Origin of the sequence: Paraburkholderia lebeckiae (assembly GCF_050436325.1) — a bacterium.
Classification (GTDB): domain Bacteria; phylum Pseudomonadota; class Gammaproteobacteria; order Burkholderiales; family Burkholderiaceae; genus Paraburkholderia; species Paraburkholderia tuberum.
In genome coordinates, this window is the sequence record NZ_JBNDLZ010000003.1 from 2,827,501 (window position 1) to 3,284,007 (window position 456,507).

At 64.0% G+C, this 456,507-nt stretch carries 424 protein-coding genes, 9 tRNA genes, 5 rRNA genes, 1 other RNA gene, 7 pseudogenes and 3 riboswitches (1 of these 449 only partly in view); of the genes and pseudogenes, 289 read left to right on the forward strand and 157 right to left on the reverse strand.

The features are described 5' to 3' along the window. Positions 1-97: 97 nt before the first annotated feature. The 57 genes and pseudogenes from OKW44_RS30905 to dsbD all read left to right on the forward strand — a co-directional run bounded on the left by OKW44_RS30905 (position 98) and on the right by dsbD (position 44,463). Positions 98-2,979 (forward strand): 23S ribosomal RNA (locus OKW44_RS30905). Positions 2,980-3,206: 227 nt separating this feature from the next. Beyond that, positions 3,207-3,320 (forward strand): 5S ribosomal RNA (gene rrf, locus OKW44_RS30910). Between the two features lie 156 nt (positions 3,321-3,476). Beyond that, positions 3,477-3,562: transfer RNA gene (locus OKW44_RS30915), tRNA-Tyr, on the forward strand. A gap of 40 nt (positions 3,563-3,602) precedes the next feature. Beyond that, positions 3,603-3,676: transfer RNA gene (locus OKW44_RS30920), tRNA-Gly, on the forward strand. 16 nt (positions 3,677-3,692) lie between these two features. After that, positions 3,693-3,767: transfer RNA gene (locus OKW44_RS30925), tRNA-Thr, on the forward strand. Between the two features lie 62 nt (positions 3,768-3,829). Then, on the forward strand, positions 3,830-5,020 hold the full coding sequence (gene tuf / locus OKW44_RS30930; protein ID WP_018420138.1) for an elongation factor Tu: 1,191 nt from the start codon (positions 3,830-3,832) through the stop codon (positions 5,018-5,020). A 64-nt stretch (positions 5,021-5,084) separates the two neighbouring features. Then, positions 5,085-5,160, forward strand: a tRNA-Trp gene (locus OKW44_RS30935). A gap of 34 nt (positions 5,161-5,194) precedes the next feature. Then, positions 5,195-5,575 carry a preprotein translocase subunit SecE gene (secE, locus tag OKW44_RS30940; protein ID WP_018420139.1) on the forward strand — a complete coding sequence of 127 codons (381 nt, stop codon included), beginning with the start codon at positions 5,195-5,197 and terminating at the stop codon, positions 5,573-5,575. A gap of 1 nt (position 5,576) precedes the next feature. Then, entirely contained in the window at positions 5,577-6,134 is a 558-nt protein-coding gene (gene nusG, locus OKW44_RS30945) for a transcription termination/antitermination protein NusG (protein ID WP_026225725.1), read from the forward strand. Positions 6,135-6,296: 162 nt separating this feature from the next. Then, entirely contained in the window at positions 6,297-6,728 is a 432-nt protein-coding gene (gene rplK / locus OKW44_RS30950) for a 50S ribosomal protein L11 (protein ID WP_018420141.1), read from the forward strand. Further along, on the forward strand, positions 6,729-7,427 hold the full coding sequence (rplA, locus tag OKW44_RS30955; protein ID WP_018420142.1) for a 50S ribosomal protein L1: 699 nt from the start codon (positions 6,729-6,731) through the stop codon (positions 7,425-7,427). It begins immediately after the preceding gene. 302 nt (positions 7,428-7,729) lie between these two features. Then, the gene (gene rplJ, locus OKW44_RS30960; RefSeq protein WP_008922978.1) at positions 7,730-8,233 is read left to right on the forward strand and encodes a 50S ribosomal protein L10; all 504 of its coding nucleotides are present in this window, start codon (positions 7,730-7,732) and stop codon (positions 8,231-8,233) included. A 64-nt stretch (positions 8,234-8,297) separates the two neighbouring features. Next, positions 8,298-8,675, forward strand: coding sequence for a 50S ribosomal protein L7/L12 (rplL, locus tag OKW44_RS30965; protein WP_018420143.1), 378 nt, complete (start codon positions 8,298-8,300; stop codon positions 8,673-8,675). Positions 8,676-9,043: 368 nt separating this feature from the next. Beyond that, complete coding sequence (gene rpoB, locus OKW44_RS30970) at positions 9,044-13,150, forward strand: DNA-directed RNA polymerase subunit beta (protein WP_018420144.1); 4,107 nt, start codon at positions 9,044-9,046, stop codon at positions 13,148-13,150. A 21-nt stretch (positions 13,151-13,171) separates the two neighbouring features. Further along, positions 13,172-17,410, forward strand: coding sequence for a DNA-directed RNA polymerase subunit beta' (rpoC, locus tag OKW44_RS30975; RefSeq protein ID WP_018420145.1), 4,239 nt, complete (start codon positions 13,172-13,174; stop codon positions 17,408-17,410). A gap of 227 nt (positions 17,411-17,637) precedes the next feature. Continuing rightward, positions 17,638-19,485 carry a DNA helicase RecQ gene (recQ, locus tag OKW44_RS30980; RefSeq protein ID WP_018420146.1) on the forward strand — a complete coding sequence of 616 codons (1,848 nt, stop codon included), beginning with the start codon at positions 17,638-17,640 and terminating at the stop codon, positions 19,483-19,485. A 220-nt stretch (positions 19,486-19,705) separates the two neighbouring features. Beyond that, positions 19,706-20,086 (forward strand): 30S ribosomal protein S12, encoded by a 381-nt coding sequence (rpsL, locus tag OKW44_RS30985; RefSeq protein ID WP_006053290.1) that lies wholly within the window; start codon positions 19,706-19,708, stop codon positions 20,084-20,086. Between the two features lie 181 nt (positions 20,087-20,267). After that, a complete protein-coding gene (rpsG, locus tag OKW44_RS30990; protein ID WP_006053291.1) occupies positions 20,268-20,738 on the forward strand; it encodes a 30S ribosomal protein S7 in 471 nt (156 codons plus the stop codon). A gap of 132 nt (positions 20,739-20,870) precedes the next feature. Continuing rightward, on the forward strand, positions 20,871-22,973 hold the full coding sequence (gene fusA / locus OKW44_RS30995; RefSeq protein ID WP_018420147.1) for an elongation factor G: 2,103 nt from the start codon (positions 20,871-20,873) through the stop codon (positions 22,971-22,973). Between the two features lie 48 nt (positions 22,974-23,021). Further along, positions 23,022-24,212, forward strand: a complete 1,191-nt coding sequence (tuf, locus tag OKW44_RS31000; RefSeq protein WP_018420138.1) for an elongation factor Tu — start codon at positions 23,022-23,024, stop codon at positions 24,210-24,212. Positions 24,213-24,339: 127 nt separating this feature from the next. After that, complete coding sequence (gene rpsJ, locus OKW44_RS31005) at positions 24,340-24,651, forward strand: 30S ribosomal protein S10 (protein ID WP_006998489.1); 312 nt, start codon at positions 24,340-24,342, stop codon at positions 24,649-24,651. Positions 24,652-24,851: 200 nt separating this feature from the next. Next, entirely contained in the window at positions 24,852-25,511 is a 660-nt protein-coding gene (gene rplC, locus OKW44_RS31010; protein WP_026225726.1) for a 50S ribosomal protein L3, read from the forward strand. Then, positions 25,511-26,131, forward strand: a complete 621-nt coding sequence (gene rplD, locus OKW44_RS31015; RefSeq protein WP_007180136.1) for a 50S ribosomal protein L4 — start codon at positions 25,511-25,513, stop codon at positions 26,129-26,131. Before rplC ends, rplD begins: the two co-directional genes overlap by 1 nt. Further along, positions 26,128-26,442, forward strand: a complete 315-nt coding sequence (gene rplW, locus OKW44_RS31020) for a 50S ribosomal protein L23 (RefSeq protein WP_008923345.1) — start codon at positions 26,128-26,130, stop codon at positions 26,440-26,442. Before rplD ends, rplW begins: the two co-directional genes overlap by 4 nt. A gap of 2 nt (positions 26,443-26,444) precedes the next feature. Beyond that, a complete protein-coding gene (gene rplB / locus OKW44_RS31025) occupies positions 26,445-27,272 on the forward strand; it encodes a 50S ribosomal protein L2 (RefSeq protein ID WP_018420149.1) in 828 nt (275 codons plus the stop codon). Positions 27,273-27,282: 10 nt separating this feature from the next. Beyond that, the gene (gene rpsS / locus OKW44_RS31030) at positions 27,283-27,558 is read left to right on the forward strand and encodes a 30S ribosomal protein S19 (protein WP_006998484.1); all 276 of its coding nucleotides are present in this window, start codon (positions 27,283-27,285) and stop codon (positions 27,556-27,558) included. Positions 27,559-27,569: 11 nt separating this feature from the next. After that, on the forward strand, positions 27,570-27,899 hold the full coding sequence (rplV, locus tag OKW44_RS31035; protein ID WP_018420150.1) for a 50S ribosomal protein L22: 330 nt from the start codon (positions 27,570-27,572) through the stop codon (positions 27,897-27,899). 11 nt (positions 27,900-27,910) lie between these two features. Further along, entirely contained in the window at positions 27,911-28,717 is an 807-nt protein-coding gene (gene rpsC / locus OKW44_RS31040; RefSeq protein WP_012434570.1) for a 30S ribosomal protein S3, read from the forward strand. 2 nt (positions 28,718-28,719) lie between these two features. Beyond that, positions 28,720-29,136, forward strand: a complete 417-nt coding sequence (rplP, locus tag OKW44_RS31045; RefSeq protein ID WP_008923342.1) for a 50S ribosomal protein L16 — start codon at positions 28,720-28,722, stop codon at positions 29,134-29,136. A 10-nt stretch (positions 29,137-29,146) separates the two neighbouring features. Continuing rightward, entirely contained in the window at positions 29,147-29,341 is a 195-nt protein-coding gene (gene rpmC, locus OKW44_RS31050; protein WP_007180130.1) for a 50S ribosomal protein L29, read from the forward strand. After that, positions 29,338-29,610 carry a 30S ribosomal protein S17 gene (gene rpsQ / locus OKW44_RS31055; RefSeq protein ID WP_007180129.1) on the forward strand — a complete coding sequence of 91 codons (273 nt, stop codon included), beginning with the start codon at positions 29,338-29,340 and terminating at the stop codon, positions 29,608-29,610. Before rpmC ends, rpsQ begins: the two co-directional genes overlap by 4 nt. A 290-nt stretch (positions 29,611-29,900) precedes the next feature. Then, entirely contained in the window at positions 29,901-30,269 is a 369-nt protein-coding gene (gene rplN, locus OKW44_RS31060) for a 50S ribosomal protein L14 (RefSeq protein WP_006998478.1), read from the forward strand. A gap of 9 nt (positions 30,270-30,278) precedes the next feature. After that, a complete protein-coding gene (rplX, locus tag OKW44_RS31065) occupies positions 30,279-30,587 on the forward strand; it encodes a 50S ribosomal protein L24 (RefSeq protein WP_018420152.1) in 309 nt (102 codons plus the stop codon). Between the two features lie 16 nt (positions 30,588-30,603). Then, positions 30,604-31,143 carry a 50S ribosomal protein L5 gene (gene rplE, locus OKW44_RS31070; protein WP_008923339.1) on the forward strand — a complete coding sequence of 180 codons (540 nt, stop codon included), beginning with the start codon at positions 30,604-30,606 and terminating at the stop codon, positions 31,141-31,143. Between the two features lie 7 nt (positions 31,144-31,150). Next, entirely contained in the window at positions 31,151-31,456 is a 306-nt protein-coding gene (rpsN, locus tag OKW44_RS31075; protein ID WP_018420153.1) for a 30S ribosomal protein S14, read from the forward strand. A 14-nt stretch (positions 31,457-31,470) separates the two neighbouring features. After that, entirely contained in the window at positions 31,471-31,866 is a 396-nt protein-coding gene (gene rpsH / locus OKW44_RS31080; protein WP_006052216.1) for a 30S ribosomal protein S8, read from the forward strand. Positions 31,867-31,884: 18 nt separating this feature from the next. Further along, positions 31,885-32,415 carry a 50S ribosomal protein L6 gene (rplF, locus tag OKW44_RS31085; protein WP_018420154.1) on the forward strand — a complete coding sequence of 177 codons (531 nt, stop codon included), beginning with the start codon at positions 31,885-31,887 and terminating at the stop codon, positions 32,413-32,415. A gap of 12 nt (positions 32,416-32,427) precedes the next feature. Beyond that, positions 32,428-32,793 (forward strand): 50S ribosomal protein L18, encoded by a 366-nt coding sequence (gene rplR, locus OKW44_RS31090; RefSeq protein WP_018420155.1) that lies wholly within the window; start codon positions 32,428-32,430, stop codon positions 32,791-32,793. 14 nt (positions 32,794-32,807) lie between these two features. Next, positions 32,808-33,326, forward strand: coding sequence for a 30S ribosomal protein S5 (gene rpsE / locus OKW44_RS31095; protein WP_007730604.1), 519 nt, complete (start codon positions 32,808-32,810; stop codon positions 33,324-33,326). A gap of 11 nt (positions 33,327-33,337) precedes the next feature. Continuing rightward, entirely contained in the window at positions 33,338-33,520 is a 183-nt protein-coding gene (gene rpmD, locus OKW44_RS31100) for a 50S ribosomal protein L30 (RefSeq protein WP_008923335.1), read from the forward strand. Between the two features lie 29 nt (positions 33,521-33,549). Beyond that, complete coding sequence (rplO, locus tag OKW44_RS31105) at positions 33,550-33,984, forward strand: 50S ribosomal protein L15 (RefSeq protein WP_018420156.1); 435 nt, start codon at positions 33,550-33,552, stop codon at positions 33,982-33,984. A 46-nt stretch (positions 33,985-34,030) separates the two neighbouring features. After that, complete coding sequence (gene secY / locus OKW44_RS31110) at positions 34,031-35,377, forward strand: preprotein translocase subunit SecY (RefSeq protein ID WP_013090753.1); 1,347 nt, start codon at positions 34,031-34,033, stop codon at positions 35,375-35,377. A gap of 8 nt (positions 35,378-35,385) precedes the next feature. Then, on the forward strand, positions 35,386-35,604 hold the full coding sequence (infA, locus tag OKW44_RS31115; protein ID WP_004521905.1) for a translation initiation factor IF-1: 219 nt from the start codon (positions 35,386-35,388) through the stop codon (positions 35,602-35,604). A gap of 20 nt (positions 35,605-35,624) precedes the next feature. Continuing rightward, positions 35,625-35,741 carry a 50S ribosomal protein L36 gene (gene rpmJ, locus OKW44_RS31120; RefSeq protein WP_004199844.1) on the forward strand — a complete coding sequence of 39 codons (117 nt, stop codon included), beginning with the start codon at positions 35,625-35,627 and terminating at the stop codon, positions 35,739-35,741. Between the two features lie 41 nt (positions 35,742-35,782). Then, complete coding sequence (gene rpsM, locus OKW44_RS31125) at positions 35,783-36,148, forward strand: 30S ribosomal protein S13 (protein WP_008923332.1); 366 nt, start codon at positions 35,783-35,785, stop codon at positions 36,146-36,148. Positions 36,149-36,176: 28 nt separating this feature from the next. Beyond that, positions 36,177-36,581, forward strand: coding sequence for a 30S ribosomal protein S11 (rpsK, locus tag OKW44_RS31130; protein ID WP_006052224.1), 405 nt, complete (start codon positions 36,177-36,179; stop codon positions 36,579-36,581). Between the two features lie 147 nt (positions 36,582-36,728). Beyond that, positions 36,729-37,352: a 30S ribosomal protein S4 gene (rpsD, locus tag OKW44_RS31135; protein WP_013090752.1), complete on the forward strand. Its 624-nt coding sequence runs from the start codon at positions 36,729-36,731 to the stop codon at positions 37,350-37,352. Positions 37,353-37,477: 125 nt separating this feature from the next. Then, complete coding sequence (locus OKW44_RS31140) at positions 37,478-38,455, forward strand: DNA-directed RNA polymerase subunit alpha (RefSeq protein WP_007730697.1); 978 nt, start codon at positions 37,478-37,480, stop codon at positions 38,453-38,455. A gap of 191 nt (positions 38,456-38,646) precedes the next feature. Continuing rightward, positions 38,647-39,039, forward strand: coding sequence for a 50S ribosomal protein L17 (gene rplQ, locus OKW44_RS31145; protein ID WP_018420158.1), 393 nt, complete (start codon positions 38,647-38,649; stop codon positions 39,037-39,039). A gap of 112 nt (positions 39,040-39,151) precedes the next feature. Next, on the forward strand, positions 39,152-39,412 hold the full coding sequence (tnpB, locus tag OKW44_RS31150) for an IS66 family insertion sequence element accessory protein TnpB (RefSeq protein ID WP_018420159.1): 261 nt from the start codon (positions 39,152-39,154) through the stop codon (positions 39,410-39,412). Between the two features lie 74 nt (positions 39,413-39,486). Further along, positions 39,487-40,884, forward strand: a complete 1,398-nt coding sequence (gene tnpC, locus OKW44_RS31155) for an IS66 family transposase (RefSeq protein WP_051103774.1) — start codon at positions 39,487-39,489, stop codon at positions 40,882-40,884. Continuing rightward, positions 40,872-41,000: a transposase domain-containing protein gene (locus OKW44_RS31160; RefSeq protein WP_162633934.1), complete on the forward strand. Its 129-nt coding sequence runs from the start codon at positions 40,872-40,874 to the stop codon at positions 40,998-41,000. The genes tnpC (OKW44_RS31155) and OKW44_RS31160 overlap by 13 nt, the downstream gene beginning before the upstream one ends. 14 nt (positions 41,001-41,014) lie before the next feature. Beyond that, positions 41,015-41,506: a hypothetical protein gene (locus OKW44_RS31165; protein WP_018420160.1), complete on the forward strand. Its 492-nt coding sequence runs from the start codon at positions 41,015-41,017 to the stop codon at positions 41,504-41,506. Positions 41,507-41,560: 54 nt separating this feature from the next. Beyond that, positions 41,561-41,813 (forward strand): annotated as a pseudogene (locus OKW44_RS31170) (IS30 family transposase); the annotation flags it as partial. A gap of 7 nt (positions 41,814-41,820) precedes the next feature. Further along, positions 41,821-42,081 (forward strand): annotated as a pseudogene (locus OKW44_RS31175) (integrase core domain-containing protein); the annotation flags it as partial. Positions 42,082-42,257: 176 nt separating this feature from the next. After that, positions 42,258-42,590 (forward strand): divalent-cation tolerance protein CutA, encoded by a 333-nt coding sequence (gene cutA, locus OKW44_RS31180; RefSeq protein ID WP_026225727.1) that lies wholly within the window; start codon positions 42,258-42,260, stop codon positions 42,588-42,590. After that, positions 42,583-44,463 (forward strand): protein-disulfide reductase DsbD, encoded by a 1,881-nt coding sequence (gene dsbD / locus OKW44_RS31185; RefSeq protein ID WP_018420163.1) that lies wholly within the window; start codon positions 42,583-42,585, stop codon positions 44,461-44,463. Before cutA ends, dsbD begins: the two co-directional genes overlap by 8 nt. 123 nt (positions 44,464-44,586) lie before the next feature. On the opposite strand, the gene hemB is transcribed toward dsbD, so the two are convergent. Together hemB and yihA are read right to left on the reverse strand one after the other, a co-directional pair. Continuing rightward, a complete protein-coding gene (hemB, locus tag OKW44_RS31190; protein ID WP_018420164.1) occupies positions 44,587-45,585 on the reverse strand; it encodes a porphobilinogen synthase in 999 nt (332 codons plus the stop codon). Between the two features lie 278 nt (positions 45,586-45,863). Next, on the reverse strand, positions 45,864-46,526 hold the full coding sequence (yihA, locus tag OKW44_RS31195) for a ribosome biogenesis GTP-binding protein YihA/YsxC (protein WP_018420165.1): 663 nt from the start codon (positions 46,524-46,526) through the stop codon (positions 45,864-45,866). Positions 46,527-46,745: 219 nt separating this feature from the next. Between yihA and OKW44_RS31200 the strand changes: the two genes are divergently transcribed. The 5 genes from OKW44_RS31200 to msrQ all read left to right on the forward strand — a co-directional run bounded on the left by OKW44_RS31200 (position 46,746) and on the right by msrQ (position 52,855). Next, positions 46,746-47,399: a c-type cytochrome gene (locus OKW44_RS31200; RefSeq protein WP_026225728.1), complete on the forward strand. Its 654-nt coding sequence runs from the start codon at positions 46,746-46,748 to the stop codon at positions 47,397-47,399. A gap of 118 nt (positions 47,400-47,517) precedes the next feature. Further along, positions 47,518-49,728, forward strand: coding sequence for a cytochrome c biogenesis protein ResB (locus OKW44_RS31205; protein WP_018420167.1), 2,211 nt, complete (start codon positions 47,518-47,520; stop codon positions 49,726-49,728). Positions 49,729-49,732: 4 nt separating this feature from the next. Further along, positions 49,733-50,941 carry a c-type cytochrome biogenesis protein CcsB gene (gene ccsB / locus OKW44_RS31210; protein WP_018420168.1) on the forward strand — a complete coding sequence of 403 codons (1,209 nt, stop codon included), beginning with the start codon at positions 49,733-49,735 and terminating at the stop codon, positions 50,939-50,941. Positions 50,942-51,147: 206 nt separating this feature from the next. Then, positions 51,148-52,143 (forward strand): protein-methionine-sulfoxide reductase catalytic subunit MsrP, encoded by a 996-nt coding sequence (gene msrP / locus OKW44_RS31215; protein WP_018420169.1) that lies wholly within the window; start codon positions 51,148-51,150, stop codon positions 52,141-52,143. Between the two features lie 10 nt (positions 52,144-52,153). Continuing rightward, on the forward strand, positions 52,154-52,855 hold the full coding sequence (msrQ, locus tag OKW44_RS31220; protein ID WP_026225729.1) for a protein-methionine-sulfoxide reductase heme-binding subunit MsrQ: 702 nt from the start codon (positions 52,154-52,156) through the stop codon (positions 52,853-52,855). 111 nt (positions 52,856-52,966) lie between these two features. Here msrQ and lysA read toward each other — a convergent pair whose 3' ends face one another. Both lysA and lptM read right to left on the reverse strand, forming a co-directional pair. Then, a complete protein-coding gene (gene lysA / locus OKW44_RS31225) occupies positions 52,967-54,229 on the reverse strand; it encodes a diaminopimelate decarboxylase (protein WP_018420171.1) in 1,263 nt (420 codons plus the stop codon). 9 nt (positions 54,230-54,238) lie between these two features. After that, on the reverse strand, positions 54,239-54,583 hold the full coding sequence (gene lptM, locus OKW44_RS31230) for an LPS translocon maturation chaperone LptM (protein ID WP_026225730.1): 345 nt from the start codon (positions 54,581-54,583) through the stop codon (positions 54,239-54,241). A gap of 35 nt (positions 54,584-54,618) precedes the next feature. Between lptM and cyaY the strand changes: the two genes are divergently transcribed. Beyond that, positions 54,619-54,939: an iron donor protein CyaY gene (cyaY, locus tag OKW44_RS31235; RefSeq protein WP_018420173.1), complete on the forward strand. Its 321-nt coding sequence runs from the start codon at positions 54,619-54,621 to the stop codon at positions 54,937-54,939. A gap of 79 nt (positions 54,940-55,018) precedes the next feature. Here cyaY and OKW44_RS31240 read toward each other — a convergent pair whose 3' ends face one another. After that, positions 55,019-57,415 (reverse strand): penicillin-binding protein 1A, encoded by a 2,397-nt coding sequence (locus OKW44_RS31240; RefSeq protein ID WP_018420174.1) that lies wholly within the window; start codon positions 57,413-57,415, stop codon positions 55,019-55,021. 270 nt (positions 57,416-57,685) lie between these two features. Here OKW44_RS31240 and pilM point away from each other — a divergent pair, with 270 nt between their 5' ends. The 7 genes from pilM to OKW44_RS31275 all read left to right on the forward strand — a co-directional run bounded on the left by pilM (position 57,686) and on the right by OKW44_RS31275 (position 65,100). Further along, the gene (pilM, locus tag OKW44_RS31245) at positions 57,686-58,675 is read left to right on the forward strand and encodes a pilus assembly protein PilM (protein ID WP_018420175.1); all 990 of its coding nucleotides are present in this window, start codon (positions 57,686-57,688) and stop codon (positions 58,673-58,675) included. Further along, positions 58,672-59,358, forward strand: a complete 687-nt coding sequence (locus tag OKW44_RS31250) for a hypothetical protein (RefSeq protein WP_018420176.1) — start codon at positions 58,672-58,674, stop codon at positions 59,356-59,358. Before pilM ends, OKW44_RS31250 begins: the two co-directional genes overlap by 4 nt. Then, entirely contained in the window at positions 59,355-60,287 is a 933-nt protein-coding gene (locus tag OKW44_RS31255; RefSeq protein ID WP_018420177.1) for a hypothetical protein, read from the forward strand. Before OKW44_RS31250 ends, OKW44_RS31255 begins: the two co-directional genes overlap by 4 nt. Beyond that, a complete protein-coding gene (locus OKW44_RS31260; RefSeq protein WP_018420178.1) occupies positions 60,284-62,011 on the forward strand; it encodes a type IV pilus secretin PilQ in 1,728 nt (575 codons plus the stop codon). The genes OKW44_RS31255 and OKW44_RS31260 overlap by 4 nt, the downstream gene beginning before the upstream one ends. 105 nt (positions 62,012-62,116) lie before the next feature. Further along, a complete protein-coding gene (locus OKW44_RS31265) occupies positions 62,117-62,668 on the forward strand; it encodes a shikimate kinase (RefSeq protein ID WP_026225731.1) in 552 nt (183 codons plus the stop codon). Next, the gene (aroB, locus tag OKW44_RS31270; RefSeq protein ID WP_018420180.1) at positions 62,668-63,753 is read left to right on the forward strand and encodes a 3-dehydroquinate synthase; all 1,086 of its coding nucleotides are present in this window, start codon (positions 62,668-62,670) and stop codon (positions 63,751-63,753) included. The genes OKW44_RS31265 and aroB overlap by 1 nt, the downstream gene beginning before the upstream one ends. A gap of 144 nt (positions 63,754-63,897) precedes the next feature. Further along, positions 63,898-65,100 (forward strand): deoxyguanosinetriphosphate triphosphohydrolase, encoded by a 1,203-nt coding sequence (locus OKW44_RS31275; protein WP_204357113.1) that lies wholly within the window; start codon positions 63,898-63,900, stop codon positions 65,098-65,100. A gap of 105 nt (positions 65,101-65,205) precedes the next feature. Here the strand turns inward: OKW44_RS31275 and OKW44_RS31280 are convergent, their stop codons facing one another. Together OKW44_RS31280 and OKW44_RS31285 are read right to left on the reverse strand one after the other, a co-directional pair. Next, positions 65,206-65,586: an ElaB/YgaM/YqjD family protein gene (locus OKW44_RS31280; RefSeq protein WP_013090729.1), complete on the reverse strand. Its 381-nt coding sequence runs from the start codon at positions 65,584-65,586 to the stop codon at positions 65,206-65,208. 367 nt (positions 65,587-65,953) lie between these two features. Beyond that, the gene (locus tag OKW44_RS31285) at positions 65,954-66,679 is read right to left on the reverse strand and encodes an OmpW/AlkL family protein (protein ID WP_026225733.1); all 726 of its coding nucleotides are present in this window, start codon (positions 66,677-66,679) and stop codon (positions 65,954-65,956) included. A gap of 187 nt (positions 66,680-66,866) precedes the next feature. Here OKW44_RS31285 and OKW44_RS31290 point away from each other — a divergent pair, with 187 nt between their 5' ends. The 3 genes from OKW44_RS31290 to OKW44_RS31300 all read left to right on the forward strand — a co-directional run bounded on the left by OKW44_RS31290 (position 66,867) and on the right by OKW44_RS31300 (position 74,203). Beyond that, entirely contained in the window at positions 66,867-67,574 is a 708-nt protein-coding gene (locus tag OKW44_RS31290; RefSeq protein WP_018420184.1) for a transposase, read from the forward strand. A gap of 351 nt (positions 67,575-67,925) precedes the next feature. Beyond that, positions 67,926-72,629, forward strand: coding sequence for a glutamate synthase-related protein (locus OKW44_RS31295; protein ID WP_018420185.1), 4,704 nt, complete (start codon positions 67,926-67,928; stop codon positions 72,627-72,629). Positions 72,630-72,733: 104 nt separating this feature from the next. Continuing rightward, positions 72,734-74,203, forward strand: a complete 1,470-nt coding sequence (locus OKW44_RS31300; protein ID WP_018420186.1) for a glutamate synthase subunit beta — start codon at positions 72,734-72,736, stop codon at positions 74,201-74,203. 196 nt (positions 74,204-74,399) lie between these two features. Here the strand turns inward: OKW44_RS31300 and OKW44_RS31305 are convergent, their stop codons facing one another. After that, positions 74,400-75,665, reverse strand: a complete 1,266-nt coding sequence (locus OKW44_RS31305; RefSeq protein ID WP_018420187.1) for a D-amino acid dehydrogenase — start codon at positions 75,663-75,665, stop codon at positions 74,400-74,402. A 27-nt stretch (positions 75,666-75,692) separates the two neighbouring features. Further along, positions 75,693-76,952: an MFS transporter gene (locus OKW44_RS31310; RefSeq protein ID WP_018420188.1), complete on the reverse strand. Its 1,260-nt coding sequence runs from the start codon at positions 76,950-76,952 to the stop codon at positions 75,693-75,695. Positions 76,953-77,280: 328 nt separating this feature from the next. On the opposite strand from OKW44_RS31310, the gene OKW44_RS31315 reads away from it, so the two are divergent. Then, positions 77,281-78,180: a tyrosine-protein phosphatase gene (locus tag OKW44_RS31315; RefSeq protein WP_018420190.1), complete on the forward strand. Its 900-nt coding sequence runs from the start codon at positions 77,281-77,283 to the stop codon at positions 78,178-78,180. 190 nt (positions 78,181-78,370) lie between these two features. On the opposite strand, the pseudogene OKW44_RS31320 reads toward OKW44_RS31315, so the two are convergent. Both OKW44_RS31320 and OKW44_RS31325 read right to left on the reverse strand, forming a co-directional pair. Continuing rightward, positions 78,371-79,697: pseudogene (locus OKW44_RS31320) on the reverse strand (ATP-binding protein). Continuing rightward, entirely contained in the window at positions 79,694-80,434 is a 741-nt protein-coding gene (locus OKW44_RS31325) for a response regulator (protein WP_018420192.1), read from the reverse strand. Before OKW44_RS31325 ends, OKW44_RS31320 begins: the two are co-directional and overlap by 4 nt. Positions 80,435-80,826: 392 nt before the next feature. On the opposite strand from OKW44_RS31325, the gene OKW44_RS31330 reads away from it, so the two are divergent. The 4 genes from OKW44_RS31330 (at position 80,827) to OKW44_RS31345 (ending at position 82,729) form a co-directional block, all read left to right on the forward strand. Further along, positions 80,827-81,018: a hypothetical protein gene (locus tag OKW44_RS31330; protein WP_026225735.1), complete on the forward strand. Its 192-nt coding sequence runs from the start codon at positions 80,827-80,829 to the stop codon at positions 81,016-81,018. Positions 81,019-81,033: 15 nt separating this feature from the next. Beyond that, positions 81,034-81,231, forward strand: a complete 198-nt coding sequence (locus tag OKW44_RS31335; protein WP_035470661.1) for a DUF6726 family protein — start codon at positions 81,034-81,036, stop codon at positions 81,229-81,231. Positions 81,232-81,234: 3 nt separating this feature from the next. Further along, positions 81,235-81,948 carry a hypothetical protein gene (locus tag OKW44_RS31340; protein WP_018420195.1) on the forward strand — a complete coding sequence of 238 codons (714 nt, stop codon included), beginning with the start codon at positions 81,235-81,237 and terminating at the stop codon, positions 81,946-81,948. Positions 81,949-82,057: 109 nt separating this feature from the next. Beyond that, on the forward strand, positions 82,058-82,729 hold the full coding sequence (locus OKW44_RS31345) for a flagellar basal body L-ring protein FlgH (RefSeq protein ID WP_018420196.1): 672 nt from the start codon (positions 82,058-82,060) through the stop codon (positions 82,727-82,729). Positions 82,730-82,823: 94 nt separating this feature from the next. Here the strand turns inward: OKW44_RS31345 and OKW44_RS31350 are convergent, their stop codons facing one another. The 5 genes from OKW44_RS31350 to OKW44_RS31370 all read right to left on the reverse strand — a co-directional run bounded on the left by OKW44_RS31350 (position 82,824) and on the right by OKW44_RS31370 (position 87,632). Next, positions 82,824-83,567 carry a response regulator gene (locus tag OKW44_RS31350; protein ID WP_018420197.1) on the reverse strand — a complete coding sequence of 248 codons (744 nt, stop codon included), beginning with the start codon at positions 83,565-83,567 and terminating at the stop codon, positions 82,824-82,826. Between the two features lie 101 nt (positions 83,568-83,668). Continuing rightward, the gene (locus OKW44_RS31355; protein WP_280784710.1) at positions 83,669-84,337 is read right to left on the reverse strand and encodes a hypothetical protein; all 669 of its coding nucleotides are present in this window, start codon (positions 84,335-84,337) and stop codon (positions 83,669-83,671) included. A gap of 64 nt (positions 84,338-84,401) precedes the next feature. After that, on the reverse strand, positions 84,402-84,875 hold the full coding sequence (locus OKW44_RS31360; protein ID WP_026225708.1) for a hypothetical protein: 474 nt from the start codon (positions 84,873-84,875) through the stop codon (positions 84,402-84,404). A gap of 205 nt (positions 84,876-85,080) precedes the next feature. Then, positions 85,081-85,884 (reverse strand): SDR family NAD(P)-dependent oxidoreductase, encoded by an 804-nt coding sequence (locus tag OKW44_RS31365; RefSeq protein WP_018420050.1) that lies wholly within the window; start codon positions 85,882-85,884, stop codon positions 85,081-85,083. Then, on the reverse strand, positions 85,881-87,632 hold the full coding sequence (locus OKW44_RS31370; protein WP_018420051.1) for an ABC transporter ATP-binding protein/permease: 1,752 nt from the start codon (positions 87,630-87,632) through the stop codon (positions 85,881-85,883). The genes OKW44_RS31365 and OKW44_RS31370 overlap by 4 nt, the downstream gene beginning before the upstream one ends. Before the next feature lie 431 nt (positions 87,633-88,063). Next, a riboswitch (TPP riboswitch) is annotated at positions 88,064-88,187 on the forward strand. 221 nt (positions 88,188-88,408) lie between these two features. Here OKW44_RS31370 and OKW44_RS31375 point away from each other — a divergent pair. The 28 genes from OKW44_RS31375 (at position 88,409) to tatC (ending at position 110,318) form a co-directional block, all read left to right on the forward strand. Beyond that, positions 88,409-89,545, forward strand: a complete 1,137-nt coding sequence (locus OKW44_RS31375) for an FAD-dependent oxidoreductase (protein ID WP_018420052.1) — start codon at positions 88,409-88,411, stop codon at positions 89,543-89,545. 59 nt (positions 89,546-89,604) lie between these two features. Continuing rightward, positions 89,605-89,802 (forward strand): sulfur carrier protein ThiS, encoded by a 198-nt coding sequence (thiS, locus tag OKW44_RS31380; RefSeq protein ID WP_026225709.1) that lies wholly within the window; start codon positions 89,605-89,607, stop codon positions 89,800-89,802. A 107-nt stretch (positions 89,803-89,909) separates the two neighbouring features. After that, positions 89,910-90,725, forward strand: coding sequence for a thiazole synthase (locus OKW44_RS31385; RefSeq protein ID WP_018420054.1), 816 nt, complete (start codon positions 89,910-89,912; stop codon positions 90,723-90,725). Further along, entirely contained in the window at positions 90,722-91,825 is a 1,104-nt protein-coding gene (gene thiE / locus OKW44_RS31390) for a thiamine phosphate synthase (protein ID WP_018420055.1), read from the forward strand. The genes OKW44_RS31385 and thiE overlap by 4 nt, the downstream gene beginning before the upstream one ends. Before the next feature lie 91 nt (positions 91,826-91,916). After that, on the forward strand, positions 91,917-92,741 hold the full coding sequence (locus tag OKW44_RS31395) for an ABC transporter ATP-binding protein (protein WP_018420056.1): 825 nt from the start codon (positions 91,917-91,919) through the stop codon (positions 92,739-92,741). Then, entirely contained in the window at positions 92,738-93,505 is a 768-nt protein-coding gene (mlaE, locus tag OKW44_RS31400; RefSeq protein ID WP_018420057.1) for a lipid asymmetry maintenance ABC transporter permease subunit MlaE, read from the forward strand. Before OKW44_RS31395 ends, mlaE begins: the two co-directional genes overlap by 4 nt. A gap of 88 nt (positions 93,506-93,593) precedes the next feature. Continuing rightward, positions 93,594-94,124, forward strand: coding sequence for an outer membrane lipid asymmetry maintenance protein MlaD (mlaD, locus tag OKW44_RS31405; RefSeq protein WP_035470668.1), 531 nt, complete (start codon positions 93,594-93,596; stop codon positions 94,122-94,124). Between the two features lie 19 nt (positions 94,125-94,143). After that, positions 94,144-95,205, forward strand: coding sequence for an MlaA family lipoprotein (locus tag OKW44_RS31410; protein WP_018420059.1), 1,062 nt, complete (start codon positions 94,144-94,146; stop codon positions 95,203-95,205). A 114-nt stretch (positions 95,206-95,319) separates the two neighbouring features. Further along, positions 95,320-95,952 carry an MlaC/ttg2D family ABC transporter substrate-binding protein gene (locus OKW44_RS31415; RefSeq protein ID WP_018420060.1) on the forward strand — a complete coding sequence of 211 codons (633 nt, stop codon included), beginning with the start codon at positions 95,320-95,322 and terminating at the stop codon, positions 95,950-95,952. After that, a complete protein-coding gene (locus tag OKW44_RS31420) occupies positions 95,949-96,269 on the forward strand; it encodes an STAS domain-containing protein (RefSeq protein WP_018420061.1) in 321 nt (106 codons plus the stop codon). The genes OKW44_RS31415 and OKW44_RS31420 overlap by 4 nt, the downstream gene beginning before the upstream one ends. 190 nt (positions 96,270-96,459) lie before the next feature. Continuing rightward, positions 96,460-97,392, forward strand: coding sequence for an ABC transporter ATP-binding protein (locus tag OKW44_RS31425; protein WP_018420062.1), 933 nt, complete (start codon positions 96,460-96,462; stop codon positions 97,390-97,392). Beyond that, positions 97,389-98,153 (forward strand): ABC transporter permease, encoded by a 765-nt coding sequence (locus OKW44_RS31430; protein ID WP_018420063.1) that lies wholly within the window; start codon positions 97,389-97,391, stop codon positions 98,151-98,153. The genes OKW44_RS31425 and OKW44_RS31430 overlap by 4 nt, the downstream gene beginning before the upstream one ends. 15 nt (positions 98,154-98,168) lie before the next feature. Next, entirely contained in the window at positions 98,169-98,408 is a 240-nt protein-coding gene (locus tag OKW44_RS31435; RefSeq protein WP_008918725.1) for a BolA family protein, read from the forward strand. A gap of 111 nt (positions 98,409-98,519) precedes the next feature. Beyond that, a complete protein-coding gene (gene murA, locus OKW44_RS31440; protein ID WP_018420064.1) occupies positions 98,520-99,782 on the forward strand; it encodes a UDP-N-acetylglucosamine 1-carboxyvinyltransferase in 1,263 nt (420 codons plus the stop codon). Next, positions 99,779-100,480 carry an ATP phosphoribosyltransferase gene (hisG, locus tag OKW44_RS31445; RefSeq protein ID WP_018420065.1) on the forward strand — a complete coding sequence of 234 codons (702 nt, stop codon included), beginning with the start codon at positions 99,779-99,781 and terminating at the stop codon, positions 100,478-100,480. Before murA ends, hisG begins: the two co-directional genes overlap by 4 nt. Before the next feature lie 58 nt (positions 100,481-100,538). After that, on the forward strand, positions 100,539-101,873 hold the full coding sequence (hisD, locus tag OKW44_RS31450) for a histidinol dehydrogenase (RefSeq protein ID WP_018420066.1): 1,335 nt from the start codon (positions 100,539-100,541) through the stop codon (positions 101,871-101,873). A gap of 243 nt (positions 101,874-102,116) precedes the next feature. Then, complete coding sequence (gene hisC, locus OKW44_RS31455; protein ID WP_018420067.1) at positions 102,117-103,187, forward strand: histidinol-phosphate transaminase; 1,071 nt, start codon at positions 102,117-102,119, stop codon at positions 103,185-103,187. Positions 103,188-103,302: 115 nt separating this feature from the next. Next, a complete protein-coding gene (hisB, locus tag OKW44_RS31460) occupies positions 103,303-103,890 on the forward strand; it encodes an imidazoleglycerol-phosphate dehydratase HisB (protein ID WP_018420068.1) in 588 nt (195 codons plus the stop codon). Between the two features lie 161 nt (positions 103,891-104,051). Beyond that, a complete protein-coding gene (gene hisH, locus OKW44_RS31465) occupies positions 104,052-104,693 on the forward strand; it encodes an imidazole glycerol phosphate synthase subunit HisH (RefSeq protein ID WP_026225712.1) in 642 nt (213 codons plus the stop codon). A gap of 181 nt (positions 104,694-104,874) precedes the next feature. Then, positions 104,875-105,627 carry a 1-(5-phosphoribosyl)-5-[(5-phosphoribosylamino)methylideneamino]imidazole-4-carboxamide isomerase gene (hisA, locus tag OKW44_RS31470; RefSeq protein ID WP_018420070.1) on the forward strand — a complete coding sequence of 251 codons (753 nt, stop codon included), beginning with the start codon at positions 104,875-104,877 and terminating at the stop codon, positions 105,625-105,627. Positions 105,628-105,873: 246 nt separating this feature from the next. Next, positions 105,874-106,647, forward strand: a complete 774-nt coding sequence (hisF, locus tag OKW44_RS31475; protein ID WP_026225713.1) for an imidazole glycerol phosphate synthase subunit HisF — start codon at positions 105,874-105,876, stop codon at positions 106,645-106,647. Between the two features lie 4 nt (positions 106,648-106,651). Next, positions 106,652-107,059, forward strand: coding sequence for a phosphoribosyl-AMP cyclohydrolase (gene hisI / locus OKW44_RS31480; protein ID WP_018420072.1), 408 nt, complete (start codon positions 106,652-106,654; stop codon positions 107,057-107,059). Next, entirely contained in the window at positions 107,056-107,451 is a 396-nt protein-coding gene (locus OKW44_RS31485; protein ID WP_018420073.1) for a phosphoribosyl-ATP diphosphatase, read from the forward strand. Before hisI ends, OKW44_RS31485 begins: the two co-directional genes overlap by 4 nt. A gap of 89 nt (positions 107,452-107,540) precedes the next feature. Further along, positions 107,541-107,936 carry a DUF4870 family protein gene (locus tag OKW44_RS31490; protein WP_018420074.1) on the forward strand — a complete coding sequence of 132 codons (396 nt, stop codon included), beginning with the start codon at positions 107,541-107,543 and terminating at the stop codon, positions 107,934-107,936. Between the two features lie 93 nt (positions 107,937-108,029). Beyond that, positions 108,030-108,395, forward strand: coding sequence for a histidine triad nucleotide-binding protein (locus OKW44_RS31495; protein ID WP_018420075.1), 366 nt, complete (start codon positions 108,030-108,032; stop codon positions 108,393-108,395). Between the two features lie 266 nt (positions 108,396-108,661). Then, the gene (gene tatA / locus OKW44_RS31500) at positions 108,662-108,907 is read left to right on the forward strand and encodes a Sec-independent protein translocase subunit TatA (RefSeq protein WP_018420076.1); all 246 of its coding nucleotides are present in this window, start codon (positions 108,662-108,664) and stop codon (positions 108,905-108,907) included. 48 nt (positions 108,908-108,955) lie between these two features. After that, positions 108,956-109,498, forward strand: coding sequence for a Sec-independent protein translocase protein TatB (gene tatB / locus OKW44_RS31505; protein ID WP_018420077.1), 543 nt, complete (start codon positions 108,956-108,958; stop codon positions 109,496-109,498). A gap of 34 nt (positions 109,499-109,532) precedes the next feature. Further along, positions 109,533-110,318, forward strand: coding sequence for a twin-arginine translocase subunit TatC (gene tatC, locus OKW44_RS31510; protein ID WP_018420078.1), 786 nt, complete (start codon positions 109,533-109,535; stop codon positions 110,316-110,318). A gap of 91 nt (positions 110,319-110,409) precedes the next feature. Here the strand turns inward: tatC and OKW44_RS31515 are convergent, their stop codons facing one another. After that, positions 110,410-111,633 carry a Do family serine endopeptidase gene (locus OKW44_RS31515; RefSeq protein WP_018420079.1) on the reverse strand — a complete coding sequence of 408 codons (1,224 nt, stop codon included), beginning with the start codon at positions 111,631-111,633 and terminating at the stop codon, positions 110,410-110,412. A 19-nt stretch (positions 111,634-111,652) separates the two neighbouring features. On the opposite strand from OKW44_RS31515, the gene OKW44_RS31520 reads away from it, so the two are divergent. The 8 genes from OKW44_RS31520 to OKW44_RS31555 all read left to right on the forward strand — a co-directional run bounded on the left by OKW44_RS31520 (position 111,653) and on the right by OKW44_RS31555 (position 118,320). After that, entirely contained in the window at positions 111,653-112,399 is a 747-nt protein-coding gene (locus tag OKW44_RS31520) for a Nif3-like dinuclear metal center hexameric protein (RefSeq protein WP_026225715.1), read from the forward strand. A 220-nt stretch (positions 112,400-112,619) separates the two neighbouring features. Next, positions 112,620-113,240, forward strand: a complete 621-nt coding sequence (gene petA / locus OKW44_RS31525) for a ubiquinol-cytochrome c reductase iron-sulfur subunit (RefSeq protein WP_018420081.1) — start codon at positions 112,620-112,622, stop codon at positions 113,238-113,240. After that, positions 113,240-114,619, forward strand: a complete 1,380-nt coding sequence (locus OKW44_RS31530; protein ID WP_018420082.1) for a cytochrome b — start codon at positions 113,240-113,242, stop codon at positions 114,617-114,619. The genes petA and OKW44_RS31530 overlap by 1 nt, the downstream gene beginning before the upstream one ends. A 23-nt stretch (positions 114,620-114,642) precedes the next feature. Then, positions 114,643-115,398, forward strand: coding sequence for a cytochrome c1 (locus OKW44_RS31535; RefSeq protein WP_026225716.1), 756 nt, complete (start codon positions 114,643-114,645; stop codon positions 115,396-115,398). A gap of 95 nt (positions 115,399-115,493) precedes the next feature. Continuing rightward, positions 115,494-116,105, forward strand: coding sequence for a glutathione S-transferase N-terminal domain-containing protein (locus tag OKW44_RS31540; protein ID WP_006052302.1), 612 nt, complete (start codon positions 115,494-115,496; stop codon positions 116,103-116,105). Between the two features lie 67 nt (positions 116,106-116,172). Beyond that, positions 116,173-116,670, forward strand: coding sequence for a ClpXP protease specificity-enhancing factor (locus OKW44_RS31545; RefSeq protein WP_018420085.1), 498 nt, complete (start codon positions 116,173-116,175; stop codon positions 116,668-116,670). 19 nt (positions 116,671-116,689) lie between these two features. Beyond that, positions 116,690-116,765 (forward strand) — tRNA-Thr (locus tag OKW44_RS31550). Positions 116,766-117,195: 430 nt separating this feature from the next. Then, positions 117,196-118,320 (forward strand): methyltransferase, encoded by a 1,125-nt coding sequence (locus tag OKW44_RS31555; RefSeq protein WP_018420086.1) that lies wholly within the window; start codon positions 117,196-117,198, stop codon positions 118,318-118,320. A 15-nt stretch (positions 118,321-118,335) separates the two neighbouring features. On the opposite strand, the pseudogene OKW44_RS31560 reads toward OKW44_RS31555, so the two are convergent. Continuing rightward, positions 118,336-119,608: pseudogene (locus OKW44_RS31560) on the reverse strand (TIGR03862 family flavoprotein). A 444-nt stretch (positions 119,609-120,052) separates the two neighbouring features. On the opposite strand from OKW44_RS31560, the gene OKW44_RS31565 reads away from it, so the two are divergent. Further along, positions 120,053-120,262 (forward strand): DUF1059 domain-containing protein, encoded by a 210-nt coding sequence (locus OKW44_RS31565; protein ID WP_018420089.1) that lies wholly within the window; start codon positions 120,053-120,055, stop codon positions 120,260-120,262. 135 nt (positions 120,263-120,397) lie between these two features. Here the strand turns inward: OKW44_RS31565 and OKW44_RS31570 are convergent, their stop codons facing one another. After that, entirely contained in the window at positions 120,398-120,718 is a 321-nt protein-coding gene (locus OKW44_RS31570) for a type II toxin-antitoxin system HicA family toxin (protein WP_026225718.1), read from the reverse strand. 363 nt (positions 120,719-121,081) lie between these two features. On the opposite strand from OKW44_RS31570, the gene OKW44_RS31575 reads away from it, so the two are divergent. After that, positions 121,082-121,924 (forward strand): class I SAM-dependent methyltransferase, encoded by an 843-nt coding sequence (locus OKW44_RS31575; protein WP_018420091.1) that lies wholly within the window; start codon positions 121,082-121,084, stop codon positions 121,922-121,924. 20 nt (positions 121,925-121,944) lie between these two features. Here OKW44_RS31575 and OKW44_RS31580 read toward each other — a convergent pair whose 3' ends face one another. Both OKW44_RS31580 and OKW44_RS31585 read right to left on the reverse strand, forming a co-directional pair. Next, the gene (locus OKW44_RS31580; protein WP_018420092.1) at positions 121,945-122,499 is read right to left on the reverse strand and encodes a DUF1415 domain-containing protein; all 555 of its coding nucleotides are present in this window, start codon (positions 122,497-122,499) and stop codon (positions 121,945-121,947) included. A 58-nt stretch (positions 122,500-122,557) separates the two neighbouring features. Beyond that, positions 122,558-123,205, reverse strand: a complete 648-nt coding sequence (locus OKW44_RS31585) for a TetR/AcrR family transcriptional regulator (RefSeq protein WP_018420093.1) — start codon at positions 123,203-123,205, stop codon at positions 122,558-122,560. A 153-nt stretch (positions 123,206-123,358) separates the two neighbouring features. Between OKW44_RS31585 and OKW44_RS31590 the strand changes: the two genes are divergently transcribed. Together OKW44_RS31590 and OKW44_RS31595 are read left to right on the forward strand one after the other, a co-directional pair. Further along, positions 123,359-124,642: an MFS transporter gene (locus OKW44_RS31590; protein WP_018420094.1), complete on the forward strand. Its 1,284-nt coding sequence runs from the start codon at positions 123,359-123,361 to the stop codon at positions 124,640-124,642. 192 nt (positions 124,643-124,834) lie between these two features. Next, positions 124,835-125,428, forward strand: coding sequence for a nitroreductase family protein (locus OKW44_RS31595; RefSeq protein ID WP_018420095.1), 594 nt, complete (start codon positions 124,835-124,837; stop codon positions 125,426-125,428). A gap of 103 nt (positions 125,429-125,531) precedes the next feature. On the opposite strand, the gene OKW44_RS31600 is transcribed toward OKW44_RS31595, so the two are convergent. After that, positions 125,532-127,025: an MFS transporter gene (locus OKW44_RS31600; protein WP_018420096.1), complete on the reverse strand. Its 1,494-nt coding sequence runs from the start codon at positions 127,023-127,025 to the stop codon at positions 125,532-125,534. 188 nt (positions 127,026-127,213) lie between these two features. On the opposite strand from OKW44_RS31600, the gene OKW44_RS31605 reads away from it, so the two are divergent. Beyond that, entirely contained in the window at positions 127,214-128,464 is a 1,251-nt protein-coding gene (locus tag OKW44_RS31605) for an Hsp70 family protein (RefSeq protein WP_018420097.1), read from the forward strand. Between the two features lie 134 nt (positions 128,465-128,598). On the opposite strand, the gene OKW44_RS31610 is transcribed toward OKW44_RS31605, so the two are convergent. Continuing rightward, complete coding sequence (locus OKW44_RS31610) at positions 128,599-128,802, reverse strand: cold-shock protein (RefSeq protein WP_007180251.1); 204 nt, start codon at positions 128,800-128,802, stop codon at positions 128,599-128,601. Between the two features lie 429 nt (positions 128,803-129,231). Between OKW44_RS31610 and OKW44_RS31615 the strand changes: the two genes are divergently transcribed. Further along, complete coding sequence (locus OKW44_RS31615) at positions 129,232-130,827, forward strand: APC family permease (RefSeq protein WP_026225719.1); 1,596 nt, start codon at positions 129,232-129,234, stop codon at positions 130,825-130,827. Between the two features lie 118 nt (positions 130,828-130,945). On the opposite strand, the gene OKW44_RS31620 is transcribed toward OKW44_RS31615, so the two are convergent. From OKW44_RS31620 to OKW44_RS31650, 7 genes are all read right to left on the reverse strand, one after another. Continuing rightward, positions 130,946-131,731: a DODA-type extradiol aromatic ring-opening family dioxygenase gene (locus tag OKW44_RS31620; protein WP_026225720.1), complete on the reverse strand. Its 786-nt coding sequence runs from the start codon at positions 131,729-131,731 to the stop codon at positions 130,946-130,948. A gap of 134 nt (positions 131,732-131,865) precedes the next feature. Further along, the gene (locus tag OKW44_RS31625; RefSeq protein WP_018420100.1) at positions 131,866-132,468 is read right to left on the reverse strand and encodes a UbiX family flavin prenyltransferase; all 603 of its coding nucleotides are present in this window, start codon (positions 132,466-132,468) and stop codon (positions 131,866-131,868) included. A 40-nt stretch (positions 132,469-132,508) separates the two neighbouring features. After that, entirely contained in the window at positions 132,509-132,820 is a 312-nt protein-coding gene (grxD, locus tag OKW44_RS31630) for a Grx4 family monothiol glutaredoxin (protein WP_018420101.1), read from the reverse strand. 113 nt (positions 132,821-132,933) lie between these two features. After that, positions 132,934-133,821: a peptide chain release factor N(5)-glutamine methyltransferase gene (prmC, locus tag OKW44_RS31635; RefSeq protein WP_018420102.1), complete on the reverse strand. Its 888-nt coding sequence runs from the start codon at positions 133,819-133,821 to the stop codon at positions 132,934-132,936. A 10-nt stretch (positions 133,822-133,831) separates the two neighbouring features. Next, the gene (gene prfA / locus OKW44_RS31640; RefSeq protein ID WP_018420103.1) at positions 133,832-134,914 is read right to left on the reverse strand and encodes a peptide chain release factor 1; all 1,083 of its coding nucleotides are present in this window, start codon (positions 134,912-134,914) and stop codon (positions 133,832-133,834) included. Between the two features lie 119 nt (positions 134,915-135,033). Next, the gene (hemA, locus tag OKW44_RS31645) at positions 135,034-136,320 is read right to left on the reverse strand and encodes a glutamyl-tRNA reductase (RefSeq protein ID WP_018420104.1); all 1,287 of its coding nucleotides are present in this window, start codon (positions 136,318-136,320) and stop codon (positions 135,034-135,036) included. A gap of 79 nt (positions 136,321-136,399) precedes the next feature. Then, the gene (locus tag OKW44_RS31650; RefSeq protein WP_018420105.1) at positions 136,400-137,110 is read right to left on the reverse strand and encodes a response regulator transcription factor; all 711 of its coding nucleotides are present in this window, start codon (positions 137,108-137,110) and stop codon (positions 136,400-136,402) included. A 229-nt stretch (positions 137,111-137,339) separates the two neighbouring features. Here OKW44_RS31650 and OKW44_RS31655 point away from each other — a divergent pair, with 229 nt between their 5' ends. From OKW44_RS31655 to OKW44_RS31665, 3 genes are read left to right on the forward strand one after another with little or no spacing between them, the layout of a single operon-like run. Continuing rightward, positions 137,340-137,618 (forward strand): hypothetical protein, encoded by a 279-nt coding sequence (locus OKW44_RS31655; RefSeq protein WP_018420106.1) that lies wholly within the window; start codon positions 137,340-137,342, stop codon positions 137,616-137,618. Between the two features lie 18 nt (positions 137,619-137,636). Beyond that, a complete protein-coding gene (locus tag OKW44_RS31660; RefSeq protein WP_026225721.1) occupies positions 137,637-139,451 on the forward strand; it encodes an aminopeptidase P family protein in 1,815 nt (604 codons plus the stop codon). A 34-nt stretch (positions 139,452-139,485) separates the two neighbouring features. Beyond that, positions 139,486-140,109 (forward strand): HAD family hydrolase, encoded by a 624-nt coding sequence (locus tag OKW44_RS31665; protein WP_018420108.1) that lies wholly within the window; start codon positions 139,486-139,488, stop codon positions 140,107-140,109. A gap of 14 nt (positions 140,110-140,123) precedes the next feature. Here OKW44_RS31665 and OKW44_RS31670 read toward each other — a convergent pair whose 3' ends face one another. From OKW44_RS31670 to ychF, 7 genes are all read right to left on the reverse strand, one after another. Further along, complete coding sequence (locus OKW44_RS31670) at positions 140,124-141,248, reverse strand: DUF748 domain-containing protein (protein ID WP_018420109.1); 1,125 nt, start codon at positions 141,246-141,248, stop codon at positions 140,124-140,126. Between the two features lie 156 nt (positions 141,249-141,404). Further along, positions 141,405-143,069, reverse strand: coding sequence for an energy-dependent translational throttle protein EttA (gene ettA, locus OKW44_RS31675; protein ID WP_018420110.1), 1,665 nt, complete (start codon positions 143,067-143,069; stop codon positions 141,405-141,407). A 232-nt stretch (positions 143,070-143,301) separates the two neighbouring features. Then, positions 143,302-144,390: a sn-glycerol-3-phosphate import ATP-binding protein UgpC gene (locus OKW44_RS31680; protein WP_018420111.1), complete on the reverse strand. Its 1,089-nt coding sequence runs from the start codon at positions 144,388-144,390 to the stop codon at positions 143,302-143,304. Between the two features lie 50 nt (positions 144,391-144,440). Next, positions 144,441-145,286: a sn-glycerol-3-phosphate ABC transporter permease UgpE gene (ugpE, locus tag OKW44_RS31685; RefSeq protein WP_018420112.1), complete on the reverse strand. Its 846-nt coding sequence runs from the start codon at positions 145,284-145,286 to the stop codon at positions 144,441-144,443. After that, entirely contained in the window at positions 145,283-146,167 is an 885-nt protein-coding gene (ugpA, locus tag OKW44_RS31690) for a sn-glycerol-3-phosphate ABC transporter permease UgpA (protein ID WP_018420113.1), read from the reverse strand. Before ugpA ends, ugpE begins: the two co-directional genes overlap by 4 nt. 72 nt (positions 146,168-146,239) lie before the next feature. Then, positions 146,240-147,565 (reverse strand): sn-glycerol-3-phosphate ABC transporter substrate-binding protein UgpB, encoded by a 1,326-nt coding sequence (gene ugpB / locus OKW44_RS31695; RefSeq protein ID WP_018420114.1) that lies wholly within the window; start codon positions 147,563-147,565, stop codon positions 146,240-146,242. Positions 147,566-148,235: 670 nt separating this feature from the next. Further along, a complete protein-coding gene (gene ychF / locus OKW44_RS31700) occupies positions 148,236-149,330 on the reverse strand; it encodes a redox-regulated ATPase YchF (protein WP_018420116.1) in 1,095 nt (364 codons plus the stop codon). A 269-nt stretch (positions 149,331-149,599) separates the two neighbouring features. On the opposite strand from ychF, the gene OKW44_RS31705 reads away from it, so the two are divergent. From OKW44_RS31705 to OKW44_RS31725, 5 genes are all read left to right on the forward strand, one after another. Beyond that, entirely contained in the window at positions 149,600-149,956 is a 357-nt protein-coding gene (locus OKW44_RS31705; RefSeq protein ID WP_018420117.1) for a hypothetical protein, read from the forward strand. A 235-nt stretch (positions 149,957-150,191) separates the two neighbouring features. After that, positions 150,192-151,364 (forward strand): UbiH/UbiF family hydroxylase, encoded by a 1,173-nt coding sequence (locus OKW44_RS31710; protein ID WP_018420118.1) that lies wholly within the window; start codon positions 150,192-150,194, stop codon positions 151,362-151,364. 205 nt (positions 151,365-151,569) lie between these two features. Beyond that, positions 151,570-152,295, forward strand: a complete 726-nt coding sequence (locus OKW44_RS31715; RefSeq protein ID WP_018420119.1) for a DsbC family protein — start codon at positions 151,570-151,572, stop codon at positions 152,293-152,295. Between the two features lie 145 nt (positions 152,296-152,440). Then, positions 152,441-154,231, forward strand: coding sequence for a M61 family metallopeptidase (locus OKW44_RS31720; protein ID WP_018420120.1), 1,791 nt, complete (start codon positions 152,441-152,443; stop codon positions 154,229-154,231). Positions 154,232-154,421: 190 nt separating this feature from the next. Beyond that, complete coding sequence (locus OKW44_RS31725; protein ID WP_018420121.1) at positions 154,422-155,018, forward strand: FMN-dependent NADH-azoreductase; 597 nt, start codon at positions 154,422-154,424, stop codon at positions 155,016-155,018. Positions 155,019-155,144: 126 nt separating this feature from the next. On the opposite strand, the gene OKW44_RS31730 is transcribed toward OKW44_RS31725, so the two are convergent. From OKW44_RS31730 to rpe, 8 genes are all read right to left on the reverse strand, one after another. Beyond that, positions 155,145-155,966: a uracil-DNA glycosylase gene (locus OKW44_RS31730; protein ID WP_026225722.1), complete on the reverse strand. Its 822-nt coding sequence runs from the start codon at positions 155,964-155,966 to the stop codon at positions 155,145-155,147. Between the two features lie 86 nt (positions 155,967-156,052). Continuing rightward, positions 156,053-156,679 carry a CYTH domain-containing protein gene (locus OKW44_RS31735; protein WP_018420123.1) on the reverse strand — a complete coding sequence of 209 codons (627 nt, stop codon included), beginning with the start codon at positions 156,677-156,679 and terminating at the stop codon, positions 156,053-156,055. Between the two features lie 62 nt (positions 156,680-156,741). Then, positions 156,742-157,527 carry an indole-3-glycerol phosphate synthase TrpC gene (gene trpC / locus OKW44_RS31740; RefSeq protein ID WP_018420124.1) on the reverse strand — a complete coding sequence of 262 codons (786 nt, stop codon included), beginning with the start codon at positions 157,525-157,527 and terminating at the stop codon, positions 156,742-156,744. Positions 157,528-157,545: 18 nt separating this feature from the next. Beyond that, positions 157,546-158,577, reverse strand: a complete 1,032-nt coding sequence (gene trpD, locus OKW44_RS31745; protein ID WP_026225723.1) for an anthranilate phosphoribosyltransferase — start codon at positions 158,575-158,577, stop codon at positions 157,546-157,548. A gap of 19 nt (positions 158,578-158,596) precedes the next feature. Beyond that, a complete protein-coding gene (locus OKW44_RS31750) occupies positions 158,597-159,214 on the reverse strand; it encodes an aminodeoxychorismate/anthranilate synthase component II (RefSeq protein WP_018420126.1) in 618 nt (205 codons plus the stop codon). Between the two features lie 13 nt (positions 159,215-159,227). Next, positions 159,228-160,721 carry an anthranilate synthase component I gene (gene trpE / locus OKW44_RS31755; protein ID WP_018420127.1) on the reverse strand — a complete coding sequence of 498 codons (1,494 nt, stop codon included), beginning with the start codon at positions 160,719-160,721 and terminating at the stop codon, positions 159,228-159,230. A gap of 376 nt (positions 160,722-161,097) precedes the next feature. Then, positions 161,098-161,814, reverse strand: coding sequence for a phosphoglycolate phosphatase (locus OKW44_RS31760; protein ID WP_018420128.1), 717 nt, complete (start codon positions 161,812-161,814; stop codon positions 161,098-161,100). Positions 161,815-161,827: 13 nt separating this feature from the next. Then, complete coding sequence (gene rpe, locus OKW44_RS31765; protein WP_018420129.1) at positions 161,828-162,511, reverse strand: ribulose-phosphate 3-epimerase; 684 nt, start codon at positions 162,509-162,511, stop codon at positions 161,828-161,830. A 328-nt stretch (positions 162,512-162,839) separates the two neighbouring features. On the opposite strand from rpe, the gene apaG reads away from it, so the two are divergent. Beyond that, positions 162,840-163,214 carry a Co2+/Mg2+ efflux facilitator ApaG/CorD gene (gene apaG / locus OKW44_RS31770; protein WP_026225724.1) on the forward strand — a complete coding sequence of 125 codons (375 nt, stop codon included), beginning with the start codon at positions 162,840-162,842 and terminating at the stop codon, positions 163,212-163,214. Positions 163,215-163,358: 144 nt separating this feature from the next. Here apaG and OKW44_RS31775 read toward each other — a convergent pair whose 3' ends face one another. Then, complete coding sequence (locus OKW44_RS31775) at positions 163,359-163,532, reverse strand: hypothetical protein (protein ID WP_162633932.1); 174 nt, start codon at positions 163,530-163,532, stop codon at positions 163,359-163,361. Between the two features lie 16 nt (positions 163,533-163,548). Between OKW44_RS31775 and mltA the strand changes: the two genes are divergently transcribed. After that, the gene (gene mltA / locus OKW44_RS31780; protein WP_018420132.1) at positions 163,549-164,667 is read left to right on the forward strand and encodes a murein transglycosylase A; all 1,119 of its coding nucleotides are present in this window, start codon (positions 163,549-163,551) and stop codon (positions 164,665-164,667) included. A gap of 188 nt (positions 164,668-164,855) precedes the next feature. On the opposite strand, the gene paaK is transcribed toward mltA, so the two are convergent. The 4 genes from paaK to paaN all read right to left on the reverse strand — a co-directional run bounded on the left by paaK (position 164,856) and on the right by paaN (position 169,394). Continuing rightward, positions 164,856-166,160 (reverse strand): phenylacetate--CoA ligase PaaK, encoded by a 1,305-nt coding sequence (gene paaK / locus OKW44_RS31785; RefSeq protein WP_018420133.1) that lies wholly within the window; start codon positions 166,158-166,160, stop codon positions 164,856-164,858. A 112-nt stretch (positions 166,161-166,272) separates the two neighbouring features. Continuing rightward, complete coding sequence (gene paaI / locus OKW44_RS31790) at positions 166,273-166,734, reverse strand: hydroxyphenylacetyl-CoA thioesterase PaaI (protein ID WP_018420134.1); 462 nt, start codon at positions 166,732-166,734, stop codon at positions 166,273-166,275. 1 nt (position 166,735) lies between these two features. Then, the gene (gene paaG, locus OKW44_RS31795; RefSeq protein ID WP_018420135.1) at positions 166,736-167,527 is read right to left on the reverse strand and encodes a 2-(1,2-epoxy-1,2-dihydrophenyl)acetyl-CoA isomerase PaaG; all 792 of its coding nucleotides are present in this window, start codon (positions 167,525-167,527) and stop codon (positions 166,736-166,738) included. 166 nt (positions 167,528-167,693) lie between these two features. Then, on the reverse strand, positions 167,694-169,394 hold the full coding sequence (gene paaN / locus OKW44_RS31800; protein ID WP_018420136.1) for a phenylacetic acid degradation protein PaaN: 1,701 nt from the start codon (positions 169,392-169,394) through the stop codon (positions 167,694-167,696). 135 nt (positions 169,395-169,529) lie between these two features. Here paaN and OKW44_RS31805 point away from each other — a divergent pair, with 135 nt between their 5' ends. The 6 genes from OKW44_RS31805 to rrf (OKW44_RS31830) all read left to right on the forward strand — a co-directional run bounded on the left by OKW44_RS31805 (position 169,530) and on the right by rrf (OKW44_RS31830) (position 176,160). After that, the gene (locus OKW44_RS31805) at positions 169,530-170,306 is read left to right on the forward strand and encodes an enoyl-CoA hydratase (protein WP_018420137.1); all 777 of its coding nucleotides are present in this window, start codon (positions 169,530-169,532) and stop codon (positions 170,304-170,306) included. Between the two features lie 468 nt (positions 170,307-170,774). Continuing rightward, positions 170,775-172,307: ribosomal RNA gene (locus tag OKW44_RS31810) — 16S ribosomal RNA — on the forward strand. A gap of 79 nt (positions 172,308-172,386) precedes the next feature. Next, positions 172,387-172,463, forward strand: a tRNA-Ile gene (locus OKW44_RS31815). A gap of 53 nt (positions 172,464-172,516) precedes the next feature. After that, positions 172,517-172,592, forward strand: a tRNA-Ala gene (locus tag OKW44_RS31820). 346 nt (positions 172,593-172,938) lie between these two features. Further along, positions 172,939-175,820: ribosomal RNA gene (locus OKW44_RS31825) — 23S ribosomal RNA — on the forward strand. A gap of 226 nt (positions 175,821-176,046) precedes the next feature. Continuing rightward, positions 176,047-176,160, forward strand: a 5S ribosomal RNA gene (rrf, locus tag OKW44_RS31830). Together the 16S, 23S and 5S rRNA genes with 2 tRNA genes alongside form the textbook arrangement of a ribosomal RNA operon. Before the next feature lie 151 nt (positions 176,161-176,311). On the opposite strand, the gene tnpC (OKW44_RS31835) is transcribed toward rrf (OKW44_RS31830), so the two are convergent. Genes tnpC (OKW44_RS31835) through tnpA form a run of 3 tightly spaced genes read right to left on the reverse strand, consistent with a single transcriptional unit; the run spans position 176,312 to position 178,632 of the window. Then, a complete protein-coding gene (gene tnpC / locus OKW44_RS31835; protein WP_280784741.1) occupies positions 176,312-177,868 on the reverse strand; it encodes an IS66 family transposase in 1,557 nt (518 codons plus the stop codon). A 30-nt stretch (positions 177,869-177,898) separates the two neighbouring features. Continuing rightward, the gene (gene tnpB, locus OKW44_RS31840) at positions 177,899-178,243 is read right to left on the reverse strand and encodes an IS66 family insertion sequence element accessory protein TnpB (RefSeq protein WP_026225368.1); all 345 of its coding nucleotides are present in this window, start codon (positions 178,241-178,243) and stop codon (positions 177,899-177,901) included. Then, positions 178,240-178,632 (reverse strand): IS66-like element accessory protein TnpA, encoded by a 393-nt coding sequence (gene tnpA, locus OKW44_RS31845; RefSeq protein ID WP_280783934.1) that lies wholly within the window; start codon positions 178,630-178,632, stop codon positions 178,240-178,242. The genes tnpB (OKW44_RS31840) and tnpA overlap by 4 nt, the downstream gene beginning before the upstream one ends. Before the next feature lie 209 nt (positions 178,633-178,841). Between tnpA and OKW44_RS31850 the strand changes: the two are divergent. The 4 genes and pseudogenes from OKW44_RS31850 to OKW44_RS31865 form a co-directional block, all read left to right on the forward strand. Beyond that, positions 178,842-179,617: pseudogene (locus OKW44_RS31850) on the forward strand (transposase); the annotation flags it as partial. Between the two features lie 116 nt (positions 179,618-179,733). Then, entirely contained in the window at positions 179,734-180,687 is a 954-nt protein-coding gene (locus tag OKW44_RS31855) for an integrase catalytic domain-containing protein (RefSeq protein WP_280784742.1), read from the forward strand. Next, entirely contained in the window at positions 180,642-181,283 is a 642-nt protein-coding gene (locus tag OKW44_RS31860) for a hypothetical protein (RefSeq protein ID WP_018421904.1), read from the forward strand. The genes OKW44_RS31855 and OKW44_RS31860 overlap by 46 nt, the downstream gene beginning before the upstream one ends. 56 nt (positions 181,284-181,339) lie before the next feature. Continuing rightward, entirely contained in the window at positions 181,340-182,608 is a 1,269-nt protein-coding gene (locus tag OKW44_RS31865) for an IS256 family transposase (protein WP_018421903.1), read from the forward strand. Positions 182,609-183,063: 455 nt separating this feature from the next. On the opposite strand, the gene OKW44_RS31870 is transcribed toward OKW44_RS31865, so the two are convergent. Then, complete coding sequence (locus OKW44_RS31870; RefSeq protein WP_018421902.1) at positions 183,064-184,260, reverse strand: M20 aminoacylase family protein; 1,197 nt, start codon at positions 184,258-184,260, stop codon at positions 183,064-183,066. A 187-nt stretch (positions 184,261-184,447) separates the two neighbouring features. Between OKW44_RS31870 and OKW44_RS31875 the strand changes: the two genes are divergently transcribed. Then, complete coding sequence (locus tag OKW44_RS31875) at positions 184,448-186,526, forward strand: molybdopterin-containing oxidoreductase family protein (RefSeq protein WP_018421900.1); 2,079 nt, start codon at positions 184,448-184,450, stop codon at positions 186,524-186,526. A 147-nt stretch (positions 186,527-186,673) separates the two neighbouring features. Then, entirely contained in the window at positions 186,674-188,347 is a 1,674-nt protein-coding gene (locus OKW44_RS31880) for a long-chain fatty acid--CoA ligase (RefSeq protein WP_018421899.1), read from the forward strand. A 125-nt stretch (positions 188,348-188,472) separates the two neighbouring features. Here OKW44_RS31880 and OKW44_RS31885 read toward each other — a convergent pair whose 3' ends face one another. Then, complete coding sequence (locus OKW44_RS31885; protein WP_018421898.1) at positions 188,473-189,678, reverse strand: porin; 1,206 nt, start codon at positions 189,676-189,678, stop codon at positions 188,473-188,475. A 304-nt stretch (positions 189,679-189,982) separates the two neighbouring features. Between OKW44_RS31885 and coq7 the strand changes: the two genes are divergently transcribed. The 18 genes from coq7 to lpxC all read left to right on the forward strand — a co-directional run bounded on the left by coq7 (position 189,983) and on the right by lpxC (position 210,430). Further along, a complete protein-coding gene (coq7, locus tag OKW44_RS31890; protein WP_018421897.1) occupies positions 189,983-190,621 on the forward strand; it encodes a 2-polyprenyl-3-methyl-6-methoxy-1,4-benzoquinone monooxygenase in 639 nt (212 codons plus the stop codon). Between the two features lie 457 nt (positions 190,622-191,078). After that, on the forward strand, positions 191,079-191,507 hold the full coding sequence (gene mraZ, locus OKW44_RS31895) for a division/cell wall cluster transcriptional repressor MraZ (RefSeq protein WP_013090620.1): 429 nt from the start codon (positions 191,079-191,081) through the stop codon (positions 191,505-191,507). A 15-nt stretch (positions 191,508-191,522) separates the two neighbouring features. Then, a complete protein-coding gene (gene rsmH / locus OKW44_RS31900; protein WP_035471062.1) occupies positions 191,523-192,476 on the forward strand; it encodes a 16S rRNA (cytosine(1402)-N(4))-methyltransferase RsmH in 954 nt (317 codons plus the stop codon). Beyond that, a complete protein-coding gene (ftsL, locus tag OKW44_RS31905; protein ID WP_018421895.1) occupies positions 192,473-192,823 on the forward strand; it encodes a cell division protein FtsL in 351 nt (116 codons plus the stop codon). The genes rsmH and ftsL overlap by 4 nt, the downstream gene beginning before the upstream one ends. After that, complete coding sequence (locus OKW44_RS31910) at positions 192,820-194,685, forward strand: peptidoglycan D,D-transpeptidase FtsI family protein (RefSeq protein WP_018421894.1); 1,866 nt, start codon at positions 192,820-192,822, stop codon at positions 194,683-194,685. The genes ftsL and OKW44_RS31910 overlap by 4 nt, the downstream gene beginning before the upstream one ends. Continuing rightward, positions 194,682-196,244, forward strand: a complete 1,563-nt coding sequence (locus OKW44_RS31915; RefSeq protein WP_018421893.1) for a UDP-N-acetylmuramoyl-L-alanyl-D-glutamate--2,6-diaminopimelate ligase — start codon at positions 194,682-194,684, stop codon at positions 196,242-196,244. The genes OKW44_RS31910 and OKW44_RS31915 overlap by 4 nt, the downstream gene beginning before the upstream one ends. Then, on the forward strand, positions 196,241-197,653 hold the full coding sequence (locus OKW44_RS31920; protein ID WP_018421892.1) for a UDP-N-acetylmuramoyl-tripeptide--D-alanyl-D-alanine ligase: 1,413 nt from the start codon (positions 196,241-196,243) through the stop codon (positions 197,651-197,653). Before OKW44_RS31915 ends, OKW44_RS31920 begins: the two co-directional genes overlap by 4 nt. Before the next feature lie 17 nt (positions 197,654-197,670). Beyond that, on the forward strand, positions 197,671-198,840 hold the full coding sequence (mraY, locus tag OKW44_RS31925) for a phospho-N-acetylmuramoyl-pentapeptide-transferase (protein ID WP_018421891.1): 1,170 nt from the start codon (positions 197,671-197,673) through the stop codon (positions 198,838-198,840). A 25-nt stretch (positions 198,841-198,865) separates the two neighbouring features. After that, positions 198,866-200,377 (forward strand): UDP-N-acetylmuramoyl-L-alanine--D-glutamate ligase, encoded by a 1,512-nt coding sequence (gene murD / locus OKW44_RS31930; protein WP_018421890.1) that lies wholly within the window; start codon positions 198,866-198,868, stop codon positions 200,375-200,377. Next, a complete protein-coding gene (gene ftsW / locus OKW44_RS31935; protein ID WP_018421889.1) occupies positions 200,374-201,639 on the forward strand; it encodes a putative lipid II flippase FtsW in 1,266 nt (421 codons plus the stop codon). Before murD ends, ftsW begins: the two co-directional genes overlap by 4 nt. After that, a complete protein-coding gene (murG, locus tag OKW44_RS31940; RefSeq protein WP_018421888.1) occupies positions 201,636-202,760 on the forward strand; it encodes an undecaprenyldiphospho-muramoylpentapeptide beta-N-acetylglucosaminyltransferase in 1,125 nt (374 codons plus the stop codon). The genes ftsW and murG overlap by 4 nt, the downstream gene beginning before the upstream one ends. After that, positions 202,757-204,160: a UDP-N-acetylmuramate--L-alanine ligase gene (gene murC / locus OKW44_RS31945; protein WP_018421887.1), complete on the forward strand. Its 1,404-nt coding sequence runs from the start codon at positions 202,757-202,759 to the stop codon at positions 204,158-204,160. Before murG ends, murC begins: the two co-directional genes overlap by 4 nt. Position 204,161: 1 nt before the next feature. Next, a complete protein-coding gene (locus OKW44_RS31950; protein ID WP_018421886.1) occupies positions 204,162-205,103 on the forward strand; it encodes a D-alanine--D-alanine ligase in 942 nt (313 codons plus the stop codon). 23 nt (positions 205,104-205,126) lie between these two features. Beyond that, entirely contained in the window at positions 205,127-205,879 is a 753-nt protein-coding gene (locus OKW44_RS31955) for a cell division protein FtsQ/DivIB (RefSeq protein ID WP_018421885.1), read from the forward strand. Positions 205,880-205,906: 27 nt separating this feature from the next. Further along, entirely contained in the window at positions 205,907-207,139 is a 1,233-nt protein-coding gene (ftsA, locus tag OKW44_RS31960; RefSeq protein ID WP_008921172.1) for a cell division protein FtsA, read from the forward strand. 116 nt (positions 207,140-207,255) lie between these two features. Further along, a complete protein-coding gene (ftsZ, locus tag OKW44_RS31965) occupies positions 207,256-208,458 on the forward strand; it encodes a cell division protein FtsZ (protein WP_018421884.1) in 1,203 nt (400 codons plus the stop codon). A 265-nt stretch (positions 208,459-208,723) separates the two neighbouring features. Continuing rightward, the gene (locus OKW44_RS31970; RefSeq protein WP_018421882.1) at positions 208,724-209,227 is read left to right on the forward strand and encodes a peroxiredoxin; all 504 of its coding nucleotides are present in this window, start codon (positions 208,724-208,726) and stop codon (positions 209,225-209,227) included. Between the two features lie 285 nt (positions 209,228-209,512). After that, positions 209,513-210,430: a UDP-3-O-acyl-N-acetylglucosamine deacetylase gene (gene lpxC, locus OKW44_RS31975; RefSeq protein ID WP_018421881.1), complete on the forward strand. Its 918-nt coding sequence runs from the start codon at positions 209,513-209,515 to the stop codon at positions 210,428-210,430. 61 nt (positions 210,431-210,491) lie between these two features. On the opposite strand, the gene OKW44_RS31980 is transcribed toward lpxC, so the two are convergent. Next, on the reverse strand, positions 210,492-210,974 hold the full coding sequence (locus tag OKW44_RS31980) for a DciA family protein (protein ID WP_018421880.1): 483 nt from the start codon (positions 210,972-210,974) through the stop codon (positions 210,492-210,494). 285 nt (positions 210,975-211,259) lie between these two features. On the opposite strand from OKW44_RS31980, the gene secA reads away from it, so the two are divergent. From secA to OKW44_RS32000, 4 genes are all read left to right on the forward strand, one after another. Beyond that, positions 211,260-214,076, forward strand: coding sequence for a preprotein translocase subunit SecA (secA, locus tag OKW44_RS31985; protein WP_018421879.1), 2,817 nt, complete (start codon positions 211,260-211,262; stop codon positions 214,074-214,076). Between the two features lie 153 nt (positions 214,077-214,229). Then, a complete protein-coding gene (gene argJ / locus OKW44_RS31990; protein WP_018421878.1) occupies positions 214,230-215,471 on the forward strand; it encodes a bifunctional glutamate N-acetyltransferase/amino-acid acetyltransferase ArgJ in 1,242 nt (413 codons plus the stop codon). Positions 215,472-215,508: 37 nt separating this feature from the next. Continuing rightward, complete coding sequence (locus OKW44_RS31995; protein WP_018421877.1) at positions 215,509-216,378, forward strand: ATP-binding protein; 870 nt, start codon at positions 215,509-215,511, stop codon at positions 216,376-216,378. Next, positions 216,375-216,833, forward strand: coding sequence for an NUDIX domain-containing protein (locus OKW44_RS32000; RefSeq protein WP_018421876.1), 459 nt, complete (start codon positions 216,375-216,377; stop codon positions 216,831-216,833). Before OKW44_RS31995 ends, OKW44_RS32000 begins: the two co-directional genes overlap by 4 nt. 87 nt (positions 216,834-216,920) lie before the next feature. Here OKW44_RS32000 and OKW44_RS32005 read toward each other — a convergent pair whose 3' ends face one another. From OKW44_RS32005 to OKW44_RS32045, 9 genes are all read right to left on the reverse strand, one after another. After that, positions 216,921-217,124 carry a DNA gyrase inhibitor YacG gene (locus OKW44_RS32005; protein ID WP_084754177.1) on the reverse strand — a complete coding sequence of 68 codons (204 nt, stop codon included), beginning with the start codon at positions 217,122-217,124 and terminating at the stop codon, positions 216,921-216,923. 123 nt (positions 217,125-217,247) lie between these two features. After that, a complete protein-coding gene (zapD, locus tag OKW44_RS32010) occupies positions 217,248-218,003 on the reverse strand; it encodes a cell division protein ZapD (RefSeq protein ID WP_026226047.1) in 756 nt (251 codons plus the stop codon). A 188-nt stretch (positions 218,004-218,191) separates the two neighbouring features. Next, positions 218,192-218,806 (reverse strand): dephospho-CoA kinase, encoded by a 615-nt coding sequence (coaE, locus tag OKW44_RS32015; protein ID WP_018421874.1) that lies wholly within the window; start codon positions 218,804-218,806, stop codon positions 218,192-218,194. 3 nt (positions 218,807-218,809) lie between these two features. Then, positions 218,810-219,751, reverse strand: a complete 942-nt coding sequence (locus tag OKW44_RS32020) for a prepilin peptidase (protein ID WP_026226046.1) — start codon at positions 219,749-219,751, stop codon at positions 218,810-218,812. A 27-nt stretch (positions 219,752-219,778) separates the two neighbouring features. Continuing rightward, positions 219,779-221,017: a type II secretion system F family protein gene (locus OKW44_RS32025; protein ID WP_018421872.1), complete on the reverse strand. Its 1,239-nt coding sequence runs from the start codon at positions 221,015-221,017 to the stop codon at positions 219,779-219,781. Next, entirely contained in the window at positions 221,014-222,270 is a 1,257-nt protein-coding gene (locus tag OKW44_RS32030) for a GspE/PulE family protein (RefSeq protein ID WP_018421871.1), read from the reverse strand. The genes OKW44_RS32025 and OKW44_RS32030 overlap by 4 nt, the downstream gene beginning before the upstream one ends. A gap of 147 nt (positions 222,271-222,417) precedes the next feature. Continuing rightward, positions 222,418-223,716, reverse strand: a complete 1,299-nt coding sequence (locus OKW44_RS32035; protein ID WP_084754176.1) for an HlyC/CorC family transporter — start codon at positions 223,714-223,716, stop codon at positions 222,418-222,420. A gap of 244 nt (positions 223,717-223,960) precedes the next feature. Next, positions 223,961-224,037: transfer RNA gene (locus OKW44_RS32040), tRNA-Pro, on the reverse strand. Between the two features lie 49 nt (positions 224,038-224,086). Then, the gene (locus tag OKW44_RS32045; protein WP_018421869.1) at positions 224,087-225,079 is read right to left on the reverse strand and encodes a polyprenyl synthetase family protein; all 993 of its coding nucleotides are present in this window, start codon (positions 225,077-225,079) and stop codon (positions 224,087-224,089) included. 285 nt (positions 225,080-225,364) lie between these two features. Between OKW44_RS32045 and rplU the strand changes: the two genes are divergently transcribed. The 4 genes from rplU to proB all read left to right on the forward strand — a co-directional run bounded on the left by rplU (position 225,365) and on the right by proB (position 228,509). Continuing rightward, on the forward strand, positions 225,365-225,676 hold the full coding sequence (gene rplU, locus OKW44_RS32050) for a 50S ribosomal protein L21 (RefSeq protein WP_007180329.1): 312 nt from the start codon (positions 225,365-225,367) through the stop codon (positions 225,674-225,676). A gap of 25 nt (positions 225,677-225,701) precedes the next feature. Continuing rightward, the gene (gene rpmA / locus OKW44_RS32055) at positions 225,702-225,962 is read left to right on the forward strand and encodes a 50S ribosomal protein L27 (protein ID WP_018421868.1); all 261 of its coding nucleotides are present in this window, start codon (positions 225,702-225,704) and stop codon (positions 225,960-225,962) included. A 237-nt stretch (positions 225,963-226,199) separates the two neighbouring features. Beyond that, a complete protein-coding gene (cgtA, locus tag OKW44_RS32060; protein WP_018421867.1) occupies positions 226,200-227,321 on the forward strand; it encodes an Obg family GTPase CgtA in 1,122 nt (373 codons plus the stop codon). A 69-nt stretch (positions 227,322-227,390) separates the two neighbouring features. Next, complete coding sequence (gene proB, locus OKW44_RS32065; RefSeq protein ID WP_026226045.1) at positions 227,391-228,509, forward strand: glutamate 5-kinase; 1,119 nt, start codon at positions 227,391-227,393, stop codon at positions 228,507-228,509. A gap of 132 nt (positions 228,510-228,641) precedes the next feature. Here proB and OKW44_RS32070 read toward each other — a convergent pair whose 3' ends face one another. Both OKW44_RS32070 and OKW44_RS32075 read right to left on the reverse strand, forming a co-directional pair. Continuing rightward, on the reverse strand, positions 228,642-229,199 hold the full coding sequence (locus OKW44_RS32070; protein WP_018421865.1) for a CNP1-like family protein: 558 nt from the start codon (positions 229,197-229,199) through the stop codon (positions 228,642-228,644). A 76-nt stretch (positions 229,200-229,275) separates the two neighbouring features. Beyond that, entirely contained in the window at positions 229,276-230,025 is a 750-nt protein-coding gene (locus OKW44_RS32075) for an RNA pyrophosphohydrolase (protein WP_018421864.1), read from the reverse strand. 299 nt (positions 230,026-230,324) lie between these two features. Here OKW44_RS32075 and OKW44_RS32080 point away from each other — a divergent pair, with 299 nt between their 5' ends. Both OKW44_RS32080 and OKW44_RS32085 read left to right on the forward strand, forming a co-directional pair. Continuing rightward, complete coding sequence (locus OKW44_RS32080; RefSeq protein WP_018421863.1) at positions 230,325-232,061, forward strand: proline--tRNA ligase; 1,737 nt, start codon at positions 230,325-230,327, stop codon at positions 232,059-232,061. 12 nt (positions 232,062-232,073) lie between these two features. Further along, positions 232,074-232,673, forward strand: a complete 600-nt coding sequence (locus OKW44_RS32085; RefSeq protein ID WP_018421862.1) for a MarC family protein — start codon at positions 232,074-232,076, stop codon at positions 232,671-232,673. Between the two features lie 102 nt (positions 232,674-232,775). Here the strand turns inward: OKW44_RS32085 and OKW44_RS32090 are convergent, their stop codons facing one another. Continuing rightward, positions 232,776-233,327: a hypoxanthine-guanine phosphoribosyltransferase gene (locus OKW44_RS32090; protein ID WP_026226044.1), complete on the reverse strand. Its 552-nt coding sequence runs from the start codon at positions 233,325-233,327 to the stop codon at positions 232,776-232,778. Positions 233,328-233,484: 157 nt separating this feature from the next. Continuing rightward, on the reverse strand, positions 233,485-234,852 hold the full coding sequence (gene ffh / locus OKW44_RS32095; protein WP_018421860.1) for a signal recognition particle protein: 1,368 nt from the start codon (positions 234,850-234,852) through the stop codon (positions 233,485-233,487). An 81-nt stretch (positions 234,853-234,933) separates the two neighbouring features. On the opposite strand from ffh, the gene OKW44_RS32100 reads away from it, so the two are divergent. The 7 genes from OKW44_RS32100 to OKW44_RS32130 all read left to right on the forward strand — a co-directional run bounded on the left by OKW44_RS32100 (position 234,934) and on the right by OKW44_RS32130 (position 243,195). Further along, entirely contained in the window at positions 234,934-235,857 is a 924-nt protein-coding gene (locus OKW44_RS32100) for a cytochrome C assembly family protein (RefSeq protein ID WP_018421859.1), read from the forward strand. An 8-nt stretch (positions 235,858-235,865) separates the two neighbouring features. Beyond that, a complete protein-coding gene (locus OKW44_RS32105) occupies positions 235,866-236,177 on the forward strand; it encodes a PP0621 family protein (RefSeq protein WP_018421858.1) in 312 nt (103 codons plus the stop codon). Further along, positions 236,174-236,770, forward strand: a complete 597-nt coding sequence (gene ampD, locus OKW44_RS32110) for a 1,6-anhydro-N-acetylmuramyl-L-alanine amidase AmpD (RefSeq protein WP_018421857.1) — start codon at positions 236,174-236,176, stop codon at positions 236,768-236,770. Before OKW44_RS32105 ends, ampD begins: the two co-directional genes overlap by 4 nt. A gap of 533 nt (positions 236,771-237,303) precedes the next feature. Beyond that, positions 237,304-240,324, forward strand: a complete 3,021-nt coding sequence (locus OKW44_RS32115; protein ID WP_018421855.1) for a ribonucleoside-diphosphate reductase subunit alpha — start codon at positions 237,304-237,306, stop codon at positions 240,322-240,324. 571 nt (positions 240,325-240,895) lie between these two features. Continuing rightward, on the forward strand, positions 240,896-242,131 hold the full coding sequence (locus OKW44_RS32120; protein ID WP_018421854.1) for a ribonucleotide-diphosphate reductase subunit beta: 1,236 nt from the start codon (positions 240,896-240,898) through the stop codon (positions 242,129-242,131). A gap of 87 nt (positions 242,132-242,218) precedes the next feature. Beyond that, positions 242,219-242,536, forward strand: coding sequence for a hypothetical protein (locus OKW44_RS32125; RefSeq protein WP_084754174.1), 318 nt, complete (start codon positions 242,219-242,221; stop codon positions 242,534-242,536). 29 nt (positions 242,537-242,565) lie between these two features. Then, positions 242,566-243,195 (forward strand): histone H1-like DNA-binding protein, encoded by a 630-nt coding sequence (locus OKW44_RS32130; RefSeq protein WP_018421853.1) that lies wholly within the window; start codon positions 242,566-242,568, stop codon positions 243,193-243,195. Between the two features lie 224 nt (positions 243,196-243,419). Here OKW44_RS32130 and OKW44_RS32135 read toward each other — a convergent pair whose 3' ends face one another. The 10 genes from OKW44_RS32135 to OKW44_RS32180 form a co-directional block, all read right to left on the reverse strand. Further along, a complete protein-coding gene (locus tag OKW44_RS32135) occupies positions 243,420-243,896 on the reverse strand; it encodes an outer membrane lipoprotein (protein WP_018421852.1) in 477 nt (158 codons plus the stop codon). Between the two features lie 25 nt (positions 243,897-243,921). Beyond that, positions 243,922-244,860 carry a carbohydrate kinase family protein gene (locus tag OKW44_RS32140; RefSeq protein ID WP_018421851.1) on the reverse strand — a complete coding sequence of 313 codons (939 nt, stop codon included), beginning with the start codon at positions 244,858-244,860 and terminating at the stop codon, positions 243,922-243,924. Between the two features lie 93 nt (positions 244,861-244,953). Further along, positions 244,954-245,454, reverse strand: coding sequence for a thiol peroxidase (gene tpx, locus OKW44_RS32145; protein ID WP_018421850.1), 501 nt, complete (start codon positions 245,452-245,454; stop codon positions 244,954-244,956). A gap of 72 nt (positions 245,455-245,526) precedes the next feature. Continuing rightward, complete coding sequence (locus tag OKW44_RS32150; protein ID WP_018421849.1) at positions 245,527-246,909, reverse strand: zinc-ribbon and DUF3426 domain-containing protein; 1,383 nt, start codon at positions 246,907-246,909, stop codon at positions 245,527-245,529. Between the two features lie 47 nt (positions 246,910-246,956). Continuing rightward, positions 246,957-247,859 carry a 50S ribosomal protein L11 methyltransferase gene (gene prmA / locus OKW44_RS32155; protein WP_018421848.1) on the reverse strand — a complete coding sequence of 301 codons (903 nt, stop codon included), beginning with the start codon at positions 247,857-247,859 and terminating at the stop codon, positions 246,957-246,959. A gap of 3 nt (positions 247,860-247,862) precedes the next feature. Further along, entirely contained in the window at positions 247,863-249,227 is a 1,365-nt protein-coding gene (accC, locus tag OKW44_RS32160) for an acetyl-CoA carboxylase biotin carboxylase subunit (protein WP_018421847.1), read from the reverse strand. Positions 249,228-249,343: 116 nt separating this feature from the next. Then, on the reverse strand, positions 249,344-249,817 hold the full coding sequence (gene accB, locus OKW44_RS32165) for an acetyl-CoA carboxylase biotin carboxyl carrier protein (RefSeq protein ID WP_018421846.1): 474 nt from the start codon (positions 249,815-249,817) through the stop codon (positions 249,344-249,346). Positions 249,818-249,895: 78 nt separating this feature from the next. Further along, entirely contained in the window at positions 249,896-250,351 is a 456-nt protein-coding gene (gene aroQ / locus OKW44_RS32170; protein WP_018421845.1) for a type II 3-dehydroquinate dehydratase, read from the reverse strand. Between the two features lie 207 nt (positions 250,352-250,558). Beyond that, positions 250,559-251,119 carry a TlpA family protein disulfide reductase gene (locus tag OKW44_RS32175; RefSeq protein WP_026226043.1) on the reverse strand — a complete coding sequence of 187 codons (561 nt, stop codon included), beginning with the start codon at positions 251,117-251,119 and terminating at the stop codon, positions 250,559-250,561. A gap of 19 nt (positions 251,120-251,138) precedes the next feature. Beyond that, positions 251,139-251,789: a hypothetical protein gene (locus OKW44_RS32180; protein WP_018421843.1), complete on the reverse strand. Its 651-nt coding sequence runs from the start codon at positions 251,787-251,789 to the stop codon at positions 251,139-251,141. A 189-nt stretch (positions 251,790-251,978) separates the two neighbouring features. Here OKW44_RS32180 and mpl point away from each other — a divergent pair, with 189 nt between their 5' ends. From mpl to pyrF, 16 genes and pseudogenes are all read left to right on the forward strand, one after another. Next, the gene (gene mpl / locus OKW44_RS32185; protein WP_018421842.1) at positions 251,979-253,373 is read left to right on the forward strand and encodes a UDP-N-acetylmuramate:L-alanyl-gamma-D-glutamyl-meso-diaminopimelate ligase; all 1,395 of its coding nucleotides are present in this window, start codon (positions 251,979-251,981) and stop codon (positions 253,371-253,373) included. Further along, entirely contained in the window at positions 253,370-253,984 is a 615-nt protein-coding gene (locus tag OKW44_RS32190) for a YqiA/YcfP family alpha/beta fold hydrolase (RefSeq protein ID WP_018421841.1), read from the forward strand. Before mpl ends, OKW44_RS32190 begins: the two co-directional genes overlap by 4 nt. A gap of 215 nt (positions 253,985-254,199) precedes the next feature. Further along, positions 254,200-256,338 (forward strand): ribonuclease catalytic domain-containing protein, encoded by a 2,139-nt coding sequence (locus OKW44_RS32195; RefSeq protein WP_018421840.1) that lies wholly within the window; start codon positions 254,200-254,202, stop codon positions 256,336-256,338. After that, positions 256,335-257,198, forward strand: a complete 864-nt coding sequence (aroE, locus tag OKW44_RS32200) for a shikimate dehydrogenase (protein WP_018421839.1) — start codon at positions 256,335-256,337, stop codon at positions 257,196-257,198. The genes OKW44_RS32195 and aroE overlap by 4 nt, the downstream gene beginning before the upstream one ends. A 25-nt stretch (positions 257,199-257,223) precedes the next feature. After that, positions 257,224-257,958, forward strand: coding sequence for a monofunctional biosynthetic peptidoglycan transglycosylase (gene mtgA, locus OKW44_RS32205; protein WP_018421838.1), 735 nt, complete (start codon positions 257,224-257,226; stop codon positions 257,956-257,958). A gap of 363 nt (positions 257,959-258,321) precedes the next feature. Then, a complete protein-coding gene (locus OKW44_RS32210; protein ID WP_018421837.1) occupies positions 258,322-259,350 on the forward strand; it encodes an IclR family transcriptional regulator in 1,029 nt (342 codons plus the stop codon). Further along, entirely contained in the window at positions 259,347-260,462 is a 1,116-nt protein-coding gene (locus OKW44_RS32215) for a 2-dehydro-3-deoxygalactonokinase (RefSeq protein ID WP_018421836.1), read from the forward strand. Before OKW44_RS32210 ends, OKW44_RS32215 begins: the two co-directional genes overlap by 4 nt. A 45-nt stretch (positions 260,463-260,507) precedes the next feature. Next, on the forward strand, positions 260,508-261,188 hold the full coding sequence (locus OKW44_RS32220) for a 2-dehydro-3-deoxy-6-phosphogalactonate aldolase (protein WP_018421835.1): 681 nt from the start codon (positions 260,508-260,510) through the stop codon (positions 261,186-261,188). Then, positions 261,185-261,967 (forward strand): SDR family oxidoreductase, encoded by a 783-nt coding sequence (locus OKW44_RS32225; RefSeq protein ID WP_018421834.1) that lies wholly within the window; start codon positions 261,185-261,187, stop codon positions 261,965-261,967. The genes OKW44_RS32220 and OKW44_RS32225 overlap by 4 nt, the downstream gene beginning before the upstream one ends. Before the next feature lie 120 nt (positions 261,968-262,087). Next, positions 262,088-263,087: pseudogene (locus OKW44_RS32230) on the forward strand (arabinose ABC transporter substrate-binding protein). Positions 263,088-263,294: 207 nt separating this feature from the next. Next, complete coding sequence (araG, locus tag OKW44_RS32235) at positions 263,295-264,851, forward strand: L-arabinose ABC transporter ATP-binding protein AraG (RefSeq protein ID WP_018421832.1); 1,557 nt, start codon at positions 263,295-263,297, stop codon at positions 264,849-264,851. 54 nt (positions 264,852-264,905) lie between these two features. Continuing rightward, positions 264,906-265,922, forward strand: a complete 1,017-nt coding sequence (gene araH / locus OKW44_RS32240) for an L-arabinose ABC transporter permease AraH (protein WP_018421831.1) — start codon at positions 264,906-264,908, stop codon at positions 265,920-265,922. A 51-nt stretch (positions 265,923-265,973) separates the two neighbouring features. Then, positions 265,974-266,774, forward strand: coding sequence for an SDR family NAD(P)-dependent oxidoreductase (locus OKW44_RS32245; protein WP_018421830.1), 801 nt, complete (start codon positions 265,974-265,976; stop codon positions 266,772-266,774). Further along, on the forward strand, positions 266,771-267,712 hold the full coding sequence (locus tag OKW44_RS32250; RefSeq protein WP_018421829.1) for an SMP-30/gluconolactonase/LRE family protein: 942 nt from the start codon (positions 266,771-266,773) through the stop codon (positions 267,710-267,712). Before OKW44_RS32245 ends, OKW44_RS32250 begins: the two co-directional genes overlap by 4 nt. Before the next feature lie 220 nt (positions 267,713-267,932). Beyond that, on the forward strand, positions 267,933-268,994 hold the full coding sequence (locus tag OKW44_RS32255) for an aldose 1-epimerase (RefSeq protein ID WP_026226042.1): 1,062 nt from the start codon (positions 267,933-267,935) through the stop codon (positions 268,992-268,994). 162 nt (positions 268,995-269,156) lie between these two features. Beyond that, positions 269,157-269,972 carry an orotidine-5'-phosphate decarboxylase gene (pyrF, locus tag OKW44_RS32260; RefSeq protein ID WP_018421826.1) on the forward strand — a complete coding sequence of 272 codons (816 nt, stop codon included), beginning with the start codon at positions 269,157-269,159 and terminating at the stop codon, positions 269,970-269,972. 156 nt (positions 269,973-270,128) lie between these two features. Here the strand turns inward: pyrF and OKW44_RS32265 are convergent, their stop codons facing one another. From OKW44_RS32265 to thiL, 4 genes are all read right to left on the reverse strand, one after another. Further along, positions 270,129-270,659 (reverse strand): cupin domain-containing protein, encoded by a 531-nt coding sequence (locus OKW44_RS32265; RefSeq protein ID WP_018421825.1) that lies wholly within the window; start codon positions 270,657-270,659, stop codon positions 270,129-270,131. 32 nt (positions 270,660-270,691) lie between these two features. Next, positions 270,692-271,192 (reverse strand): CinA family protein, encoded by a 501-nt coding sequence (locus OKW44_RS32270; RefSeq protein WP_018421824.1) that lies wholly within the window; start codon positions 271,190-271,192, stop codon positions 270,692-270,694. A 108-nt stretch (positions 271,193-271,300) separates the two neighbouring features. Beyond that, positions 271,301-271,876: a phosphatidylglycerophosphatase A family protein gene (locus OKW44_RS32275; RefSeq protein ID WP_018421823.1), complete on the reverse strand. Its 576-nt coding sequence runs from the start codon at positions 271,874-271,876 to the stop codon at positions 271,301-271,303. After that, positions 271,866-272,867 carry a thiamine-phosphate kinase gene (gene thiL, locus OKW44_RS32280; protein ID WP_018421822.1) on the reverse strand — a complete coding sequence of 334 codons (1,002 nt, stop codon included), beginning with the start codon at positions 272,865-272,867 and terminating at the stop codon, positions 271,866-271,868. Before thiL ends, OKW44_RS32275 begins: the two co-directional genes overlap by 11 nt. A 179-nt stretch (positions 272,868-273,046) precedes the next feature. On the opposite strand from thiL, the gene OKW44_RS32285 reads away from it, so the two are divergent. From OKW44_RS32285 to OKW44_RS32295, 3 genes are all read left to right on the forward strand, one after another. Further along, the gene (locus OKW44_RS32285) at positions 273,047-275,386 is read left to right on the forward strand and encodes an NADP-dependent malic enzyme (RefSeq protein WP_018421821.1); all 2,340 of its coding nucleotides are present in this window, start codon (positions 273,047-273,049) and stop codon (positions 275,384-275,386) included. A gap of 420 nt (positions 275,387-275,806) precedes the next feature. Beyond that, complete coding sequence (locus tag OKW44_RS32290) at positions 275,807-276,220, forward strand: ribonuclease (RefSeq protein ID WP_018421820.1); 414 nt, start codon at positions 275,807-275,809, stop codon at positions 276,218-276,220. A gap of 16 nt (positions 276,221-276,236) precedes the next feature. Beyond that, complete coding sequence (locus OKW44_RS32295) at positions 276,237-276,797, forward strand: barstar family protein (protein ID WP_035471162.1); 561 nt, start codon at positions 276,237-276,239, stop codon at positions 276,795-276,797. 129 nt (positions 276,798-276,926) lie between these two features. Here the strand turns inward: OKW44_RS32295 and OKW44_RS32300 are convergent, their stop codons facing one another. From OKW44_RS32300 to speE, 3 genes are all read right to left on the reverse strand, one after another. Then, positions 276,927-277,667: a 16S rRNA (uracil(1498)-N(3))-methyltransferase gene (locus OKW44_RS32300; protein WP_026226041.1), complete on the reverse strand. Its 741-nt coding sequence runs from the start codon at positions 277,665-277,667 to the stop codon at positions 276,927-276,929. Positions 277,668-277,686: 19 nt separating this feature from the next. Further along, the gene (locus tag OKW44_RS32305; protein ID WP_018421817.1) at positions 277,687-278,100 is read right to left on the reverse strand and encodes a VOC family protein; all 414 of its coding nucleotides are present in this window, start codon (positions 278,098-278,100) and stop codon (positions 277,687-277,689) included. Between the two features lie 104 nt (positions 278,101-278,204). After that, positions 278,205-279,107 (reverse strand): polyamine aminopropyltransferase, encoded by a 903-nt coding sequence (gene speE, locus OKW44_RS32310; RefSeq protein ID WP_026226040.1) that lies wholly within the window; start codon positions 279,105-279,107, stop codon positions 278,205-278,207. Positions 279,108-279,373: 266 nt separating this feature from the next. Between speE and tkt the strand changes: the two genes are divergently transcribed. Together tkt and gap are read left to right on the forward strand one after the other, a co-directional pair. Next, positions 279,374-281,395, forward strand: a complete 2,022-nt coding sequence (gene tkt, locus OKW44_RS32315) for a transketolase (RefSeq protein ID WP_026226039.1) — start codon at positions 279,374-279,376, stop codon at positions 281,393-281,395. A 112-nt stretch (positions 281,396-281,507) separates the two neighbouring features. Continuing rightward, complete coding sequence (gene gap, locus OKW44_RS32320; protein WP_018421813.1) at positions 281,508-282,518, forward strand: type I glyceraldehyde-3-phosphate dehydrogenase; 1,011 nt, start codon at positions 281,508-281,510, stop codon at positions 282,516-282,518. 71 nt (positions 282,519-282,589) lie between these two features. Here gap and OKW44_RS32325 read toward each other — a convergent pair whose 3' ends face one another. Further along, entirely contained in the window at positions 282,590-283,276 is a 687-nt protein-coding gene (locus tag OKW44_RS32325; protein ID WP_018421812.1) for a FadR/GntR family transcriptional regulator, read from the reverse strand. 235 nt (positions 283,277-283,511) lie between these two features. On the opposite strand from OKW44_RS32325, the gene OKW44_RS32330 reads away from it, so the two are divergent. The 3 genes from OKW44_RS32330 to OKW44_RS32340 all read left to right on the forward strand — a co-directional run bounded on the left by OKW44_RS32330 (position 283,512) and on the right by OKW44_RS32340 (position 286,524). After that, entirely contained in the window at positions 283,512-284,840 is a 1,329-nt protein-coding gene (locus tag OKW44_RS32330) for a C4-dicarboxylate transporter DctA (RefSeq protein WP_018421811.1), read from the forward strand. Between the two features lie 133 nt (positions 284,841-284,973). Continuing rightward, positions 284,974-285,984 (forward strand): allantoicase, encoded by a 1,011-nt coding sequence (gene alc, locus OKW44_RS32335; protein WP_018421810.1) that lies wholly within the window; start codon positions 284,974-284,976, stop codon positions 285,982-285,984. 27 nt (positions 285,985-286,011) lie between these two features. Continuing rightward, positions 286,012-286,524: an ureidoglycolate lyase gene (locus tag OKW44_RS32340; protein WP_018421809.1), complete on the forward strand. Its 513-nt coding sequence runs from the start codon at positions 286,012-286,014 to the stop codon at positions 286,522-286,524. A gap of 102 nt (positions 286,525-286,626) precedes the next feature. Here the strand turns inward: OKW44_RS32340 and fur are convergent, their stop codons facing one another. Then, positions 286,627-287,055 (reverse strand): ferric iron uptake transcriptional regulator, encoded by a 429-nt coding sequence (fur, locus tag OKW44_RS32345; protein WP_013090534.1) that lies wholly within the window; start codon positions 287,053-287,055, stop codon positions 286,627-286,629. A 152-nt stretch (positions 287,056-287,207) separates the two neighbouring features. Between fur and OKW44_RS32350 the strand changes: the two genes are divergently transcribed. The 9 genes from OKW44_RS32350 (at position 287,208) to OKW44_RS32390 (ending at position 297,164) form a co-directional block, all read left to right on the forward strand. Then, positions 287,208-288,056, forward strand: a complete 849-nt coding sequence (locus tag OKW44_RS32350; RefSeq protein ID WP_026226038.1) for an outer membrane protein assembly factor BamE — start codon at positions 287,208-287,210, stop codon at positions 288,054-288,056. A gap of 353 nt (positions 288,057-288,409) precedes the next feature. Further along, positions 288,410-289,207, forward strand: coding sequence for a 4-hydroxy-tetrahydrodipicolinate reductase (gene dapB, locus OKW44_RS32355; RefSeq protein WP_026226037.1), 798 nt, complete (start codon positions 288,410-288,412; stop codon positions 289,205-289,207). A gap of 78 nt (positions 289,208-289,285) precedes the next feature. Beyond that, a complete protein-coding gene (locus OKW44_RS32360; protein ID WP_018421806.1) occupies positions 289,286-290,005 on the forward strand; it encodes a MotA/TolQ/ExbB proton channel family protein in 720 nt (239 codons plus the stop codon). A 91-nt stretch (positions 290,006-290,096) separates the two neighbouring features. Further along, positions 290,097-290,528, forward strand: a complete 432-nt coding sequence (locus tag OKW44_RS32365) for an ExbD/TolR family protein (protein ID WP_018421805.1) — start codon at positions 290,097-290,099, stop codon at positions 290,526-290,528. A gap of 184 nt (positions 290,529-290,712) precedes the next feature. Then, positions 290,713-293,304: a leucine--tRNA ligase gene (gene leuS / locus OKW44_RS32370; RefSeq protein WP_018421804.1), complete on the forward strand. Its 2,592-nt coding sequence runs from the start codon at positions 290,713-290,715 to the stop codon at positions 293,302-293,304. Between the two features lie 89 nt (positions 293,305-293,393). Beyond that, positions 293,394-293,945: an LPS-assembly lipoprotein LptE gene (locus OKW44_RS32375; RefSeq protein WP_026226036.1), complete on the forward strand. Its 552-nt coding sequence runs from the start codon at positions 293,394-293,396 to the stop codon at positions 293,943-293,945. Positions 293,946-293,999: 54 nt separating this feature from the next. Further along, positions 294,000-295,127 carry a DNA polymerase III subunit delta gene (holA, locus tag OKW44_RS32380; RefSeq protein ID WP_018421802.1) on the forward strand — a complete coding sequence of 376 codons (1,128 nt, stop codon included), beginning with the start codon at positions 294,000-294,002 and terminating at the stop codon, positions 295,125-295,127. 285 nt (positions 295,128-295,412) lie between these two features. Next, the gene (locus OKW44_RS32385) at positions 295,413-296,684 is read left to right on the forward strand and encodes a glutamate-5-semialdehyde dehydrogenase (protein ID WP_018421801.1); all 1,272 of its coding nucleotides are present in this window, start codon (positions 295,413-295,415) and stop codon (positions 296,682-296,684) included. Between the two features lie 63 nt (positions 296,685-296,747). Beyond that, positions 296,748-297,164 carry a CopD family protein gene (locus OKW44_RS32390; RefSeq protein WP_018421800.1) on the forward strand — a complete coding sequence of 139 codons (417 nt, stop codon included), beginning with the start codon at positions 296,748-296,750 and terminating at the stop codon, positions 297,162-297,164. Positions 297,165-297,278: 114 nt separating this feature from the next. Here OKW44_RS32390 and OKW44_RS32395 read toward each other — a convergent pair whose 3' ends face one another. Both OKW44_RS32395 and OKW44_RS32400 read right to left on the reverse strand, forming a co-directional pair. Beyond that, positions 297,279-298,124, reverse strand: a complete 846-nt coding sequence (locus OKW44_RS32395; RefSeq protein WP_018421799.1) for a MurR/RpiR family transcriptional regulator — start codon at positions 298,122-298,124, stop codon at positions 297,279-297,281. 78 nt (positions 298,125-298,202) lie between these two features. Next, complete coding sequence (locus OKW44_RS32400; protein ID WP_018421798.1) at positions 298,203-298,325, reverse strand: hypothetical protein; 123 nt, start codon at positions 298,323-298,325, stop codon at positions 298,203-298,205. A gap of 97 nt (positions 298,326-298,422) precedes the next feature. Here OKW44_RS32400 and edd point away from each other — a divergent pair, with 97 nt between their 5' ends. The 4 genes from edd (at position 298,423) to OKW44_RS32420 (ending at position 303,199) form a co-directional block, all read left to right on the forward strand. Further along, positions 298,423-300,390 (forward strand): phosphogluconate dehydratase, encoded by a 1,968-nt coding sequence (gene edd, locus OKW44_RS32405; protein WP_018421797.1) that lies wholly within the window; start codon positions 298,423-298,425, stop codon positions 300,388-300,390. A gap of 2 nt (positions 300,391-300,392) precedes the next feature. Further along, positions 300,393-301,034: a bifunctional 4-hydroxy-2-oxoglutarate aldolase/2-dehydro-3-deoxy-phosphogluconate aldolase gene (eda, locus tag OKW44_RS32410; RefSeq protein ID WP_018421796.1), complete on the forward strand. Its 642-nt coding sequence runs from the start codon at positions 300,393-300,395 to the stop codon at positions 301,032-301,034. 256 nt (positions 301,035-301,290) lie between these two features. Beyond that, complete coding sequence (locus OKW44_RS32415) at positions 301,291-302,694, forward strand: GntP family permease (protein WP_018421795.1); 1,404 nt, start codon at positions 301,291-301,293, stop codon at positions 302,692-302,694. 10 nt (positions 302,695-302,704) lie between these two features. Further along, a complete protein-coding gene (locus OKW44_RS32420) occupies positions 302,705-303,199 on the forward strand; it encodes a gluconokinase (RefSeq protein ID WP_018421794.1) in 495 nt (164 codons plus the stop codon). Between the two features lie 98 nt (positions 303,200-303,297). Here the strand turns inward: OKW44_RS32420 and purB are convergent, their stop codons facing one another. Beyond that, a complete protein-coding gene (gene purB / locus OKW44_RS32425) occupies positions 303,298-304,686 on the reverse strand; it encodes an adenylosuccinate lyase (RefSeq protein WP_018421793.1) in 1,389 nt (462 codons plus the stop codon). Positions 304,687-304,850: 164 nt separating this feature from the next. On the opposite strand from purB, the gene OKW44_RS32430 reads away from it, so the two are divergent. The 6 genes from OKW44_RS32430 to OKW44_RS32455 all read left to right on the forward strand — a co-directional run bounded on the left by OKW44_RS32430 (position 304,851) and on the right by OKW44_RS32455 (position 310,699). Continuing rightward, positions 304,851-305,807 carry a LysR family transcriptional regulator gene (locus OKW44_RS32430; protein ID WP_018421792.1) on the forward strand — a complete coding sequence of 319 codons (957 nt, stop codon included), beginning with the start codon at positions 304,851-304,853 and terminating at the stop codon, positions 305,805-305,807. Positions 305,808-305,969: 162 nt separating this feature from the next. Next, positions 305,970-307,292 carry a Glu/Leu/Phe/Val family dehydrogenase gene (locus OKW44_RS32435; protein ID WP_018421791.1) on the forward strand — a complete coding sequence of 441 codons (1,323 nt, stop codon included), beginning with the start codon at positions 305,970-305,972 and terminating at the stop codon, positions 307,290-307,292. 282 nt (positions 307,293-307,574) lie between these two features. Continuing rightward, a complete protein-coding gene (locus tag OKW44_RS32440; protein WP_018421790.1) occupies positions 307,575-308,468 on the forward strand; it encodes a glutamate/aspartate ABC transporter substrate-binding protein in 894 nt (297 codons plus the stop codon). Between the two features lie 91 nt (positions 308,469-308,559). Then, on the forward strand, positions 308,560-309,300 hold the full coding sequence (locus tag OKW44_RS32445; protein ID WP_018421789.1) for an amino acid ABC transporter permease: 741 nt from the start codon (positions 308,560-308,562) through the stop codon (positions 309,298-309,300). Further along, entirely contained in the window at positions 309,300-309,977 is a 678-nt protein-coding gene (gene gltK, locus OKW44_RS32450; RefSeq protein WP_018421788.1) for a glutamate/aspartate ABC transporter permease GltK, read from the forward strand. The genes OKW44_RS32445 and gltK overlap by 1 nt, the downstream gene beginning before the upstream one ends. Continuing rightward, positions 309,974-310,699 carry an amino acid ABC transporter ATP-binding protein gene (locus OKW44_RS32455; protein ID WP_018421787.1) on the forward strand — a complete coding sequence of 242 codons (726 nt, stop codon included), beginning with the start codon at positions 309,974-309,976 and terminating at the stop codon, positions 310,697-310,699. The genes gltK and OKW44_RS32455 overlap by 4 nt, the downstream gene beginning before the upstream one ends. Positions 310,700-310,797: 98 nt before the next feature. On the opposite strand, the gene OKW44_RS32460 is transcribed toward OKW44_RS32455, so the two are convergent. Beyond that, the gene (locus OKW44_RS32460; protein ID WP_084754170.1) at positions 310,798-311,757 is read right to left on the reverse strand and encodes a class II glutamine amidotransferase; all 960 of its coding nucleotides are present in this window, start codon (positions 311,755-311,757) and stop codon (positions 310,798-310,800) included. A 163-nt stretch (positions 311,758-311,920) separates the two neighbouring features. Here OKW44_RS32460 and pyrC point away from each other — a divergent pair, with 163 nt between their 5' ends. The 3 genes from pyrC to rnpB all read left to right on the forward strand — a co-directional run bounded on the left by pyrC (position 311,921) and on the right by rnpB (position 314,371). Next, complete coding sequence (pyrC, locus tag OKW44_RS32465; RefSeq protein WP_018421785.1) at positions 311,921-312,982, forward strand: dihydroorotase; 1,062 nt, start codon at positions 311,921-311,923, stop codon at positions 312,980-312,982. 10 nt (positions 312,983-312,992) lie between these two features. Then, positions 312,993-313,922, forward strand: coding sequence for a DUF3025 domain-containing protein (locus tag OKW44_RS32470; RefSeq protein WP_018421784.1), 930 nt, complete (start codon positions 312,993-312,995; stop codon positions 313,920-313,922). 35 nt (positions 313,923-313,957) lie between these two features. After that, an RNA gene (gene rnpB, locus OKW44_RS32475) (RNase P RNA component class A) lies at positions 313,958-314,371 on the forward strand. A gap of 86 nt (positions 314,372-314,457) precedes the next feature. Here the strand turns inward: rnpB and OKW44_RS32480 are convergent. Continuing rightward, a complete protein-coding gene (locus OKW44_RS32480; RefSeq protein ID WP_026226035.1) occupies positions 314,458-314,880 on the reverse strand; it encodes an OsmC family protein in 423 nt (140 codons plus the stop codon). Between the two features lie 632 nt (positions 314,881-315,512). On the opposite strand from OKW44_RS32480, the gene rplM reads away from it, so the two are divergent. The 3 genes from rplM (at position 315,513) to erpA (ending at position 316,946) form a co-directional block, all read left to right on the forward strand. Then, positions 315,513-315,941, forward strand: coding sequence for a 50S ribosomal protein L13 (gene rplM / locus OKW44_RS32485; protein WP_013090508.1), 429 nt, complete (start codon positions 315,513-315,515; stop codon positions 315,939-315,941). Positions 315,942-315,952: 11 nt separating this feature from the next. Then, positions 315,953-316,345 carry a 30S ribosomal protein S9 gene (rpsI, locus tag OKW44_RS32490; RefSeq protein ID WP_011489810.1) on the forward strand — a complete coding sequence of 131 codons (393 nt, stop codon included), beginning with the start codon at positions 315,953-315,955 and terminating at the stop codon, positions 316,343-316,345. 235 nt (positions 316,346-316,580) lie between these two features. Then, the gene (erpA, locus tag OKW44_RS32495) at positions 316,581-316,946 is read left to right on the forward strand and encodes an iron-sulfur cluster insertion protein ErpA (protein WP_013090506.1); all 366 of its coding nucleotides are present in this window, start codon (positions 316,581-316,583) and stop codon (positions 316,944-316,946) included. A gap of 121 nt (positions 316,947-317,067) precedes the next feature. Here erpA and OKW44_RS32500 read toward each other — a convergent pair whose 3' ends face one another. After that, positions 317,068-318,198 (reverse strand): anhydro-N-acetylmuramic acid kinase, encoded by a 1,131-nt coding sequence (locus OKW44_RS32500; RefSeq protein WP_026226034.1) that lies wholly within the window; start codon positions 318,196-318,198, stop codon positions 317,068-317,070. A 179-nt stretch (positions 318,199-318,377) separates the two neighbouring features. On the opposite strand from OKW44_RS32500, the gene tyrS reads away from it, so the two are divergent. From tyrS to OKW44_RS32515, 3 genes are all read left to right on the forward strand, one after another. Further along, complete coding sequence (tyrS, locus tag OKW44_RS32505) at positions 318,378-319,628, forward strand: tyrosine--tRNA ligase (RefSeq protein WP_018421781.1); 1,251 nt, start codon at positions 318,378-318,380, stop codon at positions 319,626-319,628. Then, positions 319,625-320,083: a D-aminoacyl-tRNA deacylase gene (gene dtd / locus OKW44_RS32510; RefSeq protein ID WP_018421780.1), complete on the forward strand. Its 459-nt coding sequence runs from the start codon at positions 319,625-319,627 to the stop codon at positions 320,081-320,083. Before tyrS ends, dtd begins: the two co-directional genes overlap by 4 nt. A gap of 102 nt (positions 320,084-320,185) precedes the next feature. Next, a complete protein-coding gene (locus OKW44_RS32515; RefSeq protein WP_018421779.1) occupies positions 320,186-320,854 on the forward strand; it encodes a histidine phosphatase family protein in 669 nt (222 codons plus the stop codon). A 36-nt stretch (positions 320,855-320,890) separates the two neighbouring features. Here OKW44_RS32515 and OKW44_RS32520 read toward each other — a convergent pair whose 3' ends face one another. The 4 genes from OKW44_RS32520 to ruvC form a co-directional block, all read right to left on the reverse strand. Then, positions 320,891-321,868, reverse strand: coding sequence for an oxygenase MpaB family protein (locus OKW44_RS32520; protein WP_018421778.1), 978 nt, complete (start codon positions 321,866-321,868; stop codon positions 320,891-320,893). A gap of 23 nt (positions 321,869-321,891) precedes the next feature. Continuing rightward, positions 321,892-322,953: a Holliday junction branch migration DNA helicase RuvB gene (gene ruvB / locus OKW44_RS32525; RefSeq protein WP_018421777.1), complete on the reverse strand. Its 1,062-nt coding sequence runs from the start codon at positions 322,951-322,953 to the stop codon at positions 321,892-321,894. 30 nt (positions 322,954-322,983) lie between these two features. Further along, positions 322,984-323,565 (reverse strand): Holliday junction branch migration protein RuvA, encoded by a 582-nt coding sequence (gene ruvA / locus OKW44_RS32530; RefSeq protein WP_018421776.1) that lies wholly within the window; start codon positions 323,563-323,565, stop codon positions 322,984-322,986. Positions 323,566-323,654: 89 nt separating this feature from the next. Beyond that, positions 323,655-324,197 carry a crossover junction endodeoxyribonuclease RuvC gene (gene ruvC / locus OKW44_RS32535; protein ID WP_018421775.1) on the reverse strand — a complete coding sequence of 181 codons (543 nt, stop codon included), beginning with the start codon at positions 324,195-324,197 and terminating at the stop codon, positions 323,655-323,657. 131 nt (positions 324,198-324,328) lie between these two features. Here ruvC and OKW44_RS32540 point away from each other — a divergent pair, with 131 nt between their 5' ends. Further along, positions 324,329-324,568: a hypothetical protein gene (locus OKW44_RS32540; RefSeq protein ID WP_018421774.1), complete on the forward strand. Its 240-nt coding sequence runs from the start codon at positions 324,329-324,331 to the stop codon at positions 324,566-324,568. Positions 324,569-324,643: 75 nt separating this feature from the next. On the opposite strand, the gene purH is transcribed toward OKW44_RS32540, so the two are convergent. The 5 genes from purH to OKW44_RS32565 all read right to left on the reverse strand — a co-directional run bounded on the left by purH (position 324,644) and on the right by OKW44_RS32565 (position 330,456). After that, on the reverse strand, positions 324,644-326,209 hold the full coding sequence (gene purH / locus OKW44_RS32545) for a bifunctional phosphoribosylaminoimidazolecarboxamide formyltransferase/IMP cyclohydrolase (RefSeq protein ID WP_018421773.1): 1,566 nt from the start codon (positions 326,207-326,209) through the stop codon (positions 324,644-324,646). Between the two features lie 55 nt (positions 326,210-326,264). Further along, entirely contained in the window at positions 326,265-326,498 is a 234-nt protein-coding gene (locus OKW44_RS32550; RefSeq protein WP_008919619.1) for a Fis family transcriptional regulator, read from the reverse strand. After that, positions 326,495-327,571, reverse strand: a complete 1,077-nt coding sequence (gene dusB / locus OKW44_RS32555) for a tRNA dihydrouridine synthase DusB (RefSeq protein WP_018421772.1) — start codon at positions 327,569-327,571, stop codon at positions 326,495-326,497. The genes OKW44_RS32550 and dusB overlap by 4 nt, the downstream gene beginning before the upstream one ends. A 188-nt stretch (positions 327,572-327,759) precedes the next feature. Continuing rightward, positions 327,760-329,031, reverse strand: a complete 1,272-nt coding sequence (locus tag OKW44_RS32560; RefSeq protein ID WP_018421771.1) for a UbiH/UbiF/VisC/COQ6 family ubiquinone biosynthesis hydroxylase — start codon at positions 329,029-329,031, stop codon at positions 327,760-327,762. Positions 329,032-329,037: 6 nt separating this feature from the next. After that, positions 329,038-330,456 carry an aminopeptidase P N-terminal domain-containing protein gene (locus tag OKW44_RS32565; RefSeq protein ID WP_018421770.1) on the reverse strand — a complete coding sequence of 473 codons (1,419 nt, stop codon included), beginning with the start codon at positions 330,454-330,456 and terminating at the stop codon, positions 329,038-329,040. 211 nt (positions 330,457-330,667) lie between these two features. Between OKW44_RS32565 and OKW44_RS32570 the strand changes: the two genes are divergently transcribed. Beyond that, entirely contained in the window at positions 330,668-331,282 is a 615-nt protein-coding gene (locus OKW44_RS32570; RefSeq protein WP_018421769.1) for a glutathione S-transferase C-terminal domain-containing protein, read from the forward strand. An 80-nt stretch (positions 331,283-331,362) separates the two neighbouring features. Here OKW44_RS32570 and lnt read toward each other — a convergent pair whose 3' ends face one another. The 7 genes and pseudogenes from lnt to OKW44_RS32605 form a co-directional block, all read right to left on the reverse strand. After that, a complete protein-coding gene (gene lnt, locus OKW44_RS32575) occupies positions 331,363-333,120 on the reverse strand; it encodes an apolipoprotein N-acyltransferase (protein WP_018421768.1) in 1,758 nt (585 codons plus the stop codon). A gap of 106 nt (positions 333,121-333,226) precedes the next feature. Beyond that, positions 333,227-334,132, reverse strand: a complete 906-nt coding sequence (locus OKW44_RS32580; protein ID WP_018421767.1) for a CorC family transporter — start codon at positions 334,130-334,132, stop codon at positions 333,227-333,229. A 219-nt stretch (positions 334,133-334,351) separates the two neighbouring features. Further along, a pseudogene (locus OKW44_RS32585) lies at positions 334,352-335,012 on the reverse strand (gamma-glutamylcyclotransferase). 41 nt (positions 335,013-335,053) lie between these two features. Further along, positions 335,054-335,515 carry an rRNA maturation RNase YbeY gene (gene ybeY / locus OKW44_RS32590; RefSeq protein WP_018421765.1) on the reverse strand — a complete coding sequence of 154 codons (462 nt, stop codon included), beginning with the start codon at positions 335,513-335,515 and terminating at the stop codon, positions 335,054-335,056. A 92-nt stretch (positions 335,516-335,607) separates the two neighbouring features. Beyond that, positions 335,608-336,684, reverse strand: coding sequence for a PhoH family protein (locus tag OKW44_RS32595; protein WP_018421764.1), 1,077 nt, complete (start codon positions 336,682-336,684; stop codon positions 335,608-335,610). A 43-nt stretch (positions 336,685-336,727) separates the two neighbouring features. Beyond that, complete coding sequence (miaB, locus tag OKW44_RS32600) at positions 336,728-338,101, reverse strand: tRNA (N6-isopentenyl adenosine(37)-C2)-methylthiotransferase MiaB (RefSeq protein ID WP_018421763.1); 1,374 nt, start codon at positions 338,099-338,101, stop codon at positions 336,728-336,730. 132 nt (positions 338,102-338,233) lie between these two features. Further along, entirely contained in the window at positions 338,234-339,199 is a 966-nt protein-coding gene (locus OKW44_RS32605; protein ID WP_018421762.1) for a LysR family transcriptional regulator, read from the reverse strand. 191 nt (positions 339,200-339,390) lie between these two features. Between OKW44_RS32605 and OKW44_RS32610 the strand changes: the two genes are divergently transcribed. The 3 genes from OKW44_RS32610 to ribB all read left to right on the forward strand — a co-directional run bounded on the left by OKW44_RS32610 (position 339,391) and on the right by ribB (position 342,581). Continuing rightward, positions 339,391-340,557, forward strand: a complete 1,167-nt coding sequence (locus tag OKW44_RS32610; RefSeq protein WP_018421761.1) for an MFS transporter — start codon at positions 339,391-339,393, stop codon at positions 340,555-340,557. A 130-nt stretch (positions 340,558-340,687) separates the two neighbouring features. Beyond that, positions 340,688-341,395 (forward strand): helix-turn-helix domain-containing protein, encoded by a 708-nt coding sequence (locus OKW44_RS32615; protein WP_018421760.1) that lies wholly within the window; start codon positions 340,688-340,690, stop codon positions 341,393-341,395. A gap of 138 nt (positions 341,396-341,533) precedes the next feature. After that, positions 341,534-341,717, forward strand: a riboswitch (FMN riboswitch). A gap of 147 nt (positions 341,718-341,864) precedes the next feature. Further along, complete coding sequence (gene ribB / locus OKW44_RS32620) at positions 341,865-342,581, forward strand: 3,4-dihydroxy-2-butanone-4-phosphate synthase (protein WP_018421759.1); 717 nt, start codon at positions 341,865-341,867, stop codon at positions 342,579-342,581. Positions 342,582-342,675: 94 nt separating this feature from the next. Here ribB and OKW44_RS32625 read toward each other — a convergent pair whose 3' ends face one another. From OKW44_RS32625 to glpD, 3 genes are all read right to left on the reverse strand, one after another. After that, entirely contained in the window at positions 342,676-343,362 is a 687-nt protein-coding gene (locus OKW44_RS32625; protein ID WP_018421758.1) for an HAD family hydrolase, read from the reverse strand. A 121-nt stretch (positions 343,363-343,483) separates the two neighbouring features. After that, positions 343,484-344,983, reverse strand: coding sequence for a glycerol kinase GlpK (gene glpK, locus OKW44_RS32630; protein WP_018421757.1), 1,500 nt, complete (start codon positions 344,981-344,983; stop codon positions 343,484-343,486). A 260-nt stretch (positions 344,984-345,243) separates the two neighbouring features. Then, entirely contained in the window at positions 345,244-346,773 is a 1,530-nt protein-coding gene (gene glpD / locus OKW44_RS32635) for a glycerol-3-phosphate dehydrogenase (protein WP_018421756.1), read from the reverse strand. 199 nt (positions 346,774-346,972) lie between these two features. On the opposite strand from glpD, the gene OKW44_RS32640 reads away from it, so the two are divergent. Further along, positions 346,973-347,347 carry a hypothetical protein gene (locus tag OKW44_RS32640; protein WP_018421755.1) on the forward strand — a complete coding sequence of 125 codons (375 nt, stop codon included), beginning with the start codon at positions 346,973-346,975 and terminating at the stop codon, positions 347,345-347,347. A 57-nt stretch (positions 347,348-347,404) separates the two neighbouring features. Here OKW44_RS32640 and OKW44_RS32645 read toward each other — a convergent pair whose 3' ends face one another. From OKW44_RS32645 to OKW44_RS32655, 3 genes are all read right to left on the reverse strand, one after another. After that, on the reverse strand, positions 347,405-348,058 hold the full coding sequence (locus tag OKW44_RS32645; RefSeq protein ID WP_018421754.1) for a TetR/AcrR family transcriptional regulator: 654 nt from the start codon (positions 348,056-348,058) through the stop codon (positions 347,405-347,407). Between the two features lie 195 nt (positions 348,059-348,253). Then, positions 348,254-348,451 (reverse strand): hypothetical protein, encoded by a 198-nt coding sequence (locus OKW44_RS32650; RefSeq protein WP_018421753.1) that lies wholly within the window; start codon positions 348,449-348,451, stop codon positions 348,254-348,256. Between the two features lie 308 nt (positions 348,452-348,759). Further along, positions 348,760-349,539, reverse strand: coding sequence for a DeoR/GlpR family DNA-binding transcription regulator (locus OKW44_RS32655; RefSeq protein WP_026226032.1), 780 nt, complete (start codon positions 349,537-349,539; stop codon positions 348,760-348,762). 338 nt (positions 349,540-349,877) lie between these two features. On the opposite strand from OKW44_RS32655, the gene ggt reads away from it, so the two are divergent. The 4 genes from ggt to OKW44_RS32675 all read left to right on the forward strand — a co-directional run bounded on the left by ggt (position 349,878) and on the right by OKW44_RS32675 (position 354,913). Then, on the forward strand, positions 349,878-351,518 hold the full coding sequence (ggt, locus tag OKW44_RS32660; RefSeq protein ID WP_018421751.1) for a gamma-glutamyltransferase: 1,641 nt from the start codon (positions 349,878-349,880) through the stop codon (positions 351,516-351,518). 185 nt (positions 351,519-351,703) lie between these two features. After that, the gene (locus tag OKW44_RS32665) at positions 351,704-353,074 is read left to right on the forward strand and encodes an MFS transporter (RefSeq protein WP_018421750.1); all 1,371 of its coding nucleotides are present in this window, start codon (positions 351,704-351,706) and stop codon (positions 353,072-353,074) included. Between the two features lie 339 nt (positions 353,075-353,413). Further along, positions 353,414-354,241: a ferritin-like domain-containing protein gene (locus OKW44_RS32670; protein ID WP_026226031.1), complete on the forward strand. Its 828-nt coding sequence runs from the start codon at positions 353,414-353,416 to the stop codon at positions 354,239-354,241. 138 nt (positions 354,242-354,379) lie between these two features. Next, the gene (locus tag OKW44_RS32675; protein ID WP_018421748.1) at positions 354,380-354,913 is read left to right on the forward strand and encodes a hypothetical protein; all 534 of its coding nucleotides are present in this window, start codon (positions 354,380-354,382) and stop codon (positions 354,911-354,913) included. Positions 354,914-354,972: 59 nt separating this feature from the next. Here OKW44_RS32675 and OKW44_RS32680 read toward each other — a convergent pair whose 3' ends face one another. The 4 genes from OKW44_RS32680 to OKW44_RS32695 form a co-directional block, all read right to left on the reverse strand. Further along, entirely contained in the window at positions 354,973-356,553 is a 1,581-nt protein-coding gene (locus OKW44_RS32680; protein ID WP_018421747.1) for a DEAD/DEAH box helicase, read from the reverse strand. A 226-nt stretch (positions 356,554-356,779) separates the two neighbouring features. After that, complete coding sequence (gene trhA / locus OKW44_RS32685; RefSeq protein ID WP_035471054.1) at positions 356,780-357,400, reverse strand: PAQR family membrane homeostasis protein TrhA; 621 nt, start codon at positions 357,398-357,400, stop codon at positions 356,780-356,782. Positions 357,401-357,532: 132 nt separating this feature from the next. Next, positions 357,533-358,834: a c-type cytochrome gene (locus OKW44_RS32690; protein ID WP_018421745.1), complete on the reverse strand. Its 1,302-nt coding sequence runs from the start codon at positions 358,832-358,834 to the stop codon at positions 357,533-357,535. A 21-nt stretch (positions 358,835-358,855) separates the two neighbouring features. Next, complete coding sequence (locus OKW44_RS32695; protein ID WP_035471052.1) at positions 358,856-359,587, reverse strand: c-type cytochrome; 732 nt, start codon at positions 359,585-359,587, stop codon at positions 358,856-358,858. Positions 359,588-359,981: 394 nt separating this feature from the next. Here OKW44_RS32695 and copC point away from each other — a divergent pair, with 394 nt between their 5' ends. Continuing rightward, positions 359,982-360,359, forward strand: coding sequence for a copper homeostasis periplasmic binding protein CopC (copC, locus tag OKW44_RS32700; RefSeq protein WP_018421743.1), 378 nt, complete (start codon positions 359,982-359,984; stop codon positions 360,357-360,359). Further along, a complete protein-coding gene (locus tag OKW44_RS32705; protein WP_018421742.1) occupies positions 360,356-361,285 on the forward strand; it encodes a CopD family protein in 930 nt (309 codons plus the stop codon). The genes copC and OKW44_RS32705 overlap by 4 nt, the downstream gene beginning before the upstream one ends. A 135-nt stretch (positions 361,286-361,420) precedes the next feature. Here the strand turns inward: OKW44_RS32705 and OKW44_RS32710 are convergent, their stop codons facing one another. Then, on the reverse strand, positions 361,421-361,723 hold the full coding sequence (locus tag OKW44_RS32710; RefSeq protein WP_018421741.1) for a hypothetical protein: 303 nt from the start codon (positions 361,721-361,723) through the stop codon (positions 361,421-361,423). 247 nt (positions 361,724-361,970) lie between these two features. Next, a complete protein-coding gene (dgoD, locus tag OKW44_RS32715) occupies positions 361,971-363,119 on the reverse strand; it encodes a galactonate dehydratase (protein WP_018421739.1) in 1,149 nt (382 codons plus the stop codon). A gap of 161 nt (positions 363,120-363,280) precedes the next feature. Between dgoD and OKW44_RS32720 the strand changes: the two genes are divergently transcribed. After that, positions 363,281-364,015 carry a FadR/GntR family transcriptional regulator gene (locus tag OKW44_RS32720; protein ID WP_429412217.1) on the forward strand — a complete coding sequence of 245 codons (735 nt, stop codon included), beginning with the start codon at positions 363,281-363,283 and terminating at the stop codon, positions 364,013-364,015. 11 nt (positions 364,016-364,026) lie between these two features. On the opposite strand, the gene OKW44_RS32725 is transcribed toward OKW44_RS32720, so the two are convergent. After that, positions 364,027-365,565 carry a DHA2 family efflux MFS transporter permease subunit gene (locus OKW44_RS32725; RefSeq protein ID WP_026226029.1) on the reverse strand — a complete coding sequence of 513 codons (1,539 nt, stop codon included), beginning with the start codon at positions 365,563-365,565 and terminating at the stop codon, positions 364,027-364,029. Between the two features lie 136 nt (positions 365,566-365,701). On the opposite strand from OKW44_RS32725, the gene OKW44_RS32730 reads away from it, so the two are divergent. Beyond that, on the forward strand, positions 365,702-366,145 hold the full coding sequence (locus tag OKW44_RS32730; protein WP_018421735.1) for a MarR family winged helix-turn-helix transcriptional regulator: 444 nt from the start codon (positions 365,702-365,704) through the stop codon (positions 366,143-366,145). A 76-nt stretch (positions 366,146-366,221) separates the two neighbouring features. Here OKW44_RS32730 and OKW44_RS32735 read toward each other — a convergent pair whose 3' ends face one another. The 8 genes from OKW44_RS32735 to OKW44_RS32770 all read right to left on the reverse strand — a co-directional run bounded on the left by OKW44_RS32735 (position 366,222) and on the right by OKW44_RS32770 (position 376,522). After that, positions 366,222-366,560 carry a hypothetical protein gene (locus OKW44_RS32735; RefSeq protein WP_018421734.1) on the reverse strand — a complete coding sequence of 113 codons (339 nt, stop codon included), beginning with the start codon at positions 366,558-366,560 and terminating at the stop codon, positions 366,222-366,224. Positions 366,561-366,765: 205 nt separating this feature from the next. After that, positions 366,766-368,598 (reverse strand): allophanate hydrolase, encoded by a 1,833-nt coding sequence (gene atzF, locus OKW44_RS32740; protein ID WP_018421733.1) that lies wholly within the window; start codon positions 368,596-368,598, stop codon positions 366,766-366,768. 17 nt (positions 368,599-368,615) lie between these two features. Further along, complete coding sequence (gene uca / locus OKW44_RS32745) at positions 368,616-372,215, reverse strand: urea carboxylase (protein ID WP_018421732.1); 3,600 nt, start codon at positions 372,213-372,215, stop codon at positions 368,616-368,618. A gap of 173 nt (positions 372,216-372,388) precedes the next feature. Beyond that, the gene (locus tag OKW44_RS32750; protein WP_018421730.1) at positions 372,389-373,030 is read right to left on the reverse strand and encodes an urea amidolyase associated protein UAAP2; all 642 of its coding nucleotides are present in this window, start codon (positions 373,028-373,030) and stop codon (positions 372,389-372,391) included. Between the two features lie 15 nt (positions 373,031-373,045). Further along, a complete protein-coding gene (locus tag OKW44_RS32755) occupies positions 373,046-373,762 on the reverse strand; it encodes an urea amidolyase associated protein UAAP1 (RefSeq protein ID WP_018421729.1) in 717 nt (238 codons plus the stop codon). A gap of 13 nt (positions 373,763-373,775) precedes the next feature. Then, positions 373,776-374,567: an ABC transporter ATP-binding protein gene (locus OKW44_RS32760; protein ID WP_018421728.1), complete on the reverse strand. Its 792-nt coding sequence runs from the start codon at positions 374,565-374,567 to the stop codon at positions 373,776-373,778. Then, complete coding sequence (locus OKW44_RS32765; protein WP_018421727.1) at positions 374,564-375,376, reverse strand: ABC transporter permease; 813 nt, start codon at positions 375,374-375,376, stop codon at positions 374,564-374,566. The genes OKW44_RS32760 and OKW44_RS32765 overlap by 4 nt, the downstream gene beginning before the upstream one ends. A gap of 75 nt (positions 375,377-375,451) precedes the next feature. Beyond that, positions 375,452-376,522, reverse strand: coding sequence for a putative urea ABC transporter substrate-binding protein (locus OKW44_RS32770; RefSeq protein WP_018421726.1), 1,071 nt, complete (start codon positions 376,520-376,522; stop codon positions 375,452-375,454). A gap of 57 nt (positions 376,523-376,579) precedes the next feature. Beyond that, positions 376,580-376,679: riboswitch (guanidine-I (ykkC/yxkD leader) on the reverse strand. Between the two features lie 298 nt (positions 376,680-376,977). Here OKW44_RS32770 and OKW44_RS32775 point away from each other — a divergent pair. Then, positions 376,978-378,189 (forward strand): MFS transporter, encoded by a 1,212-nt coding sequence (locus tag OKW44_RS32775; RefSeq protein ID WP_026226028.1) that lies wholly within the window; start codon positions 376,978-376,980, stop codon positions 378,187-378,189. A gap of 90 nt (positions 378,190-378,279) precedes the next feature. Here OKW44_RS32775 and OKW44_RS32780 read toward each other — a convergent pair. The 4 genes from OKW44_RS32780 to OKW44_RS32795 form a co-directional block, all read right to left on the reverse strand. Next, positions 378,280-378,356: transfer RNA gene (locus tag OKW44_RS32780), tRNA-Met, on the reverse strand. Between the two features lie 86 nt (positions 378,357-378,442). Then, the gene (locus OKW44_RS32785) at positions 378,443-380,101 is read right to left on the reverse strand and encodes an MFS transporter (protein ID WP_018421724.1); all 1,659 of its coding nucleotides are present in this window, start codon (positions 380,099-380,101) and stop codon (positions 378,443-378,445) included. Positions 380,102-380,308: 207 nt separating this feature from the next. Beyond that, entirely contained in the window at positions 380,309-381,868 is a 1,560-nt protein-coding gene (locus OKW44_RS32790) for a sensor histidine kinase (RefSeq protein ID WP_018421723.1), read from the reverse strand. Between the two features lie 9 nt (positions 381,869-381,877). Then, complete coding sequence (locus OKW44_RS32795) at positions 381,878-382,657, reverse strand: response regulator transcription factor (RefSeq protein ID WP_018421722.1); 780 nt, start codon at positions 382,655-382,657, stop codon at positions 381,878-381,880. Positions 382,658-382,912: 255 nt separating this feature from the next. Between OKW44_RS32795 and recA the strand changes: the two genes are divergently transcribed. From recA to OKW44_RS32835, 8 genes are all read left to right on the forward strand, one after another. After that, complete coding sequence (gene recA / locus OKW44_RS32800; protein WP_018421721.1) at positions 382,913-383,989, forward strand: recombinase RecA; 1,077 nt, start codon at positions 382,913-382,915, stop codon at positions 383,987-383,989. A gap of 7 nt (positions 383,990-383,996) precedes the next feature. Then, positions 383,997-384,764, forward strand: coding sequence for a recombination regulator RecX (recX, locus tag OKW44_RS32805; RefSeq protein ID WP_018421720.1), 768 nt, complete (start codon positions 383,997-383,999; stop codon positions 384,762-384,764). 130 nt (positions 384,765-384,894) lie between these two features. Next, positions 384,895-385,569, forward strand: a complete 675-nt coding sequence (locus tag OKW44_RS32810; RefSeq protein WP_026226027.1) for a DUF2889 domain-containing protein — start codon at positions 384,895-384,897, stop codon at positions 385,567-385,569. A 55-nt stretch (positions 385,570-385,624) separates the two neighbouring features. Then, on the forward strand, positions 385,625-386,794 hold the full coding sequence (gene sucC / locus OKW44_RS32815) for an ADP-forming succinate--CoA ligase subunit beta (protein WP_013090442.1): 1,170 nt from the start codon (positions 385,625-385,627) through the stop codon (positions 386,792-386,794). A gap of 130 nt (positions 386,795-386,924) precedes the next feature. Next, positions 386,925-387,806: a succinate--CoA ligase subunit alpha gene (gene sucD / locus OKW44_RS32820; protein WP_018421718.1), complete on the forward strand. Its 882-nt coding sequence runs from the start codon at positions 386,925-386,927 to the stop codon at positions 387,804-387,806. Positions 387,807-387,971: 165 nt separating this feature from the next. Next, a complete protein-coding gene (locus OKW44_RS32825) occupies positions 387,972-388,676 on the forward strand; it encodes a TerC family protein (protein WP_026226026.1) in 705 nt (234 codons plus the stop codon). A 157-nt stretch (positions 388,677-388,833) separates the two neighbouring features. Continuing rightward, the gene (locus OKW44_RS32830) at positions 388,834-389,457 is read left to right on the forward strand and encodes a pilin (protein WP_018421716.1); all 624 of its coding nucleotides are present in this window, start codon (positions 388,834-388,836) and stop codon (positions 389,455-389,457) included. Positions 389,458-389,619: 162 nt separating this feature from the next. Beyond that, positions 389,620-391,404, forward strand: coding sequence for a PglL family O-oligosaccharyltransferase (locus OKW44_RS32835; protein ID WP_026226025.1), 1,785 nt, complete (start codon positions 389,620-389,622; stop codon positions 391,402-391,404). A 54-nt stretch (positions 391,405-391,458) separates the two neighbouring features. Here OKW44_RS32835 and OKW44_RS32840 read toward each other — a convergent pair whose 3' ends face one another. Both OKW44_RS32840 and moaC read right to left on the reverse strand, forming a co-directional pair. Further along, a complete protein-coding gene (locus tag OKW44_RS32840; RefSeq protein ID WP_026226024.1) occupies positions 391,459-391,809 on the reverse strand; it encodes a nucleotide pyrophosphohydrolase in 351 nt (116 codons plus the stop codon). A gap of 31 nt (positions 391,810-391,840) precedes the next feature. Next, positions 391,841-392,320, reverse strand: a complete 480-nt coding sequence (gene moaC / locus OKW44_RS32845) for a cyclic pyranopterin monophosphate synthase MoaC (RefSeq protein ID WP_018421713.1) — start codon at positions 392,318-392,320, stop codon at positions 391,841-391,843. A gap of 186 nt (positions 392,321-392,506) precedes the next feature. Here moaC and OKW44_RS32850 point away from each other — a divergent pair, with 186 nt between their 5' ends. Further along, a complete protein-coding gene (locus OKW44_RS32850) occupies positions 392,507-394,240 on the forward strand; it encodes a M48 family metalloprotease (protein WP_026226023.1) in 1,734 nt (577 codons plus the stop codon). A 30-nt stretch (positions 394,241-394,270) separates the two neighbouring features. On the opposite strand, the gene OKW44_RS32855 is transcribed toward OKW44_RS32850, so the two are convergent. From OKW44_RS32855 to OKW44_RS32880, 6 genes are all read right to left on the reverse strand, one after another. Further along, entirely contained in the window at positions 394,271-394,846 is a 576-nt protein-coding gene (locus tag OKW44_RS32855; protein WP_018421711.1) for a DUF2946 family protein, read from the reverse strand. Beyond that, entirely contained in the window at positions 394,839-395,891 is a 1,053-nt protein-coding gene (locus tag OKW44_RS32860) for a hydrolase (protein WP_204357142.1), read from the reverse strand. The genes OKW44_RS32855 and OKW44_RS32860 overlap by 8 nt, the downstream gene beginning before the upstream one ends. 52 nt (positions 395,892-395,943) lie before the next feature. Then, positions 395,944-396,390: a nuclear transport factor 2 family protein gene (locus OKW44_RS32865; RefSeq protein ID WP_018421709.1), complete on the reverse strand. Its 447-nt coding sequence runs from the start codon at positions 396,388-396,390 to the stop codon at positions 395,944-395,946. Positions 396,391-396,557: 167 nt separating this feature from the next. Next, a complete protein-coding gene (gene waaF / locus OKW44_RS32870; protein WP_018421708.1) occupies positions 396,558-397,583 on the reverse strand; it encodes a lipopolysaccharide heptosyltransferase II in 1,026 nt (341 codons plus the stop codon). A gap of 201 nt (positions 397,584-397,784) precedes the next feature. Next, a complete protein-coding gene (locus OKW44_RS32875; protein ID WP_008920434.1) occupies positions 397,785-397,979 on the reverse strand; it encodes a zinc-finger domain-containing protein in 195 nt (64 codons plus the stop codon). Between the two features lie 74 nt (positions 397,980-398,053). Continuing rightward, the gene (locus OKW44_RS32880; protein WP_026226022.1) at positions 398,054-398,977 is read right to left on the reverse strand and encodes a branched-chain amino acid transaminase; all 924 of its coding nucleotides are present in this window, start codon (positions 398,975-398,977) and stop codon (positions 398,054-398,056) included. 226 nt (positions 398,978-399,203) lie between these two features. On the opposite strand from OKW44_RS32880, the gene OKW44_RS32885 reads away from it, so the two are divergent. The 9 genes from OKW44_RS32885 to OKW44_RS32925 all read left to right on the forward strand — a co-directional run bounded on the left by OKW44_RS32885 (position 399,204) and on the right by OKW44_RS32925 (position 408,887). Next, positions 399,204-399,959 (forward strand): AzlC family ABC transporter permease, encoded by a 756-nt coding sequence (locus OKW44_RS32885; RefSeq protein ID WP_018421705.1) that lies wholly within the window; start codon positions 399,204-399,206, stop codon positions 399,957-399,959. After that, complete coding sequence (locus tag OKW44_RS32890; protein WP_018421704.1) at positions 399,956-400,279, forward strand: AzlD domain-containing protein; 324 nt, start codon at positions 399,956-399,958, stop codon at positions 400,277-400,279. The genes OKW44_RS32885 and OKW44_RS32890 overlap by 4 nt, the downstream gene beginning before the upstream one ends. Before the next feature lie 277 nt (positions 400,280-400,556). Then, entirely contained in the window at positions 400,557-401,750 is a 1,194-nt protein-coding gene (locus tag OKW44_RS32895) for a phosphoglycerate kinase (RefSeq protein WP_018421703.1), read from the forward strand. A gap of 487 nt (positions 401,751-402,237) precedes the next feature. Beyond that, positions 402,238-403,674 (forward strand): pyruvate kinase, encoded by a 1,437-nt coding sequence (gene pyk, locus OKW44_RS32900; RefSeq protein ID WP_018421702.1) that lies wholly within the window; start codon positions 402,238-402,240, stop codon positions 403,672-403,674. 187 nt (positions 403,675-403,861) lie between these two features. Beyond that, positions 403,862-404,926: a class II fructose-bisphosphate aldolase gene (gene fba, locus OKW44_RS32905; protein WP_026226021.1), complete on the forward strand. Its 1,065-nt coding sequence runs from the start codon at positions 403,862-403,864 to the stop codon at positions 404,924-404,926. Positions 404,927-405,058: 132 nt separating this feature from the next. Continuing rightward, complete coding sequence (locus OKW44_RS32910) at positions 405,059-405,949, forward strand: phosphoribosylaminoimidazolesuccinocarboxamide synthase (RefSeq protein ID WP_018421700.1); 891 nt, start codon at positions 405,059-405,061, stop codon at positions 405,947-405,949. 57 nt (positions 405,950-406,006) lie between these two features. Next, on the forward strand, positions 406,007-406,525 hold the full coding sequence (purE, locus tag OKW44_RS32915) for a 5-(carboxyamino)imidazole ribonucleotide mutase (RefSeq protein WP_018421699.1): 519 nt from the start codon (positions 406,007-406,009) through the stop codon (positions 406,523-406,525). Positions 406,526-406,627: 102 nt separating this feature from the next. Continuing rightward, positions 406,628-407,824: a 5-(carboxyamino)imidazole ribonucleotide synthase gene (locus OKW44_RS32920; protein ID WP_026226020.1), complete on the forward strand. Its 1,197-nt coding sequence runs from the start codon at positions 406,628-406,630 to the stop codon at positions 407,822-407,824. A 10-nt stretch (positions 407,825-407,834) separates the two neighbouring features. Further along, positions 407,835-408,887, forward strand: coding sequence for an L-threonylcarbamoyladenylate synthase (locus OKW44_RS32925; protein ID WP_018421697.1), 1,053 nt, complete (start codon positions 407,835-407,837; stop codon positions 408,885-408,887). A 161-nt stretch (positions 408,888-409,048) separates the two neighbouring features. Here OKW44_RS32925 and OKW44_RS32930 read toward each other — a convergent pair whose 3' ends face one another. The 3 genes from OKW44_RS32930 to dacB all read right to left on the reverse strand — a co-directional run bounded on the left by OKW44_RS32930 (position 409,049) and on the right by dacB (position 413,096). Continuing rightward, a complete protein-coding gene (locus OKW44_RS32930; protein WP_018421696.1) occupies positions 409,049-410,254 on the reverse strand; it encodes an SGNH/GDSL hydrolase family protein in 1,206 nt (401 codons plus the stop codon). 95 nt (positions 410,255-410,349) lie between these two features. After that, positions 410,350-411,267: a sterol desaturase family protein gene (locus tag OKW44_RS32935; protein WP_018421695.1), complete on the reverse strand. Its 918-nt coding sequence runs from the start codon at positions 411,265-411,267 to the stop codon at positions 410,350-410,352. A gap of 188 nt (positions 411,268-411,455) precedes the next feature. Then, positions 411,456-413,096 carry a D-alanyl-D-alanine carboxypeptidase/D-alanyl-D-alanine endopeptidase gene (gene dacB / locus OKW44_RS32940; protein ID WP_018421694.1) on the reverse strand — a complete coding sequence of 547 codons (1,641 nt, stop codon included), beginning with the start codon at positions 413,094-413,096 and terminating at the stop codon, positions 411,456-411,458. Positions 413,097-413,360: 264 nt separating this feature from the next. Between dacB and OKW44_RS32945 the strand changes: the two genes are divergently transcribed. From OKW44_RS32945 to OKW44_RS32970, 6 genes are all read left to right on the forward strand, one after another. Beyond that, the gene (locus OKW44_RS32945) at positions 413,361-414,023 is read left to right on the forward strand and encodes a response regulator (protein WP_018421692.1); all 663 of its coding nucleotides are present in this window, start codon (positions 413,361-413,363) and stop codon (positions 414,021-414,023) included. A gap of 4 nt (positions 414,024-414,027) precedes the next feature. Continuing rightward, positions 414,028-415,326 (forward strand): ATP-binding protein, encoded by a 1,299-nt coding sequence (locus OKW44_RS32950; protein WP_018421691.1) that lies wholly within the window; start codon positions 414,028-414,030, stop codon positions 415,324-415,326. Between the two features lie 168 nt (positions 415,327-415,494). Continuing rightward, entirely contained in the window at positions 415,495-417,012 is a 1,518-nt protein-coding gene (locus tag OKW44_RS32955) for a DegQ family serine endoprotease (RefSeq protein ID WP_018421690.1), read from the forward strand. 278 nt (positions 417,013-417,290) lie between these two features. After that, positions 417,291-417,785, forward strand: a complete 495-nt coding sequence (locus tag OKW44_RS32960; RefSeq protein ID WP_018421689.1) for a hypothetical protein — start codon at positions 417,291-417,293, stop codon at positions 417,783-417,785. 147 nt (positions 417,786-417,932) lie between these two features. Then, positions 417,933-418,313, forward strand: a complete 381-nt coding sequence (locus OKW44_RS32965) for a DUF427 domain-containing protein (RefSeq protein WP_018421688.1) — start codon at positions 417,933-417,935, stop codon at positions 418,311-418,313. Between the two features lie 34 nt (positions 418,314-418,347). After that, the gene (locus tag OKW44_RS32970; protein ID WP_018421687.1) at positions 418,348-419,070 is read left to right on the forward strand and encodes an SRPBCC family protein; all 723 of its coding nucleotides are present in this window, start codon (positions 418,348-418,350) and stop codon (positions 419,068-419,070) included. A gap of 108 nt (positions 419,071-419,178) precedes the next feature. Here the strand turns inward: OKW44_RS32970 and OKW44_RS32975 are convergent, their stop codons facing one another. Beyond that, positions 419,179-420,174, reverse strand: coding sequence for a helix-turn-helix domain-containing protein (locus OKW44_RS32975; RefSeq protein ID WP_018421686.1), 996 nt, complete (start codon positions 420,172-420,174; stop codon positions 419,179-419,181). A gap of 170 nt (positions 420,175-420,344) precedes the next feature. Here OKW44_RS32975 and OKW44_RS32980 point away from each other — a divergent pair, with 170 nt between their 5' ends. Next, positions 420,345-420,983, forward strand: a complete 639-nt coding sequence (locus OKW44_RS32980) for an isochorismatase family protein (RefSeq protein ID WP_018421685.1) — start codon at positions 420,345-420,347, stop codon at positions 420,981-420,983. 92 nt (positions 420,984-421,075) lie between these two features. Here OKW44_RS32980 and OKW44_RS32985 read toward each other — a convergent pair whose 3' ends face one another. Then, a complete protein-coding gene (locus OKW44_RS32985; protein WP_018421684.1) occupies positions 421,076-421,717 on the reverse strand; it encodes a TetR family transcriptional regulator in 642 nt (213 codons plus the stop codon). Between the two features lie 428 nt (positions 421,718-422,145). Here OKW44_RS32985 and OKW44_RS32990 point away from each other — a divergent pair, with 428 nt between their 5' ends. From OKW44_RS32990 to OKW44_RS33000, 3 genes are read left to right on the forward strand one after another with little or no spacing between them, the layout of a single operon-like run. Next, complete coding sequence (locus OKW44_RS32990; protein ID WP_026226019.1) at positions 422,146-423,369, forward strand: efflux RND transporter periplasmic adaptor subunit; 1,224 nt, start codon at positions 422,146-422,148, stop codon at positions 423,367-423,369. 18 nt (positions 423,370-423,387) lie between these two features. Further along, positions 423,388-426,618, forward strand: a complete 3,231-nt coding sequence (locus tag OKW44_RS32995) for an efflux RND transporter permease subunit (protein ID WP_018421681.1) — start codon at positions 423,388-423,390, stop codon at positions 426,616-426,618. Between the two features lies 1 nt (position 426,619). Continuing rightward, positions 426,620-428,134: an efflux transporter outer membrane subunit gene (locus OKW44_RS33000; protein ID WP_026226018.1), complete on the forward strand. Its 1,515-nt coding sequence runs from the start codon at positions 426,620-426,622 to the stop codon at positions 428,132-428,134. Between the two features lie 115 nt (positions 428,135-428,249). On the opposite strand, the gene OKW44_RS33005 is transcribed toward OKW44_RS33000, so the two are convergent. Further along, complete coding sequence (locus tag OKW44_RS33005) at positions 428,250-429,659, reverse strand: nucleobase:cation symporter-2 family protein (protein ID WP_026226017.1); 1,410 nt, start codon at positions 429,657-429,659, stop codon at positions 428,250-428,252. A gap of 465 nt (positions 429,660-430,124) precedes the next feature. On the opposite strand from OKW44_RS33005, the gene OKW44_RS33010 reads away from it, so the two are divergent. From OKW44_RS33010 to fghA, 3 genes are all read left to right on the forward strand, one after another. Further along, positions 430,125-431,591: a xylulokinase gene (locus OKW44_RS33010; RefSeq protein ID WP_018421678.1), complete on the forward strand. Its 1,467-nt coding sequence runs from the start codon at positions 430,125-430,127 to the stop codon at positions 431,589-431,591. A 156-nt stretch (positions 431,592-431,747) separates the two neighbouring features. Continuing rightward, a complete protein-coding gene (locus OKW44_RS33015; RefSeq protein WP_018421677.1) occupies positions 431,748-432,854 on the forward strand; it encodes an S-(hydroxymethyl)glutathione dehydrogenase/class III alcohol dehydrogenase in 1,107 nt (368 codons plus the stop codon). 15 nt (positions 432,855-432,869) lie between these two features. Further along, the gene (fghA, locus tag OKW44_RS33020; RefSeq protein WP_018421676.1) at positions 432,870-433,721 is read left to right on the forward strand and encodes an S-formylglutathione hydrolase; all 852 of its coding nucleotides are present in this window, start codon (positions 432,870-432,872) and stop codon (positions 433,719-433,721) included. Positions 433,722-433,802: 81 nt separating this feature from the next. Here fghA and OKW44_RS33025 read toward each other — a convergent pair whose 3' ends face one another. The 4 genes from OKW44_RS33025 to OKW44_RS33040 form a co-directional block, all read right to left on the reverse strand. After that, positions 433,803-434,585 carry a metal ABC transporter permease gene (locus tag OKW44_RS33025; protein WP_018421675.1) on the reverse strand — a complete coding sequence of 261 codons (783 nt, stop codon included), beginning with the start codon at positions 434,583-434,585 and terminating at the stop codon, positions 433,803-433,805. Further along, positions 434,578-435,528, reverse strand: a complete 951-nt coding sequence (locus tag OKW44_RS33030; RefSeq protein ID WP_018421674.1) for an ABC transporter ATP-binding protein — start codon at positions 435,526-435,528, stop codon at positions 434,578-434,580. The genes OKW44_RS33025 and OKW44_RS33030 overlap by 8 nt, the downstream gene beginning before the upstream one ends. Beyond that, positions 435,525-436,511: a metal ABC transporter solute-binding protein gene (locus OKW44_RS33035; RefSeq protein ID WP_018421673.1), complete on the reverse strand. Its 987-nt coding sequence runs from the start codon at positions 436,509-436,511 to the stop codon at positions 435,525-435,527. The genes OKW44_RS33030 and OKW44_RS33035 overlap by 4 nt, the downstream gene beginning before the upstream one ends. Positions 436,512-436,612: 101 nt before the next feature. Beyond that, positions 436,613-437,110 (reverse strand): Fur family transcriptional regulator, encoded by a 498-nt coding sequence (locus OKW44_RS33040; RefSeq protein ID WP_018421672.1) that lies wholly within the window; start codon positions 437,108-437,110, stop codon positions 436,613-436,615. 298 nt (positions 437,111-437,408) lie between these two features. On the opposite strand from OKW44_RS33040, the gene OKW44_RS33045 reads away from it, so the two are divergent. The 6 genes from OKW44_RS33045 (at position 437,409) to OKW44_RS33070 (ending at position 443,479) form a co-directional block, all read left to right on the forward strand. Next, entirely contained in the window at positions 437,409-438,188 is a 780-nt protein-coding gene (locus OKW44_RS33045) for an L-iditol 2-dehydrogenase (protein ID WP_035471049.1), read from the forward strand. 97 nt (positions 438,189-438,285) lie between these two features. Continuing rightward, a complete protein-coding gene (locus tag OKW44_RS33050) occupies positions 438,286-439,608 on the forward strand; it encodes an ABC transporter substrate-binding protein (protein WP_018421670.1) in 1,323 nt (440 codons plus the stop codon). A gap of 168 nt (positions 439,609-439,776) precedes the next feature. Then, entirely contained in the window at positions 439,777-440,712 is a 936-nt protein-coding gene (locus OKW44_RS33055; RefSeq protein WP_026226016.1) for a carbohydrate ABC transporter permease, read from the forward strand. Beyond that, positions 440,709-441,584 (forward strand): carbohydrate ABC transporter permease, encoded by an 876-nt coding sequence (locus tag OKW44_RS33060; protein WP_018421668.1) that lies wholly within the window; start codon positions 440,709-440,711, stop codon positions 441,582-441,584. The genes OKW44_RS33055 and OKW44_RS33060 overlap by 4 nt, the downstream gene beginning before the upstream one ends. After that, positions 441,581-442,282, forward strand: coding sequence for an HAD family hydrolase (locus OKW44_RS33065; protein WP_018421667.1), 702 nt, complete (start codon positions 441,581-441,583; stop codon positions 442,280-442,282). The genes OKW44_RS33060 and OKW44_RS33065 overlap by 4 nt, the downstream gene beginning before the upstream one ends. Before the next feature lie 87 nt (positions 442,283-442,369). Then, on the forward strand, positions 442,370-443,479 hold the full coding sequence (locus OKW44_RS33070; protein ID WP_018421666.1) for an ABC transporter ATP-binding protein: 1,110 nt from the start codon (positions 442,370-442,372) through the stop codon (positions 443,477-443,479). Between the two features lie 262 nt (positions 443,480-443,741). Here OKW44_RS33070 and OKW44_RS33075 read toward each other — a convergent pair whose 3' ends face one another. The 3 genes from OKW44_RS33075 to dalD form a co-directional block, all read right to left on the reverse strand. Next, positions 443,742-444,689 (reverse strand): sugar-binding transcriptional regulator, encoded by a 948-nt coding sequence (locus tag OKW44_RS33075; protein WP_018421665.1) that lies wholly within the window; start codon positions 444,687-444,689, stop codon positions 443,742-443,744. 77 nt (positions 444,690-444,766) lie between these two features. Next, complete coding sequence (gene xylB, locus OKW44_RS33080; RefSeq protein ID WP_018421664.1) at positions 444,767-446,248, reverse strand: xylulokinase; 1,482 nt, start codon at positions 446,246-446,248, stop codon at positions 444,767-444,769. Positions 446,249-446,315: 67 nt separating this feature from the next. Beyond that, complete coding sequence (gene dalD, locus OKW44_RS33085) at positions 446,316-447,737, reverse strand: D-arabinitol 4-dehydrogenase (protein WP_018421663.1); 1,422 nt, start codon at positions 447,735-447,737, stop codon at positions 446,316-446,318. Between the two features lie 80 nt (positions 447,738-447,817). On the opposite strand from dalD, the gene OKW44_RS33090 reads away from it, so the two are divergent. From OKW44_RS33090 to OKW44_RS33125, 8 genes are all read left to right on the forward strand, one after another. Continuing rightward, positions 447,818-447,964, forward strand: coding sequence for a hypothetical protein (locus OKW44_RS33090; protein WP_162633999.1), 147 nt, complete (start codon positions 447,818-447,820; stop codon positions 447,962-447,964). Between the two features lie 150 nt (positions 447,965-448,114). Continuing rightward, complete coding sequence (locus OKW44_RS33095; RefSeq protein ID WP_018421661.1) at positions 448,115-449,092, forward strand: AraC family transcriptional regulator; 978 nt, start codon at positions 448,115-448,117, stop codon at positions 449,090-449,092. Positions 449,093-449,236: 144 nt separating this feature from the next. Next, positions 449,237-450,157 (forward strand): substrate-binding domain-containing protein, encoded by a 921-nt coding sequence (locus OKW44_RS33100; RefSeq protein WP_018421660.1) that lies wholly within the window; start codon positions 449,237-449,239, stop codon positions 450,155-450,157. 62 nt (positions 450,158-450,219) lie between these two features. Next, positions 450,220-451,740, forward strand: a complete 1,521-nt coding sequence (locus OKW44_RS33105) for a sugar ABC transporter ATP-binding protein (protein WP_018421659.1) — start codon at positions 450,220-450,222, stop codon at positions 451,738-451,740. Beyond that, positions 451,727-452,734 (forward strand): ABC transporter permease, encoded by a 1,008-nt coding sequence (locus OKW44_RS33110; RefSeq protein ID WP_018421658.1) that lies wholly within the window; start codon positions 451,727-451,729, stop codon positions 452,732-452,734. The genes OKW44_RS33105 and OKW44_RS33110 overlap by 14 nt, the downstream gene beginning before the upstream one ends. 40 nt (positions 452,735-452,774) lie before the next feature. After that, a complete protein-coding gene (locus OKW44_RS33115; protein ID WP_018421657.1) occupies positions 452,775-453,863 on the forward strand; it encodes an erythritol/L-threitol dehydrogenase in 1,089 nt (362 codons plus the stop codon). A gap of 31 nt (positions 453,864-453,894) precedes the next feature. After that, positions 453,895-455,439 (forward strand): FGGY-family carbohydrate kinase, encoded by a 1,545-nt coding sequence (locus tag OKW44_RS33120; RefSeq protein WP_018421656.1) that lies wholly within the window; start codon positions 453,895-453,897, stop codon positions 455,437-455,439. Further along, positions 455,436-456,173: an SDR family oxidoreductase gene (locus OKW44_RS33125; protein WP_018421655.1), complete on the forward strand. Its 738-nt coding sequence runs from the start codon at positions 455,436-455,438 to the stop codon at positions 456,171-456,173. The genes OKW44_RS33120 and OKW44_RS33125 overlap by 4 nt, the downstream gene beginning before the upstream one ends. Positions 456,174-456,317: 144 nt before the next feature. Here OKW44_RS33125 and kynA read toward each other — a convergent pair whose 3' ends face one another. Then, positions 456,318-456,507, reverse strand: partial view of a tryptophan 2,3-dioxygenase gene (kynA, locus tag OKW44_RS33130; protein ID WP_018421654.1) — the final stretch only. It continues 737 nt past the right edge of the window; the window shows 190 of its 927 coding nt (coding positions 738-927); its start codon lies off the right edge, out of view; its stop codon occupies positions 456,318-456,320.

The following is a 456,507-nucleotide window of genomic DNA, read 5'->3' on the forward strand; positions in this document are numbered from 1 at the left end:
TATTTTAAAGGTGATCGAGAGATCGCTTTGGAATACGGCGCAACACGAATACTCAACCTGTAGCGAGTGTGGCTCGAGAGAGACGCACCCGTTATAGGGTCAAGCGAACAAGTGCATGTGGTGGATGCCTTGGCGATCACAGGCGATGAAGGACGCGGTAGCCTGCGAAAAGCTCCGGGGAGCTGGCAAACAAGCTTTGATCCGGAGATGTCCGAATGGGGAAACCCACTCCTAATGGAGTATCCGCAGCTGAATCCATAGGCTGCGTGAAGCGAACGCGGTGAACTGAAACATCTAAGTAACCGCAGGAAAAGAAATCAACCGAGATTCCCAGAGTAGTGGCGAGCGAAATGGGATCAGCCTGTACTCTTTATTCTCATTGTTAGTCGAACGCTCTGGAAAGTGCGGCCATAGCAGGTGATAGCCCTGTAGACGAAAACAGCGGGAAAGAACTGGGTGTACGAGAAGTAGGGCGGGACACGTGAAATCCTGTCTGAAGATGGGGGGACCATCCTCCAAGGCTAAATACTCGTGATCGACCGATAGTGAACCAGTACCGTGAGGGAAAGGCGAAAAGAACCCCGGGAGGGGAGTGAAACAGATCCTGAAACCGCATGCATACAAACAGTCGGAGCCTCTGCGAAGGGGTGACGGCGTACCTTTTGTATAATGGGTCAGCGACTTACATTCAGTGGCGAGCTTAACCGATTAGGGCAGGCGTAGCGAAAGCGAGTCCGAACAGGGCGTCCAGTCGCTGGGTGTAGACCCGAAACCAGGTGATCTATCCATGGCCAGGTTGAAGGCACGGTAACACGTGCTGGAGGACCGAACCCACTAACGTTGAAAAGTTAGGGGATGAGCTGTGGATAGGGGTGAAAGGCTAAACAAACCTGGAAATAGCTGGTTCTCTCCGAAAACTATTTAGGTAGTGCCTCGTGTATCACCTTCGGGGGTAGAGCACTGTCATGGTTGTGGGGTCCATTGCGGATTACTACGCCATAGCAAACTCCGAATACCGAAGAGTGCAATCACGGGAGACAGACATCGGGTGCTAACGTCCGGTGTCAAGAGGGAAACAACCCAGACCGCCAGCTAAGGTCCCCAAATATGGCTAAGTGGGAAACGAAGTGGGAAGGCTAAAACAGTCAGGAGGTTGGCTTAGAAGCAGCCATCCTTTAAAGAAAGCGTAATAGCTCACTGATCGAGTCGTCCTGCGCGGAAGATGTAACGGGGCTAAGCCATATACCGAAGCTGCGGATGCACAGTAATGTGCATGGTAGGAGAGCGTTCCGTAAGCCTGCGAAGGTGCACTGGAAAGTGTGCTGGAGGTATCGGAAGTGCGAATGCTGACATGAGTAGCGATAAAGGGGGTGAAAGGCCCCCTCGCCGTAAGCCCAAGGTTTCCTACGCAACGTTCATCGGCGTAGGGTGAGTCGGCCCCTAAGGCGAGGCAGAAATGCGTAGCTGATGGGAAGCAGATTAATATTTCTGCACCATTGTGAAATGCGATGGGGGGACGGATCGCGGAAGGTTGTCCGGGTGTTGGAAGTCCCGGTCCTTGCATTGGAGAAGGCGCTTTGGCAAATCCGGGCGCGTAATTCAAGGGTGCGAGGCGAGCCACTTCGGTGGCGAAGCAACTGGAAGGGGTTCCAGGAAAAGCCTCTAAGCTTCAGTTTCACAGTGACCGTACCGCAAACCGACACAGGTGGGCGAGATGAGTATTCTAAGGCGCTTGAGAGAACTCGGGAGAAGGAACTCGGCAAATTGGTACCGTAACTTCGGGATAAGGTACGCCCTGGTAGCCTGACTGGCCTGCGCCAGAAGGGTGAAGGGGTTGCAATAAACTGGTGGCTGCGACTGTTTAATAAAAACACAGCACTCTGCAAACACGAAAGTGGACGTATAGGGTGTGACGCCTGCCCGGTGCCGGAAGATTAAATGATGGGGTGCAAGCTCCTGATTGAAGTCCCGGTAAACGGCGGCCGTAACTATAACGGTCCTAAGGTAGCGAAATTCCTTGTCGGGTAAGTTCCGACCTGCACGAATGGCGTAACGATGGCCACACTGTCTCCTCCCGAGACTCAGCGAAGTTGAAGTGTTTGTGATGATGCAATCTCCCCGCGGCTAGACGGAAAGACCCCATGAACCTTTACTGTAGCTTTGCATTGGACTTTGAACCGGTCTGTGTAGGATAGGTGGGAGGCTATGAAGCGTGGACGCCAGTCTGCGTGGAGCCGTCCTTGAAATACCACCCTGATCTGTTTGAGGTTCTAACCTTGGCCCGTGATCCGGGTCGGGGACCGTGCATGGTAGGCAGTTTGACTGGGGCGGTCTCCTCCCAAAGTGTAACGGAGGAGTACGAAGGTACGCTAGGTACGGTCGGAAATCGTGCTGATAGTGCAATGGCATAAGCGTGCTTGACTGTGAGACTGACAAGTCGAACAGGTGCGAAAGCAGGTCATAGTGATCCGGTGGTTCTGTATGGAAGGGCCATCGCTCAACGGATAAAAGGTACTCTGGGGATAACAGGCTGATACCGCCCAAGAGTTCATATCGACGGCGGTGTTTGGCACCTCGATGTCGGCTCATCTCATCCTGGGGCTGTAGCCGGTCCCAAGGGTATGGCTGTTCGCCATTTAAAGAGGTACGTGAGCTGGGTTTAAAACGTCGTGAGACAGTTTGGTCCCTATCTGCCGTGGGCGCTGGATATTTGAAGGGGGCTGCTCCTAGTACGAGAGGACCGGAGTGGACGAACCTCTGGTGTACCGGTTGTCACGCCAGTGGCATCGCCGGGTAGCTATGTTCGGAAGAGATAACCGCTGAAAGCATCTAAGCGGGAAACTCGCCTTAAGATGAGATATCCCCGGGGCTTCGAGCCCCTTGAAGGGTCGTTCAAGACCAGGACGTTGATAGGTCAGGTGTGCACGTACAGTAATGTACTGAGCTAACTGATACTAATTGCCCGTAAGGCTTGATCCTATAACAGGTGTGTCTCGACCCGCGTTAGTGCTTCAGCACTTGCGCGGGTCCGATCCCCGAAGGGGATTGGTGTGAACTCCCGCGGGAGCTAACAGAAACGCACGGTTGGGATTCAGTGTTGTGCCAGAAACAACACAACCCCCCACACGAATCCTTTACGCTTCTTCCCGATTGGCTGTGGCGCAACCGGTTGACTCCAACCCCCTGCGACGCAGCAACCCGTCATGCCTGATGACCATAGCGAGTCGGTCCCACCCCTTCCCATCCCGAACAGGACCGTGAAACGACTCCACGCCGATGATAGTGCGGATTGCCCGTGTGAAAGTAGGTAATCGTCAGGCTCCCCCCACGTCAGAAACCCCACCCGCCGCGGTGGGGTTTTTGCGTTTACGGACAGCTAACACCCAATCACTATATAAGTGAGAGCGTTGGGATCGGAACGGTCAAGCAGCCCTTGACAAAGAGACATTGTTCCCCCATAATCATCAGTTCTCTGCGGAGGGGTGCCCGAGTGGCTAAAGGGGGCAGACTGTAAATCTGTTGGCTTACGCCTACGTTGGTTCGAATCCAACCTCCTCCACCAGAATGCAAGATGTAGCAGTTGTTGGGAATCCATGATCCTTGCGGGTGTAGCTCAATGGTAGAGCAGAAGCCTTCCAAGCTTACGACGAGGGTTCGATTCCCTTCACCCGCTCCAGCAACATAGAGGTAGCGCCCATGTGGCTCAGTGGTAGAGCACTCCCTTGGTAAGGGAGAGGTCGGCAGTTCGATCCTGCCCATGGGCACCAGAAGTAATCGGTGATTGTTTGCGCCCGGCGCAACGTACGGAAAATCCTCTTAGGAGTCGAAAATGGCCAAGGGTAAGTTTGAGCGGACCAAGCCGCACGTGAACGTGGGCACGATCGGTCACGTTGACCACGGCAAGACCACGCTGACGGCAGCGATCACGACGGTTCTGACGCAGAAGTTTGGCGGCGAAGCGAAGGCGTACGACCAGATCGACGCGGCGCCGGAAGAAAAGGCGCGTGGTATTACCATTAACACCGCGCACGTCGAGTACGAAACGGCTAACCGCCACTATGCCCACGTCGACTGCCCGGGTCACGCTGACTACGTGAAGAACATGATCACGGGCGCGGCGCAGATGGACGGCGCAATCCTGGTGTGCTCGGCCGCTGACGGTCCGATGCCGCAAACGCGTGAGCACATCCTGCTGGCGCGTCAGGTTGGCGTTCCGTACATCATCGTGTTCCTGAACAAGTGCGACATGGTGGACGACGCCGAGCTGCTGGAACTCGTCGAAATGGAAGTTCGCGAACTTCTGTCGAAGTACGACTTCCCGGGCGATGACACGCCGATCATCAAGGGTTCGGCCAAGCTGGCGCTGGAAGGCGACAAGGGCGAACTGGGCGAAGTGGCGATCATGAACCTGGCCGATGCGCTGGACACGTACATCCCGACGCCGGAGCGCGCGGTTGACGGTGCGTTCCTGATGCCGGTGGAAGACGTGTTCTCGATCTCGGGTCGTGGCACGGTGGTGACGGGCCGCGTCGAGCGTGGCGTGGTCAAGGTCGGCGAGGAAATCGAGATCGTCGGTATCCGCGCAACGGCCAAGACGACCTGCACGGGCGTGGAAATGTTCCGCAAGCTGCTCGACCAAGGTCAGGCAGGCGACAACGTCGGTATCCTGCTGCGCGGCACGAAGCGTGAAGACGTGGAGCGTGGTCAGGTTCTGGCCAAGCCGGGTTCGATCAACCCGCACACGCACTTCACGGCTGAAGTGTACGTGCTGAGCAAGGACGAAGGCGGCCGTCACACGCCGTTCTTCAACAACTACCGTCCGCAGTTCTACTTCCGTACGACGGATGTGACGGGCTCGATCGAACTGCCGAAGGACAAGGAAATGGTGATGCCGGGCGACAACGTGTCGATCACGGTGAAACTGATCAACCCGATCGCGATGGAAGAAGGTCTGCGCTTCGCAATTCGCGAAGGTGGCCGTACGGTCGGCGCTGGTGTCGTCGCCAAGATCATCGAGTAACGCCAGAGAGTTCTCGATAATCGGTTGTATCGGGGTTGGCGGTGTCGTCGACCCTGGATGGTTTAGGGGTATAGCTCAACTGGCAGAGCGTCGGTCTCCAAAACCGAAGGTTGGGGGTTCGATTCCCTCTGCCCCTGCCAACTATCGCGTCGTAGTGGCGCTTGTTAAGGTGTTATGGCGAATCCTTCCGTCGAAACTGTAAATACATCCGGCGACAAGTTGATGTTGATCGCAGGTGTGTTGCTGGTCTTGGCCGGGTTCGTGGGGTTCTTCTGGCTTAGTGGCCAGGAATGGTACATCCGCGGAGTCGCCTTGGCTGTTGGTGCGATCGCGGGTGTCGCAGTCGCTCTTCTCTCGGCGCCTGGCAAGGGTTTCATCGCTTTCGCCAATGACTCGTACAAAGAGGTCCGCAAGGTAGTTTGGCCGAGTCGCAAAGAGGCGACCCAAACAACACTCGTGGTCTTCGGCTTCGTAGTCGTGATGGCTATCTTTCTCTGGGTTTGTGATAAATCCATTGAGTGGGCGATTTTCTCGGCGATTCTGGGTTGGAAATGATATGAGTGATACTCCGGCATCCCCGAGCGGCAAACGTTGGTACGTAGTGCACGCATATTCCGGTATGGAGAAGAGCGTGCAACGAGCGCTTCAGGAGCGCATCGAGCGGGCTGGTATGCAGGGTCAGTTCGGCCAGATCCTCGTTCCAACAGAAGAAGTTGTTGAGGTAAAGGGCGGTCACAAATCAGTAACCGAACGTCGTTTTTTCCCGGGCTATGTTTTAGTCGAAATGGAAATGACAGACGAAACGTGGCACCTCGTGAAGAATACGGCGAAGGTGACCGGTTTCGTCGGCGGGGCGCGTAATCGGCCGAGCCCGATCTCCCCTCGGGAAGTTGAAAAGATCATGTCGCAGATGCAGGAGGGCGTGGAGAAGCCGCGCCCGAAGACCCTGTTTGAGGTAGGCGAGATGGTGCGGGTGAAAGAAGGCCCGTTCACGGATTTCAACGGCAGCGTCGAAGAAGTGAACTACGAAAAGTCGCGAGTCCGTGTTTCCGTTACAATCTTCGGCCGCGCAACGCCGGTCGAGTTGGAATTCGGCCAAGTCGAAAAGTTGTAGTCTAGATTTTACGGAACGCACCGCTAGGTGCGTTCCGTATTTCGTGCTTACGGTCCGCGTAATGGCCGTTGAGGAGCGTAACTAGCCAGTTTGTCGGCGAACACGCGCTACTACTCACTGAGCGTCCGCACGTAAGGCGGCGTTCCAAAAGAGGTTCTCGAAATGGCAAAGAAAATTATCGGCTTTATCAAGCTGCAGATTCCTGCAGGTAAAGCCAACCCGTCGCCGCCGGTTGGTCCGGCACTGGGTCAGCGCGGCCTGAACATCATGGAGTTCTGCAAGGCGTTCAACGCACAGACTCAAGCGATGGAACCGGGTCTGCCGATTCCTGTCGTGATCACGGCATTCGCGGACAAGAGCTTCACGTTCGTTCTGAAGACGCCGCCGGCTACGGTTCTGATCAAGAAGGCAGCGAAGCTCGACAAGGGTTCGAGCAAGCCGCATACCGACAAGGTCGGCAAGATCACCCGCGCTCAAGCTGAAGATATCGCCAAGACCAAGATGCCCGATCTGACGGCTGCTGATCTGGCCGCAGCGGTTCGTACGATCGCTGGTAGCGCCCGCTCGATGGGCATCACTGTGGAGGGCGTGTAAATGGCTAAGCTTTCGAAGCGTCTGCAAGCATTTGCAGCCAAAGTGGATCGTCAGAAGCTGTACCCGATCGAAGACGCTCTGTCGCTCGTGAAGGAGTGCGCAAGCGCGAAGTTCGACGAGTCGATCGACGTCGCCGTGCAACTCGGCATTGACGCAAAGAAGTCGGATCAAGTGGTTCGCGGCTCGGTCGTGCTGCCCGCTGGTACCGGTAAGTCGGTCCGCGTCGCTGTGTTCGCGCAGGGCGAAAAGGCTGAGCAGGCTCGTGCCGCTGGTGCTGACGTCGTCGGTATGGAAGACTTGGCCGAGCAGGTCAAGGCCGGGAACCTGAACTTTGACATCGTGATCGCTTCGCCGGACACGATGCGTATCGTCGGTACGCTCGGGCAAATCCTCGGCCCGCGTGGCCTGATGCCGAACCCGAAGGTTGGCACGGTCACGCCGGACGTCGCGACCGCGGTCAAGAACGCCAAGGCTGGTCAGGTTCAATTCCGTGTCGATAAGGCCGGCATTATCCACGCAACGATCGGCCGCGCTTCGTTCGAGCCGGCAGCACTGCGCAACAACCTGAATGCGCTGATCGAAGCGCTGCAGAAGGCGAAGCCTACAACGAGCAAGGGCGTGTATCTGCGCAAGGTCGCTCTGTCGAGCACGATGGGTGTTGGTGTTCGTGTCGACCAGACGTCGATCGCTGCCCAGTAAGAATTTCGCCGCTCCGGCGCGAGTTGGGGCGGCGTTTAAGGGCTTTGGGCGGTTGCGAGGTGGCAGTCTGCATCGCGCGACCGGTTGTCAAAGACCGTTGGTGGGCACGCAGCAAGTAGGCGGGTCCTTAATGTAAAGCCAACGCAGATGGCGAACCCGAAAAGGTTTTGTAGTGATGAAGCCGTTGGATGTCTGTAGCGATACGGATTTTTGATGGTCGAAATACTCCTGACTGGTCGGACGCCGTTATTGAACGCGGTACACAAGGCGCACGCCGCGTGTATCGAATCTGGAGGTTAACCGTGCCACTCAACAAAGAAAGCAAGCAGGCCGTCGTCGCTGAGGTTGCCGCGCAAGTCGCGAAAGCTCAGACCGTGGTTCTGGCTGAGTATCGTGGAATCGCGGTTGGCGATCTGACCAAGCTGCGCGCGAAAGCGCGTGAGCAACAGGTTTACCTTCGCGTGTTGAAGAACACGCTGGCGCGTCGCGCCGTCGAGGGTACCCCGTTTGCTCCGCTGGCAGAGCAGATGACTGGCCCCCTGATCTACGGCATCTCGGAAGATGCGATTGCTGCTGCTAAGGTCGTCAATGACTTCAGCAAGAGCAATGACAAGTTGGTCATCAAGGCTGGTTCCTACGAAGGCAAGGTGATGGACAAGGCCGGCGTGCAAGCGCTGGCAAACATCCCGAGCCGCGAAGAACTGCTCTCCAAGCTGTTGTATGTTATGCAGGCACCTGTTTCTGGATTCGCGCGCGCTCTGGCGGCGCTGGCAGAAAAGAAGCAAGGCGAAGAAACCGCTGCGTAATGCACTTCAGTCGAGGCGTGATTGATCGCTGGCTGTATCCGAAATCAATTTAGGAGTATTTCAAATGGCAATCGCAAAAGAAGACATCCTCGAAGCCGTAGGCTCGATGTCGGTTCTGGAACTGAACGAGCTGGTCAAGGCGTTCGAAGAAAAGTTTGGCGTGTCGGCAGCTGCTGTTGCAGTGGCTGGCCCGGCAGGTGCAGCTGGCGGCGCCGCTGCTGCTGAAGAGCAGACTGAATTCACGGTCATCTTGGCTGAAACCGGTGCAAACAAGGTTTCGGTCATTAAGGCCGTTCGCGAACTGACGGGTCTCGGCCTGAAGGAAGCGAAGGATCTGGTCGACGGTGCACCGAAGCCCGTTAAGGAAGCGGTGCCGAAGGCTGCTGCTGAAGAAGCCAAGAAGAAGCTGGAAGAAGCCGGCGCGAAGGTTGAAATCAAGTAAGCTTCAACGCGCTGCGCGAAGGCTGGCGGTTTTTCACCGCCGGCCTTTTTGTGCTTTGTGGAGGACGCGTTTCTGCGGGTGTATGCCGGCAGGAATGTGATCCCAGAAGCCAAAGAAAAACGCCCACGGTAATATTGACCGGCATTTCTCTTTGTCTTCTGAAGCGACTGCAGAAGGCAAGTTTGGTCGGGTAGCGGGCAACACAGGCATTCGCTGCCGTCAGCCAGCGGTTGGTAGCGGCCAACCACCAAGCTTCTAGGCTCGTTCAAGCCATCGGACGGCCATCGGGTCTCAGTCGGTGAACACTCGGGTTGTCTCATCAAGGTATCCTGCCTCGACAACTATGCCCGCCGTGATTCGGAGATCGTATGCAATATTCCTTCACCGAGAAGAAGCGTATTCGCAAGAGTTTTGCGAAGCGCCCCATCGTTCACCAAGTACCTTTCCTGCTGGCTACCCAGCTTGAATCATTCAGCACGTTTCTGCAAGCAGATACGTCGTCTACGCAACGCAAGCCGGAAGGCCTGCAAGCTGCGTTTACTTCCGTTTTCCCGATCGTTTCGCATAACGGCTTCGCGCGTCTCGAGTTCGTCAGCTACATGCTGTCGCCGCCGGCGTTCAACATCAAGGAATGCCAGCAGCGCGGTCTGACGTACTGCTCGGCGCTGCGCGCCAAAGTGCGTCTGGTGCTGCTCGACAAGGAATCGCCGAGCAAGCCAGTCGTCAAGGAAGTGAAGGAACAGGAAGTGTACATGGGCGAAATTCCGCTCATGACGCCGACCGGTTCGTTCGTCATCAATGGCACGGAACGTGTGATCGTTTCGCAGCTGCACCGTTCGCCGGGCGTGTTCTTCGAACACGATAAGGGCAAGACGCACAGCTCGGGAAAGCTGCTGTTCTCGGCACGTATCATTCCTTACCGCGGTTCGTGGCTCGACTTCGAGTTCGACCCGAAGGACGTGCTGTACTTCCGCGTCGACCGTCGCCGCAAGATGCCGGTCACGATCCTGCTGAAGGCGATCGGCCTCACTCCGGAACAGATCCTCGCAAACTTCTTCGTGTTCGACAATTTCACGCTGATGCCGGAAGGCGCGCAGATGGAATTCGTGCCGGAGCGTCTGCGTGGCGAAGTTGCGCGTTTCGATATCACGGACCGCGACGGCAACGTGATCGTCCAGAAGGACAAGCGGATCAACGCCAAACACATTCGCGATCTCGACAACGCGAAGACCAAGTTCATCTCGGTCCCGGAAGATTATCTGCTCGGTCGCGTGCTCGCGAAGAATGTGATCGACGGCGATACCGGTGAAGTCATCGCGAACGCGAACGACGAGATCACCGAATCCGTGCTCGACAAGCTGCGCGAAGCGAAGATCAAGGACATCCAGACGCTCTACACGAACGATCTGGACCAAGGTCCGTATATCTCGTCGACGCTGCGCATCGACGAAACTGCCGACAGGATGGCCGCGCGGATCGCGATCTACCGCATGATGCGCCCAGGGGAGCCGCCGACTGAAGAAGCGGTCGAGGCACTGTTCAACCGTCTGTTCTACAGTGAAGAAGCGTACGACCTGTCGAAGGTGGGTCGTATGAAGTTCAATCGTCGCGTCGGCCGTGACGAAATCGTCGGCCCGATGACGCTGCAGGATGACGACATCCTCGCGACGATCAAGATCCTCGTCGAGTTGCGCAACGGCAAGGGCGAAGTAGACGACATCGACCACCTCGGCAACCGTCGTGTGCGTTGCGTCGGCGAACTCGCGGAGAACCAGTTCCGCGCGGGCCTCGTGCGCGTCGAACGTGCTGTGAAGGAACGTCTCGGCCAGGCCGAAAGCGAAAACCTGATGCCGCACGACCTGATCAACTCGAAGCCGATTTCCTCGGCGATCCGCGAGTTCTTCGGTTCGTCGCAGCTGTCGCAGTTCATGGACCAGACCAACCCGCTGTCGGAAATCACGCACAAGCGTCGTGTTTCCGCACTGGGCCCGGGCGGTCTGACTCGCGAACGCGCAGGCTTCGAAGTCCGTGACGTGCACCCGACCCACTACGGCCGCGTGTGCCCGATCGAGACGCCAGAAGGTCCGAACATCGGTCTGATCAACTCGCTTGCTCTGTACGCGCACCTGAACGAATACGGCTTCCTCGAAACGCCGTATCGCAAGGTCGCGGACGGCAAGGTCACCGATCAGATCGACTATCTGTCGGCGATCGAAGAAGGCCGTTACGTGATCGCTCAGGCGAACGCGGCAGTAGCCGACGACGGCACGCTGACCGATGAACTCGTGTCGTCCCGTGAAGCGGGCGAAACGCTGATGGTCACACCGGACCGCATCCAGTACATGGACGTGGCACCGTCGCAGATCGTGTCGGTCGCAGCTTCGCTGATTCCGTTCCTCGAGCACGACGACGCGAACCGCGCCTTGATGGGCTCGAACATGCAGCGTCAGGCCGTGCCGTGTTTGCGTCCGGAAAAGCCGGTCGTCGGTACGGGCATCGAGCGCACCGTGGCGGTCGACTCAGGCACGACGGTTCAGGCACTGCGTGGCGGCGTGGTTGATTACGTCGACGCGGGCCGTATCGTGATTCGCGTGAACGACGACGAAGCGGTCGCGGGTGAAGTCGGTGTCGACATCTACAACCTGATCAAGTACACGCGTTCGAATCAGAACACGAACATCAACCAGCGTCCGATAGCGAAGATGGGCGACAAGGTTGCGCGTGGCGACGTGCTGGCTGACGGCGCATCGACCGATCTGGGCGAACTCGCGCTCGGCCAGAACATGCTGATCGCGTTCATGCCGTGGAACGGCTATAACTTCGAAGACTCGATCCTGATATCGGAGAAGGTGGTTGCGGACGACCGCTACACGTCGATCCACATCGAAGAACTGAACGTCGTTGCTCGCGACACGAAGCTCGGACCGGAAGAAATCACGCGCGACATCTCGAACCTCGCGGAAGTGCAGCTTGGCCGTCTCGACGAGTCGGGCATCGTGTACATCGGCGCGGAAGTCGAGGCGGGCGATGTGCTGGTTGGCAAGGTCACGCCGAAGGGCGAAACCCAGCTGACGCCGGAAGAAAAGCTGCTGCGCGCGATCTTCGGTGAGAAGGCGTCGGACGTGAAGGACACGTCGCTGCGCGTGCCGTCGGGCATGAGCGGCACTGTGATCGACGTGCAGGTATTCACGCGTGAAGGCATCCAGCGCGACAAGCGCGCGCAACAGATCATCGACGATGAACTGAAGCGCTATCGTCTCGACCTGAACGACCAGCTGCGTATCGTGGAAGGTGATGCGTTCCAGCGTCTCGCACGTATGCTCGAAGGCAAGGTGGTGAACGGCGGTCCGAAGAAGCTCGCGAAGGGCACGAAGATCGACCGCGCTTACCTCGAAGATCTGGACCACTATCACTGGTTCGACATTCGCCTTGCGGATGAAGAAGCAGCGGCCCAGCTCGAAGCGATCAAGAACTCGATCGAAGAGAAGCGTCACCAGTTCGACCTCGCGTTCGAAGAGAAGCGCAAGAAGCTCACGCAAGGCGACGAACTGCCGCCGGGCGTGCTGAAGATGGTCAAGGTGTATCTGGCGGTGAAGCGCCGTCTGCAGCCTGGCGACAAGATGGCAGGCCGTCACGGTAACAAGGGTGTCGTGTCGAAGATCGTGCCGATCGAAGACATGCCGTACATGGCCGACGGCCGTCCGGCTGACGTCGTTCTGAACCCGCTCGGCGTGCCGTCGCGGATGAACGTGGGTCAGGTTCTCGAAGTGCATCTGGGTTGGGCCGCGAAGGGTCTCGGCTGGCGTATCGGCGAAATGCTGCAGCGTCAGGCGAAGATCGCTGAACTGCGCGAATTCCTGATCAAGATCTACAACGAATCGGGCCGCGCCGAAGAGCTGGACAGCTTCAGCGACGACGAAATCCTCGAACTGGCGAAGAACCTGCGCGAAGGCGTGCCGTTCGCAACGCCGGTGTTCGACGGTGCGACGGAAGAAGAAATGTCCCGCGCGCTGGATCTGGCATTCCCGGACGACATCGCTGAAAACCTCGGCATGACGCCGTCGAAGAACCAGGTGCGTCTGTTCGACGGTCGCACGGGCGAGATGTTCGAACGTACGGTGACGGTCGGCTACATGCACTACCTGAAGCTGCACCACCTGGTCGACGACAAGATGCACGCGCGTTCCACGGGCCCGTACTCGCTCGTCACGCAGCAGCCGTTGGGCGGTAAGGCGCAGTTCGGTGGCCAGCGTTTCGGTGAAATGGAAGTGTGGGCGCTCGAAGCGTACGGCGCATCGTACGTGCTGCAGGAAATGCTGACGGTGAAGTCGGACGACGTGACGGGCCGGACCAAGGTTTACGAGAACCTGGTCAAGGGCGATCACGTGATCGATGCCGGCATGCCTGAGTCGTTCAACGTGTTGGTGAAGGAAATCCGGTCGCTGGGTATCGACATCGACCTGGACCGGAACTAATCGGACTACTGGAGAGAAGCGATGAAAGCTTTGCTCGATCTATTCAAGCAAGTCCAACAACCTGAAGTTTTCGACGCGATCAAGATCGGTCTGGCCTCGCCGGACAAGATCCGTTCGTGGTCGTTCGGTGAAGTCAAGAAGCCGGAAACCATCAACTACCGCACGTTCAAGCCGGAGCGCGATGGTCTGTTCTGCGCGAAGATTTTCGGTCCGATCAAGGACTACGAATGCCTTTGCGGCAAGTACAAGCGCCTGAAGCACCGCGGTGTGATCTGCGAGAAGTGCGGCGTCGAAGTGACGCTCGCGAAAGTGCGTCGTGAGCGGATGGGCCACATTGAGCTGGCCTCGCCGGTCGCGCACATCTGGTTCCTGAAGTCGCTGCCGTCGCGTCTGGGCATGGTGCTCGACATGACGCTGCGCGACATCGAGCGCGTGCTGTACTTCGAAGCATACGTGGTGATCGATCCGGGCATGACGCCGCTCAAAGCGCGGCAGATCATGACCGAAGAGGATTACTACAACAAGGTCGAGGAATACGGCGACGAATTCCGTGCCGAGATGGGCGCGGAAGGTATTCGCGAACTGCTGCGCGCGATCAACATCGACGAGCAGGTCGAGCTGCTGCGCACGGAGCTCAAGAACACCGGCTCGGAAGCGAAGATCAAGAAGTACGCGAAGCGCCTGAAAGTGCTCGAGGCGTTCCAGCGTTCGGGCATCAAGCCGGACTGGATGGTCCTCGAAGTGCTGCCGGTGCTGCCGCCGGAACTGCGTCCGCTCGTCCCGCTCGACGGCGGCCGTTTCGCGACGTCGGACCTGAACGACCTGTATCGCCGCGTGATCAACCGTAACAACCGGTTGAAGCGTTTGCTCGAGCTGAAGGCGCCTGAAATCATCGTCCGCAACGAAAAGCGGATGCTGCAGGAAGCCGTCGACTCGCTGCTCGACAACGGCCGTCGCGGCAAGGCGATGACCGGTGCGAACAAGCGTCCGCTGAAGTCGCTCGCGGACATGATCAAGGGTAAGGGCGGTCGCTTCCGTCAGAACCTGCTCGGTAAGCGTGTCGACTACTCGGGCCGTTCGGTGATCGTGGTCGGCCCGACGCTGAAGCTGCATCAGTGCGGTCTGCCGAAGCTGATGGCGCTCGAACTGTTCAAGCCGTTCATCTTCAATAAGCTCGAAGTGATGGGTGTCGCTACCACCATCAAGGCTGCGAAGAAGGAGGTCGAGAACCAGACACCGGTGGTGTGGGACATCCTCGAAGAGGTGATCCGCGAACATCCGGTCATGCTGAACCGTGCGCCGACGCTGCACCGTCTCGGCATCCAGGCTTTCGAGCCGGTGCTGATCGAAGGTAAGGCAATCCAGCTGCACCCGCTCGTTTGCGCGGCGTTCAACGCCGACTTCGACGGTGACCAGATGGCCGTTCACGTGCCGCTGTCGCTCGAAGCGCAGATGGAAGCGCGCACGCTGATGCTCGCGTCGAACAACGTGCTGTTCCCGGCTAACGGCGATCCGTCGATCGTGCCGTCGCAGGATATCGTGCTGGGCCTGTACTACGCGACGCGTGAAGCGGTGAACGGCAAGGGCGAAGGGCTGACGTTCACGGGCGTGTCGGAAGTGCTGCGCGCGTACGAGAACAAGGAAGTCGAACTGGCCTCGCGCGTCAACGTGCGGATCACCGAAATGGTCCACAACGAAGACAAGTCGGAAGGCGCGCCGGCGTTCGTGCCGAAGATTACGCTGTATGCGACCACGGTTGGCCGCTCGATCCTGTCGGAAATCCTGCCGCCGGGTCTGCCGTTCTCGGTGCTGAACAAGCCGCTGAAGAAGAAGGAAATCTCGCGTCTGATCAACACCGCGTTCCGCAAGTGCGGTCTGCGTGAGACGGTGATTTTCGCCGACCAACTGATGCAGTCAGGCTTCCGTCTGGCAACGCGCGCTGGTATTTCGATCTGCGTCGACGACATGCTCGTACCGCCGCAGAAGGAAACCATCGTTGGCGACGCCGCGAAGAAGGTGAAGGAATACGACCGTCAGTACATGTCGGGTCTCGTCACTGCGCAGGAGCGCTACAACAACGTGGTCGACATCTGGTCGGCGACGTCGGAAGCGGTCGGCAAGGCAATGATGGAACAGCTGTCGACGGAACCGGTCACGGACCGCGACGGCAACCAGACGCGTCAGGAGTCGTTCAACTCCATCTACATGATGGCGGACTCGGGTGCTCGTGGTTCCGCGGTTCAGATCCGTCAGCTGGCCGGTATGCGCGGTCTGATGGCGAAGCCGGACGGCTCGATCATCGAGACGCCGATTACGGCGAACTTCCGCGAAGGTCTGAACGTGTTGCAGTACTTCATCTCGACCCACGGTGCACGTAAGGGTCTGGCTGATACGGCACTGAAGACCGCGAACTCGGGTTACCTGACGCGTCGTCTCGTTGACGTGACGCAGGATCTGGTCGTCGTCGAGGAAGATTGCGGCACGTCGAACGGCGTGGCGATGAAGGCGCTCGTGGAAGGCGGTGAAGTGGTCGAAGCGCTGCGTGACCGTATCCTGGGTCGCGTGGCCGTGGCTGACATCGTCAACCCGGAATCGCAGGAAACGCTGTTCGAAGCGGGCACGCTGCTCGACGAAGACGCGGTCGAAGACATCGAACGCCTCGGCATCGACGAAGTGCGCGTGCGCACGCCGCTTACCTGCGAAACGCGCTACGGTCTGTGCGCGGCCTGCTACGGTCGCGACCTCGGCCGCGGCTCGCTCGTGAACGTCGGCGAAGCGGTCGGCGTGATCGCGGCGCAGTCGATCGGTGAACCGGGCACGCAGCTCACGATGCGTACGTTCCACATCGGTGGCGCGGCGTCGCGTGCGGCGGTGGCTTCGTCGGTCGAAGCGAAGTCGAACGGTACGGTGCGTTTCACGTCGACGATGCGTTACGTCACGAATGCGAAGGGCGAGCAGATCGTCATCTCGCGTTCGGGCGAAGCGATGATCACCGACGATCACGGCCGCGAGCGCGAGCGTCACAAGGTGCCGTACGGCGCCACGCTGCTGCAGCTCGACGGTGCGCAGATCAAGGCTGGCACGCAACTGGCCACGTGGGATCCGATGACGCGTCCGATCATCACCGAGTACGGCGGTACGGTGAAGTTCGAGAACGTCGAGGAAGGCGTGACGGTCGCGAAACAGATCGACGACGTGACGGGTCTGTCCACGCTCGTCGTGATCGACGTGAAGCGTCGTGGTTCGCAGGCGTCGAAGACGGTGCGTCCGCAGGTCAAGCTGCTCGATGCGAACGGCGAGGAAGTGAAGATCCCGAACACCGAGCACTCGGTGCAGATCGGCTTCCAGGTCGGCGCGCTGATCACCGTGAAGGACGGTCAGCAGGTGCAGGTTGGCGAAGTGCTTGCACGTATCCCGACCGAATCGCAGAAGACGCGTGACATTACCGGTGGTCTGCCGCGTGTGGCGGAACTGTTCGAAGCACGTTCGCCGAAGGACGCGGGTATCCTGGCGGAAGTCACGGGTACGACGTCGTTCGGTAAGGACACGAAGGGCAAGCAGCGTCTCGTTATCACGGACCTCGAGGGCAACCAGCACGAGTTCCTGATCGCGAAGGAAAAGCAGGTTCTGGTGCACGATGGTCAGGTCGTCAACAAGGGCGAAATGATCGTCGACGGACCGGCGGATCCGCACGACATCCTGCGTCTGCAGGGCGTCGAGGCGCTGTCGCGCTACATCGTGGACGAAGTGCAGGACGTGTACCGTCTGCAAGGCGTGAAAATCAACGACAAGCACATCGAAGTGATCGTGCGTCAGATGCTGCGCCGCGTGCAGATTTCGGACAACGGCGACACGCGTTTCATCCCGGGCGAACAGGTCGAGCGGTCGGACATGCTCGACGAGAACGACCGTATGATCGCGGAAGACAAGCGTCCGGCAACGTACGAAAACGTGCTGCTCGGTATCACGAAGGCGTCGCTGTCGACCGATTCGTTCATCTCCGCGGCGTCGTTCCAGGAAACGACCCGCGTGCTGACCGAAGCGGCGATCATGGGCAAGCGCGACGACCTGCGTGGCCTGAAGGAAAACGTGATCGTCGGCCGTCTGATTCCGGCCGGTACGGGTCTCGCGTTCCACAAGGCGCGCAAGAGCAAGGAACTGGCCGACCGGGAGCGTTTCGATCAGATCGCAGCGGAAGAGTCGTTCGAATTCGGGACGCCGGAAACCCCGGCTGCCGAACAGCAGCACTCGGGCGAGTAAGTGCTGGCGGCGCAAGCCGCCTAGCCTGACGAGTCACGAAAGCCGCTCAGTTTCGACTGAGCGGTTTTTTTTTGCTCTTTTTGCGCGTGCCATCGGTGCTACGTGCCGGAGCAGTAGTACTAGGCCCGATGGCTAACGTTGTCGCAAAGCGCGGGCGCGGCACGAATGCGTTGGTAAAATTCGTCTCACCGCCTGCGTGCCTTTCCTTCGCCGTCTCTCTCAAATACATGTCCCGACCGCTCGAAATCCTCAATGAAGTCTTTGGTTATCCCGCGTTCAGAGGGCAGCAGGGCGAAATTGTCGAGCACGTCGCCGACGGTGGCGATTGCCTTGTGCTGATGCCGACGGGCGGCGGCAAATCGCTGTGCTATCAGATTCCGTCGCTGGTGCGTCGCGAACGCGGCTTCGGCGCCGGTATTGTCGTATCGCCGTTGATCGCGCTGATGCAGGATCAGGTGGCCGCGCTGACCGAAGTCGGCGTGCGGGCCGCGTACCTGAACTCAACGTTATCGAGCGCGGAGGCGGTGGCCACCGAGCGGGCGCTCCGCGACGGCGACGTCGATCTGCTCTACGTCGCACCGGAGCGGTTGATGACTCCGCGCTTCCAGGAACTGCTCGAACGCACGCGCATCGGTCTTTTCGCGATCGACGAAGCGCACTGCGTGTCGCAATGGGGACACGATTTCCGGCCCGAATACATCCAGCTGTCGGTGCTGCACGAGCGCTTTCCGAATGTCCCGCGCATCGCGCTGACGGCGACCGCCGACGCGATCACGCGCGACGAAATCATCCACCGTCTCGCGCTCGAGGATGCGCGCGTATTCGTGTCGAGTTTCGATCGGCCGAACATCCGCTATCGCATCGCCGAAAAAGACAACGCGCGCACGCAACTGCTCGACTTCATTCGCGCGGAGCATACGAAAGCCGATGGCACGACCGACGCGGGCGTCGTTTATTGCTTGTCGCGCCGCAAGGTCGAGGAAACCGCGGAGTGGCTGAAGGAAAAGGGCATGCGCGCGCTGCCGTACCACGCCGGCATGGAGTTCGAGGTGCGCCAGAAACATCAGGAGATGTTCCAGCGCGAGGAAGGCATCGTGATGTGCGCGACGATTGCGTTCGGCATGGGCATCGACAAACCCGACGTGCGGTTCGTCGCGCATCTGGATTTGCCCAAGAGCGTGGAAGGGTACTACCAGGAAACCGGCCGCGCGGGCCGCGACGGACTGCCGTCGAACGCGTGGATGGCCTACGGGCTCGGCGACGTCGTGCAGCAGCGCAAGATGATCGACGAATCCGAAGCAGACGACGCGCACAAGCGCGTCCAGACCGGCAAGCTCGACGCGCTGCTCGGTTTGTGCGAAACGGCGACTTGCCGGCGGGTGCGCCTGCTCGCGTACTTCGGCGAAACGAGCCAGCCGTGCGGCAACTGCGACAACTGCCTCGAGCCGCCGCCGACCTGGGATACGACGCGCGAGGCTCAGATGGCGCTGTCGTGCGTGTTTCGCGCGCAGCGTGCGAGCGGCTTTCATTTCGGCGCCGGACACCTGATAGATATTTTGCGTGGCAACCGCAGCGAAAAAATCCTGCAGCGCGGCCACGAGAAGCTGACCACGTTCGGTATCGGCGCGGCGCTCGGTGAGCCGGAGTGGCGTGCGATCTTCCGCCAACTCGTCGCATTCGGTTACCTGACGGTCGATCACGAGGGCTTCGGTTCGCTCGTGCTGACGGAGGCGAGCAAGCCGGTGCTCAAGGGCGAGCAGAAGGTGACGATGCGCCGCTACGTCAAGCCGACACGCACGCGTCAATCGTCGGGTCGTACGAGCGAGCGCGCGGATCCGACCGTCGGCATGGGCCCTCGCGAGCGGGCCCGCTGGGAGCGTCTACGCATGTGGCGCACAGAAACCGCAAAGAGCGACGGAGTGCCGGCTTATGTGATTTTCCATGACGCGACGCTCGCGGAAATCGCCCGTCTCGGCCCCCATTCGATCGACGATCTGCGCGGGATTCCGGGCATGGGGGCGCGTAAACTGGACCGTTTCGGCGACGAATTGCTGCACGTCGTAGCGGCAGACTGACGTAGTCTGACTGTTTAGCCGGATTGACAGGGGGCGAAACACCGCAACTTGTTGACTCTCTTAGTATTTTCGGAATATTATGCTAGGTTCCGGTTCTTGGAATGCCTACGCGCAACTTCAGTTAGTGCGTGAGCGGGCCAGCCGGGAGGTTCGATGCGCGGGCGTTTCCGCTTTGCCCGGAAACCGATGCGTCGATTTTCTTCAATTTCAGGAATAAACAATGCCAACCATCAATCAACTGGTTCGCAAAGGCCGCACGTCGGAAACGACGAAGAGCAAGAGCCCGGCTTTGCAGGACTGCCCCCAGCGTCGCGGCGTGTGCACCCGTGTGTACACCACGACGCCGAAGAAGCCGAACTCGGCACTCCGTAAGGTCGCCAAGGTTCGTCTGACGAACGGCTTCGAAGTCATTTCGTACATCGGTGGTGAAGGCCACAACCTGCAGGAACACTCGGTCGTGCTGATTCGCGGCGGCCGTGTGAAGGACTTGCCGGGTGTGCGTTACCACATGGTTCGCGGCTCGCTGGATACCCAGGGCGTCAAGGATCGTAAGCAGGCTCGCTCGAAGTACGGTGCGAAGCGTGCCAAGGCTGGCAAGTAATTAGCCAGTCGATCGTGGTTTCAGGTCGCCTGCAAAGGCGGTAATAGCGATGGTGCCGGAATCGCCGGTGCTATCGAGTAAGTGGTCACCCGACCAGGCTGGTTAGTCTTACGGATGAATCGGGTTAGTTGGTGGCCGCGGGGCTGTAAACAGCTCCAACTGAAAAGATAAAGGAAGAAACATGCCGCGTCGTCGCGAAGTCCCCAAGCGGGAAGTGTTGCCGGATCCGAAGTTTGGCAACGTTGATGTAGCAAAATTCATGAACGTGCTGATGCTCTCCGGCAAGAAGTCAGTTGCCGAGCGTATCGTGTACGGCGCTTTCGAACAGATCCAGACCAAGGGTGGCAAGGACCCGCTGGAAGTGTTCACGGTGGCGCTCAACAACGTCAAGCCGGTGGTCGAAGTGAAGAGCCGCCGCGTTGGTGGTGCGAACTATCAGGTTCCGGTCGAAGTGCGCCCGTCGCGTCGTATGGCATTGGCGATGCGTTGGCTGCGTGAAGCCGCGAAGAAGCGCAGCGAGAAGTCGATGGCCCTGCGTCTGGCAGGTGAACTCTCCGAAGCGGCCGAAGGCCGTGGGGGCGCGATGAAGAAGCGCGACGAAGTTCACCGGATGGCAGAAGCCAACAAGGCGTTCTCGCACTTCCGTTTCTAAGCTTCCCGACTCCGGGTTTAGCGGAAAAACGGAAAGAAATTCCGGGCGGGTGCGCTTCAAAGGCGCCTCGCCCGTTTGTGTTACAGCGCGATGGGTATCTCTCGCATCGCGTCATCCCAATAGAGGATCAAAGTGGCTCGCAAGACTCCTATCGAGCGCTACCGTAACATCGGTATTAGCGCTCACATCGACGCCGGCAAAACGACGACGACCGAGCGCATTCTGTTCTACACGGGCGTGAACCACAAGATTGGTGAAGTTCACGACGGCGCTGCCACCATGGACTGGATGGAGCAGGAACAGGAGCGCGGCATCACGATTACTTCCGCTGCTACCACGGCATTCTGGAAAGGCATGGCAGGCGACCGCGCCGAACACCGCATCAACATCATCGACACCCCGGGTCACGTCGACTTCACGATTGAAGTCGAGCGCTCGATGCGTGTGCTCGACGGCGCGTGCATGGTGTACTGCGCTGTGGGCGGCGTGCAGCCCCAATCGGAAACCGTATGGCGTCAGGCTAACAAGTACAAGGTTCCCCGTCTCGCGTTCATCAACAAGATGGACCGTACCGGCGCGAACTTCTTCAAAGTCTACGACCAGCTCAAGCTGCGTCTGAAGGCGAACCCGGTTCCGGTCGTCGTGCCTATCGGCGCGGAAGAGAACTTCACGGGCGTCGTCGATCTGATGAAGATGAAGGCGATCATTTGGGACGACGCGTCCCAAGGCACCAAGTTCTCGTACGAAGACATCCCGGCAGACCTCGTCGACACGTGCAACGAATGGCGTGAAAAGATGATCGAAGCCGCGGCTGAAGCGAACGAGGACATGATGAACAAGTACCTCGAGTCGGGTAAGCTGACCGAAGAGGAAATCATCAAGGGTCTGCGCGACCGAACGATCGCTTGCGAAATCCAGCCGATGCTGTGCGGCACCGCGTTCAAGAACAAGGGTGTGCAGCGCATGCTGGACGCCGTGCTCGACTTCCTGCCGTCGCCGATCGACATCCCGCCGGTTACCGGCGAGTTGGAAAACGGTGAAAAGGGTGAGCGCCGCGCTGCTGACGACGAAAAGTTCTCGGCACTGGCATTCAAGATCATGACCGACCCGTTCGTCGGCCAACTGATCTTCTTTCGGGTGTACTCTGGTGTTGTGAATTCGGGCGACACCCTGCTGAACGCGACGAAGGACAAGAAGGAACGTCTGGGCCGTATTCTGCAGATGCACGCGAACCAGCGCGAAGAAATCAAGGAAGTGCGCGCAGGCGACATCGCTGCTGCGGTGGGCCTGAAGGACGCGACCACGGGCGACACGCTGTGCGATCCGACGAGCCCGATCGTGCTCGAGCGCATGGTTTTCCCGGAACCCGTGATTTCGCAGGCTGTTGAACCGAAGACGAAGCCGGACCAGGAAAAGATGGGTCTGGCTCTGAACCGTCTGGCGCAGGAAGATCCGTCGTTCCGCGTTCAAACGGACGAAGAATCGGGTCAAACCATTATTTCGGGCATGGGCGAGCTCCACTTGGAAATTCTGGTCGACCGGATGAAACGTGAGTTCGGCGTCGAAGCAACGGTTGGCAAGCCGCAGGTGGCTTACCGCGAAACGATTCGCGGCAAGGCGGAAGACGTTGACGGCAAGTTCGTCAAGCAGTCGGGTGGTCGCGGCCAGTACGGTCATGCGGTCATCACGCTCGAGCCGAACGAGCAAGGCAAGGGCTACGAGTTCCTGGACGAGATCAAGGGCGGTGTGATTCCGCGTGAATACATCCCGGCAGTCGACAAGGGTATCCAGGAAACGCTGAAGGCCGGCGTGCTGGCGGGGTTCCCGGTCGTGGACGTGAAGGTTCACCTGACGTTCGGTTCCTACCACGACGTCGACTCGAACGAAAATGCGTTTCGCATGGCCGGTTCGATGGCGTTCAAGGAAGCTATGCGCAAGGCACAGCCGGTCATCCTCGAACCGATGATGGCTGTCGAAGTCGAAACGCCGGAAGACTACATGGGCAACGTGATGGGCGACCTCTCTGGCCGTCGCGGTATTGTTCAGGGCATGGATGACATGGTTGGCGGCGGCAAGATCGTTCGCGCCGAAGTGCCGCTGTCGGAAATGTTCGGCTACTCGACGTCGCTGCGTTCGCTGACGCAGGGTCGCGCAACGTACACGATGGAGTTCAAGCACTACGCTGAAGCTCCGCGTAACGTGTCGGAAGCGATCATCAACGCGAAGTCGAAGTAATCGCGCGGCAAAGTCATTCAACGATTAACTTTCTGAAAGAAGAGAAACATGGCTAAAGGTAAATTCGAACGGACCAAGCCGCACGTGAACGTGGGCACGATCGGTCACGTTGACCACGGCAAGACCACGCTGACGGCAGCGATCACGACGGTTCTGACGCAGAAGTTTGGCGGCGAAGCGAAGGCGTACGACCAGATCGACGCGGCGCCGGAAGAAAAGGCGCGTGGTATTACCATTAACACCGCGCACGTCGAGTACGAAACGGCTAACCGCCACTATGCCCACGTCGACTGCCCGGGCCACGCTGACTACGTGAAGAACATGATCACGGGCGCGGCGCAGATGGACGGCGCAATCCTGGTGTGCTCGGCCGCTGACGGTCCGATGCCGCAAACGCGTGAGCACATCCTGCTGGCGCGTCAGGTTGGCGTTCCGTACATCATCGTGTTCCTGAACAAGTGCGACATGGTGGACGACGCCGAGCTGCTGGAACTCGTCGAAATGGAAGTTCGCGAACTTCTGTCGAAGTACGACTTCCCGGGCGACGACACGCCGATCATCAAGGGTTCGGCCAAGCTGGCGCTGGAAGGCGACAAGGGCGAACTGGGCGAAGTGGCGATCATGAACCTGGCCGATGCGCTGGACACGTACATCCCGACGCCGGAGCGCGCGGTTGACGGTGCGTTCCTGATGCCGGTGGAAGACGTGTTCTCGATCTCGGGTCGTGGCACGGTGGTGACGGGGCGCGTCGAGCGTGGCGTGGTCAAGGTCGGCGAGGAAATCGAGATCGTCGGTATCCGCGCAACGGCCAAGACGACCTGCACGGGCGTGGAAATGTTCCGCAAGCTGCTCGACCAAGGTCAGGCAGGCGACAACGTCGGTATCCTGCTGCGCGGCACGAAGCGTGAAGACGTGGAGCGTGGTCAGGTTCTGGCCAAGCCGGGTTCGATCAACCCGCACACGCACTTCACGGCTGAAGTGTACGTGCTGAGCAAGGACGAAGGCGGCCGTCACACGCCGTTCTTCAACAACTACCGTCCGCAGTTCTACTTCCGTACGACGGATGTGACGGGCTCGATCGAACTGCCGAAGGACAAGGAAATGGTGATGCCGGGCGACAACGTGTCGATTACGGTGAAACTGATCAATCCGATCGCGATGGAAGAAGGTCTGCGCTTCGCAATTCGCGAAGGTGGCCGTACGGTCGGCGCTGGTGTCGTCGCCAAGATCATCGAGTAAAATCGCGCATTGCTGTAGCAGTCTGTAGCGCCCGGGCTCGGGCACTCGCTCTGCGCGAGCGTCCGAGCCTACGTTCTTTTTCTAATCGGCGGTGCAATATCGCCTCGCTCTTTTTAAGGAATTTGTCATGCAGAACCAGAAAATCCGCATTCGCCTGAAGGCTTTCGACTATCGCCTGATCGACCAATCGGCAGCTGAAATCGTCGATACGGCAAAGCGGACTGGCGCAATCGTTCGTGGTCCAGTGCCCCTGCCGACCCGCATTCAACGCTTCGACATCCTGCGTTCGCCGCACGTCAACAAGACGTCGCGTGACCAGCTTGAGATCCGCACGCACCAGCGTCTGATGGACATCGTCGACCCGACGGACAAGACTGTCGACGCGCTGATGAAGCTGGATTTGCCGGCTGGCGTGGACGTTGAAATCAAGCTGCAGTAAGGCTTCACCCTTGGTCCGGCAAGCCGGGCAGCGCTAAGTCATTGATTGCTTGCGAAAAACGAAAAGACTCGCTACAATAATGGGCTTTTCGCGCATTTGCGCAAAAAAGTCGGCGTGCTGCAGCATGGTTTCATGCCCGAAACAGCGCCGGCATTTTGTAAATTAGCCCCGACCAATCGCAGTCGGGAATGGAGAAAACGATGAGCCTTGGACTCGTAGGTCGCAAGGTTGGCATGACCCGTATCTTCACGGCTGAAGGGGATTCGATTCCCGTCACCGTGCTGGACGTGTCCGACAACCGCGTGACGCAGATCAAGACTGTTGAAACCGACGGCTACACGGCCGTGCAGGTTGCCTTCGGTACACGCCGCGCATCGCGCGTGACGAAGCCGTTGGCAGGTCATCTCGCCAAAGCCGGCGTTCAGGCCGGTGAAATCCTCAAAGAATTCCAGATCGATGCCGCTAAGGCTGCCGAGTTGTCGAGCGGCACCGTGGTTGGTCCCGAGCTGTTCGAAGTGGGCCAGAAGGTCGACGTGCAAGGCGTGTCGATCGGTAAGGGCTACGCCGGTACCATCAAGCGTTACAACTTCTCGTCGGGCCGTGCGTCGCACGGTAACTCGCGCTCGCACAACGTGCCGGGCTCGATCGGTATGGCGCAGGATCCGGGCCGTGTTTTCCCGGGTAAGCGCATGACCGGTCACATGGGTGACGAGAAGGTAACGGTGCAAAACCTCGAAATCGCTCGTATCGACGCTGACCGCAAGCTGCTGCTGGTCAAGGGCGCCGTTCCGGGTGCGAAGGGTGGCAAGGTATTCGTTACGCCGGCCGTGAAGACACGTGCCGTGAAAGGAGCGAAATAATGGAACTTAAGCTCCTGAATGCCAATGGTCAGGAAGGTGCGGGCGTTAGCGCGTCGGACGTCGTGTTCGGCCGCGATTACAACGAAGCCCTGATTCACCAGGTGGTGGTGGCGTACCAGGCGAATGCCCGTAGCGGCAACCGCGCGCAGAAGGATCGTGAGCAGGTCAAGCACACGACCAAGAAGCCGTGGCGCCAGAAGGGTACGGGTCGCGCCCGTGCCGGTATGTCGTCGAGCCCGCTGTGGCGCGGCGGTGGCCGTATCTTCCCGAATTCGCCGGAAGAAAACTTTTCGCACAAGGTCAACAAGAAGATGCATCGCGCAGGTCTGTGCTCGATCTTCTCGCAGCTGGCCCGCGAAGGCCGCATCTCGGTCGTCGACGAGCTGACGCTCGAAGCGCCGAAGACGAAGCTGCTGGCCGAAAAATTCAAGGCGATGGGTCTCGACTCCGTGCTGGTGATTACCGACACGGTTGACGAAAACCTGTACCTCGCGTCGCGCAACCTCGCCCACGTGGCGGTTGTCGAGCCGCGTTACGCCGACCCGCTGTCGCTGATCTACTTCAAAAAGATCCTGATCACGAAGGCTGCGGTCGCCCAGATCGAGGAGTTGCTGTCATGAGCGAGATTCGCAAGAACGATCATCGTTTGATGCAGGTCCTGCTCGCGCCGGTGGTCTCCGAAAAGGCGACGCTGGTTGCCGACAAGAACGAGCAAGTTGTGTTCGAAGTCGCGCCGGATGCCACGAAGCAGGAAGTGAAGGCTGCAGTCGAGCTGCTGTTCAAGGTGGAAGTTGATTCCGTCAATGTGCTGGTCGCGAAGGGCAAAGCCAAGCGCTTTGGCCGCTTCATGGGCAAGCGCAAGGACGTGAAGAAGGCGTACGTCTGCCTGAAGCCCGGCCAGGAAATCAACTTTGAAGCGGAGGCCAAGTAATCATGGCAATCGTGAAAGTTAAGCCGACTTCGCCGGGCCGCCGCGCGATGGTCAAGGTGGTCAACAAGGAACTGCATAAGGGCAAGCCGTTCGCAGCGCTGCTCGACACGCAGTCGTCGACCGCCGGCCGTAATAACAACGGTCACATCACCACGCGTCACAAGGGTGGTGGTCACAAGCATCACTATCGTGTCGTCGACTTCCGTCGCACGAAGGATGGTATTCCCGCAAAGGTCGAGCGTCTCGAGTACGACCCGAACCGTAGCGCGAACATCGCGCTGGTTCTGTACGCAGACGGCGAGCGCCGCTACATCATCGCTCCGAAGGGTATCACCGTCGGTCAACAGCTGATGTCGGGTTCGGAGGCGCCGATCCGCGCAGGTAACACGCTGCCGATCCGCAACATCCCGGTCGGTACGACGATTCACTGCATCGAAATGCTGCCGGGCAAGGGCGCGCAAATGGCGCGTTCCGCAGGTACGTCGGCGATGCTGCTGGCTCGCGAAGGCATCTACGCGCAGGTCCGTCTGCGTTCGGGCGAAATCCGCCGCGTTCACGTTGAATGCCGCGCAACGATCGGTGAAGTAGGCAACGAAGAGCATAGCCTCCGTCAAATCGGTAAGGCTGGTGCGAACCGCTGGCGCGGTATCCGCCCGACGGTGCGTGGCGTTGCAATGAACCCGGTCGACCACCCGCACGGTGGTGGCGAAGGCAAGACTGCGGCAGGCCGCGATCCGGTGAGCCCGTGGGGCACGCCGACGAAGGGCTATCGCACCCGCAGCAACAAGCGCACGACGAGCATGATCGTCCAGCGCCGTCACAAGCGTTAAGGAGTAGGCAATGGCACGTTCTATTAAGAAAGGTCCGTTCTGCGACGCCCATTTGCTGAAGAAGGTTGAGGCGGCTGCGGCATCGCGTGATAAGAAACCGATTAAGACTTGGTCGCGTCGCTCGACGATCCTGCCGGACTTCATCGGTCTGACGATCGCCGTTCACAACGGCCGTCAACACGTTCCGGTGTATGTCACGGAAAACATGGTCGGCCACAAGCTTGGCGAGTTCGCACTGACCCGTACGTTCAAGGGTCACGCGGCCGACAAGAAGGCCAAGAAATAAGGGGTATCAAGATGGAAGTGAAAGCAATTCATCGCGGTGCCCGCATCTCGGCGCAGAAAACGCGCCTTGTGGCTGACCAGATCCGCGGTTTGCCGGTCGACAAGGCGCTGAACGTTCTGACGTTCTCGCCGAAGAAGGCTGCGGGAATCGTGAAGAAGGTCGTGCTGTCGGCGATCGCGAATGCGGAGCACAACGAAGGTGCCGATATCGACGAGCTCAAGATCAAGAGCATCTACATCGACAAGGCAGCATCGCTGAAGCGTTTCACCGCGCGCGCTAAAGGCCGCGGTAACCGCATCGAGAAGCAATCCTGTCACATCACTGTGACGGTCGGGAATTAAGGGGTCATACGATGGGACAGAAAATTCATCCGACTGGCTTTCGTTTGGCCGTCAGCCGCAATTGGGCGTCGCGTTGGTACGCGAACAACAACAATTTCGCGGCGATGTTGCAGGAAGACATCGGTGTTCGTGAATACCTGAAGAAGAAGCTGAAGAACGCGTCCGTCGGTCGCGTTGTGATCGAGCGTCCTGCAAAGAACGCCCGCATCACGATTTTCAGCTCGCGTCCGGGTGTCGTGATCGGTAAGAAGGGTGAAGACATCGAACTGCTGAAGTCCGAGCTGCAAAAGCGCATGGGCGTTCCGGTTCACGTCAACATCGAAGAAATCCGCAAGCCGGAAACGGACGCGCAACTGATCGCTGATTCGATTACGCAACAGCTCGAGCGCCGGATCATGTTCCGCCGCGCGATGAAGCGTGCGATGCAGAACGCGATGCGTCTGGGTGCTCAAGGCATCAAGATCATGAGCGCTGGCCGCCTGAACGGTATCGAAATCGCCCGTACGGAATGGTATCGCGAAGGTCGCGTGCCGCTTCATACGCTGCGTGCGGATATCGACTACGCAACGTCGGAAGCAAAGACGACGTACGGCATCATCGGCGTGAAGGTGTGGGTCTACAAGGGCGACACGCTCGGCCGCAACGACGCGCCGGTGGTCGAAGAAGTCGCCGAAGAAAAGCGTCCGCGCCGCAACGCGCGTCCGGGTGGCGATCGCCGTCCGCGTCGTGATGGTGAAGGTGGTGGCCCGGCAGGTGCACGCCGTGGCGCTCCTCGTCGTGCTGGCGGTGCCGGCGGCGACGGGAAGACTGGAGAATAACGATGCTGCAACCGAAACGCAGAAAGTATCGCAAAGAGCAGAAAGGTCGTAACACGGGCGTTGCTACCCGCGGCAACGCGGTGTCGTTCGGTGAGTTCGGCCTGAAGGCTGTCGGTCGTGGCCGTCTGACCGCGCGCCAGATTGAAGCGGCGCGTCGCGCAATGACGCGTCACATCAAGCGCGGTGGCCGCATCTGGATCCGGATCTTCCCGGACAAGCCGATCTCGACCAAGCCGGCGGAAGTGCGTATGGGTAACGGTAAGGGTAACCCGGAGTACTACGTCGCTGAGATTCAACCGGGCAAGATGCTGTACGAAATGGACGGCGTAACCGAAGAACTGGCGCGCGAAGCGTTCCGTCTGGCTGCAGCGAAGCTGCCGCTGAAGACGACGTTTATCGTGCGTCAGCTCGGCGCCTAAGGAGCAAATGATGAAGGCTTCCGAACTTCACCAGAAAGATCAGGCCGCGCTCAACAAGGAGCTGTCGGACCTGTTAAAGGCGCAATTCGGCCTGCGCATGCAACTCGCGACCCAGCAGCTCACGAACACGAGCCAGCTGAAGAAGGTCCGTCGCGACATCGCACGTGTGCGGACCGTCCTGACTGAGAAGGCGAACCAGAAATGAACGATAGCGTAAAAACCTCGCTCAAGCGGACGCTGGTCGGCAAGGTCGTCAGCAACAAGATGGACAAGACGGTTACCGTGCTGGTCGAGCACCGCGTGAAGCACCCGATCTACGGCAAGTACGTCGTGCGGTCGAAGAAGTACCACGCGCATGACGACGCGAACACGTACAACGAGGGCGACCTCGTTGAAATCCAGGAAACTCGTCCGATTTCGAAGACGAAGGCTTGGGTTGTGGCTCGCCTAGTCGAGGCTGCTCGCGTCATCTAATGTCGCCAAGCTTTAGAAGTAGTTGAAATCGCAGTAAGTTTCGCTTGCAAGACCGAGGTTATTTGATATAATTTCGGTCTTCCCTCTTTATGGGAGCCCCGTCGCGGGCGAAGTTGGTGGGGGAAGCGGTTCGGGCGCCAGCCTAGACCGAAGGATTCACCGGATTGCGATGGCGGGTTTCGTTTGCCGTCGCTGCTGTTCTAACCCAAGCAGCCGATCGGCTGACGGGACCAAGACTGACCGGGAAGCGCCATGGTGGTGTGACCGGATTAAGTTGGGAAAGATAAACCATGATCCAGACCGAAACTCGGCTTGAAGTGGCCGACAACACGGGTGCACGTGAAGTCATGTGCATCAAGGTGCTCGGCGGCTCGAAGCGTCGTTATGCCAGCATTGGCGACATCATCAAGGTGACTGTCAAAGAGGCAACGCCGCGCGGGCGCGTGAAGAAAGGCGAAATCTACAACGCCGTGGTGGTTCGCACCGCCAAGGGCGTGCGCCGTCAGGACGGCTCGCTGATCAAGTTCGACGGCAACGCAGCTGTGTTGCTCAACACCAAGCTCGAACCGATCGGTACCCGTATTTTCGGGCCTGTCACGCGCGAGTTGCGTAGCGAACGATTCATGAAGATCGTTTCGCTGGCGCCTGAAGTGCTGTAAGGAGTCGCGATGAACAAGATTCGCAAGGGTGACGAAGTTATCGTCATCACCGGCAAAGATAAGGGCAAGCGTGGCGTAGTGCTGGCCGTTCACGGCGAGACCGTGACTGTCGAGGGCATCAATCTCGTCAAGAAGCACGTCAAGCCGAACCCGATGAAGGGTGCGACGGGCGGCGTGGAAGCCAAGACGATGCCGCTGCAAATTTCGAACGTCGCATTGGTGGACGCGAATGGCAAGCCATCGCGTGTAGGCATCAAAGTCGAAGGGGACAAGAAGGTCCGTTTCCTGAAGACGACCGGTGCCGTACTGAGCGCCTGACGCTGCGGAGTAAAAAATGGCTCGTTTGCAAGAGTTTTACAAAGAGAAGGTTGTACCCGGCCTCATCGAGAAGTTCGGTTACAAGTCCGTGATGGAAGTGCCGCGCATCACCAAGATCACCCTGAACATGGGCCTTGGCGAAGCCGTCGCTGACAAGAAGATCATCGAAAACGCCGTTGGCGATCTGACGAAGATCGCGGGCCAGAAGCCGGTGATCACGAAGGCACGCAAGGCAATCGCTGGCTTCAAGATCCGTCAGGGCTATCCGATCGGTGCAATGGTCACGCTGCGTGGCCAGGCAATGTACGAATTTCTGGACCGTTTCGTGACGGTTGCGCTCCCCCGTGTGCGCGACTTCCGTGGCGTGTCGGGCAAGGCGTTCGATGGTCGCGGCAACTACAACATCGGTGTGAAAGAGCAGATTATTTTCCCCGAAATCGACTACGACAAGATCGACGCACTGCGTGGGCTGAACATCAGCATCACGACGACTGCGAAGACTGACGACGAAGCAAAGGCTCTGCTCGCCAGCTTCAAGTTCCCGTTCAGAAACTGAGGTTACCGTGGCTAAACTGGCACTGATCGAACGTGAAAAGAAGCGTGCTCGCCTCGCCGCCAAGTACGCTCCCAAGCGTGCAGCATTGAAGGCAATAATTGGCGATGCGAGCAAGTCGGAAGAAGAGCACTACGCAGCACGCTTGGAACTGCAGCAACTGCCGCGAAACTCTAACCCGACCCGTAAGCGCAACCGTTGCGCAATTACCGGTCGTCCGCGCGGCACGTTCCGTAAATTCGGGCTGGCGCGTAACAAGATTCGCGAAATCGCGTTCCGCGGCGAGATCCCTGGCCTGACCAAGGCGAGCTGGTAATAGGAGAAACATAAATGAGCATGAGTGATCCTATCGCCGATATGCTGACTCGCATCCGCAATGCGCAGATGGTCGAGAAGGTTTCGGTGACTATGCCCTCGTCGAAAGTCAAGGTTGCGATTGCGCAGGTCCTGAAGGACGAAGGTTATATCGACGATTTCGCAGTGAAGTCCGAAGGTGCGAAGTCGGAATTGAACATCGTGTTGAAGTATTACGCTGGCCGTCCGGTCATCGAGCGCATTGAACGCGTCTCGAAGCCTGGTCTGCGTGTGTACCGCGGCCGTAACGACATCCCCGTGGTCATGAATGGCCTGGGCGTGGCAATCGTGTCGACGCCGAAGGGCGTGATGACGGACCGCAAGGCACGTGCAACGGGCGTTGGCGGCGAAGTCATCTGCTACGTCGCTTAAGGCCGAAAGGAGAGAAACATGTCTCGAGTAGGTAAGAGCCCGATCGCGCTGCAAGGCGCGGAGGTGGCCCTGAGCGCCGACAGCATTACTGTCAAGGGTCCGCTGGGTACGATTTCGCAGGCTGCCAACAGCCTCGTGAAGGTAGTGAACGACAGCGGCACGCTGAAGTTCGAGCCGGTCGATGAAAGCCGCGAAGCGAATGCGATGTCGGGCACGATGCGCGCGCTTGTTGCGAACATGGTGCACGGCGTGACGAAGGGTTTCGAGCGCAAGCTGACGCTGGTTGGTGTCGGTTATCGCGCACAAGCGCAAGGCGACAAGCTGAACCTGTCGCTGGGTTTCTCGCACCCGGTGGTGCACCAGATGCCGGCTGGCGTCAAGGCAGAAACCCCGTCGCAAACCGAAATCGTGATCAAGGGGATCAACAAGCAACAAGTCGGTCAAGTCGCTGCAGAAGTGCGCGGCTACCGTCCGCCGGAGCCCTACAAGGGCAAGGGCGTGCGTTACGCCGATGAGGTTGTGATCCTCAAAGAAACGAAGAAGAAGTAAGGGTGCGCAATCATGGATAAGACTCAATCTCGCCTGCGCCGCGCTCGTCAGACGCGTATCAAGCTCGCTGAGCTGCAGGTCGCACGTCTCGCCGTGCATCGCACGAACACGCACATCTATGCGCAAGTGTTCTCGCCGTGCGGCACCAAGGTGCTCGCCAGCGCGTCGACGCTCGAAGCCGAAGTGCGTGCGCAACTGGCCGATCAATCGGGCAAGGGCGGCAACGTTGCTGCTGCGACCCTGATCGGCAAGCGCATTGCTGAAAAGGCTAAGGCTGCCGGCATCGAATCCGTCGCCTTCGACCGTTCGGGTTTCCGTTACCACGGTCGCGTGAAAGCGCTGGCTGATGCGGCGCGCGAAGCCGGACTCAAGTTCTAAGGGAAGAATTCGTCATGGCAAAGATGCAAGCTAAAGTTCAGGCTGACGAACGCGACGACGGCCTTCGTGAAAAGATGATCTCGGTCAACCGCGTGACCAAGGTCGTGAAGGGTGGCCGTATTCTCGGCTTCGCTGCACTGACCGTGGTTGGCGACGGTGATGGCCGCGTCGGTATGGGCAAGGGCAAGGCGAAGGAAGTGCCGGTCGCTGTCCAGAAGGCGATGGAGCAGGCTCGTCGCAACATGTTCAAGGTGCCGCTGAAGAACGGTACCCTGCAACACGAAGTGCACGGTAAGCACGGCGCATCGACGGTTCTCCTCGCTCCGGCGAAGGACGGTACCGGCGTGATCGCTGGGGGCCCGATGCGCGCAGTGTTCGACGTGATGGGCGTGCAGAACGTCGTGGCCAAGAGCCACGGTTCGACGAACCCGTACAACCTCGTTCGTGCGACGCTCGACGGCCTGCGCAAGCAGTCCACGCCGGCCGACATCGCTGCGAAGCGTGGCAAGTCCGTCGAAGACATTCTGGGCTAAAGGTGGACACCATGTCTGATAAAACTGTCAAGGTCCAGCTCGTCAAGAGCCTGATCGGCACCCGTGAATCGCACCGTGCAACGGTGCGTGGCTTGGGTCTGCGCCGACTCAATTCGGTTAGCGAGTTGCAGGACACGCCGGCTGTGCGCGGCATGATCAACAAGGTTTCGTACCTCGTTAAGGTCATCAGCTAAGCGGCTGACTAGGACTCAAGGAGTTGATAATGGAATTGAATAACCTGAAGCCGGCTGAAGGCGCGAAGCACGCAAAGCGTCGCGTTGGTCGCGGCATCGGCTCCGGCCTCGGCAAGACCGCTGGCCGTGGTCACAAGGGTCAGAAGTCGCGTTCGGGCGGCTTCCATAAGGTTGGCTTCGAAGGCGGTCAAATGCCGCTGCAACGTCGCCTGCCGAAGCGTGGCTTCACCTCGCTGACGAAGGAATTCGTCGGTGAAGTGCGTCTCTCGGATCTGGAGAAGCTGCCGGTCGACGAAATCGATCTGCTGGCTCTCAAGCAAGCCGGCTTGGTCGGCGAGCTGATCCGTAGCGCCAAGATCATTGCAACGGGCGAGCTCAAGCGCAAGGTCGTTGTGAAGGGTCTGGGTGCGACGAAGAGCGCACGTGCTGCTATCGAGGCAGCCGGTGGCTCTTTTGCCGAGTAACGCGCAAGTTATTTGCCGTCACTAGCATTTGCATCGGAGAAGGTACTTGGCTAACAGCCCGAGTCTCGCAAAACCCGGTCGCAGCGCGGCGAAGTTTGGTGATCTGCGCCGGCGAGCAGTGTTCCTGCTGCTGGCGCTGGTCGTCTACCGAATCGGCGCGCACATTCCGGTGCCGGGTATCGACCCGGACCAACTGGCGAAGCTGTTCCAAAGCCAGTCGGGTGGCATCCTAGGCATGTTCAACATGTTCTCGGGTGGCGCACTTTCGCGGTTCACGATTTTCGCGCTTGGGATCATGCCGTACATTTCGGCGTCGATCATCATGCAGTTGCTGGCGATTGTTTCGCCGCAGCTCGAAGCGCTGAAAAAGGAAGGGCAGGCAGGTCAGCGGAAGATTACGCAGTACACGCGGATCTTCACGGTTGTGCTGGCGACGTTCCAGGCCTTCGGTATTGCCGTCGCGCTGGAAAATCAGCCGGGCCTCGTGATCGATCCGGGGATGGTTTTCCGCTTGACGACGGTCGTAACGCTAGTGACCGGCACGATGTTCCTGATGTGGCTGGGTGAGCAGATCACGGAACGCGGGCTTGGTAACGGTATCTCGATCATCATTTTCGGCGGTATTGCGGCAGGTTTCCCGAACGCAATCGGTGGTCTCTTTGAACTGGTGCGAACCGGCTCGATGAGCATCATCTCGGCGATTATCGTCGTCGCGCTGATTGCGGCTGTGACGTATCTGGTGGTGTTCATCGAACGTGGCCAGCGCAAGATTCTTGTGAATTACGCGAAGCGGCAAGTGGGCAACAAGATTTACGGCGGCCAGTCTTCGCATTTGCCGCTGAAGCTGAACATGTCGGGTGTGATTCCGCCGATCTTCGCATCGTCGATCATTCTCTTCCCGGCAACTATCCTGAACTGGTTCAGTTCGGGTTCGCGTACCAGCTGGTTCGCAGACACGTTGCACAACGTGGCCGAAGCCCTGAAGCCCGGTCAACCCGTGTACGTGTTGCTGTACGCGTTGGCGATCGTCTTCTTCTGTTTCTTTTACACCGCACTGGTGTTTAACAGCAGGGAAACGGCCGACAACCTGAAAAAGAGCGGCGCTTTCGTCCCTGGCATCCGCCCGGGCGATCAGACGGCGCGATATATCGACCGCATCCTAACGCGTCTGACGTTGGCCGGTGCGATCTACATCGTGTTCGTTTGCCTGCTGCCCGAATTTCTGGTGCTGCGCTGGAACGTGCCGTTTTATTTTGGTGGAACGTCGCTGCTGATCATTGTCGTCGTCACAATGGATTTCATGGCACAGGTGCAGTCGTACGTTATGTCGCAACAGTATGAATCGCTGCTGAAGAAAGCTAATTTCAAAGGCGGCGGCGTCCCGATGCGTTGAAAGGACTTATGGCCAAAGACGATGTTATCCAGATGCAGGGCGAAGTAATCGAGAACCTGCCTAACGCTACCTTCAGGGTGAAGCTGGAAAACGGCCATGTCGTGTTGGGACACATATCCGGCAAAATGCGGATGCACTACATCCGGATTTTGCCGGGCGACAAGGTGACGGTTGAATTGACGCCTTACGATCTGTCGCGTGCGCGGATCGTGTTCCGGGCGAAGTGATTTGAAAAAAGGGTAATATCATGAAAGTGATGGCATCGGTTAAGCGCATTTGCCGCAATTGCAAGATCATCAAGCGCAAAGGCGTTGTGCGCGTGATTTGCAGCTCTGATCCGCGCCACAAACAGCGTCAAGGCTGAACGCCGCGCTTTTGCTTGCGCTTTTTGTTTGAGGAAAAACAATGGCTCGTATCGCAGGGGTTAACATCCCGAATCACCAGCATACTGAAATCGGCCTGACGGCTATTTACGGTATCGGTCGCACGCGCTCGCGCGACATTTGCGTCGCTGCTGGTGTGGCATTTTCGAAGAAGGTCAAAGACCTGACTGACGCAGACCTCGAAAAGCTGCGTGAAGAAGTCGGCAAGTTCATCGTTGAAGGCGATCTGCGCCGTGAAACGACGATGAACATCAAGCGCCTGATGGATCTCGGCTGCTATCGTGGCGTGCGGCATCGTAAGGGTCTTCCCCTGCGCGGCCAGCGTACGCGTACGAATGCCCGTACGCGCAAGGGGCCGCGTCGTGCAGCGCAATCGCTGAAGAAGTAAGCGGAACTGACAGTTACAGGAAAACGTAATGGCTAAGGCTTCGAACAACTCTGCGGCGCAACGCGTTCGCAAGAAGGTCAAGAAGAACGTCGCCGAGGGCGTGGTTCACGTTCACGCGTCGTTCAACAACACCATCATCACCATTACCGACCGTCAAGGCAACGCGCTTGCTTGGGCAACGTCAGGCGGTCAGGGCTTCAAGGGTTCGCGTAAGTCGACCCCGTTTGCAGCTCAGGTCGCAGCTGAGTCGGCTGGCCGGGTGGCAATGGAATACGGCGTTAAGAACCTCGAAGTGCGGATCAAGGGCCCCGGTCCTGGCCGTGAATCGGCGGTGCGCGCGCTGCATGGTCTTGGCATCAAGATCACCGCGATCTCCGACGTGACGCCGGTCCCGCACAACGGCTGCCGTCCGCCGAAGCGTCGTCGTATCTAAGACGCTGGGATTGCGAGCGCCTGTTGCCGCCTTGCGCGGTGGCGGGCTGCGCGCGTTATTGAATTGACTAAGCCCACCGTTCGACCCAAAGGGTTCGGACTAGCGCGAGTGGAAGCATTCGCGTGATAAATCACAGAAGGAATCAACGTGGCACGTTATATCGGCCCCAAGGCCAAGCTGTCCCGCCGTGAAGGCACTGACCTCTTCCTGAAGAGCGCGCGCCGTTCGCTCGCTGACAAGTGCAAGCTTGACAGCAAGCCCGGCCAGCACGGCCGTACCTCGGGCGCACGTACGTCCGACTATGGCACTCAGCTGCGCGAGAAGCAAAAAGTAAAGCGTATCTACGGTGTCCTCGAGCGCCAGTTCCGCCGCTACTTCGCTGAAGCAGACCGCCTGAAGGGCAACACGGGTGAAAACCTGCTGCAACTGCTCGAATCGCGTCTGGACAACGTCGTGTATCGCATGGGCTTCGGCTCGACGCGCGCTGAAGCACGTCAGCTCGTTGGCCACAAGGCAATCACGGTGAACGGCGTCGTGACGAACATCCCGTCGATGCAAGTGAAGGCTGGGGACGTCGTCGCCGTGCGCGAACAGAAGCGCAAGCAGGCTCGCATCATTGAGGCGCTGTCGCTCGCTGAACAGGGCGGCATGCCGAGCTGGGTCGCGGTCGACGCGAAGAAGTTCGAAGGTACCTTCAAGCAGAAGCCGGAACGCAGCGACATCGCTGGCGACATCAACGAAAGCCTGATCGTCGAATTGTATTCGCGGTAAACGGATTGACGGCCGGGGCGCCCTGATTGCGTTGCGCAAGGGGGGTGTCTCGGCTGTTTATTTTCAGGTTGTTACCGGTCAGCCTTATCGGTGTAACGAGCCGAGGGTATTGAAAAGGAAAACCTATGCAAACCAGTTTGTTGAAGCCCAAGATTATTGCAGTTGAATCGCTTGGCGAGAGCCATGCGAAAGTGGTCATGGAGCCGTTTGAACGCGGTTATGGCCACACCTTGGGTAACGCACTTCGGCGCGTGCTGTTGTCGTCGATGGTGGGCTACGCCCCGACCGAGGTGACGATTGCAGGCGTCGTGCACGAGTATTCGACGCTCGACGGTGTGCAAGAGGATGTGGTCAACCTGTTGTTGAACCTGAAGGGCGTCGTCTTCAAGCTGCATAACCGTGACGAAGTGACGGTTACCCTGCGGAAGGAAGGCGAAGGCGTGGTCACGGCCGGCGATATCGAACTCGCACACGATTGCGAAGTCATCAATCCCGATCACGTGATTGCGCATCTGTCGAAGGGCGGCAAGCTCGACGTGCAGATCAAGGTCGAAAAGGGCCGCGGGTATGTGCCGGGCAATGTGCGTCGTTACGGTGAAGAGTCGGCCAAGATCATCGGCCGGATCGTGCTGGACGCCTCGTTTTCGCCGGTTCGTCGCGTGAGCTACGCGGTCGAAAGCGCTCGCGTCGAGCAGCGCACCGACCTCGACAAGCTCGTGATGAACATCGAGACCAACGGTGTGATTTCGCCGGAAGAAGCGATCCGTCAATCGGCGCGCATTCTGGTCGATCAACTGTCGGTGTTCGCGGCGCTGGAAGGTACCGAAGCAGCGGCGGAAGCGCCGTCGCGCGCACCGCAGATCGATCCGATCCTGCTGCGTCCGGTCGACGATCTCGAACTGACGGTTCGTTCCGCGAACTGCCTGAAGGCCGAGAACATCTACTACATCGGCGACCTGATCCAGCGTACCGAGAACGAGTTGCTCAAGACTCCGAATCTGGGTCGGAAGTCGCTGAACGAGATCAAGGAAGTTCTGGCATCGCGTGGTCTGACGCTCGGCATGAAGCTCGAAAACTGGCCGCCGGCTGGTCTCGACAAGTAAGCGGACAACTCGGTCGGGTGTAACCCGCGAATTGCGCCGCTGTACTGTACTGGCAAAGACGCGGATTTTCCTTTAAAATCCGCGTCTTGTCTGTTGTCACTACCGGCCCGTGCGCTCACTGTTTGTTGTTGATGGTGCAGAACGAGTGCGATAGAAGAGCTGGACCAAAACTTTGAACTGAAGGAATTAACATGCGTCACCGTCATGGTCTGCGGAAACTGAACCGCACGAGCAGCCACCGTTTGGCAATGCTCCGTAACATGTCCAACTCGCTGATCGAGCACGAAGTCATCAAGACCACGCTGCCGAAGGCGAAGGAACTTCGTAAAGTCGTCGAGCCGCTGATCACGCTCGGAAAGAAGCCGTCGCTCGCAAACCGTCGTCTGGCGTTCAACCGCCTGCGCGATCGTGACTCGGTCACGAAGCTCTTCGACGTGCTCGGCCCGCGCTACGCAAACCGTCCGGGCGGCTACCTCCGCGTGCTGAAGTTCGGCTTCCGCATTGGTGACAATGCGCCGATGGCACTGGTCGAACTGCTCGACCGTCCGGAAGTTGAAGAAACGGAAGTGCAAGAAGCTGAGTAAGCTTTCTACTTCGACAAAAAGCCAGGCGCATCGCCTGGCTTTTTTGTTTTCTGTGACTCATCCTGAAATACGCTAACGTATCGGGCCACAGTCGCCCCATGGAAGGCTGAGCGTGGGGCGGAACGCCCAGAACGCTGTCTCGGGCGATCTGTTTGTGTTCGTCGGCCGGGACCGCTCGAAAGTCAAATGCCTTTACTGGGATCGCACCGGCTTCGCGCTCTGGCACAAGCGCCTTGAAAGGTCCGCCTTCCGTCACCGCTGGCGCTCGCGCTACGCGGCTTCACACCTCGCCGAGCTCAACGCATGGTTCGAAGGCGTTGAGATCCCGGCGCGCGAGCCGCATCGCGCCGTCGCAGTGACGCGCGTGAGCTGAACTGGCTATTGCTTGCGCAGATACAACGCTCTCCGATCTTGTAAACGTCGCGCGAGTTGGGCATCATGATAGCCATGTCGCCCACCGCCATCACTGTCGCGGATTTGCCGGTCGAGCCCGATGCGCTGCAAGCCTTCGCGCTCGAACAGAACAGGCTGGCATGCGTGCTGTGGGAGCAGCTGGAAATCCTGCAGCACCAGATTGCCCAAGCCAAACGCGTGCGCTTCGGTGTCAGTTCCGAGCGGCTGTCGTGCCAGGCGGAACTGTTCGATGCGGCCACGGAGTTGCCCGTCCCTCCTGAGTCCGTGGAGGTTGCGGTCGCGGGCCACACCCGCAAGGGGCGTCCGACGCTGCCGAAAAATCTGCCGCGCAGGCGAGTTGAATACGATCTGAGCGACGAACAGAAAGTCGCATTCGATTCGCTCGAGAGTATCGGCGAAGAGCGCAGCGAGACGCTGCACTACGAACTGTCCAGGCTCATCGTCATCGAGCACATCCGCTTCAGGTACGCGGCAAGGAAAGACGGTGAGTCGACCATCGTGACCGCAAGCGCACAGCCTTCGCCGCTGCCGAAGAGCGATGCGAGCGCAAGCCTACTGGCTAACATCCTGGTCAATACCTACGTCGATCATCTGCCTTTGAACTGGCAGGAAATGCGCTATGCAGGACGTGGTGTGCATCTGCCCCGGGCAACGCTGTGCGAATGGAAGGTGGCGGCAGCCGAACTGCTCGAAGTGCTGCTGCCACCGCGACGGTCTCACCAGTTGCGAGCCCCGCGCATGCACGTGGACGACACGACGTTGCCATTGCTCGAGAAAGGTCGCAAGGCGACGCGCACGGCGCGATTATGGGGCTATCTGGGCGCCGGCCAACGCGAGGAGAACGGCGTCTGGGTCGACCACCTGCCGGCGGTGGTGTTCGAGTTCGCCGAATCGCGCGCGGGCTCGCATCCGCTGCGGTACCTGCAAAAGCACAAAGGTTATCTGCAGGCGGACGCGTACAGTGGGCATGACGCGCTCTACGAAACGGGAGACATCGTCGAGATCGGATGTTGGGCCCATTGCCGCCGACGCTTCTTCGAAATCGCGAAGGCGCAAAGCAAACCCGGACTTGCAGCGCAAGCGCTGCAATGGATCGCCCGACTGTATGCGATCGAGTCGCGGATCAAGGATCACACACCCGACATCAAATATGCGGCGCGGCAAACCGAGGCGCTGCCGGTGCTCAAACAGTTCCGGCAATGGCTGGAGGGCAACGTCATCGGTTTGCCGACTCAGGGGCCACTCGCGAAAGCCTTCGGCTATGCATTACGTCATTGGCCAGTGCTCGTCGCTACACTGAGAACGGTATTCTGCTACCGGACAACAATGCGCTGGAGCGTCAGATTCGCCCGATTGCCGTCGGAAGATCGAACTGGATGTTCGCAGGCTCGGCGCGTGGCGCTCGAGCGGCCGCCACGATGTATTCCCTGATCGGTACAGCTCGCCTGAACGCAATCGAGCCCTATTCGTGGCTTGAGCGCACGCTTGAGCAGTTACCATCGTATGCTGTCAACTGGGTGCACGAACTGTTGTCGTTCGCCCGATAAACACCTCACCGCCCATGGACATTCTCGACTCGCTTCGGCAGGCGCCCAGCGCCGAGTTGTATCGCCTCTATCTCGCCATCGGCAAAATGCTGGACGACCCGCGACGGATTCTCGAAGTGCGTCAACGCCTGCACCTGGGAATGGAGGTTAGCTATATCGGGGGCGATCCGCTCGGACCACCTTCGCACGGAACGGTGGTGGAGCTGCGGCAATCACAGGCGGTGATCCAGGATAACCAGAGCCGTCAGCGTTGGTCGGTGCCATACGCGGCGGTTATCCCTGACACTATGAGCGGCCCGACTCGCGCGCCCGCGTCGCCGCCACCGCGAGCACAACGCGAGGAATTCTTCATTGGCGACACCGTTGGCTTCACCGACAAACATCTGGGCGAACGAGTCGGCATCATCGTCCGGTTGAACGCGAAAACTGCGTCTATCGCCGTTAATGATTCGGAAGGCCATTGGCGAGTCTCGTACGCTCTGCTGCGAAAGATTGTCGACATCTAACCCGGCGATTCCGTCAACACGAGTTCCGCTGACGGATACCAGCTAAAGATCGACACCGGCCTAGCAATTTACTTCTGCGATCCACAAAGCCCGTGGCAGCGCGGACCGATGAGAACACCAACGGCCTACTTCGACAATACTTTCCAAAGGACACCGATATCAGCCGATACTCGGAGCGTGAACTCGACGCGGTCGCCAACGCGCTAAACCGCCGACCACGCAAAACACTCGGATGGAAGACGCCAGCAGAAGCGCTAGAGGAGTTACTATTCGCAGCTTGATGGCGGGTGTTGCGACGACTCCTTGAACCTAAGCAGTACTGTTCGACCTACTATCAGGGTATTCATCGGCGCCACGGCTTGCGATGTTCGATGGCGGACGGCTACGACTACTATCGGAACGCCCTGGCCGAACGAATCAAAGCCATTCCTAAAGGCGAGTTCTTGCTGCAGCGTCCTGCCGATCTCAAGCAGGCGGCAAAGATGGTCGAACAGTCGGTGCGCACCTACAACCATGAGCGGCCACATGCCGCTCTGAAATACAAAACGCTCGATGCGGTGCGTCGGGCGCTCTAGCATCTGGATACTGTCAACCTATTCCAGGACTTGACACGGCGGCGGATTTTTTCATCGATGTCGAAAGCCGCGTCCCAGTGACCAAATGTCGCGGCCGCACCGCGTGACGCCATGCAGGGCGACAGGGTCAGGTGATACGATATCGGGATCGAAATCCTGCGCCGCCGGAGCTTGGTGTGAGTGTGAATGTGACCTTGGTGCTGACAACGGTGCCGGATGCGGCCGTCGCTCAAAAGCTCGCAGCCGACGCGCTCGCTGCTCGCCTTTGCGCGTGCGTCACCCAGCTAGGCAGCGTGCAGTCGAGCTATCACTGGCAGGGCGCGATCGAAACCGCGCAGGAAATCCAGCTGCTGTTCAAGACCAGCGCCGCTCGCGCGCTCGAACTGGAGCAATACATTCAGGCTCACCATCCGTACGGCACGCCGGAAATCCTCTCATGGCAAGCGACGGCCTCCGCCGCCTACGGCCAGTGGATCACTGCTGAAACCCAACGCCCTCTTCATGTTTAACGGTCTCGACCGGCGCGCGCGCGCTGCGCTGCGCACCGCATTCTTTCTGCTCGGCTGCGTGTTCCTCGCGCAAGTCGCCACGCTCGCACGCGCCGCGGACGACTTCCTCGACCCGTCCGTCGCGTTCCGGTTCAGCGCGACCGAGGCCCCCGGCCAAGTCGTCGTCACCTACAAGATTGCGGACGGCTACTACATGTACCGCGAGCGCTTCGCGTTCGCGACCCGCAACGGCACGGCGACGCTTGGCGAGCCTGAACTGCCAGGCGGTCACGTGAAGTTCGATCAGACATTCAACAAGAATGTCGAGACGTACCGCAACAAGCTGACTATTCGTATTCCGGTCAAGCAGGCTGCCGGACCGTTCGATCTTGCGGTGACGTCGCAGGGCTGCGCCGACGCGGGCATCTGCTACCCCCCGATGGAGCGCGTGTACCACGTGAGCAGCGAGGCGCTGCAGCCGGCTGGCCGCGGGGTGGCGACCCCAACCGCGCAACAATCCGCCGCCACTGACAACGAACCCTGGTACGAACGCGCCACCAGCGCCGATTACGCGCAGTCGCTGCTGCAGCGTGGCGGTTTTTTTGCGATCGTCGGGCTTTATTTCGTTGCCGGCGCCATTCTGAGCTTGCTGCCGTGCTCGTATCCGATGATTCCGATTCTGTCGGCGATCATCATCGGTGAGGGAGCGCGCGTCACGCGCAGGCGTGGCTTCGCGCTGTCGCTCGCGTATGTAGTCGGGATGGCGCTCGCGTACACGGTGCTGGGTATCGTGGCGGCACTCGTCGGGCAGAGTCTCGGCGCATGGCTGCAGAACCCGTGGGTGCTCGGCGCGTTCGGCGGGCTTCTTATGATTTTCGCGCTGCTGCTGATCGCCGGTGTGGATCTCGAACTGCCGCCGCGCTGGCGCGAACGCATGTCGAGCGCGTCAGCGGGACGCTCGGGTGGCAAATTAACCGCGGTCGCCGTGATGGGCGCGCTGTCGGCGCTGGTTGTCGGCGCCTGCATGACCGCGCCGCTTTTTGCGGTGCTCGCGTTCATCGCGCATACCGGCAACGCCGTGCTCGGTGGCGCGGCGCTGTTCTCGATGGGCATCGGGCTTGGGCTGCCGCTGCTGATCATTGGCCTCGGCGCGGGTACGCTGCTGCCGCGCGCGGGCAAGTGGATGGACAGCGTAAAAGTGTTCTTTGGCGTCGTTCTGCTGGCCGCGGCGCTGTGGATTGTTTGGCCGGTGCTCGGCGGGGCGGCGTCGATGCTATTGAGCGCCCTCTGGCTGCTGATCGCCGCGGTTGCACTCGGCCTGTTTTCCAAGTCGGTTGCGGGCGCCTCGATATGGCACCGGCTTGGGCGGGCGGTCGGCGTCGTGATGGCGGTTTGGGCAGCGGCGCTTCTAGTTGGCCTCGCGGCGGGATCGTCGGATCCGCTGCGACCGCTGGCGGTGCTCGCGGCTCGCGTCGGCAATCAGGCGGGCATCGCGAAGGATGGCTCCAGCGCGGCCGCAACGGCGTCGCAAAGCGATTTGACGTTCGCGTCGGTACGTTCATCGGATCAGCTCGACCAGGCCGTCAAAACGGCGGCGCAGCCAGCCATGCTCGATTTTTACGCGGACTGGTGCGTGAGCTGCAAGGAAATGGAGAAATTCACCTTCAGCGACCCGCGCGTTCAGGCGAAGCTGAAGCAGATGAATCTGCTGCGCGCCGACGTCACTGCAAACAATACCGACGACCAGGCGCTGCTCAAGCGCTTCAATCTGTTCGGGCCGCCGGGGATTATTTTTTTCGATCAGGGTGGCAAGGAAGTGTTGCGGGTAGTCGGCTACGAATCGGCGGATAAATTCCTGCGCACACTGGATCGGGCGAGTGCGTCGGGGGTGTAATCGAAGGCCGCGGGGCGTTGCAACGCCACCGCTTCGCAAAGGGCCGCACAAAAAAACGGAGGCGAAACCCTAGGGTTCGCCTCCGTTTTTTTGTCGACGGCCGCGCGCTAAACCGCGCCAGGCTTACTTCTGCGAACGCAGGATCTTCGCTGCATCCAGCGCGAAGTACGTCAGCACGCCGTCCGCGCCTGCACGCTTGAACGCGAGCAGCGATTCCATCATCACCTTGTCGTGATTGAGCCAGCCATTCTGCGCGGCGGCCTTCAGCATCGCGTATTCGCCGCTTACCTGGTACACGTAGGTGGGGAACTGGAACTCGTCCTTCACGCGACGCACGATGTCCAGATACGGCATGCCCGGCTTGACCATCACCATGTCCGCGCCTTCGTCGATGTCGGCCTGCACTTCGCGCAGCGCCTCGTTCGAATTGGCCGGGTCCATCTGGTAGGTCATCTTGTTGCTCTTACCTAGGTTCGTCGCGGAACCGACGGCATCGCGGAACGGGCCGTAGAACGCCGAAGCGTACTTTGCCGCGTACGCCATGATGCGCGTGTGAATGTGGTCCTCGCTCTCGAGCATTTCGCGGATCGCACCGATGCGTCCGTCCATCATGTCCGACGGCGCGACGATGTCGACGCCGGCTTCCGCCTGCGCACGAGCCTGCTCGACGAGGATCTCGACGGTTTCGTCGTTGATCACGTAGCCGGCTTCGTCGAGCACGCCGTCCTGACCATGGCTCGTATACGGATCGAGCGCCACGTCGGTGAGCACGCCGAGTTCCGGAAAATTCTTCTTCAACTCACGCACCGCGCGCGGGATCAGGCCCGCCGGGTTGGCCGCTTCACGGCCTTCGGGTGTTTTCAGCGAGGGCTCGATCGCCGGAAACAGAGACAACACCGGCACGCCCAGTTCGACGCACTGCTCGGCGACGCCCATCAGCAGATCGACCGACACGCGCTCGACGCCCGGCATCGACGGCACGGCTTGCCGCACGTTGGTTCCCTCGACGATGAACACGGGGTAAATCAGATCGTTGGTCGTGAGGATGTTTTCGCGCATCATGCGACGCGAGAAGTCGTCACGGCGCATGCGGCGCGGACGGTAGTGAGGGTAGAAGCTCATATCGAATCGAAGATCGTGGATAGGTGGAGTGGACAAATGGCACCTGGCTCCGCTCCCGGAAACTTTTCGAGACAATGGTATATCATACCGATCGAGCAAGGCGCCTAGCGCTGACCTCCCCGCTTCTCCTCCCTGAGCGGGTGCCTGTCGTTTTTCGATTAGGCTGTTTGACCCGCCGTTCAAGCGGCGGGTTTTTTTATGCGCGGCCGCAAACGCGCTCTGACGCGTGTTTTACAGGCATATCACGCGTGCCGCGGGATTCCTGCATTGATATGCGTTCAGCCCGCGGCCGGCGTTTCGCCTGTTTCGCCCGCTGCCTCCGGGATCAGCCAGCTCTCGATCAGCTCATGCGCTTCATCGAGCCCCGTTCGCTTGAGCGCCGAAAACAGTTGCGCGGTGAGTTCGCCGCGATAGCCCGCAGCCCGATATTCGGCCAGTCCCTTCTGCGCGGTGCGCAACGCGTTCGTGCTTTCCTGGCGCGTCAATTTGTCGCATTTGGTGAGCAGCGTGTGGATCGGCTTGCCGGTCGGCGCGAACCACTCGATCATGCGCCGATCGAGATCCGTCAGAGGGCGGCGCGAATCCATCATGAGGATCATGCCGCGCAGTTGCGAGCGCGATTGCAGATACGTGGACAGCAGCGCCTCCCAGTGCGCCTTCGCCGCACCCGGCACTTCCGCATAACCGTAGCCCGGCAGGTCGACCAGATAGGCGGTCGGCTCATCCGCCTTGCCAACCGAAAAATAATTGATGTGCTGCGTGCGGCCAGGCGTCTTACTTGCGAATGCAAGTCGCTTCTGATTGCAGAGCACGTTGATCGCGGTCGATTTGCCCGCGTTCGAGCGTCCCGCGAAAGCGATCTCGGGCTGCGCGGTGGCCGGCAGGTCGCGCAGATGATTGACGGTGGTATAGAAGCGGGATTCGTGGAGCAGGAAGGGCATGGTGGAAGCCAGATGGAGAAGCTGCGGAGCTCGCAGCGGGAACGGGGTCAAGCCCGACTGGCGTCTAAGCGATTAGCGAGTTATTGTACAATACGATGGTTTACTGAAAACCTTAGGAGGCCGCCCCACGTGCCTTGGCGGCTCCTGGCGGTCACTCGGTCGCCGTCGTCGTACTTTGCAGAACCTCTAAAATCCCACAAGACGAGACAGGGTGTGCGAATGAATCGACTGTGCAAGGCTCTGATGGTGCTTCATGTAACGGCAGGTCTTTCAGGTTTGGCAATTCAGGCACGAGCAGCAGATCCGGCAAAGCCGGACATCAATCGGGGGCAGGCAATCGCGGTTCAGGTATGCGCGTCATGTCACGGCGCAGACGGCAACAGTGCCGGCGGCGCATACCCGAAACTGGCGGGCCAGCATCCTGAGTATCTCGTCAAGCAGCTCAGAGATTTCAAGGCGCAGCCGGGCGCCAAACAGGCCGCGCGCAACAATGCGATCATGGCGGGCATGGCCGCCGCGCTTTCCGATCAGGACATGATCAACGTCGCGGCTTACTTCTCGACGCAGACGCCCAAGCCTGGCTATGCGCACAACAAGAACACCGTCGCGGTGGGGCAGCAGATCTATCGCGGTGGGATTGCCGACCGCGGCGTGCCGGCCTGTGCGGCCTGTCACGGGCCCACGGGGCAGGGTATTCCGATCCAGTATCCACGCCTGTCGGGGCAGTGGGCCGAGTACTCGGTGACGCAATTGACCGCGTTCACGCAAGGTCCGGGCGCTCGTAATAACAACGACGCGATGCATGCGATAGCATCGCGTCTGTCGGACAACGAAATCAAAGCGGTCGCCGACTACATCGCGGGCCTGCATTAAGCGCTTCGTCCGCGCGAATCCAACCGGCCCGGCGAGGCCGGTGAAAAACAAGAAAAGGGTGAGGGTGTCGTCGCTATGACAGCCCTTCACCCTTTTTTGCTGTTCAGTCGGAGTTTGAATGAGCGTCACCACGTCGGGTCTGCAGTCGAAGTCGGGCAATCGCGTCATGCGCAGCGCCATCGAGCTCCTGAGCTCGATGCGTTTTGCCATTGCGCTGCTGGTGATTCTGTCGATCGCCAGCATCATCGGTACCGTCCTCACGCAGGACGATCCGTATCCCAACTACGTCAACCAGTTCGGTCCGTTCTGGGCGGACATTTTCCGCGCGCTGAGCCTCTACACGGTGTACAGCTCGTGGTGGTTCATGCTGATTCTCGGCTTCCTGATGGTGTCCGTGTCGCTGTGCGTGATCCGCAATGGGCCGAAGATGGTCGCCGACGCGAGGAGCTGGAAGGACAAGGTTCGCGAAGGCAGCCTGCGCGCGTTCCATCACAAGGGCGAGTTCGCGGTGCACGGCGCGCGCGCACAGTCGGCGGCGGTGCTCGCAAGGTTGTCGGCGAAGCTCGACTACAAATTCGTCACGCGCGAGTCGGACGGCGCGACGTTGATCGCCGCGAAGCGTGGCGCGCTGACGAAGTTCGGCTACATCTCCGCGCACCTCGCGATCGTCGTGATCTGCCTCGGCGGCCTGCTCGACAGCAATCTGCCGATCAAGCTCCAAATGTGGCTGTTCGACAAGTCGCCGATCAACTCGAACACGGTCATCAACGAGATTTCGCCCGAGCATCGGCTGTCGCAATCGAACCCGACGTTCCGCGGCTACGCGTGGGTACCCGAAGGGCAGCACGTGTCGACCGCGATCCTGAATCAGCCCAATGGTTCGCTGATCCAGGACCTGCCGTTTTCGATCGAGCTCAACAAGTTCATCGTCGATTACTACTCGACCGGCATGCCGAAGCTGTTCGCGAGCGACATCGTCGTGATCGATCACAAGACCGGCGCGCGCGTGCCGGCGCGCGTCGAGGTCAACAAGCCGTTCGAATACGACGGCGTGTCGATTTATCAATCGAGCTTCCAGGACGGCGGCTCGCAGATGCAGATGACTGCCTTCCCGATGTCCGGCCCGAGTGCTAAGCCCGCGCCGTTTGGCGGCACGATCGGCGGCAGCGCGCCGTTGAGCTCGGCCACGCCGCTGGCCGACGGCCAGACCGTCGAATTCACCGACTTCCGCGCAATCAACGTCGAAAACATCTCGAACGGTAACGGGCAGAACGATGCGCGCGGGGTTGCCGCGCAGCACTCGCTGAAGGAAGCGTTCGACGAGCGCCTCGGCTCCGGCGCGAAAACGTCGAAGCCGCTCGATCTGCACAACGTCGGCCCGTCGGTGCAGTACAAGATTCGCGGCAAGGATGGCCAGGCGCGCGAATACAACAACTACATGCTGCCCGTCGACGTGAACGGCGAGAAAATGTTCCTCGCCGGCATGCGCTTGAATCCCGACGACCCGTTCCGCTATCTGCGAATTCCCGCCGACAGCGGCGGCACGCTCAAGGAATGGATGAATCTGCGCGCCACGCTGGAAGACCCGAACCAACGGGCCATGGCCGCTCATCAATTCGCGCAGCGTTCGGTGCCGGGTTCAAATGCGGAGTTGCAGCAACATCTGGAGGAAAGCGCCTTGCGGGTGCTGACCCTTTTTGCGGGCGCCGACAGCAGCATGAAGATGCCGAATGGCGAAACGCTCGGCGGCTTCCAGGCGGTCGCTGGGTTTATCGACCGCTCGGTACCGAAGGGCGAGCAGGAAAAGGCCGCGGGCCTGCTGCTTCGCATGCTCGAAGGCGTGACGTGGGACTTGTGGCAACAGTCGCGCCAGCGGCTCGGCGAGCCCGCCGCGCCGACCGATGCGGACACGAGCCGCTTCATCCAGAGTTCGCTTAATGCGATTTCCGACAGCTTTCTGTATGGATCGCCGGTCTATTTGCAGCTTGATTCATTCAAGCAGGTGCAAGCTTCGGTATTTCAGTTGACGCGCGCGCCGGGCAAAAAAGTCGTGTATCTTGGCAGCCTGCTTCTCGTATTGGGCATCTTCTCGATGTTCTACGTTCGCGAACGGCGTCTGTGGTTCTGGCTCAAGGATACGGACCACGGCACGAGCGTCGTAATGGCGATGTCGAGCGCGCGTAAGACGCTAGACTTCGAGAAAGAGTTCGTCCAGACGCGCGCCGCCGTGAGCGCCGCACTGGGCGCGAAACTCATCGAAGCAGCCGATGCCAGCCCGGCCGCTCAGGCCGCCGCTCCGTCTGCAAGCTCACAGGATTCGACCCGGTAAGATCATGGACTTGACTCAGGTTTCCTCCTCTTCTTCTGCTTCACGCGCCGACACGGCGTTTGCGAGCAGCACGCCCGAACTCCCCAATTTCGACGAACGGCCGTTCCTGAAACGCCTGGGTATCGCCGACTGGCTGTTCGCGCTCGCGCTTGTCGGGGGCGCCGGGTTCGCGCTGTCGCGCTATTACCCGTTCATGAACTACTACGACAAACTGGTGCTGGTGTGCTCGGTGCCGGTTTTCGTCGTGCTCGGCTGGCGCTGGAAGCCGGTGCGTCCGCTGATGTTGGGAATCGCCGCCCTGTCGCTGCTGGCGATCCAGATCTACGACGGCGATCTGAGCCGCGCCGACAACGCTTTCTTCCTCAAGTATTTCCTGTCGAGTCAGTCCGCGATCCTGTGGATGAGCGCGCTCTTCGTATTCGCGACCGTGTTCTACTGGATCGCGCTGCTGTCGCGCTCGCCGACCGGCGCCGCGATCGGCTCGAAGATGACGTGGGCGGCGGTGCTGATGGGCTTCGTCGGCATGATGGTGCGCTGGTACGAGTCGTATCTGATCGGCGCGGACGTCGGCCATATTCCGATTTCGAACCTCTATGAAGTGTTCGTGCTGTTCAGCCTGATCACCGCGCTGTTCTATCTGTACTACGAGCAGCACTACAACACGCGCGCGCTTGGCGCGTTCGTGTTGCTCGTGATCAGCGCAGCCGTCGGCTTCCTGATGTGGTACTCGGTCGCGCGCGACGCGCAGCAGATCCAGCCGCTCGTGCCGGCGCTGCAAAGCTGGTGGATGAAGATTCACGTGCCGGCGAACTTCATCGGCTATGGCAGCTTCGCGCTGTCGGCGATGGTCGGCGTCGCATATCTGGCGAAGGAACGCGGCGTGCTCGCGGATCGTCTGCCGGCGCTCGACGTGCTCGACGACGTGATGTACAAGTCGATCGCGGTCGGCTTCGCGTTCTTCACGATCGCGACGATTCTCGGCGCGCTGTGGGCCGCCCAAGCCTGGGGCGGCTACTGGAGCTGGGACCCGAAGGAGACGTGGGCGCTGATCGTGTGGCTGAACTACGCGGCCTGGCTGCACATGCGTATGATGAAGGGCCTGCGCGGCGCGCTCGCCGCGTGGTGGGCGCTGACCGGGCTGCTGGTCACGAGCTTCGCGTTCCTCGGCGTGAACATGTTCCTGTCGGGCTTGCATAGCTACGGCAAGCTGTAAGATCCGCCGCGCTGAACCGACTAAGAACCGCCGCGTGCTTTCGCACCGGCGGTTTTTTTATGGCCGATGGAATATTCGTTGCTCCCCGGTGTTCGCCAGTCGAGCACCTGAGCAACTACCCGTGGATGACAGACGCCCCCAAAGGGGCGATCATCAATAAGGCTCCGCAACGCGCGCGACGCGGCGGGCCGGCAAGGAGCAGCACGATGTGGATCAAGCGAAGCGACAGAATTCAACTGACCGGCGATGACATTTCGCGCAGCGAAATCGCGCCGCGGCACGTGTTCGAGAACCGGCGACGCATCCTGCAGGCGGCGGGCGCGATGGCGCTCGGCAGCCTGATCGGCGTGAGCGGCGAGGCGCTCGCGACCTACTCGTCGCCCGATCCGAAGGCGCAGAAGCTCGCGGCGAGAACCAACACCAGGTTCGTCGCGCTCGACAAGATTACGCCGTACAAGGACATCACCACCTACAACAATTTCTACGAGTTCGGCACCGATAAATCCGATCCCTCGCAGCACGCGGGCACGTTGCGGCCGCATCCATGGAAGGTGAGCGTCGAGGGCGAGATCAAGAATCCGAAGGTGTACGACATCGACGATCTGCTGAAGCTCGCGCCGCTCGAGGAGCGTGTGTACCGGCATCGCTGCGTCGAAGGCTGGTCGATCGTGGTGCCGTGGATCGGCGTCTCGCTGTCGGAGCTGATCAAACGCGTCCAGCCGAACGGCAATGCAAAGTACGTGCAGTTCATCACGCTCGCCGATCCGTCGCAGATGCCAGGGCTGTCGGCACCCATACTCGATTGGCCGTACTCCGAAGGTCTGCGGATGGACGAGGCGATGCATCCGCTGACGCTACTGACGATGGGCCTCTACGGCCAGGTGCTGCCGAATCAGAACGGCGCGCCGGTGCGCGTCGTGGTGCCGTGGAAGTACGGCTTCAAGAGTGCGAAGTCGCTCGTGAAAATCCGCTTCGTCGAGAAGCAGCCGCCGACGAGCTGGAACACGTACGCGTCGAACGAATATGGGTTTTATTCGAACGTGAATCCGAATGTCGATCATCCGCGCTGGAGTCAAGCCACTGAACGGCGCATCGGCGAAGACGGCTTTTTCACGCCGAAACGCAAGACACTGATGTTCAACGGTTACGGCGATCAGGTCGCGTCGCTCTATCAGGGCATGGACCTGAAGAAGAACTTCTAGGGCGAGCACGATGGTTTCCGATACGCAAACTGTCACCCGCACCGAGCCTGCGATGCGGCGGACGTCGTCGACGTCGGCGGCGAAGCCGCGTTCCACCGGCGGCGCGCGCTGGGTCGTGCCCACGAAAGTCGCAGTCTTCATCGCGGCGCTCTATCCTCTCGCGCGCCTGGTGCTGTTCGGCCTGACCGACCGGCTCGGCGCGAATCCGATTGAATTCATCACGCGCTCGACCGGCCTGTGGACGCTCGTATTCCTGTGCATCACGCTTGCGGTGACGCCGCTACGCCGTCTGACCGGCGTAGCCGCGTTCGTGCGTTTCCGCCGCATGCTCGGGCTCTACACGTTCTTCTACGCGACGCTGCATTTCACCATGTACCTGTGGTTCGACAAGTGGTTCGATGTTGCGGAGATTCTGAAGGACATCGGCAAGCGGCCGTTCATCACGGTGGGCTTCGCCGCGTTCGTGCTGCTGATCGCGCTCGCGGTCACGTCCCCGCGCGCGATGGTGCGCAAGCTCGGACGTCGCTGGCAGACGCTGCATCGCGCGATCTATGCGATCGGCGTGCTCGCGATCCTGCATTTCTGGTGGATGAAGGCGGGCAAGCACGACCTTCTGCTGCCGAAGATCTACGGCGCGGTGATGATCGCGTTGCTGGGATGGCGGCTGGTGGTGTGGATACGTGAGCGGAGGATGGGAACGCGCCGACGATGATGGCGAGTTTATTGGCGTCACGCTGTTTCAAATAAAAATGGCGATGTCACCGTGGCATCGCCATTTTCGTCGCTGCGCTCGACCTTCGCGCTCTGCCGCAGGTACCGACGTTTACGCCGGCAGTATCGTTTCATCCGCAAACAGCTGCTTGACCTCTTCGCGCGCGCGAACCACATGCGCCTGTGTACCATCCACCATCACCTCGGCGGCGCGCGCACGGGTGTTGTAGTTCGAGCTCATCACGAAGCCGTACGCGCCGGCCGAGCGGATCGCGAGCAGATCGCCGGGTTCGACCGCGAGCAGCCGTTCGCGGCCAAGCCAGTCGCCGCTTTCGCAGACGGGGCCGACCACGTCATAGACGTGCGCGGGGACCTCGCGCTTCACGACCGGCTCGATGGCGTGATACGCGTCGTACATCGCGGGGCGCGCGAGATCGGTCATCGCCGCGTCGACGATCGCGAAGTTCTTGCCCTCGCCCGGCTTCAGAAACTCGAGACGTGTGAGCAGCACGCCCGCATTGCCGACCAGCGAGCGGCCCGGCTCGAAATAGACTTCGCGGTGACCGTGGCCGCGCGCATCGATGCGATCGAGCACCGTGCGCACGAACTCACCGATTTCCGGCGGCGTTTCGTCGTCGTAGGTGATGCCGAGACCGCCGCCGACGTCGATATGGCGAATCGACACGCCGTCCTGCTCGATCTGCTCGACGAGTTCCAGCACTTTGTCGATCGCGTCGAGATAGGGCGCGACTTCGGTGATCTGCGAGCCAATATGGCAGTCGATGCCGATCACCTCGAGATTCGACATCGCCGCGGCCGCCTGGTAGGTGGCGCGTGCGTCTTCGAACGCGACGCCAAACTTGTTCGTCTTGAGTCCGGTGGAAATGTACGGATGCGTTTTCGCATCGACATCGGGATTCACGCGCAGCGACACCGGCGCTTTCTTGCCCATTTCGCCCGCTACCGCGTTGAGGCGGTCGAGTTCGGGAATGGATTCGACGTTGAAGCATTTGACGCCCGCCGCGAGCGCGTCGCGCATTTCGCTTGCCTGCTTGCCGACGCCCGAAAACACGGTGTTTTCCCCTTTGCCGCCGGCCGCGAGCACGCGCGCGAGCTCGCCGCCCGACACGATGTCGAAGCCCGCGCCGAGGCGCGCGAAAACGTTCAGCACCGCGAGATTGCTGTTGGCCTTGACGGCCACGTGCACGCTCGCGCGACGCCCCCCGCAGGCGCCCGCATAGGCGTTCCACGCAGCGGTGAGCGCGGCGCGCGAATAGACGTAGAGCGGCGTGCCGAACTGCTCGGCGAGTGAAACGGCGGACACGCCTTCGGCGTGCAATACGCCGTCGACGTAGTCAAATGCGGATCGAGTCATGCGAAAGTCTTATTGAACGGAAGGGACGGCAGAGGCGGGCAGCGGCACTGCGGGAGCCGATGCCGCCGAAGCAGGCGGCACCGTGAGCTGGTCTTCGGGGGCGAGCGTGAGCGGCTTGCCCGAGGTGTCCGGGATCGATCCCATGTCGGCCGCGCTGCCGCTAGCCGGTTGCGTTTGATCGGTCGACGGTGTTTGCGTGCGGTGAGCCGGCGGGGCAGGCATCGGCGGCACGGTCGGCAGATAGAGCGAGCCGCGTTGGCCGCAGCCGGTGAGCGCACAACCTGCGAGAATGGCTAAAACCGCTACAATCGCGCGGCCGGGCGCTGCCGCGCGCATCCGAGTTACGACTCGCATGACTGTCCCTGAATGAATAATCGATGGAGTTTAGCATGTCCGATAGTGATTACCTGACCCGTGCGGAAGCCGTGCTGGCCGCCATCGAGAGCGCGCTCGACGACACCGACGCCGACATCGAACTCGAGCGCAGCGGCAACGTTCTGACGCTCGAATTCGAGAACCGCACGAAGATCATCGTCAACCTTCAGCCGCCGATGAGCGAGATCTGGATCGCGGCGAAGGCCGGCGGCTTCCACTTCCGTTTCGTCGACGGTGAATGGCGCGACACGCGCAGCGGCGCGGAGTTTTTCGCGGCGCTGTCGCAGTATGCGACGCAGCAGGCTGGCGAGCCGGTGCATTTCGCCGCGCAATAAGCGCGAAGCGCGCTCAAAGCAAAACCGCCGCGTATCGAACGCGGCGGTTTTGCTTTTCTAGCGGGACATCGAGGCAGCCTCAGTGCCCGCGGAACAGATTCATGATGTCCTGCTTTTCCTGTTCGCCGACCTGTTCCGGCGCGGCGGCTGCCGCGCTCGCCTCCGCATCGAGCGTCGCCTGACTGACACCGACCGTCGCGATGAAACCGTGGCCCGGCGTGAACTCGTCGAAATAAAGCTCCGAGCCGATTTCGCTGACGTCGTCGGGGCGTGGCATCTTGTACTCGGGCACCCCCTTCAGCGCGCGTCCCATGTACTCGATCCACACCGGCAGCGCCAGGCCGCCGCCGGTTTCCTTGTCGCCGAGGCTGCGCGGGTTGTCGTAGCCGATCCACGCGATCGCGGTGAGCGTGTGCTGATAGCCGGCGAACCACGCGTCGCGGGAATCGTTGGTCGTGCCGGTCTTGCCGGCGAGATCGGTGCGCTTGAGCACGTTGCTCTTCGCCCCGGTGCCGTGCTGCGCGACGCTTTGCAGCAGGCTGTTCATCACGTAGGCGTTGCGCGGTTGGATCGCGAACGGCGCGCTTTGCCCGGCCACGAGCGGCTGCGCGTGCGCGACGACGATGCCGCGCTGATCGGTGACCTCCGCGATCAGATACGGATTGATCCGGTAGCCGCCGTTGGCGAACACCGAAAACGCGCCCGCCATCTGCAGCGGCGTCACGAGGCCCGCGCCGAGCGCCATCGGCAGATAGGCGGGATGGCGGTCCGCGTCGAAGCCAAAACGCGTGATGTATTGCTGCGCGTACTTCGGGCCGATCTGGTTCAGGATGCGGATCGACACGAGGTTCTTCGATTTCTGCAGCGCGGTGCGCATCGTCATCGGACCGTCGAAGCCGCCGCCGTAGTTTTTCGGCTCCCACGCCTGGCCGCCGGTTTCGGCGGCGCTGAAGAAAAGCGGCGCGTCGTTGATGATCGTGGCGGGCCCGAGGCCCTTTTCGAGCGACGCCGAATAGATGAACGGCTTGAAGCTGGAGCCCGGCTGACGCCACGCCTGCGTCACGTGATTGAACTTGTTCTTGTTGAAGTCGAAGCCGCCGACCAGCGAGCGGATCGCACCGTCCTGCGGCACCACCGAGATGAACGCGCCTTCCACCTGGGGCAATTGCGTGATCGACCAGTCGCCCTCGTCGTTCTTCACGAGCCGCACGATCGCGCCGGGCCGGATGCGCTGAGTCGGTTGCGCGCGCGGGCCGAGCGCGAACTGCGCATAGCGCAGGCCGTCGCCCTGAATGGTCGCGACATTGCCGTCGATGAACGCCGCCTGCACCTGCTTCGGACTCGCCGCCGTGACGACGGCCGCGATGATTTCACCATTGTCGGGATGTTCGAGCAGCGCGTCGTCGATCGCCTGCTCGCGCTCGTCGGCGTCGGCCGGCAGATCGATGAACGCCTCCGGGCCGCGATAGCCGTGACGGCGCTCGTAGTCCATCAAGCCTTTGCGCACCGCGTGGTAGGCGACGTCCTGATCGGCCGAATCGATCGTGGTCACGACGTTCAGACCGCGCGTGTAGGCTTCCTCGCGATACTGCGCGTACATCATCTGCCGCACCATTTCCGCGACGTATTCCGCGTGCACGCTGTACTCCTTGCCCATGCCCTTCACGACGAGCCGCTGCCGGCTCGCCTCGTCGTACTGTTCCTGAGTGATGTAGTGCAATTCATACATGCGCTGCAGGATGTACTCCTGGCGCACCTTCGCACGCTTCGGATTGACGACCGGGTTATACGCGGACGGCGCCTTCGGCAGACCGGCGAGCATCGCCGATTCGGCGAGCGTCAGGTCCTTCAGATCCTTGCCGAAGTACACGCGCGCGGCACTCGCGAAACCGTACGCGCGCTGACCGAGATAGATCTGATTCATGTACACCTCGAGAATCTGATCCTTGCTCAGCTTCGACTCGATCTTGTACGCGAGCAGCATCTCGTAGATCTTGCGCGTGTACGTCTTCTCACTGGACAGAAAGAAGTTGCGCGCGACCTGCATCGTGATCGTGCTCGCGCCTTGCGTCGCATGACCGTTGGTCAGCGCGACGAAGCCGGCTCGCGCGATGCCGGTGAGGTCGACGCCACCGTGCTCATAGAAGCGGGCGTCCTCGATCGCGAGGATCGCTTTCTTCAGGCTGTCGGGCACGTCGTGGATGTGCACGATGTCGCGCCGCTCCTCGCCGAATTCGCCGATCAGCACGTGGTCGGCCGTATAGATTCGCAGCGGCACTTTGGGCTGATAGTCGGTCAATGCATCGAGTGACGGCAGGTTCGGCGTCGCGACGACGAGCGCATAGCCGAGCACCAGCGCCACGCATACGATGCCCGCCACGATCAACCCGACAAAGCCGAGAATCAGCTTCAGCCATAACGGACGTTTGCGCTTTTTCGGCGCGGGCGGTGGGGACGTAGGAGACGTGGCTTGCATAGGAGTACCGGAAAAACAGTCCCGCGATTATAGCCGCCAGGGTTTTTCTGCTTTCGACAAGCTTACGGATAACGTGCAATCGGCACACGCCAGGCGGCGCGGGAATGACTTTGCTGTAGTCCCAACTGTAGTCGCTTTGATGTCGCTCGGGGCGGCTTCGCAGCCGCGTTAGCCATTTGGCTGAATGTCGTTAGGACGTGCGTCTGCCGACAATGATCCCTCGTTACTCGCGTTCGAATGGTTCGTCGCGTGAGTCAAAGGGAGGGCGGTATGGCCTATAAAAATTCGTGGCTTCAGGCGGTGCGGGAGGGCCGGCAGCGTTTCGCCGCAGGCATCGATGTCGGTTCGCAAAACGTGCGTCTCGTCGTGGTGAGTCAACGCGCCCGGGGCGCGCTGCATCTCGAATATATGAGCACGGTGCCGCTCGCGGCCGGCGCCATGGCGGGCGCCGAGATCGTCGATCGGCAGGCCGTCGCGCGGGCGTTGCGCGATGCGTTCGCCGGTTTGCCGCGCGTGTGCGCGACGCACGCGCTGCGCTGCTCGATGGCCGTGCCTTCGTCGGCCACGCTGACGACGACAGTGCCGCTCGCGCGGCTCGCCGCTCAGAGCGACTGCGAGGCGGCGGACGGCGGCGTTGCGCTCGCCGGACTTGCGCCCGCGGTGATGGGAGAGGCGGAGCGCATCGCCGGCCTCGAACGTCATGCGCTCGCGGTCGACTGGTACGTCGACGAGACGCCGTCGCCGGTGCGCTCGGTGAAGATCGCCGCGACCGCGCGTCAGCATCTCGAAGCACGGATCGAATGCGCCGCGACCGCGGGGATTTCGCTGTCCGCGATCGATGGCGAACCACACGCGGCATTGCGCGCGCTGCGCCACGCGGCAAGTCGCGAGCTCGACCCGAACGAGCCGTACGCGGCGGTGTGGGTCGGTACGGACGGCGTGTACGGCTGGAGCGTCGTCGATGGCGCGAGCGTCGGCGAGATGCGCTACCCGGCGCCCGAGCATGCCGATCTCGCGGACGCGTTGCGCGATCTCATGCGAGGGCCGGAGTTCGACTGCGCGCTGATCGGCGGCGAAATCGATCTGCTTGACGGCGTCGGCTTTTCACTCGCCGATATTGGCGACGTGCTCGGCTGCTCGGCGCTGCCGTTCGAATGCGCGCTGCTCGGTAGCCACGCGCGGCCGCTCGACGACGCCTTGCTGCACGAGCCGGCTGGCGCGGTCGCGTTTGGGCTCGCGTTGCGCGGGGTGCTGGAATGAGGGCCGTTCTGTCGTTTTCGTCTGGCGTCGCCGCGAGTACCGATCAGCGCACCGCTGTACCGTGGCTGGGCGGCTTCAATCTGCTGCCGTATCGCCAACGCAACGCGCGACTCGCGCGGCGCCGCTGTATGCGCGACTGGGCTGTGGCTGCGTGTGTCGGTGCCGCAGGTGTGTTGCTCGTCGCCGGTTGGCAGAGCTTCGCCGGAGCGCGGCTCGATGCGCGGCGCGCGGCGGCCGGGCAGGCGCTGACTCCGCTCGCTGCGCCGCTCGCGGAGCACGCGAAGCTGTCGCGGGCCGAACAGGATCAGCGCGAAGCCGCGGCGCGCGCCGCGAATCTCGCGAGGCCGCTCGAACATCTGCGCGATCTGCTCGACGCGCTGAGCTTCGAACCCGGCGATCGCGTCGTGTTGCGGCAGTTGCGCCAGCGCGAGTACGAGACTGAATTGCTGGCGACTTCGAGTGGCCATATCGCGTCGGCTGAGTGGCTCAAGCGGCTCGGCGCGATCCACGGCGTGCAGGGCGCGGAGATGCGCGATCTGCATCGGGCGACGGGGAAGGGCGACGCGTCGACGGAACAGGCGATAGGCGGACCCGTGGAGTTCGATGCGCGCCTGCGCTGGGGCGATCCGCCGCACAAGGCGACGCGCGCCCTGAAGGCTGCACGAACGGGAGGTGCGCGATGAGCACGACCTTTTTCGAGGCGGGCGGTGCGGCGCATGGGTCCGCGGGTTTTTCGCGCTGGGTCAAGCGGGCGCGTGTGCCGCTCGAGGCGTGGAGCCGGCGCCGTCGCTGGCTCGTCGCGGCGACGCTTGCCGCGCTCGTGTTCGGCGTCGGCGCGTACGGCTGGAACGCGGCTGATCTCGCCGGACTGGAAGCGAGCCGCGCGGCGCTCGCGGTCAGCACGCAGCGGCTCGCGGACGCGCGGCACACGCTCGCACAGCTGCCGTCGCTGCGCCGTGCAGCCGCAGCGATGCCGGCCACGGAGCCGAGCGCCGTGTCGTGGAACTCCGCCGACGACGTGCGCATCGTCTCCGAGCTGGCCACGCAAAGCGGCGTCGCGCTGCTTGCGGTGGAACCGGGCGCGGCGAGCGGCGAGGGCGTCGAGCGGATGCGCGTGCTGCAGCTCACCGCGCGCACGGACTTCGTTCACCTGATGGCGTTTTTCCACGGGCTCGCACAATTGCCGGTGCTGTTCGTTCCCGTCGACGTGACCGTCAAGCAGGACGGCAAAGGGCTCGCGGTGGCCGCGACGCTGCAGGTGTACGCCGCGCTGCGACCGGTGCCCGACACCCCGGCTGCGAGCGCCGACGCGAGCCCTGACGCCGACGAGGCTGCCGACGATGATGACGAGGGCCTCGTGTTCTTCGATCCGTTTGCGAAGTCGCAGATCTCCGCGAGCGGCGAGCTGGGCGATGCCTCTGAGTTGCGCCTTGTCGGTTTGCTGCGCGATCGTACCCGCGGGCTCGCGCTGCTCGACACGCCAGACGGCACGACGACGGTCGCGGCCGGGCAACGACTGGGCGTCGAGCGGGTCACACAGCTCGACGCGCTTGGCATTACGCTCGCGAACGGCGGCGCGACGCGCACGCTGACGCTGTCGGAGCCGTCATGATGCGCCCGCTCAAGCGATGGAGCGTGGCGACGCTGGGTGTCGGACGCGAGGTCCGCGTCGTCTCCGGACGGTGTTTCGGGCTCTACGTCGCCGCGACGCTGGTTGCCGGCGTCGCACAGGCAGCGACGCCACTGCTGCTGCCGCCGTTGCCGACTTACGCGGCGCTCGACGACCCGGCCGTATCGGCCAACACCGCCTACGAGACGGCGCCGCTGCCGAGCGGCGGCATCGGCCAGGCGGCGAATCCGTTCGGCGACGTTTCCACGCCAGGCGCGGCCCAGGAGCCGGACACCCTCCAGCCGGCCCCGCGTTCCGCGATAGCACCCGACGCTTCCGCGGACGACGTCGCCAACGGCCCAACGCCGCCGCCTTCGCCAAACCAGCCCGCAAACCCGGCTCGCGACGACAGTGCCGGCACGCCCAGTCTCGAAGGCCCGCCGGTCCCGCTGCCGCCGCGGCCGCGCCTCGCCGACGCTGCGGCCAGTGCGGACTCGGGCCTTCCCGCCGGCAACAAGCCGATCTCGCTGAACTTTCAGCGTGCGCAACTTGGCGCGGTCCTGAAAGCGTTCGCCGAGTTCACCGGCCTGAACATCGTCGCCAGCGACAAAGTGCGCGGCGCCGTGTCGATACGTCTCCACAAGGTGCCGTGGCGCACCGCGTTCGACACCTTGCTCGACGTCAACAATCTGGCGATGGAGCGCCACGGCAACGTAATCTGGGTCGCCCCTGCCGCCGAACTCGCCGCGCGCGAACGTCAGCGCTTCGAAGCCCACGCGCGCGCCGCGGACCTCGAGCCGCTCGCGAGCCGCACGTTCGAGCTGCACTACGCGCACGCCGAGGACGTGCGTCGCCTGCTGACCGGTTCCGGCACCCAGCGCGTGCTGTCCAAACGTGGCGCCGTCACCGCCGATCCGCGCACCAACCTGCTGTTCGTCACCGATCTCGCGGGGCGGCTCGAGCAGATCGCGGCGCTGATCGCTTCCGTCGACCGGCCGACTCGCCAGGTGCTGATCGAGGCTCAGATCGTCGAAGGCGACCAGGGTTTTTCGCGCAATCTCGGGGTGCGGCTGTCGCTCGCCGGCACCAGCGCGGACGGTACGTCGAGGGGGCTGACGGGTGGAACGGACGGCTCCGTGTACGATCTGTCGGCCCGACCGATCTCCGGATTCGATGCCGCGACCGCTGGCCTCACGCTGTTCGCGGCTCACGCGACCCGGCTGCTGAATATCGAGCTCTCGGCGCTCGAGTCCGAAGGGCATGGGAAAATCGTGTCGAGCCCACGGGTCGTCACCGCGGACCGGATGAAGGCGGTCGTCGAGCAGGGCACCGAGCTGCCGTATCAGGCGAAGGTCGGCCAGGGCGTATCGGGCGTGCAGTTTCGCCGCGCGACGCTCAAACTGGAGGTCGAGCCGCAGATCATGCCGGATGGCCGCGTGGTGCTCGATCTCGACGTCGCGAAGGACAGCGTCGGCGAGCAGACCGACGCCGGGCCCGCGATCAACACCAAGCACGTGCAAACGCGCGTCGAGGTCGAGGATGGCGGTACGGTGTCGATCGGCGGAATTTACGAGACCGACGACCGTGACGACGTCGAGCGGGTGCCCCTCCTCGGCAAAATACCGGTTCTGGGCGCATTGTTCCGCCATCGGACTCATCGCGACACGCGTAGCGAACTGGCGGTTTTCATCACGCCGCGCGTGGTGCGGGGAAATGAGGGCATATAGGGCACGGGTGCGCCGCCGTCCGCCGGCGGCACGCAGGCTCGACAAGGCAGCCGCTTTGCCAGTAAGCTGCGGCACGAACTACACCGGATTAGCCAGAGGATACCGTTGCAAGCGCGGGACGCACACGCCAATGTTTTTTTCGTAGGGCTCATGGGGGCAGGAAAAACCACTGTGGGTCGGGCGGTTGCGCGCCGTCTCGAGCGCCCGTTCTTCGATTCCGACCATGAAATCGAGGCGCGCACGGGCGCGCGCATTCCCGTGATCTTCGAGCTTGAGGGCGAAGCGGGCTTTCGCGATCGCGAAGCGAGCGTGATCTCGGAGCTGACCGGGCGCGACGATATCGTGCTCGCGACCGGCGGCGGTGCAGTGCTGCGGCCGGAAAACCGCGAAGCGTTGAAAAGCCGTGGCCTCGTGATCTATCTGCGCGCCAATCCGCATGACCTGTGGCTGCGCACGCGGCGCGACAAGAATCGCCCGCTGCTGCAAACGGAAGACCCCAAGGCGCGCCTCGAAGCGCTCTATGAAGTGCGCGACCCGCTGTACCGCGAATGCGCGCACTTCGTGATCGAAACCGGCCGGCCCTCGGTCAACGGACTCGTCAACATGGTTCTGATGCAGCTCGAGATGGCCGGCGTCGCCAAACCTCCTGCGTCATAATGGACCGTATGATTACCGTCAACGTCGAACTGGGCGAGCGCGCCTACCCCATCCATATCGGTGCCGACCTGATCGGCCAGACCGCGCTGTTCGCGCCGCATATCGCCGGCAACTCGGTCACGATCGTCACCAATAGCACCGTCGATCCGCTCTACGGCGACAAGCTGCGCGCGGCGCTTGCGCCGCTGAACAAGCAGGTGTCCACGGTGGTTTTGCCGGACGGCGAAGCACACAAGAATCTGCAGACGCTGAACCTCATCTTCGACGCGCTGCTCGGCTCGCGCGCCGACCGCAAGACCACGCTGATCGCGCTCGGTGGCGGTGTGATCGGCGACATGACCGGGTTTGCCGCCGCCTGCTACATGCGCGGCGTGCCGTTCATCCAGGTGCCGACCACGTTGCTGTCGCAGGTGGATTCGTCGGTCGGCGGCAAGACCGGCATCAACCATCCGCTAGGCAAGAACATGATCGGCGCGTTCTACCAGCCTCGGGCGGTGATCGCTGACATCGGCGCATTGCGTACGTTGCCCGAACGCGAACTCGCGGCGGGCATCGCCGAGATCATCAAGACCGGCGCAATCGCCGACGCCGGTTTCTTCACCTGGATCGAGGCCAATATCGAGGCTTTGAACCGCTGCGAACCGCAGGCGTTGACGGAGGCAGTCAAACGCTCGTGCGAGATCAAGGCGTCGGTGGTGGCGCAGGACGAGCGCGAAGGTGGTCTGCGCGCGATCCTCAACTTCGGTCACACGTTCGGCCACGCGATCGAAGCCGGACTCGGCTATGGCGAGTGGCTGCACGGCGAGGCGGTCGGCTGCGGAATGGTGATGGCGGCGGATCTGTCCGTGAGGCTCGGCCATCTCGATGAAGCGTCGCGCAAGCGGCTCGTCGACGTCGTGCTTGCCGCGCATCTGCCCACTCGTGCTCCCGCGCTCGGCGCGGATCGTTACATCGAGCTGATGCAGATCGACAAGAAGGCGGAAGCCGGCGCGATCAAGTTCATTCTGCTGAAGCGTTTCGGTGAGACACTGATCACCCGCGCGCCCGACGCCGACGTGCATGCGACGCTGGCCGCCGCCGTCTAGATTCGACACGGCCCTGCAGCCACGCTTCACGCACCCGCGTCACGAGGCGCCGCCCATGTTTCGGAGGACCCGGTGACTGACAGGCGCAGCGACGATATCCAGCATGACACGACGAGCGCGCGCGCAGGCGCCGGGAACGGCGTCATCGCTGCCACGGCCAGCACCGTGGATGCCGCTGCCGCGGTTGCCGCACCCGCCGTCCCCGCGCCGACCCAGCAGGCGCTCGAAGCGCATCTCGCACCGTACGCGGCGCATTCGAGCCAGTCGCGTGGGCGTCGCTATGCGGAATCCGCGCCGAGCGCGCGTACCGAGTTTCAGCGCGACCGCGACCGCATCGTCCACTCGACCGCATTCCGGCGGCTCGAATACAAGACTCAGGTATTCGTCAACCACGAGGGCGACCTGTTTCGCACGCGCCTCACCCATAGCCTCGAAGTTGCGCAGATCGCGCGCTCGGTTGCGCGCAATCTGCGCGTCAATGAAGATCTCGTCGAAGCGATTTCGCTGGCGCACGATCTCGGCCATACGCCTTTCGGCCATGCCGGCCAGGATGCGTTGAACGAATGCATGCGCGAGCATGGCGGCTTCGAGCACAACCTGCAGAGCCTCGCGGTCGTCGACGAACTTGAAGAGCACTACGGAGCGTTCAATGGGTTGAACCTGTGCTTCGAGACGCGCGAGGGCATTCTCAAGCATTGCTCGCGCGACAACGCGCGCCGGCTCGGGACATTGGGCGAACGCTTTCTCGAAGGGCGGCAACCGTCGCTCGAAGCGCAGATCGCCAACGTCGCCGACGAAATCGCGTACAACAATCACGACGTCGACGACGGTCTGCGCTCCGGTCTGTTGTCGCTCGAGCAGCTCGCCGAAGTGGAACTCTGGCAGATGCACTGCGAGGCGGCGCGCGGCGACTATCCGCAGATCGAGGGGCGTCGGCTGATTCACGAGACGGTGCGGCGCGTGATCAATACGCTGATCGTCGATCTGATCGAAACGACGCGGGCCAATCTCGCGCGCTACGCGCCGGCGTCACTCGACGACGTGCGCGCGGCGCCCCCGCTCGTCGCGCACAGTGATGCGATCGCCGCGCAGGCCGCGGCGCTCAAGCGCTTCCTGTTCAGAAACATGTACCGTCACTATCGGGTGATGCGCATGGCCAACAAGGCACGCCGCGTCGTAGTCGGCTTGTTCGACGCTTTCACCGACGACCCGCGGCTGCTGCCGCCGGACTATCAGTCGGCCGATGCGACGCGTCAGCCGCGTTTGATCGCGCATTACATCGCGGGGATGACCGATCGTTACGCGCTGAAGGAGTATCGGCGGCTGTTCGTGATCGACGATAACTAGGCGCTAGCGGCTGGGCGCGGCAAGCGGTGTAACGTTCAGCCTTGCCGCATCGAAGCGGCCGTCGCGCCCCCCCTTGCCAGCACCGTCAAACCGGGCAAGCCAGCGTCATCGCGAACGGGACGCGAACAGCGCCCCCGCCACCAGCGCAAGCCCGCCGACGATCGCAATCGTCTGCCACGGATTTTCATGCACGTAGTGATCGGCGTCCGAGATCGCGACGCCCGCACGATCGCGCATCGCGTCGCGCGTGTCGTTCAGCCGCTCGCGCGCGGCGTCCAACTGTTTGCGCAGCCTGCCGCGTAGGGCCACGGCGTCGGCCTGCGTGCCGTCGGCCAAGGTCGATTCGAGTTCCGACAGCAGGGTGCGCAACTCGACCGCGATATCTTCGGCCGCGTGGCGGCTATGGCGAGCGATGCGCCGCGCGCGGCGACTCGCGCTGGTCCAGGATTCGCCGAGGGCGTCTCGCGTATTTGGAAGTGCTGTCATGGTCGCTCCGTCGATGAGTTGAAAGGCCCCGCGCATCGTCGCGCGGACACGCTATGCGCAGACGCAATATCACGTCGTCGCGTAGGAAACGCCATCTAAACGCAACTTCGATGCCAAGCGCTGCATCGCCGGCAACGCTGCACGCGTGCGGCTCGCGACAGGATGGCGCGTGCCCGTATGGTCGCCAGATTTTGCACACCGACGCGCCGAATTCGCGTCAAATTTACAAACGCTGATGCCGGATGACGTTGCCATCCCGATGCAACAGAGACGCCAAATGCAAACGCAGTCATCGGTTCGATGACGGCGTTCCCCAGGTCGCGAAAATTCGACTACCCTAATTCAAGCTACCCGCTCTAGCGAAGCGTTAGAAACGGTAACCGACGTTGACGTAAGTGACGATCGGGTTCAGCTTGATCTTGGTTTGCGATTGCACGGTCAGCGTGCCGACCGGCGTGGCCGATGCCGAACTGAGCTTTGCGGTCGTGCTGAGCGGCAGGTACGAGATCGACACGCCGGCGAACCAATGCTGATTGAAGGCGTACGTGAAGCCCGCATTAAACACAGGTACCCACGAACTATCCGTCGACACACTGGTCGGACCATGCAGAACGTTGGCTTCGAATGCGCTGTTGGAAATGTGTGCGTCGGTGAACCAGATGCGGCTCACACCGAGACCGAGATACGGGCGGAACGAAGCGGTCGGCGCGTTGAAGTAGTACTTGAACAGCAGCGTCGGGCTCCACTGTTTGGCCTGCCCGAGCTTACCGAACTGCGCGAAGCTGCCCGTGCCGAACAGATCGAAAGTAGGGGGGACGCCAATGACGAATTCGGTTGCGATATGGTCGGTGACGAAGTAGCCGGCGGTGAAACCGATGGTATCGGCCGAACTCAGCGAGGCGCCGGTGTTGGCTTCGGTGATGTTGGTTGGGCTACCGCCAATGCTGGTCACGGTCAGTGGGTCGCTGCTCGATTGGGGCGCCAGATGAAACCAGCCCGTCGAGAAGAAAAAGGTGCCGGCCGATTGTGCGTGCGCTGCCGTGCTCACGCAGGCTAGCACTGCCATCCCCGTTACGGCCTGTTTTAATTTCATATGTGCTCCTCCAAAAAAGGCCCGCTCATTATGACTACAACGTTTGAAACAAACCATACGCGGCGGTTAGAGTTTTCTCCCTAAGCGCCGCGTGGTTTCTGGCTTGGCCGCATGGCGCCGAACCTTGCGCCCATGCGGCTCTTCGGACCTTCGGGTATATACCAACGCGACTATTGGACACTCCAGCATGGCACGGCTTGCACGTCTTTATGTCCCCGACCAGCCGCAGCACGTCATCCTCCGCGGGCTCGACCAGCAGCCCGCCTTCGTCGACGACCAGGACTACGAGCTTTTCATCGACTGTTTGAAGGCGGCCTCCCGGGACCATCACCTTTCCATCCACGCTTACGCCTTGATGCCGGGCGCCGTGCAACTGCTGGTCACGCCCACCGAGGAGTCGAGTCTGCCCAAGGCGATGCAGGCCGTCGGGCGGCGCTACGTCGCGCACTTCAACCGGCGCTATGCGCGCCGCGGCACCTTGTGGGAAGGCCGTTACCGGGCCACCGTGATCGAAGGTGAGCGCTACTTCCTGCTTGCGAGCCGCGTCGTCGAAATGTGTCCGGTGCGCTTGGAACTGGTCAACGCGGCCGAGGATTATCGCTGGTCGAGCTATCGTCATCACATCGGCCTCACCCTCGACAGTCTGATCACGGATCATCCCCTTTACTGGTCGCTCGGCAATACGCCGTTCGAGCGGCAGCGTGCTTATCGCGAACTGTGCGAGCAGCCGCTCGACGAGCGCGAGGCAAGCCAGCTCCAGCAAGCCACGTTGAAGGGCTGGGTGCTCGGCAGCGACACGTACCGCGAATGGGCGGCGCGCGCCGCCAACCGACGTGTGTCGCCCCTACCGCGTGGCCGGCCACGTAAGGTGCGCGAGACGCCGCATACGCAGTGAGGCGGGGGCAGGGCGATGCCCGGCGGCGCCGATAGAGCCGCTTTAAATCCGATTAAAGCGTTTTGCATCAAGGGACTGCATGAAGGCGGCATGTCGTATGCCGTTTTCTTTTGCCCCAAATTGATATGGAACCAATAAAAAATAATCGCAATGCACCAATTTGATAATCGGGGACCGATCACTAGGTTTTATTTGCTATTTCCTTGATTCGTCGCGTATATTCCGATTTCCGACGCTTTTCGTGCCGCGCAGTCTTGCTGCGAGAAGAGCGCCGTCGCGGTCGCGAAGCGCACTGCGGCAAAAAAACAATGGTTTAACGGCCTGTCCGGCCTCCTCACAGACGGTGTCCCCATGAACGACCACCAGCAACCGATTCACCCGGTTCCCGCCGCCCAAGGTCTGTACGACCCGCAAAACGAGCATGACGCCTGCGGCGTCGGCTTCGTCGCTCATATCAAGGGCCACAAGAGTCACGAAATCGTCCAGCAGGGCCTGAAGATTCTCGAGAACCTCGACCACCGGGGCGCAGTCGGCGCCGATCCGCTGATGGGCGACGGCGCGGGCATCCTGATCCAGATTCCGGACGGCTTCTATCGCGAAGAAATGGCCAGGCAGGGCGTGACGCTGCCGCCGGCTGGCGAATACGGCGTCGGCATGATTTTCCTGCCGAAGGAGCACGCGTCGCGCATCGCCTGCGAACAGGAGCTCGAGCGTACGGTGAAGGCCGAAGGTCAGGTCGTGCTCGGCTGGCGCGACGTGCCGGTCGACCACGCCATGCCGATCTCGCCGACCGTGAAGGCGAGCGAGCCGCTGATCCGCCAGATCTTCATCGGCCGCGGCAAGGACATCATGGTGACCGACGCGCTCGAGCGGAAGCTGTACATCATCCGCAAGACCGCGAGCCATCGCATCCAGGCGCTGAAGCTCAAGCACGGCAAGGAATACTTCGTGCCGTCGATGTCGGCGCGCACGGTCGTCTACAAGGGTCTGCTGCTTGCGGGTCAGGTCGGCGTGTATTACCGCGACCTGCAGGACGAGCGCGTCGTGTCGGCGCTCGCACTCGTGCATCAGCGCTTCTCGACCAACACGTTCCCGGCGTGGGAACTGGCTCACCCGTACCGCATGATCGCCCACAACGGCGAAATCAACACGGTGAAGGGCAACGTCAACTGGCTGAACGCGCGTACCGGCGCGATCGCCTCGCACGTACTCGGCGACGATCTGCCGAAGCTGTGGCCGCTGATCTATCCGGGCCAATCGGATACGGCATCGTTCGACAACTGTCTCGAACTGCTGGTGATGGCCGGCTACCCGCTCGTCCACGCGATGATGATGATGATTCCGGAAGCCTGGGAACAGCACACGCTGATGGACGAAAACCGCCGCGCGTTCTACGAATACCACGCCGCCATGATGGAGCCGTGGGACGGCCCCGCCGCCATCGCGTTCACCGACGGCCGCCAGATCGGCGCGACGCTCGACCGTAACGGTCTGCGCCCGGCGCGCTACATCGTCACCGACGACGACCTCGTCATCATGGCGTCGGAAGCCGGCACGTTGCCTATTTCCGAGTCGAAAATCGTCAAGAAGTGGCGTCTGCAGCCGGGCAAGATGTTCCTGATCGACATGGAGCACGGCCGCATCATCGACGACAAGGAACTGAAGGACAACCTCGCGAACGCCAAGCCGTACAAGAGCTGGATCGACGCCGTGCGCATCAAGCTCGACGAGATCGAGGCGAAGGCCGAAGACGTCGTGACGGAACGCCGCGAAGCTGCTGCCCTGCTGGATCGCCAGCAGGCGTTCGGCTACACCCAGGAAGACCTGAAGTTCCTGATGGCGCCGATGGCGCAAGCGGGCGAGGAAGCCGTCGGCTCGATGGGCAACGATTCGCCGCTCGCGGTCATGTCCAACAAGAACAAGACGCTCTATCACTACTTCAAGCAGCTGTTCGCGCAGGTCACGAACCCGCCGATCGACCCGATCCGTGAAAACATGGTGATGTCGCTCGTGTCGTTCGTCGGCCCGAAGCCGAATCTGCTCGACACGAACAACATCAACCCGCCGATGCGTCTCGAAGTGTCGCAGCCGGTGCTCGACTTCAAGGACATCGCGAAGATCCGCGCGATCGATCAGTACACAGGCGGCAAGTTCAGCTCGTACGAACTGAACATCTGCTATCCGGTCGCCTGGGGCAAGGAAGGCATCGAGGCACGCCTTGCGTCGCTGTGCGCGGAAGCCGTCGATGCGGTCAAGTCCGGCTACAACATGCTGATCGTGTCGGACCGCAAGACCGACCGCGACAACGTCGCGATTCCGGCGCTGCTCGCTACGGCGGCGATCCACACGCACCTCGTGCAGCAGGGTCTGCGCACGAGCACGGGTCTCGTCGTCGAAACCGGTTCGGCGCGCGAAACGCACCACTTCGCGCTGCTCGCGGGCTATGGCGCGGAAGCCGTGCACCCGTACCTCGCGATGGAAACGCTGAGCCAGCTCGCGGCCGGCCTGAAGGGCGACCTGTCGGCGGAGAAGGCGGTCTACAACTTCACGAAGGCAGTCGGCAAGGGCCTGCAGAAGGTCATGTCGAAGATGGGTATTTCGACCTACATGTCGTACACCGGCGCGCAGATTTTCGAAGCGGTCGGTCTCGCCGCGGATCTGGTGTCGAAGTACTTCCACGGCACGTCGTCGAAAGTCGGCGGCATTGGCCTGTTCGACGTCGCGGAAGAAGCGATCCGTCTGCATCGCGAAGCATTCGGCGACAACCCGGTCCTCGCGAACATGCTCGACGCGGGCGGCGAGTACGCGTACCGGGTACGCGGCGAAGAACACATGTGGACGCCGGATGCGATCGCCAAGCTGCAGCACTCGGCGCGCAGCAACTCGTACCAGACGTACAAGGAATACGCGCATCTGATCAACGATCAGACCAAGCGCCACATGACCTTCCGCGGCCTGTTCGAGTTCAAGTTCGATCCGACCAAGGCGATCCCGCTCGACGAAGTCGAACCGGCGAAGGACATCGTCAAGCGTTTCGCGACCGGCGCAATGTCGATGGGCTCCATCAGCACCGAAGCGCACGCCACGCTCGCCGTCGCGATGAACCGCATCGGCGGCAAGTCGAACACCGGTGAAGGCGGTGAAGACGCGAACCGTTACCGCAACGAACTGCGTGGCATTCCGATCAAGAACGGCGACACGATGAAGTCCGTGATCGGCGACGAAGTGGTCGTCGACATTCCGCTCAAGGAAGGCGATTCGCTGCGCTCGCGCATCAAGCAGGTCGCGTCGGGCCGCTTCGGCGTGACGGCGGAGTACCTCGCGTCGGCCGATCAGATCCAGATCAAGATGGCGCAGGGCGCGAAGCCGGGCGAAGGCGGTCAGCTGCCGGGCCACAAGGTGTCGGACTATATCGGCAAGCTGCGTTACTCGGTGCCGGGCGTCGGCCTGATTTCGCCGCCGCCGCACCACGACATCTACTCGATCGAAGACCTTGCGCAGCTGATTCACGATCTGAAGAACGTGAACGCGTCGTCGAGCATCTCGGTGAAGCTCGTGTCGGAGTCGGGCGTCGGTACGGTTGCAGCGGGGGTCGCGAAGGCGAAGGCCGATCACGTCGTGATCGCCGGTCATGACGGCGGCACGGGTGCATCGCCGCTGTCGTCGATCAAGCATGCGGGCACGCCGTGGGAACTGGGTCTCGCCGAAACGCAGCAGACGCTGGTGCTGAACCAGCTGCGCGGCCGTATCCGCGTGCAGGCCGACGGTCAGATGAAGACCGGCCGCGACGTCGTGATCGGCGCGCTGCTCGGCGCGGACGAGTTCGGCTTCGCGACGGCGCCGCTCGTCGTCGAAGGCTGCATCATGATGCGCAAGTGCCATCTGAACACGTGCCCGGTCGGCGTCGCGACGCAAGATCCGGTGCTGCGCGCGAAGTTCCAGGGCCAGCCGGAACACGTCGTGAACTTCTTCTTCTTCGTTGCGGAGGAAGCGCGCGAAATCATGGCGCAACTCGGTATCCGCAAGTTCGACGACCTGATCGGCCGCGCGGAACTGCTCGACACGAAGAAGGGCATCGAGCACTGGAAGGCGAAGGGCCTCGACTTCTCGCGTGTGTTCTACCAGCCGCAAGTGCCGGCGCAAGTCGCGCGCAAGCACGTCGACGTGCAGGATCACGGCCTCGACCGCGCGCTCGACCACACGCTGATCGAGAAGGCGAAGGCCGCGATCGAGAAAGGCGAGCACGTGTCGTTCATCCAGCCGGTGCGCAACGTGAACCGCACGGTCGGCGCGATGCTGTCGGGCACGATCGCGAAGAAGTACGGCCACGAAGGTCTCGCGGACGACGCGATCCACATCCAGTTGAAGGGCACCGCGGGTCAGAGCTTCGGCGCGTTCCTCGCGAAGGGCATCACGCTGGATCTGGTCGGCGACGGCAACGACTACGTGGGCAAGGGCCTGTCGGGCGGCCGCATCATCATCCGTCCGACCAACGATTTCCGCGGCAAGTCGGAAGAGAACATCATCTGCGGCAACACGGTGATGTACGGCGCGATCGAAGGCGAAGCCTTCTTCCGCGGCGTGGCCGGCGAGCGTTTCTGCGTGCGTAACTCGGGCGCGACGGCGGTCGTCGAAGGCACGGGCGACCACGGTTGCGAATACATGACGGGCGGCACGGTGGTCGTGCTCGGCGAGACGGGCCGTAATTTCGCGGCCGGCATGTCGGGCGGTATCGCGTACGTGTTCGATCCGGACGGCATGTTCGCGAGCAAGTGCAACAAGTCGATGGTCGCGCTCGAACCGGTGCTGCAACAGGCCGAACAGGAGCGCACGGTCGATCGGGGCGTGTGGCATCGCGGCACGACCGACGAAGCGCTGCTCAAGGGGCTCATCGAGCGTCACTTCCAGTTCACGGGCTCTCCGCGTGCGAAGGCGCTGCTCGAAAACTGGGACGCGGCACGCCGTCAGTTCGTGAAGGTGTTCCCGACCGAATACAAGCGCGCGCTCGGCGAACTCGCCGCGAAGAAGGCGAACAGCGAAGTGCTCGCTGCCTGAGCTGCCTTCACGGAAGTCACATTTAGACGTACCCGCCGCGTTCCGACCAATCGAAGCGTGGCGGGTCCAGATTACCCCTAGATACAGATAGAGAAGAGAACCACATGGGCAAGGCAACCGGTTTTCTCGAGTTCGAACGTCGCCACGAGACGTACGAGGCTCCGCTCACGCGTGTGAAGCACTACAAGGAATTCGTCGCGGCACTGACCGACGACGAAGCGAAGATTCAAGGCGCGCGTTGCATGGACTGCGGCATTCCGTTCTGCAACAGCGGCTGCCCGGTCAACAACATCATCCCGGACTTCAACGACCTGGTGTTCCGTCAGGACTGGAAGAACGCGATCGAAGTGCTGCACTCGACCAACAACTTCCCCGAGTTCACGGGCCGCATCTGCCCGGCGCCGTGTGAAGCGGCGTGCACGCTCGGCATCAACGACGACCCGGTCGGCATCAAGTCGATCGAGCACGCGATCATCGACAAGGCCTGGGCCGAAGGCTGGGTCGCGCCGCAAACGCCGAAGCACAAGACCGGCAAGAAGGTTGCCGTGGTCGGCTCGGGCCCCGCGGGTCTCGCCGCCGCGCAGCAGCTCGCGCGCGCCGGTCATGACGTGACCGTGTTCGAGAAGAACGACCGGATCGGCGGCCTGCTGCGTTATGGCATCCCCGACTTCAAACTGGAGAAGTGGCAGATCGACCGCCGCATGCGCCAGATGGAAGCCGAAGGCGTGACGTTCCGCACCAACGTGTTCATCGGCAAGCCGGACTCGCTGCCGGCGCACATCGGCAACACGGCGAAGGAGACCATCACGCCGGCCGAGCTGAACGAACAGTTCGAGGCGGTCGTGATCGCCGGTGGTTCGGAAACGCCGCGCGATCTGCCGGTGCCGGGCCGCGAGTTCGAAGGCGTGTACTACGCGATGGAATTCCTGCCGCAGCAGAACAAGGTCAACGCCGGCGACAAAGTGCCTAACCAGCTCGTCGCGAAGGGCAAGCACGTCGTCGTGATCGGTGGCGGCGATACCGGTTCCGACTGCGTGGGCACGTCGAACCGTCATGGCGCGAAGAGCGTCACGCAGTTCGAACTGCTGCCGCAGCCGCCGGAAGAAGAGAACAAGCCGCTCGTATGGCCGTACTGGCCGATCAAGCTGCGCACGTCGTCGTCGCATGAGGAAGGCTGCGAGCGCGACTGGGCGGTCGCGACCAAGCGTCTCGAAGGCAAGAACGGCAAGGTCGAGAAGCTGATCGCCGCGCGGGTCGAATGGAAAGATGGCAAGATGGTCGAAGTGCCGAACTCTGAATTCGAAATGAAGGCCGACCTCGTGCTGCTCGCGATGGGCTTCACGCAGCCGGTGTCGCCGGTGCTCGAGGCGTTCGGCGTCGACAAGGATGCGCGCGGCAACGTGCGCGCCACGACCGAGGGCGACAAGGCGTACTACACGTCGGTGAACAAGGTGTTCACGGCGGGCGACATGCGCCGCGGCCAGTCGCTCGTGGTCTGGGCGATTCGCGAAGGCCGTCAGTGCGCACGTTCGGTCGATGCGTTCCTGATGGGGCATTCGGAACTGCCGCGTTAAGCGTCTTCAGCCGGTGTGCGTGCCTGGAGTTCCAGGCCGCGCGCGCCGGCCACGATTTGCAGGAAGACGTGGAGACCACAAGGCGCCCCATGAAGTGCGCCGGTAGCGGGAAAGCAATGCAGTAAAAAAGAAACCGGGCTCGCCTGAAAGGGGAGCCCGGTTTTCTTTTGCCTGGTCGCGGTGCGTTATGTCCGCCTCATTGGCGATAGCGCGCGAGCGTCAGACCGTCGAGATCGATCTCCGGATTGCGCTGCGCGATCAGATCCGCGACCACGCGCGCCGAGCCCATCGACATCGCCCAGCCCGTCGAGCCGTGCCCGAGGTTCAGCCATAAGTTGTCGATGTTGCACGGGCCGAGCAGCGGCGCGCCATCGGGCGTCATCGGCCGGCGGCCGACCCAGAAGTGAGCGGAAGTCGGATTGGCCGCGTGCGGAAACCAGTCGCGCAGCACCGTGAGCAGCGTTTGCAGCGCCTGCTCGCGCAACGTCGTCTGGCGATTGCCGAGCTCCGCCGTACCCGCGATGCGCAGGTTGTTGCCGAAGCGCGTGATCGCCGTCTTCAGCGATTCGTCCATGAGTGCCGCCCGTGGCGCTTTTTCCTCGTCGGTCACAGGCAGCGTGGCCGAATAGCCCTTCACCGGATAGAGCGGCACCTTCACGCCGAGCGGCGCGAGCAGCGCCGCGCTATCGACGCCGAGCGCGACGACCACCGCGTCGGCCGGCAGCGTCTGCGCGCCCCGCTCGCTTTGAATATGCACGCCGCGCACCGTCGCTCCCTCGACATCGAGCGACGTGACGCGCGTGTCGAAGCGAAAGCTCACACCATTGCGTTCGCAGATCGCGCGCAGTTCGCGGGTGAAGCGCGCGCAGTCGCCGGCCTCGTCGTCGGGCAGATAGAGGCCCGAGAACGGCGCCTGACGCGCCCAGTGCAGACCCGGCTCGATCTCCGCGCACTGCGCGGCGCTGACTTCCCGATGCACGATGCCCGCATCGCGCAGCACAGCGAGCGCCGGCTGCGCTAGTTCGACGTCGTACTCGCTGCGAAACAGTTGCAGATAGCCCTGGCTGCGGCCGTAATCGAACGGATGACGGCCGCGAAATTCGTGCAGGCAAGCGCGGCTGTAGTACGCGATGCGCTGCATACGCTGCTTGTTCACGCGAAAGCGGTCGAGGTCGCACTCGCGCAGCCAGCGCGCGATCCAGCGCCATTGGGCCGGATCGAGCGTCGGCCGGAAGATCAGCGGCGAGGCCGGCTTGAACAGGTACTTGAGGATTTTCGCCGGCATGCCGGGCGCGGCCCATGGCGTCACGTAGCCCGGCGCGATCACACCGGCGTTGCCGAAACTCGTGGACAGGGCGACGTCGGGTTCGCGCTCGATCACCATCACGTCGCAGCCTTGCTGGCACAGATAAAAAGCAGTGGCGACGCCGATGACGCCGCCGCCGAGTACGATCGTTTTCATGATTGGGAACTGCGGTTTCAGACGATCTCAAGCGGCGGAGCCGGCCGCCCCGAGTACCTTGCCCTTCGTTTCCGGCAGGCACAACGCGGCGACGATCACGAGCAGATACCCCGAGCCCGCGACGATGCCCATCGCCTTCACGAGCGTCATCGTCTGCGCGAAGGTGCCGACGAGTATCGGAAAGAACGAGCCGAGCCCGCGCCCGAGGTTGTAGCAGAAGCCTTGTCCCGAACCGCGGATCTCGTTCGGATACAGCTCCGACAGATACGCGCCGATGCCCGCGAAAATTCCCTGCACGACGATGCCGAGCGGAAAGCCGAGCGCGAGCATCATCGCGTCGGTGATCGGCAGCATCGTGTAGACCATGCCGAGCACGAACGAGCCGACCGCGAACAGCACGAACGACGCGCGCCGGCCGATCCTGTCGCACAGAATCGCGCCGACGATATAGCCGACGAACGAACCGACGATCAGCACGATCAGATAGCCGCTCGTATTGAACACCGACAGATGGCGCTCCGTCTTCAGATAGGTGGGCAGCCACGTCGTGATCGCGTAGTAGCCACCGAGCATGCCGGTGCACAGCGCGCTGCCGAGCACAGTTGTCTTCAGATGCTCGGCTGAGAAGATCTGCATGAAGTGCGACGTGTTGATGCCGCTTTCGCGCGCGCGACGGGTCGCGACAAAGATGTCGGGGTCGCTGACATTGCGGCGGATATAGATGATCCATGCGGCGGGCAGCAGGCCAACCCAGAAGCACGCGCGCCACGCGTACTGCTGCGGCAGCAACGCGAAAGCCGCCCAGTAGACGATCGCCGCGGCCGCCCAGCCGAACGACCAGCTGCTCTGCACGGTGCCGACCGCCTTTGCGCGATGCTGCGGCGAACGGATCGTCTCGGCCATCATGATCGTCACGACCGACCACTCACCGCCGAAGCCGATGCCCTGCAGCGTACGCGTGGCGAGCAACTGCCAGAACGACTGCGTGAAGCCAGACAGGAACGTGAAAATCGCGAAGGTGGCGATCGTCCATTGCAGTACACGGATGCGGCCGTGGCGATCGGCAAGAATGCCGGCGAGCCAGCCGCCGATCGCCGACGAAATCAGCGAGCTGGTGGCGATCATGCCTGCTTCGCTTTTGCTCATGCCCCACGTCGCGATCAGCGTCGGAATGAGGAACGAGTAGATCATGAAGTCGAACGCGTCGATCGCGTATCCGCCGAAACCGGCGAATAGCGTGCGACGCTCGCGCGGGGTCAGTTCAGTGAACCATTGGAGAGAAGACATGTTTTGTTGTGGTCTCCAGGTTTCTTGTGCCTGCGGGGGCCGGATGGGAGGGTGTCCGTATTCTACGGGGATGCGGCGTCGTGAGGCCAGTCGGGGTCAAAAAAGGGCGTGCGAGAGGTAACGGCCGACAAGGCACCGCAAGGGAACGGAAATCAGTGGGCCAACCGTCCCTCTTTTTTTCTTACTAACCGCTACGATGTAACGCAAAACGTATTGGTCAACGTTAAACTGCGTCTGCAGCCCCGGCTGCCCCACTATCCTCCTATCACCTGTCGCCCCGATGTCCGTTACCGTGAAAAACCGTTCGCCTTTCCGCGCCCTTGCGAGCATGACCGTGCCCGTGGAGCGCGGCATCCCGGGCGAGGCGTCGGCGGCGCGGCGACGCTTTCTGAGGGACTCGGCCGGTGCGATGCTGGCCGCGGGTTTCGGCAGTACCCTGCTGTCCGCCTGCGGCGGTAGTCTCGAAGCCGATCAGCCGGCTACGCCGCGGCTTGTGTCGGTCAGCAACTTCCGCGATGTCGGCGGCGCGGGTGCCGGCTACCTGACCGTCGACGGCAAACAGATGCGGCGCGGCGTGTTCTATCGCGCGAACGCGCTGACGCTGAGCGGCACCGACACAGCGACGCTCGACAAGCTCGGTATCGTGTCGGTCTACGACCTGCGCACGCCCGCCGAAATCGCACGCACCGCCGACGTGCTGCCGAGCGGCGCGACATCCTCGACGCTGAACGTGCTCGGCATGAACGACTTCGTCGCACCCCCGGTCGATTCTCCCGTCAACGCCGTCGCGTTCATGCAGGCGCAGGCGCGCGAGTATGTGACCGGCGGCCCGCAGCGAGCCGCCTATGGCGCGTTGCTCGGCGCGCTCGCCGACGGCACGGGCGCGCAGCTATTCCACTCGAACGCGGGCAAGGATCGCGCGGGCTGGGTCGCGGCGCTGCTGCTCAGCATCGCCAACGTTCCGCTCGACGTGATCATGCAGGACTACCTGCTCAGCAACGTCTATCTCGCGCCATCGATCGCAGCGCAAACCACCACACTGCGCGCGCAGGAAGGCGCGGCCATCGCGATTGCGAGAGCGCCGTTGCTCGACGTCGACGAGAATTATCTGCAGGCGGGCTTCGACCAGGTGCAGGCGAGCTACGGCACGATGGCGAGCTACCTGACGCAAGGCCTCGGTCTTTCCACGGCGACGGTCGACGCGCTGCGCAATCGGCTCGTGCATTGACGCGCTTCGCTGGCGCGCTTTGTTGGCCGTCCTGCAGCGCAAAAAAAAGTCCGCCGCAGAGGTGCGGGCGGACCGGGAAGGGCTGCATCGAGGTTGCCGGGGGCGACTATAAGGCCGCAACCCGCGCGACAGTCGATGCGGTAAGGGCAGGTAAGTGTCCGGTCCGCGCCGCGTTTGCCTGCGAGCATCCTTACGACAGCGCCGGGTCCACCGGCAATTCGATCCGTACTTCGAGCCCCCCCTGCGCGTGATTGCGCACGAAGCAGCGTCCACCGCGATCGTGTGCGAGCCGCGCGACGATCGCGAGACCGAGCCCGCAATGGCCTTCGCCGCCGCGCGCGGCGTCGAGCCGCACGAACGGCTTCATCGCCGCGGCAATGCGGTCGTCGGGAATGCCGGCGCCGTGGTCGCGCACGCTAATCGTCCAATGACGGTCGTCGCACGCAGTCGAGATTTCCACCGGCGGCATGCCGTGTTCGAGCGCGTTGTCGACGAGATTCGTCACCAGCCGGTCGAGCAGCGTGCGCGGCAGCGTGAACGAGGGGCCGGCGCGCAGATCGAGCGCGAACAGCGGGGTTTCGGCGGGGTCCGCCGCTTCGGCGGGGTCCGCCGCTTCGGCGGTTTCAGCGGCGTCCGCGTAATCGCCTGAGGAAAACTGCTCGCGCAAGAACTCGTCGACTTCGACGGGCGGTCCGGCGTCCGCCGATTGGCCCGCGAATTCGAGGAACTGCTGGACGATGTTGGTCAGCGAATCGACGTCGCGGATCAGGCCCCGCGCGCTCGTTTTCGTCGACCAGCACGCTTGCGCGCAGCTTCAGGCGCGTGAGCGGCGCCTTCAGATCGTGCGCGACGCCGGCGAGCATCACCGCCTGGTCGTCGCCGGCTTCGTTCAGGCGCCGCATCATGTCGTTGAATGAGCCGATCAGGTCACGCAGCTCGCGCGGGCCCTGCACCGGCACGGGTTCAGGCCGGCCGCCCGAGCCGAACGCGCGCGACGCATCGGCCACGCGCGACAACGGCCGTTGCATCTGCCACACCGCGAACAACGACAGGATCAGCCCGGCGACCAGCATCGACACCGATTCGATCAGAAAGCGCGGCGGCGGCGGTAGGTCGACCGGCACGACGACCCAGTTCGACTTGCCCGGGACCAGCACCCACAGTTGCGGTGGACGCAGATCGTCGACGGCGATCTGCGTGCCGGCCGGCAAGTTCTCACGCAGGTGCCGGCTCAGTTCGAGCACCATATGCTCGTGCGGCTCGCCCAGATGCACGCTGGTCGGCATGTTCCAGGTGGGCACCAGATGCACGCGCATCGCCGGCGCGAGCGCGGCGCCCTTGATCGGCTCGCCGTTGATCGCCTGCAGCACGAGCAGGATGCCGCGCGCGAAGCCGTCGATTTCATGGCGCGGCGGCTGCATCGTCACCAGCACGAACCAGCTCGCCTGAATCGCGAACAGCACCGCCGCCGACAGCAACGCCATTCTGCCGAACAGCGTGTTCAGCGGATTTCTCATGCGCTCGGGGCGGCCCCGTCCTCGAAGGGTGTCCCGTTGGCGTCGGGAACGAACACGTAGCCCTTGCCGCGCACTGTTTGCACGTAGCACGGGTTCGACGGGTCGTCCTCGATCACGCGGCGCAGGCGCCAGATCGGTACGTCGAGGCTACGGTCGCGGAACGCGAGGTTGTCGCGATGCACGAGATCGTGAATCAGCACGCGCGACAGCACCTTGTACGGATTGTTGACGAAGATCTTCAGCAGCGCGAATTCGCTGTCGCGCAGCGGCAGCTTGGCGTCGTCGCGGCTCAGCGAGCGCGTGGCGAAGTCCAGTTCGAATGGACCGAAGCGATAGCGCTTGCGTGCTTCGGGTGCGCTCGTGGTGGACGGCCCGCGCCGGCGCAACACGGTCTGGATCCGCACGAGCAGTTCGCGCGGATCGAACGGTTTGGTCAGATAGTCGTCCGCGCCGAGCGACAGACCGACGATGCGGTCGGCCACCGTGCCGCGCGCGGTCACGAAGATCACCGGGATGTCGTCGCCGGCGGCGCGCAACGCGGTGAGCGCGCGCAGGCCGTCGGTGTTCGGCATCATGATGTCGAGCACGACGACCGACGGCCGCTCACGCTCGAGACGACGCTGCAAATGGGTGCCGTCATGCAGCACGGACGCATCGAAGCCGTTCGACTGCAGAAACTTGCAAAGCAGATCGCGTACGACCGGATCGTCGTCGACGATAAGGACCTGTGGATTCATGGCGAAATTCTAGACTGGCGCGCCCGACGCGCGACCGGGCATTTCCTTACCAACACTTACTGTGTGCTGCTCGGCGCTGACGGGCTCGCGCCGGGGCGGATCAGCGAAGGTGCAGCGCTTACTTTAGCACTGCCTGATCCGGCTCTGCGCGACGACAGGCACGCGATGACAACAGTTGGCAAGCACTCGAAAGCCCTCGCAAGCCCACGGAACGGATCGTAACAACCGCGCGAAAGCGTGCTTTGCTTCGCCCATCGTCGGCACCCGCGCGGCGCGATGATTGGTTCCGCAGCAAGTCGCGCCGCACGCCGAACGAGGCCCGCTGCCTCGGACGACGGCGCGCGGCGTTCAACCGACACCGGTGCGCAATGCGCGCCTTCGCGAGGTCCATCATGACGATCCACAATACGCTCAGTTCCACGCCTTTCTCCTCGCTGGCGAATAAGCCGGCCACGGAGAAGTCTGCCAGTTCAAGCTCCACGGGCGCGGCGGCGAAATCGCAGCAGAGCACCGGGCTCGGGCAGCCTGCACTGCCTGCGCCGGGGACGGGGCTTATCGGCCATCTGGTCAACACGACCGCGTGAATCGGCGAGGTCCGCGTGCCGTTATCCAGAACTACTGAGCAGCGGCGGCGCGCCGTGGCGTGGCTCGTTGCCGGCGCGCTGCTGTTGCCACTCGGCGGCTGCGGCGCCGCTGCGCTGCCATGCCGGCTCACGGCAGCGACCCTGAAAGTGCTGCCGGTCGTCGGCCATGCGGCGGCGACGCCTTTCGACATGTGCGCTTCCGCGATCGATTGAATCATGATGCTCACCCGGATGGTTGGTGCACTGATGCTGCTCGGCGGTGTGCTGTCGTGCGCCGCGCATGCACAGCTCGTCGCGCGCAGTGCGAAGGCGGCCAGCGCGGCATCGAACAGCGTCGTCACCGACACCCGGCGGCGCTCGCCGGACGCGCCGTTTTCGTTTCGCGGCGTCGCGCTCGGCATCACGATCGACGAATTCCGCGCGGGCTCGACCGTGCGCGCGACGCCGGTCGGCAGCGTGCCGATCTGCGAGACGGACGTGCAGGCCGGAGCGCTCGGCATGCGGCTGAAGTCGCACGATAGCCTGAGCGTCGCGTGCCGCTGGGCGCATCGCGATGATGAACGCTGGGCGGTGTCGCAGGCCGTGGTCGATGGTGCGCCGGCGCTCGAACACGTGATGCGCTTCGCGCGCATCGACGGGCAGGGCGCGCTGCGTCTCTACGAGATGTCGTTCGTGATCGACGAGCTGACCGCGGAGGATCTGCGCGACGCGCTCGAGGATCGTTACGGGCCGCCGCGTCTCGCGACGCGCAACGCGGCGGCGCCGGGCGCGATGCCGATGTACGTATGGGAGAACGCGGTGAGTTCGATCACGCTGTGCTTTCTGCCCGGCAGCCGCAACGGCACGCTCACGTATCTGCTGAAGGGCTCGGATGGGTGGATGAAAGCGGTCGTGCGGCAGTGGCAGGCGAGCGACGCCGACGCGGGCTGACGATTGCCTGGCATCTCTGATTATCGGCGCGAGCCAATGCCGAAGCCGGGTGGTGTCTGACTAGCGCCGCCCTTCAACTCCATTTCATCTTTCTCGCCACGGAGCCAGCATGACCGCGCTACGTCTCACCCTCGTGCTCGGCGCCGCGAGCTGTCTCGCGGCCTGTTCGAGCGCGCAGACCAGGTCGATCGTCGAAACGCCGATGGCGCCGCCGCTCGCGTCCGCGCCGTTGAACGTCAACACGCAAGGCGCGATCTATCAGGCCGGCGCGCCGCTGCTGCTGTATGAGACGCCGCGCGCGCAGCACGTCGGCGACGTGCTGACGATCCGGCTGTCGGAATCGTATAGCGGCAACAACAGCGCGAGCGCGTCGGCGAACCGCGCGAGCAGCATCACCGCGACCGCCGCGGATCAATCGACGAATGCCGCCGCGCGACTCGCGAAACTGTTCAACATCGGCTCTGCCAGCACCGACTACAAAGGGCAGGGCAATCTGAGCGACATCAGCGACATGACGGGCACGCTAGCCGTGACCGTGATCGGCATGGTGTCGGGCGGCAATCTCGTCGTGTCAGGCGAGAAGGTGATCGCGATGAGCGGGACCCGCGACCGTCTTCGACTCTCGGGCATCGTCAATCCCAAGGACATCGAAGCAGGCAATTACGTCGCGTCGAGCAAGGTCGCGAACGCGCGCATCGAGCAGGCGGGCCTCGGCATGGTCAACGATGCGACGACGATGGGCTGGCTGCAGAGGATGTTTCTGAGTGTGCTGACGTTTTGACCGTCAGCCGGGCCAGCGCGGTGCGCGCGACCCCGCGCTGCGCGTTACGTGCGACGCGTGGGCCGGATCAGCCGGCTTCGACCATCAGGCGCCGCTAACCGGGCGGCGGCGCAGGTCCGCGTTCGGCCGCGCCGATCTCGCCGTCCGGCACGAACACGTAGCCGCGTCCCCACACCGTCTGCACGTAGCGCGGTTCCGACGGGTCCACTTCGATCAATCGGCGCAAGCGCCAGATCGATACGTCGAGACTGCGATTGCGATGCGCTTCGCTATTGCCGTGCAGTTTTTCGAGCAGTTGCGCACGCGTGAGCACGGTCATCGCGTGCGTGACGAACACCTTCAGCATCGCGAATTCGCTCGAACGCAGCGTGATGCGATCGCCGTCGCGGCGCAGTTCGCGCGCGGGGAAATTCACTTCGAAGCGGCCGAAATGATAGGGCGCGCGCTGTTCGGGCGCGCCCGGCGCAATCGAGCCGCGACGCCGCAGCACGGTGCGAATCCGCGCGACGAGCTCGCTCGGTTCGAAAGGCTTGCCGAGATAATCGTCGGCGCCGAGTTCGAGGCCGATCACGCGATCGATCGGGTCGGCGCGCGCGGTCAGGAGGATCACGGGAATGTCGTCGCCGGCGACACGCAGGGCGCGCAGCGCGCTGATGCCGTCGAGCTCCGGCATCATGATGTCGAGCACGACGAGCGCGGGCCGCTCGTGCTGCAATCTGCGCTGCAACGCCAAGCCATTTTCCAGCGTGGCGACCTTGAAGCCGCGGCCGTGCAGATATTCGCTGACGAGCTCGCGTACGACGGGATCGTCGTCGACGATCAGGATGGTCTGGTTCATTCAGGTCATCTTAGTGATGCGCACGGGCCGCGCAAAGCGTATACCGCTTTCCAATCCTTTCCCGTGTAAGGCGCTGCAAGCGAAAGCAAAGCCGCGGGCACTCAGCGGGGCGGCGGGAAGGCCTGCGAGGTTTGCAGGGTCTGCTGTTGCTGCGCTTGACGCGGGAAATCGGTCCGATCGACCACCATCCGCTCGATCAGTCCGCCGAGCTTGACCGAGGCCGACGAAAAACGGTCGGTGTTCAGGCCGCCGGTCTGATAGCGCGCGGTGACCAGAATGCGGCCGCTCTGGATCAGCGTCAGATCGATGATCGACAGGTACTGGATCGATTCGTCGCTGAACGAGCGGCGGCCATAGTCGATCGCGGCGTTGTAGACGAGCCGCGCTTCGCAGCCGGCCGGCGAGGTGCCGGGATTGTAGACGTCCGAACGAATACCGCGCCGTTCGAGCGCGAGTTGCAGCGCCGGCACGAAATCGCCGACCGACACCGTCGGGTTCACTTCGATGCAGACGTGCTGCAAATCCGCGGGCCGCCCGTTGACGAAGGTCGGCGACGAGTAGTTCGACGCGATCGCGTAGCCGGCCTGGATGACGGAGCCGGTGGCGTCGGCGGCCTGCATCAGCGTCCAGGCGCAGCCGTCGAGCGCGAGCGTCAGCGTCGCGGCGAAGGCGGCAAGGGCGCAACGACGCCGGCATATCAGCGAGGCGACCAGACACAGGCGCGAATGCCTGGTTGCCGCTGGCGCGCGGACGGTCGGCGACGAGGTCATGAGGCAGCGCCCGATCCCGGTCACAAAATGCGATGAAGCATCAAAAGCAGCGACGGCCGCGCGCTCAGCGCGTCACGCGCAGTCGCAGTTCGTTCTGACCTTGCACGCTCGCGGTGACGTTCACCCGGTGGGCGTCGGTGGTCACGACGAAATGCTGGCGCACGGGTGTGTTGACGTCGTGCACGACGCGCGGAAAGCAGGCGGCGATGTCGGCGCCGAGTTCTTCGAGCGGATCGTTGATGACGCCGTCGGCTTGCCAGTGCGCGCGCCAGTGGCAGTCGTACGCGTTCGGGCCGGCGCGGCAATCGTCGGTACGGGAGACACCCGGCAGTTGCGCGGCGGCCTCGCCCGGCAGTTGCCGGAAATCGCTCGCTTCGACGATATGCGTGAGCGCCGGGCAGATATCGGCGGGTTGGTTCGGCTCGGTCGTTTGTGCGGCATCGACGGCGTTCGTGAGCAGCAGCGCCGCGCCGCAGGCGAGCGCGATGCGCGGGAGCAAAGACGGGAGCAAAGGTGAAACACGGCGAGCGAATGACATGGGCGAGGAGTCCGAAGATCGGTTGCGATGAGAGACGTGACTGACATCAACGAAGGCCGGCGCATGGCGCGGCCCGTACGACTATCGTCGCTGCTCGCAGGCATTTTCAAAGCGCGGAACAGCTTGCGCGCTCCGCAAATGCTTTCGAACTCTTCTCGTGTCTTTCCGGATGTTGCGTCCGGAGATGCCGGCGCGCAGGCGAGGCTTAACCGAGCGTCAAGCCGCCATCGATGTGAATCACCTGGCCGGTGATGTGGCGTGCCGCGTCGGACAGCAGGAATGCGATCAGCGCGGCGACGTCGCCCGGTTCGGCGACGTGACCGAGCGGCGTGGCTTCGGCGGCGTGCGCCCACACGGCCGCGTTGTCGGCGCTTGGGCCGCGATCCTTGCGCGTGTAGCCCGGCGCCACGCAATTGACGGTCACGCCGAGCGGCGCGAGCTCCGCGGCCGCCGTTTTCGCAAGCGCTTCGAGTGCCGCTTTCGCGGCTGCCGTCGCGGCGAATGGCGCATCCGCGCGATAGCGATGCGCGACGAACGAACTCAAGGCGACCACGCGACCGCGCTTCGATGTTTCGAGCGCGGGCATCGCGCGCCGCACGAGCGCGGCGAAGGCGGCCGGCATCGCGGCGAAGGCGGCGCCGAAGGTGTCGGGATCGAGCGCGGCCAGCGTTTGGCGCTGCGCATGGCCGGCGTTCGCGACCAGTTGATCGAGTGCGCCGAAGCTCGCGAGCGTCTGATGGATCACGTGCTCCGCCGCACCGCGCTCGGCGAGGTCGCCGAACACCGTCGCGCAGCGTGCGCCGCTTGCCGTGCAGTCGGCGGCAACCTGCACGAGCCGTCGACGGGAGGCGTCGTCTGCGCCGCGCGCGTGCAGCATCAACGACGTATGCGGCGCCGCGAGGCGCCGTGCGAGCGCCGCGCCGATGCCGGAACCGGCGCCGGTGATCAGCACGACGCGAGCGGCGGCGCCGTGCGCTTCGCTGACGTGAGCGCCGCTCGCGTCGCTCACGCCGCTACCGCTTCGGCAGAACGCTCGACGTCGAGCGTTTCGTCATGGAACGCTGCGAGCGATTCGCGATGCGCGACGCTGACGATCGCAGCCTTCGGCAACCGCTCGGTGAACAGCCGATAGAGCCGCGACTCGTTTTCCGCGTCGAGCGCGCTGGTCGCTTCGTCGAGGAACAGGTAGTCCGGCTTGTGCAGCAGCACGCGCGCGGCGGCGAAGCGCTGCTGCTCACCCGGCGACAGCACGCGAGTCCAGTGCGCGGTTTCCTGCAGACGGTCCGCGTATTCCGACAGATGGCAGGTAATGAGCGCGTCGCGGCAGTCGTCGTCGCCATAGGTGTCCGCCGCCGACGGATACGCCAGCGCCGCCTTCAGCGTGCCGATCGGCATGTAGCTGACCTGCGGGATGAACATCATGCGCGCGTTGACCGGTGCGTCGATCGAGCCGTCGCCGAACGGCCACAGGCCCGCGAGCGCGCGCATCAGCGTGCTCTTGCCGGCGCCCGACGGACCGCGCACGAGCCAGCGCGAGCCCGGCCGGATCGCGATATCGCGGATGCGCGACAGTGGGTTGCCATTGGGCAGCGCGAGCTGGAGGCTGTCGGTGGTAAGCGTGTTGCTGTCGACGAAATGCAGATTGATGCCGCCGTGTTCCGTGGCCGGCGACACCGATTCCTTCAGACGTGGCGAATGCACGACGCGCTTGAATTCGCGCAACCGGTTCACGGTCGCGCGCCATTCGACGAGGCTCGTATAACTGTTGATGAACCACGAGAACGAATCGCTGACCGTGCCGAACGCGCTCGAAATCTGCATCAGCACGCCGAACGTGAACGCGCCCGCGAAGTAGCGCGGTGAGGCGACGACGATCGGGAAAATGATCGCGATCTGGCCGTAGAAGCTCAGCACGAAGGTCAGGCGCTTCGTGTACTTCATTACCTGCCACCAGTTGTCGCGGATACGGCCGAACAGCGTGCGCGCGTTCGTCTTCTCGGTTTCCATGCCGTTGTAGAACGCGATCTGCTCGGCGTTCTCACGCAGCCGGATCAGACCGAAACGGAAATCGGCCTCGACTTTCTGCGCCTGATAGTTGATCGACACGAGCGGATGGCCGACCTTCTGCGTGATGAGCGAGCCGACCACCGCATACAGCGCCGCGGCCCACACCATATAGCCGGGGATCTGCAGCGGCATGCCGCCGAGCGAGATGCTCAACGCGCCCGCGAGCGACCACAGGATCGTGATGAACGACACGAGCGTGACGACGGTCGACAGCAGATCGAGCGTCAGCGACAGCGTGGTGGTCGCGAACGACTGCAGGTCGTCGCTGATCCGCTGGTCGGGGTTGTCGGCGAGACGGTCGCGCTCGATGCGGTAGAACGCGCTGTCGTTGAGCCACTCGTTCAGGTAGCGGGTGGTCAGCCACTGGCGCCAGCGGAAGCCGAGCATCTGGCGCAGATAGCGTCCATACACGGCGAGGATGATGAAACCGAACGCGAGTCCGGTAAAGACCATCAGCAGGTGCGGGAAGTCGTGGACGTTCTTCGCCTGCAGCGCGTTGTAGAAGTCCCTGCTCCAGCTATTCAGGCGCACGTTGATCCAGACGACGAGCAGATTCATCACGATGATCGTGACGAGCAGCCCCCACGCGATGCCTCGTTCCTCGGAAACCCAGTAGGGCTTGATCAGGGTCCACGCGGAGACCTTTTCGTCGGGCGGCAGCGCGGGGCTGGCGGAAGTATGTGGTGTCATGAGCGTCCTGATGAAGTGCTGACCCGAAGTGCCATTCCGGCGTACGGGTCCGATCTGGTTGACCCATGTCGGGCGATCCTGCAAACAGCAGGCCCCTTTGCGAGGGTCTGGCTGCCGCGGGTCTGCGATACCTGGCCGGGCATCGCGCTATCACGCTCGATGAACGTGAGCCCGGACGGGCGCCCGATTCTGGCGTGACGCCCTTAAGCGAAAATTAATTTTCGGGGCCGGCATCCGCTGGGGTGCCGCCGCCACGCATGCGGCCACGAGCGCCGCGCGCGCCGCGTTTTTGCGGCACCGGTCACGGCATTGTGCCAGAGCGCCGGGCCGCTTCGCACCGGCATCTCGATAGACGGTGCCAGATCAAAACTGGGGTGGCGACCGCGGAGCGCTGGTTTGCGGGCGCTGCGCCTTTTATGGTCTAATGACCTGCGACGAAACAGGGGTGCTTCGCCCACAGGCGGCATGACTTTCATGCCGGGGCGGCGAGGCTGAGAGAGACCCTTTGCACCCGATCCGGGTAATACCGGCGCGGGAAGTTTCCGGAAGCAACCGTCTTCCATTCCCCGCCGGGCGGCGAGCGCAGCTCACATGCGCACGTCGTGACCGGCCGGCTTCACCCGCCGGTTTCGTCCTGGGTACGTGCGTTTTTGGCCGTACGGAAAGGACTCGATGACCGCCTATTCTTCAGACATGCATTTTTCCCTTCGTCACGCCGCCTCGGGCGAGCCGTGCCGTTTTGGTTCTGCCCAGCGCAGTCGAACGGAGCGCGCGCGATGAACCGTCCCGCCCGACCCGATTTCGCCGTGCTCGGCGGCGGCCTGTGTGGCCGGCTGGTCGCGTGGCGCCTCGCTGGCGACGGGCATCGCGTGGCGCTCTACGAGCGCGGCGATGCCACCGGTTCGCAGGCTGCCGCGTGGGTCGCCGCCGCGATGCTCGCGCCGCTGGCAGAGGCCGCGAGCGCCGAGCTGCTGATCACGCGGCTTGGCGCGAGTTCGCTCGAAAGCTGGCCGCGCGTGCTTGCCGAACTGCCGGAGCCGGTGTTTTTCCAGCGCAACGGCACGCTCGTCGTCTGGCATCACGCGGATCGCACTGAGGCGCCGCTATTCGAGCGGCGCGTGCGTGCGAACGCGCCGGCCGAGTTGCTCGACGGCGGCTTCGTCGCGTTGGCGGGCGCGCAGCTCGGCGCCGCCGAACCCGCGTTGGCCGGCCGCTTCAGCCAAGGCTGGCTGCTGCCGCGAGAAGGCCAGCTCGACAACCGCCAGGTGCTGTCCGCGCTCGCGGCCGGGCTTGCCGAGCGCGGCGTCGACACGCACTGGAACACGCCGATCGACGACGCATCGCTGCCCGACGCCGGCATCATCATCGATTGCCGCGGGCTTGGCGCGAAGCCGGTGCTGCCGACGCTGCGCGGCATCCGCGGCGAAGTTGCGCGCGTGCATGCGCCTCACCTGCAGCTGACGCGCCCGGTGCGGCTACTGCATCCGCGCTACCCGCTGTATATCGCGCCGAAGCAGAACGGTCTTTACGTGATCGGCGCGACGGAGATAGAGGGCGAGGACATGTCGCCCGTTAGCGTGCGTTCGGCGCTCGAGTTGCTGAGCGCGGCGTTTTCGGTGCACCCGGGCTTCGGCGAGGCGCGCATTCTCGAGCTGAATTCGCAGTGCCGGCCGACCTTGCCCGATCATCGTCCCGCGCTGCTGTGGGACGGCGCACGCACGCTGCGCGTGAACGGCTTGTACCGGCACGGCTACATGATCGCGCCCGAAGTCGCCGACGAAGCCGTGCGTTTCGCGAGCGCGCTGCTCGACGGCCGCGTCGGTGATGCCGACACATTCGCCGGCTGGCGGCGCGACTCACGCTGGAGCGAGCTGTTCCAGCAGCATTTCGCGTGCGAGCCGGCCCGAGCGTAGCGGCCGACGTGCCGCGCGCGATGCCGCTTGCGCCATCGATTGAACCGTATTCGAACACCATGGACATTCATATCAATCAGAAGCCGTTGTCGCTGCCCGAGGGCGCGACTGTCGCCGATGCGCTCGCCGCCTTTGGCGCGCGTCCGCCGTTCGCGGTCGCGCTCAACGGCGATTTCGTCGCACGTGCGCAGCATGCGGCGCGCGCGTTGCAAACGGGCGACCGGCTCGACGTCGTGCAGCCGGTCGCGGGCGGCTGAGCGCGACCGCGCCAGCCTGTCGCTTACCGAACGCAACAACCGTCGCCGAAAACCCATTGCCGCAACGCGGTCAGTTCTAGCCGCGACGGCAAACCAGGATGATGCAAATGACTTCTCACGAGACCGCCGACGCGCTGACGCTATACGGTCAAACTTTTGCAAGCCGCGTGCTGCTCGGCACATCGCGCTATCCGTCGCTGCAATCGCTGTCCGATTCGATCGACGCCGCGCGCCCCGGCATGGTGACGGTCGCGCTGCGCCGTCAGATGAACGAGGGCAACGCCGAAGCCGGCTTCTTCGATCTGCTCAAGCGCCACGGCGTGCCGCTGCTGCCGAACACGGCGGGTTGCCTGAGCGTCGGTGAAGCGGTGACGACCGCGCACATGGCGCGCGAAATTTTCGAGACCGAGTGGATCAAGCTCGAACTGATCGGAGACGACTACACACTGCAGCCCGATCCGGTCGGCCTGATCGAAGCCGCCGCGCGTCTCGTCAAGGATGGCTTCAAGGTGCTGCCGTACTGCACCGAAGATCTGGTGATCGGCCGCCGTCTGCTCGACGCCGGCTGCGAGGCGCTGATGCCGTGGGGCGCGCCGATCGGCACCGGCAAGGGCGTGATCAATCCATACGGGCTGCGCGTGTTGCGCGAGCGGCTGCCGGACGTGCCGCTGATCGTCGACGCCGGGCTCGGCGTGCCCTCGCATGCGGCCCAGGTGATGGAGTGGGGCTTCGACGGCGTGCTGCTGAACACGGCCGTGTCGCAGGCGACGCGCCCCGACGCGATGGCGCGCGCGTTCGCGCTGGGTGTCGAGGCGGGTCGGCAAGCGTATCTCGCGGGCCCGATGGCCGAGCGCGAGAGCGCGCACGCGAGCACGCCGGTGGTCGGCATGCCGTTCTGGCATCAGGATGGGGGTACCGCATGACTCAGACGTTGACGCTGAAGGACCGCGATCTGTTCTGGCCGACGGCCGACGAACTCATCGAAGCCGCCGAGCGCATCCGCGCACGTCTCGGCGACTGGCCGCCGACGCACGCGCCGTGGCGCATCTGCCTGATCGCACCCGACGAACCGAACGGTGGCGACCTGATCGTGATCGCTGACGCACAGCAGCACGGCGAGCAGATCGCGCGCTGGCTGACGCGGGGTGCGGGCGTGATCGTCGCCGCGGAAAACCGCGCGACGCTGCATCTGGGCGGCGAGAAATACGGCCTCGAAGGCCATCTGGCGGAAGACTGGATTCCCGCGCTTGCCGCGTTCCTCGACTGCGGTTTCGATCCGCACGACGCGCTGGTGCTCGCGCTCGCGTGGCGCGATGGCGACGAAACCCGCACCGACGATGCTTTCCCGGCCGACCTCGCTCGCTTTCCGCGCCTTACCGACCTGCCGGCGGCACCCGCCAAGGCGTTCCCGCGCTGCCCGGCAAGGCTCGGCCTGTATCCGGTGTTGCCGACCGCGGACTGGGTCGAACGGGTGGTCGGCTTCGGCGTGAAGACGGTGCAGTTGCGCCGCAAGTCGGCCGAACCAGCCGACGAGCTGAAGCGCGAAATCGCGCGCTGCGTGGCGGCCGGCCGCGCGCACGACGCGCAGGTGTTCATCAACGATCACTGGCAGGCGGCGCTCGAGGCGGGCGCGTACGGCGTGCACCTCGGCCAGGAAGACGTGCATACCGCGGATCTGTCCGCGCTGGCCGACGCGGGCATCCGGCTCGGTCTGTCGACTCACGGCTTCTACGAGATGCTGAAGGCGCTGCATTTCCGTCCGAGCTATATTGCGTTGGGCGCCGTGTTCCCGACCACCACCAAAGTGATGCCGACCGCGCCGCAGGGCTTGCGGCGCCTCGCACGCTACGTGCGGCTGCTCGACGGCGTGGTGCCGCTCGTCGCGATCGGCGGGATCGACCTGCAGGTGCTGCCGGACGTGCTCGCGACCGGTGTCGGCTGCGCGGCCGTGGTGCGCGCGGTGACGGAAGCGGCCGACCCGGCCGCCGCCGTTTCTGCACTGCAACACACATTTACGCAATAATCGTCAGGCATAGTCAAGGAACGGGGCACCTCACGGCAGCTTTTGCATGATGGCCCTATAATTCGGCCTTCCCTGTAAAAGGATCGTCAGTTTGGTGCCTTCCTATCCCGAGACCTTACTCGAGCTGCGCGACGTCGACTTCGGTTACGGCGACCGGCTCGTCCTGTCGAATCTGAATCTGCGCTTTCGTCGCGGTCAGGTCGTCGCGGTCATGGGCGGCTCGGGTTGCGGCAAGACCACGGTGCTGCGGCTGATCGGCGGCCTCGTGCGCGCCCAGCGCGGCCAGGTGCTGTTCCATGGCGAGGACATCGGCGAGCAGACGCGCGAAGGCCTTTACGCGCTGCGCCGCAAGATGGGCATGCTGTTCCAGTTCGGCGCGCTGTTCACCGACATGTCGGTGTTCGAAAACGTCGCCTTCTCGCTTCGCGAGCACACCGACCTCCCCGAAGAACTGCTGCGCGACCTCGTGCTGATGAAGCTCAACGCGGTCGGTCTGCGCGGCGCGCGCGACCTGCTGCCGTCCGAGATTTCCGGCGGCATGGCGCGACGCGTGGCGCTCGCGCGCGCAATCGCGCTCGACCCCGAACTGATGATGTACGACGAGCCGTTCGCCGGTCTCGACCCGATCTCGCTCGGCATCACCGCGAACCTGATCCGCACGCTGAACCGGGCGCTCGGCGCCACGTCGATTCTCGTCACGCACGACGTGCCGGAATCATTCGCGATCGCCGACTACGTGTACTTCCTGTCCAACGGCGGTGTGCTTGCCGAGGGCACGCCCGACGAACTGCGCGCGTCGACCGATCCGACCGTGCGGCAGTTCATCGACGGCGCGCCGGACGGCCCGTTCAGATTCCACTATCCGGCGCAGACGCCGCTCGCGGCGGACTTCGGCATCGGCGGAGGCCAGTCATGATCAGTACGATCGGTCGCTCGGTCATCACCGGGCTCGGCACCGCCGGCTACGCGACGCGCTTCTTCCTGCGGCTCGTGCTCGAATTTTTCCCGCTGCTGCGCCGCCCGCGTCTTGTCACGAAGCAGATCCACTTCGTCGGTAATTATTCGCTCGTGATCATCGCGGTGTCGGGGCTGTTCGTCGGCTTCGTGCTCGGGCTGCAGGGCTATTACACGCTGAACCGTTATGGCTCCGAGCAGGCGCTCGGGTTGCTGGTCGCGCTGTCGCTCGTGCGCGAGCTCGGGCCGGTCGTGACCGCGCTGTTGTTCGCCGGGCGCGCGGGCACGTCGCTGACCGCGGAAATCGGCCTGATGAAGGCGGGCGAGCAGCTCACCGCGATGGAAATGATGGCCGTCGATCCGGTCAAGGTCGTGATCGCGCCGCGCCTGTGGGCGGGCATCGTGTCGATGCCGATCCTCGCCGCGATCTTCAGCGCGGTCGGCGTTCTGGGCGGTTACGTGGTGGGCGTGCTGCTGATCGGCGTCGATGCCGGCGCATTCTGGTCGCAGATGCAAAGCGGCGTCGACGTGTGGCGCGATGTCGGCGCCGGGGTCGTCAAGAGCGTGGTGTTCGGCCTCGCGGTGACCTTCGTCGCGCTGTTTCAGGGCTACGAGGCGAAGCCGACGCCGGAAGGCGTGTCGCGCGCGACGACCCGCACGGTCGTGTACGCGTCGCTCGCGGTGCTCGGGCTCGATTTCCTGCTGACCGCACTGATGTTCAGCTAAGACCGCGCAGCGTGCCGGCTGCCGGCGGTGCATGATGCGCCGCGCACGGCGGGAAGTGGCGGCGCGGCGGATTCACTTTGGGATGACGATGAAAAAGAATGTTCTCGACTTCTGGGTCGGCCTGTTCGTGGTGCTGGGTTTCGTGGCGTTGCTGTTTCTTGCGCTGAAGGCCGGCAACATGAGCTCGTTGTCGTTCCAGGCAACCTACCCGGTCAAGCTCAAGTTCGACAACATCGGCGGGCTGAAGCCCCGTGCGCCGGTCAAGAGCGCCGGCGTGACGGTCGGCCGGGTCGCGTCGATCGGCTTCGACAGCAACGCCTACCAGGCGCTCGTCACGATCGATATCGACAAGCAATACCAGTTTCCGAGGGACACTTCGGCGAAGATCCTGACCTCGGGTCTGCTCGGCGAACAGTACATCGGGCTCGAGCCGGGCGGCGACTCGGAAATGCTGAAAGCCGGCGATACGATCTCGATGACGCAATCGGCGATCGTGCTGGAAAACCTGATCGGCCAGTTCCTGTATAGCAAGGCCGCGGATTCCGGCGCGGCGAAGCCCGCCGCATCCGCCCCTGCACCGGCGCCGGGCGCGCCGGCCTCCGGCGCTGCCGGCCAGTAAGGCCAACAAGGAGAATTAGATGCAGACGACACTGCAGACCCCGCGCAGCGGCGCGCGCGTCCTACAGTTCGGCAAGGTCGCCGTGGCGGCTGCGCTGCTCGCCGGTTGCACGACCGTGCAGACGCCTACCAAGGGCGATCCGTTCGAAGGGTTGAACCGTACGATCTTCACCGTCAACGACAAGATCGACCAGTACGCGCTGAAGCCGGTTGCGCAGGGCTACGTTTGGGTCACGCCGCAGCCGGTTCGCGACAGTGTGACGAACTTTTTCTCGAACATCGGCGACGTCTATATCGCGGCGAACAACCTGCTGCAGCTGCGCATCGCCGACGGCGTGTCCGACATCATGCGGATCGTGATCAACACGTTGTTCGGCGTCGGCGGCCTGTTCGACGTCGCGACGCTCGCGAAGCTCCCGAAGCACGACAACGACCTCGGTCTGACGCTCGGCCACTACGGCGTGCCGGCGGGCCCCTATCTGGTGCTGCCGCTGTTCGGGCCGAGCACGGTGCGCGATGCGGTCGGCTCGCTCGGCAACTACTACGTGAACCCGATCAGCTACGTCGACCCGCCGGGCCTGAGCTGGGCGCTGTATGGCCTGAACATCGTCAACACGCGCGCGAACCTGCTCGGAGCGAGCAACCTGCTGGAAGGCGCGGCGCTCGACAAATACTCGTTCGTGCGTAACGCGTATCTGCAGCGCCGGCAGTATCTGTTGTCGGATAACCGCCGGCGTCCGCAGGAACTGCCGAGCTACGACGAGGAAGCGCCGCTGCCGAAGTACGACGAAGGCGAGACGGGTGCCGCGACGGGCGCGGCTACGGGGGCGGCAGGCGCGCCGGCCGGCGCCGTAACCGGCGCGGCAGGCGCCGCCGCGGGTACGCAGGGTGCGGCGGCGGCCAAGGCGGCACCCGCATCCGGCGCGGCTGTGGGCACGCCGCAAGGCGCGTCGGCACCGGAGGCCGCGTCGGGCGCCGAAACACCGCCTCTCGACCTGAAAGGCGGCCCGGAAACGCAAATTCCGGCCGGTCAGTTGGTGCCGCCTACACGCTTCAACTTCCCGTCCCTAAGATTGCATTGAACGTGCAGCCGTAACAGATCGATACGACTCTCGCAGTTTGCGCATGGATTGCCGTCGAACTCGCGTGATAAGGTCGGTCCAAACTGTTGCACTATTTTTGAGGCAAAGCTCGATATGAAAAAATTCTTCCTGATTCCGTTGTTTGCCGCGTTGTTTTCGTTCATCAGCGCGGGCGCATCGGCGCAAACCGTCGACACCAACGCGCCCGACGCGTTGATCAAGACCGTCACCCAGCAGGTGATGGACGCGATTCGCGGCGACAAGTCGATCCAGCAGGGCGACATCAAGCACATCACGGCGCTCGTCAACGAAAAGATCTTGCCGTACACGGACTTCCGCCGCACCACCCAGCTCGCGATGGGCCGTAACTGGCGCACCGCGACGCCCGAACAGCAGAACCAGGTGGTCGAGCAGTTCAAGATGCTGCTGATCCGCACGTACTCGGGCGCGCTCGCGCAGGTGCGCGACCAGCAGATCCAGTACAAGCCGTTCCGCATGAACCCGGACGACACCGACACGGTGGTGCGCTCGGTCGTGATGAACAACGGCCAGCCGATCGAACTCGACTACCGCCTGTACAAGACGGCGCAGGGCTGGCGCGTGTATGACATTAACGTGCTCGGCGCGTGGCTGATCCAGGCGTATCAGCAGCAGTTCAACGAGCAGATCCAGCAGAAGGGCGTGGACGGACTGATCCAGTTCCTCACGCAGCGCAATCAGCAACTCGCCGCGGGCAAGCAGTCGTGAGCGACGTGCTGAATCCGGTTGCTAACCGCTTCGACAGCGGCACGACGCTGACCCACGCGAGCGCGAACGCCGCGCTCGCGGCGGGTCTGCAACGCATCGCGGCGGGTGCGGGCGGCGTCGATTGCGCGCCGCTCACGCAATTCGATTCGTCGGCGCTCGCCGTCCTGCTCGCGTGGGTGCGGGCCGCGGCGGCGCGCGGCGGCAAGTTCGAAATCGTCAATCTGCCGGCTGGGCTCGCCAGTCTCGCGCAGGCCTACGGCGTCGATACGCTTCTCTCTTCTGGCGCCTCCAGCATGGTTGCGTCAGCGCGACATTGACGCTCCTCTAGCGTCGTCTCCCTCCTTCCGGCCAGGCCGGGGTTTTCAGTTTTTGCCCTATAATCAAACGTTTTTTTGGGGCGTTGAACTGGCCCCCTAATCGGCCCCGGTTCCGTTTCTTCCAGCATTTGCGCGTCCCCAAGCTTCATTGGGGTTACTTCAGGTGCCGCGACGCACGCGGCCCATAGTCATGTCAGCCATAGAAATTCGTAACGTCAAGAAGCGCTACAAGGACTTGCAGGCGCTCAAGGGCGTCAGCCTCACGGTCGAAGAAGGCGAGTTCTTCGGACTGCTCGGTCCGAACGGCGCGGGCAAGACGACGCTCATCAGCATACTCGCGGGTCTCGCCCGCGCCGACGAAGGCAGCATCGCGGTGCGCGGTCACGACGTCGTCGACGATTTCCGCAACGCGCGCCGCGCGCTCGGCGTGGTGCCGCAGGAGCTCGTGTTCGATCCGTTCTTCACGGTGCGCGAAACCTTGCGCATCCAGTCCGGCTACTACGGGCTGCGCAACAACGACGCGTGGATCGACGAGATCATGGCCAATCTCGATCTCACCGAAAAGGCCGATGCCAACATGCGCGCGCTGTCGGGCGGGATGAAGCGCCGCGTGCTGGTCGCGCAGGCGCTTGTGCACCGCCCGCCGGTGATCGTGCTCGACGAGCCGACCGCGGGTGTCGACGTCGAGTTGCGCCAGACGCTGTGGAAGTTCATCTCGCGCCTGAATCGCGAAGGCCACACGATCGTGCTGACCACGCACTATCTTGAAGAAGCCGAATCGTTGTGCGACCGCATCGCGATGCTGCGCCGTGGCGAGGTCGTTGCGCTCGATCGCACCGGCACACTGCTGCAGCGTTTCGCCGGCATGCAACTGTTCGTACGCTTCGCGCAGGGCGTGCTGCCCGCCGAGCTGCGTCCGCTCGAGGCGGAAAGCGGCGCCGGCAACGGCAATGGCCGCCAGCATCTGCTGCGCCTGACGAGCTACGACGACGTCGAGCGCATCCTCGCGCAATGCCGCGCGGCCGGTTGTACATTCGAAGAAATCGAGGTCCGCAAGGCCGACCTCGAAGACGTATTCGTTCAGGTGATGAACGGTCCAGAAGTGATCGAGGGGCTTGCATGAGCGGGTACAGTGGATTTAGCACGCTGTTTTACAAAGAACTGCTGCGCTTCTGGAAGGTGTCGTTTCAGACCGTGCTCGCGCCGGTCATCACCGCGCTGCTTTACCTGACCATCTTCGGCCACGCGCTGCGCGGCCACGTGCAGGTCTATCCGGGCGTCGAATACACGAGCTTCCTGATTCCGGGCCTCGTGATGATGAGCGTGCTGCAGAACGCGTTCGCGAACAGTTCTTCGTCGCTGATTCAATCGAAGATCACCGGCAACCTCGTGTTCGTGCTGCTGCCGCCGCTGTCGCACCACGAGATGTTCGCGGCCTACGTGCTCGCGGCCGTGGCGCGCGGGCTGTGTGTCGGCTTCGGCGTGTTCATCGTGACGATCTGGTTCGTGCCGCTCGCCTTCACCGCGCCGCTCTACATCATCGTGTTCGCGATGTTCGGCGCGGCGATTCTCGGCACGCTGGGTCTGATCGCCGGCATTTGGGCCGAGAAGTTCGACCAGCTCGCCGCGTTCCAGAACTTTCTGATCATGCCGCTCACGTTCCTGTCGGGCGTGTTCTACTCGACGCATACGCTGCCGCCCGTATGGCGCGAAGTATCGCGGCTCAATCCGTTTTTCTACATGATCGACGGCTTCCGCTATGGTTTTTTCGGCGTGTCGGATATCGACCCGCTGGTGAGCCTCGCGATCGTCGCCGGTTTCTTCGTGGTGCTGGCCGTCGTGGCGATGCGCATGCTCGCTACCGGCTACAAGCTGCGCCACTGACGAGGAGCTTCTCTCATGTTGCCGACTCCCGAACAGGTCAAACAGTACATTGCAGCTGGACTCGCGTGCGAGCATCTCGAAGTCGAAGGCGACGGTCAGCATTTCTTTGCGACGATCGTCTCGCCGAACTTCGAAGGCAAGCGCCTGATCCAGCGTCACCAACTCGTGTATGCGGCGCTCGGCGACCGCATGCGCGAAGAAATCCACGCGCTCAGCATGAAGACGCTGACGCCCGCCGAATGGCAGAACGCGTAATCTGGAAATTTAGTGCGAATTACTCAGGAAGGGCGCGACACCGCTAGCGGCGCGCCGAACACAGACAAGGCAGGTCCGGACGCGAACCGGGCCGATCAGGAACCCACAGGCATGGATAAACTCATCATTGAAGGTGGCTACCCGCTCTCCGGTGAAGTTGTTGTCTCGGGTGCGAAAAACGCGGCATTGCCGATCCTGTGCGCGGGTCTGCTGAGCGCCGATCCGGTGCATCTGGAGAACGTGCCCGATCTGCAGGACGTGCGCACGATGCTCAAGCTGCTCGGCCAGATGGGCGTGCGTATCGAAGCCGGGGAAGGGCGCGTCGCGCTCGACGCGTCGAAGGTCGACAATCTCGTCGCGCCATACGAAATGGTGAAGACGATGCGCGCGTCGATCCTCGTGCTCGGTCCGCTCGTCGCGCGCTTCGGTCATGCGCGCGTGTCGCTGCCGGGCGGCTGCGCGATCGGCGCGCGTCCGGTCGATCAGCACATCAAGGGTCTGCAGGCGATGGGCGCCGAGATCACGATCGAGCACGGCTTCATCGAAGCGCGCGCGAAGCGTCTGAAGGGCGCGCGCATCGTCACCGACATGATTACCGTGACCGGTACCGAGAACCTGCTGATGGCGGCGGTGCTCGCCGAAGGCGAGACGGTCATCGAGAACGCCGCGCGCGAACCCGAAGTGGTCGACCTCGCGCATCTGCTCGTCGCGATGGGCGCGAAGATCGAAGGCATCGGCACCGACCGTCTGGTGATCCATGGCGTCGACAAGCTGCACGGTGCGAAGCACACGGTGATCCCGGACCGCATCGAAGCGGGCACTTTCCTGTGCGCGGTCGCGGCGGCCGGCGGCGACGTCACGCTGAGCAAGATGCGTCCGCTGCTGCTTGAAGCCGTCACCGAAAAGCTGCGCGAAGCGGGCGTCACGGTCGAGGAAGGCGACGACTGGATGCGCGTGCGCATGGACAGGCGCCCGAGCGCGGTCACGTTCCGCACCTCCGAATACCCGGCGTTTCCGACCGACATGCAGGCGCAGTTCATGGCGCTCAACACGATCGCGGACGGTACGTCGCAAGTCGTGGAGACGATCTTCGAAAACCGTTTCATGCACGTCCAGGAGCTGAACCGTCTCGGCGCGAGCATCACGATCGACGGCAACACGGCGCTCGTAACCGGCGTCGAAAAACTGTCCGGCGCGAAGGTGATGGCCACCGATCTGCGCGCGTCCGCGAGTCTGGTGATCGCCGCGCTGCGCGCCGAGGGCGAGACGCTGATCGACCGCATCTATCACCTCGATCGCGGCTACGACCGCATGGAAGCGAAGCTCAATGCGATCGGCGCGAAGGTGCGCCGGGTTTCCGGGAGCGGGGCATGAGTTCGATGCCGCAAACGTCGTCGTCGCCGGCGGTCAGCGCGCCGCTCACGCTCGCGTTGTCGAAAGGGCGTATCTTCGAGGAAACGCTGCCGCTGCTCGCGGCGGCGGGCATCGAGGTAGCGGAAGATCCCGAGACGTCGCGCAAGCTGATTCTGCCGACCACCGACCCGAACCTGCGCGTGATCGTCGTGCGCGCGACCGACGTGCCGACCTATGTCGAGTACGGCGCGGCCGACTTCGGCGTGGCTGGCAAGGACGTGCTGCTCGAGCATGGCGGCAGCGGCCTGTATCAGCCGGTGGATCTGGACATTGCGCGTTGCCGCATGTCGGTCGCGGTCGCGGCCGGTTTCGATTATGCGAACGCGGTGCGCCAGGGCGCGCGTCTGCGGGTCGCGACCAAGTATGTTGAAACCGCTCGTGAGCATTTTGCCGCCAAGGGCGTTCACGTCGATCTGATCAAGCTGTACGGTTCGATGGAACTCGCTCCGCTGGTTGGTCTCGCCGACGCGATCGTCGACCTGGTCAGCTCGGGCAATACGCTGCGCGCGAACAATCTGGTCGAGGTGGAGGAGATCATGCAGATTTCGTCGCGCCTCGTCGTGAACCAGGCAGCGCTGAAGCTCAAACGCGCCGCGTTGCGGCCGATTCTCGACGCGTTTGCCAATGCTTCGTCGCAAACCGCCGCCCCGGCGGCCTGACTGACGATGGCAATGTGACGTTGCACTGATAGCGCGCCTTACCGAAACGGATACCTGTATGTCTACCAAGATTCGCAAACTCGATTCCACCGCTCGCGACTTCCACAAGTCGCTGCATGCGGTGCTCGCGTTCGAGGCGAGCGAAGACGAAGCCATCGAGCGCGCGGTCGCGCAGATTCTGAACGACGTGAAGACGCGCGGCGACGAGGCGGTGCTCGAGTACACGAATCGCTTCGATCGCGTCGATGCGAAAAGCGTGGCCGAGCTCGAGCTGCCGATGGCCGAGCTCGAGGCGGCGCTCGAAAGTCTCGAGCCGAAGCGGCGCGCGTCGCTCGAAGCGGCGGCGGCACGCGTGCGCGGCTATCACGAGAAGCAGAAGATCGAGTGCGGCAGCCATAGCTGGCAGTACACCGAAGCCGACGGCACCGTGCTCGGCCAGAAGGTCACGCCGCTCGATCGCGCGGGGATCTACGTGCCGGGTGGCAAGGCCGCGTATCCGTCGTCGGTGCTGATGAACGCGATACCGGCGCGGGTGGCCGGCGTTCGCGAAATCGTGATGGTCGTGCCGACGCCGGAAGGCGTGAAGAATCCGCTCGTGCTCGCGGCGGCTCTGCTGGGTGGCGTCGATCGCGTGTTCACGATCGGCGGCGCGCAGGCGGTGGGCGCGCTCGCGTACGGCACGCCGAGCGTGCCCGCGGTCGACAAGATCTGCGGCCCCGGCAACGCGTACGTCGCGTCGGCCAAGCGTCGCGTGTTCGGCACGGTCGGCATCGACATGATCGCCGGGCCGTCGGAGATCCTCGTGTTGTGCGACGGCACGACCGACCCGCGCTGGGTCGCGATGGACCTGTTTTCGCAAGCCGAGCACGACGAGCTCGCGCAGTCGATCCTGCTGTGCCCCGACAACGCGTTCATCGCGCGCGTGCAGGAAGCGATCGATGAACTGCTGCCCACCATGCAGCGCCACGAAGTGATCCGCACGTCGCTCGAAAACCGCGGCGCGCTGATCAAGGTGCGCGACATGGCCGAGGCCTGCGCGATCGCCAACGACATCGCGCCGGAGCACCTTGAAATTTCGGCGCTGGAGCCGCATCAGTGGGCGCAGCAGATCCGTCACGCAGGCGCGATCTTCCTTGGCCGTTACACGAGCGAGAGCCTCGGCGACTACTGCGCGGGCCCGAACCATGTGCTGCCGACGTCGCGTACCGCACGGTTTTCGTCGCCGCTCGGCGTCTATGATTTCTTCAAGCGTTCGAGCCTGATCGAGGTCAGCGCGGAAGGTGCGCAGACGCTCGGCGAGATTGCCGCGGAACTGGCATACGGCGAAGGTCTGCAAGCGCACGCACGCAGCGCCGAATACCGGATGCGGCAGAACAACAACGAACGCGGCTGAGGCGGAGCGCTGATCGCGCTGGCGCGCGGCGGAACTCAAGCAGGCGTAAGCGGGAACAGGAGAAGCGGCGAGGGCCGCAACCGCCGCCGCATCGACCGGCTTCCATGTTTTCCGGCTTCCACCCGCTCGTGCGACGTATCGAGCCCACCCGCCCCGTTTAATAACGACAATAGAGACCAACCCCAGCGCCCCGCGCTGACGACGCCGACCCGGCGTCTTTCGCCCGGCCCGGCCCCCGAACCTATGACGACACCTCAAGACATCATCCGCAGCGACGTGCTCGCAATGACGAGCTATCCGGTTCCGGATGCCACCGGCTTCATCAAGCTCGACGCGATGGAAAATCCGTTTCCGCTGCCGTCGGAACTTGCGGCGCATCTCGGCCAGCGTCTGGCCGGCGTCGCGCTGAATCGTTATCCGGCGCCGCGCCCCGAGCAGTTGATCGAGCGCATTCGTCACGTGATGGGCGTGCCGGCGGCGTGCGACGTGCTGCTCGGCAATGGCTCGGATGAAATCATCAGCATCATGTCGGTCGCGTGCGCGAAGCCGGGCGCGAAGGTGCTCGCGCCGGTGCCGGGCTTCGTCATGTATCAGATGTCGGCGAAGCTGGCGCATCTCGAATTCGTCGGCGTGCCGCTCAAAGCCGACTTCACGCTCGATACCGACGCGATGCTCGCGGCGATCGCCGAGCATGAACCGGCGATCATCTATCTCGCGTATCCGAACAACCCGACCGGCACGCTGTTCGATGACGCCGAAATCGAGCGCATCATCGCCGCGGCGGGCAAGAGCCTCGTCGTGATCGACGAGGCGTATCAGCCGTTCGCGCAGAAGAGCTGGCTGCCGCGCGCCGACCAGTTCGACAACGTCGTCGTGATGCGCACGGTGTCGAAGCTGGGCCTCGCCGGCATTCGCCTCGGTTACCTGGTCGGCAAGCCCGCGTGGCTGACCGAGTTCGACAAGGTGCGCCCGCCGTACAACACCAACGTGCTGACGCAGGCCGCCGCTGATTTCCTGCTGGACCACATCGGCGTGCTCGATGCGCAGGCCGCGCAATTGCGCGACGAACGCGAGAAACTCGCGCAGGCGGTGGCCGCGCTGCCGGGCGCCGAAGTGTTCGCTAGCGCGGGCAACTTCCTGCTCGTGCGGGTGCCCGATGCGTCGGTATTGATCGAGACCCTGCTAACGGCGCGGATTCTGATCAAAAACGTGAGTAAAATGCATCCATTGCTGGCCAATTGCGTGCGTTTGACCGTCGGTTCGCCGAACGAGAACGCCCAGTTGCTCGCCGGCCTGAAACTCGTGTTGCGGTAACCCGCCGCATTGAGCGGCGGCACTGAGCCGCTGCGTTGAACGGCTGCATTGAGCAGCCCGCCAGTTTGTCCACCCCAAATTACTAGCGCTTTTAAGCCAGATTCGAGGAATTGCCATGCGCCTTGCGGAAGTCGTTCGCAACACCAGCGAAACGCAGATCCGTGTGAAGATCAACCTGGACGGCACCGGCCAGCAGAAGCTGACCACCGGTGTGCCGTTCCTGGACCACATGCTCGACCAGATCGCCCGCCACGGGTTGTTCGACCTCGAGATCGAAGCGCATGGCGACCTGCATATCGACGACCATCACACGGTCGAAGACACCGGCATCACGCTCGGCCAGGCCGTCGCGAAGGCGATCGGCGATCGCAAGGGCATTCGCCGCTACGGCCATTCCTACGTGCCGCTCGACGAAGCGCTGTCGCGCGTCGTGATCGATTTTTCCGGCCGTCCGGGCCTCGAATTTCACGTGCCGTTCACGCGCGCGCGCATCGGCACGTTCGACGTCGACCTGTCGATTGAATTCTTCCGCGGCTTCGTGAACCATGCCGGCGTAACGCTGCACATCGACAACCTGCGCGGCATCAACGCGCACCATCAGCTCGAAACGGTGTTCAAGGCATTCGGGCGTGCGTTGCGCATGGCCGTCGAACTCGACGAGCGCGCGGCCGGACAGATTCCGTCGACCAAGGGCAGCCTCTGACGTAACGGCCGTAGCAGGCTTTAACACGGGTTTCACCGCCTCCAACGTCTTCAGGCCACTCACCTTCAAGCGACTCATCGGGCAGGACCGCATTTGCCGGCTCGTCGTTTGACACCGCGCGGCGGCATCGATGGATCGAGGGCTGAGCGGCCAAACTTGAAATGAAAACTTCGATAGCGATTGTGGATTACGGAATGGGCAACCTGCGCTCGGTTGCCCAGGCACTGCGTAAAGCGGCGCCGGAAGCGGACGTGGCGATCGTCGATCGTCCGGAAGCGATCCGCTCGGCCGACCGCGTGGTGCTGCCGGGCCAGGGTGCGATGCCCGACTGCATGCGCAGTCTCGGCGCGTCCGGTTTGCAGGAAGCGGTCGTCGAGGCGTCGCGCAGCAAGCCGCTGATGGGTGTGTGCGTCGGCGAGCAGATGCTGTTCGACTGGAGCGCCGAAGGCGACACGCCGGGTCTGGGTCTGTTGCCCGGCAAGGTGGTGCGCTTCGAGCTCGAAGGCCAGGTGCAGGACGACGGCTCGCGCTTCAAGGTCCCGCAGATGGGCTGGAACCGCGTGCGTCAGGCGCAGCCGCATCCGCTGTGGGACGGTGTCGCCGACAACGCGTTCTTCTACTTCGTGCACAGCTACTACGTGGTGCCGGACAACCCGGCGCATACGTCGGGCGAAACGGTCTACGGCGTGGCCTTTACCTCGGCGGTAGCGCGGGATAACATCTTTGCCACCCAATTCCACCCTGAAAAGAGCGCCGAGGCGGGTTTGCGCGTGTATCGCAACTTCGTGCACTGGAACCCGTGAACGCCTTTTTTCATCACGTTGCCGCGCGCGCGTCGCGCGGTGCAGCGGTTCCGCATCCGACCGGCGCCACACTGGAGCGCCGAACGAGTTGTACTAAACTAGCGAGACGGTATTGCGGCGGGCTGACTCGCCAGCCGCTGCCGCCGACCTTCAATCCACTCCCAGATAACACCCGATTGCTATGCTGCTGATTCCCGCCATCGACCTGAAAGATGGTCAGTGTGTACGCCTCAAACAGGGCGATATGGACCAGGCGACGATTTTCTCCGAGGAACCGGCGGCAATGGCCCGACATTGGGTCGACCGCGGCGCGCGTCGTCTGCATCTCGTCGATCTGAATGGCGCGTTCGCCGGCAAGCCGAAGAACGGCGATGCAATCCGGGCGATAGTCGATGAAGTGGGCGGCGCGATTCCGGTTCAGCTGGGCGGTGGCATCCGCGACCTGAACACGATCGAGCGCTATCTGGACGACGGTTTGTCGTACGTGATCATCGGCACGGCCGCGGTGAAGAACCCCGGCTTTCTGCAGGACGCGTGCACCGCGTTCGGCGGTCACATCATCGTTGGTCTCGACGCGAAAGACGGCAAGGTCGCCACCGACGGCTGGAGCAAGCTGACCGGTCACGAAGTGGCCGACCTCGCGCGCAAGTTCGAGGACTACGGCTGCGAGTCGATCATCTACACCGACATCGGCCGAGACGGCATGCTGCAAGGCATCAACATCGAAGCGACGGTGCGCCTTGCGCGCGCGGTCAAGATTCCGGTGATCGCGAGCGGCGGCCTGTCGAACCTCGCGGACATCGAATCGCTGTGCGAAGTCGAAGGCGAGGGCATCGAGGGCGTAATCTGCGGCCGCGCGATCTATTCGGGCGACCTCGACTTCGCGGCCGCGCAGACGCTCGCGGACAAGCTGCGCGAAGCCGACGACGCTTAAGCACGGCGTCGGCCGCGCGTGCTGGGCCGGTTGCGCTCGCCGCCGGCGTCGCGCTCACCTCGGCTTGCGGCACTCGCTCGACCGATGGTTTGCCTGTAACGCGCGTCGCACGATTAAGCGCCCGGAACCTCGCCAGCTTCCGGCCGGCACCTCACTCGCGGCGCGACGCAACCGCTCGCGCCGGCACCGTGCCGCTTGCCCGCAAGCGAGCGGCCTCATCAGCGGTATTGGCAGAATTGCACGATCATGGCTCTAGCTAAACGCATCATCCCCTGTCTCGACGTCACCGCGGGCCGCGTGGTCAAGGGCGTCAACTTCGTCGAACTGCGCGACGCGGGCGACCCGGTCGAAATCGCGCGCCGTTACGACGATCAGGGCGCCGACGAACTGACGTTCCTCGACATCACCGCGACCTCGGATCAGCGCGACCTGATTCTGCCGATCATCGAGGCGGTCGCTTCGCAGGTGTTCATTCCGCTGACGGTCGGTGGCGGCGTGCGCGCGGTCGAAGACGTGCGGCGCCTGCTGAACGCGGGCGCCGACAAGATCAGCATGAATTCGTCGGCGGTAGCGAATCCGCAACTCGTGAAGGACGCGACCGCCAAATACGGCTCGCAGTGCATCGTCGTCGCGATCGATGCGAAGCGCGTGTCGGCCGACGGCGAAACGCCGCGCTGGGAAGTGTTCACGCACGGCGGCCGCAAGGCCACCGGTCTCGATGCGGTCGAATGGGCGCGCAAGATGGCCGAGTTGGGCGCGGGCGAAATCCTGCTGACCAGCATGGATCGCGACGGCACCAAGAGCGGCTTCGACCTTTCGCTCACGCGCGCGGTGTCGGACGCGGTGCCGGTGCCCGTGATCGCCTCGGGCGGCGTCGGCAATCTGCAGCATCTCGCCGACGGCATCAAGAGCGGTCGCGCGGACGCGGTGCTCGCCGCGAGCATCTTCCACTATGGCGAACACACGGTCGGCGAGGCCAAGCGCTTCATGGCCGACCAGGGCATTTCGGTGAGGTTGTGACGTGATGAATCCCTCGGCAGTGAACTGGCTCGACAAAGTCAAGTGGGACGCGAACGGCCTCGTGCCGGTGATCGCACAGGAAGCGTCGACGAGCGACGTGCTGATGTTCGCGTGGATGAACCGCGAGGCTCTCGCGAAGACCGTCGAGACCGGCCGCGCGGTGTATTTCTCGCGCTCGCGCCAGCGCCTGTGGTTCAAGGGTGAGGAGTCGGGCCACGTGCAGCATGTGCATGAAGTGCGACTCGATTGCGACGAAGACGTCGTGCTGCTGAAAGTCGAACAGGTATCGGGCATCGCGTGCCACACCGGCCGCCACTCGTGCTTTTTCCAGAAATTCGAAGGCTCGGTGGACGACGGCGACTGGCAGGCCGTCGATCCCGTGCTGAAAGACCCCGAACACATCTACAAATGACGCAATCCACGCAAAACCCGTCGCCCGCCACGACTTCCACGCTTGACACGCTGCTGCGCCTCGCGGCGGTGATCGACAGCCGCAAGGGCGGCGATCCGGACATCTCGTATGTATCGCGCCTGTTCCACAAGGGCGACGACGCGGTGCTGAAAAAGATCGGCGAAGAAGCCACCGAAGTCGTGCTGGCCGCGAAGGACGTGCGCCAGGGCGGCGCACCGAAGGCGCTGGTCGGCGAGGTTGCGGACCTGTGGTTCCACTGCCTCGTGATGTTGTCGCATTTCGATCTGAGCCCCGCCGACGTGATCGCCGAACTCGAGCGTCGCGAAGGCCTGTCGGGCATCGAGGAAAAGGCGCTGCGCAAGAGCCGCGAGCGCGAGGAAAGCGGCGACTGAGCAGCCGGAGCGGAAATCTGGCGTTTCCGCTTGAAGTCGCGCGCGCGCCACCAATATAGCGGTAACCGCACCTCCGGGAGGACGCAAGCATGGAACAGCCGCAAGGAAGCTATCCGCCGCCGGTCTACCGCCACGCGATGGAGCCTGAGCGCGAGCGCAGCCTGCGCACGCTCACGCACGTGCTGTACGCGCTGTATGCGGTCCACTGGCTGACCGGCGGGCTCACCATTCTGATCGCGATCATCATCAACTACGTCAAACGGTCGGACGTAGCCGGCACGCCGTACGAAGCGCACTTCGAATGGCAGATCCGCACGTTCTGGCTGGGCCTCATCGGTTACGCGATCGGCGCGTTGCTGCTGCTCGTCGTGATCGGCATTCCGGTGCTGTGGGCAGTCAGCATATGGATGTTGTACCGTATTATCAAAGGGTGGCTGTATCTGTACGATAACAAGCCGTTCGCGAATCCGGCCAGTTGGGTCTGAACGCTAGCCGGTCCGTATGGCCGGGCCGGCTTTCGGATCGAACTTCGGCGCGGGCGGCTTCGCTCGCCTAAGTCATACCGCGTCAGGAATACGATGAGTCACGATCCGAACTGCCTTTTCTGCAAGATTGCCGCTGGCGAAATCCCGTCGACCAGGGTCCACGAAGACGACGAGTTCGTCGCCTTCCGCGACATCCGTCCGGCGGCCGAAACGCATGTGCTGGTGATTCCTCGCAAGCACATTGCAACGCTGTCGAACTGCACGGAAAGCGACGCGCCTCTGCTTGGTAGAATGCTTATCTTGGCCGCGCGACTGGCCGAACAATTGGGGGTCGCGTATAACGGCGGCGAAACGGGCTTTCGCACGGTAATCAATACCGGTCCGGGCGGTGGTCAGGAGGTGTATCACCTGCACGCGCACATTCTCGCGGGACCGCGTCCATGGCAACGCATGGGCTGAGCGCCGGTTCATGCGCGATGCGTGGCAAGTGCGCACCGCCGCGAGTTTTGGTCGAGGACAATAGCGCTGCCGTTGTTTTTACCGCTGTGTAATAACGTCGACGCGATCGTGTGGCCACAATGACAGGCGTAGAGACGTTGGCCACATTGCGAGCGAGGCGGTGCAGCCTGCGGTAACGTAGAGATATATGGAGATGAAGCGCACGCGCTTCAGGTTATGCAAATTGGCCGCATCGAGATGCGGCGCCGGGGTTAAGGAGAGTAGTCATGGGTTCGTTGAGTATTTGGCATTGGTTGATCGTTCTGTTGATCGTCGCGCTCGTGTTCGGCACGAAGAAGCTGCGCAACATCGGCAGCGATCTGGGCGGCGCCGTGAAGGGCTTCAAGGAAGGCGTGAAGGAAGCCGATTCGTCGTCGGCCGACGCGCAACAGCAGCAGCGCGAGCTGCCGCGAAACGGCGCGGTGGACGTCGAAGCGAAGGAAAAGACGCAGCAATCGAGCGATTACCGCTAAGCCGCGGCCTTCGCGCCGTTCCCGCGTTTCTGACGGACATTCCACTTCATGCTGGACCTCGGTCTAACCAAGATGGCGCTGATCGGCGTCGTCGCGCTGGTCGTCCTCGGGCCTGAGCGCCTGCCGCGCGTCGCCCGCACGGCCGGCGCGCTGTTCGGCCGCGCACAGCGGTACATCAACGACGTTAAGGCCGAAGTCACGCGCGAAATCGAGCTCGACGAATTGCGGCGCATGAAGACCGAGTTCGAGAAGGCCGCGAGCAATGTCGAAACGTCGGTTCAGGACAATCTGCGCAAGCACGAGAATGAACTGAACGAAGCATGGAATAGCGGTACGTCGGTGTCGCCGAGCATCGCCGGCGGCGCGCTCGAAGACGCCGGCAGCGGGGCCAGCGGCAGCGCAAGTGCCACCTCGTGGCCGGTCAGTACGCCGGCCGCCGCGCCCAAACGCAAGACCTGGCGCGTCCAGCAGAGCGCCACGCCCACCTGGTACAAGCGAGCGAGCCTGCGGCGCACGCGCGTGCAGTCGGGTGCCGCGCGCGTTGCGCGGCACACACCTGCCAACCTGCGTCGTCCGACGCGGTTCTTCTGATGTTCAGATCGACAATCTCTAACCGAGGGCCGGTGTGAGCGACCCCCAGCAATCCCAGAACGAAGGCACTGAAGAGACCTTCATTTCCCACCTCGTTGAACTGCGTGATCGCATCATCCGTGCGGGGCTCGCCGTCGTCGTCGTGTTCATCGGCCTCGTGTACTGGGCGCCGGACATCTTCAAACTGCTCGCCCGTCCGCTGATGATGAATCTGCCGAAGGACGGCAAGATGATCGTCACAGACGTCACTGGCTCGTTCTTCGTGCCGATGAAGGTGACGATGCTGGTCGCCTTCGTGATCGCGCTGCCGGTCGTGCTGTACCAGATCTGGGCGTTCGTTGCGCCCGGGCTCTATCAGCACGAGAAGAAGCTGGTCGCGCCGCTGGTCGCGAGCAGTTACACGCTGTTCCTATGCGGCATGGCGTTCGCGTACTTCGTCGTGTTTCCGACCATTTTCCGCGTGATGGCGCACTACAACGCGCCGCTCGGCGCGGAAATGACAACCGATATCAACAATTACCTGAGCTTCGTGCTGACGATGTTCATCGCGTTCGGCGTCACGTTCGAGGTGCCGATCGTCGTCGTGCTGCTGGTGCGGATGAACGTGGTGACGCTGAAGAAGCTGAAGGAGATCCGGCCGTATGTGATCGTCGGCGCGTTCGTGGTGTCGGCCGTCGTAACGCCGCCGGACGTGTTTTCGCAGCTGATCCTCGCGGTCCCGCTGATTCTGCTGTATGAAGCTGGCATCGTCGCGGCGCGGTTGATCGTCGGCAAGCAGCCGGTGGTCGTGGAGGATGCGAGTCCGCCGCCGTCCAGTTGAGGTGTCGCGAGTCAGTGCCGGGCGTCAAATGAAAAAGGGCAGTTCATTGCGGACTGCCCTTATTCATTGCGTGGAATCGCGGCATTTAGCTTCAGCCGCCTTCGTCATCCGGCTGATCGCCGCCGCCGTTGTCGTCTTCCGTCTGTTTCGGCGGCGGCGGGCGTTTGCCGATCTTCACGTCGAGATCGATCTGATGACCTTTGCGCACCAGATGCACTTTCGCCGCCGTACCGGGCTTGATCTGCGCGATCACGTTCAATAGACGCGTGGTATCGGTGATCGCCTGGCCGTTTACGCTCGTCAGGATGTCGCCGGGCTTGATGCCCGCGCGGTCGGCCGGGCCGCTTTTCAGCACGCCCGCGACAATCGCGCCCGACTTCTGATCGAGCCCGAACGACTCCGCGATTTCCGGCGTTACGTCCTGCGGTTCGACGCCGATCCAGCCGCGCGTGACCGTTCCGGTCGTAATGATGCTCTCGAGCACGCTGCGCGCGGTCGACACCGGAATCGCGAAGCCGATGCCGAGCGAGCCGCCCGAGCGCGAGTAGATGGCGGTGTTGATGCCGAGCAGGTTGCCGTTCACGTCGACGAGCGCACCGCCCGAGTTGCCGGGGTTGATCGGGGCGTCGGTCTGGATGAAGTTTTCGAACGTATTGATGCCGAGATGGTTGCGGCCGAGCGCGCTGACGATGCCCATCGTCACGGTCTGCCCGACGCCGAACGGATTGCCGATCGCGAGCACGACGTCGCCGACGCGGGTCTGGTCCATTCGGCCGAGCGTGATGGTGGGCAGATTGGTCATATTGACCTTGAGCACGGCCAGATCGGTTTCGGGGTCGATGCCGATGACCTTCGCGCTGGCGGTGCGGCCATCGGCGAGCGCGATTTCGATCTGATCGGCGCCGTCGACGACGTGCTGGTTCGTTAGAATGTAACCTTCCGAACTCACTATCACGCCTGAGCCGAGATTCGAGGCAGGCTGCTCCTGCTGCTTGCGATTGTTCCTGTCGCCGAAGAAGTAGCGGAACAGCGGATCTTTGGCGCGCGGGTCGGGAGGCAGCGAGCCATCCTTGCTGGAGAACACGTTGACGACCGCGGGCATGGCCTTTTGCGCCGCTTCGGCATAGGACGTTTCGGCATGGCCAGTGCCGATGCCCGGCGCCACTTCCCGTAGCGCGACGATCGGTTCGGCGAGTTGTCTGCCGAATTGTCCTTGACGCTGCAGCCAATGCGGTTTGAGGGTCGCAATGATGAACATCAGCGCCAACAGCACCGTCACCGCTTGGGCAAATAACAGCCAGAAGCGTCTAAGCATCTGAAGACTAGAGGTCTATATGGATCGGATTGAACTTGAATTGTACTTGAACAATCTCCTTGAAACCGCGCGCTTCAAGGACTATTGCCCGAACGGATTGCAGGTCGAAGGACGCCGCCGGATCAACAAACTCGCGACCGGCGTGACCGCGTCGGTGGCCTTCCTGGAGGCCGCGCTCGACTGGGGCGCGGACGCCGTGCTGGTCCATCACGGCTACTTCTGGCGCAACGAGGCACCGCAGATAACCGGCCGCAAACATGCTCGTTTGAAGCTGCTGCTCGCCAACGACCTGAACCTGTTCGCCTACCATCTGCCGCTCGACGATCATCCCGAGTTCGGCAACAACGCGCAGATCGGCGAGAAGATGGGCTGGATCAGCGACGCGCGTTTCGGCGACAACGATCTGGGCTGGCTCGCCACGCTGCCGATGCCGATCACGCTGTCGCACCTTACCGCGGAAATCGAGCAGACGCTGGGCCGCACGCCGCTCGTGTTCGGCGATTCGGATATGGAACTGCGCCGCGTCGGCTGGTGCACGGGCGCCGCGCAAGGCATGTTCGACGCGGCGATCAACGCGGGTGTCGACGTCTACGTGACCGGCGAGGTATCCGAGTCGGTGATGCATACGGCGGCGGAAAGCGGCGTCGCATTTCTGGCAGCTGGCCACCACGCGACCGAGCGCTTCGGCGTGCAGGCGGTGGGCAAGCATCTGTCCGAATCGTTCGATATCGAACATCTGTTTATCGATATCCCCAATCCCGTTTGAATTGCGAATTGCATTAACGAAGAAAAACGCAGGAATACCGCAGAAGGCACTTAAAAGGGGGCACGAAAAAGTTTGCGATCGGTACGGACAAACCCTGAGTTATCAAGGGCTTCGCACGGTTTTTGGCAATCGGCCCTTGTAAATGGCGACTCCATTCGAGCAAACTAGCGGCGGTAGAAGCGACGTGAAGGAAAAATCCAACTCAGAAGTGGGGCGTGTAATGCGAGACAAAGAAGAGGAACGCGTCGATGGCAGCCGCCGTAACTGGCTGGTAGCGACGACCGTAGCAGGCGGCATAGGAGGTGTTGCCGTTGTCGTACCCTTTGTTAGTTCGTTTGCACCATCCGAAAAGGCCAAGGCCGCGGGTGCCCCGGTCGAGGTCGATATCAGTGGTCTGAAGCCCGGCGACATGATGACGGTCGCCTGGCGTGGCAAGCCGGTGTGGATCATCAACCGCACGGACCGCATGCTCGCCGATGTTCAAAAAGCCGACAGCCAGGTAGCGGACCCCCACTCGCTGAATCCGTTCTCGATGCCGCTGCCGGACTACTGCAACAACGAACTCCGTTCACGCGCCGAGAACAAGCATCTGCTCGTCGCTGTTGCCGTTTGCACGCATCTGGGCTGCACGCCGACGCCGCGCTTCCAGGAAGGCCCGCAGCCGAATCTCCCCGACGACTGGCCCGGCGGCTTCCTGTGCCCGTGCCACGGCTCGACCTACGACATGGCCGGCCGCGTCTTCAAGAACAAACCCGCTCCGCAGAACCTCGACATCCCGCGCTTCATGTTCACGTCGGCGACGGCCCTTGTGATCGGGAAGGACGAAAAAGGAGAAGCGTAATGGCGAGCGAACACGAAGTAGAGACGACCGGGCTGGCTGGTTGGATCGACCAGCGCTTCCCGATGACTGCTACGTGGAAGAAGCACGTTTCCGAGTACTACGCGCCGAAGAACTTCAACTTCTGGTACTTCTTCGGTTCGCTTGCGTTGCTGGTGCTGGTCAACCAGATCGTCACCGGCATATTCCTGACGATGAACTACAAGCCCGACGCGACGCTCGCGTTCTCGTCGGTCGAGTACATCATGCGCGAAGTGCCGTGGGGCTGGCTGATCCGCTACATGCACTCGACGGGTGCGTCGATGTTTTTCGTCGTCGTGTATCTGCACATGTTCCGCGGGCTCATGTACGGCTCGTACCGCAAGCCGCGCGAGCTCGTGTGGATTTTCGGCTGCCTGATCTTCCTGAGCCTGATGGCCGAGGCGTTCTTCGGCTATCTGCTGCCGTGGGGGCAGATGTCGTTCTGGGGCGCGCAGGTGATCGTGAACCTGTTCTCGGCGATTCCGTTCATCGGGCCGGATCTGTCGCTGTGGATTCGCGGCGACTACGTCGTGTCCGACGTCACGCTGAACCGCTTCTTCGCGTTTCACGTGATCGCGATTCCACTGGTGCTGGTCGGCCTCGTGATCGCGCACCTCGTCGCGCTGCACGAAGTCGGCTCGAACAACCCGGACGGCATTGAGATCAAGGCCAAGAAAGGCCCGGACGGCGTGCCGCTCGACGGCATTCCGTTCCACCCGTACTACTCGGTGCACGACTTCATGGGCGTGGCGATCTTCCTGTTGATCTTCGCCGCGATCATCTTCTTCGCGCCGGAAATGGGTGGGTACTTCCTTGAAGCCAACAACTTCATCCCCGCAAATCCGCTGCAGACGCCGCCGGAAATTGCGCCTGTGTGGTACTTCACCGCCTTTTATGCGATGCTGCGCGCCACCACCGATCCATTCAAGATCGTGCTGATGATCGTCATCGCGCTACTCGGGTTGCTGGCGCTCGTGCGCGCGCGCGGCAAGTGGAAGCTCGGTCTGCCGGTGCTTGCGGTGCTGGTGATCGTCGCGATGGTGTTCACCGAATCGAAGTTCTGGGGCGTCGTGGTGATGGGCAGCGCGGTGATTTCGCTGTTTTTCCTGCCGTGGCTGGACCGGTCGCCGGTCAAGTCGATCCGCTACCGGCCGTTCTTCCACAAGGTTTTCTTCGGGATCTTCGTGATCGCGTTCCTGACGCTCGGCTTCCTCGGCACGCGACCGCCGTCGCCGGCCGCGACGCTGATCGCCCAGATCTGCGCGCTGATCTACTTCGCGTTTTTCCTCGGCATGCCCTTCTGGACGCGGCTTGGCAAGTTCAAGCAGCCGCCCGAGCGGGTGCGGTTCAAGCCTCACTAATCGCGAGCCAGGAGAACATGAAGATGAAAAAACTGCTTTCGATGTGCGCGCTGGTCGGCGCGACCGTGCTTGCGCTGTTGGCCGCTCCGGTTCACGCGGACGAGAATTTCCCGCTCGATCGCGCCCCGGACAACACGAACAATTTCGCTTCTTTGCAGCACGGCGCGCAATTGTTTGTAAACTACTGCCTGAATTGCCACAGCGCGAACCTGATGCGCTACAACCGCCTGACCGATCTCGGTATCACGCCGAACGAAATCCAGGCGAACCTGCTGTTCACCACCGACAAGGTCGGCAACACGATGACCGTGGCGATGCGCCCGGAGGATGCGAAAGGGTGGTTTGGGGCGACGCCGCCGGATCTGTCGGTGGAGGCGCGGGCGCGCGGCACGGACTGGCTTTACACGTATCTGCGGAGTTTTTACCGCGACGATACGCGGCCGACCGGCTGGAACAATCTGGTGTACCAAAACGTGAGCATGCCTCACGTGCTGTGGCAGCTTCAGGGGCAGCGCGCGGCGAAATTCGGCGACGAAACCGACGAAAAAACCGGCGAAAAAGTACACAAATTCCTCGGCTTCCAGCAACTGACTCCGGGGACGATGTCGCCGGTAGATTATGATTCTGCTGTGGCCGACCTCGTGTCGTACCTGTCATGGATGTCCGAACCGACGCAGCAAACCCGCAGGCAACTTGGCGTGTGGGTGCTGTTGTTCCTCGGTATCCTGAGCTTTTTCGCCTGGCGACTGAACGCCGCGTACTGGAAACATATCAAATAATCACGCCGCTACATGGCGTGGGGCCGGCGCCAGGAAAAACCTGCTGAACGGTTTTTCCGCGCGCTGGCCCTTCAGCTTTTTGAGGAAACGTAAACATGATGGTTCTGTATTCCGGCACTACTTGCCCGTTCTCCCAGCGTTGCCGGCTGGTGTTGTTCGAAAAGGGCATGGACTTCGAGATCCGCGACGTCGACCTGTTCAACAAGCCGGAAGACATCGCCGTGATGAATCCGTATGGTCAGGTGCCGATTCTCGTCGAACGGGACCTGATTCTGTACGAATCGAACATCATCAACGAGTACATCGACGAGCGCTTCCCGCACCCGCAGCTGATGCCGGCCGATCCGGTCCAGCGCGCGCGTGCCCGCCTGTTCCTGCTCAACTTCGAGAAAGAGCTGTTCGTTCACGTCGGCACGCTCGAAAATGAGAAGGGCAAGGCAGCGGAGAAGAATCACGAGAAGGCGCGCCTCGCGATCCGCGATCGCCTGACGCAGCTCGCGCCGATCTTCCTGAAGAACAAGTACATGCTCGGCGAAGAGTTCTCGATGCTCGACGTCGCGATCGCACCGCTGCTTTGGCGCCTTGACCACTATGGTATCGAGCTGTCGAAGAACGCCGCGCCGCTGATGAAGTACGCCGAGCGCATTTTCAGCCGCCCGGCTTATATCGAAGCGCTGACGCCGTCGGAAAAGGTGATGCGTCGTTGAGTTTGGCTTTGGAGCGCGGACGCCGCATCGCTTCGATGCGGCGTCCGCGCCCGCAAGAGGACTGCTGATGCAAGAGATTTCCACGAAGCCTTATCTGTTGCGGGCGCTCTACGAGTGGTGCACGGATAACGGCTACACACCGCATATCGCGGTCCGCGTCGACAATCAGACGCGCGTGCCCCGTCAGTTCGTGCGCGACAACGAAATCGTGTTGAACATCAGCTTCGAGGCGACCAGCCAGTTGCAGATGGGCAACGAGTGGATCGAGTTCAACGCGCGCTTCTCCGGCAAGTCGCACAAGATCGAGGTGCCGGTCGCCAATATCCTCGCGATCTACGCGCGCGAAAACGGCCAGGGTATGGCGTTCCCGGTCGAATCGGCGGGCGGCGAGGCTCAGGATTCGGGCGCGGATGCCGCGGACGAAGCTGACACGCCGACGGCTCCGCGCGCCGTCGAAACCGCCCCAGCCGACCCGGCCGTGGCCACCGACGCCGACGACAAACCGCAGCCCGACGACGATGGCTCGAAAGGCGGCGGAAGGGCTCGCCTTAAGATCGTGAAATGAAGTAGAATCACGGCCTCATGCCGGCTTAGCTCATCAGGTAGAGCGCTTGACTTGTAATCATGAGGTGGCGGGTTCGAGTCCTGCAGCCGGCACCAGATTGCTTTATCAGCAGTAACTGCAAATGCTAGAAAACCCCGTCGAAGCACACGCTTTGGCGGGGTTTTTCTTTTTTCGGTGGAAATCGGCCGGATCGTTTCTGATGCCGATCACCGAAGCCTTGGCGGGCTCGCTTGCGACGAGGGTTTCACGCACGTCAAAACGTGCGAGGGGCAGCGTGAGGTGAGCCCCGCGATGGCTCAAAAATCACGATATCTCTTTCACCTTGTCGATTGTGGATATTATTGTCTACTTTCGCTGCGTCTAGACTCACCTCATCACCGTCACCAATTCATGCCGCGTCGCGGATCCGCACGGCGGCGGTACGGTACTATTCGGGCGTCGCCCGGGATGGCGGGCCGCCGCCGAAGATCCGGTCCGCTGCCGCGGTCCGCGTCGCCGGCGACGTCACATCGACTCCACTGCACCATGACCAGCCCCGCAACTCTCACCTGGCCAGAAGCCGACGGCCCGCGCACCGCACGCTGGCGTTCCGAGGCGGCCGTGCCGCCGCCGAAGCGCGTCGTCGTCGCCGACGACCGCACCACCGCCGATTCGGCCTACCGCCTCGCCTGCGAAGGCACCGCGCTGCTGTGGCGCGGCGACTTCCAGAACGCGCGCCAACTGCTGCAGGCCGTCACGCGCCGGCTCGAACGCAAGCCGCGCAAGCAGGGAGCGACACCGCTCGACGCGTTCAACCTGCATCGGCAGGCGCAGTCGCAGCGCGCGCGCACGCTCGGCATGATCCTGATTCCGCTCGATGCCGACTACACCATTCCGCTGCATCGCGCGCCCGACGTGCGGCAGGCCTGCATCGAAGCTTATGGACCGGCGACCGGTGACGCGTCCGTCGTGTCGTTGCGCGAGTTGCTCGGTTTGATCGGCGCGCACGAATGGCGCAAGAAGGGCGTCGAGATTGCGGCGCTCGGCGAGCGCATCCATCCGCACTACGGTGTGTTCTCACCGGTGCGCGGCGAGTACGTCGATCTGGTCGCGCGCACGCCGCTGCCGTCGCTGGAGCTCGCGTTCGATATCGGCACCGGCACCGGCGTGCTGGCCGCGCTGCTGGCCAAACGCGGCGTGCGCAAGATCGTCGCGACAGACCAGGATGCGCGCGCGCTTGCGTGTGCTCGTGAAAATCTCGCGCGACTTGGTTTCGCCGAGCAGGTCGAGATCGTGCAGGCCGATCTGTTTCCGGACGGTCGCGCACCGCTCGTCGTCTGCAATCCGCCGTGGGTGCCGGCGCGGCCCGCGTCGCCGCTCGAATACGCGGTCTACGATCCGGACAGCCGCATGCTGGTCGGCTTCCTGAACGGCCTCGCTGATCATCTGACGCAGGGCGGCGAGGGCTGGCTGATCATTTCGGATTTCGCCGAGCACCTTGGGCTGCGTACGCGCGAGTGGCTGCTCGCGGCGATCGAGCACGCGGGGCTCAGTGTCGTGGGACGCGAGGACATTCGTCCACGGCATCCGAAGGCCAGCGATCAGAACGATCCGTTGTATGTTGCGCGAGCGGCCGAGGTCACGTCGTTGTGGCGGCTCAAGGTGCGGTGATGGCGACTGCGCGCGTCACGCCGACGTGCCGTGCGCTTCCAGATACGCGCATGCGCCCCGGCCAGCGACCAGCCCGCTGGCAAAGCAGGCGGTCAGCAGATAACCACCAGTCGGCGCCTCCCAATCGAGCATTTCGCCCGCGCAGAATGCGCCGGGCATCCGGTCGATCATCAGATGCGCGTCCAACGCCTCGAACGGGATTCCGCCCGCCGTACTGATCGCTTCCTCGATTGGTCGCGCGCGCAGCAGTCGGATCGGCAGCGCCTTGATCGCGTGGGCCAGGCCGCGCGCATCGGCGAATGCTTCTTTCGACAGAATCTCGTGCAACAACGCCAGCTTGACCCCGCCGATTCCGATTCGCCCGTGCAGATGGCTCGCAATCGAGCGTGAGCCGCGCGGCCGCGTCACTTCCTCAACGACTCGCTCGAGCGGCAAGCCTGGCGCGAGATCCAGCGCGATCGTGACCTCGCCGCCGGCGAGAATTCGCTCGCGGATCGGCGCCGACAACGCGTAAACCAGGCTCCCTTCGAGGCCCGTTTCGGTCAAAAGTATTTCACCTTGTCGATTGTGGACTTTTCCGTCTACGCCGGTGAGGGAAATCGCGACCGTCTTGATCGGCTGACCTGCGAAACGCTCGCGCAGATACGGGCTCCAGTCCGCGTCGAAGCCGCAGTTCGCGGGACGCAGCGGCGTCACCGGCACGTCGCGCGACGTCATTAGCGGCACCCACGCGGCGTCGGAGCCGAGACGCGGCCAACTGGCGCCGCCGAGCGCGAACACGACCGCGTCGCAGCTGACCGTCTGCTCGCCGTCGGCCGTGTCGAAGCGCAACGCGTGGGCGGCGCCGTCTTCGGATGTTGACGTCCAGCCGCTCCACTTGTGACGCATATGAAACTGCACACCCGCTTCGCGCAGCCGATGCAGCCACGCGCGCAGCATCGGCGCGGCCTTCATGTCGGACGGAAATACGCGCCCCGAACTGCCGACGAACGTCTCGACGCCCAACTCGCGCAACCATGCGCGCAGCGCGTCGGGACCGAACGCGTCGAGTAACGGCGCGATGCGCTCGCGGCGCGAGCCGTAGCGGTCGAGAAACGGCGTGAGGGCTTCCGAATGCGTGATGTTCATGCCCGCCTTTGCCCGCCATCAGGAATTTGCGGCCGACCGACGGCATCGCGTCATATACGTGGACTTGCACGCCGCGCCGGGCAAGCGTCTCGGCGGCCATCAGGCCGGCGGGGCCGCCGCCGATCACGGCGACGCGGGCGGAATCGAGCGGGAATGACATGCGGTTCAGCGGATCAACGGGGGAGAAAAGGCGGTGCGCCGCGATGACCGAGCGGACATGCGGTGCGAAGGGCGCTATTGTCACACCGCGCGCGGCGCGCGGCAAACGCCGACGAACTCTGTCGAACTGTGCTGGGTACTGGCAAATAGGCGGCCATTCGCCCCCGGCGACCGGGCTCGAGTGCCCCAGACCGGAAAATACTGGATTCAGTCTTTCTCCCGGCCGTTGCGCATCGCGTTCACCGCTTGGCTCGCGCCGCACGCGACCTATACTTTTCAAACACCTTCCATCAGTCGCCGTTCGCGTCGATTCTCGCGTTAATCCCCAATCACGTCACTTCCGACGCAGCCGCTGCGGCGCGCTTCATTGCCGCGCGCCGGCAGCCGACGCGCATCGCCTGTCGAATCGGTGGAAGGGTCGATCATCTGGTCCAAGGAGATTGCCATGACCCGCAAATATATCGACTGTCGCGAGTTTCCGAGCGAAACGAACTGCACTGTCGCGCTATCCGCCGACAGCGACGGCGAACTGCTCGAAGCCGCGGTCCAGCATGCCGTCAGCGTTCACAAGCACGCGGATTCGCCGGAGCTGCGCGAGCAGCTGAAGACGCTATTTCATGAGGGAACGCCGCCCGTCGAGGCGCCGCACGCTTGAGATACCCGTGGAAGGGGAGTGTGGAAGCCCGCGTCGCGAGCGGCATACAGCCGCCCGCGTGCGGGCGTGTTGCAGCAGTCTTGTCGTGACACGAGAAACGCGATACCAAGCCAATCTAATCAGGATGCCGACGCGCTAACCCGGATAGGCCTCATCGACCTTCAGCCCGGCGAGCTTGAAGATCACCCGCAACGTCTGCGGCTTGATGTCGCGTCGCGACGCGAGCGTCGTCATCACGAAGTCGAGGACCTTGGCGTACTTGAGCATCGTCAGGCAGGTCTCTAGGTCGACGTTGCCGTCGCGCATGACCTCGGCAAGTCGCAGCATTTCCGTGGAGATGTCGCGAGCCATCTCCAGTTCGAGTTGCTGTTTCTCCGACCACGCCGGCGCGGCGGTGAGCTTCGCCAGCATTTCCTGAAACTTCTGTTCGACATTTCCGTTGGGTACCGTATCCATTGCCGCCTCTTCTGTGATCATCCGAGCGCGCGACCCGTTGCAAAGCCGGCCGCTGCTGGTTACGTAATGTTCGGCCCTTGTTGCGGGACCGCTCTCCCCACATGCATCCGGTTCGCGTGTCCGGTTGCACGGCCGGACAGCCTCCTGTTTTCTCAGCCGGCGCTCAAGCTGTTTTCAGCCATTATCGAGACACTTCCGCGCAACGCCTTTCGAGCAGGAAGTGTTCCTAGTCGACCGCCTGTCTCCCGTGGTCCGGGCGGCGTACTGGCTGGGATTGCTGCACTTTGGGTAAACTGGCAGCAACCTTTCTCTTTTTCCGTCATCTGTCGCACGTTCGCACTGCAATTGATGGCGACCCATACGATGTCCGGCAAAACCCACGAAATCCGTCCCAACCAGTCCGTCGAACTGCTCAAAGAGCTCCACATCCTCACGCGCGACGGCAAGATGAATCAGGACAGCCGTCGCAAGCTGAAGCAGGTCTACCATCTGTTCCAGTTCATCGAGCCGCTACTCAAGGAGCTGAAGGACCAGCAGGGGGCGCTGACGCTCGTCGATCACGGCGCGGGCAAGTCATACCTCGGTTTTATCCTGTACGACCTGTTTTTCAAGGAGTTTCAGGACGTCGCTGGTGGGGCTTCGCACATTTACGGCATTGAAACGCGCGAAGAGCTGGTGACGAAGTCAGAAGAGCTGGCGGCGCGGCTCGGCTTCAAGGGGATGTCGTTTCTGAATCTGTCGGTGGCGGAGTCGATCACGTCGACGCGGTTGCCCGCCGAAATCGACATCGTGACCGCGCTGCACGCGTGCAATACCGCCACCGACGACGCGATCCGTTTCGCACTCGAAAAGCACGCGAAGTACATCGTCGTCGTGCCGTGCTGCCAGGCCGAGGTAGCCGGCGTGCTGCGGCAGAACAAGGGCAAGGCTCTGAAGACCGCGCTGACGGAAATCTGGCGGCATCCGCTGCACACGCGCGAATTCGGCAGCCAGATCACGAACGTGCTGCGCTGCCTGCAGCTCGAAGCGCATGGCTATCAGGTCAGCGTGACCGAGCTGGTCGGCTGGGAACACTCGATGAAAAACGAGTTGATCATCGCGCAATACAAGGACCTGCCGCGACGCCGGCCCGCTGAGCGGCTCGGCGAAGTGCTCGACGCGCTCGGGCTCGATGCGCTGAAGGAGCGATTTTTCGTGCCGGCCTGAGGCGCGGCTGGGCGCTTCACTTAGCGCTTCATCAACGCATCCCAGCCCGCGAGGCCAATGCGCCGCAGCGTTTCCTGATTGCGCTCGTAGATCTCTTCCGCGTCGGGAAAGGCCTGCACGGCTCGCTCGATGCTGTCTTCCCGCAGCAGATGCAAGATCGGATAGGGCGCCCGGTTCGTGTAGTTTTCGATATCGTCGGGCTCGCTGCCTTCGAACTGGTAATGCGGATGAAAGCTCGCGATCTGGATGACGCCTTCGAGCCGTAGCTGCTGGACGAGCCGGTCGGCGAAGAACAGGCAGTCGTTGAAGCCGAGAAAGTCGTCGAACGCGCGCGGCAGAATCAGCAACGTCGTGTCGATGGCGGCGGGGTCGGCGGCGACGAGGGTCTGCAGTTCGGCTTCCAGGTCGGTCAGCACCGCTTCGAGCGTGTGCGCTTCGCTGACCGCATAGCGAATCTGCCCCTTCACATGCGCGGCCTTCGCGAACGGACACAGGTTCAGGCCGATCACGGCCTCCGTCAGCCAATGACGGGTCGCGGCGATAACGGCATCGTGGGATTCGGCGGGCAACGGCATGGCGGACGGATGTGACGGGAAAACGCGCAATTCTAAAGGACCCGGCTGACGGACTGGCTCAGCGAACCGGCTTCTCCGCGCAAGCGGCCGCAATCAACTGCGCGGCGACTTTCGGCGCGGCGAGGATCGGCCCGCAGCCCGGCCCGTAAGTCTGGCTCGCCGCGTACACGCCCTCGATCAGCAGACCGAGCCCATCGGCCAGCGCTTGCGGATCGCCGGCGCCGGCCGCCGTCGACAGTTCGACGAGGCGCGCCATCAAGCGCTGCTTGTTGCGGAACACAAACTGCCGCGCCGGATGCGCGGTATCCGAAAACTCCACCGACACATTCACGAACGGGCAGCCGCGGTAATCGCCGACCGAGGCGCGCACCGCGAGGTCGTCGAAGAACTGCCGAAGCTGCTTCGCCGGCTCGCCCCGATGCTTCTCGAAGCTCTTCTCGACGTAGCGGAAGAACTGCTCGTCCTTCTGCTCCAGATACGCCATCACGAGCTCGTCCTTCGACGAAAACTGCCGGTACAGACTCATCTTGTTCACGCCCGCGCGCTCGATCACCGCATCGACGCCGACCGTGCGCACGCCCTCGCGATAGAACAACTCGCTGGCCGCGCGCAGCAGATGCAGCTGCGCCTGCGGCCCGGCGGTCTGCGCGCCGCGCGCGCGCCGCGCACGAGTACGAGCGGGCTTGGAGGTTTCGCTGTCGGACATCGCAAGTCACCCGAATGAGATTGACGCCTTGACATGTTACCGACCAGTAACTAAGATCGCAACACTATTGTGACCGATCTGTCACAAGTCATTCACCGGGGCCGTAATAATACGAACGGCGCGGCCACCGGGGCCGCGTCGATGGGAGAACCAATGAACTGGGCTGCGCGACTGATAGGCGGGCGTTTCCACTACGGCTGGTTGACCGTCGCCGTGGTGTTCCTGGTGTTGCTCGCGGCGGCGGGTACGCGAGCAACACCGAGCGTGATGATGGTGCCGCTCGAGCACCAATTCGGCTGGAGCCGCGCGACGATTTCGCTCGCGATCTCAGTGAACATCGCGCTGTATGGGTTGATGGGGCCGTTCGCGGCCGCCGCGATGCAGCGCTTCGGTGTGCGCCCCACGCTGCTGAGCGCGCTCGGCACGATGGCCGCGGGTGTCGCCCTGTCGTCGCTGATGACGCATCCGTGGCAAATGGTGCTGATCTGGGGCGTGATGGTCGGCGGCTCGACCGGAGTAGCGGCGCTGTCGCTGTCGGCGACGGTCGTGACACGCTGGTTCACCACGCGCCGCGGTCTCGTGATGGGTATCCTGACCGCCAGCTCGGCGACCGGCCAGCTGGTGTTTCTGCCGCTTCTCGCGGCCATCGCCGAGCATTACGGCTGGCGTCAGGTCGTGTGGGTCGTCGCGCTCGCGGCGGGCGTCGTGATTCCGCTCGTCGCCTTCCTGCTGCCCGAGCATCCGGCCAGCATGCAGCTGCGCCCGTACGGCGAACCGCACGACGCGCCCATCACGACGACCGTCACCAGGCAGAATCCGCTCGCGATCGCATTCGGCACGCTCGCGTCGGCGAGCAAAACGCGCGACTTCTGGCTGCTGTTCTTCAGCTTCTTCATTTGCGGCGCGAGCACCAATGGCTATGTCGGCACCCATCTGATCGCGATGTGCGGCGACTACGGGATGACCGAAGTGCAGGGCGCGTCGTTGCTCGCGGCGATGGGCGTGTTCGACCTCTTCGGCACGACGATGTCGGGCTGGCTGTCGGACCGCTTCAATAGCCGCGTGCTGCTGTTCTGGTATTACGGGCTGCGGGGGCTGTCGCTGATGTACCTGCCGCACGCGTTCGGCATCGACTTTTTCGGACTGCCGCTGTTCGCGGTGTTCTACGGTCTCGACTGGATCGCCACCGTGCCGCCGACCGTGCGTCTTGCGACCGACGTCTACGGCAAGGAATCGGCGCCGATCGTGTTCGGCTGGGTGGTCGCGGGCCACCAGCTCGGCGCGGCGTTCGCGGCGCTCGGCGCGGGCATGCTGCGCGCGAGTCTTGGCACCTACACGGTCGCATCGATGATTTCCGGCGGCTTGTGTCTGATCGCCGCGGTGATCGTGCTGCGCATCAACCGCCCTGCCAAGGTGCCGACGCCGCAGGCAATCTGAGGCGCCTCGCGCGCCGCGCGGATTCACCGTCAGCGAAGCATCGGCACACGGCCCCATAACGGGGCCGTGCGCATTTTCTCAGCCAGCACGCATAGCGCCGCGCCGCAACTTGGAGCGCGCACCGAAAGCCCGTTATGCTATGTGGCCTCGGGCAGCCGCCCGACGATCATGAATTTCTACCGAGAGAAGCGCATGGCCACCAAACCCGCCTCAACCGAAGTTGCCATTCACGAGCTGATTGCAGGCCGCTGGAGCCCTCGCGCGTATTCGAGCGAGCCGGTGAGCCGCGATCAGTTGCGAGCCGTGCTAGAAGCGGCGCGCTGGGCGCCGTCTTCATATAACGCGCAGCCCTGGCGTTTTGTCGTATTCGATCGCAGCGTCGACGAAGTCGCATTCAAGAAGGCTTTCGCCACGCTAGTGCCGTTCAACCAGGGCTGGAATGCGCCCGCGCCAGTGCTGATCGCGGTGACCGCGCACACACTGACCAACAAGGGCGACGTAAACCGCTGCGCGTTCTACGACGCCGGCGCGGCGGCGATGGCGCTGGTGCTGCAGGCGCACGCGCTCGGCCTCGCCGCGCACCAGATGAGCGGCTTCGACGTGAACGCGTTCCGTACCACCTTCGAATTACCAAAGGACGTCGAGCCGATCGCGATGATTTCGCTCGGTCATTACGGCGACGTCGACAAACTGGACCCGGTCCTGCGCGAACGCGAGAAGGCGCCGCGTCAACGCGCGGCGCTCGCGGAGATCGCGTACGCCGGCGCCTGGAAGAAGGCGTTCTGAGCGATGGATTCGCTGCGCTTGCCGCGCGATTTCGCGTAAAGCGAGGAAAGCAGGCGATGAGCAACGAAGCAGTCAGGCACGCGCGGCACGGTCCGCGCGTTTTTCATGCAGCGCGGTCCATGCCGTTCTCACCATCCGTCACGCTCGACAGCGGCGCGGCCACATGTTCGAGCGACTTGCGCTCCGCGTCGACACCCCAGATCGCCGCGACGAGCGCCGCCGCGAGCATCAACGCCGAGCCGACCAGATAGCCCGAAAACACCTCGCTGCGCTGATGCGTATCGATCAGCCGACCGAAAAACGCCGGCCCGATGATGCCGCCGAGCGCGGTGCCGAACGCATAGAAAACCGCGATCGCGAGCGCGCGGATTTCGAGTGGAAACGATTCGCTCACGGTCAGATACGCGGAACTCGCGGCCGCCGACGCAAAGAAGAAAATGACCATCCAGGCGACCGTCTGCGTGACGACGCTCAGCAGTTGCTGCTCGAACAGATAGCCGGACAGCGTCAGCAGGATCGCCGACATCGCGTAGGTCGCGGCGATCATCTTGCGTCGACCGATCACGTCGAACAGCCGCCCGAGCACGAGTGGCCCCAGGAAATTGCCGAGCGCGAAAGGCAGCAGATACCAGCCGATGTCGTCGCCCGGCACGTGATAGAAGTCGGTGAGGACGAGCGCGTAGGTGAAAAAGATCGCGTTGTAGAAGAATGCCTGCGCGGTCATCAACGTGAGACCGACCAGCGCGCGGCGCCGGTGCACGTTGAACAGCGTGTGGAACACCTCGCGCAACGGCGTATGGTCGCGCGCGCGCAGTCGCAGCCGCGTGAGGGCGTCGTCGGCGAGCGTGTGGCCGGCGTCGCGAAAACGCGTCTCGATGCCTTCGACGATCGTGCGGGCGTCGCGCTCGTCGCCGTGCGTGAGTAGCCAGCGCGGGCTTTCGGGTATCCAGATGCGCATCGGCAGGATCGCCAGCGCGAGCACCGCGCCGATGAAAAAACACGCGCGCCAGCCCCAGTCGGAAGGCAGCAGGTGCGGATCGAGCAGCACCAGCGAGCCCGCGGCGCCGAGCCCCGCGCCCACCCAGAACGTGCCGTTGATGCCGAGGTCGGTCCAGCCGCGCACGCGTGCCGGCGTGAATTCCTGGATCGTCGAGTTGATCGCCGTGTATTCGCCGCCGATACCCGCGCCGGTCAGGAAGCGGAACAGCATGAAGCTCGTCAGATTCCACGACAGCGCGGTCGCCGCGGTCGCGGCCAGATAGAGCGTCAGCGTGATGAAAAACAGCTTGCGGCGGCCGAGCCGGTCGGTCAGCCAACCGAAACCGAGCGCACCGAGCACCGCGCCGGCAATGTATGCGCTGCCCGCGAGGCCGACCTCGGCATTCGAAAAGCGCAGCGCCGGGCTGGTTTTCAGCGCGCTCGCGACCGCGCCGGCGAGCGTCACCTCAAGGCCGTCGAGCAGCCACGTCACGCCGAGCGCGACCACGATCAGCGTATGAAAGCGGCCCCACGGCAGACGGTCCAGCCGCGACGGCAGATCGGTTTCGATCAGCGTGGCATGCTGGTCATCGACGGCGGCGGTGGGCGGCACGCTCATGACGCGAAGTCTCCTCGATGGCGAAATGGGACGGCATATCCGGTCGGACGCCGCAAGATCCATTCCGCGCCATGATTTCTAACGATCTTGCGGACGTCCCGTCAGCTTCAGTTGATGCTGACGGAGTTTTCGTGATACAAAGCCGCTCCCCTTTCTGTGCGCGCCAGCCGTGAGCGGCCATTCCTGCCATGAACTATTGCGCGATTGACTTCGGTACTTCCAATTCGGCCGTCGCGGTTCCGGCCGGCCCGCAGCTGAAGCTGGCGCCGGTCGAAGGCGCGTACACGACGCTGCCCACCGCGGTCTTCTTCAATACCGACGAACACACCAGCGAATTCGGGCGCGCGGCGCTCGCTGCTTACATCGACGGTTTCGACGGCCGGCTGATGCGCTCGATGAAAAGCATTCTCGGCTCGCCGCTCGCCGAGAATACAACCGATCTCGGCGACGGCAGTGCGATCAAGTACACCGAGGTGATCGCGACGTTCCTGACTCACCTGAAACGCGCGGCCGAGGCGAGCGCCGGCGGCGCGATCGACCGCGCGGTGCTGGGCCGCCCAGTGTTCTTCGTCGACGACGACCCGCGCGCCGACCAGATGGCGCAGCAACAGCTCGAAGCCGCCGCGCGCACGGCCGGCTTGCGCGACATCCACTTTCAGTATGAACCGATCGCGGCTGCGTTCGACTACGAATCGCACCTGAGCGCCGAGGGGCTCGTGCTTGTGGCGGACATCGGCGGCGGTACCTCGGACTTTTCGCTCGTGCGAGTGGGGCCGGAACGGATGAAGCGCGTCGAGCGCAAGGACGACGTGCTCGCGCACCACGGCGTGCACGTCGCGGGTACGGACTTCGACCGCCGCGTCGAACTCGCCACGATACTGCGTGAACTGGGCTACCAGTCGCTCGATCCGCAAGGGCGCGAAATCCCGAACCGGATTTATTTCGATCTCGCGACCTGGCACCTGATCAACACCGTCTACACGCCGAAGCGCGTCAGCGAACTCGCGCTGATGCGGCACCTTTTCACGGAGACGAAGCACCACGACCGGCTGATGCGCGTGGTCGAGCAGCGTTTCGGGCACGCGCTCGCCGCCCACGCGGAAGAGGCCAAGATCGGCGTGGCGGCGGGCGGCGAGACCGTAATCGATCTCGAGCAAGTGGAAGAGGATCTGCGTCTCGCGTTCGACGAAGCGCAGCTCGTCAAGGCAGGCGAGGAAGAAACGCGACGCATCGTGCAGGCCGCGCGCGATACGGTGCAGGCGGCGGGCGTCGCGCCGCGCGATGTCGACGCGATCTATTTCACCGGCGGGTCGACCGGCCTCGCGTTTCTGTCGGGCGCGCTGGCCGCGGCGTTTCCAGACGCGCAAGCGGTGTTCGGCGATCGTCTCGCGAGCGTGGCGACCGGCCTCGGTATTCATGCGCGGCGTGTATTCGGATAATCCCGGATAATCAACAAATAATCCGCCGCGAATTGCGAAGTCATGCGAAGTTAATCGGCGCATTCAGATTGGCCGCTGTAATAAAAAACCCCGCCGAGGCGGGGTTTTTTTGCGTCCAGAAGGAAGCGCGGAGCTTACACCGGCTTGATGTTAGCCGCTTGCTTGCCCTTCGGGCCCGTCTTCACTTCAAACGTGACCTTCTGGTTTTCTTGCAGCGTCTTGAAGCCTTCCGTGCGAATTTCCGAGAAATGCGCAAACAGATCTTCACCGCCGCCGTCCGGAGTGATGAAGCCGAAGCCCTTAGCGTCGTTGAACCACTTGACGGTACCGGTTTCCATATTACTTTTTCCTAAAAAATGGTGAATAAGGCCGAAGCCCGGGTGCATGAAAATCAAGGAAGGGGGTAATGGGACCAACCGGAGTACCGTTGATGGGCGAACTACGAAAGAACCACTTCACTCGCCACTTGAAATCCTGCCCGAACGTTATACGGCGAATTCGGACGAAGGTCAACAGTCTAGACGAAACTTTGCCGGACTTATCCGAAATTTTCTTACAAAGCTTGCGCAGGGGGCCAACTTTTTGTTAGGGGAACCCTTAGTTCGGCTGCGGTTTCGCTGCAGCAACACGGTGCAACCGTTAAACTACGCGCCGCGCGTCGGTTGCACCTGTTCCGCATATGGACGCGCTTACATGCGCGTCACCCCGTTTCCCCCGCCACAAGCGATGTCACGCGGTGCCGACATGGTTCTGATTTAGGAGAAGAAGTGAAAAGTTCTATACAACGGAACATCGGGCCATTCGCGCTGATGCTGACCGGTCTGGGCTCGATCATCGGATCGGGTTGGCTGTTCGGCGCGTGGAAGGCTGCAAAAATCGCCGGTCCGGCTGCGATTTGCGCATGGATCATCGGTGCGGTCGTGATTCTCGCGATTGCGCTGACTTACGCCGAACTCGGTGCGATGTTTCCGGAATCTGGCGGGATGGTGCGCTATGCGCGCTACTCGCACGGCGCGCTGGTCGGTTTCATCAGCGCGTGGGCTAACTGGATCGCGATTGTGTCGGTGATCCCGATCGAGGCCGAAGCATCGATCCAATATATGAGTACGTGGCCCTATCCCTGGGCGCATGCGCTGTTCGTCGACGGGTCATTGACGACCAACGGCCTACTGCTGTCCGCCGGGCTCGTCATCATCTATTTCCTGCTCAACTACTGGGGCGTCAAGCTGTTCGCGCGCGCCAACTCGGCGATCACGATCTTCAAGTTCCTGATCCCGGGCGCAACGATCGTCGGCCTGATGATGACAGGCGTCCACACCGAGAACTTTGGTCAGACGACCACGTTCGCGCCGTACGGCTGGTCGGCGGTGCTGACCGCGGTCGCGACGAGCGGCATCGTGTTCGCGTTCAACGGTTTCCAGAGCCCGATCAACCTGGCCGGTGAAGCGCGAAATCCGGCCAGGAGCGTGCCGTTCGCGGTGATCGGCTCGATCCTGCTCGCGCTCGTGATCTACGTGTTGCTGCAGATCGCATACATCGGCGCCGTGAATCCGGCCGACGTGATGAAGGGCTGGAGCCACTTGAGCTTTGCTTCGCCGTTCGCGGAACTGGCGATTGCGCTGAACCTGAACTGGCTGGCGATCCTGCTGTACGTCGACGCGTTCGTGAGCCCGAGCGGCACCGGTACGACCTACATGGCGACCACCTCGCGCATGATCTACGCGATGGAGCGCAACAACACGATGCCGAAGATGTTCGGTAACGTGCACCCGTTCTATGGCGTTCCGCGCAACGCGATGTGGTTCAACCTGCTCGTCTCGTTCATCTTCCTGTTCTTCTTCCGCGGCTGGAGTTCGCTCGCGGCGGTGATTTCGGTCGCGACCGTGATCTCGTACCTGACCGGCCCGATCAGCCTGATGGCACTGCGCCGCGCGGCAACCGATCTCGAGCGCCCGCTGCACATCGCCGGCATGAAGGTGATCGCGCCGTTCGCGTTCGTCTGCGCGTCGCTGATCCTGTACTGGGCGAAGTGGCCGCTGACCGGCGAAATCATTCTGCTGATGGTCGTCGCGTTGCCGGTGTATTTCTACTTCCAGGCGAAGTCGGGCTTCGAGGGCTGGGGCCGTGACTTGAAGGCTGCCTGGTGGCTGGTCGCGTATCTGCCGATCATGGCGATCCTGTCGCTGATCGGCAGCAAGGAGTTTGGCGGCTTCGGCATTCTGCCGTACGGCTGGGACATGCTCGTCGTGATCGCCTTCTCGTTGGTGTTCTACTTCTGGGGCGTGAACAGCGGCTATCGTTCGGAGTATCTGGACGAGCGGCTCGTGCACGACGAAGTGCTCGAAGGTATCGGCGCGCATTGAGCGCCGGTCGAAACCGAAGATCCGCTCGACGCGGATCTTTCGGGGCCGATAAAAAGCCCGCCTGATCACTGATCAGGCGGGCTTTTTGTTGACTTTTGTGCGCGACCCCCGCGTCGGATCAGGCGGTCCCGAACACGTAGTTCGTCATCGCGAGCGAGCGTTGGTAGGTGCCGAGCGACTGGATCGCGAGCGAATAGTCGTCGTCGGCGGCGCCGAGCGCAGCGAATACCGGCAACAGATGCTCGTCGGTCGGATGCATCAACACCGCGTGCGGCGCCTGGCGTCGATAGTCGAGCAGCGCGTCGATATTGCGCGCGACAAGCTTGTCCTCGAACCAGTCGGTGAATTCGGCCACACGCGGATCGGCGTCTTCCGGGCGCGCGGAGAAATCGGCGGCGCGCAGGTTATGGGTGATCTGGCCGGAGCCGATCACCATCACGCCTTCGTCTTTCAGCGCGCGCAGCGCGCGGCCGACGCGGAAATGATGCGCGGCGTCCTTGCGCGGTTGGATCGACAGTTGCGCGATCGGCACGTCCGCTCGCGGAAACATCAGCAGCATCGGCACCCATGCGCCGTGGTCGAGTCCGCGCGGCTGCACGTCCGCGACGATGCCGTTCGCGCCGAGCAGCGCGGCGGCGCTACGTGCGACGTCAGGCGCGCCCGGCGCTGCGTATTGGATTTCGTAGAGCTGGCGCGGAAAACCATAAAAATCGTGGATGGTTTCAGGCGCCGTCGCGATGCTCGCGAGTGGCTGCGCGGTGCCCCAGTGCGCCGACAGCATCAGGATTGCCGCGGGACGCGGCAATTGCGTGCCGAGCGCGCCGAACTCGGCGGACGGCATCGACGGATCGATCGGCAACGTGGGTGCGCCGTGAGACAGGAAAAGCGAAGGTAAGCGGTTCATGAGAGCAACGCGGCCGTGTAAGCACGGCACGGAGAAATTGGGTTGCTACCAATATAGGTCCGCACGCCAGCTTGATAAATGGGTTCGGCGGGAATTGATTGCGTCGCGGCTGTTGTTAATCCTCTTTGTCGCGATTAATCCTGCGCGCCGCGCAATCCTTCCCACGCCGGCGACAACGCCGGCCCCAGCGCAAACAGATCGAGCACGCGTGCGACAGTATGGTCGACCATCTCGTCGATCGAAGCAGGCCGGTTATAGAACGCGGGCAGTGGCGGGAAGATCACTCCGCCCATTTCGGTGACGGCCGTCATATTGCGCAGATGCGCGAGATTGAACGGCGTTTCGCGCACCAGCAGCACGAGACGGCGACGTTCCTTCAGTGTGACGTCGGCGGCGCGGGTGATCAGGTTGTCGGCGAAACCGTGCGCGATGCTCGCGAGAGTTTTCATCGAGCAGGGCGCGACGATCATGCCGTCGGTCGCGAACGAGCCGGATGCGATGCTCGCGCCGACATCGCGCACCGAATGGACGACATCCGCGAGCGGATGCACGTCTTCCTTGCCCAACTGGAGTTCATGCTGGATGTTGAGCCAACCCGCGCCCGAAATCAGCAGGTGACTCTCGACGCCGCCGAGCCGCCGCAGCGTCTCGAGCAGCCGGATGCCGTAGATGGCGCCGGTGGCGCCGGTGATCGCGACGATCAGCCGGCGAGGCACCGCGGTGCGTGCTTGCTGCATGGCTTGCGGCGCCTGATGAAGCGAACGAAGCGTAGAACGCTCAGGCCGCGGCGAACAGCTGCTGCAGTTCGCCCGATTCGTACATCTCCATCATGATGTCCGAGCCGCCGATGAATTCGCCCTTCACGTACAGCTGCGGAATGGTCGGCCAGTTCGAGAACACCTTGATGCCCTGACGGATTTCGTCGTCTTCGAGCACGTTGACGGTCTTGATTTCACCGGCACCGCACGCCTTCAGGATCTGGATGGCGCGGCCGGAAAAACCGCACATCGGGAACTGGGCCGTGCCCTTCATGAAGAGAACGACGTTGTTGCCGTCGACGATTTGCTTGATGCGTTGTTGCGTATCCATGACTGACCTTGCGGTTCCGATAAAGGATGAGATTAGGCTGAAATGATAGCGGATTTCGCTACGGGCGGCCGCAGCCACGTCGCGCCTGGGGGTTTTAGCCTCGGCGACCGCGCTCAGGCCGCAGCGGCGCGCAGCACGCCGCCGCTGATCCGCTCGATGCCGGCGAGATCGCGCGCCGAGCGGACCTCGGCAAAACCGCGTTCGCTCAGCAACCCGCGCACGGCTTCGGCCTGGTCGTAGCCATGTTCGATCCAAAGCGTGCCGTCGGCGGCGAGACGCTCGGGGGCGCCGGCGACGATCGCGCGGATCGCGCTGAGGCCGTCGGCCTCGTCGGTGAGCGCGCCGCGCGGCTCGAAGCGCAGATCGCCTTCACGCAGATGCGGGTCGCCGCTCGCGATATACGGTGGATTGCTGACGATCGCATCGAAGCGCAACGCGGCGTCGAGCGAGTCGTACCAGTCGCTGGGCAGGAAAACGACGGCGCCCCCCGGGCGTTTCACGTCGAGCAGGCGCGCGCTGTTGCGCGCGGCGACGGCGAGCGCGTCGGCCGAGCGGTCGAGCGCCCAGACCTGCGCGTCGGGCCGCATCGACGCGATCGCCACCGCGATTGCGCCGGTCCCGGTGCCGAGATCGAGCACACGTGGGCGCGGCCGAGGTTCGATCGCCGCGAGCGCGGTCTCCACCAGCAGCTCGGTCTCAGGACGCGGAATCAGCACGTGCGGCGTCACTTCGAATTCGAGCCCGAAGAATTCGCGCGCACCGACGAGCTGCGCGACCGGTTCGCCGGCCATGCGCCGCGCCTCGAGCGTGCGATAACGCTCGACGCTTGTGCGTTCGAGCGGCTCCTCGCCGCGCGTGATCAGCTGCGTGCGCCGCCAACCGAGCATATGCGTGAGCAGAATCCGCGCTTCGAGCGGCGGCAGCGGCGATGCGCGCAATAGCGCCTCGGCCGTGGCGGGCAGAGCGGTGGAGTCGAGCGGAGCCGGGGAGGCGTCGGTCATTGGCGGGGCGTTAGTCGGCGTCGCCGAGCGAGGCCAGCAGTTCGGCCTGATGCTCGCTGACAAGCGCCGCGATCAGTTCTTCGAGATCGCCATCCATGATCGCGTCGAGGCGATACAGCGTCAGATTGATGCGGTGATCGGTGAGGCGCCCCTGCGGGAAGTTGTACGTGCGGATGCGCTCCGAACGGTCGCCCGAGCCGATCAGGTTCTTGCGCGTCGCCGCTTCCTTCGCCTGCTGCTCGTGCGCCTGCTTGTCCTTGATGCGCGCGGCGAGCACCTTCAGCGCGCGATCCTTGTTCTTGTGCTGCGAGCGGTCGTCCTGACATTCGACGACGATGCCCGTCGGCAAGTGCGTGACGCGCACCGCCGAGTCGGTCTTGTTGATGTGCTGGCCGCCCGCGCCCGACGCGCGGAACGTGTCGATACGCAGATCGGCCGGATTGATCTCGACTTCGCCGATCTCGTCCGCCTCCGGCATCACCGCGACCGTGCACGCCGAGGTATGGATGCGGCCCTGCGTTTCGGTGGCGGGCACGCGCTGCACGCGATGCCCGCCCGACTCGAACTTCAGCTTCGAATACGCGGCATCGCCGGCAATTCGCACGATCACTTCGCGATAGCCGCCGAGGTCCGATTCGCTCGCCGACATCATCTCGGCCTGCCAGCGGTTGCGCTCGGCATAGCGCAGATACATGCGCAGCAGATCACCCGCGAACAGCGCGGATTCGTCGCCGCCGGTGCCCGCGCGGATTTCGAGGAAAATGTTGCGCTCGTCGTTCGGATCTTTCGGCAGCAGCATTTTCTGCAGTTCGACGCCGAGCGTCTCCATTCGATCGCGTGCGGCGCGGATTTCGTCTTCGGCGAAATCGCGCATCGACGCGTCGGAGAGGAGTTCCTGCGCCGTGGCGGCGTCGTTTTGCGCCTGGCGCCACAGCCCGTAATGCTCGACGAGCGGGCCGAGCTCCGCGTGTTCGCGCGTCAGCTTGCGGTATTGGTCGAGGTTGGAGGTGACGTCCTCGCGGCTCAACAGGTCGTTCAGTTCGGCCAGCCGGGTGGTCAGCTGGTCGAGCTTGCGTTGCATGCTCGTTTTCATCGGGCGGGTAGCGGAGCGGACTCCGGAATGGATGCGGCCAGGAGAACGGGCGAATGCCCGGGGCGGAGCACTTTGCGAGCCACGGCGGTGGCGCGCGGGGTGCGGCGAGCACTGCGCCGCTAACGTTCGGTAGAGCCGGAGTGTTTGTAGAAGCCGCTCATCAGTTCGATCAGCTTGTCGCGGTTGTCGGTGCTCGCGCGATTCAGCGCGTGCGTAGGACCATGGATCAGCTTATTGGTGAGCGATTGCGACAGTGCCTCGAGGACTGCGGCCGGATCGTCGCCGCGCGCGAGCATTTTCTGCGCGCGTTCGACCTCTGCGCGGCGCAGCGTGTCGGCCTGCGTGTGCATGTGGCGGATCACCGGCACGATGCTGCGCGCATCAAGCCACTGCATGAAGTTCTGCACGCGCGTTTCGATGATCGCTTCGGCCTGCGCGACCGCGGCCTGGCGCGACGCATTGCCTTCGCGGACGATCGCGCCGAGGTCGTCGACGGTGTACAGGAACACGTCTTCGAGCTGGCCGGCTTCGGGTTCGATGTCGCGCGGCACCGCGAGGTCGACCATGAAAATCGGCCGGTGACGGCGCGCCTTGACCGCGCGCTCGACCGCTCCAAGACCGATGATCGGCAACGTGGACGCTGTGCACGACACGATGATGTCGAATTCGTGCATCCGCGCGGGTAACTCGGAGAGCGGAATGGCGCGGCCGTTGAAGCGCTCGGCGAGCCGCATGCCGCGCTCGGCGGTTCGGTTCGCGACGACGAGTTCCCGCGGATGCTGCGCCGCGAAGTGCGTCGCGCAAAGTTCGATCATTTCGCCAGCACCGATGAACAGCACGCGCTGGTTCGCGATCTTGTCAAAAATGCGTTGGGCGAGGCGTACCGCGGCCGCGGCCATCGACACCGACTGCGCGCCGATTTCGGTCGTGCTGCGCACTTCCTTCGCGACGGCGAAGGTGCGCTGGAATAGCTGATTCAGATAGGTGCCGAGCGCGCCGGCTTCGGAGGCGGTGCGCACCGCGTCCTTCATTTGTCCGACGATCTGCGTTTCGCCGAGCACCATCGAATCGAGCCCCGACGCGACGCGGAACGCATGGCGCACGGCTTCGGACTGCGGCAACGCATAGACGTGCGGCGCGAGTTCATCGATGGGGAGGTTGTGGTACTTCGACAGCCACTGCACCGAGGCTTCGCGCGCGGTGAGGTCGTCGGTCGCGCAGTAGAGTTCGGTGCGGTTGCAGGTGGACAGAATTGCCGCCTCGGGCGCGTTGGGGGCCATGTGGCCCAGCCAGATGCCTTTGAACGTATCCAGAGCGGGCTTTATCTGTTCGAGCGGAAACGCCACGCGTTCGCGCAAGGCGACAGGCGCAGTGTGATGGTTGATTCCGATCGTTAGAAGCTGCATTTGGGGGAGCTATCGTTCAGCCTCATATTATAGCGTTTCCACGATACTCACATCCTGCCCGCCATATATCCCCCATGCGTCAGTTCGCGCCTGTCAGGCTCTCCGGCGGGATCGCGTCGAGCTGGTAACCGTAACCATAGACCGGCGTCAGCGTGTAGCCAAGCTGCGGGCGCAGTTGCAACTTGCTGCGCACGCGCGACGCGTGGGTGTCGATGGTGCGCGACTTTACGTCGCGGCGGCGGGCCCACACGGTTTCGAGAATATGCGCGCGCGACACCGGCCGCGCGAGATTGTTGAACAACAACAGCGCGAGGCGGAATTCCTTCGGCGTCAGGATCACGGTCAGGTCGCGGAATGTCACGGCCAAATTCGCCGCGTCGAACGTATAGCCGCCGATCACGTCGCGTCGACGGTTGGGCGGCCGCCGTAGGCCCGCACGGCGCTGCAGCGCCTCGATACGCGCGAGCATTTCGGGGCCGCGCACTGGCTTGCTGAGACAGTCGTCGGCGCCGGCATGCAACGCGGCGACGATCTGGCATTCGCGCGGTGCGGTCAGCAGCATCATGACGGGCAGGCCCGGCAGAATGGAGCGCGCGCGCGGGATCACGTCTTCGGCGCAATGGTCGCCGGCCCAACTTTCGGTGATCAACAGGTCGAAAAATTCGTCGGTAGCGCGCTGCAGGAACGTGGCGCTAGTGGTGAAGTGCTGGCACGCGTGGCCGCCGGCGAAAATGAGCCGGTCAACCAGTTTGGCGTGTTGGACGTCGGGTTCGATAAGGGCGATGCGCATGGCGCTGCGTCAGCCTGGCAACGGGCGAAGCATGAGGCGTTTTCGTCAGACTTACAACTTGCCTAAGCACACCCCGATCCCTAAACTCAACCGCTATGCGGAAAGCGCCGTGCTGAACTTGTATAGTTGAGGAGGCAAAAATGCTAGCGTTGGCGGCTCCTTTCGCCTATGAGACGAATCCGAAATTGATCTTGCCGTGTTTGAGCGCCCAGTCTGGAGTCGACGCCTGATGGGTTGGCCGGGCATTCTCCTACTCGGCGCGGTGATCGGCCTCGCGGGCTGGTGGTTGCATCCGCAGCGCCGCGCGAGCCGCGCCCGCTGGTGGGCCGCGCTGTTGGCCGGTGTGCTTGGCACGAGCGTCGCGCGGATGGCCGGCAATGTGACAAGTCTCTTCCATGACGGCGACATGCTCGAATGGCCGGTATGCACCGCCGTCGCGCTCATCGCCGTCGCCGTGACGGTCGGCCTCTTGTCGCGTCAATCAACGCGCCGGTCAATCCGTCGATGAATCCTTGCAGGTAACTCCATGAACGCCCGACTTCCCGAAACCTCCTCCATTCCCGAGCGCCTCGCGAGCCTGCGCGCCGCGATGGCGCGCGAAGGCATTGCCGCTTACCTCGTGCCGTCGGCGGATCCGCATCTGTCCGAGTATCTGCCAGGGCGCTGGCAAGGCCGCCAGTGGCTGTCGGGCTTCACCGGCTCGGCCGGCACGCTGATCGTCACCGCCGATTTCGCCGGCGTCTGGACCGACAGCCGCTACTGGGAGCAGGCGAGTGCGCAGCTCGCCGGCAGCGGTGTCGAGCTGATGAAGATGACCGGCGGCCAGCTCACGACGCCGCATTTCGAATGGCTCGCGCAGAACGTCGCGAGCGGCGGCACGGTCGGTGTGGACGGCGCGGTGCTGGGCGTCGCGGCCGCGCGCGCGTTGAGCGCCGCACTGATCGCGCGCGGCGTGCGATTGCGCACCGACCTCGACCTGTTCGACGCGATCTGGGCGCAGCGCCCGGCGCTGCCCGCCGACGCCGTCTTCGAGCACGCCGCGCCGCAAGCGGGCGTCACACGCGCGGACAAGCTTGCGCAGGTGCGTCGCGCGATGGTCGAGAAAGGCGCGCAGTGGCACTTCATCTCGACGCTCGACGACCTCGCCTGGCTGCTGAATCTGCGCGGCGCCGATGTCAGCTACAACCCGGTGTTCGTCGCGCACGCGCTGATCGGCGTGGACCGGGCGTCGCTGTTTATCGCCGACGGCAAGGTGTCGCCAGCGCTCGCCGAAGTGCTCGCGCGCGACGGCATCAGCGTCGAGCCGTACGCGAAAACCGCCGACGCGCTTGCCGCCCTGCCAGCCGGCAGCACGCTGCTGATCGATCCGCGCCGCATCACGTACGGCTCGCTGCAGGCGGTGCCGTCGTCGGTCAAGGTGGTCGAGGCGGTCAATCCGTCCACTTTCCTGAAGTCGTGCAAGACCGCCGCCGATGCCACGCACGTGCGCGAGACGATGGAGCAGGACGGCGCCGCGCTCGCCGAATTCTTCGCGTGGTTCGAAAGCGCGCTCGGCCGCGAGCGCGTCACCGAGCTGACGATCGACGAGCGTCTGACGGCAGCTCGCGCGCGCCGTCCCGGCTTCGTGTCGCTGAGCTTCGCGACGATCGCGGGCTTCAATGCGAACGGCGCGATGCCGCACTATCGCGCGACCGAGGAGTCGCATGCGGTGATCGAAGGCAACGGCCTGCTGCTGATCGATTCGGGCGGCCAGTATCTGAGCGGCACGACCGACATCACGCGCGTCGTCCCGGTCGGCACGCCGAGCAACGAACAGCGCCGCGATTTCACGGTCGTGCTGAAGGGCATGATCGCGCTGTCACGCGCGCAATTCCCGCGCGGCATCCGCTCGCCGATGCTCGACGCGATCGCGCGCGCACCGATCTGGCAGGCCGGCGCCGACTATGGCCACGGCACCGGTCACGGGGTCGGCTACTTCCTGAACGTGCACGAAGGCCCGCAGGTGATCTCGCACTACGCGCCGGCCGAACCGTGGACCGCGATGGAGGAGGGCATGATCACGTCGAACGAGCCGGGTCTGTATCGGCCGGGCAAGTGGGGCGTGCGCATCGAAAACCTCGTGCTGAACGTGGCCGCCGAAAAAACCGAATTCGGTGACTTCCTGAAGTTCGAAACACTGACGCTGTGCCCGATCGACACGCGCTGCATCGAGCTGTCGCTGCTGCGCGACGACGAGCGCGCGTGGCTCAACGCGTATCACGAGACGGTGCGCACGCGCCTCGCGCCGCATGTGTCGGGCGACGCGAAAGCGTGGCTGGAACTGCGCACGCAATCCATCTGAGCGTAGCGACGACCTTCCCGAAGGAGCGTGGCGCATGGCGATCAAGGCAGTGGTGTTCGATTTCGGCGGTGTGCTCATCGACTGGAGTCCCGAGTACCTGTACCGCGAGCTGATTCCCGACGAAGTCGAGCGCCGCTGGTTCCTCACGCACGTCTGCTCGATGGACTGGGTGATCCGCCAGGATGGCGGTCAGCCGATCGTCGAAGCCACCGACGAGCTGATCGTGCGGTTTCCCGATCACGAACCGCTGATCCGCGCGTTCTATGAGCGCTGGCACCAGATGGTGGCGGGTGTGCTCGACGACGGCATCGCGCTGATGGAAAAGCTCGAAGCGGCCGAGGTGCCGCTCTTCGGGCTGACCAACTGGTCGGCCGAGACGTTTCCGTACGCGTGGGAGCACTATCCGGTGCTGCGGCGGTTTCGCGACATCGTCGTGTCGGGGCGCGTGAAGCTCGTGAAGCCCGACCCGGCGATCTTCGCGGAGATGCGCCGGCGCATCGAACTGCAAATGCCCGGTGTCGAGCCGGCCGAACTCGTCTTCATCGACGACAACGCGAAGAACGCCGAAGCCGCGACGGCGCTCGGCTGGCACGGCGTGCATCACGCGAGCGCCGCGCAAACGGAAGCCAAGCTGCGCGAATTGGGCTTGCCGGTTTGACCTGACCGCCTCCGCTACTGCCCCAGCAGATTCTTCAGCGCATTGCCGAGACCCTTGACGGTCTCGCCCGCACCCTTCGCGACGCCTTCGACGCTGACCCCGAGCGCCTTCGCGAACCCCGCGCCGATGCGCGTGAGGATTCCTTCGCGCACCGAGAACTTCGGATCGCGCAGATCGCCGTCGAGCACGAAATGCAGCGTGATGTCGCCGTTATGCGTCTTCAGCGCCGCGACGGCGGCGCGGGTCGGAATCGACATGAACGTCTCGAGCGGATTGTCGGATTCGGCGAGCTGCAGATTGTGGACCGTCACCGTGCCGGGCGCATGGAGATGATAGTTCCGCACCGTCGATTCGATCGTCATGTCGACGGTGCCGCCCGTCACCTGTGCGCGCGTGCCGGCCTTCTTCAGCAGATACGGATCGAGCATCGCAATATCGACGCCGTGCAGCGTGCTCGTCGTCTGCGAATCGCGGCTGGCGATTTTGATCCAGCCGTCGAACGTCACGGTGCCCGTATGCGCCGGCCCCTTCATCGAGCCGCGAACGCTGACATTGGTCGGTTCGGTAAGCGCCGGCAGATGCAGATGGTCGACGCTCGCGTTGGCGTTGCTGACCGTGACCTTGAACGGCGGCGGCCCGACAGTCATGTCGTAGAAATGGAAGTTGCCGTGTTCGAAGCGGATATGGTCGACCAGCTTTTCGCGCGGGATCGGCGGCGCCGTGCCGGAGTTGCCCGGCTGATCGCCGCGGTTCAGCGATTCGCGCAGGTTCGGCAGCAGATTCAGCGAGCCGTCCTTCGTGCGTAACACGGCCATGTCGAAGCCGCGCACGACGACCTCGCGGATATGCATGCGCCGCGCGATCAGATCGCGCACGTCCGGGGTGATCGTGATTTCGTCGGCGCGTAGCGGTTCGCCCGCTGGCCAGCCAGGCGGCGCCTTTAGCACAACGTGGGTGAGGTGTACCGAGGTGAGGCCGACGTCGATACTGTCGGCGCTGCCAAGCGGCCCGAGCGCCGCGCTGACGCGATTCTTGACTTCCTGTTGCGCGAATTGCGTCGCGCCGATCGCGGTCAGAATCAACGCCAATAGCGTTGCCCCCAGGACGACGATCCAGCGCCTGACCCTCGACATCGCCATGCCTGTCTCCTCGTCACCGCATCGCGCGGCGTGGTGTTGACCGTCTGTCGCGTGCGCGAGACTTTCACGCGCGCCTCCATCTAGCGACGGTCAGCAACGCGCATGCCCCGCGGCCCGTCCGGCATTACGCCAGACGGGCCGTCGTCCGCCCGCTTCTTAACGCGAGATCGGCTTGTAGCGCAGGCGCTTCGGCCGCGCGCCTTCCTCGCCGAGACGCGCGCGCTTGTCCGCTTCGTATTCCTGGTAGTTGCCGTCGAAGAACGTGACTTGCGAGTCGCCTTCGAACGCGAGGATATGCGTCGCGATGCGATCGAGGAACCAGCGATCGTGCGAAATCACGAGCACCGAGCCCGCGAATTCGAGCAGCGCGTCTTCGAGCGCGCGCAGCGTTTCGACGTCGAGGTCGTTCGACGGTTCGTCGAGCAGCAGTACGTTGCCGCCCGCGATCAGCGTCTTCGCCAGATGCAGACGACCGCGCTCGCCGCCGGACAGATTGCCGACGATCTTCTGCTGGTCGCCGCCCTTGAAATTGAAGCGGCCGATATACGCGCGCGACGGCGTTTCGTACTTGCCGACCGTCAGCACGTCGGCACCACCCGAGATTTCCTCGAACACGGTCTTGGTGCCTGCGAGCGCTTCGCGGCTCTGGTCCACGTAAGCGAGCTTGACGGTCGGACCCTGCACGATTTCGCCCGAATCGGGTTGCTCGCGGCCGGTCAGCATACGGAACAGCGTCGACTTGCCGGCGCCGTTCGGACCGATGATGCCGACGATCGCGCCGGCCGGGATCTTGAAGCTGACGTTATCGAGCAGCAGCCGGTCGCCGTACGACTTGCTGACGTTCTTGAACTCGATCACTTCATTGCCGAGGCGGTCGCCGACCGGAATGAAGATTTCCTGCGTTTCGTTGCGCTTCTGATAGTCCTGGCTGTTCAGTTCCTCGAAGCGCGCGATACGCGCCTTCGACTTCGCCTGGCGGCCCTTCGGGTTCTGGCGCACCCACTCGAGTTCCTTCTTGATCGCCTTCTGGCGCGCGGACTCCGACGCTTCTTCCTGCTTCAGGCGCTCTTCCTTCTGATCGAGCCAGCTGCTGTAGTTGCCCTTCCACGGAATACCGTGGCCGCGGTCGAGTTCGAGAATCCACTCGGCGGCGTTGTCGAGGAAGTAGCGATCATGCGTGACGGCGACCACGGTGCCCGGGAAGCGTGTCAGGAACTGCTCGAGCCATTCGACCGATTCCGCGTCGAGGTGGTTGGTCGGCTCGTCGAGCAGCAGCATGTCGGGCTTTTGCAGCAGCAGCTTGCACAGCGCGACGCGGCGTTTTTCGCCGCCCGACAGATGCTCGATCTTCGCGTCCCATGCCGGCAGGCGCAGTGCGTCGGCGGCGATTTCGATCTGCTGCTCGGCGCTGCCGTCGGTTGTTGCGAGGATCGCTTCGTACTTCGCCTGCTCGGCGGCGAGCGCATCGAAGTCGGCGTCCGGCTCCGCGTAGGCCGCGTAGATCTCGTCGAGCTTCTTCTGCGCGTTGAACACGTCGCCGAGGCCTTCCTCGACCGCTTCACGCACTGTTTTCTGCGGATCGAGTTGCGGCTCCTGCGGCAGATAGCCGATGTTCAGGTTCGGCATCGGTGTCGCTTCGCCTTCGATCTCCGTGTCCACACCGGCCATGATGCGGATCAGGGTCGACTTGCCCGAGCCGTTCAGGCCGAGCAGGCCGATCTTCGCGCCGGGGAAGAACGATAGCGAAATGTCTTTCAGGATCTGGCGCTTGGGCGGCACGATTTTGCCGACCCGGTTCATGGTGAAAACGTATTGGGCCATTTGCTTGCAGTAGACGTTGACGACGCCGGCCGCGTGCGGGCGGGCAGTCGGGGGTGAATGGGTAATCGGTGTGAGGGCCGGGCGGAACACCCGGCGCCGGCCGGCGCGGCGTCGGATTCGACGGCGCTGCCGCGCGCGGCATGTGGTTCAGGTGGCATTGTACTTCGCGGCGAGGGCCGGGCGGCAGGGGAGTTCCGGCGGCGGGCCGCCGTCGCGGCGCTCCGGGGACGTCTCAGTTCGCGCGTCGTCCAGTCGCCGGATCGAAGAAGTGCAGATGCTGCGCGGGCAGCACGACCTGCAGCGCCTCGCCGGCCGCGGGACGATGCGCGTGAGGCAGCCGCGCGGTCACATCGTGCTTGCCCCAGCGGCCGTGCGCGAGATTGTCCGCGCCGAGAATTTCGCAAGAATCGACGCTCAGTGTCGCGAACGGTGCGTTGGCCGTGCCCGGGCTCAGATGCTCGGGGCGAATGCCGAGCGTCCACTCGCGGCCTGTCGCGACTTCGCGGCCGATCGACGGCACGCCCGCGAGCGGCAGCTTCGGGCCGTTGCCGGCGACGTCGAAGGTCGAGCCGTCTTCCGAGACACGGCCTTCGAGCAGGTTCATCCCCGGCGAGCCGATGAAGCTCGCGACGAACAGGGTGGCCGGCCGCTCGTAGACTTCGGTCGGCGCGCCGATCTGCTCGGCGTGGCCCTGGTTCATCACGATCACGCGCTGCGCCAGCGTCATTGCTTCGATCTGATCGTGCGTGACGTACAGACTCGTGGTCTTGAGGCGCGCATGCAGGCGCTGGATTTCGAGGCGCATCTGCACGCGCAGACGCGCGTCGAGATTCGACAGCGGCTCGTCGAACAGAAACACCGCCGGCTCGCGCACGATCGCGCGGCCCATCGCGACGCGCTGCCGCTGCCCGCCCGACAGCTCGCGCGGCTTGCGCTGCAGCAGCGCGCCGAGCTCGAGAATCTGCGCGGCGGCTTCGACGCGTTTCGCGATCTGCGCACGATCGACGCCCGCGATTTTCAGCGCGTAACCCATGTTCTCGGCCACGCTCATATGCGGATACAGCGCGTAGTTCTGGAACACCATCGCGATGTTGCGATCCTTCGGCTCCAGCTCGTTGACGACCTTGCCGGCGATCGAAATGCTGCCGTCGGAGATGCGCTCGAGCCCGGCGACCATTCGCAGCAAGGTCGATTTGCCGCAGCCGGACGGGCCGACCATGACGACGAATTCGCCGTCGGCGACGTCGACGTCGATGCCGTGCAACACGAACTGTTTGCCGTCGTAGGTTTTCTTAACGCTTTGCAGAGTCAGTGCAGCCATGCCGTTCTAGCCTTTGATTTTGAGTGCTTGGCGCAGTCCGCCATACCGGATCATTTTTCCGAATCCACGAGGCCGCGCACGAACCAGCGCTGCATCGTCAGCACGACGACGAGCGGCGGCAGCATCGCGAGCAGCGTGGCCGTCATCACCAGATGCCATTCGGTCGCGGTATCGCCCGAGGCGATCATCCCCTTGATGCCGATCACCGCGGTGATCAGCGACTGCTGGCTGGTGATCAGGATCGGCCACAGATACTGGTTCCAGCCGTAGATGAACGTGATCACGAAGAGCGCCGCCATCGTGGTCCGCGACAGCGGCAGCACGACGTCCCAGAAGAAGCGCAGCGCGCCCGCGCCGTCGATGCGCGCGGCTTCCATCAGCTCGTCCGGCAGCGTCTTGAAGAACTGGCGGAACAGGAACGTCGCGGTCGCCGACGCGATCAGAGGCAGCGTCAAACCGGTGTACGTATTGCTCAGATGCATCGACGACACCACCTGCACGGTCGGGAAAATCCGCACTTCGACCGGCAGCATCAGCGTGATAAAGATCAGCCAGAACGCGAGCGTGCGAAACGGAAAGCGGAAGTAGACGATCGCGTACGCGGAGATCATCGACACGGCGATCTTGCCGATCGCGATGACGAGCGCCATCACGAGGCTGTTGAACAGCATGCGATTGAACGGCGCCGCGGCGTTGCCGGTGCCCTGCGTCCAGATCGTGACGATGTTCTCGAACAGATGCGTGCTCGGCACGAGCGACAGCGGCACCGTGAACACCTCGTGCTCGCTCATCGTCGCCGCGCAGAACGCGACGTACACCGGAAACACCACCAGCGCGACGCCGATGATCAGCACCGCGTGACAGAACAGGTCGAAACCGCGTCGGTTCTCGATCATGAGTATTGAACCCTGCGTTCGATGAAGCGGAATTGCACGACGGTCAGCGCCACGACGATGATCATCAGCACGACCGACTGCGCGCCCGAACTGCCGATGTCGAGCCCCTGGAAGCCTTCGGCGAAAATCTTGTAGATCAGCGTGCGGGTGGCCTGGCCTGGGCCGCCGCCGGTCGCCGCGTCGATCACGGGAAAAGTGTCGAAGAACGCGTAGGTGATGTTGATCACCAGCAGAAAGAACGTGGTCGGCGACAGCAGCGGCAGGGCGATGCCGAAGAAGCGGCGCACCGGACCGGCGCCGTCGATCGCGGCCGCTTCGATCAGCGAGCGCGGAATCGCCTGCAGGCCCGCATAGAAGAACAGGAAGTTATAGCTGATCTGCTGCCACACCGACGCGAGCACGACGAGGAACATCGCCTGACCGGGCTTCAGCGCGTGATTCCACACGATGCCGTGTTTCGCGAGCGCATACGTGACGAGGCCGATGCTCGGGTTGAACAGGAACGACCACAGCACCGCGGCGATCGCGGGCGCGACCGCGTACGGCCAGATCAGCAGCGTTTGATAGGCCTTCGCGCCGCGCGTCACGCGATCCGCGCAGACCGCGAGCAACAGCGATATCACGAGGCCCGACACGGTGACGAGCGTGCAGAATACGATCGTCGTGTTGAACGACGCCAGATACAGCGGGTCGGCGAACAGCTGTTTGAAGTTCGCGAGTCCGACGAACGCGCTCGACGTACCGAACGCGTCCTGGGTTTGCGACGATTGCCAGAGCGCGACGCCCGCCGGCCACAGGAAGAACACGAGCGTGATGAGCAGTTGCGGCGCGACGAGCAGGTAGGGCAGCGCGCTGGTGCCGAAGTAGGAGCGCTTTTCCATCGGGATGTCCAGAGTGTGCTGCAACGACGGGTTCCCGCGCGGGAGCGCCGGAACCCTGCCTGCAGGCGATGCTTAGTTACCGGCCTTTTCGAAGCGGCGCAGCAGGTCGTCGCCGCGCGCGACGGACGAGTCGAGCGCCTGTTGCGGCGTCTTCGTGTCCGCCCACACCTGCTCGAGTTCTTCGTCGATCACGGTGCGGATCTGCGGCATGTTGCCCAGACGCAGGCCCTTCGTGAACGGCAGCGGCGGCTTGTTCAGCATCTGGCGGATCGCGGTGTCGCTGCCGGGATTCTTGTCGTAGAAGCCCTGCTGGCGCGTCAGGTCATACGCGGCGGTCGTGATCGGCAGATAGCCGGTGTCCTGATGCCACTTCGCGGCGACTGGCGCCGTGGCCAGATAGGCGAGGAACTTCGCGACGCCCTTGTAGACGGCCGGGTCCTTGCCCGACAGCACCCACAGGCTCGCCCCGCCGATGATCGCGTTCTGCGGCGCGCCCTTCACGCTGTCGTCGTACGGCATCATGCCGGTGCCGAAGTTGAACTTCGCGTATTTCTTGATCGTCGCGAGCGAGCCTGACGAGTTCGTGATGATGCCGCAGTCGCCGCTATAGAACTTCGACACCGGTTCGTCCTTGCGGCCGACATAGGTGAACGTGCCGTCCTTCGCCATGTTCTGCAGGAACTGGATGTGCGCGACCTGCAGCGGCTTGTTGAATTCGAGCTGCGCGTCCATGCCGTCGAAGCCGTTGTTACGCGACGCGAACGGCGCCGCATGCCACGCGCTGTAGTTCTCGAGCTGAATCCAGCTTTGCCAGCCCGACGAGTAGCCGCACGACATGCCCGAGGCCTTCAGCTTCTGCGCATCGGCGTGCAACTCGGCCCAGGTCTTCGGCGGCTGGTTCGGATCGAGGCCAGCCTTCTTGAACGCATCCTTGTTGTAGTACAGCACCGGCGTCGAGCTGTTGAACGGCATCGAGATCAGTTCGCCGGTTTTCGAGTCGCTGTAATAGCTCGCGATGGTCGGCACGAAGGCTTTCTGATCGAGCGGCAGGCCCGCGTCCTTGAATACCTGCGTGACCGGGACGATGGCTTTCTTCGCCTGCATCATCGTCGCGGTGCCGACTTCGTAGACCTGCAGGATGGCCGGCGCGTTGCCGCTGCGATAGGCAGCGATGCCGGCGGCGAGGGTCTGGTCGTAGGTGCCCTTGAACACGGGCACGATCTTGTAGTCGTTTTGCGATTTGTTGAAGTCGTTCGCGATGTCGTTCAGACGTTCGCCCAGTGCGGCTTCCATGGCGTGCCAGAACTGGATTTCGGTCGCGGCGTGAGCCGCCTGGCTGACGCCGATGCTCAATACAGCGGCGACGGAAAGTGAACGGAACAGCGGCTTGTAATTCATCGTTTTTGTCTCCGGTTCGGAAGGGGCGCGGACGCGAATCGCGCGATTCTATTTGTGTTCGATGACATTCCGGCGGCGGCGCGCCGGAAGCCGAAATTTAGCATTGGCTGTCAGGGAAAAGAAATAAACGGGAATCTATTCGGGAAGATCACGGGTGATCTCGGGCCACGGCGCGGGCAAAAACAATCGCCTCATGCAGCACGTCCGATCGGTCGGGCCGATACCTGAAGCGTCGTACACGTTTGGGTCGCCAAGGCAATCCCATCATGTCGGAGCTTTCGCCATGCCATTGACGCCTAATCCGGGAACGCACACTTTCGGCAGGGACGCCTTTCTTCATGCATGGCGACAGCAAGAGTCATCCGGGTAGCGCATCGAATGCGTTGGCGAGAAATCCCGCAGCTGTGCTGAAGGTCGTAGACCCTGTCGAGGGCGACAGTCACATTCTCGCGATATCGCGTGTGTGCGGCATTCCGTTTATTGACGATGCGCCGAAAAACTACAAGGCCAAAGCGTTGCACGCTGTTTCGGCGGTCACGACTGCAAATCCGCACATCAAGGCCCGTTGTCTCGACGCATTGCGGAAATCGTAGCGCGCAAACAAAAAAGCCCGCAACCCCTGAGGGTTCGCGGGCCTTAATCGCGCAGCGCAGTTTGCGCTGCTTCGCGCTCACACGTTGAACAAAAAGTTCATCACGTCGCCATCATGCACGACGTATTCCTTGCCTTCCGCGCGCATCTTGCCGGCTTCCTTCGCGCCTTGTTCACCCTTGTAGGTGATGTAGTCGTCGAAGCTGATCGTCTGCGCGCGGATGAAGCCGCGCTCGAAGTCGGTGTGGATCGCGCCGGCTGCCTTCGGCGCCGTGTCGCCGACGTGGATCGTCCATGCGCGCACTTCCTTCACGCCGGCCGTGAAGTAGGTCTGCAGGCCGAGCAGCTTGAAGCCCGCGCGGATCACGCGGTTCAAGCCCGGCTCATGCATGCCCATGTCGGCGAGGAAGACTTCCATGTCGGCTTCGTCGAGGTCGGCGATTTCCGCTTCGACCGCCGCGCACACGGCCACGACCGGCGCGCCTTCCGCGGCCGCGAACTTCGTGATCGCGTCGAGGTGCGGGTTGTTCTCGAAGCCGTTTTCCTTCACGTTGGCGACGTACATCGTCGGCTTGGCGGTGATCAGACAGAACGGCTTGAGCGTGGCCTTTTCTTCATCGGTCAGATCGAGCGCGCGGACCGGCTTCGCCTGGTCGAGCTGCGCGCGGACCTTCTCCAGCACCGCCGCGTTCTTCACGGCTTCCTTGTCGTTGCCCGACTTGGCCGCCTTGGAATAGCGCGCGAGCGCCTTCTCGACGGTGGCGAGGTCGGCAAGCGCGAGTTCGGTGTTGATCACCTCGATGTCCGACAGCGGATCGATCTTGTTCGCGACATGAATCACGTTGTCGTCTTCGAAGCAGCGTACGACGTGCGTGATCGCGTCGGTTTCGCGGATGTTCGCGAGGAACTGGTTGCCGAGGCCTTCGCCCTTGCTCGCGCCGGCCACCAGTCCGGCAATGTCGACGAACTCGACCACGGCCGGCAGGATGCGCTCCGGCTTGACGATTTCGGCGAGCGCTTTCAGCCGCGCGTCCGGCACCTCGACGATGCCGACGTTCGGCTCGATCGTGCAGAACGGGTAGTTTTCGGCGGCGATGCCCGCCTTGGTCAGCGCGTTGAACAGGGTGGACTTGCCGACGTTGGGCAGGCCGACGATGCCGCATTTGAGGCTCATGGAAATCCTTCACTGAATCAGTAGGTTGCGTGATGCGCTCGACGCTGCGCGCGGATTCGGAAAGCCTTCGCGTAAAGTGGGACGCGGCAGGCTCAGCGGAGCGGACAAAGCACCGAATCGGGGCGTTGGCTCGACGATTGAGTGCGAGTTTTCACGGAAAGCGCAATTGTAACCCGTTCGCCCGCGCGGACCCGCCGGCGCATTGGCGCGAAGCCACTGTAGAATCGTCAGGTCAGAGCCGGCAGAGCCCCAATTTCCGGGGGAGCAGCGTGGGAATCATCAGATGGGTTGGGGTCGGCGTCGTCGCCGCGGTCGTGGTGGGCTCGGTCGCGACATGGGTCGCGCCGAATTTCGACGAAGCGCAGGCCACCACGGACCGGCAGACCATCGATTGTTTGACGACCCACCTGTCGCACGAAGATTACGCCGACATCGCGCGGTTCGCCGATAAGAACGACTACGACTCGCTGTGGCGCGTGTTCCCCGACTGCGCGGTACGCGGCGATCAGCGCGATCGCAAGGCGGAGCTCGAGGCGGCCACGTGGCGCAACCTCTCGTCCGACCGCGACTTCATGCGCATGCGCGAGGCGAACGCGGCGCTCGCGGCAAGCGCCGCGACGCACTAGCACGACGCATCGAGGCCGCGCGGCCACCCGCCCGGGAGGCAAATGCGCGTGGCCGCCGACGCGTGAAGTGCGGGTTGCGCCAGCGGTCGGCATCAGACTCGCGCAGACCCGCCGACAACCTCAGGCTGTGACCCCAGACACCCTGTCCGGCACGAGCCCGCGACACCCCGAGCACAGAGCCCAACGGCCGCGCTTGTCGATCCGTCCCCCGCACCCCGGCGGCTATAATGCGCGCATGAACGCACACCATCAGACCTTTGATGCCGCCGTGATCGGCGGCGGGCTCATCGGCAAGACCGCGGCGCTCGCGCTCACGCAAGCCGGACTGCGCGTCGCACTGCTCGCGCAGCCTTGCGCGGCGCTGCCCGCCGGTGCTGTCTTCGACTCGCGCGTCTATGCGTTGTCGTCGAGTTCGCAGGCCTTGCTCGAACGGCTGCGGGTGTGGCAGGCGCTCGATCACACACGGCTCGGTCCCGTCTACGACATGCGCGTCTACGGCGACGCGCATGCCGAGCTGCATTTCTCGGCGTTTCAGGCATCGGTACCGCAGCTTGCGTGGATCGTCGAGTCGTCGGTGATCGAGCGCGCGCTCGATGCCGCGCTGCGCTTCCAGCCGAACCTCACGTGGATCGACACGCGCGCGCAGGCGCTCGATTTCTCCGTCGACAACGCGAGCGTCGGCCTCGCGAACGGCAGCGTGCTCGAAGCGGATCTGGTAGTCGGCGCGGATGGCGCGCATTCGTGGGTGCGCGCGCAGATCGGCTCGAAGATGGTGCGCCGCGACTACAGACAGATCGGTGTGGTCGCCAATTTCAAGGCTGCGAAGCCGCACGGCGAAACCGCGTATCAGTGGTTCCGCGACGGCGAGATCATCGCGTTGCTGCCGATGCCGGACGGCCACGTGTCGCTGGTCTGGTCGGCCCGCACCGAACACGCCGAGCAGTTGCTCGCGCTCGATCCCGAGCGGCTCGCCGCCGAAGTCGAGCACGTGAGCGGTGAACAGTTCGGCGCGCTCGACTGCGTGACGCCCGCGCAGGGCTTCCCGCTCGCGTTGCAGACCGTGGACCGGCTCGTCGCCCCGCGTGTCGCGCTGGTCGGCGATGCCGCGCATCTGATCCATCCGTTGGCAGGACAGGGCATGAACCTCGGCTTGCGCGACGTCGCCGCGCTCGCGAGCACGATCGGCGGCAAGGAGTCGTTCCGCGACCTCGGCGACATGGTGCTGCTGCGTCGCTACGAACGCGCGCGCCGCGAAGACATTCGCGCGCTGATGATCGCCACCGACGGCCTGCAGAAACTGTTCTCGGTGCCCGGTCCGCTCGCGCGCGCCGTGCGCAATACCGGCATGGCGTTCGTCGGCGCGCAGCCATTCATCAAGCGCTGGCTCGTGTCGGCCGCGCTGGGGTAAACCGCAACGAGGCGTCGGGCGGATCGCCGATGGCCGGTCACGGGCGCCCGGGACAGGTATCATGACCGGATCGACGCGCTGCGATCCGCCCCTTATCCGACCCCCGATCGAACCTGATCTAGCCTGATTGAACAGATAGGCGGCCGAAACTCGCGGCCGGAACGTAAAAAACGCGCAGGTGCGCGACTGACTCCAGGACTCCAGCATGAAAAAGACCTTCCGCATCGCCGTCGCCGCGCTCGCGATCGGTGCCGCTACGCTCGGCTGCTCGGCGCAGGCCGACCAGACCACCGACAAGCTCAAAGCCACCTTGCAAACCCGTCTGTCCGACGTGACGATCAAGGGCGTGTCGAAGACGCCGATCGCGGGTCTGTACGAAGTGAATCTCGGCACGCAGATCATCTACAGCGATGCGAGCGGCGACTACCTGATGCTCGGCGACATGGTGGACTCGAAGACGCGCAAGAATCTGACCGAGGCACGCCTGTCGGAAACCAACCGTATCGACTTCGCGAGCCTGCCGTTCGGCAACGCTGTGAAGGTCGTGCGCGGCAACGGCGCGCGCAAGATCGCGGTGTTCTCCGATCCGAACTGCCCGTACTGCAAGCAGCTCGAAAAAACGCTGCTGTCGATCGACAACGTGACGGTCTACACGTTCCTGTACCCGGTGCTGTCGCCCGATTCGACGGCCAAGTCGAAGTCGATCTGGTGCTCGGCCGATCGCGCGAAGGCGTGGGAATCGTGGATGCAGGACCGTCAGGCGCCGACCGCCGCCGCCACTTGCGACACCGCCGCGATCGACAAGAATCTGGCGCTCGGCCGCTCGATGAACGTCGAGGGCACGCCGACGGTGTTTCTCGCGGACGGTCGCCGCCTGCCCGGCGCGGTGCCGGCAGATCGGCTCGACAAGGAACTGTCGGCCGTGCACTGAACAGCGCGCTGGCCACAGCGCCACGCACGCCCCGGGCGTGCAACAGATGCAAGGTTCGAACTGAAGGAGGCGCACGCAGCGCCTCCTTTCGCATCGAGCCCCGAACTTCTCCGCCTCACTCTCCTGACACTCCCAAGCGCCGCCGATGAAGCCGATCCGCTACACCATCGTTCCGGGTAACCCCGCCGCCCACCTGTTCGAAGTCACCGTGACCGTCGCCGATCCCGATCCGGCCGGCCAGCGTTTCATGCTGCCGGTGTGGATTCCGGGCAGCTACATGGTGCGCGAGTTCGCGCGCAACATCGTCACGCTGCGCGCGGTGAACGACGCGGGCCGCAAGGTGCGCGTCGAGAAGATCGACAAGCACACGTGGCAGGCCGCGCCGGTCAAGGGAGCCTTGACGCTGCGCTACGAAGTGTACGCATGGGACCTGTCGGTGCGCGCCGCGCATCTGGACGACACGATCGGCTTTTTCAACGGCACCAGCGTGTTCCTGTCGCCGCTCGGCCATGAGGACGCGCAGTGCGTGGTCGATATCCAGAAGCCGCAGGGCGCCGCGTATCGCGGCTGGCGCGTCGCGACCGCCCTGCCGGAAGCGCGCGGCACGAAGCGCTACGGCTTCGGCGAATACCGCGCGCAGAACTACGACGAACTGATCGACCATCCTGTGACGCTCGGGGAATTCGCGCTCGCGACGTTCAAGGCGCACGGCGTGCCGCACGACGTCGTGATCGGCGGTCGCGTGATCGGGCTCGACATGGAGCGTCTGTGCAAGGACCTGAAGCGCATCTGCGAAGCGCAGATTGCGTTGTTCGAACCGAAGTCGAAGAAGGCGCCGGTCGAGCGGTACGTGTTCATGACGCAGGCTGTCACCGACGGTTACGGCGGGCTCGAGCATCGCGCGTCTACCGCGCTGATCTGCAATCGCGCCGATCTGCCGGTGCAGGGCCGCGAGGCGATGAGCGAGGGCTACCGGACCTATCTCGGTCTGTGCAGCCATGAGTATTTCCACACGTGGAATGTGAAGCGGATCAAGCCGGCCGTGTTCGCGCCGTATGACCTCGGTGTCGAAAACTACACGTCGATGCTGTGGCTGTTCGAGGGCTTCACGTCGTATTACGACGACCTGATTCTCGTACGCAGCGGCGTGATCTCGCAGGACGACTATTTCGGCCTGCTCGGCAAGGTGATCGGCGGCGTGCAGCGCGGCAGCGGGCGCCTGAAGCAGAGCGTCGCCGAAAGCTCGTTCGATGCGTGGGTCAAGTACTACCGGCAGGACGAGAACGCGCCGAACGCGATCGTCAGCTATTACACGAAGGGCTCGCTGATCGCGCTCGCCTTCGACCTGACGATCCGCGCGCAGACCGGCCAACAGAAATCGCTCGACGACGTGATGCGGCTGCTGTGGAAGCGCTTTGGCCGCGATTTTTATCGAGGCAAGCCGGTCGGCGTCGACCAAAGCGAGATCGAGGCGATTTTCGCGGATGCGAGCGGCGCGCAACTGGCCGAACTGTTCGCCGAGGGCGTGCGCGGCACGCGCGATCTGCCGCTTGACGCGCTGCTCGCGCCGTTCGGCGTGGCGCTCGCGCCGGACGTCGACAAAAACGGCAAGCCGTCGCTCGGCGTGCGGCTACGCGGCGGCGCGGATTGCGCGCTCGCGACCGTGCACGAGGGCAGCGCCGCGCAAAAGGCAGGCCTCTCCGCTGGCGACGTGCTGATCGCGATTGATGGTCTGCGCGTGACCGGCGGGAATATCGATGCTCTGCTGTCGCGCTATCAGCCGGGCGCGAAAGTCGACGTGCACGCGTTCCGCCGCGACGAGCTGCGCGTCACGCAGGTGAAGCTCGACGGTCCCGAAGTGGCGCGCTACAAACTCGCGGTCAGCGATAACCGTCCCGCCGCGCGCAAGGCCCGCGAGCGCTGGCTCGCGAAGTGATCGGCGCGGTGGTGGGCCGCCCCGGGCGGTCCACCGATCGTCGCCTGTCCCGTCGTCAATCGGCGGAGGAGGGCGGTGGATTGTTCTACCCATGCAACAATCCTTCGTCGCCGGACGGCTTTTTCGCCGGCCGGTAAAAAAACACAATGATTCACTCGCGCAACACTGCGCGCCCCTACTGGAGTCAACCATGACCACGATCCTGCAAATCAACTCGGCAGCCCGTTCGCAAGGTGCGAACTCGACGCTTCTCGTCAACGAGCTGACGGAAAAGCTGCAACAGTCGAATCCGGGCGCGCAAGTCGTCGTCCGTAACCTGCAAGCCGAACCGCTGCCGCACCTCGACGACGCCGTGCTCGGCGCGTTCTTCACGCCGGCCGACCAGCGCACCCCGGAACAGGCCGCGATCGCCGCACGCAGCGAAGCGCTGATCGCCGAACTGCAAGCCGCCGACGTCATCGTGATCGGTGCTCCGATGTACAACTTCGGCATCTCGTCGCAACTGAAGACGTACTTCGACTTCATCGCGCGTGCGGGCATCACGTTCCGTTACACCGCGAACGGCCCGGAAGGCCTCGTGACGGGCAAGAAGGTCCACGTCGTGTCGGCGCGCGGCGGCAAGTATCTCGGCACGCCGAACGATAGCCAGACGCCGTACCTGAAGAGCTTCCTTGGCTTCCTCGGCATGACCGACGTGAACTTCATCTACGCCGAAGGCCTGAACTTGGGCCCGGACGCCGCGAACGCCGCGCTGAGCTCGGCACGCGAAGCGATCGCCGCGGTTTAAGCGGGTTTGTCCTGCCGCATTGCGCCGCTTCGATGCGGCGCGAGCGGTGAAAAGAATAACGCCACGGATGGGTTCACCCTCCGTGGCGTTTTCGTTGTGTATCGCAATCTTCTGACGACGACGCTCTCACGCAAGCATTTGCGCGTCGTCCGGTAGACGCCAGTCGATCGGCTCCCGGCCGTGCTGCAGCAGATATTCGTTCGCCTTCGCGAAATGCCCGCAACCGAGAAAGCCGCGATGCGCGGACAGCGGCGACGGATGCGGCGCCTCCAGCACATAGTGCGACCTGCCGCCGAGTAGCGCGCGCTTCGCCTGCGCATGCGCGCCCCACAGCATGAAGACGAGGTTCTGATGCCGCGTCGCGAGTTCGTGGATCAGCGTGTCGGTACATTTCTCCCAGCCGCGTTTCGCGTGGCTTGCGGCGCTGTCGCGCTCGACGGTCAGCACCGTGTTCAGCAGCAGCACGCCCTGTTTGGCCCAGCTGTCGAGGCAACCGTGCTGCGGCGTCTGGTGACCGAGACTCGCGGCGATTTCCTTGAAGATGTTGCGCAGCGACGGTGGCGGCCGCACGTGCGGCGCGACCGAAAACGCGAGGCCGTGCGCCTGCGGCGTGCCGCGGTCTTCGCCGTGGTACGGGTCCTGGCCGAGGATTACGACTTTCACTTCGTCGGGGCTCGTCAGGCGGAGCGCGCGGAACACGTCGGCCGGATAGATCGTTTTGCCGGCGGCACGCTCACCGTCGACGAAGCGGCACAGCGGCGCGTAGGTGTCGCTGTCGATGAAGGGCTTCAGATGCGCGCGCCAGGCCGCGGGTAGCGCGGCGAATTGTGCTTCGAGCGTGGGCGGGGCTGCGGTGGGGTCGGCGGAGGCTGCGGTGGGGGCGGGCGCGACATCGTCGAACAACGATGCCTGCGGCAAACTGGAGCGGGTGCGGGAAGCGGAGGTCATGGCGGGGAAGTGTCGCAGCAAACGCGGACTAGCTCAAGTTGCGGCAAGCGGAGCGCATGAGGTGCCGCGGGTTTCGGGCAACGCGCTCACCCGGCGCGCAACCGATACCCGCGCTGCGCCTTGCTGACGTCATCCGGCGCGAGGCCGGCAATCCGTTTGCCGAGTTCGGCGGCGAGCGTGTGAAGCGCCGCTTCGTCGCCCGATTTCAGTTCGAGCTCGATCTCCGAGATCGGCGCGCGGCGCGCTTCATCGTCGACTTCGGCAAGCACGTCGCCCTGATCGATCGCCGCCTCGATCTGAGCGCCGTCGGAGTCGAGCAGCCATAGCGTGCGTGTGAAATTGGTGTGGAACAGCTCGATCAGCGCAGGCGCGGCCTGCTTCAGTGCATCCGCGGCGACGGGTTCGTCGCAAGCGCTCAGCAACGATTCGATTTCGAGCTTCGCGCCCGCGACCGGCAATTCCCATTCGTGCCGGCGATGCAAGCCGTTCGTCGCCGTGCCGACCGTCTTGAAGGTCTGCAGCCAGCCGTCCGGGGTCTGCCGTAGACGCAGCGCGCTCTTTGACGACGCCAGCGTCAACTGCGGCGTATCGAAGTAAATGTTCACGAGCTTGATCGCGCGTCCGTTCTTGCCGGCGCGCGCGGCGAACCACTGCGTCGCCGCCTGCACTTGCGAAGCCGGCAGCGCCAGCTTGATTTCGCGTTCCATGCCCATGCTGGGTGTCCTTGTTGCGTGGATTTCTCTGCGCCCGATACGCCGATACGTCGATACGACGCTCAGAAAAACATCCGGGCAAGTTCCACGCCCGGATCGTCCGCGCGCATGAACGCTTCGCCGACGAGGAAGGTATGCACGTTCCGCGCGCGCATTCGCTCGACGTCGTCGCGCGACAGGATGCCCGATTCGGTCACGACGATGCGATCGTCGGGAATCGCGTCGAGCATGCCGAGCGTCGTGTCGAGCGAGGTTTCGAAGGTGCGCAGATTGCGGTTGTTGATGCCGATCAGTGGCGTCTTCAGCGTCAGCGCTTCCTTGAGTTCATCGCTGTCGTGCACTTCGACGAGCACCGCGAGACCCAGCGAATGCGCGAGCGCTTCGAGGTTCTGCATCTCGGCGGTTTCGAGCGCGGCGGCGATCAGCAGGATCGCGTCGGCCCCCATCGCGCGTGCTTCGACCACCTGATACGGATCGACGATGAAGTCCTTGCGTATCACCGGCAACTGGCACGCGGCGCGCGCTTGCTGCAGATAGGCGACGCTGCCCTGGAAGAACTGCACGTCGGTCAGCACGGACAGGCACGCCGCGCCGTGCTTCTCGTACGAACGCGCGATGTCGGCCGGCACGAAGTGCTCGCGCAGCACGCCCTTCGACGGGCTCGCCTTCTTCACTTCGGAGATCACCGCGGCGAGACCCGCCGTGTGCTTGGCGCGCAATGCGCCGACGAAGTCGCGGAGATCGCGCGAAGACGCTTCGAGCCGCAGTTCTTCGAGCGGCACGCTTTGCTCGGCCGCCCGGACTTCTTCGCGTTTGACCGCGATGATGCGGTCGAGGATGTCGCTCATAAATGTCTCGCTACGTGATTACTGCTTGAATTGCTGGGTGAAGCGCACCAGTTCGTCGACCTTCGCGCGTGCCTTGCCGCTCGCGATCGCTTCACGCGCGAGCTCGATGCCGTCCGCGATCGTAGCCGCTACGTTCGCCGAATAAAGTGCCGTGCCGGCGTTCAGCGTGACGATTTCCCGTGCGACGCCGGGCTTGCTGCTGAGCGCGTCGAGCAGCATGACCTTCGACTCGCCCGCGTCGGCGACTTTGAGCGTGCGGTTCGACACCATCTGCATGCCGAAGTCTTCCGGATGGATCTCGTACTCGCGAATCTCGCCGTCGCGCAACTCGCCGACCAGCGTGGCGCCGCCGAGCGACACTTCGTCCATGCCGTCCATCCCGTACACGACGAGCACGTGCCTGGCGCCGAGGCGCTGCATCACGCGTACCTGAATGCCGACGAGGTCGGGGTGAAACACGCCCATCAGCTGATTCGGCGCGCCGGCCGGATTGGTGAGCGGCCCGAGGATATTGAAGATCGTGCGGATGCCGAGTTCCCGGCGTACCGGCGCGACGTTTTTCATCGCCGGATGATGGTTCGGTGCGAACATGAAGCCCATGCCCGTTTCCGCAATCGATGCCGCGACCTGCTCCGGCTGCAGATCGATGTTGACACCGAGCGCTTCGAGCACGTCCGCGCTACCCGACTTGCTCGATACGCCGCGATTGCCGTGCTTTGCGACCTTCGCGCCCGCCGCGGCCGACACGAACATCGTCGCGGTCGAAATGTTGAACGTGTGCGCGCCGTCGCCGCCGGTGCCGACGATATCGACGAAGTTCGAGTTGTCCTGCACGTCGACGTGCCGGGCAAATTCACGCATCACCGTGGCGGCCGCGGTGATTTCGCCGATGGTCTCTTTTTTGACGCGCAGGCCGGTGATGATCGCCGCCGACATCACGGGCGAGAGTTCGCCGCGCATGATGAGGCGCATCAGGTGCAGCATTTCGTCGTGAAAAATCTCGCGGTGCTCGATGGTCCGCTGCAAGGCTTCCTGGGGCGTAATGGACATGATCTCGTCTCCCTTTGTGTCAGGCATTGCGGGACGCCGCGTGATTCGAGGCCTTGCCGCCGACGGCGAGCTTCGACTGCTTGACGAAGTTTTCGAGCAGCGCGTGGCCGTGTTCGGACAGGATCGATTCCGGGTGGAACTGCACGCCTTCCACGGCCAGTTCCTTGTGGCGCACGCCCATGATTTCGCCGTCTTCAGTCCATGCCGATACTTCGAGGCAGCCGGGCAGCGATTCGCGTTCGATCGCGAGCGAGTGGTAGCGCGTCACCGTGAAATGCTTCGGCAGGTCCGCGAATACGCCCTTGCAGTCGGTTGCGATCGTGCTGACCTTGCCATGCATGATGGTCTGCGCGCGCACGACGCGGCCGCCGAACGCCTCGCCGATCGCCTGATGGCCGAGGCACACGCCGAGAATCGGCGTCTTGCCGGCGAATTCGCGCAGCACGTCGAGCGTGATGCCCGCGTGTTGCGGATTGCTCGGGCCCGGCGACAGGCAGATGCGCTCGGGGTTCAGCCTGGCGATTTCGTCGAGTGTGATTTCGTCGTTGCGATAGGTGCACACGTCTTCGCCGAGTTCGCCGAAGTACTGCACCAGGTTGTAGGTGAACGAGTCGTAGTTGTCGATCATGAGCAGCATGGTGTGTCTCCGGTCAGAAGTCGCTATCGAGGCCGTCCTGGACCTGCTCGGCGGCGCGCATTACCGCGCGTGCCTTGTTCTCGGTCTCCTGCCATTCGGATTCGGGCACCGAATCGGCGACCACGCCCGCGGCCGCCTGCACATACAGATTGCCATTCGCGATCACGCCGGTGCGGATCGTGATGGCCAGATCCATCTCGCCGGTGAACGACAGATAGCCGACCGCCCCGCCGTACAGGCCACGCTTGACGGGCTCGAGCTCGTCGATCAGCTCCATCGCGCGGACCTTCGGCGCGCCCGACAGCGTGCCGGCCGGGAAGGTGGCGCGCAGCACGTCGAAATTGGTCATGTCGTTCTTGAGCTTGCCTTCGACCGAACTGACGATGTGCTGCACGTGCGAGTACTTCTCGATCACCATCTTGTCGGTCACGACCACCGAGCCGATCTGCGCGATGCGGCCGACGTCGTTGCGCGCGAGGTCGATCAGCATCACATGCTCGGCGATTTCCTTCGGATCGTTCAGCAGCTCGGTCGCGAGCGCGGTATCGCGCTCGGGCGTGTTGCCGCGCGGACGGGTGCCAGCGAGCGGGCGGATCGTGACGATACGGTCCTCGGCGCGCTTTTCCTGGCGCACCAGAATCTCCGGCGACGCGCCGACCACGTGGAAGTCACCGAAGTTGTAGTAGTACATGTACGGCGACGGATTCAGCGAGCGCAGCGCGCGATACAGCGACAGTGGATTGTCGCGGTACGGCTTGATCAGGCGCTGGCCGACCTGCACCTGCATCAGTTCGCCGGCGGCGATGTATTCCTTCGCCTTGCGCACGGCGGCCAGGTAATCGTCTTTCGCGAATTCGCGGTAGATCTCGGTGCGCACGCTGGCCGACACGACGGGCGGCTCGACGGTGACGCGCAGCCGCTGGCGCAGTTCGCGCAGACGGCGCTTCGCTTTCGTGTAGGCCTCAGCCTGAGTCGGGTCGGCGTAGACCACCAGATAGAGCTTGCCGGCGAGGTTGTCGATGACGGCGACTTCCTCGGTCAGCAGCAGCTGGATGTCGGGCAGATTGAGGTCGTCTTTCGGTGCGCTGTGCGCGAGCTTCTTCTCGATGTAGCGCACCGCGTCATAGCCGAAGTAGCCGGCGAGACCGCCCGTGAAGCGCGGCAGCCCCGGGCGTTGCGCGACCTTGAAGCGCGCCTGGAATTGCTGGATGAACGCGAGCGGATCGCCGTCGTGCGTCTCGACGACCTTGCCGTCGCGGACCACTTCCGACACGCCGTTGCGCGTGCGCATGAGAGTCCGCGCCGGCAGGCCGATGAACGAATAACGCCCGAAGCGTTCGCCGCCGACCACCGACTCCAGCAGGAACGAGTTCGCGCCGTTGCGCTCGGTCTGCGCGAGCTTCAGGTACAGCGACAGCGGCGTCTCGAGGTCGGCGAGCGCTTCGGCGATCAGCGGGATGCGGTTGAAACCCTCGTTGGCGAGGGACTGGAATTCGAGTTCGGTCATGTTCCGATCCTGTACGGTGGTCCGGCGGCAGCAAGCGTCGGGCAAAGCGGGGCTAAGCGCCTCCGGTCAGGGCGTGGGTCGACGTTCTCGACACAATGATACCGACCGGCGCGGGTCTTCCATCGGCGCGTGCGAGCGGTGCGGATGAGCAACGGTACCTTGCGGGTACGCGCAGGCTCAATCAGCCGATGCAGGTGCGTAAAAACAGATCGATGGAAAAAGCGCGTGAGCGCAGCGAAGTAAAAAACGGTTGCCGAAGACGGGCTTCAGCGTACCTCAGGCGAGGTTAGCGCGACCAGCGACGCCAGGGCCAGGCTCCCCGGTCGATGCTAATCAGACTCCGTTTTTTATTCAGAAACATGAGGATGAAGGACTGTTAAGTCGTGGATTGATGCGCTGCGATCGCCCTGGCGGCGTCGAGCAGCGAGGCAACTATACCATCGGATTTTATCGTTTGTATAGCTTGGCCGTGGTTGTACCCGTAGGGCACGGTCAGCGTCGCCATGCCGGCCGCGCGGCCCGCCAGCGCGTCGTTTTCCGAGTCGCCGATCGCCACCGTGGCGCTCGGCTCGACGCCGAGCTGCGCGGCGGCGGTCAGCATCGGAAGCGGGTCCGGTTTCTTTTTCGCGAGACTGTCGCCGCCGAGCACGACGCCGAAATACGGTGCAAGCCGGTACTGCTGCAGCAATTCGAGCGCGAAGCGGTGCGGCTTGTTGGTCACGCAGGCGAGCTGCAGGCCCGCGTCGCGCAGCGCGCGCAGACCGGCCTCGACGTCAGGATAAAGCCGCGTGTGCACGCCGTTGATCTTCGCGTACTCGGCCTGATAGATCGCGAGCGCTTCGTCGAAGCGCTCTTGCGCGTGCTCGGCTTCGAAGCGCGGCGCAAGCACGCTGCGGATCAGATGCTCCGAGCCCTTGCCGACGTAGCCGACCACTTCCTCGCGCGTCGTTTCCTCCGCGTCGAGCTGAGCGAGCATACCGTTCAGGCCGGCGGTGAAGTCGTCGGCCGTGTCGATCATCGTGCCGTCGAGGTCGATGATCGCGGCTTCGAGGCGCGGGCCGGTAAACGTCGGGGCGGGATACGAAGTGGTCATGAGGCGCTGGTTTTTAACGCTGGACGGTCGCGAGGGCGGCGCGCATCTTGTCGATCACGACCTTGTGATCGGGCTGGCCAAAGATCGCCGAGCCAGCCACGAACGTGTCCGCGCCGGCCGCCGCGATTTCTGCGATGTTGTCGACCTTCACGCCGCCGTCCACTTCGAGGTGGATGTCGCGGCCGGTGCGCTCGGTGTACGCGTCGATGCGTTTGCGCGCTTCACGCAGCTTGTTGAGCGCCTCGGGGATGAACGACTGGCCGCCGAAGCCCGGGTTCACCGACATGATCAGCACGAGGTCGACCTTGTCCATCACATGATCGAGATAGTTCAGCGACGTCGCCGGATTGAACACGAGGCCGGCCTTGCAGCCGTGGTCGCGGATCAGCGACAGCGTGCGGTCGATGTGATCCGACGCTTCCGGGTGAAAGCTGATCAGGTTCGCGCCGGCTTTCGCGAAGTCCGGCACGATGCGGTCGACGGGACGCACCATCAGGTGCACGTCGATTGGCACGTCCACGTGCGGGCGGATCGCTTCGCATACGAGCGGGCCGATGGTCAGGTTCGGCACGTAGTGGTTGTCCATTACGTCGAAGTGGATCCAGTCGGCGCCGGCGGCGACGACGTTGCGGACTTCTTCGCCCAAGCGGGCGAAGTCGGCGGAGAGAATGCTGGGGGCGATGCGAAATTGCGTCATGACAGGGGGCGGATGCAAGCGGGAAAGCGCCATTTTACCGGTTTTACGCGTGCAGACCGGGGTGCTGGCCGCAGTTGGCGTGGCGGAATCGCGCGAAGAAACCTCGCAAAGTGCTGGCGCAAAAGCGGTATGGAGACTGGGCGCGGCAAAGCAGCCGTGTCCCAACGTCTTAGACACTGCTGGCCGAAAGGCGTATTCGGTTGCGGCCATGCCGCGCATCAAGCAGAATGCCACTCCATGAGCGCCGCATCGCCGCTGCACCCGCAGACCATTGGCGTTCGGGCCTTCCACGATTTTTCACAGCCCGTTTGATCAGATCGGAATCAGGATGAGCCAGTACGAATTCAGCGTCTCGGCGCAGGTGCACTACCTGCCCGAAGAATCGGACCCGGAGCGTCGCCAGTACGCCTTTGCCTACACGCTGACCATCCGTAACACCGGCCAGGTGCCCGCACAGTTGATCGCGCGTCACTGGATCATCACCGACAGCGACAACACCGTGCAGGAAGTCAAAGGGCTGGGCGTGGTCGGTCATCAGCCGCTGCTCAAGCCGGGCGAGCATTTCGAATACACGAGTTGGGCAGTGATCGCGACGCCGGTCGGCACGATGCGCGGCGATTATTTCTGCGTGGCGGAGGATGGTGAGCGCTTCGAGGCGCCGGTGCCGGAGTTCGTGTTGCGCATGCCGCGAACGTTGCATTGAACCGGCGCGGTGTTGCGCGGTCTTTAATGAGTTCGTATGGGCGCGCGGCACAGCGGGCAGTTGAGTGGGTGGTTGGATGAGCGCTCAGACGAGCGCTTGATGCACGAGGGGTTGCGCGGTTCTGCATGCAACCCGCAGGCCAGGTCACTGCGGCTTTTGCTGTTGGGACCGTTCCGCCGGCTTGGCACGTCTCGCTTTTTTCTTGCCAGCCGACGTCCACACAACGATAAAGACGAGCAGGAACAGCGCGAGCAGCGATTCCAGCGCGAAGATGAGCATCGGGTATTCGTCGAACAAATCAGACATGGCGGTTTCCATCAAGAACGAACATTGTATGCGTTTTGTCCGCCGAGCCGGCGCGTGGGTCGGTGCACTGTCGGTTGCGGTGTTGCTTGCCTCCTGCGGTGGCGGCGGCGCGCTCCGGCCTTCGCCGCCGAGCGGCGCGGCGATTATCCCCGGCCAGATCGCGTCGTCGCGCTTGACCGCGGTTGCGTGGCAGCAGGTGCCGGGCTGGCAGGACGACTCGCTGATCGGCGCGACGGCCGCGTTGCGGCAAAACTGCACGAGGCTCGCGCGTCAGCCGAACTGGTCGCGTGCATGCGCGGCCGCCGCGCAAATCGACGATCTCGACGTCACCGGCGCGCGCGCCTTCTTCGAAGCCTACTTCACGCCGTTCCAGCTCGCGAATAGCGACGGCACGCTCGACGGTCTGGTCACCGGTTACTACGAGCCCCTGCTGCGGGGCTCGCGCACGCGGCATGGGGTATATCAGACCGCGCTGTACCGCTGGCCCGCCGGCTATCGCGCAGGGGCGCCGTTGCCGGCGCGAGCCCAGCTCGAACGCTCGGGTGCGCTCAGCGGCAACGAACTCGTGTGGGTCGACGATCCGATCGAAGCGTTCTTTTTGCAGGTGCAGGGCTCCGGGCGCATTGTGATGGAAGACGGCAGCGTGATGCGCGTCGGCTTTGGCGGTACCAACAATCAGCCGTACAAGTCGATCGGGCGCTGGCTGCTCGATCATGGCGAGATCACACCCGCGCAGGCGACGATGCAGGGCATCAAGGCATGGGCACGTGCGAATCCGACTCGCGTCGATGGACTGCTCGACACCAATCCGCGCTTCGTGTTTTTCCGCGAGATGCCGTCGGCCGAAAGTATGCCGAGCGGCGGTGCGGACGGTCCGATCGGCGCGCTCGGCGTGCCGCTGACGCCGGAGCGCTCGATTGCGGTCGACCCAAGCGCGATTCCGCTCGGCACGCCGGTGTTCCTGCAGACCACACGGCCGCTGACGAACTCGCCGATGAACCGCCTCGTGTTCGCGCAGGACACGGGCACCGCGATCAAAGGCGGCGTGCGCGCCGACTACTTCTGGGGCCTCGGCGACGATGCCGGTGATCTGGCTGGCAAGATGAAGCAGGGTGGCCGGATGTGGTTGCTGCTGCCGAATTCGTGAGGCGGTGGGGCGCAGGCGGAAGCGTGACTGCCGTTTGAGTTACGGCGGTTTTCGGGAGGCGGGTTGGAGGCTGCCGCGAAGCCGTCAATAGAAGTCGTGGAAATCGGCGTCACGTTTGGATCAGGATCCGTGCGTGACGCCGTTTTTTGTTGGGCTCTTACGCTGCGAGTCGTTGCCGGTTGCCTGACTTAGAGCCCCGATTTGCGCTTGTCGACCACCCGCCGCGCCTTGCCCACCGAGCGCTCGATTCCATTCACCGCCAGCACGTTAACCACCGCGCTTACGCCAATCAGCGCCTTGATGTCGTACGCCAGCGCGTTTTTCGCGGTGGTTAGCGCGGAAGTATCTGGCGCGCTTTCGGGGCACGGTTCGACATTCAGCGTCAACACGTCGAGCGGCCCTTCCTTCGTCAGTACGATCTGATAGTGCGGCGCCAGCGCGTGCTGCTTGAGCAGTAGTTCTTCGATCTGCGTCGGGAACACATTGACGCCACGGACGATCATCATGTCGTCCGAGCGACCCGTGATTTTTTCCATACGCCGCATCGTGCGGGCGCTGCCCGGCAGCAGGCGCGTGAGATCGCGCGTGCGGTAGCGGATGATCGGCAGCGCTTCTTTCGTCAGCGACGTGAACACGAGTTCGCCGAATTCGCCATCGGGCAGCACCTCGCCCGTTTCGGGGTCGATGATCTCGGGATAGAAATGGTCTTCCCAGATCGTCGGGCCGTCTTTGGTCTCAACGCACTCCGAGGCGACGCCCGGGCCCATCACTTCGGAGAGACCGTAGATGTCGACCGCGTCGATGCCCATGCGTTTTTCGATCGCCTCGCGCATGTCGTTGGTCCAGGGCTCAGCGCCGAAGATGCCGATGCGCAATGAGCAGCTAGCCGGGTCGATACCCTGGCGCTCGAGTTCGTCGGCGATCGACAGCATGTAGCTCGGCGTCACCATGATGATGTCCGGCCGGAAGTCCTGGATCAGCTGCACCTGCTTTTCGGTCTGGCCACCGCCGAACGGAATCACGGTGAGCCCCGCGCGCTCGGCGCCGTAATGCGCGCCGAGGCCGCCCGTGAAGAGGCCGTAGCCGTAGCTCACGTGCACCTTGTCGCCGCGTTTCGCGCCGGCGGCGCGTACCGAACGGGCGACGAGATTCGCCCACGTGTCGATGTCGCGCGCCGTATAGCCGACGACGGTCGGCTTGCCGGTCGTCCCAGACGATGCATGGATTCGCGAAATCTGCTCCTGCGGCACCGCGAACATGCCGAATGGATAGTTGTCGCGCAAATCCTTCTTCGTCGTGAACGGAAAGCGCGCGAGGTCCGCGACCGACTTGACATCGCCCGGATGAACACCGGCTTCGTCGAACTTGCGCCGGTACACCGGCGAATTTTCATACGCATGGGCGAGCGACCATTTGAGCCGTTCAAGTTGGAGCGCGGCGAGCTCGTCGCGGCTGGCGGTCTCGATCGGATCGAGCGGAAGAGCGGTGCTCATCGAGTGTCTCCTTGCTGCCTCAGTATCTGAGTCTGATATGTAACGCGTTGGCGTCAGAGAGCCACGCAGACAGTTGTCCGCGAGGGCGGCTCTGGCTTGCCGCCGCTCAATGTCAGTCGCCGGTGGGAATCAGGTTGCCCTTGATTTGTGCCGACTTGCCGCGAAACATCGCGACGGTCTCGCCGGCGCGATTCGTGACGCGAATATCGTAGATGCCAGTGCGCCCGCTCGATGTCTGCTCGACCGCTTCGGCGCTCAGCACGTCGCCGCCGTAGACCGGCCGGAGGTATTCGATCGAGCAGCCGGCGGCAACCGTATTGATGTTGTAGGTGTTACAGGCGAAGGCGAAGGTCGAATCGGCGAGCGTGAAGATCAGGCCGCCGTGGCAGATCTGATGGCCGTTCAGGAAATCGTCGCGCACCGCCATGCGCAGCCGCGCATAGCCGGGGCGCACTTCGAGAATATCGATCCCGAGCGCGCGACTGCAGGCGTCGTTTTCGTACATCGCGGCGGCTGTCGCGCGGGCGAGTTCGTCGGCAGTCATCTGGTCGGGGCGGGTGGTTTGCGTGGACATCTCAACGCCCCTCGAAGCGCGGCGCGCGCTTTTCGATAAATGACTGCACGCCTTCCGCGTAATCGTGCGAGGCGCCTAGTTGGCGCTGCAGATCACGCTCGAGATCGAGCTGCTGGTCGAGCGTTTGCGTCGTGCTGGCACGCATCGCCTGCTTGATCGCGGCGATCGCGCGCGTCGGTTGCTGGGCAAGCTGGGCCGCGAGTTTTGCCGCGGCCGGAGCCAGTTCGGCGTCGTCGAGCGCTTGCCAGATCAAGCCCCAGCTCTCGGCTTTGTCGGCGCTGAGCTTGTCGCCGGTGATCGCGAGGCCGAGCGCGCGTGCCATGCCAACGCGTTGCGGCAGGAACCACGTCCCGCCCGAATCCGGCACGAGGCCGATCTTCACGAACGCTTGGATGAAACTCGCGGAGCGAGCTGCGAGCACCAGGTCGCAGGCCAACGCGAGATTGGCGCCCGCGCCGGCGGCCGTGCCGTTGACCGCCGCGATCACCGAAAACGGTAACGCTTGCAGACGGCGGATCAACGGATTGAAGTATTCATCGATCACCGCGCCGAGGTCGGTCATCGCGCCGGGCGTGAAATCGAGGTCGGCGAGATCCTGGCCGGCGCAGAAGCCGCGTCCCGCACCGGTGAGCACGAGCGCCCGGGCGCCGGACTTTTCGACCTGGTCGAGCGCCGCGCCGAGTTCCTGATGCATCGCGCGCGTGAAGCTGTTGAGCTTGTCCGGGCGGCTCAGCGTGATGGTGGCGACGTGGCTCGATGAGTCGATGTCCAGCCGGATCGCTTCATATGACATGGGGTGTCTCCTCAAACTCTCTTTGGCCGATGGGCACGGTCGCTCGACTAGCGTCGGCGCGTGATGCCGATCCGATGTCTGATGTTAGTCAGAGCGCGCGACTCGGTCCATCCGCCGAACGGCATAGGACGAAGTCGTGCGTTGTGCTGAAGCCTTCTTATGCCGTTCAGCCAGCTACCGCGGGCGCCGCTTTCGGTTCAACATGAACGCGGCTTTGAACGACACGGAAGCGGTTGGCGACGAAAGCGGCATCGGCTAGCGCGGCATTGGCGGCCGGGTTGGCGCCGGTGCCATGAAAGTCCGAAAAAGCCGCCGACTGGTTGACGAAAACGCCCCCGGTCAGGTTGATCGACAGTGCGACGCCGCCGCGAATCGACGCTTCGTGCGCGGCGTCGAGCACGGCGTCGTCCGTGCTGTAGACCGCCAGCGTTAGCGCGCCGTGCTCGGTGGCGATGTTGCCCGCGAGGTCGAGCGACTGCGCGGTCGAGTCCGTCGCGATGACGAACGAGATCGGCCCGAACCATTCTCTCGTGAACTGGACGTGGTCGGTCGAGGCGTCGAGTTGCAATACGAGCGGGGTGCGCACGCGAGCGCCCGGAAAGGATGGATGTTCGAGCGTCTGGCTCGCGACGAGAACGCGACCGAGCCCGGCGGCTTCGTCGATGCGCTGCACGACGCCTTCGTTCTGGATCGCGCCGAGCAGTTCGACGGCGCGGGCCGGATCGGCGACGAGCTTTTGCACCGCGCCGGCAAGCGCCTGGGAGACATCGTCAAAGCTGAGCGTGCCTTCCGCGGTGCGAATACCGTCTCGCGGCACGTAGATATTTTGCGGCGCGGTGCACATCTGGCCCGAGTACAGCGCCAGCGAGAACGCGATGTTGCGCGCGGCCGCCTTGATGTCGTCGACCGAGTCGATGACGATCTGGTTGACGCCAGCTTTTTCGGTGTAGACCTGCGCCTGGTGCGCGTTGCGCTCGAGCCAGGTGCCGTTCTGGGTGCTGCCCGTGAAGTCGATCAGTTTGATCTCGGGGCGCTGGACCAGTTGCTGGACGAGAGCGCCGTCGTTCGGGGCGGTGGCCAGCAGCGTGACGACGTTCGGATCGAAGCCCGCTTCGCGCAACACGTCACGCGCGATGCGCACGGTCAGTGCGAGCGGCAGGATCGCGCCAGGATGCGGCTTGACGATCACCGTGTTGCCGGTGGCCAGATCGGCGAACAGGCCCGGATAGCCGTTCCACGTCGGGAATGTGCAGCAGCCGAGCACGAGGCCGATGCCGCGCGGCACGACGGTGTAGCGCTTGTGCATCGCGAGCGGCGGGTTTTTGCCTTGCGGCTTTTCCCAGTGCGCGTCGGCGGGGATACGGCGCAGCTGATCCCAGGCATACGCGACCGCTTCGAGCGCGCGATCCTGCGCGTGTGGGCCCCCCGCCTGGAAGGCCATCATGAACGCCTGACCGGTCGTGTGCATCACGCTGTAGCCGAGCTCGAAGCTGGCGCGATTCAGGCGCGCGAGGATTTCGAGGCTCACGCCGATCCATGCCTGCGGGCCGGCCGCGCGCCAATCGCGTTGCGCCGCGGCAGATGCGGCGATGAGCGCGCTCGGGTCGGCTTTCGGGTAACGCACGCCGAGCTGGAAGCCGAACGGCGAAGCCTCTGCGCCGACGGTCTCTTCCGTCGAGGGTTGGTCCAGGTCGAACGTTTTGTCTAGAAGCGCCTTGAACGCGGCTTCGCCGTCCGCGTTGGCTGTTTCCCCGTACACTTTCGGACTGGGCATCTCGACGAACGGGCTCCAGTAGCCGCGCGTTTCGAGCGCGGCGAGCGCTTGGTGCAGCGTGTCTTCGTGCTTGGTGAATAGCGGATGTGTCATGGCAAAGAGGCTCGGCTGTACGTTGGGGAAATATCTGTCGAATAATTGACCGACCGGTTGGTTGGTGAATGGTAGCATCACTATGGACGATGCGCGAAGCGTTTTTCGCGTGCGATTAACCCTTATGGAGGCGGCATGGCTTACGAAAACATTCTGGTTGAGACGCGGGGACGGGTCGGACTGATTACGCTCAACCGTCCGAAGGCTCTGAATGCACTGAATGACGCGCTGATGGACGAACTAGGCGCTGCGTTGCGCGAGTTCGACGGCGACGAGTCGATTGGCGCAATCGTCGTGACGGGCAGCGAGAAAGCGTTCGCGGCCGGCGCGGACATCGGGATGATGGCGTCGTACTCCTATATGGATGTCTACAAGGGCGACTACATCACGCGCAACTGGGAAACGGTTCGCTCGATCCGTAAGCCGATCGTTGCCGCGGTGGCGGGCTTCGCGCTCGGCGGCGGCTGCGAACTGGCGATGATGTGCGACATCATTTTCGCCGCCGACACGGCGAAGTTCGGTCAACCGGAAATCAAGCTCGGGATCATGCCGGGTGCGGGTGGCACCCAGCGCTTGCCGCGGGCGGTGTCAAAAGCGAAGGCGATGGACCTCTGTTTGACCGCTCGTTTCATGGATGCCGCCGAAGCGGAGCGCGCCGGACTGGTTTCGCGCGTGATCCCGGCGGCATCGCTGCTTGACGAAGCGGTCGGCGCGGCCGCCACCATTGCGGAATTCCCGCTACCGGCGGTGCTGATGGTCAAGGAGTCGGTCAACCGAGCCTATGAAACGACGCTCGCGGAGGGCGTGCATTTCGAGCGCCGCCTGTTCCATTCACTCTTCGCCACCGAAGACCAGAAAGAGGGCATGGCCGCGTTCGTGGAGAAGCGCAAACCGGTTTTCAAGCACCGTTAATACGCTTGTCAAAATATCGCTTGCAAGTCCCGATGTCGGCGACTAGAATTCCGCTCTTTCGTGCTCCGGACGCCGGGGTGCGGAGAAGCGGGAAGCCTTTGATGGCGAGGGTTTCAGCGGGGTGGGCAGGTTAAGCGGGTGATAAAACCTGTTGACGATCCGGCGGAAGTTCTCCATAATCCCGTTTCTCTGCTGCAGACGCAGCGACGCAAACGAAGCAGTGCCGGGCAGGAGTGGTTCAGGCGCGGCGGGTTTGGCGGACCGATCTTTAAAAACTAACAGCCGATAAGTGTGGGCGCTTGATGCGGAATGCGGCGGCGGATTCTCCGGAGTCTGCTGCCAGGCAGAAGTATCAGCAGCCTCACACAGTATTAGAGGAAGGTTTGTCTGTCGGAAGACGGACTGATCATCGTCAGTACGTTGAGTGAGCGACCGGGTTCGAGAGAGCCCGAAAACAGTAACAGGTTTGAACTGAAGAGTTTGATCCTGGCTCAGATTGAACGCTGGCGGCATGCCTTACACATGCAAGTCGAACGGCAGCACGGACTCCGGTCTGGTGGCGAGTGGCGAACGGGTGAGTAATACATCGGAACGTGTCCTGGAGTGGGGGATAGCCCGGCGAAAGCCGGATTAATACCGCATACGCTCGGGAGAGGAAAGCGGGGGATCTTTCGGGACCTCGCGCTCAAGGGGCGGCCGATGGCAGATTAGGTAGTTGGTGGGGTAAAGGCCTACCAAGCCGACGATCTGTAGCTGGTCTGAGAGGACGACCAGCCACACTGGGACTGAGACACGGCCCAGACTCCTACGGGAGGCAGCAGTGGGGAATTTTGGACAATGGGCGCAAGCCTGATCCAGCAATGCCGCGTGTGTGAAGAAGGCCTTCGGGTTGTAAAGCACTTTTGTCCGGAAAGAAAACCTCGTGGCTAATATCCGTGAGGGATGACGGTACCGGAAGAATAAGCACCGGCTAACTACGTGCCAGCAGCCGCGGTAATACGTAGGGTGCGAGCGTTAATCGGAATTACTGGGCGTAAAGCGTGCGCAGGCGGTGCTGTAAGACCGATGTGAAATCCCCGGGCTTAACCTGGGAACTGCATTGGTGACTGCAGCGCTGGAGTATGGCAGAGGGGGGTGGAATTCCACGTGTAGCAGTGAAATGCGTAGAGATGTGGAGGAACACCGATGGCGAAGGCAGCCCCCTGGGCCAATACTGACGCTCATGCACGAAAGCGTGGGGAGCAAACAGGATTAGATACCCTGGTAGTCCACGCCCTAAACGATGTCAACTGGTTGTCGGGCCTTCATTGGCTTGGTAACGTAGCTAACGCGTGAAGTTGACCGCCTGGGGAGTACGGTCGCAAGATTAAAACTCAAAGGAATTGACGGGGACCCGCACAAGCGGTGGATGATGTGGATTAATTCGATGCAACGCGAAAAACCTTACCTACCCTTGACATGTATGGAATCCTGCCGAGAGGCGGGAGTGCCCGAAAGGGAGCCATAACACAGGTGCTGCATGGCTGTCGTCAGCTCGTGTCGTGAGATGTTGGGTTAAGTCCCGCAACGAGCGCAACCCTTGTCCCTAGTTGCTACGCAAGAGCACTCCAGGGAGACTGCCGGTGACAAACCGGAGGAAGGTGGGGATGACGTCAAGTCCTCATGGCCCTTATGGGTAGGGCTTCACACGTCATACAATGGTCGGAACAGAGGGTTGCCAAGCCGCGAGGTGGAGCCAATCCCAGAAAACCGATCGTAGTCCGGATCGCACTCTGCAACTCGGGTGCGTGAAGCTGGAATCGCTAGTAATCGCGGATCAGCATGCCGCGGTGAATACGTTCCCGGGTCTTGTACACACCGCCCGTCACACCATGGGAGTGGGTTTTACCAGAAGTGGCTAGTCTAACCGCAAGGAGGACGGTCACCACGGTAGGATTCATGACTGGGGTGAAGTCGTAACAAGGTAGCCGTATCGGAAGGTGCGGCTGGATCACCTCCTTTCCAGAGCTATGCATTCATTGCACTCAAGTGCTCACGCTTATCGGCTGTGGTTAATGGCAGCAACGCAGACAGACATCAGGGGTCTGTAGCTCAGCCGGTTAGAGCACCGTCTTGATAAGGCGGGGGTCGATGGTTCGAATCCATCCAGACCCACCAGTGTCGTGTCGGGTGAGCTGAAGGGCTGGGGCCGCTGGAATGGCTGTGGGACAGGGGGATTAGCTCAGCTGGGAGAGCACCTGCTTTGCAAGCAGGGGGTCGTCGGTTCGATCCCGTCATCCTCCACCAATCCTCAATGCGCAGTGTTCTGCCTGCAGGCAGAGCGTTGCGCATTGGCGATTGAGCCAGTCAGGGCGGTATGAGGCAGAGGCTTCATACCGGCTGTCGTTCTTTAACAATCAGGAAGAAGTAGTAAAGAGATTCACGAAAGCATGCCTGGAGATGGGTGTGTGAGTAGGTGAATCAGGGTTGTGATTGTATCGATGTATTTTAAAGGTGATCGAGAGATCGCTTTGGAATACGGCGCAACACGAATACTCAACCTGTAGCGAGTGCGTCTGTCCCCTCCGGGGATGGGACCCACGTAAGCGCTCAAGCGCTCACGTGGGTCGACCCAGAGACACACCCGTTATAGGGTCAAGCGAACAAGTGCATGTGGTGGATGCCTTGGCGATCACAGGCGATGAAGGACGCGGTAGCCTGCGAAAAGCTCCGGGGAGCTGGCAAACGAGCATTGATCCGGAGATGTCCGAATGGGGAAACCCACTCCTAATGGAGTATCCGCAGCTGAATCCATAGGCTGCGTGAGGCGAACGCGGTGAACTGAAACATCTAAGTAACCGCAGGAAAAGAAATCAACCGAGATTCCCAGAGTAGTGGCGAGCGAAATGGGATCAGCCGGTACACGTTATCTGTATTGTTAGTCGAACGCTCTGGAAAGTGCGGCCATAGCAGGTGATAGCCCTGTAGACGAAAACAGCATGGAAGAACTGGGTGTACGAGAAGTAGGGCGGGACACGTGAAATCCTGTCTGAAGATGGGGGGACCATCCTCCAAGGCTAAATACTCGTGATCGACCGATAGTGAACCAGTACCGTGAGGGAAAGGCGAAAAGAACCCCGGGAGGGGAGTGAAACAGATCCTGAAACCGCATGCATACAAACAGTCGGAGCCTCTGCGAAGGGGTGACGGCGTACCTTTTGTATAATGGGTCAGCGACTTACATTCAGTGGCGAGCTTAACCGATTAGGGCAGGCGTAGCGAAAGCGAGTCCGAACAGGGCGTCCAGTCGCTGGGTGTAGACCCGAAACCAGGTGATCTATCCATGGCCAGGTTGAAGGCACGGTAACACGTGCTGGAGGACCGAACCCACTAACGTTGAAAAGTTAGGGGATGAGCTGTGGATAGGGGTGAAAGGCTAAACAAACCTGGAAATAGCTGGTTCTCTCCGAAAACTATTTAGGTAGTGCCTCGTGTATCACCTTCGGGGGTAGAGCACTGTCATGGTTGTGGGGTCCATTGCGGATTACTACGCCATAGCAAACTCCGAATACCGAAGAGTGCAATCACGGGAGACAGACATCGGGTGCTAACGTCCGGTGTCAAGAGGGAAACAACCCAGACCGCCAGCTAAGGTCCCCAAATATGGCTAAGTGGGAAACGAAGTGGGAAGGCTAAAACAGTCAGGAGGTTGGCTTAGAAGCAGCCACCCTTTAAAGAAAGCGTAATAGCTCACTGATCGAGTCGTCCTGCGCGGAAGATGTAACGGGGCTAAGCCATATACCGAAGCTGCGGATGCACAGTAATGTGCATGGTAGGAGAGCGTTCCGTAAGCCTGCGAAGGTGCACTGGAAAGTGTGCTGGAGGTATCGGAAGTGCGAATGCTGACATGAGTAGCGATAAAGGGGGTGAAAGGCCCCCTCGCCGTAAGCCCAAGGTTTCCTACGCAACGTTCATCGGCGTAGGGTGAGTCGGCCCCTAAGGCGAGGCAGAAATGCGTAGCTGATGGGAAGCAGATTAATATTTCTGCACCATTGTGAAATGCGATGGGGGGACGGATCGCGGAAGGTTGTCCGGGTGTTGGAAGTCCCGGTCCTTGCATTGGAGAAGGCGCTTTGGCAAATCCGGGCGCGTAATTCAAGGGTGCGAGGCGAGCCACTTCGGTGGCGAAGCAACTGGAAGGGGTTCCAGGAAAAGCCTCTAAGCTTCAGTTTCACAGTGACCGTACCGCAAACCGACACAGGTGGGCGAGATGAGTATTCTAAGGCGCTTGAGAGAACTCGGGAGAAGGAACTCGGCAAATTGGTACCGTAACTTCGGGATAAGGTACGCCCTGGTAGCCTGACTGGCCTGCGCCAGAAGGGTGAAGGGGTTGCAATAAACTGGTGGCTGCGACTGTTTAATAAAAACACAGCACTCTGCAAACACGAAAGTGGACGTATAGGGTGTGACGCCTGCCCGGTGCCGGAAGATTAAATGATGGGGTGCAAGCTCCTGATTGAAGTCCCGGTAAACGGCGGCCGTAACTATAACGGTCCTAAGGTAGCGAAATTCCTTGTCGGGTAAGTTCCGACCTGCACGAATGGCGTAACGATGGCCACACTGTCTCCTCCCGAGACTCAGCGAAGTTGAAGTGTTTGTGATGATGCAATCTCCCCGCGGCTAGACGGAAAGACCCCATGAACCTTTACTGTAGCTTTGCATTGGACTTTGAACCGGTCTGTGTAGGATAGGTGGGAGGCTATGAAGCGTGGACGCCAGTCTGCGTGGAGCCGTCCTTGAAATACCACCCTGATCTGTTTGAGGTTCTAACCTTGGCCCGTGATCCGGGTCGGGGACCGTGCATGGTAGGCAGTTTGACTGGGGCGGTCTCCTCCCAAAGTGTAACGGAGGAGTACGAAGGTACGCTAGGTACGGTCGGAAATCGTGCTGATAGTGCAATGGCATAAGCGTGCTTGACTGTGAGACTGACAAGTCGAACAGGTGCGAAAGCAGGTCATAGTGATCCGGTGGTTCTGTATGGAAGGGCCATCGCTCAACGGATAAAAGGTACTCTGGGGATAACAGGCTGATACCGCCCAAGAGTTCATATCGACGGCGGTGTTTGGCACCTCGATGTCGGCTCATCTCATCCTGGGGCTGTAGCCGGTCCCAAGGGTATGGCTGTTCGCCATTTAAAGAGGTACGTGAGCTGGGTTTAAAACGTCGTGAGACAGTTTGGTCCCTATCTGCCGTGGGCGCTGGATATTTGAAGGGGGCTGCTCCTAGTACGAGAGGACCGGAGTGGACGAACCTCTGGTGTACCGGTTGTCACGCCAGTGGCATCGCCGGGTAGCTATGTTCGGAAGAGATAACCGCTGAAAGCATCTAAGCGGGAAACTCGCCTTAAGATGAGATATCCCCGGGGCTTCGAGCCCCTTGAAGGGTCGTTCAAGACCAGGACGTTGATAGGTCAGGTGTGCACGTACAGTAATGTACTGAGCTAACTGATACTAATTGCCCGTAAGGCTTGATCCTATAACAGGTGTGTCTCGACCCGCGTTAGTGCTTCAGCACTTGCGCGGGTCCGATCCCCGAAGGGGATTGGTGTGAACTCCCGCGGGAGCTAACAGAAACGCACGGTTGGGATTCAGTGTTGTGCCAGAAACAACACAACCCCCCACACGAATCCTTTACGCTTCTTCCCGATTGGCTGTGGCGCAACCGGTTGACTCCAACCCCTGCGACGCAGCAACCCGTCATGCCTGATGACCATAGCGAGTCGGTCCCACCCCTTCCCATCCCGAACAGGACCGTGAAACGACTCCACGCCGATGATAGTGCGGATTGCCCGTGTGAAAGTAGGTAATCGTCAGGCTCCCCCCACGTCAGAAACCCCACCCGCCGCGGTGGGGTTTTTGCGTTTACGCGGCCCAAATCAACAGCAACATCGACAGAGATGATTGGTAAGCACCTCGCGACGGCCGTCCGCAACGCGGCGCCCGCGTGAGGCATGATCGGGAATCGGGTTACGTGTCAGCAGACGCCGATGGGCCAGACTGCCGAGGCAGCTTCGTGGCCACGTTCCGGGGCAACAGTTCGTCGATGCGGTTAATGGGATGGTCAGCGATATGGGTCAGGACGTATTCGAGGTAGGCGCGCGGGTTGATCCCGTTGAGCTTGCATGTGCCGATCAGACCGTACATCGCGGCTGCCCGCTCGCCTCCGCTGTCGGAGCCGGCGAACAGGAAGTTCTTGCGGCCCAGACTCACACAGCGCAGCGCGTTTTCGGCCAGGGCGTTGCTGATCTCAGCACGACCCTCTTCGCAGTACAGCGCGAGCGCGTCCCACTGGTTGAGCGAGTAACGGATCGCTTTGGCCAGTTCGGATTTCTTCGACAGCGTTGCGAGCTTGTCCGTCATCCACGTCCTGATGGTCGCGAGCAGCGGCACGCTTTTCTCCTGCCGCAGGCACAGCCGTTCAGCAGCGGGTTTGCCACGGATGTCCGCCTCGATGCCGTAAAGTCCACCGATCAGTTCGAGCACCTCTCGGGTCGCCTCGGTAGGCGTTCGGGCATGCACGTCGTAGAGGTACCGTCTCGCGTGGTCCCAGCATGCAGCTTCACGGATCTTGCCGCTCTCGTACAGTTCGTTGAAGCCACTGTAGGCGTCGGCCTGCAGGATGCCCTCGAATCCAGCGAGATGGGTCTGGGGGTGGATGCCTTTGCGGTCGGGCGAGTAAGCAAACCACACCGCGGCCGGTTCGGTCGAGCCCGAACGGGTGTCATCGCGCACATACACCCACAGTCGCCCGGTCCTTGTCTTCTTCCTGCCCGGCTCGAGCACCGGGATCGGCGTGTCATCCGCGTGCAGCTTCGACGGTGCCACCGTGTAGCGGCGCAGCGCCTCGGTCAGCGGCACGCAAAGGGCCTCGCACTGGCCGACCCAGCGTCCCATGCTGGCCGGATCCAGCTTCACGCCGTCGCGCGCGGCAATCTGCGACTGCCGGTACAACGGCGCGTGGTCAGCGTACTTCGAGACGAGGATGTCGGCCAGCAGGCTCGGATGGGCAATGCTGCGCGTGATCGGCAGGCCGGGCATGGACGGCTGCGAGAAGTGGTGGCCGCACGGACAGACCGTCTTGCGCCGGATCGTGCGGATCACCTTGAACATTGCCGCGACGCGGGCGAGCTGCTCGGACACGTCTTCTCCGAGCGGCTGCATGGCGCTGCCGCACTTCGGGCAGGTCGCGTCGGCGTCGAGTACGCGTTCTTCGCGTGGCAGATGCGGCGGCAGCGCTTCTTTCGGCGATGCGTCGCCCACAGGCGTGCTCGCGCCTGATTCGTGGGCGCGTCGCACATCAGCGACACCACGCTCACCGGTCAAGTCCTCGAGCGCGGTTTCGAGCCGCGCGACCTCCCGGTCCAACTGCTCGGACTTGCGTCCGAACTGCATGCGCTTGAGCCTGTCGATCTGCGCCTTGAGCTGCCCGATCTCCAGATCGCGTTCGGCAAGCTGGGCACGCGCCTCGACCAGCAAGGCCCGCAGGGTTGCAACATCGTCAGGAAGTTCAGCGCCGTTCGACATGTGGCGCAGTTTACGAGCCTTCCTCGCGGTTTACAACATCGACAGCGCAGCCGTACGACGCGGCTGCCGCCAATCGATGCCTTCGAGCAACATCGACAGTTGCGCCGCCGTCAGATGGACCTTGCCGCCATCGGCGTGTGGCCAGACGAAGCGACCACGCTCAAGCCGCTTCGCAAGAAGCCAGAGCCCGTCTTCGGTCGCCCACATGACCTTCACGAGATCGCCGCGCCGGCCCCGGAAGATGAACACGTTGCCACCCAGCGGATTGTCCTCGAGCGCCGTCTGCACCTTTGCCGCCAGCCCCTGGAACCCGCAGCGCATGTCGGTGACGCCTGCCACCAGCCAGACGCGTGTACCCGTGGGTAGAGAGATCACGATCGCACGCTCCCCAGGACGACGCGTAGCGTGTCGGCGTCGACAACGCCGTTGACCTTGACTACCACGTCACCGAACCGGATCTCGATCGTCCCGGCTCGTGCAGTCCGGTTGCAGACGTCCCTTGCATCTGGGGGCATCGCCACGCGCTGCGGCGGCGTCTCATGAACCACCGCCACTGGAATCAGGCACGTCGTTTCCGCCTGCAATTGCTCGCGATAGCGACGCCGCCAGGCAAACAGCATGTTTGCATTGATGCCATTGTCCCGCGCCAGCTTCGCGACCGACGCACCAGGCTCACATGCCGCGGCCGCAAGCCGGCGTCGAAACTCGCGATCATAATTCGGGCGTCCCTTGCGGCTACCCGGCCTGGCTTCCGACTCTGTCACAGTGATGTCCATCAAATCGAAAATGATGGGCACCACTTTGATGTCGGTTCTCGCCGCCGTCTACGACGGTCGTCGTGAGGTGCTTACGATGATTGTAAGGTAAGCGCCCGGTGAAGGCCCGGGAGCGAGCTGGCGGAGCGGCCCCTGGAACGGCCCCGTCGAAAACCGGACACGAGGTAACGCTTAAACTTTAAGGTAGTCTTCCGCCTATGTTTAAGCCTAGCTCCCATGTAGAACCCGTTGAGGTTCTGACCCAGCCGGAACAGCGCCGGCGCCGCTCTGTCGAGGAGAAACTCGCGATAGTGCGTGAGACCTTCGAACCCGGAGCGAGCGTTTCCGGGGTAGCCCGTCGCCATCAGGTGAATGCGAACCAGGTGTTCGCCTGGCGCAAGCTGTATCAGGATGGCAGCCTGTCAGCCGTGAGTGCCGGCGAACAGGTGGTGCCAGCCTCCGACCTGGTCGAAGCGACGAAGCAGATTCGCGAACTCCAGCGGCTGCTGGGCAAGAAGACCATGGAAGTGGAAATCCTCCGCGAAGCAGTGGAGTACGGCCGGGCAAAAAAATTGATTGCGCGCTCACCATTGCTGCCGGGGGACGACCGATGAAGACGGTCTGTGAAGTCCTGGGTGTGTCGCGCTCTAATCTTGCGGTCAAATCGAAGCGCCCCGCCGAGTGGGTCGACCAGCGCAAGACGCCAGCCCTGGACGACATGCCGCTGGTCACCGAGCTTCGGGGGCTGGTTGCCGAGCTGCCCACCTACGGCTACCGGCGTGTGTGGGCGCTGCTGCGGCGAAGCCGGGACGCGCAGGCCCAACCTCGCGTTAATGCAAAACGGGTTTATCGGGTCATGCGTACCTACGGCCTGCTACTCGAGCGCCGGCCTTGTCATGCCCAGTCCGCACGCCGGCACGACGGCAAGGTCGCGGTGGAGCGAAGCAATGCGCGCTGGTGCTCGGACGGCTTCGAATTCCGTTGTGACGATGGTGCGCTAGAGAACGACAATTACCTTGGCCGGCGCATTGACTCAAGATTTTTGCTACCAAGCGGTACCTGTTGCCTCATGTAATTTGTTACCCGTCAGAATGCTGGCGGGGACGACTTATGACGAGGCGGCTCAGCATGACAACACGACGGGAATTGACTGAGGCGGTTGGCGAGCGGTATCGACGTTCTGACCGGACGGAGAAACGCCAGATCCTGGACGAATTCATTCAATTGACGGGCTATCACCGCAAGCATGCGATCCGGGTGCTGTGTCGGGATCCGCAGCCGCAAAGGGCGAAGCCAGGGCCGCAGCGACGCTATGGCGACGAAGTGCGTGCGGCGCTGATCACGCTGTGGGAGGCCGCCGACAGGATCTGCGACAAGCGGTTGGAGGCGCTCATCCCGACGCTGATCGACTCGATGACACGGCATGGTCACCTGTCGCTATCGAAGGACGTGGGCCAACGGCTTAAGCAGATCAGCGCCGCTACCATTGACCGGCTGCTGCGCGACGTGCGCGAACAGGCCTTCTCCGGCCAGCGCCGGCGCGCCGGAGGAATCGGCAATGCAATTCGCCGTGCGGTGCCGATCCGCACGTTCTCTGACTGGAACGATCCGTTGCCCGGCTATCTCGAGGTCGATTTCGTCGAGCATTGTGGTGGCACCAAGATCGACGGCGACTTCGTGCACAGCTTCGTGATGACAGATATCGCGACCGGCTGGACCGAATGCCTGACCATGCCGTATCGCAGCGGGGCGTTCGTTCTCGAGCACATCGAGCGTGTTAGCCGTGCGTTGCCGTTTCCGCTACGTGGTCTGGATTGCGATAACGATACTGCCTTCATGAACGCGGCCATGCTTGACTTCTGCAAGGCAACGGGTATCGAACTGACGCGCTCACGTGCCTACAAGAAAAACGATCAGGCGTGGGTCGAGCAAAAGAATGGCGCCATTGTGCGTCGCCTCGTTGGCTATGGCAGGCTACGCGGCCTCGAAGCCACGGCAACCTTGCATCCCTCTACGAGGTGTCGCGGCTGTACATCAACTTCTTCCAGCCGTCATTCGAGCTGAAATCGAAGACCCGTCACGGCGCGAGGGTGACGAAGCGCTATGAGGCGCCCTTGACGCCGCTCGAGCGCGTGCTGCGCTCTGCTTCGGTGTCGGAGGCAACCAAACGCAGACTGCGTGCCCAGTTCAGAGCGCTCGACCCACTGGATCTCTTACGTCGAATGCGCGACGCCCAGCAGCGTGTCGCCGAATGCAGTGCTTCCGGAGCGGCGCCGCCGGAGACAAGAACATCCGGTCAAGTTCCACTCGCGGATTTCCTGGCGAGTCTTGGAACGGCGTGGCAGGCCGGAGAGGTCCGGCCGACGCATCGTCGAAAAGCGCGCGTCCCCCATGACTGGCGTACCCGGGAAGATCCGTTCGAGCATACTTGGCCGAAGATACAGCAGTGGCTCGAAGCGGAGCCCGGCATTACCGCGCAAAAGCTCCATGAGCGTCTCACTTCGATGGCTCCCAACATGTATTCCGACGCGCAGTTGCGCACCTTGCAGCGCCGCGTGAAGGTATGGCGATCGAATCGCGCCAGAGAACTGGTGACGCGGATACTCGGCGATGCCGACGCGATGACGGCTGGCGCCGCTACGCAGCGCCAGCCGTCATGAGCCTGTCAGAAATTTAGTGTGTCGAGGTCATGAGACGATAACGGAAATAACGTCCTATGACCGACACAACAGTGATCAAGAAAAGCAAGAACCTGAAGGCGCCGAAGCTGTTTCCCGATGAGCTGATCGATCAACTGCTGGCGCAGGTGCAGAACAAGGATGCCGGGTCGATCCTCGGCGAATCGGGCCTGGCCGGGCAACTGAAGAAGCAACTGGCCGAGCGCATGCTGGCGGCCGAACTGACGCATCACCTGGAAACCGAGGGCGGGCAAGGCAAGAGCGGCAACCACCGTAACGGCACCAGTTCGAAGACGGTCATCACGCCCAATGGCGAGCTGCACCTCGATATTCCGCGTGACCGTCAGGCGACGTTCGAGCCGCAACTGATTGGCAAGTATCAACGTCGGCTGCCGGGATTCGACGACCACGTCATCAGCATGTACGCGCGCGGCATGAGCGTGCGCGAGATCCAGGGCCATTTGCTGGAGTTGTACGGGCTGCAAGTCTCGCCCGACCTGATTTCCACCGTCACCGATGAAGTGCTGGCTGAAGTTGAGCAATGGCAGCAACGCCCGCTCGAGGCGATGTACCCGATCGTGTATTTCGATGCCCTGAGGCTGAAGATTCGCGACGAAGGCACGCTCAGGAACAAGGCGGTGTATCTGGCGCTGGGCATCCGCGCCGACGGCCGCAAGGAAGTGCTGGGCTTGTGGATCGAGCAAACGGAAGGCGCCAAGTTCTGGCTGAAGGTCTTTAACGAACTGAAGAACCGCGGCTTGCATGACGTTCTGATCGCGGTCGTCGACGGCCTGCGCGGCTTTCCGGAGGCAATCGAGGCGGTCTATCCGGCCGCCCAGATCCAGACCTGCATCGTGCATTTGATCCGCAATTCGCTGAATCTGGCGAGTTGGAAGGACCGCAAGCCGCTGGCATCCGCGCTCAAACCGATCTATCAGGCCGCCACGGCTGAAGCCGCTGCGGCGGCGCTCGACGCCTTCGCGCAAAGCGAGTGGGGCCGCAAATTCCCCACCGTCGCGGCGATGTGGCAACGCCAATGGGAACAGGTGATCCCCTTCTTTGCCTATCCGCCCGAAGTGCGTCGAATCATCTATACGACCAACGCCATCGAGAGCATGCACATGCAGTTGCGCAAGATCGTCAAGAACCGCGGCCACTTCCCCAGCGACGAAGCCGCCAGCAAGCTGCTGTATCTGGCCTTGCGCAACATCGAAAAGGATTGGAAGATGCCGCCTATCACCTGGCGGCAGGCGGTCAATCAGTTCGCCATTCTGTTCGGCGAGCGATTCACCGCCGCCATGAGCTGAGATTTTCTAACCGACCTCAGCACACAAGATTTCTGACACCTCCGCCGTCATCGCAAAACATTCGGACAGTGACAATTACCCGGGAGTAACATCATCCCGTGAGGCAACACGGGCGGCCATCGTAATTGACAATCTACAGTCTGTTCTCGTTTCTGGAGAGCTGGTACAACATACGCCGCCTGCACAGCAGCATCGGCTACTGTTCGCCGCTCGAGTTCGAAAACCTGCATGCGCAAGGTCAAAGCTTATCGCCGCGCGGGTTGTCCACCGCCAGGCAGCGTCGTGGTCGTGACAGGCGACCCGCCGCCCGGCCGTGGACAACCCGCGATTCAACCTTATCGGGAGGTGCCACACCGCATTAAACTCAACTGCAGATCTATCCGTCGAACCGGGTCAACCTCAAAACAGCATTGAAGCAAGCGACACCGCCGCCCGCCTCAACGCTTTTCAACTCTCTACTTCCCTTGCGCCAGAAACTTCTGCGCCAGTCGGACCCAATACGTCGATCCCACCGCCAACAACTCGTCGTTAAAGTCATAACTCGCGTTGTGCAGCATACAAGGGCCCGCACCGTGGCCAGCTTCGCGGTGGCCGCCATCGCCGTTGCCCAAAAACGCATAGCAACCCGGTTTCGCCAGCAGCATGAACGAAAAATCCTCGGCACCCATGGTCGGTTCAACTGCTTCATCGACATTCTCCGCGCCAACGACCTCTTTCATGACCGACGCCGCAAAACGCGCTTCCTCGCTGCTGTTGATCGTCGGGGGATAGTTCCGGTGGAATTGGATCTGAACGGAGCAATCGTATGCTTCGGCTGTACTGTGCGCGATCTTGCGCATGCGTGACTCGATCAGGTCGAGCGTTTCTGTAGTGAAGGTCCGAACGGTCCCCGCGATCCAAGCGTCGTCCGGTACCACATTGACTGCATCGCCCGCATGTATCTGCGTTATCGACAATACCGCAGTATCGAGCGGCTTTTTGTTTCGCGTGATGATGCTTTGCAGCCCGTTGGCAATTTGCACCGCCGCAAAGACCGGATCACGGCCATTGTGCGGTAGCGCTGCATGCGAGCCGACACCCTTGATTTCGATGCGAAATTCATTGCTCGACGCCATGATCGGACCTTCGGTCACGCCGAAGTGGCCCGCCGGCATGCCCGGCCAGTTGTGAATGCCAAACACGGCGTTCACGGGGAATTTGTTAAACAAGCCGTCGTCCATCATAGCCTTCGCGCCGGCGCCGCCTTCTTCAGCCGGCTGGAAAATGAACACGATCGTGCCGTCGAAATCACCGTGTTTGGCCAGGTAGTGCGCGGCACCGAGCAGCATCGCCGTATGTCCGTCGTGCCCGCACGCATGCATCTTGCCGTCGTTCGTCGAACGATGATCGAAGCTGTTGAGCTCCTGGATCGGCAGCGCGTCCATGTCGGCTCGCAGGCCAATCGCACGCGAGCCATTACCTCGCTTCAATACGCCGACCACGCCCGTCTTGCCGAAACCACGGTGAGTCTCGATGCCCCAGGACTCGAGCGAACGCGCGACGAGATCAGCAGTCGCCGTCTCTTCGTAGCGCAGCTCCGGGTGGGCATGGATGGTTCGTCGAAGGGTCTGAATTTCGCCGCGAGCGGCCTGAATTTCGGGGATGAGTTTCATGATTGAGTGATTATGCGTTTGTGCTTGACGAGCTTGAGATCGCCGCGGACCACGTCGGCCCGGGCACTGCGGATAATTCATTCTACGCCGAAGGCATTCTTGGTGGCGCCACCGAGGTCGGCGGCCTATAGACGTAATAAAATTCCACTTTGCCCGACCGCTTACTGCTCGCCAGGACACATTGCCGATGAACGCCCCGACCGAATTCGTGCGCGCCGTGTGCCCGCACGATTGCCCCGACACCTGCGCGATGCGCGTGACCGTCGACAATGGACGGGCGATCAAGGTCGCCGGCGATCCCGACCATCCGCCGACTCAGGGCGTGCTGTGCACGAAGGTCAGTCGTTACGAGGAGCGTGTATACCATCCGAACCGGTTGACGACGCCCATGAAGCGTGTCGGCCGCAAGGGCGAGGGCCGTTTCGAGCCAATCGGCTGGGACGAAGCGTTCGACCTTGCCGCAAGCCGCCTCGGCGAGATTGCCCATCGCGCGCCGGAAGCGATTCTGCCTTACAGCTACGCGGGCACGATGGGCTTGGTGCAGGGCGATAGCATCGCGCAACGCTTTTTCCACAAGCTCGGCGCCTCGCAGCTGGATCGCACGATTTGCGCGGCGGCCGGCGCTGCCGGCCTCAAATACACGTACGGCGCCGGCATCGGTATGCACACCGAGTTTTTTGCCGAGAGCGAGGTGATCCTGATCTGGGGAGCAAATCCGATTGCATCGAATCTGCATTTGTGGACGCGCGCGCAGGAGGCCAAGCGTCGCGGCGCCCGGTTGATCGCAATCGATCCGTATCGCTCGCTGACCGCGGAGAAATGCCATCAGCATATTGCGCTGAAGCCAGGCACAGACGGGGCTCTCGCGCTCGGCATCATGAACGTCCTGATTACCGAGAATCTGCTCGACCACGAGTACATCGCGGCGCACACGCTCGGCTTCGCCGACTTGAAGGTGCGTGCGCTCAGCTATCCATTGTCTCGGGTTAGTGAAATCTGTGGCGTCGAAGAAGAGGAAATCGCCGACCTTGCGCGACTTTACGCCAGCACGAAGAAAGCCGCGATCCGCTTGAATTACGGTCTGCAGCGGGTGCGTGGCGGGGGCAATGCGGTGCGCGCAATCGCGTGTCTGCCGTCGCTGACCGGCGCATGGCGCGAGCGTGCGGGCGGGGCGCTGTTGTCGTCGAGCGGTTGGGCACCGGTCGACTCGCACGCGTTGCAGCGTCCCGACCTGATGCCGGGTTGGCCGTCGAAGCCGAGCCGCGTGATCAATATGAATGCAATCGGCGACGCGTTGCTGCATCCGGGCGACGCGACGTTCGGCCCCAAGGTCGAAGCGATCGTGGTCTACAACTCGAATCCGGTCGCGGTCGCACCGGACTCCGAACGCGTCGCGGCGGGTTTTGCGCGCGAGGATCTGTTCACGATCGTGCTCGAGCATTTCCAGACCGACACCGCGGATTACGCCGACCTGCTGTTGCCTGCCACGACGCAGCTCGAGCATCTCGACGTGCACAAGTCATACGGCCATACGCACGTGATGGTCAACCTGCCCGCCATCGCGCCGTTCGGCGACGCACGGCCGAATACCGAGATCTTCCGCAGCCTCGCGCGCCGCATGGGCATGACCGAACCGGCGCTCTTCGACAGCGACGAAGCCGTCGCGCAAGCTGCATTTCGCTGGGACGACAAGACGCTGGACGGTGTCGACTGGCCGATGCTGAAGCAAGCCGGCTGGGCCCGTCTCAATCTGCCTGACGCGCCATTTGCCGACGGCGGTTTTCGCACGCCATCCGGCAAGTGCGAGTTCCACAGCGAGCGCCTTGCACAACAGGGCCTCGACCCGCTGCCTGACTACCTGCCACCCTACGAATCGGCCGACGGCGCGCCCGAACTGGCGGCCCGATATCCGCTCGCGATGATTTCACCGCCCGCGCGCAACTTCCTCAACAGCACCTTCGTGAACATCGAGAGTCTGCGTGCGACGGAAGGCGAACCGCACCTGGACATCCACCCTGCCGACGCGCACGCGCGCGGCATCGGCGACGGTGATCAGGTGCGCATCTTCAACGACCGCGGCTCGATGCAAGCGCGTGCCCGCGTGACCGACCGGGCGCGCGAAGGCCTGGTCGTTGGGTTGTCGATCTGGTGGAAGAAGCTCGCGCCGGACGGTCGCAACGCGAACCAGTTGACGAGCCAGGCACTCACCGATCTCGGCGGTTCGGCGACGTTTTACGACTGTCTCGTCGAAGTCGAGCGGGCCTGAAAGCCGCGCCGCACATTGAAACTGACGCCCAGCCTCGCAAGTTCGAGGCTGCCGTCTAACCTCGTCGCTTTGGCCATTGGCCGCAATATGCCCATGCTACGATGCGTTTTTAGCACGATCATTCGAAAATAATTCAGGAGACGCTGCATGGAGAAAATCTGGCTGAAATCTTATCCGCCCGGCGTTCCAGCAGAGATCGACCCGACACGCTATTCGTCGGTGGCCGAGTTGCTCGAGGAAGCCTTTCGCGAACACCGCGCAAAGCCGGCGTTCGTGTGCATGGGCAAGCAGATCAGCTACGGTGAACTCGACCAGCTTTCGCGCGATCTTGCAGCGTGGCTGCAGTCGAAAGGACTCACGCGCGGCTCGCGTGTCGCGATCATGATGCCGAACGTGCTGCAGTATCCAGTCGCGCTCGCCGCGGTTCTGCGCGCGGGCTATGTGGTCGTGAATGTGAATCCGCTGTACACGCCGCGCGAACTCGAGCACCAACTGAAGGACAGCGGCACCGAGGCGATCATCCTGCTCGAGAATTTCGCGGGGACCTTGCAGGCAATCGTGCGCAATACGCCGATCAAACATGTGGTCGTCGCGGCGATGGGCGACCTGATGGGCATCAAAGGCCCGCTCGTGAACTTCGTCGTGCGCAAGGTCAAGAAGATGGTGCCGGCGTGGAGCCTCGCTGGGCACGTCAAGTTCAACGACGCGGTCTCGGAGGGCGCACGTCTGACGTTCAAGCCGGTCCAGCAGGGGCCCGACGATATCGCGTTCCTGCAATACACGGGCGGCACCACCGGCGTGGCCAAGGGCGCGACGCTGCTGCACCGGAACCTGATCGCGAACGTGCTGCAGTCGGAGGTCTGGCTCAATCCGGCGCGCGCGAACCGCACGGATATCGACCAGTTCATTACGGTCGTCGCGTTGCCGCTGTATCACGTGTTCGCGCTGACCGTATGCGGGCTGCTGACGATCCGCACCGGCGGTCTCGGCGTGCTGATTCCGAATCCGCGCGATATCCCGGGCATGATCAAGTCGCTCGAGGGGTATGCGATCACGACGATTCCCGCGGTCAACACGCTCTACAACGCGATGTTGAACAGCCCCGACTTTCACAAGCTCGACTTCTCGAAGCTGCTGACCGCGAACGGCGGCGGCATGGCGGTGCAGGAGGCGGTCGCGAAGCGCTGGTTCGAGCTGACGCGCACGCCGATCGTCGAGGGCTACGGGCTGTCGGAAACGTCGCCGTGCGTGACCTGCAATCCCGTCACCGCCACCGAATACAACGGCACGATCGGCCTGCCACTGCCGTCGACCGAAGTCTCGATCCGCGACGACGAAGGCAGCGAAGTATCGCCCGGCCAATCCGGCGAGATCTGCATCCGCGGCCCGCAGGTGATGGCGGGCTACTGGAACAGGCCCGACGAAACCGCCAAGGTGATGACGGCGGACGGCTTCTTCAAATCGGGCGACGTCGGCGTCATGGGCGCGGACGGCTTTGTGAAGATCGTCGATCGCAAGAAGGACATGATTCTGGTGTCCGGCTTCAACGTGTATCCGAATGAAGTCGAGGACGTCGTCGCAAAGCTGCCGGGCGTGTTCGAAGTCGCGGCGGTGGGGGTACCGGATCAGCATTCCGGCGAGGCAGTGAAGCTGTTCGTCGTGAAAAAGGATCCGTCGTTGACTGACGAACAGATCTTCGCATACTGCAAAACGCAATTGACCGGCTACAAGCGGCCGAAGGTCGTCGAATTCCGCACCGAGTTGCCGAAGAGCAATGTCGGCAAGATCCTGCGCCGCGAGTTGCGCGACGGCAGGGCTTAAGCGACCCAAGAACAAAAGCCCGGCGCACGAAAGTGCGCCGGGCTTTTTGTTGCCCGTACAAAATCCGCGCATCAAAAAAGGCGCCCGAAGGCGCCTTTGAGACAAACTGCGTTTTTTACGACTTATTAGAACTTGTGGCGGATCCCGACGCGAGCCGTGAACTGGTTGTTGGTCGTCGAACCGGTCAGGCCGTTGATGCCTGCCGTTGCTGCGACCACCTGACCCGTTGCGTTGACCGTGTCGCCCAAAGCGTGCTGGTACACGCCGACCAGGTACACGTCGGTACGCTTGGACAGGAAGTAGTCCACGCCCAGCGCGCCTTGGTGGTATTGAGCACGCGAGTTGCCTTCGATCTGCGTGCCGCGCGTGTAGTCATACGCTGCGCCGACCAGCAGTGCCGGGGTCAACTGATACTTGAAGTTGATTTCGCCGTTGTTGAACGTTGCCTTCTGGCCAGCGAACGGCGACGCGAACGTCTTGCCGAGGTTGCCGAACTGGATGTTCGAATACGTCAGGCCGATGGTTGCCGCGCCGAACGTGTATGCACCGCCCGCGCCGACGACCTGGTACGTGTTGGCCGACGAGAAGCCGGCGTACACCGGGCTCGATACCGCAAAACCCGCCGGGCTCGCGGTCGAGAAACCGGCGCCTGGCGTGTTCGCTGCGATCGTGCCGCCGTTGTTGAACAGACCGCCCGACGCTGCCGGCGTACGTGCGTTCAAATAACCCACGCCCAACTGCAGCGGACCGTTGTTATAGCCACCACCCAACGACCAGATCTGGTTGTGCGTGAAGTCACCGGCGACGCCACCGAAGCTATACGTGCCGCCGAACGTCAGGCCGTTGTAGTTTTTGCTGGTGAACTTGACCGTGTTGTTGGTGCGATACGCGTTGTTGAAGTTGTCGATATCGCCCGGGTGAGCGGCGATGTAGCCGCCCCACTGATCACCCGATTCGAACGGACCCACGTAGTCGACGACGGAGTCGTACTGACGACCCAGCGTGACCGTGCCGAAGTTGCTCGACAGACCGACATATGCCTGACGACCGAACATCAGGCCGCCTTGACCGAGCTTGCCATTCGTCGTGTCAAAGCCGTTTTCCAACACGAACAGGGCCTTCAGACCGCCGCCCAGGTCTTCCGTGCCACGCAGGCCGAAACGCGAGCCTTGCAGGACGCCGCTGGACATGTTGTACAGATGCTTACCGCCCGAGTTGGTGTTCATGTTGATACCAACGTCAACGATGCCGTACAGGGTCACGCTGCTCTGCGCATGAGCGACGCCTGCGAATGCGCCCAATGCTGCGAGAGCGAGAAGCGACTTTTTCATCGAATGATCTCCAAGGAATACGAATCTTTTGTACAAGGCGAAATATTTAGTTAGTGCTGAGGGCCTTGCTATCCAACTTCGCGAGAAGTTGCCACGTAATGTAACAAAAGGCATACATGGAACAAAGAAAAAGGAGTCGCTCCGGAAGGCCGCTGTTTCGTTTACGCAACATGGTCTAGAATCCGAAATTAACCGCCCATTTCATGCGGATGGGTGCCTGTCGGGCCGCGGGTTTCGCGTCGCGAGGCCTTGTCGCACGGACTTTCCGGAACGATGCGGCGGTTATCGAATCAGGGAGCGCTTTATGTTGCTGGACGAGTTGATTGGCGAGTTTGATCGGGGTTTACGCTCACTGACGGGAGTCTCGCGGATGAGCCGTCCGCTGCCGCTTCCGCAGGTTTCCGCGGCGACGGCCGAAGCTCCCGAACTCTCGCCCGCGGAGCGCGTGCATGCGGCGGGTTTGATGCGTGTGAACCACGTCGGCGAAGTGTGCGCGCAGGCGCTTTACCAGGCGCAGAAACTCGCCACTGACTCGCCGTCATTGCGCGCCATGTTCGACCACGCCGCGTCGGAAGAGGAAGATCATCTGGCGTGGACCGCTAAACGCCTCGAGGCGCTCGACTCGCGTCCGAGTCTGCTCAATCCGCTGTGGTACACCGGCGCGCTCGCGATCGGACTTGCCGCAGGGCGTCTCGGCGATCGCGTAAGCCTTGGCTTCATGGCCGAAACGGAGCGCCAGGTCGAGCAGCATCTCGACAGTCATCTCGATCAGCTCCCCGCCGCGGATCATGAATCGCGCGCGATCGTCGAGCAGATGCGCGTCGATGAAGCGCGGCACGGCAAGGCCGCGATGGACGCGGGCGGCATCGAGTTGCCGTTTCCTGCACGCGCGTTGATGCGTGCGATGTCGAAGGTGATGACGCGCACCGCCTATTACATATGAGCGTTTCACCCGCCTCGCTTCGCTAACCGGAGCACCGCACGCATCGCCTCAACCATCGCTGAATGCATTTTCGCAAGCGAGACGGCGCCGCGCGCCCCGTTCGTCGTCCGTCCGGGCGACGCCGCCTTGTTTCTTTCAGAATCCCTTAACGATCTCTTTCAATTCGCGCTGTTTCCTCGCACTTTTCACGTATCACCTTCACAAGTTGCAGTAGCCCATTCATTTATAACGGTTTTCCGTTTTTATGCGGGACGTGAAGGAGTCGCCCTAAGTCCTTGTTCTAGCAAACAAAATCCGCTCAAAAAGCGGGCCGCTCCCTTGACCCATGTTTAGCGTTACTCTAAAGTGGGAGACAGTGTGAGAAAGTGTATTTTTGTGTGTTCGCGGCACCACTTTCGGGTAGATTTTCACGGATCGGGCGAGCGGCGCAAACAGCGTCGCAATAGGGGAGAGCGAAGTGTTCCAAGGGGCGTCGGCGCTGACGCTCGATGCGAAAGGGCGGATGTCGATTCCCTCTCGTTATCGGGATGCGCTGCAAACACAGGCAGAGGGCCGGGTGACTATCACCAAGCACCCGGACGGCTGCCTGTTGCTCTTTCCGCGCCCCGAATGGGAAATCTTCCGTGACAAGGTCGACAAGCTGCCCATGAACGCCGCCTGGTGGAAACGCATATTTCTCGGCAATGCAATGGATGTGGATATGGACGGCGCAGGCCGTGTGCTCGTGTCGCCTGAGTTGCGAGCGGCTGGCTCGCTGGAGAAAGAAGTGACCTTGCTCGGCATGGGCCGCCATTTCGAGTTGTGGGATGCACAGATCTACGCCGCGAAGGAACAGGCGGCGATCGCCGAGGGCATGCCCGACGCGTTGAAAGATTTCACGTTCTGATCGCGGCTCATTTATATGGCTTCTGCGATGGGAAACGAATTGCAGCATCGCACGGTGCTGTTGAACGAAGCGGTCGATGCGCTGGTCACGCGCGCCGACGGCACGTATGTGGATGGCACGTTCGGCCGTGGCGGCCATAGCCGCCTCGTGCTGGAACGGCTCGGTGAAGCAGGGCGGCTGATCGCGTTCGATAAAGATCCGCTCGCGATCGCGACGGCGCAGAAGATCGCCGATCCGCGCTTTGCCATCGTCCACGAGAGTTTTGCTTCACTGCGCGCCGCGATGGCGGAGCGCGGGGTAGGGCGTGTGTCGGGGGTGTTGCTGGATCTGGGCGTGTCGTCGCCGCAAGTCGACGATCCGGAGCGGGGCTTCAGCTTCCGCGCCGACGGCCCGCTCGACATGCGGATGGACCCGACGCGCGGCGAGTCCGCCGCTGACTGGCTCGCGCGGGCCACGGTGCAGGAATTGACGGAGGTGATACGAGATTATGGGGAAGAACGGTTTGCTTTTCAGATTGCAAAGGCGCTTGTTGCTCGCCGGGCAGAGTCCGACCGTCTTGGGCCTCTCGTCAGCACGGGCGAGCTTGCCCAAATCGTGGCTAACGTCGTCAAAACCCGTGAGAAGGGCAAGGACCCGGCAACCCGCACCTTTCAGGCTATACGGATTCACGTCAATCAAGAGCTTGCGGAGCTGCAAGTCGTTCTAGAAGCAGCGTTGTCGTTGTTGGAACAAGGGGGGCGGCTGGTGGTCATCAGCTTTCATTCGCTCGAGGACCGTATCGTCAAGCGATTCATGCAGGCGCACGCAAGCGCGCCGGCGGTCGACCGCCGCCTGCCGATCCGCGCGGTCGACCTGCCGAGCCCTCCGCTCAAGATCATCGGCCGCGTCTTCGCGAGCGACGCTGAAGTCGCCGACAACCCGCGCGCCCGCTCTGCCGTGATGCGCGTGGCGGAGCGGATCGCGCCATGAACCGCCTCAATATTTTCCTGCTGATCATCGTGATGGGCTGCGCCTTGTCGGTCGTCAACGCGACCAATCAGCAGCGCCAGATCTTTATCCAACTGCAGCGCGCGCAGTCGCAGGAGCGGCAGCTGCAGCAGGACTATTCGCAGCTTCAATATCAGCAGAGCGCGCTGTCCAAAACGTCGCGCATCGAGCAACTCGCCACCGCCTCGCTGAAGATGCAATCGGTCATCACGGGCCGCACCCAGTACCTGACGCTCGCCCCGGGTGCCGCGACGGCGATCGACGCACCCATTCCGACTTCCGCGCCGGCCTCGGCGCCGGTCGCGACGCGTCGCGGAGCAACGCGATGAAAAAATCGTCGGCCCACAAGAGCGTTGCGTTTTCGGCCAACCCGATTCTGTCGGTGCGCCTGCCGATGTGGCGCTCGAAGCTCGTCGTGTTCCTGCTGTTCATGGCGTTCGTCGCACTCGCTGCGCGCGCGTTCTGGATTCAGGGCCCGGGCAACGCGTTCTATCTGAAGCAGGGCGAGATCCGCTATCAGCGCCGCATCGACATGCCGGCCACGCGCGGCAAGATTCTCGACCGCAACGGCCTCGTGCTCGCCACGAGCCTGCCGGTGCGTGCAATCTGGGCGATTCCCGAATCGGTGCCCGACGACCTCGGCGCGGACAAGCTCGACGCGCTCGGCAAACTGCTCGGCATGACCACGAAGGAATTGCGCTCGAAGCTGTCGGAAGACAAGACCTTTGTCTACGTGAAGCGCCAGGTGCCGGTCGACGTCGCAGAAAAAGTCGCGGCGCTCGACATCCCCGGCATTTACTCGCGCGACGAGTACAAGCGCTTCTATCCGGAAGGCGAGATCACCGCTCACCTGATCGGCTTCACGAACGTCGAAGACGAGGGCCAGGAAGGCGTCGAGCTCGGCGACCAGAAGCTGCTCGCGGGCATGTCGGGCAGCCGTCGCGTGATCAAGGACCGGATGGGCCACATCATCGAGGACGTCGACGAACAGGTCGTGCCGCACAACGGCAAGGACGTCGATCTGTCGATCGACAGCAAGATCCAGTACATCGCCTATACGAACCTGAAAGCGGCAGTCGAGAAATTCAAGGCGAAGGCCGGCGCAGCGATGGTGATCGACGTGCGCACCGGCGAAGTGCTCGCGCTCGTCAATTATCCGACCTACAACCCGAACGACCGCTCGCGCCTGACTGGCGACCAGCTGCGCAACCGCATCCTGACCGACACGTTCGAGCCGGGTTCGATCATGAAGCCTTTCACGGTGTCGCTCGCGCTCGATCTGCACCGGGTGACGCCGACTACACTGGTAGATACGGGCAACGGCCACTTCGTACTCGACGGCGCGCCGATTACCGACGACAGCGGCTTCGGCGTGCTGACGGTCGGCGGCGTGATCCAGAAGTCGAGCAACATCGGCGCGACCAAAATCGCGATGCAGCTGCGGCCCGAAGAGATGTGGAACATGTACACGAGCATCGGTCTCGGCCAGGCGCCGAAGGTCGGTTTCCCGGGCGCGGCGGCGGGCCGTCTGCGCCCGTGGAAGAGCTGGCGCCGCATCGAGCAGGCGACGATGTCGTACGGCTACGGCCTGTCGGTGTCGCTGTTCCAGCTCGGCCGCGCGTACACCGCGATCGCGCACGACGGCGAAATCATGCCGGTGACGATTTTCCATACGCCGGGCGACCAGCCGGCCACCGGTCCGCAGATCTTCTCGCCGACCACCGCGCGTGAAGTGCGCGCGATGCTCGAAACCGTGGTGTCGCCGCAAGGCACGTCGCCGGATGCGGCGGTGCCCGGCTATCGCGTCGGCGGCAAGAGCGGTACCGCGTACAAGCACGGTCCGCACGGCTACGACCACTCCAAATATCGTGCCTCGTTCGTCGGCATGGCGCCGATGCCGAATCCGCGCATCGTCGTCGCGGTGTCGGTCGACGAGCCGACGGCCGGTAGCCACTTCGGCGGCCAGGTGTCGGGCCCGGTGTTTTCGGGCATCGCCGGGGATACGCTGCGCGCGCTGAACGTGCCGCCCGACATGCCCGTCAAGCAGATGGTCGTGTCCGACGATTCGGCGCCGCCCGCGCCCGGCGCGCCGGCCACGCCGTCCGAGGCGAAGAAGCTGTCGACGAGCCCCGGCGTGAAGAAGATGACTATTTCCGCCAACCCGAAAAATCATCCAGGAGTCGAGCGATGAGCGCGCTGCGCGAGCAACATCCAGCGCACCGGCAGATCGCCGACGCCCTCGCCTGGCTGCACGCCCACATGCAGCCAGGCGCGCATCTCCACGCGGATACGCGCTCGCTCGCGGCCGGCGACGCGTTCTTCGCTTACGCGGTCGACGGCGCGGACAGCCGCGGCTTCATCGACGCGGCAATCGAGCGCGGCGCGTCCGCCGTGCTGGTGCAACCCGAAGGCTTCAGCGGCACGCTCGATGCGTCGGTCGTCCACGCGGTGCCGGCGTTGAACGAACTCGCCGGCACGATCGCGAGCGCGTGGTATCGCGATCCGAGCGACGCGATGCTCGCGGTCGGCATCACCGGCACGAACGGCAAGACCTCGTGCAGCCAGTGGGTCGCCGCGGCGCTGTCCGCGCGCGGCACGCGCTGTGCGATCGTCGGCACGCTCGGCACTGGGCTCGTCGGCCAACTCGTGCACACCGGCTTCACGACGCCCGACGCACCGCAATTGCAACGCAGCCTCGCGCAATTGCGCGACGCGGGCGCGCAGGCGGTGGCGATGGAAGTGTCGTCGCATGCGCTGCACCAGGGGCGCGTGAACGGCACCGCTTTCGACATCGCGGTGTTCACGAACCTGACGCAGGACCATCTCGACTATCACGGCACGTTCGAGGCCTATGAAGCCGCCAAGGCGCGTCTGTTCGCGTGGCCCGAGCTGCGCGCGGCCGTGATCAATCGCGACGATGCCGCCGGCCGACGTTTGCTCGCGAGCACGCGTAGTCACGCGCGCACGATCGCGTATGGCATCGAGGGCGAGCATGGCGACGCCGACGCTAACGGCACGCCGCAATCCGACGCGTGGCTCACTGCATCGAACGTGCGTGCCACCGCGACCGGCACCGCGTTTCATCTGAGCACCTCGGACTGGGGCAACGCCGAAGTCGAAGTGCAAACGCTCGGCCTCTTCAACGTCGGCAATCTGCTTGCGGTGCTCGGCGTGCTGCTCGCCGCCGACGTGCCGTTCGACGCGGCGCTCGCCGAACTCGCGAAGCTCGAACCGGTGAACGGCCGCATGCAGCGTCTGGGCGGCCGACTGCAAAACGACGAGCCGCTCGTCGTGATCGATTACGCGCATACACCCGACGCGCTCGAAAAAACGCTCGAAGCACTGCGGCCGATCGCGACCGCGCGCGGCGGCGAACTCGTCTGCATGTTCGGCTGCGGCGGCGACCGCGATGCGACCAAGCGTCCGCTGATGGGCGCGATCGCCGAGCGGCTCGCGGACAACGTCGTCGTGACGAGCGACAACCCGCGCAGCGAAGACCCGCTCGCGATCATCGAGCAAATTTCCGCGGGCATGCAGGATACGTCGAAGGCGCGCCGCATCGAGGACCGCGCGAGCGCGATCCTGCAGGCGATCCGCGGCGCCGCGCGCGAAGACGTGATCGTGCTGGCCGGCAAGGGGCACGAAGCGACACAGGAAATCATGGGCAAGAAACGCGCTTTCTCCGATCAGGACCACGCTCGCCTCGCGCTCGCCGCGCGGGCCACACAAACACGCGGAGGTGGCGAATGAACATGTTCTCGCTACGTGCAGCCGCCGCGCAGATCCCCGGCGCGAGCGTCACCGGCGACGACAGCGTGCGCTTCGAGCGCGTGTCGACCGACAGCCGCAGCGCCGGTCCCGGCGATCTATTCATCGCGATCAAGGGCGACCGTTTCGACGCGCACGACTTCCTGCCGCAAGTCGCCGAGCGCAACGTCGCGGCGGTGCTCGTCGCGCGCACGCCGGATAGCTGGAGCGTGCCCGCGATCCGCGTCGCCGATACGCGCGAAGCGCTCGGCGCGCTCGCGCGCGGCTGGCGTCGTCAGTTCGACCTGCCGCTCGTCGCGGTCACGGGCAGCAACGGCAAGACCACGGTCAAGGAAATGATCGCCTCGATCTTCGCGGCCGCGGTCGGCGCGGATGCGCGTCTCGCGACCGCGGGCAATTTCAACAACGACATCGGCCTTCCGCTCACGCTTTTCCGTCTGCATGCCGCGCATCGACTCGCGGTGGTCGAACTCGGCATGAACCATCCGGGCGAAACCGAACAGCTCGCGAAGCTCGCCGAGCCGACGGTTGCCGTCGTCAACAACGCGCAGCGCGAGCACCAGGAATTCATGGCGACCGTCGAGGCGGTCGCGCTCGAACACGCGAGCGTGATTCACGCGCTGTCGCCGGAAGGCACGGCGGTATTCCCCGCCGACGACGCATACGCGAGCATCTGGCGCGTCGCCGCTACCGGCAGTCGCATCATCGATTTCGCGTTGAACAGCGCGGAGCGCACGACCGAAGCCGCGGTGAAGGGCAGGTTCGACGGCAAGCGTTTGTCTATCGACACGCCGCAAGGCCATCTCGACGTCACGCTGCAGGTGCTTGGCAATCACAACGCGCACAACGCGCTCGCGGCGGCCTCCGCCGCGTTGGCAGCGGGTGTGTCGCTCGACGCGATCCAGCGCGGCCTCGAATCGTTCGGCGCGGTGAAGGGTCGTCTGCAGGTCAAGCAGGCTGTGCTCGGCACGCTCGCGGGCGCAACCGTGATCGACGACACCTACAACGCGAATCCCGATTCGATGCGCGCCGCGATCGACGTGCTCGCGTCACGTGAATCGCCGCGTGTGCTCGTGATGGGCGACATGGGCGAAGTCGGCGACAACGGCGCGGCGTTTCATCGCGAAATCGGCACGTATGCGAAACAGCGCGGTATCGACGCGCTGTATGCGATCGGCGACGCCTCGCGCGACGCCTGCACCGCATACGGTGCGGGCGCGCACCACGTCGCCGATGTCGGCGCGCTGGTCGCGCAACTGCAGCAGGCCCGCTTCGGCGCCGCCGCAACGCTTCTCGTGAAGGGCTCGCGCTTCATGCAGATGGAGCGCGTGGTGGACGCCGTTACGAGTCCACAACCCAACGCCGCGGGCACGACGCCCGCTGCACATTGAAATAGAAGGATCCAGGCATGCTACTGGCGCTGGCGCAATGGCTGCAGAATGACGCAAGCTTCTTGCGCGTGTTCAGTTATCTGACGTTTCGCGCGGTGATGGCGACCATCACCGCGTTGTTGATCGGGCTCGTCTGCGGCCCGGCGGTCATTCGCAAGCTGACCGCGATGAAGGTCGGCCAGGCCGTTCGCAAGGACGGCCCGCAATCTCACCTCGTCAAATCGGGCACGCCGACGATGGGCGGCGTGCTGATCCTGCTCGGCATCGCCGTGGCCACGCTGCTGTGGGCCGATCTGACCAACCGCTTCATCTGGATCGTGATGCTCGTCACGTTCGGCTTCGGCGTGATCGGCTGGGTCGACGATTACCGCAAGGTCGTCTACAAGGACCCGCGCGGCATGTCGTCCCGCGAGAAGTATTTCTGGCAATCGGTGATCGGCCTGTTCGCGGCGGTTTATCTCGCGTTCAGCGTGTCCGAGGCGAGCAACGTGCGCGTGTTCGACCTGTTCATGGCGTGGGTGCGCAGCGGTCTGTCGATGGGCCTGCCCGCGCGCGCCGACCTGTTGCTGCCGTTCTTCAAGTCGATCACTTATCCGCTCGGCGTGTGGGGCTTCATCGTGTTGACGTACCTGGTGATCGTCGGCGCGAGCAACGCGGTGAATCTGACCGACGGCCTCGACGGCCTCGTGATCATGCCGGTCGTGCTGGTCGGCGCGTCGCTCGGTGTGTTCGCGTACGTGATGGGCAGTTCGGTCTACTCGAAATACCTGCTGTTCCCGCATATTCCGGGCGCCGGCGAATTGCTGATCTTCTGTTCGGCGATGGGCGGCGCGGGTCTCGCGTTTCTTTGGTTCAACACGCACCCGGCGCAGATGTTCATGGGCGACGTCGGCGCGCTCGCGCTCGGCGGCGCGCTCGGCACCGTTGCGGTGATCGTGCGTCAGGAAATCGTGCTGTTCATCATGGGCGGCATTTTCGTCGCGGAAACGCTGTCGGTGATGTTGCAGGTCACGTGGTTCAAATACACGAAGCGCCGTTACGGCGAAGGGCGGCGGTTCTTCAAGATGGCACCGCTGCATCACCATTTCGAATTGTCGGGCTGGAAGGAAACGCAGGTGGTCGTGCGTTTCTGGATCATCACGTTGATGTTGTGCCTATTCGGTTTGTCCACGCTCAAATTGCGTTAAGCAGCAGTATTTAAGGAAGCAGGCGATGTTCGGCGAGAAGTTTCGGGATCGGCAAAAGCCGATGGTGCTCGTGCTGGGACTGGGTGAATCCGGTCTCGCGATGGCGCGCTGGTGCGCCAGGCACGGCTGTCGGCTGCGCGTGGCCGATACGCGCGAAGTGCCGCCGAACCTGTCCGCGCTCGAAGCGCATGGCGTCGATGCCGATTTCGTCGGCGGTCCGTTTTCGCCGGTGCTGCTCGCAGGCGTCGAGCTGGTCGCGATCAGCCCGGGGCTGTCGCCGCTGGCCGCCGATCTGCTGCCGCTGATCACGGCGGCGCGCGAGCAGGGCATCCCCGTGTGGGGCGAACTCGAACTGTTCTCGCAGGCGCTGCGCACGCTCGGCGAGTCCGGCTACGCGCCGAAGGTGGTCGCGATCACCGGCACGAACGGCAAGACCACGACGACGAGTCTCGCCGGCTTGCTGTGCGAACGCGCGGGCAAGAAGGTCGCGGTGGCGGGCAACATCAGCCCGTCGCTGCTCGACAAGCTTTCCGAAGCGATCGACCAGACCGCGCTGCCCGACGTGTGGGTGCTCGAACTGTCGAGCTTCCAGCTGGAGACCTCGCATACGTTTACGCCGGACGCGGCGGCCGTGCTCAACATCACGCAGGATCATCTGGACTGGCACGGCGGACTCGATGCGTACGCGGCCGCGAAGGGCCGCATCTTCGGTACACGGACGGTGCGCGTGCTGAACCGCGACGACGCGCGCGTGATGGCGCTCGCGCCCGCCAGCGGCGAAGCGGAGATCGTCACGTTCGGCGTGACCGAGCCGAAGAACGACGGCGACTATGGCCTCTTGCGCGACAACGGCATGGTGTGGCTCGTCGAAGCGCAAGATCGCGACGCGAGCGACGAACCGACGCCGAAGCGCCGTCGCAAGAACGAAGCAGCCGCAACGCCCGACATCGCGTTGAAGCGTCTGATGCCCGCCGACGCACTGCGCATCCGTGGCCTGCACAACGCGGCCAACGCGTTGGCCGCGTACGCGCTCGCACGCGCGATCGGCCTGCCCGGCGCGCCGCTTTTGCACGGCCTGCGCGAATATCGCGGCGAGCCGCATCGCGTGGAACTGATCGCGTCGATCGACGGCATCGACTATGTGGACGACAGCAAGGGCACCAACGTCGGCGCGACGGTCGCCGCGCTCGACGGTCTCGCGCAGCGCGTCGTGCTGATCGCCGGCGGCGACGGCAAGGGTCAGGAGTTCGAGCCGCTCGCCGCGCCGGTGATGCGTTGGTGCCGCGCGGTGATGCTGATCGGCCGCGACGCGCCACAGATTCGCGCGGCGCTCGAACATTGCGGCGTCGCGATGACCGATCACGCGACTCTTGAAGACGCGACGCGCGCGGCCACCGCGCTCGCGCAGCCCGGCGACGCGGTGCTGCTGTCGCCTGCGTGCGCGAGTTTCGACATGTTCAAGGGTTATGCACACCGCGCGGCGGTATTCCGCAGCACGGTCGAAGATATCGCGGCCGAACGGGGGACGATGATATGAGCTGGTCGGAACGTTTCGGCTCGCGCGAAGCCGCCGGCGGCAACGGCGCCGCGGCGCGCACGTCCACCCGCACCGGCGGCAGCGGTCTCGCGAGCGCGGTCAACGGCGTGCGGCCGCTGCGCTCGCGCATGCTCGACTACGACCACTCGCTGCTGTGGGTCGTCGTCGCGCTGCTCGGGCTCGGCGTCGTGATGGTGTACTCGGCGTCGATCGCGATGCCCGATTCGCCGAAGTACGCGTCGTATCGCGATTGGGCGTTCCTCGTGCGCCAGATCATCTTCGTGCTGATGGGCGCGGCGGTCGGCGTCGCGTCGTTCCGCATTCCGATTTCGACGTGGGACAAGTACGCACCGAAGCTCTTCCTGATCTCGCTTGTCGCGCTCGTGATCGTGCTGATTCCGCACGTCGGCAAAGGCGTGAACGGCGCGCGCCGCTGGATTCCGCTCGGCATCACGAACATGCAGCCGTCCGAAATCATGAAGCTCGCGGTGACGATCTACGCGGCGAACTACACGGTGCGCAAGCAGGAATACATGCACAGCTTCGCCAAGGGCTTTCTGCCGATGGCCGTCGCGGTCGGTCTCGTCGGCATGCTTCTGCTGCTCGAGCCGGACATGGGCGCGTTCATGGTGATCGCGGCGATCGCGATGGGCGTGCTGTTCCTCGGCGGTGTGAACGGCAAGCTGTTCGGCGGCCTCGTCGCGACCGCGGTGGGCACGTTCACGTTGCTGGTGTGGGCGTCGCCGTGGCGTCGTGAGCGGATCTTCGCGTACCTCGATCCGTGGGACGATCGCTACGCGCAGGGCAAGGCATATCAGTTGACGCACTCGCTGATCGCGTTCGGGCGCGGCGAGTGGTTCGGCGTCGGTCTCGGCGGCAGCGTCGAGAAGCTCAACTATCTGCCGGAAGCGCATACCGACTTCATTCTCGCGGTGATCGGCGAGGAGCTGGGTTTCGTCGGCGTGCTCGTCGTGATCCTGATGTTCTACTGGATCGTGCGCCGTTCGTTTGAGATCGGCCGCCAGGCGCTCGCGCTCGATCGCACGTTCGCGGGTCTGGTCGCGAAGGGCGTCGGCATATGGTTCGGCGCGCAGACCTTCATCAACATGGGTGTGAACCTCGGCCTACTGCCGACCAAGGGCCTGACGTTGCCGCTCGTCAGTTACGGCGGCTCGGGCATTTTGTTGAACTGCCTGGCGATCGCGGTGCTGATGCGGGTCGACTATGAGAACCGGGTGTTGATGCGCGGGGGCAAGGTATGACGGCTCTGCCACAACGCACGCTGATGGTGATGGCCGGCGGCACTGGGGGACATGTGTTCCCGGGGCTCGCGGTTGCCCATCTGATGCAGGCGTGGGGCTGGAAAGTCGTATGGCTCGGCAACCCCGCGGGCATGGAAGCGACGCTGGTACCGAAGCACGGCATTCCAATGGAGTACCTGCGCTTCGGCGGCGTGCGCGGCAAGGGCCTGAAGACCAAGCTGATGCTGCCGGTGAATCTGCTGCGCGCGTGCACGCAGAGTTTGAGCGTGCTGCGCCGCGTGAAGCCCGACGTCGTGCTCGGCATGGGCGGCTACATCACGTTCCCGGCCGGTCTGATGACCGCGCTGAGCGGCCGGCCGCTCGTGCTGCACGAACAGAATTCGATCGCGGGTCTCGCGAACAAGGTGCTCGCAAAACTCGCGAAGCGCGTGCTGGTCGCGTTTCCGGATGCGCTGCCGCACGGCGAATGGACCGGTAATCCGATTCGCGAGGAACTTGCGCGGGCGAATCCACCCAAAGCACGCTACGCGCAGCGTAATGGTCCGCTGAACATGCTCGTCGTGGGCGGCAGTCTCGGCGCCGCGGCGTTGAACGAAGTCGTGCCGCGCGCCGTCGCGCTGCTTGGCTCCAACGAGAGACCGCGCATCGTGCATCAGGCGGGCGCGAAGCATATCGACGCGCTGCGCGAGAACTACGCGGCGGCTGGTTTGCAGGCTGGTGCGGATGTCTCGCTCGTGCCGTTCATCGACGACATGACGAGCGCCTACGAAGCAGCCGATCTGGTGATCTGCCGCTCGGGCGCGATGACCGTGTCGGAGATCTCGGCGGTCGGCGTCGCGGCGCTGTTCGTGCCGTTCCCGTACGCGGTCGACGATCACCAGACCACTAATGCAGCGTTCCTCGCCGACAACGGCGCGGCGCTGGTCGTGCAACAACGCGATCTGTCGGCGGAAAAGCTCGCCGACTGGTTGCGCAGCCAGACGCGGGAAAGTCTCGCGGAAATGGCGGAGCGTTCGCGCTCGCTCGCGAAACCGGATGCCACCGAACAGGTCGCGCAGATCTGCGCGACGGTGGCGGCCGCGGGTTCGATGGCGGGCGTGAGCCCAGAAGGAAAGCAATGAAACACATCGTCAAACACATTCATTTCGTCGGCATCGGCGGCGTGGGCATGAGCGGCATCGCCGAAGTGCTCGTCAATCTCGGCTATCAGGTGAGCGGCTCGGACCTGTCGGGCAACGCGGTCACCGAGCGCCTCGCTGGGCTCGGCGCGCGCATTTCGATCGGGCACGCGGCGGAGAACATCGAAGGCGCGAACGCGGTGGTGGTGTCGACCGCGGTGCGCAGCGACAACCCGGAAGTGCTGGCCGCGCGTCATCGCCGCATTCCGATCGTGCCGCGCGCGGTGATGCTCGCGGAGTTGATGCGTCTGAAGCAGGGCATCGCGATTGCCGGCACGCACGGCAAGACCACGACCACGTCGCTGGTCGCGAGCGTGCTCGCCGCGGGCGGGCTCGATCCGACCTTCGTGATCGGCGGCCGGCTGATCAGCGCGGGCGCGAATGCGCGCCTCGGCACCGGCGACTTCATCGTCGCCGAGGCGGACGAATCGGACGCGTCGTTCCTGAACCTGTTCCCGGTGATCGAGGTCATCACGAACATCGACGCCGATCATATGGACACCTATGGTCACGACTTCGCGCGTCTTAAGCAGGCCTTCATCGAATTCACGCACCGTTTGCCGTTCTACGGCATCGCGGTGCTGTGCGTCGACGATCCGAACGTGAAGGAGATCCTGCCGTTCGTGTCGAAGCCGATCATCCGCTACGGTTTCGCTGCCGATGCGCAGGTGCGCGCGGTCAACGTCGAAGCTCGCGAAGGCCGCATGCATTTCACCGTGATGCGCGAAGACGCGGCGCCGCTCGACGTCACGTTGAATCTGCCGGGCGAGCACAACGTGCAGAACGCGTTGGCCGCAATTGCAATTGCGACTGAACTTGAAGTGAGAGATGCCGATATCCAGCGAGCGCTCGCGGATTTCAACGGCGTCGGCCGACGCTTCCAACGCTATGGCGAGGTGCCGGTTCTCAGCGGCGGCCAGGGCGCGGGCTCCTACACGCTGGTGGACGACTACGGTCACCACCCGGTCGAAATGGCCGCCACGGTGGCGGCGGCGCGCGGCGCATTTCCGGGCCGGCGTCTGGTGCTGGCGTTCCAGCCGCACCGCTTCACGCGCACGCGTGATTGCTTCGAGGATTTTGTGAAAGTGCTGTCGACCGTCGACGCGCTCGTGCTGACCGAAGTCTATGCGGCCGGCGAAGCGCCCATCGTCGCCGCCGACGGCCGCGCATTGGCGCGCGCGCTGCGCGTCGCGGGCAAGGTCGAGCCGGTGTTTGTCGATACGGTGGATGAAGTGCCGGACGCGCTGTCCACGGTGGTGCGCGACGGCGACGTGGTGATTACGATGGGCGCGGGTTCGATCGGCGGTGTGCCGGTTCGCCTCGCTCAGGAACTGAAGGTGTGAGATGAGCAGTATCGACCCTAAACAATTCGGCAAGGTGGCGGTGCTGCTCGGCGGTAATTCCGCCGAGCGCGAGGTGTCGCTCAATTCCGGGCGCCTGGTGTTGCAAGGTCTGCGCGACGCCGGCGTCGACGCGCATCCATTCGATCCCGCCGAGCGTCCGCTGTCCGCGTTGAAGGATGAAGGCTTCGTGCGCGCGTTCAACGCGCTGCATGGCGGCTACGGCGAGAACGGCCAGATCCAGGGCGCGCTGGATTTCTATGGCATCCGTTACACCGGTAGCGGCGTGCTCGGCTCGGCGCTCGGTCTCGACAAGTTCCGCACCAAGCTCGTGTGGCAGCAGCTCGGCATTCCGACTCCGCCGTTCGAAGCGGTGCTGCGCGGTGACGACTACGAAGCGCGCGCGAAGGAGATCGTCGCGAAGCTCGGTCTGCCGCTGTTCGTGAAGCCCGCGAGCGAAGGTTCGAGTGTCGCCGTGATCAAGGTGAAGAGCACGGACGCGCTGCCGGCCGCGTTGATCGAAGCCGTGAAGTACGACCGTATCGTCGTGGTCGAGAAGAGCATCGAAGGCGGCGGCGAGTACACCGCGTGCATCGCCGGCAATCTGGACCTGCCGGTGATCCGCATCGTGCCCGCCGGCGAGTTCTACGACTACCACGCGAAGTACGTCGCCAACGACACGCAGTATCTGATTCCGTGCGGTCTCGGCGCTGAAGAGGAAGCGCGCCTGAAGGTGCTCGCGCGCCGCGCGTTCGACGTGCTCGGCTGCACCGACTGGGGCCGCGCTGACTTCATGCTCGACGGCGAAGGCAAGCCGTACTTCCTCGAAGTGAACACGGCGCCCGGCATGACCGATCACTCGCTGCCGCCGAAAGCGGCGCGCGCGGTCGGCATCAGCTATCAGGAACTGGTGGTCGGCGTGTTGGCGCTGACGCTGCAGGAATAACCAAGGCAACCGCAAGCGACACCATGTGGAACAACGTTCGCCAGCTCAATCTCGCCAGCAACGCGCTGCACGCGTTGCTGGTGCTCGTGCTGCTGGCGGCGGGCGGTTACTGGCTGATCCAGCGCCCGAATTTCGCGCTGCGCGAGATCCAGATCGACGGCGATACCGAGCACATCAATTCGCCGACGGTACGCGCCGGCGTGGTAGGGCGACTGAAGGGCAACTACTTCACGGTCGATCTCGACGCCGCACGGCAGGCGTTCGAGCAGATGCCGTGGGTGCGTCACGCGAGCGTACGGCGCGTATGGCCGAACGCACTGGCTGTCACGCTGGAGGAGTACAAGCCGCTTGGGACGTGGGGCAGCGATCAGCTGGTGAGCGTCGACGGCGAGCTGTTCACCGCGAACCAGGGCGAGCTCGACGGAGACCTGCCGTCGTTCGACGGCCCGGACGGTACGGCGAAGGAAGTCGTCGCGCGTTATCACGACTTCCAGAAGTGGTTCGCGGCGATCAACGCGACGCCGGAGGAAGTGACGCTGTCGCCGCGCTACGCGTGGACGGTGAAGCTGTCGAACGGCACGCAGGTGGAGTTGGGCCGCGAACGCAATCAGGACACGCTGGCCGATCGCAGCAAGCGCCTGACCGCGGCATGGAGCGCGGTGACGCAACGTTGGGGAAAGGATATCGAGAATGCGGACTTGCGCTATCCGAACGGTTTCGCGATTCGTGCCGCTGGCATGCGCTTCATCAGCGAACCCGACAAGGGCAAGAAGTAAACGGACATCACACGCACTGAGCACGCTATGAGTAAAGACTATAAAGATCTGCTGGTCGCCCTCGACATCGGAACGTCGAAGGTAGTGGCCATCGTCGCCGAGTTGAAGGGCGAGGGTCACTACGAGGTGATCGGTCTCGGCCAGAGCGAATCGAAGGGGCTCAAGAAGGGCGTGGTGGTGAATATCGAAGCCACCGTGCAGTCGATTCAGCGCGCGCTCGAGGAAGCCGAGCTGATGGCCGACTGCAAGATCACGAATGTGTTCACCGGGATCGCCGGCAGCCACATCCGCAGCTTCAACTCGAGCGGCATGGTCGCGATCAAGGAGAAGGAAGTCACGCAGGCCGACGTCGCGCGCGTGATCGAAACCGCGAAGGCGATCAACATTCCGACCGACCAGCAGGTGCTGCATATCCTCACGCAGGAATTCATCATCGACGGTCAGGAGGATGTGCGCGAACCGATCGGCATGAGCGGCATCCGCCTCGAAGTGAAGGTGCATATCGTCACCGGCGCGGTCAGCGCGGCGCAGAACATCGTCAAGTGCGTGCGTCGCTGCGGCCTCGAAGTGAACGATCTGATTCTGCAGCCGCTCGCGTCGTCGCTCGCGGTGCTGACGGAAGACGAAAAGGAACTGGGCGTGGTGCTGGTCGACATCGGCGGCGGCACGACGGACATCGCGATCTTCAGCGAAGGAGCGATCCGCCACACGGCCGTGATTCCGATCGCCGGCGACCAGATCACGAGCGACATCGCGATGGCGCTGCGCACGCCGACGCCGGATGCCGAGGACATCAAGGTCGACTACGGCATCGCCAAGCAGGCGCTCGCCGATCCGGACGAGATGATCGAAGTGCCGGGCCTCGGCGAGCGCGGTCCGCGCACGCTGTCGCGCCAGGCATTGGCGGCTGTGATCGAGCCGCGCGTCGAAGAACTGTTTTCGCTCGTGCAGCAAGTGGTGCGCGAGTCCGGTTATGAGGAGCTGCTGAGCTCGGGCGTCGTGCTGACGGGCGGCGCGTCGATGATGATCGGCATGGTCGAGCTCGGTGAGGACATTTTCCTGAAGCCGGTGCGCATCGGCGTGCCGGAGTACGCGGGCGGTCTCGCCGACGTCGTGCGCAATCCGCGCTATTCGACGGCGATGGGCCTGCTCGTCGAAGGACGCTCGCAGCGCATGCGTGGGCGCAAGGTTGCGGTGCAGTCGGGGTCGATGGGGCAGGTGTTCTCGCGCATGAAGGACTGGTTCCTCGGCAACTTCTGACCACAGGTTTCGAGAAATTCGCGCTGGTGCCGGCGGCCGGTGCGCGACAGGAGGTTGCCCGATCTCCTGCCGGATAACGCCGAGTGGCAGTAATTTTTTATCTTGACGGAGGCAACATGGAATTCCAGATGCTGGAAACCGAAACGAGCGGCACGATCATCAAGGTCGTCGGAGTCGGTGGCGCTGGCGGCAATGCCGTTCAGCACATGATCAACAAAGGCGTGCAAGGCGTCGACTTCATCGTGATGAACACGGACGCGCAGGCACTGTCGCGTTCGCGCGCCACCGCGGTGATCCAGCTCGGCAACACGGGTCTGGGCGCGGGTGCCAAGCCGGAAATGGGCCGCGCCGCCGCTGAGGAAGCACGCGAGCGTATCGCCGACGCACTGCGCGGCGCGCACATGGTGTTCATCACCGCCGGTATGGGTGGTGGCACCGGCACGGGCGCGGCACCGGTCGTCGCGCAGATCGCGAAGGAAATGGGTATTCTGACGGTTGGCGTCGTCAGCAAGCCGTTCGAATTCGAAGGCGGCAAGCGTATGCGCGTGGCGGAAGCCGGTTCGCAGCAACTGGAGGATCACGTCGACTCGCTGATCGTCGTGCTGAACGACAAGCTGTTCGAGGTGATGGGCGACGACGCCGAGATGGACAAGTGCTTCCAGTGCGCTGACGACGTTCTGAACAACGCGGTCGCGGGCATTGCGGAAATCATCAACGTGGACGGTCTCGTCAACGTCGACTTCGAAGACGTGAAGACCGTGATGGGCGAGCAGGGCAAGGCGATGATGGGCACGGCGACGGTTGCCGGCGTCGATCGCGCGCGTCTCGCTGCCGAACAGGCCGTCGCGAGCCCGCTGCTGGAAGGCGTCGATCTGTCGGGCGCGCGTGGCGTGCTGGTCAACATCACGTCGAGCCGTTCGCTGCGTCTGTCGGAAACGCGCGAAGTGATGAACACGATCAAGAGCTATGCCGCGGAAGACGCCACGGTGATCTTCGGCGCCGTGTACGACGACGCGATGGGCGACGCGCTGCGCGTGACGGTCGTCGCGACGGGCCTCGGCCGCGCGGCGAAGAAGCAGCAATCTGCACCGATGACGCTGCTGCGCACCGGCACCGACAACCAGCCGATCGGCGCGATGGCGCATGCGGCGTACACACCGGCGGCAGGCCACGCCAGCACGGCCGACTACGGCGCGCTCGATACGCCGGCAGTGTGGCGCACGTCGCGCGACACAGCGGCCTCGCACGTGCAGGCGCTGCAGGAAAAGGGCGTCGATACGTACGACATTCCGGCATTCCTGCGCAAGCAGGCGGACTGAGCGCACGGGCAGGCTTCGTTGCCGCGTTGCGAGTAGGGTCGCAGACGCAGCGCTGGCGGACGAACGCACGAGCGTGGCGGGTGAACGGCAAGCAGGTCGCTTATCGTCTGATTCGCGGCAGGGGCGACTGCCCCCTGCGGATTCGCGAAGCGGACGAAGTGACTGCCGCCGAACGGCGTTGGCTTATAGTTGAATGGGCCGAACCGAAATTCACTGCGACACGAGGACGTGCGAGCGTGCTTCGCATCGATGCAAAGGACTGAGCATGATCAAGGAAGGTGAAAAGCTGCCCGACGCGACGCTCTTCGAGTACGTCGAAGACGACCGGGCGGGCTGCACGATCGGACCGAACAGCTTCGACGTGCGCGAGCAGACGGCGGGCAAGCGCGTGGTGATCTTCGGATTGCCCGGCGCGTTCACGCCGACCTGTTCGGCCAAACATGTACCGGGCTATGTCGAGCATGCCGAGCAGTTGCGCGCTGCCGGCATCGACGAAATCTGGTGCGTGTCCGTCAACGACGCGTTCGTCATGGGCGCGTGGGGACGCGATCAGCACACCTCGGGCAAGGTGCGCATGATGGCGGACGGTAGTGCGGCTTTCACACGGGCGCTTGGTCTGGAGCAGGATCTGTCGGCGCGCGGCATGGGGATCCGTTCCCTGCGCTACGCGATGGTGATCGACGACGGCGTGGTCAAGACGCTGAACGTCGAGGCTGCCGGCAAATTCGAAGTCAGCGATGCAGCGAGTATTCTCGCCACGTTGAGCTAGTTGCTGACGTCGCACCTTCGTCGCGACCCCGCGCTTATGCCGCGTGGCGTTACGGCAACGGTGATTACGACGCTTTTGTGACAGGCCGTTACGCGGGCCGATGACCGGAAACGCCTCCGTTCCGGGGCATCGGCCCGTCACGCTTTCCGTCGCTGAGCCCAGTGGGTAATGCAGCGAAACAGATTGTCACGTCCCCGCAAAGATGCTGGTCTGGGGATTGGAGTATAATTCGCGCTATGGAATAAAAAATCCTGATTAGGATTTTCAATCGAACTGAATGCCACCATGTTGAAGCAGCGCACAATTAAATCGATCGTCAAGACTGTCGGCATCGGGCTGCACTCCGGCCGTAAAGTCAATCTGACGCTCCGCCCGGCGGCGCCGGGCACTGGCATCGTGTTTTCTCGCGTGGATTTGCCAACGCCGGTGGACATTCCTGCGTCGGCGATGGCGATTGGCGATACGCGTCTGGCTTCCGTATTGCAGAAAGACGGCGCGCGCGTGTCGACCATCGAGCATCTGATGTCCGCCTGCGCCGGTCTTGGCATCGACAATCTTTACGTCGACGTCACCGCCGAGGAAATCCCGATCATGGACGGCAGCGCGGGTTCGTTCGTGTTCCTGATCCAGTCGGCGGGTATCGAAGAGCAGAACGCGCCGAAGAAATTCATCAAGGTCACGAAGTCGGTCGAAATCCGTGACGGCGACAAGTTCGCGCGCCTCGATCCGTACTTCGGTTTCAAGCTCAAATTCACGATCGACTTCCGTCACCCGGCCGTGGACAAAACCGGTCAGGCGTTGGAAGTGGATTTCGCCAACACGTCGTACGTGCGCGAAATCGCGCGTGCCCGCACGTTCGGCTTCGCGCATGAAGTGGAAATGATGCGTGAGCTCGGCCTCGCGCGCGGCGGCAGCATGGACAACGCGATCGTGCTCGACGAGTATCGCATCCTGAACAACGACGGCTTGCGTTACGACGACGAGTTCGTCAAGCACAAAATGCTCGACGCGATCGGCGACCTGTACGTGGTCGGCCATCCGTTGCTCGCGTCGTACACCGCGTACAAGTCGGGCCACGGTCTGAACAACGCGTTGCTGCGTGAGCTGCTCGCGCACGAAGACTCATACGAAATCGTCACTTTCGACGACACGCAGAAGGCCCCGCGCGGCTTCGCGTACGAGACGCAGACGGCGTTCGCATAAAGCCAGCGTAACAGCCAAGCAATGAAAACGGCCCCTCGGGGCCGTTTTTTTCGTCGAGCGTTCAGCGATTGCGCCGATGCCGCGCGGCCATGCGCGCGAGCGCCTCCTGCAACGGCGAAGGCTCGAGCGATTCGCTCAACGCCTGCAGCGCGGCAGCACCGGCCGGCGTCATGCGCGCCTGTTTTACGGGCGGCGGTTCTTTCAGCGCCTGCGGCCGCACGCGAATCCTCAGCGCCTGCACGGGCCAGCCGCGCTGCTGCAAATCCGCCAGCAGCCGCGGCTCCAGATGCCGCAGACGCGCTGCGAGCGCGTTGTGCGCGGCGAACAGGGCCAGCACGCCCTCCTTGATAAAGCCAGGCTCGACGCTCGTCGCCAGATAATCGGGTAGCAGCTCGCGCAGATCCTTCTCGAGCGCGGCGATCTGCTCGACGCCTGCGCGCAGCGCAGCGAACGCGTCCGTGCGGCCGAGTACCTCGGCAAGCGGTTGCGGACGGCGCAGATCGAACGGCTTCGGCGGCCTTGAAAAGGACGAAAAACGGCTCATGTTTGGGATTGACGACGTGAGCTCGCCCCATGCGCGCTCACGCCGCGATTGTACCGCGCGGGCAGCTTGCGAAGTCGGTCCGCGCCGCGCCGGAGGTTGCCGGGCGGGGCTGGCGGAGGCCGGCGCCGTCACGCCTGCGACACGAGCGCGGCCGGAGGCGCGTGCTAAAATGCCCGATTCGAATTCACTCTTGGACTAAGCCGCCGAGGACTTTCCGACCCAGGCGCGGTATGCGCATAGCGCATACCGCGAGCCAGCCGAAGCCGCGACGCAGACACCGATCCGATGACCACCGGTTTTCTACAGAAGCTTTTTGGCAGCCGTAATCAGCGGCTAGTCAAGCAATATCAAAAGACCGTCGCGGCGATCAATGCGCTCGAGCCGCAGATCGAGCAATTGACGGATGACCAACTGCGCGCCAAAACGGGTGAATTCCGCCAGCGCGTCGCGAGCGGCGAATCGCTCGACAAGATCCTGCCGGAAGCGTTCGCGGTCTGCCGCGAGGCCAGCAAGCGGGTGCTGAAGATGCGCCACTTCGACGTGCAGCTGATCGGCGGTATGGCGCTGCACTACGGCAAGATCAGCGAAATGCGCACCGGCGAGGGCAAGACGCTCGTCGCGACGCTGCCGGTCTACCTGAACGCGCTGTCGGGCCGCGGCGTTCACGTGGTCACGGTCAACGACTACCTCGCGCAGCGCGACGCCGAATGGATGGCGGGTCTCTACAACTTCCTCGGTCTGTCGGTCGGTATCAACCTGTCGCAGATGGAGCACACGGCGAAGCAGCAAGCCTACGCCGCCGACATCACCTACGGCACCAACAACGAATTCGGCTTCGACTACCTGCGCGACAACATGGTCTACGAGACCGACGCGCGAGTACAGCGTAGCCTGAACTTCGCGGTCGTCGACGAGGTGGACTCGATCCTGATCGACGAAGCGCGTACACCGCTGATCATCTCCGGCCAGGCCGAAGATCACACCGAACTCTACGTGCGCATGAACGCGTTGCCGCCGCTGCTCGAGCGCCAGATCGGCGAAGAGAAGGCGGACGGCACCGGTGTCGAGAAGCCGGGCGACTACACGCTGGACGAAAAAGGCCGTCAGGTCTTCCTGACCGAGTCGGGCCACGAAAAGGCCGAGCGCCTGCTCTCTGAGTGGGGCCTGATCGGCGACGGCGAAAGTCTGTACGCGCCGCAGAACATCACGCTGATGCACCACGTGTACGCGGCGTTGCGCGCGCACACGCTGTTCTTCAAGGATCAGCACTACGTCGTGCAGAACGGCGAAGTGATCATCGTCGACGAATTCACCGGCCGTCTGATGGCCGGCCGCCGCTGGTCGGACGGTCTGCACCAGGCGGTCGAGGCGAAGGAGCACGTGAAGATCCAGAGCGAGAACCAGACGCTCGCATCGATTACGTTCCAGAATTACTTCCGCATGTACGCGAAGCTGGCCGGCATGACCGGCACGGCCGACACCGAAGCGTACGAATTCAACGAGATCTACGGTCTCGAAACGGTCGTGATCCCGACCAACCGTCCGCCGAAGCGGATCGACAAGCAGGATCAGATCTACAAGACCGCGAAGGAACGCTACGACGCCGTGATCCGCGACATTCGCGAGTGCTTCGAACGCGGTCAGCCGGTGCTGGTCGGCACGACATCGATCGAGAACTCGGAGCTGCTGTCGCATCTGCTGAAGCAGGTCAGCTTGCCGCACGAAGTGCTGAACGCGAAGCAGCACGCGCGCGAAGCGGAGATCGTCGCCGAAGCGGGCCGTCCGCAGCGCGTCACGATCGCGACCAACATGGCCGGCCGTGGTACGGACATCGTGCTCGGCGGCAACGCGGAGAAGCAGGCGTCGTTCATCGAGCAGGACGAAACGCTCGCCGCCGACGAAAAGCAGCGCCGCATCCAGAAGCTGCACGACGAATGGCAGACGCTGCACGATCAGGTGAAGGCCGCGGGCGGTCTGCACATCATCGGCACCGAGCGTCACGAGTCGCGCCGGATCGACAACCAGCTGCGCGGCCGTGCGGGCCGTCAGGGCGACCCGGGTTCGTCTCGCTTCTATCTGTCGCTGGAAGATCCGCTGCTGCGCATTTTCGCGGGCGACCGCGTGCGCGCGATCATGGACCGCCTGAAGATGCCGGAAGGCGAGGCGATCGAAGCGGGCATCGTATCGCGCTCGATCGAATCGGCGCAACGCAAGGTCGAGGCGCGCAACTTCGATATTCGTAAGCAATTGCTCGAATACGACGACGTATCGAACGACCAGCGCAAGGTGATCTACCAGCAGCGCAACGAACTGCTCGAAGCGAACGACATCACCGAGACCATCACCGCGATGCGTCACGGCGTGGTCGGCGACATCGTGCATCAGTTCGTGCCGGTGGGCAGCATCGAAGAGCAGTGGGACGTGCCCGAGCTCGAGGAAGTGCTGCGCAACGAATGGCAGCTCGACCTCGCGATTCAGGAAATGATCAACGAGTCGAACTCGATCAGCGCGGAAGAGATTCTCGAAGCGGTCGAGGCCGCCGCGGACGAGGGGTACGAGGCGAAGGTCCAGCTGGTCGGCCGCGAATCGTTCAGCGCGTTCGAGCGCTCGATCATGCTGCAGACGCTCGACCGCGCGTGGCGCGAGCATCTGGCCGCGCTCGATCATCTGCGTCAGGGCATCCATCTGCGCGGCTATGCGCAGAAGAACCCGAAGCAGGAATACAAGCGCGAGGCGTTCGAACTGTTCGCCGCGATGCTCGACGCCGTGAAGCTCGAAGTCACGCGCATCGTGATGAACGTGCAGATCCAGTCGCCGGAGCAGCTCGAAGCGGCGGCGGAGCAGATGGAAGAGCAGGGCGGTCATCTGGAGAACGTCGAGTTCCGTCATGCGGAGTTCGCGGAAGCCGGCGCCGCCGCGCCGGTCGCGGCCGAAGCGGCCACCGCCGCGATGATCGGCGACGCGATGAGCCACGGCCACGGCGCAGCGCCGCAGGCGGCCGTGCACATGAATACCGACAACGTGCCGAAGGTCGGCCGCAACGACCCGTGCCCGTGCGGCAGCGGCAAGAAGTACAAGCAGTGCCACGGCAAGATCGCCTGATGGCGATGCGGCGCGCTTCCGGGCGCGCCGTGTCGCTTTTAAGCGCCGTTTGGCCGTTTTGATTTCGCGGGTGACCCGGCAGCACACCCGGGTCGTCAGTTCCGTTTCCCCGATGCCGGCGTCCGCCGGCATTTTCTTCGACAGGTCGCGACCATGGCTGTCAACTTTCCCTCGATCGATCCCGCTCAACTCCACCCCGTCGCCGGCGTCACGTTAGGCTGGGCGGAAGCGAATATCCGCAAACCGAATCGCAAGGACGTGCTCGTCATTTCCGTCGACGAAGGCGCGACGGTAGGCGGCGTGTTCACGCAGAACCGCTTCTGCGCGGCGCCCGTCACGGTCTGCCGCGACAACCTGCAGCGCGTGCGCGCGGGCGGCAAGCCGATTCGCGCGCTGGTGATCAATACCGGCAACGCGAACGCGGGCACCGGTGAGTCGGGCCTCGCGGCGACGCGCGAAACCTGCGCGGAACTCGCGCGTCTCGCCGACATCGAGCCCGAGCAGGTGCTGCCGTTCTCGACGGGTGTGATTCTCGAACCGCTGCCGGTCGATCGTCTGAAGGCGGGCTTGCCGGCCGCGCTCGCGAACCGCAAGGAAGCGAACTGGTACGACGCGGCGCAGTCGATCATGACAACCGACACGCTGCCGAAGGCGAGCTCGCGCCAGGTCACGATCGACGGTCACACCGTCACGCTGACCGGCATTAGCAAGGGCGCCGGCATGATCAAGCCGAACATGGCGACCATGCTCGGCTTCCTCGCGTTCGACGCGGCCGTCGCGCAGCCGGTCCTCGACGAGCTCGTGAAGCACGTCGCGGATCGCTCGTTCAACTGCATCACGATCGATGGCGATACGTCGACCAACGATTCGTTCATCCTGATCGCGTCGGGCAAATCGAGCCTGCCCGCGATCACGTCTACCGATTCGCCCGCTTATGCAGCGCTGCGCGACGCGGTGACCGAGGTCGCGCAGAACCTCGCGCAACTGATCGTGCGTGACGGCGAGGGCGCGACCAAATTCATGACCGTGCATGTCGAAGGCGGCTCGAGCGTCGGCGAATGCCGCCAGATCGCCTACGCGATCGGCCACTCGCCGCTCGTCAAGACAGCCTTCTATGCATCGGACCCGAACCTTGGCCGTATTCTCGCGGCCATCGGCTATGCCGGCGTGGACGATCTCGACGTCGGCAAGATCGATCTGTATCTGGACGACGTGCTGGTCGCGACTGCCGGCGGCCGCAACCCGGCCTACCGCGAAGAAGACGGCCAGCGCGTCATGAAGAAAAGCGAGATCGGCATTCGCGTCGTGCTCGGCCGCGGCAATGCGCAAGCCACGATCTGGACCTGCGATCTGTCGCACGACTACGTGAGCATCAACGCTGACTACCGCTCGTAATCAGCTTCAAAGCGCGGCCGCGGGCCGCCTACTTACCATGGACAAACTCGAACTGTTTCTGAACCGGGCCGAAGCCGTGCTTGGCCGCCTGGAAGCGATGCTTCCGCCCGCCGCACCGGAGATCGACTGGTCGGCCGCAGTCGCTTTCCGCTGGCGCAAGCGCCAGGGGCGCGGCTACTTGCAGCCGGTGCACGCTATTTCGCCGATCACGCTCGACGACCTGCAGAACATCGATCGCCAGAAAGGGTTGATCGAACAGAACACGCGCCAGTTCGTGCGCAGTCAGCCGGCCAACAACGTGCTGCTGACAGGCGCGCGCGGTACCGGCAAGTCGTCGCTGATCAAGGCGTGCCTGAACGCGTATGCGAAAGACGGTCTGCGCCTGATCGAAGTAGACAAGGACGATCTGCACGACCTCGGCGACATCGTCGATCTGATTGCGAAGCGGCCGGAGCGCTTCGTCGTGTTCTGCGACGACCTGTCGTTCGAAGAAGGCGAGTCGGGCTATAAGGCGCTCAAGGTCGCGCTCGACGGCTCGGTGGCTGCGCAGTCCGACAACGTACTGATCTATGCGACGTCGAACCGCCGCCATCTGCTGCCCGAGTACATGAGCGACAACGAGACGTACAAGCACACCTCGGACGGCGAGATTCATCCGGGTGAACTGGTCGAAGAGAAGATCTCGCTGTCCGAGCGTTTCGGGCTGTGGGTTAGCTTCTATCCGTTCAAGCAGGACGACTACCTGACGATCATCGCGCACTGGCTGCGCCATTTCGGTTGCGACGACGCCGAGATCGAATCGGCGCGCGGCGATGCGCTCGTGTGGGCGCTCGAACGGGGCTCGCGCTCGGGGCGGGTCGCATGGCAGTTCGCGCGCGACTGGTCCGGCCGTAAGACACCGGCATGAGCGACGCTGACAAAAGCGCCGGCGATGGCGCCGGCAATAGCGTCGGCGCCAACGGCGCGGGCCGTCCGGTCACCGAAGTCGCGGTCGGCGTGCTGGTGCAGCCGGATGGACGCTATCTGCTCGCGCAGCGTCCGACGGGCAAGCCGTACGAGGGCTACTGGGAGTTTCCGGGCGGCAAGCTCGAAGCGGGCGAGTCGGTCGAGGCCGCGCTCGCGCGCGAGCTGCACGAGGAGCTTGGAATCGAGGTCGAGGCGAGCCATCTGTGGCACACGCTCGAACACGATTATCCGCACGCCTATGTGCGCCTCTTCTTCTGCAAGGTGACGCAGTGGTCGGGCGAGCCGCACGGGCGCGAAGGCCAGGCCTTCGTGTGGCAGAGCTTGCCTGCGGATGTCTCGCCGTTGCTGCCGGCCACGATCCCGGTGCTGGAGTGGCTCGCGGCTGAGAAGAAGTGATTGATTGAAGGCAGTGACTGAAAAAGCCACGCGGTAGCGGGCGCTGTATCGGCAGTGCCGGTTCGCGTGGCTTTTTTACTGGCTCGCTCAGTGCGGGTTGTAGTCGCCGCGCGGCGTTTCCTCTTCGGACGAAGACCCTTCCTGTTCGTTGCCGCCAATCCTGTATTTTTCGGCGGCCCATGCGCCCAGATCGGTCTGCTTGCAGCGCTCGGAGCAGAAAGGACGGAAGCGGCTCTCGGAGGTCCAGCGGACATCTTTACCGCAGGTAGGACATTTGACGACGGTAGGCATACGGTCGGACGGTCAATCTCAAACGGAACAAGTAACGAATATAGGGCTATTTCGCGCCGGTTCAAAGGCGCGTTCGGTCAAATCCGGTGTGCGCTGCTCAACGCGGCGGTGATTGACAGGCGATTACAGGCTGCAGAGCGTGAGGTGGAACGGCACGTCGACGTCGACCGCGCGCGGCCGCAAATCGCCGTCCTGCACCGTAAAGCGAACCCACAGCATGTACTTGTTGGCGCTCGCTTCGGGAATCACGCGCAATTCGGGAGCGACGCGAACCTGCATCAACTGATACGAGCGGCCCGACAGCATTTGCTGATAGCTGCCTTGCATCGCCATGACCTTCGACGCCTGGCCCGACTCGCGCGCGAGGCGCAGCACGATGGTGGCCGCGTCGCGCAGCGGCAAAAGCGGTGTCACCCACTTAGCGATGTCCTGGCGACGCTGATCGGGATGCAACTGTTGCCACGCGTAATACGAGGGCAGGTCGAATTTGCAGGTACCCCCGGGGATGATTGCGCGGCTGCGAATGCTCGCGAGCCACTCGTTGTCCGCAAGATGCTGGCCGGCTTTGCCTTGCATCTGCGTGAGCCCCGCAAGGGTCTGTTCGATTTCACCGAGCACCGCTTCGAGCGCGTTCTGCTCGATGCCCGGATTGCCGCGAAACGGCGCGAGCGTCTGCCGCTGCCGCTCGAGTTCTTTCATCAGATCCGACTTCAGATCCGCGCGACCCGCCACTTCGGAGATTTCGAACAGCGTTGTCAGTGCGACGTGATGTTCCCGCGCGTCTTCCTGAGTCAGAAAGAACGTGAAGCGCTCGAACAGATCTTCGAGCCGCAACAGCGTCCGGATTCGCTCATTGAAGGGGTACTCGTAAAGGATCAAGCGGGCTCGCCTCGGGCGTGGTCGGTGACAGGAATGTAAAACATTCTAATGCCGTGGGACTACCCAGGCAATCACGCACTTTTTCTGCGCGCTTTCGCAACTTTTTTGTGAGTTCCCCGTGTTATGGGCGCTTCGGCTCCCGCGTGCGCGCAAAGTTCAATGTGTCGGTGACGGTGCGTCCGCGCGCGCTACAACTCGGCATCGCCCTTCGCCAGCGACAGATACGCTTGATGGTGAGCGTCCACCTGCGCCTCGAGTTCTTCGAGCGGCGCATTGTCATTGACGATCACGTCGTCGGCGGCGGCGAGGCGCGCTTCGCGCGTGGCCTGGCGCGCGATGATCGCGAGCACCTGCTCACGGCTGAAGCCGTTGCGGCTCATCACACGCGCGATCTGCGTGTCGATGCTGCAATCGACGGTGAGCACGCGATTGACGCGGTCCTTCCATGTCCCGGACTCGACCAGCAGCGGCACCACGACCATCACATACGGCCCTTGCGCCGCGCGCTCTTCGCGCTCGGTTTCTGTGCGAATCAGCGGATGCGTGATGCCTTCGAGACGTTTGCGTGCGGTCTCGTCGCTGAACACGAGCGTGCGCATGCGCGCGCGATCGAGCGAGCCATCGGCCGCGACGAACTCGGTGCCGAATTCGGCGGCGATGTGCGGCATCGCCAGGCCATGCGGCGCGGTGATGCGATGCGCGATTACGTCGGTATCGACGAGCGGCACGCCGCGTGCGGCGAACAGACCGGCAACCGTCGACTTGCCACTACCGATGCCGCCGGTGAGTCCCACAACGAACATGGTTCAGCCTCCCAAAGCCAGATAAAGCGGCGTGCCGGCAAACAGCGTAAGCACACCGCCCGCCGCGAGAAACGGCCCGAACGGCAGCGGCTCCTCGAAGCGCATACGGCCACGCCACGTCGCCGCGAGGCCGATCACGGCACCGGCCACCGCGGCGACCAGCACGATCTGCGGCAGCGCGGGCCAGCCGAGCCACGCGCCGAGCGCGGCGAGCAGTTTGAAGTCGCCATAGCCCATGCCTTCGATACCACGCACGAGCTTGAACACCCAATGCACGGCCCACAACACCAGATATCCGAAGATAGCGCCGAGCACCGCATCATGCAGATTCGTGAACATGCCGTTGAAATTGACGATCACGCCGGCCCACAACAGCGGCAGCGTCAAGGAGTCGGGCAGCAAATGCGTGTCGACGTCGATCGCGCTCATCGCCAGCAACGTCGCGCACAGGCCGAACGCGGCGAGTGCCATCAGCGTCGGGCCGAACGCTATCAGTGCACCTGCCGCGAAAGCGGCGCTCGCGGTTTCGAGCAGCGGATAGCGTGCGCTGATATGCGTGCCGCACGCGGAACAACGGCCGTGTAACAGCAGGTAGCTCAGCACCGGCAAGTTTTCCCACGCGCTCAGTACATGGCCGCAATGCGGGCACGCGCTGCGCGGCACCCACAGGTTGTAGCGCGCGGGCAGTCCGTCGTCGGGCTGCGGCTCGTCGGTGGTCTCGCTGATTTCGGCGCGCCATGCACGCTCGAGCATGATCGGCAATCGATGCACGACCACGTTCAGGAAGCTGCCAATCACGAGGCCAAGCACGATCGCGAATGCGATCTGCACGCCGGCGGGCAGGCTCGCGAGCGCGAAGCCGATATCGCTGGCAAAGCGGCCCGGCAGTAAGCCCGCGAGCAGGCTGGAGGTAGTTTGTGACACGGGTGGAAGAGGAGCCTGCATGGTGACGAAGTGGATTCGGCTGCGATGCTACACCACGTTGCCGAGTTGAATAATGGGAAGATACATCGCGATGACGAGGCCGCCGACCAGTGTGCCGAGCACGACGATCACGAGCGGTTCACACAGGCTCGATAGCGTGCCAATCCTGTCGTCGACCTGGCGATCCGCAAGCGACGCGACATCGAGCAGCATGCTGTCGAGCGCGCCGGATTCCTCCGCGACCGCAACGGGCTGCACGACTTCGGGAGGAAAGCAGCGGGCCGCGAGCATGGCCGCGGCGAGCCGTTCGCCGCGCCGCAATCTGATGGCGATGCTTGCCGTCGCGCGATCGAAGAAGGCATTGCCGGTCGCCTGAGTGAGCGAATCGAATGCGTCGGCGAGCGGCGTGCCGGCGGACATCAAGGTGCCAAGCGCGCGACTCCAGCGCGCCGCGCACAGCGTGCGCAGCAGCGGGCCGGCCACCGGCAGGTCGAGCAACAGGCGCGCGAAGCGGATGCGAGCGCTTATCGAACGACGCAGCACGAGCGTGATGGCCGGGCTCATTGCGAGCACCAGTATGAACAGCGGCACACTCCAGCGCGCGGCGGCCGCCGAGAGCGCCAGCACGAACTGCGTCGGCGCGGGCAGCTTCGCGCCGAAGCCATCGAAGATCTGCTTGAACGTCGGCACGACCCACACCAGCAATGCGACGGTTATCGCGATCGCGAGCAGCAGGATTGCGACTGGATAGGTGAGAGCCGCGCGCACCTTGGCACGCTGCGCGGCGGCGCGTTCGCGATCGTCGGCGAGGCGGGCGAGCACGGTGACGAGCGCGCCCGCCGCTTCACCCACCTCGACGAGCTGGCAATACAGCGCATTGAACTGCGCCGGGTGTCGCTGCAAGGCCGCCGAAAACCGCAGGCCGGCGGTGATATCGCGCGCGACAGTGCCAACGATACGCGGCATGCCTTGCCGCTGACCCGACGTCGGCGTCTGCGCGAGTAGTTCGAGCGCGGGCGCGAGCGGCAAACCGGCACGCAGCAGACTGGACAGTTGTCGCGTGAACAGCGTGACAGCGGCCGCGCTGGTCTTCGGGCGTGGCGCCGGCCCTCGCGTTGCGAGTTCGACGATAAAGAGGTTGTCGCGTTTGAGCATCGTGCGTGCGGCGCTCGCGTCGGGCGCGATCAGCGTGCCGCTTTGGCGCGTGCCGTCCGCGTCGACGCCGCGCCATCTGAAGCGCAGATCGGCTGAGACGGGCTTTGTTGGTGACAGCTCGGCGGTACTCATGCGACCTCCGTGGCGGCGAGCGCTTCGGCGAGACTCGTGGTGCCGTCGCGCACGCGCGCAAGCGCCGCGTCGCGTAACGTCGCGACCTGTTCCATCTGCGCGAGGCGGGCCAGCTCGTGCGCGCCCGCGCTTGCGACGATCTGCTCACGCATCGCGTCGGAAACGGGCATCACCTGATGAATGCCGACGCGCCCCCGATAGCCGATGCCATGACAAACCGCGCAGCCGGTCGCCGCATACGGTTGCCAGCCGTCGAGCTCGTGTTCGCCAAAGCCCGCGGCGCGGAGTGCCGCCGGCGAATGCGGCGCGGGCGCGCGGCATGCGACGCACAGTCGCCGCACCAGCCGCTGCGCGGTCACCATGCGCAGCGCTGCGGCAAGGTTGTACGGCTCGACACCGATATCGACGAGCCGCGCGATGGCCGCGGGCGCGTCGTTCGTATGCAGCGTGGACAGCACGAGGTGACCGGTTTGGGCGGCCTTCACGGCAACGTCGGCGGTTTCGTTGTCGCGGATTTCGCCGACCATGATCACGTCCGGGTCCTGGCGTAGGAACGCGCGCAGCGCGACCGCGAAAGTGAGGCCGGCTTTTTCGCGCACGCTGACCTGGTTGATGCCGGCCAGCTGGATCTCGGCTGGGTCTTCCACCGAGCAGAGGTTGCGTGCCTCGCCATTCAGCAGGTTCAGGAAGCAGTACAGCGATAGTGTCTTGCCGCTACCCGTCGGTCCGGTTACGAGCATCAGACCGTGCGGCGCGCGGATCGCGGCGTCGACAGCTTCGCGCTGCCCCGGATCGAGGCCGAGCGAATCGAGCGAAAGATCGGCGGGCAGCGCGTCGAGCCGTCGTAGTACAAGCTTTTCGCCGAACAGCGTCGGCAGCGAATTGACGCGGTAGTCCTCGAGTCGCCCTGGCGACGTCGCGAGGCGTAGCCGGCCGTCCTGCGGCACGCGTCGCTCGGCGATGTCCATGCGCGCGAGCACTTTCACACGCGTGACGAACGCGTCGCGCAGATGTGCGGGCGGCCGCGGGATTTCATGCAGCACGCCGTCGATACGCAGGCGCACACGCCAGCCATGTTCGGCCGGCTCGATGTGGATATCCGACGCATTGCGCCGCGTCGCTTCGTGCAACGTGTCGGTCAATAGACGCACGGCTGGGGCGTTGTCGGGATCGCTCAGACTCGTTGCGCTGGATTCGCCGTCGACAGAGAGTGGGCGCGGCGATGCCGCGGCGGTGGCAAAGGTTGTTTGCATGAGTGACCGGTGATGAGCCGCCTGTAGAACATGACGGTTTCATCTTCCGGTTGCGGGCGTCCGAATGCCATTCGGCCATTCGGCTAATGGCGCGTGTCGCGAGCCTGTGCGATGCTGACTGTGAATCAGCGAGCGACGGCGCCAAGTTCAGCCTGACCGTGCTTTACCGGCCTTCGTGCGCGACGGCGATTTGAAAAGCTTGACGGTGCGGATCGCCTGATCGTCGCTGCGCATCACTTCGAGCTTGGTGTCTCCGATGCGCACGCAGACGTCGCCGTCGGGGATGTCTTCGAGGATTTCGAGAATCAGGCCGTTCAGCGTTTTGGGGCCATCGGTGGGCAGCCCGAGTTGCAGCCAGCGGTTCAGCTCGCGCAACGGCATGCTTCCCGCGACGATGCATTCGCCCGCCTCGTTCCAGCCACCGCGTGAGCTGGCGCTGCGCGGAATCGACGTGGTGAATTCGCCGATCAGTTCCTCGATGATGTCTTCCGGTGTGACGAGGCCTTGCAGTTCGCCGTATTCGTTGACGACGAGTGCGATGCGTTGCCGGCTCTCCTGAAAGTATTGCAGCTGCTGGAACACCGGCGTGCCGCTTGGCACGAAGTACGGCTCGGCGAGCAGCTCGCGCAAGGTATCGCGCTCGAGCTCCTGGTTGTGCAGCCCTGACAGCGTCTTGCGCACGTGCAGCACACCGAGCACGCGGTCGATGTCGCCCTGGTAGACGATCAGCTTGTTGTGATAGCAGGTCTCCAGTTGATGCAGGATCTGTTCGAACGGCGCATCGAAGTCGAGCGCCTCAATACGGCGGCGCGGGATCATCACGTCATCGACGGAGATGTTTTCGAGGTCGAACAGGTTCAGCAGGATGCTGCGGTGCTTGGTGGGCATGAAGCTTCCCGACTCGAGCACGATGGTGCGCAGTTCTTCGGTGGACAGCCGCTGGTCGCGCGCGCCCTTCGTGTTGATGTGCAGCACGCGCAGGATGCCGGTCGCGAACAAGTTGACAAACCAGATCAGTGGTCTCGCGACGCGCATCAACGGCGCGATCAGCAGGCTCGCGGGCAGCGCGATTTTCTCGGGAAACGTCGCGCCGACGATCTTCGGTGTGATCTCCGCGAACACGATAATGAGGAACGCGACGATACCGGTCGCGATCGACAGCACGAGGCTATTGCGGCCGAACGTGTGCAGCGCGAGCGATGTCGTCAGTACCGGAATGATCGTGTTGAACAGGTTGTTGCCGATGAGGATCACGCTGAGCAGCTGATCGGTTTTTGCGAGCAGGCCCTGAGTCGTCTTTGCGCCGAGCGTGTTCTTGCTGGCGAGATGTTTGAGGCGATGACGATTGAGCGCCATCATCGCTGTCTCGGAAATGGAAAAGAAGGCGGAGCAGACAAGGAGCAGAAGGACGGCGCCGATCTGCGCCCATAAGGGAAGTTGTTCCACGCGTCGTGAAAAAATAGGGGGAAAGGATGGAGAGAATATAGCAGAGGGGGCCGCGCGTTCTGGCGTGGACGGCGGCTGACGCCGCTAGAACGACAACGTGGCAACGTACGCACTGTGCCTGACGAGCCGGAGGAAGGAAAGCGGCGAAGGGCAGCACGAAAGCAACGAAAAAAGCGCCGCGCAAAACAAAAAACCGCCCAGCAACGCTGCGGCGGTTTTGAACCTTGAGCTAACAAGGACAATCTGGTCGGGGTGAGAGGATTCGAACCTCCGGCCTCTACGTCCCGAACGTAGCGCTCTACCAGGCTAAGCTACACCCCGATTTGGTACTGCTGACTCGATTCAGACTAATTCGGTGTTTCAGTCTTATTCAAGACTGCCTTGCCGTCGAGTAAGAACATAAGTCTAGCAGGCTCTCTTTGAAAATGGAATGGGGAAACGACGAAATTGCTGCCGCGGCTGCCTGCGCCTCCTGTTTCGCGCACTCGAGCGTGTGATCCAGCGCGCCCGAGCGCGTGATCGCGTCGAAAATCGTATCGAAACGGTCGGTGCCGCCTTGCTCGATGGCTTCGCGCGCGAGCGCCGACTGCTCGGGTGTGCCGCGTTCGATCAGATAGATGAGCGGAAGCGTCGGTTTGCCTTCGCGCAGATCGTCGCCGGCGTTCTTGCCCATCGACTCGGCCGTGCCTGTGTAGTCGAGCCAGTCGTCCATGATCTGGAACGCGGTGCCGATGCGACGGCCGTACTCGGCGGCGGCGGCTTCGGTTTTCGCGTCCGAGGCGGCCAGCACCGCGCCGAGCTGGGCGGCCGCCTCGAACAGCTTTGCGGTCTTGTAGCGGATCACCTGCATGTAACGGACTTCGTCGACGTCGGCATCGTGCATGTTCAACAACTGCAGCACTTCGCCTTCAGAGATGATGTTGGTCGCCTCCGACAGAATTTCCATCACGCGCATCTTGCCCGCGCCGACCATCATCTGGAACGACCGTGAGTAGAGAAAGTCACCGACCAGCACGCTCGCCGCGTTGCCGAACAGCGCATTGGCGGTCTGGCGGCCGCGCCTCAGGTCGGACTCGTCGACCACGTCGTCATGCAGCAGCGTGGCCGTGTGAATGAATTCGACGACCGCTGCCAGCTCGTGCCGGTGCCCCGTCGTATCGCCCAGCGCGCCCGCCACCAGCAACAGCAGCGCGGGCCGCAGCCGCTTGCCGCCGGCGCTGATGATGTACTCGGAAATCTGATTGATCAGCATCACGTCCGACGCAAGACGTTGCCGGATGACGCGATTGACCTGCTGCATGTCTTCGGCGATCGGAGCAAGCAGGCTGGCGACGTTGGGGGAGGTGGTGGCAGTCGACGACATGATGGCTGAATTGGGTAGTGCCGCGAATTATAAGGCGATCGGGGCGCTTCCGGGTCGTCGGCTGCGGCGTGGATGCATTCCGCATGGCGCGCGGGGCGCCTGCCAAGGCCGTCTGCGGGGCGCCGCGCGTCGCAGGTATGCCATCTGCGAGCGCCTGGGAAGGAGGGCAAAGCCGGACGGTAGACGGTTTGGTAAGCAGGTTTTGACCGAGCAGCTAACTCTATGTATAATCGAGAGTTTCCGCGCGCGGTGCGTGGGAAAAATGAATACAGAGTGAGGTTCTCAATGTACGCGGTCATAAAAACCGGTGGCAAGCAGTACAAGGTTGCCGTCGGCGAAAAACTTAAAGTAGAACAGATACCGGCAGACATTGACGCTGAAATCACGCTCGACCAGGTTCTCGCAGTGGGCGAAGGCGAATCGATTAAGTTCGGTACGCCGCTGGTCAGTGGGGCTTCCGTCAAGGCTACCGTCGTGTCGCAAGGTCGTCACGCCAAAGTGACGATCTTCAAGATGCGTCGCCGGAAGCACTACCAGAAGCATGGCGGCCACCGCCAGAACTATACCGAACTGCGCATCGACGCGATCAACGCGTAAGCGCACCGGTTAAGGAGCAAATCAAATGGCACACAAAAAGGCAGGCGGATCGTCCCGGAACGGCCGCGACTCCGAATCGAAACGCCTCGGCGTTAAGGTTTTCGGCGGCCAGGCTATCAACGCTGGTGGCATCATCGTGCGTCAGCGCGGTACGCGCATGCACGCTGGCGAGAACGTCGGCATGGGCAAGGATCACACCCTGTTCGCGCTGAAGGACGGCCACGTCCAGTTCTCGACGAAGGGCGCGGCGAAGAAGCACACCGTTTCCGTCGTCCCGGCAGCCTGAGTTTAATCAGGCACGGGCTTCAGGACCGGAAAAAGGCCCCGCGAAGTTCGCGGGGCCTTTTTTATTGCGGCGCCTCTTTAGCTTGGCGCCGAAGCCGCGCAGCCGACCGCTCCTCATCGGCGGACTATGGAGTTCGGTCGATTGATCAACGCGCGGCGCGCGCGGCAAAATAGCAGCATCCAATCAGTATCAACCCCTGCATCGAATCGGGCAGTACACCACGTGACGGAGTAACGCATGAAGTTCATTGACGAAGCGAGGATTGAAGTCATCGCCGGCGACGGAGGGGATGGCAGCGCGTCGATGCGCCGCGAGAAGTTCGTCCCGTTCGGCGGCCCCGATGGCGGTGACGGCGGCCGGGGCGGCAGCGTGATCGCGGTGGCTGACCGCAACATCAACACGCTGATCGATTACCGCTACGCGAAAAAACATCTGGCGCGCAACGGCGAAAACGGCCGCGGCTCGGATTGCTACGGCAAGGGCGGCGACGACATCACGCTGCGCATGCCGGTCGGCACCACCATCACGGACATGGAAACCGGCGAGCTGATCGCCGATCTGACCGAGCACAACCAGAGCGTGCAAATCGCGCAAGGGGGAGCCGGCGGCCTCGGCAACCTCCATTTCAAGTCCAGCACGAACCGCGCGCCGCGTCAGAAGACCGACGGCAAGCCGGGCGAGCGCCGCATGGTCCGCCTCGAACTAAAAGTTCTGGCCGACGTCGGTCTGCTCGGCATGCCGAATGCGGGCAAGTCGACGTTTATCTCGTCGGTGTCGAACGCGAAGCCGAAAATCGCCGACTACCCGTTCACCACGCTCGCGCCGAACCTTGGCGTCGTGCGCGTCGGGCCGAGCCGCAGCTTCGTGATTGCCGACATTCCGGGGCTGATCGAAGGCGCGGCGGAAGGCGCCGGCCTAGGCCATCAATTCCTGCGCCACCTGCAGCGCACCGGGCTGCTGCTGCACATCGTCGACATCGCACCGTTCGATGAATCGATCGATCCGGTCGCGGAAGCGAAGGCGATCGTCAACGAACTGCGCAAGTACGACGAAGAGCTTTATCAAAAGCCGCGCTGGCTTGTGCTGAACAAGCTGGACATGGTGCCTGAGGACGATCGCGAAGCGCGCGTGGCGGCTTTCCTCGACGGCTTCGGCTGGGACGGTCCGGTGTTCGAGATCTCGGCGCTGACTGGCCAAGGCTGTGAAAATCTTTGCTACGCGGTGTTCGACTACCTCGCCGAGCACTCCGACGCGCAACGCGCGGCCGAAGCCGAAGACCTAGCCTCCGACGTGCGTTTCCGCGACGGTACGCAAGTACCGGCCGCGACCCGCGAAGCCGGCACCGATCCGCAGGAATAACAACTCGAGCGCCGGCGCCAGCGGCGGGTACCGGTATGCATCACGCGTCATCTTGGGAGACAGCGCACAATGCGTTCCGTCATCGCAGATTCACGGCGATTGGTCGTCAAAGTCGGTTCGAGCCTCGTCACGAACGACGGGCGTGGCCTCGATCATGTGGCGATCGGCCGCTGGGCCGCGCAAATTGCCGCACTGCGCGCGCAAGGCAAGGAAGTCGTGCTGGTCAGCTCGGGCGCGATCGCCGAGGGCATGCAGCGGCTCGGCTGGACGAAGCGGCCGCGTGAAATCGATGAGCTGCAGGCGGCCGCGGCGGTCGGTCAGATGGGTCTCGCGCAAGTGTACGAAAGCCGCTTCGCCGAACATTCCATCCAGACTGCGCAGATCCTGCTTACTCACGCTGACCTTGCTGACCGCGAGCGCTATCTGAACGCTCGCTCCACGCTGCTCACGCTGCTGGGGCTCGGAGTTGTACCGATCATCAACGAGAACGACACGGTCGTCACCGACGAAATCAAGTTCGGCGACAACGACACGCTCGGCGCGCTGGTTGCCAATCTGATCGAGGGCGACGCGCTGATCATTCTGACGGACCAGCAAGGCCTTTTCACCGCAGATCCGCGCAAGGACCCGACCGCGACACTCGTCCAGCAAGCCGACGCCGGCGCGCCTGAGCTCGAGGCGATGGCGGGCGGTGCGGGCTCGAGCCTCGGCCGCGGCGGCATGCTGACCAAGATTCTCGCCGCGAAGCGTGCGGCCCATAGCGGCGCCAATACGGTGATCGCGAGTGGGCGCGAGTCGGACGTGCTGGTGAGACTGGCGGCCGGCGAGGCGATCGGCACCGAACTGATGGCGCGCACCGCGCGCATGGCGGCGCGCAAGCAATGGATGGCCGATCACCTGCAGGTGCGCGGCCACGTCGTGATCGATGACGGCGCGGTTGAAAAACTGACCGCCGGCGGCAAGAGCTTGCTGCCGATCGGCATCGTCGGTGTGCAGGGTGCATTCGCGCGCGGCGAGGTGATCGCGTGTCTGAGCGCGTCAGGCCGCGAGGTCGCACGTGGTTTGACGAACTACAGCAGCGCGGAAACCAAACTGATCCAGCGGCGTCCGAGCGGCGAAATTGAGTCAGTGCTCGGCTATATGCTCGAGCCCGAACTGATTCATCGCGACAATCTCGTGGTGCTTTGACCTGCGAGGCGGCGCGCATATCGCGCGTATGAAGAGCCAACAATAAAGCCGTTCCAGCGCAGGCTGGAACGGCTTTTTAATCGTCACGTATAAGCAACGGCGCCTGAGCCGGGCGCGCGCCGCGCAACGGCGTCAATGAATCTGCGACGTCTGCGTGCGCTTGTAACGAATGTTCTCGACGATGTGCTGCGCGCTGCCGATCGGAATCTTGTTTGCGCACATATAGTCCTGATACAACGCGGCCTGATACGCATTCAGCGCGCCGTTTTCGATCCGCGAAAACGGGTTCGCGACCGTCGTGTCCCAGCCGTCGTGATCGGCGTTCAGGCCCGCATACTGACGCCATTCATACGTGTCGCAGCGGATGCCCTCGTAATTGACGTTGCGCGCACCGCCCGGGCTCGTGACGACCACCGTGTAACGCACGACGCCGTCGTCGCCGACGCTGACCGACTTCGGGTCGATCGCAAATTGCAGCGGCGTATTGCCGGAGACTTCGAACGGCAGCAGGTTCGCATCGGAGGGCAGCGGCGGCAATGTGTCGACCTTGTTTTCAACCCAGTTGCTCTTGCGGTCAAGCAGATAGGTGAACTCGCTGTCGTCTTTGTTGGTCGGTTTGCCGGCGCTCGAACAGCCTGCCAGCAGGGCGCCGGTGGCGACGCACGCCACGGCGAATGCAAATGCTTTCAATCTGATTCCCTCGAGAGACAGACGCGGCTCGAAAGCCGCGCCAGAGAGAGGCGGCGCGAGCCGCCGCCTGGAATGGTTAATTGCGCACGCCTCGTCGGACTAACGGGGCGACGGCCTCGTCGGCTTCGGCCGTTTCGCACTCGTGCTCCGATCTCATGTTCGCATCCGGTGAGCCGGGACCGCAATCCGGCGCGACCAGCACGTGCGTCGAAGTTTCGACGCTGACCGAAGTTACGGTAGTGACGGTGGTGACCGCCATGCTTACCGTGGAATCCGGCGGGCTTTGCATCGACGACGCTATCCGGGGATAACGCGACCCATGATGCCCGCCTGGTTTTTCCGCACGCGGCGCAGGCCGGCGCATGAAACGGGACAGCTCCGTCAGCGCCAGCTGATACACATCCCGCTTGAACTCGATCACACAGTCGAGCGGCACCCAATACTCGTTCCAACGCCACGCATCGAACTCAGGGTGGTCGGTGGCGCGCAAACAGATGTCGCAGTCGCGTCCTACCATCCGGAGCAAAAACCAGATTTGTTTCTGGCCGCGGTAATGACCGCGTACTTCGCGCTTGATGAACTTGTCAGGCACCTCATAACGCAACCAGTCGCGCGTGCGACCGATCACCTTGACGTGCTCAGGAAGCAGCCCGGTCTCTTCGTGTAACTCCCGATACATCGCTTGCACGGGGGTCTCACCATATTTGATGCCCCCTTGCGGAAACTGCCAGGAATGTTCACGGAGCCGTTTGCCCCAAAACACCTCGTTGTGCGCGTTCAAGAGGATGATGCCGACGTTCGGGCGAAAGCCTTCACGATCCAGCATACAACCACCTTCGAATCCTTTAAAATTGCTTTGATTATAAACAGATAACGGACCCTACGCACCGAATCGCATAAGAATGGAGCGATTCGCCGCAACAGGCCCGGGTTTGCGGTAGCCTGTCGGTTTTCCGTGCCTATCCCTTGTGAGAGAGGCTTTGCGCGGCGGTTTCGGCGCCGCACAGGGGCAGGGCGCCGCCAGTCGGGCGAACCCTACCGGCTTCGCCGCGGATCTGTGTCGATTTTCCCCATTTCCCCTTTTCTGGCGGTCCTACCGGAAGCCGCCGCTTTTGGACACCTTGAATGAAAGCTTCCCGTTTCTTTATCGGCACTCTCAAAGAAGCGCCCGCCGACGCCGAAATCATCAGCCACAAGCTCATGGTGCGCGCGGGTATGATCCGTCGCGTCGCGGGCGGTATCTATAACTACCTGCCGGTCGGCCTGCGTTCGATCCGCAAGGTGGAAGCGATCGTGCGTGAGGAAATGAACCGGGCAGGCGCCATCGAGCTGTTGATGCCGGCCGTGCAGCCGGCCGAACTGTGGCAGGAATCGGGGCGCTGGGAGAAGTACGGTCCCGAACTGCTGCGCTTCAAGGACCGCAAGCAGGCCGATTTCGTGATGGGCCCGACGCACGAGGAAGTGGTCACCGACATCGCGCGCAACCAGATCAAGAGCTATCGCCAACTGCCGGTCAACTTCTATCAGATCCAGACGAAGTTCCGCGACGAGATCCGTCCGCGTTTCGGTGTGATGCGCGGCCGCGAATTCATCATGAAAGACGCGTACTCGTTCGACAAGGACGCGGAGGGTCTGCGCGAGTCGTATCGCAAGATGTACGACGCGTACGTGCGCATCTTCACGCGCCTCGGTCTGGACTTCCGCGCGGTGGCGGCCGACAACGGCTCGATCGGCGGCAGCGGCTCGCATGAGTTCCATGTGATCGCCGACACCGGCGAAGACGACATCGCGTATTGCCCGACCTCCGATTTCGCCGCGAACGTCGAGGCAGCCGAAGCGCTACCGCTAATCGCAGAGCGCGCGGCACCGGAAGAAGAGATGAAGAAGACCGCGACGCCCGGCAAGGCGAAGTGCGAGGCGGTTGCCGAACTGTTGAACATTCCGCTCGAACGCACGATCAAGTCGGTCGTGCTCGCCACCGAGAACGAAGGCGCCGAGCCGACGATCTGGCTGCTGATGCTGCGTGGCGATCATGATCTGAACGAGATCAAGGCGGCCAAGCTCCCGGGCCTCGGTAATTTCCGCATGGCGACCGAAGCCGAGATCGTCGAGACGTTCGGCACGCCGCCGGGCTATCTCGGTCCGATCAACACGAAGAAGCCGGTCAAGGTGATCGCGGACCGCACGGTCGCGAACATGAGCGACTTCGTGGTCGGCTCGAACGACATCGACTATCACACCACCGGCGTGAACTGGGGCCGCGACCTGCCGGAGCCGCTCGTCGCCGACATCCGCAATGTGAAGAAGGGCGATCCGTCGCCGGACGGCAGGGGCGTGCTCGACATCTGCCGCGGCATCGAAGTGGGCCACGTGTTCCAGCTCGGCACCAAGTATTCCGAAGCGATGAACGCGACCTGTCTCGACGAAACCGGAAAGCCTCGGCCGATGCAAATGGGCTGCTACGGCATCGGCGTCACGCGGATTCTCGGCGCCGCGATCGAACAGAATTTCGACGACAAGGGCATCGTCTGGCCGGAGTCGATTGCGCCGTTCGAAGTCGTGCTGTGCCCGATGGGCTACGACCGCAGCGACGCGGTGCGTGAGCAGGCCGACAAGCTGTACGCGGAACTCGTCGCGGCCGGTATCGACGTGATCCTCGACGATCGCGGCGAGCGGCCGGGCGTGATGTTCGCCGACTGGGAACTGATCGGCGTGCCGCATCGACTGGTGATCGGCGACCGTGGTCTGAAGGACGGCAAGATCGAGTATCAGGGCCGTCGCGAGGCCGAAGCGACGCTGCTGCCGGTCGCGGATGCCGCGCAGACCGTGATCGGCAAAGTGCGCGCGGCGCTGGCGAACTAAGCGGAGCGGGCAGTGGAGTACACCTTCCTGTCCGCGACGGTGCTGCTGATCCTGATCACCGATCCGCTCGGCAACATCCCGATCTTCGTCAGCTGTCTGCGCGGTGTGTCGCCGGAGCGTCGCACGGTCGTGATCCTGCGCGAGGTGGCGATCGCGTTTGCGATCCTGCTGGTGTTCATGATGCTCGGGCAGAGCTTTCTGCGCATGATGAGCCTCAGCGACCAGTCGTTGCGGATCGGCGGCGGCATCGTGCTGTTTCTGATTGCGCTTCGCATGGTGTTTCCGCATCCGGACGGTCCGTTCGGCGGCGACGCGCGCGGCGGCGAGCCGCTGATCGTGCCGCTCGCGATTCCGGCGCTAGCGGGTCCGTCGGCGTTGGCGACGGTTATGCTGCTGACCTCGCAGGCGCCGGGCAAGACGTTCGAGTGGGTCGGCGCGCTGACCGTCACGATGATCATCTGTGCGATCGTGCTGATGCTCGCCGAGCGCATTCAGGCGTGGCTCGGTGAACGGGTGATGGCGGCGTTCGAGCGGCTGATGGGGCTCGTGCTCGTCGCGATTTCAGTCGAGATGATGCTCGGTGGAATCCGCTCTTTCGTGCACAAGCTGTGAAGCGCGAGCCGGTGCGCGCATTGCCACCGTCGCAGCCATAAAAAAGCAGCCAGGCAGGCTGCTTTTTTTCGCCGGTAGGGCAGGGCAGGGCGGATGCCCCGCTCACGCTCCCTCGGTCAACGCCCGAATGGTCGGCAGGTTGCGCCAGTAGCCCTTCGCATCCATCCCGCAGCCGAACACGTACCGGTCCGGCACTTCGAAGCCGCAGTAATCGGGGCGCAGCGGTTTCGCCTTCGGAATGATTTTCTCGCACAGCACCGCGGACAGGAAGCGCTTCGCGCCCATCGCGAGGATGCGGTCGCGGATTGCGGCCATCGTCTCGCCTTCGTCGAGGATGTCGTCGAGCACGAGCACCTCGCGATCCTTGACCGACTCGGCCGGCGCGACGCGCCATTGCATCTCGTTGCTGCCCTTCGTCGTATTGCGGTAGCGCGTCAGGTGGATGTAGTCGAACTCGAGCGGGAAATCTAGGTGCGGCAGCAGCATGCCTGTGAATACCGCGGCGCCGCCCATCACCGACAGCACGAGCGGGAAGTCCTCGCTCATCTCGTCGCGGATGGCAGCCGCCATGCGGGCGATCGACGCAGTGACGTCCGAGGCCGAAACTATCTCTTCGGAGTGTCGAAAAATATGGAGGGCTTCTTCGCGGTTCATGACGTCTGACGGACGGTAACTGTATACATAGTGTAGGAGGCAACATCCCGGGGGACATTCCAGCGAGGGACGGCGCAATGCGCTACAGAATAAACCCGCACGATGCCGAAGTCAGCCGCGCCGCACTCGGCGCGAGCGCGCGCCGGTCCCATCAAGCTTAGCGCATGCCGGGCATCATGCCCTTCATGCCACGCATCATCTTCTGCAGGTTGCCGCCCTTGAGCTTCTTCATCATCGAGCGCATCTGTTCGTACTGGTTAAGCATGCGGTTGACCTCCTGCACCTGCACGCCCGCGCCCGCGGCGATGCGGCGCTTGCGGGTCGCCTTGATCAGTTCGGGTTTGGCGCGCTCGGCCGGCGTCATCGAGTTGATGATGCCTTCCATGCGGCGCATCTGCTTCTCGGCCAGACTCATGTCGGCGCCGGCCGCGGCTTGCTGGAACTGCGCGGGCAGCTTGTCCATCAGCGACGACAGGCCGCCCATGCCCTTCATTTGCGTGAGCTGAGCGCGGAAATCGTTGAGGTCGAAGTCGCCGCCTTTCTTGACCTTGTCGGCGAGCTTCTGCGCGGCCTGCACGTCGACGCCGCGCTGCGCTTCCTCCACCAGCGCGAGAATGTCGCCCATGCCGAGAATCCGGCTGGCCATGCGGTCCGGGTGGAACACTTCGAGGCCGTCGAGTTTTTCGGCGACGCCCACGAACTTGACCGGTTTGCCCGTCACGTGACGCACCGAAAGCGCCGCGCCACCGCGCGAATCACCGTCGAGCTTGGTGAGCACGACGCCGGTGAGCGGCAGCGCGTCGCTGAACGCCTTTGCGGTGTTGACCGCGTCCTGTCCGAGCATCGCGTCGACGACGAACAGCGTTTCCGCCGGCTTCAGCTCGGCGTGCAGCGCGGCGATTTCGTTCATCATCGCCTCGTCGATACCGAGACGGCCGGCCGTGTCGACGAGCAGCACGTCGTGATAGTGGCGCTTGGCCCAGTCGAGCGCGGCGCGGGCAATGTCGACGGGCTTCTGGTTCGGCTCCGATGGGAAGAAGTCCGCGCCGACCTGCTCGGTCACCGTTTTCAGCTGCGCGATGGCGGCGGGACGATAGACGTCGCACGAAACGGTCAGCACCTTCTTCTTGTACTTCTCGCGCAGCAGTTTGGCGAGCTTGCCGACAGTGGTCGTTTTACCGGCACCCTGCAGACCCGCCATCAGGATGATCGCGGGCGGCGCGACGGCGAGATTGAGCTCGGAGGCCTTGCCTTCGTAATCGCCGCCGATCACCGCGGTCAGCTCGCGCTGCACGACGCCGACGAGCGCCTGACCTGGCGACAGGCTGGAGATCACTTCCTCGCCGAGCGCCTTCTCCTTGACCTTTGCGATGAACTCGCGCACGACGGGCAGCGCCACGTCGGCCTCGAGCAGTGCGAGACGCACCTCGCGCAGCATTTCCTGGGTGTTCGCCTCGGTGAGCCGGGCTTCGCCGCGCAGCGTCTTGACGACGCGCGCCATCCGTTGAGTCAGATTGTCGAGCATGGGGAGCGATGAACGGTGGGGCCCGCGCAGCGCGCGAAGCGCAAGACGTCGCGGAGCAGGGCCCTAGTGTAAACTTCGAATATGGATATTGTACTGTATGCCCTCACCGCGCTTCTCTACGGCGGTCTTGCCGTGGCCGGCTGGCGCTCGCACCGGCACGTGGCCGTGCGTCCACTGCTCGAGAGCGTGCCGCCGCTGCCCGGTCATGCCGCCAACGCGGGCGCTCTGATGGCCTCCGGCATGAGCATACCCGGGCGCGCGCTGCTGTTCGTCGCGCTGCTCGCTCACGGCGTGCTGCTGCATACCACGATCTTCCCGCAGAACGCGATGGTGTTCGGCTTCGCGTTCGCGCTGTCGGCGATGTTCTGGCTCGGCGCCGGCATCTACTGGATCGAGAGTTTCTTTTTCCCGCTCGACGGACTGCGCCTGCTGGTGTTGCCGCTCGCGTGCGTCGCGTCGCTGCTGCCGCTCGCGTTCGGCGGCGTGCGCGTGCTGCCGTATGCAGCCGCGCCGATGTTCAAGCTGCACTTCCTGATTGCGAATATCGCGTACGGTCTGTTCGCGATCGCGGCGCTGCACGCGGTGCTGATGCTGGCGGTCGAGCGGCGTCTGCATTCGATGCGCGGTGGTCTCGCGCAAAGGCACGCGGCGGCGGACAATGGCTGGTGGTCGAGTTGGCTCGACGCGCTGCCGCCGCTGCTCACGCTCGAGAAGCTGCTGTTCCGTCTGATCGGCGCCGGCTTCGTGCTGCTCACGCTGACGCTGCTATCGGGCATCCTGTTCAGCGAGCAGCTGATCGACCGCGCGTTGCGGCTCGATCACAAGACCGTGTTCGCGATTCTTTCGTGGGTGATGTTCGGCGCGCTGCTGACCGCGCGCAAGGTGTCCGGCTGGCGCGGCCGTGCGGCATTGCGCTGGGTGCTGGCCTCGTTCGTCGCGCTGTTGCTCGCGTACGTCGGCAGCCGTTTTGTTTTCGAGGTGCTGTTGCACCGGCCCGTGGTGTGAGTGTCCCCATGCGACAAATCTTTTTGCTGATTCTGCTGTTCATCGTCGGTCAATGGCTCGTGAAGGCGCTGCGCGGCCACGACGCGCAATCCGCGCAACGCACCGGTGCCGGCGGCGCCAACGCTGCCGGCACTGCGAATGGCGGCGCGCGTTCTTCGAATGGGCAACAGCCGCAGCTTGCCGAGCCGATGATCCGCTGCGTCGAGTGCGGCGTGCACGCACCGCAGAGCGACTCGGTCAGCGTCGCGGGGCAGGCGTTCTGCTGCGCCGCGCACGCGCAGCGCCACGGCGCGCGTCCGAGCGGCCGCGACGCCCGATGAGCGGCGCGTACACCGTCGATGCCGACGGTTGGGTTCCTGCCGCACGCAAGCTCCCCTCGCCAAACTTCGAAGCGCGGCCGCAAGGCGCGCTGCCGACGCTGATCGTCGTTCACAACATCAGCCTGCCGCCGAACGAGTTCGGCGGCACCGCGATTGCCGAGCTGTTCCAGAACGCGCTCGACTGCAACACTCACCCGTACTACGACACGCATCTGCGCGGCGTGCGCGTGTCCGCGCATTTCGTGATTCATCGCGATGGCGCACTCGAGCAGTTCGTTTCTTGCAACGAGCGCGCGTGGCACGCGGGGCCGTCGAATTTTTTCGGCCGCGAGCGCTGCAATGATTTCTCGATCGGCATCGAGCTCGAAGGCAGCGACACCGCCGCCTTCGAAGCGGCGCAATACCGCACGCTCGCCGCGCTCGTCAGAGCACTGAAGGCACGCTATCCGATCGACGCGCTTGCCGGCCACTCCGACATCGCACCCGGTCGCAAGACCGATCCCGGTCCGTATTTCGAGTGGCCGCGACTGCAGCGCGACACGTTGCTCGACGGTCGGTATTTCCCCTATCTCAAGTTTTCCGAAACGCGGTAACCCTCTTCGCACGATCTTGCGTGATCCACCGAGAACGAGGCGCAGCCTGCTTCTCCGGGGAGCTTCTGCGCGCCGCGTGAAGCAAAAGTCAAGACTGCGAGCGCAAATAAAACCTTTTGACCTCTCTCGAAACTCCACTATACTTGGTGCCGACAACTGAGTTTCGCACTATATCTTGTGTTGTGCTGTGAATAACCATGTGCATAACCGAGTGAATAGGAGTGGATAAGTCTGCGGCGTCCCGCTCCCCGAGCATGGCATCGCAAGCATTCCAGACAGCGAAAAAATTCCTGGGGGCGCAGCCGGTAGGGGATCTCCGGCCGCATCCAGAAGCATTCGGAAAGGACCAGCCAGTGATCGCGACCGACCCGATGAAGACCGTCATCAAATCGAACCAGGCTTCCTCGCAGTTGCATCCCGCCAACCGGCGTAGCCGGCCTTCCTGCACCTCATCGCACGCGCACGCGGCGGCGCGGCGTTCGATTTAATCCGCGGCACTCGCCGCAATATTTCCAAGACCAGGAGCTTTGCACATGCAAACCACCGACAACGTGACGACCCGTTACGAGGGCTCACCGACTGGCCAGGCCTTCGGCCAGACCCAAGGCGCGCAGGCGCTCGCGCCGCAAGCGAATTACGCCGACTACAAGGTGATCCGCCGCAACGGCAGCGTGGTGTCGTTCGAGCCGTCGAAAATCGCGATCGCCGTGACAAAGGCGTTTCTCGCCGTCAACGGTGGTCAGGGCGCGGCGTCGGCACGGGTGCGCGAACTGGTCGAGCAACTCACGCAGAACGTGGTGCGCGCGCTGGTGCGCAGCCGTCCGAATGGCGGCACGTTCCATATCGAAGACATTCAGGATCAGGTCGAACTCGCGCTGATGCGTGGCGGCGAACACAACGTCGCGCGTGCTTACGTGCTGTATCGCGAGAAGCGCAACCAGGCGCGCGCGCATGACGCTCATGAAGGTCAGACAGCGGAAGGCGCCAGCACCCCGGGCCTGAACGTGACCGACAACGGCATCACGCGTCCGCTGGACATGGCTGCGCTGCGCGGCATCATCGAGTCCGCGTGCGCGAACCTCGGCGACGCCGTTAGCGCCGAGCCGATCGTCGCTGAAACGGTGAAGAACCTGTACGACGGCGTGCCGATGAGCCAGGTGTACGACTCGGCGATCCTCGCTGCCCGTACGATGATCGAAAAGGACCCGGCCTACAGCCAGGTCACCGCGCGCATCCTCCTGCATACGATCCGCCGCGAGATTCTCGAAGACGAAGTCACGCAAGCCGAGATGGGCGAGCGCTACGCCGAGTACTTCCCGCAGTTCATCAAGCGCGGCGTGCAAGCCGAGCTGCTCGACGACAAGCTGCTGCAGTTCGACCTGAAGCGCCTCGGGGCCGCGCTCGACGCGAGCCGCGACCTGCAGTTCGGCTACCTCGGTCTGCAGACGCTGTACGACCGCTACTTCCTGCATCACGACAACGTGCGTATCGAAATGCCCCAGGCATTCTTTATGCGTGTCGCGATGGGTCTGTCGCTGAACGAGATCGACCGCGAAGCGCGCGCGTTCGAGTTCTACAACGTGCTGTCGAGTTTCGACTTCATGAGTTCGACGCCGACGCTGTTCAACTCCGGCACGCGCCGCTCGCAGCTGTCGTCTTGCTACCTGACCACGGTCGACGACGACCTCGACGGCATCTACGAAGCGCTGAAGGAAAACGCGCTGCTGTCGAAGTTCGCCGGCGGCCTCGGCAACGACTGGACGCGTGTGCGCGCGCTCGGCTCGCACATCAAGGGCACCAACGGCAAGTCGCAGGGCGTGGTGCCCTTCCTGAAGGTCGTCAACGACACGGCGGTCGCCGTGAACCAGGGCGGCAAGCGCAAGGGCGCGGTGTGCGCGTACCTCGAATCGTGGCACCTCGACATCGAGGAATTCCTCGAGCTGCGCAAGAACACCGGCGACGACCGTCGTCGCACGCACGACATGAACACCGCGAACTGGATTCCCGACCTGTTCATGAAGCGCGTGATGGAAGGCGGCGACTGGACGCTGTTCTCGCCGTCCACCTGCCCGGACCTGCACGACAAGTTCGGCGCCGAGTTCGAAGCGGCTTACACGGCTTACGAAGGCAAGGTCGCGCGCGGCGAGATCAAGCTGTTCAAGAAGATCCCGGCGGCGCAACTGTGGCGCAAGATGCTGGGCATGTTGTTCGAAACCGGCCATCCATGGATCACGTTCAAGGATCCGTGCAACGTGCGCTCGCCGCAGCAGCACGTCGGCGTCGTCCACTCGTCGAACCTGTGCACGGAAATCACGCTGAACACGAGCGACGCCGAAATCGCCGTCTGTAACCTCGGCTCGGTGAACCTCGTCGCGCACCTGAAGGAACAGGCCGACGGCACGCTCGCGCTCGACCACGACAAGCTGAAGCGCACGATCAGCGTCGCGATGCGCATGCTCGACAACGTGATCGACATCAACTACTACGCGGTCGCCAAGGCGCGTAACTCGAACCTGAAGCACCGTCCGGTCGGTCTCGGCATCATGGGCTTCCAGGACTGCCTGCACGTGCTGCGCACGCCGTACGCGTCGCAGGAAGCGGTCGAATTCGCCGATCGCTCGATGGAAGCGGTTTGCTACTACGCGTACTACGCGTCGACGGAACTCGCCGAAGAGCGCGGCCGCTACTCGAGCTACCGCGGTTCGCTGTGGGATCGCGGCATCCTCCCGCAGGATTCGGTGGCGCTGCTCGCCGAAGCGCGCGGCGGTTATGTCGAGGTCGATTCGAGCGAGTCGATGGACTGGCCCGCGCTGCGCTCGCGCATCTCGACCTACGGCATGCGCAACTCGAACTGCGTGGCGATCGCGCCGACCGCGACGATCTCGAACATCATCGGCGTGTCGGCGTGCATCGAGCCGACCTATCAGAACCTGTACGTGAAGTCGAACCTGTCGGGCGAGTTCACGGTGGTCAACGACTACCTGGTGCGCGACCTGAAGGCGCGCGGCCTGTGGGACGAAGTGATGGTCGCCGACCTGAAGTACTTCGACGGCACGCTGTCGCGCATCGACCGCATCCCGGCCGACCTGCGCGCGATCTACGCGACCGCGTTCGAAGTCGATCCGGTGTGGCTCGTCGAGTCGGCCTCGCGGCGTCAGAAGTGGATCGACCAGGCGCAGTCGCTGAACATCTACATGGCGGGCGCATCGGGCAAGAAGCTCGACGAGATCTACAAGCTCGCATGGCTGCGCGGTCTGAAGACGACCTACTACCTGCGCACGATGGCGGCGACGCACGTCGAGAAGTCGACGGTCGCGCACGGCGCGCTGAACGCGGTGAGCTCGGGTCATGACGGCTCGGGTGGTGCAGGCGGCGCGGCAGGCGGCTTCGGCGTGGGCGGTGGCGCGGCTGGCGTGAGCGGTGGCTTCCAGGCAGCGGCGGCGGTTGCAGCGACTGCCGCTGTCGCCGTCGAGGCGGCACCCGAAGCAGATGGTCCGGTCTGCATGATGCGTCCGGGCGATCCTGGCTTCGACGAGTGCGAGGCTTGCCAGTAAAGATTGGCAAGCAGCGGGAGCGATGCTTGCTAACTGCACGCGAGGGTCGTAGATGGTGATCCGCAGGCGGTGAGCGACGCGCCCCGTCGATGAAGTAGAAAGCAAATCGACGAGCGGTGAGCAGTATCGGAGTCTCACCGCTCGTCGATGCAGTGAAGCAACCCAGCCGTTGGCGACACCAGACGATCGCTCGACACGGCATCGCAGCTCGACCGCCAACGCTGACGCAACATGCTCAGCGCGGCTCGTGCGGCATCGATCAATCCATCGATCAGTCCATTGATCAGTCGGCGGATGCCGTGAACGCACTGCGCAATACATATAGATAGAGCAACGAAACGTCGTGTCGAAACGTTGCTCTTCGAGTTCGCGAAGGACCTCGGCAACACATGTTCAACACGCGTTCATCGCGTGTCACTCGATGCGTCACTGGATGGGTCACACGCATCATGTCGAACAAAGTGTTGTATGAACGTAGCAACGCGAATCGAAAACAGGAATTTTCGCGAGTGAGCTCTTTTATCGCTCGTGAAAAGATGGTACAAACCGTTCTAAATTGATGGTGACATTTATGCTCAACTGGGATGACGAGATCACTGCCGTAACTCCCTCGAGCGCGACGCAACCGAACGTGTTGCGCAACGCTGCGGGGTCGGCTGTGGGTTCGCAAATCGGAACGCGTTCCGCTTCGCATGCTCCCTTCGCTCAAGAAGTCTTCGCGAACGACATCGCTGTCGCTCCCGTCGCTCATGTTGGCAATGCGGCTGGCAACGCGGCGGCCGCTTCCGAAGCGCGCGTCAATGTTGCCGACAAGCGCATCATCAACGGCCAGACCGACGTCAATCAGCTGGTGCCGTTCAAGTACAAGTGGGCCTGGGAAAAGTATCTGGCGGGTTGCGCCAACCACTGGATGCCGCAGGAAGTGAACATGTCGCGCGACATCGCCCTGTGGAAAGACCCGAACGGGCTGACCGAAGACGAGCGCCGCGTCGTCAAGCGCAACCTCGGCTTCTTCGTGACGGCAGATTCCCTCGCCGCCAACAACATCGTGCTGGGCACCTACCGCCACATCACGGCGCCCGAATGCCGCCAGTTCCTGCTGCGCCAGGCGTTCGAAGAGGCGATCCACACGCACGCTTACCAGTACATCGTCGAGTCGCTCGGTCTCGACGAGGGCGAAATCTTCAACGCGTATCACGAGGTTCCGTCGATCCGCGCGAAAGACGAATTCCTGATTCCGTACATCCACGTGCTAACCGACCCGGCCTTCAAGACCGGTACGCTCGAAGCAGACCAGACGCTGCTGCGCTCGCTGATCGTGTTCGCCTGTGTGATGGAAGGCCTGTTCTTCTACGTCGGCTTTACGCAAATCCTGGCGCTCGGCCGCCAGAACAAGATGACCGGCGCGGCGGAACAGTACCAGTACATCCTGCGCGACGAGTCGATGCACTGCAACTTCGGCATCGATCTGATCAACCAGATCAAACTGGAAAACCCGCACCTGTGGACAGCTGAGTTCCGCGCCGAAATTCGCGCGATCTTCCAGCAGGCGGTCGAGCTCGAATACCGCTACGCCGAAGATACGATGCCGCGTGGCGTGCTCGGCCTCAACGCGTCGATGTTCAAGAGCTATCTGCGCTTCATCTGCAACCGCCGTTGCCAGCAGATCGGTCTCGATCCGCTCTACCCGAACGAGGAAAACCCGTTCCCGTGGATGAGCGAGATGATCGATCTGAAGAAGGAACGCAATTTCTTCGAGACGCGAGTGATCGAATATCAGACTGGCGGTGCGCTTTCCTGGGAGTAAGCCGGGATTCGTATCGCGGATGTATTCATTGATGGGGACGCCGCCGCCTGTGGCCGCGGCGCCCCGGGTTAGGAGCAGAACGGCCTGATGCAAAGCGTGCCCGGTGCCTTGACGGCCCACAAACATGACAGGCACTTTGCGGACCCTTCAGTGGGATGGGCAAACTTCCCCCCGGAAAAAGCCGCTGGCGTCGTCGCCGGCGGCCCGATCAAGCAATTGCCGGCGTCGCCTTGCGACGCCGACCAGATTTGGCGCGCGGTGCCTTCGGGCACGGCGCGCCTTACCGCATTCATTAGCGTAAGCGCGCCGCATCTGCGTACGCCGATGAATAGCCCGCTTCGTAGCGCGCGCCCTGAGAAGCGTCCGCGGGAAGCGGGTTTTGACGAAGGGTGTAGTTTGAACTGACCTCATCTGAAAACCTGAAGGAGAAAATGATGGCAACTGCAAAGAAAGCCGCGGCCAAGAAGCCCGCAGCAAAGAAGACCGCAGCCAAGAAGGCTGCTGCTCCGGCTAAGAAGGCTGCTCCGGCCAAGAAGGTCGCCGCGAAGAAGGTTGCAGCGAAGAAGGTTGCAGCGAAGAAGGTCGCGGCGAAGAAGGCCGCACCGGCGAAGAAAGCCGCAGTGAAGAAGGTCGCGGCGAAGAAGGTTGCAGCCAAGAAGGTCGCAGCGAAGAAGGCAGCACCGGCGAAGAAAGCCGCGGTGAAGAAGGTCGCAGCGAAGAAGGTCGCAGCGAAGAAGGTCGCAGCGAAGAAGGCCGCACCGGCGAAGAAGGCCGCAGCGAAGAAGGCAGCACCGGCGAAGAAGGTCGCGGCGAAGAAGGCCGCTGCCAAGAAGGCGGCGCCTGCCAAAAAGGCTGCAGCCAAGAAAGCTGCACCTGCCAAGAAGGCTGCCGCGAAGAAGGCCGCTGCGCCTGCGAAGAAGGCTGCCCCTGCGAAGAAGGCTGTCGCCAAGAAGGCCGCGCCTGCTCCCGCTGCGCCTGCTGTCTCGAGCGCACCGGCGGCGACGGTGAAGACCGCGCTGAACCCGGCAGCGGCATGGCCGTTCCCGACGGGCAGCCGTCCGTAAGCAGTAGCATTAGGTCGACACATCGTACGATGTGTCGAATGACCGGGTCGTGCTCGATGTCTTGCGAGCACCACCCGGTCAATGACCCGTTACCGGTGTGCCGGTGGCGGGTTTTTTTTGCCCGTTGTCCCGAAAAGAAAAAACACGCATGGACCCGTGAGGACCCATGCGTGTGAAGTCGTCGTCGCGGCGCTGAACTACGCGCCGCCGCGCGGGAGGTGCGCTTAGTGTGTGATGCGCGTCACGCCGCCGCTCGACAGCAGCCTCACGCGATCGCCCGCGCGGAAGATTTCGCCGGTAGCAGTTTGGGTGACGGCGCGTATGTCGCCGTTGTCGAGGCGCACGGTGATTTCGATACCGTCGCGCATGGCGACGCGGTTTTCGATTGCATTGCCGGCGACCGCACCGCCGATGCCGCCGACGATACCCGTCGCGACCGAGCCACGTCCGCCGCCGATCGTGCTGCCGGCGAGCGCGCCGAGCGCCGCGCCACCGAGTGCGCCGATGCCGATCGGCTGACCGTCGTTCGTGCTGATCCGCACCGCGCGCACGCTCTCCACCGTGGCCATGCGAACCGTCTGTTCACGCTGCGCCTGCGAGGCGGTGAAAACGTCGGGAGAGCTGCTGTTGACCGCACACCCCGACATGGACAGCGAACCGGCGATCAAGGTGACGACGATCAGGCGACTCGATGTTCTCATTCCCAAACTCCCATAGCACGCGATATCAGTGCAGGTCGTATCCGAAGGCCTGCTTGAACCGCTCGTTGATTTCCGCCCGGCTGGGCGCGTAGTTTTGCGGGCCTTGATGCTCGATCTTCAGTGCGCCCATCAGGCTGGCGAGACGGCCGGTCTTGGCCCAGCCGAGACCCTTCTCGATACCGTAGAGCAAGCCGCCGCGAAACGCGTCGCCGCAGCCGGTGGGATCGAGCACCTGCCTGGCCGTGACCGCCGGAATCTCTTCGATACCGCCGCCGTGATGGATCTGCGCACCCTTCTCGCCGAGCGTGATGATCAGCGCGTCGACCTTGCCGGCGATCTGTTCGATCGACCAGCCGGTCTTGTTGCTCACCAGCGCGGCTTCGTAGTCGTTGACCGCTACATAGGTAGCAAGTTCAATGATGCGCCGCAGCGTCTCGCCGTCGAACAGCGGCAAGCCCTGGCCCGGATCGAAGATGAACGGCACGCCTGCGGCGGCAAGCTGTTCGGAGTGCTGGACCATGCCGTCATAGCCGTCCGGCGCGACGATGCCGAGCGTCAGGCCCTCCACTTCGTCGGCGCGGTTCTGATGCGACTGCATCATCGCGCCCGGATGGAAAGCGGTGATCTGGTTGTTCTCGAGGTCGGTCGTGATCATCGCCTGAGCCGAGTAGGTGTCGGGCACGACGAGCACGTTTTCCGTCGACAGGCCGAGCTGCGCGAGCCGGTCCAGATAGAGCTGCGCGTCGACGGCGCCGATCGCGCCCATGATGCGCGCGTCGCCGCCGAGCAGATTCAGCGCATAGGCGATGTTGCCCGCGCAGCCGCCGAACTCGCGACGCATGGTCGGCACGAGAAAGCTTATGTTCAGGATGTGGACCTGCTCCGGCAGGATGTGCTCCCGAAAGCGGCCTTCGAAGGTCATGATGTTGTCGTACGCGAGCGAGCCGCAGATGAGCGTAGCCAAGGCGAGCGTTCCTGTATGAAAGCGTTGGGAAGAGACGCGCCGCGCCGACGGCGCAGCGCGAGGCGCGGCGCCGTCGTTCGCGCGCGAGAGGGCTTACTTCAGCGCGGCGAGCGCTGCGTCGTAGTTGGGCTCGTTCTTGATCTCGCCGACCAGCTCGGCGTGCACGACCTTGTCGTTTTCGTCGAGCACGACGACCGCGCGCGCGGTCAGGCCTGCCAGCGGACCGCTCGTCACGTCGACGCCGTACGCTTGCGCGAACTCATGGCCGCGGAACGTCGACGCGGTCACCACGTTCTCGATGCCCTCGGTCGTGCAGAAGCGCGACGCCGCGAACGGCAGGTCGCCCGACACGACGATGACGGCCGTGTTGCTGAGCTTCGCGGCGGCTTCGTTGAACTTGCGCGTCGACGTCGCGCAAGTCGGCGTGTCGAGACTCGGGACGATGTTGAGCACCTTGCGCTTGCCGGCGAAGTCGGCGAGCGTCAGCGGCTTCAGGTCTCGGCCGATCAGCGAGAATGCGGCGGCCTGCTGGCCGACCGACGGGAACGTGCCGCTTACTTCGATCGGGTTGCCACCCAGCGTGACTTGACTCATGTGTTGTGCTCCGAAAAGGGCGTCAGTGATGACAATGATGCGCCCGCTCGGGAGCGGGCGCGCGAGGGTGCGTTACGGATAAAAAATCTGTACGCGGAAATTGGAGGCGATCGCGGTGCCGGTGTCGAGGTGCACGATCATCGTCTGCGTCGCGTGCGCGGGCAGGCCGGACGCGATCACGGTGCCGGGCGGCACGTAATCCTGCGGCCACAGCACGCGCCGCACGGCGACGTTGTTCTGATCGTCGAGCAGCGTGAGTTCGATCGCGGGGTAGGCGAGCGCGATGTTCAGGCGGTTGTGCAGCGGCATCTTAAGCTCGAGCTTGTGCGGGCCGTCGATCTGCCGCAGATCGGAGGGCTCGACCAGCAGGCCTTCGAGGTCGTGCGGCGGCGTCAGCTGACAGCCGAGATGCGCGCAGGCCTGCGCGTACAGGATCTGCGAGCGCGGCAGGTTGACCATCACGGTCTCGCGTTGCCACCACGCGAGTTGCGCGAGCAGCGCAATGACGAGCAGCGCGGCAAGCACCACACCGGCGACGATCCAGCCGACGCGTCCGGCGTCCACTGGGCGGGTTTCGCGCACGACCGGGAACGGATCGTCGCCATCGCCGACGGGAGGATTGACCGAGAACGGCTCGCCGTTCGATGGGGCGGCCGACGGACCGCCCGGCGGGCGCGGGCCGCCGGGACCGCCGGCGCCCGAGGCACCTGCGGCACCCATGCCTGCGGCGGCGCCGAAGCCGGCCACGCCCCCACCGACCGGGCCGAAGCGCGGCTCGTTGTCGGGCATGCCATGCAGACTTGCAGGTTCGCGCAGCGCCGGTTCATCGAGCGTGGACGGCTCGGGGCGTTCGATCTTGTGCCAGACGCGCGGCGCTTCGTCTTCGACTCGCGGCGGTGGAGCAGGCGCGGTGCGCGGCACGACAGGCGGTTCATCGACCGCGTTGTCGGCAGGATAGGCGAAGGGTTCGAGCGGCGCGTCGGCCAGCGTCGGCTCATCGTCCGCGGGTAGCGGTGCCGTGAAAGCGCCGGCGCGCAATTCCGGTTCGGTCGCCTGGCGAGGAGTGCCCGATGTGACGGGTGCGTGCTCGTTGCCGCCAGGCGGCAGCGGCGCGAGCGGCACGCTGCTTGCGCGGTCGCGCAAACGGCTATCGAGCGTGCTGCGGGAAACGCTGGTGGAGTCTTGTTCCGAAGCCGGCGCCCATGGGTCCCACGCGTCGCCGCTGAAGTCCGGGTTGGGTTGCCGCACACCCGACAGCGCTTCGATTGCCGCCGCGGCGGCAACCGGTTTGGCCGTGGAAAAATCGCCGCCTTCGGAGACGTCGAACAGACTGCTCGACGCGTCGAAGACTTCCTGGCAATGCCCGCACCGCACGAGGCCGCGGCGCTGCGCAAGCTGCGCCGGTTGCAGACGGAAGACAGTTTCGCAGAAGGGGCAGCGCGTCGCCAGGTGCATATCGAGCCGTTGAGCCTAAGGCCGTTAGGTTGACAATACGCCTTATTCTAATGGCTTTCGCGGCGCGTTCCGGCGAGGCACACCCAACCTTCATATTCGCGCCACACGCTGATATCGATCCAGCGCGCGTAGACCTGCGCGACCTCCTCGGCCTGGCGGGCGAGAATGCCCGACAGCGCGATGTGGCCACCCGGCTTCACCTTCGACGACAGCATCGACGCCATCAGCTTGAGCGGATTGGAGAGGATGTTCGCGACCACGACGTCGAATTCGCCGGCCGGACAGGCGTCGGGCAGGCCATAGGTGACTTCGGCGTGATTGCGTTCGCTATTGTGATGCGCCGATTCGACCGCCTGCGGATCGATATCGATGCCGATCACCGGATCGGCGCCGCACTTCTTCGCGAGAATCGCGAGGATGCCCGAGCCGCAGCCGTAGTCGAGCACGGACTGGCCGGGCTTGATCGACTGCTCGATCCACTCCATGCACAGACGCGTGGTGGGGTGGCTGCCGGTGCCGAAGGCGAGGCCCGGATCGAGTTCGAGCACGAGCGCGTCGGGGTCCGGCGCATCGTGCCACGACGGCACGACCCAGATGCGCTCGCCGATCTGGATCGGATCGAACTGCGACTGCGTGAGCCGCACCCAGTCCTGCTCCTCGACCTCGTGCACGGTATATGCCGGCGCGGCATCGAGTCCGATCTCGTTGGCCGCGGCGGTTAGCAGCACGGCCGGATCGTGTTCCGGCGCGAGCAGCGCGATCACACGCGAATGCTGCCATGCCGTGCGATCCGGCGTGAGACCGGGCTCGCCGAACAGCGGCTGCTCGTCGGGCGTGTCGGCGTCGGCGTCTTCGACCGACACCGACAGCGCGCCCAGCTCGAGCAGCGCGTCGGACAACTCCTCCGCGTGCTCGCGCGCCAGTTCGGCAACCAGTTCCCGATAGCTCATGACTTACGCTTCTTCCGCGACCTGCTGACGCGCGGCCAGCCGGTTTTCGAGGTAGTGGATGCTGGTGCCGCCTTCGACGAACTTCGCATCGAGCATCAGCTCACGGTGCAGCGGGATGTTGGTCTGAATACCTTCGACCACCATTTCCGACAGCGCGATGCGCATCCGCATGATCGCCTGTTCGCGCGTGGCGCCGTAAGCGATCAGCTTGCCGATCATCGAATCGTAGTTCGGCGGCACGAAATAACCATTGTAGGCGTGCGAATCGACGCGGATGCCGGGACCGCCCGGCATATGCCACGAGGTCAGGCGTCCCGGTGACGGCGTGAACTTGAACGGATCTTCGGCGTTGATCCGGCATTCGATCGCATGGCCGCGGAACTGGATGTCGCGCTGACGGAACGTGAGCTTCTCGCCGGCCGCGATGCGGATCTGTTCCTGCACGATGTCGACACCGGTGATCAGTTCGGTCACCGGATGCTCGACCTGCACGCGCGTGTTCATCTCGATGAAGTAGAACTCGCCGTTTTCATACAGGAACTCGAAGGTGCCCGCGCCGAGATAGCCCATCTTCTTGCACGCGTCCGCGCAACGATCGCCGATGCGGTCGATCAGACGACGCGCGATGCCCGGCGCCGGCGCTTCCTCGATCACCTTCTGGTGACGGCGCTGCATCGAGCAGTCCCGCTCGCCGAGCCACACGGCGTTCTTGAACGAGTCGGCCAGCACCTGGATTTCGATGTGCCGCGGGTTCTCGAGGAATTTCTCCATGTAGACCTGCGGGTTGCCGAACGCGCGGCCGGCTTCCTCGCGGGTCATGTTGACCGCGTTCACGAGCGCCGCTTCCGTGTGGACTACGCGCATGCCACGGCCACCGCCGCCGCCCGCCGCCTTGATGATGACCGGATAGCCGACCTGGCGGGCGATCTTCACGATTTCTTTCGGATCGTCCGGCAACGCGCCTTCCGAACCCGGCACGCAAGGCACGCCGGCCTTGATCATGGTCTGCTTGGCCGTGACCTTGTCACCCATCATGCGGATCGTTTCCGGACGCGGGCCGATGAAGGTAAAGCCGGACTGCTCGACGCGCTCGGCGAAGTCGGCGTTCTCCGACAGGAAGCCGTAGCCGGGGTGGATCGCTTCGGCGTCGGTGACTTCGGCCGCGCTGATCAGCGCGGGCATGTTCAGATAGCTCAGATTCGACGGTGCCGGGCCGATGCAGACCGCCTCGTCGGCGAGCTTCACGTACTTGGCTTCCTTGTCGGCTTCCGAATAGACGACGACCGTCTTGACGCCGAGCTCGCGGCAGGCGCGCTGGATTCGAAGCGCGATCTCGCCACGATTGGCAATGAGGATTTTTTCAAACATAGCGGGTTTTCGACTCATCAATGGGCGCCGGGTCGGTCACGACGCCGGCTGCCGCAGAGGATCGGTCGCGCGCCTGGGGATGAGCGGCGCGCGGGCGGCGGATAGCGCGTGCCGCGTTAGCCGACCACGAAAAGCGGTTGGCCGTACTCGACCGCCTGGCCGTTTTCGACGAGGATTTCCTTGACCACGCCGGACTTGTCCGACTCGATCTCGTTGAGCAGCTTCATCGCTTCGATGATGCAGATGGTCTGGCCTTCCTTGACTGTGTCGCCGACCTGCACGAACGGATCGGCGCCCGGCGACGGCGCGCGGTAGAACGTGCCAACCATTGGCGAGGTGACAACGTGACCCTGCGGTGCTGCGGCGGCCGGCGTGGCCGGAGCGCCCGCGGGGGCTGCCGGTGCTTCGACAGCGCCGAACGGTGCCGGCTGTGCGAATTGCGGCGCGGCGTATGAGGCGGACGGCTGGACGTAAACAGGCGGCGCATTCTTGACGATGCGGACCTTGCCTTCGCCCTCGGTCACTTCGAGTTCGGAAATACCGGACTCCGAGACGAGGTCGATCAGAGTTTTGAGTTTACGTAGATCCATCAGGTTGCCCCTTTCAATGCGTAGTGTGCCGGCGTGTGCAAAGTCGCAGTAGCCGGCTCAAATTGGACGTGTTTGGATTCAGCCGCGCGACGACCCGGCCGCGAGCCGGTCGAGCGCGAATTCGAGCGCGTACAGATAGCCCTTCCAGCCGAGGCCGCAGATGACGCCCTCAGCCTGGTCGGAGAAATACGAGTGATGCCGGAACGGTTCGCGGCGATGCACGTTCGACAGATGAATCTCGACGAACGGGATGCCGACCCCCGCCAGTGCGTCGCGAATGGCCACGCTCGTGTGCGTGTACGCGGCGGGATTGATCAGGATGAAATCGGTGTTCTCGGTGCGGGCGGCCTGAATGCGGTCGACCAGCGCGCCTTCGTGATTGCTCTGGAATGACGCGAGCTCGACGCCTGTGTCGGCTGCGCGGTCCGCGAGCGCCTGATCGATCTGCGGCAGGGTCACGCGACCGTAGACCTCGGGTTCCCGGGTGCCGAGAAGATTGAGGTTGGGCCCGTGCAGTACCAGCAGTCGCGTCATGGTCGCTTCTTTTTCCGTGGAATTGCGCGCACTTTAGCGCTGATTAGAGAAACTTGTCTAGTTTCGCGCGCGTACGCGGCGACGGCCGGCGCGGGCCGCGGCGCAGCGTTGGGTCCAACTTCACTCAAATTCGGGGATTATCCGCGCATTTTTGCTCGTTCTGCACGGAATCGCATGCCAAAAAGCGCAGCGTGGGAAATGGGAGATTTACAGCGCGTCGAGCGTCTGGCGCAGCGCTGTCGGGTCGATCTGGCCCAATTTTGTCGAGCGGATGTTGCCTTTTGCGTCGATCACGACGGTAAACGGCAAACCGCCCGCATTGTTGCCGAACGCGCGCGCGAGGTCGGCGCCGCCGAAGCCGGTCACGTAGATGGGGTACGCGACCTTGACCTTCTGCAGGAAGGACTGGATGTTCTTTTCCGAGTCGACGCCGAGGCCGACGAACTGGATGCCTTTCTTCGCGTACTCGCGCTGGATCTGCGACAGCGCCGGCATTTCCTCGACGCACGGAGCGCACCACGACGCCCAGAAGTTAACGACGATCGGGTGGCCCCTGAGCAGGCTCAGCGACTGCGGCTTGCCGTCGACGTTCGTGACCGGCGCGGTCCACAGTTGCTGCACGGGACTCGCATGGGCGTCGGGCTGTGAGCCGGCCTGCGCCGCGTACGTGACGTCGGTATCGCGATTGAGCCAGTGATTGGCCACCACGCCGCCGCCCGCGGCAATCAGCGCGACGACCGCGCCCGCCAGCATACGTCTCGTGTTCATCGTGCTCCGGTCTGTCTGATCAATTGGTGAAGGACGGCACTTCGTCGCCGTCGAGCAGCGCCTGCACCGCCGGCAAATTGGCCCGCGCCGTGCGGCCGCGCGCGTCGGCGCGTACCGCGCCACGCAGGTCGTCGGTTTCGTACAGCGCGACGTGGATGCCGACCGGCTCGGCGTTGCGCTCGTTGGCGGGGCGCCACAGAAAGCTCAGCGTTTCAACGTAGCCACGGCCCGCGAAATGGCGCGTTTCCGACACGTCGTACTGGATGTTCGCATTGAGCATGTAGATCGCGACTTCCTTCGGGTTGTCGCAAAACACTTGCAGATGCACATCCGAATGCTCTCCGGCCGTGCCGCCAAGCACCGCGCCCGTTAGATACGGATTGAACGGCGCGAGCCGCGCCATCCAGTCGACCGCGATCACACGCAGCCGCCGCAGCAGCGCCGGCTGGCTGTCGCCCTGGAACAGCGACTGATATTCGCGGATTTCTTCTTCGATCTGATCGTTATCCGGCAGCCATTCGCCTGCAACACGGGTTTCGCCGACGACCTGCCGGGCCGCCTTGCGCTTCGCGCTGGCGTAGTCCAGACCGTCTTCGGCAATCAGGCGTGCAGCCGCGATCGCGATTTCCTCGCGCACGCGCTGCGGATCGAAATGTGATTTGCGGACCATGCTTGCATGATACTCGATCGGGCCTGGCGACGCGGTTCGGCGGCCCGCACGAGGCGGCGCCGGGCGTGGCTGGCAGGGGGCAGCGCGCGTCGCGTCGGTTACAATAGGCGTCCTTTACAGACGGTCGTTCCGACCGTCCTGTGGCTCTCTCATCCCTCGCAAGAAACGCCCCCGCGGCACGACAGGCTTATGCACATCCACATCCTCGGCATCTGCGGCACCTTCATGGGCGGACTCGCGGTGCTCGCGCGCAATGCGGGCCACACGGTGACCGGCTGCGACGCCGGCGTCTATCCGCCGATGAGCTCGCAGCTCGAGGCGCAAGGCATCGGTCTGATCGAGGGTTATGACGCGGACCAACTGAACGGCCTGAACGCGGATCTATTCGTGATCGGCAACGTGGTCACGCGCGGCAACCCGCTGATGGAAGCGATTCTGGACCGCGGCCTGCCATACGTGTCCGGTCCGCAGTGGCTCGGCGAGCACGTGCTGAACGGCAAATGGGTGCTGGCCGTGGCCGGCACGCACGGCAAGACCACCACGAGCTCGATGCTGACCTGGCTGCTCGAAGACGCGGGCCTGAACCCCGGCTTCCTGATCGGCGGTGTGCCGCTGAATTTCGGCGTGTCGGCGCGGCTCACCGATTCGAGCTTCTTCGTGATCGAAGCCGACGAATACGACACCGCATTCTTCGACAAACGCTCGAAGTTCGTCCATTACCGCCCGAAAACGGCGGTGCTAAACAATCTCGAATTCGATCACGCCGACATCTTCCCTGATCTTGCCGCGATCGAAACGCAGTTCCATCATCTGATCCGCACGGTGCCGCGCTTGGGCCGCGTCGTCACGAACGGTCGCGAGGACGCGCTCGAGCGCGTGCTGACGCGCGGCTGCTGGAGCGAGGTCGAGCGCTTCGGCGTCCAGGGCGGCTGGGAGATCCAGGCGGCGGAGCAGGGCGTGCCCGTCGACGAACGCTTCGCCGTCTATCACAACGGCGAGCGCGTCGGCGTGGTCGACTGGCACGTGCAGGGCGAGCATAACCGCATGAACGCGCTCGCCGCGATCGCCGCCGCGCGCCATGTCGGCGTGCCGCCCGCGCAGGCCGCGAAGTCGCTGTCCGGCTTTCGCAACGTGAAGCGCCGCATGGAAGTGCGTGGCAGCGTCGACGGTGTGACCGTGTACGACGACTTCGCGCATCACCCCACCGCGATCGAGACGACGGTGGCCGGCCTGCGCGCGCGGGTCGGCCGCGACAACACGCGAATCCTTGCGGTGCTGGAACCGCGCTCGAACACGATGAAGCTCGGCGTGATGAAGGCGCAACTGCCGGCGAGCCTCGCCGACGCCGACCTCGTGTTCGGCTACGGCGCGCCGAGCGGGCGCGACGCGCTCGGCTGGAACCTCGGCGAAGCGCTCGCGCCGCTCGACGGCAAGGCGCAGGCGTTCGACAACCTCGAGGCGCTCGTGAAAGCGGTGGTCCACGCGGCGCGCCCCGGCGACCAGATTCTGGTGATGAGCAACGGCGGCTTCGGCGGCGTGCATCAGAAGCTGCTCGACGGTCTTTCGACGCGAGGCGCGTCGTGATTCTGTATCTGCACGGTTTCCGTTCGTCGCCGAATTCGTTCAAGGCGCGCCTGCTCGCGGCGCGTCTCGCCGAGCTGGGCCGCGCCGACGAGTGGTGCTGCCCGATGCTGCCGGTTTCGCCGTTCGAAACCGTGGCGCTCGCCGAATCGCTGGTCGCCGACGCATGCGCGAAGGGCGATGCGCGGCAGGTGACCGTGATCGGCAGTTCACTCGGCGGCTACTTCGCTACCCATCTGGCCGAGAAGCACGGCTGGCCGGCCGTGCTGCTGAACCCGGCGGTCGTGCCGCAGCGCGACCTGAGCGCGTATCTCGGCGAGCAGCCGTTGTGGCACGGTGGCGGCAGCATCGTCGTCGAGCGGCATCATCTGGATGAGTTGCGCGCGCTCGGCGTGGCGTCGATCACGCGGCCCGAACGCTATTATTTGATGGCAGCCACCGGCGACGAAGTGCTCGACTACCGCGAAATGCTCGCGCACTATCCGGGCACGCGCACCACGCTGATCGAGGGCAGCGACCATGCGATCAGCGAGTTCGCGCAGTATCTCGACGACGTGCTGGCCTTTTGTGACGCCGAACATGTCGAGCCGCCGGCGCCGCGCGCGGCGGCCTGACGGCACGCAAGGGCGGCGGCACTGAACCTTGCCAGGACGTCAATTCGAAAGACACACCGACCGCCACCGCTGGTCGCAAGATTCAACCCGCTGGCACGCGCAGTGCGCGCCGCGGATTCACTATCACGAACAGGTTGCCGTGCCGCGCATGCAGTGATCGATCGCCACAGGGCGTCGGGCGCGACGGCAGACGCAAGTCAGAACGAGAGTATTGAGTGAACGTTTTCTTCGAGGAATCGGGCAGTTTCAAGGCCGGCAGCGTGCTGTCGCGCCAGGGCGACGCGTTTCAGGTCGAGTTGCCGGGCGGACGGCGCGCGAAGGTGCGCGCGAAGGATGTGCTGATCGAGTTCGAGAAGCCCACCGCGGCCGAACTGATGCAGCAGGCCGACGCGTTGGCGCAAGAGATCGATCTGGACTTCCTGTGGGAATGCGCGCCGGACGATGAATTCCCGTTCGCGACGCTGGGCGCCGAGTACTTCGGCGCGAGCTTTGGCGCAATCGAGCGCGCGGCGCTGGTGCTGCGCATGCACGGCTCGCCGGTGTACTTCCGCCGCAAGGGCCGCGGCATGTACCAGCGCGCGCCGCAGGAGCAACTGAAGATGGCGCTCGCGGGCCTCGAGCGCAAGCGTCAGCAGGCGCTCGTGCAGGCGCAGTACGAGGAAGAGCTGAAGGCAGGCCGTCTGCCGGAAGCGTTCGCGGGCGGCAAGGGGCTCGCGCTCTTGACGAAGCCCGACAAGAACACGATCGAGTACAAGGCGCTCGAAGGCGCCGCGGCCGCGCGCGGCATCTCGCAGGCGCGGCTGATGCTCGAATGCGGCGCGATCGCATCGCCTCGCGCGCTGCACGAAGCGAAGTTCCTGTCCGAATTCTTCCCGCACGGCACCGGCTTCCCGTCCGTCGCGGCCGCGAACGTGCCCGACGATCTGCCGCAGGCGGACATCGAAGCGTTCTCGATCGACGACATCACCACGACCGAAATCGACGACGCGTTCTCGGTCGAGCATCTGGCCGACGGCCGTGTGCGCATCGGCGTGCACATCGCCGCGCCGGCGCTCGGCATTCAGCGTGGCGACGACGTCGATGCGATTGCGCGCGCGCGTTTGTCGACGGTCTACATGCCCGGCGACAAGATCACGATGCTGCCCGACAGCGTCGTCGACACCTTCACGCTTGCCGAGGGTGGGTATCGGCCGGCGCTGTCGCTGTACGTGATCGTCAATCGCGAGACGCAGGAGATCGTCGCGAGCGAAACGCGAGCCGAGCGCGTGTTCGTGAAGAACAATCTGCGCCACAACACGCTCGACGAAATCGTCACCGAGGAGGCGCTCGCCGAGGGCACCGGCGAGTATCCGCACAAGGACGATATCGCCGTGCTGTGGCCGTTCGCGCAAGCGCTGTTCGAAAAGCGCCAGGCCGCGCGCGCCGGCTACGGCCTGCGCCGCGAAGTGCAGCGCAATACCGACTTCAATTTCTACGTCGACGGCGAGCACATCACGATTACGCCGCGCCGGCGCGGCTCGCCGCTCGACACGATCGTCGCCGAGCTGGCGATTCTCGCGAACTCGTCGTGGGGCGGGTTCCTGCACGATCACGGCGTGCCGGGCATCTATCGCACGCAGCGCGCGTTCGGCGCGCCGAGCGGCCCGAAGCGCACGCGCATGCAGACCAACGCCGCGCCGCACGAAGGTCTCGGCGTCACGCAGTACGCGTGGAGCACGTCGCCGCTGCGCCGCTACGTCGACCTCGTGAACCAGTGGCAGCTGATCGCGTGCGTGCAGCATGGCGTGACCGCCAAGCTCGCCGCGCCGTTCAAGCCGAAGGACGCCGATCTGTTCGCAGTCGTGCAAGGCTTCGACGACACCTACACCGCGTACGCCGACTATCAGCGCCGCATGGAGTACTTCTGGTGTCTGCGCTGGCTCACCCAGGAAAACCGCAAGCAGGTGGTCGCATCGGTCGTGAAGGGCGATCTCGTGCGTCTCGAGGAAATTCCGTTGCTGCTACACGTGCCGGGCCTCGGCGTGCATGCGCGCGGCACGCGTTTGCAGATGGAAGTCATGTCGATCGATGAACTGACGATCGAAGCGTCGGTGCGTCTGTTGCACGTGCTCGATGCGCCGACCGTGACGAGCGGCGCCGAAGCCGAAGAAGGCGAGGACGAGGGCGACGAAGAGCTGCTCGACGCATCGGACGACAGCGCCGCAAGCGAAGCGGAGGCCGAAGCCGAAGCCGAAGCCGACGGCGGCAATCCCAACGACAACCCCAGCGCCGACGAATCCGCGGCGACCGGCGACCGCAGCGATGCCCCGAACACTACCGACAAGGACCAGCACATCACGGAGCCGGGACGATGAGCGGCAACCCGACGCGCGACCGCTACGCGGTCATCGGCAACCCGGTCGGGCATAGCAAGTCGCCGTTCATCCACGGCCGCTTCGCCGCGCAAACCGGCGAGCCGGTCGAGTACGGTCATCTACTCGCGCCGGTCGATGCGTTCGTGGCGCACGTGCGCGCGTTCATCGAAGCGGGCGGACGCGGCCTGAACGTGACGGTGCCGTTCAAGCTCGACGCGCATGCAATCGCGAACACGCTGTCGCCGCGCGCGGCGGCAGCCGGCGCGGTGAACACGCTGCGGGTCGACGCCGACGGCATCTACGGCGACAACACTGATGGCGTCGGGCTCGTGCGCGACATCGAGGTGAATCTCGGCGTGTCGCTGAAGGGCGCGCGCATCCTGCTGCTCGGCGCGGGCGGGGCCGCGCGCGGTGTCGTGCTGCCGATGCTCGAGCGCGCACCGCATACGCTGACGATCGTCAATCGCACGGCGCAGAAGGCCGAAGCGCTGGTCAATCAGTTCGCGCAGGCTGCCAGCGACGCGCACTGCCGTCTGACCGGCGGCAGCGCCCGCGCAATCGAAGCGGGCCAGTACGACGTGATCGTCAACGCGACTGCGGGCAGCCTCGATGCATCGCTGCCCGAGTGCGACGATCGCGCATTCGGCAACGGCGCGCTCGCCTACGACATGATGTACGGCGCGCATCCGACCATCTTCATGCAGCACGCGGCGAAGCTCGGCGCGCGCGGCGCCGACGGACTCGGCATGCTGGTCGAGCAGGCAGCCGAATCGTTCTATGTGTGGCGCGGCGTGCGTCCGGACAGTGCGCCGGTGCTCGCCGAATTGCGCGCGCTGCTGACGGCGCCGTCGCCCGCGTAATGTCGGCGCGCGGATAGCACGCACCATGACAGCGACGCGGCGCGCCAGCGGTTCGCGCGGTCAGCCCGGCCCGCTGCGCTGGCTCGCCTGGTTGACCGCGGTCGTGGCCATCGCCTGGCTCGCGACGCAGGCGTACTACTTCGCGCAGATCGCAATCTGGAACGTCGTCAATCCGCGCTCGACCGCGTTCATGCGCTCGGATGCATGGCGTCTGTCGCAGGACCGGCCGGATCTGTCGGTGCAGCGAACATGGGTGCCGTACGATCAGATTTCGCGCAACCTGAAGCGCGCGATCATCGCGTCCGAAGACGCGAACTTCGTCAACAACAAAGGCTACGAAACCGACGCGATCCTGCAGGCGTGGGAGCGCAACAAGGCGCAAGGCCGGATCGTGCGCGGCGGCTCGACGATCTCGCAGCAGCTTGCGCGCAACCTGTTTCTGTCGCGCGAGAAAAGCTATATCCGCAAGGGCCAGGAGCTGATCATCACGTGGATGCTCGAAACGCTGATGGACAAGCAGCGCATCTTCGAGATCTATCTGAACTCGGTCGAATGGGGCAACGGCGTGTACGGCGCCGAGGCGGCCGCGCAATACTACTTCAAGACCTCGGCGAGCAAGCTCACGGCCGCGCAGTCCGCGCGGCTCGCGGTGATGCTGCCGCGCCCCAGGTATTTCGATGAACACAGGAATTCGGCGTATCTCACGCAACGCGCGCGCGTGATTGCGCGGCGGATGGGCGCGGCTGAATTGCCGGATTGAAAGAGCCCTCGATCCCGTTGTCCTGCTTCGAAGCCCGCCTCGCGCGGGCTTTTTTGCGTCAACAGACCGCGACCGCGACAGTTCGCTAAACACTCGATCGTCCACTAAAATCTCACTATATGGACTCAACATTCACATATTGGTGATTCTCAAAAGTCGCCCTACAATCCAAGCCAACATGCATCGCGAGTCGGCGCCCCAGCGCGCCAAAACAGCGAACAGCGACAGAAAAAAACCGGAGACGAGACCGACCATGTCTGGCAGCCAACCACAGCAGCCGCGCGAGCGCGGCGCCGCACGCATTCCCGCCCTGTTCTCCGGCCCCGCGCGCTAAGCGCAGAAACCATCCGAAAGCGAATCGCCATGAACAAAGCGATGCCCACTCACGCCGCGAGCGCCGCCGAGGCCGCGCAGGGGTCGAACGGCGGGCCGAACAGCGCGTCGAATCCCGCGCCCAATTCCGCGCCGCGCGAGGCTTCAGCCGTCACCGCCAATGTCGCCGCCAGTGCGTCCGCTACCGCGAGGGCGTCGCGCCCCGTGGCGCGCGCGGCGACCGTCGACGGACTCGGGCTGCCGGTCACGCTGCTGGAAATCACGCCGCAGCAGGCCGGCACGCAGACACTGTTGCGCGGCCTGGCGATTCTCGAAGCGGCCGCGGCCGGCGTGCGCGACCTGCGCAGCTTCGGCGCCGCACTCGGCACGACCCGCAGCACCACGCACCGGCTCGTCAGCAGCCTCGTGCAGGCGCGCTATCTGCGCCAGGTGCAGGGTGGCTATCTGCTCGGGCCGAAGCTGATCGAGCTCGGCACGATCGCGCTCGAACAGATGCCGCTGACGGCCGTCGCGCGTCCGCACCTCGAGTCGCTGGCCGAGCAGACGCTCGACACGATCCATCTCGGCGTGCGCGACGGCGACGACGTGCTGTACATCGACAAGATCCCCGGCACGCGCGGCCTCGAAATGCGCTCGCGCGTCGGTCATCGGATGCCACTCGCGTCGACCGGCATCGGCAAGGCGATGATGCTCGACCTCGCGCCGGACGCATGGCAGTCGCTGTTCGACGCGTCGCGCCGCGCGCTCGCGGGCGTCAGCTTCAAGCCCGACAACCGCCCCGACGCGCCGACCTTCCTGCAGCGCATGACGAACTACGCGGCCGGCGGCTACACGTTCGATCTCGAAGAGAACGAAGCGGCGATCCGTTGCGTCGCGGCGCCGGTGCGCGATGCGTCGGGCGCGATCGTCGCGGCGTTGTCGGTGGCGAGCACGATTCCCTATATGTCGCTCGAACGGATGGACGAGCTGATTCCGGTCGTGCAGCGCGAGGCGCGCGCGATATCGGAAGAACTCGGTTGGCGCGCACCGCAACCCGCCACGCGCAGGATCAAGCGATGAAACAAGCGGGCACTGCCACGCTGGCGAACCACCGGGCGGCGGCCGCGCCCGACACGGGCGAGAAGCCGGACGCGACCGCCGCCGCCGATACCGCCGCCGTCGATTTCACGCGCGCCGCGTTGATCGCGCTCGACTGGGGCACGACGTCGCTACGCGCCTATCTGTTCGACGCGCACGGTCGCGTGCTGGCGACGCGCGCATCGACGGCCGGCATCATGAATCTGCCGCGTAGCGCGGCCGAGGGCGGTTTCGACGCCGCGTTCGACGACGCCTGCGGCGCATGGCTCGACCATGCGCGCGACGTGCCGGTGATCGCGGCGGGGATGGTCGGCAGCGCGCAGGGCTGGCTCGAAGCGCCGTACGTCGAGACACCCGCGAACGCCGATGCGCTGGTGGCCGGTATCGTCCGCGTGCAGACCGCGCGCGGCGCGACGCTGCATATCGTGCCGGGCGTGCTGCAACGCGGCGAGCTGCCGAACGTGATGCGCGGCGAGGAGACGCAGATTTTCGGCGCGCTCAGCGCAGACGCGGACGGCGCGCACGACGCGAACCCGGTCGACAGCAACGCCCGCTCGTTGATCGGTCTGCCCGGCACGCACGCGAAATGGGCGGTCGTGCAGGCGGAGCGCATCGAGCGTTTTCATACGTTCATGACCGGCGAGGTGTTCGCCGCGCTGCGCGAGCACACGATTCTCGGCCGCACGATGATCACGCCCGATCGCCCGGATACCGAAGCATTTCTGCGCGGCGTGAACATCGCGCGCGAGAAGGGCCAGGCAGGCGTGCTCGCGACCGTTTTCAGCACGCGCACGCTCGGCTTGACCGGCGCGCTGTCGAGCGAGGCACAGCCCGACTATCTGTCGGGTCTGCTGATCGGGCACGAACTCGCCGGCCTCGAAGCGGTACTCGCGCAGCAAGGCAGCTCGCTCGCGCAGCAGAGTCTGCGGCTGATCGGTAACGACGCGCTGTGCGAGCGCTACCGCCTCGCGCTCGCGCAATTCGGCTGTCTGCGCGCGGAGCCGGTCAGGCATGCAACCGAACGCGGCCTGTGGCGCGTCGCCGTCGAAGCGGGGCTCGTCCGGCCGTCCGCCCAGGCGGTGCGCGCAGGCTGACCGGCCGCAGAGCCCTTTACGACGCTCACGAAACAAGGAACCGACATGCAACCACACCTCAACCTGCCCGCACCGTACATGCCGCACGCGGGTCTGATCGCCGCGTTCGAAGCCTGTCCGCTGATCGCGATCCTGCGCGGCGTCACGCCCGCCGACGCGGCCGATCACGGTCAGGCCCTGTACGAAGCCGGTTTTCGCATCGTCGAAGTACCGCTCAATTCGCCGCAGCCGTTCGACAGCATCTCGGCGATCCGCAAGGTGCTGCCGGCCGACGCGATCGTCGGCGCGGGCACGGTGCTGCATCCGCTGTTCGTGGACGACGTGAAGGCCGCTGGCGGCGAACTCATCGTGATGCCGCACAGCGATCCGGAAGTCGTGATCGCCGCGAAGGCGCGGGGCCTCGCCTGCGCGCCCGGCGTCGCGACGCCGACCGAGGCATTCATCGCGCTGAAGAACGGCGCGGACGTGCTGAAGATGTTCCCCGCCGAGCAGCTCGGCTGCCAGGTCGTCAAGGCATGGCGCGCGGTGATCGCGGCGCAGGTGCCGCTCGTGCCGGTCGGCGGCGTCACGCCGGACAACATGGGGCCGTTCCTGAGCGCCGGCGCGAACGGTTTCGGCCTCGGCTCGGCGCTGTACAAGCCGGGCCAGAGCGCGGCGGTGACCGCGTCGCATGCGAAGGCGTTCATCAACGGTCTGCGGATCGCCCGCGCGGGCGTGAAGAAATGAACCGGCTCGCCGGCAAAGCCGCTCTCGTGACCGGCGCTGGGCGTGGCATCGGCGCGGCGATCGCGCTGGCGTTCGCGCGCGAGGGCGCGGCGGTCGTGCTGGCGGAACTCGACCTCGACCTGGCGCAGCGTACGGCCGCGCAGATCGAGGCAGACGTTGGCGCCGGCGCGCGCGTGCTCGCGGTGCAGACCGACGTGACGCAACCCGCGTCGGTGCAGCACGCGGTCAGCGAAGGCGAACGCGCGTTCGGCGCGCTCGACATCCTCGTCAACAACGCGGGCATCAACGTGTTCTGCGATCCGCTGACGATGACCGACGCCGACTGGCGGCGCTGCTTCGCAGTCGATCTCGACGGCGTGTGGAACGGCTGTCGCGCGGTGCTGCCGGGCATGGTCGAGCGTGGCGCGGGCAGCATCGTGAACATTGCGTCGACGCACGCGTTCAAGATCATCCCGGGCTGCTTTCCGTACCCGGTCGCGAAGCACGGCGTGATTGGCCTGACGCGCGCGCTCGGCATCGAGTACGCGCCGCGCAACGTGCGCGTGAACGCGATCGCGCCGGGCTACATCGAGACGCAGCTGACGCACGACTGGTGGAACGAGCAGTCCGATCCGGCCGCCGCGAAGCAGGCGACACTCGATCTGCAGCCGATGAAGCGCATCGGCCGCCCGGAGGAGGTGGCGATGACCGCGGTGTTCCTCGCGTCGGACGAGGCGCCGTTCATCAACGCGAGCTGCATTACCGTCGATGGCGGACGCTCGGCGCTGTATCACGACTGAATTCGCATCGCGAAGAGATGCACAGAACACCGGACGACGCGCTGGCCGCGTGTGTCAGACCGGTACAAGAAGACGCGGCCAATTACCTTCTCGTTATCAATTAGTCAGGAGACACGCATTATGAAACGCAGAATTTTCCTCACGCTGGCAGCGGCGGCGGCGGGTGTGCTCTTCAACGCACCGGTCGTACAGGCCGCTGATTCGGTCAAGATCGGCTTCCTCGTGAAGCAGCCGGAAGAACCGTGGTTCCAGGACGAATGGAAGTTCGCCGAGATGGCCGCCAAGCAGAAGGGCTTCACGCTCGTGAAGATCGGCGCGCCGTCGGGCGAGAAGGTGATGAGCGCGATCGATAACCTCGCCGCGCAGAAGGCACAGGGCTTCGTGATCTGCACACCCGACGTCAAGCTTGGGCCGGGCATCGTTGCCAAGGCGAAGGCCGACGGCCTGAAGATGATGACGGTCGACGACCGCCTCGTCGACGGCGGCGGGCAAGCCGATCGAAGCGGTGCCGCACATGGGCATCTCGGCGTATAACATCGGCAAGCAGGTCGGCGACGGTATCGCGGCTGAAATCAAGAAACGCGGCTGGGACATGAAGGACGTCGGCGCGATCGACGTGACCTACGAGCAGTTGCCGACCGCGCATGACCGCACCACGGGCGCCACCGACGCGCTGGTCGCAGCGGGCTTCCCGAAAGCGAACATCGTCACCGCGCCGCAGGCGAAGACCGACACGGAAAACGCGTTCAACGCCGCCAACATCGCGCTGACGAAGAACCCGCAGTTCAAGCACTGGGTCGCTTACGCGCTGAACGACGAAGGCGTGCTCGGCGCGGTGCGCGCGGCGGAAGGCCGCGGCTTCAAGGCCGACAACATGATCGGCATCGGCATCGGCGGTTCGGAGTCCGCGATGAACGAGTTCAAGAAGCCGCAGCCGACGGGCTTCTTCGGCACCGTGATCATCAGCCCGAAGCGCCACGGCGAGGAAACCTCGGAACTGATGTACACGTGGATCACGCAGGGCAAGGAACCGCCTCTGCTGACGCTGACGACCGGCATGCTGGCGACGCGCGACAACGTCGGCGAAGTGCGCGAGAAGATGGGCCTCGCGTCGAAGTAGTCGCAAGACTTGCGGTGGTATGAAGTACACCGCCGGCGCGTCGCTTTCCCTGCCTGGCGCAGGAGACGGCGCGCCGGCGGCGAGAGAAGATCTGCGGTAGACAGACGGATCGCGCGCGATACGCGTACGGTCAACATGAAGCAGCAATATCTTGCATGGGACCGGAGTAAGCGCTAAAGCGCTAACTCCGGTCGACAAGGAGGCGAAGTGTCAGCGACGCTACGTTTTGACAATATCGGCAAGGTTTTTCCAGGCGTGCGTGCGCTCGACGGCGTGTCCTTCGACGTCAACGTCGGCCAGGTGCACGGCCTGATGGGCGAAAACGGCGCGGGAAAATCGACGCTGCTGAAAATTCTCGGCGGCGAGTATCAGCCCGATTCGGGCCGCATGATGATCGACGGCAACGAGGTGCGCTTTCCGAGCGCGGCCGCGTCGATCGGTGCCGGCATCGCGGTGATTCACCAGGAACTGCAGTACGTGCCCGACCTCACGGTCGCGGAAAATCTGCTGCTCGGCCAGCTGCCCAATGCGCTCGGCTGGGTCAACAAGCGCGAGGCGAAGCGCTTCGTGCGCGAACGGCTCGAAGCGATGGGCGTCGCGCTCGATCCGAACGCGAAGCTGCGCAAGCTGTCGATCGCGCAGCGGCAGATGGTCGAAATCTGCAAGGCGCTGATGCGCAACGCGCGCGTGATCGCGCTCGACGAGCCGACCAGCTCGCTGTCGCACCGCGAGACCGAGGTGCTGTTCAAGCTGGTCCGCGATCTGCGCGCCGACAACCGCGCGATGATCTACATCTCGCATCGGATGGACGAGATCTACGAGCTGTGCGACGCGTGCACGATCTTCCGCGACGGCCGCAAGGTCGCGTCGCATCCCACGCTAGAAGGCGTGTCGCGCGACACGATCGTCAGCGAGATGGTCGGGCGCGAAATTTCGGACATCTATAGCTATTCGGCGCGGCCGCTCGGCGAAGTGCGTTTCGCGGCGAAGGCGATCGAAGGTCATCCGCTCGCGCAGCCGGCGAGCTTCGAGGTGCGGCGCGGCGAGATCGTCGGCTTCTTCGGACTCGTCGGCGCGGGCCGCAGCGAGCTGATGCATCTGGTGTATGGCGCCGAGCATCGCAAGGGCGGCGAACTCGTGCTCGACGGCAAGCCGATCAAGGTGCGCAGCGCGGGCGAGGCCATTAAACACGGCATCGTGCTGTGCCCCGAGGATCGCAAGGAAGAGGGCATCGTCGCGATGGCGAGTGTCGCGGAGAACATCAACATCAGCTGCCGCCGTCACTATTTGCGCGCGGGCGTGTTTCTCGATCGCAAGAAGGAGGCGCAGACGGCGGACCGTTTCATCAAGCTGCTGAAGATCAAGACGCCGCATCGGCGGCAGAAGATCCGCTTCCTGTCGGGCGGCAATCAGCAGAAGGCGATTCTGTCGCGCTGGCTCGCCGAGCCCGATCTGAAAGTCGTGATTCTCGACGAACCGACTCGCGGCATCGACGTCGGCGCGAAGCACGAGATCTACAACGTCATCTATCAGCTCGCGGAGCGCGGCTGCGCGATCGTGATGATTTCGTCGGAATTGCCCGAAGTGCTCGGCGTTTCCGACCGGATTGTCGTGATGCGCCAGGGCCGCATTTCCGGCGAGCTGGCGCGCAAGGACGCGACCGAGCAGTCGGTGTTGAGCCTCGCGCTGCCGCAAAGCTCGACCGCGCTGCCTGAAAACGCGAACGCCAACGCCGCCAACCAGAGCGCGTCGCGCGCGGCCTGAACCTTATCCGGACGCGAGTCCGCAACCCGTGGGGAACGGGGAGGAGTATTGAACATGCAAGCCAGAGAAAACCTCGCGCAGCAGGCCGCCAAGAGCGCGGCCGACGCGCTGATTCCGCAGACGGGCGACAAGGCCAAGTGGTGGCAGCAGATCACGGAGTACAGCCTGATCGTGATCTTCATCGTGATGTTCGCCACGATGTCGCTGACCGTCGATCATTTCTTCTCGATCGAGAACATGCTCGGCCTCGCGCTGTCGATCTCGCAGATCGGCATGGTCGCGTGCACGATGATGTTCTGTCTCGCGTCGCGCGACTTCGACCTGTCGGTCGGCTCGACCGTCGCGTTCGCCGGCGTGCTGTGCGCGATGGTGCTCAACGCGACCAACAGCACGGTCATCGCCATCATCGCGGCGGTCGCGGCGGGCGCGGTGATCGGCTTCGTCAACGGCGCGGTGATCGCTTATCTGCGCATCAACGCGCTGATCACGACGCTCGCGACGATGGAAATCGTCCGCGGCCTCGGCTTCATCGTGTCGCATGGGCAGGCGGTCGGCGTGTCGTCGGATACGTTCATCGCGCTCGGCGGCCTGACGTTCTTCGGCGTGTCGCTGCCGATCTGGGTCACGCTGATCTGCTTCATCGTGTTCGGCGTGATGCTTAACCAGACCGTGTACGGCCGCAATACGCTGGCGATCGGCGGTAATCCTGAAGCGTCGCGGCTCGCCGGTATCAATGTGGAGCGCACGCGCGTCTTCATCTTCCTGATTCAGGGCGCGGTCACCGCGCTCGCCGGCGTGATTCTCGCGTCGCGTATCACGTCGGGTCAGCCGAACGCCGCCGAAGGCTTCGAGCTGAACGTGATCTCCGCGTGCGTGCTCGGCGGCGTGTCGCTGCTGGGCGGCCGCGCGACGATCTCGGGCGTCGTGATCGGCGTGCTGATCATGGGTACGGTCGAGAACGTAATGAATCTGCTGAACATCGACGCGTTCTATCAGTACCTGGTGCGCGGCGCGATCCTGCTCGCGGCCGTGTTGCTCGACCAGTTGAAGAACCGCGGCTCGCGCGATTGAGTCGCTTTCACCCCATCCCAAGCACATCCAAGCTCATAAAGGAATCGAACGATGTCGTCTCCGGCCAATGCAAACGCCAGCCTCGCTGACACCGCGTACGCGCGCTATCCGAGCCTCGTCGACCGTACGGTGCTGATCACAGGCGGCGCGACCGGCATCGGCGCATCGTTCGTCGAGCACTTCGCGGCGCAGGGCGCGCGCGTCGCATTCTTCGATATCGACGCGAGCGCGGGCGAAGCGCTCGCCGACCAGCTCGGCGATTCGAAGCACAAGCCGCTGTTTCTGGCCTGCGATCTGACCGACGTCGACGCGCTGCAAAAAGCGATCGCCGACGTGAAGGCCGCGCTGGGTCCGATCCAGGTGCTCATCAACAACGCTGCGAACGACAAGCGCCATCAGATCGGCGACGTGACGCGCGAGTCGTTCGACGCCGGTATCGCCGTGAACATCCGCCATCAGTTCTTCGCGGCGCAGGCCGTGATGGAGGACATGAAGGCGGCGCGTAGCGGCTCGATCATCAACCTCGGCTCGATCAGCTGGATGCTGAAGAACGGCGGCTATCCGGTGTACGTGATGTCGAAGTCGGCGGTGCAGGGGTTGACGCGCGGACTCGCGCGCGACCTCGGCCACTTCAATATCCGCGTCAACACGCTGGTGCCGGGCTGGGTGATGACCGAGAAGCAGTTGCGCCTGTGGCTCGACGACAACGGCCGCCGCCAGATCAAGGAAGGCCAGTGCATCGACGCCGAGCTGATGCCGGCCGACCTCGCGCGCATGGCGCTGTTCCTCGCCGCCGACGACAGCCGCATGATCACCGCGCAGGACATCGTCGTCGACGGAGGCTGGGCGTGAGCGTCAGCCCGCGCGTGCAGCGGGCCACGCTGCTGCTCGATGCGCAGTGCGAGCTCGGCGAAGGCGCGACCTGGTGCGCGAGGAGCGGCCGCTTCTACTGGACCGACATCGAAGGCGCGCGGCTGTGGCGCTACGATCCGGCCGACGGCCGCAGCGATTCGTTCGACATGCCGGAGCGGCTCGCCACTTTCGCGCTGTGCGAAAACCCGCGCTACGTGCTGCTCGGGCTCGCATCGCACCTCGCGTTTTTCGATCTGCAGACAGGCAGCACACAGCGCATCGTCGACGTCGAGCCCGGTATGAATACACGCGTCAACGACGGCCGCTGCGATCGGCAAGGGCGCTTCGTGTTCGGCACCAAGGACGAAAGCGGGCAACGGCAGACGGTCGCCGGCTTTTACCGGTTGAATCACGATCTGTCGCTCGAACGTTTACCGTTGCCAGCGCCGGCGATTTCGAACAGCATCGCATTCAGTCCCGACGGCGCGACGATGTACTACTGCGATTCGCCGACGCGTGAGATCCGCGCGTGCGACTATCGCGCGGACGGCGGCATCGCGAACGGTCGCCTGTTCACTCGCCTGACCGATGCGAACGGCATTCCCGACGGCTCGACCGTCGACAGCGACGGCGGCCTGTGGAACGCGCAATGGGGCGGCGCGCGCGTGGTGCGTTACGGTCCCGATGGCGTGGAAACCGAGCGCATCGACGTGCCGACCACGCAGCCGAGCTGCGTCGCGATCGGCGGTGCCGCGCTCGGCCAGGCCACGGGCAGCGCCCAGGGCGAGACGGCGCTCGACACGCTGTACATCACGAGCGCCTACGCCGAGCTCGATGCGACGGCGCGCGCGGCCGATACGCTCGCGGGCGACCTGTTCGTCGCGACGCTCGCGCGGCGCGGTGTTGCGGAGCCGCTGTTCCAGGGCGCGCCTATCTAGCGCAGAATGACGCAGCCCCGGCCGCACGCCGGGGCCGCGATCCTGAAGGTGAAGCAGAAGTCGATGTGGCAGTTTCGGTCCGCGAGCAATACGCCCGCGACCGGCCGGCAACGAATCGGCAGCACGCAGTTCGGACTCGAGGCGAATTGGTCACAAAAAGTCGCCCGCAACTCCCGTCAACCCTGACGGCAACGTCCCCCGCCTCTCGATGGAGCCAGATATGACTGTTGCGAATCTCGTTTCAGCCTCATCCCCAACCTCTCAAACGCGACGCTCGCGACTCGCCGCGGCGGCCAATCCCGTGCTGGCGGGCCCGAGCACGTCGGCGGTGGCGCTCGGCGAAGGCAGCGCCGGCGATGTCGCGTGCATTACGCTCGCCAACTCGCAATTGCGTCTCGATGTCACGCCGACGCTCGGCGGCGGCGTGACCCGCTTCGACTGGCGCGACGACGGCGCGCTGACGCCGATCTTCCGGCGCTGCAGTCACGTCGGTGTCGATACGCAACCGAACCAGCTGGCCTGCTATCCGCTCTTGCCGTACTCGAACCGCATCGGCGGCGGCCATTTCAGCGTGGCCGGGAGGCGCGTCGAGGTACCGCGCAACCGCGCCGACGAGCCGCTGCCGATTCACGGCGACGGCTGGCTCGCGCAATGGCAGGTGCTCGACGCGGGCCGCGAGCACGTGCGTCTCGCGCTCGACCGCAGCGACGGCAAGCCGTACGCGTTCCGCGCGACACAAACCTACACGCTGGACGGCCCGACGCTGGTCGTCTCGCTCGACATCGAAAACGCTGGCCGGGATACGCTGCCGTTCGGGCTCGGCGTGCATCCGTTCTTCGTGCGCGACGCGGACACCGAGCTGTCGGCGGCGGCCGGCGGCCTGTGGCTCTCGGGCGACGACTGGCTGCCGGTGCGCCACGTGCCGGCGCCGCCCGCGTGGCAGTTCGGCGTCGCGTATCCGCTGCCGGAGACGATCGTCAATCACGCGTTCACCGGCTGGAGCGGCCAGGCCGCAGTGGTATGGCCGAAGCGCCGTCTGTCGCTGAACATCGCCGCCGACACCGACTATTACGTGCTTTACACGCCGCCCGGCGAAGACTTCTTCTGCTTCGAACCGGTCGATCATCCGATCAATGCGATGAACCTTGCGGGCGGCGCGAGCGAAAACGGCATGACGCTGCTCAAGCGCGGCGAGCGGTTGACGCGCACGTTCCGCTTCACGGTCGAGCGGACTGGACTGCGCTCGATGCCGGGCGGGCGTGGCGCGAGGCGCAGACCGTAGCCGTAGCCGTAGCCGTCGGGCCGGTGAACGTCTGAACGTGTGCCTGGCGCTGCTATCGCCAATGAGGCGCGGGGCGCGCGGTAATCGCCATCGACGGATGGCGATCGTGGGACAGGTAAAATATGCGCCTCCTCCGATTACCGGCTCGCCGCGAGACTCACCATGTCCAATTTCATCCAGACACTCAACGACGCCTGGCAGCGCACGAACTCGCTGCTGTGCGTTGGCCTCGATCCCGAGCGCAGCAAATTTCCCGGTGCGCTCGCGGGCCGCGCCGACGCGATCTTCGAGTTCTGTCGCACGATCGTCGATGCAACCGCGCCGTACGCGTCGTCGTTCAAGCCGCAGATCGCCTACTTCGCCGCGCATCGCGCAGAAGAGCAGCTCGAGCAGCTGATCGCCCACATTCACGCGAACCATCCGGGCCTGCCGGTGATTCTCGACGCCAAGCGCGGCGATATCGGCAGCACGGCCGAGCAATACGCACGCGAGGCCTTCGAGCGCTACCAGGCCGACGCGGTGACGGTCAATCCGTACATGGGTTTCGATTCGATCGAGCCGTATCTCGAGCACACAGGCAAGGGAGTGATCGTGCTGTGTCGCACGTCGAACGCGGGTGGCTCGGATCTGCAGTTTCTCGAGACAAGCGGGCGGCCGTTGTATCAGGTCGTCGCGCAACTGGCCGCGCAGAAGTGGAATGCGAGTGGCCAGCTCGGGCTCGTGGTCGGCGCGACGTTTCCGAAGGAAATCGAAGTGGTGCGGGGGATCGTCGGCGACATGCCGCTGCTGATTCCGGGTATCGGCGCGCAAGGCGGTGACGTGCAGGCCACCGTGAGCGCTGGCCGAACCGCGAACGGCACCGGCATGCTGATCAACTCTTCGCGCGCGATCATCTACGCGGGCAAGGGCGACGATTTCGCACAGGCGGCCGCGCAGGCCGCGAAGGACACGCGCGACCGGATCAACGCGTTTCGTTGAACCGGCGGGCGATCCCGCGGCGGACGATCCCGCGGCGGGCGATCCCGCGGCGGGCGATCCCGCGGCGGGCGATCCTGCGGCGGGCGATCCCGCAACGGACGATCCCGCGACGGGCGAGCCCGCGGCGGGCGATCCCGCGACGGGCGGCACGGCGCGTCAGCGTGCCGGTGCGAGCCGCCCGATCAACCCCGCATGCCGCGGATGCCGCGCCTTCAGCGCGTCCACCTCCGCGAGTTCGAACTCGCTGAATTCGAAACCCGGCGCGACCGTGCAGCCGACCAGTGCGAACGAATTCGGATCGGCGCACTCGGCCGCGAACCACAAGCCGGCCGGCACGACGGCTTGACAGACCGTATCGGGATGCGTGAGCGGATTGCCGAGCCGGTGCGTGACGAGCGCACCGCCGGCATCGCTTTCATCGAGCACGTGGACCAGCAGCGGCTCGCCGGCATAGAAATGCCAGACTTCATCGGAACGGATCCGATGCCACGCCGAATGCGCGCCGTCGCACAGCAAGTAATGGATCGCAGTCGACGCCGCACGGATGTTCCCAACCTCGTTCGGTTCGCCGGCGCGCAGCACACGCGCGGCCGAGCGGTAGGTCTCCGCGAAAAAGCCGCCTTCAGGATGGGGCTTCAGATCGAAGCGGCGGATCAGTTCGTCTGCGATCGCGCGCGAATCCAGCATTGTCCGCCTCCTCAGCGATAGTTAGCCGCCGCTCAATGCTCGCGTTCGTCGAGTAGCGCCAGCAGGCCGCGCAGCGCGTGCGCCACGGCCTGCACGCGGATCTGGTCGCGGTCGCCCTTGAAAATCTTCGTTTCCACCGACGTATGCAGCCGGTTGCTCCAACCGAACGACACCATGCCGACCGGCTTGGTTTCCGTGCCGCCGCCGGGGCCGGCGACGCCGGTGATCGACAGCGACACCTGCGCTCGGCTGTTGCGCAAGGCGCCTTCGGCCATCGCTCGTGCGACCGGCTCGCTAACCGCGCCGTGCTTTTCGATCAGGTCGGCCGGCACACCGATCATTTCGCTCTTCGCCTGGTTCGAATACGTGACGAAGCCGCGTTCGAACCAGCCGCTGCTGCCGGAGATGTCGGTGATCGCGGTCGCGACCATGCCGCCCGTGCAGGACTCGGCGGTCGCGAGCATCAGGCGCTCGTCGCGCAGACGGTTGCTCACGCGGATCGCAAGCTGGTGAACGACGGAATCGGTAGGCATGGCGTCAGTCAATCCGGAAAACGAAGCCGGCCGGGCGGCGCGGCGAACGGCAAGGGCCGGGGGTGACCAAAAGAGTCGAACGGTACTCGAACGGTGAACAGGCAGCGCTCAAACCGACATCCGCCACAGCGCAATCACGAGCAACGTAAAGAATGCGGCGATCAGGTCATCGAACATGATGCCAAAGCCACCTTTCAGCCGGCGGTCGAAGTAGCCGATCGGCGGCGGCTTCACCATGTCGAAGAAGCGGAAGATCAGGAACGCCCACACCTGGCCGGTGAGCGTGGCAGGTGTGACGATCAGCAGCACGAGCCAGAATGCGACGATTTCGTCCCACACGACCGCCGACGGATCCTCGACGCCGAGCCGCTTGGCGGTAAAGCCGCACAACGCGATGCCGCCGAGAAAGCCGACGCCGATCAGCACGCCCCATTCGATAACTGTCAGATAGCGACTCAGCACCGCGAACGAGGCCCACCCAAGCAGCGTGCCGATCGTGCCCGGTGCGACGGGCGACAGCCCGCTGCCGAAGCCGAGCGACACAAGGTGGACTGGATGCGACAGCATGAAGCGCGCGGTGGCGCGGCGCGGCTGAGCAGGCTTCGGCGCGCGCGGTCCAGGCGCCTGGGGCGGCTTACCGCCGAGGAAGTCGTCGGCGGGGCCGAGCGGGGGGTCATTCTGCATGAAAGTGATCGAAACCTTGCAACGTCAGAGTGAGCGGCGCGCCGCTGGCGTTGCGCCACGCGATGGCCGGGCGGTCGGTGGTCGCCTCCAGTGCGCTTATTGTACCGATGCGGGTGACCGGCACAGCGGCCTTCTGCGCGGCGGCCTCGACCGCGGCGCGCGCGGCGGTGGGCGCGGTGAAGCACAGCTCGTAGTCGTCGCCGCCGGCGAGCGTGCAGCGCTGCTGGACGTCAGGCGGCAGGCGGCGTAGCGCGGCCGAGCGCGGCACCGCATCGACGTCGACGCTCGCGCCCACCGACGAGCGTTCGAGGATGTGCCGCAGATCGCCGGCGAGTCCGTCCGACAGGTCGAGCGCCGCGTGTGCGATGCCGCGCAGCGCGAGGCCGAGCGCGATGCGCGGCTCGGGGCGTTCGAGCGCCAGGCGGAACGTCGCGGCGTCATTCGGGGCGGCGGACCATTCGCCGCGCTGCGCGCCGAGGCCGGCGCGCGCGTCGCCGAGAGTGCCGGAGATCCAGATGTCATCGCCGGGTTGCGCGGCATCGCGGCGCAAGGCTGTTCGTGGCGGCACGCTGCCGAATACCGTAATGCACAGATTGAGCGGCCCGCTCGTCGTATCGCCGCCGATCAGCTCGCAACCGTAGCGCTCGGCGAGCGCGAACAGGCCTTCGCTGAAACCGGAAAGCCAGGCTTCGTCGGCTTTCGGCAGCGAGAAGGCCAGCGTGAACGCCCGCGGCTGCGCGCCCATTGCGGCGAGGTCCGACAGATTGACGGCAAGCGCCTTGTGACCGAGCGCCTCGGGATCGATATCGGCGAAGAAGTGACGGCCTTCGACCAGCATGTCCGTCGATATCGCCAGCATTTCGCCGGCAGGCGGCGCCAGCAACGCGCAATCGTCGCCGATGCCGAGCGTGCCGCCTTCGGCATTGGAGGGCCGCACGGCGGCGGCGCGGCAGGCAAAGAAACGGTCGATCAGCGAAAACTCGGAAAGCATGATGGCGGACGATGAGCGGAGAACGGATTGGAGAAATAGCGCGGATCAGGCCGATTGAGCGTGATGCCCCGTTGCAAGCGCCGGACCATCCGGACAACGGGCAACGCGCGCTTTCACGCTGTTTCAGTCGCGGCTGTTGTACCCGTATTGAAGGAATTGCGTAGGCGATTGGGGCTACAATGCCGTCGAACGTCTATTCTAATCTGCCCTCCGAAGCCCGCCTTATGTCGAATCCCGTCAATACCAAACTCCGCGAAGCAGCTCTCGATTACCACGAGTTCCCGACTCCCGGCAAAATCGCGATCGCCCCGACCAAACAGATGATCAACCAGCGCGACCTCGCGCTGGCGTATTCGCCTGGCGTCGCGTTCGCGTGCGAGGAAATCGTCGAGAACCCGCTGAACGCCGCGCGCTTCACCGCGCGCAGCAACCTCGTTGGCGTCGTCACGAACGGCACCGCGGTGCTGGGCCTCGGCAACATCGGGCCGCTCGCGTCGAAGCCGGTCATGGAAGGCAAGGCCGTCCTGTTCAAGAAGTTCGCCGGCATCGACGTGTTCGATATCGAGATCAACGAGACCGATCCGCACAAGCTGGTCGAGGTGATCGCCGCGCTCGAACCGACCTTCGGCGGCATCAACCTCGAAGACATCAAGGCGCCGGACTGCTTCATCGTCGAACGCGAATGCCGCAAGCGCATGAAGATTCCGGTCTTCCACGACGACCAGCACGGCACCGCGATCGTCGTCGCGGCGGCGGTCACCAACGGCCTGAAGGTCGTCGGCAAGGACATCAAGGAAGTCAAGCTGGTCTCGTCGGGCGCGGGCGCGGCGGCGCTCGCGTGTCTGGACCTGCTGGTCGACATCGGCCTGCCGCTCGAAAACATCACCGTGACCGACCTCGCGGGCGTCGTGTACAAGGGCCGTACCGAACTGATGGACCCGGACAAGGAGCGTTTCGCGCGTGAAACCGGCGCGCGCTCGCTTGCCGAGGTGATCGAAGGCGCGGACGTGTTCCTCGGGCTGTCGGCTGGCGGCGTGCTCAAGCAGGACATGGTCAAGCAGATGGCCGCCAGGCCGCTGATCCTCGCGCTTGCGAACCCGACGCCGGAAATCCTGCCGGAACTCGCGCTCGAAGTGCGCCCGGACGCTGTGCTGTGCACGGGCCGCACCGACTACCCGAACCAGGTCAACAACGTGCTCGTGTTCCCGTTCCTGTTCCGCGGCGCGCTCGACGCCGGTGCGACGACGGTCACGCGCGAAATGGAAATCGCCGCCGTCAACGCGATCGCCGAGCTGGCGCGCCAGGAGCAGAGCGACATCGTCGCGACCGCGTACGGCATCCAGGATCTATCGTTCGGACCGGAATACCTGATTCCGAAACCCTTCGATCCGCGTCTGATCGTGAAGGTCGCGCCCGCGGTGGCGAAGGCCGCGATGGAATGCGGCGTCGCCGAGCGTCCGATCGAGGACATGGACGCGTACGCGCAGCATCTGCAGCAGTTCGTTTATCACAGCGGCACGACGATGAAGCCGATCTTCCAGCTCGCACGCAGCGTCGAGCCGGAGAAGAAGCGCATCGTGTTCGCGGAAGGCGAAGAAGAGCGTGTGCTGCGCGCGATGCAGATCATCGTCGACGAAAAGCTCGCGAAGCCGATCCTGATCGGCCGGCCGGCCGTGATCGAGCAGCGGATCGCGCGTTATGGCCTGCGGCTCGTCGCAGGGCAGGACTACACGGTCGTCAACACCGATCATGACGAACGTTACCGCGAGTTCTGGCAGGAATACGCGAAGATGATGTCGCGCAAGGGCATCACCACTCAAATGGCCAAGCTCGAGATGCGCCGCCGCACCACGCTGATTGGCTCGATGATGGTCAAGAAGGGCGAGGCGGACGGCATGATCTGCGGCACGGTCAGCACCACGCACCGCCACCTGCACTTCATCGATCAGGTGATCGGCAAGAAGCCCGGCGCGAAGGTCTATGCGGCGATGAACGCGCTGGTGCTGCCGAATCGGCAGATTTTCCTCGTCGATACGCACGTGAACGTCGATCCGACACCGGCCGAGCTGGCTGAAATCACGATCATGGCAGCCGAGGAAGTGCGCCGTTTCGGCATCGAGCCGAAGGTTGCACTCGTGTCGCACTCGAACTTCGGTTCGAGCAACGCGCCGACGGCGCAGAAAATGCGCGATACCCTCGAGATCCTGCGCGAACGCGCGCCGGGGCTGCAAGTCGACGGCGAAATGCACGGCGACGTCGCGCTCGACGCCAACCTGCGCCGTGAGGTATTGCCCGATTCGACGCTCGAAGGCGACGCGAACCTGCTGGTGCTGCCGAACATCGACGCGGCCAATATCTCGTACAACCTGCTGAAGACGGCGGCCGGCAACAACATTGCGATTGGCCCAATTCTGCTCGGCGCGGCCAAGCCGGTGCACGTGCTGACGCCGTCGGCGACGGTGCGCCGGATCGTCAACATGGCGGCGCTGCTGGTCGCAGACGTCAGCGCAACCCGCTAACTGCGCATCGTGATCGGGCCGAGACAGGCCCGGCGCCGGTTTTCCCACCGGCGCACCTGAAAAAAAGGCGTGCCCGCAATGGGCACGCCCTCAGGGCAAGCGGGGGATCGCCACCCCGAAAAATGGCAATGGCACAGCCTTTCGGCTGAGTGGTTTCAGGCTCTAACAACCGCAATCGAGCGCCTCGGCCAGCGGCCGCTTGCACCGCCTGCGCTGCGTTCGATCACGGTTGAGCTCAGTTTAGCCCGATCGAGCTAAACATTCTGTCAAAAGTCGTCAAAGTCCCCGCCACCGGCTTTTCCGCGGGGGTGAGGCGGGGTGCCATCGGCCGTCGAACGTTGATTCCAAAGGCTATTAGCGATACCCTTACGACTTTCATGGTCGTCAAACTCGTGATCTGACAGCGGGGAAACCTGATACATGGCACGCAACTGGTTGCGCTTGAAAGGCGTGCTGATCGGTGCCGCCGCGCTCTGCGCGTTGTCCAGTTCCGCGCCCGAAGCGCTGGCGCGAGATTACTCGGCGCCAGCTGGGGCGGAAGCGCAGGTGGGCACCATCGCGCTGGCGCAATTGCCGCGCGAGGCGGTCGATACGTTGAACCTCATTGCCGCCGGCGGGCCTTACCCGTATCAGAAGGACGGCATCGTATTCGGCAACTACGAACGGGTGCTGCCCGCCCATCGGCGCGGCTATTACCACGAATACACCGTCCCCACGCCTCACGCGCGTAACCGCGGGGCGCGCCGCATCGTCTGCGGAGGTCCGCTACAGCGAACCGACCATTGTTATTACTCGGACGACCATTACACCAGTTTTAACCATATTGTTGAATGACATTGGGATGAACGGCATGAGCGACAACATCTACGCGCACAATTCCGGAGTCGCGACGGATCTTTTCGCGGCCGGCGACGGCAATTTGTTCCAACGCGTCATGAAGATGCGCGCCGACGAGCAGGGTCGCGACAATCAAAGCGAGGCTGGCACGGTGGTTTCATCGAACGAGGAGCCCATGAGCCTGTTCAGGACGGTGCGGCCGAACATCGTGCAGTCGATCCGCGCGTTCCGCGTGCAGGATCTCGCCGACGAGGCCAACCGGCTCGGCCAGCACTTTCTGTATGCGTACTGCGCGAACGCCGCCTCGAAGCAGGAAGTGCTCGAGACGATCGCGACGTCGTTCCTGTTTCCCAAGCATTTCGGCAAGAACTACGACGCGCTCTATGACTGCCTGACCGACCTCGTGCAAAAGGCCGGCGCGCAGCCCGGCTTCGTGATCGTGCTCGAACACCTGCCGATCGCGCAGAAATTCGACAAGGAAGGGCGCGAGACGCTGCTCGACGTGTTCCGTGAAGCGGCCGAATTCTGGGCCGAGCGCAAGGTCGCGTTCCGGGTGTTCTACTCGTTCGCTTGAGGTTCGCCGGATTTTCGCCTGTTCAGGCGTAGCTGCTTGAGTCTGACAGTGAACGTCGCGGTATAAACGGCAAAGGCCCGCTAATTGGCGGGCCTTTGCTTTTGTCGCGCTGCTTGGGCAAGCTCCGGCTCACCAGCCGCCCCAGCGCGCCGCGAGCCCCGCCAACACTGCGATTCCGGCGGTCTCGGTGCGCAGCACACGCGGTCCCAAGCCAATCGCGGTAAAGCCCTGTTCGACGGCGGCGGCTTCCTCGTCGGCGGAAAGGCCGCCTTCGGGGCCGATCAGCAGCGTCACGCCACCAGGCGGCGGCGCGTCAGGCAGCGCCGCAAAGCCGATGCTCGAGCGCGGCGATAACAGCAGGCGCAGCTCGTCAGGCGCCGGCTCGCGCGACAGCGTATCGAGCCACGCGCCAATCTCGCACACCGGCATCACGTCCGGAAGCCGATTACGTCCGCACTGTTCGCACGACGCCCGCACCACACCCTGCCAGTGCTGCTGCCGCCGCTGCGCGCGCTCGCCGGTAAGCCGCACGACGCTGCGCGCGGTCCCGAGGGGCACGAAGCCCGAGGCGCCGAGTTCGACCGCCTTCTCGATCAGCCAGTCCATCTTGTCGCCGCCGGCGATGCCTTGGGCGAGCGTCAGCCGATACGGCGGCTCGACCTCGATCGCGCGAAATTCGCCGATTTTCACGCGAGCCGCACGACGCTCGACCTCGACGAGTTCGGCGCCGTATTCGCCGCCCTGGCCGTTGAACAACGCCAGGGAATCGCCTGGCTGCAGACGCAGCACGGCCACGTGGCGCACGACGTCGTCCGGCAGTGCGACCACGTCGTCGGCGTAAAGCGGCATATCAACAAAAAAACGGGGCATCGACGGGAGACTCTTGAATTCAGGAAAGGTGGCGGGCGAGTGCCCAGCGATAGCCGTCGATATCCTCGACCTGCGCGAAGCGGTCGCCCCAGAACTGGTCCTGTGGCTCGCTCAGCGACTTCGCGCCGGCCGCGAGCGCGCGAGCATACACGGCGTCGACGTCCTCGACATAGACATAGAACGATTGGGGCGCGATTGTGCCTGCGCTTTTCGGCGTCTTCGCGGTCGAGCCGAACGCGCCTTCAGGCGCGAACATCACGATCAGCTGGTCTTGATAGGTCATCTCGACGTGCATGACGACGCCGTCGTCCTGCACGCTGTCGCGCACGTCGAAACCGAACGCCGCTGAGAAAAACGCCGTCGACGCGCGCGCGTCGCGCACCGTCAGATAGGGGGTCAGCCAGGGCACACCGGCGGGGCGGGGGGCGGTCATGGAGTTCTCCGGATCTCGTGGGGCCGCGAGGTCACGCTTGCGGGTTTCGGTCGGGCGCGGCATGCCGGCATCCCACGAACCGATTCGCGCAAGGTGTCCGCGCTTCAAAAGGACGACTTCGTCAACGGGCTCAGTTTATCGCGCGCCGATCGCGCCGCCGAGAATAGCCCCGCGTGCAGGGCTGGTTCGTAATGCCGCAGCGAATCGATGCCGCGCGCGGCGAGACGCTCGGCGAGCACGTCGGCGGTGAGCGCGGCGGGGTCGAGCGTGTCGCTGGCGATCGCCATCAGCCATAGCGAGCCGTAGAGCGGCACGAAGGTGCCCAGCGTGCGCACCTGTGCGAACGCGGCGTGCAGATCGCCGAGCAGCGCGCCGATCCGCGGCGCGTGGTGGTAGGGCGAGCCGAGATGGAGCGACAACAACGCATCAGCGCGCAGCACGCGCTTCAACTGCGCGTAGAAGGTCGGCGTGTACAGACCGGCCGCGGGCGAATCGGGTGGCGTCAGGTCGAATACGACGAGGTCGAACTGCGCGGCCGCGACATTCGTTGCACCCTGCGTCGCGCGGGCCGCCGCCGCGACGTAGTCCGCCGCATCGCCGATCACCAGCTCGACGCGCGGGTCGTCGAACGCACTGCCATGCACCTGCGGCAAATGTTCGTGCGTGAGCCGCACGACCTCGGGATCGAGCTCCGCGACGACGATCCGCTCGATGCCCGGATGCCTGAGCAATTGCCTCGCGGCCCCGCCATCGCCGCCGCCGAGCACCAGCGCCGCGCGCGGCGCCGGATGCGCGAGCGCGGCCGGATGCACCATGCATTCGTGGTAGATGAACTCGTCGCCAGCGGACGTCATCGGACGGCCGTCGAGCGTGAACAGCGCGCCGAGTTGCGGCGTGTCCCAGATCTCGATCGTCTGATAACGGGATTCGACACGCTCGACGAGGCGCGCGTGAGGAAAGCCGTAGACGGCGTCGGGACAAGGTTGGAACAATAGCGGGGCGTTCACGGCGGACGGGCTCGATCGGTAGTGTGGGCACACTGCTCGAATTGTAAATGCCGCCGCCTGGCGGTGTGCGTTGAACCACGCGGCCAGGCGGCTTTCCGGCCAGGTAGGGATTAGCCTTCTGCTAGAATGTGACGCTTTCAGCCTTGTCCGCTTGCTCTGCCCGTTTCGCGTCTCCTGGCGCCGCATCGTGCGTCGTAGCGAACTGTCCGCCGAGCTTCCGGGCCTCAAGCGCGCCCCCGCTTTCTGACTCTGTCTCCGGACTCGACATGACGACCCCGTCTCCCGCACCCACCTCCCTGATGGCCAACGCGATCCGCGCGTTGGCCATGGACGCCGTTCAAAAGGCGAACTCCGGTCACCCCGGCATGCCGATGGGCATGGCCGAAATAGGCGTCGCCCTGTGGTCGCGTCATCTGCGCCATAACCCGAAGAACCCGCAATGGGCCGATCGCGACCGCTTCGTGCTGTCGAACGGTCATGGCTCGATGCTGCTGTACTCGCTGCTGCATTTGACCGGCTACGACCTGCCGATGGAAGAGCTAAAGAACTTCCGGCAGCTCCATTCGAAGACGCCGGGTCACCCCGAATACGGCATCACGCCGGGCGTCGAGACGACCACCGGCCCGCTCGGCCAGGGTCTCGCGAACGCGGTCGGCATGGCGCTCGCCGAATCGCTGCTCGCCACCGAATTCAACAAGCCCGACGCCAGGATCGTCGATCACCACACGTACGTGTTCGTCGGCGACGGCTGCCTGATGGAAGGCATCTCGCATGAAGCCTGCTCGCTCGCGGGCGTGCTGAAGCTGAACAAGCTGATCGCGTTCTACGACGACAACGGCATTTCGATCGACGGCGAAGTGGTGCACTGGTTCCACGACGACACGCCGAAGCGCTTCGAAGCGTACGGCTGGAACGTGATCCCGAACGTGGTCGGCCATGACGTCGACGCGGTCGACGCTGCGATCAAGCAGGCGAAGCTGTCGGACAAGCCGACGCTGATCTGCTGCAAGACCGTGATCGGTGAAGGCGCGCCGACCAAGGCGGGCTCGCACGATTCGCACGGCGCGCCGCTCGGCGACAAGGAAATCGCGGCGACGCGCGAAGCGATCGGCTGGAAGTGGGAGCCGTTCGTGATTCCGCAGGAAGTCTACACGGCATGGGACGCGGAGGAAGCGGGCGCGCGCTTCGAAGCGGAATGGGACGAGGCGTTCGCTGCCTATGCGGCGAAATATCCGCAGGAAGCGGCCGAGTTCAAGCGCCGCAGCGCGAAGCAACTGCCGGCCGACTGGAAAGATAAGGCGAAAGCGATCATCGCCGGCGCGAACGAGCGCGCTGAGACCGTGGCGACGCGTAAGGCATCGCAGCAGGCCATCGAAGGTCTGTCGGCCGTGTTGCCCGAACTGCTCGGCGGTTCCGCCGACCTGACCGGCTCGAACCTGACCAACTGGAAGGCCGCCAAGCCGGTGCGCGTGAATGCCGAAGGCCGTGCCGCCGGCAACTACGTGAACTACGGCGTGCGCGAATTCGGCATGAGCGCGGCGATCAACGGCGTCGCGCTGCATGGCGGCTACAAGGCGTTCGGCGGCACGTTCCTGACGTTCTCCGACTACAGCCGCAACGCGCTGCGCGTCGCCGCGCTGATGAAGTCGCCGTCGATCTTCGTGTTCACGCACGACTCGATCGGTCTCGGCGAAGACGGCCCGACCCACCAGTCGATCGAACACGTCGCGAGCTTGCGCCTGATCCCGAATCTGCAAACGTGGCGCCCGGCCGACACGGTCGAAACCGCGGTGGCCTGGACCCATGCGATCGAGCATGAAGGGCCGTCGTGCCTGATCTTCAGCCGTCAGAATCTGCAGTTCAACGAGCGCACCGACGCGCAGATCGCCAACGTCGAGAAGGGCGGCTACGTGCTGCGCGACTGGGATGAAGAGATCGTCGCGCGTAAGATCATCCTGATCGCGACGGGCTCGGAAGTCGAACTCGCGATGAAAGCCGTCGAGCCGCTCGCGCGCGAAGGCATCGCCGCCCGCGTCGTGTCGATACCGTCGACGACCGTGTTCGACAAACAGGACGCCGAGTATCGCGAACGCGTGCTGCCGCATGGCGTGCGCCGCGTCGCGATCGAAGCGGGCGTGTCGGATTTCTGGCGCAAGTACGTGGGTCTGGAAGGCGGCGTGGTCGGCATCGACACATTCGGCGAATCGGCCCCGGCGGGCGTGCTGTTCAAGCATTTCGGTTTCACCGTCGAGCACGTGGTGGCGACGGTCAAGGCCGCGCTCGGCTGATGGTTGCGTCGCGTTGCCGTCTCGCCCTCGCGGCTGCGCACGGCAACGCACCGAACCGGATGTCCGGACAGGCGAACGGAAACGGATTTTTTTAGCCATCAGGAGATAAATCATGACGATTCGCGTCGCAATCAACGGCTACGGCCGGATCGGCCGCAATACCCTGCGCGCCTTCTATGAAAACGGCAAGAAGCACGATATCGAAATCGTTGCCATCAACGATCTGGGCGATGCGAAGACCAACGCCCACCTGACGCAGTACGACACCGCGCACGGCAAGTTCCCGGGCGACGTGTCGGTGGACGGCGACTACCTCGTCGTGAACGGCGACAAGATTCGCGTGCTGGCGAACCGCAACCCGGCCGAACTGCCGTGGGGCGAGCTGGGCGTCGACGTCGTGATGGAGTGCACGGGCTTTTTCACGACCAAGGAAAAGGCGAGCGCGCACATCAAGGGCGGCGCGAAGAAGGTCATCATCTCGGCGCCGGGCGGTAAGGACGTCGACGCGACGATTGTCTACGGCGTGAACCACAACGTGCTGAAGGCGTCGGACACGGTCATCTCGAACGCATCGTGCACGACCAACTGCCTCGCGCCGCTGGTCAAGCCGCTGAACGACAAGATCGGCCTCGTGAACGGCCTGATGACGACGATCCACGCGTACACGAACGACCAGGTTCTGACCGACGTGTACCACGAAGATCTGCGCCGCGCGCGTTCGGCCACGCACAGCCAGATCCCGACCAAGACCGGCGCCGCATCGGCGGTCGGCCTCGTGCTGCCCGAACTGAACGGCAAGCTGGACGGCTACGCAATCCGCGTCCCGACGATCAACGTGTCGGTCGTCGACCTGTCGTTCATCGCCGCGCGCGACACGACGGTCGAGGAAGTCAACGCGATCATGAAGGAAGCATCGGAAGGCACGCTGAAGGGCGTCCTCGGTTACAACGACGCACCGCTCGTGTCGATCGACTACAACCACAACCCGGCTTCGTCGACGTTCGATTCGACGCTGACCAAGGTGTCGGGCCGTCTCGTGAAGGTGTCGAGCTGGTACGACAACGAGTGGGGCTTCTCGAACCGCATGCTGGACACGGCTGTGGCGCTCGCGAACGCGAAGTAAGTTTCGGGTTTCACGCTGCATGAAAAAGCCGCTCTTCGGAGCGGTTTTTTTTCGTCTGCGGTTTTTGCCGTCTACGGCGTGGGGAAATAGACGCCGGCGCGCTGCGCGGCGTTCGCGATGTGCGTCTCGATCGCCTTGCCCGCGGCGAGCGAATCGCGGGCCTTCAAGGCGTCGAGAATCGCGCGATGTTCGGTGTACGTGGATAGCACCCGCTCGCGCCGGTAGAACGGCATGCGCTGGCTTTCCTGCATGATCTCGGCGCTGCTGCGCAGGATCGACTCGATCGCCGCATTGCCCGCGATGCTGACGATGCGCATATGGAACGCGTAGTCGAGCCGAGCCGCTTCGTCGAGTTCCTCGCAGGCGAGCGCGCTTTGCATCGCGGTGATGTTTTCCTCGAGCCACGCGAGGTCGTCGTTGGTGACCGCGAGCACCGCCATGCGCGCGACGAAGCCTTCGAGCGCGTAGCGCATCTGATACGTGTCGGGCAGCGACGACTGCTCGGCGAAGCGCCACGCCTGCGCGCTTTTCGCCTGCGCGCTTTCCACGTAAACGCCCTTGCCGGGGCGGATCACCAGCAGACCAAGCGCTTCCAGCGTGGAAAGCGCTTCGCGCAGTGACGCGCGGCTGATCGACAGTTCATCGGATAGCTGGCGCTGCGCCGGCAGCAGACTGCCCACCGGATAGACGCCCGCCTCGATACGCTCGCGGATGGTCGCGATGGCCGCGTCGGTGACGGTGTGCGGGACGTTTTTCATGAGGGATCGCTCAGTAGCGTGGTCTGACCGCAATTCTAATACTTGCGCGTGAGAAGGCGCGTCGTGCGCCGTCTGAAATCCCGAATCCGCCCCAAATCGCGAAAGAAACAACGGGTAAACACTGTTCGATGCGTCCTTGACGTGGATATATCGGCTTCCTACTATTCGCCATAACAGCACTGGTCGGACCAGTCTGAACAGAAGTGACCGAGACAACCATCCGCAGGAGGAAGCCGTGTTGAAATTCTTCAATTCGCTATTTGGCCGGGTCGTGATAGCGCTCGTGGTCGGCATCGTGCTCGGTGCCGTGTTTCCGCATTTCGCGCAGTCCTTGCGGCCGCTTGGCGACGGCTTTCTGAAGCTGATCAAGATGGTGATCGGGCCGATCGTGTTCTGCGTGGTGGTGAGCGGCATGGCGCACGCGGGCGATTTGCGCAAGGTCGGCCGCGTCGGCTTGAAGTCGGTGATCTACTTCGAGGCGATGACGACGATCGCGCTCGTGATCGGCGCGGTGCTCGCTTACGCGACGCGTCCTGGCGCAGGTATGAACGTGAACCTGAACTCGCTCGATGCGGGGTCGCTCGCGACCTATACCGAGCACGCGAAGAGCCTGAAGGACACTGCGGGCTTCCTGCTGAAGATCATCCCCGACACGGCGATCAACGCGTTCGCGACCGGCGACATTCTGCAGATCCTCGTGTTCTCGGTGCTGTTCGGCTCGGCGCTGTCGCTGCTCGGCAAGCGCGCGCAGCGCGTGAGCGGGTTGATCGATGAGCTGTCGCAGGTGTTCTTCCGCGTGATGGGCTTCATCATCAAGCTCGCGCCGCTCGGCGTGCTCGGCGCGATCGCGTTCACGACCGGCACCTACGGCGTCGAGTCGCTGAAGCAGCTCGGCATGCTCGTGCTGGTGTTCTACGCGAGCTGCGTGGTGTTCGTCGTGCTCGTGCTCGGCGCGGTGATGCGGCTCGCCGGCTTCAGCATCTTCAAGCTGATCCGCTATCTGCGCGAAGAACTGTCGATCGTGCTCGGCACCGCGTCGTCCGACGCCGTGCTGCCGCAGATCATGCGCAAGCTCGAATGGATGGGCGTCAAGGATTCGACGGTCGGTCTCGTGATTCCAACCGGCTACTCGTTCAACCTCGACGGCTTCTCGATCTATCTGACGCTCGCGGTCCTGTTCATCGCACAGGCGACCAACACGCCGCTGTCTACTCATGACCTGATCGTCGTCGTGCTGGTGTCGCTGGTGACGTCGAAGGGCGCGCACGGCATTCCGGGCTCAGCGATCGTGATTCTCGCGGCGACGCTCTCCGCGATTCCCGCGATTCCGGTGCTCGGTCTCGTGCTGATTCTGCCGGTCGACTGGTTCGTCGGCATCGCCCGGGCACTCACCAACCTGATCGGCAACTGCGTCGCGACAGTGGTGGTCGCCGTGTGGGAAAACGATATCGACAAGGCGCGCGCGCATCGCGTGTTAAATCGCGACGCGGCGCTGCGCTACGTGCCCGTCGTCGACGACACGCTCGTCGAACCCGGTGCGGCCGAACCCGCGCCAGCGGTCTGACGGCTGCGCGGGGATCTGGTCTGACCAGACGAACCGGCATCGCTTTCCAGATAGCTCCTCGACCTTTTTCGCAGAGCCGGCGGTTGCCGTGGCGCCGCCGGCTGTTTCTGACCTCTCGATACCGACCGACATCATGGCCAACCCGATCCTCGACCCGAACGCTCCCGCCTTCACACGCCGCTACATGAACCTCGCCGATCCGCGCCTCGGCGCGAAGGCGCTGTTCGCCAGCGACGAATTCTTCGCGCCGAAAGAGCGCATGCTCGACCCGCAGCCGGCGGTGTTCATCCCCGGCAAATACGACGACCACGGCAAGTGGATGGACGGTTGGGAGACGCGTCGCAAGCGCACGACCGGCCATGACCATTGCGTGATCCGGCTCGCGCGGCCGGGCGTCGTGCATGGGGTCGATCTCGATACGAGCCACTTCACCGGCAATTTCCCGCCGGCGGCGTCGATCGATGCCTGTCATAGCGACGCTGACGTGCCGCCCGAGCACGCCGACTGGCAGCCGCTCGTGCCGGCGAAAACGTTACAGGGCAACCAGCATCACTACGTCGAGGTGAAAGACGCGCGCCCGGTCACCCATCTGCGCGTGAATCTGTATCCGGACGGCGGGCTCGCGCGACTGCGCGTGTACGGCCAGCCGCAGCGCGACTGGAGCCGGGTCGAGCGCGGCACGCTGCTCGATCTCGCCGCGATCGAAAACGGCGCGTACCTCGTCGCCGCGAACAACCAGCATTTCGGGCCGGCCTCGCAAATGCTGATGCCGGGCCGTGGCGTGAACATGGGCGACGGCTGGGAAACGCGGCGGCGCCGCGAGCCGGGCAACGACTGGGCGATCGTCGCGCTCGCGCGGCCCGGCGTGATCCGCAAGATCGAAGTGGACACCGCCCACTTCAAGGGCAACTTCCCGGACCGCTGCTCGCTGCAGGCGGCATCGGTGACGGGGGGCACGGACGATTCCCTCGTCACGCAGGCGATGTTCTGGCCGGTGCTGCTCGGCGAACAGAAACTGCAGATGGATCACGTGCACGCGTTCGCGGACGACCTCGCCGCGCTCGGGCCGGTCACGCACGTGCGCTTCAATATCTTCCCGGACGGCGGCGTGTCGCGCCTGCGTCTGTGGGGCGAGATCGCTTAACGCAAGCAACGTCATGGAGCGGCACGCATGAAGATCCTGCAGATGGAACGCCTGACGCGCGCGGCCTTCGCGCCGTTCGGCGACGTGATCGAACTCGACGGCGCGCGTCGTTTTCCGATCAACGGCGGTACCACCGAGCGCTATCACGACCTCGCGCGCGTCGACGTGGCGGAGCAGGGCGGCCGGCCGCTCGTAAGTCTGTTTCGCGCGCAGCCGCGCGCATTGCCGGTCGAGATCACGATGATGGAGCGGCATCCGCTCGGCAGCCAGGCTTTCATTCCCTTACGCGCGGGCCGATATCTGATGGTGGTCGCGCCGGCCGGCGAGTTCGACGCCGCGCGCATGCGCGCGTTCTGGACCGATGCGTGGCAGGGCGTCAATTACGCGAAAGCGGTCTGGCACCATCCGCTGCTCGCGCTGGATCAGGTCAGCGACTTCATCGTCGTCGATCGTGGCGGCGATGCGCCGAATTGCGACGAATTGCAGTTGGCCGAGCCGTGGCGGCTCGCCTTCGAGCCGAGCGTGGAGTTGGTCGGATAGCGGCGATTGCCGCCGCCTGAATAAAAAAGACCCGGCCGATACCGATCGGCCGGGTCTTTTTTCTGACTTGCCAGGTCGCGTTCGCAGGCGACCCGCGACGCATCAGTGCTTACGATGCGGACAATTTTCCTTCGTGCACGCCCCATACAGCGCCAGCGCGTGTTCCTGCAGCTTGAAGCCGCGTGCCTTGGCGATGGACTGCTGACGGCTTTCGATTTCGGGGTCGAAAAATTCCTCGACCAGCCCGCAATCGAGGCACACGAGGTGGTCGTGGTGCGACCCCTCGTTCAGTTCGAACACCGCCTTGCCCGATTCGAAATTGCTGCGCGAGAGCAGGCCGGCCTGCTCGAATTGCGTCAGCACCCGATACACGGTGGCAAGACCGATATCGAGCTCCTCGTGCAGGAGGTTGCGGTACACGTCTTCAGCGGTCAGGTGACGCACCGGGCTATGCTGGAAAATCTCAAGAATTTTGAGGCGCGGAAGGGTCGCCTTGAGCCCGATATTCTTGAGATCGGTTGGATTGGTCATGACAAGGGATCCCTAGAGTACAATGCTGGGCTCTCATAGTAATGTGTTTTGCCGTTCTGGTCATTTTCGATGGAATGAGCGCGGCCCGCAAGCGGGCCCGCACAGTGAGTGAAATGATTTCTAAATCTCAATTGATCTACCGGGGGAGCCGCATGCGGGGTACCTTGATCGCTGTTGCGACTGTCGCAGTTCTTGCCGGATGTTCCACGTACGACAGCCTGACACAGCGCGTTGCCCAACGCATTACGCCGTATCGGATTACGGTGGTGCAAGGTAACTTCGTGTCACAGGAAATGGCCGATCAGATGAAGGTCGGCATGACGCGCGCGCAAGTGCGTCAGGTGCTCGGCACGCCGCTGCTGACCGACATGTTCCACGCGGATCGCTGGGATTACGTGTTCTATTTCAAGCGCGGCAACACCTCGATCGTTCAGCAGCGCGACTTCGTGGTGTTCTTCTCGGGTGACCTCGTGACCCACTGGACGGGTGGCGAGGATCTTCCGACCAACCTCGAATTGCTGGCCGAGATCGACGGCGACCGCCGTGGCCGCAGCCCGAACGCGACGCCGCCGCGCGCGGCGAGCGCGGCCGCGGCCGCCAACGCCGTGGCCGCCAGCGACGCAGCCGCCGCCAGCGCGGCCGCCGCCGCGGCACCGGCTACGGCGGATACGACGCGCTCGCCGTCGGTCGGAGGCGCCCAGCAGGCCGCCACGCCGTCCATGGACGCCAACGCGGAAGCCGCCCAGGCGGCCAATCGCGCAACGAGCGCGGTGCCGACGCCGAGCCGCGCGCCGTCCGTGCGGTCGGCCGTGCCGAGAGCGGGCGCTGGCGGGATCCCGACGCAAGGCCCGACGTCCGGCGGTCAGCCGCAGTTCCAGTTCAAGCGTCCGCCGCCGCCCGCTCAGGAGAACGAGAGCAACCCGGTCGGCCCGACGGGCTCGCAAAGCAGCGGCAGCCCGACGCTGAACACTTCGCCGGCGACGCCGGGAACGAGCAACTGATTTGCTCGTCGGTGTTGTGAGGCGGGCTGCGCGCCCCATGTGCGGCGCCCGCCAGATGTGTGTTTGTCCGGTACCAGGCGAGGTCGGAACTGTGCCGCTTGGGCCGTATGAATGTGCTGCCGCGGTTGCCGCGGCAGTGGGTCGCCGCAGCGGGCCGTATCGGTCAGTCACCTGAGCGAGCCGTCCCGGTTGGCACCCCCATTGGCTCCAGCAGCGAGCCGGGTGATTTTGCTCCCTGCCCGCCGCGTGTCCCTATATCGACCGGGCGCATTCCCCGGCACACTGGTCCGGGCATTCGCCGGGCCGCGTTTGCCGGGCTCCATACGGTTGACTCTTTTCGAATCCTCATCGTCATGAAAATTGCCATTGCAGGCGCATCGGGCCGGATGGGCCGCATGCTCATCGAAACCGTCCTCAACGATGCCGACGCGACGCTGTCCGGCGCGCTCTGCCGTACGGGCGCTGCGCAGCTTGGCCAGGACGCCGGCGCGTTCCTCGGCAAAGAGACCGGCGTGCTGCTGTCCGACGACATCGAGCGTGTGTTCGCCGAATCCGACTACCTGATCGACTTCACGCGTCCCGACGCGACGCTCGCGCATCTCGAAGCCGCGCAGCGCCACGACGTGAAAATGGTGATCGGCACGACTGGCTTCGACAACGCGCAAAAAGCGCAGCTGCGCGTGGCGGCGCAGAAGATCGGCGTCGTGTTCGCGTCGAACATGAGCGTCGGCGTGAACGTTACGCTGAAGCTGCTCGAATACGCGGCGCGGCACTTCTCGACCGGCTACGACATCGAGATCATCGAGGCGCATCATCGTCACAAGGTCGACGCGCCGTCCGGCACCGCGCTGACGATGGGCGAAGTGATCGCCAACGCGCTCGGCCGCAACCTCGACGACTGCGCGATCTACGGTCGCGAAGGCGTGACCGGCGAGCGCGATCCGTCGACGATCGGCTTCTCGGCGATTCGCGGCGGCGATATCGTGGGCGATCATACGGTGCTGTTCGCGGGCATCGGCGAGCGCATCGAGATCACGCACAAATCGGCAAGCCGCCTGTCATATGCACAAGGCGCGCTTCGTGCTGTACGCTTCCTCGAAGGCCACGACAACGGCTTCTTCGACATGCAGGACGTGCTCGGCCTGCGTTGAGCGAAGTCCGTTGCGCATAAGCGGAGTAGCGCATCCCGAGCGCGCCCTCCCGAAGTCACTTTCCCAAGGCGAGGTCAGATGGCAGGCAGCAGCGGCATCATCCATTACCTGCAAACGAGCGACGCAATCACGCATGGCGTCGCCTATGTGCTGCTGGCCATGTCGATTGCGAGCTGGTGTTTTCTGATCGTCAAGAGCTGGATTCTGACGCGCGCGAAACGCCAGGCCGACCGGGCGATCGCGCGCTTCTGGCAGGCGCCGACGCTCGCCGAAGGCGTCGCCATCCTGCGCCGCACTGATCGTGAGCGCGTGTTCGCGCCGCTCGCCGAAGCGGCGCTCAATGCGGCCGAGGTCGACATTCCGGGCGCGCTGCTCGCGCGCGTCGAGCGCAGCGAACGGGTGCTGCGCGCGTTGCGCCAGGCGCTCAATGCGTCGCAGCGGCGGCTCGAGTTCGGTCAGGTGCTGCTTGCGTCGGTTGGCAGCACCGCGCCGTTCGTCGGTCTGCTCGGCACCGTATGGGGTATCTATCACGCGCTCGGCAGCATCGCGGCGAGCGGGCAGGCGCAGATCGAGAACGTCGCGGGACCGGTGGGCGAGGCGCTGATCATGACCGCGTTCGGTCTGGTGGTCGCGATTCCGGCGGTGCTCGCGTACAACGTGCTGGGCCGCCTCGTGCGGCAATTGTCCGAGGAGTTGGACGGCTTCGCGCACGATCTGCATGCGTACGCGTGCTCCCCAACCGAGCACGCGCCGACGCCTCCGCGCGCGCAGCAGGCGGCGCGCGAGGCGCACCGCTGACTTGTCACGCGCGGCGGGCTCGGCACATCGCAAGCTTCCTCGCACGACACACCGCCCATCGCACGGGCAAGCTCAGACGCAAGGAGGCGAGATGGCATTTGGCGGACTCGAGAAGAAGCAGACGGCCGCGCCGATGGCCGAGATCAACATGACGCCGCTGATCGACGTGATGCTGGTGCTGCTGGTGATCTTCATCATCACCGCGCCGCTGTTCTCGCACGCGATCCGGCTCGATCTGCCAAAGGTCGCGGCGGCGCCCGCGCGCCAGACCCCGCAAACCATCTCCCTTTCGATCGACGGCGCCGGCAAGCTCTACTGGAACGGCAAGCCGATCACGCTCGCGCAGATGCGCGCGCAGTTCGCCGAGGCCGGCAAGCGGGCGGACCAGCCGGACATCCAGTTGCGCGCGGAGCGCTCGACACGCTACGAAGTGATCGCGCAGGTGATGGGCGCCGCGCAGCAGGCGGGGCTCGAACGGATCGGCTTCGTGACGGACCCGCCGCCGCCCGCCGCGCAGCACTGAACGCCACCGGGTGCGCACCGCGTTCACGAATCCGGCATACCCAGTCCCGCACCACGCCGCGCGGCGCACCCGTCCGCGAACGGTATAATCAGCCCTTTCCCCGCAGAAGGGGAAACGACGCAACGACATTCTGCAGAGCACCGGGCCGGTGCGAAAGCACCGAACCTGGCGATCCCATCACACCATGCACGAAAAATACGTTCCCTCCGACGTCGAAGCCGCCGCGCAAGGGCAATGGCGCGCGATCGACGCCTACAAGACGACGGAAACCACCGACAAGCCCAAGTTCTACTGCGTCTCGATGCTGCCGTATCCGTCGGGCAAGCTGCACATGGGGCACGTGCGCAACTACACGATCAACGACGTGATGTACCGCTATCTGCGGATGAACGGCTACAACGTGCTGATGCCGATGGGTTGGGACGCATTCGGCATGCCGGCGGAGAACGCCGCGATGGCCAACAACGTGCCGCCCGCGCAGTGGACCTACGACAACATCGCTTACATGAAGAAGCAGATGCAGTCGATGGGCCTCGCGATCGACTGGTCGCGCGAAGTCGCGACCTGCAGCCCCGACTACTACAAGTGGAACCAGTGGCTGTTCCTGAAGATGCTCGAAAGAGGCATCGCGTACAAGAAAACCGGCACCGTGAACTGGGACCCGGTCGACCAGACCGTGCTCGCGAACGAGCAGGTGATCGACGGGCGCGGCTGGCGCTCGGGCGCGCTCGTCGAAAAGCGCGAAATCCCGATGTACTACATGCGCATCACGCAGTACGCGGATGAACTGCTGAACGATCTCGAAGGCCTCGGCTGGCCCGAGCGCGTGAAGATCATGCAGCAGAACTGGATCGGCAAGAGCTTCGGCGTGAACTTCGGCTTCCCGTATGAAATCGACGGCGAACAGAAGCTGCTGCGCGTGTTCACGACGCGCGCCGACACGATCATGGGCGTCACGTTCTGCGCGATCGCCGCCGAGCATCCGCTCGCCACGCGTCTCGCGCAAGACAAGCCGGAACTGCAGCCGTTCATCGACGAATGCAAGCGCGGCGGCGTCGCCGAAGCCGACGTCGCGACGATGGAAAAGAAAGGCATGGCCACCGGCTTCTACGTCACGCATCCGCTGACGCAGGCGAAGGTCGAGGTGTGGATCGGCAACTACGTGCTGATGACTTACGGCGAAGGCGCGGTGATGGGCGTGCCCGCGCACGACGAGCGCGACTTCGCGTTCGTGAAGAAATACGGTCTGCCGGTAAGGCAGGTCGTCGCGGTCGAGGGCAAGGAATTCTCGACCGAAGCGTGGGCGGAGTGGTACGGCGAGAAGACCGGCACGCTGGTGAACAGCGGCAAGTACGACGGCCTCGCCTACGACGAAGCCGTAGACCGCATCGCCGCCGATCTCAAGGAACTGGGCCTCGGCGACAAGCAGATCACGTGGCGTCTGCGTGACTGGGGCGTGTCGCGCCAGCGTTACTGGGGCACACCGATCCCGATCATCCACTGCCCGAAGTGCGGCGACGTGCCGGTGCCGGAAAAAGACCTGCCGGTCGTGCTGCCGGAAGACCTCGTGCCGGACGGCACGGGCAATCCGCTCGCGAAGTCCGAAGCGTTCCTGAACTGCACGTGCCCGAGCTGCGGCGGTGCGGCAAAGCGTGAAACCGACACGATGGACACCTTCGTCGATTCGTCGTGGTACTTCTACCGCTACGCGTCGCCGAATGCGAAGACGATGGTCGACGAGCGCACCGACTACTGGGCGCCGATGGATCAATACATCGGCGGTATCGAACACGCGATCCTGCACCTGCTGTACTCGCGTTTCTGGGCGAAGGTGATGCGCGACCTCGGTCTCGTGAAGTTCGGCGAACCGGCGAAGAACCTGCTCACGCAGGGCATGGTGCTCAACGAAACCTATTACCGCGAAAACGAAGCGGGCAAGAAGACCTGGTACAACCCGGCGGAAGTGACCGTGTCGTTCGACGACAAGGGCCGCCCGGTCGGCGCGGTGCTCAACGCTGACGGCCAGCCGGTCGTGCTCGGCGGCGTCGAGAAGATGTCGAAGTCGAAGAACAACGGCGTCGACCCGCAGATGCTGATCGATCAGCACGGCGCGGACACCGCGCGTCTGTTCGTGATGTTCGCGGCTCCGCCCGAACAGCAGCTCGAGTGGTCGGGTTCGGGCGTCGAAGGCGCGAGCCGCTTCCTGCGTCGCGTGTGGAACTTCGGCTATACGAACGAAGCCGCGCTGCGCGCGGGCGGCCAGTTGGACGCCGCACGATTCAACGACACCGACAAGGCGCTGCGTCGTGAGATCTATAGCGTGCTGAAGCAGGCCGATTTCGACTATCAGCGTCTTCAGTACAACACGGTGGTATCGGCCGCGATGAAGATGCTCAACGCGCTCGACGGCGCGAAGGGCGCGCAGACCGCCGTGCTGCGTGAAACCTATGGTGTGATGCTGCGCGTGCTGTACCCGGTCGTGCCGCACCTGACGTTCCAGCTGTGGCAGGAGCTCGGCTATGCCGACGAATTCGGCCCACTGCTCGACGCGCCGTGGCCGAAGGTCGACGAGAAGGCGCTCGAACAGGCCGAGATCGAACTCGTGCTGCAGGTGAACGGTAAGGTGCGCGGCGCGATCACGGTCGCGAAGGACGCGTCGCGCGAAGCGATCGAGCAGCTCTCGGCCGGGCACGCAATGGTCGTGAAGTTCAGCGAAGGCAAGGCGCCTAAGAAGATCATCGTGGTGCCGGGCCGTCTCGTGAACGTGGTCGTTTGACGTTTCCACACCCTCGTCCGGCAGACGGAGCGCCGCCCGCCCGGCGGCGTTCCTCGGCACCGCGAATCCACTGCGAACCGGGAGCGAATGTGACTCGCAGATCGTTTTTGACGCTCGCTTGCAGCGTAATGATGTTGTCGGCCTGCGGCTTTCAGTTGCGCGGCCAGCAGGACTTCGCGTTCAAGCGCCTCTATGTGGCGGGCGGCTCGCCCGCGGCCATGGCGCGCTTCACGCGCATGGTACAGGGCGGCAGCGACACCGTGGTGGTCAGCTCGCCCGCCAATGCCGATGCGCTGCTGCAGATCACGCAGAACCGCAACATCAGCACGCTGACGCTGAATTCGCTGGGCGTCGTCGCCGAGTATCAGCTGAATCTGCAGATGACCTACACGCTGACCGGCAAGGACGGCACCGTGCTGATTCCGGGCAGCGTGATCGCGCTGAACCGCGCGATGACCTATAGCGACCAGTTCTCGCAGGCGAAGGCCGCCGAGTCCGACATCCTGTTCGCCGACATGGAAAACGACGCGGTCGATCAGCTGATCCGCCGTCTCGGCGTGGTGCGCTCGCTGCATCCGACGCCGGCCGAGGCCGTGCCGGCCATCGCGCCGCGCGCACCGCTGCCGCCGCCGCCGCTGTGAGCATCGTGCCGTTCGTGATTCGTCGAATCTCATCCATCCCGTCAACCGCCAGCCATGCAACTGCGACCTGACGCGCTCGAAGCGCATCTCGCCCGCGGCCTCGCCGGACTGTACGTCGTATACGGCGACGAGCATCTGCTCGCGCAGGAAGCGTGCGATCGCATCCGCGCGGCGGCGCGCGCGGCCGGGTTCACCGACCGCTCGGTGTTCACGGTCGAGCGCGGTTTCGACTGGAGCTCGCTGCTCGGCGCGAGCCAGTCGATGTCGCTGTTCGGCGACCGTCAGCTGGTCGAATTGCGCATTCCGTCGGGCAAACCCGGTAAGGAAGGCGCCGATGCGCTGAAGGCGCTCGCATCCACCGTCAACGACGACGTGCTGACGATGATTACGCTGCCGCGCCTCGATGCGGCCACGCAAAAGTCGGCATGGTTCACCGCGCTCGTCGACGCCGGCGTCGCGCTGAAGATCGATCCGGTCGAGCGCGCGCAGCTGCCGAACTGGGTCGGGCAGCGGCTCGCTGCCCAGGGTCAGCGCGTCGCAGCCGGCGAGGAGGGGCGGCGTGCGCTCGCGTTCATCGCCGAGCGCGTCGAGGGCAATCTGCTCGCCGCGCATCAGGAAATCCAGAAGCTCGGGCTGCTGTATCCGAACGGCTCGCTGAGCTTCGATCAGGTTCAGGACGCGGTGCTCAACGTCGCGCGCTACGACGTGTTCAAGCTCAACGAGGCGATGCTCGTGGGCGACGTCGGCCGTCTCGCGCGCATGCTCGACGGGCTGCGCGGTGAAGGCGAGGCCGCGGTGCTCGTGCTGTGGGCGGTCGTCGAAGAAGTGCGCACGCTGCTGCGGATCAAGCGCGGCGTCGCGGCCGGCAAGCCGCTCGCGATGCTCACGCGCGAGAACCGCGTGTGGGGTCCGCGCGAACGGCTGATCGGACCTGCGCTGTCGCGCGTCAGCGAAGCGGCGCTCGAGAAGGCGCTCGCGCTGGCGGCGCGGCTCGACCGGCAGGTGAAGGGGCTGTCGGGCGGCACGCCGGGCAATCATCGCAACGATCCGCCGCCCGATCCGTGGGACGGCCTGTTCGAACTCGCGATGACGGTGGCGGCGCCAAAACCGTCGGCAGCGTCGCCAGTGCCGACGCCGCTACCTCGGGCGTCGACTGCGGCGCCAGCGCGGCGGCCAGTCTAAGCAGCTGGGCGCGGGCGAGCTTCGGCAGCGATCGATTTTCGCGCGTGAGTGCCGAAACATCGGCTGAGGCCAGCAGTCGCGTAGCAACCGTCAGTCGCCTCATGCAGACCATCGCGTTTCGCGCGCCCCCCGCTCGACGCAATGCATCGGCAAACCCGTGACAGCACAGCGCACCCGCCGCCCGCGCGCGAGCAAAGCCCCGATACCCGACTTACAATCGTTTGATCTTTCGCTAATCCTGCCCGACCACCGCATGCCAACGTGCGGGGCATCACGAGAATGACCATGGATATCGACCAGTACATGACCGACCTCGGCCAACGCGCCCGTCAGGCTTCGCGCGCGATGGTGCGGGCGTCGACCGCCGCGAAGAATGCGGCGCTCGCGGCCGTTGCCGAGGCGATCGAGCGCGATGCCGATCTGCTGAAGGCCGCCAACGCGCGCGACCTCGAACGCGCCCGCGGCAAGGGCCACGATGCCGCGTTCATCGACCGGTTGACGCTGTCCGACAAGGCGCTGAAAACGATGGTCGAAGGTCTGCGCCAGGTCGCGGCGCTGGCCGACCCGATCGGCGAGATCAGCAATCTGAAGTATCGGCCGAGCGGTATCCAGGTCGGCCAGATGCGTGTGCCGCTCGGGGTGATCGGCATCATCTACGAATCGCGCCCGAACGTGACGATCGACGCGGCGGCGCTGTGCCTGAAGTCCGGCAACGCGACCATTTTGCGCGGCGGCTCCGAAGCGCTCGAATGCAATACCGCGCTCGCGAAGCTGATCGGCGAGGGCCTCGAAGCGGCCGGTCTACCGCAGGACGCGGTGCAGGTGGTCGCGACGTCGGACCGCGCGGCGGTCGGCAAGCTGATCACGATGACCGAATACGTCGACGTGATCGTGCCGCGCGGCGGCAAGAGTCTGATCGAGCGTCTGATGAACGAAGCGCGCGTGCCGATGATCAAGCACCTCGACGGCATCTGCCACGTCTATGTCGACGATCGCGCTGACCTGGCTAAGGCGCTCAACGTCTGCGACAACGCGAAGACGCACCGCTACGGCACCTGCAACACGATGGAGACGCTGCTGGTCGCGCGCGGCATTGCGGCCGAAGTGCTGCCGCCGCTGGGCAAGCTGTATCGCGGCAAGGACGTCGAGCTGCGCGTCGATGCGGCGGCGCGCGCGGTGCTGGCCGATGCGGGCGTCGGCCCGCTCGTCGACGCGACCGAGGAAGACTGGCGCACCGAATATCTCGCGCCGGTGCTCGCGATCAAGGTGGTCGACGGCATCGACGCGGCGATCGAGCACATCAACACGTACAGCTCGCGGCACACCGACGCGATCGTCACCGAAGACCACGACCGCGCGATGCGCTTCCTGCGCGAAGTCGATTCGGCGAGCGTGATGGTCAACGCGTCGACGCGTTTCGCGGACGGCTTCGAGTTCGGCCTCGGCGCCGAGATCGGCATTTCGAACGACAAGCTGCACGCGCGCGGCCCGGTCGGACTCGAAGGGCTGACGTCGCTGAAATACGTCGTGCTCGGTCACGGCGAAGGCCGTCAATAAGCACGAATCGAAGCGCCACAACCACCGGCGCCACAACAACAAGGACCACAAGGACCCCCGCCGATGCTTTGGGTAAAGACGTTTCACATCGTATTGATTGCCTCCTGGTTTGCCGGCCTGTTCTATCTGCCGCGCATCTTCGTCAATCTGGCGATGGAAACGGAACCCGCCGCGACGGCGCGTCTTCTGCTGATGGCGCGCAAGCTATTCCGCTTCATGAGCTTCATCGCCGTGCCCGCGATCGCGTGCGGCCTGTGGTTGTGGCTCGTGATCGGCATCGGCAGCGGGCAGGGCTGGATTCACGCGAAGGTCGGCGTGGTCGTGCTGCTGGTCATCTATCACGCGTATTGCGGCGTGCTGTTGCGCAGGTTCGAGCGCGGCGAGAATCGCCGCTCGGACAAGTGGTATCGGATGTTCAACGAGCTGCCGGTGCTCGGTATGCTCGCGGCGGTCGCGCTGGTGGTGATCAAGCCGTTCTGAGCGGCCGACGCCGTTAAGCAGGGCGCTCGAATAGACCAAAAAGGGCGGTATGCCGGTTGAATGGCACACCGCCCTTTTGCGTTATCCCGTCGTTTCGCGTTCCATCGCAGCGGTTCACCCCTGCGAATCCACCCGCCGCCGGTGGATCACTTCCTTCGTCTGCGCGAGCTTCTCCACCAGTTCGGGCCCGCGGCTCAGCGCGACGCCGACTGCAAGAATGTCGCCGATCGCCAGATGTGACACGCGCGAGGTCATCGGGGAGAAGATGTCGGTGTCTTCGTCGACATTCGCAAAGAGGCCCACGGTTGCGAGCCGCGCGAGCGGCGAGTTGCCGTGCGTGATCGCGATCACCTTCGCGCCCGCGTTCAGCGCGGCCTTCGCGGCATCGATAATGTCGCGCGTGCGGCCCGTATTGGAAATCGCGACGACCACGTCCCCAGGTCCGAGCAGCGCGGCCGACATCAGAAACGTGTGCGGGTCCGAATACGCGACGCTCGGCATGCCGAGCCGAAAAAACTTGTGCTGCACATCGAGCGCGGCGATGCCTGAGCCGCCCGCCCCGTAGAACTCGATGCGCTTCGCTTGCGCGAGCATGTCGATCGCCGCCGCGACGCTATCCGACGACAGATTGTTGCGCACCTGAATCAGCGCGCCAATCGTCCGGTCGAGCACCTTCGCGGCGACGCCCGGCGTCGGTTCGTCGGGCCGCACGTCGCGATAGACGGCGGGCACTTCACTGGCGATGCCCTGCGCGAGGCGGATCTTGAATTCGCGAAAGCCGGAAAAACCGAGCGCGTGACAGAAGCGCGCGATGGTCGGCTGACTCACGCCCGCGCGCGCGGCGACTTCGGTCATCGAGAGATCTAGCACCTCGCGCGGCGCCTCGATCACGTAATCGGCCAGCTTGCGCTCGGACGGGCGCAACTGGTCGCGCATCTCTTCCACTTGGGACAGCATCATCGGAAAACTCGCACTATGCTGAAGAACGTGTGGACTATATCCGATTGGTCGTTGGCGCACAAAAGCTAGGTACAAAAACTACATGTCGGCGAATAAGTGTATTCCCTGGGTTTCTGCTGTAAAGCGCTGAAGCACCGCCAATAGGGCGATCTGGCGCTCCACGCCATGCGGCGTCGCAGCAGAGTTGGTCATTGCGATCATGTAGTTTTTCTACTAGGATGAGGTCGTTCGATTTTACAACCCCGCGATACCGCCTGGCGTCATGCGTGCGCCTGCCGCCAGCGACGAAGGAGCTCCGATGGTTTCCCCGCATTCGCAATTGTTGAAGGTCACGCAACGCGTGATCGAGCGCAGCAAGCCCACGCGCGAAGCGTATCTGGCCCGCATCCAGCATGCGCAGGGGCGCTTTCCGGCGCGCGGCGCGTTGTCGTGCGCGAACCTCGCTCACGGTTTCGCCGGCCTGGAGGGCAACGACAAGCTCGTGATCAAGCACATCCGCGAGCCGAATATCGGCATCGTGTCGTCGTACAACGAGATGCTGTCGGCGCACGCGCCGTACAAAAACTACCCGGACATCATCAAGCAGGCCGCGCGCGAAAACGGCGGCGTCGCGCAATTCGCGGGCGGCGTGCCGGCGATGTGCGACGGCGTCACGCAGGGCAACGCGGGCATGGAGCTGTCGCTGTTCTCGCGCGAAGTGATCGCGATGAGCACGGCCGTCGCGCTCACCCACAACATGTTCGACGCGGCGCTGTGCCTCGGCATCTGCGACAAGATCGTGCCGGGCCTGCTGATCGGCGCGCTGCAATTCGGCCATCTGCCGACCATCTTCGTGCCGGCCGGCCCGATGACGAGCGGCCTGTCGAACGACGACAAAGCCAGGACGCGTCAGCAGTTCGCGACCGGCCAGTGCGGCCGCGACGCGCTGCTCGAAGCGGAAGCGGCCGCCTATCACAGCCACGGCACCTGCACGTTCTACGGCACCGCGAACAGTAACCAGATGCTGATGGAAGTGATGGGCCTGCATCTGCCGGGCTCGGCCTTCGTGCATCCGCACACGCCGCTGCGCGACGCGCTGACCGCGCAGGCCGCGCGCCGCGTGCTCGATCTGACGGCCGAGCGCGGCCACTACATGCCGATCGGCCATGTGGTCGACGAGAAGGCGATCGTCAACGGCATCGTCGCGCTGCTGGCGACCGGCGGCTCGACCAATCACACGCTGCACCTCGTCGCAATCGCGCGCGCGGCCGGCATCGTGATCGATTGGGACGACTTCGACACGCTGTCGCAGGCGGTACCGCTGCTTGCGAAGATCTATCCGAACGGCAAGGCCGACGTGAACCACTTCCACGCGGCGGGCGGCGTCGCGTTCCTCGTGCGCAATCTGCTCGAAGGCGGTCTGCTGCATGAAGACGTGAACACGGTCGCGGGCAAGGGTCTGAAGCGCTACACCGAGGAGCCGAAGCTGCTCGACGGCAAGCTGCAATGGGTGGCAGGTGTCGAGGCGAGCGCGGACACAGCGGTGCTGCGCGGCATCAAGGAGCCGTTCCAGCCGGACGGCGGCCTGCGTCTGATGCAGGGCAAGCTCGGCCGCGGCGTAATCAAGATTTCGGCGGTCGCGGCGCAGCATCGCAAGGTGAAGGCGCCGGCAATCGTGTTCGATTCGCAGGAAGCGGTGCAGGAAGCGTTCGACAAGGGCGAGCTCAAGCGCGACTTCATCGCGGTGGTGCGCTTCCAGGGCGCACGCGCAAACGGCATGCCCGAGTTGCATCGTTTGACGCCGCTGCTCGGTGTGCTGCAGGATCAGGGTTTCCATGTCGCGCTGGTGACCGATGGCCGTATGTCGGGCGCGTCGGGCAAGGTGCCGGCGGTCATTCATCTGTCGCCGGAAGCGTTGCTGCAAGGCCCGATCGGCAAAGTGCGCACGGGCGACATGCTGGTGATCGACGCCGAAGCGGGCGTGCTCGACATCGAGATCGACGCAGCCGAGTGGGCCGCGCGTCCGAACGCCGAGCCGCTGCATCAGGCGGACAACGAAGTCGGCTTCGGCCGCGAGCTGTTCGGCGTGTTCCGTGCGGCGGCGGCGCCGGCGGAGCAGGGCGCGTCGGTGTTCGGCAAGCTGGTCGGCGAGGGCGGCACGGTCGACGGCCAGCACGGCCACGGCAGCCATCACAAGCACGGCCACGACGGTGATCATCAACCCAGCGACCATCATCACACGAGCACCGCGCAAGCCGGCGCGGCGCTGCAGAAACAAGGAGTCTGACTATGACGTCGAAAACAGTAAGCGATATCGTGCGCCTCGGCCCGGTGATTCCGGTGCTCGCGTTCGACACGGTCGAACAGGGCGAACACGTGTCGCGCGCGTTGCACGCGGGCGGCGTGAAGGTGCTCGAAATCACGCTGCGCACGCCGGCGGGCCTCGGCGCGATCGAGCGTGCGTGCGAACTCGCCGACGACATCGTGGTCGGTGTCGGCACGATCACGAAGCCCGAGCATTGCGCCCAGGCGAAGAAGGCCGGCGCGCAGTTCGGCGTGTCGCCGGGTCTGACCAAGGACATGCACAAGGCCGCGCAGGATGTGGGTCTGCCGCTGTTGCCCGGCGTGATGACGCCGTCGGACATCATCCTCGCGCTCGAGCTCGGCTATGAGATCGTCAAGTTCTTCCCCGCACAGCAGGCGGGCGGCGTGCCGATGCTGCAGGCGTTCCACGGCCCGTTCCCGACGCTGAAGTTCTGCCCGACCGGCGGCATCACGCCGGAAAGCGCGCCGCACTTCCTGTCGCTGCCGAACGTGGTCTGTGTCGGCGGTTCGTGGCTCACGCCAAAGGCCGCGCTCGCCGCGCAGAACTGGGACGAGGTCACGCGCCTCGCGCGCGCCGCGAGCCAGCTGGCGGCACCCGCGCACTAAGCCCCACAACCCGATAGCGCATCGGTCAACTGAACCGGGCCCAGGAGTCTCGTCGATACAGCCGCATCAGGCTGTCGCGCCGAGACTCTTTTTTTACTTGATATGCGTGCTGGATTTGCGCGCGTTTTCGGGAAACAAACAGTAAAATTCAGCGTCCGCGCGGCTAGCCGGATTGTCAGGCATCGCGCAGGTTGCCGTGAGACGAGGTGGCGGCCGCATCCGCACTCTGAAATCAATAAACCAAAGGAGGGGCTTCATGGAATCTGCCCACGGCAGCATGCTGCTGGTCTACGCGTTAATCGCGATCGCGTTGCTGATCTTCATGATCACGCGCTTAAAGGTCTATCCGTTTCTCGTCCTGATCATCGTCTCATTGCTGTTGGGCCTCGTGGCCGGCATGCCGATGCAGACCATCGTCAAATCGTTCGAAACGGGGAACGGCAACACGCTTGGGCACATTGCCATCGTCGTCGGTCTCGGCACGATGCTCGGCAAGATGATGGCCGAATCGGGCGGCGCCGAGCGCGTCGCGACCACGCTGATCAACTGGTTCGGTGAGAAACACATTCACTGGGCGATGATGGTGGTCGCGATCATCGTCGGCTTGCCGGTGTTCTTCGAAGTCGGTTTCGTGCTGCTGATTCCGATCGCGTTCAACGTCGCCAGGCGCACCAACAAATCGCTGCTGCTGGTCGGCCTGCCGATGGTCGCGGGTCTGTCCGTCGTGCACGGTCTGATTCCGCCGCACCCGGCCGCGCTGCTCGCCGTGCAGGCGTATCACGCGGACATCGGCAAGACGATCGCCTACGGTCTGATCGTCGGCGTGCCGTGCGCGATCGTCGCCGGTCCGCTGTTCGCGTTGATGGTGAGCCGTCATATCCAGTTGCCGAAGGAAAATCCGCTTGCCGCGCAATTTCTGGGCAGCGACGTGAAGGACGCCAACGGCGTGCAAAGTGGTAACGCCGCGAAGGCCGCTGCACCGAAGCGCGAACTGCCGGGCTTCGGCATCACGCTGGCCACGATTCTGTTGCCGGTGGTCCTGATGCTGGTCGGCAGCTGGGCCGACCTGGTCTTCGAACCGAAGACGCTGCCGAACGATCTGCTGCGCTTTTTCGGCAACACCGACGTCGCGCTGCTGACGGCCGTGCTGGTCAGCTTCTGGACCTTCGGCGCGAGCCGCGGCTTTAACCGCGAGCAGATTCAGAAGTTCTGCGGAGAATGTCTGGCGCCGATCGCGGGTATTACACTGATCGTCGGTGCGGGCGGCGGTTTTGGCCGCGTACTGATGGATAGCGGCATTTCGAAGGAAATCACCAACGTGGCGACCGCGGTGCATCTGTCGCCGCTGCTGTTCGGCTGGCTCGTCGCGGCGATGATCCGTCTCGCGACCGGCTCGGCCACCGTCGCGATGACGACCGCCTGCGGCATCGTCGCGCCGATCGCGGCGGCGGGCGCGGTGCAGGTGAAGCCGGAACTGATGGTGCTCGCGACCGGCTCGGGCTCGCTGATCTTCTCGCACGTGAACGACGGCGGCTTCTGGCTGATCAAGGAATATTTCGGCATGACGGTGGTGCAGACCTTCAAGACGTGGTCGCTCCTCGAAACCATCATTTCGGTGATGGGGCTGGGCCTGACCTTCGCACTCGCGGCGGTCCTGTAAGGAGTTTCAAATGATTCTGATCGCAATGGGCGTGTCGGGCGCCGGCAAGACGAGGATTGGCGAAATGCTGGCCGAGCGCCTGCATTGCGCGTTCACCGACGGCGACGCGTTCCATAGTGCGGCGAACAAGGAGAAGATGCACCACGGCATCCCGCTCACCGACGAAGACCGCTGGCCGTGGCTGAAGACGATCCGCGCGGCGATCGAGGAAAAGCAGAAAGCGGGCGAGACGGCGGTGTTCACGTGTTCGTCGCTGAAGCGCTCGTATCGCGACATTCTGCGTGCCGGCGACAAGGACGTGTGCTTCGTCTACCTGAAGGGTTCGCGCGAGGTGCTCGCGGAGCGTCTCGGGCATCGCACCGGGCATTTCTTCGATCCGTCGCTGCTGGAAAGCCAGATCGATACGCTCGAGGAGCCCGGTGACGATGAAGCGATCACGGTCAGCATCGATCTGACGCCGGAACAGATCGTCGACGAGGTGCTCAAGCAGGTCGAAGCGCGCTGAGTCTTTGATCGCTTCGCGTTCCAGCTTCGAACGCGGGACGTAAAAAAGCCGCTCCTCGGAGCGGCTTTTTTACGCATTGAAGAAGCTGGGCCAGCCGATCAGCCGATCCGCTTCGCCAGTTCGACGGCCCGGCCGATGTACGAGCCGGGCGTCATCGCGAGCAGGCGGTCCTTCGCGTCCTGCGGAATCGCCAGGCCGCCAATGAAGCTCTGCAGTGCCTCGCGCGTGATGCCCTTGCCGCGCGTGAGTTCCTTCAGCTGCTCGTACGGATTCTCGATGCCGTAACGGCGCATCACGGTCTGCACCGGCTCGGCCAGCACTTCCCAGCAGTTGTCGAGGTCTTCGTTCAGACGCTGCGCGTTCACTTCGAGCTTGTCGAGGCCGCGGATCAGCGAGTCGTACGCGAGCAGCGAGTAGCCAAACGCGACGCCGATGTTGCGCAGCACCGTCGAGTCGGTCAGGTCGCGCTGCCAGCGCGACACCGGCAGCTTGTCGGCGAGGTGACGCAACGTCGCGTTCGCGAGGCCGAGGTTGCCTTCCGAGTTTTCGAAGTCGATCGGGTTGACCTTGTGCGGCATCGTCGACGAACCGATTTCGCCGGCCTTCGTGCGCTGCTTGAAGTAGCCGACCGAGATGTAGCCCCACACGTCGCGGTCCAGATCCAGCAGGATCGTGTTCGCGCGCGTGATCGCGTCGAACAGCTCGGCCATGTAGTCGTGCGGCTCGATCTGGATCGTGTACGGATTGAACGTGAGCTTCAGACGGTTCTCGACGACATCCTTCGAGAACGCTTCCCAGTCGAACTCCGGATACGCGGACAGGTGCGCGTTGAAGTTGCCGACCGCGCCGTTCATCTTGCCGAGCAGTTCGACCTTCGCGATACGTTCGATCGCACGCGCGAGCCGCGCGGCGACGTTGGCGATTTCCTTGCCGAGCGTGGTCGGGCTGGCCGGCTGGCCGTGCGTGCGCGACAGCATCGGCTGGGCGGCGTGCGCGTGCGCGAGCGCAACGAGGCGTTGATGCACCGAGCGCAGCGCCGGCAGGATCACGTGTTCGCGCGCGCCGGCAAGCATCAGGCCGTGCGACGTGTTGTTGATGTCTTCCGACGTGCACGCGAAGTGGATGAACTCGCTCGCGCGCTCCAGTTCTTCATGGCCCTTCACCGATTCCTTCAGCCAGTATTCGACGGCCTTCACGTCGTGGTTCGTCACGCGCTCGATTTCCTTGATGCGCGCGGCGTCGTGCGCGGTGAAGCGCTCGGCCAGTTGCAGCAGGAATTGCTCGGACGCCTCGGAGAAGCGCGGCACTTCGGCGAAGCCGGCGCGCGACAGCGCGATCAGCCAGTGGATTTCGACCGTCACGCGATTGCGCATGAAGGCGGCTTCCGAGAGCCAGTCGCGCAGGGCTTCGGTTTTGGCGGCATAGCGGCCGTCGAGCGGGGAAAGCGCGTTCAGCGCGAACAGGGTGTCGGGGCGGGTGTCGGACATGATGAGGACCGGGTTGAAGCGGTTGAGCGCTCAGCGAGCGGGTCGGGAACGGAGGGAACCGTGGATTTTACCACCGTGATGCGATCGGCCCGCCCGGATGCGTCGGTCGCAATCCGCGCCGCTAGAATGCAGACTTCTTCCCTCTCGACGGCAAGCGCAATCGCATGGAACTGAAATGGCTCGAAGACTTCATTTCGCTCGCGGAAACGCGTAGCTTCAGCCGCTCGGCCGAGTTGCGCCACGTCACGCAGCCGGCTTTCTCGCGCCGCATCCAGGCGCTCGAAGCGTGGCTCGGCACGGAACTGATCGACCGCTCTGTTTATCCGACGCGGCTCACGGCGGCCGGTCAGGTGTTCAACGAGCAGGCGCTCGCGATGCTGTCGCAATTCCACGAGGCGCGCGCGCTGCTGCGCGGCCACACGGCGACGCCCCAGGCGACGATCGAATTCGCGGTCCCCCACACGCTCTCGCTCACTTACTTCCCGCGCTGGCTGCAGCGCATCGAGGCGCAGATGGGCCCGATCCACACGCGGCTGCGCGCGCTGAACGTGCACGACGCGGCGCTCTCGCTGGTGGAAGGCGGCTGCGATCTGATGATGGGCTACCACCATCCGAGCCATCCGGTCGCGCTCGATCCGGCACGCTACGACATGCTGACGCTCGGCCACGAGCCGATCAGCCCGTTCTCGGCGCCGGCCCGCGCGGGGCGGCCGCGTCACACGCTGCCAGGCTCGGCCGATGCGCCCGCGCCGTATCTGTCGTACACGCCGAACGCGTACCTCGGGCGCATGACCGAGGTGATTCTCGCGAACGCGCCGGAGCGCCTGTACCTTGACCGGCTCTACGAAACCGACATGGCCGAGGGGCTCAAGGCGATGGCGCTCGCCGGTCACGGCATCGCGTTTCTGCCGCATAGCGCGGTCGAAGATGCGGTGGCCGAAGGCCGGCTGATCCGCCTCGATCGCGCGACGCGCGGCACGCCCGAAGGGCAGCTTACGCTCAGCATGGAGATTCGCCTGTATCGCGACAAGCTCGCCGCGAAAAGCGACGACGCGCGCCAGATCCTCGTGCGGCAGTTGTGGGACGTGGTGTCGGAGGAACTCCGGCAGAGCGCCGCCTGAGCCGCCGCATAAAACTCGAACTCGAACCTGCGTCCCGACGACGCGAATTTGCGGCTTTGCGAACGTTATGCAAAAAAAACATAACGGGATAAGGAAACGGCATTGGATTTCGATACGGCGTTTTTCCACAATGCCCGTACTCGATCAAACGCCGGAGCGTTCATGTCATCCCAACAACAAGCCGCAGAATCGGTACAAGCCGCCTCAACGTTGCAGTCCGTTCCGTCCTACCTCAATCGCGAAGACCTCGGCCCCTGGGGCAACTATCTGCGCCAGGTCGACCGCGTCGCGCCGTATCTCGGTTCGCTGTCCCGCTGGCTCGAAACCCTGAAGCGCCCGAAGCGCATTCTCGTCGTCGACGTGCCCATCGAACTCGACAACGGCACGGTCGCGCACTTCGAGGGTTATCGCGTGCAACACAACGTGTCGCGCGGTCCGGGCAAGGGCGGCGTGCGTTATCACCAGGACGTTACGCTCTCCGAAGTGATGGCGCTGTCCGCGTGGATGTCGGTGAAGAATGCGGCGGTGAACGTGCCGTACGGCGGCGCGAAGGGCGGCATCCGCGTCGATCCGCGCACGCTGTCGCGTGGTGAGCTCGAGCGCGTGACGCGCCGCTACACTAGCGAGATCGGCATCATCATCGGACCGAATACCGACATCCCCGCGCCGGACGTGAACACGAACGAGCAGATCATGGCTTGGATGATGGACACGTACTCGATGAATCAGGGCCAGACGGCCACCGGCGTCGTGACTGGCAAGCCGATCACGCTCGGCGGCTCGCTCGGCCGTCGCGAGGCGACCGGCCGCGGCGTATTCGTGGTGGGCTGCGAAGCGGCTCGCCGCATCGGCTTCGACATCGAAGGCGCGCGTATCGCGGTGCAGGGCTTCGGCAACGTCGGCGGCATCGCCGCGCGTCTGTTCCAGGAGGCGGGCGCGAAAGTCGTCGCGGTGCAGGACCACACCGGCTCGGTGTACAAGTCCACCGGCATCGACGCGGTCGCGCTGCTCGACTACGTCGCGAAGACGGGCGGCGTCGGCGGTTTCCCCGAAGCCGACGCGATCACCGATGATGAGTTCTGGACCGTCGAGTCGGACATCCTGATTCCGGCGGCGCTGGAAAATCAGATCACCGAAAAAAACGCCGGCAAGATCAAGACCAGGATCATCGTTGAGGGCGCGAACGGCCCGACCACCACGGCGGCGGACGACATCCTGCACGATCGCGGCATCCTCGTGATTCCGGACGTGGTCGCGAATGCCGGCGGTGTGACAGTGTCATATTTCGAATGGGTGCAGGACTTCTCGAGCTTCTTCTGGACCGAGGACGAGATCAACGAGCGCCTCGAGCGCGTGATGCGCGAAGCGTTCGCGGCGGTTTGGCAGGTGTCGAGCGAGCAGAACGTGTCGGTGCGAACGGCTGCGTTCATCGTCGCGTGTAAGCGGATTTTGCAGGCGCGCGAGATGCGCGGCTTGTATCCCTGATGGACCGTGTCCTATCTTGTTTGAAACGGCGGTGACGCGGCCCGTATCCGGGCTGGGAGGCGAAACCGCCGAAACTTTGTGCATCAACGCGGTCCACAAGACGGCGTGTTCGACCGGCGGGCGGCATCCTATCGATGCCGCCCGCCTTCTCATATGCGCGAAACGGCCGTGCGGCGGCGCTGCGGGCCCATCGCGGCGTGCGCGCAACAGAATGGTTAATAGCGATACTTTCAGAAAAATTACTTTGTTACACTGGCGCCGGTTCTTGCCAAGGAGATCAAGATGAAGATTAAAAAAGCCGCGCTGCTGCTCGCGACTCTCGGACTGTTTACGGTTGGCGTGCATGCGCAAGACTCGGGCACGCTGAAAAAGATCAAGGATACGGGCGTCATTTCGCTGGGCCATCGCGAATCGTCGATCCCGTTCTCCTATTACGACGACAAGCAGAACGTGATCGGCTACTCGCAGGATTACGCGATGAAGATCGTCGAGGCCGTCAAGCAGAAGCTGAACATGCCGAACCTGAAGGTGAAGCTCGTGCCGGTCACGTCGCAGAACCGCATTCCGCTCGTGCAGAACGGCACGGTCGACATCGAGTGCGGCTCCACCACGAATAACCTCGAGCGTCAGCAACAGGCCGCCTTCACGAACACTATCTTCGTGATCGGCACGCGCCTGATGACCAAGAAAGATTCCGGCATCAAGGACTTCCCGGACCTGAAGGGCAAGACGGTCGTGACGACCGCCGGCACCACGTCCGAGCGCCTGCTTCGCAAGATGAACCAGGAGAAGAACATGGGCATGAACATCATCAGCGCGAAGGATCACGGCGAGTCGTTCCTGACGCTGTCGACGGGTCGCGCCGCCGCGTTCATGATGGACGATGCGCTGCTCGCCGGCGAGCGCGCGAAGTCGAACAACCCGGGCGATTTCGTGATCGTCGGCACGCCGCAATCGCGGGAGGCGTATGGCTGCATGCTGCGCAAGAACGACCCCGACTTCAAGAAGGTCGCCGACGACGCCATCGCGAAGGTGCAAACGTCGGGCGAAGGCGAACAGATCTACAAGCGCTGGTTCGAATCGCCGATCCCGCCGAAGGGCCTCAATCTGAACTTCCCGATGAGCGACGATATGCGTGCGCTGTTCAAGAATCCGAACGACAAGGCAATCGACTAAACCCTAGCTGCTTTTTCGACACTTTCGAAACGCTGAACGGAACGGAAGGGGCCACGCGCTTCTTCCGTTTCTTTTTGCCGGAGTCTTGGTCATGTCATATCACTGGAACTGGGGCATTCTGCTGAGTCCCGTCTCCACGGGCGAGCCGACCACCTATCTGGGCTGGCTGTTCTCGGGGCTGCGGGTGACGGTCACCGTGTCGCTGTCGGCATGGGTGATCGCGCTGATCGTCGGCTCGCTCTTCGGTGTGCTGCGCACGGTGCCCAACAAATGGGCGTCGGGCGTCGGCACCGTCTACGTCGCGATTTTCCGTAACATTCCGCTGATCGTGCAGTTCTTCATCTGGTATCTGGTGATACCGGAGCTGCTGCCCGTGTCGATCGGCAACTGGTTCAAGCAATTGCCGCCGGGCGCGCAGTTCTTCTCGTCGTCGATCGTATGTCTCGGGCTCTTCACCGCCGCGCGCGTGTGCGAGCAGGTGCGCTCGGGCATCAACGCGTTGCCGCGCGGCCAGCGCGCGGCCGGTCTCGCGGTGGGCTTCACGCAATGGCAGACGTATCGCTACGTGCTGCTGCCGGTCGCGTACCGGATCATCGTGCCGCCGCTCACCTCCGAGTTTCTGAACATCTTCAAGAACTCCGCGGTCGCCTCGACGATCGGGCTGCTCGATCTGTCCGCGCAGGCGCGCCAGCTCGTCGACTACACGTCGCAAACTTACGAGTCGTTCATCGCGGTCACGGTCGCATACATGCTGATCAATCTGATCGTGATGCAACTGATGCGCTGGGTCGAAGTGAAGGCCCGGCTGCCCGGCTATATCGGAGGAAAGTGATGCATCATTTCGACTGGAGCGGTATTCCGGGCGCGCTGCCTACGCTATGGACCGGCGCGATCATCACGTTCAAGATCACGCTGATCGCGATCGTATTCGGCATCATCTGGGGCACCATTCTCGCGATGTTCCGACTGTCGCCGATCAAGCCGCTCGGATGGTTCGCGCAGGCTTACGTGACGCTCTTCCGTTCGATCCCGCTCGTGATGGTGCTGCTGTGGTTCTTCCTGATCGTGCCGCAGGTGCTGCAAAGCGTGCTCGGTCTGTCGGCCGACATCGACATCCGGCTCGCTTCGGCGATGGTCGCGTTCTCGCTGTTCGAGGCCGCGTATTATTCAGAGATCATCCGCGCCGGCATTCAAGCGGTGCCGCGCGGCCAGGTCAACGCGTCGTTCGCGCTCGGCATGACCTATGGGCAGGCGATGCGCCTGATCGTGCTGCCGCAGGCGTTCCGCGCGATGGTGCCGCTGCTGCTCACGCAGGGTATCGTGCTGTTTCAGGACACGTCGCTCGTCTACGTGATCAGCCTCGCCGACTTCTTCCGCACGGCTACGAATATTGGCGATCGTGACGGCACGAACGTCGAGATGGTACTGTTCGCGGGCGCGTGTTATTTCGTGATCTGCGTGATCGCGTCGAGCCTCGTCAAAGGTCTTCAGAAAAAGGTCGCAAGATGATCTCTATCAAGAATGTTTCGAAGTGGTACGGCCATTTCCAGGTGCTGACCGACTGCACGACGGAAGTCAAAAAGGGCGAAGTGGTCGTGGTGTGCGGGCCGTCCGGTTCGGGCAAGTCCACGCTGATCAAGACCGTCAACGGACTCGAGCCGTTCCAGAAGGGTGAGATCGTCATCAACGGACAGTCACTGACCGACAAGAAAACCAATCTCTCGAAGCTGCGCTCGAAGGTCGGCATGGTGTTCCAGCATTTCGAGCTGTTTCCGCATTTGTCGATCGTGCAGAACCTGACGCTCGCGCAGGTCAAGGTGCTGGGCCGCTCGAACGACGAGGCGACCGCGAAGGGCCTGAAGCTGCTCGATCGAGTGGGGCTGCGCGAGCATGCGGACAAGTATCCGGGGCAGTTGTCCGGTGGTCAGCAGCAGCGCGTGGCGATTGCGCGTGCGCTCTCCATGGACCCGATCGCGATGCTGTTCGACGAACCGACCTCGGCGCTCGACCCGGAGATGATCAACGAAGTGCTCGACGTGATGGTCGAACTCGCGCAGGAAGGCATGACCATGATGTGCGTGACGCACGAAATGGGCTTCGCGAAGAAGGTCGCGCATCGCGTGATCTTCATGGACAAGGGTTTGATCGTCGAAGACGACCGCAAGGAAGACTTCTTCGCGAATCCGAAGTCGGATCGCGCGAAGGATTTTCTCGCGAAGATTCTGCACTGAGGCTGGGCGCGCAGGCCTCGTTTCGGGGTTCGCGACGAAAAAAAAAGCCGCTCCGAGGAGCGGCTTTTTGTTTCGCAGGCGTAGGGTGACGCTGCGGCTTACGACTCGAACGCTGCCGTGTCATCGGCGGCTTCGAGATCGGTTTCGCTGTCGGATGAAAGCGTGGTTCCGCTCGTGCCCACCGCGTGCGCGCCGTTCGACGCCGCGATCGTCGTGGCCGACGCCGATGCGTCGAGCGCCGGATTGCGCAGCTTTTCGAGCACCGACTGCGGCACCGGAATATTGGCGTGGCCGATCACGTCGCCATGCTGGAACATCAGCAGATCGCCGGGCTTGAACGCGGTCCACACTTCGTTGTCGGTCAGCGGCTTGGTCGCGATCACCGCGACGCGGTCTTCGGGCGTCGTGTATTTGGCGAAATCGATCGACACGTCCGCGTCGACCAGATGCGCGGTCGAAAACGGCCAGCGACGCACGAGGTAATGCAGATGCGTCGAGCAATGCGCGAACAGGGCCTGGCCGTTAGACATCAGGAAATTGAATACGCCGTACTGCGTGATTTCACGCGTGAGCGTCTCGAGCGCGGCGAACAGCTCGTGAAGCGGCGGCTGCTGCGCGCCCGGAAAAGCCTTACGCAAACCTTCCAGCAGCGCGCAGAACGAGAGTTCGCTGTCGGTCGTGCCGACCGGCTGATACACGCCGTTCAGTTCCGGCGCGTAAGCCTGCAGGTCGCCGTTATGCGCGAAGATCCAGTGACGCCCCCACAGTTCGCGCATGAACGGGTGGCAGTTTTCGAGCAGGATGTGCCCTTGCGTCGCCTTGCGGATGTGCGCGATCGTGTTTTTCGATTTGATCGGGTAGCGCTTGACCATCTCGGCGATCGGCGACGTGGCCGACGATTGATGATCGATGAACAAGCGGCAGGCCTTGTCTTCAAAGAAAGCGATGCCCCAGCCGTCGGCGTGGTGATCGGTGACGCCGCCACGCGCCGCAAAGCCGGTAAAGGAAAACGTGACGTCCGTCGGCGCGGCGCAGTTCATTCCGAGAAGTTGGCACATGTTGCAGGTGAGCCTGTGAACGGAGTGAGCCGTTACAATGATGATTTTCCAAGCATATCACCGAGCCGGAGACGCCAAATAGCAAAATTGACATGTGTTTGGGCCGCTACAACGCGGTTTGACCGGTCGATCAGCGATGCGCGCGAAGTCTCGTATTCCTGCCATGACTGCTTCCAACGTTTCCCCCGATTCCGTCACACTGGTCCGCCCGGACGACTGGCATCTGCACGTGCGCGACGGCGCGATGCTCGCGGCCGTGCTGCCTGACACCGCGCGCCAGTTCGGTCGCGCGATCATCATGCCGAACCTGAAGCCGCCGGTCACGACGACCGCGATGGCGAAGGCATATCGCGAGCGCATCATCGCCGCGATTCCCGAGGGCGCGAAATTCGAGCCGCTGATGACGCTGTACCTGACCGACAACACGCCGCCCGACGAGATCCTCCGCGCGCGCGCGAGCGGCTTCGTGCACGGCGTGAAGCTGTACCCGGCGGGCGCGACGACGAACTCCGACGCGGGCGTCACCGATCTGATGAAGTGCGCGAAGACGCTGGAAGTGATGCAGGAAGTCGGCATGCCGCTGCTCGTGCATGGCGAGGTGACCGATTCGGACATCGATCTGTTCGATCGCGAAAAGGTCTTCATCGATCGCGTGATGATGCCGCTGCGCCGCGCATTTCCGGCGCTGAAGGTCGTGTTCGAGCACATCACGACGAAGGACGCGGCCGACTACGTCCGCGAAGCGGGCGTCGCGCCGGAACTGCTTGGCGCTACGATCACCGCGCACCATCTGCTGTACAACCGCAACGCGATTTTCCAGGGCGGCATCCGTCCGCATTACTACTGCCTGCCGGTGCTCAAGCGCGAGACCCATCGCGTCGCGCTGGTCGAGGCGGCGACCTCGGGCGATCCGCGCTTCTTCCTCGGCACCGACAGTGCGCCGCATCCGAAGGGGCTGAAAGAACACGCGTGCGGTTGCGCGGGCTGTTACACCGCGCTGCACGCGCTCGAGCTCTATACCGAAGCATTCGACAAGGCCGGCGCGCTCGACAAGCTCGAAGGCTTCGCGAGCTTCCATGGTCCGGACTTCTACCGTCTGCCGCGCAATACGGAGAAGGTCACGCTGCGTCGCGAGGAATGGACGCTGCCGGCCGAGCTGCCGGCCGGCGATACGCCGGTCGTGCCGCTGCGAGGCGGAGAGTCGATTGGCTGGCGTCTCGTTTGAGCTCCAGTAGATGCGGGAGCGTGAGGCGGGGCAGCGCGCAGCCAATATTGATAAGCCCGCGAAAGCGGGCTCCGCGGTAGCGCATGAAGCCGCGGCGGTCAAAGCTGCGCGCGGCATGGCACCCGAGCCTCTGCCACCGTGCTTCGCCGCAATCGACTGGTCGAAGCCGTGGTTCGCGCAATTCGCCACACGCGGTCAGCGTTGGCAGCAAGCCGCGCTGACCGGCTACGCGGACCTTCTCGCCGCGATGAACGCCGACGCCGCCCAGATGCAGCAGACCACCGGCCGCGGCCAGCCTCTTGCGTTCATCGCGCAGGACGACCTGCCACCGGGTGCCGCGTACGAGGGGCATATAGCGTCGACCGGTTGCGTGCCGACGCGCCACAATCTGCACGACTTCTTCAACGGTTCGATGTGGTTCGCGTTTCCGCGCATCAAGGCGGCGCTGAACGCGCGCCAGTCGGCGGAACTCGACGTGCTCGGCGTCGGCCCGACGCGTGGCGGCGTGCGCGACATGCTGACTCTCTTCGACGAAAACGCGCTGCTGTTCGCTTGCGCCGATTCTTCGCTGAGCGCCGCGCTACGCGGCTTCGAGTGGCAGACGCTGTTTATCGCGTGGCGCGATGCGTGGGGGCGGAGCTGCGAAGTGCGGTGCTTCGGCCATGCGCTGCTCGAAAAGCTGATCGCGCCGTTCAAGGGCTGCACCGGCCATGCATGGATCGTCGACGTTCCGGCAGAGTATTTCGAATGGGACACCCCGGCGCGCGACGCATGGCTCGATGAAGCCGTCAGCGCGGCGCTGCTGGGCCCCGACGCTTTGACGAGCCGCATGTTCGCGCCGCTGCCGGTGCTGGGCATTCCGGGCTGGTGGCCCGAGAACGAATCGCCGGCGTTCTACGACGACACGTCCGTGTTCCGCACGGGGCGGCGCAAGCGCTAGGCGCTTCCGCGTTCGGTGTTAAAATTCGCGCCAGCAAAGCAGGCCAGGCAGTCGCGGCCTCGACGGCTTCGGCCAACGAGGGCGAGGAAAGTCCGGACTCCACAGGGCAGGGTGATGGCTAACGGCCATCCGTGGCGACACGCGGAATAGGGCAACAGAAAGCAAACCGCCGATGGCCCGGCGCAAGCCGGGATCAGGTAAGGGTGAAACGGTGCGGTAAGAGCGCACCGCGGCTGTCGCAAGGCAGACCGGCACGGTAACCTCCACCCGGAGCAATTCCAAGTAGGCAGGCGCGCATCTTCGCGATGCAGGACGGGGCCCCCGTCTCGTCTGCGGGTAGGAAGCTTGAGCGCGTCAGTAATGGCGCGCCTAGAGGAATGGCTGCCACGCGGGTCGAGTCTTCGGGCGCGGCGCGTGCACAGAATCCGGCTTATCGGCCTGCTTTGCCGCTGAATAAGAAAAGCCGGCGTCCGTTGGGACGCCGGCTTTTTCATTTGGGGCGGAGTGGCGGCCGTGGCCGCCATCGCTATCGCGCTCAGAGCGCGACGATGTCGAATGAATGCGTGAGCTCGGCGGTCTTCGCGATCATGATCGACGCCGAGCAGTATTTGTCGTGCGAGAGGTTGATCGCGCGCTCGACGGTCGCCGGGTTCAGATTCTTGCCCGTCACCGTGAAGTGGAAGTGGATCTTCGTGAACACCTTCGGATCTTCGCTCGCGCGCTCGGCCTTCAGCGTCACAGAGCAGCCGGCGATCTCCTGGCGGCTCTTCTTCAGGATCATCACGACGTCGTAGGCGGTGCAGCCGCCGGTACCGAGCAGCACCATTTCCATCGGGCGCGGCGCGAGGTTGCGTCCGCCACCCTCGGGTGCGCCGTCCATCGCGACCAGATGACCGCTGCCGGTCTCGGCGGCGAACGCCATCCCGTCTTGTCCCATCCAGCTTACTTTGCATTCCATGCTGTCTCTCCCACCGCGCATCGCTTTGTCGAGACGGCATTGTAGCCCTGTGTCTGACGATTGGCGCACGCTGAGCGCATCCGGCGTTCATGCACGGCGATTGCTTTCTTCTTGCGATGCGGAATGGGCGGGTTGCAGAATTCCTCGTCCAGTTTAGGGAACTTAGTCTAGGGAATGTCTGATGCGATTCGAATTCGTTGGCCTTTAGTGCTTGATCCAAAAGGAGTTTCGTCAAACGTCCCCGCGCATCGAATCTGTCACATTATGAAAATTGATTTCACAATGCAAATCATCTTGCGTTGCACGAGGGTGCACTCTTACCATTTAGTCCATCGTTGCAGCAGTTCTGCAACCTCCGCTACCTCCTCCACCTCCTCCTTTGGTGGATTAAACCCGAACCGCTCGTTCGGGTTTTTTCGCCCGCGTTTGTCAGGCGTTTCGCCCCATTTCCTGACCGCGCGCGGCGAGCGCATCGCACGTTTTGACTTGCCAGCACAAATTCCTTTATAATTCAGGGCTTTTCCGCATCCGCGCCCGCGGAAGAAGAACCAGGGAGAGCCTGCACGCGCCTCGATGCGCACACTACAAGCAGGAAAGAAAACATTGGGCGCAGCAATTTTTTTGGATCGATCATGAAGACGTTTTCCGCAAAAGCCCATGAGGTGACGCGCGAATGGTACGTGATTGACGCGACGGATAAGGTTCTCGGGCGTGTCGCCAGCGAAGTGGCACACCGTCTTCGCGGCAAGCACAAGCCTGAATTCACTCCCCACGTCGACACCGGTGATTTCATCATCGTCATCAACGCTGGCAAGCTGAAGGTCACGGGCAACAAGGTTACCGACAAGAAGTACTACCGTCACTCGGGCTACCCGGGCGGTATCTATGAAACGACGTTCGGCAAGATGCAGGAACGCTTCCCGGGCCGCGCGCTCGAGAAAGCGGTCAAGGGCATGCTGCCGAAGGGTCCGCTCGGCTACGCGATGATCAAGAAGCTGAAGGTCTACGCTGACGCAACGCATCCGCATTCGGCACAACAGCCGAAGGCGCTCGAGATCTAAGGGGAGCCCACATGATCGGTAACTGGAATTACGGCACGGGCCGCCGCAAGAGCGCCGTCGCTCGCGTGTTCATCAAGGCAGGCAAGGGCGACATCGTTGTGAACGGCAAGCCCATCGCCGACTACTTCTCGCGCGAAACGTCGCTGATGATCGTGCGTCAACCGCTGGAACTCACGAACCACGGTGTCACGTTCGACATCAAGGTCAACGTGACGGGCGGCGGTGAAACGGGGCAAGCCGGTGCGGTTCGCCACGGCATCACCCGCGCGCTGATGGACTATGACGCAACGCTGAAGCCGGAACTGTCGAAGGCTGGCTTCGTGACGCGTGACGCTCGTGAAGTCGAACGTAAGAAGGTCGGCTTCCACAAGGCACGTCGCCGCAAGCAATTCTCGAAGCGTTAATCGTTTCGGGCGTGAACCGGCCCTCGCGCCGGTTTGCAGCAAAAGCCGCCAACGCCACGCGCGAAGGCGGCTTTTTTTATGGTTCGCCGGGGTTCGCACCCCGGTCCCGTTCGCTCAAGTGCCAACGGATCGCCTCGCATCGACCTTGCAGCAAGAGCGCATTGATTTTGTGGACTTCAGCACGATATCCGGAACAGCCCTACAATATCGGCTAAAGCTTTTTGGAGAGTTCGAAATGAACGCAGTCACCGACACCCCCGTGACCGAGATGCCGGCCCCCTTCGTCTTCACCGACGCAGCGGCTGACAAGGTCAAGCAACTGATCGATGAGGAAGGCAACCCGGAGCTCAAGCTGCGCGTGTTCGTGCAGGGCGGCGGCTGCTCGGGCTTCCAATACGGCTTCACGTTTGATGAAGCGATCAACGAAGACGACACCGTGATGAACAAGAGCGGCGTCCAGCTGCTGATCGACTCGATGAGCTACCAGTACCTGGTCGGCGCCGAAATCGACTACAAGGACGACATCAACGGCGCGCAGTTCGTTATCAAGAACCCGAACGCGACCACGACGTGCGGTTGCGGTTCGTCGTTCTCGGTCTGAGCGCAAAGGCTCGTCAAGCCAGAGCGAAGAAACGGGGCCGAGAGGCCCCGTTTTTCATTGCCTTCGTGCCGCAGAATCCGCGTGCGGCAACAAAAGGTGTTTGTTTTCAGTTCATCCCTTCTCAGCGCGGATAAATCGCCCCCAGCACCCGCTCCGCGGACGCTCCCGTCACGCTTGGCAGACTGCCCGGCAGACGCGCGATGCAGCGCATCGCGAGCCACGCGAACGCGAGCGGCTCAACCTGGCTCGGCGGCACGCCGAGCGCGTCGGTCGTCATCACGGGCACGCCGCTTACGCCGCTGTCTTCGAGCGCCTGCCGCAACGCCTTCATGATCTCCGGATTGCGCGCGCCGCCGCCGCACACGTACACGGCCCGCGCATCGGATGCATGCCGCTCAATCTCGCGCGCGACCGTCACCGCGGTCAACGCGACGAGCGTCGCCTGTACGTCGGCTGGTGCGAGCGCGGAGAACGGCTCGAGCTTCGCATCGAGCCATGCGGTGTTGAACAGATCGCGGCCGGTGCTCTTGGGCGGCTGCTCTGCGAAGAATGGTTCGTCGAGCAAAGCGTTCAGCAGCTTGCGATCGACCTGGCCACTCGCCGCGAAATGACCGTTCTCGTCGAATGGCTTGCCGAGCTGGCGCTCGGCCCACACGTCGAGCAGCGCGTTCGCCGGGCCGCAGTCGAAGCCGCGCACGCCGCCGGCCGCGTTCAGGATTGTGATGTTGCTGATTCCGCCAAGATTGCAGACGACGCGCGTTTCGTCCTTCGCACCGAAGATCGTCGCATGAAAAGCGGGCACGAGCGGCGCGCCCTGGCCGCCTGCCGCGACGTCGCGGCTGCGGAAATCGGCGACCACGTCGATATGGAGCATTTCCGCGAGCAGCGCCGGGTTGTTGATCTGCCGCGTATACCCCTTTTCCGGCCGATGCCGCACGGTCTGCCCATGGACGCCGATTGCGCGGACGTCATCGGCCGATACGCGGCTGTCGCGCAGCAGATCGTGGCAGCACACCGTGTAGCGCGTCGCGAGCGCGTTGGCGGCGAGCGACTCGCGCTCGATCTCGTTGTCCCCCGGCTGTTGAAGCGCGAACAGCGCTTCGCGGATGCCGGCCGAAAAGCCGACGAACGCTTCGGCCAGGACCTCGGGCGGCTTCCCATTGGCAAACCGGACGGCCACGCCGTCCACACCGTCCATGCTGGTTCCGGACATCAGTCCGAAATAGATGCCGTCTGCGGGATCTTGCGCCACGTCGCTGCTCCTGTCGATGTTCATTGCGATTCGTTGTAGCAGATTATCGGCGCAAACGGCGAAGGTGATGCGAGCTGCAACGAATTGGCCGGTCGCAGGGCCGTGCGGGGCGCGTGAGTGGGCGCGGCGGCGCGCATCTATGGGACAATCCTGTTTTTTCGCGACTTCACGTTTCCAGCATGAGCACCGAGTCCACCCAGCCCAATCCCGCTTCCGCCTTCCCGATCACCGACGAAGTCCGTCACGCGCTCGCCGTGACCAAGCGCGGCGTCGACGAACTGCTGATCGAAGACGAATTCGCGCAAAAGCTCGCGCGCAGCGCGGCGACGGCCAAGCCGCTGCGCATCAAGCTCGGGCTCGATCCGACCGCACCCGACATCCACATCGGCCACACGGTCGTGCTGAACAAGATGCGCCAGCTGCAGGACCTCGGCCACACGGTGATTTTCCTGATCGGCGACTTCACGTCGCTGATCGGCGACCCGTCCGGGCGCAACGCGACCCGCCCGCCGCTCACGCGCGAGCAGATCGAATCGAACGCGAAGACCTATTTCGAGCAAGCCGCGCTCGTGCTCGATCGCGACAAGACCGAGATTCGCTACAACAGCGAATGGTCGATGCCGCTAGGCGCCGACGGCATGATCAAGCTTGCGTCGCGCTACACGGTCGCACGCATTCTCGAGCGCGAGGACTTCACGAAGCGCTTCCAGGGCGGCGTGCCGATCTCGATCCACGAATTCCTGTACCCGCTGATGCAGGGCTACGACTCGGTCGCGCTGAACGCGGACCTGGAGCTCGGCGGCACGGATCAGAAGTTCAACCTGCTGGTGGGTCGCGAGTTGCAGAAGCAGTACGGCCAGGAGCAGCAGTGCATCCTGACGATGCCGCTGCTCGAAGGGCTCGACGGCGTCGAGAAAATGTCGAAGTCGAAGAACAACTACATCGGCATCAGCGAAAAGCCGACCGACATGTTCGGCAAGCTGATGAGCGTCTCCGACACGCTGATGTGGCGGTACTTCGAACTGCTGTCGTTCCGTCCGATGGACGAAATCGCCGGCTTCAAGCGCGAGGCCGACGCGGGCCGTAATCCGCGCGATTTCAAGGTGATGCTCGGCCAGGAAATCGTCGCGCGCTTCCACTCGCAGGCGGACGCCGAACGCGCGCTCGAGGACTTCAACCATCGCGCGAAGGGCGGCGTGCCCGACGATATCCAGGCCGTGACGCTCGCGGGCGCACCGCTCGCGATCGGCCAGTTGCTGAAGCAGGCGAACCTCGTACCGTCGACTAGCGAGGCGCTCCGCAATATCGAGCAAGGCGGCGTGAAGATCGACGGCACCGCGGTGTCCGACAAGAGCCTGAAGGTCGAAGCGGGCGAGTACGTCGTGCAGGTCGGCAAGCGCCGTTTCGCGCGCGTGACGCTGACGGCGTGATCGCGCTAATCCAACGCGTGCGGCGCGCCGAAGTGCGCATCGCCGATCGCGTGACCGGCGCGATCGACGCGGGCCTGCTTGCGCTGGTCTGCGCGGAGCGCGGCGACACCGAGGCCACGGCCGACAAGCTGCTCGCCAAGGTGCTCGGTTACCGCGTGTTCAGCGACGCGGCCGGCAAGATGAACCTGTCGGTGCAGAATCTCGACGGCGCCGGACGCGCGGGCGGGCTGCTGCTCGTGTCGCAGTTCACGCTCGCGGCCGATACCAACAGCGGCCTGCGCCCGAGCTTCACGCCGGCCGCGCCGCCCGACGAGGGCAAGCGCCTGTTCGACTACTTCGTCGCGGCCGCGCGCGCGAAGCATCCGATCGTCGAGACTGGCGAGTTCGGCGCGGATATGCAGGTGTCGCTCGTCAACGACGGGCCGGTCACGTTCTGGTTGCAGACCAACGCATAACAGAACGCAAACGTTAGAGCCCGCCCTCGCCGCACGCGAGCCGTGCCGCTGCATTTTGCGACAATAGTCGCTCGACACAACCGCGAACGGCACCTCTCTCTCATGACGACGCAGATCCTGTTTATCCGGCACGGCGAGACCGACTGGAACCGTATCAAGCGCATTCAAGGCCACATCGACATTCCGCTCGCGACGACCGGCGTCGCGCAGGCGCGACGTCTCGCGCAGCGCCTCGCCGACGAGGCGAAGCAGGGCGCGCGGCTCGACGCGATCTATGCGAGCGACTTGCAGCGCGCGGAGCAGACCGCGCAGCCGATCGGCGAGGCGCTTGGCCTGCCCCTGCAGTCGCGCGAGAACTTGCGCGAGCGCTCGTACGGCGCGTTCCAGGGCCATGACAGCGACGAGATCGCGCTGCGTTTCCCCGACGAATACGCGCAGTGGCAAACCCGCGATCCTGGCTTCGCGCCGCCCGAGGGCGAGTCGCACCGCGTGTTCTACCACCGCATCGTGCATGCGATCGAGCCGCTCGTCGCCGCGCATCCGGGCGGGCGCATCGCCTGTGTCACGCATGGCGGCGTGCTCGACTGCGTGCGCCGCTTTGCAACCGGCATGCGGCTCGACGCACCGCGCGACTACCCGCTTCTGAACACCAGCCTGAACGTCGTGGATTACGGGGACGGTCGCGCGACGATCGTGTCGTGGGCGGACGTAACGCATCTCGACGCGGGCAGCGCCGACGATGATGGTTTCAGGAAGGGACCGGGGCGGTAAGCAAAGGCGGGCAATGGCCCGAGACGCGTGCCGCAGTCAACCCTGCTCCCGCACCGCCGCCGCCGCGCGCCGCCTGGCCCGCTTCGATACTCCATTGACCAGCGCCCAGCGGATCACCGGCGCGACGACCCGCACGCCAGGCCGCGCGAAGGTTCGACGCAGCGCCGCGTGGCGATTCAAGCCGAGCATCGTCTGCGCCCAGTCGGGCAACAGATCGACCCCCGCGTTGAGCATCAGCGTGCCGGCGGGTCGCATCGCGAAGCTCGGTGCCGGCGCGTTCATCAGAATCCTCACGACTTCGCGCGTGCGCTCGCTCGCGACGAGCGCAGGCCGCATCGCGAGCAGGTACGCCTCGATCTCGGCGCGCGAGCGCGGAATATCGACGGCGCCGAGCATTTCCGCGATGCGCGCGGTTTCCGCGAAGTATTGATCCTGCGCCGCGACGGACAGCACCGGATTCACATAGCGCAGATGCGCGGTCATAAAGCTCGACACTTCCGCGACGTGCACCCACGTCAGCAGCGCGGGCTCGCTCGCGCGATACGACTGGCCGTCCGGTGCGACGCCGGTCACGTCGAGATGAATACGCTTCACGCGCTCGATCAGCGCGAGCGCATCGTTCTTGCTGCCGTACGTCGTGCCGGCGATGAACGTCGCCGTGCGACGCAGCCGGCCCAGGATGTCGGTGCGAAAGCTCGAGTGATCCCAGACGCCCGCGAGCGCGAGCGGATGCAGCGCCTGAAGCAGCAGCGCGCTGATGCCGCCCGTCATCATCGACGTGAAGTCGGCGTGGACCTTCCAGCAGACGGAGTCCGGCCCGAACAGACCGGGGTCGCCCGGTGGCGACGAGTAGTCGAGCACCGCTCCGCTGCCGGTCGTCAGATGCGTGACGCCGGCGGCGAGCTTCGAGCGCAGGCGGTGGGTCAGGCGCTGAGTGAAATTGCCGGACGGGTCGCCGGCGGGATTGACAGGTGAACGGTTGGAAGGGCCGGGTTGCTGGGTCTGGTCTGACATCCTGGTCGGCCTCGTCGCGTGACTCAGTTCGTGGAATCCCACAGACCCGGCCGCGCGCTCGCCGAATCCGGCGCGGCCAGTCCGAAGTGCCGGTACGTGAGCAGCGTGGCGATGCGGCCGCGCGGCGTGCGCTGCAGGAAGCCCTGCTGGATCAGATACGGCTCGAGCACGTCTTCGATCGTGTCGCGCTCCTCGCCGATTGCCGCCGCGAGATTGTCGACACCGACCGGGCCGCCGTCGAACTTGTACAGGATCGCTTCGAGCAGCTTGCGGTCCATCAGATCGAAGCCGACCGCGTCGACGTCGAGCATGCGGAGCGCGGCGTCGGCCACCTGCGCGGTGATGTTGCCGTCGGCCTTCACTTCGGCGAAGTCGCGCACGCGCCGCAGCAGGCGGTTCGCGATACGCGGCGTGCCGCGCGCGCGACGGGCGATTTCGAATGCGCCGTCCGGATGGATCTGCGCGCCGAGCAGCGCGGCCGAACGCGTGACGATGCGCGCGAGCTCCTCGGCGTTATAGAACTCGAGTCGCGCGACGATGCCGAAGCGGTCGCGCAGCGGATTGGTCAGCATACCAGCGCGTGTGGTCGCGCCGACCAGCGTGAACGGCTGCAAATCGAGCTTCACGCTGCGCGCGGCCGGCCCTTCGCCGATCATGATGTCGATCTGATAATCCTCGAGCGCTGGGTACAGGATTTCCTCGACGACCGGCGAGAGCCGGTGGATTTCGTCGATGAAAAGAACGTCGTTGGCTTCGAGATTTGTCAGCAGCGCGGCGAGGTCGCCGGCGCGTTCGAGCACCGGCCCCGACGTTTGCCGCAGATTGACGCCCATCTCGCGCGCGATGATGTGCGCGAGCGTGGTCTTGCCGAGGCCCGGCGGCCCGAACAGCAGCACGTGGTCTAGCGATTCGGAACGGCGCTTCGCGGCCTCGATGAAGATTTCGAGCTGGCCGCGCACTTTCTCCTGCCCGACATATTCGTCGAGCTGACGCGGGCGCAGCGCGCGCTCGAACGCTTCTTCGTTCGGCGACACGGGCGTGGCCGCGATGATGCGCTCGGCGGCGAGTTTGTCGGTTTCGATCATGCGGTCATTGTAACGCGCGTGGCTTGGAGCTTAGCCCTTCGACAGCGCCTTCAACGCGAGCTTGATGCCCTCGGACACGCCCGTACCGGCCGGGACGTTCTTGATTGCCGCGAGCGCTTCTTTTTCCGAGTAGCCGAGCGCGAGCAGCGCATTGAGGATGTCGGAGGCGTGGTCGGATGGCGACGCGGCGCCCGCCATCGCGCCGAGGTCGGCGCCGAGCTTGCCCTTCAGTTCGAGCAGCAGCCGCTCGGCGGTCTTCTTGCCGATGCCCGGTACGCGCGTGAGCCGCGCGGCGTCCTGCATCGTGACGGTCTGCGCGAGCTCCGCGACGCTCATGCCTGACAGCACCGCGAGCGCCATGCGCGCGCCGATGCCGGAAATCTTCAGCAGTTCGCGGAACGTCGCGCGTTCCTGCGCGGTGCCGAAGCCGTACAGCAGATGCGCGTCCTCGCGCACGATCATCTGCGTGAGCAGCACGATGCGCTCGCCGGTCGACGGCAGGTTGTAGAAGGTGCTCATCGGCACGTCCACTTCATAGCCGACGCCGTTGCAGTCGACGAGCAGATGCGGCGGATTTTTTTCCAGCAGAACGCCGGCAATGCGACCGATCATGGTGGATTAGTTTTCAGAGTCGGATGGGAAAGCGCGAGTGTAGCGCAGCGGCTCGGCGGCGCGAACGGCATGGCGGGTCATGCGTCGCGCTAGCCGACCAGACGGCCGCGCCGCACGCGCAGACCCTTCTTCGCGAGCGCCGGTGCGATGCCGCCGAGCGTGCTCAGTATCGAACCGCCGTGCGCGTGGCAGATTGCCATGCCGAGCGCGTCGGCGGCGTCTGTGCCGGGCACGCCCGACAGGCTCAGCAGCCGCACAACCATCTGCTGCATTTGCTCCTTGGTCGCGCGGCCATAGCCGACCACCGACTGCTTCAGTTGCAGCGCGGTGTATTCGGCGACCGGCACGCCGCCCGCGACGAGCCCGCAGATCGCGGCGCCGCGCGCCTGGCCGAGCAGCAGCGTCGACTGCGGATTGACGTTGACGAAGACTTTTTCGATCGCCGCCTGATCCGGCGCGTGCTCGCGGATCAGCGTCGAGATGCCCGCGAAGATGGTGCCGAGCCGCGACGGCAGGTCGGCGTCGGCGGTGCGGATCACGCCGCTCGCGACGTAGCTCAGTGTGTGGCCGTGTTGTTCGATCACGCCGAAGCCGGTCACGCGCAGGCCGGGGTCGATGCCGAGAATTCTCATGAGGTGCCGCACAAGCGATAAAAACCGGGTGCCTGCGATACTACAACGAACGCGGCGCGCGGCGGCCCGCTGGCAGCATGCTTAGCGGAATAAAAGCTGCTAAAGGCTTTGCTCAAGGAGGGCGATCGAGAATGGAGCGCTACCGCAATCTCAGCGGCGACTCGGGTGTCGACGCTTACGAAATCGGCGACGATTTCATCAAGGTGCGCTTTCGGCCGGGCGTCGTGTATTGGTACACAGAGGCGAGTGTCGGCGCCGAACATGTCGCAGTGCTGAAACGTCTCGCGCGGCGGGGCCGGGGTTTGGGCACGTACATCAGCCAGCATGCGCAGGTGCGGGACGGTTATGCGCGCAAAGAGCCGGACGATTGAACGCGTCGCCTCGAAACAAAAGGCCCGGCGGGACAACCCGCCGGGCCTGTCTTGCGGCTACCGAACTTCAGCCGATCAATGACGGAAGTGCCGCACGCCCGTCAGCACCATCGCGATGTTGTGCTCATCGGCGGCGCTGACGACTTCGTCGTCGCGCACCGAGCCGCCCGGCTGGATCACGCAGGTCGCGCCTGCCGCGACGACCACGTCGAGACCGTCGCGGAACGGGAAGAACGCGTCCGATGCGACCGCCGAACCGGCCAGCGTCAGACCGGCGTTCTGCGCCTTGATGCTCGCGATGCGCGCCGAGTCCACGCGGCTCATCTGGCCCGCGCCGACGCCGAGCGTCATACCATTCGCGCAGAACACGATCGCGTTCGACTTCACGTACTTTGCGACTCGCCATGCGAACAGCAGGTCGTCCATTTCCTTCGGCGTCGGATGACGCTTCGTGACGACGCGCAATTCGCGCGGCTGCACGTTCTTCGAGTCGAGCGACTGCACGAGCAGGCCGCCGCCGACGCGCTTCAGATCGAACGTGTTATGGCCTTCGCCCAGCGCGATTTCGAGCAGACGCACGTTCTGCTTCGCCGCGAACACCTGACGCGCTTCGGCGCTGAACGACGGCGCGATCAGCACTTCGACGAACTGCTTCGCCACCGCTTTCGCGGCCGCTTCGTCGACTTCACGGTTGAACGCGATGATGCCGCCGAACGCCGAGGTCGGATCGGTCTGGAATGCCTTCGAATACGCTTCGTGAGCGTCCGCGCCGACCGCGACGCCACAAGGATTCGCGTGTTTGACGATGACGCAGGCCGGCACGTCGAAGGTCTTCACGCATTCCCACGCCGCGTCGGAGTCGGCGATGTTGTTGTACGACAGTTCCTTGCCCTGCAACTGGTTGTAATTGGCGAGCGCGCCGGCCGGCACCACCAGGTCGCGGTAGAACGCCGCGCTCTGATGCGGGTTTTCGCCGTAGCGCAGGTCCTGCACCTTGTCGAACGCCATGTTGAAGGTGGCCGGGTACTCGTTGCGCGACGAATGCTGCAACTCGTCGGGCAGGCTCGTCAGGTAGTTCGTGATCGCGCCGTCGTATTGCGCGGTGTGCGCGTACACCTTGGTCGCGAGGCGGAAGTTCGTCTTGTACGATACCGTGTTGCCGTTCGAGCGCATTTCGTCGAGCACGACCGCGTAGTCGGCCGGATCGACCACTACTGTCACGTCGCGGTGATTCTTTGCGGCCGAGCGCAGCATCGTCGGGCCGCCGATGTCGATGTTCTCGATCGCGTCCTCGAGCGAGCATTCTTCCTTCGACACGGTCTGCACGAACGGGTACAGGTTCACCACGAGCAGGTCGATGGTCGGAATGTCGTGCTTCTCGAGCGCGGCCATGTGCTCGGGCAGGTCGCGGCGCGCGAGGATGCCGCCGTGCACCTTCGGATGCAATGTTTTCACGCGCCCGTCGAGCATTTCCGGGAAGCCCGTGTAGTCGGCGACTTCGGTGACGGACAGGCCCGCGTCCGCGAGCAGTTTCGCGGTGCCGCCGGTCGACAGGATCTTGATGCCGAGGTCCGACAGCGATTTGGCGAAGTCGACGATGCCGGACTTGTCGGAAACGGAGATGAGCGCTTGCTTGATCATGATGAAGACGAAAAGCCGAAGGGAAACGTGGCAGGGCGCGAGAAACTACGACGCGCTACAGCAAACCGTGTTGTTGCAGCTTCTTGCGCAGCGTATTGCGGTTGATGCCGAGATACTCGGCGGCCAGCGACTGGTTGCCGCCGGCCTGCTCGAGCACCACTTCGAGCAAGGGTTTTTCCACGCATGAAATGACCATGTCGTAGACGTCGTGCGGATTGGAGCCGTCGAGATCCTGGAAATACACGTCCAGGCTGTCGCGGACAGATTGTTCGATGTTGTTCTTGCTCATGCTGCTAGTCGGTCGGAGTTGTCCTCGCTCTCGCTGTCGAGCCCGGGGTTGCCGGGCGCTTCGTCGACGTAGACGAGGCGGTCTGAGATCGCCTTTTGCGCGTCAAAGAACTCGTTGACGGCGAGGAGTTGTTCGCGCGTGGTGTCCAGCGTATTCATGCGATGCCGGAACAGGTTGGCGCCGGAAAGGCCGCGAGTGTACCAGCCGATGTGCTTGCGCGCAGTGCGGACACCGGTAAATTCCCCGTAAAAAGCGTAGTGATCTTCGAGATGTTCGTTCATCACCTGCTGGATTTCGTCGATGCGCGGTGGCGGCAGCAGCTCGCCCGTTTGCAGGAAATGCTCGATCTCGCGGAACAGCCACGGACGACCCTGCGCGGCGCGCCCGATCATGATCGCGTCCGCGCCGGTCGCGGCGAGCACCTCGCGCGCCTTTTGCGGCGACGTGATGTCGCCGTTCGCGACGACCGGAATGCGCACCGCCGCCTTTACCGCGGCGATGGTTTCGTACTCGGCGTCGCCGTGGTACAGGTCCGCGCGCGTGCGGCCGTGCACGGTCAGCATCGAAATGCCCGCTGCCTGCGCGAGACGCGCGACGTTCAGCGCGTTTTTGTTCTCGCGATTCCAGCCGGTGCGGATTTTCAGCGTGACGGGCACCGCGTCGGGTCCGACGCCGACCGCGTTCACGACGGCCTCGACGATGCGCTGCACGAGCGGTTCGTTTTGCAGCAGCGCCGAGCCGGCCGCGACGTTGCAGACCTTCTTGGCGGGGCAGCCCATGTTGATGTCGATGATCTGCGCGCCGTTCGCGACGTTGTAGCGGGCGGCTTCGGCCATCATCTCCGGGTCCGCGCCGGCGATCTGCACCGCGATCGGCTCGACCTCGCCTTCGTGGTTCGCGCGGCGCATGGTCTTTTCGCTCTTCCACAGCTGCGCGTTCGACGCGACCATTTCCGACACCGCATAGCCCGCGCCGAGCCGTTTGCACAGCTGGCGGAACGGTCGGTCGGTCACGCCGGCCATCGGGGCGACGAACAGGTTGTTACGCAGATTGTGGGGGCCGAGAGTGGGCATGGCGTGAGCGCGCGCCGACGACGGGCCAGGATTTGACAATCGTGACAGCCGGCGCAGCGCGAAATGCGAGGGAAAACGACTATTTTAGCGTTAACGGGTTGGCGGGACTCGCGAACCGAGTCTTGTAACCCGTTAAATCTTCTATGAAAGTCGCCCGGCTCATAGAACCGCGCAGCGCTTTCTCGCGCTTAACGGCGCTGGCCGAACATCATCTGCCGGGCGAGCGCGGTTTTCACCGGCGGCACGAATTCGAGTGCGGTCAGGGCGAGGCCGCGCAGTACCGCGAGCGGCGCGAAGTCGACGGTAAAGAGACGCGCGAGCGTGTCGGTCGAGCCGATCGTCAGGCGCCGGTCGAGCGCGCGGCGTTGCGCGAAGGTGGCGAGCGCGAGCGGGGTCGGGCCTTCGGCCGACAGCGCGTCGACGAGCGCGTGCGCATCGCGCAAGCCCAGATTGAGTCCCTGGCCCGCCACTGGATGCAACGTCTGCGCCGCATTGCCGATCGCGACGATGTGGCCGTTCACGAGCGTGTCGACCGTGTTGAGACCGAGCGGGAACGACGCGCGACCCTTGATGTGCGTAAAGCGACCCATGCGGTTGCCGAACGCGGCGTCGAGCTCGCGCAGGAACGCTTCGTCGGAAAGCTGCGCGCGGCGCGCGGCTTCGTCGGGCGCGCAGCACCAGACGAGCGCGTAGTCGGCACCACGCACGCCACCCATCGGCAGTAGCGCGATCGGACCTTGCGACGTGAAGCGCTCCCATGCGACGTGCGGCTGCGGCGCGGACACGGTGACCGTGCCGACCAGCGCGGTCTGGCCGTAGTCGCGCGAGCCGGCGCTGGTTTTACCGATGTCGCGTGCGCCGGCGTATTCGTCCGTGGCGCGGCTCGGATTTTTCGCTTGCTTCTGGTCGCCGAACAGGCCGCCCTCAGCGTTGACCAGAATCCGCGTGCGCAACTGGCGCGCGACGCCCGCGGTTTCGATCGGCAGCGTGACGCCGTCGAGCTCCTGAACCGGCGCGCCGGCCGAGGTCGAGCGGAACCAGTGGACCGCCGTCGCATGCACGGCGTCCGCGAGGCCATGCACGATCGAGCCATAGCGCAGCACGTAGCCGAGCGCGGGCAGGCCGTGCTCGCGATGATCGATCAGCGTGCGGCCGAAATGACCGCGTTGCGACACGTGGATGCGCTCGATCGCGGTGGCGTCGGCGGGCCAGCGCAGCGGCTCGAGGATCATCCGGCTGCCGTGCGAGACCGCGATCGCGCGCGGATCGGCGATCGAGTCTTCCGGCTCGCGCGCGTCGACGAGCGCGATCTTCAGCTCGCGCGTCACGCTGCGGCGCGCGAGCCAGCCGGCGAGCGCGAGGCCGACCGGCCCGGCGCCGACGATCGTCACGTCGAAATCGAACCCCTGCTGGTGGGAGGCGGGCCTCAGGATCACCGCCGATGGAGTTGCTTCGTTCATCGCGGATCAGGTCCTCTGTTGATGCGACGCTTGATGGGGGGCTCGTGCTTCCTGCATCAGCGCCTCGATCTCGTCGGCGGCGACCGGCACGTCGCGCGTGATCAGCTCACAGCCGGTCGGCGTCACGATCGCGTCGTCCTCGATGCGGATGCCGATGTTCCAGTAGCGTTCTGGCACACCCTCGGCCGGGCGGACGTACAGGCCCGGCTCGATCGTCAGCGTCATCGACGCGCGCAGCGTGCGCCACGGCAGCGCGCCCGCTTCGTCGCGCGGCGCGCCGCGCTCGCGGTAGTCGCCGCAGTCGTGCACGTCCATGCCGAGCCAGTGGCCGGTGCGGTGCATGTAGTACGGCGCGTAGGCGCGCTCGGCGATCACGTCGTCGACCGAGGCGAACTTCGCGCGCGGCACGATGCCGGTGTCGAGCAGCCCCTGGGACAGCACGCGCAGCGCGGCCTGATGCGGATCGTCGAAGCTCGCGCCGGCGCGCGTCGCGTCGACGGCGGCCTGCTGCGCTGCCAGCACGATGTCGTATAGCTCGCGCTGCGCCGGCGTGAAACGCCCGCTCGCCGGAAACGTGCGCGTGATGTCGGACGCGTAGCCGTCGAGTTCGCAGGCCGCGTCGATCAGGATCAGGTCGCCGTCGCGCGCGATCGCGTTGCCGGCAGGGTAGTGCAGCACACACGCGTTCGCGCCGGCCGCGACGATCGACGTATAGGCCGGCGCCTGCGCGCCGAGCTTGCGGAACGCGTAGAGCAGTTCGGCCTCGAGTTCGTACTCGCGGATACCGGGCCGGCACACCGCCATCGCGCGACGATGCGCGGCCGCTGAAATCTGCCCTGCGCGGCGCATGATCGCGAGCTCATGGTCGTCCTTAACGAGCCGCATTTCGTCGAGCAACGGCAGCAGGTCGCGCGCGGCCGTGGGCGCGACGGTGCCGCCACGGCTTTGCGCGCGCACCGCGTCGAGCCAGCCGCGCACCTGCTCGTCGAAATGCGCCGAGGTGCCGAACGCATAGTGCAGCGCCGGCTTGTCGGCGATGATGCGCGGCAACTGCGTGTCGATTTCGCCGATCGGGAACGCGGCGTCGAGCCCGAATGCTTCGCGCGCGCCGTCGGGGCCGAAGCGGAAGCCTTCCCAGGTCTCGCGCTCGACGCTTTTCTCGCGGCAGAACAGCATCGACGCGGGCGCGCCGGGCGCGGCGCTGGCATCGAGCACCAGCAGCGCTTCGGGCTCGGTGAAGCCGGTCAGATAATAGAAGTAGCTGTCGTGGCGGTACGGGTAGTCAGTGTCGCGGTTGCGCAGCGCTTCCGGCGCGGTCGGGACGATGGCGACGCCGCCGCCCGCGGCGCGCAGCGCGGCGAGAACGCGCTCGCGGCGCGTGCGGTAGACGTCGATGGCGATGGTGGGTTCGGTCGGCTGGTTCATCGTGCGATTGTAGCGCCGCGATTCTCCTGGCCCCATTCTCCGCGCACGACATTGACTCGCTTTGTGCGGCTCCGGACGGCGCGGCGGCCGCCGTCATGTTGCAATCCGTCCACAGCGGCTCGGCGGGCGGTTCGCGAAGATGGCGCCAGCACGCTCGCGGAAGCCTTAGACCACTTATACTTTCGCCGGATTCAGAAAAAGGCAGAAGGTCATGATGAAACTCATCGGTTCGTTCGGCAGCCCGTTCGTGCGCAAAGCGCGCATCGTGCTCGCCGATAAGAAGATCGACTACGAACTGGTGCCCGAGAACGTCTGGGCGCCGGATACCCGGATTCACACCTTCAATCCGCTCGGCAAGGTGCCGTGCCTCGTGATGGAAGACGGCGAGGCCGTGTTCGATTCACGCGTGATCTGCGAGTACGTCGATACGCTGTCGCCGGTCGGCAAGCTGATTCCGCCGTCGGGGCGCGAGCGCGTCGCAGTGCGCTGCTGGGAAGCGCTCGCCGACGGCATGCTCGACGCGGCCGTGCTGATCCGTCTCGAAGGCACGCAGCGCGCGCCCGAGCAGCGCGTGGACGCGTGGCTCGCGCGGCAGCAGCGCAAGATCGACGAAGCGCTGATCGCGATGTCGCAAGGGCTCGGCAGCAAGCCGTGGTGCGCGAGCAATCACTACACGCTGGCCGACATCGCGGTGGGCTGCGCGCTTGGCTATCTGGACTTCCGTATGCCGGAACTGAACTGGCGCGAATCGCATCCGAACCTGGACAAGCACTTCCAGAAGCTGTCGCTGCGGCAGTCTTTCATCGATACGGTGCCGAAGGATTGATGAAGCTCGAACGAGCATGAAAAAATGCGCCTGCATGTCAGGCGCATTTTTTTGCGGGTGTCGTGCCTTTGACGTCGGCGTTACCGCTTGCCGTTGCGTCGCCGCGCGAGCCCCGGTCCGAACGCGAAACCGAACGCGAGCAGCAGCGCTGACACCGCGAGCACCGTGTTGTTGCCGCTCGTCACGTAAGGCGTGTTGCCCGAGGTGCCTTGCACGCTCACGTCGAGCGAACCGACCGTGTAGGGCGTCAGGCGCCCGATCACGCGGCCGTTCGCGTCGATCGCGGCGGTCATGCCGGTGTTGGTTGCGCGCAGCATCGGCCGGCCGGTTTCGAGCGAGCGCATGCGCGCGATCTGCAGATGCTGGTCGAGCGCGATCGTGTCGCCGAACCACGCGAGATTGGTCGAGTTGATCAGCACGCCAGCGGGCGTCGCATTCTCGCGCAGCGTGCGCGCGATCTCCTCGCCGAAGATGTCCTCGTAGCAGATGTTCACCGCGACCGGCTGGTTGTGCACCATGAACGGCTTTTGTACCGGCGGGCCGCGGAAGAAATCGCCGAGCGGAATGTTCATCAGGTTCACGAACCAGCGGAAGCCCCACGGCACGAATTCGCCGAACGGTACCAGATGGTGCTTGTCGTAGCGATAAATCTCGTGCGAGCCGGGCGTGACGCCGAACAGGCTGTTGGTGTAGTCGACCACCCGGCCGTCCGGCGTGATCGTGCCGCCGATCGCGCCGAACAGCAGCGCGCTGCCGGTCGAATCCGTGAAATGGCGGATCGCGGCCGCGAAGTTCGGCGGAAGCTGCTGCGCGAGCACGGGGATCGCGGTTTCCGGCGTGACGATCAGATCGGCCGGCTTCGACGTGATCATCTGCTGATACTCGTCGACCGCCGCGCGCAAGCCGGCTTCCTCGAACTTCATCTCCTGCTTCACGTTGCCTTGCAACAGCCGCACCGACAGCGGCGCGTTGGCGGGCGTGGTCCACTGCACGAGCGGCAGCACCAGGCCGATCACGAGCAGCGCGAGCGCGACGCCAGCAGGCACGACGATGGGGGCGATGCGCGTGCCGCGGCCCCGGGCGGCGCGACCGCCGGCGTCATCAGCGGGGCTGGCGTTCGGCTCGAGCGATTCATTCGCACGCCCGGAGCGCCACGACGCCAGCAGCGCCAGCAACGCCTGCACGATCAATGCGGCCGTCAGCGCAACCATCCAACCGACGCCATATACGCCGACCACCGGCGCGAACCCCGCCAACGGGCCGTCGACCTGCGCATAACCGGTGGCGAGCCACGGAAAGCCGGTGAACACCGTGCCGCGCAGCCATTCGCCGATCGCCCACGCGCTTGCAAAGGCGAGCGCGCCGTGCCAGGTCGGCGAGAATGGCGCGCGCTCGTCGGCCGCGCCGTTGCGCGCATGGCCCGCGCAGAACGACCACACCCCCGCGGCGAGCGCCGGATAGAGCGCGAGATACAGCGAAAACAGCACGAGCGCGGTGCCGGCGAGCGGTGCCGGCATGCCGCCGTAGTAGTGCATGCTCACATACAGCCACCAGACCCCGCTCACGAAGTTGCCGAAGCCGAACGCGCCGCCCGTCAGCGCGGCGCTTTTCCAGCCGGTGCTGCGCGTGAGCCACGCGAAGAACAACACGAAGATCGCGAGTTGCAGCCAGCCGCCATGCGGCGTCGGCGCGAACGACAGCGTATTGGCCGCGCCCGCGGCCAGTGCGACGAGGTAGTGCCAGCGCGGCAGCGCGCGGCTGCGCGTGCCGTCTTCGGTGGAAGCGGGGGCGGGGGCGCTCACGCCGCGGTGCGAACGGGAAGTGATCGGGTCGGCCATTGTTGCGCGGTCGGCGTGGGTAGTTGAAAGGGCAAATCAGTAGGCAAATGCGCCGGCAATGAAAGCGCGCGGGCGCTCAGGCCGTGCATCGGCCCGAGCCGCCGGCTCAGGTCTGCACGTGCTGTGACTCGCGCTCGCGCTGGCCCGCGAGCGGGTCGCGGCGCACCAGCAGCATGTGGATCTGGCGGGCGTCGCCGCGCAGGATCTCGAAGATCAGGTCGTCGAGGCGGACTTTCTCGCCCCGATGCGGCACCCGGCCGAAGTGATGCGTGACCAGCCCGCCGATCGTGTCGACTTCGTCGTCCGAATAATGCGTACCGAACGTGTCGTTGAACTGCTCGATCTCGGTCAGCGCGCGCACGCGGAAGTGTCCGTCCGGCGAAGCGATGATGTTGCCGCTCTCCTCGTCGAAATCGTATTCGTCCTCGATGTCGCCGACGATCTGCTCCAGTACGTCTTCGATCGTGATCAGGCCCGCGACGCCGCCGTACTCGTCGACGACCACCGCGAGGTGGTTGCGGTTCACTCGGAAGTCGTGCAGCAGCACGTTCAGCCGCTTCGACTCGGGGATGAACACGGCAGGGCGCAGCATGCCGCGTACGTCGAACTCTTCTTCGGCGTAGTAGCGCAGCAGATCTTTCGCGAGCAGCACGCCGATGATGTTGTCGCGATTGCCTTCGTAGACCGGATAGCGCGAATGCGCCTTGTCCAGCACGTAGGGGATGAATTCAGCGGGATTGTCCGCGATGTTGATCGCGTCCATTTGCGCGCGCGGCACCATGATGTCGCGTGCGCTCAGTTCCGACACCTGGAACACGCCTTCGATCATCGACAGCGAGTCGGCGTCGATCAGGTTGCGTTCGTGCGCGTCCTGCAGAATTTCCAGAAGTTCGGCGCGCGAGTCGGGCTCGGGCGAGATGAAGTCGGTCAGGCGCTCGAGCAGCGAGCGCTTTTCCTGCGGTTTGTCGAGTTGGCGTCCGGTATGGCGTCGACTGGGATACGTGTCGTTCATGGTAGTGCGCCCGGCGAGACTGGGCGCGCTGTTGCAGAGCGTTAAGGATACACCAGGCGCATGGCGGAACCGTGTCCCGCCGGGCCGGGCGATGAGCGAAGCCAGGGTGAAACGGCCCCGCCGCGACGGCGGAGCGTTGAATCATCCTAACCGATTACGCGGGCAAAAGCGCTCGCTGGCGAAAAAGTCGCGGGTGGGGTTTTCGCCGAGATGCCGCGGTTACACGGCCGGCTTGCAGCGCGCGAGCAGCGCTTCGAGCGCGCGGTCCGGCATGCCGCTTTCGCGCAGCGCGTGCACGGTGCGGCTCACGTAATCGAAGGTCGTGCCGTAGCGGCCGCTCGCGCAGCCCAGCACGGTCTGGATGATGTCGTCGCGCAGCTTGCCGGTGTAGCTCGGCACGTCGCGGCGCATCACGAATGTGAGCGCGTCGACGCGCCGGCCGTCCGCGAGCACGCACGGAAGCCACGCGGGACGGTACGAGCCCATCGGCATTTCGCGGCGCCACAGTGCTTCGAGATGCGGCCTCGAGCCATCGGCCGCGAGCCGGAAGGCCATCCCGGTGCACGAGCCGCCCCGATCGAGCGCGAGCACGAGGCCGGGCTGCTCTGGCGTGCCGCGATTGACTCGCGACCACAGATAGAGGCCGCGGTGATAGCCGTGCACCTTCGAGCGCATCGCCTCGACGGTCGGCAGGCCCGGGTTCCAGATCAGCGAGCCATAGCCGAACAGCCACAGATCGCTTTGGCGGTCCCAGCCGCGCAACGTGGATTCGAGCGACGCGCGCAGTTCGTCGTCCGTCAGGAGCCGCGAGTCGCCGGAGCACCGGCGGGTAGTCCGGACAGCGGACGGGGACATCGGCTTCGGGGGACGGAGTGCTCACGGTGGGTTCGGTCGGGCTGGCGTCGAGGAGGGGCGGAACGCCTATTGGTAAGGGTCCGGAAAGCCGAGCTTGCCGAGGATTTCGGTTTCGATCGCTTCCATTTCCTCGGCTTCTTCTTCGACCTCGTGGTCGTAGCCCTGTGCATGCAGCGTGCCGTGCACAAGCAGGTGCGCGTAATGCGCGGCGAGCGGCTTGCCCTGCTCGGCGGCTTCCTTCTCGACCACCGGGCAGCACAGAATCAGATCGCCCGTGACCGGATCATCTTCCGATTCGGCATAGGCGAAGGTCAGCACGTTGGTCGCGTAATCCTTGCCGCGATAGGTGCGATTCAGCGTGCGGCCTTCTTCGGCGTCGACGAACCGAACCGTCAGTTCGCCGTCCGCGAACAGCGCCGCCTTGATCCAGCCGGCCACCGTCGCGCGCGGCAGCAGCGCCTTGTGTTCCGGCCAGGCTTTGGCGGCGGGGAATTGCAGGCTCAACGTCAGTTTCGGGGTGCGGCTCATGCGATTTCTATGCGTGGCATTCCTGGCTCAGTCGTTTTTTTTGCGGCGAGGCGGCGAGGCGACGCGGGCCTCGCGCTGCGAAGCGCATCGCTTTAGCGCGGATCGACCGCGGCCTGCGACTTCTGCGCATGCGCATCGTACGCCTCCACAATTCGCGCGACCAGCGGATGCCGCACCACATCCGCGCTCGTGAAACGCGTGAGCGCGATGCCGCGCACGTCCGCGAGCACCTGCTGCGCTTCGATCAGCCCGCTCTTCTGGCCGCGCGGCAGGTCGACCTGGGTCGTGTCGCCGGTGACGACCGCCTTCGAGCCGAAGCCGATTCGCGTGAGGAACATCTTCATCTGCTCGGGCGTGGTGTTCTGCGCCTCGTCGAGGATGATGAACGCATGATTCAGCGTGCGGCCGCGCATGTATGCGAGCGGCGCGATTTCGATCATCTGCCGCTCGAACATCTTCGCGGTTTTGTCGAAGCCGAGCAGGTCGTACAGCGCGTCGTAGAGCGGGCGCAGATACGGATCGACTTTCTGCGCGAGATCGCCCGGCAAAAAGCCGAGCCGCTCGCCCGCCTCGACCGCCGGACGCGTCAGCACGATGCGCTTGACCTGGTCGCGCTCGAGCGCGTCGACCGCGCAGGCCACCGCGAGGTAGGTCTTGCCGGTGCCGGCCGGGCCGACGCCGAACGTGACGTCGTACGACACGATCTGCTTCAGGTACTCGCGCTGCGCCGGCGTGCGGCCGCGCAGATCCGCGCGTCGCGTGTACAGCTTCGGGCCGTATTCCTCGAAGTCGTCCTCGCTCGCATTGGCGTCGGCGGGCTGGTCGAACGGGTGATCGGGATTGCCGGCGAAGTGCGCGTCGACGGTGTCGCCATTGCCGTTGCCATTCGGGCGATGACGCGCCGGATGGCGCACTTCGACGAGCGCGAGCTGGATGTCGTCGACCGACAAAGGCTCGCGCGCGTTGTTGTAGAAGTTTTCGAGCGCGGTGAGCGCGAGTTTCGCGCCGCGCCCGCGGATCGCGATGCGGTGGCCGCGGCGCTGCAGGGTTACGTCGAGCGCCTGCTCGATCTGCCGCAGATTTTCGTCGAGCGGTCCGCAGAGGTTGGCGAGCCGCGCATTATCTTCGCGCGGTGCGGTGAATTCCAGATGCTGCTGAGTGGTCTTCAAGGCGGTGAGTCGATCCTGTCGGTTGCGGTACTCAGAATGTCGTTCAGTGCGTCGTCGCGGCGCTGTCGTCGTGAACCATCACGAGTTCACCACGCAGCGAGTGCGGATACGCGTGCACGATCTTCACGTCGACCATCTGACCGATCAGCCGTGCATGCGACGCGACCGGCGCCGGGAAATTGACGACGCGGTTGTTCCCGGTGCGGCCCGCGAGCTCGTTCGGGTCCTTGCGCGCCGGGCGCTCGACCAGAATGCGTTCGACCTTGCCGACCATCGCGTCGCTGATGCGCTGCACGTTCTCTTCGATCGTGGCCTGCAGATGTTGCAGGCGCTTGAGCTTCACCTCGCGCGGCGTGTCGTCGTGCAGGTTCGCGGCCGGCGTACCGGGACGCGGGCTGTAGATGAACGAGAAGCTCGTGTCGTACTTCATCTCTTCGACGAGCGCCATCATCTTCGCGAAGTCTTCCTCGGTCTCGCCGGGGAAGCCGACGATCATGTCCGTCGACAGCGACAGGTCCGGGCGGATCGCGCGCAGCTTGCGGATCACCGATTTGTACTCGAGCACGGTGTAGCCGCGCTTCATCGCCATCAGGATGCGGTCGGAGCCGTGCTGCACCGGCAGATGCAGGTGGCTGACGAGCTTCGGCACCTTCGCATAGGTGTCGATCAGGCGCTGCGTGAACTCCTTCGGATGCGACGTCGTGTAGCGGATCCGTTCGATGCCGGGAATGTCCGCGACGTATTCGATCAGCGTCGCGAAGTCGGCGATCTCGGTCGAACCCACGGTCAGCGTTCCACGATAAGCGTTGACGTTCTGGCCGAGCAGCGTGACTTCGCGCACGCCCTGTTCGGCGAGACCGGCGATTTCGGTCAGCACGTCGTCGAGCGGACGCGACACTTCCTCGCCGCGCGTGTACGGTACGACGCAGTAGCTGCAGTACTTGCTGCAGCCTTCCATGATCGACACGAACGCGCTCGGACCTTCGACGCGCGCCGGCGGCAGGTAATCGAACTTCTCGATTTCGGGAAACGAAATGTCGACCTGCGCGCGGCCGCTCGCGCGGCGCTCGTCGATCATCTGCGGCAGGCGGTGCAGCGTTTGCGGACCGAACACGATATCGACGTACGGCGCGCGCGCGACGATCGATGCGCCTTCCTGACTCGCCACGCAGCCACCCACGCCAATGATCAGATTCGGATTCGCGTCCTTCAGCTCGCGTACGCGGCCGAGGTCGGAGAAGACTTTTTCCTGCGCCTTTTCGCGCACCGAGCAGGTATTGAACAGGATCACGTCGGCGTCTTCCGGCGTGTCGGTCTTGACGAGTCCTTCAGCGGCACCGAGCACGTCGACCATCTTGTCGGAGTCGTACTCGTTCATCTGGCAGCCAAAGGTCTTTACATAAACTTTCTTGGTCATCGAATTTCGCCGGTCGCAGTGGTTAACCTGGGGGCGTCGTAAAAAGGTGAAGGAGGCCGCCGCGCGGGACAGCGCGGCGCGTGATGGCCAGCTTGCGCGTGTCCTTGCAGCGTAACTGCATATTATAGCCCTTCACGCAACGGGGGTTTCGGCGCTCATTGGCCGGTCCGGCGGCAGTCCCAGCAGGCTTTCCAGTTCATCCGACACCTGCGCGAAGCGCTCGGCGAGGAAATCGAGCAGCACGCGCACGCGCGGCGCCATGAAGCGGTTGCGGTGATACAGCGCGTGCAGCGGGGCATCGGGGTAGCGCCATTCCGGCAGCAGGATCTTCAGGCGACCGGCGCGCAGGTCCGCTTCCACGTCCCACATCGATTTGATCGCGATGCCGTAGCCGCGCAGCGCCCATTCGCGCGCGACCGCGCCGTCGTTGGTTTCGCGCGCCGCTTCGAACGGCACGCTGTAGTGCTGCACCTCGTCACCGCGCGTGAAGCGCCATTCGCTGGCCGGCCCCGATGCGGTGCCGAGCACGATGCAGTCGAAATTGGCGAGGTCGAGCGGGTCCTTCGGCTCGCCGCGACGCCCGACGTATTCCGGTGATGCGCACAGCACCCGCCGGTTCGGCGCGAGCCGGCGCGCGACCAGCGAGCTGTCCTGTGGCACGCCGAAGCGGATCGCCAGATCGATGTCCTCCTGCACGAGATTGGCCAGCGCATCCGACAGCGTCAACGCGAACGTCACGTCCGGGTACCGCGCGTTGAATTCGTCGAGCCAGTGCATCAGCAGGTTGCGGCCGAAGTCCGAGGTCGCCGACACCCGCACCTTGCCGCGCACGACGCCCTGGCCCGCTTGCAGCGCGGCTTCGGCGTCGTCCAGCGATTGCAGCGCCTGGCGACAGCAGTTCAGGTAGAGGCGGCCTTCGTCGGTGAGCCGTAGCTGCCGCGTGGTGCGCTCGAACAGGCGCGCTTTGAGCCTCGCTTCCAGTTTCGCGAGCCGCGCGCTCGCCGCGGCGGGTGTCAGGCCCATCTTGCGGCCCGCCGCCGACAGGCTGCCTTGCTGCGCCGCTTCGACGAAGAGGCGGATGTCGCCGAGGTTATCCATCGCTGGCTTTCAAGCAGAATTTGAAAATGCTTCAAATGCTACGCCAATTATCAAATTGGCGTCACGCCGCGACAATCCAGCCGTTGAAACTCCGCTGCTGTCCTTCGCCATGCAACTCGATCACGCGACCATCGTCACCGCGCCAGGCCTATCAACCCAAATCCTGATCCCATCATTCCCGGAGCGGAAAAATGCCCATTCCATTACTCGCGCTCGCGATTAGCGCCTTCGCCATCGGTACGACCGAATTCGTCATCATGGGCCTGTTGCCCGAAGTGGCGCGCGATCTGGCCGTGTCGATCCCGTCCGCTGGCCTGCTCGTCAGCGGCTATGCGCTCGGCGTCGCGGTCGGCGCGCCACTGCTCGCGGTAGTCACGAGCAGGATGTCGCGCAAGTTCGCGCTGCAGCTGCTGATGGGCGTGTTCATCGTCGGCAATGTGTTGTGCGCGGTGGCGCCGGGCTATTCGGTGCTGATGATCGCGCGCGTCGTGACCTCGTTCGCGCACGGCTCGTTCTTCGGCATCGGCGCGGTGGTCGCGGCCTCGCTCGTGCCGGCCGAAAAGCGCGCGAGCGCGATCGCGCTGATGTTCACGGGCCTAACGCTCGCGAACGTGCTCGGCGTGCCGTTCGGCACCTTCATCGGCCAGCAGTTCGGCTGGCGCGCGGCGTTCTGGATCGTCAGCGGCTTCGGCGTGCTGTCGCTCGCGGGCATCAGCGCGCTGGTGCCGAACCGCCACGACACCGGTCCCGCCGGCCTCGCCAACGAAGTGCGCGTGCTGAAGGACCCGCAAGTTTGGACCGCCCTCGCGATGACGGTGCTCGGCTTCGGGGGTGTGTTTGTCGTGTTCACCTATATCGCGCCGATCCTCGAGCAGGTGAGCGGTTTTTCGCCGCGCGGCGTGACGCTGATCCTCGTGCTGTTCGGCGTGGGCCTGACGGTCGGCAACATGATCGGCGGCAAGCTTGCGGACCGCGCGCTGATGCCCTCGCTGATAGGCATTCTCGCCGCGCTCGCGGTCGTGATGGCGATCTTCGCGCGCACCAGCCATTCGCAAGCGGCTGCCGCGATTACGGTGTTCGTGTGGGGCATCGCGGCGTTCGCGACGGTGCCGCCGCTGCAGATGCGTGTGGTCGCGAAGGCGGCCGCCGCGCCGAATCTCGCGTCGACGCTGAACATCGGCGCGTTCAACGTCGGCAATGCGGCGGGTGCGTGGCTCGGCGGTCTCGTGATCAATCACGGTCACGCGCTCGATACCTTGCCGTGGGTCGCGGCCGCGGTCAGCGTCGCCGCGCTGCTGCTGACGTGGTTCGCGGCGCGCATGGATGCGCCGGCGCGCACGCTCGCGCAAAGCGCGTGAATCGTCAGTTGCTTGCCTCCGCCATGCTGATAACAGTGTGAAGATAACTTCGTTGGGTGCGACGAAAGCCGATGCTATCTTGCTTCCACTTACTGCTCTTGCGCCGCCTGGCGGCGCTCTGGAGGCCAATATGCATTCCCCGCTCGCGCTGGTCCGCGATTCGTCGGCCGATGCCGATACCGATGCGGCGGCGCGCTCCGCCGAACCCTTCGATGCGCTCGAACAGTTGGTCGGCGTGAATCTGGCGCGGCTGCGCGCCGAACGGCAGCTTTCGCTCGATGCGCTGGCGCGCGCGTCAGGCGTGTCGCGCGCGATGCTCGCGCAGATCGAGTCGGCGCGCAGCGTGCCGTCGATCAAGGTGCTGTGCAAGGTGGCGGCGGCGCTGAAGGTGTCGGTGGCGGCGTTCCTGCGGCGTCACGCGACCAACGGCTTCGAGCATCTGCCGGCCGAGCGCTCGGCCCGCGTGGTCAGCGCGAACGGTCGCTACTCTGTGCGGCCGCTGCATCCCGACGACGAGTCGATCGCCGCCGAGTTTCACGAACTGCGGATCGCCCCGCTGCATACCGAAGCGGGCGTGCGCCGCGCGCCTGGCACGACGGTGAATCTGGTGGTCAGCGACGGTACGCTCGAAGTCAGCGTGCACGACCAGCGTCAACTGCTCGCGACCGGCGACGCGATCGTGTTCGACGCCGACCAGCCGCACAGCCTGCGCAATCCCGGCGACACCGAGGCGCGCGCGTTTCGCGTGACGCTGCGGGCTGAGACGCCGCCGCGCTGGGAAGTGCCGCCCGCCGGCGCGGCACGCGACGAAGCCGCGCGCGAAGGCGTGCCGGGTTGAGAATCGACGGCGTCCGAGGTTCAAGCGCGGGTCAGGGCGTTGATGCAGGTCCAATGCAGTGAGTAGGGTCTTTGTTCGTCGCGCTGCAGCGCTCGCGCGACTGTTGTATGCTTCGCCCGCCGGTCGAACCGGCAATCAGTGCGTCTTCAGGGCGGGGTGAAATTCCCCACCGGCGGTAGGCCGGCAGCGCGACAGCGTGAGCCGGCAAGCCCGCGAGCGCCCGCATCGCTTAGCCTTCGGAATAGTGGAGACAGCGGCGGGGTCAGCAGATCTGGTCAGAAGCCAGAGCCGACGGTCATAGTCCGGATGGAAGAAGATGTGCAGACAGTCATGTGCGTTCCGCGACGCCGCCTGTAGCCGGGTGGCGTATCAGCGTCCGCTTTCGCGCGGTGCCTGGGCGGCGCGTGTCAGTCTGTTTGCAATGCCCTGAAACGTTTCTCGCCCAACTTTTGCGATGAGCGTTTCAACCATGTCCTTTGCTACTTTTCCCGCTCCGACGATTGCAGACGATGCCTTCGCCGATCTCCCGCTGCTTGCCACCGAAGCCGTTCCGCCGCGTATCGCCGCCGCCTTGCAGGCGCTGCGCGAGGGCCGCGCCGTGGTGCTGCAGGACGACCACGACCGCGAGAACGAAGCCGATCTGATCGTCGCGGCCGAGCGCCTGTCGGTCGAAACGATGGCGCTGCTGATCCGGGAATGCAGCGGCATCGTCTGCCTGTGCCTGCCCGACGACAAGATCCGCGCGCTCGAACTGCCGCCGATGGCCGTCAACAACGAAAGCCGTCACGGCACCGCGTTCACGGTATCGATCGAAGCGCGCGAAGGCGTCAGCACCGGCGTGTCCGCGCAGGATCGCGTGACCACGATCCGCGCCGCGATCGCCGATACGGCCAAACCCGCCGACATCGTGCGCCCCGGCCACGTGTTCCCGCTGCGCGCGATGCCGGGCGGCGTGCTGGCGCGGCGCGGCCACACCGAAGGCACCGTCGATCTGGCGATTCTCGCGGGCCTGAAGCCGGCCGGCGTGCTGTGCGAACTGATGAACGCCGACGGCACGATGACGCGCGGCGCGGACGTCGAGCGCTTCGCCGCGCAACATGATCTGCCGATGCTGACGATCGCCGAGCTGGTCGAGTTTCGCGCATCGCTCGCGCAGGTGCGCGAGGGCGCGACGGCCGAGGCTTGACGGGCCATCCATCGAGCGGCACGCGACGCCATGACGCAAAAAGCCGGTTCTTCTTCCGAAGAACCGGCTTTTTTATCGGCGTTGCGCAAAACCGCTACGACTGCACGTCGCCGAATTCGCCGCGCACGCCTGCCTCGATGAGCGCCGGCAGTTCATCCATATGCCTGGTGATTCGCGTGATACCCATCGCGCGCAGCGCATCCGCGTAGCCGTCCGGAATATGGCTCGCGCCGACGAACGCGATCGTCTTCATGCCTGCCGCGCGCGCCGCGTTCAACCCCGCGACGCTGTCCTCGACGACGAGGCAACGCGCCGGCTCGACGCCAAGCCTCGTGGCCGCGAACAGATAGACGTCCGGATACGGCTTCGGCCGCGCGACCTGCTCGGCGCTGAACACGCGCTCGCCGAAAATCTGCTGCAGACCCGCGCGCCGTACCGATGCGGCGACGCGCGACATACGGCTGTTCGACACGACCGCTGCCGGCAGCGTCACGCGTTGCAGCGCGTCGCGCACGCCGTGGATCGGACCGAGCGACGCGGCGAGCGCGAGTTCGACGTTGTGCTCGATCGTGTCGAGGAAGTTCACAGGCAGCGTGATGTCGAACCGCGTTTCGAGGCCGGCGAAAAAGCGCGAGGTTTGCTGTCCGAACGCGGTTTTGACGACGGGGGCGAAATCGATGCCGGGGAAGGTGGCCGTCAGCGTGTCGAACATCACGCGATCGGCGATGACTTCACTGTCGACGAGCACGCCGTCGCAGTCACAGATGAGGTGGTCGATCATGCCTGAAAAACGGTAAGCGCAAAGCGCGCGGGCGGCGGGTTGCGGTCCCGCGCGCCGGGACGAAAAGCGTCATCATACGTGCTTTCGGACCACGTCCTTTTGGGGTTCTGCGCCCGCGGCCTTACGGCGTATCGGCCCAGGCCTTCGCCGCGCGGATCGCGCGCTGCCAGCCATCGAGGCAGGTCCTGACCTCCGCATGCGGTAGCGCCGGCGTGAAGCGGTGCTCGAGCTTCCACTGGCTTTTCAACTCGTCGATGTCCTTCCAGTAACCCACCGCAAGACCGGCCAGATAGGCGGCGCCGAGTGCGGTCGTCTCGGACACCTGGGGGCGCACCGTGTCGACGCCGAGGATGTCGGCCTGGAACTGCATCAGCAGATTGTTCGCGCAGGCGCCGCCATCCACGCGCAACTCGCCGATGCGAATGCCCGAGTCGGCTTCCATCGCCTTCAGCACATCGAGCGATTGATAGGCGATCGAATCGAGCGCCGCGCGCGCGATATGCGCGGAGGTCGTGCCGCGCGTGACGCCGAACAGCGTGCCGCGCGCATGCGGATTCCAGTGCGGCGCGCCGAGGCCGGCGAAGGCGGGCACGAGATACACGCCGTCGCAATGCGGCACGCCGCGCGCGAGCGTTTCGATTTCCGCCGCGTTCCTGATGATGCCGAGGCCGTCGCGCAGCCACTGCACCACGGCGCCGCCGATGAAGATGCTGCCTTCGAGCGCGTAGTCGATACGCTCGCCGATCTGCCAGGCGATCGTCGTGACGAGATTGTTCTTCGATTCGATCGGTTTGGCGCCCGTGTTCATAACCAGGAAGCAGCCGGTGCCGTAGGTGTTCTTGACCATGCCGGACTCGGTGCACATCTGGCCGAACAGCGCGGCGTGCTGATCGCCGGCGATGCCCGCGAGTGGAATCTTCGACGCGAACACGGTGGTCACCGTCGGTCCATACACCTCCGACGACGGCCGTACTTCCGGCAGCATGCTGCGCGGAATGTCGAGCGCGGCGAGCAGTTCGTCGTCCCACTTCAGGGTGTGGATGTTGAACAGCATCGTGCGCGATGCATTGGTCACGTCGGTGACGTGCAGCGCGCCCTTCGTGAAATTCCACATCAGCCAGCTGTCGACGGTGCCGAACGCGAGCCGGCCCTGACGCGCTTTTTCGCGCGCGCCTTCGACGTTGTCGAGAATCCAGCGGATTTTGGTCGCCGAGAAATACGAGTCGATCGGCAAGCCGGTCTTCGCGCGCACGCTCGCTTCGAGACCCTGCGCTTTCAGGTCGTCGCAGAAGTCGGCGGTGCGGCGGTCCTGCCAGACGATCGCGTTGTAGATCGGGTGGCCGGTTTCGCGATCCCACACGATCGTGGTTTCGCGCTGGTTCGTGATGCCGATCGCCGCGATCGACGTGCCGTTCATGCCGGCTCGCGTGACCGCTTCGGCGGCGACGCCGGCCTGCGTCGACCAGATTTCCTGCGGATCGTGCTCGACCCAGCCCGGGTGCGGGTAGATCTGCTGGAATTCCTTTTGTGCGGTCGACACGACGTTGCCGCGCCGGTCGAACAGCATCGCGCGCGAGCTGGTGGTGCCTTGGTCAAGCGCGAGAACGTACTGATCCAGCATTGTCTCTTCTCCATGCATGTTACGGATCGCCGGATTGCTTACCGGCGATGCGGGCGGCGTGTTGTTGTGAGCGGGCCGCCATAATGTGAGGGCGCGTGCCGATGTCGTCGAGCCGAAGCTGCGGTGGGGCCGGCCCCGGGACCCGCGGACGGCGTGCGCCGTTTCTACGGGCTCGCGCCGTTTGCTTCACCCGGCATTGGCGCCGCGTTGTGTTTGCCGCCGCTTTTGTCGGGGAATGCCAGTTTGCCTGGCCGGGCCGCCTACGCGCTCTGCCGGGCCGGTTCGTGCGCGAACCACGCGTCGATATCGCGCGTAACCTCATCGAGCGTGCCCGGCTCGACGTGCAGGCCGAGCTTCGAGCGCCGCCACAGCACGTCCTGCGCGGTGCGGGCCCATTCGGTATCGCGCAGATAAACCAGCTCGGCTTCGTGCAGTCCCGGCGCGAACTCGCGACCGAGTTCGGCGCGCGAGCGCGCGAGGCCGATCACGCGATTCGCGCGCGTGCCATACGCGCGCGCGAGCCGATGCGCGAGCGACGCCGGCAGCCACGCATGCTCGCGCGAGAACTCACCGAGGAAGCGATTGAAGTTCGCCTGTGCGATGTCGCCGCCCGGCAGCGGCGCGTCGACGGTCCACGCGGACCCGCCGTGGCGCAGCGCGTCGGTGAGCGTATCGACGGCCTGCTCGGCGAGCTTGCGAAACGTCGTGATCTTGCCGCCGAACACCGACAGCAGCGGCGCCTGTTCCGCGGGCGCGTCGAGTTCGAGCGAGTAGTCGCGCGTGACCGCCGACGGATTGTCCGCGTTCTCGTCCTCCAGCAGCGGGCGTACGCCCGAATAGCTCCAGCGCACGTCGGCCGGCGAGATCTTCTGCCTGAAGTAGCGGTTGATCGAATCGCACAGATACTGCGTTTCGTTGGCGTCGATCGCGACTTGCGACGGGTCGCCGCGATATTCGAGGTCGGTGGTGCCGATCAGCGTGTAGTCGTGCTCGTAGGGAATCGCGAAGATGATCCGCTTATCGGCGTTCTGGAAGATGTACGCGTGGTCGTGCTCGAACAGGCGCCGCGTGACGATGTGGCTGCCCTTGACGAGCCGCACGCTATGCGACGATGGCCGGCCGAGCGCGCCCTTCAGCAATTCGCCGACCCACGGGCCCGCCGCGTTCGCGATCGCGGCGGCGCGCACGTCGAGCGTCGTGCCGTCCGCGCGTTGCAGTTGCGCGCGCCACTCGCCGCCGGCGCGCTCTGCGTTGACCAGCTTCGTGCGCGTGAGGATCGTCGCGCCGCGCTCGTGCGCGTCGAGCGCGTTCAGGACGACGAGGCGCGCGTCGTTGACCCAGCCGTCCGAATAAACGAAGCCGCGCTTGATCGTTTCGACGAGCGGCGCGCCGGCCGGATGCCGGCTCATCACGATGCCGCGCGAGCCCGGCAGCAACTCGCGTTTGGCCAGATGGTCGTATAGGAACAGACCCGCGCGGATCAGCCAGGCAGGGCGCAGATCCGGCATATGCGGCATCACGAAGCGCAGCGGCCAGATGATGTGCGGCGCCGCGCGCAGCAGCGTCTCGCGCTCCTGCAGCGCCTTGCGCACGAGCCCGAACTCGCGGTACTCGAGGTAGCGCAGGCCGCCGTGGATCAGCTTGGTACTCGCCGACGAGGTGTGCGCGGCCAGATCGTCCTGCTCGCACAGCAGCACCGCCAGGCCGCGGCCGGCCGCGTCGCGGGCGATGCCGGCGCCGTTGATCCCGCCACCGACGACGAGCAAATCGTATTTCGTGCCTTGCGTCACCTGCTGAGCCTCTGCATCGAATCTGGGAGTAAGTTGGGAAACGAATTGAATGAATCATGTTCGATTTCGAACTTTAATGAACATATTCGAAAAAGTAAAGTTCGCTTGGACCCGAGCAAGCCTGGGTCGAATGGCACGGGAGTGGCGCAATACGCGACCGCGGACGATACTCTCGGCAGCAGCCATTTCGAGGTGATGTATGCGTGGACTTTTGATGATCGGCGCGGCCGCGCTTCTGGCGGGATGCGTGAGTACGCCGAGTCTGGAAGGGACGAGGGGCGCAACGTCGTTCGAGGCGTTGCAGAAGATGTGCTCGCCGCAAACCGTCGCCTACGGCAGCGACGCGCAGATCGTCTATGAGACGTTCTTCGATGCCTATGTGGCGAACCGGCGCGGCCGGCTGTCGAACGACGACTTCTGCGCGTTCCAGGCATCGATCGCGCAGCGCCATGCGAGCGAGGCGACGAGCAGCGACCCGAAGGTGCGCAACCAGTGGGTCGAGTTCTTCAACGAGCAGCGCGCAAGGGCGATCAGCTGGCGTGCGAGTGCCGATCCGACCTTGCGTAACGGGTAAGCGGCAGCGGCTCGACCGGCGAGCCTTACTCTCGCGCCGCCCGCCCGGCGCACCGGTTCACTTGTGCGGCGCCAACGCTCCGCGCCACAGCATGCGCAAAATCTGCGCGAACACGGCTTCACGTGATGGCTGCGGCGGCCCGTCGCCTGCGGAATCGGCCTGTTGCGCCGTCGACGGCGGTAGCTGGTTCGCGAGCGCGAGCATCGTGAAGCCGTGCAGGCTCGTCCAGTACGCATAGCCGATCAGGCGCGGATCGCCTTCGAGAATACCCGCCTCGACGAGCCGCTCGAAGTGCGCTTCCAGCAGACGCCACGCGCGCTGGGACGCCGCGGCCAGTTCAGGGTAAGCGCCTTGCTGTTGCGGCGTCTGATCGAACATCAAACGGTAGGCGTGCGGTTCATCGAGCGCGAAGTCGACGTAGGCCCGGCTGACGGCGCTGTGATCGATGGCGGGGGCGTTCGCGGGGATGCCGCGCGCGGCCGCTTCGAGGCGCGCGGCGAAGCGGTTGAACGCGGCGGCGCGGACCATCGCCAGAATTTCTTCCTTGTCGCGGAAATAGCGATACGGTGTCATCGCGCTGCAGCCGAGCTCCTTCGCCAGCTCGCGCATCGTCACGCCTTGCGCGCCGCGAGTTGCAAATGCGTTTTCGGCGACGCGTCGCATGGCTTCGCGAAACTGCTGGATGTCGTCGGCGGAGAGCGTCTTGGGCATGCGCGAGGGCGGGAAGTCCGTCGCGTGAATTTACTGTGTAAATGAGATGCGCACAACAAAGGGCCGCGAATGCAGCGCGCTGTCAGGGGAATTGAACGATACGAGCCCCGGCAGTCGCGAGCGAAGCGCGCGGCGCATCCGCCAAGGCGGCGCGGATACGCCGCCAACGGCTCTCGGATCGAACGACAGGGAATCTCAGGAAAAACGTTTGATGGCCCGCAATGCGGTGTCGCCGGTTTCGGTCACGCGCCATTCTTCGTTGCCCGATGCGAGGCGCTCGAGTTGCACCAGTTGGCGTTCGAGCAACGCATCGAGTTCTTCTCGGCCCATTTCGACCTGGTTGGGGGCGTCCTTGACTAGCAACAACGTGGCGAATTCATGCGGACTCAGCATCGTTCTCTCCATGTCAGCAAATTGCGGACAACCTTGCAGTCGACCGGCAGGCCGGGGCGGGGTCCGCTAAAGGATCAGTGCGGGAGGTACGGCTTACACGACAGATTCACACAACCGACGCGGTGCGAAACTCGCAACGCACGTTGGGGAACTGGAGTGTAGGCGAGCACCGATGAAACGCCAACCCGGTCCCCGTAAATTTTCCATTTGACAATTGGACGCGCGATAGGCGGTCCGGCCCCGCGGCCAAATTCATGATTTCACGCGAGGTTTTGCGTGCGCCGCAGCATGGCGGAGATCGCCTGTAATTATCCGGCGATATAGATTTGACAATTCGCGGCGTTCAGCGCCTCGGCCATGTCCGCGGGCGGCGCGGCGTCGGTGAACAACGCGTCGATCTGCTCCAGATGTCCCTGGCGAACTAGCGCCGGGCGGCCAAACTTGGAGTGATCGGCGGCGAGGAACACGGTGCGTGCGTGCTGGATGATCGCCTCGGCGACACGCACTTCACGCGTGTCGAAATCGCGCAGCGTACCGTCCGTTTCGATGCTCGACGTGCCGATAATCGCGAAATCGACTTTGAACTGCCGGATGAAGTCGATCGCCAATTCACCGACGATGCCCTTATCCCACGGCCGCACGATGCCCCCCGTCACCAGCACTTCGCAATCCGGGTAGCCGCTCATCATGCTCGCGACGTTCAGATTGTTCGTGATCACGCGCAGTTCACGGTGACGGTTCAGCGCGCGTGCCACTTCCTCGGTGGTCGTGCCGAGGTTGATGAAGAGCGATGCCTGATCGGGAATGTGAGTGGCGACTAGCGCCGCGATGCGTCTTTTCTCTTCATGAAACATGCGCTGGCGCGCGGTGTAGGAGACGTTCTCGGAACTGGTCGGCAGACTGGCGCCGCCGTGATAGCGGCGCAGCAGATTCATATCGGCGAGCCAGTTGACGTCGCGGCGGATCGTCTGCGGGGTGACGTCGAAGTGGCTCGCGAGGTCGTCCACGGTCACGAAGCCGTCGCGTTGCACCCACTCCAGCAATTCCTGTTGCCGGGCGTTGAGAGTCAGGCGGGGGTCTCGTGTCATGTGTCTCGTGTGGTGGCTGTCGTGGCGGCGTGCTCCGTCGCGATCATCGAGCGACTGGCAGGAAGCCCGCCGTCGACGAATGCGATTGCGGCTATTGTAAGACCATCGCGCCCCATGTCCGCCAACTGGCGCAATCCGCTGGAACTCGCCGCGAACGCTCTGAACCTGCTCGAACCTTCATTCAGACGAAATATGCATTTATTCATTTGATAAATGAATTTGTTTTTTGGCGCGCTTCGCGATGCAATCCGGGGTTCCGCGATTTACCTGCCTTACAACTTTTCCCATGATGTCCGGCGACTTTTTCGTGCCGGCCCGCGCTTTCGAGAGTGTTCGACATGACTGGCTTCAGCAACTGGCAAAACCCTTATCCGACGCAACGTCTGCCCGTATTCGCACGCAATATCGTTTCGACCTCGCATCCGCTCGCGGCGCAGGCCGGGCTGCGCATGTTGTGGAAGGGCGGCAATGCAGTGGACGCGGCCATCGCGGCCGCCGCAGCGATCACAGTGGTCGAGCCGGTGTCGTGCGGCCTGGGCGGCGATGCGTTCGCGCTCGTGTGGGACGGCAAGAAGCTGCATGGTCTGAACGCGTCGGGCGTGTCGCCGGCTGCGTGGAACGTCGATTACTTCAAGCGCAAATACGGCGAGGAAAACGGCTTCGCGAAACAGCCGAAGCGTGGCTGGGACGCCGTCACGGTGCCGGGCGTGATCGCCGGTTGGGAAGCGCTGCACCAGAAGTTCGGCAAGCTGCCGTTCGCCGACCTGATGGAGCCGGCCATCGAGATCGCCGAGCGCGGTCACGCGGTGGCGAGCATCGTCGCGTACAAATGGGCGGCCGCGGTGCCGGAACTGAGGGATCAGCCGGGCTTCGCGCAGACCTTCATGCCGCGCGGCCGCGCGCCTGAGGTCAGCGAGCTGGTGCGCTTCCCCGGTCACGCGAAGACGCTGCGCCTGATCGCCGAGCAGGGCCCGCGCGCGTACTACGAAGGCGAGATCGCCGAGCGGATCGCCGCGTTCGCACGCGAAGGCGGCGCCGCGCTGAGCGCCGACGATCTCCGAAACTACCGCGCGGACTGGGTCGAGCCGATCGGCAAGGACTATCGCGGCTACACCGTGCATGAGATTCCGCCGAACGGCCAGGGCATCGCGGCGCTGGTTGCGCTCGGCATCCTCGAGAAGTTCGACGTGAAGTCGCTGAAGGTCGACAGCGTCGAGTCGCAGCATCTGCAGATCGAAGCGATGAAGCTCGCGTTTGCCGACCTGTATCGCTATGTGGCCGATCCGCGGTCGATGGAAGTCACGCCCGAGCAGATGCTAGACGACGCGTACCTGAGCTCGCGCGCCAAGCTGATCGATCCGAAGCGGGCGACGCACTTCGACTTCGGCATGCCGAAGGCGGGCGGCACCATCTACATGTCGGCCGCGGATGAGAGCGGCATGATGGTCAGCTTCATCCAGTCGAACTACATGGGCTTCGGCTCGGGCGTGGTGGTGCCGGACAGCGGCATCGCGCTGCAGAACCGCGGCTGCGGCTTCTCGATGGATCCGAAGTCGCCGAACGTCGTCGAAGGCGGCAAGCGGCCGTTCCACACGATCATCCCGGCGTTCCTCACCCAGCAGGTGAACGGCCAGCAGGAAGCGGTGATGAGCTTCGGCGTGATGGGCGGCGACATGCAGCCGCAAGGCCATCTGCAAACTGTGGTGCGCATGCTCGACTACGGTCAGCAGCCGCAGGCCGCGTGCGACGCGCCGCGCTGGAAGGTCAACCGCGACTTCACGGTCGATATCGAGTCGACGCTCGATCCAAAGACCACCGAGGGCCTGCAGAAGCTCGGCCACACGATCAAGTCGGTCGACGATCCGTACATGGACTTCGGCTCCGGCCAGTTCATCTGGAAACTCGATCGCAACGAGCCGGAGCGCGGCTACGTCGCAGCCAGCGACAGCCGCCGCGACGGTCTCGCCGCCGGCTTCTAGGCCACGACGAGGCAACGCCCGGGGCCGAGGTCCGCACGGGGACTCAGGTCCGACACCCGGGTAACACGTAACGAACGCGCGGCATGCCGTATGCCGCGCTATTGCGCGCCCGCCAGCCGCCTCGCTGGCCCAGGCGGTGCCGCACCTACGACAGCTATCACGCAGCAGACAGGCAGGAGACCATCATGAACACCCCCGCGTCGCACTCGACGACCGCTTCCCCCCACGCCGCGCCGCTTTCGAAAGCGATGGTGCGGCGGATCGTTTTCTCGTCGTCGATCGGTAACGCGCTCGAGTGGTTCGACTTCCTGGTCTACGGCTACTTCGCGACGATCATCGCGAAACAGTTCTTCCCGATGCAGGACGAGTGGCTGTCGACGCTGCTCGCGATCGCCACTTTCGGCCTCTCGTTCCTGATGCGCCCGCTCGGCGCGATCGTGCTCGGCGTGTACGGCGACCGCAAGGGCCGCAAGGCGGCGCTCACGCTCGCGATCGCGCTGATGATGGTCGGTACTTTCACGATGGCCGTGATGCCGCCGTTTTCGACGATCGGTCTCGCCGCGCCGCTGCTGGTGCTGCTGGCGCGGCTCGTGCAGGGCTTCGCGGTCGGCGGCGAGTTCGGCAGCGCGACCGCGTTCATGGTCGAGCACAGCGCGACCCGGCGCGGCTACTACGCGAGCTGGCAGTTTGCGAGCCAGGGTCTCGCGGCGATCACCGCGGCGGCCTTCGGTTCGCTGTTGACCGCGTGGCTGCCGGCCGAGCATCTGAACAGCTGGGGCTGGCGTGTGCCGTTCGTGTTCGGTCTGCTGGTCGGGCCAGTTGGCTACTACATCCGCTCGCATCTCGACGAGACGCCCGAATTCCTCGCATTGCGTGAAGAGCGCGCGGCTCGCGAGGCGACTGGCGAGCACAACGTCGTCAGCGGAACGAAGGACGCGTCGTTCTCGAATCAGTGGGTCAACCTGTTGCTCGCGATCGGCATGGTTGCGCAGTCGACGGTCGGCGTGTACGTGCTGCAGCTCTACATGCCGCTTTACGCGGTCAAGCAGCTGCATATGGCGGCGGCTGCGTCGTTCGGCGTGGTCGTGCTGAACGGCGGCATGCAGTTCATCTTCTCGCCGATCATGGGCGCGCTGTCCGATCGCATCGGCCGAATTCGCATCATGCTGAGCACGTCGATCCTGATGGGCCTGCTGATCTATCCGATGTTCGCATGGCTGCAGACACATCCGACGATTGGCTGGCTGCTCGTGCTGCAAGGCGTCGCCGGTATTTTCAAGGCCTCGTACTCGGGGCCGATGCCCGCGCTGATGTCGGAGATCTTCCCGACCCAGGTGCGCTCGACTGGCCTTTCAATCGGTTACAGCATCGGCGTGACGATCTTCGGCGGTTTCGCGCCGACCATCGTCGAAACCTTCATTCATTTGACCGGCGACAAACTCGCGCCAAGTTATTACGTCCTGCTTGCGGCGGTGCTCTCGGGCCTATCGCTGATCATCGTCGCGCTGCGCATGCGTCGCGTGCGTCCCATCGCGGGCGAAGTCCAGCCTGCCTGAGGGAGAGAGGCCTCGCCTGGAGGGCCCGCCCGTGTCCCCAACCCTGCCGGGTCTGATGTCTGTCCGAAAAGCCAGCCTTTTGGGCGGGCTTTTTTTTTTGCCTTGCGCACATGTTTTAACACGTTGGAAGATTTCGACTATCTTGAAATCGGAACTGCGTCGATGCGGCATGGTCTGTGCTGTGTGATCTGCATGGTCGGATATCTCCGGCTACCATGCAGAGTACAAGGGCCCAACTCTAATTCACGGCGTTGTATCCGACACGCAGAAACATCACGGCGAGCGCGGTGGCAGTTGCAAAGAACTCCACGGGTCGGTACAGCATGGGAGCAAGACACGATGCACACAGAGCTGAACCATGTCATGCCCTGGCGGATCGAAGACATCGATCTGACGCGCATTGACCGTCAGAAGGCCGCGGCCAACGAGGACCTGCTGCTGTTGCTGTGCGCGGCTTCGTTCATCGAAAGCGGCACCGATCTCTACACCAGCAATCTGAGTACATTTTTCAACGACGACCCTGAGGTCTCGGCCTGGCTCAACCACGAGTGGGAGCCCGAGGAAATGCAGCACGGCCGGGCGCTGAAGACCTATATCGCGTATGTATGGCCCGAGTTCGACTGGGACACCGCGTTCCGCAATTTCATGGGCGAGTATTCGCTCACGTGCTCGGTCGAGGATTTCGAAAAGACCCGCGCGCTGGAGATGGTCGCGCGTTGCGTAGTCGAAACGGGTACCGCGACGCTGTACCGCGCGATCAACGAGTGCTCGGACGAAGCGGTGCTCAAGCAGATCACCGACAACATCCGCACCGACGAAGTCCGTCACTACAAGCACTTTTTCAGGTACTTCAAGAAGTACAACCGGATCGAGGGCAACGGTCGGCTCGCGGTGCTCGGCGCGTTGATGCGTCGCGTGATGGAGATCAAGAACGAAGATTCGGAGATCGCGTTGCGGCACGTGTTCGCGATTCGCTATCCGGAGCGCGTGCACGACTCCGCGTATAACCGCGAGCGCGCGGCGCGCATCAACAAGCTGGTGCGCCGCAATCTGTCCGCCGACATGTGCGTGAAGATGCTGCTCAAGCCACTCGATCTGCCGGCGCGCATTCAGCCGGGCGTGCACTATCCGCTCGCGAAGATCACGCAACACGTATTCTTTCGCTGAGCTATCGATCGTTGCGCGAGGCATCGGCTGAATGCAACTGCGACGACCTGACGAAGCGAACCGGAGCCCGCTCATGCGGGCTTTGGTTTTTTCGAGGCATGATGGAGCTTTACCGACTACTTCGACTGGATCGATGGCATGAGCGCTTCCTCCTCCGCATCTACGTCCGCGCGTCCGCTCGAACAGATCGTGTTCGACGAATGGCCCGCCAACGTGCGCGCGTTGTTCGACGGTTCGTCGCTTGCGGACAAGCAGGGCTTCACCGCGTCGCTACTGACCGTCGATGCGAACGGCCACGTGCGCACATCTCTGCTGAGCGTCGGCGAACTCTATGCGCCCGACTCGCGCACGCTGTGCGTCGCGCTATGGCCGCAGGCGCGCGCGACGCGCGCGATCGCGCAAAGCGGGCGCGCGGCGCTGAGCTTCGTCTGCGATGCGGCGTTCTATCAGGTGCAGTTGCGTGTCGCGCCGCTGCCCGGTGTTGCTGGCGACGACAGCGGCCTTGTCTATCTGCTCGGCTCGATCGACACAGCGGAGGCACAAAGCGTCCGTTATGCGCGCCTGACGGGCGGCATCACGTTCGAATTGCAAGGAGAGGGGAGTGTGGTGCTCGAGCGGTGGGAACGGCAGGTCGAGCATTTGAAGCAGGCTGCCGCCGCGAGCAGCCGTTAGTCTTCGAGCAGGAAAGCGCTAACGGCTGATGCGCGGGCAGCCTTTAGGCCGCGCGACGCTTAACGGCCACGGGCGCCGTTGCGCGACGGCTGCGCACCACGCGGCGCATCGTTGCGCTTCGCGCCGCCGCCGAGCAACGCGCCCGGATTGCCGTTGTGCGAACGATTGCCCTGCGGCTTGCGCGGCGCATGATTCGCGGGAGCGCCATCATGCGCGGCGGCACGCGGCCGATCGTCGTGACGCTGCGTATCGCGACGCGGCTGATTGCCATTGCCGGCCGGCTTCGCACCTTGTGGCCGCGGCGTGGGCTGAGCGTTCGACGCACGCTGGCCCGAACGCTGACCCGTGCCTTGTCCCGAACGCTGACCGGAGCCTTGAGCCGGCTTGGACGGTGCGCCACCACCAGCACCGCCGTCACGACGCACCGCACCTTGTCCCTGGCGCGGCGAGCGCCCGCCGCCGCCCTGCCCGCGTCGCAGGATCGGCTCCGGCTTCGCGGTCGGATCCGGCTCGAAACCGGCGATCACTTCCTGCGGGACCGGACGCTTGATCAGCTTCTCGATGTCCTTCAGCAACTGCAGTTCATCGACGCACACGAGCGACACCGCCTCGCCGGTCGCACCCGCGCGACCCGTGCGGCCGATGCGATGCACGTAGTCTTCCGGCACGTTCGGCAGATCGAAGTTGACCACGTGCGGCAACTGATCGATATCGATGCCGCGTGCGGCGATGTCGGTCGCCACCAGCACCTGCAGCGTACCGTCCTTGAACTCGGCGAGCGCGCGCGTGCGTGCCGACTGGCTCTTGTTGCCGTGAATCGCGAGCGCGCTGATGCCGTCCTTCGCCAGCTGCTCGGCGAGGCGATTTGCGCCGTGCTTGGTGCGCGTGAACACGAGCACCTGGGACCAGCTGTGCTGACGGATCAGATGCGTGAGCAACTCGCGCTTGCGGTCGCGATCGACCGGGTGAATCTTCTGCGCGACCGTTTCGGCCGTCGTGTTGCGGCGCGCGACTTCGATCAGCGCCGGCGAGTCGAGCAGGCCATCGGCGAGTGTCTTGATCTCGTCGGAGAAGGTCGCCGAGAACAGCAGGTTCTGGCGCTTCGGCGGCAGCTTCGCGAGCACGCGCTTGATGTCGTGGATGAAGCCCATGTCGAGCATGCGGTCGGCTTCGTCGAGTACGAGGATCTCGAGATGCGACAGGTCGATGGTCTTCTGCTGCATGTGATCGAGCAGACGGCCCGGCGTCGCGACGACGATATCGATGCCGCGCCTGAGCGCATCGATCTGCGGATTGATGCCGACGCCGCCGAACATCACGGTCGACTTCAGCTTCAGATACTTGCCGTAGGCGCGCACACTTTCTTCGACCTGCGCGGCGAGTTCACGCGTCGGCGTGAGGATCAGCGCGCGGACCACGCGCTTGCCGCCGGCGGCCGGCGGCATCGAATTCAGGCGCTGCAGGATCGGCAGCGTGAAGCCGGCGGTCTTGCCGGTGCCGGTTTGCGCGCCGGCGAGCAGATCGCCGCCGTTGAGCACGGCCGGGATCGCCTGAGTCTGGATCGGAGTCGGGCTGGTGTAGCCGAGTTCATTGACAGCGCGGACCAGCGGTTCGGACAAGCCGAGGGAATCAAAAGACATAAAAGCTCTTTGCAATGCAGTGTCGCGAACGGCCCCGCTGGGTCCAAAGGACCCCAACGCGGAAAAACCAGCGCGGAATCGACACGCCCGCATGGCGTGTTCGAGGGCCGAGGCCCGGTTCCGTTCACGGAGAAATCGGCGGCACGCTCACAGATGTGCCGAATGTTTCAACGCGCTATGCAGACACGTCGACTGGCCTTAAGTTGCAATTCGTCGCCGTGGAATGTCACGCGACATAGCGCGCGACACTGACGAATTGACACAGACTGCCCGCCAGTACGAACAGGTGCCAGATACCATGTCCGTGGCGGATGCGCTCGTCGTTGATGAAGAAATAGATGCCGACGCTATAGATGACGCCGCCGGCCACGAGCCACGCGGTCCCCGCGGCCGGCAACGCCTGCACCAGCGGGTGGACGGCTACGAGCGCGAGCCATCCCATCAACACATACAGCACCATCGACACGCTGCGGGTGCGTCGCCCGAGCGTGAGTTCCTGCACGATGCCGAGGGCAGCGAGCCCCCAGCTCACGCCGAATAACGACCAGCCCCACGGTCCACGCAACGTGACGAGCGTGAACGGCGTGTAGCTGCCGGCGATCAGCAGGTAGATCGCCGAATGATCGCATTTCTGCAGAATCGCCTTCAGACGCGGATGGCTGACGCTGTGATACAGCGTCGAGATCGCGTACAGCACGAACAGCATCGCACCATATACGGCGAAGCTGACGACCTTGTACGCGTCGCCGGCGAGCGCGCCCATCGTGACGAGCGCCGCCAGCCCCACCACCGACAGCACGGCGCCGACGAGATGGGTAATGCTATTCAAACGCTCACCGAAGGGCACAACTCTTTCCTCCTGCACGGTCCCGCGAGGGTGACCACCAACACAAACAGGCCCACATGATACCGGTCCTGAAAAAACGAAGGGCGCGGCCGCGAATTTCGCAGGCCGCGCCCGGGGTGCATCGAACCCTGCTTAGTCGAGCGGCGCCGAACGCAAATCGGCCACCTGCTGCGGCGACACGGCCGTGCCGTGGTTGCCCCAGGACATACGGATGTACGTCACGACCGCTGCCACTTCCTGATTCGACAGAGCTTGCGCGAACGGCGGCATGCCATACGGATGCGGGTTCCCCTCCGTGCTCGGCGGATAACCACCGTTCAGCACCATGCGGATCGGGTTGACCGCCGACGGCATCTGGATCGACTGGTTGTTCGCGAGCGGCGGGAATGCAGGCGGCCGGCCGAGACCGTTTTCCTCATGGCACTTCGCGCAGTTGTCAGCGTAGATCTTCTGACCTTGCTTCAGCAGTTCGCCGCCGAATTTTTCCGAGGTTTCGAGCTGCAGCGGTTCCGGTGCTTCGCTCTTCTGCGGAATCGTCTTCAGGTACGTCGCCATCGCGTTGATGTCTTCGGTCGACAGATACTGCAGGCTGTTGTGAACCACTTCGGCCATCGGACCGAACACCGCACCGCGGCTCGACACGCCGGTCTTGAGCAGGTCGGCGATGTCCTTGAGGTCCCAGTCGCCGAGGCCGGCTTCGCGGTTCGACGTCAGCGACGGCGCATACCAGTTCTGCAGCGGAATCAGGCCGCCCGCGAACGCGGCCGAGCTGACCGGGGCGCCCATCGCATTGATCGACGTGTGGCACATGCCGCAGTGACCAAGGCCTTCGACCAGATACGCACCGCGGTTCCATTCGACCGACTTGGTCGGATCCGGCTTGAACTCGCCTTCACGGAAGAACAGCGTGCGCCAGCCGATCAGCATGTTGCGCTGGTTGAACGGGAATTTCAGTTCGTGCGGACGGCTCGGCACGTTGACCGGCGCGACCGAGCGCAGGTACGCGTAGATCGCGTCGGAGTCCGCGCGCGTGACCTTCGTGTAGCTCGTGAACGGGAAGCCCGGATAAAGCAGGCTGCCGTCCTTCGAGCGGCCGGTGTGCATCGCGCGATAGAAGTCGTCCTGGGTCCACTTGCCGATGCCGTACTGGTCGTCCGGCGTGATGTTCGGCGTGAACATCGTGCCGAACGGCGTAGCCATGGGCAGGCCGCCCGCGAACGGCAGGCCGCCGCGCACCGTGTGGCAGGCGATACAGTCGCCGGCGCGGGCGAGGTACTCGCCCTTCTTGATCAGGTCGGCCTGGTCCGCGGGCGTTGCCGCCACGGCTGCGCCGCTGCTATGCAGATTGTCGCCGCCCGACCACAGGACGGGAACGAGTGCGGCGGCCGCGACCACGACGACTGCCGAGAGGGCGAACAAAGACTTGCGTTTCATTTGAATGTCTCTCCCGGCGCCTTATTGCGGTTCGCTGCCGCAGGCAAGCGGAGTCTTCAAGGAGCGGGCCGGAGCCGGCACGGGGTTTTGCGGAGCCTGCTGCATGGAAAGCCAGGCCGCGACGGCGTTCACGTCTTCGTCGCTGAGGCGCGTGGCGATGGTGTGCATGCAGTCCGGCGCGATCGCGCGACGCGTGCCCGAGCGCCATGAGCCCAGCTGCGCGCTGATGTAGTCGGCGTGCAGGCCGACGAGACCCGGGATTGCCGGTTCCATACCGGTCAGCGCCTTGCCGTGGCAGGCCGCGCAAGCGGGCACCTGCTTGTTCGCATCGCCGTGCAGCACGATCTGCTCACCGCGCGCGAGCGTGGCGGCCGAGACCGTCGGCTTGGCCGGCGTCGGATACGGCGGGCGCTGTTGCGAGAAGAAAGTGGCGATCTGATGCAGGTAGTCGTCGGAGAGATACGTGACGAGGTAGTTCATCGGCGGGTACCTGCGGCGCCCTTCACGGAAGTTCTGCAACTGATTGAACAGATATCCCGCCGGCTTGCCCGCGAGGCGTGGGAAGTAGTCGTTGTCGGTACCTTGCCCATGCGAGCCGTGGCAGGCCGTGCAGCCTTGCACGCGTGCTTCCATCGTGTCGGGGGCCTTCGGTTGAGTCTGCGCTTTCGCTGCGCTATAGACACCCGCGGTGCCGATCAACAGAAGGGCAAGCAACGGGCGGAAGAGGCGTCTTGAAGACACGCGTAACTCCATCAGAATCGGGGACCTGACCGAACTTCGGGCGGCTCGGTGTGAAGGACAGCCGTCGCTGCGGCGACGCAGCATTCTATCATCGAAGGGTAGTAGTGACTATTTGCCGCATTAGAGACGGTTCCAGGTGTGACCGCCATGCGACAGTGTGTCGCGTTATGCCGGTTTCGGACCTTGGTTGCGTCACGGATCGTGGTCGACGTCTTTGCCTCAAAAAACAATCACGGCGTCGCGGCCGCAAGCGTGATGCCGCGTGACGCATTCGATCAAGCCGGGTTGAACCGATCCCCGCGCGCACCATCGAAGCGTACACTTCCGGGCTCGCCGGCCGTCGTGCAGACGATGCGCCTTGCCGGCCCGGCTATGTTCCGTTCGTTCTCATCCGCTATCGGGCTATATGAAGCTATTCGATTTCTCCTCGTCGACGCTGCGAGCGTTGATGTCCGGCGCGGTGGCGCTGGCCATGTCGTCCACCGCGTTCGCGCATGCGCATCTGATCTCGAGCGTGCCGGCCGCGAACGCCGACGCCGTCGCGCCTACCGACCTGACGCTCCATTTCACCGAGCCGCTCGAGCCCGCATTCAGCAAGATCACACTCGCCGATGCAAACGGCAAGCCCGCGACGCCGGGCGCGTCGACGGTCGATAGCGCGGACGCCCGCGTGATGCACCTCGCGCTGCCTCAGTTGACGAGCGGCCGCTATGCGGTGCACTGGATCGCGGTGGCCACCGACGGCCATCGTACCCATGGCGACTTCGCGTTCAACGTCAAATGAACTTCGACGGACTGTGGATCGGGCAGGTCGCAATGGCCGCGCTCATGAACGTCTCGTTCGGCTTCGCCGTCGGCTCGGCGCTACTCGGCGCATGGCTCGCGAGGGACGGACTCCAGGGCACTTCACCGGCGCGTCCCGGCTCGATGCGCGCGCAACGCTCGATGCTCGCGGCCACCATCGTGCTGGTGCTCGCGGATCTCGGCTGGCTCCTGTATCAGGCGGCGTCGATGAGCGGTGTCGCGTTGTCCGCGGCGTTCGGCGTGGTGCCGACGGTGCTGACGCAAACGCATGTCGGCTATGGCTGGAGCGTCGCGTTCGGCGGCGCACTGGTGCTGCTCGGCACCGCGCTGAGCCATGGCACGGGCATGCTGCGCAATACGCTGCTGTGGCTCGCGGTGCTGGTGATCGCGGCGGGTAAGGCGTCGCTCGGTCATGCGGCCGATGCCGGCGTCGTGTCGGCCGCGATCGGCATGCAGACGCTGCACGTGCTCGCAACGAGCGTATGGGGCGGACTCGCGATGGCCGCCGGCCTGGCGGTGCTGCCGGCGCTCGGGGCATCCACCGCGCGGGGCATGCTGATCCGCACGGCGACCCAGGTGTCGAACGTGTCGATCGTCGCGGTCGCGTTGGTGTTGCTGTCGGGCGTCTTCAATGCGGTGCGCGACTCGGGCAGTTCGTTCGAAGCGATTCAGGCGAGCACGTGGGGTCATGTGCTGACGTTGAAGCTCGTGCTGGTCGCGCTCGCGCTGGTGCTCGGCGCGCTGAACCGCACATCGGCGCTGCCACGCCTGCGTCGCACCGCATCGACGATGGATGCGCACACCTTTGTCAACGTGATGTATCTGGAAGCGCTCGTGATGATCGGCGTGTTCGTCGTCGCGGCCGCGTTGTCACACACCGTGCCGGCGTTCGCTGCGCTCGGCTGAACGCGCGGCGCGGCATAGGCGATTGATCAATCGGCGATGGATGCGCGACGGCCGCGCGCGTCCATCGTGCGTCAGTTCTACGACAGCACCCGCGGATGCGCGCCGCGTAAAAAAGCGCCGCACTGCGAAGCCCGCTTACTCGAAGCCGAGGCGATGACCGAGAATCGGCGCGCAGAACAACGCGATCGCGCAGCCCGCGGCCTTGCCTTCGAGTTCGGCGCCGGCCGCGTGCGAGCCGACCATCTGCGTGAGCAGATCGAAGATCTGCGGCAGGCAGTACAGCACCGCCGCGGCGATAAAGCATTTCCCGACCACCGAGATGTTCCATCCGCGCTCGTACGCGAGCATCGCGCCGATGATGCGCAGCACGCCGAACGCAACCAGCGCGCCGACCGCCGCCTGTTCGCGGATCAGATAGTCGGGAAGGAATTCGCCCATGGTGCTCCTCGCTGCATGCGTTGTTGGCATGCATTTCAGCAAGGAGCAGGCCATACGTATGTCCGATACCGAACAAACGTCGCGAAAGCCAGGCGGGATAAGGCTCGGCGGGGAGTGATGCAGGTCGGGGCGGCAGCGCTCGAACGCCGGTTCGGGCCGCCTGGTCCGGGATGTTACGTTACTGCGACGGCCCGAGTGTCACGTGGCCCGCCGGCGGCATTCCGCCTGTTTCGTTCAGGTGTTCAGATCACCATTCGGCGACGCTGCCGTCCTCGTGACGCCACACCGGATTGCGCCAGCGGTGACCGACCTTCGCCATTTCGCGCACCTTCTCTTCGTTGACCTCGATGCCGAGTCCGGGGCCCTGCGGAATCGTCACGAAGCCGTCTTCGTACTTGAAGACTTGCGGATTCTTGATGTAATCGAGCAGGTCATTGCCCTTGTTGTAGTGGATGCCGAGGCTCTGTTCCTGGATGAACGCGTTGTAGCTGACCGCGTCGATCTGCAGACAGGTTGCGAGCGCGATCGGGCCGAGCGGGCAATGCAGCGCGAGCGCGACGTCGTAGGCTTCCGCCATCGCGGCAATCTTGCGGCACTCGGTGATGCCGCCCGCGTGCGACGCGTCCGGCTGGATGATGTCGACGTAGCCGCCCGACAGGATGTGCTTGAAGTCCCAGCGCGAATAAAGACGCTCGCCGAGCGCGATCGGCGTGTTGGTCTGATTGACGATGTCGCGCAGCGCCTCGGCGTTTTCCGACAGCACCGGCTCTTCGATGAACAGCAGCTTGTACGGGTCGAGTTCCTTGGCGAGCACTTTCGCCATCGGCTTATGCACGCGGCCGTGGAAGTCCACGCCGATTCCGATGTTCGGCCCGACCGCCTCGCGCACCGCCGCGACGTTGTTGATCACGCCTTGCACCTTGTCGAAGGTGTCGATGATCTGCAGCTCTTCCGAGCCGTTCATCTTGACGGCCTTGAAGCCGCGCTCGACCACCGCGCGTGCGTTGTTCGCGACATCGCTCGGACGATCGCCGCCGATCCACGAGTACACCTTGATTTTGTCGCGCACCTGGCCGCCGAGCAGCGCATGCACCGGCACGCCGTGATGCTTGCCCTTGATGTCCCACAGCGCCTGATCGACGCCGGCGATCGCGCTCATCGTGATCGGGCCGCCGCGATAGAAGCCCGCGCGGTACATCACCTGCCAGTGATCCTCGATCAACAGCGGGTCCTTGCCGATCAGATAATCGGACAGTTCCTCGACGGCCGCGGCGACCGTATGCGCGCGGCCTTCCACCACCGGCTCGCCCCAACCGACGATGCCCTCGTCGGTCTCGATCTTGAGGAAGCACCAGCGCGGCGGGACGATGAAGGTTTCGAGCTTGGTGATTTTCATGGTATGTGTCTCCGGTGTCGATCGAAGTTGGCGCTTTGGCGCTTACTCCGAACCCATGCAAAGCAGGTCTGCGGGCATGCAAAATTTCGGGGAATTCCATGCTACAACAAAACCGCATTAAAATACTATTAATAGTATTATTTGCCACATAGTGGTGAGATGTGGCCGACTTACCGCGCGCGTTGCGCGACGGGATCATCAACCGCGAGGAGAAAACCATTCCGCACGATCTGCACGGGCGAGTCGCCCAACTGCTGGCGACCGCGATTCTGCGCGGCGACTATGCGCCGGAGTCGATCCTGCCTCGCGAAGCCGAGTTAATGGAGATGTTCGGCGTGAGCCGCACGGTGCTGCGCGAGGCGCTGCGCACGTTGACGTCGAAAGGGCTGATCGAATCGCGGCCGCGCGTGGGTACGCGCGTGCGGGTCAAGTCCGCGTGGAATCTGCTCGATGCCGATCTGCTCGACTGGTATTCGCGCGTCGCCGAGCCGATGGCGTTCGCGCTCAAGCTGCAGGAAATGCGCGAGATGGTCGAGCCTTATGCCGCCGGCCTCGCAGCCGCCGCGCACACCGTCGACACGTTGGGTGCGCTTGCGGCCGCGCATACCGCGATGGTGGCGGCGCGCAACGTCGACGAATGGGTGCGCGCGGATCTGCAGTTCCACCTGTGCGTGCTCACCGCGTGCAGCAACGAACTGCTGATCCCGCTTGGCGCGCTGATCGAGCGCACGCTCGAGGCACAATTGCGGCTCAATGCGAAACGCGCCGATGTGTTCAACGCGTCGCTCGCCGAGCACACGGCGGTGTTCGACGCGATTCGCGCCCGCGATGCCGCCGCGGCGTACGCGGCGATGGCGTCATTGCTCGGCGTGACGCGCGGGCGAATCGAAGGCTGAGGCGGACGGCGTCAATCCATCGCCGCATGCGCGACCGACGCGTCCGGTGCCTTGTGCGACGGCCGGATCAGCAGCAACAGAGGGATGACCAGCAGCGTCGCCACGAACATCAGCTTGAAGTCGTTCAGATACGCGATCATCGTGGCCTGCTGCGTGATCGACGCATTCAGCGCCGCAATGTCATAGTTCGAGCCGCTGTTGAGCATCGACTGGAGCGCCGGATTGAACGCGGTGACGTTCGCAGCGAGGTCCGCGTGCGAGATCTGCGTGTTGCGCGTCATCAGCGTCTGCACGATCGAAATGCCGATACTGCTGCCGATATTGCGCATCAGGCTATAAGTCGCGGTGCCGTCCGCGCGCAGCTCCGGCGACAGCGTCGAGAACGTCAGCGTGGACAGCGGCACGAACACGAGGCCGAGTCCGAAGCCCTGGATCACGCCGGGCCACACGATGTCCGATGCCGATAGCACGATCGTGTACTGCATCATCTGCCAAAGCGCGAACGCCGAAATCAGGAAGCCGCAGAGCAGCAGCAGCCGCGCGTCGACGCGCTTCAGCAGCCGGCCGGCGATCAGCATCGCGACCATCGTGCCGGCGCCGCTAGGCGCGGTGACGAGTCCCGTGGTCGCGACCGGATAGCCCATCAGATTTTGCAGCATCGGCGGCAGCAGCGCGCGGGTCGCGTACATCACCGCGCCGATCACGAAGATGAAGAAGATGCCGGTCGCGAAGTTCGGGTCCTTCAATAACTTGTACTTGAAAAACGAGCGCTCGCCGACCGTGGCCGTGTGGACCAGAAAAAACGCGAAGCTGATTGCCGCGACGAGCGCCTCGATCACGATCTCGGTCGACGAAAACCAGTCGAGCTGCTCGCCGCGATCGAGCATCGCCTGCAACGCGCCGATCGCGAGGCCGAGCGTGATGAAGCCGAACGCGTCGAACTTCACGTCGTGTTTCGGCTCGCGCGTCGGCAGGAAGGTCGCGACGCCGAACAGCGCGAACGCGCCGATCGGCACGTTGATGAAGAACACCCAGCGCCAGTTGTAGCTATCGGTGAGCCAGCCGCCGAGCGTCGGACCGAGAATCGGCCCGACCATCACGCCCATGCCCCACACGGCCATCGCCTGGCCCTGCTTTTCGCGCGGGTTGATGTCGAGCAGGATCGATTGCGACAGCGGCACCAGCGACGCGCCGAAGATCCCTTGCAACAGACGCGACACGACGATCTGCGACAGCGTCTCGGAGAGTCCGCACAACGCGGAAGACACCGTGAAGCCGCCGATCGCGATCAGCAGCAGCCGCTTCACGCTGAGGCGATCCGCCAGCCAGCCGGTGAGCGGCGTGGCGATCGCGGCGGCGACGATATAGGAGGTCAGCACCCACGTGATCTCGTCCTGCGACGCGGACAGCGTGCCTTGCATATGCGGCAGCGCCACGTTGGCGATCGTGCTGTCGAGCGTCTGGATCAGCGTCGCAAGCATGATCGAGATCGTGATCATCGGCCGGTTGAGCAGCTCAGTGGCGCTCGCCGGCGTGGAGGCGGAAGACATGAACGATGGGGAGGACCGATATAGTAAGCATGCTTAGTATATCGTCAATACGGGTTGGCGCTATCGGGAGTTGTGCTGAGGATAGAACGCATACGCAGTCGCGCTGTACGCCGAAGCGCTTCCGTATAATTCGCGCATGAAAACCCAATTCGAAGAGCGCTTCGGCTTTCTGATCTCCGACGTCGGCCGGCTGACGGGCAAGCGTTTTGACGATCTCGCGAGGTCGTCGGTCGATCTGACGCGCGCGCAGTGTCGCGTGCTGGCCTATCTCGGCCACTACGGCGACATCAATCAGGCCCGGCTGGCGGATCTGCTCGAGGTCGCGCCGATCTCGGCGGGCCGGCTGCTCGACCGGATGGAGGAGGGCGGCTGGATCGAGCGGACCGCGAATCCGCAGGATCGCCGCGAGCGCCAGGTGCGCATGACGCCGAAGGCTGAGCGCACGCTCGGCAAGGCGCGTAAGGTCGGCGACGAGGTCGCGCTCGAAGCGCTCAATGGTTTCAGCGATGAAGAAGCGGCGCAGTTGATCGCGCTGCTGCAGCGGGTGCGCGGCAATCTGAGCCGGCTCGTGGATCGCTGAAGCGTCGCGGTGTTGGCGCGACGCCGAAGTCTTTCGCGCGAGCCGGGGCTACGTTGAGCTCGCGCTTCAAATCACGTTATTTGGATTCCGACGCCGGCGTGGCGCCGCTCGGCGGTACCAGCTCGTAACAGCCCGGCGCCACCGACGTTTTTGCTTTTGCATCCGGCTGTTGCGGATCGATGCATTTGAACGCGCTCTGATCGCGCTGCACGAAGATCGTGTCGGCGGGACCCTTGTTGACCACGGCGACAATCTTGTAGCCGTCCTGCAGCAGCGTCGCGAGCATGGTGGAACTGGCGCGCCATTGACTGTCGGCGGTGCTCGGCGTTTGAGCTTGTGCGATGAGGGCGGCGGTCGTGCCGGCGAGCGTGAGCGCAGTGGTGGTTGCGGCGAGCGCGACGGTGCGGAGCGTCATTAAGGAACCTCTCGAAGTTGCGACGGAATTGCGATTCTGGAAGGAAGCCTGTCAGGTCCTGCATCGTAGGCGCGCGTTAGAACCCCTAGAAGAGAACCTGCCAGGCTTGCTCGTGACGCTATTCTCTCAATAGAGGAGGTGCCAACAAAACCCGCGGCGCTTCACTGCCCATACCCTGCGACGCCGCTGCTCATCGTTCGTTCCATCAGAAACTCGCGCAATGCTCGCTGGCAAGCCATGCTCGCCATCCGCCAAACTCCGAGATATCGGTTCCCGACTGCACGCCATACGGCTCGCAGAGGAAACCGGAAACCCACGAACCGTCGACGAGTTCGACCTTCCCCAGAACCAGCGGAGAAGGAACGGTCGAAATAAACGAGCCGAACTCCGCGCTGGGCATTTCCCACACTTCGACAGCAATTTTTGCGCCGCCATCGGTGACGCGCCACAGACCTGGACGCCTCGTGCCGTCCGCCGACGCCGGCAGCGCCGACAACCGGTATTGCGCGGCAGTCTGAGTGGCCTGCAAGAGCCGCGCGCGTCGGGCAAGCAGATCGCGGTTGAGGGACAAACCTTGCATGTGTGCGCCGCAGACCGCGATCCGCATGCGATCGTGACTCGCCGCGCATCGTTCGCCGCGCGGCTCCGGCTCGACGGTTACGCCTCCGACGCAGTGCACGCCGCTCTTTCGTTGCAGCAGGTCGGCCACACCCAACAGATACTGGTCAGTGAACGCGCGGCCAAAGACGGTCACGCCCCAGGGCAGACCATTTTTCATGAAACCGGTCGGCGTAGCGACGGCGGCATAGTCCAGCAGATTCATGAAGTTCGTGTAATAGCCGAGCAGGGAGTTCGGACCAATGGGGTCGCGCTCCAACTCGTCGAGGGTCACGGCACGCGGATACGTCGGCGTCAGAACGAAATCGAGTGAATCGATCGACGCATCGCAGAGGGCCTTCAATTCCTGCAAGCGGTACTGCGCGCGAAACAGCTCGACCGCGCTCGCGCCGGGTGCCTTCGCCAACACGTCGCGAATGACGGGCAAAACCGCAGCGGGTTTCTGCGTCATCAACTCGCCCGCCACGCTGTAACGCTCGGCCACCCACGGCCCCTGATAGAGCAGATTGGCGGCCTCGACAAATGGCGTGAAGTCGATTTCGACAGCCTCGCCACCTGCTTCTTCGAGCAACGCGCGCACCTTCGCGAACAGCCCGGGGCTCTCGGAACAGCCGGCGAATTCCAGTTGCGCCGGCACGCCGAACCTGAACGCCGTGGGCTTGCCAAACGCGCGTGCCGTATTCCATTGCGGATTCGCGCGGCTGTAGGCATCGCGAGGGTCGGGATGCGCGCTCAACGCAAGCAACTCGCTCGCTTCTTCCGCCGTCGCCGTGAAGAACGTGACGCAATCGAGCGTGCGGCACGCGGGCACCACACCCGCGGTGGACAGCAGGCCTTTAGTCGGCTTGAGACCGACGAGATTGTTCAGCGCGGCAGGCACGCGACCGGAACCGGCCGTGTCGGTCCCGAGCGCGAAACTGGCGACGCCGAGCGCGACCGCGAGTGACGACCCCGCGCTCGAGCCGCCCGACGGATAGTCGGGATGCACGCTATTGCGACACTTGCCATACGGCGACCGGGTGCCGTTCAGACCGGTCGCAAACTGGTCGAGATTGGCTTTGCCGAGCGGTACTGCGCCGAGCGCGATCAATTGCGCAACGACGCTCGCCGATCGCGACGGCGTGTACGCGAACGCGGGGCACGCGGCGGTCGTCTGAATGCCGGCGAGATCGATGTTGTCCTTGATCACGAACGGAACGCCATAGAGCGGCAGGCTTTCGACCTCCTGCGTGTCGAGCCAGTCGAGGTAGGGCGCGACTTCATCTTCGGTCAGAAGATGGATGAACAGATTGAACGATGGATTGAGCACCGCAGCTTTTTCGAGCAGTTCAGCGACGAGCCTGCGCGGCGTGAGCGTTCCATCACGGTATGCGCAGCGAAGTGTCGGGAGGCGAAGATCGAATGACGAGAATGAAGACATGGTTTGCGTCCAGATAATTAGTGACGTTCGACGACGGCGACGCGTTGCCCCGCGCGCACGGGCGAACCCGGCGCCACGTAGATCTCGCCGACCGTTCCGGCGCACGGCGCACACACCGAGATTTCCATCTTCATCGACTCGATGATGAGCAGCACGTCGCCCGCGTCGACCGCGTCGCCGGTTTTCACCTTGACTTGCCAGAGGCTCCCCGCGATCTCGCTGTCCACGGCGACTTCGCCGTCGTGAAGCGGAGCTAACTGAGTGTCTTCGGTGACCGGCGTCTCTAACGTGACTTCCGAGGTGCCCGCTTCACGCCACCGCTCGCGCTCGGCCTGGAAGGCCGCCTGCTGCCTTGAACGGAACTGCTCGATGCTGGCGGATTCGCTAGCGAGAAACGCCTGATAGTCCGGCAACGAAAGCTCGGACTCTTCGATCCGCAACGGAAAACGCCCAAGCGGAAAGTCCGCGCGGATGCGCAACAGTTCGTCGGCCGATACTTCGTAGAAACGAATCTGGTCGAAGAAGCGCAGCAAATAATGCTGTCCGGCGAAATCCGCGACTTCGCGGTAGCGATTCCACATCTGCAACGTGCGGCCGACGAATTGGTAGCCGCCAGGCCCTTCCATGCCATACACGCACAGATAAGCGCCGCCGATGCCGACCGAGTTCTCCGCGGTCCACGTACGGGCCGGGTTGTATTTTGTCGTGACCAGCCGGTGACGAGGGTCGAGCGGTGTCGCGACGGGTGCGCCGAGGTACACGTCGCCGAGGCCCATTACCAGATAGCTTGCATCGAAGACGATTTGCCTGACCCCGTCGATGGAGTCGAGGTCGTTGATGCGGCGAATGAATTCGAGGTTGCTCGGGCACCACGGCGCGTTCTTGCGCACGGTGGTCATATATTTTTCGATCGCGAGCTGGCACGCGGGGTCGTCCCATGACAGCGGCAGATGAACGACCCGCGATGGCACGCGCAGATCCTTGTGCAACAAGACCTCGTCCCACGCCCGCGCGACGATGTCGAGCAACCTGGCGAGCGGCAGATCCTCGGGCAGATAGTGGATCTGCAGCGAACGGATGCCCGGCGTGAGATCGATGACGCCAGTCAGATGCTGCGCTTCGAGGGACTGCATCAGCGCATGTCCGCGAAACCGTGCCACGAGATCGAGCTCCGCTGGACCGATTTCGAGCAGCAGATGTGTGTCGCCGGATACACGTGCGACGAGTCTGTCGCGGTCCGCCCCGGTATCGAGCACGATCGGCGACGTCAGCGATGCTCTTCTTTCGCTCGGCGCACCCGGCGCAATCTCGAGGCTCTCCAGTTCCCGACCACGCTCACGCGCAGCCTCACGCGCTTCTTCGACTTCGACGGGCGCGAAGCGGATCTTGTCGCCTGCTTTCAACTGGCCGATCTGCCAGAGGTCCGCCTCGATGATCGTCACCGGACAGACGAAGCCGCCGAGACTCGGGCCGTCGGGTCCGAGAATCACGGGCATGTCGCCGGTGAAGTCGACGGCGCCGATCGCGTACGGATTATCGTGAATGTTCGACGGATGCAGTCCAGCCTCGCCGCCGTCCTCGCGCGCCCACTCGGGTTTCGGTCCGATCAGGCGCACGCCGGTACGGCTGGAGTTGAAGTGAACCTCCCACTCGGTGTCGAGCAACTGCGCGATATAGCGGGCGCTGAAGTATTCGGGTGCGCCGTGCGGGCCATAGATCACGCGAAGGGTGCGCACGCCGTCGAGCGTCGGCGCGTTGACGAGCGCCGCGCCGGCCTGCGCATCGTCGAGCGGATAAAGATGCAGCACGTCGCCCGCGCGGATCGCGCGGCCGCCATGTCCGCCGAACTGGCCGAGCGTAAAGGTGCTGCGGCTGCCGAGATACAGTGCGACGTCGAAGCCGCCGCGCACGCACAGATAAGCGCGCGCGCCCGCGCCGCGTATCGTGCCGAGCGCGAGCGTCGAACCCGCCGGCACATGGAGGCTCGTGTTCAGCGGCTGAGCGACATCGTCGAGCAGCACCGGAATCTGCGCGCCGGTGATGGCGACCACGGCATCCGTGTTGAAGCGCAGCGTCGGCCCGCTCATCGTGACTTCGAGAGCGGCGGCGTCGGCCGCATTGCCGAGCAGGCGATTGCCGAGCCGCATCGCCCGGTCGTCCATCGGCCCCGACGGCGGGACGCCGACTGCCCAGTAGCCCAGGCGGCCGGGATAGTCCTGCACCGTCGTCTGCGTGCCGCCGCTGACGACTTCGACCGTGCTGGCCCGATACCTGAGCCCTTCGAGACATCGAGTCCACGGTTCGCCCGACGCAAACGGCCGGTCGCGCAGAATCTGGCGCAGATAGTCGCGATTGGTCTCGACGCCGTAGAGGCGGGTGTTGCACAGCGCATCGTCGAGCGCATCGCGCGCTTCATCGCGAGTCGGCGACCACGCGATCACTTTCGCGAGCATCGGGTCGAAGTACGGCGGCACCTCGCAACCTGCCTCGATCCATGTATCGATGCGCAATGCGCGCCCGTCAGCGTGCGGAAACGCGACATCGGTCAAGAGGCCCGGACTCGGTTTGAAATCACGCCCCGGATCTTCCGCGTAGAGTCGCGCCTGGATCGCGTGCCCTCGCGGCGTTAGACTCGCCGCCAGCTCCTTCAGCGGCGCGAGCGTGCCGGCCGCCAGTTCGATCATCCAACGCACGAGGTCGACGCCCCACACCTGTTCGGTGACGCCGTGCTCGACCTGCAGACGCGTATTGACTTCGAGGAAGTAGAACTGTTCGGCAGCGCTGTCGTACACGAATTCGACGGTGCCGGCGGAGCGATAGTCGACGGCTTTCGCGAGCTTGACCGCTGCCTCGCCGAGCGCGGCCTGAATGCCGTCCGGCAGGCAAGGGGCGGGAGTTTCCTCGAGCACCTTCTGATTGCGCCGCTGCACCGAACAGTCACGCACGCCAAGCGCGAGCGCGTCGCCTTTGCCATCGCCGAATACCTGCACTTCCAGATGCCGCGCCCGTTCGATGTACTTCTCCAGAAACACGCCGGCATCGCTGAAATTGTTCTCGCCGAGGCGCTTCACGGCATCGAAATGGGCGCGGAGTTCGGCGGCGTTCCAGCACACCCGCATGCCGATGCCGCCGCCGCCCGCGGTGCTCTTCAGCATCACCGGATAGCCGATGCCCTGTGCCGCCGCGAGCGCCGCCGGCAAGTCCGCGAGCAGCCCGGTGCCTTCGAGCATCGGCACCCCTTCGTTGGCCGCGATTTCGCGGGCCGTGTGCTTGAGGCCGAATGCGCGAAGCTGCGCGGGTGTCGGTCCGATGAACGCGATGCCGGCCGCTTCGCAGGCTTCGCCGAAGGCCGCGTTCTCCGATAAGAAGCCGTAGCCAGGATGGATCGCCTGCACGCCTTCGCGACGCGCAATCGCGAGGATCTTGTCCACGTCGAGATAAGTCAGCGCGGCCGGACCCTCGCCGAGCCCATGCGCGACAGGCGCTTCGCTGACGTGGCGGCTCGCTCGGTCGGCTTCCGCATAGATGGCGACGCCGGTGACGTCGAGTTCGCGCAACGTCCTGAGAATGCGGCACGCAATAGCGCCGCGATTGGCGATCAGAATCTTCTCGAACATGGAAGGGTGTGTTGATTCGGAGGCGGGCCGTCCCGCCGTGGGAATGGCCGGCCGTGGTCGTCCACGGCCGAAGTCGCGTCAGCGATGCGTCTGGGTCAGTTCTTCGCGCGTACGGCTGAAGTACCGGCCCGAGCGAACCAGCATCAGGAGAAAAAGCCAGTGGCGGATGCGCTTCAATTCCATATCAGCAGCTCCGCGGGCGTCGGGTTGTAGGCGTTGCACGGATTGTTCAGCTGCGGGCAGTTGGAGATCAGTACGATCACGTCCATCTCCGCGCGCAATTCGACGTATTTGCCCGGCGCAGAAATGCCGTCTTCGAAGCTGAGCCCGCCCGTGGCCGTGACCGGCACGTTCATGAAGAAGTTGACGTTCGCGCCGATGTCCTGCTTCGACAGGCGGCCGTCGTGAGCGCAGGCACGCAGGAAGTTGTCGCGGCAGCTGTGCATGTAGCGCTTCTCCAGTGCGTAGCGCACCGTGTTGCTCTCCTGCGCGCAGGCGCCGCCGAGCGTATCGTGGCGGCCGCACGTGTCGGCGACGATCGTCAGCATCGGGTTGCCGAGGTTCGAGTACAGCACCGAGCCCGTCGTCAGGTAGAGGCTCTTTTGCCGGCGCAACGTGCGTTGAGGGTCGAAGCGCTCGCGCGGATCGGCGAGGCTGTAGAACAGCGTGTCGACCGCCTGGTTGCCTTCGAGATCGACGATGCGCAGCGTTTGCCCGGCCTTCACCTCGTGAAGCCACGGCTCGCCCGCGGCGAGTGTCTCGCGATAGACCGAGGTTTCCGGACGTTTGTCGCTGACGATAAGCGTGCTGGTCATAAGCGTGGCCTTCGCTCAAAGAAAGAAGCGTTCTGTGTTGATGAAACCGCGTGCGTTCTCTTCGCATGCGGTGCGGCAAACTTCGGCGACCTCGGGCCGCGCGTCGCTCAATTCGAGCTTGACCGGCCTCGGTGCGTACTCGGGGTTCGGGTCGAGCGGGTGCTGGATCGCGGTGAGCACGACGAGTGTGTTCATCGGTGCGTAGAGCTCGACGTGGTTGCCGGCTTTTGAGTTTCCTGGCAAGAAACTGAGAACGCCGTCGTCGCTGACATCGACACGGCTGAACAGATTGAGCGTCATCAGCAGGTCAGTGATGCCGAGTCCCCACTTGCCCATTTCGACGAGCAGGTTGTCCGTGCCGTTGCGATAGAACGCGTTGCGCAGCTCCTGGTAGCGGCCTGCGCCGTATCGTTCGCGGACCTCGCCGGCATTCGACACACCGCCGATGCTGTCGTGCCAGCCACAGGTATCCGCGACGATCGCGGCAAGCACGCGGCCCATGTCGGAGTACAGGCAGTGCCCGACCGTGAGCCTGGCCGTGTGCTGGCACTTCAACGAATCTGGCAGATTGAGCCGTTCGCTCTTTTCCGTCGCATTGACCATCATCACGCTGACGTTCGCGCCGCCGCGCAGGTCGGTAACGCGCAGCGATTGACCGCGCTTGACGATCAGCGATGTATGACCGCCACCTGGAACGGTTTCTTCAAGCAATAAGGTCGTATCTGAGTTCATACCTGAGTTCCCTTCAGTCGGAGACCAGTTCGATATGCGATGCGCCTCGCACGGCTGCCTCGGCGATATGCACGGCGGACATGGAATCGCGGCTATGGTCGAGCGGAATGTTGTAGGTGATGCGCGCGCCATAGGCGCCCGGCGCCTGCGGGTCGACGCGCACCTTGTCGAAAACCAGCACGCGGCTTCCCAACGTGAAGCCTTCTTTCAGGTCATGCGTGACCATGAAAATCGTGAGCTTCGCTTCGCGCCACAGGCCGGAGAGCAGCTCATGCATGTCCTTGCGGATGCCGGGGTCGAGCGCGCCGAACGGTTCGTCGAGCAGCAGCACGCGAGGCTTCATCGTCAGCGCCTGCGCGATCGCGAGGCGTTGCTGCATGCCGCCCGACAACTGCTGCGGAAACTTGTTCAACGCAGCGCCCAGCCCGACCCGCTCGAGCATGGCCGCTGCCTCGTCTTGCGCCACGCGCCGACGGGCACCGAATAGCCGGCCGGTGAACTTTGCTTGTGGAAGCTCCAGCCCCAGCATCACGTTGCGCAACACGCTCAGATGGTCGAACACCGAGTAGCGTTGAAACACGACGCCGCGATGTCTGTCCGGTTCGGCGGGCAGCGGTTTGCCGTCCAGCAGGATCTCGCCGCGCGTCGCGCGCTCCTGACCCAGCAGCAGGCGCAGAAACGTCGACTTGCCGCAGCCGGACGCGCCGACCATCGAACAGAACTCGCCTTCCTTGACGGTCAGATTCAAACGCTCGAGCACGACCTGGTCGCCGTATTCTTTCCAGACGTTGCGGACTTCGATCATCGCGCGCCTCCGTACCACGGGAAGCACCATTGCGTGATCCGGCGCAGCAGTTCGTCGGTGAGCCATGCGAGCAGCGTGATCCACGCGACGTACGGCAGGATCAGATCCATCGACAGATAGCGGCGCACGAGAAAGATGCGGTAGCCGAGGCCATCGGTCGACGCGATCGCTTCGGCGGCGATCAGAAAGAGCCACGCCGCGCCGAGAGAAAGACGCGTCGCCACTAGCAGACGCGGCAGCAGTTGCGGCAGCACCAGACGCAGAATCAGCGTCCAGCTGGTGGCGCCGAGCGTCTGCGCCTTGACCCACAGCTCGACCGGAATCTCGCGGGCGCGAGCATGCAGATCGCGAATGATCACTGGCGTGATGCCGACGACGATCAGCACGACCTTCGACAACTCGTCGAGCCCGAACACGATGAACAGGACCGGCAGCACGGCCAGCGGCGGCACCATCGAGATCACGGTGATGAATGGCGAGAGCGTCGCGCTAACGAGCGGCAACGAACCGGTCGCGATTGCAGCCACCAGTGCGATCACGGCACTGACGACGAGGCCGATGCCGAGCCGCCGCAAGCTCGACAGCGTGTCGGTCCACAACAGATACTCGCCGGTGCGCTTGTCCTCGGTGAAGGCGGCCGACTTCACCGCGTCGCTCATTTGCGCCGCGCTCGGCAGCAGCTTGTCATCGGGATTGAGCGAGAGTCGCATCGAGGACCCGGTGAAGTAGACCGCGAACAGCACGACGAACGGCAGCAGAAGCAGCATCAAGCCGCCGATCCGGCTCGGATGTCGATTGACGAGTCGCATGGTGAGCGCCTGGTTGGAAAGCTGGGATGCGAGCCCGCGATAGCGAGCCCGTGGCGAGTGCCTGGACGGTCCGTGTCAGAGCTTGCCCGCGGCCGCCATCGCGACGTAGGTCGGATCGAAACGCAGCTTGACGTTGTTCTTGTTGCCGACGACGACGCCCTTGTCGAACGCCATGCCGACCGCGTCCGCGCTCTTCGCGTCCTGGCCGAGCAGGCCGTGATCGAAAGAGAACTTCGCGACGCGCGTCATGATCTTCGGCATGTCGGCGCTAGTGACGAAGTCGAGCGCCGCTTGCGGCGAATAGAAGAGGGCGGTCGTCGAAAGTTGGCCCTTGAAGTTGGCGAGGTCGGTGCCCGAGGCCTTCGCCATCGCGGTCAGCGCGGACGTGCTGGCCGCGGAGTCGGTGTGCATCAGCGCGACCATTTCGAACCATGCACCGGTCAGCGCCTTGCCGAGGGCGGGGTTCTGCTGCAACGTCTTCGTGTTGACGACCATCATGTCCATGATTTCGCCGGGGATCTTGCTGGAGTCGAACACTTCGCTGACGTTCGGCTGCGATTTCAGGTCCGCGAGCATCGGATTCCAGGTGACCGCGTTGTGAACCGTGGGGGTCGCGAATGCGCCCGAGATGTCGGCATCCGAGGTATTCACGACCTTGAGGTCGCGCTCGCTCATGTGAGCGCTTTCGAGCGCGCGTGCGAGCAGGTAGTGGGAGACGGAGAACTGCACGAGGTTGATCTGTTGGCCCTTCAGGTCGGCGATCTGCTTGCCCTTGCCCTTCATCAGCACGCCGTCGTTGCCGTTCGAGTAGTCGCTGACGATCAGGGCCGTCGAATCCACGCCGCCGGAGGCGGGAATCGTGAGCGCGTCCATGTTGGTCATCGCGCAGCCGTCGAACTTGCCGGCCGTGTACTGATTGATGGACTCGACGTAGTCGTTCAGCTGCACGACGTCGACATTGATGCCGTATTTCCTGGCCCATTTAGACACGATGCCCTGGGTTTTCGCTTCACCCCATGGCATCCAGCCGGCGTAGATGGTCCAGCAGACCTTGAAGTCGTTGCGGCCTGCGGCGAACGTGGGGCTCGAGGCGAAGGTGGCGAGGGAGACGGCGGCAATGCCAAGACAGCGAACGAGCTTGAACATGGGTTGACCTCGGAGGGGACGGTTAGCGACGGCAGGGAGCAGCGCAAACATCGCGTTCTCTCCCGGGCTTTTGTCCCGCCGTGTAACCTCGCCTGAGGTCGACAGCTCTCGGACCAGCACCTGCGTGAAGCAGGCCGGAACCCTAGCCGTCCATTTCCAGATTGTTTGTCGAACCGGAGGTTGCGCCGGCTCCTTGCGCGCTCTTTAAAGCGGGAAGTGTGCCAGGGGCCATACCGCGGGTTGGTCGTCAGCTTGTGCGGCGAAGGGCAGGTTTTTGCCCTGGGGCGGGGAAGGTGTGCACTGATGTGTGTCAGGGAGTGCACTCGATTCGGGCGTGAGAGGACGGGTATCCGACTCAGCGATGCCAGATAAGATGCAACGGTCGTAGCGGGCTGCCTTGCTGCTCGCATGCGGCTGCGCCGTTCGAACGTGTTATTTGATGCCATCCCTATCGAATGCGAAACGAACCGCAAGTCAATGTCGTCCGGCAGATTCCACGCAGCGTGTGGGTTCTAGGATGTGTGAGTCTTTTCATGGACATCTCATCCGAAATCATCCACAGCCTGCTGCCGATGTTTCTGCTGGCAAGCCTTGGCGCCGGCGCCGGCACGATCGGGCTCATCGAGGGCATCGCGGAGGCCACGGCCCAGATGGTCAAGGTGTTTTCGGGAACGCTGAGTGACTACCTCGGCAACCGAAAGTGGCTCGCCGTAGCCGGGTATTCGCTCGGCGCAATGAGCAAGCCGCTTTTTGCCATTGCGCCGTCGGTTGGAGTCGTGGTGACGGCGCGTGTCATTGACCGTGTCGGCAAGGGCATTCGCGGTGCGCCTCGCGATGCACTCATCGCGGATGTCACGCCGCAGCACCTGCGTGGCGCGGCCTTCGGCCTGCGCCAGTCGCTCGATACGGTCGGTGCGTTCCTCGGACCGCTGCTGGCCGTTCTCATCATGCTGATATGGGCAGATAATTTTCGGCTTGCCTTCTGGCTTGCCGTCATTCCCGGTGCGCTCGCGGTTGCGCTGTTGACGTTTGGTATCACGGAGCCTGAGCACGAGCCTCGCGCCAAAAGAAGCAATCCTGTGCGGTGGCAGAGTCTCAGGGAGCTTGGTTTGGACTACTGGTGGGTCGTGGGGATAGGCGCTGTTTTCGCGTTGGCGCGATTCAGCGAGGCTTTTCTGGTTCTTCGTGCGATGGGCAGCGGCGTACCGATTGCGCTCGTTCCGCTGGTCATGGTGGCAATGAATGTCGTCTACGCGCTGTCCGCTTATCCGTTCGGCAAGCTCGCGGACACGATGCGGCATACACGGCTGCTGATAGGTGGTCTGATCGTGTTGATAGGCGCCGACCTCGTGCTGGCACACGGCACCCGCTGGAGCGTAGTCGTCGTGGGCGTGGCGCTGTGGGGGCTGCACATGGGGATGACGCAAGGCCTGCTCGCCACGATGGTCGCGCACACGGCACCTGCGCATCTGCGCGGGACCGCGTTCGGTTTCTTCAATCTGCTGAGCGGCATCGTGACGCTGGTTTCGAGCGTTATCGCAGGCCAGTTGTGGGAACGTCTGGGCGCAGCCACGACCTTTTATGCGGGCGCAGCCTTCGGTCTGATGACCGTGGTGCTGCTGTTCTTTCATCCGACACCGGCCGAATCGCGTAACGACCTCAGCTGACGTGGCCTATCCGGGGTCGTCAGGCTTCGTGGCAGCGTTTCAAAACAAAAAAGCCGCTGTCCTTGTGGGACAGCGGCTTTTTCTTGAAGCTGGTGGCGAATCAGGGACTCGAACCCCGGACCTGCGGATTATGATTCCGTCGCTCTAACCGACTGAGCTAATTCGCCGAAAGAAGCGAAATTATGCTGGGGCAACCGGAGGCTGTCAACCCCCGCCTCACCACTTTTTCAGATAGCCCAGGCTGTCGGTCCACTCAATCCTTCGCGTAGATATCCGAGTCCTTGGTTTCGCGCACGAACAGCATGCCGATCACGAAGGTGACCAATGCGACGATGATCGGATACCAGAGCCCCGAGTAGATGTTGCCCTTCGCCGCGACGATCGCGAACGCGGTGGCCGGCAGAAAGCCGCCGAACCAGCCATTGCCGATGTGATACGGCAGCGACATCGACGTATAACGGATGCGCGTCGGGAACATCTCGACCAGCATCGCCGCGATCGGCCCGTAGACCATCGTCACGTAAATCACGAGGATCGTCAGGATCACGATGCTCATCGGCCAGTTGATCTGAGCCGGATCGGCCTTCGGCGGGTAGCCGGCGGCCTTCAGCGTCGCGGCGAGCGTCTTCTCGAACGTCTTGGCTTGCTCCTTCGCGTCGGCGGCGCGGCCGTCGAACGTGTTGACGACCGTATCGCCCACGCGGATCTGCGCGATCGTGCCGGCAGGCGCCGCGACGTTGTCGTAGTTCAGGCCGGCTCGCGACAGCGCGCCCTTCGCGATGTCGCATGAGCTCGTGAACTTCGCCGTGCCCACCGGGTTGAACTGGAACGAGCACTCGGCCGGATCGGCGATCACGACGATCGGCGACTTCGCGGTTGCCGCTTCGAGCGCCGGGTTCGTGTAGTGCGTGAGCGCCTTGAACAGCGGGAAGTAGGTCAGTGCGGCGATCAGCAGGCCGGCCATGATGATCGGCTTGCGGCCGATGCGATCCGACAGCGAGCCGAAGAACAGGAAGAACGGCGTGCCGATCAGCAGCGCGAGCGCGATCATGATGTTGGCGCTCGAACCGTCGACCCTCAGCGTCTGCGTGAGGAAGAACAGCGTGTAGAACTGGCCCGTGTACCAGACGACAGCCTGGCCGGCCGTCAGGCCGAGCAGCGCGAGAATCACGACCTTCAGATTCTTCCATTGGCCGAACGCTTCGGAGAGCGGCGCCTTCGAGGTCTTGCCCTCGGCCTTGATGCGCGCGAACACCGGCGACTCATGCAGTTGCAGGCGAATCCACACCGACACCGCGAGCAGCAGGATCGACACGACGAACGGAATGCGCCAGCCCCAGGCGCCGAACGCGTCTTCGCCCATGAACGTGCGAACGCCGAGAATCACGAGCAGCGACAGGAACAGACCGAGCGTGGCGGTGGTCTGGATCCATGCGGTGTAGAAGCCGCGGCGGTTCGCCGGCGCGTGTTCGGCCACGTAGGTCGCGGCGCCGCCGTACTCGCCGCCGAGCGCGAGACCCTGCAGCAGGCGCATCGCGATGAAGAGCACCGGCGAGGCGATGCCGATCGCCGCGTAGCCCGGCAGGAAGCCGACGAGAAACGTCGACAAGCCCATGATGACGATCGTGATCAGGAACGTGTACTTGCGCCCGACCATGTCGCCGAGCCGCCCGAATACGATCGCGCCGAACGGCCGCACCGCGAAGCCCGCCGCGAAGCTGAGCAGCGTGAAGATGAACGCCGCGGTCGGATTGACGCCGGAGAAGAAGCTCTTGCTGATGAAGGCCGCAAGCGAGCCGGCCAGATAAAAGTCATACCACTCGAAAACCGTACCCAGCGACGATGCGAAGATCACCCGCTTCTCATCGCGCGTCATCGGCACGCGCGAGAATTGCCCGCCAACGGTAGCCATATGTCGTCTCCAATATTGATATACACGCGGATCGCCGGCGCAGGCGTTCCCGTGCAACCGATTATTGGAGTGGAAACTTACGGCGTTCTGACTCGGCGCCTGAACTTCGGGTAGTCCGGTAAGCCGACGAATAGGCGTTCAATTTCCATTAATGTGCTGGTATGTTCGCGCAAACCGCGCTGAAGTATCTTAAAAATACGCTGACCGTCAAGCTGACGATAGAGGCGCGTTAGGGTAAGTCCCGCCCCGTTCGAGCACGTGCAAGCTGACGCGCACCAGTGTGCCGGCGAGCGGCGGCGACTCCTGGTAGACGTTGTCGTCGATGGCGAGCTCGCCGCCGTGCATTGCCGCAATCTCGCGCACGATCGCGAGGCCGAGGCCGCTGCCGTCGCCCTCGCGGCCCAGAATCCGGTAAAAGCGCTCGACCACGCGCGAGCGCTCGCTGGCCGGAATGCCAAGCCCGGTGTCCTCGACTTCCAGATGCACGAGCCGCGCGGGGGCGTCGTGCCGCACGCGCACGGTGATGCGGCCGCCCGCTGGCGTATAGCGGATCGCGTTGTCGATCAGGTTCGACAGCATTTCACGCAACATCACCGGATTGCCGGCGACTTCGACGGGCTCGTCGGGCGCTTCGTAGCCGATGTCCATCTGCTTCGCGAGCGCGGCCGGCACCCATTCGCGCACCGCGCTGCGCGCGAGTTCGCCGAGTTCGACCGGCGTGAAGATCTGCCCCGATCGACGGTTCTCCGCGCGCGCCAGCGCGAGCAATTGCGTGACGAGCCGCGCGGCCTGCTCGGAGCTCGTCGCGATCTGTTCGAGCGAGCGACGAACCTCGGCCGACGCGTTCTGGCGCAGCGCGAGCTCGGCCTGGGTGCGCAGGCCGGCCAGTGGCGTTTTCATCTGATGCGCGGCGTCGGCGATGAAGCGCTTCTGTAGCTCCATGTTCTGTTCGAGGCGCGTGAGCAGATCGTTGAACGACGTGACGAGCGGCTCGATTTCCGGCGGCGCGCGGCGCGCTTCGAGCGGCGACAGATCGTCCGGCCGGCGCGCGCGGATATGCGCCTGCAGCGCATGCAGCGGCTCGAGCCCGCGCGACAGCCCGAACCACACGAGCAGGATCGCGAGCGGCAGGATCACGAACTGCGGCAGGATCACGCCCTTGATGATGTCGTTGGCGAGCTGGCTGCGCTTGTCGAGCGTTTCGGCGACCTGCACGAGCACGGCCTGCGCGCCCGGCGTCTGCGGAAACTCGACGGTCGTGTAGGCGACGCGGATGTCGTTGCCGCGCAGCACGTCGTCGCGGAATTCGACGAGGCCCGGTGGCGGGCGGTCCTCCTCGTGCGGCAGCGGCATGTCGCGCTCGCCGGCCACGAGTTCGCCGCGCGTGCCGAGCACCTGAAAGAAAACGCTGTCGACGTTGTCGGCACGCAGGAAATCGCGCGTCGATTCGGGCAGCGACAGCTCCGCGACGCCGTTGACCGGATGGATCTGGCGCGCGAGGACGTAGGCATCGGTTTCGAGCGCGCGGTCGAACGGCCCGTTCGCGATCGACTTTGCGACCAGATAGGTGACCGCCAGGCTCATCGGCCACAGCAGCAGCAGCGGCGCGAGCATCCAGTCGAGAATTTCGCCGAACAGCGAGCGCGGACGCGCTTCGGCGGCGGCTTCGGTTTCGTCGGGCGGGGCGAACGGATTGGCGTAGCGCGCGTCGCGCGCCTCGTCGAGGTCCGCCGCGTGCGCCGTGGCGCGATCAGCGCGTGCGGACATCGCTGGCCTCTATTTGTAGTGGTGGCTCGCCGGCATCGCGGCGGACGACGGCGCGGTTGACGCTTGTGCCGCTTGCGGCTCGGAACCGGCCGGGGTGGCGGGCGCGCTCGCATTTGCCGGCGGCGCCGCTTTTTCGAGACAGTAGCCGAGCCCGCGCACGGTGATGATGCGCACGCCGCTCGGTTCGATCTTCTTGCGCAGTCGGTGCACGTAGACTTCGATCGCGTTGTTGCTGACTTCCTCGCCCCATTCGCACAGATGGTCGACGAGCTGCTCTTTCGAGACCAGCCGGCCGATCCGTTGCAGCAGCACTTCGAGCAGCCCGAGCTCGCGCGCGGACAGATCGATCGCCTGGTCGTTGACGTAGGCGATGCGGCCCACCTGATCGAACGACAGCGAGCCATGCCGCACGACGGTCGGGCCGCCGCCCGCTCCGCGCCGTGTCAGCGCGCGCACGCGCGCTTCGAGTTCGTTCAGCGCGAAGGGTTTGGCCATGTAATCGTCGGCGCCGAGGTCGAGGCCCTTGACGCGTTCGTCGACACTATCGGCGGCGGTCAGGATCAGTACGGGCAGGTTCGAATTGCGCGCGCGCAGGCGGCGCAGCACCTCGAGCCCGGACATGCGCGGCAGGCCCAGATCGAGGATCAATAGGTCGAACGTCTGCATTGACAACGCGGTATCGGCGTCCACGCCGCTTTTGACGTGATCGACCGCATAGGCCGATTGGCGGAGTGATCGAACCAGACCGTCCGCGAGTATGCTGTCATCTTCGGCAATCAGAATTCGCATGATGCGCCAGCCTGGCTTTGCCGGCACCGTGGGGGTTGCCCCGGCGCGCAGCGGTCTCCGAACATTATTGTGGGTAGTTGGGGCGATGCGACAGTAAAAGATGCGCGTTCGCATCACAATCGTGCTTGCCAAAACTACTGTTTTTTTATACAGTGTCTGCGTTTCGTGTGATGTCCTGGAGACTCCGCTCAATTCGAGTGGAACCACGGGTGCACACCTGCCTCAGACGCCGTTCATCATAGCAAAGGACGATTCATGGAAGAAAGCAAGAAAGGCTCGGCTGGACTGACTGCTGAAAAGAGCAAGGCTCTCGCCGCCGCGCTCGCGCAGATCGAAAAGCAGTTCGGCAAAGGGTCGGTCATGCGGCTCGGCGCAGGTGAGGCAGTCGAAGACATCCAGGTGGTCTCCACCGGATCGCTCGGCCTCGACATCGCACTGGGCGTCGGCGGTTTGCCGCGCGGCCGCGTGGTCGAAATCTACGGTCCGGAATCGTCCGGTAAAACCACGCTGACGCTGCAGGTCGTCGCCGAAATGCAGAAGCTCGGCGGCACCGCGGCGTTCATCGACGCGGAACACGCGCTGGACATTCAATACGCGGGCAAGCTCGGCGTGAACGTCGCCGACCTGCTGGTCTCGCAACCAGACACTGGGGAACAGGCGCTCGAAATCGCCGACGCGCTGGTGCGCTCGGGCTCGATCGACATGATCGTGATCGACTCGGTCGCGGCGCTGGTGCCGAAGGCGGAAATCGAAGGCGAAATGGGCGACTCGCTGCCGGGTCTGCAGGCGCGTCTGATGTCGCAGGCGCTGCGCAAGCTGACCGGCACGATCAAGCGCACGAACTGCCTCGTGATCTTCATCAACCAGATCCGCATGAAGATCGGCGTGATGTTCGGCAACCCGGAAACCACCACGGGCGGCAATGCGCTGAAGTTCTACGCGTCGGTGCGTCTGGACATTCGCCGCATCGGTTCGATCAAGAAGAACGACGAAGTGATCGGCAACGAAACGCGCGTGAAGGTCGTCAAGAACAAGGTGGCGCCGCCGTTCCGCGAAGCGATTTTCGACATCCTGTACGGCGAAGGCATTTCGCGTCAGGGCGAAATCATCGACCTCGGCGTGCAGGCGAAGATCGTCGACAAGGCCGGCGCATGGTACAGCTACAGCGGCGAGCGCATCGGTCAGGGCAAGGACAACGCGCGTGAATTCCTGCGCGAAAATCCGGACATCGCTCGGGAAATCGAAAACCGTATCCGCGAATCGCTGGGCGTCACCGCGATGGCGAACGCCGTGACTGGCGCGGACGCTGAAGTCGCGGGCGAAGAAGAGTAAGCATCAAGTGATACGCAAAGGCCGGCCGCTGTCCGGTTCCGACTCCGGACGCTATCCGGACGGCCCGCGCGACGCGGCGGATGGATCGCCTGATTCCGGCGATCCATTCGATCCGTTCGAATCGTTCGACGCACACGACCGCGCCGCGGCCCGCGGCCCGCAGCGTACGCGGCCTCCACCCGCTGCAGCGTCGTCCAGCCGGGATTCCTCCGGACTCGATTCCCCAATCCCCTCCGAAGTCACGTACACCCGCTCGCGCCGCCAACCCGGCGAAGAGAAGCCGGGCCGGTCCGACGAAGACGACAGCAGAAAATCCCAACGCCCCGCCCATTCGCTGAAAGCGCGCGCGCTCGGCTATCTGTCGCGCCGCGAATATAGCCGCGCCGAACTCGCCCGCAAGCTGAAGCCCTACGTCGAGGAAACCGATTCGCTCGACACGGTGCTCGACACGCTGCAGGCCGAAAACTGGCTATCCGACTCGCGCTTCGCGGAAAGTCTGATCCATCGGCGCGCATCGCGGCTCGGCGCGAGCCGCATTCTCAGCGAACTGAAGCAACACGCGCTCAACGCGGCGCTCGTCGAAGAGGCGAGCGCGCAATTGCGCGAAACCGAGCTCGCGCGCGCCCAGGCGGTCTGGCGCAAGAAGTTCGGCCAGTTGCCGCAAACGCCAGCCGAGCGCGCGAAGCAGGCGCGCTTTCTCGCGTCGCGCGGCTTCTCCGGCGCGACGATCGGCAAGATCCTGAAGGGTATCGACGACATCGGGGACGGCGACTAACACGCCAGTCTCGACGGGTAGGGCAATTGCCGCGCTGTAACCTGGCGCCAGGCCGTGCGCAATCGGGGCTGTCCCAAATACCCGTTATGGTAAAATCCAACGGTTTTCCAATCCGGCCTTTCCTTCCCGCATGTCGCTCTCCCCGCCAGTGTCTCGTCAGTTGCGCCATCGTCGCGCAATCAGAGCGGAAGCTTACGAGCGAGTCGATGGCCTGTGGGATGTGGAAGCATGCCTGACCGACGAAAAGCCACGCGATGTGGCGCTTGCGTCGGGTGTCCGGCCCAATGGTCAGCCGATCCATGAACTCTGGCTTCGCATCACCATCGATCGCAAGCTCAATGTCGTCGACGCCGAGGCGTCGTCCGACTGGGTGCCCTATCCAGGGTTGTGCCAGGCCAGCAATCCCGCCTACCGTGCCCTCATCGGGCTCAATCTGTTCCACAACTTCCGTCGCGATGCTGCCCGTTTGCTGGCCGGCACGGCCGGTTGCACGCATCTCACGGAGTTGTGCGCGATCCTGCCGACCGCCGCGATCCAGGCGTTCGCCGGCGACGTGTGGAACACCGATGACGGCACGCCGGGCGCGAACGCGGGTTCGGGAGACGAATCGTCTACCGGCACAGGCGAGCATTCCAACGACAAACCGCCATTCCAGCTGGGACGCTGCCACGCGCTGCGTTTCGACGGCGAGGCGGTGAAACAGTTTTATCCGCGCTGGTATGGCCACGCACCGCGTCCGGCGCAACGCGCGGCCTCGTCGGACGGCGCGGCGGCCAGCGAACGAAGCGGCGACGCGTCGGCCTGAACGGCGGCAACGGAATCGAAGTTCTATCCAACTCTCAGACTGAAGGGAATCACGCATGAAGATTCACGAGTACCAGGGTAAGGAAATCCTGCGGAAATTCGGCGTCGCGGTACCGCGCGGCAAGCCGGTCTTCTCGGTGGATGATGCGGTCAAGGCCGCGGAAGAGCTGGGCGGCCCGGTGTGGGTCGTCAAGGCTCAGATTCACGCGGGTGGCCGTGGCAAGGGCGGCGGCGTCAAGGTCGCCAAGTCGCTGGAACAGGTTCGCGAGTACTCGAACCAGATCCTCGGCATGCAGCTCGTCACGCACCAGACCGGTCCGGAAGGCCAGAAGGTGAACCGCCTGCTGATCGAAGAAGGCGCTGACATCAAGAAGGAACTGTATGTCGGTCTCGTGATCGATCGCGTTTCGCAGAAGATCGTCGTGATGGCGTCGAGCGAAGGCGGCATGGACGTCGAAGAAGTCGCGGAAAAGACGCCTGAGCTGATCCACAAGGTTGCCGTCGATCCGTCGACCGGCCTGAAGGACTCGGAAGCAGACGACCTCGCGAAGAAGATCGGCGTGCCCGACGCTTCGATCCCGCAAGCTCGCGCGATCCTGCAAGGCCTGTACAAGGCATTCTGGGAAACCGACGCATCGCTCGCCGAAATCAACCCGCTGATCCTGACCGGCGACGGCAAGGTCATCGCACTCGACGCGAAGTTCAACTTCGACTCGAACGCGCTGTTCCGTCACCCGGAAATCGTCGCGTACCGCGATCTGGACGAAGAAGATCCGGCTGAAATCGAAGCGTCGAAGTTCGACCTCGCGTACATCTCGCTCGATGGCAACATCGGCTGTCTGGTGAACGGCGCCGGCCTCGCAATGGCAACGATGGACACCATCAAGCTGTTCGGCGGCGAACCGGCGAACTTCCTCGACGTCGGCGGTGGCGCGACGACCGAGAAGGTCACCGAAGCGTTCAAGATCATGCTGAAGAACCCGAACCTGACCGCGATTCTGGTCAACATCTTCGGTGGCATCATGCGCTGCGACGTGATCGCGGAAGGCGTGATCGCGGCGTCGAAGGCCGTGTCGCTGAAGGTGCCGCTCGTGGTCCGCATGAAGGGCACGAACGAAGACCTGGGCAAGAAGATGCTCGCCGAATCCGGCCTGCCGATCATCTCGGCGGACAGCATGGAAGAGGCGGCTCAGAAGGTCGTCGCGGCTGCTTCGGGCAAGGCGTAAGCCAGCTGTCCACGGCGCATTTACCAGCTCATTTGCCAGGTTTACGAGTGGCGGCGCGCGAGCGACACAGGCGTGAAGCATCGCGCCGAGTGGCGCTATCGCGCGACGCCAAACGAACAGAGGTCAATACATGTCGATTCTGATCAACAAAGACACCAAGGTCATCACGCAGGGCATCACCGGCAAGACCGGTCAGTTCCACACGCGTGCTTGCCGTGAATACGCAAACGGCCGCGAAGCGTACGTCGCGGGCGTGAACCCGAAGAAGGCCGGCGAAGATTTCGAAGGCATCCCCATCTACGCGAGCGTCGCTGAAGCCAAGGCTGAGACGGGCGCGACCGTGTCGGTGATTTACGTTCCGCCGGCAGGCGCTGCCGCCGCAATCTGGGAAGCAGTCGAAGCCGATCTGGATCTCGCAATCTGTATCACGGAAGGCATTCCCGTCCGCGACATGATCGAGATCAAGGACCGTATGCGTCGCGAAAACCGCAAGACGCTGCTGCTCGGACCGAACTGCCCGGGCACGATCACGCCGGACGAGCTGAAGATCGGCATCATGCCGGGTCACATCCACCGCAAGGGCCGCATCGGCGTCGTGTCGCGTTCGGGCACGCTGACGTATGAAGCAGTCGGCCAACTGACCGCGATCGGCCTTGGCCAGTCGTCGGCAGTCGGTATCGGCGGCGACCCTATCAACGGTCTGAAGCATATCGACGTGATGAAGATGTTCAACGACGATCCGGATACGGACGCCGTCATCATGATCGGCGAAATCGGCGGTCCGGACGAGGCGAACGCCGCGCACTGGATCAAGGACAACATGAAGAAGCCGGTGGTCGGCTTCATCGCTGGCGTCACGGCGCCTCCGGGCAAGCGCATGGGCCACGCCGGCGCGCTGATCTCGGGCGGTGCGGACACCGCCGAAGCGAAGCTGGAAATCATGGACGCGTGCGGTATCAAGGTCACGAAGAACCCGTCGGAAATGGCGCGTCTTCTGAAGGCGATGCTGTAAATCGAATTCGCGTGCCGTTGGCGCGCGATTTTGATACGCTTACGAACTCCTTTCGTGAGCGGGCGGTCCCGAAAAGCGGGGGAGTGCAGACTCCTCCGTTTTTTTTTCGTCCGCGCTTGCGCCGCGGTTCTGCCCGCGCGGTCGATTTTTCTTATGCTTCTTTCCATGCTCGAATTTTTCACGACCCTCCATTGGGGCTCGGTCTTTCAGATCATCGTCATCGACGTTCTGCTCGGCGGCGATAACGCGGTCGTCATTGCGCTCGCCTGCCGCAACCTGCCGCAGTCGCAGCGCATGCGTGGCATCGTGTGGGGGACCGCCGGCGCGATCGCGCTGCGCGTCGTGCTGATCGCGTTCGCGGTCGTGCTGCTCGACGTGCCGTTCCTGAAGTTCGCGGGAGGCTTGCTGCTGCTGTGGATCGGCGTGCGCCTGCTCGCGCCGGCGCACGACGCTCACGACAACGTGAAGCCGGCCGACAAGCTGATCTCGGCGGTGAAGACGATCATCATCGCGGATGCGGTGATGAGCGTCGACAACGTGATCGCGATTGCGGGCGCGGCCGAAGCCGCGGAGCACGAGCACCGGTTGGCTTTGGTGATCTTTGGCCTCGTCGTGAGCATTCCGCTGATCGTGTGGGGCAGCCAGCTGATTCTGAAGCTGCTCGATCGCTTTCCGGGCATCGTACTGTTCGGCGCGGGCCTGCTCGGCTGGATCGCGGGTGGTCTGATGGTCAACGACCCGGCCGGCGACCGCTGGCCCATCCTCGACACGCCAGTCGCCGAATACGGGATGAGCATCGCGGGCGCGCTGTTCGTCGTGATCGTCGGTTATCTGTTGAAGCGCCGTAACGCGAAACGCGCGGCGGTGTGAGCATGGCGTTGACGCTGCATCGCAGCCTGCTTCGTGATGCCGTCCGAATGCAAGCCTGGCCATCCGGCTGACTGTGACGCGCGAGCTTCGCTCGCTACGATTGAAACGCCTGTTCCCGATCCACGGGCCAGGCGTTTCTCGTATCAGGAGTCTGCCGATGATCGTTACCCTGCCATATTCCCCATACTCTCAATCGACGCAATTCCCGCGTAGGTCGCGCCGCGCACGCTGGCGCGCGAGCTGGTTCCCGCGCATCTGCCGCCGCTGCGGCGTCGGCTTCACGCTGATCGAGTTGATGATCGTGCTCGCGATCGTCGGCGTGATCGCGGCCTACGCGATTCCCGCGTATCAGGACTATCTGGCGCGCAGCCGGGTCGGCGAGGGTTTGTCGCTCGCGGCGTCGGCGCGGCTCGCGGTGGCCGAAAACGCCGCGAGCGGCAACGCGTTCAGCGGCGGTTATGCGTCGCCCCCCGCCACGCGCAACGTCGAGTCCATCCAGATCGACGACGACACTGGTCAGATCACGATCACGTACTCGACGCGTGTCGCGCAGGCCGGCGCAAACACCATGACGCTGGTGCCGTCGGTCCCGGACAACGTCGATGCGCCGAGCGCGCGCGTCGCGTTGAGCAAGGATGCGGTGCAGACCGGCGCGCTGACGTGGGAATGCTTTGCGAGCGGCAAGAGCGCGTCGTCGTTGCCGGCGCCGGGTTCGGGGCCGATGCCAAGCGAAGCGCCGACGCTCGCCGCGAATCTGGCGCCGCCCGAATGCCGTTCATAAGGGGCAAATGAGTAAGTGAACGAGACAGCAGCCGAGCGCTGACTGGATGAGTCGAAGCCACAACGTAAAGGGCTGATTTTCAGCCTATTTCGGCCGGACCGGCGCACAGTGCAACGAAATTTTTGTATAGTGCGCCGGTTGCTGACGCCCACCGTTGATTCGATGCCCACCCCTTTCGCACGCTACCTGTCTCTCGTACTGCTGGCTCTTGCGTTGATCCTGCCCTACGCGGTTGCCAACCATACGTATCCGATCCCAACCTTCTACGCCGAATTCACCTCGCTCGCGCTGTTTCTGCTGACCGGGGCGGCCATCGTGCTGCTGGTCGCGACCACCCGGCCGCGCGTGAGCTTCGCGTCGCCCACGGTCGCGCTCGTGCCTTTGCTGTTCGGCCTCGTGCTGGTCGTGCAGACGCTGGTTCTGCCGGTCGCGGAGCCATCGATGAACTGGCTCGGCGCGGGCTTCCTGCTCGCTGCGTGGATGGCCGTGCATGTGGGCTACGGCTTCACGCGCGTGAAGCTCGACGAGACCGCGTTGCGCTGGGCGGCGGCGGCGTTGATCGTCGGCGGTCTGTTCGCGGTGTTCAGTCAGGTGATCCAGCTGTTTCACCTCGAGACGCGCGTGGCTCCGCTCGTCGTCGCGTACAACATGACCGTCGAGCGCCGGCCGTTCGGCAACATGGCGCAGGCGAACCACCTCGCGACGTATATCGCGTTCGCGATGGCGGGCGCGCTGTACCTCGTGCAGACGCGCCGCATCGCGGTGCCCATCTGGCTGCTCGTGTCGACGATTTTCTCGGTCGGCCTCGCGCTGACCGTGTCGCGGGGTCCGTGGCTGCAGATGGGCGTGATCGTCGTGGCCGGCTTCTGGATGGCCTTCGCGCAGACGCGCAACGAACCGAAACTGCGCCGCAGCAACCGTGAATGGCTGGTCCCGATCGCGCTCGCGGTGCTGTTCTTCGTGGTCAATGCGCTGATCCGTTGGGCCAACGTGCGCTTTCACCTCGAACTCGGGCAGTCGGCGGCCGAGCGCTTCCAGGATGCCGGCCAGATCGCGCCGCGCCTCGCGCTGTTGAAATACGGCTGGACGATGTTCAAGCAGCATCCGCTGCTCGGCGTCGGCTGGGGCGAATTTCCGAGCCATCAATTCGAGCTCGTCAAGCAGCTGGGCGGCGTCGAAATCGCCAACAACTCGCACGACATTTTCGTCGACCTGCTCGCGAAAACCGGTCTGATCGGTCTCGCGATCGTGCTCGTGGGTCTCGTCGCGTGGCTCGTGCGCGTCGTGCGTGCGCCGCAAAGCGCCGCGCGCGTGTTCGGCATCGCGCTGATCGGCGTGCTGACGATGCATGCGCTCGTCGAGTATCCGCAGCAGTACATGTTCTTCCTGTTGCCCGCGATGTTCGTGTTCGGCCTGCTCGAAACGCGGCCGTTGCGCGCGGTGCCGGCGAATCTGTCGCTCGGCGCCTTCGCGGTGGTGGTGTTCGGCGGACTCGCCGCGCTGTATCCGGTGTATCGCGACTATGCGCGTGCCGAGGTGCTCTACTACGGCGCGCGTCCGGCCGAGCAGTACGCCGCCGATCCGTCGTTCATGTTCGGCGCGTGGGGCGAATACGGTCTCGCGACGCTGCAACCGATGAATCCGCTGAACCTGCAGCGCAAGCTCGCGATGCACAAGCAGGCGATCGCGCTGTTGCCGGGCGAGACGGTGCTGCGTCGCTACGCGGTGCTGCAGGCGCTGACCGGCGATACCGCGGCGGCGCTCGATACGGTCGAACGCTTGCGGATCTTCGCCGAGGAATTGAAAGACTGGCCGGCGCAGCTCGGCTATCTCTACCAGCTCGTCGACGAGCAGAAGTCGCTCGCGGGCTTCAAGGAGCAGTTGGTGAAGCGCTACGGCAGACCGGCGGCCGATGCGACGCCGGATGACGACAGCGACGAAGATTGATCGTGCCGCGCAGGCTTGGGCATGCTCGCGTCAAGGTGCTTGTTCGCGTCAACTTCAAAGCTCGGAATACTTCGCGGCCGTGCCTTTCGACTTGTCGATGGGGTAGCGCGCTTCGTTCAGCTTCAATTTTTCCGCTGCCGCGTCGACGAGGTCGAAGCCTGCGGTATGGGCAACCAGCAGCAGGTACATGAACACGTCGGCGCACTCGTGCCTGAGGTTCGTCGATTGCGCGGGATCACCGAGCAGCGCGTCGATCTGCGCATCGGTCTTCCACTGAATCGTCTCCAACAGCTCGCCGGCTTCGATGCCGGTGGAGACGATCAGATTGCGCAGCGTGTGAAACTGCCGCCAGTCGCGCGCGTCGCGAAACGCCAGTAGCTGCTCGAGCAGTTCGTCGATGGTCATGTCGCTATCCGGATAGTTGTCGAACCGCGCGTCAAGCTTGCGCCACCCAATCCCCCGATTTGCCGCCATGCTTTTCCATCACCTTCACATCGGTGATGGTCATGCCGCGATCCACCGCCTTGCACATGTCGTACACGGTCAGCAGCCCGATCTGCACGGCGGTAAGCGCCTCCATTTCGACGCCCGTGCGTCCAAACGTCTCGACCTGGACCGTGCAATGCACGCCGGGCATCTGCTCGTCGAGTTCGAAATCGGCCTTCACGCGTGTCAGCGCGAGCGGATGACACAGCGGAATCAGATCGGCGGTGCGCTTCGAGGCCTGGATCGCCGCGATCCGCGCGATGCCGATCACGTCGCCCTTTTTGGCGTTGCCGTCGCGGATCAGCGCGAACGTGTCGGGCAGCATGCGGATCGAGCCACGCGCGATCGCGATGCGCCTGGTCTCCTGCTTGCCGCCGACGTCCACCATATGCGCGTCGCCGGCCGCATCGAAATGTGTGAGTTCAGGCATGGTTGACTCCTTCAGAGGGCGCCTATCATAGCAGTGCGGCGCGGCCTCGAATCGTCGCGGCGACTGATTCCGCTTGCGCTGTGTCGTGCTCTGAGTTTTGCCTCGTACGCGTCCTGCGACGCCCTTGCCCGTTATCTTAGTCCGGGCTACGCGCGGCGTTTTCGACTTCGTCAGACCGGCTTCGCGATGCATTCAAAACGATTCCTCGCTGCGTTGCTATCCGTCGCGCTCGCGATGCCGCCGGGCGCGTTCGCGCAATCGACGGGCGGGTCGGCCATCGTGCCGGGAACGTCATCGTCCGAGGCGCCGCTAGTGAGCGGCCCGAGCGACGCGCATGCCGATCCGATCCTGCCGCCCGACATCGCGCGCGGCGTGTTCGGCACCTACGGCGGCGCGCAAAGCCGCTTTTTCAATGGCGGCGGTAGCGGTGGCACTGGCGGGAAAACCGGCAGCAACGACTGGCGCGCGCCGATCGTCGCGCAGCAGTTGCCCGATCTCGGCAGCGGCGGCGCCGGCTCGCTGACTCCACAGGCCGAACGCAAGCTCGGCGAGCGCGTGATGCGTGAGATACGCCGCGACCCCGACTATCTCGACGACTGGCTCGTGCGCGACTATCTTAATTCGGTCGCCGCCAAGCTCGCGGCAGCGGCCAGCGCGCTGTACATCGGTGGCTATCGTCCGGATTTCGAGCTGTTCGCGGTGCGCGACGCGCAGATCAACGCCTTTTCGCTGCCGGGCGGTTTCATCGGCGTGAACACGGGGCTGATCGTGACGACGCAGACGGAGTCCGAGCTCGCGTCGGTGCTCGGTCACGAGATGGGGCACGTGCTGCAGCGGCACATCTCGCGGATGATCTCGAACGGCGAGCGCGGCGGCTACGCGGCGCTCGTCGGTGTGCTGTTCGGCGTGCTGGCAGGCGTACTCGCGCATAGCGGCGACCTCGGCAGCGCGATCGCGCTCGGCAGCGAGGCGTATGCGGTCGACAGTCGACTGCGCTTCTCGCGATCGGCCGAGCAGGAGGCGGACCGCGTCGGTTTTCTGCTGCTCGCCGGCGCCGGTTACGATCCCTACGCGATGCCCACGTTCTTCCACCGGCTCGACCGCGCGGCGATGAACGAAAACGGCGTTCCGGCCTACGCGCGTACGCATCCGCTGACCGGCGAGCGAATCGCCGACATGGAGGACCGCGCGCGCGGCGCGCCATATCGGCAACCGCATCAGGACCCCGAGTACGGCTTCGTGCGGGCGCGTTCGCGTCTGTTGCAGGACCATTCGCGCAACGAATACGCGGACGAGATTTCGCGGCTGCGCTCGGAAATCGAGGACCGCACCGCGCTGAACGTCGCGGCGAACTGGTACGGCATCGCTTACGGGCAGATGCTGCTCGAGCGCTACGACGACGCGGCGGCCTCGCTCGCGAACGCGCGCGCGACGTTCGTCTCGGGCGCGCGCGCGCAAGGCGAGCCCGAGCGCGATTCGCCGAGCCTCGACGTGCTCGCGACCGACATCGCACGGAGTGCCGGTCACGCCGACGAAGCCGCGCGTCTCGCCGAGCTCGCGCAGAAGCGCTGGCCGCAATCGAACGCGGCGATCGACATGCATATCCGCACGCTGTTGACGCTGCATCGCTTCACCGACGCGCAGGCGCTCGCGAAGCAGGAGACCCGTGCGCATCCCGATCAACCCGCGTGGTGGCTCTATCTCGCGCAGGCGAGCGCGAGCAGTGGCGATGCATTGACGCAGCATCGCGCGATGGCGGAGAAGTTCGCGCTGGAGGGCGCGTGGCCATCGGCGATCCGGCAACTGAAGGACGCGCGCGACCTGAAGACGATCGGCTATTACGACCTCGCGACCGTCGACGCGCGCCTGCACGAGATGGAGAGCCGCTACAAGGAGGAGCGGCTCGACGAGAAAGGGTAGGGTGGACGTGAGCGCGCGCCGCTGTGCGCGTCAGACCTGCGCCGCCGGGCTCGCAACGAAGCCAAAGCGCGCGGCCACCTGATCGCGTCGCACGCTTTGCAGCGGCAAGGTGCGCTGAACACTCCAGTGGAACGCACCGCTCAATGAGCCATCGTCGGCGAGCGTCGCGTGATCGGAGAAGATCTCGAGGTCGTGATCGTGCAGCACCGCGATACGTGCTGGCTGCGAGCGATCGGCAAACAGAATGCCGCCGTCTTCATCCACGAACACCGCCGCCGGCTCGAATGCGCCGCCGCCCTGGTCGTGCAGCGCGAGCGTTCCATCCGCGTGCGCGGACAATCGGACCACCCACGGCGTATAAGCCAGCTCGACATACACGCGCTGTGGTCCGTTTTGAAAAAACCACTGCCCGCGCTCATCGGCCTCGTAGTTCCGGTTGATGAAGCCAAGCAGCGCCTCATGCCGGATCGGCACGCCGGGCGCGCCGCTCGCCTGGGCCGCTTCGTCACGCATGCGCCAATTGCCGCGCCGGTCGAGCATCAGCCAGCCGGTGCAACTCGGCACGTTCTGCCATTTGGCGAGCGCCTGTTTGACGATGTCATCCATGATCGACGTGTCGCTCCAGATAGCCGAACACGCGCCGCGACAGCCAGTCGATGCGGCCCGGGAACGGCCCGGTCATGAAGCCCGCGTGGCCGCCGTGCTCAGGCTGATAAAGCTCGACCGCCGCCGACACCTCGTGCCGTGACGGCAGCGCTTCGGCCGGCAGGAACGGGTCGTTGCGCGCGTTGAGCACGAGCGTCGGCACCTGAATGTGCGGCAGCAGCGGGCGGGTGGTTGCGATGCTCCAGTAGTCGTCGGTATCGCGAAAGCCGTGCAGCGGCGCGGTCACGACGTTGTCGAACTCGTACATCGTGCGGCTCGCGAGCATCGCGTCGCGATCGAACAGGCCCGGGAACTGCTCGAGCTTCTGGCTGGCCTTGCGCTTCAGCGTCTTCAGGAAGCTGCGCGTGTAGACGAGGCCGAAGCCCTGCGACAGCGCACGGCCGCCCGCATGGACGTCGATCGGTGTCGAAATCGCGGCAGTGGCGGCTACCACCTGCGCCGCATCGGCTTGCCGCTCACCGAGCCAGCGCAGCAGCACGTTGCCGCCGAGCGACACGCCCGCCGCGACCACCGGCCCGCGATGCGCGGCGCGCAGGCGGCGCAGGATCCAGTCGACCTCGTTGCTGTCGGCGAGATGGTAGAAGCGCGGCAGCCGGTTCAGCGGGCCGCTGCAACTGCGAAAGTGCGGCACCACACCGTGCCAGCCGTATTCGCGCGCGGCGGCCATCAGCGCGACCGCGTAGTGCGACGACGAACTGCCTTCGAGGCCGTGAAACAGCACGAAGAGCGGCGCGGTGTCGGTGGGCGGAGTATCGTGCGCGACCCAGTCGAGATCGATGAAATCGCCGTCAGGGGTGTCCCAGCGCTCACGGCGAAACGATACCGCGGGGCGGCGCGCGAACAGCGACGGGACGATCGTCTGCACATGCCGGTTCGGCAGCCACAGCGGCGCGCGGTACAGCAGTTCGACGGTCGCCTCGACGGCGGCCGCCACCTTGATGGGGGCCGTACCGGAGGAAGCGGGTTTATGTGGCGTCGAACTCATACCGGCGGAAAAACGAGAAAACGTGATTCTGAATCTGTCGTGGTGCCGCGCGTCAGTGCAGCGGGCCCTGGCCATGCCGCATCTTCGTCGCAAACTGGCTGGCGGTCTCGTTCGGCATCGGGCTTGCGTGAATATGCGCAATGCGCCACTCGCCGCGTTCATGGACCATCACGTAGGTGGTGAAGACCATCGCGGGCGTGGCGGTCGGGTCGGCCGGACGATGCGCCTCGGCAATCGCATAGACGACGGTGCCGAGGCTGTCGTAGACGCGGATGTCGAGCGGCTCGATCGACACCGGCAGCGCTTCGAGCTGGACCTGCAAGCCATTGCGGATGCTCTCGAGGCCGTGCAGATGCGAGCCGTCCGCGCAGATGCAGCTGACGAACTCCTCGTCGATCCACAAGCCCATCAAGCTGTCGATATTGACCTCGGCGACGGCCTGATAGTAGGCGTTCAGGGTATCGGCGGCGGCTTCGAAGATGTGGGCAAAACGTGGCATGGCTCGTCAGTCTCTTGTGCGCGGCGCGCGGTTGCGGGTCAGCGGTAGCGGGACGGTCCAGAGCGCCGGACCATCGCCCCCGGCGTCAGCTTGCCCGTGCCGCAAGGCGCGAACATGACGCGACGCGCTCAGGGGGCGTGCGGTGTTGCGTGCAAGTACCAGTCGGCTCAGCGCTGCGCGAGCAGCATGCCGCGCAAATCGCCGAAAACCTGCTCGGCGCTCAGCTGCTTCAGACAGTTCAGATGACCGAGCGGGCACTCGCGCTCAAAACAGGGGCTGCATTCGAGATGAAGCCATTGTACCTTCGCGAGCTCGGACAAGGGCGGGGTGTGGCGCGGATCGGTCGAACCGTAGACGGCCACGAGCGGGCGGCGCAGCGCGGCGGCGACGTGCATCAGTCCGGAGTCGTTGGTGACGACCGCGTTGGCCCGCGAGATCAGCGCGCAGGCCTCGCCGAGTGCGGTCTGGCCGCACAGGTTGCGCACGTTCGGCGCTTTCTCGGCGATCGCTTGCGCGAGCGGCGCGTCTTTCGGCGAGCCGAGCGCGACGATTTGCGTGTACGGGAACGACTGGCCGACCATCTGCGCGAGCGACGCGAAGTGCTCGGGCGGCCAGCGCTTCGCTGGACCGTATTCTGCGCCGGGGCAGAACACCAGCAGCGGCACGCGCGTATCGAGATTGAAGCGCGCCGACACACGCGAGGCCTCGTTCAGGTCCGTGTCGAGGCGCGGCATCGGCAGATCTTCGGGGACCTTGGCGCCTGGCGCATAGGCGAGGGCGGCGTAGTGGCCGACCATCGGCGGGCGGGCGTCCTTGCGCGGATTCGCGTGACGCACGTTCAGCACGCCGTAGCGACTCTCGCCGGTGTAGCCGATGCGCAGCGGAATGCCCGCCAGCCACGGAATCAGCGCCGACTTGAACGAATTCGGCAGCACGTAGGCCGCGTCGTAGCCGACGTCGCGCAGATCGCTCGACAGCTGCCAGCGGCGCAGCATCTGCAGCTTGCCGTGGGCGAGATCGGTCGCGTAGACGTCGCGGATTTCCGGCATGCGTTCGAGCACGGGTGCAACCCAGCTGGGCGCGACCGCGTCGATGACGATGCGCGGATGCAATTTCACGAGGCGCGCAAACAGCGGCTGCGCCATCAATGCGTCACCGATCCAGTTCGGTGCGATAACCAACGCGCGACGCATCAGAGTGAGTGTCCGGTGTCGATAACAAGCGCCGCGCGCGCGATGCGCGCGGCACTCGGATAGGTAAATGGGGAAAGCGGAAAGCCGCACGGCGCGATGCCGTTTGCCCAGACGCGCCGCGATGGCGGCGCGGCGAGCGCGTGATTCAAAACGCGCGCCTCGTGCCGCGCAAGCTGGCTCAGAACCGCTCGATGCGTCGGATCAATGGCCCTTGATCACTTCGCCGTCGCGCAGCTTGTAACGCGTGCTGCAATACGGGCAACGCGCTTCGCCGTGCGACACGTCGATGAAGACGCGCGGATGCGCGCTCCAGCGCGGCATAGCCGGGTTCGGACAATACGCCGGCAGATCTTTTGCCGACAGTTCGACCAGCGGCATTTCCTTGATTTCGCTCATGAGACTTTCTCGTTGTATGCGGGGTGCTTGCGGTGGGCCGCCGTTGGGCGGCGCGGGGCATCTCGAAACGTCGCTCAGATCTTCGTGAGCCAGTGCGCGTATTTCGCGCTCCTGCCGTTCACGACGTCGAAGAAAGCCGACTGCAGCTTTTCGGTGATCGGGCCGCGCGAACCAGCGCCGATCGTGCGGTTGTCGAGCTCGCGGATCGGCGTGACTTCGGCCGCCGTGCCGGTGAAGAACGCTTCGTCGCAGGTATAGACTTCGTCGCGCGTGATGCGCTTTTCGATCACCTGCAGGTCCATGTCGCGCGCGAGCGTGATGACGGTGTCGCGCGTGATGCCGTCGAGGCACGACGACAGATCAGGCGTGTACAGCTTGCCGTTGTTGACGAGGAAGAAGTTCTCGCCCGAGCCTTCCGACACGTAGCCGTCGACGTCGAGCAGCAGCGCTTCGTCGTAGCCGTCGGCGATCGCTTCCTGGTTCGCGAGGATCGAGTTCACGTACCAGCCCGACGCCTTCGCGCGCACCATCGACACGTTCACGTGATGGCGCGTGAACGACGACGTCTTCACGCGGATGCCCTTGGTGATGCCCTCTTCGCCAAGATATGCGCCCCACGGCCACGCGGCGATCGCGACGTGAATCGTGTTGCCCTTGGCCGACACGCCGAGCTTTTCCGAGCCGACCCAGATGATCGGGCGCAGATAGCACGACTCGAGCTTGTTGTCGCGGACCACTTCGCGCTGCGCGGCGGCGAGCGTTTCATGGTCGAACGGCACGTTCATCTGGAAGATCTTCGCCGAGTTCAGCAGGCGCCTGGTGTGCTCCTGCAGGCGGAAAATCGCGGTGGCGCCGTCGGCGGTCTTGTAAGCGCGCACGCCCTCGAACACGCCCATGCCGTAGTGCAGCGTATGGGTGAGCACGTGGATTTTGGCATCACGCCACTCGATGAGCTCGCCATCCATCCAGATCTTGCCGTCGCGGTCGGCCATTGACATACGGTTCTCCAGCAGGTGCGTTATGAGGTGCGGCCATGAGCGCAGGACATGGCCGGGAGCGCTATTTTAGCGTCTTTTGCACACACGACGGGCATTTGGGCGCACCCCGGACGCTATAATCCAGCGCACGCATAAATCAAATCCGGATGCGCCAGCGGGTGGTCTCGCAAGCTGGCGCCGACCTGGCCTTCTTGACGGCGTTTCCTGCGCCCGCACCCTTCGCCCGATGCTCGCTCGACTGTCCGACACCGATCGCCGCGCTTTTCGTGAAGGCGCGCGCGCCTATGCCCCCACGCTGATGGCGATTTTTTCCTGGGGCCTCGTGACCGGCATCGCGATGAGCAAGTCCGTGCTGACGCTGCCCCAGGCGCTCACGATGTCGCTGCTGTGCTACGCCGGTTCGTCGCAGCTGGCGGTGTTGCCGCTCCTCGCGGCGAAGCTGCCGGTGTGGACGGTGCTGCTGACCGCGGCGATGGTCAACACCCGCTTCGTGATCTTCAGCGTCGGCCTCGCGCCGCACTTCTCGTATCTGTCGATGTGGCGGCGGATCGTGCTGGGCTATTTCAACGGCGACGTGATCTATCTGCTATTCGTCAAGAAGAGCTTTCCGACCGGCTACGTGCCGGGTAAGGAGGCGTACTTCTGGGGCATGGCGGTATCGAGCTGGCTGTCGTGGCAGGTGTCGTCGATCATCGGCATCCTGCTCGCGAGCCTGATTCCGGACAACTGGGGGCTTGCGCTGGCCGGCACGCTCGCGCTGCTGCCGGTGATGGTGTCGGCGATCGCCACCCGCTCGACGCTGGTCGCGGTCAGCGTGGCCGGCATCGTGTCGCTGCTCGCGCTCGACCTGCCGTACCGGCTGGCGTTGCCGCTCGCGGTGATCGCGGCGATCGCGGCCGGCAGTGCGGCCGACCTGATGATCGAGCGCGCCGACCTGCGCCGCATCCGTGGCGTGAACGATCGCGCCGGAGACTCCCGATGACCTCCACGCAAATCTGGCTCGCCATTTTCGGCATGACCTTCGTCACCGCGCTCACGCGCGCGATGTTCCTGATCGGCGGCGAGCGCACGGTACTGCCGGCGCGCGTGCAGAAGATGCTGCGCTACGCGCCGGCCGCCGCGCTCGCCGCGGTGGTGGTGCCCGACGTGCTGACGACGCCCGACGGGCTGTCGTTCGCGCCTTCCAACCATGAGCTTTACGCGACGCTCGCCGGCCTCGGCTGGTTTTTGTGGCGACGCACCATGCTCGGCACGATCGTGACCGGAATGGTCGTATTTACGCTGATGCGCGTCTTCCTGTGAGGGCCGGGCCCGGGATGCGGCGATGAATGCTACGCCGCGGCATCTGCGGCCTTGCGATCAAATGCGCGACATTCGCCGTGTCGCGGATCTGAAGGCCGTTTGGATCAGTTAAAATGCTTTTTTCGGGTTGAGCGCGCCGCAGCCAGGCGCTTGTGTCGCGGCCGGCCGCCGGCGCCCGATCCCGCGGAGCCGTTGGGCCGAAGCGCTGGAGTCCGCTGCGCTTTGTCCCCGCGCGCTGTCCACCACCGCCTTCTCATCAACTCGCATACTCAAGCCCATGAACAAGGTATTGCGTCTCTCCGACCTGATCGCCGAAGGCAAGCTGTCCGGCAAACGCGTGTTCATCCGCGCCGATCTGAACGTGCCGCAGGACGATCAAGGCAACATCACCGAAGACACCCGCATCCGCGCTTCCGTGCCGGCCATCAAGGCCGCGCTCGACGCCGGCGCCGCGGTGATGGTCACCTCGCACCTTGGCCGTCCGACCGAAGGCGACTTCAAGCCGGAAGATTCGCTCGCGCCGGTGGCGAAGCGTCTCGCGGAGCTGCTCGGCCGCGACGTGCCACTCGTTGCGAACTGGGTCGAAAACGGCGTGAACGTCGCGCCGGGCTCGGTCGTGCTGCTCGAAAACTGCCGCGTCAACAAGGGCGAAAAGAAAGATTCCGACGAGCTCGCGCAGAAAATGGCCAAGCTCTGCGATATCTACGTGAACGACGCGTTCGGCACCGCCCACCGCGCTGAAGCGACCACCCACGGTATCGCGAAGTACGCGTCGGTTGCCTGCGCGGGCCCGCTGCTCGCGGCTGAGCTCGAAGCGCTCGGCAAGGCGCTCGGCGCGCCGAAGCGTCCGCTCGTGGCGATCGTCGCGGGCTCGAAGGTGTCGACCAAGCTGACCATCCTGAAGTCGCTCGCGGAGAAGGTCGACCAGCTGATCGTCGGTGGCGGCATCGCCAATACGTTCATGCTCGCGGCCGGCCTGAAGATCGGCAAGTCGCTCGCCGAAGCCGATCTCGTCGACGAAGCGAAGGCGATCATCGACGCGGCCAAGGCCCGCGGCGCCTCGGTGCCGATCCCGACCGACGTCGTCACGGCCAAGGAGTTCTCGCCGACCGCGAAGGCGGAAGTAAAGGCCGTCGCCGATGTGCAGGACGACGAGATGATCCTCGACATCGGCCCGGAAACGGCCAAGGTGCTTGCCGCGCAACTCGAGAAGGCCGGCACGATCGTGTGGAACGGCCCGGTCGGCGTGTTCGAGTTCGACCAGTTCGGCAACGGCACGAAGACGCTCGCGGACGCGATCGCGCGCTCGGCTGCGTTCTCGATCGCAGGCGGCGGCGATACGCTCGCGGCAATCGCCAAGTACGGCATCCACGACAAGGTCAGCTACATTTCGACGGGCGGTGGCGCATTCCTCGAGTTCCTCGAAGGCAAGAAGCTGCCGGCGGTAGAAGTTCTGGAATCGCGGGCTTAACGTGGCGACGCGCTCCCCAGCGGCGAAGTCGACCAAGGCGCGGGGCGTGAAAGTGCCGCGCGGCAACGCGGCAACGCCGGCAGGGGAGCGCGCGACACGCGCGGCCGCTGCTTCGGTAGCGGCCGGACAGGACGTGGCGGCCGAAGCGCTGGTAGCGCCCGCGGCCGCCGAACCGGCGCTAGCCGCCGGAGCGCCCGCGGAACCGGTTGCAGCGCATGCTCCGACCGGCGACGCGGAGCAGCCCCCGACGGCACAGGTCGAATCTGCTCAACACGAATCGGCCCAGCCGGAACAGCCTTCCGGCGAGCAGGACAGCAAATCCCCGGTGTCCAAGGCACCGGTCTCGAATACCGCATCACCCGCATCACTCCACAAAGCGACCCCGGCCCCAGCCGGCGCGCGCCCCCAGGCAGCATCTTTCGATGCGCAGACTCCGCAGCAGCCCCGCAGCGCTCTTTCCAGCGATCCTATCCAGACGAGGAGACTCATGCATCGCGCCACCAAGATTGTCGCTACTATCGGTCCGGCTTCCAGCACACCGGAAATCCTGCTGCAAATGATTCAGGCGGGCCTGGACGTGGTGCGGCTCAATTTCTCTCACGGCACAGCGGACGACCATCGCCAGCGTGCCGAATTCGTGCGCGAGGCGGCCCGCCAGGCCGGCCGCGAAGTCGCCATCATGGCTGACCTGCAAGGCCCGAAGATCCGCGTCGGCAAATTCGAGAACGGCCGCACGACGCTCGTCACCGGCAATCCGTTCGTCCTCGATGCCGACTGCGAGCTCGGCAACGACGAGCGCGTCGGCCTCGACTACAAGGATCTGCCGCGCGACCTGAAGCCGGGCGACGTACTGCTGCTCAACGACGGCCTGATCGTGCTGAACGTGCAGCGCCTGATCGGCAACGAGATCCACACGGTCGTGAAGATCGGCGGCGAGCTGTCGAACAACAAGGGCATCAACCGCCAGGGCGGCGGTCTGTCGGCGCCCGCGCTGACCGCGAAAGACATGGAGGATATCCGTACGGCGATGTCGCTCGGCGTCGATTTCGTCGCGGTGTCGTTCCCGAAGAACGCGACCGACATGGAAATGGCCCGCCAGCTCGCGAACATCGCCGGCGCGCCATACGGCATCAAGCCGAAGATGATCGCGAAGATCGAGCGCGCGGAAGCGATTCCGGCGCTGCAAGGCATCCTCGACGCGTCGGACGGCATCATGGTCGCGCGTGGCGATCTGGCTGTGGAAGTGGGCAATGCCGCGGTGCCGGCACTGCAAAAGCGCATGATCCGGATGGCGCGCGAATCGAACAAGTTCGTGATCACCGCGACGCAGATGATGGAGTCGATGATCCACGCGCCGGTACCGACCCGCGCGGAAGTGTCGGACGTCGCCAACGCGGTGCTCGACGGCACGGACGCGGTGATGCTGTCGGCGGAATCGGCGGCGGGCAAGTACCCGGTGCAGACCATCGAGACGATGGCCGCGATTTGCGTCGAAGCGGAAAAGTCCGAGCAGTCGGAGCTCGACAAGGACTTCCTCGACCGCACGTTCACGCGGATCGATCAGTCGATCGCGATGGGCGCGCTGTTCACCGCCTATCACCTGGGCGCCAAGGCCATCGTCGCGCTGACCGAATCGGGCTCGACCGCGCTGTGGATGTCGCGTCACTGGACCCACGTGCCGATCTTCGCGCTGACGCCGCGCGTCGGCAGCGAACGGGCGATGGCGCTGTACCGCAACGTGACGTCGCTGCATCTGGACACCAACACCGACCGCGACACGGCGCTGCAGCAAGCGCTCGAAACGGTGGTCGGCAAGGGCTACGCGTCGCACGGCGACATGGTCGTGCTGACGGTCGGCGAGCCGATGGGTCAGGCGGGCGGCACCAACACGTTGAAGATCGTGCGGGTTGGCGAACCGTACTGATCAGGCAAGACCGCTCGATCGGCACGGGCCCGATTGAGCGAAGCAGGGCGGCGAAACCCGCACGGTCCATGTGCGACGGCGCACCAAAGCGCCGGTGTCATCGCGGGAACGCCGCCTGCTTCGCGATAAAATCGCCGCAAAAGATGCCGACGGCAAAAGAATTCGTTTCAATCTAAGGAGTTTCAGCATGCCTCTCGTATCAATGCGTCAACTGCTGGACCATGCTGCGGAAAACGGCTATGGCCTTCCGGCATTCAACGTGAACAACCTGGAGCAGGTGCAGGCGATCATGGCCGCGGCCGACAAGGTCAACGCTCCGGTCATCATGCAGGCGTCGGCCGGTGCGCGTAAGTACGCGGGCGAGCCGTTCCTGCGTCATCTGATCGAAGCGGCGGTCGAGTCGTATCCGCACATTCCGGTCGTGATGCATCAGGACCACGGTCAGTCGCCGGCGGTGTGCATGGCGGCGATTCGCAGCGGCTTCACGAGCGTGATGATGGACGGTTCGCTCGAAGCCGACGGCAAGACGGTCGCATCGTACGAGTACAACGTCGAAGTGTCGCGCAAGGTCGTCGAGGCGGCGCACTCGATCGGCGTCACCGTGGAAGCGGAGCTGGGCGTGCTCGGTTCGCTCGAAACGATGAAGGGCGACAAGGAGGACGGCCACGGCGCCGAAGGCACGATGACGCGTGAACAACTGCTGACCGATCCGGAGCAGGCCGCCGACTTCGTCAAGCTGACCCAGTGCGACGCGCTGGCCATCGCGATCGGCACCTCGCACGGCGCCTACAAGTTCAGCAAGAAGCCGACGGGAGATATTCTCTCGATCCAGCGCATCAAGGAAATCCATCAGCGCATTCCGAACACGCACCTCGTGATGCACGGCTCGTCGTCGGTGCCGCAGGAGCTGCTCGCGGAAATCCGCGAATTCGGCGGCGACATGAAGGAAACCTACGGCGTGCCGGTCGAAGAAATCCAGGAAGGCATCCGTCACGGCGTGCGCAAGGTCAACATCGATACCGACCTGCGTCTGGCGATCACGGCCGCGATCCGTCGCTACATGGCGACCAACCCGGGCAAGTTCGATCCGCGCGATTACCTGAAGCCGGCGCGCGAAGCGGCGATGAAGATCTGTATCGACCGTTACACACAATTCGGCTGCGAAGGCCAGGCTGGCAAGATCAAGCCGGTTTCGCTTGATAAAATTGCGGAGAAGTACAAGTCGGGCGAGCTCGCGCAAGTCGTCCGCTAAGCTGTAGTTTTGGCTCCGCGCCTGGCCGTTTGGCCAGGTTGTCGTCCGATCGCCGTTCCCGCATCATCGGGGGAACGGCGTTTCCCTTTTGTTCCGGTCACATTTTTGCCCTACTTTTAGCGAACCACGACGATGTCTACCCTCTACGAATCCACGCTCCGCTCGCTGCCGCTGCTTGGCCGCGGTAAAGTCCGCGACAACTATGCCGTGGGCAACGACCAGTTGCTGATCGTCACGACCGACCGTCTGTCGGCGTTCGACGTCATCATGGGCGAGCCGATTCCGAACAAGGGCCGCGTGCTCAACGCGATGGCGAACTTCTGGTTCGAGAAACTGAAGCACGTGGTGCCGAACCACCTGACGGGCGTCGCGCCGGAGTCGGTGGTCGCGCCGGACGAAGTCGAGCAGGTCAAGGGGCGCGCGGTGGTCGTCAAGCGACTCGAGCCGATCCTCGTCGAAGCGGTGGTGCGCGGCTATCTGGCCGGCAGCGGCTGGAAGGATTACCAGGCCACCGGCTCGGTCTGCGGCGTGCAACTGCCGCCAGGCCTGCAGAACGCGCAGAAGCTGCCCGAGCCGATCTTCACGCCGGCCGCCAAGGCCGAGATGGGCCACCACGACGAAAACATCACTTACGACGAGATGGAGCGCCGCATCGGTACCGAGCTGTCGGCCACGATCCGCGACATTTCGATCCGTCTGTATAAGGAAGCCGCTGATTACGCGGCCTCGCGCGGCATCATCATCGCGGACACGAAGTTCGAATTCGGTCTGGACAACCACGGCAAGCTGTACCTGATGGACGAGGCGCTGACCGCCGATTCGTCGCGCTTCTGGCCGGCGGACCAGTACCAGGTCGGTACGAACCCGCCGTCGTTCGACAAGCAGTTCGTGCGCGACTGGCTCGAAACCCAGCCGTGGAAGAAAGAGCCGCCGGCGCCGAAACTGCCGGACGACGTGGTCGCGAAAACGGGCGAAAAGTATCAGGAAGCGCTCGAGCGCCTGACCGGCCACAAGCTCGACTGATCTGATCGCGCGCGCCGTGTCAGGCGCGCATTGCCGGGAAACAAGGAAGCCGTAAAGATGAGTGAAGCACAAACCGCCCATACGCATGATGCGCCGGTCGTCGGCGTATTGATGGGCTCCAGTTCCGACTGGGAAGTGATGAAAAACGCCGTCGCGATTCTGCAGGAATTCGGCGTACCGTACGAAGCGAAGGTCGTGTCCGCACACCGCATGCCCGACGAAATGTTCGCCTATGCTGAAAGCGCGCGCGAGCGCGGCATTCGCGCGATCATCGCGGGCGCGGGCGGCGCGGCACATCTGCCCGGCATGCTGGCCGCGAAGACCACGGTGCCGGTGCTCGGCGTGCCGGTCGCGAGCAAGTATCTGAAGGGCGTCGATTCGCTGCATTCGATCGTGCAGATGCCCAAGGGTGTGCCGGTCGCGACGTTTGCGATCGGCGAGGCGGGTGCCGCGAACGCGGCGCTGTTCGCGGTGTCCCTGCTCTCCGGCACCAGCGCCGAATACGCGGACAAGCTCGCTGCATTCCGTGTGCGCCAGAACGAAGCGGCTCACGCGATGGTATTGCCGGCGCTGTAAGCGCGCTGGTTGTTTAAAGACGTCTCCTGTCCGACCCCCGGCCGGATGCCCGCCGCTCGTTGCATGAGCGCGACGCGTATCCGGCCGCGACCGACCACCAAGATGAACCCTGACAACACACCGGTTTCACCGATTCTGCCCGGCGCATGGCTTGGCATGGTCGGTGGCGGCCAGCTCGGCCGCATGTTCTGCTTTGCCGCCCAGGCGATGGGCTATCGCGTCGCCGTGCTCGATCCGGACGAAACCAGCCCGGCCGGCGCGGTCGCCGACCGCCACCTGCGCGCGGCCTACGACGACGAAGCGGCGCTCACCGAACTCGCGCGGTTGTGCGCAGCGGTGTCGACCGAATTCGAGAACGTGCCGTCCGCGAGCCTCGACTTTCTCGGCAAGACCACCTTCGTGAGCCCGGCGGGGCGTTGCGTCGCCGTCGCGCAGGACCGGATCGCCGAGAAGCGCTTTATCGCGTCGTCGGGTGTGACGGTTGCACCGCACGTCGTGTTCGAGTCGTCGGATGCGCTTGCGGCGCTGGGCGATGCCGAGCTCGAAGCGGTGCTGCCCGGCATCCTGAAAACGGCGCGCATGGGTTACGACGGCAAAGGCCAGATTCGCGTGCGCAACGCCGAGGAAGTGCGTGAGGCGCATGCGTCGCTCGGCGGCGTGCCGTGTGTGCTCGAGAAGCGCCTGCCGCTGAAGTTCGAGGTGTCGGCGCTGATCGCGCGCGCGGCGAGCGGGGCGTCGGTCGTCTATCCGCTCGCGCAGAACACGCATCGCGACGGGGTGCTATCGCACACCATCGTCCCCGCGCCAGACGCGTCGCCGGCGCTCGCGCAGCAGGCTCAACAGGCCGCGCTGCAGATCGCCGAGAAGCTCGGCTACGTCGGCGTGCTGTGCGTCGAATTCTTCATTCTCGAAGACGGCTCGCTGGTCGCCAACGAAATGGCGCCGCGCCCGCACAACTCCGGCCACTACACGGTCGACGCCTGCGCGACGAGCCAGTTCGAGCAGCAGGTGCGCGCGATGACCAGCATGCCGCTGGGCGACACGCGCCAGCATTCGCCGGCGGTGATGCTGAACATCCTCGGCGACGTGTGGTTTCCGGACGGTCCGAAGCGCGCGGCGGTCACGCCGCCGTGGCAGGAAGTCGCCGCGATGCCGTCAGCGCGCCTGCATCTGTACGGCAAGGAGGAGGCGCGTTGCGGCCGCAAGATGGGCCACGTGAACTTCACCGCGCCGACCCTCGAAGAAGCTCGCACCGCGGCGCGCGATTGCGCGCGGCTGCTGCACATCGCTACCAGCTGACGCGCGCGCCATGCCGGATCAACTGAAACCCGCCGAGGACGCTACCAACGCATTGCCGGTCAGCGCCGCGCAGATCGAGCACGCGGCGGCCTTGCTCGACGCGGGGGGGCTGGTCGCATTTCCGACGGAAACCGTGTACGGCCTCGGCGGCGATGCCGAGAACCCGGACGCGGTCGCGCGCATTTACGCGGCGAAGGGGCGGCCGGCCAATCATCCGGTGATCGTGCATCTCGCGCCGCATGGCGATCCGAACTATTGGGTCGAGCATTTGCCGGCGGATGCTCAGCGCCTGATCGACGCATTCTGGCCGGGACCGCTCACGCTGATCCTCAAGCGCGCTGCGCGCATTCCCGCGGCGGTCAGCGGCGGGCAGGACTCGGTGGGACTGCGCTGTCCGTCGCATCCGGTTGCGCAGGCGTTGCTTGAAGCGTTCGGCGCGTTGCGCGGCGGGCATGGCGGCGTCGCCGCGCCGTCGGCGAACCGCTTCGGACATGTGAGCCCGACCACCGCGCAGCATGTGCGCGACGAGTTCGGTAGCGCGATTCATGTGCTCGATGGCGGCGCGTCGGATGTCGGCATCGAGTCGACGATTCTGGATCTGTCGCGCGGCTTTCCGGCGCTGCTGAGGCCCGGTCGCGTGACGCCGCAGGATATCGCCGACGTGCTCGGCGAGGCGCCGCGTCTGCCCGACGGGTCGGACGCGACCGCGCCGCGCGCGTCGGGCACGTTGAAAGCGCATTACGCGCCGCGCACGCCGCTCGTGCTGCTGCCGTTCGGTGAGCTCGAGCCGTTGCTCGCGGGGCGCGAGCCGGGCGAGCGCGTCGCGCTGGTCGCGCGCGCATCGCGTGCGGGACGGTGGGCCGATGCCGACGGCGTGCATTTCGTCGCCGCGCCGGAAGATCCGCACGTCTATGCACGCGAGCTCTATGGCTTGCTGCGCGCGCTCGATCGCGCGAACGTCATGCGGATTCTGATCGAGAAGCTGCCCGATACGATCGAATGGATTGCGGTCAACGATCGGCTCGGGCGCGCGGCGGCAGCATTCGAAGCGCACGAGTCCTGAAGGCGCTACGTTTTCGCCTCTGATACTTCGCGCGCCAAGCAAAAGCGAACACGCAAAAGCAGAAAGCCCGACTCGAATGAGGCGGGCTTTTTTCGTATCGAACTAAAGTTCGAGAAGACGTTAGCGGGAGACAACGCTCCCGCCGGACGCCGGATGTGCGCTTACTTGCCCAGACCCGTCGCCGCGATCTGCTGTTCGACGAAAGTTGCGAACGCAGCGTTTGCGTGCGTCGTCGGATGGAGCGTGTCGGCGAAGACATACGACTGGTCGGCGCCCGCTACCGTGAGGGTCTGCGGCGAGCAGAACAGCGACGAGCCGAATTGCTGGCCGTACTGCTGCGCCGTCATGCCTCCTTGCAGCACCGACGGATTGGCCGTCGCATAAGCGGTCGCGTTCTGCTCCATCTGTTGGAGCGCGCAGGCCGTGCCCGTTGCATTGGAAAATCCCTGCGACTGGTAGCTGGCGAGCAACTGATGCTGCCAGGCGAACGAGCTGACCGGAATCACTTTCGTGTCAATCCCGGCTGTCTTGAGTCCATTCGCGACCAGCGTGTTGTATGCGGTCACGATGGCAGTAATCAGCGTCGGCAGTTGCGGCGCATTGCTTGCTGCCGCTTGGGCAGCCGCGAGCGGCGCCTGGCCGATGTCCGGCACGTCCATGACGACGACATGTGTCGCACCTTTCGAGAGGGCGGTGCCGACGACGCCCACAAAGCTCTGGATAGTCGTCTGAAGCTGCGTTCCAACCGCCGTCCCAATGATCAACTGCTGTTGCTGCAAGGAGGTGGCCGTCGCGAGCTGGGTCTGGAGGTCGGTCATGAACTGCGTGTTCTGCAACAGTTGCAGGACGTCGTTGGCGCCGCCGCTCACCAGCACGAGCTGATTCGAATTGAAGCTGCCGTGGTCCGTCAGGTACTGCGCGATCTGCGACGTGACAGGTACGGTCGTGGCCGCCATGCTATTGGGTGCGAAGCCAATGCCGATGGGGTTCGCCACATCGGAGCCGCCTTGCGCATAGCCCAAGCCGCCGTTGGCCTTCAGTGGCACTCCGAAGCCGCCCACAAAAGCTGGCGTCAGCGTATCCCCATAGTACTCAGCGACTTTCTGCGTCCAGACTTCGCCAGGATTCGTCGTGAAACGACCGCCGCCGAAACTGGCCTGGATCACCGGCGAATACGTGCCGACGTCCGACAGGCTGTCGCCGAACGACACGACCTGCAACTTGACGCCACCTGACGGCGTGCTGCTGCTCGAACTATTGTTGTCGCTGCCACCGCCGCATGCCACGAGCGCGGCGAACGCTGCGCTCGCCACTGCGATCTGCGTGACGCGCAACCATTGCTGTTTCTTCGAAGCGGTTTGATTCATGTTGACTGCATCTCCTCGTATGTGTGGCCCTTGATGCCATGTGTTGCAGGCGGCGTCCACCGCGTTGGCGGCGTGACGACAGCTTACAGAATCTTCTACGGCCTGCGCGATGTCCGAAGCGCGACCGTATGGTTTGAGTTCAAGCCGGCTCCCTTCGCGCGCTGCGCATGATAAGCGGCGGCCCAGGCGGGCGGCGCGAACAGCGCACGCCATTTGTTGCGCCAGCCGCGCACGCTAGCGAAGTCTGCGGCCATCGATGCCCATTCGTGAAACGTCGCCTTCAGCGGGTTGTACGTGTGCAGTGGCTCGACGATGCCGTACTGCGGCGCCTCGTGCGGATCTTCTTCGACGTAGCTGCCGAACAGGCGATCCCACATCACCAGTACACCTGCGTAATTGCGATCGATGTAGCGATCGTTGCGCGCATGATGCACGCGATGGATCGACGGCGTATTGAACATGTATTCGAGCCAGCCGAGCTTGCGGATCACCTGCGTATGCACGAAGAACTGGAAGCCGAGATTGATCAGCACGATCGCGACGATCTGCTTCGGGGGAAAGCCGAGGATCGCGAGCGGAATCCAGAACACCCACATGCCGGCGATCGGGTACATCAGGCTCTGGCGGAACGCGGTCGACAAATTCATCCACTCCGACGAGTGATGCACGACGTGCGCGGCCCACAGCCAGCGCACGCGATGACTGCAGCGATGAAAGACGTAATAGAGCAGGTCCTGCGCGACGAACAGCACGACGAACGACAGCCACGTCGCCGGCCATGTATGAATGCGGTAATGCTCGTAGAAAAACGCGTAGACAGGGATGAGCGCGAGCCACGCGAGCTTGTCGGCGGCCTGCTGCAGCAGCGCGAGCGCGGCGTTGCACAGCGTGTCGCGCCAGCTATAGAGGCGCTCGGCCGGGCGCGTGCGGCTCACGTGCCACGCCTCCCAGCCGATGCAGGCGAGAAAGACGGGCGCCATGGCGAGCAGCAGCAATTCGGCATCGAATTGCATCTTGTCTCCCTTCCTGGTCCCTGACCGCCGCGCGGTATGCGGCGGGTGGTGTCGTTATCGTTCGCGAGGTCGCGCGGTCTGCGCGAGCGGCGCCCTGCGCAGCAAGCCCGTGATGTCGCGCGCCGCATGCTGCCCGACAGCGTACACGGATAGCAGCTTGCCGCGCGCGGCATCGCTAGAAGGAATACTCAGTGGCTGCCGCGCTTGCGCGGGTTTTTCCTGGGCTTCTCGCGCGCTTCCCCGATGGGCGCGGAGACCTTCGTGAAGCCCTGCGAAGGGCCTTCGTACACCCATTCGAGCAGCGCGTCGTGCGCGGCGCGCGCCGCTTCCGAATGCGCGTCGTTGATCAGGCTGACGACGACATAACTGTTGCCGTCGGCCGACGCGACGTAGCCGGCGATCGCGCGTACGTCGCGCAGCGTGCCCGTCTTGATGTGCGCGTTGCCGTCCGCGCCCTGGCTGGTCAGGCGGTTGCGCATCGTGCCGTCGACACCGGCGATCGGCAGCGAGTCGACGAACACCTGCGCGACTGGGCTCGCGTTCGCGCGTTGCAGGACATCGGCGAGCGCGAGCGCGGTGATGTGTTCGTCGCGCGACAGGCCCGAGCCGTTATCGAGCGACAGGTATTCGGTGTTCAGGCTGTCGCGCGTCAGGAAAGCTTCGACCGCGTGCGCGGCTTTCGCGGGCGTGGCGGGCGGCCTTTCCTCGGCGGCGCCGATCGTCAGGAACAGGTTGCGCGCCATCGTGTTGTTGCTGAACTTGTTGATGTCGCGAACGATGTCCGACAGCATCGGCCCCTCGTGCGTGGCGACGAGCTTCGCGCCGGCGGGCACTGCGCCTTCGCGGGTCGCGCCCGTGAAGGTGCCGCCGGTTTGCTGCCACAGCGCGAGGAAGCCGCGCGCGAAGAACGTCGAGTGATCGAGCACGGCGACGTTGATCGTGCGCGCGTCGCAGCGCACCGGAAAGTCGCCGATGAACGACGCGACGAGCGTGCCGTCAGGCTCCGGCGTGACGGTCGGCGTCGGCAGCTCGCCCCGGCATGGGCCGCTCGTCGCACGCAACTGGTTGTCGATGCGCAGTTGCGCGAGCGCGGGCAGCACGTCGATCGCCACAGTGCCGTCCGGCGATGGCGTCAGCGTGAACGACAGCGATTTGAACGCGTACAGCAGCGGATCGGGGCCGACGTTGTAAGGCGCGTTCACGTCGTCGTCGAACGCGGGCAGGTCGCGAGTCGACCGATCGAAGTAGCGCTTGTCGAGCACCAGCGCGCCGTCGATACCGTTGATGCCCGCCTTGTGGATCTTCTGCACGAGGTCGATCAGTTCTTCGGGCACGAGCTTCGGGTCGCCGGTGCCCTGGATGTACAGATTGCCGTGCAGCACGCCGCTCGCGTCGAGCGGGCCGTCCGCGTACGCGCTGGTGCGCCAGCGGTAACCGGGACCGAGGATCGACAGGCCCGCGTAGGTGGTGACGAGTTTCATCGTCGAGGCGGGCATCATCGGCTTGCCGGCGTTCAGCGCGAGGAGCGGCGTGTGATCGCCGACCTTTTCGACGACCACGCTGATCGACGACAACGGCACGTGCGCGCGCTGCAGACCGACCATCACCGGCTGCGGCAGTACCGTCGTGACGTTGACGCTCGGATGCGTGGCCTTGACGCGGGCCTCCCCGGTCAGCGGCAGCAGCGTGCCTGCGCCGAGCGCGGCGGCGCAGAGCCAGACGGCCGCGCGCGGCATGACGCGGTTGGGCATGAAGGCCGCGCGATCGAACATACGGCGCGAGCGCAGCGCCATACGGCGTGCGACGGAAGACAGAAAAGCGTGCGTCATGAACGGGTGAACGGGCAAACGGACGGGCAGGATTTCAAGGTGTACGGCGAGCGGCGTGCGGCGTGCGCGGGACAATGGAACGGCAAGCTGGGCGCCTTGACGGCGCGGTGGCGCGCCGCAGTCTACCCGACGGCCGTCGCGCGACGCAAAGCGCCCATTGTAGTGACATCCCGCGAGGCTGCGGTGAAAAAAACGCCACACGCCGCGCGGGCCGGAAGCGGGCGCTAGAATGCGGCATCATCGAATGTTTTGGAACGGACAACCATGCGCATCCTGCTAGTCGAAGATGACCGGATGATCGCCGAGGGCGTGCGCAAGGCGCTGCGCGGCGAAGGCTTCGCCGTCGATTGGGTCGAGGACGGCGAAGCGGCGCTGCGCGCGGCGGCGGCCCAGCCTTACGACCTCGCGTTGCTGGACCTCGGTCTGCCCAAGCGCGACGGTCTCGAGGTGCTGCGCGCACTGCGCGCGCGCGGCCATGCGCTGCCGGTGCTGATCGTTACCGCGCGCGACGCGGTCGCCGATCGTGTCAAGGGCCTCGACGCCGGCGCTGACGATTACCTTGTCAAGCCTTTCGATCTCGACGAACTCGGTGCGCGTATGCGCGCGCTGATCCGGCGCCAGTCCGGCCGCAGCGATTCGACGATTCGCCACGCCAATTTGACCCTCGATCCCGCGTCGCACCAGGTGACGCTCGATGGCGCCCTGGTCGCGCTATCCGCGCGCGAATTCGCGCTGCTCGAGGCGCTGCTCGCGCGACCCGGCGCGGTGCTGTCCAAGAGCCAGCTAGAGGAAAAGATGTATGGCTGGGGCGAGGAGATCGGCAGCAATACCGTCGAGGTCTATATCCACGCGCTGCGCAAGAAGCTCGGCGCCGATCTGATCCGCAACGTTCGCGGGCTTGGCTACATGATCGCGAAGGACGCCTGAGCCGATGCGCTCGATTCGCCGACAACTGTTGTTCTGGCTGCTCGCGCTCGTGCTGCTCGGCGTCGGCATCGCGGGCTGGCTGATCTACCGGCAGGCGCTCGCCGAAGCGAACGAGCTGTTCGACTACCAGCTCGAGCAGATCGCCGCGGCGCTGCCGGCGGAACCGTTCTCGCAGGTGCTCGGCCGCGATACCGGCGACGAGGGCATCGTGCTGCAGATCTGGAACCGCAACGGGATGCTGATGTATTACTCGCGGCCGCGTGCGCCGCTCGCGCCGCGCGCCGAGCTCGGTTTTTCGACCGAGCGCACCGACCGCGGCGAATGGCGCGTATATGGCGCGATCGTCGGCGATAACGTCGTGCAGCTCGCGCAGCCGCTGTCGGTGCGCAATCGGCTCGCCGCCGATGTCGCGCTGCGCACGCTGTGGCCGCTGATCGTGCTGCTGCCGCTGCTCGGACTGGCGGTATGGGTGATCGTCGGCCGCGGGCTGCAGCCGCTGCGGCGCGTGACGAGCGCGCTCGACACCCGTCATCCCGAAGCGCTGGATCCATTGCCTGATCAGCGCCTGCCGCTCGAAGTGCGGCCGCTCGTGCGTGCGCTGAACGGGCTGCTGCAGCGGCTCGCGACCGCGCTCGATATCCAGAAGGCGTTCGTCGCCGATGCCGCGCACGAATTGCGCACGCCGCTTGCCGCGGTACAGATTCAGGCGCAACTGGTCGCGCGCGCGAAGGACGACACAGCCCGCAGCGAGGCGCTCGCCGATCTGCAGGCGGGTGTCACGCGCGCGACGCGCCTCGCCGAGCAACTGCTCGCGCTCGCGCGCGCCGAGCCGGACGGCGCCGCCGGCGCAGTGATGCTCGATCTGCGCGAGCTACTGCGGGAGTGCGTCGCGACCTACGCGCCGCTCGCGATGAATCGCGGCGTCGACCTCGGCATCGAGGCGAGCGAGGCTGCCAGCGTGACCGGCGACGCCGAAGCGCTGCGTGTGATGTTCAACAACCTCGTCGACAACGCGACCAAGTACACGCCGCGTGGCGGCCGCGTCGACGTCAGCCTGCGGGTCGAGGACGGCCATCCGGTCGTGCGGATCGCCGATAGCGGCCCCGGTATCGATCCCGCCGATCGCGAGCGCGTGTTCGACCGGTTCTATCGCGCGGAAGCGGGCGCGAATCGCGCGCGCACCGACGTGGCGGGCAGCGGCCTCGGTCTCGCGATCGTGCGTCGGATCGCCACCCAACATCATGCGCAAGTGTCGCTCGATGACTCGCCGGCCGGTGGTTTGCAGGTCACCGTACGCTTCTGATCATGGTGATTTACTGTTCGGCCAAAGCCGGCGTTCATGCTGGCGCGGCGATCCGTAGCGGCCGGTCCGATAAGGTTCCCATGATCTGGCGCTGCTTAAGACTCTTTTAAGTGATGCCCCTTACGCTCCTCGACATCCAAAGTCACTTTCTCCAGTCAGGAGCTCATGATGAACGCGAAAACCTTGTCCCGCGGCGCCGTTGCGGTAGCTGTGGCCGCTGCGCTTTCAGCCGGCTATGTGGCGGGCCATCGCGATGTGCCCGCACCGCAGATCATCTCGCCGGCGCAAGCCGCTGCGATGATGCCAGCCGAAGCTGCCGCCAAAACCGGTATCCCCGATTTCTCCGGGCTCGTCGAGACCTACGGTCCAGCCGTCGTCAACATCAGCGCGAAGCACGTGGTCAAGCAAACCGCGATGCGTGGTAATGGCGGCAACTTCAACGGCAACCAGCTGCCGATCGATCCGAACGATCCGTTCTATCAGTTCTACAAGCGGTTCTTCGGCGGCGTGCCCGGCATGCAGGGCGGCGATGGCGGAGACGCGCCCGACCAGCCGAGCGCGAGCCTCGGCTCGGGCTTCATCATCAGCAATGACGGCTACATTCTGACGAACGCGCACGTGGTCGATGGCGCAAACGTCGTCACCGTGAAGCTCACCGACAAGCGCGAGTTCAAGGCGAAGGTGGTCGGCGCCGACAAGCAGTCCGACGTCGCCGTGCTGAAGATCAACGCGAGCGATCTGCCGACGGTGAAGATTGGCGACCCGCGCCAAAGCAAGGTTGGTCAGTGGGTCGTCGCGATCGGCTCACCGTACGGCTTCGACAACACCGTGACCTCGGGCATCATCAGCGCGAAGTCGCGTTCGCTGCCCAACGAGAACTACACGCCGTTCATCCAGACCGATGTGCCGGTGAACCCTGGCAACTCGGGCGGTCCGCTCTTTAATCTGCAAGGCGAAGTGATCGGCATCAACTCGATGATCTACTCGCAGACGGGCGGCTTCCAGGGCCTGTCGTTCGCGATCCCGATCAGCGAGGCGATCAAGGTCAAAGACGATCTCGTCAAGACCGGCCACGTGAGCCGCGGCCGCCTCGGCGTCGCAGTACAGGGCTTGAACCAGACGCTCGCCGACTCGTTCGGCATGCAGAAGCCGCAAGGCGCGCTGGTCAGCTCGGTCGACGCCAACGGGCCGGCGGCCAAGGCTGGCTTGCAGCCGGGCGACGTGATCCTGTCGGTGAATGGCGACGAAGTCAGCGATTCGGCGGATCTGCCGTCGAAGATCGCAGGTCTCGCGCCGGGCAGCGCGGCGACGCTGAAAGTGTGGCGCGATAAGGCCAGCAAGGACGTGAAGGTGACGATCGGCTCGTTCTCGGACGCGAAAGTTGCGTCGGCGAGCAAGACCGATCAGCAGACCCAGTTGCAAGGCCGTCTCGGCGTCGCGGTGCGGCCGCTGACGCCGGAAGAGAAGAGCAGCGCGTCGGTGTCGCACGGTCTGCTCGTGCAGCAGGCAGGCGGCGCGGCGGCGAGCGCCGGCATCCAGGCGGGCGACGTGATTCTCGCGGTCAATGGCCGTCCGGTCACGAACATCGATCAGTTGAAGCAGATGATTTCGGGTGCAGGCAACAGCATTGCGCTGCTGATCCAGCGGGACAACGCGCAGATTTTCGTGCCCGTAGATCTCGGCTGATCCAGTATCCGGGCGGTTCGAACGGATCGCCCACCCCAGTTTGAGCTGTAGTAGCGATTGCCGGTCCTTTGCATTTACTGCAAGGACCGGTTTTTTTTCGCCTGTGCGCACCGTGCTGCGGCGAGCAGCGCGGACAGGACGAAGCGCGCCAAGCGACTTGGTGCCACGGTCGCGCAGGTCCAGTCGACGCGACCGGATGCTGGGCACGCAGGTTGCTTCGATCTTGATTTTGGCCTGTTCGGAGACTGGGCAAGGACTGCAACAAGGAGAGCGAATCGATGAAAACCCAACGCAATCAGCAAAGGATCGTAGCCGTCGCGCTGTGCGCGACGCTCGCGCTCGGACTGGCGGGCGGTGCGTACGCGCAGCAGGCAGGCGTGACCGGTGGCTCGACGAGCGACAACACGAGCGCGGGCAACACCAACGGCGGCGGTCTGCCGCAAGTCCAGCAGCAGGGCGACGTGTCGTATGTGTCGGGCGGCGTCGGCCTCGACGAATCGCGGGCGTTGCGACAAGCGCAAAGCCAGTGGCCACTGACGCTGCGCTTCACCGGGCCCAACGCCGAGTTTCTCGCGGATGTGCACGTGCGTATCGTCGATGCCCATAACGGCGAAGTGCTGAATACGACGTCGCGCGGACCGTTCATGCTGGTGCGCTTGAGCCCTGGCCGCTATACGGTGCACGCGAAATACAACGACAGCGAGCAAACCCGCTCGGTTAGCGTGCCGGCGCACGGCAACGTCAAATCCGCGTTCATCTGGAACGCGAAGTAACGGGTCGATCCGTCTGCCGCCGCGCAGCAAGCTAGCGCAATCGGCCGAAGTTTGGCCGATAATGAAGCCACGGGCAGCTCCCGTGGCTTTGCCGTTCCCGCGGCAATAGCCGGCAGTGCAGCACCCACCCCATCACGGAGCCTGGACATGACCGATGCGTCGACATCTGCGGGACGGCTGGACGGCCATACCATTGTGATCCGCGACAACGGTCACCGCGTGCGCGTGATTCACGGCGGCGTGACGATGGCCGACACCCAGGCCGCGCTGACGCTATCGGAGACCGGCCTCGCCGACGTGTTCTATTTCCCGCGCGAGCACGTGAACATGGCCCGGCTCGAACGCTCGACGCACACGTCGCATTGTCCGTTCAAGGGCGACGCGTCGTACTTCCATCTGCGCACCGAAGATGGCGTGATAGAGAACGCGGTGTGGTGCTACGAGGCCCCGTTCGAGCAGGTCAGTCGCATCAAGGGCTATCTCGCTTTTTACGCATCGCGCGTCGACCGCATCGATCAGACGTCCTGATCCCGCAGTCGGCGCGTTCATCGGGGAGGTTGTCATGGAACTGAACGACGCGTTACGGATTCCGCTGGCGCCGTCCGAGGTCTGGGACGCGTTGCAGGACCTCGCGCTGTTGCGTGCCAGCCTCGACAACTGCGAGTCGTTCGTGCGTCTCGCCCACGGCGAATACGCGCTGACGATGACCGTGCCGCTCGGCCCGTTGCGCGCGCATTATCAGGCGCGCGCGCACGTCGCCGGCCAGGATTCCGGCCCGGCGGACGCGCAGCGCCGCACCATCAACTTCAAGGCCTTGGCCGAGGGCATCGGCGCGTTGCGCGGTCAGATCGAAGTGCGTTTGCGCGCGGACGAGGGGCGGGAGCGCGGCACGCGCATCGACTACACATTGTGGGCGACGTCGTCGGGACCGCTCGCCGAGCTGCCGACGCGCCAGCTCGAGAACGCCTTGCGTCAGATCGCCGACGATTTTTTCGCCGAGTTCGACGCCGTCGTGCGCGCCAAGCACGGCAAAGGGCCGAACCGCGCGCGTGGCACGGCGCCGCGGCGCCAGTACGTGTTTTTGCGGCCGATCACGCTCGGCGGCATCGCGCGGCGAGCGCGCATCGAGCACAGCCATGCGCTGTCGGGGCGCGCGGCGAGCGCGTCGCATAGCTGGTCGCATCACGAGCCCGGTCAGCATGTCGTGCCGTACTGGGCGTGGGCCGGGATGATCTTTCTGGTCGCACTATTGTTGTATGTCGCGCGCTGGTTCAGCGAGCATTGAGGCCGCGAGCCGCGCGCAGCCCCTGATGGAACGCGCGACAGACATCCCCGCGCGACTACGAAATCCCGGTGACGCACTACGAAATAGCGGTGCTCCCGCGGCCTTCATCTAATCCCCGCGAAACTCCCGCCGCCACGCGCTCGGCGACGTGCGAAACGCGCCCGCGAAATGCTGCCGCAGCGATGCGGCCGAGCCGAATCCGGCGCTCGCCGCGATCGCTTCGACCGACCCGTCGGTGCTTTCCAGTAGCTGTTGCGCACGCGCGAGCCGCTGCGCGAGCAGCCATGCGCCGACGGTGGTGCCGGTCGCGAGCCGGAAGCGCCGCGTGAAGGTGCGGCGGCTCATCAACGCGCGCGCGGCGAGCGTGTCGAGCGTATGCGGCGCGGCCAGGTTGCCGCTCACCCAGTCGAGCAGGCCGGACAGGCGATCGCCGCGCGGCTTCGGCGGCATCGGCTGCTGCACGTATTGCGCCTGGCCACCCTGGCGATGCGGCGACACGACCAGCCGGCGCGCGACGTGGTTCGCCATCCGCGCGCCGCAGATCTTGCGCAGCACATGCAGGCAGCAGTCGAGGCCGGCGGCGGTGCCGGCCGAGGTCAGCACGTTGCCGTCGTCGACGTACAGCACGTCGGCGTCGAGCCGCACGCGCGGGTAGCGGCGCGCGAAGTCGTCGGCCCAGGCCCAGTGCGTCGAAGCGGGCCGTCCATCGAGGATGCCTGCGGCGGCCAGCACGAAAGCGCCGAGGCACAGGCCGACGAGCAGCGCGCCGCGCGCATGCGCGGCCCTCAGCGCGTCGAGCAGCGCGGCGGGCGGGGTTTCGGCGGGATCGCGCCAGCTCGGCACGATGATCGTCTGCGCGTCGGCAAGAGCTTCGAGTCCGTGTATGACCTCGATCGAGAAGCCCGCGGTCGTCGCCAGCGCGCCTGTCTCCGCGGCGCAGACGCGGAAGTCGAAGTCGGGAACACCGCCGCCGCGACGGTCCTCGCCGAACACGACGCACGGCACCGACAGATGGAACGGGCTGATGCGGTCGAACGCGACGACGGCGACGACGTGGCGCGGCGCCTGATCGGAGATGTCGTCGGAAGATGCGAAGGTGGTCATGCCGGGCGCCTCATGAAAGCCATAAGTATGGCCCGATCCTAGCGAATGTTGTCATTCGGGCCGCTGTCGACAGGCGGGCAGCGGAGCAACAATGCCGTCATTGCCGTTGTGCCGCGGCCACCGCGCTGGGCGCGGGCCATCGACCGCTTTTTCTGACAAGGAGCCTTGCCATGAGCACACCCGCGCCGCGCCGTGCGCTGATCGTCATCGACGTGCAGAACGAATACGTGAGCGGCGACCTGCCGATCGAATTTCCGGACGTGCGCACGTCGCTCGCCAACATCGGTCGCGCGATCGATGCAGCGCGCGCCGCCAGCGTGCCGGTCGTGGTCGTGCAGAACGTCGCGCCCGCCACCTCGCCGCTGTTCGCGCGCGGCAGCACGGCCGCGGAACTGCACACGGTCGTCAGCTCGCGCGTTCATGATCATTTCGTCGAGAAGTCGCTGCCGAGCGCATTCGCTGGGACCGATCTGGCCGACTGGCTCGCCGCCCGGCAGATCGATACGCTGAGCGTCACCGGCTACATGACCCACAATTGCGATGCCTCGACGATCAACCACGCGGTGCATGCTGGCCTCGCCGTCGAGTTCCTGCACGACGCAACCGGCTCGGTGCCGTATGAAAACAGCGCGGGCTTCGCGAGCGCGGAGGAGATTCATCGCATGTTCAGCGTGGTGCTGCAGTCGCGCTTCGCGGCGGTCGCGAGCACCGATCGATGGATCGCGGCGCTAAAGAGCGGCGCGCCGCTCGAGCGCGGCAACATCTATGCGTCGAATCAGGCGGCGCGAGCACGCCGGGCGGTTGCCTGAACCCGGCGCAGGGGCGGTCGTCCGGTCCAAAAACAGAAACGGGCGGTTCACCGAGCCGCCCGCTTTTCCAATCCGTCACCCTCGCGCGCCTTCTACGCCGCCTTCCTGCGCAACGCCGGACTCAGGCGCAAGGCGTCGAACATCGCTTCCACCATCTGCTGCGCATGCGCGCCGAAGTCGGTCGCGTCGGGCAAAAACAGCATGTCGCGCAACGAGCCGCCGACGAACGCGTGGACCATCGCCGCGGCAAGCTTCGTGTCGAGGTCGGCGGGCATCTGGCCTTTGGAGATCGCATTGCGCAGACCGCCCTCGATCTTCGCGAGCCCCTCGCGCATATTGGTCTGATACCGTTCCATCACCGGCCCCATGTCTTCGACCAGCTCGCACTTCAGAAACAGGATGTCGAACACGCGGCGGCGGCGCGGATCGTTGGCGGTGTCGCGCAGGCAGACGATGCAGACTTCCATCAGTCGCCCGAGCGGATCGGCTTCGTTCGGATCGAGCGATGCCGCCTTCAGTTCGTCGAGCGGCAGCAGCACGCGGTCGAACATTTCGGTGAACAGCTCGCTCTTATGCGCGAAATGCCAATAAATGGCGCCGCGCGTGACGCCCGCGGCCTGGGCGATATCGGCCAGCGACGTGCGCGATACACCCTTCTCGAAGAAGACCTGTTCGGCCGCGTCGAGAATCCGGTTGCGCGTCTCCAGCGCCTCTTCTTTGGTTCTTCTGACCATATTGGTGTAGCCTGCGCTGATCCTGGGGTTTATGCGGACAGTTTTAAGTCAGTCTGATGACGCTTTGACTACTTCTGAAGCGAATTGCGACGCGAATCTGCGGTACCCCAGCCTCGGAAGATATGAATGCACTTTTACATGCATTCATGAATGTATATATAATAGCACCCCACGATCGGATAGCCCAAGCCGTGACGAGCGGTTAATATCCGTCACTGTTGCCTTTCGAAAGCGCTTTCGCGGCCGCCAAACGGCGGCGCTGCGCGGCATTCCCCGGTATGGCGCATTCGTGGCAGGGTGCCCTGCAGGCGCAGGTTTGCATCCATGGGCTTCCGGTCGAGCGTCGCGAGACGCTTGTGTGCGCTGTCGTCCCCGGGGTAGGGATGCGCGCACTTTTTCATTACTCAGTCTTTGACAGAGGTCGCTCCATGCGCGTCGAACGGGTTCCATTCCGCTTAATTAGTGCCGCGACGGCTGCCATCTTGCTGGCGGCGTGCGGACCAAAACAATCTGCCCCGCCGCCACAGACGCCCGAAGTCGGCGTCGTCACCCTCCAGCCGACGACCGTGCCTGTCGTCACCGAACTTCCCGGCCGTACCAGTGCCTTCCTCGTCGCGCAGGTGCGTGCACGGGTCGACGGCATCGTGCTGCGCCGCGAGTTCACCGAGGGTAGTGAGGTCAAGGCCGGCCAGCGTCTCTACAAGATCGATCCGGCGCCGTACATTGCGTCGTTGAACAACGCGAAGGCATCGCTCGCGAAGGCGCAGGCGAACCTGGTGACGACCACCGCGCAGGCCAATCGCTACAAGGTGCTGGTTGCGGCGAACGCGGTCAGCAAGCAGGACTACGACAACGCGGTCGCCGCCGAAGGCCAGGCCGCCGCCGACGTCGCCGCGGGCAAGGCCGCGGTCGATACCGCGCAGATCAACCTCGGTTACACCGACGTGACCTCGCCCGTGACCGGCCAGATCGGCGTGTCGCAGGTCACGCCGGGCGCCTTCGTGCAGCAGAGCGCGGCCACGCTGATGTCCACGGTCCAGCAACTCGATCCGGTCTACGTCGACCTCACGCAATCGAGCCTCGACGGTCTGAAGCTGCGCCGCGAGGTCCAGGAAGGGCGTCTGAAGACGACCGGCCCGGGCGCCGCGCAGGTCACGCTGGTGCTGGAAGACGGCCGCATCTATTCCGAGAAGGGCAAGCTGCAGTTCACCGACGTGACCGTCGACCAAGGCACCGGTTCAGTCACCGTGCGCGCGATCTTCAAGAACCCGAACCACGTGCTGCTGCCGGGCATGTTCGTGCGCGCGAAGATCGACGAGGGCGTCAACCAGAACGCGCTCATCGTGCCGCAAGTCGGCGTCACGCACGACCAGAAGGGTCAGCCCACCGCGCTCGTCGTCGGCAACGACAACAAGGTCGAGCTGCGTCAGCTCGTCACTTCGGGCACCTTCGGCTCGTACTGGGTGGTCTCGGACGGCCTGAAGCCGGGTGACCGCGTGGTCGTCCAGGGCACCGACAAGGCGCGTCCCGGCCAGCAGGTCAAGCCCGTGCCGGCGCAACTGCCCGGCACCCCGGCTTCCGACGCGGCCGCGAACGGCGCGCAGACGGGTCAACCGGCGGCTCAACCTGCCTCCGCCGCCTCGGGCGCGTAATAACAGGGAGCCCGCCTCATGGCAAAGTTCTTTATTGATCGCCCGATTTTTGCATGGGTGATCGCCATCATCCTGATGCTCGCGGGTCTCGCGTCGGTGTTCACGCTGCCGATCGCGCAATACCCGACCATCGCGCCGCCGTCCATCCAGATCAGCGCAACCTATCCGGGTGCTTCGGCGAAGACGGTGGAAAACACCGTTACGCAGGTGATCGAGCAGCAGATGAGTGGTCTGGATCACCTGCTGTACCTCGCATCGACCTCGGACGACTCGGGCACGGCCACCATCACGCTGACGTTCGCGGCCGGCACCAACCCTGACATCGCGCAGGTGCAGGTGCAGAACAAGCTGCAGCTCGCCACGCCGCTGCTGCCGCAAGCGGTGCAGCAACTCGGCACCAAGGTCACGAAGTCGAGCAGCAGCTTCCTGCTGGTGATGGCGTTCGTGTCGACCGACGGCAGCATGAACAAGTACGACCTCGCGAACTATGTCGCGTCGAACATTCAGGATCCGATCAGCCGTATCGACGGCGTGGGCACGGTGACGCTGTTCGGCTCGCAGTACGCGATGCGGATCTGGCTCGACGCGAACAAGCTGAATAACTTCGGTCTGACGCCGCTCGATGTCGAAACCGCGCTGCAGGCGCAGAACGTGCAGGTCGCGGGCGGCTCGCTCGGCGGCACGCCGTCGGTGCCGGGCCAGGTGCTGCAGGCCACGATCACGCAGGCGACGCTGCTCAATACCCCCGAGCAGTTCGGCAACATCCTGCTGAAGGTGAATCAGGACGGCTCGCAGGTGCGTCTGCGCGACGTGTCGCGCGTCGAGCTCGGCGGCGAAAACTACAACTTCGACACCAAGTACAACGGTCAGCCGACGGCAGGCTTCGGTATCCAGCTCGCCACGGGCGCGAACGCGCTCTCCACCGCGAAAGCGGTGCGCACGAAGATCGCCGAACTGTCGAAGTACTTCCCGCACGGTCTCGTCGTGCAGTACCCGTACGACACGACGCCGTTCGTGCGCCTGTCGATCGAAGAAGTGGTCAAGACACTGCTCGAAGGTATCGTGCTGGTGTTCCTCGTCATGTACCTGTTCCTGCAGAACCTGCGCGCCACGCTGATCCCGACGATCGCGGTGCCGGTGGTGCTGCTCGGTACGTTCGCGATCATGAGCGTGGTCGGTTTCTCGATCAACGTGCTGTCGATGTTCGGTCTCGTGCTCGCAATCGGCCTGCTGGTGGACGACGCGATCGTGGTGGTGGAAAACGTCGAGCGGGTGATGCAGGAGGAGGGCTTGTCGCCTCGCGATGCAACCCGCAAGGCGATGGACCAGATCACCGGCGCGCTGGTCGGCGTGGCGCTCGTGCTGTCGGCGGTGTTCGTGCCGGTGGCGTTCTCGGGCGGCTCGGTCGGCGCTATTTACCGGCAGTTCTCGCTGACGATCGTCGCGGCGATGGTGCTGTCCGTGCTCGTCGCGTTGATTCTGACGCCGGCGCTGTGCGCGACGATCCTGAAGCCGATTCCGAAGGGGCATCACGAAAAAGCCACCGGCTTCTTCGGCTGGTTCAACCGTACCTTCAACACGAGCCGCGACAAGTATCACTCGGGCGTGCACCACGTGATCAAGCGCTCGGGCCGCTGGCTCATCATCTACATGGTGGTGATCTTCGCGGTGGGGCTGCTGTTCGTGCGTCTGCCGAAGTCGTTCCTGCCTGACGAAGACCAGGGCACGATGTTCGTGCTGGTGCAAACGCCGTCGGGCTCCACGCAGGAAACCACCGCGCGCGCGCTGAAAGACGTGTCGGACTACCTGCTGAACGACGAGAAGGCGATCGTCGAATCGACGTTCACGGTGAACGGCTTCAGCTTCGCGGGTCGCGGCCAGAACGCGGGTCTCGTGTTCGTGCGGATGAGGGACTACGCGCAGCGTCAGCACGCGGATCAGAAAGTGCAGGCACTCGTTGGACGTCTGTTCATGCACTTCAGCAGCTACAAGAACGCGCTCGTGTATCCGGTCAATCCGCCGTCGATTCCTGAACTCGGCACCGCGGCGGGTTTCGACTTCCAGCTGCAGGACCGCGCGGGTATCGGTCACGCGAAACTGATGGAAGCGCGCAACATGCTGCTCGGTCTGGCGGCGAAAGATCCGACGCTCGCGCAGGTGCGTCCGAACGGCCTGAACGATACGCCGCAGTTCAAGGTGAACATCGACCGCGAGAAGGCTTCGGCGCTCGGCGTGTCGCTCGCCACGATCGACCAGACGTTCTCGATCGCGTGGGCCTCGGCGTACGTGAACAACTTCCTCGACACCGACGGCCGGATCAAGAAGGTCTACCTGCAGGGCGACGCGCCGTTCCGGATGAAACCGGAAGACGTGAACGCCTGGTTCGTGCGCAACAGCGCGGGCGCGATGGTGCCGTTCTCGGCCTTCGCGCACACCGAGTGGACGTTCGGTTCGCCGAAGCTCGAGCGCTACAACGGTATTTCGTCGGTGGAAATCCAGGGTGCGGCCGGGCCGGGCAAGTCGACCGGTCAGGCGATGGCGGCGATGGAACAGATCGTCACCAAGCTGCCGGCGGGAGTCGGCTACGAGTGGACGGGTCTGTCGCTGCAAGAGCGTCAGTCGGGTTCGCAGGCGCCGATCCTGTACGGCATCTCGATTCTCGTCGTGTTCCTGTGTCTCGCGGCGCTGTATGAAAGCTGGTCGATCCCGTTCTCGGTGATCATGGTGGTGCCGCTCGGCGTGATCGGCGCACTGCTGGCCGCGACGCTGCGCGGGCTCGAGAACGACGTGTTCTTCCAGGTGGGTCTGCTGACCACCGTGGGCCTGTCGGCGAAGAACGCGATTCTGATCGTGGAATTCGCGCGAGAACTGCAGCAGGGTGGAGGCATGGGACCGATCGAAGCCGCGCTCGAAGCGGCGCGTCTGCGGTTGCGTCCAATCCTGATGACCTCGCTCGCGTTCATTCTCGGCGTGCTGCCGCTCGCGATCAGTAACGGCGCGGGGTCGGCCAGCCAGCACGCGATCGGTACCGGCGTGATCGGCGGCATGTTGACGGCGACCTTTCTCGCGATCTTCATGATCCCGATGTTCTTCGTCGTGATTCGCGCGAAGTTCGGCGGTGAGAAGGAAGACCCGGATGAGGCGCTGCGCCACTACGAACAGCACCATCCGCGCGATCCGCAAGGCGGCGCGGCGGGTGGCACGACCGACGGCTCGGATGGCAATGGCTCGGGCAAGGATGGGCATTGAGATGCAAAAACACTCTTTGATTGCAGTAGCGGTCGCGCTGCTCGCCACGGGTTGCACGCTGGCACCGCACTACCAGCGGCCCGCGGCGCCCGTGACGGCGACCTTCCCGACCGGCGGCGTGTACGACCAGCAGCCGGGCGCGCAGGGCGCGCGCAGCGCGAACGGCCAGGCCGCCGCGGACATCGGCTGGCGCGACTTCTTCGTCGATCCGCGTCTGCAGCAGCTGATCGGAATCGCGCTGAAGAACAACCGTGATCTGCGTGTGTCGGTGCTGAACATGCAGGCGTCGGCGGCGCAGTACCGTATCGTGCGCGCGGGCCTGTTCCCGACACTCGACGCCGCGGCTTCGCAAAGCAAGTCGCGCACGCCGAAGGACCTGACTTTCACCGGCGTGACGATCTCCAACACGTATTCGGTGGGCTTGAACGCGTCGTGGGAAATCGACTTCTTCGGGCGCGTGCAGAGCCTGAAGGATCAGGCGTTGGCCACGTACCTCGGCACCGCGCAGGCGCGCAAGGCGGCGGAAATCGCGCTGGTGTCGCAGGTGGCGAACCAGTACATGACGGTGCTCGAACTGGACGATCTGCTGAAGGTCACGCAGAACACGTTGAAGACGGCGCAGGAGTCGTATCGGATCACCAAGCTGCAGTTCGATAACGGCACCGGTTCGGAACTCGATCTGCGCCAGGCGGAAACGGTCGTCGAGACCGCGAGCGCGGACCTGCAGACGCAGACGCGTTTGCGGGCCCAGGCTGACAACGCGCTGGTGCTGCTGATCGGCGAGCCGTTGCCGGCTGATCTGCCGGGCGGCCTGCCGCTGAACGACCAGAGCCTGCTCACGGATATTCCGGCGGGCCTGCCGTCCGATCTGCTGACGCGTCGTCCCGACATCATCGAGGCCGAGGAGAATCTGCTCGCGGCCAACGCGAACATCGGCGCGGCGCGCGCGGCGTTCTTCCCGAAGGTCACGCTGACCGGCAGCGCCGGCACGCTGAGCCCGACGCTCGGCGGGCTGTTCAAGCCGGGTTCGGCGGCGTGGAGCTTCGCGCCGTCGATCACGCTGCCGATCTTCGAGGGCGGTCAGAACATGGCCAACCTCGATCTCGCCAACATCGAGAAGAACGTGCAGATCGCCACGTATGAAAAGGCGATCCAGACGGCCTTCCGCGAAGTGGCGGACGGACTGGCCGCGCGCGGCACGTACGACGAGCAGATCGCGGCGCTCGAGCGGGATGTCGCGGCCGAGCAGCGCCGGCTGGATCTGTCGACTCTCCGTTATACGAACGGTGTCGACAGCTATCTTTCGGTGCTGACCGCGCAGACCTCGTTGTACGTGGCTCAGCAGGCGCTGGTCACCGCGCGCATGGAACGTCTGCAGAACCTGGTCACGCTGTACCAGGCGCTCGGCGGAGGCTGGATCGAGCACAACGGCGACCAGCCGCGTCCCGCCGACGCGCCGGTCGACTACGGTGCGGCGAGCGCACCGGTCGCGGCTTCGGCGGCGACGGCAGGGTAAGCGCTTCGGCTCGACGAACCGCTGAAGTAAAGCAAAAACGCCACGGCATGCCGTGGCGTTTTTGTTGATTCGCGGCGTTCGGTGCCGCTCGCCGCATTATCGACGCATCAAAAGCTCAATGCAGATCCGCCGCCCGCAGCATCTCGGTGCTCTGCGGTTCGCCGCCCGCGCTGGCGTCGAGATCGTGCCCGGCGCGGCGAAGCTCGCTCTTCGCCTTCTTCTCGCTCTTCACGCCGTTGAAGATCAGATTCAGCGCGACCGCCGACACCGACGCGAGCAGAATCCCGCTATGTAGCAGCGGCGACAACGCCGGCGGCAGTTGCGAGAAGAAGTGCGGCGAGACGACCGGCACGAGGCCGAGCCCGATGCTGACAGCGACGATGAAGAGGTTGTGCTGATTCCTCACGAAGTCGACGCGCGACAGAACCTTGATACCGTTCGCCGCGACCATGCCGAACATCACGATGCCCGCGCCGCCGAGCACGAACGCCGGCACCGACGCGACCACCTGCGCCATCTTCGGGAAGAGGCCGAGCAGCACGAGGATCACGCCGCCCATCGCGCACACGAAGCGGCTCTTCACGCCGGTCACGCCGATCAACCCGACGTTCTGCGAGAACGACGTATGCGGGAACGAGTTGAAAATACCGCCGATCAGCGTGCCGAGACCGTCGACGCGCAAGCCACGCACCAGCGTTTTCTGATCGACCGGACGATCGACCATGTCGCCGACCGCGAGAAACATCCCGGTCGATTCGATGAACGTGACGAACATCACGGTGACCATCGTCGCGATCGACAGCGGATCGAAGTGCGGCAGTCCGAAGTGGAACGGCATCACGAAGCCGACCCACGGCGCGTGTGTGACGCCGTCCATGTTGACGCGGCCGAGCATCAGCGCGATCGCGAAGCCCGCGACGATGCCGAGCAGCACCGAGATGTTGGCGACGAACCCCCTGGCAAACTTGTTGATCAGCAGGATCAGCGTCAGCACCAGCAGCGACAGGCCGAGATATACCGGATTGCCGTAGTCGGGATTGCCGACACCGCCGGCCGCCCAGTTGATGCCGACCTCCATCAGCGACAGGCCGATCACCGAAATCACGACGCCGATCACGACCGGCGGGAAGAAGCGCAACAGCTTGCCGACCGCGGGCGCGAGCAGAATACCGATCACGCCGGCCGCGATCGTCGAACCGAAGATATCGAGGATGCCGAGCGAAGGATTGGTGCCGATGGCGACCATCGGGCCGACGGCCGCGAACGTGCAGCCCATGATGACGGGCAGACGGATGCCGAAGATCCACAGTCCCAGCGTCTGGATCAGCGTGGCGATGCCGCACGAAAACAGATCGGCGCTGATCAGGAAGGCGATCTGGTCTTTCGGCAGTTTCAGCGCGGCGCCGACGATCAGCGGCACCGCGACCGCGCCAGCGTACATGACCAGCACGTGCTGGATGCCGAGAGTGAGCAACTGGCCCGCCGGTAGGCGCTCGTCGCACGGGTGAACCGTGTTCGCTTGCATATCGTCTGTCTCCACCATCGCGTTTTGGGATGACTCCAAGGTATCGGGGACGAAAAGTCGCAACAAGACCATACGTGGCTATTCCGGCATTCCCGGCGACGATATGCAGAGACCTGTTTTGAAAGGCAAATTAAGGCCACGAATGGGACGGATCGGCCGTCGGACGCCAGAGAGCCCCATGCAGTGGGGGCTGCGGGCGGTGCATGGCGTGCGCGGCGCGGGTTCGTCGCGCGAGGGGATATGTGTGAGAATCAATGACGTGTATCACGCTTCACGCATAGTCCTGTTTTGATGACGCTCGCAGCACGGCGGGGTTAACCCGCGAATGGTTCTTTTCGCGTGTTTTCCGGGCTGTCTGTTCAACGTTCGCGGCGTCTGTGCAGCTTCGCCTTTGAGCTTCGCTTTCCCACTTCGTCGCCAGTCTCGCTGGCTCTTTCTTCACCTCATTTCAACGTCCCTGCGCTCATGAGTTTTCTCGGCATCGACCTCGGCACCGGCTCCCTGAAAGCGGCAATCGTCGACGAACATGGACGCGAGCAGGCGGTATCGAGCGTCGCTTATGCGCTCGTTACGCCGCACGCGGGTTGGGCCGAAATCGACGTCGAGACCTGGTGGAACGCGCTCGTCCATGCGATGGCGGGCCTGCCGCGCGAACTTCGTGACGGCGTGCGCGCGATTGGCTTCTCTGGCCAGATGCACGGCGTCGTGCTGCTCGATGCAAACGGCGCAGCCGTGCGGCGCGCAATGCTGTGGCCCGACTCGCGCGCGCTCGCCATGCTCGACGCGTGGCCCGAGCCGCAACCGAATCCGGTCGCGCCCGGCATGGCCGGACCGCTGCTGCGCTGGCTCGTGCTGCAAGAACCGGAAGCCGCGCGCCGCACGCGCTGGGCGCTGCAGCCGAAGGACTGGCTGCGCGTCGCGCTCGGCGGCGCGTGCGTGACCGACGCGTCCGACGCGTGCGCGACCGCGCTCGCCGATCCCGCCGGCGCGTGGGACACGGCGCTGCTGCAACGCCTCGAGATTCCGCCCGAGTGGTTCGCGCCTGTGGCGCCGTCGTATGCGGCGGCGGGCGCGCTGTCGCCGCAGGCCGCGCAGGCACTTGGCTTACGGGCCGGTATCGTGCTCGCAACCGGCGCCGCGGATACGCCGTGCGCGGCGCTCGGCAGCGGACTCGTGCGTGACGGCGACGCGCTGCTGACGACCGGCACCGGCGGACAGATCGTCGTGCTCGCGAACGACGAGCCTGCGCCGCTGAAGGGCTTGCATCGCTATCGCGCGGCGAGCGATCACTGGTATCGGATGGCCGCGATGCAGAACGTCGGCATCGCGCTGGAGCGGGTGCGCGGGTGGCTGTCGTTTGGGTGGGCGGAGGCTTACCGAGAGGCATTTGACGATGCGGCTGATTCAAGCGCTCATGCCGCCGCTGAAGTGGCGTCGACGCTGAGCTTCCTGCCGTACCTGACGGGCGAGCGTACGCCGTGGCTGAACCCGCAGGCACGCGGCGGCTGGCTCGGTTTGTCGCTCGAGCATACGCGCGGCGCGATGATGCGTGCCGCGTTCGAGGGCGTCGCGTTCTCGTTGCGCGCGGGGCTCGACGCGATTCGCGCGAGCGGCGCACCGGTGACGGCGCTCAAGCTCGCGGGCGGCGGCTCCGTCGATGCGCGCTGGCGACAACTGCTCGCCGATGCGCTCGACGTCGACCTGCATGCGGTCGATTGCCCCAACGCGGCGCCGCGCGGCGCGGCGATCCTCGGCGGTCTCGCGTGCGGCCACTGGCAGACGCGCGATCTCGCCGCGCTCGCGCCGCGCGCGACGCGCGTCGCGGGTCCACGAGGCGATGCGGCGCTGGCTGAACGCTATGCGCGCTTCGTCGATCTGTATGGCCGGGTCGAGCCGTGGTTTGGTGGTAGCGCGCCGGGCGAAGCGAAGTGACAGCGACGGCGTTGAACACGGTGCCGAGCGCAGCCATCGGCGACGCAGCCTTCACGCACTATGCAATACCATGACGCTTTTCGCGTGCCACGTAGCCGCCCGGCACGCGATGCCATTTCGCATTCACGCACTCACGGATTCACAGGAGCATTGACGATGAAGACCAAAGCAGCAATCGCATGGAAAGCCGGCGCCCCGTTGACGATCGAGGAAGTCGATCTCGAAGGTCCGCGCGCCGGTGAAGTCCTGATCGAAGTGAAGGCGACGGGCATCTGCCACACCGACTATTACACGCTGTCGGGCGCCGATCCCGAAGGTATCTTCCCGGCGATTCTCGGCCACGAAGGCGCGGGCGTGATCGTCGATGTCGGGCCGGGCGTCGGCACGCTGAAGAAGGGCGATCACGTGATTCCGCTTTACACGCCCGAATGCCGCCAGTGCAAGTTCTGTCTGTCGCGCAAGACCAACCTGTGTCAGGCGATTCGCTCGACGCAAGGCAAGGGCCTGATGCCCGACGCGACCTCGCGTTTCTCGCTGGACGGCAAACCGCTGTTTCACTACATGGGGACGTCGACGTTCTCGAACTACATCGTCGTGCCGGAGATCGCGGTCGCGAAGGTGCGCGAGGACGCGCCGTTCGACAAGATCTGCTACATCGGCTGCGGCGTGACGACCGGCGTCGGCGCGGTCGTGTATTCGGCGAAGGTCGAGGCGGGGGCCAACGTGGTCGTGTTCGGGCTCGGCGGTATCGGGCTGAACGTGATTCAAGGCGCGAAGATGGTCGGCGCGGACAAGATCATCGGTGTCGATCTCAACCCGGGCCGCGTCGAACTCGCGAAGAAGTTCGGCATGACGCACTTCATCAACCCGAACGAAGTCGAGAACGTCGTCGATCACATCTTGCAGCTGACCGACGGCGGCGCCGACTACTCGTTCGAATGCATCGGCAACGTGAAGGTGATGCGCCAGGCGCTCGAATGCACGCACAAGGGTTGGGGGCAGTCGTTCATCATCGGCGTCGCGGCGGCGGGCGAGGAGATCAGCACGCGGCCGTTCCAGCTGGTGACGGGCCGCGAGTGGAAGGGCTCGGCGTTCGGCGGCGCGCGAGGCCGCACCGACGTGCCGAAGATCGTCGACTGGTACATGGAAGGCAAGATCAATATCGACGATCTGATCACGCACCGTCTGCCGCTCGAGCGCATCAACGAGGGCTTCGATCTGATGAAGAAGGGCGAGTCGATCCGCTCGGTCGTGCTCTACTAAGCGAGGAGCGTCGCGATGCTCGAACTACTATCGTCGCACGCCTGCCACGGCGGCGAGCAGCGCTTTTACCGACACGAGTCGCGCACCATCGGTCTGCCGATGCGCTTCTCGGTCTATCTGCCGCCGCAGGCGTTGCAGGGCAATGCGAAGGTGCCCGCGCTGTTCTATCTCGCGGGGTTGACCTGCACCGAAGAGACCTTCGCGATCAAGGCCGGCGCGCAGCGCTTCGCGGCCCGGCACGGTATCGCGCTGATCGCGCCGGATACGAGCCCTCGCGGCGCGGGCGTGCCAGGCGAGAGCAATGCGTGGGACTTCGGCGTCGGCGCGGGCTTTTATGTCGACGCGACCGAGGAGCCGTGGGCGCGGAACTACCGCATGTACTCGTACGTGCGCGACGAGCTGCGCGAAACGGCGCTTGCGAACCTGCCGATCGATGGCGTGCGTCTCGGCATCTTCGGTCATTCGATGGGCGGGCACGGCGCGCTGATGCTCGCGTTGCGCAATCCGGACATTTATCGGTCGGTGTCGGCATTCGCGCCGATCGCGGCGCCGATGCGTTGTCCGTGGGGCGAGAAGGCGTTTAGCGGTTATCTCGGCGAGAACCGTGAAGCGTGGAAGCAGTACGACGCAAGCGAGCTGGTTTCGCACGCGACGCACAAGTTCGCGGAAGGGATTCTCGTCGATCAGGGGCTCGCGGATCAGTTCCTGCCCACGCAGCTCAATCCCGACGTGTTCGAAGCGGCGTGCAAGGCCGCGGGTCAGCCACTGACGTTGCGCCGGCATGCGGGTTACGACCACGGCTACTACTTCATCTCGACGTTCGTCGAGGATCATCTCGCGCATCACGCGAAGGTGTTGCTCGGCTGAAAACGTCGGGTAGTGCGGCATGAAATAAAAAACGGCGGCACGTGTGCCGCCGTTTTTCCGTGTCATCGGCGTAAGCGCCGCTCAATGCCGCTTCAACAGACTCCCGCCATACACCACCGCCGACAGCGCGGTGATCCAGAAGCTCGTCGGCCAATCGGTATGGAACGCGAGCGTCAGCCCGAGCCACGCCTGCGCGAGCGCAAACACGGCCGCGAGCACGAGACCCGTCGACAGCCGCGTGCTCAGGTTCTGCGCGGCGGCGGCCGGCCCCACCATCAGCGTGAACACGAGCAGCACGCCGACGATCTGCGTGCAAGCGGCGACGGCCAGCGCGGCGATCGCGAGAAACAGCACCGACACGCTGCGCAGCGACACGCCCTTCGCTTCGGCCAGCTCCGGTTGCAGTGACGCGAACAGGAGCGGCCGCATGATGGCCGCGAGCGCGACCAGACTGACGACGCCCAACGCCGCGAGCACACCGAGCGTCGCTGCATTGACGCCGAGCACGTTGCCGAACAGCAGCGCCGTCACCTGCGTCGCGTAGGCGGTGAAGAAATGCAGAAACAGCAGCCCAAAGCCGAGCGACAAGGAAAGGATTACGCCGATCGCGACGTCGCGGCCGGCGAGCCGTTCGCCGAGCGCGCCCATGCCGACACCGGCCGCGAGCGTGAAGCCGATCATCCCCCAGAGAGGCGGGATGCCGATCAGCACCGCGCCGGTCGCGCCGGTGAAGCCGACATGCGACAGCGCGTGGCCCGCGAAGGTCTGTCCGCGCATCACCAGAAAATAGCCGACCACGCCGGCCAGCACCGCGACGATCCCCGAGGCCGCGAATGCGTTCACCATGAAATCGTATTCAAACATCGTGCGTGTGTCCGTCGCGTAAGTCGTGCGGGTTTGGGTGACTGTGCGAGTGGCCGTGCGAATGCGTATGTCCGCCGTGCTCGTCATATTCGTGCTCGTGATCGTGCTTCTCGACTTCGACGCCGCCCGACATCACGAAGATGCGGCCGTTCACGCGCATCACGTCGATCGGCGAGCCGTACAGACGCGACAGCACCGGCCGCGTGATCACTTCGTCGACGGTGCCGAGCGCCGCGACGCCGCTGCCGAGATACAGCACGCGATCGATCGAGTTCAGCAGCGGATTGAGTTCGTGCGCGGAGAACAGCACCGCGATGCCGAGCTCCTGCTGCACGCGCCGCACCAGTTCGACGACGCCCTTCTGGTGATGCGGATCGAGACTGATCAACGGTTCATCGAGCAGCAGCAGTTTCGGATTGCCGAGCAGGCATTGCGCGAGCAGGAGCCGCTGCCGTTCGCCGCCCGACAACTCCGACAGTGGCCGCTTCGACAGATTCGTCCCGCCGACGAGCTCGAGCACCCGATCGACGTCCGCGCGCGTTTTTGCATCCGCATGCGGCAAGCCCCAGCGATGACCATCGGCTGCCATCGCGACCAGATCGCGGCCGCGCACGCGACGGCCGGCGAGCGCGCTGCGCGTCTGCGGCATATAGCCGATCGACGCGTTGCCGCGCTCGACCGTCTGCCCGAGCACGCGGATCGCGCCGCCCACGGCCGGCACGAGGCCGAGCACCGCGCGCATCAGCGTCGTCTTGCCCGCGCCGTTGGGCCCGAGCACGCCGATGAACTCGCCCTGGTTCACGACGAAGCTGGTGTCGCGCAGAATCGTGCGGCCGCCCAGATCGAGCGTCACGTTGGCGAGTTCGAGCACGGGCCTGTCGCCGCGCGCGGTGGGTGCGCCTGATTGCGCACCTGCTGGCGTTTGATGGCCAGTCGGAATCATGGAGCCTTTCCTTGCGCGTTCGCGCTGGTCGCGCCAATCGCGCCGTTCGTGTCACCCGCCGCGAGCGCTTTCTGCAACGCATCGAGCTGCGTCAGCATCCACGTCTGATAGGTCTTGCCGGGCGGCAGGGTTTCGGTGACGCTCATCGTCGGTACCTTCGATTGTTGCGCGAGCTTCAGCAACCGTTGGGTCAGCGCCTCGGTGGCTTGGCTGTTATAGATCAGCACGCGCACGCGCCGCTCACGCAGATCGCGTTCGAACGCGGCGATATCGGCCGCGCTCGCTTCGGTGTCGTTCATCGTGGCGAGCTGGAAGCGCTGATTGCGCATGGCGAGGCCAATCGCGTCAGACATATAGCCGAACACCGGCTCCGTCGCCGTGACCGGCAAGCCCGCATAGTGGCCGTGCAGCTCGGCGACCTTCGCGTCGATCGGCTTCAGCGAATCGAGAAACTTCGCGAGGTTCGCATCGTACGCCGACTTGTGCGCCGGGTCAGCAGCGCTGAGCGCGTCGCTGACCGCGCGCGCGACTTTCGGCATCGTCGCCGGGTCGTACCACAGGTGCGGATTGTCGCCGCCTTTTTTGCCGACGAGGTCGGCCGCGACGACCATGGTGCGATGCGCGCCTTTCGACGCGGCCAGCAGCTTCGCCATCCACGGATCGTAGTCGGCGCCGTTGTAGACGACGATGCTCGCATGCTGCAACGCGCGCGCGGTGGCCGGGCTCGCTTCGAACAGATGCGGGTCCTGGTCCGGGTTGCTGAGGATGCTGATCACGTCGACGCGATCGCCGCCGAGTTGCCGGACCACGTCGCCATAAAAGTTCTCCGCGGCGACGACCGGAATTTTTGCGTCGGCGGCGAACGCGTTGTGGCCGAAGCCGAGCGCCGCGATCGCGAGCAGACAGGTGTACAGGGTGCGCACAGACGTCGAACGCTTCAGCGCGCGGTGCGCTCTGGACAACATCGAGCCGATTGTTTTCATCGTTGTTTCCTGCTGGGTGAGAGTTGAATCAGCCACTCGAGGTGGCAAGGCCAAAAACGGGGTGGCACGGGGTGGCGCTTAGCGCGGCGCCGCGCATCTGATCACGACGAATTGCCTGCTGCTCCGCCGGCGCCGCCAGGCTTCGCCGCTCGCGCACATGGCCCGCACAGTCCACTTAGCTCGATCACCTGACGATGCACCTCGAAGCCATGCGCGGGCGCGCTGTGCGACAGGCGGTCGGCGAGTTCGTCGCCGGGAATCTCGACGGTCGCGCCGCAGCCGTCGCACATCAGGAACTGGCTGCGATGCGGCACGCCGATTTCGCAGCAGGCGATGAACGCGTTCTTCGATTCGATCCGGTGCACGAAGCCGTGCGCGACGAGGAAGTCGAGCGCGCGATAGACGGTGGTCGGCGGCATGCGACCGCGCTCGGGCGCGAGCGCGTCGAGCAACTCGTACGCGCCGACCGGTCGCTCGCTCGCGACGATCGCCGCGTACACCTGGCGGCGCAGCGGCGTCAGCGCGAGCCCCTGCGCCGCGGCGTGCGCGTCCGCATGCGCGAGCCGCATGGCGTGCTGTTTGGCGAGCGAGGTAGTCACCGGCGTGAATCTCCTGGCATGGCGGGCCCCGAGCGGGCTGCAAGGTCGAAATGATATAACGTATCGCCATTTTTTGTCAGCGGCGCGAATCTTCGCACGGCGGGCCGCAGCGAATGCGTCGTGGCGACCCGTGGCGCAATGGGCTTGCTCCTGCCGCGCTGCACCATCGAAATTCCTCCCCGTGCCTTGACATGATCCGGTCCGTATCCGATCATTCGATCACTAACCGAGCAATTGATCGCGCGATGAGCGTTCGCTCACCGCGCGCCAAAATGTAAAAACGAACCGGAGACAGGCAGTGGCACGATTGCAGGACAAAGTCGCCATTCTGACGGGCGCGGCCAGCGGTATCGGTGAAGCGGTAGCCCTGCGCTATCTCGACGAGGGTGCGCGCTGCGTGCTGGTCGACGTGAAGCCGACCGACAGCATCGGCGGCGCGCTGCGCGGCACCTACAGCGAGCGCGTGTTGAGCGTCAGCGCCGACGTCCGGCGCCGCGAGGACATCGAGCGCATCGTCACGAGCACGCTCGGCCGCTTCGGCCAGATCGACATCCTGTTCAACAATGCGGCGCTGTTCGACATGCGCCCGCTCCTCGACGAATCCTGGGACGTGTTCGACCGCCTGTTCGCGGTCAACGTGAAGGGCATGTTCTTCCTGATGCAGGCGGTCGCGCGGCAGATGGTCGAGCAGGGCCGCGGCGGCAAGATCATCAATATGTCGTCGCAGGCCGGGCGGCGCGGCGAGGCGCTCGTGTCGCACTACTGCGCGACCAAGGCGGCGGTGTTGAGCTATACGCAGTCCGCGGCGCTCGCGCTCGCGCCGCATAAGATCAATGTGAACGGCATCGCGCCGGGCGTCGTCGACACGCCGATGTGGAACGAGGTCGACGCGCTGTTCGCGCGCTACGAGAACCGGCCGCTCGGGGAGAAGAAGCGCCTCGTCGGCGAGGCCGTGCCGCTCGGCCGCATGGGCGTGCCCGACGACCTGACCGGCGCCGCGCTGTTCCTCGCGTCGGCCGATGCCGACTACATCACCGCGCAGACGCTGAACGTCGACGGCGGCAACTGGATGAGCTGAACAAAGAGCAGGGAGCGGGCACGTTGACTGCTCTGAGCGGCGCGTCATTCCGTCAAACGAACGCAGCATCATATAACGTACGAAAAAGGAGACAACGATGAAACCAGCTTTCAAATTCGCGCTGAAGGCGGCCGGTGCCGGCGCGGCCACCTGCTTCGCGCTGAGCGCATCGGCGGCGACGGTGACGATCGCGACGCTGAACAATCCGGACATGATCGAGTTGAAGAAGCTGTCGCCGGCGTTCGAAAAGGCGAATCCGGACATCAAGCTGAACTGGGTGATCCTCGAGGAAAACGTGCTGCGTCAGCGCGCGACGACCGACATCACGACCGGCAGCGGCCAGTTCGACGTAATGACGATCGGCGCGTATGAAACGCCGCAATGGGGCAAGCGCGGCTGGCTCGCGCCGATCACCAACCTGCCGGCGAGCTATGACCTCAACGATGTCGTGAAGACGGCCCGCGACGGCCTGTCCGCGAACGGCCAGCTGTACGCGCTGCCGTTCTACGTCGAAAGCTCGATGACCTATTACCGCAAGGATCTGTTCGACAAGGCCGGTCTGAAAATGCCCGACCAGCCGACCTACGACCAGATCGCCCAATTCGCCGACAAGCTCACCGACAAGTCCAAGGAGCAATACGGCATCTGCCTGCGCGGCAAGGCGGGCTGGGGCGAGAATATGGCGTACGCCACGACGGTCGTGAACACCTTCGGCGGCCGCTGGTTCGACGAGAAGTGGAACGCGCAGCTGACGTCGCCGGAATGGAAAAAGGCGATCACGTTCTACGTCGACCTGCTGAAGAAGGACGGCCCTCCGGGAGCAAGCTCGAACGGCTTCAACGAAAACCTGACGCTGATGTCGTCGGGCAAGTGCGCGATGTGGATCGATGCGACGGTCGCGGCCGGCATGCTCTACAACAAGCAGCAGTCGCAGATCGCCGACAAGGTCGGCTTCGCGGCCGCGCCGATCGAGGTCACGCCGAAGGGCTCGCACTGGCTGTGGGCGTGGGCGCTCGCGATTCCGAAGTCGTCGAAGCAGCAAGATGCGGCGAAGAAGTTCATCGAGTGGGCGACCTCGAAGGAGTACATTGAAATGGTCGCGAAGGACGAAGGCTGGGCCTCGGTGCCGCCGGGCACGCGCGAGTCCACCTACGCGCGCCCCGAGTACAAGCAGGCCGCGCCGTTCGGCGACTTCGTGCTAAAGGCGATCCAGACCGCCGACCCGGATCATCCGACCTTGAAGCCGGTCCCGTACACGGGTGTGCAGTTCGTCGGAATTCCCGAATTCCAGTCGTTCGGCACGGTGGTCGGGCAGAGCATCTCCGGCGCGATCGCTGGTCAGATGACGGTCGACCAGGCACTCGCGGCCGGCAACGCGGCCGCGAATCGCGCGGTCAAGCAGGCGGGTTATCAGAAGTAACCCGGCAGGCCCGCCGCATCGACCGATGCGGCTCATGCAGCAGGGCGGCCGTTGGTCTGCGCCGTATGCGATGCGGCGCGTGCCGTGCGCCATTCAGGCACGGCACGCCGCGTCGCACATACGCGGCTCAGGCGAACGCTCCGCGCATTACCGAACAGGTGGTCCATCATGCGTCCTTTGCGCCTACCTCTGATGCAAACCCATCCCCAGACAGAAAAAGAACGCGAGGAGCGTAAGGCCAATTCGGCCCGCTGGCTCGTGGCGCCGTCGGTCGGCGTGCTCGTGCTGTGGATGGTCATTCCGCTCGCGATGACGATCTGGTTCTCGTTCTCGCACTACAACCTGCTGAATCCCGATCTGCGCGGCTTCGCCGGCTTCGACAACTACCGCTATCTCGCGACCGATCCGTCGTTCGGTCCGTCGATCGCGCATACGATCGAGCTGATCGTATGGGTGCTCGTGATCACCGTGGGCGGCGGCGTGCTGATGGCGATCCTGTTCGACCGCAAGTTCTACGGGCAGGGCGTTGCCCGCCTGCTCGCGATCGGCCCGTTCTTCGTGATGCCGACGGTCAGCGCGCTGATCTGGAAGAACATGATCCTGCACCCGGTGTACGGCCTTGTCGCGCAGGGCATGCGGGCGCTCGGCATGCAGCCGATCGACTGGTTCGCCGACTATCCGCTCACCGCGGTCATCATGATCGTCGCGTGGCAGTGGCTGCCGTTCGCGTTCCTGATCCTGTTCACGTCGATCCAGTCGCTCGACCAGGAGCAGAAGGAAGCCGCGAAGATCGACGGCGCCGGTCCGTTCTCGATGTTCTTCTACATCACGCTGCCGCACCTGCGACGTGCGATCGCGGTCGTCGTGATGATGGAGACGATTTTCCTGCTGTCGATCTTCGCCGAGATCTATACGACCACGGGCGGCGGTCCGGGCAACGCGACCACGACCCTGTCGTACCTGATCTTCGCGCTGGGCCTGCAACAGTTCGACGTCGGTCTCGCCTCGGCGGGCGGTATTCTCGCGGTCGTGCTGGCCAATATCGTGTCGATCTTCCTCGTGCGGATGCTCGCGAAGAACCTGAAAGGGGAGTACGAAAAATGAGCCACGTTGCCTCCACTACGGCATCGACGACGCAGCCGGTCGCGGTGCCGACCAAATCGCCGTTCGACACGATTCGTCGCGGCATTCCCGGCGTGATCGCGTGGCTCGTCGCGCTGCTGCTGTTCTTCCCGATCTTCTGGATGACGATCACCGCGTTCAAGACCGAGCAGCAGGCCTATGCGTCGTCGCTGTTTTTCGTGCCGACGCTCGACAGCTTCCGCGAGGTGTTCGCGCGCAGCAACTACTTCGCGTTCGCGTGGAACTCGATACTGATCTCGGTCGGTGTCACACTGCTGTGCCTGATCCTCGCGGTCCCGTGCGCGTACGCGATGGCGTTCTTCCCGACGCGCCGCACGCAGAAAGTGCTGCTGTGGATGCTGTCGACGAAGATGATGCCGTCGGTCGGCGTGCTGGTGCCGATCTATCTGCTGTGGAAAAACACCGGCCTTCTGGATACCGTGTCGGGCCTGGTCATCGTCTACACGCTGATCAATCTGCCGATCGCGGTCTGGATGGCGTTCACGTACTTCGCCGAGATTCCGCGCGACATTCTCGAAGCCGGGCGCATCGACGGCGCGGCTACGTGGCAGGAGATCGTCTATCTGCTGATGCCGATGGCGCTGCCCGGGCTCGCGTCGACCGCGCTGTTGCTCGTGATCCTGTCGTGGAACGAGGCGTTCTGGAGCATCAACCTGTCGAGCTCGAACGCGGCGCCCCTGACCGTGTTCATCGCGTCGTATTCGAGTCCTGAAGGGTTGTTCTGGGCCAAGTTGTCGGCCGCTTCGTTGCTGGCGGTCGCGCCGATCCTGATCGTCGGCTGGCTGTCGCAGAAGCAGTTGGTGCGCGGGCTCACGTTCGGGGCCGTCAAATGACGGCTGGCCCGGGCATCGTGCGCTATGCGTTGATCTGCGATTGCGACGGCGTGCTGATCGACAGCGAAGCGGTGGCCGCGCGCATGCTGGTGCGTGAACTCGAGGCGCGCTGGCCCGGCATCGACGTCGAGCCGGTCGTGCTGCCGCTGCTCGGGCTGCGCATCGAGCGCGTGTTGCAGGACACCGCGACTCAGCTCGGCAAACAGCTCAGCGCCGACGATATCGATGCAATCCGCCGCGCGGTCGAAGCGGCGGCGATCGAGGCGCCCGCCGTCGACGGTATCGAGATGGCGCTGACCCAGGTGCCGCTCGTCAAAGGCTGCGCGAGCAATAGCTTCCGGCCGTACGTCGAGACGGTGCTGGCGCGCACGGGCCTGAAGCGTTTCTTCGGCGAGCGGCTGTTCTGCGCCGACGCGGTGCCGAATCCGAAGCCCGCGCCGGACGTGTATCTGGCGGCGGCGCAGGGCTTCGGGCTCGCGCCGGGTGCGTGCCTCGTCGTCGAGGACAGCGTGACCGGCGTCACGGCGGCGGCCACGGCGGGCATGGCGGTGCTGGGGTTTATCGGCGGCGGTCATGCGAGCGATGCGCAGATCGATCGCCTGCACGCGGCGGGCGCGCGTCATGTGTTCGACGACATGCGGCAGTTGCCCGACCTCGTCGCGCAATGGACACTGTCCGCAACGGCCGCGGCGCCATGAGCGCGCGAATGCACGCGACACGACACGGCATCAGGTAGCAGCACGAAGTAACGAGCAGCATCGAACAGCATTACACGGAGACACATCATGGCAAGCGTAACCTTGCGCAACATCAGAAAGGCCTACGACGACACTGAGGTGATGCGCGACATCAATCTCGACATCGCCGATGGCGAGTTCGTCGTGTTCGTCGGGCCGAGCGGTTGCGGCAAATCGACCCTGATGCGGATGATCGCGGGCCTCGAGGACATCACGGGCGGCGATCTGAACATCGACGCCGTGCGCATGAACGACGTGCCGCCGGCCAAGCGCGGCATCGCGATGGTGTTCCAGTCGTACGCGCTGTATCCGCACATGACGCTGTACGACAACATGGCGTTCGGCCTGAAGCTCGCCGGCGCGAAGAAACCGGAGATCGACTCAGCCGTGCGCAACGCGGCGAAGATCCTGCACATCGACCATCTACTCGATCGCAAGCCGAAGCAACTGTCGGGCGGCCAGCGTCAGCGCGTCGCGATCGGCCGCGCGATCACGCGCAAGCCGAAGGTGTTTCTGTTCGACGAGCCGCTGTCGAATCTCGACGCCGCGCTGCGCGTGAAGATGCGTCTCGAGTTCGCGCGCCTGCACGACGAGTTGAAGACGACGATGATCTACGTGACGCACGACCAGGTCGAGGCGATGACTTTGGCCGACAAGATCGTCGTGTTGTCGGCGGGCAATCTGGAGCAGGTCGGCAGTCCGACGATGCTGTATCACGCGCCGGCGAACCGCTTCGTCGCCGGCTTCATCGGCTCGCCGAAGATGAACTTCATGGAAGGCGTCGTACAGTCGGTGTCGCACGACGGCGTCACGGTGCGTTACGAGACCGGCGAGACGCAGCGCGTATCGGTCGAGCCGGGCGCGGCCAAGCAGGGCGACAAGGTAACGGTCGGCATCCGCCCCGAGCATCTGCACGTCAGCACGACCGAGGACGGGATCGAGGCACGCACGATGACGGTCGAATCGCTCGGCGATGCCGCGTATCTGTACGCAGAGTCGAGCGTGGCGCCCGATGGTTTGATCGCGCGGATTCCGCCGCTCGAACGGCATGCGAAGGGCAACGTGCAGAAGCTTGGCGGGACGCCCGAGCATTGCCATCTGTTCGACAGCGAAGGCAAGGCGTTCCAGCGCAAGATTGTGGAGGTTCTGGCGGCTTGATCGCGCGATGACGCATTGCAGGAGCAGGCGGCGCACGCAAGGCGCTGTCCCTGGAGGGTGGTCATTTCTTCGGAGCCTACCTCGATCAGGACAAGGCATTTGAGTAGGCTTACGGCCAGGATTGTTCGCCAGACCTGCGGGGTCACACGACCGCCTCGTTTCTTGAGGAATTGAAGCAGATCCTGCGCGAGTAAGACTCTCGGCTACGCCAACTTACGGCGCGTCTACACCAATCGCGCCCGCTTCTTCTGCGGGCACTTTTTCACGCCTCCAACGCCGCCCGCGCACACAACTCATCGGTAACGAGCCCCGACAACCACCCCCCCTTGAGCACCGCGATCAGCGCCTCGCGCTTGCGCAGCCCGCCCGCGAAGCCGATGGTCGGCCGCCGCGGCGGCGTGTCGAGCGCGATGCTGGTCACGCGTCGGCCGGTCGGCGATTCGACGTGCGCGCCGGCCGCATCGATTGGCAGGCCGAGCATTTCGGCGACCGCGCCGTTGTGCATCAACTCGTTCACCTCGCCTTCCGTGATGAAGCCGTCCTCGTGCAACGGACAGGTCATGCCGATGTTGCCGATGCCGACGAACGCGACATCGGCCTGCGCGGACAGCGACTCGACGATCCGGTACAGACGGTGATTGCACCACTGCGCGCGCTCGGCCTCGCTGTCGGCAAGCAGCGGCGCGGGCAGCAGAAAATGCTTGCCGCCGGTCTTTTCGGAAATGTGCAGCGCGACGTCGTAACGGTTCGAGGAGCCGTCCTGCGCGATCGCGCCGACCATCGATACCAGCCGATGCTGCGGACGGTCTAGCTGCGCGATCTGATCGACCGCGGCCTTCAGCGTGCGGCCGCTGCTGACCGCGACGACCATCGGCTTTTCCTCGCTCAGATAGCGCTCCATCACCTGCGCGCCGGCCACCGCGAGCTTACGGTCGACTTCCTCGGAGGTATCGTCGTCGATCGGCACGATCTCGCACATGCTGAGGCCATAGCGCTTCGACAGCTGATCGGCGAGCGACAGGCAATCAGCGAGCTTGTGATCGACGCGCACGCGGATCAGGTTCTTTTCGACCGCGAACGCGACGAGCCGCTGCGCGACCGGCCGCGATACCTGCAGCTTCTCGGCGATTTCGTTCTGGGTATTGCCCGCGACGTAATAAAGCCACGCGGCGCGCGTGGCGAGATCGAGTTTTTCTGTGGACCTGGGCACGATGAGGTTTCGGTTGAAGTGCGCCGATGATAGCGGCCGGCGGCGCGTCTGTCGCGCGGGCCGGCCGCGGTTGACGCTCAGGCGAGCGGTGCGCGCGCGGGATCGAACAGTGGGCGTACGTGGCGATACAGCGCGCGATACGCTTCGAGCCGCGTGCGCAATTGCGCGTGGCGGCGCGGATTCGGCGTGAACTCCTTTTCGACGGGCGGCTTGGTCAGCACGGTGGCCGGCTCGCCACCGGCGGCGAGCCAGCCGAGACGCGCCGCGCCGAGCGCCGCGCCGGTTTCGCCGCCGCCGTGCTTGACGGTGACGGTGTCGAGCGCATCGGCGAGCAACTGGGCCCAGTAGTCGCTGCGTGCGCCGCCGCCGAGCAGCGACAACACCTTCGCCTCGGTGCCGGCCGCGCGCAGCGCGTCGAGGCCGTCGGTCAGCGCGAGCGTCACGCCTTCGAGCACCGCGTAGCCGAGCAGCGCGCGGTCGGTTGCGTGAGTCATGCCGAAGAATACGCCTTGCGCATAGGGGTCGTTGTGCGGCGTGCGCTCGCCCGACAGATACGGCAAAAAGAGCGGCGCGGTGGTCAAGGCCTCGGCGGGCAGCGCCTCGATTTCGGCGAGCAGCGTCGGCTCGTCGGTCGACGTCAGCTTGCAGACCCAGCGCAAACAGCTCGCCGCCGACAGCACCACGCTCATCTGATGCCAGCGGTCCGGGATCGCGTGACAGAACGCATGCACGGCGGAGGCCGGGTTCGGGCGGAAGCTGTCGCCGACCACGCACAGCACGCCCGACGTACCCAACGACACGAAGCCGTCGCCCGGTTGCGTCGCACCGATGCCGATCGCGCTGGTCGCGTTGTCGCCGCCGCCGGCCGCGACGATCACGTCGTCGCGCAGGCCGAATTCGCGCGCGAGTTCCGGCAGCAGCGTGCCGGCCGGCGCGCTGCCTTCGCGCAGCGCCGGCATCTGCGCGCGCGTCATGTTGCAGGCAGCGAGCAGCGAATCGGACCAATCGCGTTTCGCGACGTCGAGCCACAATGTGCCGGCCGCGTCCGATGGATCGGACACCTTGCCGCCCGTCAGTTGCAGGCGCAGATAGTCTTTCGGCAGCAGCACGCAGGCAGTCCTCGCGAAAATCTCCGGCTCGTGACGCGCGACCCACAGCAACTTCGGCGCCGTGAAACCGGGCATCGCCAGATTGCCGGCGACGCTGTGCAGATCCGGCGCGCGCTCGGTCAGCTCCGCGCACTCCTTGTCGCTCCGCATGTCGTTCCAAAGGATCGCAGGCCGCAGCACGCGGTTTTCCGCGTCGAGCAGCACCGCGCCGTGCATCTGCCCCGACAGGCCGATGCCGCGAATCTGCGCGAACTCGTCGGGATGGCGGGCGCGCAACGCGGCGAGCGCCGTGCGCGTGCCGGCCCACCAGTCTTCGGGATTCTGCTCGGCCCAGCGCTGGTGCGGACGCGAAACGGCAAACGGCGAGCCTGCGGTGCCGATCACGCGGCCGTCGGAGGCGAGCAGCAGAACTTTCACTTCGGACGTGCCGAGGTCGATGCCTAGGTACATGGGAGCGAAACCTTCGTCGTTGGGGATGCGCTACTTTAGCGGTTCATCGCGCGCGTTGTCATGCGCATTAAGCCTGGCTCGTCGCGCCTCGTTCGGCGAGCCATGCGTCGACCCGCGCGAGCGCGCCTGCGAGCGCCGCTTCGAGCTCGGGCGTCTGCGCCATGCCGCCCCACAGCAGCCGGTCGGCCGCGAATGCGCGCAGCGGATCGGGCGCCGTGAAAAAGGCGTGCGCGACGCGCTCGTCCATCACGCCGTCCTGATACGCGTAGGGCAGCTTGCCCGTGTGCCAGCGTTCCAGAAAGCGGAAGAACAACGCGGGCAGCATCGCGGTCGCCGCCGGCGTGACGCCGCGCTCGAAACATTCGGCGAGTGTCGGCGCGATGAAGCCGGGTAACTTCGAGAAGCCGTCGGCGGCGACGCGCTGGTTCGTGTCGAGGATATGCGGGTTGCTGAAGCGCTCGAGCACGACATCGCGATAGCGTTCGAGATCGAGCGGACTCGGTGTCAGACACGGGATCACGTCCTCGGTCACATAGTCGTACGCGAACTGGCGGATGTCGGCGTCGAGCGTGCCTTCGTGGATGTAGTTCAGGCCGGCCAGCGTGCCCGCCCACGCGATGCAGCTATGCGTCGCGTTGAGAATGCGGATCTTCGCTTCCTCGTACGGCAGCACCGAATCGACGAGTTCCGCGCCGACCTTCTCCCAGGCCGGCCGTCCCGCGATGAAGCGGTCTTCGATCACCCACTGGATGAACGCCTCGCCCATCACCGGACTCGCATCGTCGACGCCGGTCGCGGCCTTCACGCGCTCGCGCACGTCGGGCGTCGGACGGGGCGTGATGCGATCGACCATCGAACACGGGCATGACGTGTTGTCGTCGAACCATTGCGCGAGTTCGTTCGCGCCGCGTCGTTCGAGAAACTCGCTCATGCCCGCATGAAAGCGCTCGCCGTTGCTGCGGAGGTTGTCGCAGGTCTGCAGCGTGACGGGTCCCGCGCCGCGCTTCGCGCGCGCGTCGAGAATCGCCGCGAGCGCGCCGTAGATCGTCGTGTGCCCGCCGGCGAGGTCGGCGGCGAGATCGGGATTCGCGGTGTCGAGCCGGTCGTGTTCGTCGAGGTAATAGCCGCCTTCGGTCACCGTGAACGCGATGATCTTGCAAGCCGGATCGGCGCCCGCTTCGATCAGTCCGTCGAGGCTTTCGCTCCACGGCAGCACGCGCTCGATCGAGCGAATCGTCTCGTAGGCGCGCTCGCCTTGCGGCGTGACGGTTTCGAGCGTGTAGACGCCGTTCTGCGCGGCGAGCGCTTCGAGCACCGGGTTCATGTCGCTGCGAATGTTGCCGACGGTGAGCGACCAGCGCGGCTCGCCGTCCGCCCTCGCTTCGTTCAGCCGGTGCAGATACCACGCCTGATGCGCGCGATGAAACGATCCCGCGCCGATGTGCAGGATCACGTGTGCGGCCGCGCCGCTGCCTTGCCCGCTGTTCATGTTGTGTCTCCAAAAACTTGTCCGCGGCGCTCGCGGCGCGCGTTCTGTGCGTGCAGAGCATTTGCTCTGTATGTGAGCGAATGATCGTACCCGGAGAAACGAAAGTCAAGGCAAGGGGCGGGCTTTTGATGGCGCAGCGCGGCATGGGCGATGCGCCGGCGGCAGCGACGAGCGTTCGAGGCGACAAAACAAATCGCGGTATTGATATTGCATTGCATCAAATTTGACCGTGCACGCGTCGGGGCTAACCCGAATACAAAAAAGTATCGGTCCGCGGTTTCTTTTAAAGTGGTTGCCAACGCGTTTGGCGGTTACTTTTCGCTTTACAAGATCAAGATCGGCGGCGCCTCCCGCACGCCGCTTCATGGAGGCAGACAGTGCAACCTGATCTCGAAATCGTGGCCGTACGCCACGACGAATCGTTCAAAGTGTGGTCGCATGGCTATCCGTATCGCACGGTGCGCTGGCACTTTCATCCGGAGTACGAAATCCATCTGATCGTCGCGACGACCGGCAAGATGTTCGTCGGCGATCACATCGGCAGCTTCGCGCCCGGCAACCTCGTGTTGATGGGGCCGAACCTGCCGCACAACTGGGTCAGCGACGTGCCCGAAGGCGAGAGCGTCGCGCAGCGCAATCTGGTCGTGCAATTCGGCCAGGAGTTCGTATCGAACTGTCTCGAGAGTTTTCCGGAATGGCGTCAGGTCGAGGCGCTGCTCGCCGATGCGCGTCGCGGCCTGTCGTTCGGTCTGGAGACATCCGCGCAGATCAAGCCGCTCTTTCTCGAACTGCTCGCGGCGCGCGGCCTGCGCCGGCTCGTGCTGTTCATGTCGATGCTGGAGATCCTGATCAACGCGCCGGATCGTGACACGCTCGCGAGTCCCGCTTATCAGGCCGATCCGACCAGCTTCGCGGCGACCCGCATCAATCACGTGCTCGCGTATATCGGCAAGAACCTCGCGAACGAGTTGCGCGAGTCGGAGCTTGCGCAACTCGCCGGCCAGAGCGTCAGTGCGTTTTCGCGATATTTCCGCCGCCATACCGGGCTGCCGTTCGTGCAGTACGTAAACCGCATGCGCATCAATCTCGCGTGCCAGTTGCTGACCGATGGCGAACTGAGCGTGACCGACATCTGCTTCAAGGCGGGCTTCAACAACCTGTCGAATTTCAACCGGCAATTTCTTGCGATGAAGGGCATGGCGCCGTCGACGTTTCGCCGTTATCAGCAACTGAACGATGCGAGCCGCGATGCTTCCGAGCAAGCGGCCGCGCATGGCAGGGGCATCGACAACGCGCCGGCGATCGTGCTCGCGCCGGGCTTGCCGCGTAGCGGCGTCGCGTACCCGGTCACATAGTGGCCGCCCGGTAGTTCGCAGCTTTATTCCACTCGCGTTTCAACACGCATCGATCGCGCTGTGCGCCCACAGCGCGAGGGGGCGTGCTCACTTCAAAAAATGGAGACAACCATGAAGCCATCTACTCTTTCGCTTAACCCTTCGATGATGTTCGCGCGCCGTGTCGCCTCGCTCGCGTTCGGTTTGTCGCTAGTCGCCATGTCGGCCGCGCAGACCGCGCAGGCCGCGCCGCTCAAAATCGGCATGACGTTCCAGGAACTGAACAACCCGTACTTCGTGACGATGCAGAAAGCGCTGAACGACGCGGCCGCGTCGACCGGCGCGACGGTCGTCGTCACCGACGCGCATCACGACGTCAGCAAGCAGGTCAGCGACGTCGAAGACATGCTGCAAAAGAAGATCGACATCCTGCTCGTCAATCCGACCGACTCGACCGGCATCCAGTCGGCGGTCACGTCGGCGAAGAAGGCGGGCGTCGTCGTGGTCGCGGTCGATGCGAACGCGAACGGTCCGGTCGATTCGTTCGTCGGCTCGAAGAACTACGACGCGGGCGTGATGGCGTGCGACTACCTCGCGAAATCGATCGGCGGCAGCGGCGAAGTGGCGATTCTCGACGGCATACCGGTCGTGCCGATTCTCGAACGCGTGCGCGGCTGCAAAGCGGCGCTCGCGAAGTCGCCGGGCGTGAAGCTCGTCGATACGCAGAACGGCAAGCAGGAACGCGCGACCGCGTTGTCCGTCACCGAGAACATGATTCAGGCGCACCCGAACCTGAAGGGCGTGTTCAGCGTGAACGACGGCGGCTCGATGGGCGCGCTGTCGGCGATCGAATCGTCGGGCAAGGACATCAAGCTGACGAGCGTCGACGGCGCACCGGAAGCGATCGCCGCGATCCAGAAGCCGAATTCGAAATTCGTCGAGACGTCCGCGCAATTCCCGGCCGACCAGGTGCGCATCGCGCTCGGCATCGCGCTCGCGAAGAAGTGGGGCGCCAATGTGCCGAAAGCGATTCCGGTCGACGTGAAGATGATCGACAAGAGCAACGCTAAGGGCTTCAGCTGGTAACGCAAGCGCAGGCTGCCGCGCGTGCGGATCATGCGCGGCGGCGCCCGGCACAGGAACATGCAATGGACACGATTCTGAAGCTCGACAACATCAGCAAGAGCTTTCCCGGCGTGAAGGCGCTGCAAGGCATTCACCTCGAGATTGCGCGCGGCGAGATTCACGCGCTGCTCGGCGAGAACGGTGCGGGCAAGTCGACGCTGATGAAGATTCTATGCGGTATCTACCAGCCGGACGAAGGCACGATCATGCTCGACAGCGAGCAACGCCACTTCGCGAACTATCACGACGCGGTGGCCGCGGGCGTCGGTATCGTGTTTCAGGAGTTCAGCCTGATTCCGTATCTGAACGCGGTGGAGAACATGTTTCTCGGCCGTGAATTGCGCAACCGCTTCGGTCTGCTCGAACGCGGCAGCATGCGGCGCGCGGCGGCGCGGATTTTTGAGCGGCTTGGCGTAGCGATCGATCTGTCGGTGCCGATCCGGGAACTGTCGGTAGCGCAGCAGCAGTTCGTCGAAATCGGCAAGGCGTTGTCGCTCGATGCGCGCGTGCTGATTCTCGACGAACCGACCGCGACGCTGACGCCAGCCGAGGCCGCGCATCTGTTCACGATCATGCGCGAGCTGAAGCAGCAGGGCGTCGCGATGATCTTCATCTCGCACCACCTCGAAGAGATTTTCGAGGTGTGCGACCGCATCACGGTGCTGCGCGACGGCCAGTACGTCGGCATGACCGAGGTCGCGCAATCCGACGTGGGCCGGCTCGTGCAGATGATGGTGGGACGCCGCATCGAAAGCAGCTTTCCGCCGAAACCGACCCCGCGCGCCGATGCGAAGGTCGTGCTCGACGTCGTGCGCTTGCAGCTGTTCAAAGACAGCCCCGAGTTGAGCTTCACGCTGCGCGAGGGCGAGATTCTCGGCTTCGCGGGACTCGTCGGTTCGGGGCGCACCGAGACCGCGCTCGCGGTGATCGGCGCGGACCGTGCGTACGCGAAGGAAATTCGCGTGAACGGCGCGGCCGCGAAGCTCGCCGATCCGGCCGATGCGCTGCGCGCGGGAGTCGGCATTCTGCCCGAGAGCCGCAAGACCGAAGGGCTCATTACCGAGTTCTCGATCAAGCAGAACATCTCGATCAACAACCTCGGCAAGTACCGGTCGCTACGTTTCTTCATCGACCAACGTAGCGAAGCGCGCGCGACCGCCGACATCATGAAGCGCGTCGGCGTGAAGGCCCCAACGATGCACACCGAAGTCGCGACGCTGTCGGGCGGCAATCAGCAGAAGGTCGTGATCGCGCGCTGGCTCAATCACCACACCAACATCCTGATCTTCGACGAACCGACACGCGGCATCGACGTCGGCGCGAAGGCCGAAATCTATCTGCTGATGCGCGAACTGACCGCGCGCGGCTACTCGATCATCATGATCTCGTCCGAGTTGCCGGAGATCGTCGGCATGTGCGACCGCGTCGCCGTATTCCGGCAGGGCCGCATCGAAGCGCTGCTCGAAGGCGACGCGATCGAATCGAACGCCGTGATGACCTATGCGACCGCCGGTTCGCTCGGAGCCTCTCATGAACATGCCTAATCCTTCCTCTTCGCCGAAAACATCGAGCGTCGGCAGCGACACGCCGGGCGCGCCGGTGCGCTTCACGTGGGCCGCGCTGAAACGCTCGACACTGTTCTATCCGTTCATCGGCCTGCTGGTCGTCTGCGTCGTGATGGTGTTCGCGAGCGACAGCTTTCTGTCGGCCGCGAACATCGAGAACGTGCTGCGTCAGGTGTCGATCAACGCGATCATCGCGGTCGGCATGACCTGCGTGATCCTGACGGGCGGCATCGATCTGTCGGTCGGCTCGGTGATGGCGCTCGCGGGCACGCTGTCGGCCGGGCTGATGGTCGCCGGCATGAATGCGGTGGCGGCCCTTGCGGTCGGCCTCGCGATCGGTCTCGGCTTCGGCGCGGCCAACGGCTTTTTCGTCGCGTTCGCCGGCATGCCGCCGATCATCGTCACGCTCGCCACGATGGGTATCGCGCGCGGCCTCGCACTGATCTACACGGGCGGCTATCCGATCGACGGTCTGCCCGACTGGGTCAGCTTCTTCGGCAGCGGCAAGATTCTCGGCGTCCAGGCACCGGTCGTGATCATGGCGGTGATCTATCTGATCGCGTGGGTGCTGCTCGAACGGATGCCGTTTGGCCGCTATGTGTATGCGATCGGCGGTAACGAGCAGGCGACGCGATTGTCCGGCGTGCGTGTCGCGCGCGTGAAGCTGATCGTCTACACGATCGCCGGCTTGACGTCAGCGTTTGCCGCGATCGTGCTGACCGCGCGCCTGATGAGCGGCCAGCCGAACGCGGGCGTCGGTTTCGAACTCGACGCGATCGCCGCCGTCGTGATGGGCGGCACGTCGATCTCCGGTGGGCGCGGCTCGATCATCGGCACGCTGATCGGCGCGCTGTTACTCGGCGTCCTGAATAACGGCCTGAACATGGTCGGCGTGAATCCGTACGTACAGAACGTGATCAAGGGCGGAATCATTCTGCTCGCGATCTATATCAGTCGCGACCACAGAAAGTAACGCTGTCTTCCCCACATCCCTCTTTTCGCAGGACCATGCAATGACGACTCAATCCGACCAGCAGAACATGACCGCCATCGTCTGTCATGCACCGAAAGACTATCGCGTCGAGCAGGTTCAGAAACCACGCGCGCGCGCGCACGAACTCGTGATCCGCATCGCCGCGTGCGGTATCTGCGCGAGCGACTGCAAATGCCATTCGGGCGCGAAGATGTTCTGGGGCGGCCCAAGCCCGTGGGTCAAGGCGCCGGTGATTCCGGGCCACGAGTTCTTCGGCTATGTCGAGGAACTGGGCGAGGGCGCGGCCGAGCATTTCGGCGTGCAGAAGGGCGAGCGCGTGATCGCCGAGCAGATCGTACCGTGCGGCAAGTGCCGCTATTGCAAATCCGGCCAGTACTGGATGTGCGAAGTGCACAACATCTTCGGCTTTCAGCGCGAAGTCGCGGACGGTGGCATGGCCGAGTACATGCGCATTCCGCCGACCGCGATCGTCCACAAGATCCCGGACGGCATCTCGCTCGAAGACGCCGCGATCATCGAGCCGCTCGCGTGCGCGATTCATACGGTCAATCGCGGCGACCTGCAACTCGACGATGTCGTCGTGATCGCGGGCGCGGGGCCGCTTGGTTTGATGATGGCGCAGGTCGCGCATCTGAAGACGCCGAAGCAGCTCGTCGTGATCGATCTCGTCGAGGAACGGCTCGCACTCGCGCGCGAATATGGCGCGGACGTGACGATCAATCCTCAGAAGGACGACGCGCTCGCGATCATCCATTCACTGACGGACGGCTACGGCTGCGACGTCTATATTGAAACGACGGGTGCGCCGATCGGCGTGAACCAGGGCATGGACCTGATCCGCAAGCTCGGGCGCTTCGTCGAATTCTCGGTGTTCGGCGCGGATACGACGCTCGACTGGTCGGTGATCGGCGATCGCAAGGAACTCGACGTGCGCGGCGCGCATCTTGGGCCCTATTGCTATCCGATCGCGATCGATCTGCTCGCGCGCGGACTCGTCACGTCGAAGGGCATCGTCACGCACGGCTTTTCGTTGGAAGAATGGGACGAAGCGATCGGGATCGCGAACTCGCTCGATTCGATCAAGGTGCTGATGAAGCCGCGCGCATGAATCTGGTGCGCGGCGTTTCAACGGAGACTCTATGAACTACGTCATCGGCGTCGATATCGGCACGCAGAGCACGAAGGCGCTGCTGGTCGACGAGCACGGCGCGATCGTCGCGCAGCATGCGTCGAGCTATCAGCCCGAAACGCCGAAGCCGTTGTGGGCCGAGCAGTGGCCCGCGGTGTGGCTGAAGGCGGTGGTCGAATGCGTGGCCGGGTGCGTCAGCGAGGCGAAGGCGGCCGGCATCGCGCCGGGCGCGATCAAGGCGCTGTGCGTGAGTAGCCTGTACGGCGGCTCGGGCATTCCGGTCGACAACGACATGCGGCCGCTCGCGCCCTGCCTGATCTGGATGGACCGGCGCGCGACCGCGCAGGTCGACTGGGTGCGCGAGAACATCGATCTCGAACGGCTCTATACGATCACCGGCAACAGCGTCGATAGCTACTACGGTTACACGAAGATGCTGTGGCTGCGCGAGAACAAGCCGGACGTGTGGGCGCATACGCGCTATTTTTTGCCGCCGAACGCGTACGTGATCTACATGCTGACCGGCGAGGTCGCCGTCGATCACAGCTCGGCCGGCAATATCGGCGGCGTCTACGATATCGCGCGGCGCGACTGGTCGGACGAAGCGCTCGACATGCTCGGCATTCCCGCGACGATGATGCCGGAGCGGCTCGTCGAATCGTCGGAGGTGGTGGGCGGGCTGTTGTCGCAATGGACCGCGCAGCTCGGGCTCGACGCGGGCACCGCGATCGTCGCGGGTGGCGTCGATGCGGCGACGGCGACGTTCGCGGCCGGCGTCACGCGCGCGGGGCAGCACGTCGCGATGATCGGCACCAGCATGTGCTGGGGTTACATCAATCAGCGTGTCGACGCACGGCACGGTTTGATCAGCATGCCGCACGTTTTCAACGGGCAGCACGACATCTACGTATTCGGCGGCGCGATTACCGCGGGCGCGTCGGTCACGTGGTATCTCGAGCAGTTTTGTCATGCGGAGATCGAGGGCGCGCGCGCGACACCGCATGGCGATCCGCATCGTCTACTCGAAGAGAGCGCCGCGCAAGTGCCGGCCGGCGCCGACGGCGTGCTGTTCCTGCCGTATCTGATGGGCGAGCGCAGCCCGGTGTGGGATGCGAAGGCGAGCGGCGCGTTCGTCGGGCTGTCGCTGTTTCATACGCGCGCGCATCTGTATCGCGCCGTGCTCGAAGGCGTGTCGTTCGCGCTGAAGCACAACATCGAGGCGGGGCGCAAAGGCGCGCAATCGCTCGACGACAAGCTGATCGTGGTCGGCGGCGCCACGCATTCGGACCTGTGGATGCAGATCATCGCCGACGTCACCGGCTATCCGGTCTACACGATCGAGCAGGACGTCGAAGCCGCGATGGGCGCCGCGCTGCTCGCCGCGCTCGGCGTCGGCCTCGTGTCGCGCGAAGCGGCGCAAGGCGGCTGGGTCACGCTGATCGAGCGCGCGCAGCCCGAGGCACGGCGCATGGCGCTATACAAAGAGCGCTTCGGCGTGTACACGGACCTCTATCCGGCGTTGAAGCCGGTCATGCATCGCTTGCAATCGTCATGAACGCTACTTTCGATTTTGCCGGCCGCTCGATTCTGGTGACGGGCGCCTCCAGCGGCATCGGCCGCGCGACGGTCGAGGCGCTGTGCGCGAGCGGCGCGTCGGTCGTCGCGGCCGCGCGCAACGTGAACGAGCTCGCGCGGCTCGCCGAGGAAACCGGCTGCGAGCCGTTGAGGCTCGACATCAGCGACGAAGCCGCGATCGACGAAGCAATGGCCTCGCTCGAACCGTTCGACGGTCTGGTGAATTGCGCGGGAATCGCGTTGCTCGAACGCGCGGTGGAAACGACGGCCGCAAGCTTCGATCGCGTGATGGCGGTGAATGCGCGCGGGGCGGTGCTGGTCGCGAAGCACGTCGCGCGTGGCATGCTCGACGCGGGGCGCGCGGGCAGCATCGTCAACGTGTCGAGCCAGGCCGCGCTCGTCGCGCTCGACGATCATCTGAGCTATTCGGCGTCGAAGGCCGCGCTCGATGCAGTCACGCGCGCGTTGTGCATCGAGCTGGGGCCGCACGGAATTCGCGTGAACAGCGTGAACCCGACGGTGACGCTGACGCCGATGGCGGTGCTGGCGTGGAGCGATCCTGTCAAACGCGATCCCGCTTTGCAGGCGATTCCGCTCAGGCGCTTTGCCGAATCGGCGGAAGTCGCCGCGCCGATTCTGTTTCTGTTGAGCGACGCGGCGTCGATGATCAGCGGGGTGTGTTTGCCGATCGATGGTGGTTACACGGCGCGCTAGCGGCTGTCAGGCACTGCCGGTTGCCGGGTGAAATGAAAGTACGCGGAAGCCCTACCAGACGGTGGGGCCGTCCGGTGGGCGGAAGCGCAGGCTACTCATTCAGAAGAAGACGCTTGCCGGGAAGTGCCTTACACGCGCTAACCGCTACAGCATCGTCCGCACGTGCCACAGCTCGGGAAACAGCACCACGTCGAGCATTTTGCGCAGATACGGCGCGCCGCTGGTACCGCCGGTGCCCTGCTTGAAGCCGATGATGCGCTCGACCGTCGTCACGTGGCGGAAACGCCACTGACGAAACGCATCCTCCAGATCGACGAGTTCCTCGGCCATCTCG

Bases quoted from the DNA above. Each gene is read 5' to 3' on its own strand.
- fba (WP_026226021.1), top strand. From the start codon at position 403,862: ATGCCTCTCGTATCAATGCGTCAACTGCTGGACCATGCTGCGGAAAAC.
- OKW44_RS32750 (WP_018421730.1), bottom strand. From the start codon at position 373,030: ATGACCAGCACGCTTATCGTCAGCGACAAACGTCCGGAAACCTCGGTC.
- rplA (WP_018420142.1), top strand. From the start codon at position 6,729: ATGGCTAAGCTTTCGAAGCGTCTGCAAGCATTTGCAGCCAAAGTGGAT.
- OKW44_RS32965 (WP_018421688.1), top strand. From the start codon at position 417,933: ATGACCGATGCGTCGACATCTGCGGGACGGCTGGACGGCCATACCATT.
- ggt (WP_018421751.1), top strand. From the start codon at position 349,878: ATGACTGGCTTCAGCAACTGGCAAAACCCTTATCCGACGCAACGTCTG.
- rplQ (WP_018420158.1), top strand. From the start codon at position 38,647: ATGCGTCACCGTCATGGTCTGCGGAAACTGAACCGCACGAGCAGCCAC.
- OKW44_RS31610 (WP_007180251.1), bottom strand. From the start codon at position 128,802: ATGGAAACCGGTACCGTCAAGTGGTTCAACGACGCTAAGGGCTTCGGC.
- OKW44_RS31875 (WP_018421900.1), top strand. From the start codon at position 184,448: ATGAACGCCCCGACCGAATTCGTGCGCGCCGTGTGCCCGCACGATTGC.
- thiL (WP_018421822.1), bottom strand. From the start codon at position 272,867: ATGCTTTCCGAGTTTTCGCTGATCGACCGTTTCTTTGCCTGCCGCGCC.
- OKW44_RS31750 (WP_018420126.1), bottom strand. From the start codon at position 159,214: ATGCTGCTCATGATCGACAACTACGACTCGTTCACCTACAACCTGGTG.
- coaE (WP_018421874.1), bottom strand. From the start codon at position 218,806: ATGTTCGTTGTGGGACTCACCGGCGGCATCGGTAGTGGCAAGTCGACG.
- infA (WP_004521905.1), top strand. From the start codon at position 35,386: ATGGCCAAAGACGATGTTATCCAGATGCAGGGCGAAGTAATCGAGAAC.
- OKW44_RS32580 (WP_018421767.1), bottom strand. From the start codon at position 334,132: ATGAACGACACGTATCCCAGTCGACGCCATACCGGACGCCAACTCGAC.
- purE (WP_018421699.1), top strand. From the start codon at position 406,007: ATGAGTGAAGCACAAACCGCCCATACGCATGATGCGCCGGTCGTCGGC.
- ugpA (WP_018420113.1), bottom strand. From the start codon at position 146,167: ATGGAAAAGCGCTCCTACTTCGGCACCAGCGCGCTGCCCTACCTGCTC.
- OKW44_RS32125 (WP_084754174.1), top strand. From the start codon at position 242,219: ATGCAAAGCGTGCCCGGTGCCTTGACGGCCCACAAACATGACAGGCAC.
- lnt (WP_018421768.1), bottom strand. From the start codon at position 333,120: ATGGCCGACCCGATCACTTCCCGTTCGCACCGCGGCGTGAGCGCCCCC.
- OKW44_RS32670 (WP_026226031.1), top strand. From the start codon at position 353,414: ATGCACACAGAGCTGAACCATGTCATGCCCTGGCGGATCGAAGACATC.
- OKW44_RS32645 (WP_018421754.1), bottom strand. From the start codon at position 348,058: ATGCCCAAGACGCTCTCCGCCGACGACATCCAGCAGTTTCGCGAAGCC.
- OKW44_RS31915 (WP_018421893.1), top strand. From the start codon at position 194,682: ATGAGCGCGCTGCGCGAGCAACATCCAGCGCACCGGCAGATCGCCGAC.
- OKW44_RS32005 (WP_084754177.1), bottom strand. From the start codon at position 217,124: ATGCCTACCGTCGTCAAATGTCCTACCTGCGGTAAAGATGTCCGCTGG.
- rpsL (WP_006053290.1), top strand. From the start codon at position 19,706: ATGCCAACCATCAATCAACTGGTTCGCAAAGGCCGCACGTCGGAAACG.
- OKW44_RS32825 (WP_026226026.1), top strand. From the start codon at position 387,972: ATGCTCGAATTTTTCACGACCCTCCATTGGGGCTCGGTCTTTCAGATC.
- ruvA (WP_018421776.1), bottom strand. From the start codon at position 323,565: ATGATCGGTCGCATTGCCGGCGTTCTGCTGGAAAAAAATCCGCCGCAT.
- OKW44_RS31865 (WP_018421903.1), top strand. From the start codon at position 181,340: ATGACCGACACAACAGTGATCAAGAAAAGCAAGAACCTGAAGGCGCCG.
- OKW44_RS31565 (WP_018420089.1), top strand. From the start codon at position 120,053: ATGACCCGCAAATATATCGACTGTCGCGAGTTTCCGAGCGAAACGAAC.
- OKW44_RS32735 (WP_018421734.1), bottom strand. From the start codon at position 366,560: ATGACGCTCCGCACCGTCGCGCTCGCCGCAACCACCACTGCGCTCACG.
- pyrC (WP_018421785.1), top strand. From the start codon at position 311,921: ATGACTGCTTCCAACGTTTCCCCCGATTCCGTCACACTGGTCCGCCCG.
- OKW44_RS32225 (WP_018421834.1), top strand. From the start codon at position 261,185: ATGAACCGGCTCGCCGGCAAAGCCGCTCTCGTGACCGGCGCTGGGCGT.
- ftsZ (WP_018421884.1), top strand. From the start codon at position 207,256: ATGGAATTCCAGATGCTGGAAACCGAAACGAGCGGCACGATCATCAAG.
- OKW44_RS32325 (WP_018421812.1), bottom strand. From the start codon at position 283,276: ATGAAAAACGTCCCGCACACCGTCACCGACGCGGCCATCGCGACCATC.
- rplN (WP_006998478.1), top strand. From the start codon at position 29,901: ATGATCCAGACCGAAACTCGGCTTGAAGTGGCCGACAACACGGGTGCA.
- ychF (WP_018420116.1), bottom strand. From the start codon at position 149,330: ATGAGCCTCAAATGCGGCATCGTCGGCCTGCCCAACGTCGGCAAGTCC.
- OKW44_RS31620 (WP_026225720.1), bottom strand. From the start codon at position 131,731: ATGAACCGCTTACCTTCGCTTTTCCTGTCTCACGGCGCACCCACGTTG.
- OKW44_RS31415 (WP_018420060.1), top strand. From the start codon at position 95,320: ATGAAAAAATTCTTCCTGATTCCGTTGTTTGCCGCGTTGTTTTCGTTC.
- ybeY (WP_018421765.1), bottom strand. From the start codon at position 335,515: ATGAGCCGCACCCCGAAACTGACGTTGAGCCTGCAATTCCCCGCCGCC.
- OKW44_RS32985 (WP_018421684.1), bottom strand. From the start codon at position 421,717: ATGGTCAGAAGAACCAAAGAAGAGGCGCTGGAGACGCGCAACCGGATT.
- OKW44_RS32350 (WP_026226038.1), top strand. From the start codon at position 287,208: ATGCGGGGTACCTTGATCGCTGTTGCGACTGTCGCAGTTCTTGCCGGA.
- rplE (WP_008923339.1), top strand. From the start codon at position 30,604: ATGGCTCGTTTGCAAGAGTTTTACAAAGAGAAGGTTGTACCCGGCCTC.
- OKW44_RS31530 (WP_018420082.1), top strand. From the start codon at position 113,240: ATGGCGAGCGAACACGAAGTAGAGACGACCGGGCTGGCTGGTTGGATC.
- OKW44_RS33055 (WP_026226016.1), top strand. From the start codon at position 439,777: ATGCGTCCTTTGCGCCTACCTCTGATGCAAACCCATCCCCAGACAGAA.
- rpsE (WP_007730604.1), top strand. From the start codon at position 32,808: ATGGCAAAGATGCAAGCTAAAGTTCAGGCTGACGAACGCGACGACGGC.
- OKW44_RS32855 (WP_018421711.1), bottom strand. From the start codon at position 394,846: ATGGATGACATCGTCAAACAGGCGCTCGCCAAATGGCAGAACGTGCCG.
- OKW44_RS31290 (WP_018420184.1), top strand. From the start codon at position 66,867: ATGGCACGGCTTGCACGTCTTTATGTCCCCGACCAGCCGCAGCACGTC.
- OKW44_RS33060 (WP_018421668.1), top strand. From the start codon at position 440,709: ATGAGCCACGTTGCCTCCACTACGGCATCGACGACGCAGCCGGTCGCG.
- OKW44_RS31495 (WP_018420075.1), top strand. From the start codon at position 108,030: ATGAGTCACGATCCGAACTGCCTTTTCTGCAAGATTGCCGCTGGCGAA.
- OKW44_RS32655 (WP_026226032.1), bottom strand. From the start codon at position 349,539: ATGACACGAGACCCCCGCCTGACTCTCAACGCCCGGCAACAGGAATTG.
- rpmC (WP_007180130.1), top strand. From the start codon at position 29,147: ATGAAGGCTTCCGAACTTCACCAGAAAGATCAGGCCGCGCTCAACAAG.
- OKW44_RS31595 (WP_018420095.1), top strand. From the start codon at position 124,835: ATGGCCACCAAACCCGCCTCAACCGAAGTTGCCATTCACGAGCTGATT.
- OKW44_RS32520 (WP_018421778.1), bottom strand. From the start codon at position 321,868: ATGTCAGACCAGACCCAGCAACCCGGCCCTTCCAACCGTTCACCTGTC.
- OKW44_RS32210 (WP_018421837.1), top strand. From the start codon at position 258,322: ATGAACAAAGCGATGCCCACTCACGCCGCGAGCGCCGCCGAGGCCGCG.
- OKW44_RS32725 (WP_026226029.1), bottom strand. From the start codon at position 365,565: ATGTCTTCCGCCTCCACGCCGGCGAGCGCCACTGAGCTGCTCAACCGG.
- OKW44_RS32365 (WP_018421805.1), top strand. From the start codon at position 290,097: ATGGCATTTGGCGGACTCGAGAAGAAGCAGACGGCCGCGCCGATGGCC.
- ruvC (WP_018421775.1), bottom strand. From the start codon at position 324,197: ATGAGAATTCTCGGCATCGACCCCGGCCTGCGCGTGACCGGCTTCGGC.
- OKW44_RS32775 (WP_026226028.1), top strand. From the start codon at position 376,978: ATGCGAAACGAACCGCAAGTCAATGTCGTCCGGCAGATTCCACGCAGC.
- thiS (WP_026225709.1), top strand. From the start codon at position 89,605: ATGGACATTCATATCAATCAGAAGCCGTTGTCGCTGCCCGAGGGCGCG.
- paaI (WP_018420134.1), bottom strand. From the start codon at position 166,734: ATGTCCACGCAAACCACCCGCCCCGACCAGATGACTGCCGACGAACTC.
- OKW44_RS31585 (WP_018420093.1), bottom strand. From the start codon at position 123,205: ATGTCCGACAGCGAAACCTCCAAGCCCGCTCGTACTCGTGCGCGGCGC.
- thiE (WP_018420055.1), top strand. From the start codon at position 90,722: ATGACTCAGACGTTGACGCTGAAGGACCGCGATCTGTTCTGGCCGACG.
- rplR (WP_018420155.1), top strand. From the start codon at position 32,428: ATGGATAAGACTCAATCTCGCCTGCGCCGCGCTCGTCAGACGCGTATC.
- rpsC (WP_012434570.1), top strand. From the start codon at position 27,911: ATGGGACAGAAAATTCATCCGACTGGCTTTCGTTTGGCCGTCAGCCGC.
- OKW44_RS32710 (WP_018421741.1), bottom strand. From the start codon at position 361,723: ATGGGCGAATTCCTTCCCGACTATCTGATCCGCGAACAGGCGGCGGTC.
- rplU (WP_007180329.1), top strand. From the start codon at position 225,365: ATGTACGCGGTCATAAAAACCGGTGGCAAGCAGTACAAGGTTGCCGTC.
- OKW44_RS31485 (WP_018420073.1), top strand. From the start codon at position 107,056: ATGACGCAATCCACGCAAAACCCGTCGCCCGCCACGACTTCCACGCTT.
- tnpC (WP_280784741.1), bottom strand. From the start codon at position 177,868: ATGTCGAACGGCGCTGAACTTCCTGACGATGTTGCAACCCTGCGGGCC.
- rplO (WP_018420156.1), top strand. From the start codon at position 33,550: ATGGAATTGAATAACCTGAAGCCGGCTGAAGGCGCGAAGCACGCAAAG.
- OKW44_RS31910 (WP_018421894.1), top strand. From the start codon at position 192,820: ATGAAAAAATCGTCGGCCCACAAGAGCGTTGCGTTTTCGGCCAACCCG.
- OKW44_RS32075 (WP_018421864.1), bottom strand. From the start codon at position 230,025: ATGCTGGATCGTGAAGGCTTTCGCCCGAACGTCGGCATCATCCTCTTG.
- mtgA (WP_018421838.1), top strand. From the start codon at position 257,224: ATGACAGCGACGCGGCGCGCCAGCGGTTCGCGCGGTCAGCCCGGCCCG.
- petA (WP_018420081.1), top strand. From the start codon at position 112,620: ATGCGAGACAAAGAAGAGGAACGCGTCGATGGCAGCCGCCGTAACTGG.
- OKW44_RS32550 (WP_008919619.1), bottom strand. From the start codon at position 326,498: ATGAGCAAGAACAACATCGAACAATCTGTCCGCGACAGCCTGGACGTG.
- OKW44_RS32975 (WP_018421686.1), bottom strand. From the start codon at position 420,174: ATGACCACCTTCGCATCTTCCGACGACATCTCCGATCAGGCGCCGCGC.
- OKW44_RS32440 (WP_018421790.1), top strand. From the start codon at position 307,575: ATGAAGATTAAAAAAGCCGCGCTGCTGCTCGCGACTCTCGGACTGTTT.
- OKW44_RS31370 (WP_018420051.1), bottom strand. From the start codon at position 87,632: ATGACACCACATACTTCCGCCAGCCCCGCGCTGCCGCCCGACGAAAAG.
- rpoC (WP_018420145.1), top strand. From the start codon at position 13,172: ATGAAAGCTTTGCTCGATCTATTCAAGCAAGTCCAACAACCTGAAGTT.
- OKW44_RS31970 (WP_018421882.1), top strand. From the start codon at position 208,724: ATGATCAAGGAAGGTGAAAAGCTGCCCGACGCGACGCTCTTCGAGTAC.
- paaK (WP_018420133.1), bottom strand. From the start codon at position 166,160: ATGAGCACCGCTCTTCCGCTCGATCCGATCGAGACCGCCAGCCGCGAC.
- tatB (WP_018420077.1), top strand. From the start codon at position 108,956: ATGCTGGACCTCGGTCTAACCAAGATGGCGCTGATCGGCGTCGTCGCG.
- rpe (WP_018420129.1), bottom strand. From the start codon at position 162,511: ATGACGCAATTTCGCATCGCCCCCAGCATTCTCTCCGCCGACTTCGCC.
- rplX (WP_018420152.1), top strand. From the start codon at position 30,279: ATGAACAAGATTCGCAAGGGTGACGAAGTTATCGTCATCACCGGCAAA.
- aroB (WP_018420180.1), top strand. From the start codon at position 62,668: ATGGACCGTATGATTACCGTCAACGTCGAACTGGGCGAGCGCGCCTAC.
- OKW44_RS32830 (WP_018421716.1), top strand. From the start codon at position 388,834: ATGATCGTTACCCTGCCATATTCCCCATACTCTCAATCGACGCAATTC.
- OKW44_RS33090 (WP_162633999.1), top strand. From the start codon at position 447,818: ATGATCGTACCCGGAGAAACGAAAGTCAAGGCAAGGGGCGGGCTTTTG.
- hemA (WP_018420104.1), bottom strand. From the start codon at position 136,320: ATGCAGCTTCTAACGATCGGAATCAACCATCACACTGCGCCTGTCGCC.
- rpmA (WP_018421868.1), top strand. From the start codon at position 225,702: ATGGCACACAAAAAGGCAGGCGGATCGTCCCGGAACGGCCGCGACTCC.
- OKW44_RS32895 (WP_018421703.1), top strand. From the start codon at position 400,557: ATGAACAAGGTATTGCGTCTCTCCGACCTGATCGCCGAAGGCAAGCTG.
- proB (WP_026226045.1), top strand. From the start codon at position 227,391: ATGCGTTCCGTCATCGCAGATTCACGGCGATTGGTCGTCAAAGTCGGT.
- OKW44_RS32135 (WP_018421852.1), bottom strand. From the start codon at position 243,896: ATGAGAACATCGAGTCGCCTGATCGTCGTCACCTTGATCGCCGGTTCG.
- OKW44_RS31285 (WP_026225733.1), bottom strand. From the start codon at position 66,679: ATGAAATTAAAACAGGCCGTAACGGGGATGGCAGTGCTAGCCTGCGTG.
- OKW44_RS32290 (WP_018421820.1), top strand. From the start codon at position 275,807: ATGGCACGCAACTGGTTGCGCTTGAAAGGCGTGCTGATCGGTGCCGCC.
- OKW44_RS32390 (WP_018421800.1), top strand. From the start codon at position 296,748: ATGCTTTGGGTAAAGACGTTTCACATCGTATTGATTGCCTCCTGGTTT.
- OKW44_RS32995 (WP_018421681.1), top strand. From the start codon at position 423,388: ATGGCAAAGTTCTTTATTGATCGCCCGATTTTTGCATGGGTGATCGCC.
- OKW44_RS31660 (WP_026225721.1), top strand. From the start codon at position 137,637: ATGAACGCCCGACTTCCCGAAACCTCCTCCATTCCCGAGCGCCTCGCG.
- OKW44_RS33025 (WP_018421675.1), bottom strand. From the start codon at position 434,585: ATGTTTGAATACGATTTCATGGTGAACGCATTCGCGGCCTCGGGGATC.
- OKW44_RS32910 (WP_018421700.1), top strand. From the start codon at position 405,059: ATGTCTACCCTCTACGAATCCACGCTCCGCTCGCTGCCGCTGCTTGGC.
- dalD (WP_018421663.1), bottom strand. From the start codon at position 447,737: ATGAACAGCGGGCAAGGCAGCGGCGCGGCCGCACACGTGATCCTGCAC.
- OKW44_RS32680 (WP_018421747.1), bottom strand. From the start codon at position 356,553: ATGTCTTTTGATTCCCTCGGCTTGTCCGAACCGCTGGTCCGCGCTGTC.
- OKW44_RS32865 (WP_018421709.1), bottom strand. From the start codon at position 396,390: ATGCCACGTTTTGCCCACATCTTCGAAGCCGCCGCCGATACCCTGAAC.
- OKW44_RS33100 (WP_018421660.1), top strand. From the start codon at position 449,237: ATGATGTTCGCGCGCCGTGTCGCCTCGCTCGCGTTCGGTTTGTCGCTA.
- accB (WP_018421846.1), bottom strand. From the start codon at position 249,817: ATGGATCTACGTAAACTCAAAACTCTGATCGACCTCGTCTCGGAGTCC.
- OKW44_RS33030 (WP_018421674.1), bottom strand. From the start codon at position 435,528: ATGATTCCGACTGGCCATCAAACGCCAGCAGGTGCGCAATCAGGCGCA.
- purH (WP_018421773.1), bottom strand. From the start codon at position 326,209: ATGATCAAGCAAGCGCTCATCTCCGTTTCCGACAAGTCCGGCATCGTC.
- OKW44_RS33005 (WP_026226017.1), bottom strand. From the start codon at position 429,659: ATGCAAGCGAACACGGTTCACCCGTGCGACGAGCGCCTACCGGCGGGC.
- hisH (WP_026225712.1), top strand. From the start codon at position 104,052: ATGAAAACTTCGATAGCGATTGTGGATTACGGAATGGGCAACCTGCGC.
- tatA (WP_018420076.1), top strand. From the start codon at position 108,662: ATGGGTTCGTTGAGTATTTGGCATTGGTTGATCGTTCTGTTGATCGTC.
- rpoB (WP_018420144.1), top strand. From the start codon at position 9,044: ATGCAATATTCCTTCACCGAGAAGAAGCGTATTCGCAAGAGTTTTGCG.
- OKW44_RS31775 (WP_162633932.1), bottom strand. From the start codon at position 163,532: ATGGAAACCGCCATGTCTGATTTGTTCGACGAATACCCGATGCTCATC.
- OKW44_RS31600 (WP_018420096.1), bottom strand. From the start codon at position 127,025: ATGAGCGTGCCGCCCACCGCCGCCGTCGATGACCAGCATGCCACGCTG.
- OKW44_RS32880 (WP_026226022.1), bottom strand. From the start codon at position 398,977: ATGTCAATGGCCGACCGCGACGGCAAGATCTGGATGGATGGCGAGCTC.
- OKW44_RS31410 (WP_018420059.1), top strand. From the start codon at position 94,144: ATGCAGACGACACTGCAGACCCCGCGCAGCGGCGCGCGCGTCCTACAG.
- ftsL (WP_018421895.1), top strand. From the start codon at position 192,473: ATGAACCGCCTCAATATTTTCCTGCTGATCATCGTGATGGGCTGCGCC.
- OKW44_RS31720 (WP_018420120.1), top strand. From the start codon at position 152,441: ATGAAGCCGATCCGCTACACCATCGTTCCGGGTAACCCCGCCGCCCAC.
- tuf (WP_018420138.1), top strand. From the start codon at position 3,830: ATGGCCAAGGGTAAGTTTGAGCGGACCAAGCCGCACGTGAACGTGGGC.
- OKW44_RS32730 (WP_018421735.1), top strand. From the start codon at position 365,702: ATGAAAACCCAATTCGAAGAGCGCTTCGGCTTTCTGATCTCCGACGTC.
- rpmD (WP_008923335.1), top strand. From the start codon at position 33,338: ATGTCTGATAAAACTGTCAAGGTCCAGCTCGTCAAGAGCCTGATCGGC.
- OKW44_RS32925 (WP_018421697.1), top strand. From the start codon at position 407,835: ATGCCGGATCAACTGAAACCCGCCGAGGACGCTACCAACGCATTGCCG.
- argJ (WP_018421878.1), top strand. From the start codon at position 214,230: ATGGCTGTCAACTTTCCCTCGATCGATCCCGCTCAACTCCACCCCGTC.
- OKW44_RS32790 (WP_018421723.1), bottom strand. From the start codon at position 381,868: ATGTCCGCACGCGCTGATCGCGCCACGGCGCACGCGGCGGACCTCGAC.
- araH (WP_018421831.1), top strand. From the start codon at position 264,906: ATGCAAGCCAGAGAAAACCTCGCGCAGCAGGCCGCCAAGAGCGCGGCC.
- pilM (WP_018420175.1), top strand. From the start codon at position 57,686: ATGGCCTATAAAAATTCGTGGCTTCAGGCGGTGCGGGAGGGCCGGCAG.
- OKW44_RS32835 (WP_026226025.1), top strand. From the start codon at position 389,620: ATGCCCACCCCTTTCGCACGCTACCTGTCTCTCGTACTGCTGGCTCTT.
- OKW44_RS31535 (WP_026225716.1), top strand. From the start codon at position 114,643: ATGAAAAAACTGCTTTCGATGTGCGCGCTGGTCGGCGCGACCGTGCTT.
- holA (WP_018421802.1), top strand. From the start codon at position 294,000: ATGCAACTGCGACCTGACGCGCTCGAAGCGCATCTCGCCCGCGGCCTC.
- mpl (WP_018421842.1), top strand. From the start codon at position 251,979: ATGCACATCCACATCCTCGGCATCTGCGGCACCTTCATGGGCGGACTC.
- OKW44_RS32270 (WP_018421824.1), bottom strand. From the start codon at position 271,192: ATGCCTACCGATTCCGTCGTTCACCAGCTTGCGATCCGCGTGAGCAAC.
- OKW44_RS32470 (WP_018421784.1), top strand. From the start codon at position 312,993: ATGCGGGAGCGTGAGGCGGGGCAGCGCGCAGCCAATATTGATAAGCCC.
- OKW44_RS32935 (WP_018421695.1), bottom strand. From the start codon at position 411,267: ATGCAATTCGATGCCGAATTGCTGCTGCTCGCCATGGCGCCCGTCTTT.
- rplK (WP_018420141.1), top strand. From the start codon at position 6,297: ATGGCAAAGAAAATTATCGGCTTTATCAAGCTGCAGATTCCTGCAGGT.
- OKW44_RS31950 (WP_018421886.1), top strand. From the start codon at position 204,162: ATGAGCAGTATCGACCCTAAACAATTCGGCAAGGTGGCGGTGCTGCTC.
- OKW44_RS31710 (WP_018420118.1), top strand. From the start codon at position 150,192: ATGAACGCACACCATCAGACCTTTGATGCCGCCGTGATCGGCGGCGGG.
- OKW44_RS31325 (WP_018420192.1), bottom strand. From the start codon at position 80,434: ATGAATCCACAGGTCCTTATCGTCGACGACGATCCGGTCGTACGCGAT.
- OKW44_RS32605 (WP_018421762.1), bottom strand. From the start codon at position 339,199: ATGGATAACCTCGGCGACATCCGCCTCTTCGTCGAAGCGGCGCAGCAA.
- murC (WP_018421887.1), top strand. From the start codon at position 202,757: ATGAAACACATCGTCAAACACATTCATTTCGTCGGCATCGGCGGCGTG.
- paaG (WP_018420135.1), bottom strand. From the start codon at position 167,527: ATGTCATATGAAGCGATCCGGCTGGACATCGACTCATCGAGCCACGTC.
- OKW44_RS32120 (WP_018421854.1), top strand. From the start codon at position 240,896: ATGCTCAACTGGGATGACGAGATCACTGCCGTAACTCCCTCGAGCGCG.
- hisF (WP_026225713.1), top strand. From the start codon at position 105,874: ATGGCTCTAGCTAAACGCATCATCCCCTGTCTCGACGTCACCGCGGGC.
- murG (WP_018421888.1), top strand. From the start codon at position 201,636: ATGACGGCTCTGCCACAACGCACGCTGATGGTGATGGCCGGCGGCACT.
- OKW44_RS31570 (WP_026225718.1), bottom strand. From the start codon at position 120,718: ATGGATACGGTACCCAACGGAAATGTCGAACAGAAGTTTCAGGAAATG.
- ftsA (WP_008921172.1), top strand. From the start codon at position 205,907: ATGAGTAAAGACTATAAAGATCTGCTGGTCGCCCTCGACATCGGAACG.
- OKW44_RS31360 (WP_026225708.1), bottom strand. From the start codon at position 84,875: ATGTCATTCGCTCGCCGTGTTTCACCTTTGCTCCCGTCTTTGCTCCCG.
- rplB (WP_018420149.1), top strand. From the start codon at position 26,445: ATGGCAATCGTGAAAGTTAAGCCGACTTCGCCGGGCCGCCGCGCGATG.
- OKW44_RS31540 (WP_006052302.1), top strand. From the start codon at position 115,494: ATGATGGTTCTGTATTCCGGCACTACTTGCCCGTTCTCCCAGCGTTGC.
- OKW44_RS32025 (WP_018421872.1), bottom strand. From the start codon at position 221,017: ATGAGTACCGCCGAGCTGTCACCAACAAAGCCCGTCTCAGCCGATCTG.
- sucC (WP_013090442.1), top strand. From the start codon at position 385,625: ATGAAGATTCACGAGTACCAGGGTAAGGAAATCCTGCGGAAATTCGGC.
- glpK (WP_018421757.1), bottom strand. From the start codon at position 344,983: ATGCTGGATCAGTACGTTCTCGCGCTTGACCAAGGCACCACCAGCTCG.
- rpmJ (WP_004199844.1), top strand. From the start codon at position 35,625: ATGAAAGTGATGGCATCGGTTAAGCGCATTTGCCGCAATTGCAAGATC.
- OKW44_RS32695 (WP_035471052.1), bottom strand. From the start codon at position 359,587: ATGGAGTTACGCGTGTCTTCAAGACGCCTCTTCCGCCCGTTGCTTGCC.
- recQ (WP_018420146.1), top strand. From the start codon at position 17,638: ATGTCCCGACCGCTCGAAATCCTCAATGAAGTCTTTGGTTATCCCGCG.
- OKW44_RS31295 (WP_018420185.1), top strand. From the start codon at position 67,926: ATGAACGACCACCAGCAACCGATTCACCCGGTTCCCGCCGCCCAAGGT.
- OKW44_RS32875 (WP_008920434.1), bottom strand. From the start codon at position 397,979: ATGAGCGAAATCAAGGAAATGCCGCTGGTCGAACTGTCGGCAAAAGAT.
- OKW44_RS33050 (WP_018421670.1), top strand. From the start codon at position 438,286: ATGAAACCAGCTTTCAAATTCGCGCTGAAGGCGGCCGGTGCCGGCGCG.
- ugpE (WP_018420112.1), bottom strand. From the start codon at position 145,286: ATGATCGAGAACCGACGCGGTTTCGACCTGTTCTGTCACGCGGTGCTG.
- hisG (WP_018420065.1), top strand. From the start codon at position 99,779: ATGAGTTCGATGCCGCAAACGTCGTCGTCGCCGGCGGTCAGCGCGCCG.
- msrQ (WP_026225729.1), top strand. From the start codon at position 52,154: ATGGTTTCCGATACGCAAACTGTCACCCGCACCGAGCCTGCGATGCGG.
- rplV (WP_018420150.1), top strand. From the start codon at position 27,570: ATGGAAGTGAAAGCAATTCATCGCGGTGCCCGCATCTCGGCGCAGAAA.
- OKW44_RS31330 (WP_026225735.1), top strand. From the start codon at position 80,827: ATGACGATCCACAATACGCTCAGTTCCACGCCTTTCTCCTCGCTGGCG.
- OKW44_RS32300 (WP_026226041.1), bottom strand. From the start codon at position 277,667: ATGCCCCGTTTTTTTGTTGATATGCCGCTTTACGCCGACGACGTGGTC.
- OKW44_RS32480 (WP_026226035.1), bottom strand. From the start codon at position 314,880: ATGGAATGCAAAGTAAGCTGGATGGGACAAGACGGGATGGCGTTCGCC.
- OKW44_RS32455 (WP_018421787.1), top strand. From the start codon at position 309,974: ATGATCTCTATCAAGAATGTTTCGAAGTGGTACGGCCATTTCCAGGTG.
- hemB (WP_018420164.1), bottom strand. From the start codon at position 45,585: ATGAGCTTCTACCCTCACTACCGTCCGCGCCGCATGCGCCGTGACGAC.
- OKW44_RS31305 (WP_018420187.1), bottom strand. From the start codon at position 75,665: ATGAAAACGATCGTACTCGGCGGCGGCGTCATCGGCGTCGCCACTGCT.
- OKW44_RS32265 (WP_018421825.1), bottom strand. From the start codon at position 270,659: ATGCTGGATTCGCGCGCGATCGCAGACGAACTGATCCGCCGCTTCGAT.
- OKW44_RS32130 (WP_018421853.1), top strand. From the start codon at position 242,566: ATGGCAACTGCAAAGAAAGCCGCGGCCAAGAAGCCCGCAGCAAAGAAG.
- OKW44_RS32430 (WP_018421792.1), top strand. From the start codon at position 304,851: ATGGAACTGAAATGGCTCGAAGACTTCATTTCGCTCGCGGAAACGCGT.
- waaF (WP_018421708.1), bottom strand. From the start codon at position 397,583: ATGCGTCGCGCGTTGGTTATCGCACCGAACTGGATCGGTGACGCATTG.
- OKW44_RS33120 (WP_018421656.1), top strand. From the start codon at position 453,895: ATGAACTACGTCATCGGCGTCGATATCGGCACGCAGAGCACGAAGGCG.
- OKW44_RS32640 (WP_018421755.1), top strand. From the start codon at position 346,973: ATGCGTGGACTTTTGATGATCGGCGCGGCCGCGCTTCTGGCGGGATGC.
- OKW44_RS32890 (WP_018421704.1), top strand. From the start codon at position 399,956: ATGACCTCCACGCAAATCTGGCTCGCCATTTTCGGCATGACCTTCGTC.
- OKW44_RS32665 (WP_018421750.1), top strand. From the start codon at position 351,704: ATGAACACCCCCGCGTCGCACTCGACGACCGCTTCCCCCCACGCCGCG.
- OKW44_RS32840 (WP_026226024.1), bottom strand. From the start codon at position 391,809: ATGACCATCGACGAACTGCTCGAGCAGCTACTGGCGTTTCGCGACGCG.
- murD (WP_018421890.1), top strand. From the start codon at position 198,866: ATGTTCGGCGAGAAGTTTCGGGATCGGCAAAAGCCGATGGTGCTCGTG.
- OKW44_RS32565 (WP_018421770.1), bottom strand. From the start codon at position 330,456: ATGAACCAGCCGACCGAACCCACCATCGCCATCGACGTCTACCGCACG.
- OKW44_RS32675 (WP_018421748.1), top strand. From the start codon at position 354,380: ATGAGCGCTTCCTCCTCCGCATCTACGTCCGCGCGTCCGCTCGAACAG.
- OKW44_RS33010 (WP_018421678.1), top strand. From the start codon at position 430,125: ATGAGTTTTCTCGGCATCGACCTCGGCACCGGCTCCCTGAAAGCGGCA.
- ampD (WP_018421857.1), top strand. From the start codon at position 236,174: ATGAGCGGCGCGTACACCGTCGATGCCGACGGTTGGGTTCCTGCCGCA.
- OKW44_RS32860 (WP_204357142.1), bottom strand. From the start codon at position 395,891: ATGAGTTCGACGCCACATAAACCCGCTTCCTCCGGTACGGCCCCCATC.
- OKW44_RS32435 (WP_018421791.1), top strand. From the start codon at position 305,970: ATGTCATCCCAACAACAAGCCGCAGAATCGGTACAAGCCGCCTCAACG.
- OKW44_RS32180 (WP_018421843.1), bottom strand. From the start codon at position 251,789: ATGGTCCGCAAATCACATTTCGATCCGCAGCGCGTGCGCGAGGAAATC.
- rplM (WP_013090508.1), top strand. From the start codon at position 315,513: ATGAAGACGTTTTCCGCAAAAGCCCATGAGGTGACGCGCGAATGGTAC.
- rplW (WP_008923345.1), top strand. From the start codon at position 26,128: ATGAGCGAGATTCGCAAGAACGATCATCGTTTGATGCAGGTCCTGCTC.
- OKW44_RS32100 (WP_018421859.1), top strand. From the start codon at position 234,934: ATGGATATTGTACTGTATGCCCTCACCGCGCTTCTCTACGGCGGTCTT.
- OKW44_RS31260 (WP_018420178.1), top strand. From the start codon at position 60,284: ATGATGCGCCCGCTCAAGCGATGGAGCGTGGCGACGCTGGGTGTCGGA.
- OKW44_RS31760 (WP_018420128.1), bottom strand. From the start codon at position 161,814: ATGACCACTTCGTATCCCGCCCCGACGTTTACCGGCCCGCGCCTCGAA.
- OKW44_RS31545 (WP_018420085.1), top strand. From the start codon at position 116,173: ATGCAAGAGATTTCCACGAAGCCTTATCTGTTGCGGGCGCTCTACGAG.
- OKW44_RS31345 (WP_018420196.1), top strand. From the start codon at position 82,058: ATGACCGCGCTACGTCTCACCCTCGTGCTCGGCGCCGCGAGCTGTCTC.
- recA (WP_018421721.1), top strand. From the start codon at position 382,913: ATGGAAGAAAGCAAGAAAGGCTCGGCTGGACTGACTGCTGAAAAGAGC.
- OKW44_RS32615 (WP_018421760.1), top strand. From the start codon at position 340,688: ATGCATTCCCCGCTCGCGCTGGTCCGCGATTCGTCGGCCGATGCCGAT.
- apaG (WP_026225724.1), top strand. From the start codon at position 162,840: ATGAGCCAGTACGAATTCAGCGTCTCGGCGCAGGTGCACTACCTGCCC.
- OKW44_RS32030 (WP_018421871.1), bottom strand. From the start codon at position 222,270: ATGCAAACAACCTTTGCCACCGCCGCGGCATCGCCGCGCCCACTCTCT.
- OKW44_RS32285 (WP_018421821.1), top strand. From the start codon at position 273,047: ATGCCGTCGAACGTCTATTCTAATCTGCCCTCCGAAGCCCGCCTTATG.
- dapB (WP_026226037.1), top strand. From the start codon at position 288,410: ATGAAAATTGCCATTGCAGGCGCATCGGGCCGGATGGGCCGCATGCTC.
- rpsM (WP_008923332.1), top strand. From the start codon at position 35,783: ATGGCTCGTATCGCAGGGGTTAACATCCCGAATCACCAGCATACTGAA.
- pyk (WP_018421702.1), top strand. From the start codon at position 402,238: ATGCATCGCGCCACCAAGATTGTCGCTACTATCGGTCCGGCTTCCAGC.
- OKW44_RS31200 (WP_026225728.1), top strand. From the start codon at position 46,746: ATGAATCGACTGTGCAAGGCTCTGATGGTGCTTCATGTAACGGCAGGT.
- OKW44_RS32305 (WP_018421817.1), bottom strand. From the start codon at position 278,100: ATGACCGCCCCCCGCCCCGCCGGTGTGCCCTGGCTGACCCCCTATCTG.
- OKW44_RS32245 (WP_018421830.1), top strand. From the start codon at position 265,974: ATGTCGTCTCCGGCCAATGCAAACGCCAGCCTCGCTGACACCGCGTAC.
- OKW44_RS33070 (WP_018421666.1), top strand. From the start codon at position 442,370: ATGGCAAGCGTAACCTTGCGCAACATCAGAAAGGCCTACGACGACACT.
- rpsI (WP_011489810.1), top strand. From the start codon at position 315,953: ATGATCGGTAACTGGAATTACGGCACGGGCCGCCGCAAGAGCGCCGTC.
- miaB (WP_018421763.1), bottom strand. From the start codon at position 338,101: ATGACCAAGAAAGTTTATGTAAAGACCTTTGGCTGCCAGATGAACGAG.
- hisI (WP_018420072.1), top strand. From the start codon at position 106,652: ATGAATCCCTCGGCAGTGAACTGGCTCGACAAAGTCAAGTGGGACGCG.
- OKW44_RS31725 (WP_018420121.1), top strand. From the start codon at position 154,422: ATGACCACGATCCTGCAAATCAACTCGGCAGCCCGTTCGCAAGGTGCG.
- OKW44_RS33105 (WP_018421659.1), top strand. From the start codon at position 450,220: ATGGACACGATTCTGAAGCTCGACAACATCAGCAAGAGCTTTCCCGGC.
- OKW44_RS33125 (WP_018421655.1), top strand. From the start codon at position 455,436: ATGAACGCTACTTTCGATTTTGCCGGCCGCTCGATTCTGGTGACGGGC.
- OKW44_RS31980 (WP_018421880.1), bottom strand. From the start codon at position 210,974: ATGAGCCGTTTTTCGTCCTTTTCAAGGCCGCCGAAGCCGTTCGATCTG.
- OKW44_RS32980 (WP_018421685.1), top strand. From the start codon at position 420,345: ATGAGCACACCCGCGCCGCGCCGTGCGCTGATCGTCATCGACGTGCAG.
- OKW44_RS32400 (WP_018421798.1), bottom strand. From the start codon at position 298,325: ATGATCGCAATGACCAACTCTGCTGCGACGCCGCATGGCGTGGAGCGC.
- OKW44_RS32760 (WP_018421728.1), bottom strand. From the start codon at position 374,567: ATGATCGAAGTCCGCAACGTCTGGAAAGAATACGGCGACCAGGTCGTG.
- OKW44_RS31240 (WP_018420174.1), bottom strand. From the start codon at position 57,415: ATGCAAGCCACGTCTCCTACGTCCCCACCGCCCGCGCCGAAAAAGCGC.
- OKW44_RS32960 (WP_018421689.1), top strand. From the start codon at position 417,291: ATGAAAACCCAACGCAATCAGCAAAGGATCGTAGCCGTCGCGCTGTGC.
- OKW44_RS32810 (WP_026226027.1), top strand. From the start codon at position 384,895: ATGTCGCTCTCCCCGCCAGTGTCTCGTCAGTTGCGCCATCGTCGCGCA.
- OKW44_RS32115 (WP_018421855.1), top strand. From the start codon at position 237,304: ATGCAAACCACCGACAACGTGACGACCCGTTACGAGGGCTCACCGACT.
- OKW44_RS31340 (WP_018420195.1), top strand. From the start codon at position 81,235: ATGATGCTCACCCGGATGGTTGGTGCACTGATGCTGCTCGGCGGTGTG.
- eda (WP_018421796.1), top strand. From the start codon at position 300,393: ATGACGTCGAAAACAGTAAGCGATATCGTGCGCCTCGGCCCGGTGATT.
- OKW44_RS31160 (WP_162633934.1), top strand. From the start codon at position 40,872: ATGTATTCCCTGATCGGTACAGCTCGCCTGAACGCAATCGAGCCCTAT.
- prmA (WP_018421848.1), bottom strand. From the start codon at position 247,859: ATGAGCTATCGGGAACTGGTTGCCGAACTGGCGCGCGAGCACGCGGAG.
- OKW44_RS32045 (WP_018421869.1), bottom strand. From the start codon at position 225,079: ATGTCGTCGACTGCCACCACCTCCCCCAACGTCGCCAGCCTGCTTGCT.
- OKW44_RS31625 (WP_018420100.1), bottom strand. From the start codon at position 132,468: ATGCAGCAAGCACGCACCGCGGTGCCTCGCCGGCTGATCGTCGCGATC.
- OKW44_RS33035 (WP_018421673.1), bottom strand. From the start codon at position 436,511: ATGAAAACAATCGGCTCGATGTTGTCCAGAGCGCACCGCGCGCTGAAG.
- OKW44_RS31435 (WP_008918725.1), top strand. From the start codon at position 98,169: ATGTTGCCGACTCCCGAACAGGTCAAACAGTACATTGCAGCTGGACTC.
- lpxC (WP_018421881.1), top strand. From the start codon at position 209,513: ATGTTGAAGCAGCGCACAATTAAATCGATCGTCAAGACTGTCGGCATC.
- cgtA (WP_018421867.1), top strand. From the start codon at position 226,200: ATGAAGTTCATTGACGAAGCGAGGATTGAAGTCATCGCCGGCGACGGA.
- OKW44_RS31515 (WP_018420079.1), bottom strand. From the start codon at position 111,633: ATGCTTAGACGCTTCTGGCTGTTATTTGCCCAAGCGGTGACGGTGCTG.
- OKW44_RS32690 (WP_018421745.1), bottom strand. From the start codon at position 358,834: ATGAAACGCAAGTCTTTGTTCGCCCTCTCGGCAGTCGTCGTGGTCGCG.
- ftsW (WP_018421889.1), top strand. From the start codon at position 200,374: ATGAGCTGGTCGGAACGTTTCGGCTCGCGCGAAGCCGCCGGCGGCAAC.
- OKW44_RS31140 (WP_007730697.1), top strand. From the start codon at position 37,478: ATGCAAACCAGTTTGTTGAAGCCCAAGATTATTGCAGTTGAATCGCTT.
- OKW44_RS32415 (WP_018421795.1), top strand. From the start codon at position 301,291: ATGGAATCTGCCCACGGCAGCATGCTGCTGGTCTACGCGTTAATCGCG.
- trpD (WP_026225723.1), bottom strand. From the start codon at position 158,577: ATGTCCATTACGCCCCAGGAAGCCTTGCAGCGGACCATCGAGCACCGC.
- msrP (WP_018420169.1), top strand. From the start codon at position 51,148: ATGTGGATCAAGCGAAGCGACAGAATTCAACTGACCGGCGATGACATT.
- OKW44_RS32795 (WP_018421722.1), bottom strand. From the start codon at position 382,657: ATGCGAATTCTGATTGCCGAAGATGACAGCATACTCGCGGACGGTCTG.
- erpA (WP_013090506.1), top strand. From the start codon at position 316,581: ATGAACGCAGTCACCGACACCCCCGTGACCGAGATGCCGGCCCCCTTC.
- OKW44_RS32385 (WP_018421801.1), top strand. From the start codon at position 295,413: ATGGATATCGACCAGTACATGACCGACCTCGGCCAACGCGCCCGTCAG.
- moaC (WP_018421713.1), bottom strand. From the start codon at position 392,320: ATGCCTGAACTCACACATTTCGATGCGGCCGGCGACGCGCATATGGTG.
- xylB (WP_018421664.1), bottom strand. From the start codon at position 446,248: ATGTACCTAGGCATCGACCTCGGCACGTCCGAAGTGAAAGTTCTGCTG.
- ribB (WP_018421759.1), top strand. From the start codon at position 341,865: ATGTCCTTTGCTACTTTTCCCGCTCCGACGATTGCAGACGATGCCTTC.
- ruvB (WP_018421777.1), bottom strand. From the start codon at position 322,953: ATGATCGAAACCGACAAACTCGCCGCCGAGCGCATCATCGCGGCCACG.
- murA (WP_018420064.1), top strand. From the start codon at position 98,520: ATGGATAAACTCATCATTGAAGGTGGCTACCCGCTCTCCGGTGAAGTT.
- OKW44_RS31880 (WP_018421899.1), top strand. From the start codon at position 186,674: ATGGAGAAAATCTGGCTGAAATCTTATCCGCCCGGCGTTCCAGCAGAG.
- lptM (WP_026225730.1), bottom strand. From the start codon at position 54,583: ATGCGAGTCGTAACTCGGATGCGCGCGGCAGCGCCCGGCCGCGCGATT.
- OKW44_RS31670 (WP_018420109.1), bottom strand. From the start codon at position 141,248: ATGGCGATGTCGAGGGTCAGGCGCTGGATCGTCGTCCTGGGGGCAACG.
- ettA (WP_018420110.1), bottom strand. From the start codon at position 143,069: ATGGCCCAATACGTTTTCACCATGAACCGGGTCGGCAAAATCGTGCCG.
- copC (WP_018421743.1), top strand. From the start codon at position 359,982: ATGAAGCTATTCGATTTCTCCTCGTCGACGCTGCGAGCGTTGATGTCC.
- rplP (WP_008923342.1), top strand. From the start codon at position 28,720: ATGCTGCAACCGAAACGCAGAAAGTATCGCAAAGAGCAGAAAGGTCGT.
- grxD (WP_018420101.1), bottom strand. From the start codon at position 132,820: ATGGATACGCAACAACGCATCAAGCAAATCGTCGACGGCAACAACGTC.
- OKW44_RS32945 (WP_018421692.1), top strand. From the start codon at position 413,361: ATGCGCATCCTGCTAGTCGAAGATGACCGGATGATCGCCGAGGGCGTG.
- hisB (WP_018420068.1), top strand. From the start codon at position 103,303: ATGCGCCTTGCGGAAGTCGTTCGCAACACCAGCGAAACGCAGATCCGT.
- OKW44_RS32175 (WP_026226043.1), bottom strand. From the start codon at position 251,119: ATGAACACGAGACGTATGCTGGCGGGCGCGGTCGTCGCGCTGATTGCC.
- OKW44_RS31250 (WP_018420176.1), top strand. From the start codon at position 58,672: ATGAGGGCCGTTCTGTCGTTTTCGTCTGGCGTCGCCGCGAGTACCGAT.
- OKW44_RS32090 (WP_026226044.1), bottom strand. From the start codon at position 233,327: ATGAACCGCGAAGAAGCCCTCCATATTTTTCGACACTCCGAAGAGATA.
- OKW44_RS31680 (WP_018420111.1), bottom strand. From the start codon at position 144,390: ATGGCTGCACTGACTCTGCAAAGCGTTAAGAAAACCTACGACGGCAAA.
- OKW44_RS31425 (WP_018420062.1), top strand. From the start codon at position 96,460: ATGTCAGCCATAGAAATTCGTAACGTCAAGAAGCGCTACAAGGACTTG.
- coq7 (WP_018421897.1), top strand. From the start codon at position 189,983: ATGTTGCTGGACGAGTTGATTGGCGAGTTTGATCGGGGTTTACGCTCA.
- OKW44_RS32215 (WP_018421836.1), top strand. From the start codon at position 259,347: ATGAAACAAGCGGGCACTGCCACGCTGGCGAACCACCGGGCGGCGGCC.
- OKW44_RS31385 (WP_018420054.1), top strand. From the start codon at position 89,910: ATGACTTCTCACGAGACCGCCGACGCGCTGACGCTATACGGTCAAACT.
- OKW44_RS32785 (WP_018421724.1), bottom strand. From the start codon at position 380,101: ATGGCTACCGTTGGCGGGCAATTCTCGCGCGTGCCGATGACGCGCGAT.
- cyaY (WP_018420173.1), top strand. From the start codon at position 54,619: ATGTCCGATAGTGATTACCTGACCCGTGCGGAAGCCGTGCTGGCCGCC.
- OKW44_RS31580 (WP_018420092.1), bottom strand. From the start codon at position 122,499: ATGCCGTTGCCCGCCGAATCCCACGATGCCGTTATCGCCGCGACCCGT.
- OKW44_RS33015 (WP_018421677.1), top strand. From the start codon at position 431,748: ATGAAGACCAAAGCAGCAATCGCATGGAAAGCCGGCGCCCCGTTGACG.
- rplL (WP_018420143.1), top strand. From the start codon at position 8,298: ATGGCAATCGCAAAAGAAGACATCCTCGAAGCCGTAGGCTCGATGTCG.
- rpsK (WP_006052224.1), top strand. From the start codon at position 36,177: ATGGCTAAGGCTTCGAACAACTCTGCGGCGCAACGCGTTCGCAAGAAG.
- tpx (WP_018421850.1), bottom strand. From the start codon at position 245,454: ATGAGTCAAGTCACGCTGGGTGGCAACCCGATCGAAGTAAGCGGCACG.
- OKW44_RS32420 (WP_018421794.1), top strand. From the start codon at position 302,705: ATGATTCTGATCGCAATGGGCGTGTCGGGCGCCGGCAAGACGAGGATT.
- OKW44_RS33110 (WP_018421658.1), top strand. From the start codon at position 451,727: ATGAACATGCCTAATCCTTCCTCTTCGCCGAAAACATCGAGCGTCGGC.
- leuS (WP_018421804.1), top strand. From the start codon at position 290,713: ATGCACGAAAAATACGTTCCCTCCGACGTCGAAGCCGCCGCGCAAGGG.
- rpsJ (WP_006998489.1), top strand. From the start codon at position 24,340: ATGCAGAACCAGAAAATCCGCATTCGCCTGAAGGCTTTCGACTATCGC.
- OKW44_RS33065 (WP_018421667.1), top strand. From the start codon at position 441,581: ATGACGGCTGGCCCGGGCATCGTGCGCTATGCGTTGATCTGCGATTGC.
- OKW44_RS32950 (WP_018421691.1), top strand. From the start codon at position 414,028: ATGCGCTCGATTCGCCGACAACTGTTGTTCTGGCTGCTCGCGCTCGTG.
- OKW44_RS31430 (WP_018420063.1), top strand. From the start codon at position 97,389: ATGAGCGGGTACAGTGGATTTAGCACGCTGTTTTACAAAGAACTGCTG.
- prfA (WP_018420103.1), bottom strand. From the start codon at position 134,914: ATGAAAACGAGCATGCAACGCAAGCTCGACCAGCTGACCACCCGGCTG.
- rpsG (WP_006053291.1), top strand. From the start codon at position 20,268: ATGCCGCGTCGTCGCGAAGTCCCCAAGCGGGAAGTGTTGCCGGATCCG.
- mlaE (WP_018420057.1), top strand. From the start codon at position 92,738: ATGATCAGTACGATCGGTCGCTCGGTCATCACCGGGCTCGGCACCGCC.
- rplD (WP_007180136.1), top strand. From the start codon at position 25,511: ATGGAACTTAAGCTCCTGAATGCCAATGGTCAGGAAGGTGCGGGCGTT.
- secA (WP_018421879.1), top strand. From the start codon at position 211,260: ATGACCACCGGTTTTCTACAGAAGCTTTTTGGCAGCCGTAATCAGCGG.
- OKW44_RS32930 (WP_018421696.1), bottom strand. From the start codon at position 410,254: ATGAATCAAACCGCTTCGAAGAAACAGCAATGGTTGCGCGTCACGCAG.
- nusG (WP_026225725.1), top strand. From the start codon at position 5,577: ATGAGTGATACTCCGGCATCCCCGAGCGGCAAACGTTGGTACGTAGTG.
- tyrS (WP_018421781.1), top strand. From the start codon at position 318,378: ATGAGCACCGAGTCCACCCAGCCCAATCCCGCTTCCGCCTTCCCGATC.
- OKW44_RS31520 (WP_026225715.1), top strand. From the start codon at position 111,653: ATGGATCGGATTGAACTTGAATTGTACTTGAACAATCTCCTTGAAACC.
- purB (WP_018421793.1), bottom strand. From the start codon at position 304,686: ATGTCCGACACCCGCCCCGACACCCTGTTCGCGCTGAACGCGCTTTCC.
- OKW44_RS31655 (WP_018420106.1), top strand. From the start codon at position 137,340: ATGGGTTGGCCGGGCATTCTCCTACTCGGCGCGGTGATCGGCCTCGCG.
- sucD (WP_018421718.1), top strand. From the start codon at position 386,925: ATGTCGATTCTGATCAACAAAGACACCAAGGTCATCACGCAGGGCATC.
- OKW44_RS31805 (WP_018420137.1), top strand. From the start codon at position 169,530: ATGGCTTACGAAAACATTCTGGTTGAGACGCGGGGACGGGTCGGACTG.
- tuf (WP_018420138.1), top strand. From the start codon at position 23,022: ATGGCTAAAGGTAAATTCGAACGGACCAAGCCGCACGTGAACGTGGGC.
- OKW44_RS32000 (WP_018421876.1), top strand. From the start codon at position 216,375: ATGAGCGACGCTGACAAAAGCGCCGGCGATGGCGCCGGCAATAGCGTC.
- dgoD (WP_018421739.1), bottom strand. From the start codon at position 363,119: ATGAAAATCACCAAGCTCGAAACCTTCATCGTCCCGCCGCGCTGGTGC.
- ugpB (WP_018420114.1), bottom strand. From the start codon at position 147,565: ATGAATTACAAGCCGCTGTTCCGTTCACTTTCCGTCGCCGCTGTATTG.
- OKW44_RS31920 (WP_018421892.1), top strand. From the start codon at position 196,241: ATGAACATGTTCTCGCTACGTGCAGCCGCCGCGCAGATCCCCGGCGCG.
- OKW44_RS33000 (WP_026226018.1), top strand. From the start codon at position 426,620: ATGCAAAAACACTCTTTGATTGCAGTAGCGGTCGCGCTGCTCGCCACG.
- dsbD (WP_018420163.1), top strand. From the start codon at position 42,583: ATGTTTAACGGTCTCGACCGGCGCGCGCGCGCTGCGCTGCGCACCGCA.
- gltK (WP_018421788.1), top strand. From the start codon at position 309,300: ATGCATCATTTCGACTGGAGCGGTATTCCGGGCGCGCTGCCTACGCTA.
- OKW44_RS31310 (WP_018420188.1), bottom strand. From the start codon at position 76,952: ATGTCTTCTCTCCAATGGTTCACTGAACTGACCCCGCGCGAGCGTCGC.
- OKW44_RS32080 (WP_018421863.1), top strand. From the start codon at position 230,325: ATGAAAGCTTCCCGTTTCTTTATCGGCACTCTCAAAGAAGCGCCCGCC.
- paaN (WP_018420136.1), bottom strand. From the start codon at position 169,394: ATGACACATCCGCTATTCACCAAGCACGAAGACACGCTGCACCAAGCG.
- OKW44_RS31855 (WP_280784742.1), top strand. From the start codon at position 179,734: ATGACGAGGCGGCTCAGCATGACAACACGACGGGAATTGACTGAGGCG.
- edd (WP_018421797.1), top strand. From the start codon at position 298,423: ATGGTTTCCCCGCATTCGCAATTGTTGAAGGTCACGCAACGCGTGATC.
- OKW44_RS31665 (WP_018420108.1), top strand. From the start codon at position 139,486: ATGGCGATCAAGGCAGTGGTGTTCGATTTCGGCGGTGTGCTCATCGAC.
- OKW44_RS32275 (WP_018421823.1), bottom strand. From the start codon at position 271,876: ATGCAGAATGACCCCCCGCTCGGCCCCGCCGACGACTTCCTCGGCGGT.
- aroE (WP_018421839.1), top strand. From the start codon at position 256,335: ATGAGCGGCAACCCGACGCGCGACCGCTACGCGGTCATCGGCAACCCG.
- OKW44_RS32920 (WP_026226020.1), top strand. From the start codon at position 406,628: ATGAACCCTGACAACACACCGGTTTCACCGATTCTGCCCGGCGCATGG.
- OKW44_RS31605 (WP_018420097.1), top strand. From the start codon at position 127,214: ATGAACTATTGCGCGATTGACTTCGGTACTTCCAATTCGGCCGTCGCG.
- prmC (WP_018420102.1), bottom strand. From the start codon at position 133,821: ATGACCGACGCCTCCCCGGCTCCGCTCGACTCCACCGCTCTGCCCGCC.
- OKW44_RS32885 (WP_018421705.1), top strand. From the start codon at position 399,204: ATGCTCGCTCGACTGTCCGACACCGATCGCCGCGCTTTTCGTGAAGGC.
- ffh (WP_018421860.1), bottom strand. From the start codon at position 234,852: ATGCTCGACAATCTGACTCAACGGATGGCGCGCGTCGTCAAGACGCTG.
- rpsH (WP_006052216.1), top strand. From the start codon at position 31,471: ATGAGCATGAGTGATCCTATCGCCGATATGCTGACTCGCATCCGCAAT.
- OKW44_RS31590 (WP_018420094.1), top strand. From the start codon at position 123,359: ATGAACTGGGCTGCGCGACTGATAGGCGGGCGTTTCCACTACGGCTGG.
- OKW44_RS32850 (WP_026226023.1), top strand. From the start codon at position 392,507: ATGCATTCAAAACGATTCCTCGCTGCGTTGCTATCCGTCGCGCTCGCG.
- tnpC (WP_051103774.1), top strand. From the start codon at position 39,487: ATGTCGCCCACCGCCATCACTGTCGCGGATTTGCCGGTCGAGCCCGAT.
- fur (WP_013090534.1), bottom strand. From the start codon at position 287,055: ATGACCAATCCAACCGATCTCAAGAATATCGGGCTCAAGGCGACCCTT.
- rpsS (WP_006998484.1), top strand. From the start codon at position 27,283: ATGGCACGTTCTATTAAGAAAGGTCCGTTCTGCGACGCCCATTTGCTG.
- OKW44_RS32650 (WP_018421753.1), bottom strand. From the start codon at position 348,451: ATGCTGAGTCCGCATGAATTCGCCACGTTGTTGCTAGTCAAGGACGCC.
- OKW44_RS31995 (WP_018421877.1), top strand. From the start codon at position 215,509: ATGGACAAACTCGAACTGTTTCTGAACCGGGCCGAAGCCGTGCTTGGC.
- mraY (WP_018421891.1), top strand. From the start codon at position 197,671: ATGCTACTGGCGCTGGCGCAATGGCTGCAGAATGACGCAAGCTTCTTG.
- trpE (WP_018420127.1), bottom strand. From the start codon at position 160,721: ATGACCGAACTCGAATTCCAGTCCCTCGCCAACGAGGGTTTCAACCGC.
- OKW44_RS31650 (WP_018420105.1), bottom strand. From the start codon at position 137,110: ATGCGCATCGCCCTTATCGAACCCGACGTCCAACACGCCAAACTGGTT.
- hisD (WP_018420066.1), top strand. From the start codon at position 100,539: ATGTCTACCAAGATTCGCAAACTCGATTCCACCGCTCGCGACTTCCAC.
- hisA (WP_018420070.1), top strand. From the start codon at position 104,875: ATGCTGCTGATTCCCGCCATCGACCTGAAAGATGGTCAGTGTGTACGC.
- mltA (WP_018420132.1), top strand. From the start codon at position 163,549: ATGCGTTTTGTCCGCCGAGCCGGCGCGTGGGTCGGTGCACTGTCGGTT.
- yihA (WP_018420165.1), bottom strand. From the start codon at position 46,526: ATGCCCTTCCTGCTCCACGAATCCCGCTTCTATACCACCGTCAATCAT.
- OKW44_RS32360 (WP_018421806.1), top strand. From the start codon at position 289,286: ATGGCAGGCAGCAGCGGCATCATCCATTACCTGCAAACGAGCGACGCA.
- OKW44_RS31165 (WP_018420160.1), top strand. From the start codon at position 41,015: ATGGACATTCTCGACTCGCTTCGGCAGGCGCCCAGCGCCGAGTTGTAT.
- OKW44_RS31490 (WP_018420074.1), top strand. From the start codon at position 107,541: ATGGAACAGCCGCAAGGAAGCTATCCGCCGCCGGTCTACCGCCACGCG.
- ccsB (WP_018420168.1), top strand. From the start codon at position 49,733: ATGGACTTGACTCAGGTTTCCTCCTCTTCTTCTGCTTCACGCGCCGAC.
- OKW44_RS32625 (WP_018421758.1), bottom strand. From the start codon at position 343,362: ATGATCGACCACCTCATCTGTGACTGCGACGGCGTGCTCGTCGACAGT.
- OKW44_RS31715 (WP_018420119.1), top strand. From the start codon at position 151,570: ATGAAAAAGACCTTCCGCATCGCCGTCGCCGCGCTCGCGATCGGTGCC.
- OKW44_RS31280 (WP_013090729.1), bottom strand. From the start codon at position 65,586: ATGACAGCACTTCCAAATACGCGAGACGCCCTCGGCGAATCCTGGACC.
- atzF (WP_018421733.1), bottom strand. From the start codon at position 368,598: ATGTCTTCATTCTCGTCATTCGATCTTCGCCTCCCGACACTTCGCTGC.
- OKW44_RS32955 (WP_018421690.1), top strand. From the start codon at position 415,495: ATGAACGCGAAAACCTTGTCCCGCGGCGCCGTTGCGGTAGCTGTGGCC.
- OKW44_RS31870 (WP_018421902.1), bottom strand. From the start codon at position 184,260: ATGAAACTCATCCCCGAAATTCAGGCCGCTCGCGGCGAAATTCAGACC.
- OKW44_RS32705 (WP_018421742.1), top strand. From the start codon at position 360,356: ATGAACTTCGACGGACTGTGGATCGGGCAGGTCGCAATGGCCGCGCTC.
- OKW44_RS32395 (WP_018421799.1), bottom strand. From the start codon at position 298,124: ATGATGCTGTCCCAAGTGGAAGAGATGCGCGACCAGTTGCGCCCGTCC.
- aroQ (WP_018421845.1), bottom strand. From the start codon at position 250,351: ATGACGCGACTGCTGGTACTGCACGGGCCCAACCTCAATCTTCTCGGC.
- accC (WP_018421847.1), bottom strand. From the start codon at position 249,227: ATGTTTGAAAAAATCCTCATTGCCAATCGTGGCGAGATCGCGCTTCGA.
- OKW44_RS31355 (WP_280784710.1), bottom strand. From the start codon at position 84,337: ATGACCTCGTCGCCGACCGTCCGCGCGCCAGCGGCAACCAGGCATTCG.
- OKW44_RS31885 (WP_018421898.1), bottom strand. From the start codon at position 189,678: ATGAAAAAGTCGCTTCTCGCTCTCGCAGCATTGGGCGCATTCGCAGGC.
- OKW44_RS32515 (WP_018421779.1), top strand. From the start codon at position 320,186: ATGACGACGCAGATCCTGTTTATCCGGCACGGCGAGACCGACTGGAAC.
- OKW44_RS31375 (WP_018420052.1), top strand. From the start codon at position 88,409: ATGAACCGTCCCGCCCGACCCGATTTCGCCGTGCTCGGCGGCGGCCTG.
- OKW44_RS32755 (WP_018421729.1), bottom strand. From the start codon at position 373,762: ATGAACTCAGATACGACCTTATTGCTTGAAGAAACCGTTCCAGGTGGC.
- OKW44_RS31575 (WP_018420091.1), top strand. From the start codon at position 121,082: ATGTCCGGCAAAACCCACGAAATCCGTCCCAACCAGTCCGTCGAACTG.
- OKW44_RS32295 (WP_035471162.1), top strand. From the start codon at position 276,237: ATGAGCGACAACATCTACGCGCACAATTCCGGAGTCGCGACGGATCTT.
- OKW44_RS31350 (WP_018420197.1), bottom strand. From the start codon at position 83,567: ATGAACCAGACCATCCTGATCGTCGACGACGATCCCGTCGTACGCGAG.
- alc (WP_018421810.1), top strand. From the start codon at position 284,974: ATGGCCAACCCGATCCTCGACCCGAACGCTCCCGCCTTCACACGCCGC.
- dacB (WP_018421694.1), bottom strand. From the start codon at position 413,096: ATGACGCACGCTTTTCTGTCTTCCGTCGCACGCCGTATGGCGCTGCGC.
- OKW44_RS32970 (WP_018421687.1), top strand. From the start codon at position 418,348: ATGGAACTGAACGACGCGTTACGGATTCCGCTGGCGCCGTCCGAGGTC.
- OKW44_RS32560 (WP_018421771.1), bottom strand. From the start codon at position 329,031: ATGAACGAAGCAACTCCATCGGCGGTGATCCTGAGGCCCGCCTCCCAC.
- hisC (WP_018420067.1), top strand. From the start codon at position 102,117: ATGACGACACCTCAAGACATCATCCGCAGCGACGTGCTCGCAATGACG.
- OKW44_RS32610 (WP_018421761.1), top strand. From the start codon at position 339,391: ATGCCCATTCCATTACTCGCGCTCGCGATTAGCGCCTTCGCCATCGGT.
- pyrF (WP_018421826.1), top strand. From the start codon at position 269,157: ATGTCCAATTTCATCCAGACACTCAACGACGCCTGGCAGCGCACGAAC.
- OKW44_RS32340 (WP_018421809.1), top strand. From the start codon at position 286,012: ATGAAGATCCTGCAGATGGAACGCCTGACGCGCGCGGCCTTCGCGCCG.
- OKW44_RS32255 (WP_026226042.1), top strand. From the start codon at position 267,933: ATGACTGTTGCGAATCTCGTTTCAGCCTCATCCCCAACCTCTCAAACG.
- OKW44_RS32105 (WP_018421858.1), top strand. From the start codon at position 235,866: ATGCGACAAATCTTTTTGCTGATTCTGCTGTTCATCGTCGGTCAATGG.
- lysA (WP_018420171.1), bottom strand. From the start codon at position 54,229: ATGACTCGATCCGCATTTGACTACGTCGACGGCGTATTGCACGCCGAA.
- OKW44_RS32765 (WP_018421727.1), bottom strand. From the start codon at position 375,376: ATGCGACTCGTCAATCGACATCCGAGCCGGATCGGCGGCTTGATGCTG.
- OKW44_RS32460 (WP_084754170.1), bottom strand. From the start codon at position 311,757: ATGTGCCAACTTCTCGGAATGAACTGCGCCGCGCCGACGGACGTCACG.
- OKW44_RS31255 (WP_018420177.1), top strand. From the start codon at position 59,355: ATGAGCACGACCTTTTTCGAGGCGGGCGGTGCGGCGCATGGGTCCGCG.
- fghA (WP_018421676.1), top strand. From the start codon at position 432,870: ATGCTCGAACTACTATCGTCGCACGCCTGCCACGGCGGCGAGCAGCGC.
- rplF (WP_018420154.1), top strand. From the start codon at position 31,885: ATGTCTCGAGTAGGTAAGAGCCCGATCGCGCTGCAAGGCGCGGAGGTG.
- OKW44_RS32990 (WP_026226019.1), top strand. From the start codon at position 422,146: ATGCGCGTCGAACGGGTTCCATTCCGCTTAATTAGTGCCGCGACGGCT.
- OKW44_RS31300 (WP_018420186.1), top strand. From the start codon at position 72,734: ATGGGCAAGGCAACCGGTTTTCTCGAGTTCGAACGTCGCCACGAGACG.
- secE (WP_018420139.1), top strand. From the start codon at position 5,195: ATGGCGAATCCTTCCGTCGAAACTGTAAATACATCCGGCGACAAGTTG.
- trpC (WP_018420124.1), bottom strand. From the start codon at position 157,527: ATGAGCGACATCCTCGACCGCATCATCGCGGTCAAACGCGAAGAAGTC.
- OKW44_RS32540 (WP_018421774.1), top strand. From the start codon at position 324,329: ATGGAGCGCTACCGCAATCTCAGCGGCGACTCGGGTGTCGACGCTTAC.
- OKW44_RS31205 (WP_018420167.1), top strand. From the start codon at position 47,518: ATGAGCGTCACCACGTCGGGTCTGCAGTCGAAGTCGGGCAATCGCGTC.
- rplC (WP_026225726.1), top strand. From the start codon at position 24,852: ATGAGCCTTGGACTCGTAGGTCGCAAGGTTGGCATGACCCGTATCTTC.
- OKW44_RS33115 (WP_018421657.1), top strand. From the start codon at position 452,775: ATGACGACTCAATCCGACCAGCAGAACATGACCGCCATCGTCTGTCAT.
- rpsQ (WP_007180129.1), top strand. From the start codon at position 29,338: ATGAACGATAGCGTAAAAACCTCGCTCAAGCGGACGCTGGTCGGCAAG.
- gap (WP_018421813.1), top strand. From the start codon at position 281,508: ATGACGATTCGCGTCGCAATCAACGGCTACGGCCGGATCGGCCGCAAT.
- OKW44_RS32150 (WP_018421849.1), bottom strand. From the start codon at position 246,909: ATGCACCTGGCGACGCGCTGCCCCTTCTGCGAAACTGTCTTCCGTCTG.
- OKW44_RS31735 (WP_018420123.1), bottom strand. From the start codon at position 156,679: ATGGGCATGGAACGCGAAATCAAGCTGGCGCTGCCGGCTTCGCAAGTG.
- OKW44_RS31955 (WP_018421885.1), top strand. From the start codon at position 205,127: ATGTGGAACAACGTTCGCCAGCTCAATCTCGCCAGCAACGCGCTGCAC.
- mlaD (WP_035470668.1), top strand. From the start codon at position 93,594: ATGAAAAAGAATGTTCTCGACTTCTGGGTCGGCCTGTTCGTGGTGCTG.
- OKW44_RS31555 (WP_018420086.1), top strand. From the start codon at position 117,196: ATGACCAGCCCCGCAACTCTCACCTGGCCAGAAGCCGACGGCCCGCGC.
- OKW44_RS32445 (WP_018421789.1), top strand. From the start codon at position 308,560: ATGTCATATCACTGGAACTGGGGCATTCTGCTGAGTCCCGTCTCCACG.
- OKW44_RS32220 (WP_018421835.1), top strand. From the start codon at position 260,508: ATGCAACCACACCTCAACCTGCCCGCACCGTACATGCCGCACGCGGGT.
- OKW44_RS31730 (WP_026225722.1), bottom strand. From the start codon at position 155,966: ATGACCTCCGCTTCCCGCACCCGCTCCAGTTTGCCGCAGGCATCGTTG.
- OKW44_RS32770 (WP_018421726.1), bottom strand. From the start codon at position 376,522: ATGTTCAAGCTCGTTCGCTGTCTTGGCATTGCCGCCGTCTCCCTCGCC.
- rsmH (WP_035471062.1), top strand. From the start codon at position 191,523: ATGGCTTCTGCGATGGGAAACGAATTGCAGCATCGCACGGTGCTGTTG.
- uca (WP_018421732.1), bottom strand. From the start codon at position 372,215: ATGTTCGAGAAGATTCTGATCGCCAATCGCGGCGCTATTGCGTGCCGC.
- OKW44_RS32570 (WP_018421769.1), top strand. From the start codon at position 330,668: ATGATGAAACTCATCGGTTCGTTCGGCAGCCCGTTCGTGCGCAAAGCG.
- dusB (WP_018421772.1), bottom strand. From the start codon at position 327,571: ATGCCCACTCTCGGCCCCCACAATCTGCGTAACAACCTGTTCGTCGCC.
- OKW44_RS32020 (WP_026226046.1), bottom strand. From the start codon at position 219,751: ATGCAGGCTCCTCTTCCACCCGTGTCACAAACTACCTCCAGCCTGCTC.
- tkt (WP_026226039.1), top strand. From the start codon at position 279,374: ATGACGACCCCGTCTCCCGCACCCACCTCCCTGATGGCCAACGCGATC.
- OKW44_RS31315 (WP_018420190.1), top strand. From the start codon at position 77,281: ATGACCGTGCCCGTGGAGCGCGGCATCCCGGGCGAGGCGTCGGCGGCG.